This window comes from Microbacterium pasadenense, from assembly GCF_047246565.1.
In the GTDB taxonomy this organism is placed as follows: domain Bacteria; phylum Actinomycetota; class Actinomycetes; order Actinomycetales; family Microbacteriaceae; genus Microbacterium.
In genome coordinates this window covers 395,263-848,630 of sequence record NZ_JBFOKN010000002.1, presented here as the reverse complement: position 1 = coordinate 848,630, position 453,368 = coordinate 395,263, and the positions used below count along the sequence as shown (strand labels likewise).

Here is a 453,368-nt window from a genome sequence, read left to right as displayed (position 1 = left end):
ACGGCAAGGGGCTCATCGCGACGACGGGATGCCCCTCGGGCGAGGTGCAGACCCGCCTGCGACTGGGACAGTACGAGGCGGCACGGGCGGCGGCGGCAGAGTTCCAGGACATCTTCGGCAAGGAGAACTACTTCGCCGAGATCATGGACCACGGTCTCTCCATCGAGCGCCGGGTCATGACCGACCTGCTGCGGCTCGCGAAGGACCTCGACATCCCGCTCGTCGCGACGAACGACTCGCACTACACCCACCAGCACGAGGCCGACGCCCACGAGGCCCTGCTCTGCGTGCAGTCGGGTTCGACGCTCGACGACCCGAACCGCTTCAAGTTCGACGGCGACGGCTACTACATCAAGACGGCGCAGGAGATGCGCCAGCTCTTCCGCGACCACCCCGAGGCGTGTGACAACACCCTGCTCATCGCGGAGCGGTGCGAGGTCGGGTTCAACACCTCCGCCAACTACATGCCGCGGTTCCCGGTGCCCGACGGCGAGACCGAGGACAGCTGGCTCATCAAGGAGGTGGAGAACGGGCTCCACTACCGGTACCCCGCCGGGATCCCCGACCGCGTGCGCGCGCAGGCCGAGTACGAGACCGGGATCATCCTGCAGATGGGGTTCCCCGGCTACTTCCTCGTCGTCGCGGACTTCATCAACTGGGCCAAGGACCACGGCATCCGGGTCGGCCCCGGGCGCGGCTCCGGTGCCGGGTCCATGGTGGCGTACGCGATGCGCATCACCGACCTCGACCCGCTCGAGCACGGGCTCATCTTCGAGCGCTTCCTCAACCCGGACCGCGTGTCGATGCCCGACTTCGATGTCGACTTCGACGATCGGCGTCGCGGCGAGGTCATCGACTACGTCACCGAGAAGTACGGCTCCGAGCGCGTGGCGCAGATCGTGACGTACGGCACCATCAAGTCGAAGCAGGCCCTGAAGGATGCCGGTCGTGTGCTCGGCTTCCCGTTCAGCATGGGCGAGCGCCTCACCAAGGCGATGCCGCCCCCGGTCATGGGCAAGGACATGCCGCTGGACGGCATGTTCGATTCTGCGCACCCGCGGTACAAGGAGGCCAGCGAGTTCCGTGCGCTGATCGACACGGACGCCGAGGCCAAGACGGTCTTCGAGCGCGCGCTCGGACTCGAGGGGCTGAAGCGCCAGTGGGGCGTGCACGCCGCCGGTGTCATCATGTCGTCCGAGCCGCTGCTCGACATCATCCCGATCATGCGCCGCGAGCAGGACGGCCAGATCGTCACGCAGTTCGACTATCCGTCCTGCGAGACGCTCGGTCTCATCAAGATGGACTTCCTGGGGCTCCGGAACCTCACGATCATCTCCGACGCGCTCGACAACATCCGCTCGAACCGCGGCGAGGAGATCGACCTCGACAAGCTGCCACTGGACGACCGTGCGGCCTACGACCTGCTGACCCGCGGCGACACCCTCGGCGTGTTCCAGCTCGACGGCGGTCCCATGCGGTCGCTGCTGCGGCTCATGAAGCCCGACAACTTCGAGGACATCTCGGCCGTCATCGCCCTGTACCGTCCGGGCCCGATGGGGGCGAACTCGCACACGAACTACGCGCTGCGGAAGAACGGCCTCCAGCCCATCACGCCGATCCATCCCGAGCTCGAGGAGCCACTGCGGGACATCCTCGACACCACGTACGGCTTGATCATCTATCAAGAGCAGGTCATGGCGATCGCGCAGAAGGTGGCCGGGTTCTCGCTCGGCCAGGCCGACATCCTGCGCCGCGCCATGGGAAAGAAGAAGAAGTCCGAGCTCGACAAGCAGTACGAGGGCTTCTCGGGCGGCATGAAGGAGCGGGGCTTCGGCGAGGCGGCGATCAAGGCGCTGTGGGACATCCTGCTGCCCTTCTCCGACTACGCCTTCAACAAGGCGCACTCCGTCGCGTACGGACTGGTCTCGTACTGGACCGCCTACCTCAAAGCCCATTACCCCGCCGAGTACATGGCGGCGCTGCTCACGAGCGTCGGCGACTCGAAGGACAAGATGGCGGTCTACTTGAACGAATGCCGCCGCATGGGCATCCGGGTGCTGCCGCCGGACGTCGCGGAGTCGATCCGGTACTTCGCCGCCGTCGGCCAGGACATCCGCTTCGGTCTCGGTGCGGTCCGCAATGTCGGCGCGAACGTCGTCGACGGGATCATCGCCGGGCGCGAGGACGGCCCCTACACGAGCTTCCACGACTTCCTGGCGCGGGTGCCGGCGCACGTCGCCAACAAGCGCACGGTCGAGTCGCTGATCAAGGCCGGCGGGTTCGACTCGCTCGGCGCGACGCGTCGTGCCCTCATGGAGATCCACGAGGACGCCACCGAGCAGGCCGTCCTCGACAAGAGGCGCGAGGCGAACGGCGAGGTCGGGTTCGACTTCGACAGCCTGTGGGGCGACGACGAGCCGCAGCAGGCGGCCCGTGTGCCGGAGCGCCCGGAGTGGACCAAGAAGGACAAGCTGGCGTTCGAGCGCGAGATGCTCGGCCTCTACGTCTCCGACCACCCGCTGGCCGGGCTGGAGATCCCCCTCGCCAAGCACGCGTCGACGTCGATCCACGACCTGCTGGCATCCGACGACATCAACGACGGCGACCAGGTCACCATCGCCGGACTCGTGACGAGCGTGCAGCATCGCGTGGCGAAGCAGAGCGGCAACCCCTACGGCATGATCACCGTCGAGGACTTCGACGGTGAGGTCACCGTCATGTTCATGGGCAAGACGTACACCGAGTTCCAGTCGATGCTGCAGGCCGATGCGATCCTCGTCGTGCGGGGGCGTGTGTCGCAGCGCGACGACGGCCGCAACCTGCACGGACAGTCCGCCTTCTCGCCGGACCTGGGCGCCGTGGACGCCTCGGGACCCCTCGTGCTGCTGATCCCCGAGCATCGGGCCAGCGAGACCACCATCGGTCAGCTCGCGGCGGTGTTCGACCGGCACCCCGGGTCGACCGAGGTGACGCTGAAGCTGCACCGGGGCGGAACCGCGAAGGTGTTCGAGGTGCCGGCCCAGGTCGGCGTGTCGGTGGACCTGTACGGCGAGCTCAAGGGGCTGCTCGGCCCGCAGTGCCTGGGCTGAACCGCGCGGGCCGACGAGGGTAGGATCGCAGGCGGCGTGGATTCGCGCCGTCCGGAAGGAGCATCGTGACCGACGAGAAGACGACCCCCGAGAACCCGGAGGAGCCGGAGTTCGCGTACGACGACGTTACCGACACGGCGGTGCGAGAGCCCGCGACCTCTGCGTACGGCGAGGCTGCACCCGCGGCCGAGCCGGTGCACGCCGAGACGGCCGACTACTCCGGACTGGACTCCTGGCAGCCGGAGAGCGCCGCCGGGCCGGCTTTCGCGGACGAGCCGACCACGCCGGACGAGTCGGGCGCGCCGGATGCCGCCTTCCCCGCCGCACACGGTGAGGACGGCGCCCCGCCGCAGTACGGCGTCGGGCCGTTCTCGCTGCGAGAGGTCACCCTGCTCGGGGTGTGGGCGCTGGCCTTCCTCTTCTCCTTCTTCCCGCTGTACGTCGACACCGACGTGAGCCGCCTCATCGGCGGGGGCGCGACGGTCTGGACGTCCGGCATCGACTGGGTGCTCGGCATCGCGGCACCCACCGTCGCAGTCTTCCTGATCGTGCTGCGTCGGTTCTCGCCGCAGGGGATCCGCCGGTTCGGGTCGCTGGGCATCGACCAGTTCGCGTCGGTCGCCTTCTCGGTGTCCGCCCTCGTGTGGCTGAGCTGGCTGTGGGGCAACATCGCCCGCGGCATCGACAGCGGCTTCTGGCTGAGCAGCTGGGTCGTCTGGGTCGAGGTCGTGCTGATGCTCGCCGGCGTCGCCCTCACGGTCGTCGCGCCGTTCATCCCGCCGTTCCACGAGGACTTCCTGCACCGTCACGAGTCGACCGCGCACCGCGTCGCGCGTGCGGCGCGTCCCGTCGTCGCCCGGCCGATCTCCGACGCCCGCTACACGATGGCTGCGCCGTCGGTCGATCCCGACCCGGCACCGTTCGGCGACCCGATCGACGAGAGCGAGCCGGCGCCGATCCCGGCTCCCGCCCACCAGGCGTTCTGGGCGCTCGCCCCGGTCGAGCGTGACGTCGTCGACGAGAACGGCATCCCTCTGTTCCGCATCGGACCGACCGCGTGGGCGCTCGTCATCGAGGACCGCGGCGACAGCTTCGTCGTGCGCCACGAGGACGGCCGGATCGGATACCTCACCGACGTCTCGGGCGTCACCCGCGGCTGACCTCCCGGTAATCTGGAAGGATGCTCCGCACGATCGACCTGCGCGGCCGCGCCACGTCCCCCAATGACCTGCTCGCGGCTGTGCCGCGCGCATCCGCAGCTCGAGACGAGGCCCTCGCCACGGCGGCGGCGATCGTCGCCGATGTCGCGGCCCGCGGCGAGGACGCCCTGCGCGAGCAGGCGTCCCGCTTCGACCGCGTCGACGGGCACGACGTCCGGGTCCCCGAGGCGCACCTCGACGAGGCGCTCGCCTCGCTGGACGCGGACATCCGGAGCGCCCTCGAGAAGGCGATCGATCGCGTCCGCCGCGCGTCGGCCGCCCAGGTCCCGCCGCCCGTCGTCACCGAGCTCGGGGCCGGCGCCCGCGTCGAGCAGCGGTGGCGTCCCGTCCGGCGCGTGGGCGTGTACGTCCCCGGCGGCAAGGCGGTGTACCCCTCGAGCGTCGTCATGAACGTCGTGCCCGCGCAGGTCGCCGGTGTCACCTCGGTGGCGCTCGCGTCGCCGCCGCAGCACGAGCACGGCGGGCGCGTGCACCCGGTGATCCTCGCCGCCGCCAGGCTTCTCGGGGTGACGGAGGTCTACGCGATGGGCGGCGCCGGGGCGATCGGAGCCTATGCGCACGGCGTCCCGGAACTGGGACTCGAACGCGTCGACGTGATCTCGGGCCCGGGCAACAACTTCGTGGCCCTCGCCAAGCGCGTCGTGGCGGGCATGGTCGGCACCGACTCCGAAGCCGGCGCGACCGAGATCCTCGTCGTCGCCGACGACTCCGCCGATGCCGATCTCGTGGCGGCAGACCTCGTCAGCCAGGCCGAGCACGACGAGCAGGCCGCGGCGGTGCTGGTGACGGCATCCGAGTCCCTCGCCTCGGCTGTGTCGGACGCGGTCGAGCGCCGCGCGGCGGCGACCCTGCACGCCGGCCGGATCGCGCAGGCCCTCGCCGGGCCGCAGTCCGCGATCGTCCTGGTCGACGACCTCGCGACGGCGACCGCGTTCAGCAACGCCTACGCCCCCGAGCACCTCGAGCTGCACCTGAGCGACCCCCGCGCCGAGGACTTCGTCAACGCCGGTGCCGTGTTCGTCGGGCCGTGGACGCCCGTCAGCCTGGGCGACTACCTCGCCGGCAGCAACCACGTGCTTCCCACCGGCGGCCAGGCGCGCTACGCGGCCGGGCTCTCGGCATCCACCTTCCTCCGCCCGCAGCAGGTCATCACCTACGACCGCGAGGCGCTGGCGGCGGTGCGCGACGACATCGTCACGCTCGCGACGGCCGAGGTGCTCCCCGCCCACGGCGAGGCCGTCACCGCGCGCTTCGAGGCATAGGCTGGAACCGAGATGCACTGTCCCTTCTGCCGCCATTCCGACTCCCGGGTCATCGACTCCCGGACGAGCGACGACGGCCTCAGCATCCGGCGTCGCCGCCAGTGCCCCGAATGCGGCGGCCGCTTCTCGACGATCGAGACCGCCAGCCTCAACGTGATCAAGCGGTCCGGGGTCGTCGAGCCCTTCAGTCGCGAGAAGGTCATGTCGGGCGTCCGGAAGGCATGTCAGGGCCGACCGGTGACCGAGGCGGACCTCGCGGTGCTCGCCCAGGCGGTCGAAGAGGCGGTCCGCCAGACGGGCACCTCGCAGATCGACACGAACGAGATCGGGCTGGCGATCCTCGGGCCGCTCCGCGAGCTCGACGAGATCGCCTACCTGCGCTTCGCCAGCGTCTACCAGGCGTTCGAGACGCTCGAGGACTTCGACGCCGCGATCGGGCAGCTGCGCGCGGACCAGGCCGCGAAGCTGCAGCGCACCGAGAGCTGACAACCGTCGCGTCGCCTTCACCGGGAGCGGCATCGGCGGAGCGCGAGCCGGCTCTAGGCTGGAGGCGATGTACCGCCTCCTCTTCGACCTCGTCCTCCGTCGCCTCGACCCCGAGAACGCGCACCACCTCGCGATGCCGGTGATCCGGCTCGCCGGGCGCCGTCCGCTGTCGTGGATCGTCCGCGCCCTCACTCGGCCGGCTCCGCAGCTGCGCACCGAGGCTCTCGGGCTCGTGTTCGACTCGCCGTTCGGTGTGGCCGCCGGCTTCGACAAGAACGCCGTCGCGGCGATGGGGCTGCACGCTCTCGGCTTCGGGCACATCGAAGTCGGCACGGTCACCGCGATCGCCCAGGAGGGCAATCCCCGCCCGCGCCTGTTCCGTCTCGTCGCGGATCGTGCGCTCATCAATCGGATGGGATTCAACAACCGGGGCGCCGCGGCTGCCGCGGAGCGCCTCCGCCGACTGCGCAGCCGGTCGTCACGTCCCGTCCTGGGTGCCAACATCGGCAAATCGCGCGTGGTCGACGTGGCGGACGCCACCGCCGACTACGTCGCGAGCACCCGCCTGGTGGCTCCCGTCGCGGACTACCTCGTCGTCAACGTGTCGTCGCCGAACACGCCGGGACTCCGCGGCCTGCAGGCGGCGGAGACCCTCCGGCCGCTCCTCGAGGCCGTGCGCGATGCCGCCGGCCGCACGCCGCTGCTCGTCAAGATCGCCCCCGACCTGGCCGACGACGAGATCGACGGCATCGCACGCCTCGCCGTGGACGCGGGGCTGGCCGGCCTCGTCGCGACGAACACGACGATCTCCCGCGACGGACTGTCGACGGATGCCGCATCGGTCGAGGCGATGGGAGCGGGCGGTCTCTCCGGTGCGCCGCTGAAGGCGCGCTCGCTCGAGGTGCTGCGTCGTGTGCGCGCCGCCGTCCCGCCCGACTTCTGCGTCATCGCCGCCGGGGGAGTCGAGACCGGAGCGGACGTCGCCGAGCGGCTCGCCGCTGGCGCCACCCTGGTGCAGGGCTACACGGCCTTCGCCTACCGCGGGCCGTTCTGGGCGCGCCAGATCAACCGCGAGCTCGCCCGCCTGACTGCCTGACCGTCCGCGGTCTCGCGGTAGGTCCGGCGCACATTAGAGTTCTCTCATCTACCACTGGGTGATGGGAACAACTCGATGAAAAAACTCTTGGCCGCGCCGGTCGTCTTCGCGACGATCACTGCGCTCTCGCTCACCGGCGCATCGGCGGCTGCCGCCGACGACGCCGCACCGGTGGTCGCATCGGTCACCGTGAGCGAGCCGTCCGTGCTGACGCTCCCCGCCGGCGATGGCGTCCGCGACACGACGACATTCGACGTTCGCTCGGACATCGCCACCACGGTCGCGCTTCAGCTCGTCGATCCCGCGGACGAGACCGTGGTCCGGGACCTGCCGAGCGTGACCCTGACGGATGAGAATCTGGTCGCCACGGTCGATCTGGATCTCAGCGGCGTGACGCGTGCCGGCGGATTCGCCCTGCGCGCGACCCCTGACGGCGGCGAGACCCAGTCGCGCAAGGTGATCGTCGGGTCGGGTCAGCCGCAGTTCGCCGTGATGTCGCTCGATCGGAGCGTCGTCTACACCTACAAGAAGGCGGTGGCGCGATCGGCCGTCGCGAAGGTCTACGCCCGGGACGAGACCGGACTCACGATTCCGTTCTCCGGGACCGTCACGGCCGCCGTCGGGAAGAAGAAGGTGACGCACGCGGTGGCGTCCTCGACCGGCGCCTCCACCAAGACGACCGTCACTGGTTCCTCGCTCGCGGTGGGGACGGCGAAGCTCGTCTTCACGGCCCGGGCGCAGGGGGCGTCGGCGATGGCGAAGGCGTCGCTGACCGTCACGAACGTCGCGGTGACGAAGACGGCGATCACCGCATCAGCCCGGACCCTGTACCCGACGAAGGACGGCTACCTCGACGCCACACGGTTCAGCGTGTCCAGCGCCTCCAGCACCGGCGACACCGTCAAGACCTCGGGAGCTGTGAAGGTGACCAGGAAGGGCAAGACGGTCGCGTCGTGGAAGCTGACGTCATCGAAGAAGTGGTCCGCGACGTGGAACGGCAAGGTGAAGGGCAAGGTCGTTCCCGGCACCTACGCCGTGAAGGTGTCGATGAAGGGTCCCGAAGGTGCCACGAAGACCGCCTCCACATCGGTGACCGTCAAGGCAGGAAAGCTCGTCACGAAGACGACGAAGAAGACCTACACCGCCGCTTCGATCCTCAAGAGGTATACGCCTCTCGACGCCGATGAGCTCGGCCTCTGCGAGATCTACGGCGGCACGGTCGGGTGCCTCGGCTTCGATGCCTACTTCGGAGAAGATGTGATCTCGCTGCTCTCCTTCGGCACCGTGTCCGTACCGAGCGCGGTCGTGAAGGCTGAGAAGTACGGCGGCGCGAAGGTGAAGATGTCGCTCCGGGCGTCGGACATCGCCGGTGAAGCAGTGTGGGGGTATGGGCCCGAGTCCGACCCGACGAAGAAGCTCACCACCATGCAGATCGGCTCGTCGTCGGCAGGGTGGCTGGGGCTGCCTCCTTCGACCAGACGACTCGGGGTCGCCGCGGCCACGGCGGAGTACAGCTACTTCTTCGCTGAGAGCGTCACGGTCACCTACAGCTACAAGGTGATGAGCACGTAACGCATCGCGCAACGACGAAGGCCCCGCACCTCACCGGTGCGGGGCCTTTCTCGTGTACGGGGTCAGGCGGGGTACTGACCGCGCTTGACCTGCGGCTTGGGGAGGCGCATGAACCGCATCTGCACCGAGCGCATCGCGGCGTACCAGCCGAGGCCCTTCTCGCGGCGGTCGCCCCACTTCTCCTTCGCGAGCTTCTTGACCTTCCGGCTCAGCAGCACCATGTCCGCCACGACGAAGAGGATGAAGGCCCACAGCCCGAGGTAGGCGTAGAACACGACCGCGTTGATCTGGATCAGCGAGATGAGGATGACGAGCACCAGGAGCGGCATGACCAGCTCGCCGAAGTGCCATCCGGCATCCGTGTAATCGCGGGCGAACTTGCGCTGAGGTCCGCGGTCGCGGGGCGTGAGGTAACGCTCCTCGCCGTTGGCCATGCCGACGCGGGCCTTCTCGCGCTGTGCCGCGAGTTCGGCCTTCGCCCGCGCGCGGGCCTCCTTGGTGTTGGCGACGAGGGGGCGCCTGCGGGCCGCCTCGCGCTCGGCGCGCGTCGGCGTCGGGCGGTTCTTGCCGGGCCCGCTGGGGACGTCGGGAGCGGTATCGGCGGGAGGCGGTGTCTTGGCCACGGGGGAGGGTCCTCGGTTCGACGAAAGGCGTGCCCCATAAGATTACCCGCATGACCTCCGACACCACCCGCTCCGAGGCGGTTCGCGACGCAGGCCTCGCCGCCGTGCCCGCCGCGATCGCCGATCTGGGCGCCCTCGTGCGCATTCCGTCCGTCGCCTTCCCGGGATTCGACCGAGCCGAGGTGGAGCGCAGCGCTGCCGCGGTGAAGGAGCTCGTCGAGGGGATCGGCATCTTCGAGCGCGTCGAGGTGAAGACCGCCGTGGTGCCCGAGACCGGTGCCGAGGGGATGCCCGCGGTGCTGGCCACGCGCGCCGCCCGCAACGGCCGACCCACGATCCTGCTGTACGCGCACCACGACGTCCAGCCCGCCGGCGACGAGGAGCTGTGGGAGTCGCCGCCGTTCGAGCCGACGGTCCGCGACGGGCGGATCTACGGGCGGGGCGCCGCCGACGACAAGGCGGGCATCATGGCGCACATCGGATCGCTCCGTGCGCTGACCGAGGTGCTGGGATCCGACTTCGATCTCGGCGTCAATCTGTTCTTCGAGGGCGAGGAGGAGGCCGGTTCCGCATCCTTCGCCTCGTTCCTCAGCGACAACGCCGACGCCCTGCGCGCGGATGTCATCGTCGTGGCCGACTCCGGGAACTGGGATGCCACCACCCCGGCGCTCACCGTGTCCCTGCGCGGCAACGTCCGCTTCACGCTCGATGTCGAGACGCTGGAGCACGCGTCGCACTCGGGCATGTTCGGCGGCGCCGTCCCGGACGCGATGATGGCGACGGTGCGCCTGCTCAGCACGCTGTGGGACGAGGACGGCGCCGTCGCGGTCGCGGGACTGACCGCGCGCGAGGCCGCGACCCCGGACTACGACGAGGCCACCCTCCGCAGCGAGGCGGGGCTCCCGGACGGGGTCTCGCCGATCGGCCGCGACGAGATCCTCAGCCGGATCTGGAACAAGCCGTCGATCACCGTCACGGGCATCGACGCTCCGAGCGTCCGCAACGCCTCGAACACCCTCAGCCCGAAGGTCTCCGTCGTCATCAGCACCCGTGTCGCCCCGGGCCAGGACGCCCGGAGCGCCTTCGCGGCGATCGAGGAGCACCTGCGGAAGAACGCGCCCTTCGGAGCGCGCCTCGCCTTCCGCGACCTCGACTTCGGCGACCCGTTCCTGGTGGACACGAGCGGGTGGGCCGTCGCGCAGGCGCGGGATGCCCTCGCCGCCGGCTACGGCAAAGAGCCGGTGGACATCGGCGTCGGCGGCTCCATCCCGTTCATCGCGGACCTCGTCCGCGAGTTCCCCGGTGCGCAGATCCTCGTCACCGGAGTCGAGGACCCGCACGCACGCGCCCACAGCCCGAACGAATCGCTGCACATCGAGACGTTCCGCAATGCGCTCGTGTCGGAGGCGCTGTTGCTGGAAAGCCTCGACGCGACAGCCCGGTGAGGATTGCTCGGCGTAGAATCGGTGGAGTACGCCGCCCCCGCTTCTGCAGAGCACTGGCGGCCCGAACACGGGGAGAGTCATGACCGACATCGCCACGCCCATCACCACCGAAGCGCCCGCCCACGGCGTCGGCCTCACCGAGGCCGCAGCCGCCAAGGTGAAGAGCCTCCTCCAGCAGGAGAACCGCGACGACCTGCGCCTGCGGGTCGCCGTCCAGCCCGGCGGATGCTCGGGCCTCATCTACCAGCTCTACTTCGACGAGCGCTACCTCGACGGCGACCAGACGGTCGACTTCGACGGCGTCGAGGTGATCGTGGACGACATGTCCGTCCCCTATCTCGACGGCGCGAAGATCGACTTCAAGGACACGATCTCCGAGCAGGGCTTCACGATCGACAACCCCAACGCCGCCGGCAGCTGCGCCTGCGGCGACAGCTTCCACTGACAGAACCCGGGCCCCTCACTTTCGGCCGGGCATCCTGGAGGGATGGCCGGAATCGCTTGAGAGGGTGCCCTAGACTGGCATGAGTCTGACCTTCATGTCCCCGAAAGGTGCACCGTGCGCGTCAACCGCCGAGTTCGTTGGGCCGTCATTCCGCTCGGGATCGCTACGGCGATCTCGCTGGCGGCGTGCAGCCCGACCACAGCGAACGGCTTCCTCCCCGGCTTCGACGCAGAAGGGGGTCAGGCGACCAACCAGACGTCGATGATCGCCGGCCTGTGGACCACGTCCTGGATCGTCGTCCTCGTCGTGGGTCTCATCACCTGGGCGCTGATGGGCTTCGCAGCCATCGCGTACCGTCGCCGCAAGGGGCAGTCCGGCCTCCCGGTGCAGCTGCGCTACAACATGCCGATCGAGATGTTCTTCACGATCGCGCCGGTCATCCTCGTCCTGGGCTTCTTCGCCTTCACGGCGCGCGACCAGTCCATCCTGGAGACGCAGTACGACGAGCCGGACGTCTGCATCACGGCCATCGGCAAGCAGTGGGCCTGGGACTTCCAGTACAACGGCAGCGACTGCGAGGAGAGCGAAGGCTCCGTCTGGAGCATGGGTGTCCAGGCGCAGACCGACGAGCAGGGCAACGTGATCAACGAGATCCCCGAGCTCGTCCTGCCGGTCGATCAGACCGTCAAGATCAAGCTCGAGTCGCGCGACGTCATCCACTCCTTCTGGATCATCGACTTCCTCTACAAGAAGGACATGATCCCCGAGCACGACAACTACTGGTCGTTCACGCCCACCAAGGAGGGCGAGTTCGCCGGCAAGTGCGCCGAGCTCTGCGGGCAGTACCACTCGATGATGCTCTTCAACGTGAAGGTCGTCTCCGAGACCGAATACGAGGACTACCTCGCAACGCTCGAGGCCGCCGGGCAGACCGGCGACATCAGCGACGTCTACGACCGTCTGCAGAACGCGCCCGGAACCGACGGCGCGAGCACCGCTGAGGGAGAGCAGAACTGATGGCCACCATCACACCCCCCGCTCCGACCCTGCCTCCCCGACAGGCCGCTCTGCTGAGCAGCAGCCGGGTTGAGAACAAGGGCAACATCATCGTCAAGTGGATCACCTCCACTGACCACAAGACCATCGGGTACATGTACCTGATCGCGTCGGTGCTGTTCTTCATGCTCGGTGGCGTCATGGCGCTCATCATCCGCGCCGAGCTGTTCGAGCCCGGCATGCAGGTCGTGCCGACCAAGGAGCAGTACAACCAGCTCTTCACGATGCACGGCACGATCATGCTGCTCATGTTCGCGACGCCGCTGTTCGCCGGTTTCGCCAACGCGCTGCTGCCGCTGCAGATCGGTGCTCCCGACGTGGCGTTCCCGCGTCTGAACGCCTTCGCGTTCTGGCTGTTCTCCTTCGGATCGCTGATCGCCGTCGCCGGATTCCTCACCCCGCAGGGTGCGGCGTCCTTCGGGTGGTTCGCCTATCAGCCGCTCGCCAACGAGACATTCTCACCGGGTGCCGGTGGCGACCTCTGGATGCTCGGCCTCGGCATGAGCGGTTTCGGCACGATCCTCGGTGCGGTGAACTTCATCACCACGATCATGACGATGCGCGCCCCCGGTATGACGATGTGGCGCATGCCGATCTTCAGCTGGAACACCCTCGTCACGAGCATCCTGATCCTGATGGCGTTCCCGGTGCTGGCTGCCGCGATCCTGGCCGCCGCCGCAGACCGGATCCTCGGCGCTCACATCTACGATCCCGCCAACGGCGGTCCGCTCCTGTGGCAGCACCTGTTCTGGTTCTTCGGACACCCTGAGGTCTACATCATCGCGCTGCCGTTCTTCGGCATCGTGTCGGAGATCTTCCCGGTCTTCAGCCGCAAGCCGATCTTCGGCTACAAGACGCTCGTGTACGCGACCATCGCGATCGCCGCGCTGTCGGTCTCGGTGTGGGCGCACCACATGTACGTGACCGGTGGCGTGCTGCTGCCGTTCTTCGCGCTCATGACGATGCTGATCGCCGTGCCTACGGGCGTGAAGATCTTCAACTGGATCGGCACGATGTGGCGCGGCTCGATCACCTTCGAGACGCCCATGGTCTTCGCCCTCGGCTTCCTGGTGTCGTTCGTGTTCGGCGGTCTGACGGGCATCATCCTGTCGTCGCCGCCCCTCGACTTCCACGTGTCGGACTCGTACTTCGTCGTCGCCCACTTCCACTACGTGGTGTTCGGCACTGTCGTGTTCGCGATGTTCGCCGGCTTCTACTTCTGGTGGCCGAAGTGGACCGGCAAGATGCTGAACGAGCGCCTCGGCCTCGTGCACTTCTGGCTGCTCTTCATCGGCTTCCACATGACGTTCCTCATCCAGCACTGGCTGGGTGCGGACGGCATGGTGCGCCGGTACGCGGACTACTCGTACGCGGACGGCTGGACCTGGCAGAACCAGCTGTCGACGGTCGGATCGATGATCCTCGCCGCGTCGATGGTGCCCTTCCTGCTGAACGTGTGGCTCACCGCCCGCACGGCGCCGAAGGTGACCGTCAACGACCCGTGGGGCTACGGCGGCTCGCTCGAGTGGGCGACCAGCTGCCCGCCGCCGCGCCACAACTTCACGTCGATCCCGCGCATCCGCAGTGAGCGCCCCGCGTTCGACCTGAATCACCCCGAGGCGGGAATCCCTGTCGGTGTCGGCCCCGCGAAGGACGCGCCCGACGCGCCCGTCGTGGATCTCTCGAACGGTGAGGTCAAGTAAGTGCGCGCCAACGTCAACCTGTGGTGGATCCTCTGCGCCTTCTTCGGTCTGGTCGCGATCACCTACACGCTGTGGAACATCATCGCGAACCCGGACCTGCCGTGGTTCAACGCGACGGAGTGGGTCGGATCGGTCGCCCTCCTCTTCCTGGTGGCCATGAGCGCACTGATCGCGTTCTACGCGTCCCGGGTCGAGCGCGCGCAGGGCGGCGTCCTGCCGGAGGACTCGCTCACGGCGGACATCGACGACGGCGACCCTGAGCTCGGGGAGTTCTCGCCGTGGTCGTGGTGGCCGATCGTGCTCGCCGCCTCGGCCGCCGTCTTCATGATCGGCATGGCGGTCGGGACGTTCATGATCCCGATCGGCGTCGCGATCTTCGTGGTCGCGATCGTGGGCTGGGTCTACGAGTACTACCGCGGGTACTTCGCGCGCTGAGGACACCTCGATCCGAGTGCAGGCAGGGTTCTGTCCCGACGATGGCGGTTGCCGTGACGTCGAGCAGGACCCTGCCTTCACTGTTTCTGGGAGCGGCGTCGCCGACGGGATCTGATCCGAGGCCGTTCGATCGCCGCAGGCGCCTCGGGTGACGCCCATCGGTGATCCGCCCGGTCTCCTGACGCCGTGCGGCGGAAGCGGCTGCTGCATCCGGACAGCCGCTTCCCGGCCGCGGCGGAGAGAAGCCGCCGGCATCCACTCCGCTGCGAGGGCGAGGCTCCCGAGACCGCACCGTTCGCGCCCGCCCGGTCCTGCGCGATCGCGCCGGCGCTCGTGTGCCCCCTGAGGCGCCGCTGAGCTCAGGAGCGGACCGACATGACCAGCGGGTCGAAGATGCGGGGGAGCGCGCCGTCGGCGCCCTCGACGGGGAGCCCCTCGCGTGCCCAGTACTCGTAGCCGCCGATCATCTCCCGGACGCGGTAACCGAGGGTGGCGAACTCGACAGCCGCCTTCGCGCCGGCGTTGCAGCCGGGGCTCCAGCAGTACACCACGACGGGGCGATCGAGCGGGATCTCCTGCAGAGCCCGGCGGGCGATGTCGCGGTAGGGCATGTGCACCGCCCCGACGGCGTGCCCCTGCGCCCAGGCATCGGTACTGCGGACGTCGACCAGGACGGACGGGTCGCCGGCCCGCTGGGCGGCGTACACGTCACTGGCATCCGTCTCGTGGCGCAGCTTCTGCGAGAAGTAGGAGAGGGCGTCAGGCGCTGTCGTCATGCATCCGACGCTACGGGACGACGAAAGCGGCGAGGCCCGACCTCTCGGTCAGACCTCGCCGCTTTCCTGCCAGTGAGGGTCACTCGTCCTTGTCGGTCGAGTCCTTCTTGTCCTTCTTCGGCTTGGTGCCGCTGTCCGCGTCGTCCGGCACGATGACGTTCGACGGGCGGTTCGCCGTCTCGCTGTTGTGCCCGTCGTCGATCGGGTGGAGGGGAGCCTCGGGAACACCGGCGCGCTCGTGAGCGCCGCGGAGCTCCGCGTTCTCCTCCTCCTCGATGTGGTCGAGCTCGTGGTGCTGGTGCGCCACCGCGGCCTCGATCTCACTCTGGGTGACGGGCGACAGCCGGTCCTCGAAGAACCAGCGGGAGATCCCCGCACGCAGGTTCTGGTGCCACGGGATGCGGCCCTTGGCGTTCGGACGCACCACGAGCGGCTCGTGGATCTCGAAGTCGATCAGCTTGATCCGCTCGTACGCGTCGACCGGCTGGTGGACCTCGATGTACTCGCCACCGGGGAGGCGGACGATGCGTCCCGACTCATAGCCGTGCAGCGCGATCTCGCGGTCCTTCTTCTGCAGCGCGAGCGCGATCCGCTTCGTGACGAAGTAGCCGACGATCGGGCCGATGAACAGCAGCGCCTGCAGTGCGTGGATGACGCCTTCCATCGTGAGCGAGAAGTGCGTCGCGATGATGTCCGAGGATGCCGCTGCCCAGAGGACTGCGTAGAACACGACGCCGGCGACGCCGATCGCGGTGCGGGTCGGCGCGTGACGGGGACGCTGCGCGATGTGGTGCTCGCGCTTGTCACCCGTGATCCACGCCTCGATGAACGGGTAGATCGCGACGAGGACGATGAACAGCCCCAGCACGACGAGCGGAAGGAGGATGCCGAACGACCACGTGTTGTTGAACAGGACGATGTCCAGGTTCGACGGTGCCAGACGCAGCGCGCCGTCCGCGAAGCCGATGTACCAGTCGGGCTGGGTTCCAGCGGACACGGGGGAGGGGTCGTACGGACCGTACGCCCAGATCGGGTTGATCGTGAACAGGGACGCGATCAGCACGATCACACCGAACGTGATGAACAGGAAGCCGCCCATCTTCGACATGTAGATCGGCACCATCGGGTAGCCCACGACGTTGTCGTTGGTGCGGCCCGGGCCGGCGAACTGCGTGTGCTTGTTGATGATCATCAGCATCAGGTGCACCACGAGGAGCCCGATGAGGATGAGCGGAAGCAGCAGGATGTGCAGGGTGTACAGGCGTCCGACGATCGCGTTGCCGGGGAACTCGCCGCCGAAGAGGAGGTACGAGGTCCACGTGCCGATGAGCGGGATGCCCTTGACCATGCCGTCGATGATCCGGAGGCCGTTGCCCGAGAGCAGGTCGTCGGGCAGCGAGTAGCCGGTGAAGCCCTCTGCCAGCGCGAGGATGAAGAGGATGAAGCCGACGACCCAGTTCAGCTCGCGCGGCTTGCGGAACGCGCCCGTGAAGTAGATGCGCAGCATGTGCACACCGATCGAGGCGATGAACAGGAGCGCTGCCCAGTGGTGCATCTGCCGGACGAGCAGGCCGCCCCGCAGATCGAACGAGATGTGCAGCGTCGACTCTAGGGCCGCGGACATCTCGATGCCGCGCATCGGGATGTAGGCGCCGTCGTAGTGCGTCGGGGCCATCGACGCCTCGAAGAAGAACGTCAGGAATGTCCCCGAGAGGAAGACGACGACGAAGCTCCACAGCGCGATCTCGCCGAGCATGAAGGACCAGTGGTCGGGGAAGATCTTCCGCCCGAGTTCCTTCATCAGGCCCGAGATGCTGGTGCGCTCGTCGAGGTAGTTGGCGGTGGCGCCGATGAAGCGGCCACCGAGGGGCTTGTCGGCCGGCTTCGCGGCGGATGCCGGCGCGGACTCAGTCGCGGTGCTCAATGACGCTCCCAGAAGCTCGGCCCGACGGGCTCTTCGAAGTCGCTCTTGGCGACGAGGTAGCCCTCAGCATCCACTTCGATCGGCAGCTGGGGGAGCGGTCGCGCGGCCGGTCCGAAGATGACTTCGGCGCCGCGCGACACGTCGAACTGCGACTGGTGGCAGGGGCAGAGGAGGTGGTGGGTCTGCTGCTCGTACAACGCGACGGGGCAGCCGACGTGCGTGCAGACCTTCGAGTACGCGACGATCCCGTCGTACGTCCAGTCGAGGCGGTTGTGCTCCGCCGGCAGCTGCTCGGGGAGGAGGCGCATCAGGAGGACGATGGCCTTGGCCTTCTCCTCGAGGTAGCCGTCGTGGTGGTCGAGCTCGGCGAGCGACTCCGGGATCACGTGGACAGCCGACCCGAGGGCGACGTCCGCCGCGCGGATGGGCAGACCGGAGGGGTCGTGCGCGAGGCGCTCGCCCTTCGTCCACATGGTGTGCTTCAGGAGCGCGACCGGGTCGCCGGCGAGCGGGTGCTCTTCGGAGCCGTGCGGCGCGAGGCCGCGGAAGAGGGTGACGCCGGGGATGATCGAGGCGACCAGGGCGGCGATGAGCGAGCCGCGGATGGCGGTGCGACGCCCGAAGCCGGACTCCTCGTTCGCCTCGCGGAACACGTTGACGGCGGCCTCGCGCGTGACCTCGGTGCCCCGGGTCGCGTGACGGAGCTCGATGTGCTCCCGGTCCGGCATGATCGCCTTGGCCCAGTGGATGGCGCCGATGCCGATGGCCAGGAGTGCGAACCCGATGCCCAGACCGATGAAGAGGTTGTTGTTGCGGATGTCGCCGAACTGGCCGCTCTCGATGGGGAAGAGCATGTAGGCGGCGACCGCCCAGAGGCTCGCCGCGAGCGAGATGTAGAACAGGGTGTAGACGGTCCGGACGGCGCGCTTCATCGCAGCCGGATCCTTGTCGGTCATCCGCTCGCGGTGGGGCGGCAGGCCCGGGTTCTGCACGGGGTCGGTCACCGCGACGGCGAGTCCCGATGGGGCCGGATGTGCGGCCCTCTCGAGCTCGAGCGGCTCTTCCTCGTGTGACATTGTGCTCCTCGCCTTGAAATTCTCTACGTCAGTAACAGATCAGTTGGACTTCGCCGTGATCCACACGGAGATGCCGATGAGGGCGCCGATGCCGAAGATCCAGATGAACAGACCCTCCGAGACCGGACCCAGCGAGCCGAGGCTGAAACCACCCACGTCTTCGCTCTCCTGGAGGTACATGAGCGCGGAGATGACGTCGCGCTTCTCCTCCGGGGTGAGGGTCATGTCGTTGAACACGGGCATGTTCTGCGGGCCGGTGACCATGGCGGCATAGATGTGCAGCGGGCTGGTCCCGGTCAGTGCCGGCGCGTACTTGCCCTCGGTCAGCGCGCCACCGGCGGCGGCGACGTTGTGGCACATGGCGCAGTTGATGCGGAAGAGCTCGGCGCCGGCCGTGAGGTCGCCTTCGCCGTCGAGGATCCGGTCGTCGGGGTACGACGGGCCGGGGGCCTCGGACTGCACCCAGGCGGCCATCGCCTCGATCTGCTCCTGCGTGAACTGCGGGGACTTCTGCGGCGCCTGCGGCCCCTGCATCTGCAGCGGCATGCGACCGGTGGCGACCTGGAATTCGACGGACAGCTCGCCGACGCCGAACAGCGAGGGGCCGTCGTCGGTGCCTTCCAGGTTCAGGCCGTGGCACGTCGCGCAGTTGGCCTGGAACAGCTTCTTGCCGTCCTCGACCGTCAGCTGCGACTCGGCGGCGGAGGGTTCGGTGGATGCCATCGCCGCGGATGCGCCCGCGTAGATGCCACCCGTCAGCAGGAGGCCGACGCCGATGAGGGCGGCAGCAGCCCACTTGCTGCGACGGCCGGTCTGCCGACGCGGGGTCTTGGATGCCATGGAGGAACTCAGCTCCGCTCTCGTTACTTGAGGAAGTAGATGACGGCGAACAGGACGAGCCACACGACGTCGACGAAGTGCCAGTAGTACGACACGACGATGGCGGTGGTCATCTCCTTACGCCCGAAATTCTTGACCGCGAACGCGCGACCGATCACCAGCAGGAAGGCGATAAGGCCGCCGGCGACGTGAAGGGCGTGGAAGCCCGTCGTCAGGTAGAACGCCGATCCGTACGAGTCGGCGCTGATCGGCATGCCTTCCATGACGAGCGTGGCGTACTCCCAGACCTGACCGGACACGAAGATCGCGCCCATGATGAAGGAGAGGAAGAACCACTCGACCATGCCCCACTGGCGGAAGTTCCAGATGGAGCCCCTGCGGTAGGGCTGGAAGCGCTCGGCAGCGAAGACGCCGGCCTGAGCGGTGAACGACGACAGCACCAGGATGAGCGTGTTGACGGCGGCGAAGCCGACGTTCAGCAGCTCGGTGCGCTCGGCCCAGAGGCCCGGCGAGGTGTTGCGGATGGTGAAGTAGATCGCGAAGAGACCTGCGAAGAACATCACCTCGCTGCCCAGCCAGACGATCGTTCCGACGGCTACCGGGTCCGGTCGCTTCACCGAACGCAGTGCCTGGTTGTAGGTCGCAGGAGTGGTCGTCACACCCTCCATTATGGCCGATATTCGGGCGGAGGTTTCGCATCCCTGAAGGTAGTTCTCTCTTTCGGGGGTGTGAGCGTTCGCCGAGGTCTGGCCGGGAGTCGCCTGGGCGTCTGCTGAGTAGGATCGATGACCATGGCGGACATCTCCTCGTGGCCCGGAATCCTGTCGACGCTGCTCGCGGGAGAGGACCTGAGCGTGTCCGAATCGACGTGGGCGATGCGCCAGGTGATGACGGGCGAGGCCACGCCGTCGCAGCTCGCGGGGTTCCTCATCGCACTGCGCGCCAAGGGCGAGACGGTCGACGAGATCGTCGGGTTCCGCGACGCCATCCTCGAAGCCGCGGTGCCGCTCCCGGTGCCCGCGGACGTGCTCGACATCGTCGGCACCGGCGGCGATCGTTATGGAACCGTCAACGTGTCCACAACGGCATCCGTCGTCGTGGCCGGGGCCGGCGTGCCCGTCGTGAAGCACGGCAACAAGGCCGCCAGCTCCAAGTCCGGTTCCTCGGACGTGCTGGCCGCGCTCGGGATAGACCTCGCGCAGAGCCCGGAACGGGTGGCAGCGGTCCTCGCCGAGGTCGGGATCACGTTCGCGTACGCGTCGGCGTTCCATCCCGGCTTCCGTCACGCGGGACCGACCCGCGCCGAGCTCGGCATCCCGACCGTCTTCAACTTCCTCGGTCCGCTCTGCAACCCGGCGCGCGCCGAGGCCAACGCCGTCGGGGTGGCCCAGCTCGATCGCGTGCCCCTCATCACCGGCGTCTTCCGCACCCGCGGCGCTACGGCACTGGTCTTCCGGGGCGACGACGGCATGGACGAGCTGACGACGACGGGTCACAGCCGGATCTGGGAGGTGAGCCGCGGCGACGTCCGTGAGCACGACCTCGACCCTCGCGACCTCGGCATCGCCCGCGCGGAGATCTCCGACCTCCTCGGCGGCGACGCGACGCACAACGCCGGGATCATCCGGCGCACGCTGGAGGGCGAGGTCGGCCCCGTGCGCGACATCGTCCTCCTGAACGCCGCCGCGGGCATCGTGTCGTACCGCCTCTTCCGCGATCCCGCGCAGCTGCAGCGGCCGTTCGTCGAGCGCCTCGCCGAGGCGCTGACGGATGCCGAGGCCGCCGTCGACACCGGCGCGGCGAAGGCGAAGCTCGACGCATGGGTCGAGGCCTCTACGCGCTGATCGGACCGCGCGGCCGCATCGGTGGCGCGCTGTCGGGCGAGCCGGAGGGACCGGGCTTGTGCGAGGTCGGGTGTGCCGTCCGCGTCGGAGATGCCAACCGGTGGTGTCGGCGGGGACGGCGGGGCGATTCAGAACGGTGCGGTTCCGCTCGGTCCGGGCGATCCTGCAGGGGTGAAGGCAACGGCCGGGGTGGGCGCGTCTTCGCGGTAGGTGCTGCCGAGGGGTGAGGTCCACTCCAGGACGCCACCCGGCAGTTGTCGTACTTTCCAGGCGGTGAACTGCTTCATCGAATGATGCCGTTGGCACAGGTGGGCCAGGTTGCGCAGCTCCGTCTTGCCGCCCTTGGCGTGGTCGTGGGTGTGGTCGATCTCGCAGCGGATCGCCGCGATCCGGCAGCCGGGGAATCGGCAATGCTGGTCCCGTGTCTGCAGATGTCGCCGCATGGGAAGCGGCACCCGGTACACGTCGACAGCTGTGGTGGTGCCCGTGACGGGGTCGGTGAAGATCCGCTCCCAGATCCCGACCGCCCCCGCGAGGGTGCGAGCGGCCCCCGCGTCGATCGGGGAGCGCCCCATCAGGTCGACCGGTCCGTGATCGGTGCCGTCGAGGACCCCGATCGGCAGCACGACCTGTACCCGCGCGCGGATCGCGCCGAGCGGACCCGCCGTCGCGTCGACGCTGTCATCCAATGCGGGGGTGCCGGCGAGCAGCAGGTCGGCGAACACGTCGGCCCGCACGAGGTCGATCCCGCGCGCGTCCGTCGCCACGACGGCGGTGTCGGTGCCGGTGGCGGTCGCGACGGCGTTGCCGACCGGGGGCAGTCCGAACGCTGCACTGCCCAGCTGGGCCTCGGCCCGCTCGGCTTCCGCCCGCTCCGCCTCGGCCCGCTCGGCGCGGGTGTCCATGATCGCCCGGGCCTGCTGCGTCAGCCGGTCATGGATCCCCTCCGCCAGCACCGTGGGAAGCGTCGCGATCAGATCCGACATGCCGTCCCTGCCCGGCACGAGTCGCACGCACCGGCCCGCGGCTGCGTTCTCGTGACGCTCTGTGAACGACCGCGGGTGCATCCGCTGCGCGATGATCTCCAGCTCCGCCCGCACCCGGTTGGGCGTGTCCTTCTCGCACCGCACGATCGCCGCCGCTTCGAAATCCGCCCGCAGCTCGAGCGGTACGACGCCGCCCGCATCCACGATCACCAGGACATGCCCGCGCGTGATCCGGCCCGTCTCCCATGCGGCCAGTGCCGCCGGGTAGCCCTCCACGATCGTGCGAGCCTCGTCGATGCGCCGCTGCACGGTCCGGTCGGTGGTGCGCATGATGCCGCCTACTTCGGCCGCGATCGACCGCAACGCCATGTCGTGGACCCGCACCCGAGACCCGCTGCCCGCGGCTTGATTCTCCGCGAGCCGACCCGCCCGCGCGAGCACCCGGAGCTGTTCGATCTGCACCGCGGCGAGCCGCCGCTCCAAGCCCTCGACGTCGTGCACGACGGCGGCGAGGGACGCGAGGTAGGCGTCCGATCCCGGTGTCTCCGCGGTGCTGTTCATACCCCCATTCTGACGAGGGCCACCGACATCCGACCCGCTCACCAGCGGAGTTATCCACAGGCGAGCGGAGGCGGATCAGCTGTCCCTGGCGGGCTCCGGACCATCTTCCGGAGCGGTGGCAGGGGCCGAGACGACCCGTGCCGGTGCGCCTGGTCATGAGGTTGCCGACCATGACCGACACCGTCGCGAGCGCTGAAACGAGGTTTCGCAGAAGAAGGCGGGCCTCGCCGAGATCATCGGAATCCTGGGAATCCTGGGCGGCACCGCCCTTGATGGTCGCGGGGATCGTCGTCTGGTCGTCATCCAGCACCACGCCCTCGAGATGTCGGGCGGCAAGACCTACGCTGAACTCGATATGGATGACTCGGTGCGCGCGACCCTCATGAACGCCTCCTTCCTCCGAGCGTCGCTGTTCACCTCGGCGGTGTCCTTCGGTGTCGCGGCGTCCGTGATGGGAGTCGGAGTCCTCTCGCTCCGCTTCGGCGCCGCACGCCGCAGCCTCGCCGCGATCCCGCTCGTCGTCCGACGAGCCGCGCTCGTCTGAGACAGCCATGAACCCCGTCGACGCCCTGACCGAGATCGCCGAGCTGCTCGAGCGGGACCGGTCGTCCCGCTACAAGTCCAAGGCGTTCCGCGCCGCGGCGCAGACCGTAGCCGGCCTCAGTGAGGCCGAGCTCGCCGACACCGCCCGACTGAGATCCCGGAAGGGCATCGGCGACTCGACCTTCGCGGTCATCACCGAGGCGCTCTCGGGCGTCGTGCCGGCGTACCTCGTCGAGCTCCGCGACCGCGTCGCCCCGCCCACGGAGTCGGCGCTCCGGAGCGCCCTGCGGGGCGACCTGCACTCCCACTCGGAGTGGTCGGACGGTCTGACCTCGATCGATCTGATGGTGGATGCGGCGCGCGCGCTCGGCCACGAGTACCTCGCGCTGACCGACCACTCGCCGCGGCTCCGCGTCGCGCGCGGGCTGTCGTCGGAGCGCCTGCGGGAGCAGCTCGAACTGGTGCCCGGTTTCGCGGCGGACGGGTTCACGCTGCTGAGCGGCATCGAGGTCGACATCCTCGACGAAGGCGCGCTCGATCAGGAGAACGCCCTCCTCGACGAGCTCGACATCGTGGTGGCATCCGCTCACTCGAAGCTCCGCATGGACGCTCGCCCGATGACGCGTCGTCTGGTCGCCGCGGTCGCCAACCCGCGTGTCGACGTGCTCGGCCACGTCACCGGGCGTCTCGTGAGCGGGGCTCGCGGGACGCGACCTCCGTCGGAGTTCGACGCGCGGGCCGTGTTCGAGGCGTGCGCCGAGCATGGCGTCGCGGTGGAGATCAATTCGCGGCCCGAACGCGAGGACCCGCCCGACGATTTGCTGGCCCTCGCCGCCGAGATCGGATGCCTCTTCGCGATCGACTCCGACGCCCATGCCCCCGGTCAGCTGTCGCTGCTGGACTACGGCGCCGTCCGGGCGGAACGGGCCGGGATCCCCGCGGAACGGGTGATCACGACGTGGCCGCTCGACCGGCTGCGGGCGTGGACGCGAGAGCGGTAGGCACGCGCCGGCGCGGCCGAGCGGGTGACCGACGCCCCGTGATCAGGCGCGCGCGGTGATCGCGTCGGTCGCGCGCGTGGCCGACGAACCGAGCGACCACAGCTCGGCGAAGGCGGTGACGGCATCGGCATCCGGGGCGCGCAGCCGGGACTCGACGTCGGGAAGCTCCAGGGTGCGGACCACTTCGACGACGGTCGGCGCGACCGCCAGGTAGTCGGCGGCCGCCGTGATCTTGGCACGGACGCCGGCGCTCATGCCGTCACCCGCCTCGGCTGCGGCCACGATGCCGGCGAGGTCGCCGTGCGCCGCAAGGAGCGTCGCCGCCGTTTTCTCTCCGACGCCCGCGACGCCCGGCAGTCCGTCGGACGCATCGCCGCGCATGACGGCGAAGTCGGCGTACTGCGTCGGGAGGATGCGGTACTTCTCGACGACGACCGCGTCGGTCAGGACCTCGAGATTGCTCATCCCGCGGCCGGTGTAGACGACCCGGATGCCGCGGGAGTCGTCCACGAGCTGGAAGAGGTCGCGGTCGCCGGTGATGACGTCGACCGGCATGTCGCTCTGCGATGCGAGGCTGCCGATGACGTCGTCGGCTTCGTGATCCGCGGCGCCGACGATCGGGATGCCCATGGTGGCCAGCGCCTCGCGGATGATCGGCACCTGGACCTCGAGCGGATCGGGGACCACCTCGACGTCGGGGCCCGCCGGGATGACCTCGGCGACCCGGTGGGTCTTGTAGCTCGGAATGAGGTCGACGCGCCACTGCGGGCGCCAGTCGTCATCCCAGCAGGCGATGACATGGGTGGGCTCGTACGTCGTGACGAGCTTCGCGATCATGTCGAGGAGGCCGCGGACCGCGTTGACGGGTGTGCCGTCGGGCGCCTTGACGGTGTCGGGCACGCCGTAGAACGCGCGGAAATAGAGGCTCGCAGTGTCGAGGAGCATGAGGCGGTCGGTCACGCGACCATCCTGGCACTCAGCAGCCCGGACCGCCCGGGTCCTCGTCGCAGCTGCGGTCGACGAGCGCCGTCTCGACCTCGACGACGCGGATGCCGGTGCCGGCGGACTCGACCGTGAGCAGTCCGGCGATCGGGAACCAGCCGAACCCGGCATTCCCGGCCGCGGCGTACCGGACCTCGACCCGCGCCGTGTAGTCGCCGGGCTCACCGTAGCTGTGGCTGGTCGCCGTGGCCGAGAACTGCGGCGCATCGAGGTCGGCCCACTCGGTCCCCGGCGTCGTGGTCTCCTGGCTCGCGCCGTCGCCGTAATGGAACAGGTACGACACCGGTGTGAACCGGACGGTGACGGGAACGCCGAAGATCGCGCCGTCGACGCTCTCCGGGCCGGCGTCGACGACGAAGTTGGTCGGCATCCCCACCACGCCGACGCCGTCCGGCTCGGCGACGAAGGACGGGGATGCCGGTGCGTAGGCCGCGACGTCGCCGATCGTCGCGGTGGTGATGTCGACGCCGGGCTCCGCCGGGTCACCCGCCTCGGGCTCGTCGTCGGCGACCGGGGTCGTACCCCGGCAGACGCTGTCGTACGGGCAGCGCGCGATCCACTCCTCGAAGGTCAGCCCGCCCGGATAGACCCGGTCCGCCTCTTCGTGGCGGACGGGACCGCCCGGTCCGCCGCCGTCAGGCGTCCCCGGCGGGCGGCTGCCGCCCGGCGATCGATCAACGTCCCGGGTGACCTTCGACGCGTCGATCGTGACCGATGAGCCGTTGTTCGATGAATCGCACGAGGTCCATACGGATTCGGCGCCACAACCACTAGCGCCAGTACTGAGCGCTAGCGCTAAGGGTGCCGCGAGGACCGTGGTCAGCCACATGGTTGGTCACCTTGAGTCTGGCTCGAAGAAATCCGGAGATCGGTTCCCGAGGGCGTGACCGAAGCGAGCACAACCCGCAACTCCTGGAGGTCGTTGCGATCGTCAGGAACGACGGAAGTTCCGTCGGGTCTTCTGATCTCAACGTCCGATACGTCGAGACACACATCGAGAATGGCTTCGCGACTAGCTTGCGAATACTCCACGAGACTTACGTCAGCGAGACTCGTTTCTCCTTCCTTCCTGAGTCCTTCTGAATGAAGGCTCGTCAGTTCCTTCTTCGATCCGTTCAAGGCGTCCCCTGCAAGCAGGGCATACACCGGCTCGAAGGTCGCCGGATCCGACAGGTCGACATCGTTCAGCGCATCGACGTATGCGCGGTAGGTCGCCTCGGCCGCGGCGAAGGCCTCCTCCTCCGACGCGAAGCCCGTCGGGGTGGGGGACGGGACGGGGGAGCCCGGCGCGCAGCCGGTCACCGAGGCGAGCAGGGCGACCGCGACCGACCACCGCAGCGCTCGCCGACCTCCTGACATGCGACCACCGTAGTGAGCGGGACGGCCGGCCACGACGGTTTTCCACAGGTCGTAGGCTGGATCCGACGATTCCGGCGATGGGGGAGAACATGTCGTTCGGGGCTGCGGCATCCGTCCCTCGGGGCACCCGACCCGCCGCGGGCGATCCCTGCCCGTGCGGCGGCGGAGCCTTCGGTGCCTGCTGCGGACCGATCCTCGCCGGCGACGCCGCTCCCACGGCGGAGCGCCTCATGCGCTCGCGGTACACCGCGTTCGCCGTCGGTGACGCGCAGCACCTCCGCGACACGTGGTTCCCGGCGACGCGGCCGGCCACGGTCGCTCTGGATGCCGCGACCCGCTGGCGCCGACTGGAGATCGTCGCGACCGGCGGCGAGCCGGGTGCGGACAGCGCGACCGTCCGCTTCCGGGCGTCCTGGGCGGATGAGCGCTCGCGGCGGGGTGGCGTCATGGAGGAGGACAGCCGCTTCGTTCGGCGATCCGGTCGCTGGTACTACGTCGACGCGGTCTGATACCCTGAAGCGTCACACGAGTGGCCCTTGAGTCACGCCCGTGCGGCATCGCAACACCTTCCACCACGCTTCGAGCGGTTCCCGTGCGTCCTCGTACGGTCGGCCCCGAGGCCCGACGACAACACCATCCAAGGACAACCCCCTACATGACTAACGCAACGACCGCCCCGGCCACCAAGCAGGTCGCCATCAACGACATCGGATCTGCTGAGGACTTCCTGGCCGCGGTCGAACTGACCCTGAAGTTCTTCAACGACGGCGACCTCATCGAAGGAACCGTCGTGAAGATCGACCGCGACGAGGTCCTCCTCGACGTCGGTTACAAGACCGAGGGCGTCATCCCCTCGCGCGAACTCTCCATCAAGCACGACGTCGACCCCAACGAGGTCGTCAACGTCGGCGACCAGGTGGAAGCCCTCGTCCTCCAGAAGGAGGACAAGGAAGGCCGCCTCATCCTGTCCAAGAAGCGCGCACAGTACGAGCGCGCGTGGGGCGACGTCGAGAAGATCAAGGAGAACGACGGTGTCGTGACCGGTTCGGTCATCGAGGTCGTCAAGGGTGGTCTGATCGTCGACATCGGCCTCCGCGGCTTCCTGCCCGCGTCGCTCATCGAGCTCCGCCGCGTCCGCGACCTGACGCCGTACCTCGGCCAGGAGATCGAGGCCAAGATCCTCGAACTCGACAAGAACCGCAACAACGTCGTGCTCTCGCGTCGTGCGCTGCTCGAGCAGACCCAGTCGGAGTCGCGCTCGAATTTCCTCAACAACCTCCACAAGGGCCAGGTCCGCAAGGGCACCGTCTCGTCGATCGTCAACTTCGGTGCGTTCGTCGACCTCGGTGGCGTCGACGGTCTCGTCCACGTCTCGGAGCTCTCGTGGAAGCACATCGAGCACGCATCCGAGGTCGTCGAGGTCGGCCAGGAGGTCACCGTCGAGATCCTCGAGGTGGACCTGGACCGCGAGCGCGTCTCGCTGTCGCTCAAGGCGACCCAGGAGGACCCGTGGCAGGTCTTCGCCCGTACCCACGCGATCGGTCAGGTCGCCCCGGGTAAGGTCACGAAGCTCGTCCCGTTCGGTGCGTTCGTCCGCGTCGCCGACGGCATCGAGGGCCTCGTCCACATCTCCGAGCTCTCCGGCAAGCACGTCGAGCTCGCCGAGCAGGTCGTCTCGGTCGGCGAAGAGGTCTTCATCAAGATCATCGACATCGACCTCGAGCGTCGTCGCATCTCGCTCTCGCTCAAGCAGGCGAACGAGTCGGTCGACCCGAACGGCACCGAGTTCGACCCGGCGCTGTACGGCATGGTCACCGAGTACGACGAGAACGGCGAGTACAAGTACCCCGAGGGCTTCGACCCCGAGACCAACCAGTGGAAGGAGGGCTTCGACGAGGCCCGCCTCGCCTGGGAGGCCGAGTACGCCGCTGCTCAGGGTCGCTGGGAGGCTCACAAGGCTGCCGTCACGAAGGCTCTCGAGGCCGAGGCTGCGGCTCCCGCCGAGACCGGTGGCTCGACCTTCTCGTCCGACGTCGCCGGCGGCGCCGGCACGCTGGCCGACGACGAGGCGCTGGCTGCGCTTCGCGAGAAGCTGTCCGGTCGCTGATCGAACACTCACCACCCGAGGGGTCGGAGCTTCGTGCTCCGGCCCCTCGGTCGTTTCCCGGGACGGATGCCGCCCCTCCCCGGGTGCCGGTCGCCGCTGATCGGGACGGCGGAACGGTAACGTTCTGATGTGGCATCTCCGGAGCATCAGGGCACTCGTCGTGGGGAATCCGGCGAGCCGGGTCGCCCGCCGCGTCGACTCTTCGGCGACCTCGGGGCGATGCCGCTGACGGAGCTCCGGGAACGCGTCGTCGCGAACAACCAGCTCATCCTCACCGCGATCGTCGCGGGCATCTACCTCACCGGCATCACGGCGGGGTGGCTCCGGAACGCTCCGCAGTTCGCCACCGGCGTGGTGATCATCCTGGTCGCCGCCCTCGCCAGTCTCGCCGTGCCGTGGTCGCGCCTCCACCCGTCGTGGGTCGCCGCCGTCCCGCTCGTCGACATCGTCGCGATCGCGCTGATGCGCTCGTCGGACGTTCCCGGTGTCGCACTGCTCTGGGCGTTCCCCGTGATGTGGCTGTCTTCGCTCAGCCGCCTCTGGTTCGTCGTCTCGTGCGTCTCCACCATCGCGGCCTACTGGATCACGCAGGCGTTGATGCCGCGGTTCGAGTGGACGTGGGCGGTCATCGTCCTCCCGGCCGTCATCGTCGCGATCGGCGCCTCCGCCGACAACGCCACGCGTCGGTTCGCCGCGCAGCGGGCACTGCTGCGCACGCAGACGGACCGGCTCACGGCGGCGCTGCGGCACGCGAGTCGTCAGGAGCTGCTCCTCACCGAGGTCCTCGACACCGTCGACTTCGGGGTGCTCCGGTTCGGGCCGACCGGTGACATCACCTTCGTCAACGACGCGCTGGGGCGGTTCCAGCAGCGCATCCCGACCTTCGGCAAGCTCGACCCGGTCGAGGGCATCTTCGCGGCGGACGGGCAGACGCCGCTCGAGCCCACCGAGCGTCCGCTCGCCCGACTGGTGCGCGGGGAGTCCTTCACCGACCTCGTCGTCTGGTATCCGGTCTCGGAATCCCGCCGTGCCGCCCTCAGCCTGACCGCCCGGATGATGACGGATGCCGACGGTCAGCCGGCCGGCGCCGTCCTGGTGGCCCGTGATGTGACCGAGGAGCGGACCGCGCTGAAGGCGCGGGACAGCCTCGTGGCATCCGTCTCGCACGAGCTGCGGACGCCGCTCACGTCGATCCTCGGCTACCTCGAGCTCGCGCTCGACGCCGACGGCGTCCCCGACGGCGTTCGCCGCCAGGTCGACGTCGCCTATCGCAACAGCGAACGACTGCTCGGGATCGTCTCGGGGATCCTGGCCGCCTCGACGGCCTCGCGGATGTCGGCCGAGGTGACCCTGTCGCCGGTGGACTGCGATCTCGGCGCGCTGCTGCGGGCGTCGGCCTCGGACCTCGGTCCGATCGCCCGGGAGCGCGCCATCCGCATCGACACCGACGACGTCCCGTCGGTGTCGGCGTTCATCGATCCCGCACGGGTCCGGCAGGTCATCGACAACCTCGTCAGCAACGCGATCAAGTTCAACCGGGACGGCGGCACGGTCACGCTCGGCAGCTCGACGGACGGTGTGCACACCTGGTTCCTCGTCCGGGACTCCGGCATCGGGCTCTCCGGCGACGACCAGGATCGCGTGTTCGAGAGGTTCTTCCGTGCCGAGAGCGGGGTCCCGGGCACGGGGCTCGGGCTCGCCATCAGCCGGGAGATCGTGCAGGCGCACGGCGGCGAGATCACGCTGACCTCCACCCTGGGCCTCGGGACGACCTTCATGGTGCAGCTGCCCGCGACCGCCACGGTCGCCGCGTCCGGCGTCCCGGAGGACCCGGATGCCGATCCCCGCCCGGAGGCGCTGCGATGAGACTCGATCTGCTGACCGCGGTGGTCATGACCGCGATCGTCGCGCTCGTCGCCGCGACGATCTTCGTGGTGGAGACCCTGCGTCGCCGCGACACCGGAGCCGGCCGGCTCTGGGCGGTGGGGTACCTGTGCGGTGCCGCCACGACCTTCGCCTACATCTCGTGGGCCGCCGGTGTCGGCGGCGCCGTCGCCATCGCGATCGGCAACGCGGCGTTCACGCTCACGCCCGGATTCATCTGGCTCGGGAACCGGCGCTACAACGACCGTGCGCTCACGCTCTCGGGCGGCATCGTCGGGGTTCTCGCGGTCGCCGTGTTCGTCTCGGCGCTGATCCGCGTGCCGGCGGAGGGCAGCTGGGGAGGGTGGAGCGTCATGGCCGCGACCATCGTGGTGTTCTTCGGGCTCGGCGGCGCGGAGGCGCTCCGCCGTCCCATGGGGCGTGTCGGCAACGCGCGGCTGTTCTCCGGGGTCCTGTTCGCCGGCGCCCTGTACTACGCGCTCCGCCTGATCGCCTACCTGGCGGCCGGGCCGCAGAGCGAGTTCTTCGACACCTGGTTCGGCTCGATCTCCGCCAACATCGCCACCGTCGTCCTGACGATGGTGGCCGTCGTCGTCACCTCCCTCCTGCGTGCGACGAAGAGCGCGACCCAGCGGTACGAATGGCTGAGCGACAACGGGATCGCGGCGGACGGGGTGCGCCTGGCGGGAAGCTACCGGGACGCTCTCGCCGACCTGATCGAACGGGCCGGATGGCGTCAGGAGCCGGTCAGCGTCGTGGTCGTCCACATCGACGGGCTCGATGAGATGGCGGCGGCGTTCGGAACGGATGCCACGGACGAGGTCGTCGCCGCATGGCGCGGCGCGGTGCGACGGTACGCGCCCGCGGCCGCCCTCGTGGGCGAGGACAGCGACTCGACGCTCTCGGTGTGCGGCCTGGCGACCACGGCGGCCGACGCACGGCGTCAGGCGGCTGCCATCTATCGCGGCTGCATCGACGAGCTCGCCGGCAGCCCCACCGGGCTGCTCCCGGTCATCGGCGTGGGCGTGGCGCTCACCGAGACGGTGGGCTACGACACCGTCCCGCTGCTCGACTCCGCGCGCACGGCAGCCGTGCGGGCGGCGCGCAACCTCGAGGCATCCGTCCTCTTCGGCGGACTCGAGGACGCGCGCTCGCGGTTGACATGAGCGCGCCGTGGCATCCTCGAAGGGTGACTCTTCTCGCTCTCACCGGCGGCATCGCGTCGGGCAAGTCCACGATCGCCCGTCGCCTCTCCGAGCACGGCGCCGTCGTCATCGACGCCGACCGGATCGTCCGATCCGTGCAGCAGCCCGGTTCGCCGGTCCTCGACGCCATCGCGGCGGCGTTCGGCGCCGACGTCATCACCGCGATGGGGGAGCTCGACCGGCCGCTGCTCGCGCAGCGCGCCTTCGGCGACGCGGAGGCGGTCGCGCGTCTGAACGGGATCGTCCACCCGGCCGTCCGGGCCGAGTCGGCGCGGCGGTTCGCCGAAGCCCTCGACGCCGACCCGCGTGCGATCGTCGTGTACGACGTCCCGCTGCTCGTGGAGGCGCGCGCGGAGGACCCGTGGGAGCTCGTCGTGGTCGCGCATGCGCCCGCATCCCAGCGGCGGCAGCGGCTCATCGACCTGCGGGGCATGTCGCCCGAGGAAGCCGACGCGCGTCTGGCCGCGCAGGTGGACGACGAGCAGCGGCTCGCTCTCGCCGACGTCGTGATCGACACGACGGGGACGATGGCCGACACGCTCGCGCAGACGGACCGGCTCTGGGAGCGGCTCCGCGCCGAGCAGACGGCCGCGGACTGACCCAGGCGCCTGCCAGGGCGCACGCCCACGGCGAACGCCCGGCCCGGTGTCGGTGGCCCCGCCTACCCTGGAAGGATGCAGACCACTCGATCCGTCCGCCCCTTCGAGGTCGTCAGCGAGTACATGCCGAACGGCGACCAGCCGAAGGCGATCGCAGAGCTCGCCGCCCGCATCAACGCCGGCGAGACCGACGTCGTCCTGCTCGGCGCGACCGGTACCGGCAAGTCGGCGACGACCGCCTGGCTCATCGAGCAGGTGCAGCGGCCGACGCTCGTGATGGCCCACAACAAGACCCTGGCCGCGCAGCTGGCCAACGAGTTCCGCGACCTCATGCCGAACAACGCGGTCGAGTACTTCGTCAGCTACTACGACTACTACCAGCCCGAGGCCTACGTCCCGCAGACGGACACCTTCATCGAGAAGGACTCGTCCATCAACGCCGAGGTGGAGCGACTGCGTCACTCGACGACGAACTCACTGCTCAGCCGCCGCGACGTCGTGGTGGTCTCCACCGTCTCGTGCATCTACGGCCTCGGCGCGCCCGAGGAATACCTGCGCGCGATGGTCGCGCTGCAGGTGGGGGAGCGCTACGACCGCGACGCGCTCATCCGGAAGTTCATCGCCATGCAGTACAACCGCAACGACGTCGACTTCTCGCGCGGCAACTTCCGCGTGCGGGGCGACACGATCGAGATCATCCCGGTGTACGAGGAGTACGCCGTGCGGATCGAGCTCTTCGGCGACGAGATCGAAGGACTGTACATGCTGCACCCGCTGACGGGTGACGTCGTCCAGAAGCTCGAGAGCGTCCCGATCTTCCCGGCATCCCACTACGTCGCGGGCACCGACACGGTGCAGCGCGCGATCAAGACGATCGAGCACGAGCTCGAGGAGCGCCTGAAGGAGTTCGAGTCCCAGGGCAAGCTGCTCGAAGCGCAGCGCCTTCGCATGCGCACGACCTTCGACCTCGAGATGCTGCAGCAGCTCGGGTTCTGCTCCGGGATCGAGAACTACTCCCGTCACCTCGACGGACGGATGCCGGGCGAGGCGCCGCACACGCTGCTCGACTTCTTCCCCGACGACTTCCTGCTCGTCATCGACGAGTCGCACGTCACCGTGCCGCAGATCGGGGCGATGTACGAGGGGGATGCGTCGCGCAAGCGCACGCTCGTGGACCACGGGTTCCGGCTGCCGAGCGCCATGGACAACCGGCCGCTGCGATTCGACGAGTTCAAGCAGCGCGTCGGCCAGAGCGTCTACCTCTCCGCGACACCCGGGCGGTACGAGATGGGCATCGCGGACGGCGTCGTCGAGCAGATCATCCGTCCCACCGGTCTCGTGGACCCCCAGATCATCGTGAAGCCCTCGAAGGGTCAGATCGACGACCTGCTCGAGGAGATCCGGCTCCGCGTCGACCGTGACGAGCGCATCCTCGTGACGACCCTGACGAAGAAGATGGCAGAGGAGCTCACCGACTTCCTCGGTGAGCACGGGGTCCGGGTGCGTTACCTGCACTCCGACGTCGACACCCTGCGACGGGTCGAGCTGCTCACCGAGCTCCGGCAGGGGGTGTACGACGTGCTCGTCGGCATCAACCTCCTCCGTGAGGGTCTCGACCTTCCGGAGGTGTCCCTCGTCGCGATCCTGGATGCCGACAAGGAAGGCTTCCTCCGGTCGGGGACCTCGCTCATCCAGACCATCGGGCGCGCTGCGCGAAACGTCTCGGGCGAGGTGCACATGTACGCCGACAAGATGACCGACTCCATGAGCGCGGCGATCGAGGAGACGGACCGGCGTCGCGAGAAGCAGATCGCGTACAACCTCGAGAACGGCATCGACCCGCAGCCGCTGCGCAAGCGGATCGCCGACATCACCGATGCCCTGGCCCGCGAGGCATCCGACACGCAGGAGATGCTCAACAGCCGGAGCGCCGGCAAGACGAAGTCCGGCAAGGGCAAGAGCCCGACTCCGCAGCTGCGACGCGAAGGCATCGCCGCCGAGGGTGCCAATCAGCTCGAGGCGACGATCGCCGACCTGTCGGCGCAGATGCTCGCCGCCGCTGACGAGCTCAAGTTCGAGCTCGCCGGGCGACTCCGCGACGAGGTGCAGGACCTCAAGAAGGAGCTGCGGGCCATGGAGCGCGCCGGGCACGCCTGAGACTCACCGTGCGGCGGACGGCTGGGCCGTGCCGCCGACCCGGGGGTTCGGGCGCATGGCGCCGGCCGTGGCAGCCGCCTCCGGCGATCACCCGATCGTCGAGCGGAGGTCAGGGGCAGTGCATGCGCGGGCGCTCGCCGGAACGGTCGAACGTGTGGGCCGACATCGGCGCGCCGCAGAGCGGGCACGCGCGCTCGGTCCGCACGGGCTCCGGCTCGGTCTCGTAGGGGCCGACGGACGCCGGCCCGGCGTAGCGGATGAGGCGGCTGTTCCAATAGGCGTACCAGCCGCCGGCCGCACGTACGCGCTCGCGGAGGCGGGGTCGTTCCGGTGTGGGCTCGGGCATGTTCCTTAGTGTACTAAGGATTAGGGAGGATAGGATGGTCATCATGAATGACGACGAGGCCCTGCGTCTGGACAGCCAGCTCTGCTTCGCGATCGTGACGGCCGCCCGCAACGTCGTCTCGATCTATCGACCGGTGCTGGAACCGCTGGGTCTCACGCACCCGCAGTACCTCGTGATGCTGGCGCTGTGGGAGCGGGCGCCGCAGTCCCTGTCGGAGCTCGCCGCGGAGCTCTCGGTCGAACCCGCGACCCTCTCGCCGACCATCAAGCGTCTCGAGTCGCAGGGACGCGTCGCGCGTCGCCGCCGTGCGGAGGACGAGCGGGTCCTCGAGATCACCCTGACAGAAGAGGGCGTCCGCCTGCGGGAGCAGGCGCTCTCGGTGCCGCGTCAGATCATGGCGCGCGTGGGACTCACCGCCGCCGACATCGCGGCGCTCCGCGACGGCCTCGCCCCGTTCGCGCAGCGGCTCCCCGCCGACGCCGTACCAGGCTGATCGCTCCGAGCGAAGCCCGGGCCCGATGTCGGGAGCCCAATCTAGGATTGTTCAGTGCCCATCGTCCCCGTTCCTTCCGCGTCCAAACTCAGTGTCCGCGGCGCCCGCGTCCACAACCTGAAGAACGTCGATCTCGAGATCCCCCGTGACTCGCTCGTCGTCTTCACGGGGCTGTCCGGTTCGGGCAAGTCCAGCCTCGCGTTCGACACGATCTTCGCCGAGGGGCAGCGCCGCTACATCGAATCGCTGAGCTCGTACGCGCGGCAGTTCCTCGGCCAGGTCGACCGGCCCGACGTCGATTTCATCGAAGGGCTCAGCCCGGCCGTGTCGATCGACCAGAAGTCGACGAACCGGAACCCCCGCTCGACGGTGGGAACGATCACCGAGATCAACGACTACATGCGCCTGCTGTGGGCCCGCATCGGCGTGCCGCACTGCCCGGAGTGCGGTGAGCAGATCCAGCGGCAGACGGTGCAGCAGATCGCCGACCAGCTGATGGAGCTGCCCGAGCGCACCCGGTACCAGATCGTCGCCCCGGTCATCAGCCAGAAGAAGGGGGAGTTCGTCGACCTCTTCAAGGAGCTGTCGGCGAAGGGCTACGCCCGCGCGATCGTCGACGGCGAGGTGGCGCAGCTCGCCGAGCCCCCCGTCCTCAAGAAGAGCTACAAGCACGACATCGCGGTCGTCGTCGACCGCCTGGTCGCGAGCCCCGACATCCTGAGCCGGGTGACCGATTCGGTCGAGACGGCACTGGGCCTCGCCGGCGGCATCCTGCAGGTCAACTTCGTCGATGAGGAGGGCGAAGCCGCCTGGCAGAGCTACAGCGAGAAGCTCGCGTGCCCGAACGGACACGCGCTGCAGCTCACGGAGATCGAGCCGCGCACCTTCTCGTTCAACGCTCCGTTCGGCGCCTGCCCCGCCTGCTCGGGCCTCGGCACCCGCATGTCCGTCGACACCGAGCTGCTGCTCGGCGACGAGGAGCTGTCGATCGCCGAAGGCGTCATCATCCCGTGGACCACCCAGGGCAAGGGTCTCTTCCAGTACTACGAGCGGCTGCTCGTCGGTCTGTCCGACGACCTCGGCTTCTCGCTGGACACCCCGTGGAAAGACCTGCCGATCGATGTGCAGGACGCCGTGCTGAGCGGCGAGAACTACAAGGTCACGGTGAAGTGGAAGAACCGGTACGGCCGTGAGATGCGGTACGCATCGGGCTTCGAAGGGGTCATCCCGTACATCGAGCGCCAGTTCGCGTCGGCGGAGAGCGATTCGCAGCGACAGCGCTGGGGCGAGTTCCTCCGCGAGGTCCCGTGCCCGGTCTGCAACGGCGACCGCCTCAAGCCGGAAGTCCTCTCGGTGCTCGTGCACGGCCACTCGATCGCCGATGCGTCCCGCCTGAGCCTCGGCGAGGCGCAGGCGTACTTCGCCGACCTCATGCTCACCGATCGCGAGGCCACCATCGCCGCGGCCGTGCTGCGCGAGATCCGCGCGCGGCTGGACTTCCTCATCCAGGTGGGGCTGAACTACCTGAGCCTCAGCCGCTCCGCCGGTTCGCTGTCGGGAGGCGAAGCACAGCGCATCCGCCTGGCGACGCAGATCGGATCGGGGCTGACCGGCGTCCTCTACGTGCTTGACGAACCGTCCATCGGCCTCCACCAGCGGGACAACCGGCGGCTCATCGAGACGCTCGTGCGCCTGAAGAACCTGGGCAACACCCTCGTCGTCGTCGAGCACGACGAAGAGACGATCCACGCCTCCGACTGGGTGGTCGACATCGGACCGCGGGCCGGCGTCCTGGGAGGGAACGTCGTCCACTCCGGACCGGTCGAGCAGATGCTGACCGACGAGGCCTCCATCACGGGCGCCTACCTGAGTGGTCGCCGCGCGATCTCCATGCCGAACAAGCGTCGCAAGATCGACAAGTCGCGCCAGGTCCGGGTCGTGGGCGCGCGCGCCAACAACCTGCAGAACGTGACCGTCGACTTCCCGCTCGGCGTGCTCACCTCGGTCACCGGCGTCAGCGGCTCGGGGAAGTCGTCCCTGGTCAACGGCATCCTGTACGAAGTGCTCGCCACCCGGCTCAACGGCGCGCGCCGGGTCGCCGGCAAGCACACGCGGGTCACCGGACTCGAGCACCTCGACAAGGTGGTCCACGTCGACCAGGCGCCCATCGGACGCACGCCGCGGTCGAACCCGGCGACGTACACCGGCGTCTTCGACCGCATCCGCTCGCTGTTCGCCGACACGCCCGAGGCGAAGGTCCGCGGCTATCAGCCCGGCCGGTTCAGCTTCAACATCAAGGGCGGCCGGTGCGAGGCGTGCTCGGGCGACGGCACGATCAAGATCGAGATGAACTTCCTCCCCGACGTGTACGTCGACTGCGAGGTCTGCCACGGCAAGCGCTACAACCGCGACACCCTCGCCGTCCACTACAAGGGCAAGAACATCGCCGAGGTGCTCGAGATGCCCATCTCCGAGGCGGCGGAGTTCTTCGAGCCGATCCAGGCGATCCATCGGTACCTGAAGACCCTGGTCGACGTGGGCCTCGGCTACGTCCGGCTCGGCCAGTCGGCGACGACCCTCTCGGGCGGCGAGGCGCAGCGCGTCAAGCTCGCCACGGAGCTGCAGCGCCGGTCGAACGGCCGCACGATCTACGTGCTCGATGAGCCGACGACCGGCCTCCACTTCGAAGACGTGCAGCGCCTGCTGGACGTGCTCAGCAGCCTGGTCGACAAGGGGAACACCGTCATCGTCATCGAGCACAACCTCGATGTCATCAAGTCGTCCGACTGGGTCATCGACCTCGGCCCCGAGGGCGGCTCGGGTGGCGGAACGGTGCTCGCGACCGGCACCCCGGAGCAGATCGCCGCGGTGCCCGAGAGCCACACCGGCCAGTTCCTCGCCGAGATCCTGGGAGTTGTTCCGGCGCGCAAGGCCGGCTGACGTGGCATCCACCCTCCCGTACAAGCCGAAGCCGGGTGAGATCCCCACGAATCCGGGGGTCTACCGGTTCCGCGATGCCGACGGCCGCATCCTGTACGTCGGCAAGGCGAAGAATCTGCGGGCCCGGCTGTCGAACTACTTCGCGCCGCTCCACACGCTGCACGAGCGCACGCGGCGGATGGTGACGACGGCGGCGAGCGTCGAGTGGACGGTCGTCAAGACCGACGTCGACTCGCTGCAGCTCGAGTACACCTGGATCCAGGAGTACTCGCCTCCGTTCAACGTCCGGTACAAGGACGACAAGTCGTACCCGTACATGGCGGTGACCCTCGGCGACGAGGCTCCGCGCGTGATCGTGACGCGGAACCGGAAGATCTCCGGAGCGAAGTACTTCGGACCCTTCCCGAAGGTCTGGGCGGTGCACGACACGATCGACCAGCTCATCAAGGTGTTCCCGATCCGCACCTGCAGCGACTCGTCCTACAAGAAGGCGATGGCCACCGGTCGGCCGTGCTTCCCCGGCCAGATCGGCCGCTGCGGCGGCCCGTGTTCGATGAGAGTGACCATCGAGGAGCACCGGGCGATCGTCGACGACTTCGTCGCGTTCATGTCGGGCGGCGACAAGCGCTACGTGAAGCTCCTCACGGCACGCATGCGCGAGGCCGCGGCGGCGATGGACTACGAGGCGGCGGCGATCTACCGCGACAAGCTGCAGGCGATGGATGCCGTGCTCAACCGCAGCGCGCTCGTGCTGAGCGAGGACACCGACGCCGACCTGTTCGGCGTCGCCGAGGACGAGCTGTTCGCCGCAGTCCAGCACTTCGTGGTCCGCGGCGGGCGGGTGCGAGGGGTCCGCGCCGCGACGATCGACAAGGAGCTCGACATCACGGGCGCCGACCTCGTGGACCAGCTGCTGCAGCGCGCCTACGGGGATGCGGCCCCCGAGGACATCCCGCGTCAGGTACTCGTCCCCTCGCTCCCGGAGGATGCCGCCGAGCTCGAGCAGTGGCTGCAGTCCCGCCGCGGCAAGAAGGTGACGCTGCAGGTCGCGCAGCGGGGTCAGAAGGCCGACCTCCTGCGCACCGCGACGGTGAACGCGCAGCAGGCGCTCCTGCTGCACAAGATGCGGCGGACCAGCGACTACACCGCCCGGACGAAGGCGCTCACCGACCTGCAGGAGGCGCTCGAGCTCACCGAGGCGCCGCTGCGCATCGAGTGCTTCGACGTCTCGCACCTCGGCGGCACGAACGTCGTCGCATCGATGGTGGTCTTCGAGGACGGCCTGCCGCGCAAGGATCAGTACCGGTCGTTCTCCGTCACGGACACCACCGACGACACCGACTCGATGTATCAGGTGCTGACCCGGCGCCTGGCGCACATCGACCGGGACGAGGCCGAGGCAGCGTCCGTCGACGTGACGGCAGACGGCGCGGTCGATACGACGCGGAAGCGCCCCCGGTTCGCCTACCGGCCCCAGCTGCTCCTCGTCGACGGCGGCAAGCCGCAGGTCGAGGCGGCGGCACGGGCGCTCCGCGACGCCGGCCACCCCGAGATCGCGCTCTGCGGCATCGCCAAACGGCTCGAAGAGGTGTGGCTGCCGGGGGAGGACTTCCCGGTGATCCTGCCGCGCACCTCCGAGGCCCTGTACCTCCTGCAGCGGCTGCGTGACGAGGCGCACCGCTTCGCCATCACCCACCAGCGCAAGAAGCGCAAGCGCGACATCACGACGGTGCTCGCCGAAGTGCCCGGACTCGGCGACGCGCGCATCAAGGCGCTCCTGCGGCACTTCGGCTCGGTCAGCGCGCTGAAGAAGGCGTCGCCCGAGGAGATCCAGGAGCTTCCCGGCATCGGGCCGCGACTGGCGGCCGCCATCCACGCGCACCTGGCCCCGGCCCAGGTGGCGGACGTTTCGCTGGTGGACGCGAATGATCGCTAGGCTGGCAGCGAGCGCAGACAGGGGCTGATCACGGTGGCGGACGGGCAGACGGCGGGGGAGATCCTGATCGTCACCGGCATGTCCGGAGCCGGTCGGACGACCGCAGCGAACGCGCTCGAAGACCTCGACTGGTACGTCGTCGACAATCTGCCGCCGCAGATGCTCAAGCCGTTGCTCGATCTGACGGCTCTCGCCGCCGACGCCCTTCCGAAGGTCGCCGCCGTCGTCGACGTCCGCGGCCGTCAGCTGTTCGGCGAGCTGCCCGCCGTCACCCGCGCGCTCCGCGGCGGTCGCCAGGTGAGGGTGCTGTTCCTGGATGCGGCCGACGACGTCCTCGTCCGCCGCTTCGAAGCCGTCCGGCGACCGCACCCGCTGCAGGGCGAGGGAACCATCCTCGACGGCATCCGTCGTGAGCGCGAGCGGGTGGCATCCATCCGCGAAGCGGCCGACCTGATCGTCGACACCAGCGCGCTGAACATCCACCAGCTCGCGAACCGCGTCGTCGACCTGTTCAGCGAGGAGGGCGACGCCCGTCACACTGTGACGGTCATGAGCTTCGGCTTCAAGTACGGGCTGCCGCCCGACGTCGATCTCGTCGCCGACATGCGCTTCCTCCCGAACCCGTACTGGGAACCCACGATGCGGCCGCTCACCGGCAAGGACGAGTCGGTCCGGGAGTTCGTGCTCGGGCAGGACGGCGCGCGCGAGTTCATCGACGCCTACGCCACGGCGCTGCATCCCGTGCTGCAGGGCTATCAGCGCGAGAACAAGCGCCACTCGGTCATCGCGATCGGCTGCACCGGGGGCAAGCACAGATCCGTCGTCACCGCCCTCGAGCTCGCGGACCGGCTCTCCCACGAGGCAGGGGTGGCGGTCCGCGTCACGCACAGGGACCTGGGCCGGGAGTAAGCTGATCCTTTGTCCCCGACCGCCCCACCCGAAGGATCGCTGTGCCGCTGACTGCTGACGTGAAGACGGAGTTAACCTCGGTCAGAGACCCGCGGCCCACCGCACGGGTGGCCGAGCTGACGACGATTCTGCGCTTCTCGGGCGGGCTCCACTCGATCGCCGGTCGCGTCGCCGTCGAGGCGGAGCTCGAGACCGACACCCTCGCGCGCAGAGTCGCGCGCGACCTGATGGAGATCTACGGGGTACGCCCCGAACTCGCCCACGTGCAGGCGTCGGGAGGCCGCACCGGCAACTCCTTCGCAGTCCGCGTCATCGACGGCGGTGAGACGCTCGCGCGCCAGACCGGTCTGCTCGATTCCCGCCGTCGTCCCGTCCGCGGGCTGCCGAACAAGCTGACGACCGGAGCACGCCCCGACCTCGCCGCCGTCTGGCGGGGCGCGTTCCTCGCCACCGGCTCGCTCTCGGACCCGGGCCGCTCCGCCGCCCTCGAGGTCGCCTGCCCGTCGGGAGAGGCCGCGATGGCCCTGGTCGGAGCGGCACACCGTCTCGGGATCGCCGCGAAGGCGCGTGAGGTCCGTGGCATCCCACGTGTGGTCGTCCGCGACGGCGAGGCCATCCGCGCCGCGCTGCTGATGATGGGCGCCCAGAAGACGGCCGCCGCATGGGAGGAGATGCGCCAGCGTCGCGAGGTGCGCGCCGGCGTGAATCGTCTCGTCAACTTCGACGACGCGAACCTGCGTCGCTCCGCGCAGGCCGCCGTCGCCGCGTGCGCGCGGGTCGAGCGCGCCCTGGAGATCCTCGGCGACACCGTTCCGGGCCACCTGAAGCAGGCGGGCGATCTCCGCCTCGCGCATCGCGACGCGAGCCTCGACGAACTCGGCCACCACGCCGACCCGCCGCTGACCAAGGATGCCGTCGCCGGCCGCATCCGGAGGCTGCTCGCGATGGCCGACAAGAAGGCCGCGCAGGACGGCGTCCCCGACACCGAATCCGCGGTGCCCGCCGGCCTGGAGGACTGACGTCTACGTCTTCTTCCGCCGGGAAGCAACCACGCGCGCCCTGCGTTGGCGCTCAATAGGATGACATCGACCCGCCGCATCCCGGTGCGGCACGAACAGGAAGAAGAGGACATGGCGACCTACACGCTGCCCGAGCTCCCGTACGACTACTCCGCGCTGGAGCCGCACATCAGCGGCAAGATCATGGAGCTTCACCACTCGAAGCACCACCAGACCTACGTCACCGGCGCGAACACCGCGCTCGAGCAGCTCGCCGAGGCCCGCGAGACGGGCAACCTCGCGAACGTCAACAAGCTCGAGAAGGACCTCGCGTTCAACCTCGGCGGTCACGTCAACCACTCCGTCTTCTGGACCAACCTGGCGCCGGCCGGCAACGGCGGCGGCGGCGAGCCGGAGGGCGAGCTGCGCGCCGCGATCGACGAGTTCTTCGGCGGCTTCGACAAGTTCCAGGCGCACTTCACCGCCGCCGCGACCGGCATCCAGGGCTCGGGCTGGGCCGTGCTCAGCTGGGACGCGATCGGCTCGCAGCTGATCGTCCAGCAGATGTTCGACCAGCAGTCGAACGTCGCCCAGGGGACCGTCCCGATCTTCCAGCTCGACATGTGGGAGCACGCCTTCTACCTCGACTACCTCAACGTCAAGGCCGACTACGTCAAGGCGGTCTGGAACATCGCGAACTGGCAGAACGTCGCACAGCGTCTCGACGCTGCACGCCAGCAGACGGCCGGGCTGCTCTAGTAGTAGGGTCGTAAACAGGTGAGGATGCCGGGCTCCTCCCGGTAGCGGGGGCCGAGCTCCGGCATCCTCTCTCTTTGTCAAATGATTGCGCACCGGCACCGTTTCTCCGGCGTCGCGCGCGACGAGAAACGGGAGACAACGTGTCTGTCAAGATCGGCATCAACGGCTTCGGCCGCATCGGACGCAACTACCTCCGCGCAGCGCTCGCGCAGGGTGCGGACCTCGAAATCGTGGCGGTGAACGACCTCACCGACAACAAGACGCTGGCCCACCTGCTGAAGTACGACTCGATCCTCGGGCGCCTCGACGCCGAGGTCTCGTACACCGGTGACTCGATCACCGTGGGCGACAAGACGATCAAGGTCTTCGAGGAGCGCGACCCCGCGAACCTCCCCTGGGGCGAGCTCGGCGTCGACATCGTCATCGAGTCGACCGGCCGCTTCACCAACGCCGAGGACGCCAGGAAGCACCTCGCCGGCGGCGCGAAGAAGGTCCTCATCTCGGCTCCCGCCAAGGGCGAGGACGCCACGTTCGTCATCGGTGCGAACGAGGACCTCTACGACCCCGAGAACCACGACATCATCTCGAACGCCTCGTGCACGACCAACTGCCTCGCACCGCTGGCGAAGGTCCTCAACGACAACTTCGGCATCGTCAAGGGCCTGATGACGACGGTCCACGCCTACACGGCCGACCAGAACCTGCAGGACGGCCCGCACAGCGACCTCCGTCGTGCCCGCGCCGCCGCGCTCAACATCGTTCCGACCTCGACCGGTGCCGCGAAGGCCATCGGCCTGGTCCTGCCCGAGCTCAAGGGCAAGCTCGACGGCTTCGCGCTCCGCGTGCCGGTTCCCACCGGCTCGGCGACCGACCTGACCGTCGAGCTCGAGCGCGAGGTCACCGTCGAGGAGATCAAGGCTGCGTACAAGGCCGCCGCGGACGGCCCGCTGCAGGGCATCCTCAAGTACACCGAGGACGAGATCGTCTCGAGCGACATCGTCACCGACGACCACTCCTGCATCTTCGACGCGGGCCTGACCCGCGTCATCGGCAACCAGGTCAAGGTCGTCGGCTGGTACGACAACGAGTGGGGCTACTCCAACCGCCTCGTCGACCTCACCGAGCTCGTCGCCAGCAAGCTCTGACGATGGCTCTGCGCACCCTCGATTCGCTGGGTCCGCTCGCCGGCAAGCGCGTCATCGTCCGTGTCGACTTCAACGTCCCCCTGAAGGACGGCGTCATCACGGACGATGGCCGCGTGCGTGCGGCGCTGCCCACGCTCACCGCTCTGGTCGGCCAGGGTGCCCGCGTCATCGCGGTATCCCACCTGGGGCGGCCCAAGGGCGCGCCCGACGCGGCGTACAGCCTCGCACCCGTCGCCGAGCGGCTCTCCGAGCTGCTCGGCAGCCCGGTCGCCTTCGCGACCGATACGGTCGGCCCCTCCGCTCAGGAGACGGTCGCCGCGCTCGGTGACGGCGAGGTCGCCGTGCTGGAGAACCTCCGGTTCAACGCCGGGGAGACCGCGAAGGACGAGGCCGAGCGCCGCGCGTTCGCAAGCGAGCTCGCCGCCCTCGGCGACGCCCTCGTGTCGGACGGCTTCGGTGTCGTGCATCGCAAGCAGGCGTCGGTCTACGACCTCGCCGAACTGCTGCCGTCGGCCGCCGGCTCGCTGATCGAGAAGGAGGTCGATGTCCTCGACCGTCTGACCGAGCGCCCCGAGCGTCCATACGCGGTCGTGCTGGGCGGGTCGAAGGTCAGCGACAAGCTGGGCGTGATCGAGCACCTCCTGCCCCGCGTGGACAAGATCCTCGTCGGCGGCGGCATGCTGTTCACCTTCCTCGCCGCTCAGGGTCACAAGGTCGGCAAGAGCCTCCTCGAAGAGGACCAGCTCGAGACGGTGCGTGGCTACGTCGCGACGGCGAAGGAGCGCGGCGTCGAGATCGTGCTCCCCGTCGACGCCGTCATGGCCGCGGGATTCGCGGCGGATGCGGCGCACGTCGTCGCCGCTGCGGATGCGCTCGAGGACACCGAGTTCGGTGCGTCCGGCATGGGCCTGGACATCGGGCCCCAGACGGCGGAGCTGTTCGCCGACGCGATCCGGGGCGCGAAGACGGTCTTCTGGAACGGGCCCATGGGCGTGTTCGAGATGGCGCCGTTCGCAGCCGGGACCGAGACGGTCGCGCGCGCGCTGACCGAGGTCGACGGTCTCTCGGTCGTCGGTGGTGGCGACTCGGCCGCCGCCGTCCGTCAGCTCGGTTTCGCCGACGAGCAGTTCGGTCACATCTCGACCGGCGGCGGGGCGAGCCTCGAATTCCTCGAGGGCAAGAAGCTGCCCGGATTGGAGATCCTCGGATGGGAAGCGTGACGCGCAAGCCGCTCATCGCCGGCAACTGGAAGATGAACCTCGACCACCTGCAGGCGGTCGCGTTCGTCCAGAAGCTGCACTGGACGCTGAAGGATGCCGGGCACGAGAACGATTCGGTCGAGGTCGCGGTCTTCCCGCCCTTCACCGACATCCGCACCGTGCAGACGCTGATCGACGCCGACAAGATCCCGTTCGCCCTCGGCGCGCAGGATCTGTCGACGAAGGACTCCGGCGCCTACACCGGTGAGGTCTCCGGCGCCTTCCTCGCGAAGCTCGACGCCCGCTACGTCATCATCGGCCACTCCGAGCGCCGGGAGTATCACGGCGAGTCGGACGACGTCGTCGCGGCGAAGGTGCAGGCCGCGCTGCGGCACGGGCTCGTCCCGGTGATCTGCGTCGGCGAGACCGCGGAGGACCTCGAGAAGTTCGGCGCGTCGGCGGTCCCCGCCGGTCAGCTCAAGACCGCGCTCGAGGGCGTGGCATCCGATGCCGACATCGTCGTGGCCTACGAGCCGGTCTGGGCGATCGGGTCGGGCCAGGCCGCCACCCCCGACCAGGCCCAGGAGGTGTGCGCCAAGCTGCGCGCCGTCGTCGCCGAGTCGCTCGGTGCCGACGCGGCGGAGAAGACGCGGGTCCTCTACGGCGGTTCGGTGAAGTCGGGGAACATCGCGAGCTTCATGCGCGAACCCGATGTCGACGGTGCCCTGGTGGGTGGCGCGAGCCTCGTCGTCGACGAGTTCGCCGCCATCATCCGATACCAGAAGCACGTCGGCGTCTGAGCTGTGCGGCGCGGCTCCGCCCGGGGCCGCGCCGCACAGCCGGTATACTCGTGCTCTGTGCGCTGAGCGACTCGGCGACCCGAAAGGCTTTCAACGACTGTGGACATCCTCCAGCTTGTGCTGCAGGTGCTGCTGGGAATCACCAGCCTCCTGCTCACGCTCCTGATCCTCCTGCACAAGGGACGCGGCGGCGGCCTCTCCGACATGTTCGGCGGTGGCATGAGCTCCGCCATGGGCTCGTCGGGTCTCGCCGAGCGGAACCTCAACCGGTTCACGATCGTGCTCGCCCTCGTGTGGTTCGTCGTGATCGTCGCCCTCGGCCTGATCACCAAGTTCCAGGGGCTCTGATGGCCACCGGGGGTAACGCGATCCGTGGCACGCGCGTCGGCGCGGGGCCCATGGGCGAGCAGGATCACGGACATCACGCCGATCGTGTCGCGGTGTCCTACTGGGACGCGCTCGGCAACGAGACCGTGCGCTACTTCGCCGCCGGCATCGCCGAGGAGGAGATCCCCGAGATCATCGACTCGCCGCGCTCAGGTCTGCCGGCCGGCCGCGACCGCGAGAACCCTCCCGCCGTCGCGAAGAACGAGCCCTACAAGACGCACCTCGCGTACGTGAAGGAGCGCCGCTCCGAGGAGGAGGCGGACACCATCCTCGCCGACGCGCTCACGCAGCTGCGGGAACGGCGCGGCCAGGACTGATCCGGCCGAGCCGGTCCTCCGGGACCGCCTCCCGCACGGTCCGTTCGGGCCCGCATCGGCGCGGGTCAGAACTCCGGATCGATGAGCTCTTCGGGCACCGACCCGGCCGCGGCCTGATCGACGAAGAAGACCGTCTGCTTGCGACCCTTCGCGCCCGCCGCGGGAACGGAGTGGTAGCTCGCGCCCGCGAGAGCGAGGCCCAGGGCCGAAGCCTTGTCCTGACCGGGCAGCACGAGCCACACCCGTCGCGCGGAGTTGATGACGGGACGCGTCAGCGTGATGCGGTCGGAGGGGGGCACGGGGGAGTCGCGCACCGGGAGCACCGAGTGCTCCGTGTCGGCGATCTCGGTCCGGTCCGGGAAGAGCGACGCGATGTGACCGTCGGGGCCCACGCCGAGGAAGCACACGTGGAAGACCGGCCACGCCTGGTCGTCGGTGCCGAAGCCTGCCAGCTCGTCGGTGTAGCGGGCGACGGCGGCGTCGAGGTCGACGCCCTCGTCGGCGGCGGGGATCGCGTGGATGTTCCCCCCCGGGACGTCGATGCGGGACAGCAGCGCGTCTGTCGCGGTCCGCTCGTTCCGGTCGGCGGCATCCCGCGGGAGGAAGCGCTCGTCACCCCACCAGAAGTGGACGCTCGACCAGTCGACGTCCCCGCGTGAGGGGTGCTCGCCGATGGCTCGCAGAACCGCCGTGCATGCGTTTCCGCCCGTGAGCAGCACGTGCGAGGTCTTGCCGGCGGCGGCGCGCTTGCGGGCGCGCCGCACGAACTGCTCGGCGATGCCGGACGCGAGGGCGTCGGCATCCGGGAAGACGACGACGCGCTTCTCTGCCCGGAACTCCGTCATTGGTCTCCTACCTCGTGGGAGGCTCGAGGCGCTCCCACCCATCGGTGATCACTCGACCATACAAGAGGTCCGGATCGAGTCGGCGCAGCTCCTCCGCGAGGCACTCGCGGAGCGAGCGGCGCGGCAGCACGATGTCGTGCGTGGGCTGGCCGGACTGGGTGAGCGTGGCGTCCGTCTCGGTCGTGCGCTCCAGGAGGATGTCGCCTGAGCTCCGCACGAGACGGACCGAGCGGATGCCGTGGCTCCACTCGTCCTCGGGGGCGTAGTGCCAGTCGACCGGCACGTCGAGCATCAGGCGGAGCCAGGCGGCGAGCAGTCCCGTCGACGGCGAGCTGTCGGCGCCGATGACCTCGACGGCGGTGACCGGCTCGTAGGGCGGCTGATCGAGCACCGCCGCCAACTGCTCGCGCCAGTGGGTCAACCGCGTCCAGGCCAGGTCCGTGTCGCCGGGGCGGTAGGTCGAACCCAGGGTGTCGAGGCTCTCGCGGACGCGCGGGCGCGTGGACGCATCGGTGATGCGCCGCTGCGCCATACGGCCGATGGCGGAGCCGGCGGGGTCGCTCGGCGCGTCGTCCGGCCACCACGCCACGACGGGCGCGTCGGGCAGGAGCAGGCCGTTGACGAGGCTCTCATGGCTGCCCGCCACCTCGCCGTGCGCGCGCAGGACGATGACCTCGCTCGCACCGGCGTCGCCGCCCACACGGATCTGCGCGTCCAGGCTTGTCGTGCCGTCAGGATCGAGGACGAGCACGATGACGCGCATCGGATGCTCGCGGGATGCGGCGTTGGCGGCGTCGACGGTCGCCTCGTCCAGCCCGCCCTTGGAGACGATGACGAGGGTCAGCACGCGGCCGAGGGCGACGGCGCCGCCCTCCTCGCGCACGCTCACGAGGGAGCGGGCGATCTTGGACACGGTGGTGTCGGGCAGATCGACGATCACGGGCGCCTCCAGACGCGGCCGTCGCGGGCCAGGAGCTCATCGGCGGACGAGGGACCCCACGATCCGGGGGAGTACTGCTCGAGAGGCTCGTCCTGCGCGGCCCAGAACTCCTCGATGGGGTCGAGGATGCGCCAGGACAGCTCCACCTCCTCGTGACGGGGGAACAGCGGCGGGTCGCCCAGCAGCACGTCCAGGATGAGCCGCTCATAGGCCTCGGGACTCGACTCGGTGAACGCGTGGCCGTAGCCGAAGTCCATCGTGACGTCGCGCACCTCGTTTCCGGCGCCGGGGACCTTCGATCCGAACCGCAGGGTGACGCCCTCATCCGGCTGGATGCGGATCACCAGTGCGTTCTGGCCGAGCTGGACGGCCTGACTGCGCAGGAACAGGAGCGGCGGCGTGTGCTTGAACACGACGGCGATCTCGGTGACCCGGCGGCCCAGCCGCTTGCCGGCGCGCAGGTAGAACGGCACGCCGTTCCAGCGCCGGGTGGCGATCTCGAGCTTCAGAGCGGCGTACGTCTCGGTCGCCGACTGCGGGTTCATGCCCTCCTCGTCGAGGAAGCCGGTGACCTTCTCGCCGCCCTGCCACCCGCCGGCGTACTGACCGCGGGCGGTCGCCGTCGACAGGTCGTCGGGGAGCTTCACGGCAGCGAGCACCTTCTCCTTCTCGGCACGGAGGTGCTCCGCGTCGAGCGAGATCGGCTCCTCCATCGCGGTGAGGGCGAGCAGCTGCAGGAGATGGTTCTGGATGACGTCGCGGGCCGCGCCGATGCCGTCGTAGTAGCCCGCGCGACCGCCGACGCCGATGTCCTCGGCCATCGTGATCTGGACGTGGTCGACGTAGTTCGCGTTCCACAGCGGCTCGTACAGCTCGTTCGCGAAGCGCAGCGCCAGGATGTTCTGGACGGTCTCCTTGCCGAGGTAGTGGTCGATGCGGAAGATGGCGTCGGCGGGGAAGGCGACCTCGAGGGCCTCGTTCAGCTCGCGCGCCGTCTGCAGATCGCTGCCGAACGGCTTCTCGATCACCACGCGGCGCCAGCGGTCGGTGTCGGGGGTGTCGTCCACCAGACCGGAGTCGCGCAGCTGGCGGGCCACCGTAGGGAAGTCCTTCGGCGGGATCGACAGGTAGTACGCGTGGTTGCCCATCGTGCCGCGTTCGACGTCGAGGCGCTCGACCGTCTCGCGCAGCCGTGCGAAGGATGCCTCGTCGTCGAACTCGCCCTGGACGAACCGGATGCCCTGGAGCAGCTGCTTCCAGGTCTCCTCGCGGAACGGCGTCCGCGCATGCTCGCGGACGGCCTCGTAGACGACCTTCGCGAAGTCCTGGTCCTCCCAGTCCCGGCGGGCGAACCCGACGAGTGCGAAGCCGGGAGGCAGGAGGCCGCGGTTCGCGAGGTCGTAGACGGCCGGCATGAGCTTCTTGCGCGACAGGTCGCCCGTCACGCCGAAGATCACCAGCGCGCTGGGACCCGCGATGCGATTGAGACGGCGGTCGTCGGGGTCGCGGAGCGGGTTGACCCCGCGGCGGATGTCCTCTGCCATCGGATCAGTTCGCGGCGCTGAGCGCCTCGCGCACGGTGCCCTGGAGGTCGTGCCACGAGACGATGAACTTGTCGACGCCCTCGTCCTCCAGCACCTGCGTGACATCCACCAGGTCGATGCCGGCATCCGCGAGCTGGTCGAAGACGGCGTGCGCGTCGTCGTAGTTCGTGGTGACGGTGTCGCCGGCGATCTCACCGTGGTCGAAGGTGGCCTCGAGCGTCTTCTCCGGCATCGTGTTGACGGCGCCGCGTGCGACGAGCTCGGTCACGTACAGGGTGTCCGGCAGGGCCGGGTCCTTGACGCCGGTCGACGCCCACAGCGGCCGCTGCACGTTGGCGCCCGCAGCGAGGAGCTCGGCGGCGGCCGGTTCGGCGAAGGTCTTCTCGAACAGCTCGTACGCCAGGCGCGCGTTGGCGATGCCGGCCTTGCCCTTCAGCGCGGTCGCCGCGTCGGTGCCGAGCGCCGCGAGACGCTTGTCGACCTCGGTGTCCACGCGGGACACGAAGAACGACGCGACCGAGTGGATCGTGGAGATGTCGTGGCCGTTGGCCTGAGCCTGACGGATGCCGGCAAGGTAGGCGTCGATGACGGCGGCGTAGCGCTCGAGGCTGAAGATCAGGGTGACGTTCACCGAGATGCCCTCGGCCAGGACGGCGGTGATGGCCGGGAGGCCTGCGAGCGTCGCGGGGATCTTGATGAGCGTGTTCGGCCGGTCGACCTTCGCCCACAGCTCCTTGGCCTGGGCGATCGTCGCGTCGGTGTCGTGCGCGAGGTCGGGGGAGACCTCGATCGACACGCGGCCGTCGACGCCGTCGGTCGCGTCGAAGACGGGGCGGAAGAGGTCGGCGGCGTCGCGGACGTCCGTCGTGGTGATCTCGAAGATCGCCGTGTCGACGTCGACGCCCTGCGCGGCGAGAGCCTTCAGCGGGGCGTCGTACGAGTCGTCGTTGCTGTTGCCGATGGCGGCCTGGAAGATCGACGGGTTCGTCGTCACCCCGACGACGTTCCACTCGGCGATGAGGGTCGCCAGGTTGCCCGTGTCGATGCGGCCACGCGAGAGGTCGTCGAGCCAGATGCTGACGCCGGCGGCGGACAGGTCCGCAGTGGGGGTGCTCATGAGTTCTCCTTGACAGTTGCGCGGGCCGCTTCCACGACCGCCTCGGCGGTGATGCCGAACTTCTGGAACAGGGTCTTGTAGTCGGCGGACGCGCCGAAGTGGTCGATGCCGACCGTGCGCCCGGTGTCGCCGACGACGCCGCGCCACAGACCGGTGGCACCGGCCTCGACCGAGACGCGCGCCTTCACGGCGGCGGGGATGACGGATTCGCGGTACGCCGCATCCTGCTCGGCGAACCATTCCAGGCTGGGGGCCGACACGACGCGCGCGGCGATGCCCTCGCCGGCGAGCGTCTCCCGGGCGGCGACCGCGAGGGCCACCTCCGAGCCGGTGGCGATGAGGACGACGTCCGGCTCGCCGTTCTCGGCGTCGATCAGCACGTACGCACCCTTCGCGACGCCGTCGGTGCCGGCGAAGCCGTCCTCCCCGCGGGGGAACACGGCGATGTTCTGGCGCGTGAGCGCGATGCCCGACGGGCCCCCCTGCCGGCGGAGGATCTCCAGCCACGCCGCCGCCGTCTCGTTGGCGTCGGCCGGACGGACCACCGTGAAGTTGGGGATCAGGCGCAGGGTCGCGAGCTGCTCGATCGGCTGGTGCGTGGGACCGTCCTCACCGAGCGCGACGGAGTCGTGGGTCCACACGAACACCGAGGGGATGTCCATGAGGGCGGCCAGGCGCACCGCGGGACGCATGTAGTCGCTGAAGATGAGGAACGTGCCGCCGAAGGGGCGAGTCGGTCCGTGCAGCGTGATGCCGTTGACGATCGCGCCCATCGCGTGCTCGCGGATGCCGAAGTGGAGCACGCGGCCGTAGGGGTCGCCGGACCATTCGTGCGTCGACCACTCCGACGGGATGAAGCTCTTCGAATCCTTGATCGTGGTGAGGTTCGACTCGGCGAGGTCGGCCGATCCACCCCACAGCTCGGGCAGCTCAGCGGCCAGCGCGTTGAGGACCACACCCGACGCGGCGCGGGTGGAGACGTCCTTGCCGGGCTCGAACGTCGGGAGGGCGTCGGCGATGCCGTCGGGCAGGGTGCCCGCCTCGAGACGGTCGAGGAGCGCCTTGCGCTCGGGGTTCGCCGCTGCCCAGGCGTCGAAGGACTCCTGCCAGGCGGCACGTGCGGTGGCGGCCCGGTCGGCGAGGGAGCGCGTGTGGGCGAGCACGTCGTCTGCCACGACGAAGGTCTCCTCGGGATCGAACCCGAGCACCTTCTTCGTCGCGGCGAGTTCGTCGGCGCCGAGGGCGGAGCCGTGGATCTTCCCGGTGTTCTGCTTGCCGGGCGCGGGCCAGCCGATGATCGTCTTCAGGATGATGAGCGACGGCTTCGACGTCTCGCCCTGGGCGGCCTCGAGCGCGGCGTGGAGCTCGGTGATGTCCTCGACGTACTCGCCGGTCTTCTTCCAGTCGACCGTCTGAACGTGCCAGCCGTACGCCTCGTAGCGGGCCTGGACGTCCTCGGTGAACGCGACGTTGGTGTCGTCCTCGATCGAGATCTGGTTCGAGTCGTAGATCGCGATGAGGTTGCCGAGCTGCTGGTGGCCGGCGAGGGAGCTGGCCTCGGAGGTGACACCCTCCTGAAGATCGCCGTCTCCGGCGATGACGTAAACGTTGTGATCGAACGGCGAGGTGCCGGGCGCGGCATCCGGGTCGAACAGTCCACGCTCGTAGCGGGCGGCGTACGCGAAGCCGACGGCGGAGGCCAGCCCCTGGCCGAGCGGGCCGGTGGTGATCTCGACACCCTTCGTGTGGCCGTATTCGGGGTGACCGGGGGTCAGCGAACCCCACGTGCGCAGCGACTTGAGGTCGTCGAGCTCGAGGCCGAAGCCGCCCAGGTAGAGCTGGACGTACTGGGTGAGCGAGGAGTGGCCCACCGAGAGGATGAAGCGGTCGCGGCCGAGCCAGTGCGTGTCCGCGGGGTCGTGCCGGAGCACCCGCTGGTACAGCAGGTAGGCGGCCGGTGCGAGGCTCATGGCCGTGCCGGGGTGGCCGTTGCCCACCTTCTCCACGGCATCCGCGGCGAGCACTCGCGCGGTGTCCACCGCTCGTCGGTCGATCTCATCCCATGCCAGTTCTGACACCTGGTGGCCTTTCGTCGGGGAGCGGCGCGGTCGGGGCCTGCAGAAGCGGCCCAACGTCGCGCGTCGGAGATTTTCAGCATATCCATCCGCGGGATCACGCGGGGCCGGGAGGTCCGCGTGTGACGCTTCGCGCGGTACGCCGCCCGCGAACCCCCCGGAAGGCGATGGCGTAGACTCGGGGGGACGATCAACAGCGGCAGGGGCGATGGCAATCACAGAGACCGACGGGCGCGCGACGGCGACCGGAAAGCACTCGATCGGCAGCACCGTCAGCGCCTACGTCCAGCTGACGAAGCCTCGTGTCCTCGAGCTGCTGCTGGTGACGACCATCCCGGTCATGTTCCTCGCCGAGAACGGTCTGCCGGATCTGTGGCTGATCGTCGCGACCGTCATCGGCGGCGCGATGAGCGCCGGCTCGGCGGCATCCTTCAACATGTACCTCGATCGCGACATCGACGCGCACATGAAGCGGACGAAGAACCGTCCGCTGGTCACCGGCGAGATCAGCCCCCGAGGCGCGCTGACCTTCTCGTGGGTGCTCGCCGTGGCCTCCACCGTCTGGCTCCTCGTCTTCACGAACTGGGTCGCCGCGGCGCTCAGCGTCGCCGCGATCTTCTTCTACGTCGTCATCTACACGATGATCCTCAAGCGCCGCACCGAGCAGAACATCGTGTGGGGCGGCATCGCGGGATGCTTCCCGGTGATCATCGGCTGGTCGGCTGTCACCGGGTCGCTGTCGTGGACCCCGTTCATCCTCTTCCTGCTGGTCTTCCTGTGGACGCCGCCGCACTACTGGCCGCTGTCGATGAAGTACAAGGGCGACTACGAAGAGGCCGACGTCCCCATGCTCGGTGCCACGCGCGACGGCGTGCAGGTCGGCCTGCAGGTCATCCTGTATGCCTGGGCGACGCTCGCCAGCTCACTGCTGCTGATCCCGGTCGCGCCGATGGGGCTCGTGTACACGGTCTCCGCCCTCGTGTTCGGCGGGTGGTTCGTCGTCGAATCGCACGTGCTCTACAACCGGGCCGTCCGGGGCGAGAAGGTTCAGCCGATGCGCGTGTTCCACGCCTCGATCACCTATCTGACCCTGCTGTTCGTCGCGATCGCGATCGACCCGCTGCTGCCCTTCTGAGGCCGGCCGCGCCGCTCCGCTCCGGCGAGAACCCGGCGCTGCGGCGGCGCACCTCTCCGTGCCCGCCGGCAGCGCGCGGGTGCCCTCAGCGGTCGGTCGTCGGAGCGGCGGATGCCGGTGCGACGGATGCGTCGCCGCCGGCGACCGGCGCGATCGCCGGCTCCTCCTCCTGGGCGGCGGCCGGTGCGTCATCGGCGTACGCCGACACGGCCTCGGCGATCTCGTGGGGGAGGGCCGCGCGCAGCGCGCCCAGGGCGGCCGCGAGTCCCAGCCCGAGGACGCCGGCGCCGATGAGGACCGCGCCGACCACGCCCCACACCTGGCCGAGATAGATCTCGATGCCCGTCGTGGTGCCCTCGGTCAGTGCCTTCTCCATGGCGGCGAGCTTGTCGAGCAGGACGATCGTCCCGACGACGGCGGCGGTCAGGGAGCCGGCGATCAGCAGCCAGAACGGGATGCTTCGGACCAGGCGGGGGCGGGTGTTCATCGGATCTCCTCCGTGTCGGGGCCGCCCGGTCGTGGGCGGCCCCGGCCACTGTTCAGGGCCGACCCGGGCGAACCCGATGCGCCGCCTATGAGGTTTCGATGCGCTCCGGCGTCGCCGCGGACTCCGGAGCGACGGCGACCTCGCGCTTGAGTGACAGGACGGTGAGCGTCAATGCGGCGCCCAGCAGCGCCGCCAGGACCATGTGCACGCCGACGGCGAATTCGGGCAGCCCGTTGCGGGCCTGGTAGAGGCCGACCGCGATCTGGACCACCTCGACGAGCAGCAGCATCGACACCCAGAACCGCGTCGGCAGTCGGCGCGCCCAGGCCACTGCCGCGAGCATCAGGGTGACCGCGACGAGCGCGTAGCTGGGCCACGCGTGGATGTGCTGCAGCACCTCGGCGTCGAAGCCGTTCCGCCCTGCCGCGGCGTCGCCCGAGTGGGGTCCCGCGCCGGTCGTCAGGATGCCGAAGGCGACGGTGATCACCATCAGGAGCGTGGCGAGGTGGGTCAGGATCGCGTACCACGTCGGCACGACGCGCCCCCGCGGACCGATCGGGCGGTCCAGTCGGTACAGGAACGCGGCGCAGACGCTGACCATCGCCACCGACACGACGTAGTGGAATCCGACGATGAACGGGTTCAGTCCGGTGAGGACGGTGACGCCCCCGACGATGGCCTGCGCCACCACGCCGCCCAGAACGATCGCCGCCAGCAGGAAGAGGTCGGGCCGGCTCCGCCGCATGCGCCAGACGAGGGCCACCACCACGAGGGCCAGGATGCCGACGAGCCCGGTCAGGGTGCGGTTGCCGAACTCGATGACGCCGTGGATGCCCATCTCGGGTGTGGCCACGAGGGACTCGGGCGTGCACGTCGGCCACGTCGGGCAGCCGAGGCCGGACCCGGTCAGGCGCACAGCGCCGCCGGTCGCGATGATCAGGACCTCGGCGAGGAACGACAGCCACGCGAACACGCGGAGCGCGCGGGGGATCGCCACCGCCGTCGCTGCCGGCGCGGGGGACTGTGTGGTCAGCATGGATCGCCTCCGGGGCACGGGCTCGGCACGCCGCGGATGGTGGCGTTGCCTGTAGAATGGCGGGGTCGGCGGGAGCGACGTCATGTCGCAGCCCGCATAACGATTCTAGGCGCGGTCCGCGCCGGTAAAGAGCGGCCAGCAAGCGGCATCCCCCTCGCGCACTCCTCGCGGGACAGGGAATGCCGGAACGGATGACACCGTTGCCGCCTGTGAGGAGGAAATGTCATGTCTGATGTGCTCATCGACCGTCCCGAACTCGACAGCCTGGGGGTGTACGAGTTCGGCTGGCACGACGCCGACGCTGCCGGCGCCGTCGCGCAGCGAGGGATCAACGAAGACGTCGTCCGCGGCATTTCGGCTCTCAAGAGCGAACCCGAGTGGATGCTCAAGACCCGGATGAAGGGCTACCAGCTCTTCGGCCGCAAGCCCATGCCGACGTGGGGTGCCGACCTGTCTGGCATCGACTTCGACAACATCAAGTACTTCGTCCGCTCCACCGAGAAGCAGGCGCAGTCGTGGGAGGACCTCCCGGAGGAGATCCGCAACACGTACGAGAAGCTCGGGATCCCCGAGGCCGAGCGCCAGCGTCTCGTGGCCGGCGTCGCCGCGCAGTACGAGTCCGAGGTCGTGTATCACCAGATCCGCGAAGACCTCGAGCAGCAGGGTGTCATCTTCATGGACACCGACACCGCCCTCCGCGAGCACCCCGAGTTCTTCGAGGAGTACTTCGGCACCGTCATCCCGGCCGGCGACAACAAGTTCGCCGCGCTGAACACGGCGGTCTGGTCGGGCGGCTCGTTCGTCTACGTCCCGAAGGGCGTGCACGTCGAGATCCCGCTGCAGGCCTACTTCCGCATCAACACCGAGAACATGGGCCAGTTCGAGCGGACGCTGATCATCGCCGACGAGGACTCGTACGTCCACTACATCGAGGGCTGCACCGCCCCGATCTACAAGTCCGACTCGCTGCACTCCGCCGTGGTCGAGATCATCGTGAAGAAGAACGCCCGCGTTCGCTACACGACGATCCAGAACTGGTCGAACAACGTCTACAACCTCGTCACCAAGCGTGCCGTCGCCCACGAGGGCGCCACCATGGAATGGGTGGACGGCAACATCGGCTCCAAGGTGACGATGAAGTACCCGTCCATCTTCCTGATGGGCGAGCACGCGAAGGGCGAGACGCTCTCGGTCGCCTTCGCCGGTCCCGGCCAGCACCAGGACGCCGGCGCCAAGATGATCCACATGGCGCCCTACACGCAGTCGTCGATCGTGTCGAAGTCGATCGCGCGCGGCGGCGGACGTGCGGGCTACCGCGGCGAAGTGCGCGTCGACGCCAACGCGCACCACTCCGCCAACACGGTCCGCTGCGACGCTCTCCTGGTCGACACCATCTCGCGCTCCGACACGTACCCCGCGATCGACATCCGCGTCGACGACACGCAGCTCGGTCACGAGGCGACCGTCTCGAAGGTCAGCGAGGAGCAGCTCTTCTACCTGATGAGCCGTGGGATGCCGGAGGACGAGGCCATGGCGATGATCGTCCGCGGCTTCATCGAGCCGATCGCCCGCGAACTGCCCATGGAGTACGCCCTCGAGCTCAACAAGCTCATCGAGATGGGCATGGAAGGATCCGTCGGCTGATGACGACAGCGACTTCGGCCCCCGCGGCATCCGCGGAGGGCCACATCGACCCTGCAGCCACACTGACCGATGGGGCCGTCGTCCCGATCCAGACCCGCTCCGAGCGGCCCTGGTCGTTCGACCCGGCCGACTTCGGGACGCCCACCGGTCGCGAGGTCAACTGGAAGCACACGCCGATCAGCCGCCTCGGTGCGCTCTTCGTCGACGAGGCGGCACCGGCCGACGTCATCGGCGTGACGGTGTCCGCACCGGCGGCCGTCGAGCAGGCGCGGCTCGCGCCCGGCGAGGCGCCGCGCGGCGAGGTGTTCCGTCCCGAGGATCTCGCGAGCGCGATCGCGTGGACGCAGGAGGCGGAGGCGCCGCTCGTCCGCATCCCCGCCGGCGTCGAGCTCGATGAGCCCGTCATCATCCGCCTCACCGGCAACGGCGGCGTGGCGCACGCGCACGTCGTGATCGAGGCGCAGGCCCATTCGCGCGGCACGGTCATCCTCCGTCACGAAGGATCGGCCCAGCAGGCGCAGAACGTCGAGATCATCGTCCGCGACGGTGCCGCGCTGACCGTCGTCACGGTGCAGCGCTGGGACAACGACGCCGTGCACCTGTCGGCGCATCAGGCCCGCGTCGACCGCGACGCCTCCCTCACCCACATCGTGGCGAGCCTCGGCGGCAGCGTCGTGCGCGTCAACCCGTCGGTCGAGCTCGCCGGGTCCGGGTCGCAGGGCAGGCTCTACGGCCTGTCGTTCTCGGACGCGGGGCAGCACCTCGAGAGCCAGGTGTACCTGCACCACAAGGGTCCGCACACGACCGGAGACGTCCTGTACAAGGGCGCCCTGCAGGGCGAGAACGCCCGCAGCGTGTGGATCGGCGACGTGCTGATCGGGCCGGATGCCGTCGGCACCGACTCGTACGAGGCCAACCGCAACCTGGTCCTCACCGACGGCGCCCGCGCCGACTCGATCCCCAACCTCGAGATCGAGACGGGGGACATCGTCGGCGCCGGGCACGCGAGTGCGACCGGCCGCTTCGACGACGAGCAGCTCTTCTACCTGCAGGCCCGCGGCATCGCCGAGGACGAGGCGCGTCGCATGGTCGTCCTCGGCTTCCTGCTGGAGATCGTCCAGAAGCTCGGCATCCCCGCGCTGGAGGAGGAGTTCACGGCTGCGATCGAGGCCGAGCTGGCGGCAGGAGCGGACGCGTGAGCGCGCAGAAGGTCCTGCAGCTGAGCGACCTCTCCCAGGACACCGCCGTGCGGGTCGAGGTGAACGGCGTCGCCATCGCCGTCGTCCTCGACGGCCAGGGCGAGGTGCACGCCATCGGCGACACCTGCACGCACGGCGACATCTCGCTCGCCGACGGCTTCGTCGAGGGCGAATCGCTGGAGTGCTGGGCCCACGGCTCGGCCTTCTCGCTCCGCACCGGCCGCCCCCTGAACCTCCCGGCCTATGAGCCGGTGCCCGTCTACGAGGTCACGATCGACGGGGATGACATCCTCATCGACCCCGCCGTGACCAAAGCAGTGAACTGAAGAAGGAAGCCTGACATGTCAGTCCTCGAGATCCGCGACCTCCACGTGACGGTCGAGACAGAAGCCGGCGAGACGCCGATCCTCAACGGCGTGACCCTCACGGTCAACACCGGTGAGACGCACGCCATCATGGGCCCGAACGGCTCGGGCAAGTCGACGCTCGCGTACACGATCGCCGGCCACCCCAAGTACACCGTCACGAGCGGGTCGATCACCTTCGACGGCGAGGACGTCCTCGCCATGTCCGTCGACGAGCGCGCCCGCGCGGGACTGTTCCTCGCGATGCAGTACCCGGTCGAGATCCCCGGCGTCACCGTGACGAACTTCCTGCGCACCGCGAAGACCGCCATCGACGGCGAGGCGCCCTCGATCCGCGCCTGGTCGAAGGATGTCAAGCAGGCCATGAAGAACCTGCGGATGGACGCGAAGTTCGCCGCCCGCAACGTCAACGAGGGCTTCTCGGGCGGCGAGAAGAAGCGCCACGAGATCCTGCAGCTCGAGATGCTCCGTCCGAAGTTCGCTGTGCTCGACGAGACCGACTCGGGTCTCGACGTCGATGCGCTGAAGATCGTCTCCGAGGGCGTCAACCGCGCCAAGGAGCAGACCGACATGGGTGTGCTCCTGATCACGCACTACACCCGCATCCTGCGCTACATCAAGCCGGACTACGTCCACGTCCTGGTGAACGGTCGGGTCGCCGAGGAGGGCGGTCCCGAGCTGGCGACCCGCCTGGAGGACGAGGGCTATGACCGTTTCCTCGCCCCGGTGAGCGGCGACGAGGCTTAGGATCGACCCATGCCCGAGACGCTCGCACCCGAGAAGTACGACGAGGTCACCGAAGCCCTGAAGGACGTGATGGATCCCGAGCTGGGGATCAACGTCGTGGACCTCGGCCTGATCTACGACCTCGGCTGGGACGACGAGAACGACGCGCTCGTCATCCACATGACGCTGACGTCGGCCGGATGCCCGCTGACCGACGTGCTCGAGGAGCAGACCGGCCAGGCCCTGGACGGCGTCGTCGAACGCTTCCGCATCAACTGGGTCTGGATGCCGCCGTGGGGTCCGGAGCGGATCACCGATGACGGCCGCGACATGATGCGCGCCCTCGGCTTCTCGATCTGAGACTCCCGGATGCCGCGACCTGTCCTGTGACGGGGTCGCGGCATCCGTCCGTTCCGGGGCTCAGTACTCCGCGCGGCCGAGCCGCCAGTAGCCCATGAACGCGACCGCGCGACGGTCGACGCCGAGCTGAGCGACGAGGTGTCGCCGCAGGGCCTTGATGGCCGAGGCCTCGCCGGCGAGCCAGGCGTACAGGTGCGCGCTCTGCAGTGCGGCGCCGCCCTTCGCGGTGCGGGGGACCTCCCAGAGGATGCCGCCGTCGATGTCGACCTCCTCGACGTTGGCGCCCTTGCCTTCGGGAGCGAGGACCGCCGCTGCGGCCTCGACGGCGGGCACGAGGTGGTCGTGGCGCTCGTCGTGCGACGAACGGGCGGCCACGCGGTACTCGAAGCCGGGGTGGTGCGGCAGGTAGGCGACGTCCTCGGGATGCGGCACCTCGAGGACGACCGTGCCGCGCGCCGTCGCGGGCAGCTGCTCCAGGATGACCGCGATCGCGGGTGCCGCGGTCTCGTCGCCGGCGAGGAGGATGCCGTCGGTCCGCGCCGGCGGGACGAAGTCGATCCCGAAGCTCACGCCGGTGTGCGCCGTGGTGGGTGCGAAGATGAGGAGCTCATCGCCGACCCGGGCGTTCGCGATCCACTCCGACGCGGGTCCGATCACATCGTGCGAGACCATGTCGACGTCGACCTCGCACGACTCGTTGCGGACGTAGCGGGTGGTGTAGGTGCGGAACGGCGGCCGGGAGTCCTCGGGGAGCGCGCGCCATTCGGTGTACCAGTCCTCGCCGAGGGGCATGTCGTCGAGGCCGACGGATGCCGTCGGGAAGACGACCTTGATGCGCTGGTCGAAGCCGGTGTCGCCGTACGAGCACAGGTCGTCGCCCGCGAAGGTGAAGCGGCGGAAGCTCGGCGTCAGGTCGGTGATCGCGCTGACGCGGACTCGGAAGAACCTGTTGGCGGGGGCAGTCATGAGTGCACGGCGTCTTTCTGGGACTCGGGGAGGATGCGGTGGCGGCCGCGCGGGAGGACGAGCGGGGTCCCCGAGACGGGGTCGGGGATGACGCGGCAGTCGAGGTCGAACACGTCGGACATGAGCTCGGCCGTGACGACGTCGCCGGGTGCGCCGGACGCGACGACCCGGCCCGCTCGCACGGCGAAGAGCTGGTCCGCGTAGCGGGCGGCGAGGTTGATGTCGTGCAGGACCATCGCGATCGTCGTGCCGCGCCGGGTATTGACGTCGTGGAGGAGGTCGAGGATCTCGATCTGGTGCGTCACGTCGAGGAAGGTCGTGGGCTCGTCGAGCAGCAGCACGTCGGTCTCCTGGGCGAGCGCCATCGCGATCCAGACACGCTGGCGCTGGCCGCCGGACAGCTCGTCCACGGGGCGATCCGCGAGGTCGGCGATGCCGGTGGCGTCCAGCGCATCGGCGACCACCTCGTAGTCGCGAGCGGTCCATCGGGCCATGAAGCGCTGATGCGGGTGCCGGCCGCGGCCGACGAGGTCCGAGACGACGATCCCCTCCGGGGCGCTGGGACTCTGCGGCAGCAGCCCCAGCATCCGCGCCACCTCGCGCGACGACCGGCGCGAGATGTCCTCGCCGTCGAGCAGCACGCTGCCCGACCGGGGAGGGACGAGGCGGGCCAGTGCGCGCAGGAGGGTCGACTTGCCGCATCCGTTCGCGCCGACGATCGCGGTCACCTTGCCGACCGGGATCTCCAGGTCGAGATCCTCGATGACGGTGCGGTCCTCGTAGCCGAGGGTGAGGGCGGATGCCGTGAGGGTGCGGGTCACAGGGAACCTCCGGAACGGTGCGTCCTGATGAGCAGGAGAACGAGGAAGGGGGCGCCGAGAGCCCCGGTCACGACGCCGACGGGGTAGCGGCCGTCGAAGGCGAACTGGCCGACGAGGTCGGCGACGAGCACGAGCAGCGCTCCGACCAGGCCCGCAGGCAGCGCGAGGGATGCCGCCGGGCCGACCAGTCGGGCGGCGATGGGCCCGGCCATGAACGCGACGAACGCGATCGGCCCGGTCGCGGCCGTCGCGATCGCGAGGAGGGCGACGGCGACCAGCAGGAGCGTCAGCCGGGTCCGCCCGACGCGGACGCCGAGCGCCGCAGCCGTGTCGTCGCCGAGGCGCAGCAGATCGAGATTGCGGCCCTGCGCGAGCAGGACCGGGACGAGCACGATCGTCGCGATGACGACGGGGGCGGCGCTCTCCCACGTCGCGCCGTTGAGGCTGCCGGTGAGCCAGCGCATGGCCGTCTGGAGGTCCCAGGCGGCCGCCTGCGACAGCGCGTAGGTGACGACCGCGTCGAGCATCGCGGCGACGCCGATGCCGATCAGGATCAGCCGCGTTCCGGAGAATGCGCCGCGCGACGACAGCCCGGCGATCGCGAGTGCCGTGACGAGGCCCCCCGCGAGCGCAACCGCCGACACCGCGGCGCCGCTCAGGGAGAAGAACACGATCCCGACCACGGCCGCGGCGCTCGCGCCCGCGGTGATCCCGATGATGTCGGGTGAGGCGAGCGGGTTTCGCAGCATGGTCTGGAAGGTGACGCCGGCCATGCCGAAGGCGATCCCCGCCAGCACCGCGAGGGACGAGCGGGGCAGGCGCAGCTCGCCGACCGTGAAGGAGGCGCCGGGGACCGTCTCGCCGAGGACGACACGCATCACCTCGCCGGGGCTGTAGAACGTGTTCCCGACCATCAGGGAGACGGCGTAGACGGCGAGGACCAGCAGGATCAGCAGACCGGTGACAAAGGTCCGGCGCCGCACCCTGGTCCGGCGCCCGTGCGCGATGACGGCGGCGCTCACAGCTCACGCACCCGTCGACGGCGCAGCAGCCAGATGAAGAACGGGGCGCCGATCACGGCGGTGACGATCCCGACGGGCACTTCGCCGGGTCGGGCGACCAGCCGGCCGATGACGTCCGCGCCGAGGAGCAGCGCGGAGCCCGCCAGAGCGGAGAAGGGCAGCAGCCAGCGGTGGTCGGTGCCCACGAGCATCCGACAGAAATGGGGGACCACCAGTCCGACGAACGCGATCGGCCCGGTCACCGCCGTCGCCGTGCCGCACAGGATGACAGCGCCGAGGGCGGCGAGCGCGCGCGTGCGGCCGACGTGCTCCCCGAGGGAGGCCGCGAGGTCGTCGCCGAGGGCGAGGGAGTTCATGCCTCGCGCGGTCGCGAGGCAGATCAGCGCGCCGACGGCGAGGACGGGCAGGACCACGGCGATCCGGTCCCACGTCGCACCGCTCACTCCGCCGATCTGCCAGAACCGGAAGTTCTCGAGGACGTCGACGCGCGGAAGCAGGATGGCGCTCACGAGCGAGGACAGCGCTGCGGCCGTCGCGGCTCCCGCCAGAGCGAGCTTGAGCGGGGTGGCGCCTCCGGTGCCCAGCGAGCCGATCGCATACACGAACACGGCGGCGCCCGCGGAGCCGACGACCGCGAGGGTGAGCGTGACGTAGGGGTTGGTCACCGCGAAGAAGGCGATCCCGATGACGACGGCGAGCGACGCGCCGCTCGTGATGCCGAGGATGCCGGGATCGCCGAGGGGATTTCGCGTCACGGCCTGGATGGCGGCCCCCGAGAGCGCGAGCGCCGCGCCGGCGAGCACGGCCAGTGCGGTGCGGGGGAGGCGGGACACGACGGCCGCCTCGGACACGGTCCCGGTGCTGCCGCCGAGGCCCGCGATGATGTCGTCGAGCGATACCCCCCGCACCCCGAGCGCGACCGACGCGCCGACGAGGACCAGGATCAGCGCGGCCAGCGCGCCGAGCCAGGCGAGACGCACCGCCGCCGGACGCCGCAGCGAGGCGGCATCCGGCGGTGATGTGCGGAGGGCTGTCGTGCTCACTCGCCCGCGTTGAGAGCGTCCGCGAGGACGGTGAAGTAGTCGTCGATGCCCCAGGAGATGGACAGCGGCGACGGGTTCGCCGAGGCTGCCAGCGGAGCGTTGTTCTCGAGGATGGCGATCCGGCCGTCCGCGATCGCCGGGATCTGCGACAGCAGCGGGTCTGCCTGCAGCGTCTCGACGAGGGCGCCGTCCGGGTCGCCGTACGTCACGAAGACGTCGACGTCCTCGAACCGGTCCGCCTCCTCGGAGCTGACCTCGGCGTAGAACGCGGCGCCGTCGCTCGACTCCTCGACGATGGACGGGAGCGGCAGTCCGAGGCTCGAGAGGAAGCCGGGGCGGGTGTCGAGATCGGTGTACAGGGTCACCTTGCTGAGGTCCGCCTCGTCGAGCCACGAGAACAGCACGGCGGACTCGGCCAGGCCGGGGTGGGAGGCGAGGGCCGTGTCGACCTCGTCGTGCAGCTCCGCGATCAGCTCGTCGCCCTCGGCGGCGAGGCCGAGCGCAGCGGAGTTGAGGCGGATCATGTCCTCGTACGAGGTGCCCCACGCGACCTCGGGGTACGCGACGACCGGAGCGATCTTCGACAGCGTGTCGTAGTCCTCCTGCGACAGGCCGGAGTACGAGGCGAGGATGACGTCGGGCTGCGTGTCGGCGATCTCCTCGAACGGGATGCCGTCCGTCTCGTCGAACAGGGCCGGGGCGTCGCCGCCGAGCTCGGCGAGTGCGTCCTCCACCCAGGGGAGGACGCCGTCGCCGTCGTCGTCGCCCCACGTGGCCTTGCTCATGCCGACCGGAACGATGCCGAGCGCGATCGGCACTTCGTGGTTGCCCCACGCGACCGAGGCCACGCGCTCGGGCTTCTCCTCGATGACGGTCTCGCCGAAGGCGTGCTCGACGGTGACGGGGAAGGTGCTCGAGGCGGCCGTGTCGTCCGCGGCCGGAGCCGTCGCGGCGGGCGTGCTCGCCGAGGCGCAGCCGGTGAGGGCGAGCAGGGATGCCGCGACGAGGGCGGCGGCGGTGCGGATGCGAGGCACGGGGGCTCCAAGATCGAACGTTTAGGGTCGCCTAACCTTACATCGGTCTCTCGCCCGGGCGGAAATCGCGGACCTGGTCACCCGCCGTGAATCCGGGAGCACGGCGAAGGGGTCCGCGCCGGGTGGCGCGGACCCCTTCGGGTGGTGGTCGATCAGCGGCGGGAGCGACGCTCGACCGCCGAGACGCCGAGCCAGGCGGCGGGGACCAGCACGGCGGCGAACCCGGCCTTGATGAGTCCGGGGACGACGAACGGCAGGACGCCGGCGCCCAGCACGGAGGCCGCCGTGACGTCGGTGCCCACGACCACGCCGAGGATCAGCGCCATGTAGGGCACCCCGACGAGGAACGGCACGATCGAGGCGGCGACGAACCCCACGAAGGCGAGCACCGGCTTCCGGTCCCAGGCGCGCTCCGCGAACCAGCCGGCCACGAATGCGGCGGGGATGAAGCCGAGGATGAAGCCGAACGACGGGCTCAGCACGTACGCGGGCCCCGCGACGGCGCCGGCGAAGACCGGCGCGCCGGCGAGGCCGGCCAGCAGGTAGGTCGTGAGTGCCGCGGCACCCCGGCGCGACCCGAGAGCCGCCCCGACGACGATGACCCCGAGGGTCTGCCCGGTGATGGGGACGGGGCCGATGAAGAACGACACCTTCGCGAGCAGGGCGACGAAGGCGACACCGGTGAGGACGAGAGCGGCATCGACGGCGAACGCCTTCGCGCGGCTGGAGGGCTGCGCGAGCAGGTCGGCGAGCACGGGTCGGCGGGCAGCGGCGGACAGCGACATGGAGCCTCCTGGAGCGTGGGATGCGCGCTGCAGCGCGCTCGTCCGCACATCCTATGGGCGGCGCGAGATCGGCGCGAAACGCTGTCGACGCGCCACAAGATCTATACTGGTGATTTGGCCGATCGGCCGATCCCCCCGGAAGAATGGACGTCTGCTGTGCTCGCCGTGCACGATCTCGAGATCCGCGTGGGCGCTCGCACGCTCATGTCGGAGGTGTCGTTCCGGGTGTCCCCGGGTGACAAGATCGGTCTGGTCGGGCGCAACGGTGCCGGCAAGACCACGCTGACGAAGGTGCTCGCGGGCGATCTGCTCCCCGCGGACGGCCGCGTGGACCGCTCCGGGGAGCTCGGCTACCTGCCCCAGGATCCCCGCACGGGTGACCCCGAGATGCTCGCCCGCACCCGCATCCTCGACGCCCGAGGGCTCGGCAGTCTCGCGATCGGCATGCGCGAGACCAGTGAGCTCATGGCGAGCGACGACGCCGACGTCGCGGCGAAGGCCATGCGCAAGTACGGCAACCTCATGGAGCGGTTCGAGTCCCTCGGCGGCTATGCGGCCGAGGCCGAGGCGGCATCCATCGCGCACAACCTGTCGCTGCCCGACCGCATCCTCGATCAGCCGCTCAAGACCCTCTCGGGCGGTCAGCGCCGCCGCATCGAGCTGGCGAGGATCCTGTTCTCGGACGCCCAGACGATGATCCTCGACGAGCCGACCAACCACCTCGACGCGGACAGCGTCGTGTGGCTGCGCGAGTTCCTCAAGGGCTACAAGGGCGGCCTGATCGTCATCAGCCACGACATCGAGCTCGTCGGCGAGACCGTCAACCGGGTCTTCTACCTCGACGCCATGCGTCAGGTCATCGACGTCTACAACATGAACTGGAAGAACTACCTGCGTCAGCGGGTGGCAGACGAGGAGCGTCGCAAGAAGGAACGCGTCAACATCGAGAAGAAGGCGACCGCACTGCAGCTGCAGGCCGCCCGATTCGGTGCGAAGGCATCCAAGGCCGCGGCCGCGCACCAGATGGTCGCGCGCGCCGAGAAGATGCTGTCGGGCCTGGAAGAGGTCCGGCAGGAGGACCGGGTCGCGAAGCTCCGGTTCCCGAAGCCGGCGCCGTGCGGCAAGACGCCGCTCATGGCGAAGGGTCTCAGCAAGTCCTACGGGTCGCTGGAGATCTTCACCGATGTCGACCTCGCGATCGATCGGGGCTCGAAGGTCGTCGTGCTCGGGCTCAACGGTGCGGGCAAGACGACGCTGCTGCGGATGCTCGCCGGCGTCGATCAGGCGGACACGGGCGTCATCGAACCCGGTCACGGACTCAAGGTCGGCTACTACGCACAGGAACACGAGAACCTCGACGTCGACCGGTCCGTCCTCGAGAACATGATGTCGGCGGCGCCGGACATCACCGCCACCGATGCGCGGAAGGTCCTCGGGTCGTTCCTGTTCACGGGCGACGACGTCCTCAAGCCCGCGGGTGTGCTCTCCGGCGGCGAGAAGACCCGGCTGTCGCTCGCGACGCTCGTCGTGTCCTCGGCGAACATGCTGCTGCTCGACGAGCCGACCAACAACCTCGACCCGGCGTCCCGCGAGGAGATCCTCGACGCCCTCGCCCACTACGAGGGCGCGGTCGTCCTGGTCTCGCACGACGAGGGCGCGGTGCAGGCGCTGAACCCCGAGCGCGTCCTCATCCTCCCCGACGGCGTCGAGGACATCTGGGGCCGCGACTACATCGACCTCATCACCCTCGCCTGACGTCCGCCGGGCGGCGGGACGCGGCGGCGCCGCCGATTCAGCGAGCGTCGAGCAGCTCGTCCTCGTCCTGCATGTCGCGGTCACGACGGCGGGTCGGCCGAGACGGCCGGTCGCGGACGCCGGCCTCGATCTCGGCGTCCTCGCGACGGTGCTTCATCTCGGTGCGGATCATGTACCAGATGAACGCGAAGCCCATGACGGCGAACAGGATCCACTGGATCGCGTACGACAGGTGCGGACCGGGATCCTCCGAGGGTGCCTCGAGCGCGTTCGGCCGATCGGCCGGTGCCGGGTCCTCGGCGTTCATCAGGACGTAGGCGGAGGCGAGCGTCCGGTCCTCGTCGCCGAGGAGGTCGGCGATCAGGGGGAGATCGATCGTCGGAACCTGCCCTTCGGGAGCCGACCGTCCGTCCCGGGCCGACATCTCGCCGGGCTGGAGCCGTCCCGTGACGGTCACCTCTCCCGCGGGAGCCGCCGGCACGGTGTCGGGTTCGGGCCGGTCCTGCCCGGGCGGGACCCAGCCGCGGTCGACGATCACGATGCGGCCGTCGTCGGTGCGGAAGGGCACGAGCACCTCGAAGGCGCTCGTGCCGCCGCGCGGCCGGTTGCGCACGAGGAGTGTCTCGTCCGACAGGTACTCGCCCCGGAGCGTCACCGGGCGCCACTCGTCGTCGGCATCGAAGTCCTCGCCGGCCGGGACGACATCGCCGAGCGGGACCGGGTCGCGATCGTAGTTGCCCGCGACGAGCGCCAGCTCGGCGTCACGTTCGGCCATCCGGTCGAACTGCCAGTTCGACAGCAGCACGCAGGCGAGGGCGAACACGACGGCGATCGCCACGTAGCCGCTCCAGCGGAGCGCCGTCCGGGCGTTCACGACGCGTCTGCCGCGTCGAACGCGACCACCTCGACGGGGAAGCCGCGAGAAGCCAGGTACTCCCGGAGGAACGCGACGTGCTCGGGGCACGCCGCCCAGATCTTGCGCCGCTCCGGCCCGTGGATGCGGGGATTGCGCCACACCACCTGCCACGCGGCGTCGGCGCGGCAGCCGGCGCGCGAGCACTGTGCGGCCGTCATCGGTCCTCCGAGGTGGGGTCCTCCGGCAGCCCGTCGTCTGCTCGGGATCGCGGGGGCGGCGTGGGGTGGGCGGCATCGTCGCGCCGGGGAGTCTCCTGGAGCCGGATGATCCCGTCGTCCGTCACGGTCGGCGCGGGAGCGGGCGGGGCGGATGCCGCGAGTGGACGCATCGGCGGCTCGGCCTTCCGGGCGGTCGTCCCCGCGCTGACGTTGGCGACGACCACGGCCAGATAGGGGAGCACGACCGCCCCGAGGGCGAACAGCCACGTGTACCAGCCGTACGGCGTGACCGTCACCATCAGGATGAAGCACACGACGCGCAGGCTCATCATGAGGAAGTACTTCCGCGAGCGCGTGCGCGCGTCGTCCTCCGGAGCCGTGGCGATCGAGGTCGCCGACTGCGGGGGTGCGGTCTTGGTGCGGCGGGACGTGGGGGATCAGCTCCCGATGGTGGGGTTCGTCGACATGGTGCCGGCGACGAGGGCGAACCACGTGAAGAACAGGATGACCCCGAGGACGACAAGACCCAGGCTGACGTAGCCGATGATCGTGCCGGCGAGGGCCATGCCGCGGCCCTTCTCACCCGAGGTGCGCAGCTGCTTCAGCGACATGTGGCCGGTGACGATCCCGACGATGGAGCCGATGAACGGGAAGAACGTGAGTCCGGTGATGGCGGCGACCAGGGAGATGATCGACAGCGCATTGGTGGGAGCGACGGGACCGTACCCGTACGCCGCGCCGTAGCCGGCCGGCTGACCGTAGCCCGCCGGGGGCTGCCCGTATCCCGCGGCGGACTGGCCGTGGTCCGAGGTCGGGTAGGCGGGCGGGCTGTACGGTGCCGGGGCGGCCGGCGGCGGGTACGACGCGCCCGCGTAGGGCGGCGCCGGCGGCGGGGTCGGCTGCTCGGGGTTCGTGGCGTCGGTCACGGACGTCTCCTTCTCGCGGGTGCCCTTCCAGCGTACCCGTCGTACCGCCGGTAGGCTGGGGCGGTTCACCGCCGGTCCGAGCAAGGAGCACCATGTCCAGCGAACGCGTCGTCCTCGTCACCGGTGGCAACCGAGGCATCGGCCGTGCCATCGCCGAGCGGTTCGTCGCGGACGGCTATCGGGTGGCGGTCACCGCGCGGTCGGGCGACGGTCCTGCGGGCACGCTCACCGTGCGTGCCGACGTGACGGATGCCGCGTCCCTCGACGCCGCGTACACCGAGGTCGAGCAGCAGCTCGGACCCGTCGCGGTCGTGGTCGCGAACGCGGGCATCACGAAGGACACCCTGCTGCTGCGCATGACCGAGGACGACTTCGACTCCGTCGTGGCCACCAACCTCGGCGGCGCGTTCCGCGTCGTCAAGCGCGCCGCGAAGGGCATGCTCCGGGCGAAGTGGGGTCGCGTGATCCTCATCTCCTCGGTCGTCGGGCTGTACGGATCCGCCGGCCAGATCAACTACTCGTCGTCGAAGAGCGCTCTCGTCGGCTTCGCCCGGTCGCTGACCCGCGAGCTCGGGTCCCGGGCCATCACGGCGAACGTCGTCGCGCCGGGGTTCATCGAGACCGACATGACGGCCGAGCTCCCGGCCGACACGCAGGCCGAGTACAGGAAGAGCATCCCGGCGGGCCGGTTCGGCTCGGCCGAGGAGGTCGCTGCGGCGGTCGCATGGCTCGCCTCCGACGACGCGGCGTACATCTCCGGCGCGGTCATCCCGGTCGACGGCGGCCTCGGCATGGGGCACTGACGCCGCGGGGCCGCTCCTGAGCGCCGGACGGGCGGACGACGGCCGTCGTCCCCGCCCCCGGCGGGGCCGCCTCAGCCGATCGCGGCGACCAGCTCGCGGGCGAGGAGCGCCGGATTCGAGAACTGCGGCCAGTGGCCGGTGCCGAGCTTCACGACGCGAGCGTCCGCGATCGCGTCGAACTCCTCGGCGAACGCGCCCCACTGCCGGACGGCGTCCCGGAAGGTCTCGTCGTCCATGCCTCCCATGAGCATCGTGACCGGGACGGCGTGGCGCCGTCCGCCGCCGAGGCCGAGGCTGTCGGTCGGCACGCGCGCCGGCACCGAGGCCGTGGTCGGCGCCGTCCGTGCGCGGGTCGCGTCGTCGAGGTCGGCGACGTCCTCCGCGTCGAAGAAGTCCCAGCCCGGGAACGGGACCACGCCCTCGACGACCGGGAACTCAGAGATCTCGGCTCCCGGGGGCGGTGGGGTCGTGTCGACGAACACGACGCGGTCGACCCGGTCGGCACGGGCCTCGGCCGCACCCCAGGCGACGTTCCCGCCCCCGCTGTGCCCGACCAGCACGACCGGTCCGCCGAGGTCGTCGATCCGCGCGACCACGGCGGCGACCCAGTCCGCGATCCCGACGCCGGCCGAGGCGGATGCCGGTTCGCCGACGCCGGGCAGGGTCATCGGATGCGGTGTGTGGCCGGCGTCGCGGAGCGCGGGGGTGATGTCGTCCCACGACGACGCGTCGAGCCACAGCCCGGGGATGAGGATGACGTCCATGGCGCGAGCGTACGCGGGGCGGCCGACGTCGGACAGGCGCGTCAGGGGAGGAGCGGGATCACCTGAGCGAGGTCGAGGGGCCCGACGACCACGTCGGCACGCCGCCGCACGGCGGGCTTGGCGTTGAACGCGATGCCGAGGCCCGCGGCATCCATCATCATCAGGTCGTTGGCGCCATCGCCGATCGCCAGCGTGCGGGTCATCGGAACCCCGGCGGCGCCGGCCCACTCCCGCAGTGCCGCCGCCTTGCCGGCGGCGTCCACGATCGGACCGTCCACCACACCGGTGAGAGCCCCGTCCGCGTGGGCGAGACGGTTCGCGCGCCACACGTCGATGCCGAGGTCCGGCGCGACGACGTCGAGGATCTCGTGGAAGCCGCCGGACACGACGGCGGCCATCCCGCCGCGGTCGTGGATCGCGGCGACGAGCTCGCGGACGCCGGGCGTCGGCTCGATGCGCGTCAGCACGCGTTCGAACGCGGTCAGCGGGACGCCGGCCAGCGCGGTGACCCGCGAGCGCAGGCTCGCCGCGAACTCGACCTCACCGCGCATCGCCGCCTCGGTCGCCGCCGCGACCTCGGCGCCACGGCCGGCCTCGTCGGCGATCAGCTCGATGACCTCGTTGCGGATGAGGGTGGAATCGGCGTCGAACACGACGAGGAAGCGGGCGTCAGGCACCCGTCCACGCTACCGGTCGCGACGCGCCGTCCCCGCCGGCTCAGGCGCGGATGCGGACGTTCTTTCCCACGACGGTCAGGCCGCTGTCGGTCACGGTGAAGCCACGCGAGAGGTCGAGCTCACGGTCGACGCCGACCGTCGCGCCCGGCTCGAGCACGACGTTCTTGTCGAGGATCGCCCGGTGCACGCGGGCTCCCGCGCCGACGCTCACGTAGTCGAACAGCACCGAGTCGGTGATCGTCGAGCCGCCGCCCGAGAGGGTCCACGGGCCGACAACGCTCCGTTCGAGGTGCGTGCCCGAGAGCACGCTCCCGAGCGAGACGATCGAGTCGATCGCGTTGCCGATGCGTCCGACGCCGTCGCGCACGAACTTGGCGGGCGGTGAGTTGACCGACTGCGAGCGGATCGGCCAGTCGGTGTTGTAGAGGTTGAAGATCGGCAGCGCCGAGATGAGGTCCATGTGCGCGTCGAAGAAGGAGTCGATCGTCCCCACGTCGCGCCAGTAGTCGCGGTCGCGGTCGGTCGATCCCGGCACGTCGTTCCGCTTGAAGTCGTAGACGGCGGCCTCGCCGCGGTTCACGAAGTAGGGGATGATGTCGCCGCCCATGTCGTGATTCGACGTCGGCAGCTCGCCGTCCGCCTCGACCGCCTCGATGAGGGCGTCGGTGTCGAAGACGTAGTTGCCCATCGACGCGAGCACCTCGCCCGGGCTGTCGGCGAGACCGGTGGGGTTCTGCGGCTTCTCGAGGAAGTCGCGGATGGTGACCCCGTCCGCGGGGTCGACGTCGATGACGCCGAACTGGTTCGCCAGCTCGATGGGCTGACGGATGCCGGCGACCGACGCACGGGCGCCCGACGCGATGTGGGCGTCGATCATCTGCTGGAAGTCCATGCGGTACACGTGGTCGGCGCCGATGACGGCCACGATGTCGGGCTTCTCGTCGTGGATCAGGTTCAGCGACTGCAGGATCGCGTCGGCCGACCCCGAGAACCAGCGCTTGCCGAGGCGCTGCTGGGCCGGGACCGACGTGACGTACGCGCCGAGCAGTGCCGACATGCGCCACGTCTGCGAGACGTGGCGATCGAGACTGTGCGACTTGTACTGCGTGAGAACGACGATCTGGCGGAGCTCGGAGTTGATGAGGTTCGAGATGGCGAAATCGATGAGTCGGTACTGGCCGCCGAACGGCACCGCCGGTTTGGCTCGATCCTGCGTGAGGGGCATGAGACGCTTCCCCTCGCCACCGGCGAGGACGATCCCGAGAACCTTGGGCGATGCTGGCATGTGCCCAGACTATGGGGCGCGGAGACCGCGGGGCCAGGACTATGGCCGGGGTTGCCGTTGTACTAGCGTTCGTGCCATGCGCGTCGACATCGTCACGAAGGAGTATCCGCCGGAGATCTACGGAGGGGCGGGAGTCCACGTGACGGAGCTCGTGAAGGCGCTCCGTTCGCGGGTGGAGGTCCAGGTCCGGGCCTTCGGCGGCGACCGGGACGAAGCCGACACCACCTCGTACCGCGTGCCGGCCGAGCTCGCCGACGCCAACGGAGCCGTGCAGACGCTCGGCACCGACCTCGAGATCGTCGGCGACGTCGCCGGGGCCGACGTCGTGCACAGTCACACCTGGTACGCCAACTTCGCGGGGTTCCTCGCGTCGATGCTGCACGGCGTCCCGCATGTGATCACCGCGCACTCGCTCGAACCGCTGCGGCCGTGGAAGGCCGAGCAGCTCGGCGGCGGGTACGCCGTCTCCAGTTACGTCGAGAAGACGGCGTACGAGAACGCGGCGGCCGTCGTCGCGGTCAGCGACGGCATGCGCCGCGACATCCTGCGCAGCTACCCGTCGCTCGACCCGGACAAGGTGCGAGTCATCTACAACGGCATCGACGTGGATGCCTGGCATCCGCGCGAGGATCCCGCGCTGCTGGAGCGGTTCGGCATCGATCCGTCGCGCCCGTCCGTGGTGTTCGTCGGGCGCATCACGCGGCAGAAGGGGCTGCCGTACTTCCTCCGCGCCGCGGAGATGCTCCCCGCCGAGGTGCAGCTGATCCTCTGCGCCGGCGCTCCGGACACCCCCGAGATCATGGCCGAGGTGCAGGGGCTCGTCCGCGACCTGCAGCAGACGCGGGAAGGCGTCGTGTGGATCGAGGAGTTCCTCCCGCGTCCCGACCTGTGCACGATCCTGACCGCGGCGACCACGTTCGTGTGCCCCTCCGTCTACGAGCCGCTGGGGATCGTGAACCTCGAGGCGATGGCGTGCGGGGCGGCGGTGGTCGGCACCGCGACCGGCGGCATCCCCGAAGTCGTCGTCGACGGCGTGACCGGACGTCTCGTGCCCATCGACCAGTCCCAGGACGGGACGGGAACCCCGCTCGACCCGGATCGCTTCGTCGCCGATCTCGCCGCCACCCTGACCGATGTGGTGTCCGATCCCGAGCGGGCCAAGGCGTACGGACGCGCCGGGCGTGAGCGGGCCGCCACCGCCTTCAGCTGGGAAGCCATCGCGGACGCCACGGCGGCGCTGTATCGCGAGGTGGCCACCACCGGCCGATAGGCTGGTGGCCATGCCTCAGGTGCTCGAACTCGCCGACGTCGTCGTCCGTCGCAACGCCCGCAACATCGTCGACGGGATCGACTGGACGGTCGACGCCGACCAGCGCTGGGTGGTGCTGGGCCCCAACGGCGCCGGCAAGACCACGATCCTCCAGCTCGCCGCGACCCTCGTCCATCCGACGTCGGGCGACGTGACCGTCCTCGACGAGCGGCTCGGCCGGACGGACGTGTTCGAGCTGCGGCCGCGGATCGGCTTCGCCTCCTCGGCAATGGCGAAGCGGGTGCCGCAGGACGAGACCGTGATCGACGTCGTCCTCACCGCCGCCTACTCCGTGATCGGTCGCTGGCGCGAGGACTACGAGCCGATCGACGAGCGCCGCGCCCGTCGGGTGCTGGCGGAGTGGAGCCTCGGCGACCTCGCCGACCGCACCTTCGGCACGCTCTCGGACGGCGAGCAGAAGCGGGTCCAGATCGCCCGCGCCGTCATGACCGACCCCGAGCTGCTGCTGCTCGACGAGCCGACGGCCAGCCTCGACCTGGGTGCCCGGGAGGAGCTGCTGAGCCTGCTCGGCGGGTACGCGCGGGAGGAGACCACTCCGGCGATGGTCATGGTGACGCACCACGTCGAGGAGATCCCCGTGGGCTTCACGCACGTCCTGCTGCTGCGAGACGGCGGCGTCGTGGCGCAGGGGCCGATCGAGGAGGCCCTGACCTCCGAGACCCTGACCGAGACCTTCGGCATCCCCATCACGCTGACATCCGACGGCGGGCGGTTCGCCGCCCGTGCGGCATCCTGATAGAATCTCTCTTTGGTGCAATCGCGCCGCAGACTTTCACCCGCCCCTGGCAAAATCCAGGGCACTTCGTGAGGAACCCAATGAAGACTGACATCCACCCCGAGTACCAGGCCGTCGTTTTCCGCGACCTCGGCTCCGGCGAGACCTTCCTGACCCGTTCGACGGTCTCCAGCGACAAGACGATCGAGCTGGACGGCGCGACCTACCCGGTCATCGACGTCGAGATCTCGTCCGCCTCGCACCCGTTCTACACGGGCAAGCAGCGCATCATGGACTCGGCCGGTCGCGTCGAGAAGTTCAACCAGCGCTTCAAGAACTTCGGCAGCAAGTAAGCAGCCACCTCGAAGGCCCCGCTTCGGCGGGGCCTTCGTCGTCTCCGTCTAGACTCGCCGCCATGCGACCACGCTCCCTGCCGGTCCTCATCGCCGGCGTCCTGCTCCTGGGCGGATGCGGGGCAGCGGAGCGTCCTGCGGGCGACCGCCCTCCTCCGGACGGAGCGCCGTCCTCGGTCGCGCCGACAGTCGCCTGTCCGCAGCAGCCCGGCGTGGAGCTCCCGCCCGGTTGCGCGGCGTACGACCCGGATGCGGCCATGCGCCTCAACGAGCAGTACCGGCAGCGGATGCCCCTTGAGCCCGAGCACGCCGCTGAGGCCGGGGAGATCGTCGCCCAGGTCCGCGCGGACCTGGAGCGGCTGGGAGAGCACGGGGGCGACGAGACGGCCGTCCGTGCCGTCCTCGAGCGAGCCGGATTGACCGCGGTGCAGACCCGCGCGGCCGCCGGCGATGTGCTGTTCGGCGCGATGCCGCCGGGCGGTGGGTGCGTCTACGGCGCCGTCGAAGCCGAAGCTGTCACGGTGGACGCCGGCGGTGTCATCATGGACGGCGGCTGCCTGCCGGCGCAGTGACGGCGGCCGCCTCAGCGGATCGGCCAGCTGCCGTCGAGTGCGTCCTCCGGGTCGAGCCGGCCCACTTTGACGAAGTATTCGGTCAGACTCTCCGCCTGCGCCCGCGCCCAGCCGATCTGCTGCGTGTGCAGCTCGACGACCGACAGCGACAGCTCGAAGCGAGCGGCGATCGCCTGAGCCACGCGGCCCGCCGCCACCGCGTCCGCGGCCGCGTCGTGAGCGCCCTCGAGCAGGACGCCGTAGTGAGCGGATGCCGCCTCGAGGGTGCGCTTGCCGCGGCGGTACCGGTCGTACGTCTTGTCGACCACGAGCGGGTCGATGACGGGGGACGGGTCGTCGATGGGCGCAACGCCGTGCCGCAGGCCCTCGTAGCGGAGCATCGAGAAGTCGAACGGGGCGTTGTACGCGACCACCGGGATGCCGGCGTCGAGGAGCTCGCGCACGGCGGCGGTCACCTCCGCGACCACCTCGGGGGCGGGACGCCCCTCGGACCGCGCGCGTTCCGTCGTGATCCCGTGCACGGCGGTCGCACCGGCGGGGATGTCGATCCCCGGATCGGCGAACCAGCTGCGCGCTGCGACGACGCTGCCGTCGGGGGCGAGCACCCCGACGTGCGCGGTCACGATGCGGTCCTCACGGACGTCGATGCCCGTCGTCTCGAGATCGAACACCCCGATCGGCCCCGAGCAGGGACCGGGCGCGGGGACGACGAGCGTGACGGCGGGCTGCTCGGCGGGCTGCTGCATGGCGGAGGACGCGGCAACGAGCGCGACGGCAGGCTGCTCGGCCGCGGCCGCGGCGGCGGACGCGGCGACGAGCGCGACGGAGGCGACGACCTCGTTGACCGCGGCTGCCGCCGGTGCGGACGACGGCACCTCCCGCGGTCCGGTGGCATCGGGCGACGTCGCCGCGGCGCCTCGGCCGGCCGGACCGTCATCCCAGGCGTCGTCGTCCCACAGGGTGAGCGGCTGCCAGGTCGTCATGCCTCCGACGGTAGAGGCGACCGCGGACATCCCGGTGGTGGCGCGCCGTCCTCGTAGACTCGACGGATGACCGCGCCGCACCCGTACGCCGAGCAGCTCGCCCGGATCCCCGTCGAACGACACGAGGTGACGGTCGCGGGCGGCACGACCGCGTACTGGGTCTACGGTCCCGCCGACGCGGACACGACGATCCTCGCCGTCCACGGGTTCCGTGGCGAGCACCACGGGCTCGAGCCCATCGTCGCATTCCTGGACGGGGTCCGCGTCGTCTCACCCGACCTGCCGGGATTCGGCGAGACGGCGCCGCTGCCCGGCGGACGCCACGACCTCGACGCGTACGCCGACTGGCTCACGCGCTTCGCCGCCGCGGTGGCCCCCGGCGCCGTCGTGCTGGGTCACTCGTTCGGGTCGATCGTCGCCTCCGCGGCTGTCGCCCGCGGGCTCGCGACCCCGCGGCTGATCCTGATCAACCCGATCGGGGCGCCGGCGCTCGAAGGGCCGCGCGGCATCCTCACCCGTCTCGCGATCTTCTACTACTGGGCGGGCGCAACGCTCCCGGGCCGGCTCGGCGCCGCGATCCTGCGGAACCGGCTCATCGTCCGCGTGACGAGCATCGCGATGGCCAAGACGCGGGACCGAGCGCTGCGCGCGTTCATCCACGACCAGCACGACACGTACTTCTCGCGTTTCGCGGACCGCGACACGCTCCACGACGCCTTCGTCACGTCGGTCTCGAACGACGTGCGCGGTGCCGCGGAGGCCATCACGCAGCCGACGCTCCTGATCGCCGCCGAGAAGGACGACATCACGCCGCTGTCGGCGCAGCACGAGCTGCAGGCGCTTTTCGCGGACGCGGACCTCGTGGTCATCCGCGGTGTCGGTCACCTGATCCACTACGAGACGCCGCGCGCCGCGGCATCCGCCATCACTCGGTTCCTTCAGCCTTCCGGCGCCGATACGCGTTGACGTTCATGCGGTTGCCGCAGTTGCCGGTGTCGCAGTAGCGCTTCGACCCGTTCTTCGAGTAGTCGATGTAGACGGCGCCGCAGTCGTCCGCGCCGCAAATGCGGACCCGGTCGAACTGATCGAGGCGGATCACCTCGACGAAGGCCATCGCGACCTCCACCATGATGCGGAGGGCGAGCGGGTCGCTCTCGTCGGTCGCGTGCACGTGCCAGTCGTAGTCGTCGTGGATGACGAGCTGGGGGAGGGCCCTGCCGTCGCGCAGGAGCGCATTGACGATCGGGACGGCGTCGGCGCGGTCGCCCGCCCAGAGCTCGTGGAGACGGGAGCGGGCGGCGCGCAGCTGCGACAGCTCGACGTCGTCCCGCCGGATCGCTCCGGTGTAGGGGAACTCGGTGAGGTACGCCGCCAGGTCGTCCTGCGAAGTGAGGCGGTCGACCCCCTCGGGATCGGTTTCGGGGAGCGTGTTCACGAGCGCTGTCGCTGCCCGCAGGGACAGCTCGGTGTCACGGATGAAGACCATCTTGACTCCTGACTTCGGCGGGCGATACTGTCACCAGTGTAAACACTGCTCACTCCTGACAGTCTCTTCTTCCCCTTCGAGGACATCCGGTGACGCACACGGCAGCCATCCCCACCATCCCGGCCCGACGCGCCGCCGCCGACGCGCACCTCGTCCGGATACCCGGCGCCCGCACCCGCGGCCTGGTCCTCGGGGTCATCAGCGCGTTCGCGTTCTCATTCAGCGGGCCGCTCGTCAAGCCGCTCCTCGAAGCCGGCTGGTCGCTCTCGGCAGCTCTCGTCGTGCGGATCGGGCTCGCCGGCCTCGTCCTCTCGCCCGCCCTCATCCGCACGATGCGCCGCGAGCCGGGCTTCCTGCGCCGGCACTGGCTGTCGCTGCTCGCCTTCGGGCTGTTCCCCGTCGTCGGCTGTCAGCTGCTGTACTTCTCGGCCATGCAGCGGATGCCGGTGGCGGTCGCCCTGCTCATCCAGTACCTCGCGCCGGTGTTCCTCGTCGCCTTCTTCTGGATCCGCACCCGCGTCGCGCCGTCGCGCACGGTCATGATCGGCACGGTGGTGGCTGTCGTGGGGCTCGTCCTCGTCGTCGACATCTCGAGTGCACGGTTCGACCTCCTCGGCACGCTGTTCGCGCTCGGCGCCGCCGTCTGCGCGTGCGTGTACTTCGTCATGAGCGAGCGCGCGGGCGCCGATCTGCCGCCGCTGGCGCTCGCGTCGGGCGGTCTCCTCACCGGCGCCGCCGTCATCGCGCTGCTGGGGGTCACCGGGGCGCTGCCCTTCGCGGCCCCGCAGGTGACCGTCGTCGTGGGCGGCCTGGCACTGCCCGGCATCGTCGTCATCGCGTTCGTCGGCTGCGTGTGCACGGCGCTCGGCTACGCGCTCGGCATCCAGGCCGTCCCGCTCATCGGATCGCGGCTGGCGTCGTTCGTCGGCCTGTCCGAGGTGCTGTTCGCGCTGCTCCTCGCGTGGGTCTTCCTGAGCGAGGTCCCCGCACCGGTCCAGTTCGTCGGCGGCGCGCTGCTCCTGGCCGGCGTCATCCTCGTCCGCCTCGACCCGCGCGCGGGGGCGGGGGTCAGCGCTCCCGTCGAGCCTCTGCCAGGAGAGGTCGGACCCGGTACCCGATGACCTCGCCCATGGCGAGGGACGTCTCGGTCCGCTCCACCCCGTCGATGGCGAGGATCCTGGCGTCCACGTCGAACAGGTGCTGCGTGTCGCGTGCCGCGACCCGCACCAGCAGGTCGATAGGGCCGCTGAGGCCGTGACACTGCACGACCTCGGGGATCAGCTCCAGTTCGGCGGTGATCCGCGGCAGGTCGGCCTGGCGGACCTGCACCTGCAGGACGGCGTCGATGGCGTACCCCAGGGCGGCCGGTGTCATCGCGCGCTCGAAGGACAGGAAGACGCCCGACCGCTCCAGCTTGGCCATCCGCGCCTGCACCGTGTTGCGGGAGAGCCCGAGGCGTTCGGACAGTGCGACGACGGTGGCGCGGTGGTCATCGGCGAGCGCGTTCAGCAGCTCGAGATCGACGGAGTCCAGGACGCTCATAGTGCGAAACCCTAGCAGGACGACGCGTCGATAGTTGCGCATCCTGCTCAGCGTCGTTTCGGATGCTTGAGCGAGGTGCAATGTCGGCATAGTCTCGCCGCATCCGGCGACGATGCCGGTGTTCTGCGCCGGTCGGCCGTCCACAAGAGGTCCGACCGCGATCAGAGAGGACGATGATGACCGACACTCTGACCCCCGCCGCCGCCGCGTCCACCGACACCGAGGACGTCGCGCGCCTGCTGGACCACGAGGGCGTCCGCGTGCACGACGAGCGTCTCGATCCGTGGATCGCCGACGTCGACGCGGCCATGCTCCGTGAGCTGTACCGCGACATGGCGCTCACCCGCCGCCTCGATGCCGAGGGAGTCGCCCTGCAGCGGCAGGGGCACCTGGGGCTCTGGGCTCCCGCGCAGGGCCAGGAAGCGGTCCAGGTCGGCACCGCGTGGGCGTGCCACGACGACGACTTCCTGTTCCCGAGCTACCGCGAGATCGGCATCGAGCTCGTCCGCGGTGTGTCGCCGGCCGACTTCGTGATGGTCTGGCACGGCGCGCAGCACTCCAGTTACGACCCGTACGCCGTCGCCATCGCGAACCCGCAGATCATCATCGGCGCGCAGAGCCTGCACGCCGTCGGATACGCCATGGGCATCCAGCGCGACGGCGGCGACCAGGTCGCCGTGGCGTACTTCGGCGACGGCGCGACCAGTCAGGGCGACGTCAATGAAGCGATGGTCTTCGCCGCCTCGTACGAGGCTCCCGTCGTGTTCGTCTGCTCGAACAACCAGTGGGCGATCTCCGAGCCGGTGGGCCTGCAGGCGCGGTTCCCCATCGCGGGGCGGGCGCCGGGGTTCGGCATCCCGAGCATGCGGGTCGACGGCAACGACGTCCTCGCCTGCGTCGCCGCCATGCGCTGGGCCGCCGATGTCGCGCGGAGCGGCGGTGGCCCCGCGTTCCTTGAGGCGGTCACCTACCGGATCGGCCCGCACACGACGTCGGACGATCCCACCCGGTACCGCAGCGCCGAAGAGGTCGACCACTGGCACGCCCGCGATCCGCTCACGCGGGTGGAGGCGTACCTGCGCCGCATCGGCGGCTTCGACGACGCCTTCGCCGAGAGCGTCACGACGGATGCCGACCGTTTCACCGCCGCGATGCGCAGCGCCGTCGTCGGTGCGCAGCCGCCGGCCCCGCTCGCCGTCTTCGACCACGTGTACGCCGAGCCGCACACCGGCATCGCCGAGCAGCGGGCGGACTATGCGTCCTACCTCGACGGCTTCGGATCCGGAGGTGCCGCGTGACCGCGCTCACCCTGGGCAGAGCGCTCACCGCCGCCATGCGGCGCGCCATGACGGACGACGACCACGTCCTCGTGATGGGCGAGGACATCGGCAAGCTCGGCGGGGTGTTCCGCATCACCGACGGGCTGCAGGCCGAGTTCGGTCCGCGCCGGGTCGTCGACACGCCCCTCGCCGAGTCCGGCATCGTGGGCACCGCCGTGGGGCTCGCGTTCCGGGGCTTCCGTCCGATCGTCGAGATCCAGTTCGACGGGTTCGTCTATCCCGCGTTCGATCAGATCGTCAGTCAGGTCGCGAAGCTGCACTACCGCACCCGCGGGCGGGTGAAGATGCCGCTGACGATCCGCATCCCGTGGGCCGGCGGCGTCGGTGCGGCGGAGCACCACTCCGAGTCGCCCGAGGCCTACTTCGTGCACACCGCCGGGCTCCGCGTCGTCGCCGTGTCGAACCCGCAGGACGCGTACACGATGCTGCGCCAGGCCATCGCCTGCGACGACCCGGTCATCTTCCTTGAGCCGAAGCGGCTCTACCACTCCAAGGGCGAGGTCGACCTCGACGGCGACATCGCGGATGCCGCGCCCCTCGGGCTCGCCCGCACCGTGCGCGAGGGCACCGACGTGACGGTGCTGACGTACGGCTCGCAGGTGACGGTCGCGCTCGACGCGGCGATGGCCGCGGAGGACGAGGGGATCTCGCTCGAGGTCATCGACCTCCGGTCTATCTCACCCGTCGACTACGCCGCCGTGACGGCATCCGTCCGTCGCACCGGTCGGGTCGTCGTGACCCACGAGGCGTCCCGCGAAGGCGGTGTCGCCGCGGAGATCATCGCGAGCGTCACCGAGAAGTGCTTCCACCACCTCGAGGCGCCGCCTCTCCGTGTCACCGGCCACGACATCCCCTACCCGCCCGCCAAGCTCGAGCAGTACCACCTGCCCGACCTCGACCGGATCCTCGACGCCGTCGACCGGGTGCTCGGCCGGCCGAACAGCATGTCGGGGGTGACGGCGTGATCACCGACTTCCGACTGCCCGACCTCGGCGAGGGGCTGCCCGAGGCGGAGATCGTGCAGTGGCACGTCGCGCAGGGCGATGCCGTGGCGCTGAATCAGACGATCGCCGAGGTGGAGACCGCCAAAGCCGTCGTGGAGCTGCCCTCGCCCTTCGCCGGGACCGTCGCCGCTCTCCGACACGGCGAGGGCGACGTGGTCGCCGTCGGCGAGGTGCTCATCTCGTTCGACGTCGGCGACCCCGACGGCACGCCGACGGATGCCGCGGCTCCCGCCGCCGGCGACGCGGAAGCCGTCGCCACGACCGGGACCGAACCCCTCGGCACGACCGAGAAGCGGGTGCCGAACCTCGTCGGGTACGGCGCGGCGCCCCGGACGGCCGGCCGGCCGCAGCGACGGCAGCGCGGCGGGGCCGCCGCCGTCCCCGTCGACACCGCCGTCCGCGAGGCGGCGCCGCACGACGCGATCGCCGACGCGCCGCCCGAGCGCGAGCCGCAGGAGCGTCCGCGCTCCACGCCTCCGGTCCGCAAGCTCGCGAAGGATCTCGGCGTCGACCTCGACCTCGTCGCGGCATCCGGGGTGACCGGGATCATCACGCGCGAGGACGTCGAGGCGTACGCCGCGCGCACGTCGGCCGCGCCGGCGCAGCCCGCCGAGACGCCGGTCAGCCCCGCCGGGGTCCGCCCCGCCGGGGGCCGGGACGCCGACGGGGAGCGGGAGGAGCGCGTCCCCATTCGCGGCGTCCGCAAGCACACCGCCGACGCGATGGTGCGCTCGGCCTTCACCGCCCCGCACGCGTCGACCTTCCTGACGATCGATGTGACGGCATCCGTCCGGCTCGTCGAGGGACTGCGCGGCGACCGTCGGCACGCGGAGCACCGCATCGGGATCATGGCCCTCGCCGCGAAGGCGGTGTGCCTGGCGCTCGGCCGGAACCCCGACCTCAACGCGACCTGGGATGAGGCGGCGGGGGAGATCGTCCGGCACCGCTACGTGAATCTCGGCATCGCCGCCGCGACCGATCGGGGCCTCGTCGTCCCGACCGTGAAGGACGCCGATCGGATGCCGCTGCCCGACCTCGCCGGGGCCATCCGCGCGCTCGCCGAGACGGCACGGGCCGGGCGGACGAGTCCCGCGGACCTCGCCGGGGGCACGTTCACGATCACCAACTACGGGGTGTTCGGCGTCGATGCCGGCACGCCGATCCTCGTGCCCGGTGAAGCCGGGATCCTCGGCCTCGGCGCGGTGCGGCGCCAGCCGTGGGAGCACGAGGGGACGGTCGCACTCCGCGACGTCCTGACCCTGAGCCTGTCCTTCGACCACCGACTGGTCGACGGCGCCGAAGCGGCGAGGTTCCTCGCCGATGTGGCGGATGTGCTCCGCGAACCCGGAAGGGCGATGATGCTCGCATGAGCCTCGGAATGACGAACTACGACCTGTCCGAGGACCAGCGGGAGCTCGCCGGGCTCGTCCGCTCCTTCGCAGCCGAGGTGGTCGCCCCGGTGTCCTACGAGGCGGACCGCACCAAGACGCTGCCGATGGACGTCGTGTCGCAGATGGGCGACCTCGGCCTGTTCGGGCTGCCGTTCCCCGAGGACGTCGGCGGGCAGGGCGGCGACTACGTCGCACTGGGCCTCGCGATCGAGGCGATCGCGCGCGTCGACCAGTCCCTCGCGATCACCCTCGAGGCGGGCGTGAGCCTCGGTGCGATGCCGGTGTTCCGGTTCGGGAGCGACGAACAGCGCGCGGAGTACCTGCCCGACCTGCTCGCCGGGCGGGCGCTCGCCGGCTTCGGTCTCACCGAGCCCGAGGCCGGGTCGGATGCCGGTGCCACCCGCACGTCGGCGCGCCTGGACGGCGACGAGTGGGTCATCGACGGGGCGAAGCAGTTCATCACCAACTCCGGCACGAGCATCACGCGCTTCGTGACGGTCACGGCGGTGACAGGAGACGGCAGCGGGGGACCGCGGGAGATCTCGACGATCATCGTCCCGAACGGCACGCCCGGTTTCACCGTCGGTCCCCCCTACGACAAGGTCGGCTGGCATGCGAGCGACACGCATCCGCTCACCTTCGACGGGGTGCGGGTGCCGGCATCCCACCTCCTCGGTGAGCGCGGTCGCGGCTTCGCGAACTTCCTGCACATCCTCGACGAGGGGCGCATCGCGATCGCCGCCCTCTCGACGGGAGCGGCGGAGGGATGCCTCGAAGCCGCGGTCGACTACGCGCAGAGCCGGATCGTGTTCGGCGAGCGCCTCGGCACCCGGCAGAGCATCCAGTTCACGCTCGCGCGGATGCAGCAGCGCGTGCACGTCGCACGACTCGCGTGGCTGCACGCCGCACGGCTGCGCGACGCCGGCCGCCCGTTCAAGACCGAGGCCGCGATCGCGAAGCTCACCGCGAGCGATGCGGCGATGGACAATGCGCGCGACGCGACGCAGATCTTCGGCGGCAACGGGTTCATGAACGAGTACCCCGTCGCCCGTCACTTCCGCGACTCGAAGATCCTCGAAGTCGGCGAGGGGACCACCGAGGTGCAGCTCCTCGTCATCGCCCGCGCGCTCGGCGTCGTCTGAGCACGCGGCCGGTGCGCGGCCTCAGGCCGGGACGCCGGGGGAGGCGAGCAGGCGCAGCCGCTCCCGCTCGACGAGGAAGGTGTGACGCGACCCGTTGGCGAGCTTGACGCCGGCGACGGGGTGCACCCCGCCGGTGGCATGGCCGATGACGGCGCGGATGAGCGCGCCGTGCGCCACCACGATGATCTCGGGCGCCCGCGGCGCCGTCGCGCGGCGGGCGTCGCGCACGACCTGCTGGATCCCGGCGACGGCACGTCGCGTGACGGCGTCCCAGGGCTCGGCGTTCGGCACGACGGCGGTGTGCCATTCGCCCCAGCGCTCCACGAACTCGGTGTCGGTGACGCCCTCGGCGTCGCCGTACGATCGCTCGCGCAGAGCCCGGTAGGTCTGCGGGGCGGGCACCCCGAGGGCGTCCGCGATGATCTCGCCCGTCTCGCGGGCGCGGGCCAGGTCGCTCGACGCCAGCACGATCGGGACGTCGGGGTTCATGGTCTCGGCGAGTTCGAGGCCGACGGCGCGGGCTTGGGCGCGGCCCGTCGCATTGAGGGGGATGTCGGTCGATCCCTGGATCCGTCGGTTCAGGTTCCAGTCGGTCTCGCCGTGGCGTACGAGGGTGAGGGTGGTCACCGTCCGAGCCTACGTCCGGGCTCGGGCGGGGTCGTCCCGCTCCGTCCCCGCTCAGGAGATCGCGGCCAGGGCGCGGGTGAGGGCGGGGAGGACGTCCGAGGTGCCGGCCTCGATCTTGACGATCGCGCGGTTGTCGCCGCGCGTCTCGCCGCGGTTGACGATGACGATGGGCAGCCGGCGTCGGCGCGCGCGTTCGAGGAGCCGGATGCCGGAGTTCACGACGAGGGAGGATCCCGCGACCAGCAGGGCGGTGCTCGCGGTCACGAGCTGCTCGGCCTCGCGGAACTTCACGGCCGGGATGTACTCGCCGAAGAAGACCACGTCGGGCTTCAGGACCCCGTCGCAGACGGAGCAGGTGGGGACGATGAAGCGGTCGCCCGTGGTGGGCAGCACGTCGCCGTCGGGTCCGAGCTCCACGCTGTCGGGCACCGTGATCCACGGGTTCTCCCGGTCGATGCGGGCGCCCAGGTCGCGGCGGTCGAACACCTGCCCGCAGTGCAGGCAGGTGATGCGACGCATCGTGCCGTGCAGCTCGACGACCCGGCGGCTGCCGGCGCGCAGGTGCAGCCCGTCGACGTTCTGGGTGACGACACCTGTCGCGATGCCCGCGCTCTCCAGGTCGGCGAGGGCGCGGTGCCCCGCATTCGGCTGCGCGGAGGAGAAGGCGCGCCATCCCAGGTGGCTGCCGACCCAGTAGCGGCGACGGGAGGACTCGTCCGCGAGGAACTGCTGCGCGGTCATCGGGGTGCGGACCGGCGCGCCCTTGCCGCGATAGTCGGGGATGCCGGAATCGGTGGACAGTCCCGCGCCCGTCAGGACCGCGACGCGGTGACCGGCGAGCACGTTGATCGCGCGTCCCACCGCGGCCGTCGTGTCGGCGTCGAGATCCTCCAGCGTGCCCATTCCACCTCCCGGGCTCCCGAGCCTACGCCGTCCGCTTTTCGCAGAGGTTAACGGACCGCGTGACAGCATGGGGAGATGACGACCGTCGCGATCGAGGACCCGGCCGATCCGCGGCTGAACGACTACCGCGGCCTGACCGATACCGCGTTGCGGCGCGTGAGCGAGCCGGCGGGCGGCCTGTACATGGCGGAATCGGCGAAGGTCATCGCCCGGGCGATCGCCGCGGGACACCGCCCCCGGTCCGTGCTGGTGCAGGAGAAGTGGCTCGACGAGGCGCGCGGTCTCGTCGGCGACGCGCCGGTCTACGTCGTGTCGGATGCCGTCGCCGAGCAGCTGACCGGCTATGCCGTGCACCGGGGCGCGCTCGCCGCGATGCACCGGCCCGAGCTGGCCCGTCCCGAGGACGTGATCGCCGGGGCGCGCACGGTCGTGATCCTCGAGGACATCAGCGATCACACGAACATCGGCGCCGCCTTCCGCGCGGCGGCGGGGCTCGGTGCGGATGCCGTCCTCGTCACCCCGCGGTGCGCGGACCCGCTCTACCGCCGGAGCGTGCGGGTGAGCATGGGCACCGTGTTCCAGGTGCCCTGGACCCGGCTGCCCGAGTGGTCGCACGCGAAGCCGATGCTCGCGGGCGCCGGCATCCATCTCGCCGCGCTCGCGCTCGCCGACGACGCGGTCCCGCTGGACGTGTTCGCCTCTGACCGACCGGACCGGGTCGGCATCGTGCTGGGTGCCGAGGGCGACGGCCTGTCGCGACATGCGCTGGCCGCCGCCGACACCGTCGTCACGATCCCGATGACGGGCGGGGTGGACTCGCTCAACGTCGCGGCAGCGGCGTCCGTCGCGCTGTGGGCGCTGCGCTGAGGCCGGCGGGGACCGGTACGGCGCCGCACCGGGTGCCGCCCCGGGGGAGCGCTATCGTCGCGGTCTGTGCACCGACGATGGCACGGGTGCGGGGGAGGGACGCCTTCGATGGCACCGTCTCTTGGGTGGGGACGCTGTCGGACGCGCGCTGCTGCGCTGGGCGCGACGTCGGCGATCCGCGCTGTGTTGAGCCGCCCATCGGCGGCAGGACTCGACGCTCGGGCTGAGGCGCCGTCGCGGGTAGGGAGCTTGCGGTGAGCTCACCTTCGCCGGCGTGGCGCTGCGCCGACGCGTTCGCGGACGGAGAGATCACCTCGACGACGACCGCGCCGCCCGCGACCGGCGGGCGGATGCCCGGCGCAGCGCCGCACCGATCCTGCGTTTCTTGAGATGGCGAAGGCGCTGCGCAGACAGCCCACGCGGAGGTCCCTCGAGGGGCTGTGGATAACTGTCGGATCGGCCGGTTCGATGTCGGAGGCCCTCACCAGAATGGGGGTATGAACACCCCGTCCGAGCAGGTCCCGCGTGACGCGTATTCCGCGTCGCTGGCGAGGATCGTCGCGGACGTCGAGACCGTCGAACGGCAGATCGCCACGGGTCAGATCGCGCAGTTGCGGGTCCTCGCCCGAGCCGGTCAGCTCGCGGAGGAGCAGGCGGTCGGCAGTGGGTCTCGGGTGCGGGTGCACGACATGGCACTCCGGTCGATCGCAGCCGAAGTCGGCGGCATCATGCGCACCACCGACCGGACCGTGCAGCGCCGGATCGACGAGGCCCGCACCATCGTGGAGGGCTACCCGGCCGCGCTGGGCGCGTGGGAGGCGGCCCGGATCACCCGCGGGCACGTGCTGGTCATCGTGGACACCGGGGGCGTCGTCCCGGTCGAGCTGCGACCCGAGTTCGAAGCCGCCGCGATCAGCCGCTGCGAACAGGACACCCCGAACCGGGTGCGCGCGGAGCTTGAGATCCTCGCGCAACGGCTGCACCCCCGCTCTTTCACGGAACGGCACGAAGAAGCCGCCGCCAAGCGGTGTGTGAGGTTGATGCCGGGGCGGGACGGGATGTCGGACCTGATCGCGACACTGCCCACGGTGATCGCCGAAGGCATCCACGACCGGCTCACCCAGCAGGCCCGGGCGATCATCGACACCCGCACGGAACGGGCAGCGACAGCTGCCGACCGCCGCGCGACCGAACGGGTAGGAACCGGCGCTTTCGGGAACGGTGACGGTGCGACAGGCAGTGCACTCGGCGACGGCACGACGAACGCCGCGGACGCCGTGGACGTGGTGGCAACTGACAAGCGCCCGATCGACCAGGTCCGGGCCGACGTGTTCGCCGACCTGCTGCTCGCCGGGACACCCGCCCTCGACGACACGATCGACACCAGCGCGGGTCCGCTCGGCGCGATCCGCGCCCGCGTCCAGATCGTGCTGCCCGCCTCCTGCCTCGACGGCACCGGTCAGGCACCCGTGGACCTGATGGGACGATCACCCATCGACGCGGCAACCGCCCGCACGCTCGCCGGATCGGTGGGGATCTGGGAGCGGATGTTCACCGACCCCGTCACCGGCACCACCGTCGCCGTCGACTCGTACCGGGTTCCGCTGCCGATGCGCCGGTACCTGCAGGCGAGGGACCAGCACTGCCGGTTCCCCGGCTGCCGGGTGCCCGCGATCCGCTGCGAGATCGACCACACCCACGACCACGCCCTCGGCGGCAGAACCGAACTCCGAAACCTCGCCCACCTGTGTCAACGGCACCATTCCATGAAGCAGTTCACCGCCTGGCGGGTCCGACAACTCCAGGGTGGAGTCCTGGAATGGACCTCACCCGCCGGCAGGACCTACCGCGAAGACGCACCCACCCCGGCCGTCGCCTTCACACCTGCCACCGGACCCGACAACACCAACCGCACCAACCGCACCGACGCCCCACCCTTCTGACCCGGACACCACCGCCTCGACGGGCAACCTCACTCCGTCTAGGGCGCCGATCGATCGAGCAGCGCGCAGCTGTTCCGGCGGAGGCCACGCGCGCTACCGCACCGCGCACCGCCGACGGCGCAGGCCCTTCGCTGGGTGTGCACGCCGACGGCACGGCCGTTTCGTTGGTGCGCGCCCCGACGGCACGGCCGCTTCGCTGGTGGGCACCCCAACGGCGCCAGCGCCGCGCCGGGCGGCTCCTCAGTCGGCGTCGCCGTCCCGGCGCAGCGGGAGGGCATCGGGCCGCTTCGCCGTGATGGCGTCGCCGGAAGACTGATGGCGCAGCCGACGCAGCACCCAGGGCACGAAGTGCGCGCGGGCCCAGACGAGGTCGTTCGCCCGCGCGGCGCGCCAGGTTACCGGCGGGAGCGGGTCGGGCTGCAGCGGCAGCAGGTCGTTCGGGACGTTGAGGGCGCGCAGCACCATGCGGGCGACCTCGTGATGCCCCAGGGGATTGAGGTGCAGACGGTCGTCGTCGAAGAACCGCATGTCCTGCACCTCCTTGAGCGCCCACTGGTCCGCCACGACGCAGTCGTAGCGGTTCGCGATGCCGCGGATGTTCTCGTTGTAGATCGCGACCCGGCCGCGGATGCCGCGGAACACCGGAGTGAAGCGGGTGTCGATGCCGGTGAACACGACCACCGTCGCACCCTGCGAAGACAGCCTCGCCACGGCGTCCTCGAACAGCATCGCGACGGCGTCGGGGTCGCCGCCGGGACGGATCACGTCGTTGCCGCCGGCCGAGAACGTCACGAGGTCGGGCTTCAGGGCGACGGCGGGCTCGACCTGCGCGTCGACGATCTGCCGAATCAGCTTCCCGCGGACGGCGAGGTTCGCGTACGCGAAGTCGTCCACCTGGCTGGAGAGGACCTCGGCGACGCGGTCCGCCCAGCCGCGGTGGCCTCCGGGCCGCGACGGCGCGGGGTCGCCGATGCCCTCGGTGAACGAATCGCCGATCGCCACCATGCGGCGCCACGGGTGAACCGCGGGGTTGACTGCGTATGAGGTTCGAGCCTCTTCGGGCTCGGAGTCGTTCTCGCGCATGACACCTCCGCCTCGAGGCTACCCGGTCTCCTTTTCGCGTCTCGCTGTCGGGGGGAACGCCTATCGTGGATGCACGTGACAGAAGACGAGGCGACGCGAGAGCAGGAGGAGATGGCGGAGACCCAGTTCGGAAGTTTCGCCGCCGAGCACCTGTCGCCGGCCTTCCCGCAGCGTGCTCCCTGGGGCACCGCGCAGAGCCTGCGCGCCTGGCAGGCCGAAGCCCTCGAACAGTACTTCGCCTCCGATGGCCCCGACGGCATCGGCGGCGGCCCGCGCGACTTCCTCGCGGCCGCGACACCCGGTGCCGGCAAGACGACCTTCGCGCTCCGCCTCGCGAGCGAGCTGATGCGCCGGAACATCATCGATCGCATCATCGTGGTCGCTCCGACCGAGCATCTGAAGACGCAGTGGGCCGATGCTGCGGCCCGCGTCTCGATCCGCCTCGATCCCCGCTTCAGCAACAAGCACTACGCCCCGGCCCGGCACTATCACGGCGTCGCCGTCACCTACGCGCAGGTCGCGGTCAAGGCATCCGTCCACCAGCACCTGACCCTCGACTCGCGCGCGCTCGTCATCCTCGACGAGGTCCACCACGGCGGCGATGCGCTCAGCTGGGGTGACGCGCTCCGCGAGGCGTACGGCCGCGCGACGCGGCGACTGCTGCTGTCGGGGACCCCGTTCCGCAGCGACACCGCACCGATCCCGTTCGTCGAGTACCACCCCGACTCGAAGGGCATCCGTCTCTCGAGGACCGACTACAACTACGGCTATGGGCGCGCACTCGCGGACGGCGTCGTCCGCCCCGTCCTCTTCCACGTCTACGCCGGCCAGATGCGGTGGCGGACGAAGGCGGGGGACGAATACGAGGCCCACCTCGGCCAGGACAACACGAAGGACGTCAACGCGCAGGCGTGGCGGACCGCGCTCAACCCCGACGGCGAATGGATCTCGGCGGTGCTGCGGTCCGCGGACCGGCGCCTCACCGAGGTGCGTCAGGATGTCCCGGATGCCGGCGGCCTGGTCATCGCGACCGACCAGACGGCAGCGCGTGCGTACGCCGCGATCCTCCGCGACATCACGGGCGAGTACCCGGCGGTGGTGCTGTCCGACGACAAGGCGGCGTCTGGCCGCATCGAGACCTTCGGCCAGTCGACGACGCGCTGGATGGTCGCGGTGCGGATGGTGTCGGAGGGTGTCGACGTGCCCCGGCTGGCGGTCGGGGTGTACGCGACGAGCGCCTCGACGCCACTGTTCTTCGCCCAGGCGATCGGCCGTTTCGTCCGTGCGCGGCGCCGCGGCGAGGCGGCATCCGTCTTCCTCCCCAACGTGCCGCAGCTGCTCGCCCTCGCGAACGAGATGGAGCGCCAGCGAGACCATGCGCTGGACCGCGAGGGCGACGGCGAAGACGGCCTCGAGGACGCCCTGCTCGAAGAAGCCGAGCGCGAGGACAAGGCCTCGGACGCGCTGCTCGAGGAGGGCAGCTACCAGGCGCTCGGATCGGTCGCGCACTTCGACCGGGTGCTCTACGACGGCAAGGAGTTCGGTCAGCTCGCGGTGCCGGGAACGCTCGAGGAGGAGGAGTTCCTCGGCATTCCGGGACTGCTCGAGCCCGAGCACGTCCACGACCTGCTGATGCAGCGGCAGGCGCGGCAGGGCCGCCACCGGAAGGCCCGTGAGACGCACGAGGCGCAGCGGGCCGAGGCGACGGGTGAGCCCACGACGCTGCCGCCGGCGCTGCACCGCACGCTGCGGGAGCAGCGACAGCTGCTCAACAGCCTCGTCGGTCTCTACGCGAGGCAGAGCAACCAGCCCCATGGCGCCGTCCATGCGGAGCTGCGCCGCATCTGCGGCGGCCCCGAGGTGGCGCGGGCGACCGTCGCCCAGCTGCAGGCGCGCATCGACGTGCTTCGCCGTCGCGTCCACTCCTGATCCCCCGGTTCGGCGATCCGAAATTCTGACAATCGCCGACGTCGGCGGTCGTGGGTCGCCGCCGCTGGCTACCGTGGAGGGGACATGAGCGCGCAGATCCCCCCGGCTTCGACACCACCGACGGCGAAGGATCGCCGCCGCTGGGCCCGGTACCTCGTCGACGAGCGCGCCGAGGCGCGCGTGTACCGGGAGCTGGCGACCCGCAAGTCGGGCGAGGAGCGCGCCATCCTGGTCGACCTCGCCGAGGCGGAGGGTCGCCACGAGGCGCACTGGCTCGCACTGCTGGGCGGCGAGCCCGTCCGGCCGCCCCGCGCATCCACACGGACCCGGCTGCTCGGTGTCATGGCGCGGCGCTTCGGGTCGATCTTCGTCCTCGCGCTGGCACAGAACGCGGAGAACCGCTCGCCGTACGACGACGACCCGTATGCCACCGCGGCGATGCGCGCGGACGAGAAGATCCACGGCGAGGTGGTGCGCAGCCTCGCGGCGCGCGGCCGCATGCGCTTGTCGGGGAGCTTCCGCGCGGCGGTCTTCGGCGCCAACGACGGGCTGGTGTCGAACCTCGCCCTCGTGATGGGCATCGGTGCGACCGGTGTCGCCCCGCAGTTCGTCCTGTTCAGCGGGATCGCCGGCCTGCTCGCCGGCGCCCTGTCGATGGCGGCGGGGGAGTTCGTGTCGGTGCGCTCGCAGCGGGAGCTGGTGGAGGCGACCCACCCCAACAACGACACCGACCACGTCCTCCCGGACCTCGATCTCGACGCCAACGAACTCGCGCTCGTCTACCGGGCGCGCGGCATCGACGGCGACGAGGCGCTCGCTCGCGCCCGACGCGTCATCGCGACCGCGCAGGCCAGTGACCCCGCGATTCCCTATCGGCGTCCCGCCGAGCCGTCGGCCGACCTCGAATCGATCGGCTCCGCCGTGGGAGCTGCGGCATCAAGCTTCGGGTTCTTCGCTTCGGGCGCGCTCATCCCGGTGCTGCCCTGGATCCTCGGTCTCGAGGGTGTCACGGCCGTCGTGATGGCCCTCGTCCTGGTGGGGGCGGCGCTGCTCCTGACGGGTGCGACGGTGGGGCTCCTCTCCGGCGCCCCGCCGCTGCGACGGGGCCTGCGGCAGCTCGCGATCGGCTTCGGCGCCGCGGCGGTGACGTACGTCCTCGGCCTCGCCTTCGGCGTGTCGGTCGCATGAGCGGCGAGCCGACGCGCGCATGCCCGGCTCGATTTATCGTCCCGCTCGGATCGTGCTAACCTCGATCTTCGGTTGCGAAACCGGAAATACTCTGCGCGGGTGGCGGAATAGGTAGACGCGCTAGCTTGAGGTGCTAGTGCCCGAATAGGGCGTGGGGGTTCAAGTCCCCCCTCGCGCACAGAGGACAGAAGGCCCCGGCCGGGAAGAGATTCCCCGCCGGGGCCTTCTGCGTTCCGCCCGGCTGCCCGGGGGTAGCGTGGATCGCATGCCCGAACACGATGAGCTCCCCGAGGTCGCCCGCGTCGCGCGAGATCTCATCCGCTTCGACACCACGAACTACGGCGAAGGCCGCGCGAACGGCGAGCGCGACGCAGCGCAGTACGTCGGCCGCTACCTCGAGGCACTCGGTCTCACGCCCGAGTACTACGAGCCGATCCCCGGCCGCACGAACGTGTCGGCGCGCGTGCCGGGCCGTGATCCCGAGAAGCCGGCGCTGATCCTGCACGGACATCTCGACGTCGTCCCGGCGGTCGCCGCGGACTGGAGCGTCGATCCGTTCGAAGGCGTCGTCAAGGACGGCATGCTCTGGGGGCGCGGCGCCGTCGACATGAAGGACATGGACGCCATGATCCTCACATCCGTGGCCGAGCTCCTGCGCGCCGGCGAGCGACCCGAGCGCGAGCTGATCCTCGTGTTCTTCGCCGACGAGGAGAACGGCGGTGTCGAGGGATCCCAGCTCGTCGTGCGCGACCGGCCGGAGTGGTTCGCGGGGGCGACCGAGGCGATCAGCGAGGTCGGCGGCTACTCCATCGCGGTGGGCGACCGCCGCGCCTACCTGCTGCAGGTGGGGGAGAAGGCGCTCATCTGGATCCGCCTGCACGCGCGGGGGATCGCCGGGCACGGCAGCCGTCACCACCCCGAGAACGCGATCACCCGTCTCGCCGAGGCCGTGTCGGCGCTCGGGCGTACGGGCTGGCCGATCGAGCTGACGTCCACCACCCGGCAGCTGGTCGCCTCGCTGGCCGATCTGTCCGGCGGACTCGCGGACGATCCGGACACCGTCGCGGACGCGACCGGACCGGCATCCGCCTTCCTCCGCTCGACGTTCCGCACCACGACGAACCCGACCGGACTCACCGCCGGGTACAAGCACAATGTCATCCCGGATGCCGCCACCGCCGCGATCGACATCCGCACGCTGCCCGGGCACGAGGACGAGGTGCTCGCCGAGGTGCAGCGCATCGTCGGCGACGATGTCGAGATCGAGGTCGTGCACCGCGACATCGGACTGGAGGTCCCCTTCGCCGGTGACCTCGTCACCGCGATGGTCGACTCGCTGGCGAGACACGATCCGGGCGTCCCGGTGATCCCGTACCTTATGGGTGGAGGAACGGACAACAAGGCCCTCGCCGAGCTCGGCATCGCCGGTTTCGGATTCGCACCGCTGCGCCTCCCCGCCGACCTCGACTTCACGGGCATGTTCCACGGTGTCGACGAGCGCGTCCCGATCGACGCCCTCGTGTTCGGTCAGCGGGTCCTCACCGACCTCATCCGCACGTACTGAAAGGCGCCCATGCAGCTTCTCGAGGCGATCATCCTCGGCATCGTCCAGGGCCTGACCGAGTTCCTCCCGATCTCATCGAGCGCGCACCTGCGCATCGTGGGCGAGTTCCTGCCGTCGGCCGAGGACCCGGGGGCGACGTTCACCGCGATCACCCAGATCGGCACCGAGCTGGCGGTGCTCGTCTACTTCTGGGGACGGATCACGCGGATCATCGCGGCGTGGGCGAGATCGCTCACCGGCTCGGTGCCGCGCGACGACCCGGATGCGCGCATGGGATGGGTCGTCATCATCGGCACCATTCCGATCGGGGTGCTCGGGTTCCTCTTCCAGGACGTCATCCGGGACACCTTCCGCAACCTCTGGCTGGTGGCGACCGTCCTGATCGTCTTCGGCATCATCCTCGGGATCGCCGATGCGCTCGGTCGCCGCGTGCGCACCGAGAAGGACCTCACCATCGGCCATGGCCTGACGCTCGGCGTCGCGCAGTCGCTCGCGCTCATCCCGGGCGTGTCGCGCTCGGGTGCGACGACGACGGCGGGACTCGCGCTGGGGTACACGCGGCCCGCCGCCGCGGAGGTCGCCTTCCTCCTGGCCGTCCCGGCCGTGTTCGGCAGCGGCCTGTACGAGCTGCTCCAGGCGATCCGCGAGCCGGGCGCCGCCGTCTTCACCCTCGGTGAGACCGCCGTGGCGACCGTCGTCGCCTTCGGCATCGGATGGGCCGTCATCGCGTACCTGATGCGCTACCTCAAGAAGGGCAGCTTCCTGCCGTTCGTCATCTACCGCATCGTCCTCGGCGTCGTGCTGCTCGTCCTGCTCGGGACGGGCGTGCTGCAGGCCTACTGAACCTCCGCGGCGCGCGGGCTGCCCTCAGCGACGCGGATCGTGCCCCCCGCCGCGGGGTCCGTCGCCGCGGCGGCGCAGGTACTTCTCGAACTCCTGCGCGATCGCATCGCCGGACGCCTCGGGGGAGTCCCAGGTGTCGCGGGTGTGCTCGAGCTGGCGGATGTACTCCGTCATCTCCTCGTCGTCGGCGGCGGCCGCGTCGATCGACGCCTCCCAGGCGAGGGCGTCGGCCGGGAGCTCGCCGCGAGCGACCTTCGCTCCGGTGATCTCCTCGAGCTTGTCGAGGAGGGCCAGAGTCGCCTTCGGGGACGGTGTGTGCCCTGCGACGTAGTGCGGCACGCTCGCCCAGAGCGCGGCTGTCGGGATGCCCGCCTGCTCGGCGGTCGCCGCGAGGACCGACAGGATCCCGACGGGACCCTCATAGGTGGGGCGCTCGAGGTTCAGGTGCGTGCGGAGGTCGTCGTCGTCGGACCCCGCGAAGACCGAGATCGGTCGGGTGTGGGGCACGTCGCTCATCATCGATCCCAGGGCGACGATCCCGGTGATGTCCTCACGCAGCGCCGCGTCCACGAACTCCGCCGCGAACGCCTGCCAGGCGCGCGCCGGCTCGGGGCCGGTCAGCAGCCACAGCGACACGTCGTCGTCCGGGCGGGTGGGGCGCCACAGGGTCGCCTCCGGCCAGATCAGCGTGCGGGCGCCGTCGGCATCGAGCTTCATCTGCGGCCGCGTGTACTGGTAGTCGAAGTACAGCTCGGGATCCACGCCGAACGCCCGCTCAAAACGACCCGCGGCGCGCACCTGGGACGCCGCCGCCGTCGCCGCCTCGCCGGCATCGTTCCAGCCGTCGAAGGCGATCACGAGCACCCGCTGTCCCAGTCCCTGCACGGACATCCCCTCTTTCAGTTCCCCCCACGATACGCCGCCCGCCGTCGGGTGGGCAGGTGCCCCTCGCCTAGCATGGAGCCGTGACTTCCCCCCTTCCCGCCGCTGTCCTCTGGGACATGGACGGCACCCTCGTGGATACCGAGCCGTACTGGATGGCGGCCGAGACGCGCCTCGTCGAGCGATACGGCGGGGCCTGGACGCACGAGCAGGCGATCCAGCTCGTCGGCCTCGGCCTCGAGGATTCCGCCGTCGTCCTGCAGGCAGCGGGCGTCGAGATGACCCGGCCCGAGATCGTCGCGCACCTCACCGACGAGGTGATGCGGCAGCTGAAGGAGCAGGGCGTGCCCTTCCGTGCCGGCGCACAGGAGCTGCTGCGAAGCATTCGCGATGCGGGCATCCCGACCGCGCTCGTCACGATGTCGATGAGCCGCATGGCGCACGCGGTGGTCGAGCTGATCGACTTCCCGGCCTTCGACCTGGTCATCGGGGGCGACGACGTGGCGAGGCCGAAGCCCTTCCCCGACCCGTACCTGCAGGCCTGCGAGAAGCTCGGCGTGGCGGCCGGTGACGCCGTCGCACTCGAGGATTCTCCCAACGGCGCGCGGGCGGCGATCGCGTCGGGCGCCGTCACGATCGGCATCCCGAACGTGGTCGCCCTCGACGACGTCGGAGCCTTCGCACTGTGGCCGACCCTCGAGGGCCGGACCGCCGCCGACCTCGCCGGGGTGCTCGCCGAGGCGCGCGCGGAGGTGCGCGCGTGAGCGCCGACCTGCGGCCGAGCGGGCCGTTCCGCCTCGGCGACCGGGTGCAGCTGACCGGACCCAAGGGGCGCCTCCACACCGTGACCCTCCGCGAGGGCGGCGAACTCCACACCCACCACGGCGTGCTGCGTCATGAGAGCATCATCGGCCAGCCCGACGGCTCGGTGGTCGTCAACAGCGGCGGGCACGAGTACCTCGCGCTCCGGCCGCTGCTCCGCGACTTCGTGATGTCGATGCCGCGCGGGGCCGCGATCGTCTACCCGAAGGATGCCGCGCAGATCCTGGCATCCGCCGACATCTTCCCCGGCGCGACCGTGGTCGAAGCGGGTGTCGGCTCGGGCGCGCTGTCACTGTGGCTGCTGCGCGCGATCGGCGGGAGCGGTCGCCTGGTCTCCTTCGAGCGGCGTGAGGAGTTCTCGCAGGTCGCCGAGGCCAACGTCGAGACCTTCCTCGGCCACTACCCGGAGAACTGGAACGTCGTCGTCGGCGATCTCGCCGAGCAGCTGCCCGAGGTCGCCCCGGGCGGCTCGGTCGATCGCGTCGTCCTCGACATGCTCGCGCCGTGGGAGTGCATGGACGTCGTCGCCGAGGCCCTCACGCCCGGCGGCGTCGTCCTCTGCTACATCGCCACCGCGACCCAGCTGAGCCGCGTCGCGGAGTACATCCGCGGCACTGGTCTGTTCACCGAGCCGGAAGCCACCGAAACCATGATCCGCGGCTGGCATGTCGAAGGTCTGGCCGTTCGCCCCGACCATCGCATGGTCGCGCACACCGGATTCCTCATCACCGCGCGCCGGCTCGCGCCCGGAGCGGTCCCGCCCGACGTCCGCAAGCGCGCGCTGAAGAAGCCGAGCTACGCCGACGCGGACGTCGAGGCGTGGACGCCCGGCGCAGTGGGCGACCGTCAGATCACCGACAAGAACCTCCGCAAGCGCGTGCGCGACGCGCAGCGCGCCGTCGACGGCGCCCGGATGGCGGCGGAGGATCGTTCGGACGAGCCCGTAGACTGAACGAATGCGTCAGATCTCCGCTGCGGTGGCCGTGCTCGGCCTGTCCGCATTCGCTCTCGTCGGGTGCGCGGCATCCGGTTCCGCGTCCGCCGACCCCGGCTGCGACCGCGTCGTCTCGGACTCGTCCGCCCTGGACCTGATCGACGTCTCGGGTCCCGAGGGAGAGCCCGCGGCCACCACCACCGCGCCGGTCTACGTCGACGAGACGGTGTGGACGGACCTCGAGGTCGGGTCCGGCCCCGCCGTCACGACGCGCGCGCAGGACGTCCAGTTCACGACGACGATCCTGGGCGGCGCCACCGGTCAGACCCTCGTCACCTCGGGAACGCAGATCACGTCCGTCGAGACCTGGTCGCAGTACTACGAGGGCATCGCGAAGATGCTGCAGTGCGCGACGGAGGGCTCCCGCATCGTGGGCGCCGTCGCCGCCGAGGATCTCGCACCCGAGGCCGCGCAGAGCATGGGCCTCGGCGAGAACGACTCCGCCATCTTCGTCGTCGACCTGCAGAAGGTGTACCTGCCGGCGGCGAACGGGGCCCCGCAGTACGTCGAAGGGAGCGGCATCCCCAGCGTCGTGCTCGACACGGCGGGCCGGCCCGGGATCATCGTCCCCGAGGCTGAGGCGCCCGAGGATCTCATCGTCAAGACCCTGAAGAAGGGGGACGGCGAGGTCGTCGATTCCGACGCGACGGTGCGCGTGCACTACACCGGTGTCCTCTGGGAGACCGGCGAGGTGTTCGACTCATCCTGGGAGAAGGGCGCCAGCGCTGCGCTGAGCCTCGACGGCGTCGTTCCCGGTTTCGCCCAGGCGCTCGACGGCCAGACGGTCGGTTCGCAGGTGCTCGCGGTGATCCCGCCCGATCTCGGTTACGGCGACCAGGCGCAGGGCACCATCCCGGCCGGATCGACGCTCGTCTTCGTGATCGACATCCTCGGCATCGACGAGCCCGCCGCAGCCGCGCCGACTCCGTGACCCGCCGCGGGGGCACCACCCCCGCCGAAGCCTAGGATGGTCGCGTGGCCACCGACTCGACCCGCAGCGCGCCCGAGGAGCGTCTCGTCAACCTCGTCGTCGCGCTGCTCGCGACCGAGCAGGGGCTGACGAAGGACACGATCCTCACCTCGGTCGCGGGATATCGCGAGCAGGGCGCGGGCGGCGCATCGAAGGACGCGCTCGAGAAGATGTTCGAACGCGACAAGGAGAACCTGCGCGCGCTCGGCGTCCCGATCGAGACGATCGGCGATTTCGCCGACCCCGACGACCTGCGGGAGGCTCGGTACCGCGTGCCGACGTCCGAGTACGCGCTGCCCATCGACATCGACTTCACCCCCGCCGAGATCGCGGTCCTGAACCTCGCCAGCGGCGTCTGGGGGGAGTCGTCGATGTCCGCGCAGGCCAGGAGCGGGCTCCGGAAGATCCGAGCGCTCGGCATCGAGGTCGACGCGCCGATCATCGGGTACGCGCCGCGCATCAGCCTGCGCGAGCCGTCGTTCGCACCGCTGCAGCGCGCCATCGAGCAGGGCCGGGTCGTCGAGTTCGACTACGTCAAGGGCGGCTCGGATGTCGCCCATCGACGCCGCATCCAACCGCTCGCCCTCCTGGAGTACGAGGGGCGGTGGCACGTCTACGGGTTCGACGTGGGGCAGGACGCGGAGCGCACGTTCCTGCTCACCCGCATCAGCTCGGACGTCGTCGTCACGCGGACGCCCTTCGACCTCTCGCTGCGCGCGGGAGCGGGGGAGAAGGCCCTCTCGGGTCTCGAGGCACTCGCCTCGCGCCAGCGCGCCCTCATCGAGGTCGAGCCGGGCACCGAGGCAGCGCTGCGGCTGCACCGGCGCGGCATTCCGGCCGACCAGGGCGTCCTCGTCCCGTACGTCGACGGCCAGATCTTCGCCGACGAGCTCGCGTCGTACGGTCCTGAAGTGCGGGTGGTCGCGCCGGCGGAGCTCCGCGCCGCGGTGATCTCCCGTCTCGAGCGGGCCCGCGGTCTGCATGCGGAGGCCGTCGCATGAGCGCACGTCCACTGGTCGCGACCGACCGCGCCTCGCTGATCCTGCAGCTCGTGCCCTACCTCATCGGACACGGCGAGGTCTCGGTCGCCCAGGCCGCCGAGGAGTTCGACGTCACGCCCGAGCAGATGCGCGAGATGGTCGAGAAGCTCACCGTCATCGGCCTGCCCGGCGAGGGCGGCTTCTGGCAGATGGCGAACGACCTCTTCGACATCGACTGGGACCTGCTGGACGAGCAGGACCGCATCGTCATCACCAACGCCGTCGGCCTGGAGCGCACGCCCCGGCTGACCGCGCGGGAGGCAGCCGCCCTGCTGGCCGGTCTGCAGCTCGCCGCGAGCCTGCCGGGCGTCGGCGACAGCGGCGTGGTGCAGGGGCTCCTCGCCAAGCTCGCGCGCGGCGCGTCGAGCACTCCCGCCGACCTCATCGTCGCGCCCACCGCGGTGGACGACGTCCGGACGACCGTGGCCGAGGCGCTCCGCCGCGGCGTCGCCGTCTCGTTCACCTATCAGGCGCCGGATGCCACGCCCACCACGCGCACGGTCGACCCCGTGAAGGTGCACATCGCGGACGGCCAGTGGTATCTCCAGGGATGGTGTCACCTGCGGACGGCGATGCGCACCTTCCACCTCGACCGGGTGTCCGATGTCGCGCTCACCGCGATCCCGAGCTCCCACGGCGGCGATTCGGTGCCGGACCTGTTCGAGCCGACGGAGTCGGATGCGATCGTCGAGGTCCGCTGCCGAGCCGATGTGCTCCCGCTGCTCGGCGAGTACGTCGACCGCACCTCCGTCGCGGGCACCGGCGCCTATCGCACGGCGCGCCTCCGCGTCGCGGACGAGCGCAGCCTCAAGCGCGTCGCGGCACGTCTGGGCGGCGACGTCGAGATCATCGGTCCCGTCGGCGCCCGGCAGGCGGCCGCGGCATGGGCGGACGCGGGGCTCGCGCAGTACCGCTGAGCCGGCAGCCGTCGGCGGCCGTTAGACTGGGGCCACATCGACCCGAGGAGCTCTTCATGGCCGGCTTGCAAGGATGGCACCTGATCATCGTCCTGGTGGTGATCCTGCTTCTGTTCGGGGCTGCCAAGCTCCCCGCGCTGGCCAAGAGCGTCGGCCAGTCGGCACGAGTCTTCAAGGGCGAGATGAAGGCGATGAAGGAAGAGGATGCGCCCGCGGCGTCCGAGCCGCCCGCATCCACCCCGACGCCCGAGAACCCATCCGCCGCGTCGTCCGTCCCGCTGACGCCTCCGCCGGCCACCGGCTCGAGCACGCCGCAGCGCCCCACCTCCTGACGGGGCCTTGGCGACGACACACCCCGCAGTGACCGGCGGGGACGTCCCGTACCGCGACAAGCGCATGTCGCTGGGCGATCACCTGCGTGAGTTCCGCAGGCGGCTGCTCATCGCGGCGGCCGCACTCGTCGTCGGCATGGTCGCCGCCTTCTTCTTCGCCGAGCGGATCATCTGGGCCATCACCGAGCCGATCCGGATCGTCGCCGAGCGGCGAGGCGACGGCGCCGACGTGGGCCTGATGTTCGACACCGTCACGTCCGGCTTCGACCTGCAGATCCGGATCGCGTTCGCCGTCGGCCTCATGGTGTCGGCACCGGTGTGGCTCTGGCAGATCTGGGCCTTCCTCATGCCCGGGCTCACCCGGAAAGAGGTCCGGTACACGATCGGCTTCGTCGCCGCCGCGGTTCCGCTGTTCTTCGCGGGGGCTTACTTCGGCTGGCTGGTCATGCCGCACCTCGTCGAACTGATGGCAGGGTTCACGCCGGAGGGCGCGGCCAACTGGTACCAGGCGAAGTACTACTACGACTTCGTCCTCAAGCTCCTCCTCGTCGTGGGCGTCTCGTTCGTCACCCCGGTCTTCCTCGTCGCCCTCAACCTCGCCGGTGTGATGACCGGACGGGAGATCATGAAGGGCTGGCGCATCGCGATCGTCATCGCCACCGTCTTCGCCGGCGCCGCGACTCCCGCCGCCGACATCGTGAGCATGCTCGTCCTGGCGGCGATCCTGACGGTTCTTTTCTTCGCCGCGGCGGGACTCTCGATGCTCTTCGACCGCCGTCGCCGCAAGCGCGACGCGGCCCTCCTCGGAGCGCCCGCATGAGCGATCCCGCGTCGCGGTACGCCGCCGCCGAGGCCGAACGCCGGCACCCCGTCTCGGCATCCTTCGCCTCGTTGCAGAAGTTCGACCTCGACCCGTTCCAGATCGCGGGATGCCACGCGCTGGAAGAGGGCCGGAGCGTCCTCGTCGCCGCCCCCACCGGTGCGGGGAAGACGATCGTCGGCGAGTTCGCGGTCCACCTGGCGATGCGCGAACCCGGCGACAAGGCGTTCTACACGACGCCCATGAAGGCCCTGTCCAACCAGAAGTTCCGCGAGCTGCAGGACGTGTACGGCGAGGGCGAGGTGGGTCTGCTCACCGGCGACACCAACATCAACGGCAATGCGCGCGTCGTGGTGATGACCACCGAAGTGCTCCGGAACATGCTCTACGCGAATTCGCCCGCCCTCCGTGGCCTGCGGTACGTCGTCATGGACGAGGTGCACTACCTCGCGGACCGCTTCCGCGGCCCGGTGTGGGAAGAGGTCATCATCCACCTCCCGCAGACCGTGCGGCTCGTCTCACTGTCCGCCACGGTCTCGAACGCCGAGGAGTTCGGCGACTGGCTCGACACCGTGCGCGGCGACACCGCCGTCATCGTCTCCGAGACGCGGCCGGTCCCGCTCGAGCAGCATGTGCTCGTCCGCGGCGATCTGCTGCCGCTGTTCGACGATCGCGCGGGAGTCGCCACCGCTCAGGTCAACCAGGAGCTCACCCGCATCCGGTCCCCGAAGGGCGCCACGTTCGAGAACAACCGGCGCGCGTCCGAGTACCGCAGTCGCGACGATCGCGAGGCGCGGCGCCCGCACCGCGGCGGAAGGCGCCCGGTCCGCCCCTCGAACGCGCAGCGCATCGAGCGGATCGACCGCCCGCAGGTGGTCAAGCTGCTGGGACAGGCGAACCTGCTCCCGGCGATCTTCTTCATCTTCAGCCGCGCCGGCTGCGACGCCGCGGTCCAGCAGGTCCGGCGCTCGCATGTGAAGCTGACCACGCCTGCCGAGCGGGACGAGATCAGGGACATCATCGACGACCGGCTCGCGCCGCTGCAGGACGAGGACCTCGCCGTCCTCGGGTACTGGGAGTGGCGCGACAACCTCGAGCGCGGCGTCGCCTCCCATCACGCCGGCCTGCTGCCGGCGTTCAAGGAGGTCGTCGAGGAGCTCTTCCAGCGCAAGCTCGTCAAGGTCGTCTTCGCGACGGAGACCCTCGCGCTGGGCATCAACATGCCCGCGCGCACCGTCGTGCTCGAGAAGCTCGAGAAGTTCAACGGCGAAGCCCGTGTCGCGATCACGTCGGGGGAGTACACCCAGCTGACCGGCCGCGCCGGCCGCCGCGGCATCGACGTCGAGGGGCATGCCGTCGTGCAGTGGACCGAGGGACTCGATCCGCAAGCCGTCGCCGCGCTCGCCTCGCGTCGCACCTACCCGCTCAACTCCAGCTTCCGGCCCACCTACAACATGGCCGTGAACCTGATCGACCAGTTCGGCCGAGAGCGTGCGCGAGAGATCCTCGAATCGTCCTTCGCGCAGTTCCAGGCCGATCGGGCCGTCGTCGGGCTCGCGCGTCAGGTGAAGGATGCCGAGGCGTCCCTCGCCGGGTACGAGACGTCGATGACCTGCGACCGCGGCGACTTCACCGAGTACTCCGGCATCCGGCGCGATCTCAGCGACCTCGAGAAGCTGAACCGCGCCGACAGGACGGCACCGAGTCGGATCCGCGCGCAGCGGCAGAAGGACCTGCAATCGCTGCGACGGCGGATGCAGCGGCATCCGTGTCACACCTGTCCGGACCGCGAGGCGCACGCGCGCTGGGCGGAGCGGTACTGGAAGCTGCGTCGACGCACCGACAAGCTGAGGCGCGATATCGAGACGCGCACCGGCACGGTCGCGCGCATCTTCGACCGCATCATCGATGTGCTGACGCAGCTCGACTACGTGACGTTCGAGGCGGGCACCGCCGCACTGACGGATGCCGGGCGCACGATGCGCCGCATCTACGGCGAGCGCGACCTGCTCGTCGCCGAATCGCTGCGGCGCGGGCTGTGGCGGGACCTCGACCCGGCGTCCCTCGCCGCCCTCGCATCATGCCTGGTCTACGAGCCGCGGCGCGACGAGTCCGGCGAGTACGGTCTGCCGCGGGGGCCGTTCCGCGAGGCGCTCGTCCGCACCCAGGACCTCTGGGCGCGTCTCGACGACCTCGAACAGGACAATCGGCTGCCCGGCAGTGAGCCGCTCGCGACCGGTCTGGCGCGTGCCATGAACTCGTGGGCCCGCGGTGCGACACTCGACCGGGTGCTGGAGGAGGCCGACCTGGCGGCCGGCGACTTCGTGCGATGGACGAAGCAGACGATCGATCTGCTCGACCAGCTGTCGATGGTCGCCGACGCCGACGTCGCGGTCGCCGCGCGCCGGGCCCTGGACGCTGTCCGACGCGGCATCGTCGCCTACGCCTCGGTCTGACCGGGCGGCCGGCCGCGTCCCGCGCGGCAGAAGCGCCGGCCGGCGCGGCTCGCGCGCTAGAGCGACGCGAGCAGGGCGCGCAGGGCGCCGCCGTTCCTGTTGAAGTCGAATTCCCAGGGCGACGTGTAGTCGGCGCCTTCGCTCTCGAGCGGCGGGTTCCAGAAGTAGTCGACCCGGTCGGCCTTCGTCAGGCCGATGAGGTGCTCGGTTCGCCCGGAGTAGCTCTGGGAGTTGAGGATGATCATCGCGTCGAGATGGTCGGCGAAGATCGAGTTGTACATGCCCGAGCCGCCGAAGCCGGCGATGACGCGTGCGTTTCCGAACAGCTTCGCCTGCCCCTCGAGCGGATGGTCCTCCGGGTAGACGACCGTGAATCCGTGATCCTCGAACAGCTGGTCGACCGCCGAAGCGTTCCGGCAGCCGCGCTTCTTCACCCCGTATCGGCGAGAGACGAAGATCTTGCGGGGCGACGAAGGGTCGACCTCCACCAGTTGCTCCCGCATCCTCGACCAGGTCTCCGCGACGGCCGGATGGACGAAGAGGCTCGGCGAGTACTGCAGGCCCAAGGAGGGCACGATCAGTCGCCGCAGCCGCGCCGGCTTGGACACCCAGGTGACGCGGTCGCGCGGTACTCCCGCGGCGAAGAGCATCTCGTACGGCCGCCGATCGCGCCCGATGGATGCCGTCGGCTCGGGCAACAGGAACCGAGCGTCCGGATACCGTGCTTCGATCTCATCGAGTGCCCAGAGGCGAGCCACGGTCTGCGCGATGAGGTGGCCGAAATGCCCGTGGAAGGGATGCGTGAGGTCCACATACTCGGCATCCGGCAGAAGAGGCGCCTTCGAGGCGTCCCGCAGCCGGTACACCGTGTTCTGGTGGGCGCTGAACGGCTGGTGGGGCAGCATGAGGTACTTCGCGTTGCCCCAGGGGTACCGGAACGAGCTCGGCAGCACGGTCGATTCCACGCTGAAGGCCATGTGTCCGTGGAAGCCGATGTCGCCCTCGTACCGCCGGAGCGTCATCGGAGGGACATCCAGGACCGACTCCACCCGGCGCGGCATCCGGGCCGGCTCGTGGTGGTCGACGACGGCGGGGGACTCGAAACGCCCGCCGGGCAGCGTGAGCAGCACCTCGTGCGAGGCCTTCCGGAGTCGCTGCGGCAGGACCTCATCGGCGTCGCGCTCGGTGACCGTGACGGCGTAGGCACGGCGGCGGCGGAACCACGACAGATCTGCGCGTATGGAGGAGCGCGCCGTGGCGGCGGTGAGCTCCTTCAGCTCAGCCTCCGTGAAGCCCGAGACCGAACCGGCTGCTCCGGACACCCACGCGGCCAGGGTCGACGCGCCGGCCCTCGACTGCCGCCCGGCGCGCGCGGTCGGCGCGCTGACGACATACAGCCCGCCCGGCCGCAGGAAATAGTACGCCCAGCCCCACAGCTCCACACGGCTGCTGTGCGTCGCCGTGCGGAGGTCGACGAAGCAGTCGACGGGCGGCATCCGGCGCAGCAGTTCGCGGAGCGCGGCCGAGTCGGCGAACGCCGCGTCTCCCGCGCGCGCCTTCGGCTCCTTCGGCAGGTCTCCCGTCCAGAGGACGCGGACGTTCTGGTCGGCGAACCGATCCCGCCATGGATCGACGTCCCGGTCGGTAGACGCGACCAACACCACGAGCGCGCGGCGGCCGCGCATCCTCGGCGATCCCGCGGCGACGTCGTACGTCTCCTGAGCGTGGTCGGGTCGCGCAAGCGACATCCGTACGGTCTTGACTACCCGACGTGCGGATGAGAGAAGGCCTCGCCCGGACCCAAGGATTCGAATCACCGCCGGAGCGTATCAGCATCCTCCCGAGCAACTCCTGCGGACCCGCGGTCGCCGGGCGACACGAACGCCCTGCTGCCAGTCGAGGCATCGAGAGATATGGCTCCTATCTCATCAATGCGGACGGATACGGAGATTGGGTGAAGGGCGACAATGCCGCTGAGTGTGCGGCTTACATCAGCGCGTGGTTCCAGGGTCTGATGTCGAAGCGTCAGTCGTCAGCAAGCTCGATCGAGATGGTGACGGGGCGAAGCGGATCCGGCTTCGAGCCCGTCGCGTTAGAGGGACTTATCGACGAGATCCTGAGTCGATCCATGCTGAAGCGAGCCTCCCATGATGCCGCCCGGTTGACTTCTCCCCATCGGAATGAAGCTGTGCGTTTGCGGGTCTTCGAGTCTGGCGGGCTGGTGGAGAGTCGCGGACGAAGATTCTACGTGGCAGGAGTCGATGGCGGGCTACAGGCTGCAGCCATCGTGGGGTACCTGGATGGTTCATCGGACGACACAGATGAGTAGGGCATCGTGTATTCGCCGGAACCTGCCAGGAGGTGTTGGCGAGGCTGTCGATTTCTCCCGCCTTGTTGCGGACTCGGAGGGAACCGATCCATCCGACGGTGGTGGTCTCCTACGCGATCGACACCTGGCTGAACGGTGACCTCGAGGCGACTGTCCTCACTGCCGCAGCGGCAGCATCAGGGCGTGTGGAGGGGATGACGGGAATCGAACCCGCGTAATCAGTTTGGAAGACTGAGGCTCTACCATTGAGCTACATCCCCGAAACCGCTGAAAACAGCGACTCGACGAGTCTAGCGGACTCGGTCGGCTAGACTTACCAACGGCCGTTTTTCGGCGCTCGCCCCGTGCGCGCCCGGGGCGTAGCTCAGCTTGGTAGAGCGCCCGCTTTGGGAGCGGGAGGCCGCAGGTTCAAATCCTGTCGCCCCGACAACGACCCCCACGAACCCAGACCCCAAACGGACGCGCATGTGTGCGGCCGGAGAAGGAGAACGACAGGCATGGTCACCAGCACCGTCGAGCAGCTCAACCCGACCCGGGTCAAGTTCCACATCACGGTCACCCCCGACGAGCTCAAGCCGAGCATCGCGCACGCCTATGAGCACATCGCTCAGGACGTGCAGATCCCCGGATTCCGCAAGGGCAAGGTCCCGGCTCCCATCATCGATCAGCGCATCGGTCGCGAGGCCGTGCTCGAGCATGCCGTGCAGGAGGGCCTGGACGCGTTCTACCGCGAGGCCGTCACCGCCAACGAGGTCCGCATCGTCGGCCGTCCCTCGGCGGAGATCGTCGAGTGGCCGAGCACAAAGGACTTCACCGGCGACCTCAAGGTCGAGGTCGAGGTCGACGTCCGCCCCGACTTCGAGCTGCCGTCCTACGACGACATCACGATCGAGGTCGACGCCGTCGAGACCGACGACGCCGCGATCGACGCCGAGCTCGACAAGCTCCGCAGCCGCTTCGGCACCCTCGTGACGGTCGACCGTCCCGCCAAGACCGGCGACTTCGTCGAGCTCGACCTCGTCGCGACGATCGACGACGCCGAGATCGACCGCGCTGAAGGCGTGTCGTACGAGCTCGGCTCGGGCGAGCTGCTCGAGGGCATCGATGAGGCGATCGAATCGCTGACCGCCGGTGAGGACACGACGTTCCGCTCGAAGCTGGTCGGCGGCGAGCGTGCCGGCGAAGAGGCGGAGGTCGCCGTGTCGGTCAAGGCCGTCAAGGAGCGCGAGCTGCCCGAGGCCGACGACGACTTCGCACAGGTCGCCAGCGAGTTCGACACCATCGCCGAGCTGCGCGAGAGCCTCGTCGAGCGCGTCTCGCAGCAGTCGGTCTTCACGCAGGGCTCGGCGGCGCGCGACAAGCTCATCGAGGTCCTCATCGAGAAGTCCGACATCCCGGTCCCCGCGAAGCTCGTGGAGGACGAGGTCCACGCTCACCTCGAGGGCGAAGGCCGGCTCGAGGACGACGTGCACCGCGCCGAGGTGACGGAGGCGAGCGAGAAGCAGTTCCGCACCCAGATGGTCCTCGACAAGGTGGCCGAGAAGCACGAGGTGCAGGTCTCGCAGGAGGAGCTGACCCAGTACCTCATCCAGTCGTCGCAGCAGTACGGCATGTCGCCGCAGGAGTTCGTCGACGCGCTGCAGGAGGGCAACCAGATTCCTCTCATGGTCGGCGAAGTGGCCCGCAACAAGGCCCTCGCCGTCGCGCTCGGCAAGGTGACGGTCGTCGACACGGCCGGTAACCCGGTCGACCTCACCGGCTTCGTCGCCGTCGAGGACGAGTCCGCCGAGGGTGACGCCGCCGAGGGTGACGCCGCCGCGGACGACGCCGCCACGGAGGACAAGCCCGCGAAGAAGGCTCCGGCGAAGAAGGCGCCCGCCAAGAAGGCTGACGCCGATGATGCCGAGGCGCCCGCCGAGAAGGCTCCGGCGAAGAAGGCTGCCGCCAAGAAGGCGCCCGCCAAGAAGGCCGCTGCCGATGACGCCGAGGCGCCCGCCGAGAAGAAGGCGCCCGCCAAGAAGGCCCCGGCCAAGAAGGCCGCTGCCGCGGCTGACGCCGACGCTGACGCGCCGGCGAAGAAGGCGCCCGCCAAGCGCGCGACCAAGAAGGCCGCCGACAGCGAGTGAGCACCGCGCCCGAGGGCGGTGGGAGCCGGAAGGCCCTCACCGCCCTCGGGCGTTTCCGGGCACGGATGCCGCGTCCGGTATGCCCACGGCGAACACGGGCGAGACGCTGATTTCGCGCCGCTAGATTCGAATCACGAACACGAATCCAGGAGAACATCCATGGCTGAACCCCTTATGGCAACCAGTGTCTTCGACCGGTTGCTGAAAGACCGCATCATCTGGCTCGGTTCGGAGGTGCGCGACGAGAACGCGAACGAGATCTGCGCGAAGATCCTGCTGCTGGCGGCGGAGGATTCCGAGAAGGACATCTACCTCTACATCAACTCGCCCGGCGGATCGATCACCGCGGGCATGGCGATCTACGACACGATGCAGTTCGTCCCCAACGACATCGTCACCGTCGGCATCGGCATGGCGGCCTCGATGGGCCAGCTCCTGCTGACCAGCGGCACCAAGGGCAAGCGGTACATCACGCCGAACGCCCGCGTCCTGCTGCACCAGCCGCACGGCGGTTTCGGCGGCACGTCGAGCGACATCCAGACGCAGGCGCAGCTCATCCTCGACATGAAGCGACGCCTCGCCGAGATCACGGCGGCGCAGACCGGCAAGTCGGTCGAGCAGGTCAACGCCGATGGTGACCGCGACCGCTGGTTCACCGCCGACGAGGCCCTCGAGTACGGATTCGTGGACCACATCCGCGAGTCGGCGACCGACGTCGTCGGTGGCGGCGGAACCGAGAACTGAGCGATCGAAGGATGACGACACAGATGAACACCCCGACTTTCGGTCGCCCGCAGGGCATCGCCATGCCGTCGAGCCGCTACATCCTCCCGCAGTTCGAGGAGCGGACGGCCTACGGCTACAAGCGTCAGGACCCGTACAACAAGCTCTTCGAGGACCGCGTGATCTTCCTCGGCGTGCAGGTCGACGACGCGTCGGCCGACGACGTGATGGCGCAGCTGCTCGTCCTGGAGTCCATGGACCCCGACCGTGACATCATCATGTACATCAACTCGCCCGGTGGCTCGTTCACCGCGATGACGGCCATCTACGACACGATGCAGTACATCTCGCCTCAGGTGTCCACGGTCGTGCTCGGCCAGGCCGCCTCCGCGGCGTCCGTGCTGCTCGCGGCGGGTGCGCCCGGAAAGCGCCTCGCGCTGCCGAACGCCCGCATCCTGATGCACCAGCCCGCTGTCGGCGAAGCCGGCCACGGACAGGCATCCGACATCGAGATCCAGGCTGCGGAGATCCTCCGCATGCGGACCTGGCTCGAGGAGACGATGGCGAAGCACACCAATCGCACGGTGGAGCAGGTCAACAAGGACATCGACCGCGACAAGATTCTCTCGGCGCACGAAGCGCTGGACTACGGGATCGTCGATCAGGTCCTGACCTCCCGCAAGCGGACGCCTGCCGCGATCACGTCCTGACGCCTGACCGGTGCCCCGTCGATACCGGCGGGGCACCGGTGTTCCACGGGCCGCGCCCACACTCCCGTCGCAATCCAGCGCGTGTCGGGATCTGGGATTAGGCTCGAAGTCACCAGCACGAAACGGCGAGGGGGAGCCACATGGCACGCATCGGTGAGAGCGCCGACCTGTTCAAGTGCTCCTTCTGCGGCAAGAGCCAGAAGCAGGTGCAGCAGCTCATCGCCGGTCCCGGGGTGTACATCTGCGACGAATGCGTCGAGCTGTGCAACGAGATCATCGAAGAGCGCATGGCAGAATCCGGCGACGGCGAGGTCACCGATTTCGATCTGCCCAAGCCGCGCGAGATCTTCAGCTTCCTCGAGGAGTACGTGGTCGGACAGGACCCCGCCAAGCGGGCCCTCGCCGTCGCGGTCTACAACCACTACAAGCGCGTCCGGGCACGCGGCACGCTCCAGTCCGCCGAGCAGCGCGCCGACGAGGTCGAGATCGCGAAGAGCAACATCCTGCTCCTCGGGCCGACCGGCTGCGGCAAGACGTACCTCGCCCAGACCCTCGCGAAGCGGCTCAACGTGCCGTTCGCCGTCGCGGATGCCACGGCGCTCACCGAAGCCGGCTACGTCGGCGAGGACGTCGAGAACATCCTGCTCAAGCTGCTGCAGGCTGCGGACTTCGACGTCAAGCGCGCCGAGACCGGCATCATCTACATCGACGAGGTCGACAAGATCGCGCGCAAGGCCGAGAACCCCTCGATCACGCGAGACGTGTCCGGCGAGGGCGTGCAGCAGGCGCTGCTGAAGATCCTCGAGGGGACCGTCGCCTCGGTCCCTCCGCAGGGCGGCCGCAAGCATCCGCACCAGGAGTTCATCCAGATCGACACCACGAACGTGCTGTTCATCGTGGCGGGCGCCTTCGCCGGCCTCGAGGACATCATCTCCTCGCGCGTCGGCAAGCACGGTGTCGGCTTCGGCGCCCCCCTGCAGGACAAGGAGCAGGAGCTCGACGTCTTCCGCGACGTGCTGCCGGAGGACCTCCACAAGTTCGGCCTCATCCCCGAGTTCATCGGCCGCCTGCCCGTGGTCACCACGGTGTCGCCCCTCGACCAGGACGCGCTGGTCGAGATCCTCACCGGACCGAAGAACGCGTTCGTCAAGCAGTACCAGCGCATGTTCGAGCTCGACGGTGTCGAACTCGAGTTCGAGGAGGAAGCGCTCCGCGCCATCGCCGATCTCGCGGTCGCCCGCAAGACCGGCGCCCGCGGGCTGCGCGCCATCCTCGAGGACGTGCTCGGCCCGATCATGTTCGACATCCCGTCGGCGGACGACGTGGACAAGGTGATCGTCACCCGCACCGCCGTCACCGACGGCGCCCCGCCGACGCTCGTCCTGCGCCAGAAGCGCAAGAGCGCCTGACGCCGCAGGATCCTCTCGACCGGCGCTGCAGAGCCTCGCGTCGGGATGTCGGACGGGAGACCTAGGGTCCCGGTATGGGACGCATCCTCTTCGACACCGCCACCTCGCTCGACGGCTACATCGCGGACGAGCAGAACTCGCTGACCTGGCTGTTCGACGTGGACAACGGCGACACGCCGGACGAGTCACTGCTGCCTGCCGCGGCGACGGTGCTCGTCGAGGGATCGACGACGTACGAATGGGTGCTCGCGGAGAGCGACATCCTGGCGCACCCCGAACGATGGCGCGAGTTCCACGGCGATCGTCCGACCTTCGTCTTCACGACCCGCGACCTCCCGGCACCGGCAGGCGCCGACATCAGGTTCGTCTCCGGAGCCGTGGCCGACATCCTGCCGGACCTCCGGGAGGCTGCGGGGGACGGCGACATCTGGGTGGTCGGCGGGGGCGACCTCGCGGGCCAGTTCCTCGACATCGACGCGCTCGACGAGATCGCCGTCTCGGTCGCCCCGGTCCTGCTCGGCGGCGGGGCTCCGCTGCTGCCGCGCCGGGTCGACTCCGACCGCCTCCGCCTCGTGTCGGCGGAGGCGGTCGGTCAGTTCGCGCGCCTGGTGTACGCCGTCACGGCGGCCTGAGGCTCGGTCAGCCGGCGAGCCCTCGGCGCTCGAGCAGCGGCTCGATGCGAGCGTCGCGTCCGCGGAAGTCGCGGTACGCCTCGAGCGGATCCTTCGACCCGCCGACGGCCAGCAGGCGGGTCCGGAAGCGCTCACCGTTCTCGCGTGCCAGGCCGCCGTTCTCGCGGAACCACTCGACGGTGTCCGCGTCGAGCACCTCGCTCCAGATGTACGAGTAGTACCCGGCGCTGTACCCACCCGAGAAGACGTGCGCGAAGTACGTCGAGGAGTAGCGGGTCGGGACGACCGGGTTGTCCAGACCGATGTCGGCCAGCGCCATCGCCTCGAACGCGGGCACGTCGATCTCCGACGCCGCGCCCTCGGCGTCCAGGCTGTGCCAGGCCTGATCCAGCCACGATGCGGCGAGGTACTCGCTCGTGGCGAACCCCTGGTTGAAGGCTTCGGAGGCGCGCAGCCTCTCGACCACCTCGGTCGGCAGCGGTGCGTCCGTCTCGTGGTGGCGGGCGTACGAGGCGAGGATCTCCGGCCAGAAGATCCACATCTCGTTCACCTGGCTGGGGAACTCGACGAAGTCGCGGAAGACGGCGGTGCCGGCGAAGTGCGGGTACGTGACGGTCGCGAACAAGCCGTGCAGTGCGTGGCCGAACTCGTGGAAGAGCGTGGTGACCTCGTCGAGGGTGAGCAGCGTGGGCTTTCCCGGCGCCGGCTGGGGGACGTTCAGGTTGTTGACGACGATGGGGGACGTGCCGCGCAGCACCGACTGCGAGGCGATCGAGTTCATCCAGGCGCCGCCGCGCTTCGTGTCGCGGGTGTACAGGTCGAGGATGTACAGCCCGAGGTGGGAGCCGTCCTCGTTCGTCACCTCGAACACGCGCGCTTCGGGATGGTACGCCGGGATGTCGGGCCGCTCGGCGAAGCTGAGCCCGTAGAGAGCGCCGGCGGCGCGGAAGACGCCGTCGACGAGCACGCGCTCCGCTTCGAACCAGGGCCGGAGTGCGGTTCGATCGAGGTCGTACCGGGCCGCGCGCACCTTCTCGGTGTAGAAGGCCCAGTCGTGGGCCTCGAGGGCGAACCCCGAGCCTGCGGCATCGATGATCTCCTGCAGCGCCTCCTGCTCACGGCGTGCGTTGGCGGCGGCGGGCTCTGCCAGCCGCCGCAGGAGATCGTGCACGGCCTCCGGTGACCCCGCGGTCTGATCGGCGGTGATGTACGCCGCGTGGGAGTCGTGGCCGAGGACCCGGGCGCGCTCGGCGCGCAGCCGGACGATCTCGGTGAGCACCTCGCGGTTGTCGAACCCGTTGCCTCGCCGGCCGCGCGAACGCGATGCCTCCATCAGCCGCCGTCGGCTGTCCCTGTTCGTCAGGGTGGAGAGGTAGGGGTGGCCGGTGAAGAGAGTCAGGGTGACGACGAACCGGCCGTCGAGCCCGCGATCGGCGGCGTTCTGCGCCGCCGCGGACAGCTCACCCTCGGTGAGGCCGTCGAGCTCCGCGACGTCGTCGAAGACGACGGCGAGCTCGTTGGTGTCGGAGAGCAGGTTCTTCTCGAACGTCGAGCTGAGGACGGACAGCCGCTGGTTGAGCTCGGACAGGATGGTCTTCTCGGTGGAGTCCAGCCCCGCTCCGGCGTTCGTCATCTCGCGGTGGTGACGCTCGACGAGGTACCGCTGCTCCGCTGTCAGGTCGGCGGAGTCGAGTCCTTCGTGGACGGCGGCGATCCGCGCGTAGAGCTGTGCGTCCAACTGGACCGCATCCTGATGCGCCGACATCAGCGGTGCGAGGGTCTCGTCGATCTCCTGGATCTCGGGCGTCGCGTCCGCGGAGGCGACCGTGTAGAACGTGCGGGCGACGCGACCCAGCAGGTCGCCGGATCGCTCCAGCGGAAGGAGGGTGTTCTCGAACGTGGCGGGCTCGTCCTGCGCGGTGATGGCCGCGATCTCGGCCAGCTGCTCGTCGAATGCGCGGCGGAAGGCAGGCAGGTAGTGCTCCGGGCGGATCCGCGGGTAGTCCGGGAGCTCGAACGGCAGGGGCGAGGGCGTCATCAGCGGGTTGGCAGCATCCGTCATCGACCCAGCCTAGGCGCCGCCGTCCTCGCCACGGGCACGACATGCGCGCACGGAGCGCACACTGCCCGGCGGGAAGGGGGCGCTGTGCCGTGCGGCGGAGCCGTCAGCTGAGGCCGTCGTCGTCCAGGTGCCCGACGACGACCCGGCCGTCGGCCTCTCGGCGCACGACCACGCCGGTGTCGAGCTCGGCGACCGGCCGACCCTCGAGCCACGTCAGGGTCCATCGCGGGCGCGGCTGGCCGAGCCCGTCCGACGGGACGGTGGCGTCCACGGCCGCGATCTGCTCGTGCAGGTCCGCGGGCACCGCTGCGGGCGGCGCGTCGCCGCTGGTCCATCGAGTGCCGAGCTGCATGGTCAGACCTCCTGAGGGGCGAGGACGATATCGGTCACGGTGAGTGCGTCGCCGTCGGCGTACGAGACATCCGCGATGCGTCCGACCGCGGCGAGGTCGCCTTCGGCGGAGCGGACGGCGGCGATCGCCTCGGCCGGGCCGGAGATCGTGAGCGAGGAGACCGCGGTCTTCTGGGACGCCTTCGCCTCGGTCTTCGCGCGGCGGACGGCGATCAGGGCCTCGCCGACGGTGCGGAGCACAGCCGGGTCGCCTTCGATGCCCAGAGGCTCGGGCCAGGACGCGGTGTGGACGGAGCCGTCCTCGAACCAGGACCACGCCTCCTCGGCCGCGAAGGACAGGATGGGCGCCAGCAGGCGCAGCAGCGTCGACAGTGCCAGGCGCAGCGCGAGAGCCGCCGAAGCCTGCCCGGCATCGGACCGGTCGTATGCGCGCTCCTTCACGAGCTCGAGGTAGTCGTCGCAGAAGGTCCAGAAGAACGCCTCGGTGATCTCCAAGGCGCGGGCGTGGTCGAACGACTCGAAGGCCTTCGTCGCGTCGCGGACGACGTGATCGAGGGTCGCGAGCATCGACGCGTCGAGAGTGCGGGTCACCCGGGCCCCCGACGGCACCGGGAACGACAGCACGAACTTCGCCGCGTTGAGGACCTTGATCGCGAGTCGGCGGCCGATCTTCACCTGCGTCGGGTTCTGCGGGTCGAACGCCGCGTCGGCGCCCAGGCGGCTCGAGGCGGCCCAGTACCGGACCGCGTCGGTGCCGTGGGCGTCGAGGATGTCCGCAGGGGTGACGACGTTGCCCTTGGACTTCGACATCTTCTTGCGGTCGGGGTCGACGATGAAGCCGGAGATGGCGGCATCCGTCCACGGCGCCCGGCCGTCCTCCAGCACGGAGCGCACCATCGTGGAGAAGAGCCAGGTGCGGATGATGTCCTGGCCCTGCGGGCGCACGTCGAACGGGGCGACGAGGTCCCACAGCTCATCGTCCCGCTGCCAGCCGCCGGCCAGCTGCGGCGTGAGGGACGAGGTGGCCCAGGTGTCGAAAATGTCCTTCTCGGCGTCGAAGCCACCGGGGACGCCGCGCTGGTCCTCCGTGTAGCCGTCGGGCACGTCGGTGGTGGGGTCGACGGGCAGCCGCGACACGTCGGGGGTGAGCACGCGGTCGTAGTCGCGTTCGCCGTTCTCGTCGAGCGCGTACCAGACCGGGATCGGCACGCCGAAGAAGCGCTGGCGCGAGACGAGCCAGTCGCCGGTGAGGCCGTTGGTCCAGTTCTCGTAGCGGACGCGCATGAAGTCGGGATGCCACCCCATGCCGCGGCCCATCTCGATGAGCTTGTCGCGCAGCTCTGCATCGCGCGCGCCGTTGCGGAGGTACCACTGGCGCGTCGAGACGATCTCGAGCGGTCGGTCGCCCTTCTCGTAGAACTTCACCGGGTGGGTGAAGGGCTTCGACACCTCGAGCAGCGCGCCCGATTCGCCGAGCAGCTCCACGACGCGCTTCTTGGCGCTGAACACGGTCTTGCCGGCGAGCTCCGCGTAGGCCGCCCTGGCGGTATCCGTCTCGATGGCATCGGGAGCATCCGCGAGCACGCGGCCGTCCTTGCCCAGGATCGTGCGGTTGGGCAGGTCCAGCTCGCGCCACCAGATGATGTCGGTCACGTCGCCGAAGGTGCAGATCATCGCGATCCCGGTGCCCTTGTCCTGCTGTGCGAGCGGGTGCGCGAGGACGGGGACCTCGACGTCGAAGAGCGGGGTCCGGACCGTCTTGCCGAAGTAAGGCTGGTAGCGCTCGTCGTCGGGGTTCGCGACGAGGGCCACGCAGGCGGGGAGGAGCTCGGGACGCGTGGTCTCGATGTGGATGTCGCCCGAGCCGTCCGTCTTGGCGAAGGCGACCCGGTGATAGGACGCCTGCTGGTCGCGGTCCTCGAGCTCCGCCTGCGCGATGGCCGAGCGGAAGTCGATGTCCCACAGCGTGGGCGCCATGGCCTGGTAGGCCTCGCCGCGCTCGAGGTTGCGCAGGAAGGCGAGCTGGCTGGTGCGGATGGTGTCATCCGAGATCGTGCGATAGGTCTGCGTCCAGTCGACGGAGAGGCCGAGCTTGCGGAAGAGGTCCTCGAACTGCTTCTCGTCCTCGAGGGTGAGCTCCTCGCACAGCGCGATGAAGTTCCGCCGGCTGATCGGCACCTGATCGGCGGGCTTCAGGCTCTTCGCGTCGCCGCGGAACGGCGGCGTGAAGTCGGGGTCGTAGGGCAGGGACGTGTCGCAGCGCACCCCGTAGTAGTTCTGCACGCGGCGCTCGGTGGGCAGGCCGTTGTCGTCCCAGCCCATCGGGTAGAAGACCGTCTTGCCGCTCATGCGCTCGAAGCGCACCTTCACATCGGTGTGGGTGTAGCTGAACACGTGGCCGATGTGCAGGGATCCGGATGCCGTGGGCGGGGGAGTGTCGACGGAGAACACGCCCGCGCGGCCCTTCGCCGTGGCGGCGTCGCGGTCGAACAGGTAGGTGCCGGCTGCGGACCAGTTCCGGTCCCACTTCTGCTCGAGGCCCTCCAGAGCGGGCTTGTCCGGGATCTGCGCGTTCGTCATGGTGCTCCTCGAGCGATATGTGCGGCACTGTGTGAGCGTGCCTGAGTGTGGATCCCCGCCAGTCTATCGGGGCCGCCTCGCCGTTTCCCGGGAGGCGGCCCCGACGGACCGGTGCACCTCAGAAAGCCGCTTCGATCGTCTCGTTGTCGTCGATGATCGCGCGCACGGCGTCGCTCGTGAACGCCTCGGTGAGCGCTGCCGTCGCGTCGGATCCGGACTCGGATTCGGGAACGACGACCTGCAGGGCGAAGCGGTCGTCGAGCTCGGTGATCAGGCCGTCGTCCTGCGGGGTGAGGCCGAGTGCCGAGATGTGCGAGGGCCACTGGAACACGAGCTCGGCCTCGTCGTACGCGGTGTTGAGCTGGGCGATCTCGACCTGCAGGAACTCGAGGTCCTTCGGGTTGTCGGCGATGTCGTCCACCGTCGCGGCATAGGGGTCGACGCCTTCGTCGAGGGTGATCACGCCCTCGTCGGCGAGCAGCTTCAGGGCGCGGCCGGTGTTGGACGAGTCGTTCGGGATCGCGACCGTGTCGCCGTCGCCGAGGTCGTCGATGCTGTCCAGGACCTTCGAATAGAACGCGATCACGAAGTTGTAGACCGGCTGGACCGCGACGAGCGACGCGTCGTTCTTCTCGTTGAACTCGGTCATGTAGGGCTCGTGCTGGGAGAAGTTCGCGTCGATGTCGCCGGCGGCCAGCATGTTGTTGATCGTTACGTAGTCGCTGACCTCGACGAGTTCGATCTCGTAGCCGTCGGCGACCTCGTCCGCCGCCGCCTCGACGATGTCGGTCATGGGCGACGTGACGGCTCCGACGCGGAGGGTGACCGTCTCGGCGTCGCCGGTGGGCGCATCGCCCCCGGCGGCGGCGCAGCCTGACACGGCGACGAGGGCGCCGAGGGTGAGCGCGGCGAGGGCGGGACGGACGGCGGGATGACGGGACATGATGCTCCTTGGTGGGGGTCAGCGGTGGTCCAGGCGCACCGACAGGCGGTGGCCGATGGACTGGATCACGAGCACGGCGATGAGGATCACCAGGATCGTGAAGTACATGAGGGGGTAGTCGTACTCCTGGTAGCCGTACCGGAGGGCGAAGTCGCCCACCCCGCCGCCGCCGACGACACCCAGCACGGTCGAGTACGACAGCAGGCTGATGGTCGCCGACGTGAGCGCGTAGACGAGTCCGGGCACGGCTTCGGGCAGCAGGAACCGCAGCACGGTCTGCGGAAGCGTGGCGCCCAGCGTCTGCGCGACGCGCGGGATGCCGGGACTGATCTCTCGAAGGATCTGCTCGACCAGCCGCGCGTAGATCGCGACGGCGACGACGCACAGCGAGAAGGTCGCGGCGGGGGTGCCGAACGTCGTGCCGTAGATGGCGCGGGTGACGGGGATGAGGAAGACGACGAGGAGCAGGAAGGGGAAGGAGCGGACGACGTTGATGAACAGGTTCCCCGCCGTCCAGACGACGCGGTTGTGCGCGATGCCACCACGCGCGGTCAGGTACACCGCCATGCCGAGGGGGAGCCCGAGCACGACGGCGGCGGTCAGCGACACCCCGAGCATGTAGCCCGTCTCCGCGAGGCTCTCGACCAGGTCGTCTCCGCGGTCGCCGAGGGTCGCGAGGAGGGGATCCAGGAAGCCGTCGTTCATGCCCCCAGCTCCCGCCGGGCGCGCTCGAGATAGGAGCCGCGCTCGCCGTCGGCGGGAGGGCCCACGGTCAGCGTCTCGCGCAGCACGCCCTCCTCGAACAGCGCGACCCGGTCGCACACGGCGCGCACGACCGCGAGGTCATGGGTGACGACGACGACCGTGGTGCCGAGGCGGTCGCGGGCGTCTCGGAGCAGATCGAGCACGCCCTCGGTCGTCGTGGCGTCGAGAGAGGATGTCGGCTCGTCGCAGACGAGCAGCCGCGGGCGGGTGACGAGGGCTCGGGCGATCCCGACGCGCTGGCGCTGTCCGCCGCTGAGCTGGGCCGGGTATGCGTCCGCACGCTCGGTGAGCCCCACGAAGCGGAGCATCTCATCGACCGCGGCGGCGTGGGCCGCACGGTCCGAGCGGCGGCCGGGGCGTAGCCGCAGCGGAACGGCGACGTTCTGCCGGACGGTGCGGTTCCCGAGCAGATGGACCCCCTGGAAGACGACGCCGATCTGACGGCGGAGCGTCCGACGTCCCGACCGGTCGAGACCGGAGACGCGCTCGCCGAGCACCTCCACCGTCCCGGTCGTCGCGGCCACCTCGCCGGTGAGCAGGCCGAGGAGGGTGCTCTTGCCCGCGCCGCTCTCGCCGATCACGCCGAGGATCTCACCGGGACGCACGGTCAGGTCGACGTCGCTGAGCGCTCGGACTCCGTTCGGGTACACCACGCCGGCGGCGGAGAGCTGGGCCGGCGCAGGGGCGGAAGAAGGCACAGGGAACCTCGGTCGGGAGTTGTTGGACGAAGTACAACTATACTGGCGGGATGAGCACGAGGTACCGGACGGCGGCGATCAACGACGACGGCGGCGCGGGGATCAGCCGGGTGCCGGGAGGCCTCGAGGTCCGCGTCGCGAACCCGCTCGACCCGGACTTCGACACCACCGCCAGCAACCCCGAGCAGCTGCTGGCGCTGGCGTGGGCCACCTGTCTGAACGCCACCGCTCAGGCGGTCGCTCGGCGCCGGCACCGGACGGCGGTGCGGGTCGAGGTCGAGATGCAGGACGCGCCGGACCGCGGCGGCTACGAATTCGTCGTGACCGCCTTCGTCTCGGCGGAGGGACAGGACGCGGCATCCGTCACCGCGCTCGCCGAGCAGGCGCACGCGCGGTGCCCGGTCTCGCGGCTGCTGCAGGGGTCCTCGACCGTCGCGGTGCGCACCGAGCCGTGGCGGGATGCCGACGCGGCCTGACCGCCGCGCGCGACGCGCATCGCGGGTCAGCCCCGGACGTCGATCCCCAGTGCGGCGGCGAACGAGGTCGCGTGCTCCGCGGCCTGCGCGCCGGACATCGTCGCGCCGCGGAGCGCACGGACATCGGTGAACGACAGCGCGTCGAGCCCGCGCAGATCGAGGTCGACCGCCTGCATCTCGCGGGTGTCGAACTCGTCCACGCGCGTCGCGGAGAAGGCGAGCCGCTCGATCCGCGCGCCGGGGGCGTCCCACGCCGTGATCCGGCAGTCCGTCACCTGCACGTCCCGGAGGGTCGCCGAGCCCGCCGAGAGGTAGTCGATGCGCACGCCCTCGAGGAGGACGGCGTCCCAGCGCCCGCGGGAGAGGTCGAGGCTTCCGATCCTCCCGCCGCGCACGATCACGGTGCGCCAGGTCGCATCACGGGCGATCACCTCGGTCGCGACGGGCTGCTCGAGGTACACATCCGAGACGGTCGCGCCGGTGAGATCGAGCCGGTCCACGGACGCCGCGGTGATCGTGCACTCGCTGATGCGCGAGTGCCCCGCATCCGTCCGCCCGCCGGCGAGGTGGACGCGCGCGCCGGTGATGTCGCCGGAGCGGGTCAGCTCGCCCGGCTCGAGATCGGGCGGCAGATCGGGAGCGGCCATCCGGGGCGGGTGGGGATGGATGCGCGCGCGGGCCATGACGTCAGCCTAGAGCGCCGGTATGATGGGGTCATCAGCACCGATCCGGTCATCACCGGGGAGCTCTCGGAAGAACAGCGGTCCGCCGCCCAGTAGACCCGAGCGGGGCAGGCCCGTGACAGCCGCAGATGAGAGGGTGCGCCGTTCCCACGGGTCGCACCAAGCGGGGTGGTACCGCGGTCGTCAGATCGTCCTCGCAGGAGACGACCTGCAGGAGCACCATGACTTACCCCCGATCTTCCGCCTTCGGCCCCGCGGCCTCCGTCGTGCCGAGCCCGAGCTTCCCCGACGTCGAGCGCGACGTCCTCGCGTTCTGGGAGCAGGACGGCACGTTCCGCGCCTCGATCGAGCAGCGCGAGGGCGCCGACGAGTGGGTGTTCTACGACGGCCCGCCGTTCGCCAACGGCCTGCCGCACTACGGCCACCTGCTCACCGGGTACGCGAAGGACCTGTTCCCGCGCTTCCAGACCATGCGCGGCAAGAAGGTCGACCGGGTGTTCGGCTGGGACACGCACGGCCTGCCGGCCGAACTCGAGGCGATGAAGCAGCTCGGCATCACGGAGAAGAGCCAGATCGAGGAGATGGGCATCGACGCGTTCAACGCGAAGGCCCGGTCCTCGGTCCTGGCGTACACCCATGAATGGGAGGACTACGTCACCCGTCAGGCGCGCTGGGTCGATTTCGAGCGGGGCTACAAGACGCTCGACACCGGCTACATGGAGTCGGTCCTGTGGGCGTTCGCGACGCTCTGGGACAAGGGCCTGGCGTACGAGGGCCACCGCGTCCTGCCGTACTGCTGGCGCGACGAGACCCCGCTGTCCAACCACGAGCTGCGCATGGACGACGACGTCTACAAGATGCGGCAGGACCCGTCGGTCACGGTGACGTTCCCGCTCGTCGGCGCGAAGGCCGAGTCGCTGGGGCTCACCGCGGTCCGCGCGCTCGCGTGGACGACGACCCCGTGGACGCTCCCGACCAACGTCGCGCTCGCCGTGGGGCCCGACATCGCCTATGCCGTTCTGCCCGGCGGACCGGCGGGCGCCGCCGACGTCCACGAGGACGCCCTCGAGGGGGAGTCGCACCGCTACCTGCTCGCCGTCGACCTGGTCGGCAACTACGCGAAGGACCTCGGCTACGAGTCCGCCGACGCGGCCCGTGCGGCGGTCGAGCGGACCATCCCGGGATCCGAGCTGGCGGACGTCCACTACGACCGTCTCTTCGACTACTACGCGGACGAGGAGACCTGGGGCACGCACACCGCGTGGCGCGTCCTCGTCGACGACTACGTCACCACGAGCGACGGCACCGGCATCGTCCACCAGGCTCCCGCCTACGGTGAGGACGACCAGCGGATCACCGCAGCCGCCGGCATCCCCCTCATCATGAGCCTGGACGACGGCGGCCGGTTCCTGCCGCAGGTCACCGATGTCGCCGGCGAGCTCTGGCTCGACGCGAACCGCCCTCTCATCCGTCTGCTCAGCGCCGAGGGCCGACTGCTGCGCGAGGCGAGCTACGAGCACTCGTACCCGCACTGCTGGCGCTGCCGGAACCCGCTGATCTACAAGGCGGTCTCGAGCTGGTTCGTGAGCGTCACGTCGATCAAGGACCGCCTCGTCGAGCTGAACGACCGGATCACCTGGGCGCCCGAGAACGTCAAGCACGGCCAGTTCGGCAAGTGGCTCGAGGGCGCGCGCGACTGGTCGATCAGCCGCAACCGCTTCTGGGGCTCGCCGATCCCGGTCTGGAAGAGCGACGATCCCGAACACCCCCGCGTCGACGTCTACGGCTCCCTGGCGGACATCGAGCGCGACTTCGGCCGGCTCCCCATCAACGAGGCGGGAGAGGTCGATCTGCACCGCCCGTTCATCGACGAGCTGACCCGGCCCAATCCGGACGACCCCACCGGGCGCTCCACGATGCGTCGCATCGAGGACGTCTTCGACGTCTGGTTCGACTCGGGCTCCATGCCGTACGCACAGGTGCATTACCCGTTCGAGAACCGCGACTGGTTCGACGAGCACGCCCCCGCCGACTTCATCGTCGAGTACATCGGACAGACGCGCGGCTGGTTCTACGTCATGCACGTCCTCTCCGGAGCGCTGTTCGACCGGCCCGCCTTCGCCGGCGTCGCCTGCCACGGCATCGTCCTCGGCAGCGACGGGCAGAAGATGTCGAAGTCGCTGCGCAACTATCCGGACGTGAGCGAGGTGTTCGATCGCGACGGCTCCGACGCGATGCGCTGGTTCCTCATGAGCTCTTCGGTCCTGCGCGGCGGGAACCTGGTCGTCACGGAGGAGGGCATCCGCGCCGGCGTCCGCGAGTTCCTGCTGCCGCTGTGGAACACCTGGTACTTCTTCTCGACGTACGCGAACGCCGCCGGCGGTCCCGAGGGCACCGGCTACGAGGCGCGGTGGCGCACCGACTCGACGAACGTGCTCGACCGGTACATCCTCGCGCTGACGGGCGACCTCGTCCGCGGTGTGGCCGCCGATCTCGACGCACTCGACTCGACGATGGCCGCGGCGAAGCTCCGCGACTTCGGCGAGGCGCTGACCAACTGGTACGTGCGTCGCTCGCGCGACCGGTTCTGGGTGGGGGTGGATGCCGCCGACCCGGCCACCACCGAGGCGTTCGACACCCTGTACACGGTCCTCGAGACGGTCACCCGCGTCGCCGCCCCGCTCATCCCGCTCGTGGCCGAGCGCATCTGGCAGGGCCTGACCGGCGAGCGCAGCGTGCACCTGCAGGACTGGCCCGACGCGTCGGCGTTCGCGCCCGCATCGGACATCCGCCAGGCCATGGACACCGTCCGCGAGGTGTCGTCGGTGGCCAACGCGCTGCGCAAGAAGGAGGGCAAGCGCGTGCGGCTGCCGCTCGCGGCGCTCACCGTGGCGGTCGCCGACACGGCATCCCTCGCCCAGTTCGAGGAGATCCTCCGCGATGAGCTCAACGTCAAGGGCGTCGAGCTCGTCGAGCTCAGCGAGGGGCTCGCCGAGCAGTACGGGATCACCCCACGGCTCGCCGTGAACGCCCGGGCCGCGGGTCCGCGGCTGGGGAAGCAGGTGCAGCACGTCATCAAGGGCGCCAAGGCGGGCCTGTGGACGGAAGAGGACGGCGTCGTCGTCGTCGACGGCATCGCGCTCGAACCGGGGGAGTACGACCTGACCCTCGAGGCGGGCGGCGTGGCCGAGGGCACCGCCATCGCGCTGCTGCCCGCCGGCGGCTTCGTGCTGCTCGACACCACGACCACGCCGGAGCTCGAGGCCGAGGGGCTGGCACGCGACGTGATCCGCGCCGTGCAGGACGCCCGGAAGGCGGCCGGATTCGACGTGAGCGACCGCATCGCGCTCCAGCTCACGTTCGACGTCGACGCGGATGCCGAGGCCGTGGCATCCGCCTTCGACCTCGCCGACGTGGCAGGGGAGACCCTCGCCGTCGCCGCCCTCGTCGCGACGTCGGCCGGCGTCACCGTGCGGGGCGAGGCGCTCCGCTCGGCACCGGAGCACACCGGGACCGTCCCCGCCGGGACCTACGCCAACGCCGGCGGCTTCACGGTCGGCGTTCGCCGGATCGGAGCGACCTCATGAACGACCGCACGCGAGCGGATGCCGTCTACGCGGCGCTGCTGGAGCGCCAGGGCGAGCGGTGGGTCGAACCCCGCGTCGACCGCACCCGGCGGGCCCTCGACCTGCTGGGCGACCCGCAGCGCACCTACCGGGTGATCCACGTCACCGGGACGAACGGCAAGACGTCGACGAGTCGCATCATCGAGTCGATCGTGCGTGCTCACGGACTGCGGACGGGCCTGTTCACGAGTCCCCACCTCGAGCGCTTCACGGAGCGGGTCATGGTCGACGGCGAGCCCATCGCGGACGCCGCGATCGCCGACGCCTGGGAGGAGATCGCGCCGATCGTCGCTCTCGTCGACGCCGAGCTCGAGGCGAAGGGCGAGGCCGCCCTCACCTTCTTCGAGCTGCTCACCGTGCTCGCGTTCGTCGCGTTCGCGGACGCCCCCGTCGACGTCGCCGTCGTCGAAGTCGGGATGGGCGGGGAGTGGGATTCCACGAACACCGCCGATGGCGACGTCGCGGTCATCGCGCCGATCGACATCGACCACGCCGACCGGCTCGGCAGCACGATCGCGGAGATCGCCCGCGTCAAGGCCGGGATCATCAAGCAGTCCGCCGCCGTCGTCTCCGCGCAGCAGGACCCGGCGGCCGCGGCCGTGCTGACGGAGGCCGCACGGCGACGTGAGGCGACGCTGGCGACCGAGGGGGAGCAGTTCGGGCTGCTCGAGCAGAAGCTCGCCGTCGGCGGCCAGCTGGTCACGGTCCGCGGGCTCGCGGGCACCTACGAGGAGCTGTACCTGCCGCTGTACGGCGCCCACCAGGGCCACAATGCGGCGCTCGCGATCGCTGCGGTGGAGTCGCTCATCGGGGGAGCCAGGCAGACCCTTGCGGGCGACGTCCTCGCCGACGGACTCGCCGGCGCCACCTCGCCCGGCCGACTGCAGCTGGTGGGCGTCGCCCCGACGGTCCTCGTCGACAGCGCGCACAACCCGCACGGTGCCCGCGCCCTCGTGACGGCGCTGAGCGACTCGTTCGACTTCGATGAGTGGGGGCTCGTCCTCGGCGCCTTCGAGGACAAGGACATCGCCGGGATCGTCGGCACGCTGGCCCCCGCCGCGGCGCACGTGTTCGCGACCGCGCCGGAGTCCGATCGGGCGGCCGACCCCGACACCGTGGCCGACCTGGCCGAGCAGGCGGGCACGCCGGTGACGGTGCATCACGACCTCGGGCAGGCATCCGAGGCCGCGCGGGCGTGGGCTGCGGCATCCGAGCGCCGCGCCGTCATCATCGCCGGCAGCGTCGTGCTCGCCGGTGAAGCGGTCATGCTCGCGGCGGCCGAGGACTGGAAGGCCGGGTACGAGGCATGAGCAGCCGGGTCCGCCGGCGGCGCGGCGCGCAGGAGTCGCTGCTGTCGGTCGTATTGGCATCCGAGTCGATCGTCGTCTTCCTGGGAGGGCTCGTCGCCTACGGGCTGAAGGCCCTGCCCGCCGGGATCGACGACTGGTGGGGCATCGTCGCGGGCGGAGCGCTGGCCGTCGTCATGCTGGCGACCTCGGGACTGCTGCGGCACCGCTGGGCGGTGTACCTCGGTGCCGTGCTGCAGGTGGTCCTGGCGCTCGGAGCGTTCTTCGTGCCCGCCCTGCTGATCGCCGCCGCCGTTTTCGGCGCGCTGTACGTGTATGCGACGATCAAGGGCGGCGCTCTCGATGAGCGCAATGCCTCGCTCGCCGCGCAGGCGGAAAGAAACGGAGACTGACATGGCCACCGAACAGACCCTCGTCCTCGTCAAGCCCGACGGCGTCGCCCGTGGACTCACCGGGGTGATCCTCGCCCGGATCGAGGCGAAGGGCTACGCCCTCGTCGACCTCCGCCTGGTGGAACCCGACCGCGCGCGCCTCGAGGAGCACTATGCCGAGCACGCCGGCAAGCCGTTCTACGAGCCGCTGCTCGATTTCATGATGTCGGGACCGTCGGTCGCCATCCGTCTCGCGGGCAACCGCGTCATCGAGGGCTTCCGCTCGCTCGCCGGCACCACCGACCCGACGACCGCGGCACCCGGCACGATCCGTGGTGACTTCGGCCGTGATTGGGGCCTCGCGGTGCAGCAGAACCTCGTGCACGGCAGTGACAGCGCCGAATCCGCGGCCCGCGAGCTGACCATCTGGTTCGACTGAGCTTTTTCACGACGACGCAGCGCCCGGCGGAATGGCTTCCGCCGGGCGCTTGGTCGTGTGCGGGCGTGCCCGCAGCGGCGGACGGATGCCCCGGATCAGAACTCCGCGATCCAGTTCAGGCGGAGCTGGGCGAGCAGACCGACCACGGCGAAGGCGAGGATCGCCATCAGGGGCACCCACGGCGCGAGGGCGTCGCCGATGCGCCGCACGCGGTCCGACCGGCCCAGTGCGCCGATCCGCAGGAGATGGACGGCGACGGCGAAGAACGTGGGGATCGTCACCGACCACGTCACCATGCACCAGGGGCAGAGTGTGCCGAGCACGTAGATGCTCTGCGAGATGAGCCAGATCACGAAGCCGAGCGCGGCGGTGACCCCGAGCCCGAACACGAGCCAGAACCAGCGTGCGAAGCGGGCGCCCGCCAACAGGGCCGCGCCCACGACGACCGGTGCCATCCATGCCGTCAGTCCGAGGATCGGGTTGGGGAAGCCGAAGACCGATCCCTGCGGTGACTGCAGGTTCGCGCCGCACTGCACGAGCAGGCTGATGTCGCATGCGGCCGTCGCGTTCGGGTCGGCGAGCAGCTTCAGCCGCTCGAGGGTCAGCTCGAAGGCGGCGAACCATCCGATGATGCCGGCGACGATGAGCCACACGGCGAGGACGGGCGATCGGGGCGGGTGCTGCCGGGTCGTCATGGGGCTGATTATCGCACCGCCGCTGATGCCGGCCGGAGCGCCGCGACCGTGGAAATGGGTGGCGAGTCACGGTTTCGGCGCGTTAGTGAGATAATGGTGGTCGATGTCCGCGCGGCCGCGCCGCCCGGGTGTCACCAGAAGACTTCGGGCGATGACCGCCCGCGCAGCACGACCCCCGCGCAGAGAGCGGGAACCAGCTGCATACCGAATGAGTTCGCGGCTCCTCCGAGACCGGAGCGGCGCCGCCAGAGTTTCGCCAGACGGCGCGCGGAGCCGTCGGCTAGGAGTAAGCCAGTGATGGCCGACGACAACACCGAATCAGCAGCAGACACCCAGGATGAGGCTTCGAGCGGATCCGTCCCGGATCCGAGGTCCGACGGGGCGACCGAAGCGCCCGAGCGTGAGGCGTCCGTCGACACCTCCGCCCCTGACGCCCCTGACGCCCCTTCGGCTGACGCGGATGCGGCACCCGCGGCCGACGCGGCGACCGGCGACTCGCCGGCGGCCGAGCAGCCGGCGGAGCCCGAGCAGCCGGCCGAGCCTGAGCAGTCGGCGGAGCCCGAGCAGCCGGCCGAGCCCGAGCAGCCGGCCGAGCCCGAGCAGCCGGCCGCCGAGCAGTCGGCCGCCGGACAGCGGGCCGAGCCTGAGGGCTCCGACGCCGCGCAGCCGGCCGAGCCCGGGCAGCCGTCGAAGCCCGAGGACTCCGCCGTGGCCGGGGCTTCGACCGAGCCGGCCATCCCGACCGCCGTGAGCCTGGGCCTGCTGCCCGAGGAGTTCGTCTCGACGGTCTCCACGGCGCTGCACTTCTACGCTCCCGAGGTCACGCCGCTGCCGGCCCGCCCGGGCGACCGTGCCGACCGGAACGATCGCGACGACCGCGATGACTCGGACGACGCCGCATCCGAGTCCGGATCGAGCTCGCGCCGCCGCAACCGCCGCCGCGGCGGCAACGGCGAGCCTGCCGAGGAGCCGGCGCCGCGTCGCCGTGCCGTCGAGGTGATCACCGAGCCGCAGCGGATCAAGGGCTCGACGCGTCTCGAGGCGAAGAAGCAGCGCCGGCGTGACGGTCGCGAGGCCGGGCGCCGACGTCCCGTCGTCACCGAGGCCGAGTTCCTCGCGCGCCGCGAGTCCGTCGACCGCGACATGATCGTCCGCTCGAAGAGCGGCCGCATCCAGATCGCGGTCCTCGAGGACGACGTCCTCGTCGAGCACTACGTCGCCCGCAACCAGGATGCGTCGCTGATCGGCAACGTGTACCTCGGCCGGGTGCAGAACGTGCTCCCCAGCATGGAGGCCGCCTTCGTCGACATCGGCCGCGGCCGCAACGCCGTGCTGTACTCCGGCGAGGTCGACTGGGATGCCGTCGAGACCGGCAACCAGCCGCGCCGCATCGAACTGGCGCTCAAGAGCGGCGACCGCGTGCTCGTGCAGGTCACGAAGGACCCGGTCGGCCACAAGGGTGCGCGCCTCACGAGCCAGATCTCGCTCCCGGGCCGGTACCTCGTGTACGTGCCCGGCGGAGCCATGAACGGCATCTCCCGGAAGCTGCCCGACACCGAACGTGCGCGTCTGAAGAAGATCCTCAAGGAGGTGCTGCCCGAGTCCTCGGGCGTCATCGTCCGCACCGCGGCCGAAGGCGCGACCGAGGAGCAGCTGACGCGCGACGTCCAGCGCCTCACCGCGCAGTGGGAGCACATCAGCACGCAGACCGAGAGCGGCCAGGCGCCCGCGCTGCTGCACTCCGAGCCCGACCTGCTCGTCAAGATCGTCCGTGACGTCTTCAACGAGGACTTCACGAAGATGCTCATCCAGGGCGACGAGGCGTACCAGACGATCACGTCTTACCTGACGGGCGTCGCCCCCGACCTGCTCGAGCGCGTCGAGAAGTACGAGGGCGAGCGCGATCCGTTCGACGAGTTCCGCGTGACGGAGCAGATCGAGAAGGCGCTGGACCGCAAGGTGTGGCTGCCCTCGGGCGGTTCGCTCGTGATCGACCGCACCGAGGCCATGACCGTGGTCGACGTCAACACCGGGAAGTTCGTCGGCACCGGCGGAAACCTCGAGGAGACGGTCACCAAGAACAACCTCGAGGCGGCCGAGGAGATCGTGCGCCAGCTGCGACTGCGCGACATCGGCGGCATCATCGTGGTGGACTTCATCGACATGGTGCTCGAGTCCAACCGCGACCTCGTGCTGCGACGCCTCGTCGAATGCCTGAGCCGTGACCGCACGAAGCACCAGGTGGCCGAGGTCACCTCGCTCGGCCTCGTGCAGATGACCCGTAAGAAGCTCGGTCTCGGCCTGCTGGAGACCTTCAGCGAGGCGTGCGAGGTCTGCGCCGGACGCGGTGTCATCGTGCACCACGACCCCGTCGTGAAGCATCGTTCCGGCAACGGCGGCGCGGGCAACGGCGGCGGATCCTCCAACCGGCGCTCCCGTTCGGGTGGCGGCTCCGGTCCGTCCGCCGGCGGCTCCGGCGGGAACGCGGCCGGCCCGGCGACCGGCGGGACCCACGTCATCACCGAGGGCGTCAAGTCCGCGCTCGCGCAGATCGCCGCGTCCACCATTCAGGCCCAGGGCGAGGAGGCCGTCGACGAGGTCCCCGAGCCCGCTGCGGCTCCGGTGGAGCGCGCGGAGCGCCCCGAGCGGGCGAAGCGCCCGCGGAAGAAGAAGGCGGATGCCGCGCCCAAGAGCGACGCCGATCGGCTGCTGGACTCGGTCCTCGAGGCTCTTCCCGAGCCCAAGGCGCCCGGTCAGGGCCGGGCGCGCCGCCGGGTCAGCACGGCCGCGCTGACCGGCACTCCGGTCTCGACCACGCCCGACGAGGCCTGAGCCCCATCGTGCGCACCGCCATCACCGCCCGCGACGCTCGCGGGCGGTGATGCGCAGGCCCGAGGCGATGAGCCGGCGGGTGAGCTCGTGCGCGCTCACCGCGACCGCCCCGGCCGCGGTCAGGCGGGGAAGGGCGTCCTCGGGGACGTCGTAGTGGTCGCGGTCGAACGCGCGGCTCGGGATGCCGTGGGCGGCGGCGAAGGCGTGGAGTTCGCGCAGGTCGCTGTCCGAGACCATATGCGCCCACAGGCGACCGTGGGCGGGCCACATCGCGGGATCGACGAGGATGGCCATCCGCCGATCCTAACGGCGACCGCGGGACGCGGGCCGGGACGCGACGCGCGGAGGCGCGGCGCTTTTGCCTCGGAGCCGGTGATCGGGTATTCTGGTCCCTTGGTGCGTCACGTGTCGCAGGCCATTGCGACGCAGAGCCTGGCTTCCGCACCAAGACTTCCCAGTCTCCATAGACAACGGAGCCGTGCGCTCCACAGAAGAAACAAGGTGTGAAGTGGTTTACGCAGTTGTGCGCGCCGGCGGACGTCAGGAAAAGGTCGAAGTCGGCACCATCGTGGTGCTCGACCGCCAGAAGGCGCGGATCGGCGACGAGATCAAGCTCCCCGCAGTCCTGTTCGTCGACGGTGACACCGTGACGACCGATGCGGACAAGCTCGCGAAGGTCACGGTCACCGCCGAGGTCCTCCGCGAAGAGCGCGGCCCCAAGATCATCATCCAGAAGTTCAAGAACAAGACCGGTTACAAGAAGCGCCAGGGGCACCGTCAGGACCTCACGCGCGTCAAGATCACCGGCATCAAGTAAGCCAGGAGGCACGAGAGATGGCACACAAAAAGGGCGCAAGCTCCACCCGCAACGGTCGTGACTCCAACGCACAGCGCCTCGGCGTGAAGCGCTTCGGCGGCCAGAAGGTCCTCGCCGGCGAGATCATCGTCCGCCAGCGCGGCACCCACTTCCACCCCGGCGCCGGCGTCGGTCGTGGCGGTGACGACACGCTCTTCGCCCTCGAGGCGGGCGCCGTCGAGTTCGGCAAGAAGGGCGGCCGCAAGGTCGTCAACATCGTCGCACTGGCGGAGTAAGACACCGATTTCCACGATGAGGGGCGGGCTGCGGCCCGCCCCTCATCTGTTTCCACCGACAGGAGAACCGCATGGTGACGTTCGTCGACCGCGTGACGCTGCATCTGAGCGCGGGCAAGGGCGGCAACGGCTGCGTCTCCGTCCGGCGAGAGAAGTTCAAGCCCCTCGCAGGACCCGACGGTGGCAACGGAGGCAGCGGCGGCGACATCGTCCTCGTCGCCGACCCGCAGGTCACCACGCTCCTGTCGTACCACCACTCGCCGCACCGCTCCGCCGGGAACGGCGGCTTCGGCATGGGCGACCACCGCTCCGGCGCCGCGGGCGAGAGCCTCGAGCTGCCCGTCCCGGTCGGGACGGTCGTGAAGGACGAGGACGGCGAGACCCTCGCCGACCTGGCGACCCCCGGCATCCGTTTCGTCGTCGCGCCCGGCGGGCAGGGCGGTCTCGGCAACGCCGCCCTCGCCAACCCGAAGCGCAAGGCTCCCGGGTTCGCGCTGCTCGGCACGCCCGGATGGGAGGGCGACGTCCACCTCGAGCTGAAGACGGTGGCGGATGTCGCGCTCGTCGGCTTCCCGTCGGCGGGCAAGTCGAGCCTCATCGCCGCTGTCTCGGCCGCTCGTCCCAAGATCGCCGACTACCCGTTCACGACCCTCCACCCGAACCTCGGCGTCGTCCAGGCCGGCGAATCGCGGTTCACCGTGGCAGACGTGCCCGGGCTCATCGAAGGTGCCAGTGAGGGCCGGGGTCTCGGCCTCGAGTTCCTGCGGCACGTCGAGCGGTGCACGGCGCTCGTGCATGTGCTCGACTGCGCGACCCTCGAGCCGGGCCGCGACCCGATCAGCGACCTCGACGTGATCCTCGCCGAGCTCGCCGCCTACCCGGTGCCCGAGGGTCAGGTCCCGCTCCTCGAGCGGCCGCAGCTCGTCGCGCTGAACAAGCTCGACGTGCCCGAGGCCAAGGACCTCGCCGATCTCGTCCGACCCGAACTCGAAGCCCGGGGCTTCCGCGTGTTCGACATCTCGACGGTCAGCCGGGACGGTCTGCGTCAGCTGACCTACGCGCTCGCGGAGATCGTCGAGGAGCACCGCGCCGCACTTGCCGCCGCGCCGGCGCCCGAGCGCATCGTCATCCGGCCGCAGGGCTCCGAGAAGGAGTTCGAGATCCGCGTCGAGGGCGGCACCTACGGCAACGTCTACCGCATCCTGGGTGCGAAGCCGGTCCGCTGGGTGCAGCAGACCGACTTCCAGAACGAGGAGGCCGTCGGCTTCCTCGCCGACCGGCTCGAGAAGCTCGGCATCGAGAACGAGCTCTTCCGCCTCGGCGCCGAGTCCGGCTCGACGGTCGTCATCGGGCCCGGCGACGGGATCGTCTTCGACTGGCATCCGTCGCTCGGCTCGGCCGCCGAGCTGATGACCGCGCCCCGCGGCACGGATCCCCGACTCGACCTGAACCCGCGCCGGACCACGTCGCAGCGCCGCGAGCGCTATTACGAGCGCATGGACGCGAAGGCCGCGGCGCGTGCCGAGCTCGAGAACGAGCGACTCGCCGGCGGCGGCGGCGGGGCCACGTGGGAGGACGAGGACGAGTCGTGAGCGTGCAGGAACGCGCCGGCCTGCCCGGCGCCCGTCGGGTGGTCGTGAAGGTCGGTTCCTCCTCGATCAGCGGCGACAACGCCGAGAAGATCCAGCCGATCGTCGAGGCCCTCGCCGAAGCGCATGCCCGGGGCACCGAGGTCGTCCTGGTCTCGTCCGGCGCCATCGCCACCGGCATGCCGTTCCTGCTGCTCGACTCGCGTCCGAGCGACCTGGCGACGCAGCAGGCGGCGGCCGCGGTCGGCCAGAACGTGCTGATCTACCGCTACCAGGCAGCCCTGCGGCCCTTTGAGATCGTCGCGGGCCAGGTGCTGCTGACCGCGGGTGACCTCGAGAACCCGACGCACCGCTCGAACGCCCGCCGTGCGATGGAGCGTCTCCTCGGGCTGCGGATCCTGCCGATCGTCAACGAGAACGACACCGTCGCGACCCACGAGATCCGCTTCGGCGATAACGACCGGCTCGCCGCCCTCGTCGCGCAGCTGATCGGCGCGGACGCGCTGGTCCTGCTCAGCGACATCGAGAGCCTCTACACGCGTCCGCCGGATGAGCCGGGAGCGGAGCCGATCCACACCGTGGCCTACGGCGACGATCTCGCGGGCTTCGAGTTCGGGTCGGTGGTCGTCAACAGCGTCGGCACCGGGGGAGCGGCGACGAAGGTCTCCGCGGCCCGCCTCGCCTCGACGGCCGGCGTCGGCGTCCTCGTGACCAGTGCGGACCTGGTGGCCGAGGCGCTCCGCGGCGCCGACGTCGGCACGTGGTTCGTCCCCCACCCGTCACCCGTCACTCCGGTCGGCACCGCGCCGATCCGGGTCACGGCGGACTGAGCGGACCCGTCCGCCGCTCTAGACTGGCGGGATGACCACCGCCGTCGTGAGCGCACCGGAGCGGATGCAGCGGGCACGCGAGGCCTCCCGTTCGATCGGGTTGCTGACGGATGCCGCCAAGGCCGAGCTCCTCCGCGGGATCGCCGCCGCGATCGACGCCTCGGTGTCCGAGATCGTGACGGCGAATGCCGACGACCTCGCCCGCGGGAGGGACGGCGGCCTCTCGACCGGGCTCCTCGATCGACTGCGGCTGGACGAGGGACGCGTGCGTGCCCTGGCATCCGCCGTCCGCGATGTCGCCGGTCTCCCCGACCCGGTGGGTCGCGTGCTCGAGGAGCGGGTGCTCGACAACGGTCTGCGGCTGCAGAAGGTGTCCGTCCCGTTCGGGGTCATCGGCTCGATCTACGAGGCCCGGCCCAACGTGACCGTCGACATCGCGGCGCTCGCGCTGCGCTCGGGCAACGCCGTGGTCCTCCGCGGCGGGAGCGCCGCGCAGTCGTCGAATGCGGCGCTCATCGCGGTGATGCGTGGGGCGCTCTCGGCTGCGGGAGCCGACCCGGAGGCCATCCAGACCGTCGACGACTTCGGTCGCGACGGCGCCAAGGCGCTCATGCGGGCGCGCGGCCTCGTCGACGTGCTCGTGCCGCGCGGCAGCGCCCAGCTCATCGAGACGGTCGTGACGGAGTCCTCCGTGCCCGTCATCGAGACCGGCGCGGGTGTCGTCCACATCGTGCTCGACTCGTCCGCTCCGCTCGAGTGGGCGACCGACATCGCGGTGAACGCGAAGGTCCAGCGGCCGAGCGTCTGCAACTCGGTCGAGACGCTGCTCGTCGTGCGGGACGCGGCGGAGCGTCTGGTCCCGCCGGTCGTGGCGGCCCTGCAGCGGGAAGGGGTCACGGTGCACGGCGACGACGCGGTGGCGCGCCTGGCCGCCGACGTCGTCCCCACGACCGAGGCGGACTGGGCGACCGAGCACATGAGCCTCGACGTGTCCGTGCGGGTCGTCGAAGACCTCGACGAGGCGCTCGCGCACATCCGCACGTACTCCACCTCTCACACCGAGTCGATCATCACCACCGACGAGGCGCACGCCGAGCGCTTCCTGGCAGAGGTGGATTCGGCGGTGGTCATGGTCAACGCGTCGACCAGGTTCACCGACGGCGGCGAGTTCGGCTTCGGCGCCGAAGTCGGCATCTCGACCCAGAAGCTCCACGCGCGCGGTCCGATGGGGCTGCCGGAACTGACGACGACCAAGTGGCTCGCGCGGGGCGACGGGCAGATCCGCTCCTGACCGCCTAAACTGGACCTGCACCCGCACCCCGAAACGGAGCCCGAATGAACCTCGCGACGACCATCGCCCTCGCCGGAGCCGAGACCGAGCACCATGGCAACGTGATGGCTGAGACCTTCGTCTACGGCCTCGTCGCGTTCGTGGTGTTCATCGCCCTCGCCCTCGTCACCCTGTCGTACCGCAACGTCGCCAACCGCCACTCGCACAAGGCCGAGTCGTACGCGCAGAAGAACCCCGTGCAGCAGGCGGGTCACGGCCACCACTGAGGCCGCACCGTATGACTTCTCCGCGCATCGGCGTGATGGGCGGCACGTTCGATCCCATCCACCACGGTCACCTGGTCGCGGCCAGCGAGGTCGCGCAGTGGTTCGACCTCGACGAGGTCGTCTTCGTCCCGACCGGCGAGCCCTGGCACAAATCCGGCGTCTCCTCGGCGGAGCATCGGTACCTGATGACCGTCATCGCCACGGCATCCAACCCCATGTTCACGGTCAGCCGGGTCGACATCGATCGCAACGGCGCGACCTACACGATCGACACGCTCCGGGAACTGAAGGCGCAGCGACCGGACGCCGACCTGTTCTTCATCACCGGCGCGGATGCCATCGCTCAGATCCTCGGATGGCGTGACGTGCAGGAGCTGTGGGAACTCGCGCACTTCGTGGCCGTGTCGCGCCCCGGTCACACCCTCAGCGTGGCCGGGCTCCCGACGGAGGATGTCAGCGAGCTCGAGATCCCCGCCCTCTCCATCTCCTCGACTGATTGCCGGGACCGCGTGAACCGCGGACACCCGGTGTGGTACCTCGTCCCGGACGGCGTCGTCCAATACATTGCGAAGCACCACCTGTATCGGAGCAAGGCATGAGCACACCAGAACAGCCGGGCACGCCTCCGCTGACCCGGCGACAGCTGCGTGAACTGCGCAACACCGCTTCCACCCCGATCATCACGCCGGAGGACGCCTACGAGGCCGCCGCCGCGGCGGCCGCCGAGCGCGCGGCGTCCGACTCCGCCGGGGGAGACGACGCGCGGGAGCCGGCTGCCGCGGATTCTCCGCCCGCAGGCGCCAAGGACGATGCGGCCGAGGAGGCCGACGCTGCTCCCGAGGCCACCCTCGAGGGCGCCGACGAGTCCGACGGCGAGCCCGAGCCGGACGGATCGGCCGAGGATGCCCCGCAGGATGTCGAGCCGACTCCTCAGCCGCAGATCCCCGCCGCGGTCGACCTCGACGCGGCGCCGGTGTCGCGCCGGCAGGCGCGTCAGCAGGCGAAGCTCCGGACCGCCGCGATCGAGGTCATCCCGTCCGCCGATCAGGCGGCCGCCGACGCCGGTGACCCGGGCCTGGCGGCATCCGATGCCGGCGAGCCCCACGACGACGTCGCGGACGTTCACGTCGATGACGCCGATGTCCACGTCGATGACGCCGATGTCCACGTCGATGACGCTGACGTTCACGTCGATGGCGCGGAGGTTCACGAGGGTGACCCGGACGTTCACGTCGATGACGCGGATGCTCACGTCGATGACGCCGACGTCGACGAGGACGATCACCCCGTCCATGAGGACGCCCCTGCTCCCGGCGAGGTCGACGGCGACGTCGCGGGCGAGACGGATGCCGAGATGGCCGAAGACGCGGACGTCGTCTCCGAGGACGCGACGCCGTCGCCGTCGCCCGGCGCGGATGACGACCTCCCGCTCGTCCACGTCGTCTCCCCGGGCCTCGGCGCGCAGCTCCTCGCCGGCGAACCCGGTGAGATCGAACTGCCGCCGTCCTTCGACCACCTCCTGTCGCGGGGCGGCGCGGGCTCCTCGTCGGCGCCGAACGCGCTGATCCTGTCGCAGACCCCCGACACGGGCTCGCTGTCGGTGCCGATCCTCGGAACCGGCGAGCTCCTGATCACGGGCAGCTACGCGCTGCCGGAGACCTACGGATCGACGGGCACCCTGCCCGGCGCCCAGGACGGCAAGGATGTCGACGCCGCCCTCATCGACGGCGAGCTTCCGCCCGCTTCGTCGCCCACCCCGATCTCCGCCAGCGCGGCGATCAGCACGATCAAGAGTGCGGACGAGATCATCCGCCCCCCGGCTCCCGAAAAGGGCAGCCGCCTCATGATGACGCTGGCGATCACCGCCGGCGCCCTCGCCCTTGCCCTTGCGACGGTTCTGATTCTCGCCGTCGTGAATGGAGTGTTCTGATGGTTGCCACCGAACGTACGCACGAACTGGTGCAGATCGCCGCCGCCGCGGCCGACAGCAAGGGCGGTGAGGACTTCGTCGCGTTCGACGTCTCAGAGCCTTTGCCGCTCGTCGACGCCTTCCTCCTCGTGACCGGCAACAGCGAGCGCAACGTCGCCGCGATCGCCGATGAGATCGAGGACCGGATGCTGCAGGCGGGGCAGAAGCGTCTGCGCCGCGAGGGCCGTCAGGAGTCTCGGTGGATCCTGCTCGACTTCGGCGACCTGGTGGTGCACGTCTTCCACGCTGAAGAGCGTGTCTTCTACGGGCTCGAGCGGCTGTGGAAGGACTGCCCGATCGTCCCGGTGACCGTGCCCGAGCACACCTCGCACGAGTGACGATCGTCGGCCGTGTTCAGAGCACGGTCGAACATGTTGTAAGCTGGATGAGTTGCCGCGAGCGGTGACGGAGGGCCTGTGGCGCAGCTGGTAGCGCACCTGCATGGCATGCAGGGGGTCAGGGGTTCGAGTCCCCTCAGGTCCACCAAACACCCCCGTTCAGTCGGGGGTTTTTGCGTTTCCGGGTCGTGTCGGGGGAGCCCAGGAAGACGCGCGATGTCGTCGCCTGCCGCGTGTCCGTGACCGGTGACTTCAGGTGAGTCGGCGGGGGATGCCTCGCTTGCCCGCGCCGAGGTCACGGGGATCGAGATCAGGTCTCCTCGTCCTCCGGGGTCCGGTTGTCGTCGACGGTCCGGCGATCGGCATAGGGGGTGTTCCCGGCCGGCGCCGTGAAGACGTCCTCCGGCGCGCGGGAGTCTGCATCATCGGGAGCACCCTCGGGCGCGGGCGGCAGGTGATCCTGCTCGCCGGCCACGAGTCGCTCCAGGTCGTGGTCGTGGTCGTGGTCGGAGGGCTCGTTCTCGGTGCTCATGTCTCAGCCTTTCGTGTTCGTCCCGTCCGCCCGAGTATGCCTGGTCCGGAACGTGGCGGCAGGCTCTGCCCTTCGCGGCATCCGGTGTGTACCCTCGCCGCAGGGCTCTGCTCGAGAGCCGGGATGGAGCAGGAGATGAAATTCTTCCAGAGACTCGGCCGGTCGCTCATGCTCCCGGTCGCCGTCCTGCCGGTCGCCGCGATCCTGTCCGGCATCGGCTATTGGATCAGGTCCGCGAACGGCGGCGACGACAACGTCGGGTCGGCGTTCCTCACGGCCGCGGGCGGTGCGCTGCTGGACAACCTGGCGCTCCTGTTCGCGGTGGGTGTGTCGATCGGCATGGCGAGGAAATCCGACGGGACGTCCGCACTGGCGGGCCTGGTGTCATGGCTGACGGTCACGACCATGCTCAGTCCGGCGACGATGTCGGCCTTGACGGGCACCGCCGTCGAGGATGTCGACGCGGCGTTCACGAACGTCGAGAACGTGTTCGTCGGCATCGTCTCCGGACTGATCGGCGCGTGGTGCTACAACCGCTTCAAGGACACGAAGCTGCCCGACGCGCTCTCGTTCTTCTCCGGCAAGCGATCGGTCGCGATCGTGACCGCCGGCGTCTCCCTCGTGTTCGCGCTGGTGCTCATGTTCGTGTGGCCGCTCGTCTACGGCGGACTCGTGACGTTCGGCGAGTGGATCGTCACCCTCGGGCCGGTCGGCGCCGGCCTCTACGGCTTCTTCAACCGCCTGCTCATCCCGCTGGGACTCCACCACGCGCTGAACTCGGTGTTCTGGTTCGACGTCGCCGGGATCAACGACCTCAACAACTTCCTCCAGGGATCGGAGGGCGACGGCGTTTACGGCGTGACCGGACAGTACATGACCGGATTCTTCCCCGTGATGATGTTCGGGCTGCCGGGTGCCGCCCTCGCCATGTACGTGACGGCGAAGACCCGCCGCCGCAAGGTCGTGGCCGGCATCCTCCTCTCCGGAGCCGTGTCGTCGTTCTTCGTCGGCGTCACCGAGCCCCTCGAGTTCGCGTTTATGTTCCTCGCTCCGTGGCTCTACCTCGTCCACGCCGTCTTCATGGGCATCTCGCTCTTCGTCTCGGCACTGCTGCCGGTGCGCATGGGCTTCGGATTCTCCGGCGGGTTCATCGACCTTGTCCTCGGCTGGGTCAATCCGATGGCCCAGAATCCGTGGCTCATCCTCGTGATGGGCGTCTTCTGGTTCGCCGTGTACTTCGTCGTGTTCCGCTGGATCATCCGGCGGTTCGACCTCAAGACGCCCGGACGGGAGGACGAGGACGTGCTCGACGAGGACGCAGCGGATGCCGCACCCCGCAGCGACTACCACGCGACCGCGGAGCGCTTCGTCGCGGCGCTGGGAGGCGGCGACAACATCGTCGAACTCGACAACTGCGCGACACGTCTCCGGATGGAGGTCGCCGACGTCTCGCAGGTCGACGACAAGGCTCTCGCCCGTGCGGGAGCGGCCGGCACCATCAAGCCGGGCGGCACCTCCGTCCAGGTCGTCTACGGGCTGAACGTCCAGTTCGTGAAGGATGCGATGGAGGACGTGATGCAGGGGCGCGCGCCGGCGGCTCCGGACACCACCCCGGCGGCTGCCGTCGTCACCGCCACGCAGGCGCCCGCGGTGGTGCGCATCGCGGCGCCGGTCGCCGGTCGTGTCGTCCGCCTGTCGGAGGTTCCCGACGAGATGTTCTCGGACGGGACGATGGGTCCGGGCATCGCGATCGAGCCGGCTGACGACATGGTCGCCGCGCCGGCGGACGGGATCGTCGAGAGCGTCTTCCCGACGGGGCACGCCGTGGGACTGCGCCTGGACGACGGCGCCGAGCTGCTGATCCACATCGGCATCGACACGGTCTCGATGAAGGGCGACGGCTTCACGACCCTCGTCCAGGCGGGGCAGCGGGTGAAGACCGGCGACCCGCTCGTCCGGTTCGATCGGGCGCGCATCCGGGATGCCGGTCACCCGACGATCACGCCGGTGGTCGTCCTCAACAACCCGGCGTCGCGCATCGAGCTGATCTGACGCCCGGGCTCAGCCGATGAGTGCGAGCAGGGTGCTCCGGATCGGCTGGGCCCGTGCCGTGAACCCCCGCTGCGCGGCGACGTAGGCGGCCTTGCCGGCGGGGGTCTCGACTTCCACCGGCTCGTAGCCCCAGTCGCGCAGGTCGTAGGGCGAGGCGCGCATGTCGAGCTCTCGGATGTCGCGCGCCAGGGTGAAGGCGTCCAGCAGGACGTCGCCGGGGACGAGCGGTCCGAGCTTCACCGCCCACTTGTAGAGGTCCATGCCGGCGTGCAGGCAGCCGGGCTGCTCCATCGCCGCCTGCGTGTCGCGGGTCGGCGCGAACCGGTTGCGGGGAACCGCGTCGGGGGTGAAGAAGCGGAACGCGTCGATGTGGGTGCAGCGGACGTCGTGGGCCTCGACGACCGCATCGGTGCCCGCGGGGCCCAGGCGCAGCGGCACCGGATGCCGTGTTTCGCGGTCGCGGTAGACCATCGCCCACTCGTGCATCCCGAAGCAGCCGTACGAGCCGGCACGACCGAGCGTGCTCGAGAGGATGCCGCGGATGGCCCGCACCAGCGGCTCCTTCTCGGCCAGGAACGCGGCGGCGTCGGCGATGACCGCATCGCCCTCGACCCGGTACCAGCGCCATCGCGCGTGCGGCGCGTCCGCGGCATCCGTCATCGCCACGTCCCGCCCCGGGTGCCACCGTCGGAGCAGGCTCGGCTTGTACGAGTAGTAGGTGTACAGGAAGTCGTCCACCGGGTGTGTCCGACCCCGCGAGACGCGAGCGCGCCGACCCGCGGTCAGCGCGTCGGCACGGTCCTCGTGCGCCCGCATCCGGTCGGTCCAGCCGGACCGGGGGAGGACGAGCGGAGCGGTCGGAGTCACTCCCCGAGGATAGTCCGGCGAGCTCGGACCGGACCCGGGATCAGACCGGCGCGATGAGGTCCGGGGAGTCGTTGCGGACGTTGCCGACGGCCGGGGACACCCGGTGATCGGTCAGGCCTGAGACGACCTCGGGGGCCGCATCCACCGCGGCGTCGAGGAGATCGCCGACGTTGTCCACGTCGGTGTCGAGCCAGGCGTCGGCGAAATCCGCGTCCACGAAGAGCGGCATCCGGTCATGGATGGAACCGAGCGGGGCGACCGCGTCACGGGTGAGGATCGTGAACGACAGCAGCCACTTCGAGGGATCCTCCTCGGCCTTCTGCGGGTCCTTCCACCACTCGTAGAGTCCCGCGAACAGCAGCGGTGAGCCGTCGGCGGGGGAGATGAAGTAGGGCACCTTGCCCTCGTCGGTCGTCGCCCACTCGTAGTAGCCGGTGGCGGGCACGATCGCGCGGCGCTTGATGAGCGCCTGACGGAACATCGGCTTGTCCTCGAGCTCCTCGGAGCGGGCGTTGAACGCCTTCACCCCGATCTTCGGATCCTTCGCCCAGCCGGGGATGAGCCCCCACCGGGCGGACTCGAGGCGCCGCGTGGGCGGGTCGGTCTTCACCGAGTCGAGCACGATGCCCACCCGGGCTGTGGGCGCGACGTTGTAGGAGGGCGAGGGGAGATCCTCGCCCTCGACGTCGACGCGCAGGACACCGACGAGCTCAGACGCGACATTCGCGACGACGAACCGACCGCACATGCTGTCAGCCTACGAGGAGGGAGGGACATCGCGGACGACATCCACATCGGTGAGACGCTCGAGCAGCTCGGACCCGTCGTCGCCGGTGACCCACGGGACGCCGGCGGCGGTGTGATCGTCCACGGCCGTGCGGCCACCGGCCAGGACGGCCTCCGCGGGGGAGAGTCGGCGGATCGCGACGGCGGCGACCTGCTCGGGATGCTCGGCGGTGAACGCCGTGTAGATCTGGTCGTCGTGCTGACCGTCGTCGCCGACGAGGAGCCAGCGGATGCCGGGGAACTCGTCGGCCAGCCGGCGGAGGTTGGCCGCCTTGTGAGCCTTCCCGCTCCGGAACCAGCGGTCGTGCGTCGGACCCCAATCGGTGAGGAGCATCGCGCCGGAGGGGAAGAGGTGGCGACGCTGGAAGCGCACCAGCGTGGGCGCGACGTTCCACGCGCCCGTGGAGAGGTAGAGGATCGGCGAGCCCGGGTTGTCCCGGATCAGGCGCTCGAGCAGGACGGCCATCCCGGGAACCGGCTGACGGGCGTGCTCGTTGAGGACGAACGAGTTCCACGCGGCAAGCAGCGGGCGGGGGAGCGCGGTGACCATGACGGTGTCGTCGATGTCGGACACGACACCGAACCGCACGTCCCGCCCGACGATGAACACGCGCGCCTCGACGGGGTCCGATCCTTCGACGCTCATCGTGATGGTCTGCCACCCGGCGGGGAGGGAGGCGGGCAGCACGATGTCGATGACACCGCCGCCGTCCGCCGCGACGTCGTGGCTCGTGCCGGCGATCGTGACCGTGACGTCGGCGTGGGCGATGGGGACCGACGCGAAGCTGCGCCATCCGCGCACACCCGCGTAATCGCCCCGTTCCCGCCGCTTCGTCTTCGGCGGGATCAGTACCCGGCCCAGCACGCGTACCCACTCGGTGCTCCCGTAGCCGGGGAACGCCGCGACGGTGGGGCGCTGCCCGCGCCCGCGCGCGCGCTTCGCTCGCCAGGCGTGGAAGCGGTACTCCAGACGCGCGAGCCAGAGGATCTCGGCGGTGGCCTGGTCGGATGCGGGGGGAGAAGTCATCGGTCCCAGTCTTTCACGGGCTGCCCGTCGGCGTCCGAGTCGACGCCGGCATCCGTGTCGGGACGCAGGTGACGCGCCTCGCGCGCCGAGATGACCCGCTTGACCACATAGGCGAGCACCAGGAACGCCGCGATGGCGCCGACGAAGAGGTATCCCGCGAAATGCAGGCTGTCGGCCAGCTCGCGGTACCCGCCCGCCGCGGCTGCGGCGACGGAGACGTAGGCGATCGACCAGACGGCGCACGCGGGCGCCGTCCACAGCAGGAACCGCCGGTAGGCGAATCCGCTCATCCCGACGGTGAGGGGCACCAGGGAGTGCAGCACGGGAAGGAAGCGCGACAGGAAGATCGCGAGGCCGCCGCGACGCCGCAGGTAGAGCTCGGCCCGGATCCAATTGCTCTCGCGGATGAGACGGCCGAAGCGGGAGAACCGGATGCGGGGTCCCAGCCACCTCCCCAGCCAGAAGCCGATGCTCTCGCCGATCAGCGCGCCGATCAGCACGGCGGTGATGAGGAGCGCCGCTTCGCCGACGCCCGAGACGGCCGTCCCCGCGACGATCACGATCGTGTCGCCGGGCACCACGAGACCGACGAGCACGCTCGTCTCCAGCATGATCGCGACACCTGCCACGAGGGTCCGCACGAGGGGGTCGACGTCCTGGACGGTGTCGAGCAGCCAGGTGAGGAACTCGTTCACTCCTTCAGGGTAGGCGGATCCGCACCGGTCTAACCTGGGGGAATGTCGAGCCCCCTCAGCACCGCCGTGCTGCCGGGCTGGTGCGACCCCGCCGAGATGTACGTGGCGGGCCCCGGACGGGACGGGGATTCGTTCTGGCTGGACGCCGGTCCCGAGGCCGTCAGCGGGTGGAGCTGGGTCGGGACCGGCGTGCCCGCGGGATCGCCTCGCGGCATCGTGTGCGACGACGACCGGGCGGACCACCCGGCCGGCGCCGCCGGGCCGTTCCGCGGCGGATGGATCGGCTGGGCGGGGTACGACGCCGGCGCGGAGCGGGCGGGCGCGCCCGCCTCCCACGAGCAGGGACCGCCCGAGCGATGGCTGCGCGTGGACCGCTTCCTCGCGTTCGATCACGCCGAGCGCCGCGTCATCGTCGTCGCACCGGCGGACGAGCTCGGTCACGCCGTCGCAGCCGCGGAGCGCTGGCGCGCCGCGGCGCGGCCGGTCGTGGCGACGGATGCCGAACCCGTCGCGGTGCGCGGCCGCCACGACCCCGCCGCCTACGCGCGGCTCATCGGGCGATGCCGGGACGAGATCCGCGAGGGCCGGGCCTATCAGCTGTGCCTGACGACGCGATTCGAGACGGCGGCATCCGTCGACCCGGTCCAGGCGTACCTGCGGCTGCGCGAGGCGACTCCGTCGCACCACGGCGGGATGATCCGGATCGGCGACACCGCGCTCCTCAGTGCCACGCCGGAGCGGTTCCTCGAGGTCTCCCGGGGCGTAGTCCGCACCCGGCCCATCAAGGGGACCCGTCCGCGCGGTGCCGATCCGGCGACGGATGCGGCGCTCGCCGCCGAGCTGCGCGCGAGCGAGAAGGAGCAGGCCGAGAACGTGATGATCGTCGACCTGATGCGCAACGACCTGCAGCGGGTGTGCCTGCCCGGGTCGGTGGCCGCCGAGCGGCTGCTCGACGTGGAGTCCTACCCCGCGGTGCACCAGCTCGTGAGCACGGTCGCGGGTCGTCTGCTCCCGCGCGTGACGATGGGCGCGCTGTGGGATGCCGCGTTCCCGGCCGGGAGCATGACGGGCGCGCCGAAGCTCTCCGCGATGCAGATCCTGCACCGACTCGAAGAAGGGCCGCGCGGTGTCTTCGCCGGGTGCTTCGGATGGGTCGGCACCGATGGCGCCGCCGACCTCGCGATGGTCATCCGGTCGATCGTCGTGCATCCGGACGGCGCCTACGTTGGCGCGGGCGGCGGCATCACGTGGGGCTCCGTCGCCGCCGACGAGGTCGCCGAAGTGGGCGTCAAGGCGCGCGGCCCGCTCGCCGCCCTGGGCGCCGCGCTGCCGCCGGGCTGGTGAAAGCGCCCGTCCGCTAAGCTGGACGGACGCCTTCGCGCGCCTTCCCGACAATGCACGATTGGTTCTCTGTGTCCACGAACACCCCCTCCGACGCCGCCTCCGCCCCCGAGCCCGGGAGCTTCGACACCCGGGCGATCCAGGCCAAGTGGCAGGCGCGGTGGGCCGAGGCGGACCCGTTCAAGGCGGGCGGCGCGAACGACACCCGCCCCCGTAAATACGTCCTCGGCATGTTCCCGTACCCCTCCGGCGACATGCACATGGGGCACGCCGAGAACTACGCGTATGTCGACTCGGTCGCGCGGTTCTGGCGCCACCGGGGCTACAACGTCCTCAACCCGATCGGCTGGGACTCCTTCGGTCTGCCGGCGGAGAACGCCGCCATCTCGCGTGGGGCCGGTGCGGACCCGCGCGAGTGGACGTACGCGAACATCGACCAGCAGCGGGCCAGCCTGCAGCACTTCGGGACCTCCTACGACTGGAGCCGTGTGCTCCACACCAGCGATCCCGAGTACTACCGCTGGAACCAGTGGCTGTTCCAGCGCCTCTACGAGCGGGGCCTCGCGTACCGCAAGCAGAGTGCGGTCAACTGGTGCCCGAACGACCAGACCGTGCTCGCCAACGAGCAGGTCGTCGACGGCCGATGCGATCGCTGCGGCGCCGTGGTGATCAAGAAGAAGCTCACGCAGTGGTACTTCAAGATCACCGACTACGCGGACCGCCTGCTCGACGATCTGAACCAGCTCGAAGGCTTCTGGCCCCACAAGGTGCTGCAGATGCAGCGCAACTGGATCGGTCGCTCGGTGGGCGCCGACATCGACTTCGAGATCGAAGGTCGGGCCGAGAAGATCAGCGTGTTCTCAACCCGCCCCGACACGCTCCACGGCGCGACCTTCATGGTCGTCGCGCCCGACTCCGACCTGGCCGCCGAGCTGGCGGAGGGATCGTCCGCCGAGGTGCGCGAGCGGTTCCAGGATTACCTCGGAGCCGTCCAGAAGACGAGCGAGATCGAGCGGCAGACCGCCGACCGGCCGAAGACCGGCGTCTTCCTCGACCGCTTCGCGATCAACCCCGTCAACGGCGAACGCCTGCCGATCTGGGCCGCGGACTACGTCCTGGCCGACTACGGCCACGGCGCGGTGATGGCCGTCCCCGCCCACGACCAGCGCGACCTCGACTTCGCGCGCGCGTTCGACCTGCCGGTCCGGGTCGTCGTCGACACGACCGCCCCCGTCACCGGAGCGATCCCGGTGATCGAGCTCGACGACGAGGGCGTTCCGATCGACCCGGGTGCCGACGACGACGACGAGCTGGCGTCGCTCGACCCGGCCCGGACGGGCATCGCGCTCACCGGTGAGGGCCGGCTCGTCAACTCGGGGTCGCTGAACGGCCTGAGCAAGCGCAACGCGATCAGCCGCGTCATCGAGCAGCTGGAGGCCGCCGGGACCGGCCGGGCGGCGAAGACCTACCGTCTGCGTGACTGGCTGATCTCCCGGCAGCGCTTCTGGGGCACGCCGATCCCGATGATCCACACGCAGGACGGCCGCATCGTCCCCGTCCCCGACGAGGAGCTTCCGCTGCGGCTGCCCGATGCCACCGGCCTCGACCTGAAGCCCAAGGGGACCTCCCCGCTGGGCGCCGCCACCGAGTGGGTCAACACCGTCGACCCCGAGACCGGTGAGCCGGCACTGCGCGACCCCGACACGATGGACACCTTCGTCGACAGCTCGTGGTACTTCCTGCGGTTCCTGGCGCCGAAGGACGGCGCGCAGGCGTTCCCGCCGGCGGAGGCCGCCAAGTGGGCACCGGTCGACTCGTACATCGGCGGCGTCGAGCACGCCATCCTGCACCTGCTGTACGCCCGCTTCATCACCAAGGTGCTGTTCGACATGGGACTGGTCGACTTCACCGAGCCGTTCACGAGCCTGATCAACCAGGGCATGGTGCTGCTCGACGGCTCGAAGATGTCGAAGTCCAAGGGCAACCTGGTCGAATTCGCCGCCAGCATGGACGACCCCGGCGCCGACGCGGTGCGTGTCGCCATCGCGTTCGCGGGCCCGGTCGAGGACGACATCAACTGGGAGGACGTCTCGACGACGGGCGCGCAGAAGTTCCTCGCGCGTGCCCTCCGCGTCGCCGCCGACGTCGACAGCCCGACGGACGTCCTGTGGGCGGACGGCGATGCGGCGCTCCGCCGTGTGACGCACCGCCTGTGGGCGGATGTCGTCGGCCTCGTCGAGCACACGAAGTTCAACGTCGTGGTGGCCCGGCTCATGGAGCTCGTCAACGCCACGCGCAAGACGATCGACTCCGGAGCCGGGAAGTCGGACCCCGCTGTCCGCGAGGCTGCCGAGGCCATCGCCATGATCCTCGACATCGTCGCTCCGCACACTGCGGAGGAGATGTGGGAGATCCTCGGATACGAGCCCTTCGTGGGACTCGCTCCCTGGCGTCAGGCCGACCCGACGCTGCTCGTCGAGGAGTCGGTCACCGCGGTCGTGCAGATCAACGGCAAGGTCCGCGCCACGCTCTCGGTGTCGGCGAAGATCTCCGCCGATGATCTCGAGGCGCTCGCCCGGGCCGACGAGAAGGTGCAGCGCGCCCTCGCCGGCAAGGACATCACCCGCGCCGTCGTGCGCGCACCGAAGGTCGTGAGCTTCACCACCGCCTGACGCGTCCGCCCGGTCACGCGGATCCGGTGGAGCCTTCTCCACCGGCCGGGGTCGGTCACGGTGCCTCCACGGGACAGCGGATGCCGCCACCGGCATCCGCTGTGAGCGAGATCGTCGTGGGGTGGGTGCGCAGGCGGCACCGGCGACACGGCGCCGGCTGGGGATGGGCGCCGCGGTGGTGCTCGTCATCGCGGCCGCCGTGATCACGCTCGCCCTCGGGTTCGTCCGGACCGGGTCGTCGACCGAGGTCGAGACGTTCCCGCAGGCGGCGCCGTCGATCGCTCCGGCGACGGTGTACGTGCACGTCTCCGGCGAGGTGCAGACGCCCGGGCTGTACCGCCTGTCGGACGGCGCCCGCGTCGTCGACGCCGTGGCGGCAGCAGGCGGCTTCACGGCCGACGCCGCTCCCGGCGGCGTGAACCTGGCCCGGCCGGTGAGCGACGGCGAGCAGCTCGTCGTGCCGGCGGAGGGTGCCGAGACGCCGGCCCCTGCGGAGGGAGCGGCGCCGCCGGGCGCCGGCGACGGCCGTATCGACCTCAACACGGCGGACATCGCGGCTCTCGACACCCTTCCGCGGGTCGGCCCCGCGATCGCGCAGCGGATCCTCGACTGGCGCGACGAGCATGGCCGGTTCACGAGTGTCGACGACCTCATGGCGGTCCCCGGGATCGGGGAGAAGATGCTCGCCGCCCTGCGGGATCTGGTGACCGTGTGAGTTCCCGCGCTGCGCGGCGTCGCGACCTGCGACTCCTCCCGGCGGCCGCAGCCGCGTGGGCCGGCGCCGGAGCCGCGATCCTCGTGCCGGACGCCGCCGCCCCGCTCGCCGTCGCGCTGTGGCTCGCCGCGGCGGCCGCAGTCCTCCTCGCCCGGCGCGGGGCGGCCCGGCACGGCACCGCTCTGGCTCTCGCCGCCGTCGCGATGTCTCTGGCAGCAGCCGCGGCATCCACGGTCGCGTTCGCGGCCCCGGCGCGCGACGCGGTGGCGACGCTGGACGTGGACGGGGGACGCGTCGTCGAACTCGACGCCGACGTCGTGGGGAAGGTCGAGGCGACGACGACGGGGTACCGCGTCGATGCGGTCGCCGTGCGCGCCCGGATCGGAGTGCGCGAGCGGGGCCTCGCGGCGCCGGTCCTGGTCCTGACCGACGAGCGACCGCCCGGTCTCGACCTCGGTGCGCGGATCCGGCTCACGGCGACCGCGTTCCGGGCGGATGCCGGCGACCGTGCCGTCCTCGTCGTCCAGGCGACGAGGATCGAGGTCCGGTCGCCGCCGACGGGCGTCCTGGCCGTGGCGGCCGCCCTGCGGACCGGACTCATCGCCGCCGTCGACGGACTGCCGCAGCCCGGGGCGGGCCTCGTCCCGGGCCTCGCGGTGGGCGACACCTCGGCGGTCGACGCGGACCTCGATGCGCAGATGAAGGCAGCGTCGCTGTCGCACCTGACCGCCGTGTCCGGGGCGAACTGCGCCGTCGTGGTCGGGATCGCGTTCGGGGCGGCGGCGCTGTGCGGCGCACGGCGCGGCATCCGCGTCGCGGTCGCGCTGACGACGCTCGTCGCGTTCGTCATCCTCGTCTCGCCGGAGCCGAGCGTCGTGCGCGCAGCGACGATGGCCGCTGTCGCGATGCTCGGCGTCCTGCTCGGGCGCATCGGCGCCGGCGTGTCGGTGCTGAGCGCATCCGTCTGCCTGCTCCTGGTAGCCGACCCGTGGCTCGCCTCCTCGCTGGGGTTCGCGCTGTCGGCGGTCGCGACGGCGTCGCTGCTGCTGTTCGCGGGCCCCCTGGCCGACGGGCTCTCGCGCTGGCTGCCGCCGCCCCTCGCCCTGGCGGTCGCAGTCCCGCTCGCGGCGCAACTGGCCTGCGGGCCGCTCCTCATCCTCATCGAGCCCACCGTGCCCGTCTACGGGGTCGTGGCGAACATGGTCGCCGGGCCCGCCGCTCCGGCCGCGACGGTGATCGGCCTGCTGGCCTGCCTCGCCCTGCCCGTCCCGGTCCTGGCACACGGGCTCGCCGCCCTCGCATGGGTGCCCGCGGCATGGGTCGCCGGCACGGCGGGCGTCGCGGCGCAGCTGCCGGTCGCCGCGCTCGGCTGGCTCGACGGCCTGCCGGGCCTCGTCGCGCTGGCGCTCACCGGCGGTGCGGTCGGGATCCTGCTGACCGCGCGCGCCGGGCGGCTGAGGTGGTTCGCCCTCGTCGGGCTCGTCTCCGTGGGCGCCGTCCTGCTCGCCGCCGGACCCGTCCGGTCCCTCGTCGATCGCGCCCGGATCCCCGCGGGCTGGACGATCGCGGCCTGCGAGGTCGGCCAGGGCGACGCCCTGCTCGTCCGCGACGGCGGCCGCACGATGCTCGTCGACACCGGGCCGGATCCGGCGCCGCTCTATGCCTGTCTCGACCGCTTCGCCGTGGCCCGGATCGACGTGCTGGTCCTGACGCACTTCGACCTCGACCACCGGGGCGGAGTCGACGCCGTCATCGGGCGCACCGGGCTGCTGCTGCACGGGCCGCCCGCCGGGCCCGACGACGCGGGCCTCGTCGCGCGCTTCGCGGCGGCCGGCGCACGGACGGAGCTCGCGACCGCGGGCACGAGCGGCGCCCTCGGCGCCTGCCGCTGGTCCTCGCTCTGGCCGAAGCCACGGGACGTCGTCTACCCGCCGGGCAACGATGCGAGCGTCATCGTCGACGTCACCGGATGCCGCGTGCCCGATGCGCTGTTCCTCGGGGATCTCTCCGCGCAGGCCCAGCGGTCGCTGGCGGCATCCGGCGTGCTCGCCCGCCCGTACGCGGTCGTGAAGGTCGCGCACCACGGCAGCGCCGACCAGGACCCGGCACTGTACGAGCGTCTCGACCCGCGGCTCGCGCTCGTCACGGTGGGGGAGAACACCTTCGGCCACCCGCGGGACGAGATCCTCGACGTGCTGGCCGACGTCGGCGCGGTCGTCGCCCGCACCGATCGGTCGGGGGACGTGGCGCTCTGGCAGGACGACGACGGACGCCTGCAGCTGTGGCGCTCGCGGGAGGGCGGGCGCCGGCGGCTGTCGGCGGCACTCGGTAGGCTGGGGGGATGACGCCGAGCCCCCGTCGCCCCGCCGCTCGGTCGGGCGCGAAGACCGCGTCGAAGATCCCGCAGGTCTCGTGGCGCGCCCCGCAGCCCGCGCCGGTCGTGCTCGTCTCCGGCCCCGAGGAGATCTGCGCCGAGCGGGCGACCGCCGGCATCCGCGACTTCCTCCGCGCCGAGGACCCGAGCCTCGAAGTCACCGATGTGCGTGCCGACGACTACGCACCCGGGACCCTGTTGGGCGTCGCCTCGCCGTCGCTGTTCGGCGAGCCGCGCCTGGTCCGCGTGTCGGGTGTCGAGAAGTGCTCGGACGCGTTCCTCAGCGAGGCGATCGCCTACCTGGCGCACCCGCAGGACGGTGCCACAATCGTGCTGCGCCACACCGGGTCCAGCGTGCGCGGCAAGAAGCTCCTCGACGCGATCCGCTCGGGTGCCGGCGGCGGCATCGAGATCGCGTGCCCCGCCGTCAAGCGCGACTCCGACCGGTTCGACTTCGCCGCCGGCGAGTTCCAGGCCGCGAAGCGGCGCATCGCACCGGCCGCGCTCCGGGCGCTCGTCTCCGCGTTCTCCGACGACCTGACCGAACTCGCCGCCGCCTGCCAGCAGCTCATCTCGGACGTCGACGGCGACATCGGCGAGCAGGTCGTCACCCGCTACTACGGCGGTCGTGTCGAGACCACGGCGTTCGTCGTCGCCGACACCGCCATCGCCGGCCGGTACGGCGATGCGCTGATCGCGCTCCGCCACGCGCTCGCCTCGGGGGCCGACCCGGTTCCGATGGTCGCGGCCATCGCGTCCAAGCTGCGCACGATGGCGCGCGTGGCCGGCAGTCGCGAGCCGGCATCCGCGCTCGCCTCCCGCATCGGGATGAAGGACTGGCAGGTCGACCGCGCCCGCCGCGACCTCGCCGGCTGGACGGAGTCCTCCCTCGGCCTCGCGATCCAGGCGGCCGCCCGGGCCGACGCCGAGGTCAAGGGCGCCTCGCGCGACCCCGTGTTCGCGGTGGAGCGACTCGTCACGATCATCGCGACGCGCGCGCCGTACGGCGCCTGACCCGCCGCGTCGGCCCGCGCCCCCGGCCGCGCGGTTCCCCCACCGACGACGAAGGCCCGCCCCGCGAACGGGACGGGCCTTGAGAAGAGATGCGGCTCAGAGAGCGGCGACCTGCTTGGCGATCGAGGACTTGCGGTTCGCCGCCTGGTTCTCGTGGATGACGCCCTTGCTGACGGCCTTGTCGAGCTTCTTGGTCGCCTTCAGCAGCGCCTTCTCGGCAGCGGCCTTGTCGCCGGCCGTGATGGCCTCGCGGGTCTGACGGACAACCGTCTTCAGCTCGCTCTTGACGGCCTTGTTGCGCTCGCGCGCCTTCTCGTTGGTCTTGTTGCGCTTGATCTGCGACTTGATGTTCGCCACGTCGACGTATCTTTCGTTCGGAGTTATCAGATGGATGTGCCGGGAGACAGAAGAGGGCTGTCGCACGGCGGTCGTGTGAGGGAGGTGCCCACACGCAAGCCAAAAACCGATTCTATCAGGTCCGCGGGATCATTCCGAAGCGGAGCCCCGCTCGGCCATCGTCGACAGGGCGACATCGATCACCGCGTTGAACACGCGCGGACGCATCGCCGTGATGAGGTGCGACGTCCGGGGCACGACGATCAGCTGGGCGTGCGGGACGAGCGAGGTGAACAGCCGCTCGTTCAGGCGAAGCTGATCCCACTGCCCGTTCACGAACCACGTGGGCACGTCGATCCGCCGGAGCGCCGCCATTAGGTCGAGCACCGAGAGACTCCGCAGGGCGACGTCCTGGGCGTCGTAGGCGTAGCCGCCGGCACCGAAGTCGGCGCGGGTCTCAGGCGGCAGGGTGCGGTCGAGGACCAGGTCGGTGAGCCACTGGCCACGGCGCGGGAGCCGGTCGAAACCGCGCGAGAGGGCGCGGTACAGGCGGAGGCCGACGCCGCGGGGGATCGAGGTGCACCCCGCGGCGATGAACGCGTCCACGGGCGGCTTCGTCTCGCGCCCCACGTACTCGATCGACACCAGTCCGCCCATCGAATGCGCGACGAGGAGCACGGGGCCGCGCGTCGCGGCATCCGTCACGGCGCGATCGATCGTCTCGAACGCGCCCTCCAGGGTGAAGGTCTCGTCCATGCGTCTGCCGTGCCCCGGCAGGTCGACCGCGGTCGAATCGATGCCCAGCGCGTCGAGGTGCTCGATCTGCGCGCGCCACATCGTCGCCGACGTGCGGATGCCGTGGGCGAACACCACCTGAGGTCTCACCGGATCAGCCTACGAAGGTCCGGCCCGCCGTGCACCGGAGCGGGGCGAGCCGACGGCCCGCCCCGCTCCGGGGAGCGGATCAGAACAGCACGCGCACCGTGACGGCACGGCTGTCCGACCCGGCCGCGACCGCAGGGTCGCTCGGGACGAAGGTGGCCGTGTACGCGTGCGTTCCGCGGGAGAGCCGTCCGAGGGTGGCGGTGGCGATGCCCCGCCGCACCTCGGCCGAGGCGACCACGGTCGATCCCTCGCGGAACTCCACGACACCGTCCGGACGGCCGCCCTCCTGCGTCACGTGCGCGATGAGCGTCGCCGGCAGGAACCGGTTGATGTGCACCGGCGGGAGGGCGATGAGGCGCGTCCTGGTCGACGCCGCCGGCTCGGCGGTCTCGGCGACGGTGATCGGGACCCGGACGACGGTGCCGCTCGGGGCGGCCGTCAGGGTCAGCGTCGCCGTGCCCGCCGCCGTGCCCGCGGGCAGCGTGACGCTGACGGATGCCGCGCCCGACGTGACCGGGACGGTCCCGAGCGCGGTCTCGCCGAGGCTGACCGTCAGCTCCGTGTTGGCCGGTGCGCCGAGGCTCGTGAGGTCGAGCCCGGCGACGTCGAAGGCCACCGTCTCTCCCGCCGGCACCGACTCGGGGACACCCGAGACCTGCACGCCGTGCTTCGCGAACGACGGGGCGATCGGCGAGTTCTCCGCGATGTAGTCGACCCACGCCTCGTAGTCCACGAGGCCGGTGTCGACGTATCCGGTGCCCTCGGTGAAGACGCGGAAGTTGTCGCCGCCCGCGGCGAGGAACGAGAACGTCCCGATCCGGTAGCTTCCCTCTAGGTCGATCGCCGCGCCGTCGACCGTGACCGACGTGATGCGCTCGCCCTCGGGCAGCTGCGGGTCGTAGGTGTAGGCCACGTTGTCCGACAGACCCAGCTGCAGGTACGGCCGCTGCGGCACGTTGCCGTCCGCGTCGCGCTGCCACTGCTGCTCGAGCATCGTGATGACCTGCTCACCGGTCAGCGTGACGAGCGCCAGCGTGTTGTTGAACGGCAGCACCGCGTTGGCCTGGCTGACCGAGAGCGTGCCGTCGGCGAGACCGGGAACGGCGCTCGCGCCGAACTCCGCCTGCGTGTCGAACAGGTCGGCACGCAGACCGCCCGGGTTCGTCACGCCGATGACCGCGCCGTCGGGCAGTTCGGCGAGGCTGTCGCGCAGCATGTTGGCGACCGTGTTCCCGAGAGTGGATTCCGCTGCGCGGTTGTCCCGCGCACCTCCGGCGTAGACCCCGTCGACGTACGAACCGCCGGAGTAGGCGGTCGTGATGTCGTCGGTGATCTCGCCAACGGCCGTGTTGCCGATCGCGGCGGCGTTGGCCAGGGCGGCCGTGACGATGCGGTCGACCTCCGCCACGCGGGGGTACTCGGCGACGAGGTCCGCCGCCGGCGTCGTCGTGCGAGCCACGTTCCGCTCCGCGTGCGAGGAGACCTCGCCGGTCGCAGGATCGATCGTCAGCGTGATCTCGCCGATGTTCGCGCCGTACGAGCCGGTCTGCACGATGGGGCGGGTGCGGTCGGTGCCGGGGATCGATGCCGACCAGGCGTACTGCTTGTGCGTGTGACCGGTGAAGATCGCATCCACCTCGGCGGCGGTGTCCTCGACGATGGACGCGAACGGACCGCCGGCGGCGACCTCGTCCTCGAGGGTCGCCCCGTCCGGCGTGCCGGCTCCCGCGCCCTCGTGGTACAGCGCGACCAGCACGTCGGCCTCGCCGTTGGCGGCGTCGCCGTCGCTCAGCTGGGCCGCGACGCGGTTGACCGCCTCGACGGCGTCGCCGAACTCGATGTCCACGATGCCGCTCGGGGTGACCAGCGACGGCGTCTCCTCGGTGACGGCGCCGATCAGGCCGACGGTGAGCCCGTCCGCCTCGAGCAGCGCGTACTCGTCGAGCGCGGGCGTCCGCGTCCCCTCGAGGTACACGTTCGCCCCGAGCTGCGGCGCGTCGAACTCGTCGGACACCCGCCCGTCGAGGTCGGCGAAGCCGCGGTCGAACTCGTGGTTGCCGACGGCGCTCGCCTGCAGCCCGAGCGCGTTCAGCACGTCGATCGTGGGCTGGTCCTGAGCGACCGACGACGCGAACAGCGATGCGCCGATGTTGTCGCCCGACGAGACGAACAGGACGGGACCGGATGCCGCGTCCCGCAGCTGCTCGACGGTGCCGGCGAACGCGGTGGTGCTGCCGTCGATGCGCCCGTGGAAGTCGTTGATGCCCAGCAGGGTCAGCTCCACCGGAGCGGCGTCCGCCTGCAGGCCCACGATCACGGGGTCGTGGTCGCTCGAACGGTACGGGTCGGCCGAGAAGAACTCGGCGCCGTGGGAGCGGAACCGGCTGTACTCCAGGGCGATCGATTCACCGGAGTTGATGTTCCAGATGTCCGCGCCGGTCGCCCGCGCGAGGGCGGCGTCGTTGAGGAGGACGTGGTCGAGCGAGCCCGACAGCCCGTCGAAGCTGTACGAGGACGTGTCGACGTCCAGCGCGTGCTCCGCGTCCGCGTAGCCCGCCTCGTACAGCACCTGCAGGGGATCCTCCTGACCGTAGGAGTTGAAGTCGCCGACGAGGGCGACGGCGTCCACATCGCCCTGGATCCCGGTGATCCAGTCGCGCAGGGCGGTCGCCTGACGCACGCGCGACTCGTTCGCCGCGCCCTGACCGTCGCCGGTGTCGGCGTCGCCGGGCCACGGGCCGGCGGAGCCCTTCGACTTGAAGTGGTTGACGGCGAACAGGAGCTCCGCGCCGCCGCCGGCGGGCTCGAACACCTGGGCGATCGGCTCGCGGGCGTTGCCGAAGGCCTCGCCGTCGCCGCTCTGGTCGCCGAGCGCGCGCGCAGCGCCCACGGGCGAGGCGAGGGCGGGCTGGTAGATGATCGCGTTCGTGATCACGTCCTGCTCGGATGCCGGCGGCAGGTCCGCCGACGACGGGACGAAGGCCCACGTGTCCTCGCCGGCCGCCGCGTTCAGGGCCGCCACGAGCGTCGAGGTCGCCTCGTCGGGCGTCTCGCCGAGTGCCGCGGAGTTCTCGATCTCCATCAGGCCGACCACGGCGGCGTCGACGGAGGTGATGGCGTCGACGAGCTTCGCCTGCTGCCGCGCGAGGTCCTCGGAATCCCATGCGCCGCGCTGGTCGCAGCCGCCGCGGACCGTGACCCCGTCGCCGAAGCGGTCGGTGTAGGCGGTGCAGGAGGCGCTGTCGGCTCCGAGGGTCGTGAAGTAGTTGAGGACGTTGAAGGACGCGATCGACAGGTCGCCGCCGACGGCTTCGGGAGCCGCCGTGCGGGTGTTCTCGAACGTCACGCTGTCCGCGCCCGAGCCGTCGGCGGTCAGCGGCGACGTGGGATTCAGCTTCCACGTGTCGTTGCGGTAGTCGACGATGAGGGGCTCGGTGAACTCGACGCCTGCGCCGACGATGATCGGCTCGCTCAGCGACACGTAGGCGGGCACGCGGGAGCTGTGGGCGGCGGAGGTGAAGTCGGTCGAGGTCCCGTCGTCGAGGACGACGCCGCGGGCCGCGTTGTCGGCTGCGACGGCCTTCGCGTCGTCCGAACCGGGACGCGCGACGTCGGTGGGCTGTCGCAGCGGGGAGGTCCCGCTCGCGAGGCCCACCTCGCCGTAGCGGTTGGTGTCGTAGGTGTTGGTGACGGTGAAGTCCCCTGCGGGGGCGATGAGCATCGATTCCAGCGTCTCGCGCGCGGCTGCCGACGTCGGCCAGGCGAGCGGAGCGGGCGAGGGAGCGGTGTCGGCCGTCACGACCTCGGCGGCGCCGGGGGCGACGGTGACCTGCGTCAGGCCGTTCCACTCCGACACGACGCCGGTCACGGTCACCGTGTCGCCCTGAGCGACGTCGTCGACGGCGCCGCGGGGGGCGTAGACGAACACGGCGTCGGATGCCGCGTGGTCGCGGAGATCCAGCTCGCCCCCGGTTCCCGCGGTCTGGATGACGTAGCCGTCGAGGCCGCCGGTCGGGTACCGGGCCGTCACGACGCCGGTCGTGGTGACGGTGGTGCCGACGAGCGGGGAGGCGTCCCCGGTCCCCTGGATCTCCGCGATCGTCACCGTCGTCGGCTCGGGCTCGGGCTCGGGCTCGGGCTCGGGCTCACCGTCGGTGCCGAGGCCTGTCGGGGTCGGCGTGCCGGCGGTGAAGTCCGCCGCGTTGTCCGCGGTATTCGTGTTCTCCGCGTCACGGGCGACGCTCGTGCTGTTGCCGGTGCCGGGAGCCGGCGCGCTGCCGGCGAAGGCGTTCGCCGTGCTGCCCCAGCCGACGAGGTCGACCACGTCGGGCAGTTCCGCGATGCCCGCGGTGCCCGAGATCGCCGATTCCGTCTTCACGAGCGCGACCTTGGCGCCCGATCCGCTCATCGCGATCGTGCCCTCGACGTCGGCCTCGAAACCGGGAAGGGCGGTGTTGGCCCCGGCGGCCTGGCCGACGAGGAGATGCTCGCCGGCGGGGAGGTCGAGGTCGCCGATCGGGGTGACCTGCCACGATCCGCCCGTCGCGGACGCGTACTGGACGCTGTAGCCGCTGAGATCGAGCGTCTCGTCACCCGTGTTCGCGACTTCGATGAAGTCCCGGTTGAAGGCAGCGCCGTTGTTCCCGCCGCCGCCGTACACCTCGGAGATCACGAGGGGCCAGGCGGGATCGACGGCGGCGCTCGCGGCGGCGGGCGCGAAGACGAGTCCGGTGGCGGCGAGCGTGGCCGCGGTGACGGCGGCGCAGGTGCCGGAGAGGCGGTGCCGCGTGCGAGGGGCCGGGGGGCGTGGTTGCATCACTGTGGTGTTCTCCCGAGGCGGTTCGGGCACGTTGGGTCATCCGCGCAGGATCCGACCGCCACCTTGAGCATTCGGGGCGTCGCGACGCCCCACAAGTGCGCATTCGGTTAACTCTTTCTCACGACGCCGAAACCTGGCGTGTCGGCGCCGGACCGGCTACCGTGCGGTTCGCGACACGGCGGGGACGCTCTCCCCGACGCCGGTAGACTCCAGGGGTCATGTCACCCCGCGCTCTCACGCCTCTGCAGCCCGCGGCCACGCCGCCCGCGCAGATCCGCAATTTCTGCATCATCGCCCACATCGACCACGGCAAGTCCACCCTGGCCGATCGCATGCTGCAGATCACCGGCGTCGTCTCCGACCGCGACATGCGCGCCCAGTACCTCGACCGCATGGACATCGAGCGCGAGCGCGGCATCACGATCAAGTCGCAGGCCGTCCGGATGCCGTGGGCCACCGCGGACGGCACGTTCGCGCTCAACATGATCGACACCCCCGGTCACGTCGACTTCACGTACGAGGTCAGCCGCTCGCTCGCGGCGTGCGAAGGCGCGATCCTGCTGGTCGACGCCGCACAGGGGATCGAGGCGCAGACCCTCGCGAACCTCTACCTGGCGCTCGAGAACGACCTCCAGATCATCCCCGTGCTCAACAAGATCGACCTGCCTGCGGCCGACCCCGACAAGTACGCCGCCGAGCTGGCGAACCTCATCGGCGGATCGCCCGAGGACGTGCTGCGCGTGTCGGGGAAGACCGGCATGGGCGTGGAGGAGCTGCTCGACAGGATCGTCGAACGCATCCCGGCGCCCGGCGGCGACGCGGACGCGCCCGCTCGAGCCATGATCTTCGACTCCGTCTACGACGCGTACCGCGGCGTGGTCACGTACGTCCGCATGATCGACGGCAAGCTCGAGCCGCGCGAGCGGATCCAGATGATGTCGACGCGGGCGACCCATGAGCTCCTCGAGATCGGCGTGTCGAGCCCCGAACCCGTCCCCACGAAGGGTCTCGGCGTCGGCGAGGTGGGCTACCTGATCACCGGTGTGAAGGACGTCCGTCAGTCGAAGGTCGGCGACACCATCACGAACCACCGGAAGCCCGCGACCGAAGCGCTCCCCGGGTACACCGACCCGAAGCCCATGGTCTTCTCGGGCGTGTACCCGATCGACGGCAGCGACTACGCCATCCTGCGTGAGGCGCTCGACAAGCTGAAGCTGTCGGATGCCTCCCTGCAGTACGAGCCCGAGACCTCCGTCGCGCTCGGGTTCGGGTTCCGGTGCGGCTTCCTCGGGCTCCTCCACCTCGAGATCATCACCGAGCGACTCGCCCGCGAGTTCGACCTCGACCTCATCACGACGGCGCCGTCGGTGACATACGAGGTCAAGACCGACACCGGCGAGATCGTGACCGTCACGAACCCGAGCGAGTACCCCGACGGTCGCGTCGACGAGGTCTCCGAGCCCGTCGTCAAGGTCGGCATCCTGCTACCCAAGGACTACGTCGGCACCGTCATGGAGCTCTGCCAGACCCGGCGGGGCACCCTGCTCGGCATGGACTACCTCAGCGAGGATCGCGTCGAGCTGCGCTACAACATGCCGCTCGGCGAGATCGTCTTCGACTTCTTCGACCACCTGAAGTCGAAGACGCAGGGCTACGCGAGTCTCGACTACGAGCCCGCCGGATCGCAGACGGCCGATCTCGTCAAGGTCGACATCCTGCTGCAGGGTGAGAAGGTCGACGCGTTCAGCTCGATCGTCCACCGCGAGAAGGCGTACGCGTACGGCACGCTGATGACCGAGCGGCTCCGCAAGCTCATCCCGCGCCAGCAGTTCGAGGTCCCCATCCAGGCGGCGATCGGCGCCCGCATCATCGCCCGCGAGAACATCCGCGCCATCCGCAAGGACGTCCTCGCGAAGTGCTACGGCGGTGACATCACCCGCAAGCGCAAGCTCCTCGAGAAGCAGAAGGAGGGCAAGAAGCGCATGAAGATGGTCGGCCGCGTCGAGGTCCCCCAGGAGGCGTTCATCGCGGCGCTCTCGGGCGATGTCGAGGGCAAGGACAAGAAGTAGCCCGGGTCGACAGAAAGGCAGGTGTCATGCGCCGCGGGAGTTTCCAGGCCGGAACGGTCGATTACGCCGCCGTCGGGGCGACGCAGGCAGCGGACCTCATGGGGTACCCGCCGCAGGGCAGCATCCCCGCCGAGGCGTCGTGGCGCATCGGCAGCGGTGAGGCGCGCTTCACGGCGTCCGCCGACCAGCTGCTCTCGTGGGGCGCGCAGCGCGGCGCCGGGCTGACGGTGCGCGACGTGCACCCGGCATCCGGCCCCATGTACACCGGCGTCGCCTTCGACGCCGAGGGCACCCCGGTGCAGCCGAGTCGCCTCGATCAGGAGCAGCGCTTCGACGCCGACGGCACGCCCTACGTCAGCCCGGGTGCGACTGTCCATCTGCGCGGCCGCGTCGGCGGATGCCGCGCCGACGCCGAGCTTCGGGTCATCTCCGTCATCGACGAGCCGCGCCGGGTCGGGTTCTCCCTCGGCACCGTCGGCGGCTCGGTCGTCAGCGGTGAGGAGTCCTTCCTGCTGGAATGGCGCGACAACGACGAGGTCTGGTTCACCGTCCGCGCGTTCGACCGGCCGACCGGGTCGCTGTACCGTGTGATCCGCCGGCTCGTGAAGCGCCGCCGCCGCGAGCTCTTCCAGGGCTACCTGCGGGCGATCTCGCCGCTGTACGCGACCGGATCCTGATGGGATCGGCCCTTCCCCTCGGCGACCCCGCCCCGCCCGACGGCGCCCTGCCGGACGGACTGGCGCTCGACCGCGCCGCCGATTTCGGCGTCTATCTCCACGTCCCGTTCTGCCGTGTGCGGTGCGGGTACTGCGACTTCAACACGTACACCGCCACCGAGCTGCGGGGCGCACGTCAGGACGCCTACGCCGACGAGGTGCTGCGCGAGATCGCGCTGTCGCAGCGCGTGCTCGCTGATCGCGGCGCGCTCCGCCCCGCCGCGACCGTCTTCTTCGGCGGCGGCACGCCCACGCTGCTGCCGCCCGGCGACCTCGCGCGCATGCTCGACGGCGTCCGCAGCGCCTTCGGGCTCGCCGACGGCGCCGAAGTGACGGTCGAAGCCAACCCGGACACGATGACGGATGCCGTCGCCGCGACCCTCGCCGGCGCGGGCGTCACCCGGCTGTCGATCGGCATGCAGTCGTCCGTCCCGCACGTGCTCGCCGCGCTCGACCGCACGCACGACCCCGCCAACATCGGGACCGCCGTCACGGCGGCGCGACGCGCGGGGCTCGCGGTGAGCCTCGACCTGATCTACGGCGCGCCCGGAGAGAGCCTCGACGACTGGCGCACGTCGCTGGAGACGGCGATCGCCCTCGCCCCCGACCACGTCTCGGCGTACGCCCTCATCGTCGAGGAGGGGACGAAGCTCGAGCGTCAGATCCGGCGCGGGGAGGTCCCGGCCCCGGACGACGACCTCCAGGCGGACATGTACGAACTGGCCGACGAACTCCTCGCCGGCGCCGGCTACGGCTGGTACGAGGTGTCGAACTGGGCGACGGGACGCGATCAGCGCTCGCGTCACAACATGTCGTACTGGCGCAGTCAGGACTGGTGGGGATACGGCCCCGGCGCCCACAGCCACATCGGCGGCCTCCGCTGGTGGAACGTCAAGCACCCGGCGGCGTACGCGCAGCGGATGGCGCTCGGGCAGTCCCCGGCGGCGGGTCGCGAGCGTCCCGAGCCCGAGGCGCGACGCCTCGAGGACATCCTGCTGCGCTCGCGCATCGTCGACGGGGTCCCGGTGTCCGAGGCCACCGAGGCGGGCCGGCGCCAGGTGGCATCCCTGATCGCCGACGGTCTCGTTGACGGCGCCGCCGCCATCGCGGGGAACGTGGTGCTGACCCGCCGCGGACGGCTGCTCGCCGATGCCGTGGTCCGCGCGCTGACGGCGTGAAATCCGGCGGCGGCCGGTTCGACGCGGTAGAATTGGCACTCGGCGATTGAGAGTGCCAGCGAGGAGGAGGAGTGATGGTCTCGGAACGCGGTCTTCAGGTCCTCCGTGCGATCGTGCAGGACTACGTCGACACGCGTGAGCCCGTCGGCAGCAAGGCGATCGTCGACCGGCATCACTTCGGCGTCTCCGCCGCCACGATCCGCAACGACATGGCGATGCTGGAGGACGAGGATCTCATCGTCGCCCCGCACACCTCGTCGGGCCGCGTGCCCACCGACAAGGGCTACCGCGTCTTCGTCGACCATCTCGCCGAGCTCCGTCCGCTGAGCCCGGCGCAGCGGACGGCGATCGGAGCGTTCCTCGAGGACACCGGCGATCTCGACGACCTGCTCGTCCGCACCGTGCGGACGCTCACCCGGCTCACCGGCCAGGTGGCCATCGTGCAGTACCCGTCGTTCGCCCGTGCCGACGTCTCCCACGTCGAGGTCGTCCACCTCGGCGGCACGCGCGCCGTGGTCATCGTCGTCACCGACACCGGTCGCGTCTCGCAACGCGTGGCCTTCCTCGCGTCGGAGCCGTCGGCGGACGAGACGGCGCAGCTCAAGATCGCCATGGCGACGCTGCTGACGGGGAAGAGCGTCGCCGACGGCGCCGCAGCGATCACCCGGCTGCTCGACGTGGAGCCCGCGGACGGCCGCGAGGACAACACCCGCATCATCCTGCGCACTCTCGGCGAGGAGCTCGAGGACTTCCGGCACGACCGTCTCGTCATGGCCGGGTCCGCCACCCTCGCGCGCCGGGAATCCGACTTCCGCGGCAGCATCTACCCGCTCCTGGAGGCGATCGAGGAGCAGGTGACGCTCCTGCGCCTGATGGGGGAGATGGTGGCCGACGAGCACGGCCTCGCGACCAGCATCGGGCGGGAGAACGAGCCCTTCGGTCTCGCGGAGGCGTCGGTCGTCGCGGGCGACTACGACGTCGTGGGGTCCCGGGCGCGTCTCGGGGTGCTCGGCCCGACCCGCATGGACTACCCCAGCAACCTCGCGTCGGTCCGAGCCGTCGCGCACTATCTGAGCCGCCTGCTCGAGGAAGACGAGAAGGCGCGCTGATCTGAATCGGCCTCCGGGCCGGAAAGGCGAATGTGGCTGACCACTACGAGGTCCTCGGTGTCGCGCGCGACGCGAGCCCCGAGGAGATCAAGAAGGCGTACCGACGGCTGGCGCGCCAGCTGCACCCGGATGTGAACCCGGGCGAGGACGCGTCCGAGCGCTTCAAGCTCGTGACGCACGCGTACGACGTGCTGAGCGACCCCGAGCAGCGCCAGCGCTACGACATGGGCGGCGACAGCGCCGCCGGCTTCGGTGGCGCTGGCTTCGGCGGCTTCAGCGACATCTTCGAGACGTTCTTCGGCGGCGGCGGCGGCGGCGGCCGCGCCGGGCGCCCGCGCTCCCGCCGCGAGCGCGGCCAGGACGCGCTCGTGCGCGTCGACCTGACCCTCGGCGACGTCGTCTTCGGTGTGCACCGCGACATCGAGGTCGACACCGCGGTGCTGTGCGAGACGTGTCAGGGCTCGTGCTGCCAGCCGGGCACCCAGCCGGTCACCTGCGACATCTGTCACGGATCGGGCCAGATCCAGCGCACCGTCCGGAGCCTTCTCGGCAACGTCGTCACCTCGCAGCCCTGCACGACCTGCCAGGGCTACGGCACGACGATCCCGTACCCGTGCTCCACGTGCCAGGGTCAGGGCCGGGTGCGCTCGCGCCGCACGGTCTCGATCGACATCCCCGCCGGCGTCGAGTCGGGGCTGCGGCTGCAGCTGCCCGGCTCGGGCGAGGTCGGTCCTGCCGGCGGTCCCAACGGCGACCTCTACCTCGAGGTGACGGTCGAGCCGCACGACGTCTTCAGCCGCGACGGCGACGACCTGCTCGCCACCCTGGAGGTGTCGATGGTCGACGCGATCCTCGGGACGAGCACCAGCATCGACTCGCTCGACGGTCCGGTCGACCTCGACATCAGATCCGGGATCCAGGCGGGCGAGGTCCTCACGGTCCGCGGCCGCGGCATCACCCCGCTCCGGGGCACCCAGCGGGGCGACCTCCGGGTCGGTGTGCAGGTCGTGACGCCGTCGCACCTCGATCCCAAGTCCCGCGCCCTGATCGCCGACCTGGCGAAGCGGACCAAGCCCGGCCCGCCGCGGCTGGCGGAGTTCCACCCCGGCCTGTTCGCGAAGCTGCGCGACAAGTTCAAGCGCTGACCCATGGCGCTGCACTTCCTCCTCGACACGGCGACGGACGCCCATCCCGGTGACACCCTCGTGCTGACCGGCGCCGAGGCGCATCACGCCGCGGCCGTCCGCCGCGTCCGTGTCGGCGAAGAGGTCACGGTCGGCGACGGGCGGGGCGTCCGGCTGACGGGAGCAGTGGCATCCGTCGCGCCGAAAGAGGTCCGAGTCGAGGTCGGGGAGCGCGTCGTGACCCCCGCGCCGACGCCGCGCACGGTGCTGGTCCAGGCCCTTGCGAAGGGCGACCGCGACGAGCTCGCCGTGCAGGCGGCGACCGAGCTCGGCGTCGATGAGATCGTGCCCTGGCAGGCGGCGCGCAGCGTATCGCGGTGGGATGCCGCCAAGGCCGCGAAAGGCGTCGCACGCTGGGAGACGATCGCGCGGGAGGCCGCCAAGCAGGCGCACCGATCCTGGCTCGCCGTCGTCTCGGATCCGAGCTCCACGCGTCAGCTCGCGGCCCGGTCCGAGCGGTGCCGGATGCTGGTCCTCGAGCCGACGGCATCCGTCTCGCTCACCGAGGTGGCCCTGGATGCCGCCGACACCCGCGACGTCGTGCTCGTGGTGGGGCCCGAGGGCGGCATCGCCCCGGACGAGCTCGCGACGCTCGAACAGGCCGGAGCCACCCTCGTCCGGCTGGGCGACACGGTCCTGCGCACCTCGACGGCCGGGCCGGTCGCGCTCGCCCTCGTGAATGCGGCGCTCGGCCGCTGGTGACCGCACCGGCGACCGGGACCGCCGCGGGACGCGATCGCTAGACTGAGGGGATGAGCGAACCCTCCGTCTTCACGCGCATCTTCCAGGGCGAGATCCCCGCGGAGATCATCGCTGAGACCGACAACGCCTTCGCCATCCGCGACAACGCGCCGAAGGCTCCCGTCCACCTGCTCGTCATCCCCAAGACGCAGGACTACCGCAACGTCGTCGAGCTCGCCGCAGGCGACCCCGCGCTGCTGGCCGAGATCGTGGGCCTGGCGAACTCGGTCGCGGCCGAGCACGCCGGCGGCGACTTCCGGCTCGTCTTCAACACCGGCGAGGGCGCCGGGCAGACCGTCTTCCACGTGCACGCGCACGTGCTCGGCGGCGGCCTGGCCGAAGGGAGCATGGGTGCCTGACGACATGGCGGGGGCCGGCGACGGCGCCACGGTCGACCGCATCTACGCGGACGGCGTCGCGATGGTGCAGCTGCTCGGCCCGCAGGACCGGCTGCTGCGCACGGTCGAGCGCGAGCACCCCGAGGTGCAGGTGCACGTCCGCGGCAACGAGATCACGCTGACGGGCGAGCGGGAAGCCGTCGCCCGCGCCCGGGCCCTCGTCGACGAGCTCATCGGGATGGCGCGCGCGGGGCAGGGCCTCGATCCGAGCGATGTGACCCAGTCGAGCCGGATCCTCCGCTCCGACGCCGGCCTCCGGCCCTCCGAGGTACTCGGCGAGGCGATCCTGTCGTCCCGCGGCAAGGTCATCCGTCCGAAGACGCTCGGTCAGAAGGAGTACGTCGACGCGATCGAGGAGAACACGATCGTGTTCGGCATCGGTCCCGCCGGCACCGGCAAGACGTACCTCGCGATGGCGAAGGCCGTGCAGGCCCTGCAGCGCAAGGAGGTCAGTCGCATCATCCTGACGCGTCCGGCCGTCGAGGCGGGGGAGCGGCTCGGGTTCCTGCCCGGCACCCTCACCGACAAGATCGACCCGTATCTGCGCCCGCTGTACGACGCGCTGAACGAGATGATGGACCCCGAACTGGTGCCGAAGCTCATGGCCTCCGGGACGATCGAGGTCGCGCCGCTCGCCTACATGCGCGGTCGCACCCTCAATGACTCCTTCGTGGTCCTCGACGAGGCGCAGAACACGACGCCCGAGCAGATGAAGATGTTCCTCACGCGGCTGGGCTTCGGCACGCGGATGGTGGTCACCGGCGACATCACGCAGGTCGACCTGCCGCAGGGATCGAGCGGGCTCCGCCTGGTGACCCGGGTCCTGAAGGACATCGACGACATCCACTTCAGCCGGCTGACGAGCGCCGACGTCGTGCGTCACACCCTGGTCGGCCGGATCGTGGACGCGTACAGCGTGTACGACGAGGAGCGGCTCGCCGCCCGCCGCGATCGCGACGAGGCGACCGAGTTCGCCAACCGTGCCGAGCGCCGTGCCCACGACCGCCCCACGCGTCCCGGACCCCGGGACCGTCAGCCCAAGCGAGGACGATCATGACCATCGAGATCACCAACGAGTCGGCGGTCGCCATCGACGAGACCGTGCTCCTGCGCCTGACCGAGCACAATCTCGCCGAGCTGCACGTCAGCCCGGATGCCGACCTCGCGATCCTCCTGGTCGACGAGGGCGCCATGGAGGCGCTGCACGTGCAGTGGATGGACGAGCCGGGACCGACCGACGTGCTGAGCTTCCCGATGGACGAGCTGCGCCCGGGCACGGACGAGGCGCCCACGCCCGCGGGCCTGCTGGGGGACATCGTGCTGTGCCCGCAGGTGGCCGAGACCCAGGCCCAGGCCGCCGGTCACCCCACGATCGACGAGCTCATCCTGCTCACGACCCACGGGCTGCTGCACCTGCTCGGGTTCGACCACGCCGAGCCCGACGAGGAACGTGAGATGTTCGGTCTGCAGAAGGAACTCATCGCGTCGTTCCGCGCCGTCGAGCGCCGACGCCGCGCATGACCGAGCTCCTCCTCCTCCTCGCCGCCGTCCTGCTGGTCGCACTCGGCGGACTCATGGCGTCGCTCGAGGCGGCGCTCGACGTCACGTCGCGCAGCGACCTCGCCGACCTCGCCGAGGACGGCCGCGGCGCCGAGTCGCTGGCACGGATCGCGGCCGATCCCGACGCCCACCGCACCGCCGTCGTCTTCATCCGCATCCTCGTCGAGACGGCGGCGGCCGTGCTCGTGACGGTCGCGTTCACGCTCCTGTTCCAGAACATCTGGTGGGCGATGCTCGCCGCGGTGATCGTCATGACCATCACGTCGTTCGTCCTCGTCGGCGCCTCGCCCCGCGCGGTCGGACGCCAGCACTCGAAGGCGTTCCTCCGCACCTGCGGCCGCCTCATCCGGGGCGCGCGCATCGTGCTCGGCCCGCTCGCCCACCTGCTGGTGCTGATCGGCGACCGGCTCACCCCGGGGATCAACCGCAACACCTCGTTCTCGTCCGAGGAGCAGCTGCTCAGCATGGTCGACGAGGCCGCGTCGCAGGATCTCATCGAGGAGGACGACCGCTCGCTCATCCACTCGGTGTTCGACTTCACCGACCGGTTCGTCCGGGCGGTGATGGTGCCGCGGACCGACATGGTGACCATGGACGCCGCCGCCACCACGCAGCAGGCGATGACGCTGTTCCTCGACAAGGGCGTCTCGCGCATCCCCGTCGCCGACGGCGAAGCCGACGACATCACCGGCGTCGTCTACCTGAAGGACCTCGTCCAGTTCGCCTTCCGCGACGAGACCGCCTGGCGCGGGGTCCCGGTGGCGCAGATCGCGCGGCCGGCGGTCTTCGTGCCCGAGTCGATGCGCGCCGAGACGCTGCTGCAGCAGATGAAGCGCGAAGCGGTGCACGTCTGCCTGGTGATCGACGAGTACGGCGGGGTGTCCGGCCTCGTGACGCTCGAGGACCTCATCGAGGAGCTCGTCGGCGAGATCGCCGACGAGTACGACGCGCGGACCACCGAGGTGTCGGACCTCGGGAACGGCCGGTTCCGGGTGAGCGCACGCCTCGGTCTGGACGAGGTCGGCGACCTCTTCGGGATCGAGCTCGAAGACGACGACGTCGACTCGATCGGCGGCCTGTTCGGCAAGGCGCTCGGCAGCGTCCCGGTCCCGGGGGCGCGCGTCGAGCACAGCGGTCTCATCCTCACCGGCGGCACGTCCCTCGGTCGCGGACGCGGCCTGGCGACCGTGTTCGTCGAGCGTTCAGAAAGCTTCGAGACCGCCGACGTGGCGCCCTCGACCCGCACCGGAGAGCTCCGCATCTCGCGGGGATCGGAGTAGACCCATGTCCCAGCGTTCCGGATTCGTCACCTTCGTCGGCAGGCCCAACGTCGGCAAGTCCACACTGACCAACGCGCTCGTCGGCGAGAAGGTCGCCATCACCAGCGACAAGCCGCAGACGACCCGCCGCGCGATCCGCGGCATCCTGAACCGTCCGTCCGGACAGCTCGTGATCGTCGACACGCCCGGCATCCACAAGCCCCGCACGCTCCTCGGCCAGCGACTCAACGACCTCGTCGAGCAGGTGCTCGGCGACGTCGACGCGATCGGGTTCCTCGTCCCGGCGACCGAGAAGGTCGGTCCCGGCGACCGGCGGATCGCCGCGTCACTCGACGGATACGGCCGCGCCAAGAAGATCGCGATCGTCACCAAGGTCGACATCGCCTCGCGCGATCAGATCACCGAGCGGCTCATGGAGGTCGATGCCCTGCGGGAGGACTGGGATGCCGTCATCCCGCTCTCCGCGGTGACCGACGACCAGCTGGACGTCCTCGCCGACGAGCTGCTGAAGCTCATGCCGAAGGGCCCGGCGCTGTATCCCGAGGGCATCGTCACCGACGAGACGCTCGAGGACCGCATCGCCGAGATCATCCGCGAGGCAGCCCTCGACGGCGTCCGTGACGAGCTGCCGCACTCCATCGCGGTGACGGTGGAGGACGTCGCGGACCGTGAGGACAGCGATCTGACCGACATCTTCGCGAACATCGTGGTCGAGCGCGACAGTCAGAAGGCGATCATCATCGGCAAGAAGGGGTCCCGCCTCGCCGACGTGGGCGCCCGGGCGCGCGCCGGCATCGAGCCGCTCGTGGGCCGGCGGGTGTTCCTGTCGTTGCGGGTGCGGGTCGCGAAGGAATGGCAGCGGGACCCGAAGCAGCTGGGGCGACTCGGCTTCTGATCACATCCGGCACGGCTCTCACCGAGGAGGACGGCATGGCGCAGGCATGGTTCGCGACGGGACCCGAGGGTCTCGAGACCTGGGAGCTGCGAGAGGTGGACGTTCCCGCGCCGCAGGCGGGGGAGGTCACCATCCGGGTCCACGCCGCCGGCATGAACCCGGCGGATGTGAAGCACAGCGCCCGGCCCGGGGCCACCTTCCCGGTCCCGCTCGGCTACGAGGTCTCGGGCGAGATCGCCGCGATCGGACCGGACACGTCGATCGGATCCGGATCCGGGTCGATCGGGGACGAGGTCGTCGCGTTCCGCGTGACCGGCGGGTATGCGACCGAGCTGACCCTTCCCGCCGAGAAGGTGTTCGCCAAGCCGCGCACGCTCACGCACCCCGCGGCCGCCAACCTGCTCCTGGCCGGTGCGACCGCCGCGGAGCTCGTGGAGCTGACCGGCGCGGGCGAGGGCGACACGATCCTGCTCCACGGGGCGTCGGGTGCGGTGGGCGTCAGCGTGCTGCAGCAGGCCGCGGTGCGCGGCATCCGCGTGGTGGGGACGGCGAGCGACGCCCGAGCCGACACGGTCCGCCGCTACGGCGGCATCCCCATCGCATACGGTCCCGGTCTCGCCGACCGTGCCGTGGATGCCGGCGGCCCCTATGCGGCGGCGGTCGACGCGATCGGCACGGACGAGGCGATCGACGTCTCGCTGGCGCTCGTCGCCGACCGCAGCCGCATCCTCACGATCGTCCGCCCCGACCGGGTCGCCTCGGACGGGATCGTGGCGATCGGCGGGATGAAGCGCGCGAGTGCCGTGTTCCGGGATGCGGCGCGTCCCGCCATCATCGACCTCGCTGAGCGCGGTCTCCTCGAGGTGCCCGTCGCCCGCACCTACCCGCTCGAGCAGGCGCGCGAGGCGGCGGAGCTCCTCATGACGGGGCACGCGGGCGGCAAGATCGCCCTGATCCCCTGATCCCCTGATCCCCTGATCCCTCATCCCTGATCGGCGCACCCGGCGATCCCCCGGGCGTCAGCCGACCTCGCGCAGGGCGGAGCGGATGAGGACCGTCCCCTCGCCGTAGTCGTCGTCCGCGGCATCCTGCCACGTGCCGTCATCCCACACGACCTGCACCTCGAGCCGGCCGGCTGTCGTGGTGGAGCTCAGGAGGTCGGCGCCGAGCCGGTCCGGGAGGCCCTCCTGGATCGCCGCCAGCTCGGCCGCCGTCGCGGTCCCGCCGTCGCCCGGCCCTGGATCCGAAGGCGCCATCGGATCGTAGAGCGCCAGCAGGATGGGCGGCTGGGTGAGCGCGAGCGTGTCGCCGTCGTAGGTGCCCTGGACGGCGTACGCGCCCCAGGTGACGCCCGGAGCCTCCTCCGCGCCGTCGACGCCGTCCCAGTCCCAGCCCTCGAGCGGGATGCCACCGCACTGCGGCGGGTACGACTCCATCACGCCGCCGAGGCACAGCTCCGGCCCGGAGCCGTCGTCGAGGACGGTGCCCTCACCGACGACGTCCCCGCCGGGGGGAGCGGGCCACAGCGAACCGAGCGAGAACCCGGCGGGGGCGTCGGCCGCCGGGGCGGGATCGGCGGGTGTCCCGCACGACGAGAGGACGAGAGCTGCTCCCAGGAGGCAGCCGGCCGTGACACGACGGAGCTTCATGCTCGAGGAGTGTCGGGGCGGTGGCGATCGTCTCGGCCGACCGCCGGATGGCAGCGCGGTGTTTCCGGTGTAACGTGGGCATATGCGCGCAGGCATGCTCCTTCTTAGTTGCCGCGACGAGACCTCGTATTAAGGGCCACTCTCGTCGCGGAGCTTTCCGTGGGTCCGCCATCACGCAGACGAGAGAAGACGCCACACCATGCGAAACAACCAGAAGCCCTCGGGCGCACCGATCCACAAGTACCGTCCGTACTCGGAGCAGATCCGCGTCGATCTGCCCGATCGCACCTGGCCGAGCAAGCGCATCGAGGTCGCACCCCGCTGGTGCGCCGTCGACCTGCGCGACGGCAACCAGGCACTCATCGACCCGATGAGCCCCGAGCGCAAGCGCGTCATGTTCGAGCTGCTCGTCGGGATGGGCTACAAGGAGATCGAGGTCGGATTCCCGAGCGCCAGTCAGACGGACTTCGACTTCGTCCGGCAGCTCATCGAAGACGACCTGATCCCCGACGACGTCACCATCCAGGTGCTGACCCAGGCGCGTGAGCACCTCATCGCCCGGACCTACGAATCGATCGCCGGCGCGAAGCAGGCCATCGTCCACCTGTACAACTCGACGAGCGTGCTGCAGCGCGAGGTCGTGTTCCGCAGCGATGAGCAGGGCATCATCGACCTCGCTCTCGAGGGCGCGCGGCTGTGCCGGCGGTTCGAGAAGACCATCCCCGAGACGACCGTCTACTACGAGTACTCGCCCGAGAGCTACACCGGGACCGAGCTCGAGTTCGCCGCGGACATCTGCAATCAGGTCATCGAGATCTTCGAGCCGACGCCGGACCGCAAGGTCATCATCAACCTGCCCGCGACGGTCGAGATGGCGACGCCCAACGTCTACGCCGACTCGATCGAGTGGATGAGCCGCCACCTCGCCCACCGCGAGAACGTCATCCTGTCGCTCCACCCGCACAACGACCGCGGCACGGCCGTCGCGGCGGCCGAACTCGGCTACCTGGCCGGCGCGGACCGGATCGAGGGATGCCTGTTCGGCAACGGCGAGCGCACCGGCAACGTCGACCTCGTCGCGCTGGGCATCAACCTGCTGACGCAGGGCATCGACCCGCAGATCGACTTCAGCGACATCGACCACGTGAAGCGCACCGCGGAGTACTGCAACCAGCTGCCGGTCCCCGAGCGGAGTCCGTGGGCGGGTGACCTCGTGTTCACCGCGTTCAGCGGGTCGCATCAGGACGCCATCAAGAAGGGCTTCGAGGCGATGGCTGCCCGGGCCGAGGCGGCCGGGACGTCCGTCGACGAGATCGAATGGGCCGTGCCGTACCTGCCCATCGACCCGAAGGACCTGGGCCGTTCGTACGAGGCCGTCATCCGCGTCAACTCGCAGTCCGGCAAGGGCGGCGTGGCCTACCTGCTGAAAGCGGACCACGCGATCGACCTGCCGCGCAAGCTGCAGATCGAGTTCTCCGGAGTCGTCCAGGCGAAGACGGATGCCGAGGGCGGCGAGGTCTCGAGCGATCAGATCTGGTCCATCTTCTCCGACGAGTACCTGCCTGCGGCCGCCGACGACGCCAAGTGGGGGCGCTTCGAGCTGCTGTCCACCGGCACCCGGAGCGACATGTCGGGCGATGTGCGACTCGAGGTGACGCTGCGCGATGGCGATGAGAGCGTCGCGGCATCCGGCGCGGGCAACGGCCCGATCGCCGCCTTCCTCGAGGTGCTGCGGGAACGAGGATTCGAGATCTCGCTGTACGACTACGTCGAGCACACCCTCGGCGCGGGCGGGGACGCCCACGCCGCCGCGTACGTCGAGCTCCAGGTCGGCGACCAGCGGCTCTGGGGTGTCGGGATCGACGGCGACATCTCCACCGCGAGTCTGAAGGCGGTCGTCTCGGCCGTCAACCGCGCCATCCGCACCCGGCGCCACGCCGGCGAGCTGGCCGGCGTCTGACGGGCCGGCGGGTCGCCGTCAGGGCCTGATGATGGGAATCGTCGAGGTCTCGACGGCGACCTTCCGCCGGTAGAGGGCGCGCTGCTCGGGCAGCGAGATGTCGAAGATCACCGCGAGGACGCGGATGACCGCCGTGACGCCGATGCACGCGAGGGCGGCGGGCAGCGCCTGGAAGCCGAGCGAATCGAGCGCGACGAGGACCGCGCAGCCGACCGCCGCCGCCACGGCGTAGAGCGACCCGACGTGCATCATGGCGACGGGCAGACCCATGAAGACGTCGCGGAGGAGGCCGCCGCCCACGGCCGCACAGGCGCCGACGAACACGGCGGGGATCGGCGGCAGGCCCAGGGCGAGTGCCTTCGTGGTCCCGAGGGCCCCGAACATCCCGATCGCGACGGCGTCGAGCGCCACGATGACGCCGTTCAGCCGCTGGAAGACGCCGGCGAGGAGCATCCCGATCAGCGAGGCGCCGGTCACGGTCAGCAGGTACCAGTTGCTCTGCAGGGTGACCGGCGTCGTGTTCAGCAGCAGATCCCGGATGAGACCGCCGCCCAGTCCCATCACGATGCCGATGATCGCGACACCCAGCAGGTCGAGGCGGCGCTGGCCGACGAATCCCGAGGCGAACAGGGCACCCTGCACGCCGCCGAGGCCGACGGCGGTCAGGTCCGCCCACAGCGGGATGAGGAACTGCGGCTCGGTCACGCCTTCATTGTGCCTGCTCGCGGGATAATCGGAGGATGCCGACATACCGCGACGAGGTCGTGGTCCTGCGCACCCACAAACTGGGCGAGGCGGACCGCATCGTGACGATGCTGAGCCGGCGCAACGGCAAGCTCCGCGGCGTCGCCAAGGGGGTGCGCCGCACGTCGTCCCGCTTCGGAGCGCGGCTGGAGCCGTTCATGGTCGCCGACGTCCAGCTCTACAAGGGCCGCTCGCTCGACATCATCCAGCAGGCGGAGTCGCTCGGGGCGTACGGCGCCGACATCGCGGTCCACTACGACCGGTACACGGCGGCCTCTGCGATGGTCGAGACGGCGGACCGGCTCAACGAGGCCGAGGCGACCCCGCAGCAGTACCTCCTCCTCGTCGGCGGGCTGCGTGCGCTGGCCCGCGGCGACCACGCCGCGCGGTCGGTCCTCGACTCCTACCTGCTGCGCGTCATGTCCCTGTCGGGATGGGCGCCGTCGCTGTCGGCGTGCGCGCGGTGCGGTGCGCCCGGTCCGCACCGCTGGTTCGTCGCCCAGCTGGGCGGGATCGTCTGCGACGCGTGCGCGCCCGCCGGCGCTGCGCGGGTCGCTCCCGAGACCGGTGAGCTCCTCCGCGCGCTCCTGGCCGGCGAGTGGGACGTCGTCGACGCGGCCGGTGACGGCGCCACGGCCGCCTCGTCGGGCCTCGTGTCGGCGTACGCGCAGTGGCACCTCGAGCGCGGCATCCGCTCCCTGTCCCATCTGGAGGCACCCCGGTGAGTCCCAAGCCGTACACCCATCGCGATGCGGTGCCCTACCGACCGCTGGACTGGACCGGCCTGCAGCCGCCGGCGTTCCCGAAAGGGGGCGTCCCGAACCATGTCGCGATCGTCATGGACGGCAACGGGCGGTGGGCGAACCGACGGGGACTCACCCGCATCGAGGGACATCGCGCCGGCGAGGAGGTGCTCCTCGACGTCGTCGCCGGTGCCATCCAGGCCGGCGTCAAGAACCTCAGCGCCTACGCGTTCTCGACGGAGAACTGGAGTCGATCGCCCGAGGAGGTCCGCTTCCTCATGGGCTACAACCGCGACGTGCTGCACCGTCGTCGCGATCAGCTGAACGAGTGGGGCGTGGCGATCCGCTGGGCGGGCCGGAAGCCGCGCCTCTGGGGATCGGTCATCAAGGAGCTGCAGTTCGCCGAGGAGCTCACGCGCGGCAACGACGTGCTGACCTTCACGATGTGCGTCAACTACGGGGGCCGCCACGAGATCATCGACGCGATGCGGGCGATGGGGGAGCAGATCGCGAGCGGCAGGCTCAAGCCCTCCGCGATCACCGAGAAGACGCTGCGCCGCCACCTCTACGTCCCCGACATGCCCGACGTCGACCTGTTCATCCGCTCCAGCGGTGAGCAGCGGACCTCGAATTTCCTGCTGTGGGAGGCCGCCTACGCCGAGATGGTGTTCCTCGACACGCTGTGGCCGGATTTCTCCCGCACCGACCTGTGGGGCGCGATCGAGCTGTTCCTCTCCCGGGACCGCCGGTTCGGGGGCGCCGTGGACGCTCCGCAGCCCTGAGGGGCATCGGCGGAATACCGGCGCGCATTCCGCGCGTTGCATCCGACGTGACGGATGCCATCAAGATCGACGTATGGAGTGACATCGCGTGCCCGTGGTGTTACATCGGCAAGCGCAACCTCGAGACGGGGCTCGCGGAGACGGCGGCGGACGCCGACGCGCCCCGGGTGGAGGTGACGTTCCACTCCTACGAGCTGTCGCCCGACACCCCCGTCGACTTCGACGGTGACGAGATCGACTTCCTCGCCACCCACAAGGGCATGCCCGCCGACCAGGTCACGCAGATGCTGGAACGCGTGACGGGCGTCGCCGCCGAGGCGGGTCTCGGGTACCGCTTCGACATCCTCAAGCACACCAACACCGTCAAGGCGCACGAGCTGCTGCACTTCGCGAAGGCGCACGGTGCGCAGCGCGAGATGACCGAGCGTCTGATGGCCGCCTACTTCACCGAGGGCCGCCATGTCGGCCGCGTGGACGACCTGGTCGACCTCGCCGCCGAGGTCGGTCTCGACGGCGCCGCGGCGCGGGAGGCGCTCGAATCCGAACGCCACCTCGCGGACGTCCGCGCCGATCAGGCGCAGGCGCAGGCATACGGGATCTCGGGTGTTCCCTTCTTCGTCATCGACGGCAAGTACGGCGTCAGCGGCGCCCAGCCGGCCGCCGCGTTCGCGCAGATCGCGCGCCAGGTGTGGGCGGAGCGCACCGCGCCCGCCGTCGCCGGCTGAGCGATCCGCCCGAATGCCCGAGGCCCGCCCCGGGAGGGGGCGGGCCTTCGTCGTGCCGAGCGCGCGGCTCAGACGAGAGCGGCCTCGATCGCCGCGATCACCTCAGGCTCGTTGGGCTTGGTCTGCGGGCGGAAGCGGTGGATGTCGCCCTTCGGGGTGACGAGGAACTTCTCGAAGTTCCACAGGATGGGACCCTTGGCCCGCTCCGCGTTGTCGGTCTTCTTCAGCGCCTTGTAGAGAGGGGCGGCGTGCGACCCGTTCACTCGCACCTTGTCCATGATGGGGAAGGTGATGCCCCAGTTGACGGCGCAGTAGTCCAGGATCTCCTCCATCGACCCGGGCTCCTGGCCCATGAACTGGTTGCACGGGAAGCCGATGACCTGGAGTCCTCGCCCGCCGTACTCGCGCTGGAGCTCCTCGAGCTGCTCGTACTGGGGCGCGAGTCCGCACTTCGAGGCGACGTTGACGATGAGGAACGCCTTGTCGCCGAAGTCCGCGAGGGTGGTCTCGTCCCCTCCGGCCGTCGTGAACGGGATGCCATGAAGGGGAGGGGTCTCGGTCATGCGTCCACGATAGGGCTCACCGCGATCCCGAACGTCCCTCGGGTCTGGGAGAATGGGATGGATATGTCCACCACCGTTGCTCCGCCCGCGCCTCTGCGCATCGGGCCGCTCACCCTCGACGCTCCCGTCGTCCTGGCGCCGATGGCGGGGATCACCAACACGGCGTTCCGGCGCCTGTGCCGCGAGTACGGCGCGGGCCTCTACGTCAGCGAGATGATCACGACGCGCGCGCTCGTCGAACGCAACGCGGCCACCCTCCGCCTGATCCGCCATCACGAGTCCGAGAAGCCCCGCTCGATCCAGCTCTACGGCGTCGACCCCGCGACGGTCGAGTCGGCCGTGCGGATCCTCGTCGAGGAGGATCACGCCGACCACATCGACCTGAACTTCGGATGCCCGGTGCCCAAGGTCACCCGCAAGGGCGGCGGATCGGCGCTCCCCTGGAAGACGAACCTGTTCCGCGAGATCGTCGAGCGCGCCGCTCGCGCCGCCGAGCAGATCCCGCTGACGGTGAAGATGCGCAAGGGCATCGACGGCGACCACCTCACCTACCTCGACGCCGGCCGCATCGCCGAGGACGCGGGAGCGGCGGCCGTCGCGCTGCACGCCCGGACCGCCGCGGAGTTCTACTCCGGCACCGCCGACTGGTCGGCGATCACGAAGCTCAAAGAGACCGTCACGAGCATCCCCGTGCTCGGCAACGGCGATATCTGGTCGGCGGCGGACGCCGAGCGGATGATGGCCGAGACCGGCTGCGACGGCGTCGTCGTCGGTCGCGGCTGCCTCGGCCGGCCGTGGCTGTTCGGCGATCTCGCCCGGACGCTCGGGACCGGGCACACCGCTCCCGCCGTCGACGCCACCCTCGGATTCGTCGCGCAGGCGTTCCGCCGCCACGCCGAGCTGCTCGTCGAGTTCTACGAGGACGAGGGCCGTGGATGCCGCGACATCCGCAAGCACGTGGCGTGGTACTTCAAGGGCTATCCGGTCGGCGGCGACCTGCGCGCGAAGCTCGCGACGGCGTCGAGCCTCGCCGAGATCGACGACCTCCTGGCCACTCTCGACGCGGACGCGCCCTACCCGGGTGCGGCTGCCGAGGGACAGCGGGGGCGGGCCGGCACGCCGAAGCGTCCCGCGCTGCCCGAGGGCTGGCTCGAATCCCGGGAACTGGGCGACGCGGCCTCCGCGACCCTCGCCGATGCGGAGCTCGACACCAGTGGCGGTTGAGCTGGCGAGCGGGGTCGGCATCGCGCCGGGCCGTCCCGCCGGATACGACGCACACGACGCGGAGCGCTTCCACCCCGAGACCCACCGGTCCAACCGTGACGGCTTCGCGCGCGACCGCGCACGGGTGCTGCACTCCGCCGCCTTCCGCCGTCTCGCCGCGAAGACGCAGGTCCTGAGTCCGGCGAGCCCCGCCGACTTCGCCCGGAACCGGCTCACGCACTCCCTCGAGGTCGCGCAGGTCGGCCGGGAGCTCGCGATCGCCCTGGAGCTGTCGCCCGACGTCGTCGACACCGCCTGCCTGAGTCACGACCTCGGGCATCCGCCCTTCGGCCACAACGGCGAGCGGGCGCTCAACGAGTGGGCCGAGGGCATCGGCGGGTTCGAGGGCAACGCCCAGTCGCTGCGCATCCTCGCGCGGCTCGAGCCCAAGGTCGTCGACGACGACGGCGAGAGCTTCGGACTGAACCTGACCCGTGCGAGCCTCGACGCGACCTGCAAGTACCCGTGGACGTCGGACCATGCGATCCCAGACCCGGGCGGACGCCAGAAGTTCGGCGTCTACGCCGAGGACGAGGCGATCTTCGCGTGGCTGCGGCAGGATGCTCCTGGGCGGGTCCGCTGCATCGAAGCCGAGGTGATGGACCTCTCCGACGACATCGCCTACTCCGTGCACGACTTCGAGGACGCCGTCCTCAACGGCTACCTCGACCCGCGACGCCTCGCGGATGCCCGCGAGCGCGAGGCGCTGCTGACGGCCATCCAGTCGTGGGTGGGCCTCGGGTTCAGCCGCGACGAGCTCGCCGACGCGCTCTACCGGATCGTCCGGCTGCCGGAGTGGATGACGGAGTTCGACGGCACGCGTGCCGCCGTCGGTCGCCTGAAGAATCTCACCTCCGACTTCATCGGCCGGTTCGCGCGCGCCGCCACGGCCGCGACCCGCGAGCACTACGACACTCCTGCCCTCACGCGGTACCGCGGGCGCATGATCATCCCGCGGGTGATCGAGGCCGAGATGGCGGTGCTGAAGGGGACGATCGGCGCGTTCGTGGTGTCGATCGACGGGCGCAAGGGACTCTACAAGGAGCAGCGTCGGGTGCTGAAGCGCCTGGCATCCGCTCTGCTCGAGCGCCCCGAGCACCTCGACCGCGTCCATGCCGTCGACTTCGCCGCGGCCGGGACGGATGCCGCGCGTAAGCGCGTCGTCGTCGACCAGGTCGCCACCCTCACCGACCGCTTCGCCATCGAATGGCACTCGGCGCTCGTCGGTCCCGTCGACCTGCGGGAGCTGGGACTCTGGCCCGGCGGTTCCCGGAGCATCGCCTCGCCCGGGTTCGCGCTGCCCGAACCGATCGAGGGACTCTGATGGCGCGGATCCGGCAGACCGACGTCGACGAGGTGAAGGCGCGGACCAACATCGCCGACATCGTCGGTGAGCGCGTGGCGCTGAAGTCCGCCGGGGTCGGCTCGATGAAGGGCCTCTGCCCTTTCCACGACGAGCGGAGCCCGAGCTTCCACGTCCGGCCGCAGGTCGGCTACTACCACTGCTTCGGGTGCGGCGAGTCGGGCGATGTGTACTCGTTCCTGCGGGCGATGGACCACCTGTCCTTCACCGAATCGGTGGAGCGGCTCGCGGGACGCATCGGCTACACCCTGCACTACGAGGACGGCGCCGCCGCCCCCGAGACGAGCGGGCGCACCCGCCTGTACCAGGCGAACACCGCCGCCGCCGAGTACTTCCGGTCGCAGCTGGCCAGCGCCGAGGCCGAGACGGGGCGACGATTCCTGGGCGAACGCGGCTTCGACGCCGGGGCCGCCGCGCACTTCGGCGTCGGCTACGCGCCGAAGGGCTGGGATCACCTGCGCGATGCGCTGCGCAAGCAGGGGTTCACCGACGAGGAGATGGCCACCGCCGGGCTCGTCTCGCAGGGGCAGCGCGGGGTCTACGACCGCTTCCGCGGTCGTGTCGTCTGGCCCATCCGCGACCTCACCGGGCAGACCATCGGCTTCGGTGCCCGCAAGCTCTTCGAGGACGATCAGGGACCGAAGTACCTCAACACCCCCGAGACGCCGATCTACAAGAAGGCGCAGGTGCTGTACGGCCTCGACCTCGCCAAGAAGGACGTCTCCCGCTCGCACCGCGTCGTCGTGGTGGAGGGCTACACCGACGTGATGGCCTGTCACCTGGCGGGGGTCACGACCGCGATCGCGACGTGCGGCACCGCATTCGGCTCCGATCACATCTCGGTGCTTCGTCGCGTCATGGGGGACGACAGCGCGTCGGGCGAGGTCATCTTCACCTTCGATCCGGATGCCGCCGGCCAGAAGGCCGCGCTGCGCGCGTTCGCCGACGAGAAGCGGTTCGCCGCGCAGACGTACGTCGCCGTCGCACCCGACGGCCTCGACCCGTGCGACCTGCGGCTGAACCGCGGGGACGGCGCGGTACGCGCGCTCATGGACGCGAAGGCGCCGATGTTCGAGTTCGTCATCGACCAGAAGCTCGGCGGGTTCGACCTGTCGAGCGTCGAAGGCCGGGTGGGCGCCCTCCGTGCCGCGGCGCCGATCGTCGCCGAGATCAGGGACTCGTCGCTGCGACCCGGCTACACGCGCGTGCTGGCGCGCAAGCTCGGCATGGACCTCGGCGAGGTGACGCCGGCGGTCGAGCGTGCGGCCCGGGGGAGCCGCGCATCGCGTGACAACGACTCGCCGCCGGTCCAGCCGGTCCCCGGTGCGCCCGCGGAGTCGGTGCGGGTCACGATCGGCACGCTTCCGCGCACGGCGGCCGTCGCACTCGAGCGTGACGCGCTCATGGGGGTGCTGCAGTACGGTCACACGCTGGACGCCGCCGAGGTCGACGCGGCGTTGACGCTGCCGATGCAGCATCCGGCGCTGGAGGCCGTCCGCCAGGCGGTCGTCGCGCAGCCCGACCGGTCCCGTGTGGGCTGGTCCACGGCGGCGGTCGACGCGACCCGGGAGCCGTTCCGCTCGCTCGCGGCGGAGCTTCTGACCTCGTCGTTCCCGGCGCTGACGGAAGCCGAGGCGAAGGCGTCGACGCGTGGACTGTGCCGACGGCTGCGGATGCGGGCGATCGACCAGGAGAAGTCCGAGCTGCTCGGCGCAGTGCAGCGCGTTCCGGCGGACTCCGAGGAGGGGCGCCGGGTGAGGGTCGCGCTGCGTGACCTCGACCTGCGGCGCCGGGCCCTCACCGAGGACGAATAGCGCGAGCCCGCCCGAGCGGGGAGGATGGAGCGCATGGTGCGTGTGATGGATGCCGATGCCGCAGTCAGCTGCGACGACCTGTCGATCGCCCGGGTCTCCGCCGACATGCGGGTCGTCGACGGCGTGACGTTCCGACTCGCCCCCGGCGAGGCGATCGCCGTCATGGGGGCCACCGGGTCGGGGAAGTCGAGCCTCGCGGCCGGACTCGCCGGCGCGCACTCGCGCGACCTGTCCATCGCGGGCGGCGCGGCCGAGGTGGCGGGGATCTCGCTGCGCGCACGCGGCCGGGCGGGCCGCATCCGTTCGTTCCGCACCGGGTACCTGGCGCAGGGGGCGAACTCATCGCTGCCGGCTCGGATGACGGTCGCGGAGATCGTCGCCGAGCCGATCACGGCGCGCGACCGGAAGGTCAACGAGCGCGCTCTCGCGCTGCGCGTCGCGGCGCTGCTGGATGAGCTGCAGCTGCCGCGGGGATCCGCGGAGAAGTACCCGTACGAGCTGAGCTCGGGCATGCGGCAGCGCGTCGCGATCGCACGGAGCCTGGTGCTCGATCCGAAGGTGCTGATCGCCGACGAGCCGTACGCGAACCTCGATGTGGACGTCCGGGCCGCGGTGCTCGACGCGCTCGGGCGCCGACGGGACGATGGCATGGCGATCGTCGCGGTGACGAACGAGCTCGAGCTGGTCACCGGCTTGCAGGCTCGGGTGCTCGTCCTGCGCGCGGGTCACCCGATCGGGCTGGGGCCGAATCCCGACGAGATCCTGTGGACGCCCGACGAGGCGACGTCGATCGCGGGATGAGCGCGCTCGCGGTCGCCGTCGCAGCGACACGGATGCCGTCCGGTGTTCAGAGCACCGCTGGAGATTTGCTACGATAGTCGGGTTGCCCGCTCGCGGGGAACTGATCCTCGGTAGCTCAATTGGCAGAGCAATCGGCTGTTAACCGATAGGTTCTTGGTTCGAGTCCAAGCCGGGGAGCCACGCGCCGAAACTCCTCCGATCCGTCGGGGGAGTTTCTGCATCTCCGCACGAATTCAAGCCGTCGCGGTCAGGAGTAACGCCGTGACGCGCCGGACCGTTCGGGGAGCGGGTCCGTCTGCGGGTGCTCCGATTTCGCATTCTGCCGCGGGATGACCACTTCCTTGACGATCAGCAGGATCGAGGCGGTCACCGGGACGGCCACGAGGGCGCCGAGAAGTCCGAGCAGGGTGCCGCCGATCAGCGCTCCGATGACCACGAGCGATCCGGGCACGGACACGGCGCGGTTCATGACCCGCGGTGTCAGCACGTACGCCTCGACCTGCATGTAGATCAGATACGCGATCGCGAAGACGACGGCCGACGTCGGATCGTGAAGGAGCGCCGCCGCTGATCCGACGAACCAGAAGAGAACCGTTCCCACCAGAGGGATGATGGTGAGGCTGAACGCGGTCACGGCGAGCAGGATCGCGAAGGGCTGCCCCGCGAGGGCGAAGACGACCAAGGCGAACAACGAGTTGAGGACCGCGAGGACCACCATCCCGCTGAGGTATCCGCCGACCGACCGGGTGATCTCCTCCGTGATCCGGGCGACGTCATCGCGGGAGCGTGCGGGACTCAACCGGTAGAAGGACTCCTTCATCTGTCGAAGCGAGGCGAGGAAGTACAGACTCAGGACGATCACGATGATCGTGCCGGAGATCCCCGAGAAGACGGAGATGCCGAGCTGGAGGACCCCGCCTCCCACGGCGGCGAGGCTCGCCGGATCGGTGAGGAACGTTTGGAGCTCCGAGACGAATTCGGAGACCTGGTCCCCGAACTGCGCGGAAAGCCTCGCGTAGACGTCGGTTTCCTGGAGGGCCGCGATCAGCTGCGGCAGGCTCCGGACGAATTGCGCGATCTGTTCGACGACGGTCGGGACGACGAGCCAGACGACGCCCGCGACGACGAGGGCAAAGGCCGCGTAGACGATCGCGATGGCGGCCGGCCTCGGGAATCGCGCCGACAGGCGGCGGACGAGCGGGTCCAGCCCGAGCGCGACGAACAGGGCGATGGAGATGTAGATCCAGACCGTGGACAGCCGGGTGACCGCGATGCCGAGGGCCAGGGCGAGCAGGGCGCCCGTCATAACCAGGAAGCCTGTTCCGAGCGGACGCCTCAGGATGACGGGCGACGCGCCTCGCTCGGCCGGCGGCGGCTGAACGTTCGAGTCGGTAGCGGTGATCTGCCTCCGGCGACTCATGCCGTCACCTTACGGTCACTCGGCATCTTTGTCAGCGCCGGCTGCGCACGGCGCCGCGGCGTGAGACTTCGCCCGGCCGAGCGTCTCTGAGGGGACCGTCAGCCGGAGGAGTCAGCTCGTGAGCTGTTCGCGGAGCTCGAAGTCGCCGGACATGGTGGCCGCCGTGATGCGGCCGTCGGCGAGGCGGAGGATCGTGAACTCTGCGACGTTCACGTGCCGTCGCGTCGGGGCGATGCCGCGGTAGGCGCCGACATGCGTACCGCTGCCGCGGAGGTGAGCGGCGATGCGATCGTCTTCGGCGACCACCTGGATGACCTTCCACCGCCAATCGGGGAACGCGGCGAACAGGTCGGCGAGGTCCTCCGTCCAGGACTCGACGCCCGCGGGCAGATGTGCTCGGCGAACGGTCGGGGTGACGAGCTCACGGATCGCGGCGAGGTCGTGGCGGTTGCAGGCGTCGAGGTAGTCCGCGAACCATTCGTGCAACTGCCATGGCTCCATCACCGTTCCATTATCGGGCGGATGCCGATGAGTGGGGTGATGGGCGGATGCGGGGACGCGTGCGCCTCGCGCCGTCTTCTCCACAGGTGGTCCTGCGGGCGGGTTGTCCACAGGAACCGGCGTTGATCTGGGGTTATGCAGAGTGGATGTCGGACCCCCTCGTCACAATTGGGGGTATGACAGCACTGGTTCCGGAGCCCGGTTCGGGGGCTCGGCGTCTCGCGGAGATCGTCGACGCGGTCGCTGGTCGGCGGCGGGAGATCGCCCGGTTGCAGGCGGCGGAGGCGGCGCTGTTGTCGGAGGCGATGGATGTCGCGTTGGAGCAGATGGGTCCGCCGTCGCGGGATCTGGATGCGCCGTATGACGTTCCGGTCCGGTCGGCGGCGGCGCAGATCGCGGTCGCGGTGCGGGTGTCGGATCGGACGGTGCAGGCGTGGATGGATGCCGCACACACGCTGTGCGACCGGTTCCCGGCAACCCACGCGGCGCTGGGTGAGGGCCGGATCGAGCGGTCGCATGCGCAGGTGATCGCCGAGGCCGGGGTGAACATCCTCGACGGGGAGTCGCGGGCGGAGTTCGAGGGGGCGGTGCTGCCGGTCGCGGAACGGGAGTCCGCGAACAGGTTGCGGCCGATCGCACGGTTGCTGGCGCAGCGGATCCACCCGATCCCCCTCGCGGACCGGCACCGGGCGGCCGCGACCCGCCGCGGCGTGTGGCTGCGGGAAGGCGTCGACGGGATGGGGGAGCTCGGGTTCAGCGGGCCGATGGTCCAGGTCGCCGCGATCAAGTCCCGCCTCGACCTGCTCGCCCGGGACGTCGTCGATGCCCGGCACGGACGGTCGGGTGGTGATCCCGGTGATGCGCTCGAGGGACTGAACGAGCCGTGCTCGAGGGATACCCGGTCGATGGGTGAGGTCCGGTTCGACGTCGCGGCGGACCTGCTGCTCACCGGGCACGCCGCTCCCCGGGACTCCGAGGACTCGATCCCAGCGGGGGATGCGATCCGTGCGCGCGTGCAGATCACCGTGCCGGTGCTGACCCTCCTGGGCAGGTCCGATGAGCCTGCAGAAATCGTCGGTCACGGGCCGATCGACCTGGACACCGCCCGGAACCTCGCCGGCGACGCACCCGGATGGGACCGGGTGCTCACCCACCCGGTCACCGGGTGCGTGCTCGCCGTGGACCGGTACCGGCCCACCGCCGAGCAGCGTCGCTTGCTCGCGGTGCGGGACGAGCACTGCCGGTTCCCCGGCTGCCGGCAACCCGCACACCGGTGCGACATCGACCACACCATCCCCGCCGAACACGACGGCCCCACCGAGATCTGCAACCTCGCCCACCTCTGCCGCAGACACCACACCCTCAAACACCACTCCGCCTGGAAAGTCAGACAACACCCCACCGGGGTCCTCGAATGGACCAGCCCGAGCGGCCACACCGTGCCCGACATCCCCGCCCGCACCCTCGTGTTCGCCGCGGTGGACCCGCCACCGTTCTGACACACCGGTGACCGGCGGAGCGGATCGACGTCCGCCCGGGTGCGGCGCGTCAGGCGTCGAGGTCGTCGACGCCTGGAAGCCAGCTCTGACCGGGCTTGCCCCACCCGCGCTTGCGTGCGATCTTCTGCGTCGTCTTCCAGTCCGAGTCGTCCAGGCGATCGATGTACAGGATGCCGTTGAGGTGGTCGAACTCGTGCTGCATGATCCGAGCGCGCCAGCCATCCACACGGATATCCAGCGGCTGACCGTCCAGGTCCGTGCCGATGACCCGGACCTCGTCCGAACGGCGGAGCGCGAAGCGTTCACCCGGGAACGACAGGCATCCTTCCGACTCGTCCTCCGGATCGGGCGAGCCCGGCTCCGCAGGTGTCATCCACAACTCCGGATTGAGGATCACGCCGCGCCAGGGCTCCCCGTCATCGTCCGCGTAGCTGTACGTGTAGATGCGAAGACCGACGCCGACCTGCGGTGCCGCGAGGCCGACGCCCGGGGCGGCATCCATCGTCTCGAACATGTCCGCGACCAGCGTGCGGATGTCGTCGGTCACCTCTCCGACGGGGGAGGCGACGGCGTGGAGAACGGGATCTCCCATGATGCGAATCGGTAGAACGGCCACGTCACCAGCCTATCCAGCCGTCCGCCCGGTATCGTCGGGGACGTGTCTGACCTGGCGACGTCCATCGGCGAGATCACCGACGAACTAGTCGGTGTGTTCCGGGACCCTGCCATCCTGATCGGCATCCCACTCGCCGTCCTCGGCGCCGTCTTCATGTCGTTCGGTGCGCAGTACCAGCACCGAGGGGTCCAGAAGGTCGAGCGGGAGAGTGCGAGGGCCGGCGACTCCGGGCTCAGCGGTGGTCAGCTCGTCCGGCTGCTGCGCCGTCCGTCCTGGGTGCTCGGCACCGTCATGCTCGGCCTCGCGATCGTCTGCCAGCTCTTCGCGCTGTCGTTCGCACCGCTCATCCTGGTGCAGCCGATCGGGGCGATCTCGCTCGTCATCACGACCCTCCTCAATGCGCGGATCAGCGGGCACAAGCCGACCGGACGCTCCATCACCGCGATCGCCCTGTGCGTCGGCGGCATCCTCGTCTTCGTCACCGTCGCCGCGCTGTACGCGACCGCGTCGCCGGTCAGCAACCCGCAGCTCCTCACCGTCCTCGCCATCCTGGTCGGTGTCGTCGTGGTGCTCACGGTGCTATGGCTGACGCTCCGCAAGCGGATGCGGGCGCTGTTCTACATCGTCGCGGCCGGCATCGTCTACGGCTTCGTCGCGACGCTCGCCAAGATCGTGATCAGCCGCATCCAGAGCGGCGACTTCGAGTGGCTGACGGTCGCCTGCGTCGTCGCACTGCTGGTGGGCACCGCCCTGGGCGCGTACTTCGTGCAGACTGCCTACTCGTCCGGTCCGCCCGATCTCGTCATCGCCGGTCTCACGGTCGTCGACCCGATCGTCGCGATCATCATCGGCCTCACGGTGCTGGGCGAAGCCCGCGGCGCTCCCTTCGGGGCCTACATCGGATTCGCGATCGCGGGAGCACTGGCTGTCGTAGGTGTCTTCCAGCTCGCTCGTTACCATCCGCAGGTGGTCAGTGAGAGCCAGGAGATCCCGATCCCACGTGGCAGTGCCGAGTTCTCGGACGCCAAGCACCCGTCGACGGGCTCGGTCCGCCTGACCGAGGCGGTCTCGAAGGTGTGGCCCGAGCCTCCCGTGAGCGACGAAGAGCGTCCCCGGCGCTAGGCTTTTCTCCGCAGGGGGCGGTGGCCAAGCTGGTCAAGGCAGCGGGCTCATAACCCGACGATCGTGGGTTCAAGTCCCACCCGCCCTACCGATTCGGCCCTGGGGTCCGCGAGATGGCGTGGGTCCCGGCTGTTGTGCGTGTCCGATGAAGCCGACATCACTCGGAACGGGACGGACATGGCGTCGCACTGCTAGACCGGTCTGCGGACGACCGTGAACCGATCGTGCTCCTCGGCGGGGGAGAATCCTCGCTGCTCGAACATCGCCCGCGGGCCGCAGAAGGACGATGCGTCGTCGTCGCGTTCCGCACTGCGGGGGTATCCCTCGACGAAACGCGCACCCCGCGACCCGCCGTCCTCGATGACACGGTCCAACAGTGCCGATGAGACACCGTGGCGGCGGTAGGGCGGCGCGATCACGAAGCACGACACGCCCACGACGGTGTCGGCGGCGGGTCCGTCGGGGTCGATGCCGTCGTATTTCGCGTACGTCGACCGGTACGACGCGTTGACCCACCCCGCCGGTCTCCCGTCGACGTAGGCGAGGTAGCCCAGCGTGGCTCCGGAGCGGAGCCGCTCGGCCATCTCTGCGCGCACGTCGCGCCACGGACGTTCCGGCACATCACCGGTGTGCGGATGAAGGCAGTAGCACGAGCCCCAGTCAGGATTGTCCGGGAATGCGTCGCGGTCGAAGAAGCGCAGCCAGTCATCGATGCGCTCCTCCGTGACGGGGTGCACCTCGATCGTCCCGATGGAGGGCAGTCGCTCGGTCGGGCCGACTTCGCGCGAGGATGCCTCCGCGAAGTTGCGCGCCCACAGCCGGATCTCGTCATCCGGGTACGGAACGTCGTGCTGCGCGCGCACGTGTGCGAGCAACCCCTCCGCAAGGGGTTCGACCGCGTCGCCGTCGAACCGGGCATCCTTCTCGAAGCACTCGACCCACATACCGTTCATCTTCCGAACGACCCCGCGCCGGATCAAGGGGTTGCGTCACCGACACGAGACCAGTGGGGACGCCGTGCTCTCTCATGCGGGCGTGCGCGATTCCGTCGCGAGTCGCCTGGTGGCGACCACCCGCATGGTCACCCGGATCACGCCGAGTGCCACGAGGAGGACGAAGGCCGCCCAGCTCACCGAGTACAGGATGGCGCCGACGCCGGAGTGGTCCCCGCCGCTGGTGCCGAGACCGTCGGCGACGGCCATGCCCGCCGGGAACCCCGCGATGAAGTAGGCGAACACGCCCAGCGCGAGCATGGCCAAGTAGCTGGCGGTGACATCCCAGGCGTGGAAGGCGGGGACGAGCGCCGCGGTGATGAGGATGCCGATCGCGAGCGCGACGCCGAAGCCCGCGATCGCGTACGGATACCAGCTGAAGATCACTTCGCCGCGCTCAGCCGCCACCGAGGCGATCTCCTCACGCGTGAGGCCGGGAGCCGCGGCGAGCGGGCTGAGGAACTCGGTGATGGCCACGATGAGTGCGGCGTAGGCCGTGACGAGCAGCGTACCGATGGCGGCGATCATCACGCGGACGGGGCGGGTCATGTCGCCATTGTGACGCACGCGAGAGCGGATGTGAGAGAGTTCCCGGATGGGTCTCATCGGGTGGCACGCGGTCATCCTCCTCGCTGTCGTCGTGGTCGTCGCGCTCGTGGTGTTCGTCGTGTACCGGTTGATCCTGCGGGCTGTGCGTCGAGGCGCGTTCGATGCTCGGGATGCCGCACGCGGCCCTCGGATCTAGCCAGCGCCACGTGCGGTCGGCCGTGCCGAAACCGCCGGTCGGGTCGCCGCCGGAGCCATGGCGTCCGGGAGAGGGGATCGGTAGGGTGCGGAGCATGAGCGATGCAGCGCGACGGGGCGGGTCCGCCTGGGTGCGCGTGACCGTGTGGGCGCTCGGCCTCGGGATCGCGCTCGGCGGTGTCGTCGTCGCGGTGGCGACCAGCAGTGCGTGGCCGCTGGTAGCATCCGCCGGGCTGGCCATTCCGATGCTCCTCGCGGGCCGACCTGATCGAGGCGCACGCCGAAGCGGGCGGCCGGAACGGAGCTCACGCGGTGCGGCAAAGGTCACGGAGCCCCTGCACTCGCGGTCATGACCCAGACACCGACCAGGCCGGCACCCGGGGCGCGTCTCCGCGGTAACTGCTCCGGCCTCGCATTCATCGCGGTCGTCATCATCGCCGCGCAGGCGCTCCACCTGTCGAACGCCGCCGCGTCCCTCGTGACGAGCATCGGAAGCTGAACGGGCCGCTCGCCGGAAGGGGCGGCACCCGCCGCCACGCCGTGTCGCGGCCCCGTCACCGCTGGACGCGGTCGTAGGAGGGCTGCCGCACGGCGCGGACCCAGCCGTCCATGCGCGCGCCGGGCAGCATGCGACTGCCGGCGTCGAATCGCAGCTCATCGGGGCGATCCGGCGCGTGCCGGAGCGTCAGGACCGCGAACGGATGCCACCGGCCGAGCGGCGAGGCGAAGAAGAGGCCGAGACGCCAGTCCTCGGCGCTCAGTGCCCGCTCCAGCTGCCGCCCGCCCGAAGGCAACGGCGGGCCGAGCGGCCGTGCGCGGAGGAGGACGGGCCCCCGCGTGCCGCGATACGGCAACAGCGTGCCGTACGAGGCGCGCGATGCCCGCCGATGCGGAATCAGCGCGAACCGGAGCGGGACGCCGACGCCCGTCGACGCGAACTCGATGTCGGCGGGGCCGTCGGACGTCTCGACACGCAGCGCCAGCCCGAGCACATCGGGCAGCGGCGAGGGGAGTCCGACCGACCGTGACAGCCGCGCGACGACCGGAGCCGAACGCTGGCGGGGCGGCTCATCGATCCACGCGATGCCGGACTGCGGTGCGTCGGTGATCCAGTGCACCGCCCCGTCGAGCAGCAGGCCTCGAGAATGGATGGGGCGCGGATGCCGGAACCGCTGCAGCAGGGCGAACCCGGCTCGGAGCGCACGTCCTGCGGCGCGGGCGGGGAACATCGGAGTCACCGGGTGATTACACCGCGGGTCCACCCTGTCTCCGATGGGGTTGCGCCGGGCCCGGCGGGCATCTAACGGCGCCGTGCGCGATTGGCAAGGGGGCCGACGTCAGCGTCTCTTCGGCGTGTCATATGGCAGGTCGCCGTGCGGAGATCGTCGCGCGGCGAGCGACCGGCGGAACGAACCGCGAACCGAACCCGGGGGAGGACCCGATGAGATCACTGGCAGAGCAGAGCACGACCGAGATGGGCGGGCGGGTGAGTGTCCTCGCGCGTCAGAAGTCCGACCACGTCGAGCTGGACCGCCTGCTGCACCGGCTCGACGGTGCCTCGCACGAGGACCAGCTGCCCGTGCTCATCGACCTCTACCGGCTCGTCTTCCCGCACGCGTTCGCCGAGGAATCCGTGCTCTGGCCGGTGATGCGCCGGGTTCTGCCCGACGGGGAGGAGCTGACGCTCCAGGTCGAGCAGGAGCACCAGGAGGTCAATGAGCTCGTCACCCGACTCGAATCCCTCGAGCCCGGCACCCCGGAGCGCACGGCGGCACTGGATCGGCTCGCCGAGGTGCTGCGGGAAGACGTGCGCGACGAGGAGGACGAGCTCTTCCCTCGGCTCCAGGAGCGCGTGTCCCCGGCGCAGCTGCGGATGCTGGGACTGGCCTGGGAAGTCGTCCGGCGCGTCGCCCCCACTCGCGCGCACCCGATCGTCGCCCGACGCCCCCCGGGAAACGTCGTGTCGGCCCTGCCGCTGTCGGTGCTGGACCGGACCCGCGACCGGCTGGATTCCGCCCGCCTGCGGGGCGGCGGCTCTGGGCGCGCACGTCGCGGCCTGAGCTCCGGTCTGGCGCGGCTCGCTCACGCGATCGAGCGATCACCCGCCATGCGGCGCGGCGAGGACCCCTCGACACGGGTTCTCCGCAAGCCCGGGCCCGCGTGGGGCCTCGTCATCGCGGCCGCTGCACTGGTGCTGACCGTCTGGCGGCGGCGGCGCTGACCGTCCGCCGCCGCTCGAGAAGGGACGTTCAGGCCCGGTCGTCGCTGTCGTCGAGGTCGACCTCGTCGCCCGCGCGGGCGGCATCCTCACTGACTTCGTCGCTCACGACCGGGGTGGGGGCGGCGTCGTCGGCGTGCGCGTCGTCGACGTCGCGTTCGTTCGGCGTGGTGTTGTCGCTCATGGGAGCTCCTTCCGTTTCAGGCCACCCTCGCAGACGCCGGGCGCCATGGTTACACGGTTGTGATTTCCGCCGATCGTGAGTGATAATGGCACCACAACCGCACATCTCATCGCCCGGTTCTCCCGGTCAGGTCGTAGGGGAAGACGTACCTGAACGAAACGGAGAGAACGATGGCGACACCACACGCGCGTGGAGTGATCTTCATTCACTCTGCGCCACGAGCGTTGTGCCCCCACCTCGAGTGGGCGGTGGGGCGCGCCCTCGGCCACGCCGTCAACTTCGACTGGGCCGAGCAGCCGGTGCTGTCCGGCAGCCGCCGTGCGGAGTTCTACTGGGAGGGGCCTGCCGGCACCGGCGCCGCTCTCGCGAGCGCGATGCGCGGGTGGGAGCACCTCCGCTACGAGGTGACGGAAGACCCCACCCCGCGCAGCGACGGCGGCCGGTGGCTGCACACGCCGAGCCTCGGCATCCACTACGCGCAGACGGACGCGGCGGGCAACGTGGTCATCGGCGAGGACCGGATCCGGTACGCGATGGAGATCGCGGCGGGTGACGTGTCCGAACTCGAGCGCGAACTGGACGTCGCGCTCGGCGCTGCGTGGGACGACGAGCTGGAGGCCTTCCGGCACGCCAGCGATGACGCCCCCGTCGTCTGGCTTCACAAGGTCGGCTGAGACGCTCCGGCGCCGACGGACACTTCCACACGACGCAGATCTTCAGGCGGGTGCACTCCTCGCGTACGGCGAGCGGCGCCCCGACCGGCCTCGGATGGCTTCCCGGGGACCGGGGCGGCACCGGCCCCGCCTGATCCACGAAGGACGCCCCCAGGAAGTATCCCGGGGGCGTCTTTCTCTGGCCGCGGTGAGCTCAGACCGATCGGAACGCGACGACGGCGTTGTGACCGCCGAAGCCGAACGAGTTGCTGATCGCGAGCTGATCGCCGTCGCCGAGCGCCACCGTCTCGCCGGAAAGGCGGAACGGCACGGCCGGGTCGGGCTCGGTGATGTTGATCGTGGGAGGTGCGACGCGGTCCCGGACCGCCAGGACCGTGAACATCGCCTCGAGGGCGCCTGTTCCGCCGAGCAGGTGACCGGTCGACGCCTTGGTGGCCGAGACGGGCAGCTCGTGCACCCGGTCGCCGAAGACGCTCTTCAGGGCGACGTACTCGTTGGGGTCGCCGACCGGGGTGGACGTCGCGTGGGCGTTGACGTGGGTGACCTCGTCGGGCGAGGCGCCCGCCATCTCGAGGGCGAGTCTCACGGCGCGCGCGGCGCCGGTGCCCTCGGGGTCGTTGGCCGTGATGTGGTACGAGTCCGCCGTGACGCCGCCGCCGACGAGCTCGGCGTAGACGGTCGCGCCGCGGGCCGTGGCGTGCTCCTCGGTCTCGAGGATCAGCACCGCCGCGCCCTCGCCCATGACGAAGCCGTCGCGGTCGATGCTGCCGGGGCGCGACGCGGTCCCGGGGGAGTCGTTGCGACGCGAGAGCGCCTGCATCGAGGCGAAGGACGCGATCGTGATCGGATGGATCGCCGATTCGCTGCCGCCGGCGATCACGATGTCGGCGAGGCCCGCACGCATGTGCTCGATCGCGTTCACGAGCGACTCGGTGCTCGAGGCGCATGCGCTGGCCACGGTTCGCGCGTAGGCGCGGGCGTTGAAGTGGAGCGACAGATTGCCGGCCGCGGCGTTCGGCATGAGCATGGGGACCGTCATCGGCATGACGCGACGCGGGCCCTTCTCGCGGAGCGCGTCCCAGGCGTCCAGCAGCGTCCACACACCGCCGATGCCGGTCGCGAACTCGACGCCCAGGCGGTCGGGGTCGACGTCGGGCGAACCGGCGTCCTCCCACGCCTCTTTCGCGGCCACCATCGCGAGCTGCGACGACGGGTCGAGGCGCTTGGCGACCGGACGGTCGAGGACCGTGTCGGGTCGCACCTTCGCCTCGGCGGCGAACGTGACGGGCAGCTGGTACTTCTCCACCCACTCGTGCTCGAGCGTCCGGGCACCGGACGTGCCGGCAAGCAGTGCCTGCCAGCTCTCGGGGGCGGTGCCGCCGATGGGGGAGGTCGCACCGATACCGGTGACGAAGATTCGCTGAGTGCTCATGGTCTCCTCGTGCGGCTCCGGTGGGGGCGAGCCCCCACCGGACGCGCGCGTCAGGCCTGGTTGGAGGTGATGTAGGTGACGGCGTCGCCGACGGTCTTGAGGTTCTTGACCTCTTCGTCGGGGATGGTGACGCCGAACTTCTCTTCGGCGTTGACGACGATCGTCATCATCGAGATGGAGTCGATGTCGAGGTCGTCGGTGAACGACTTCTCCATCGCCACCTCGTCGGCCGAGATGCCGGTCTCGTCGGTGATGAGCTCGGCCAGGCCGGCGAGGACCTCGTCGTTGCTGTATGCCATGGTTTTCTCCTTAGTGGGGGTCGGGCCCGGCGGGCCGGTTGTCAGTCTAGGTCTGGGAGTGCCGAGGTCACGGGAGGACGACGACCTGGGCGCCGAAGACGAGGCCGGCGCCGAAACCGATCTGCAGGGCCAGGCCGCCGCTCAGCTCCGGATGCTCCTCGAGCAGCCGGTGCGTGGCGAGCGGGATGGATGCCGCCGACGTGTTGCCGGTCGTTTCGATGTCGCGGCCGATCACGACGGTGTCGGGCAGCTTCAGCTGCTTGGCGAACTCGTCGATGATGCGCATGTTCGCCTGGTGGGGGACGAACGCGGCGAGGTCGTCCGGAGTGATCCCGGCATCCTCGATCGCCTGACGGGCGACCTTGACCATCTCCCACACCGCCCAGCGGAAGACCGTCGGGCCCTCCTGGCGGAGGGTCGGCCAGGGTGCGGTCCCATCGCGGAACTCGGTGAGGGTGTGGTTCATCCCGACGGCGTCGGCCTTCGACCCGTCCGAGCCCCACACGGTCGGGCCGATGCCCGGAGTGTCGCTGGGTCCGATGACCGCCGCGCCCGCCCCGTCGCCGAGGAGGAACGAGATGGAGCGGTCCGTCGGGTCGACGATGTCGCTCAGCTTCTCGGTGCCGATGACCACCGCGTAGTGGGCGGCCCCGGCGCGGATGAGGGCATCGGCCTGCGCGACCGCGTAGGCGAAGCCCGCGCACGCCGCGTTGACGTCGTAGGCGGCAGCGGGATTCGCGCCGACGCGGTCGGCGACGATGGCCGACACCGACGGGGTCTGCTTCGGATTCGACACGGTCGCGACGATGACGGCGTCGATCTGCTCCGCCGCGACGCCGGAGCGGGCGATGGCCTCGCGCGCGGCATCCGTCGCCAGGTCGATCGCGTCCGTGGTGGCGACGGCGCGGGCGCGCGTCACGATGCCGGTGCGCTGGCGGATCCACTCGTCGCTCGAGTCGATCGGGCCGACGAGGTCCTCGTTCGGGACGGCGTTCTCGCCGCGCGCGGCGCCGTACGCGTAGATCCGGGTGTGAGCCGGTCCCGTGGGCTGGTTCAGGATCGCAGTCATGCGTCTCCTCCGGTCAGGAGGGCGGTCGCCGCGGCGAGGTCCTCGGGGGTCTTCACGGCGACCGAGGGTACGCCGCGCAAGCCGCGCTTGGCCAGCCCGACGAGGGTGCCGGCGGGAGCCAGCTCGATGATCCCGGTGACGCCGGAGTCCGCGAACGACGTCATGCACAGGTCCCAGCGGACGGGATTCGCCACCTGGGCGACGAGCTGGTCGACGGCGGTGCGGCCGTCCGACACGAGACCGCCGTCCCGGTTGCTCCACAGCGACAGGGAGGGATCGGATGCCGCGACGTCGGCCGCCGCGCTCCGCAGGGTCTCGACGGCGGGAGCCATGTACCGCGTGTGGAAGGCGCCGGCGACCTGCAGCGGGATCACCCGGCTGCCCCGCGGCGCGGCTGCGGCCAGCTCGGCGAGCGGCGCGAGCGCGCCGGCGGCGACGATCTGGCCGCCGCCGTTGTAGTTCGCGGGGGTGAGATCGAGCGCCTCGAGGCGGTCCAGGACGGCGGTCTCGTCGCCGCCGACGACGGCGCTCATCCCGGTCTGCTCCTGGGCGGCGGCCTCGGCCATCGCGCGACCGCGGATGCCGACGAGCCGCATGCCGTCCGCGGCGGACAGCACACCGGCGGCGACGAGCGCGGCCACCTCTCCGACGGAGTGCCCCGCGATACCTCCGGGGCCCGGCGCGTCGGCGTCCGCGGTGAGTGCGGCCCACGACAGCAGGCTCGCGGCGACGATGAGGGGCTGCGCGACCTGCGTGTCGCGGATGCGGTCGGCATCCCACTCGGTCCCGGCTGCGATGAGGTCGACGCCGGCGTACTCGGAGTACTCCTCGAGGAGGCTGCGGGATCCCTCCCGCTCGAGCCACGGCGAGAGGAAGCCGGGGGTCTGCGAGCCCTGACCGGGGAAGACGGCGATGATCACGGTTTCCATCCTTACAAGAACGAGGAGCCTGCTGCTGTCGGTGGGCGCACAAGAACTGCGGGATGCTTTGTGCGCGCCCTACAGCCTGGCAGGTCCGGCTCAGCCGCGCCGGACGTTTCCGGCGCGTCGGCGGGCGACGTCGCCGCCGATCGAGCCCAGGATCAATGCCGTCTGCAGGATCAGCGCCTCCCGCGGCCCGGTGGCATCCCAGCCGATGACGTCCGAGACCCGCTTGAGGCGGTACCGGACGGTGTTCGGGTGCACGAACAGCTCCCGGGCCGTCGCCTCGAGCGAGCGGCCGTTGTCGAGGTAGCTCCAGAGGGTGGTGACGAGGTCGGTGGAGTGCGCCTGGAGGGGGCGGTAGATCCGCTCGATGAGCGTGCTCTTCGCGAGCGGGTCGCCGGCGAGGGCGCGTTCGGGCAGGAGGTCGTCGGCGTCGACGGGCCGCGGCGCGTGACGCCACGACTTCGCCACGGCGAAGCCCGCCAGCGCGGCTCGGGCGCTGACGCCCGCGTCGAGGAGCGCGGGAGCGGTCGGGCCCAGGACGAGGTGGCCGGTGCCGAACCCTGGCTCGAGCCGCCGCGCGATGTCGGCGAACGCGAGCTCTTCGGCGTCCTCCCGGCCGGACTGGTCGGCACGCCCGATGACGAGCACCAGGCGGGAGCCCTGCACGCCGATCAGGACGTCGACGCCGAGCTTCCGCGCGGTGCGACGCACCTGGTCGACGTCGAGCTGGGGCGGCGTGGTCCCGACGAGCACCGCCACCTCGCCGTGCCCGTGCCATCCGAGGGCCGCGATGCGGCTGGGCAGCTCCTCGTCCGCTTCACCGGTGAGGATCGAGTCCACGACGAGGGCCTCGAGTCGCGCATCCCAGAGGCCGCGCGCCTCGGCGGCACGCGCGTACACATCCGCGGCGGCGAAGGCGACTTCGCGGGAGTAGAGCAGCATGCTCTCCCGGAGCCCGTTGCCCTTGCCCGCGACGCGCTGCTCGGTCGTCTCGACGGTCACGCGGATCAGCTGGAGGGTCTGCGTCAGGCTGATGCTGCGCAGCAGCTCGCGCGGCGCCGACGCGAAGATGTCCGCCGCGATCCACGGCGTCGACGTCGGATCGTCGTACCAGTCGATGAACGACGAGATCCCCGACTGGGCGACGAGACCGACGGCCGACCGCCGTCCCGGGGGCATCTCGGCGTACCACGGCAGCGACTCCTCGAGTCGCCGCAGGGTCGTGGTCGCCAGATCCCCCGAGATGCGGCGGAGCCACGCAAGTGTCTCCGCCTTCTCCTGAGCGGTCGGCCGTTCGGTCATGTCGGCGGGTGTCAGGACTCGCCGCCCGCGTTGCCCGAGGTGCCCGCGCTGACGTCGTGCAGCCGGTACTTCTCGATCGCCTGAGCGACGACGTCCCGACCGATGACGCCGTCCTCCGCGAGGGAGAGCAGCGTGCGCACCGCGATCGAGGGGCCGTCGATCTTGAAGTGGCGACGGGCGGCGGCGCGGGTGTCCGAGAAGCCGAAGCCCTCGGCACCGAGCGTCGCGTAGCGGCGCGGCACCCACTGGCGGATCTGGTCCTGCACGGCGTGCATGAAGTCGCTGACGGCGACGACCGGGCCCTCCGAGTCGCGCAGCTTCTCGGTGATGTAGGCGGTGCGCGGCTCGTCGAGCGGGTTGAGGTAGTTGTGCTCGTCGGCGGCGAGGCCGTCGCGGCGGAGCTCCGTCCAGCTCGTGACGGACCAGACGTCCGCCACGACGCCCCAGTCGTCCTTCAGCAGCTGCTGGGCTTCGTGCGCCCAGGCGAGCCCGACGCCGGAGGCGAGGATCTGCGCGCGGTGGCCGTCCCCGTCGCCTGCCGAGACGCGGTGGATGCCGCGGACGATGCCGTCGACGTCGACATCCTCCGGCTCCTTGGGCTGCACGATCGGCTCGTTGTAGACCGTGATGTAGTACATGACGTTCGGGTCGGGGTGCTCGCCGCCGTACATGCGCTCGAGGCCCGCCTGCACGATGTGCGCGATCTCATAGCCGTAGGCCGGGTCGTACGACACGGTCGCCGGGTTCGTCGACGCCAGCAGGTGGGAGTGCCCGTCGGCGTGCTGCAGGCCCTCGCCGGTGAGCGTCGTGCGGCCCGCCGTCGCGCCGATGATGAAGCCGCGCGCCATCTGGTCGCCCGCCGCCCACTGCGCGTCGCCGGTCCGCTGGAAGCCGAACATCGAGTAGAAGACGTAGACCGGGATCAGCGGCTCGCCGTGCGTCGCGTACGACGTTCCGAGGCCGGTGAACGCCGCGACGGCGCCGGCCTCGTTGATGCCGACGTGGACGATCTGTCCCTGCGGGCTCTCCTTGTAGGCGAGCAGCAGCTCCCGGTCGACCGACGTGTAGTTCTGCCCGTTCGGGTTGTAGATCTTCGCCGTCGGGAAGTACGCGTCCATGCCGAACGTGCGGGCCTCGTCGGGGATGATCGGGACGATCCGGTTGCCGAAGTCCTTCGCACGCAGCAGGTCCTTGAGCAGGCGCACGAACGCCATGGTCGTGGCGACCTCCTGCGTCCCGGAACCCTTCTTGGGCAGCGCGTACACGCTGTCCTCGGGGAGCGAGATCGCCGTGTGCGACGACCGCCGCTGCGGCAGCGTCCCGCCCAGGGCGCGACGGCGCTCGACCATATACTGGATCGTCTTGTCCTCGGCGCCGGGGTGGTAGTACGGCGGCTCGTAGGGGTTCTCCTCGAGCTGCGCGTCGGTGACCGGGATGTCCATCTGGTCGCGGAACAGCTTCAGGTCGTCGAGGGTCATCTTCTTCATCTGGTGGGTCGCGTTGCGCCCCTCGAAGTGCGGACCGAGGCCGTAGCCCTTGACGGTCTTCGCGAGGATGACCGTCGGCTGGCCCTTGTGCTCCATGGCGGCCTTGTACGCGGCGTAGACCTTGCGGTAGTCGTGGCCTCCGCGCTTGAGGTTCCAGATCTGCTCGTCGCTGTAGTCCTTGACCAGGGCGGCGGCGCGCTCGTCACGACCGAAGAAGTGCTCGCGGACGAAGGCGCCGTTCTCGGCCTTGTACGTCTGGAAGTCGCCGTCGGGGGTGACGTTCATGAGGTTGAGCAGTGCGCCGTCGCTGTCGCGGTCGAGCAGGTCGTCCCACTCGCGGCCCCAGACCACCTTGATGACGTTCCAGCCGGCACCGCGGAAGAAGCTCTCGAGCTCCTGCACGATCTTGCCGTTGCCGCGGACGGGGCCGTCGAGGCGCTGCAGGTTGCAGTTGACGACGAAGGTCAGGTTGTCGAGGCCCTCGTTCGCGGCGACCTGGAGCTGGCCGCGGCTCTCGACCTCGTCCATCTCGCCGTCGCCCAGGAAGGCCCAGACGTGCGAGTCGGAGACGTCCTTGATGCCGCGGTTGGCGAGGTACTTGTTCGTCATCGCCTGGTACACGGCGTTGATCGGGCCGAGGCCCATCGACACCGTCGGGAACTGCCAGTAGTCCGGCATGAGGCGAGGGTGCGGGTACGACGGGAGCCCGTGCGGCGCGGCGGAGGCCTCCTGACGGAAGCCGTCCAGCTGCTGGGCGGTGAGGCCGCCCTCGAGGAAGGAGCGGGCGTACATGCCGGGGGAGGCGTGCCCCTGGAAGAACACCTGGTCACCGCCGCTGGCGTGGTCCGGGCCGCGGAAGAAGTGGTTGAAGCCCACCTCGTAGAGCGCCGCGGACGACGCGTACGTCGAGATGTGTCCGCCGACGCCGATGCCGGGGCGCTGCGCCCGGTGAACGGTGAGTGCGGCGTTCCAGCGGATCCAGCGGCGGTACCGGCGCTCGATCTCCTCGTCACCGGGGAACTCGGGCTCGCTCTCGGCGGGGATCGTGTTGATGTAGTCCGTCGTGGGCACCTGCGGGACGTTCAGGTGCAGCTCGCGCGAGCGCTGCAGCATGCTCAGCATGATCTCGCGGCCGCGGCCGGCGCCACGGGCGTCGACGAGCTGCTGCAGGGACTCCTGCCACTCGGACGTCTCTTCGGGATCGCTGTCCTGCGGGCCCTGCGAGTACGGATCCTGATCGTTGACAGTCACAAGAGGCCTTTCGTCGTCTGGCAGATCGTGCCAGGAAGGGGGAATCTGGCGGGGGTGGGCTTGTCAGCACCACACAACCCGCTTGTCCTCAGCCTACCCATTCCGCTCCGGGGTGAGCCGCCTCGTAGACTGATGCGCACCAGGGCCTTTAGCTCAGCTGGTAGAGCGCCACGTTTACACCGTGGATGTCGTCGGTTCGATCCCGGCAGGGCCCACGTGAAAGCCTCTCTCGCGCATCAGACCCGACTGCTCGACCTCGCCGCGCTCGACGAGGACATCCGCCGCGCCGATCTCGCGAAGAAGAACCCATCGCAGGGCGCGCGGGTGAAGGAGCTGCTGGCCGAGCGGGCCACGCTGTCGACCGAGCTCACCCGGCTGCTGGGCCAGCGCGACGACGCGCGGGCCGAGCTCGCCCGCATCGAATCCGACGTCGCCGTCGTCGACGCGCGATCGGCGCGCGACGCCGAGCGCCTCGCCGCGAGCACGAATGCGAAGGACGCGCAGGGCCTGGAGCACGAGATCGCCTCGCTCGCCAAGCGGAAGAACGACCTCGAGGACGCCGAGATCGTGATCATGGAGCGGATCGAAGCGCTCGACGCCGAGATCGCGGGGCAGGAGGCCCTCATCGCGGCGACGAACGACGAGGGCGCGCGGCTGAGCGCCGAGGGCAAGCGCGCCGTCGCCGAGGCGACCGCGAAGCTGGATGCCGCGACGCGCGACCGCGCCGCCGTCGCCGCCGAGCTTCCGGCCGATCTCGTGGCGATGTACGAGCGGCTCGCCGCTCGCGGCGTCGGTGTCGGTCTGCTGCACGAGCGGACCTGCGGCGGGTGCCGCATGGTGCTCTCCGGCACCGATCTGGCGAAGCTCCGCACCGTGCCCGAGGACGAGGTGGTCACCTGCCCCGAATGCGGGGGGATCCTCGTGCGCACCTACGACTCCGGTCACTGATCCCGCACACCCCATGAGCGAGCCGGCGCGCCACGGCGACGCGGCGTGGATCGTGGTCGGCGCGGCCTCCGGCGGCGTCGAGCTCGTCGAGTTCGACGCCGCGCTCGACGAGATCGCGCGGACACGGATGCCGCGGGTCGAGCTGCCCGCGCGCGTCGCTGCGACTCCCGCGGACGTGCGCTGGGTCTGGAGCGACGCGACCCACTGGTATGGACCGCTCGTCGCCGCCGGTGTCCGGGTCGCGCGGTGCCACGACCTCCGCCTCGCGCACGCGATCCTCCGCGACAGCGCGTCGGTCGCGGCCGCGTCGGACCTGCGTGCCGCCACCGCGTGGGATGCGCCGCCGAGCGCCACGGCGGAGACCGCGGCGACGCTGTTCGATCTGGAGGGGGGCGCGGCGGGCGTCCCGCACGACCTCGACGAGGCGCTGCGGGAGTTCGCCCGGCAGCAGGAGGCGCTGGCCGGAGGGGCGCCGGGGCTCCGCGTCCTGCTGGCGGCGGAGTCGGCGGGCGCCCTGCTGGCGGTCGAGATGCATGTCGCCGGCGTCCCGTGGGACGGAGCCGTGCACGACGGCATCCTCGAGGAGATCCTGGGCGCCCGGCCCGGAAGCGGGCGGCTGCCCCGTCGCGTCGAGGAGGTGGCGACGCAGGTGCGGGAGCTGCTCGGCGACCCGGCCGCGAGTCTCGACTCGCAGCCGAAGCTCCTGCGCGCCCTCCACCGGGTGGGGGTGCTCGCGGCCTCGACGAGCAGGTGGGAGCTCGCCGAGTTCGACCATCCCGTCATCGCGCCGCTGCTCACCTACAAGAAGCTCACCCGCCTGCTGAGCGCGAACGGCTGGGCCTGGCGCGAGGAGTGGGCGCCCGACGGCCGCTTCCGCCCCGTCTATGTCCCGGGCGGCGTCGTGACCGGGCGGTGGGCGTCGTCCGGCGGAGGCGCGCTGCAGCTGCCCCGCCAGCTGCGCCCCGCGGTGCATGCGGATCCGGGCTGGGTGCTCGTCGTCGCCGACGTCGCGCAGCTCGAGCCGCGCGTGCTGGCGGCGATGTCGCGCGACACGGCGCTGGCCGACAGTGCCCGCGGAACGGACCTGTACGAGGGGATCGTCGCCCGCGGTGTGATCCGGACCCGGCAGGAGGCGAAGGTGGCCATGCTCGGCGCGATGTACGGCGCCACAAGCGGCGACAGCGGGCGCCTCGTCCCCGCGCTGCGGAAGGCCTACCCCCGCGCTATGGGGCTCGTGGACGCCGCCGCGCGGACGGGGGAGGCGGGTGGCGTCGTCTCGACGTGGCTGGGGCGCTCCGCACCGCCGCCGACGGCGGAGTGGCACGCGCTGCAGGGCCGGGCGGGGAATCCGGATGCCACCGAGGCGGACCGGACGCGCGCGTCCCGATCGGCGCGGGACCGCGGCCGCTTCACCCGGAACTTCGTCGTCCAGGGCACCGCGGCGGAATGGGCCCTCGCCTGGCTCGCCGACCTCCGCCTGCGCCTCGCGGCCCTGCCGCCGGTCGACGATCGGGCGGCGGCGCCACGCTCCGGCATCCTGCAGTCGCGTCGTGCGCACCTGGCGTTCTTCCTCCACGACGAGGTGATCGTGCATGCGCCCCGCGAGCAGGCGGATGCCGCCGCCGCGGCGGTCCGCGACGCCGCCGACGCGGCGACGCGGCTGCTGTTCGGGAGCTTCCCCCTCGACTTCCGGCTCGATCTGCAGATCCGCGCGGATGCCGCGAAGGACTGAGATGCGCGGGCGGCGCGGCTAGACTCGGCATGCGAATGGGTCGGCTGGACGGTCGCGTTGCGGGTGACCGCACCGAGGAACGTCCGGGCTCCACAGGGCAGGGCGGTGGGTAACACCCACCCGGAGTGATCCGCGAGACAGTGCCACAGAGAGCAGACCGCCCCGGTTCCGACCGGGGTAAGGGTGAAAGGGTGGTGTAAGAGACCACCGGGATCGTGGTGACACGATCCGCACGGTAAACCTCGCCCGGAGCAAGGCCAGACAGAGGATGCTGACGCGGCTCGCCGAGTCCTCGGGTAGGCCGCTGGAGCGGCACGGCAACGTGTCGCCGAGAGAGATGACCGTCCACGGGGCATCCGCCCCCGGACAGAACCCGGCGTACAGGCCGGCCCATTCGTTCAACCACCACCCCTCACGTCACCCGCGTGTCTTTCTCATCGGAGGGGGAGGTGCCACTGCCGGTGGACGCGGGGGCCGCGAGCGCGATGAGCCCGATGGTCAGGACCGCGGCGGCGGCGTAGGTGATCTGCCCAGCGCGGGTCATCGGGTCTGCCATGACTTGTTGATGCGCGGGTCGATGATGATCTCGTCACCGGGCTGGAGGACCAGCCACTCCCCGGCCTTGTCGTCGTTGAGCATTTCGAGGCCCACCCAACTCACGCAGACACGGTCCCCGATCCCGCTGATCGTGTCGCCCGGAGCGACGATGTAGGTCGAGCGGTCCTCGCTGAGCGTGCCGTTCGCTCCCGGCATCGGGCCGCGTTCCTGGATTTCCTGGCCCCCGTTGACGGTCGCGGCCTTGATCTTGTCGACGCTGTCGCCCTCCCACTGGATGATGATGCGGGCGACGCCCCGGCATCCGTCCTCCTCTTCCTCCTCCTCGGGCTCCTCGGTGGGCTTGGGAGTGCTGACGACGGGCGAGCTGGTGCGCGGCTTCGTCGCGACGGGCTCAGCGGATCTCTCGGCGGCGGGTTCCTCGACGGCAGGCGTCGGGACGATCGCCCCGAGGGTGCCGACCGCGGGGGCCGCGAGGGCGACGAGCCCGACGAGCACGACAGCGGCGGCGGCCAAGGTGATCTTCTCGGAGCGGTTCATCGGAGGCGGATCACCTCGCCCGCCTGGATCGACCGCTGATTGTCATTCAGTTTGTTGACCGTCGAGCGGGAGACGCAGAACCGGCCCGCGACGGCGTCGAACGTGTCGCCCGCCGCCAGCTTGTAGGAGATCGCATAGCCGGTCGCGGTGCGCTCGATGACGTCGCCGGTCGCGTGCTCGAGCGGACCGCGATCCTGGCCCTCGGGTGACTCAGCGCAGGCGGCCTCGGCCTCGGCGCGAGTCTCGGAGACAGGCTCGACAGGCTCGTCGGTTTCCTTCGCCCAGGCGATCATGCGGTCCTCGTCAGGGGTGAGGTCGAGGCGCTGTCCGGGCTGGATCGTCTCGTAGACGCCCTCGTTCATCATGGACAGGGCGACGGAGTCGTAGCAGAACCGGTCCGCGATGCCGCGCATGTTGTCGCCCGAGGCGACGGTGTAGGCGATCGGGTCGCCGTCGCCGTTGACCTCGACGTCGCCCATCGCGCCGCCGTCCGCCCCGGTGTCGACAGCCTTGCCGTACTCCTGGACCTCCCAGACGCCGTCGGTCGTGCCGACCTGCGAGTAGGCGACACGTTCGCACTTCGGGTGCAGGACGCCGTCGGTCGGGCGACCGTTCTCGATGTAATAGGCCGTAGCGTCGTCGGCCTTCTGCTCGGGAGGCGTGGCCTTGGCCTTCTCGTAGGCGTCTGCGATCTTCTCGCCGCGGCTCTTCTCGGTGGCGGGCGTCTGGGATCCCGCTTCGCTCGTGTCGGACACGGAGCAGCCGGCGAGTGCGCTGAGGGCCAGGGTGAGGGCCGCTGCGATCGCTGCGATCCTGGTCGTGGTTCTCACGGGGCAAGACGGTACTCGTGTTGCTCCGGAGAAAGCCAGCCGGGCCACCCGTCCTCGGTGACGGTGCCCAGAGCCTGCCCCGCAGCGCGTGCGCGGAGCCGCCCGCATCGACCACGAGCGACCGTCATCAAAGCTCGACTGATGACGCTGTTGACCAGGGGTTACCTTGCCCTCGCCCCGGAGGGCGGGCGCGTCAGTGCGTCGTCGCCTCTGCCAGCCCTTCGGCCGCGCCGTCGCGTGTCGTGCGCGTCTCGCCGGCCAGCGCGAGGGCGGCGGCACCGATGATGCCCGCGTTGTTGCGGTGCACGGCGGGGACGATGCGCGTTCCGATGTCGAGCAGGGGCAGGAACTTGTCGGCGTGCTTGGAGACGCCGCCGCCGACGACGAACAGGTCGGGGCTGAAGAGGAACTCGACGTGGCTGTAGTACCACTGCAGCCGCGCGGCCCACTCCTCCCAGTCGAGCTTGTCGCGCTCCATCGCCGAATACGCGGTCCACGCCTCGGCGTCCCGCTTGTGGTTCGCGCGGTTGAGGTGGCCGAGCTCGGAGTTCGGAATCAGCACGCCGTTGTAGATCATGGCGCTGCCGATGCCGGTGCCCAGGGTCGTGAGGATCACGAGGCCCCCCTCGCCCCTGGCGGCGCCGTACCGCAGCTCCGCCACGCCGGCGACGTCGGCGTCGTTGGCGAAGTGGATGTCGCGACCGAGACCGTCCTCGAAGAACTCCTCGGCCTCGAAGCCGATCCAGGCGTCCGAGACGTTGGCGGCCGAGAGCGTCCGGCCGTTCTTCACGATGGCGGGGAAGGCGACGCCGAGGGGGATGTCGGACTCGGTGACCTCGAGCGTGTCGAGAACGGTCCGGACCGCGCCGAGCACGTCCTCGGGCTCCGCTCCCTTCGGGGTCGGGACCTTGATCCGGTCCGTGAGGAGGCTCCCGTCCTGGAGGTCGACGAGCGCCCCCTTGATCCCGGTGCCGCCGATGTCGATGCCGACCGCGGTCGTGGCGCTGGTTGTCATACTCCGAGCCTATCCGCCGTCCGGGCGCTGCTTTCGTAGGATGAACTGATCCCGAGGCCGAGGAGGGCCGAGATGAGCGAGACCGAGCAGTACTGGTACAACCTCACGACCAAGCAGGTGGAGCGAGGATTCGAGTCCCCGGCGGTCGACCGCGCCGGTCCGTTCGCCACGGCGGAGGAGGCGGCACGGGCGCCGGAGATCATGGCGGAGCGGTCCCGCGCGTGGGCCGAAGAGGAAGCGCGCGAGGACGGCTGGTCGGACCGATAGTCTGACAGTCGGCCCGCGGGAAGGATGCGATGGACAAGCAGCGTGACTTCGTTCTGAGGACGATCGAGGAACGAGGGGTGAAGTTCATCCGGCTCTGGTTCACGGATGTGACCGGCACCCTCAAATCGGTCGCGATCGCGCCCGCCGAGGTGGAGGGCGCCTTCGCGGAGGGCCTCGGCTTCGACGGCTCCGCCATCGAGGGGCTCACCCGCTCCTACGAGTCGGATCTGCTCGCCCATCCGGACCCCTCGACGTTCCAGGTGCTGCCGTGGCGCGGCGAGATCGACCCGACCGCGCGGATGTTCTGCGACATCACGACGCCCGACGGGCAGCCCGCCGTCGCCGACCCGCGTCACGTGCTCAAGCGCACGCTCGCGAAGGCCGCCGATGCCGGCTTCACGTTCTACACGCATCCCGAGATCGAGTTCTACCTGCTGAAGTCCTCGTCCTACGGTCCCGGCGGGCCCGAGCCGGTGGACTCCGCCGGCTACTTCGACAACGTCCCCGGCGGCACCGCGCACGACTTCCGTCGGCGGTCGGTGCGGATGCTGGAGGACCTCGGCATCTCGGTGGAGTACAGCCACCACGAGGGCGGGCCGGGTCAGAACGAGATCGACCTGCGCTACGCCGACGCCCTCGCGACGGCGGACAACATCATGACGTTCCGCACCGTGGTGAAAGAGGTCGCGATCGAGCAGGGCGTCTACGCGACCTTCATGCCCAAGCCGCTCAGCGGCCAGCCCGGCAGCGGCATGCACACCCACATGTCCCTGTTCGAGGGCGACGTCAACGCGTTCTACCAGGAGGGCGCCCAGTACCAGCTCTCCACCGTCGGCCGCCAGTTCATCGCCGGCCTGCTGCGCCACGCGAACGAGATCTCCGCGGTCACCAACCAGTTCGTCAACTCGTACAAGCGGCTGTGGGGCGGCGACGAGGCTCCCAGCTTCATCTGCTGGGGTCACAACAACCGCTCCGCGCTCGTGCGCGTGCCGATGTACAAGCCGAACAAGGGCCAGTCCACGCGGGTCGAGTACCGCGCGCTCGACTCCGCCGCGAACCCGTACCTCGCGTACGCGCTCATGCTGGCGGCGGGCCTGAAGGGCATCGAAGAGGGCTACGAGCTCCCGCCCGAGGCCGAGGACAACGTCTGGTCGCTGACGGATGCCGAGCGTCGGGCGCTCGGCTACGCGCCGCTTCCGGCCAGCCTCGACCACGCGCTGGAGTACATGGAGGCGTCGGAGTTCGTCGCCGAGACCCTCGGCGAGCAGGTCTTCAACTACGTGCTCCTGAACAAGCGTCGCGAGTGGCAGGAGTACCGCTCGCAGGTGACGCCGTTCGAGCTGCAGAAGAACCTCGAGATGCTCTGAGGCCATGGCCTCGACCGAGCGGCGGGCCGCGCTCACCGACCTCGCCCGGGCCGGCTTCGCCGACCTGGAGGCGTCGTCGGCGGCGCTCGACGAACTGGCGGAGCTGACCGGACGGGATCGAGTCGATCTCGTCGCGGCACTCTCGCGCGCGGCCGACCCCGACGGCGCCGTCGCGGCATCCGTTCGGATCGCCCGACGGGACGCGCCCGCGCTGCAGGCGGCGCTCGACACCTCCGAGTCGGTGGTCTGGCTGCTGCTCGGCGCGTCCGACGGGCTCGCGGACTTCTTCTTCCGGCATCCCGACGAGCTCGGCTGCCTCGACGGCGCCGGAGCAGCGCTGCCGACGGCCGACGAGATGCGGGCCGCGCTCCGCGGCTCGGTCGGCGCGGACGCCGACGGATTCGCCGCGGCGGGGGACGAGAGCGGCTGGGTCGCCCTGCGCGTGCGCTATCGCGCGCTGATCGCGCGCATCGCGGCGTTCGACCTGTCCGCCGGGAACGCCACCGACGTCCTCCCGGCCGTGGCAGCCGCCCTCGCCGACGCGGCCGGTGCCGCCCTCGACGCGTCGCTGTGCGTCGCGCGGACCCGGGCCGCGGGCGCGATGTTCCCCCGCGAGCAGGTGGGCGCGACGCGCCTGGCCATCATCGGGATGGGCAAGACCGGCGCGCGCGAGCTGAACTACGTCAGCGACGTCGACGTGATCTTCGTGGGCGGGGTGGCCGAGGGCGCGGACCTCGCCGAGGCGCGCGCGATCGACATCGCCACGCGACTCGCGACCCTCACGATGCGCGGGATCGCGGACGTCGAAGTCGAGCCGCCGCTGTGGGAGGTGGATGCGAACCTCCGCCCCGAGGGCAAGCAGGGCGCTCTCGTCCGCTCGCTCGACTCCCATCTGTCGTACTACGACCGCTGGGCGAAGAGCTGGGAGTTCCAGGCCCTGCTCAAGGCCCGCCCGCTGGCGGGCGATCTGATGCTCGGTGAGGCGTACTGCGCCGCCGTCCAGCCGAAGGTCTGGGCCAGCAGCGCGCGGGAGAACTTCGTCGACAGCGTGCAGCGCATGCGCGAGCGGGTCACCGAGCACATCCCCGCCGACGAGGTGTCCCGTCAGCTGAAGCTCGGACCGGGCGGCATCCGCGATGTCGAGTTCACCGTCCAGCTGCTGCAGCTCGTCCACGGTCTCGGCGACGACCGGATCCGGCAGCAGAGCACCCTCGAGGCGCTCGACGCACTGGTGGCCGGGGGGTACATCGGGCGAGCGGATGCCGCGGCGTTCGGACAGCACTACCGGACGCTCCGCGTCCTCGAGCATCGGCTGCAGCTGCGCCGGCTGCTGCGGACCCACCTCATGCCGACCGAGCCGGACGAGCTGCGCGTCCTCGCCCGGTCGTCACAGCTCGCTCCGGATGCCGGCGGCATCACCGCGCTGTGGGATTCCGTCAAGCTGCAGGTGCGCGAGATCCATGTGCGGCTGTTCTACCGGCCGCTCCTCTCGGCCGTCGCCGCGCTGCCCGCGGACGAGCAGACCCTCTCGTCCGCGCAGGCGCATGACCGGCTCGCCGCCATCGGCTTCCGCGATCCGGCCGGGTCGCTGCGGCACATCGGCGCGCTGACGAGCGGTCTCAGCCGCAAGGCGACGATCCAGCGGCACCTCATGCCGGTCATGATCCGGTGGTTCGCCGACGGCGTCGACCCCGACTACGGCCTCCTCGCGTTCCGACGGATCAGCGAGCGGCTGGGGGACACCCCCTGGTTCCTGCGCGTTCTCCGGGACTCCTCGGGCGCCGCCGAGCGGCTCACGCGCGTGCTGTCGGGTTCGCGGTACGCCGCCGACCTGATGGAGTGGATCCCCGAGTCGGTCGCCTGGCTGGACGGCGGCGAGCAGCTGCGGCCTCGCACGGGGTTCGCCCTGCAGGAGGAGGCGCGTGCGATCCAGACGCGGCACGAGCACATCGCGGATGCCATGCGGTCGGTGCGCGCGCTCCGGAGGCGGGAGCTGCTGCGTCTCGCGCTCGGCGCACTGCTCGGCGAGGTGACGATCTCGGAGCTCGCGGCCGGCCTCACCGCGATCAGCGAGGTCACGATCCAGGCGACGCTCCGTGCCGTGTGGCGCGAGGTCGTGCCGCCCGAGGACGCCGCGCTCGATTTCGCGGTCATCGCCATGGGGCGCTTCGGCGGTTCGGAACTCGGCTTCGGGTCGGATGCCGACGTCATGTACGTGTACGACCCGAACGGCATCGACCCGCAACGCGCCCACGAGCTGTCCCTCCGGATCGTGCAGGGGCTGCGGATGCACTCCGAGGACCATCGCGCGCCGTTCGACCTCGACGCCGGTCTCCGCCCCGAGGGCCGCAACGGCCCGGTGGCCCGCTCGATCGACGCGTACGCGGAGTACTACCGGCGCTGGTCGCTGTCGTGGGAGGCGCAGGCGCTCCTGCGTGCGCGCGGTGTCGCGGGCAGCATCACGCTCATCACGCGGTTCATGGAGCTCGCCGACGACCTGCGCTATCCGGCGGACCCCGATCCGCAGGGACTTCGCGAGATCAAGCGCATCAAGGCCCGGGTCGAGAACGAGCGGCTCCCGCAGGGCGTCGATCGTGCGCGGCACCTGAAGCTCGGTCCCGGCGCGCTGAGCGACGTGGAATGGCTCGTCCAGCTCCTGCAGCTCCAGCACGGCGCACGGATCGAAGGGCTTCGCACCACGTCGACGACGCGGGCGCTCGAGGCGGCACGCGATGCGGGCCTGGTGCCCGAGCCCGCCGCGGAGCGCCTCGCCGAGGCCTGGTGGCTCGCCAGCCGGCTTCGCTCCGCGAACACGCTGCTGTCGGGGCAGACGAGCGACGTCCTGCCGGTCGATCGTGGCAGACTCGACGGCATCGGCCGTCTCCTCGAGTACCCGCCTCGCTCCGCCACCGAGGTGGAAGAGGACTGGCTGCGCACGGCTCGCCGTGCGCGCCGCGCCTTCGAGACACTGTTCTACGGCTGATACCTCCTTCGAAAGGGACACATGTCTGTTGGTCTGCTCGCCGTCGTCGACGACATCCTGAGCGCGGCGCTGAAGGCTTCGGCCAAGTCGGCCGGCGTCGTCATCGACGACGCCGCCGTCACCCCGCAGTACGTCCAGGGCATCACGCCCGCGCGGGAGCTCCCGGTCGTCGGCAAGATCGCTCTCGGCTCGATCGCGAACAAGTTCCTCATCATCATCCCCATCGCGCTGCTGCTCACGGCGTTCGCACCGTGGGTGCTGCCGTACCTGCTGATCATCGGCGGCGCCTTCCTCTGCTTCGAGGGCGCGGAGAAGGTGCTGGAGTGGTTCGGCGTGGTCCACGACGCCCACGACGACGGCGCCCGCGATGAGAAGAAGCTGGTGCTGGGCGCGATCCGCACCGACCTCATCCTGTCGACCGAGATCATGCTGATCTCGCTGTCGAACCTCGAGGACGACCTCAGCATCTGGCAGACCCTGGCGATCCTCGCCGTCATCGCACTGATGATGACCGGTGTCGTGTACGGCGCCGTGGCGCTGCTCGTCAAGATCGACGACATCGGGCTGCGCATGGCGAAGAGCCCGGTGCGGCGCGTGCGGCACAACGGAGCGCGGATCGTCCGCTCGATGCCGGCCGTCTTCCGGGCCATCAGCATCATCGGCACCGTCGCGATGCTGTGGGTCGGCGGCCACCTCGTGCTCGAGAACCTCGGCGCGGTCGGACTGACCGCCACGACCGACCTGCTGCACGGCGTCGAGCACCTGCTGCACGCCGCCGGCGGGGTCGTGGTCTGGATCGGCGAGACGCTCGTGTCGGCGATCGCCGGGCTCATCGTCGGCCTCCTCATCGTGGGCGTCGTGCTCCTGATCGGCCGCCTGCGGCCCGGTCGTCCGGCGCACGTCCCGGCATCCGCCGCCGCGGGTGGGCACGGCGCCGGGTCCGACTGAGGCAGGCGCGCTGTCAAGGGGGACCGACGGAGGAACGGTCCGCTGTTAGCGTCGGGCCATGGACGACAACGACAAGCGCGCGACCGACGTTCCGACCGAGGCGACGGAGTCTCCCCACGCTGAGGATGCCGACGTCCGCCAGGACACGGCGTACAGTCCCGGCAGCGAGACCGAGACGCAGCAGAAGCAGGACGAGCATGTGTCCGCCACCGTGGACGACGATGACGTCGACGACTCGAAGGTGCAGGTCGCCCCGGGCACCGGCGGCCCCGACGACGTCGGCGAGGTCGACGTCGACCCGGGGGAGATCAACCTGCCCGGATTCTCCGGACGGTGACGAGCCCCGATCCGGTGTCGGCGAGGCTCAGGGACTACGACCTCGACGACCTGCGATCGCGTGTGCTGCCCGAACGGGGCGGCGAGGTGAACGACAGCATCCCTCAGCTGGCGGACGCCGACCCGGATCTGTTCGCGATCGCGCTGGCCGCGTCCGACGGGCGGGTCCGTCGCAGCGGTCAGTCGACGACCCCGTTCAGCATCCAGTCCGCCGTGAAGCCGTTCCTCTTCGCCCTCGCGCTGCACGACACCGACGGCGACGCGCTCGAGCGCGTCGGGATCGAGCCGACCGGCGAGGCCTTCGATGCGATCAAGCTCGAGAGCGGCACGGGGCGTCCGCCGAATCCGATGGTGAACGCGGGCGCGCTGCTCACGGCTGCCCTCGTCGCCGGCGGTGACGTCGCGGCCCGGAACGACCGCATCCTCCGGGGACTCTCGTCCTTCGCGGGGCGCGAGCTGCACGTGGACGAGGAGGTCGCCCGGGACGAGCACGCCCTCGGGGACCGGAATCACGCGCTCGCCCACCTCATGCGGGCCGAGGGGACGCTCGAGGTCACCGCCGACGACGCGGTCGAGGTCTACGCGCGGGCGTGCGCCGTCCGCGTGGACGTCGAGGCGCTGGCGGTCATGGGGGCGACCCTGGCGTGCGGCGGCCGGAACCCCGTCACCGGCGAGCAGGTGGTGTCGGCATCCGTCGCCCGCGACGTCGTGGCGGTGATGGCCACCTGCGGCGTCTACGACGGCTCGGGACGCTGGATGCGGAGTGTCGGGATCCCGGCCAAGTCCAGCGTGTCGGGGGCGATCGTGCTGAGCGTCCCCGGCGTCCTCGGCGCTGCCGTGATGAGCCCGCCGCTCGATCGCCAGGGCACGAGTGTCCGGGGGCACATCGCGAGCGGCCTGCTCAGCAGGGAACTGGGCGTCCACGTGTTCGGCGTCGGCGACACCGTGGCCGACCGGGATGGGGCGTGCCCCGTCGGAGACCATGATGACGCCTGAGCAGAACCGTCGCGGGCGCGTCGTCCTCGCGATAGGCGGCTCGCTGACGATCCTCGCCGTCCTCATCGTCGGGTGGGTCTGGCTGATCGCCTGACCGCCTGCGCGGGGAGGGCGAACGGGAGAACCCGCCCCGGCGGATGCCGGGACGGGTTCTCGTCGGTGCCGCGGACGGCGCGGAGGCGTCAGACGCCGAAGTAGAGCTCGTACTCGAACGGGTGCGGGCGCTGGGCCAGCGGCATGATCTCGTTCTCGATCTTGTAGTCGATCCAGGTCTCGATGAGCTCCGGGGTGAACACGTTGCCGCGGGTGAGGAACTCGTGGTCGGCGCGGAGCGCTTCGAGCGAGTCCAGCAGGCTGTTCGGGACCTGGGGGATGCTCTTGGCCTCCTCGGGCGGGAGCTCGTACAGGTCCTTGTCGATCGGCTCGTGCGGCTCGATGCGGTTGACGATGCCGTCGATGCCGGCCATCAGCTGGGCCGCGAACGCGAGGTAGGGGTTGCCCGACGCGTCCGGAGCGCGGAACTCGATGCGCTTCGCCTTGGGGTTCGATCCCGTGATCGGGATGCGGATCGCCGCGGAGCGGTTTCCCGCCGAGTACACGAGGTTGACCGGCGCCTCGAAGCCCTTCACCAGGCGGTGGTAGCTGTTGAGCGTCGGGTTGGTGAACGCCAGGACGGCGGGGGCGTGGGCCAGCAGACCGCCGATGTACCAGCGGGCGACGTCGCTCAGCCCGCCGTAGCCCTTCTCGTCGTAGAAGAGCGGCTGGCCGCCGTTCCACAGCGACTGGTGGGTGTGCATGCCCGAGCCGTTGTCGCCGAACAGGGGCTTGGGCATGAAGGTCGCGACCTTGCCCCACTCCTCCGCCGTGTTCTTGACGATGTACTTGAACTTCAGGATGTCGTCGGCCGCGTGGACCATCGTGTCGAAGCGGTAGTTGATCTCCGCCTGGCCGCCCGTGCCGACCTCGTGGTGGGCGCGCTCCAGCTGCAGGCCGGACTCGATGAGCTTGAGCGAGATGTCGTCGCGCAGATCGGCCTGCTTGTCGACGGGCGAGACGGGGAAGTAGCCGCCCTTGAAGGGGGTCTTGTTGGCGAGGTTGCCGCCCTCCTCCTTGCGACCCGTGTTCCAGGCGCCCTCCTCGGAGTCGACGAAGTAAAAGCTCTGGTTCTGCTTCACGTCGTAGCGCACGTCGTCGAAGATGTAGAACTCGGCCTCGGGGGCGAAGAACGCGGTGTCGGCGATGCCGGTCGAGGCGAGGTACTTCTCGGCTTTCTTGGCGACCTGGCGGGGGTCCTTCGAGTAGATCTCACCGGTGCGGGGGTTGTAGATGTCGAAGACCATGATCAGGGTCTTCGCCTCGCGGAACGGGTCCAGGTAGGCCGTCGTCACATCCGGGATCAGCTGCATGTCCGACTCGTGGATGTTCGCGAAGCCGCGGATCGACGAGCCGTCGAACAGCTGGCCGACCGTGAAGAACTCCTCGTCGACGGTCGAAGCCGGGATGTTGAAGTGCTGCTGGACACCGGGGAGATCCGTGAAACGGATGTCGAGGAACTTGACGTCCTCGTCCTTGATGAACGCGAGCACCTCGGATGAATCTTTGAACATGGAGTCTCCAAGATCGTGGTGCGATGACGGCGCCCGTCGGATCAGGCGCACATCGAACCTATCGGGAACCAGTTGCTCCGCAGTGTCTCCGATGTTTCGAGGATGTTACGCCACCGCGGATAGGCTGAAGGGGTGACCACGACCGTATCCGAGTATCCCGGCGAACGGCTCGGTCGCCCCGTCTCCGGCCCCGGCAGCATCGGCCGGCCCGGCCGCCGGATCGCCGCCCTGGCGATCGACTACGCGGCCGCGACCGTCATCGCGACCGCGTTCTTCGGCTTCAACCAGTTCGAGCTGCCCGATCAGGCGGGGTGGCGTCAGTTCGCGCCCATGATGGTGTTCGCCGCGCTGCAGATCCTCTTCATCCCGACCCTCGGCGGCAGCCCCGGCCACCGCATCGTCGGGATGCGCCTCGAGATGGTGCAGGGCGGCTGGGTGGGACTGTGGCGCCCGATCATCCGGACCGCGCTGCTGCTCGTCGTGATCCCCGCGGTCGTCTGGGACTCGGACCAGCGCGGCATCCACGACAAGATCGTCGGAACGGTGCTCGTCCGATCCTGATCCCGCCGCGGTGAGGCCGGCGGGGCCTCGGCTCAGCGGGGCCGCTGCGCGCGAGCGCGGAGCGGGTCGATCCCCTTGGGGATCGGCAGCGACGTGACCGACTGCGAGACGGAGTCGATGCGCTTGACGACGGCGGCGAGCGTGGCCCGGTCGACCGTCTTCGGAAGCGCCTTGATCGTCTTCGCCAGCTTCGAGATCGGGACCTCGCCCTCGCCGTGGCCGACGTAGAGGACCTCGACGTTCACGCCGGATGCCACGCGGGACACCTTCTTGCGCTCGTCGCTGACGAGACGGGTCAGACGGCCGCGGGCGCCCTCGCCGATGATGACGACGCCGCCGCGACCGACGGCGCGGTAGACGGCGTCCTGCGTGCGGGGGTTGACGCCCACGGGCATGTCCGAGGTCACCCAGCGGCGACCGAGACCGGTGGAGAGGATGTGCCCGGTCGCTCCCGGCATCCCGTCGAGCTTCTTGTACATCACGCGCGTCGACAGGCGGGTGAGGAGGATCATCGCGAGGAGGAGGCCGAGCAGCAGACCGCTGACGCCCCACAGGATGATGCTCCACAGCGCCACCGGGGGGATGAGGAAGCCGATGAGGACACCCACGCCGACGCCCACCACGAGCGCTCCGATGAGCGCCCACGGAAGCCAGCGGAACTCGCCCTTCGTGAACGTGTACAGCGAGCGGATCTGGGAGAAGAACCCGGGACGCTTCTCGGGTGCGGAACTGCGGGATGCCATGTGCTCAGCCTACCTTTGCGGCCCGCCGTCTTCTTCACCGTCGTCGACGGCATGATGCTGTCCCCAACCCGGCCGCGCGCGACGGCCGACGGGTGCGGCACGCGCACCCTGGGGTGATGGATCCCGTCGTGCTCGACCTGCCGCCCGCGCTCCGGGACCTGACCGCCGGCGATGCGCCGTTCCCGGGGACGCTGCGCGCGGGCGACCCGCCGACGGTGTGGACGGATGCCGCTGTCTTCGCCGCGAGCCCCGCATGGGCGGCCGTCGATGCGGAGCACCTGCTGACCGCACTGGACGCCGCCCAGACCCCCGACGGTCCGCGCGTCGTGCTGCCGCACTGCCCGCATCCGCTTCTGGACGTGATCACCACCGGGGCGCTGTCCCCGGGGGTGGTGGTGACGGTCGCGGTGAGCATGTTGCGCGGGGCGACCGAGGCGGACGCGCTCGGCGCTCGGACGGGCCGGTGGTGGGTCACGGGATCCGCTCGGCCCGTCCTGGCGTTGACGGGCGATCTGGAGTGGCGGACCGACACGGTGACCGCGTTGGAATCGCTCGCCGCCGACCAGGCCGAGCCGCTGGCCGACGCGCTCCGGCGGGCGTCCGCGACGGCCGCCGACCCGCGGCTGCTGCGTCGGGAGGGGGCGGCGATCGAGGCGGGGCTGTTCGGCCTCGCTGCACCGGCGCCGCTGTCGCTCGATCGTCGTGCGCACGCGGACGGGGCGGCGCCGCCGCGGCGGCGCCCCACGCCGGCACCCGAGACCGCCGGTCTGGCCGAGGGGGTCCGGGCCGCCGTGGCGCGTCTGGTGGACGGCGGGATCGCGGATCGGCTCGCCGGTGCGCTGTCATCCCTGCGGGCGGGGAGCCGGCGGCCGGGGCGGAGCACGAGAGGGCCGCGCGGGCCAGGCGGGCGCCGGCGCGTCGTCCTGGTGGCCGGAGTCGCCGCGGTGGCGGTCGTCCTCGCCGGGGCGCTGTGGCCGGCGGACGAGACGCCGGTGGCATCGGTCGAGACCCGATCCGCGCCGTGGTCTGGAGCGACGGCGTCCGCCCTCCCGCCGTCGGCCGCCCCCTCGGCGGAGGAGGAACCGGACGGGCTGACGGGTCTCGGCAGGGCCCTGGTCGACGCGGTCGTGGCGTGCGGCGATGACGCGTGCGCGGCTGAGCTGTGGGAGCGGCCCGAGCTGGCGGGGCCGGTGACCGCGGCGCGCGGCGCCTACGGGATCGAGGTCGTCGACGAGTACGGCGGCGTCGCCGCGCTCCGGGTCACCGGTGCGGGCGCGTCGCAGATCGTCGTGATCGTGCAGGTCGACGAACGATGGCTGGTCCGCGAGGTGTACGACCTCGCGGACCAGCCATGACGCTGCGGGTGATCAGGCTCCGAGCTGGCCCTCGAACGCGGCGGCTTCCAGGCGCGTCTTGACGGCGCTCAGGAAGCGGGCGGCGTCGGCACCGTCGATGACACGGTGGTCGTACGACAGGGCGAGGTAGACGTACGAGCGGATGCTGATCGCGTCCTTGCCGTCGACCGACACGAGGCCGGGTCGCTTGACGACGACACCGGTGCCGAGGATCGCCGACTGCGGCAGGAACACCACGGGCGTGTCGAACAGCGCGCCGCGCGAGCCGGTGTTGGTCAGCGTGAACGTGCCGCCGGCGAGCTCGTCGGGCTTCAGCTTGTTGTTGCGGGTCCGCTCGGCGAGGTCGGCGATCTCGTGCGCGATCTGCGCGATGTTCTTGTCACCCGCGTCACGCAGCACCGGGGTGAGCAGGCCGCGCTCGGTGTCCACCGCGATCGAGACGTTCTCCGAAGCCGGGTAGACGATCTGGTCCCCGTCCACGGTCGCGTTGATGATCGGGAAGGACTTCAGCGCCTCGGCCGCGGCCAGGGCGAAGAAGGGCAGGAACGACAGCTTGTCGCCCGTCTTCTCGAGGAAGGTCGCCTTCACCGAATCGCGGTAGTTCGCGAGCTTCGTGACGTCGACCTCGACGACCGTCGTGAGCTGAGCCGTCTGCTGCATCGACTCGACGGCCCGGCTGGCGAGGACCTTCCGCAGACGCGACATCGGCTGGGTCGTGCCGCGAAGCGGCGAGACCTCGATGGGCGCCGGCGCCGCGGCCGCGGCCTGCGGGGCCGACTCGGACGGCGCAGCCTTCGGCGCCTCGGCGGCCTTCAGGACGTCCTCCTTGCGGATGCGTCCGCCGACGCCGCTGCCGGTGACGGTGGTGAGGTCGACACCGTGCTGCTGCGCGAGACGGCGCACGAGCGGGGTGACGTAGGTCACGGTGTCGTCGTCCGCGACCGTCGCCTCCGCTGCGGCGGGCTCCTCCGTGGCGGGAGCGGCCGCGGGGGCCTCCTCCTCGGCGGGAGCAGCCGCAGGGGCCTCTTCCTTGGCGGGAGCGGCCTGTTCGGCGGGTGCGGGCGCTGCGGTTTCGGCGGGAGCTTTGGCGGCCGGCGCTTCGGCGGCGGGCGCTTCGGCGGCGGGCGCGGGGGCCTCGGCGGCGGGCGCGCCGGAGCCGACGCGGGCGAGGACAGCACCGACCTCGACGGTCTCGTCCTCCTGGACCAGGATCTCGGTCAGCGTGCCGGCCACGGGGGAGGGGATCTCGGTGTCGACCTTGTCGGTCGAGATCTCCAGGAGCGCCTCATCGATGGCGACCTCGTCACCCACCTGCTTCAGCCAGCGGGTGACAGTGCCTTCGGTGACGCTCTCACCCAGCTCGGGCAGGACGACGTCCTTCGCGTCGCCGTCGGCAGCGGGGGCGGCCTCGGCGGCGGGAGCGGACTCCTCGGCCGCGGGCGCGGGCTGCTCGGCGGCGGGCGCGGCTTCAGCCGGAGCCGCCTCTTCGGCAGCCGGCGCGGACTCGGTGGGAGCGGACTCGGCCGGCGCGGATGAGCCGTCGCCGATCTTCGCGAGGACGGCGCCGACCTCGACGGTCTCGTCCTCGTCGACCAGGATCTCCTCGATGACGCCGCTGACCGGCGACGGGATCTCCGTGTCCACCTTGTCGGTCGAGATCTCCAGCAGTCCCTCGTCGGCCTGGATGGTGTCACCGACCTTCTTGAGCCAGCGGGTGACCGTTCCCTCGGTGACGCTCTCTCCGAGCGCGGGGAGGACCACGGATGTGCTCATGACTGTGTCTCCTTCAAGAAAAGATCGATGTCTTTCCAGCTTAGTCGCCTGGGCGACGGGTCAGATTGTGTGCAGGGGCTTGCCCGCGAGGGCCAGGAACGCCTCACCCAGCGCTTCGCTCTGAGTGGGGTGGGCGTGGATGAGAGGCGCCAGATCCTCGGGGTGCGCCTCCCAGCCGACGGCGAGCTGACCCTCCGTGATGAGCTCACCCACGCGGTCGCCCACGAGGTGGACGCCCACGACCGGGCCGTCGGTGACCCGGACGACCTTCGCGATGCCGCTCGTGCCGATGATCTCGCTCCTGCCGTTGCCGGCGAGGTTGTACTCGTACGCGGTCACGGCGTCACCGTGTGCCTCGCGCGCCTGTGCCTCGGTGAGGCCCACCGAGGCGACCTCGGGGTGCGAGTACGCGACGCGCGGGATCGTCGTCTCGGGCACCGGCGTCGGGTCGAGGCCGGTGATCTGCTCGGCCACGAAGATCCCCTGCTGGAAGCTCCGGTGCGCGAGCTGGAGGCCCGGGACGATGTCGCCGACGGCCCACACGTGCGAGACGCTCGTGCGCAGCCGGTCGTCGACGCTCACGAAGCCGCGCTCGAGGGCGACGCCCGCGTCCTCCAGGCCGAGGCCCGCCGTGACGGGACCGCGGCCCACCGCCACGAGCAGGTAGTCGCCCTCGAGGACGGTGCCGTCGGACAGGCGGACCGAGACCCCGGCATCCGTCGTGTCGACGCCGTCGAAGCGCGTGCCCAGCCGGCTCGCGATGCCGCGCTTGCGGAACGCCCGCTCGAGAGCCTTGCTGGAGGCGACGTCCTCGGCCGGCAGCAGGTGATCGAGAGCCTCGACGATCGTGACCTCGGCACCCAGCGAACGCCAGACGCTCGCGAACTCCACGCCGATGACGCCGCCGCCGAGGACGATCACCCGCTCCGGGATCACGTCCAGCGACAGCGCGGACTCGCTCGTCAGGACGCGGCCGCCGATCTCGAGGCCGGGGAGGGTCCGCGTCGTGGAGCCCGTGGCCAGCACGACGTCGGTTCCCCGGTAGACGTCGTCGCCGACCGTGACGGCGGCGTCGGCGGTGAGGCGCCCTTCGCCGCCGACCACGGTGATGCCGCGCGCGGAGATGAGGCTCTGCAGGCCGCGGTACTTCTTGTCGACGATCCCGTCGCGGTACGCGGCCATCGCGGCCGGATCGATGCCGGTCAGCTCCGCCGTCACGCCGACGCCGGCGGCGCCGCGGACGGCGTCGGCCACCTCGGCCGTGTGGAGGAGGGCCTTGGTGGGGATGCAGCCGCGGTGCAGGCACGTGCCGCCGAGACGGTCCTTCTCGATGAGGGCCACCGACTTGCCGAGCTCGGACGCACGGATCGCGGCGGCGTACCCGCCGCTGCCGCCGCCCAGGATGACGACATCGAAAGAGGCGTCGGTCATCGGGCCTGTCCCTCCACGAAGGCGAGGAGCGCTCGCACCGCGGCGCCCGTGGGGCCCTTGTCGGTGGCGCCGTACGCGGCCTTGGTGCTGCCGCTGCCCGCGATGTCCAGATGCACCCAGGGGATCCGCGGGGAGTCCGCTTCGTCGCCGACGCGGCCGACGAAGCGGCGCAGGAACAGCGCCGCGAACATCGTCCCGCCGGAGGGATCGCCGATCTTGGCGTTCTGCAGGTCCGCGATGGGGGAGTCGAGCTCGTCCTCCATGTGCGCGGGGAGGGGGAGCTGCCAGGCGAGCTCGCCCACCGACTCCGCAGTGGCGAGGAACTCCGCGACCGTGTCGTCGTCGCCCATGACGCCGGTGTGACGGTTGCCGAGGGCGATGCTCACGGCACCGGTGAGCGTCGCGACGTCGACGATCACGTCGGGGCGGGTGCGGCTCGCCGCGGCGATGCCGTCGGCGAGGACCAGACGCCCCTCGGCATCCGTGTTCAGAACCTCGACGGTGGTGCCGTCGAGCATCGTCAGCACGTCACCGGGCCGGGTCGCGCGCCCCGACGGCATGTTGTCCGCGATGCACAGCCAGGCGCTGACGGCGACGGGCAGCTCGCGCTCGGCCGCGGCGCGGACCACGGCGAGAGCGGTGGCGGCGCCGCACATGTCGTACTTCATCCCGACCATGGATGCCGGCGGCTTGAGGGACAGCCCGCCCGTGTCGAAGGTGATGCCCTTGCCGACCACGGCGACGTGGCGGTCGGCGCCGGCGGGGGCGTAGGTGAGACGGACGAGCCGCGGCGGGCGGTCGGATCCCTGGCCCACGCCGAGGATGCCGCCGAAGCCCTGGGCGGCCAGCTCCGTCTCGTCGAGGATCTCCACCTCGATGGGGAGGTCGGCCACCTCGGCGGCTGCGCGGTCCGCGAGATCGGCCGGGCCCAGCCACTCCGCGGGGATGTTCACGAGGTCCTTGACGAGGGCGACGGCGGAGCCGCCGGCGGCCACGGCGGCGACGGCGGCATCGGAGACCTCGGACCCGGTGTGGACCGTCACGCGCTGGGCGCGCGTCTTCACGGCATCCGTCGTCTTGTAGCCGGCGAAGCGGTAGCCGCCCAGGACGGCGCCCTCTGCTGCGGCGCTCCAGTGCTCGTCGGCAGCGGGAACGGCGATCGCGAGCGCGGCGAAGCCGGTGGTGGTGCGCACCGCTGCGCCCACGGCCTCACGGACGGCCGCGGCGGTCGGGGCGGAGCCGGTGCCCACCACGATGATCGGGGTCGCGGTGGACTCGGGCGCGTACGCCCGTGCGGTCGAACCGGCGGCGCCGGTGAAGCCGATGCCGCGCAGCGCGGCGTCGAGCCCGGGCCACTCCGCCAGCACGGCGGACCCTTCATCGAGCGGCGGAAGCGCCAGCACGAAGGCATCGGCGTCGGAATCGCGGAGGGGGGACGAGGAGACGGTCAGCGCGGGGTACGGCATGACCTCCATCCTACGGAGCCGACGTTCGCTCAGAGCGGGACGCCGCGGCGGCCACCCCCGCTGAGCGGCTCGTACAGTGGGACCATGCCCCTGTCAGGTCCTCTCTATGAGCGTGTCGTTTCCGCCCCGTCGGTGCCGGCGGGACTCCCGCTCGTCGTGACGCTGACCGGATTCACCGATGCCGGATCGGCGGTGAGCCGGCTCGTCGACCATCTGCGCACCGAGCACGACCCGGAGCCGGTCGTCTCCTTCAACCCGGACGTCCTCTTCGATTACCGGGCGCGTCGGCCGATCATCACCTTCGACGGCGATCGCCTCACCGACTACGCCGCGCCGCGGCTCGAGCTCTCCCTCGTGCACGACACGCTGGGGCAGCCGTTCGTCCTCCTCTCCGGCTACGAGCCGGACTTCGCCTGGGAGGCCTTCGCCGACACGGTCGTCGGCCTTGCCGAAGGCCTGCAGGTGCGCTCGATCACGTGGGTGCACGCGATCCCCATGCCGGTGCCGCACACGCGACCGCTCGGCACGACGGTCAGCGGCACGCGCGCCGACCTGACCGAGGCGCACTCGATCTGGAAGCCGCGCACCCAGGTGCCGGCGACCGTCGGTCACCTCCTCGAGTACCGCTTCAGCGAGTCGAGCGCCTCCGTCGCCGGCTTCGTCCTGCTCATCCCGCACTATCTCGCCGAGACGGACTTCCCCGCCGCCGCCATCGCGGGACTCGACAGCATCTCGGTCGCGACCGGACTCGTCTTCGACAGCGACACCCTCCGCGAGGAGAACCGCGAGTACCTCGAGAAGGTCGACGACCAGGTCTCGAACAGCGATGAGCTGACGGCGATGCTGCACAACCTCGAGGCCCGCTACGACGCCTACATGGCGGGGTCCACCTCGGCGCAGCCGATCATCCACTCCGGCGACCTGCCGTCGGCGGACGAGCTCGCCGCCGAACTCGAGCGCTTCCTCGCCAACCGTCCCTCGGGCGACGACGACCGTCGACCCGGTCTCGGCTGAGCCGGGCCGCTCGATCCCCGGGCCCCGGGGAATGCACCACCGACGTCGGGTGTTGACATCGGTACGTCCTTCATGCATCCGAGACGTATGAGAGAATGGACGAAACGACCCGTTGTCACCGGCGGAACCGCGCTCCGTGCGCAGGCCACCGGACTTGACAAGGGTCTTACTAGTGTCCGAACCCCGGCGGATTGCCGTCGGTGAAAGGCGAGACGTGACTTCAGGCACGAGGACCACCCGCACGCGGTCGACCGAGACGGTCGATCCGGCGGCAGACGCGGAGACGACGGCGTCCGCGGCCACCGCTGAGAGCGCCACGAAGAAGGCACCGGCCCGTAAGCCCGCGGCCAAGAAGACCACCGCGGCCGCCAAGAAGACGGCCACCACGAAGGCTGCGCCCGCGAAGGCGCGCGCCTCGAAGGCGAAGCCCGCCGACGACGACGAGGACGGCGAAGACGTCGACATCGAGGACGTCGAGGTCGATGTCGCCGAGGGCGACGACACCGCGGACGACGCCAAGAAGGCGGATGCCGAGAAGGCCGACGGCGACGACGAGGAAGAGCCCGCCAAGCCGGTGTTCACCGAGCCGCTCCCGACGGGTGCCATCGTCATCTCGTCGGCGGACGACGACGAGGTCCCCGTCTACTCGACGCAGATCACCGGCGCGACCGCCGACCCCGTCAAGGACTACCTCAAGCAGATCGGCAAGGTCCCGCTGCTGAACGCGGCGGAGGAGGTCGAACTCGCGATGCGCATCGAGGCGGGACTGTTCGCCGAGGAGAAGCTGTCGCACATGACCGCCGCCGAGAAGTCGGCGCAGCTCGGTCTCGACCTGCAGTGGGTCGCCCGTGACGGGCAGCGCGCGAAGAGTCACCTGCTCGGCGCCAACCTCCGTCTGGTCGTCTCGCTGGCCAAGCGCTACACCGGTCGCGGCATGCAGTTCCTGGACCTGATCCAGGAGGGGAACCTCGGTCTCATCCGTGCGGTCGAGAAGTTCGACTACACCAAGGGCTTCAAGTTCTCGACGTACGCGACGTGGTGGATCCGCCAGGCGATCACGCGTGCCATGGCAGACCAGGCCCGCACCATCCGCATCCCGGTCCACATGGTCGAGGTCATCAACAAGCTCGCCCGCGTGCAGCGCCAGATGCTGCAGGACCTGGGACGCGAGCCCACGCCCGAAGAGCTCAGCCGTGAGCTCGACATGACCCCTGAGAAGGTCATCGAGGTCCAGAAGTACGGCCGTGAGCCGATCTCGCTGCACACCCCGCTCGGCGAGGACGGCGACAGCGAGTTCGGCGACCTCATCGAGGACACCGAGGCCGTCGTGCCGGCCGACGCCGTCGGCTTCACGATGCTGCAGCGTCAGCTCGAGTCGCTCCTGGACTCGCTCTCGGAGCGCGAGGCCGGTGTCATCCGGATGCGCTTCGGTCTCGGCGACGGTCAGCCCAAGACGCTGGACCAGATCGGCGACACGTTCGGCGTGACGCGTGAGCGCATCCGCCAGATCGAGTCGAAGACCATGGCCAAGCTGCGTCACCCGTCGCGGTCGCAGTCGCTGCGGGACTACCTCGAATGACCGACGCCGCGAACGAGGGCAAGGAACTCACTCGCGCGATCGACGGGGCGACGTACGCCCGGATCCCGATCCGGACGCACGTCGTCATGCCGGGGGAGGACCTCGACGGGATCGTCGTGCGGTACGCCGCCGACCAGCTGCAGCCGGGTGACCTGCTGTTCGTGACGGAGAAGATCGTCGCGATCACGCAGGGCCGGTCCTATCTCGTCGAGGACATCACCCCGCGTCCCCTCGCCCGGTTCCTGTCGCGCCACGTTGTGAAGACGGCGTACGGCATCGGGCTCGGCATGCCCGAGACGATGGAGATGGCGCTGCGCGAGTGCGGCACCCCCCGCATCCTGTTCGCAGCCGCCGTCGCCGCCGTGACGAAGCTCTTCGGCCGCCGCGGGGACTTCTACCGCGTCGCGGGGGACAAGGCGCGGTCGATCGACGGCCCCACACCGCACACCATCCCGCCGTACAACAAGGCTGTCGTGCTCGGACCGACCCAGCCGGCGAAGGTCGCGGCACGCCTCAAGGCAGCCGTGGGCGGCGCGAACGAGGTCGCGGTCGTCGACATCAACGACATCGGCGGCAACATCCTCGGATCGACGCTCGACCGTGCCGGCGAGCAGCGGCTCGTCCGCATCCTGGGCGACAACCCGCTCGGCCAGGGGCATCAGTCCACGCCGCTCGGGATCATCCGGCGCTCGGGGATCTGAGGCATGGGAGCCGTCCACCGCCTCTACCGTCGCGCCCGCTTCTTCGTGAAGCGCGTCGTGAACTTCGACCGCGATCGCGTCCTGCAGTTCGCCCGGCAGTCGGCACGGCTGTCCACGGCGCCGCTCGGGTGGGTCGTCCTCGACATGCTGTGGTGCTCGGTGCGGTACGAGACCACCTTCGAGAACTACTCGGAGTGGGACTTCCGCATCCTGCGTCCGCGCGAGCGCAAGACCTACATGACCGACCCGAAGTCGTTCCACCTGTCCCGCCGGCTGAACGACGACAGCCGGCGCGCCGTCTTCGACGACAAGCTCCAGTTCGCGGAGCGCTTCGGCGATGAGCTCGGGCGCGAGTGGATCGACCTGCGGCAGACGGATGCCGCCGCCTTCGGCGCGTTCGTGTCGCGGCATCCTCGGATCATCGCGAAGAACCCCGGCGGTGTGGGCGGCAACGGCATCTCGCTGCTCGACTCGGCCGACATCGACGATCCGGCGGCGACGCGCGACGAGCTGATCACCGCCGGTCAGGTGCTCGTCGAAGAGGTGCTCGTGCAGCATCCCGACATGGCATCCCTGTACCCCCGCAGCGTCAACTCGCTGCGCGTCGTGTCGTACCTGGACCCCGATGGCGAGGTGCACGTCCTCGCCGGCGTCCTCAAGATCGGCAACGGCGGCGTCATCGACAACTTCAGCAACGGCGGCATGTACACCATGCTCGATGAGCGCGGCCGCGCGCTGCACGCCGCCAGCGACGAGGAGGGCCGTCCGTTCGCGGAGCACCCGGTCACCGGCGTGACGATCACCGGCTTCCAGGTGCCGCTCTACGACGAGGTCCTCGCGCTCGTGGACCGTCTGGCGCGCACGGTGCCGGCGATGCCCTACATCGGCTGGGACGTCGCGATCACGGCGTCCGGTCCCGTGGTCATCGAAGGCAACCACAACACCGGCGTCTTCCAGTCGAAGCCGTCGGTGTCCGGGATCCGCTCCGGACTCCTGCCCCGCTACCGCGCCGCCATGCGCTTCTGACCCCGGAGGGATCCGCCGTGCGCCGCATCCGCGTCCGTCTGCAGTACCTCATCCGCCGTGCGCGCAAGCTGCGCCCGGGCAACCTCGTCGAGTTCGCGCGCACCGTGCAGCGGGTCTCGAAGGCGCCGCTGCCGGTGATCATCGCCGACATGCTGTGGTGCTCGGTGCGCTACGACATGGCGTTCCGCGACTACGCGGTGTGGGACATCCGCCTGCTGACCGCGAAGGAGCGGGCGACCTGGATGACGCACCCCAAGTCGTTCCGCATCACGAAGATGTACAACACGGCCGAAGGGCGCGCCAAGCTCGAGGACAAGCGCCGGTTCGCCCGGGAGTACGCCGACCTCCTCGGCCGCGAGACGGTCGACCTGCGAGACGTCGACGACACGGAGCTCGCCGCCTTCCTCGCGCGTCACCCGAAGGTGCTCACGAAGCCCAACGAGGGCCAGGGCGGGGGCGGCATCGACCTGCACGAGGCCGGTGCCGACACCGATCCGGCCGCGTTCCGCGCCGCGGTGACCGCCGCAGGGCAGTCGGTCGTCGACGAGTTCATCGTCCAGCACCCGGACATGTCGGCGATGTACCCCGATGCGGTGAACACCGTTCGCCTCATCACCTTCCTCGACGGCGAGGACCGCGTGCACCTGCTCGCCGCCGTCCTCCGCATCGGCAACGGCGACGTCATCGACAACTTCGCCTCCGGCGGGATGTTCACCATGCTCGATGACGAGGGCGTCGCGATGTACCCCGGCGTCGACAAGAACAGCAACGTGTACCGCGAGCACCCGGTGACGGGGACACCGGTCGTCGGGTTCCGCGTCCCGCTGTACGACCGCGTGCTCGACCTCGCCGCATCCCTCGCCCGGCGCACCCCGGAGGCGCCCTACGTGGGGTGGGACATCGCCCTCACCCCGACCGGACCGGTCGTGATCGAGGGGAACCACAACTCCAGCGTCTTCCAGCCGAAGCCATCGGCGTCCGGCGTCCGCACCGGTCTGCTCCCCGTCTACCGGGCGGCTGTCGGCTTCTGATCCGCGGCACGACGAAGGGCCCCGCCGATGATGGCGGGGCCCTTCGTCGATGTCGGGGGAGTCGGCGTCAGACCGCCTCGGTCAGACGAGCCGTCTCGTCGTGCCACGAGGTCGCGACGGCGCGGAGCTTCTCTTCGTACTTGCGTCCGTGGTGGGCGCAGAACAGCAGCTCGCTGCCGTTGACCTCGGCGGCGATGTAGGCCTGGGCGCCGCAGGAGTCGCAACGGTCCATCGCGGTGAGGCGGTGCTCGAGGACGGCTCCGGGCTGCGTGGTGGTGGTGGTGCTCATGTCAGGTGCCTCCTCGTAGTGCTCATGACGTATCGGTCATGTCATACAACCACGGGGCCGGTGGGGGTATGCCCGTATTGACGGGCATTTCGCTCACCGCGTACGGTACCTCTCCGCCGCGCGCGTCCGGTCCGGGAAGACCTGTGTGTCGGGGGAACCGGGAGGGGAGCGCCCGGATACGCTAGGAGATTGTGACCCCCGAGTATTCCGCCCATCATCTCCAGGTGCTCGAAGGGCTCGAGGCGGTCCGCAAGCGTCCGGGCATGTACATCGGGTCCACCGACTCCCGCGGCCTCATGCACTGCCTGTGGGAGATCATCGACAACTCGGTGGACGAGGCGCTCGGCGGTCACGGCACGCGGATCGAGATCCTGCTGCACGCCGACGCGAGCGTCGAGGTGCGAGACCGCGCGCGCGGCATCCCCGTCGACATCGAGCCGCGAACGGGTCTCAGCGGAGTCGAGGTCGTCTTCACCAAGCTGCACGCGGGCGGCAAGTTCGGTGGCGGCTCCTACGCGGCGTCGGGCGGCCTGCACGGCGTGGGCGCGTCGGTCGTGAACGCCCTGTCGGAGCGCCTCGACGTCGAGGTGGACCGTGCCGGCAAGACCTACGCGATGTCGTTCCACCGCGGCGAGCCCGGCGTGTTCGCCGGCGACGGGCCGAACGCGCCCTTCACGCCGTTCGAGAAGTCCAGCGAGCTGCGGGTCGCCGGCAGAGCCCCGAAGGGGTCGACCGGCACGCGCGTGCGGTACTGGGCCGACCGGCAGATCTTCACCAAGGATGCCGCCTTCGACCTGACCGAGCTGGAGCAGCGGGTCCGCCAGACGGCCTTCCTCGTGCCGGGGCTCGAGATCGTCATTCTCGACCACCGCGGCGAGGAGCCGCGGGAGACGAGCTACCGCTTCGACGGCGGCATCTCGGAGTTCGCCGAGTTCCTCGCGCCCGACGCGCCGATCACCGACACGTGGCGGCTGACCGGCGCCGGAACGTTCACCGAGACCGTCCCCGTGCTGCAGCCCACCGGCGCGATGATCCCCACCGAGATCGAGCGGGAGTGCCAGGTCGACGTCGCGCTCCGCTGGGGCACCGGCTACGAGACCGTCAACCGGTCCTTCGTCAACATCATCTCGACGCCGAAGGGCGGAACCCATCAGCAGGGCTTCGAGCAGGGCCTCATGAAGGTCGTCCGCTCGCAGATCGAGGCGAACGCCCGAAAGCTCAAGGTCGGCGCGAGCGAGAAGATCGAGAAGGACGACATCCTCGCCGGACTCACCGCCGTCCTCACCGTCCGTCTCCCGGAGCCCCAGTTCGAGGGTCAGACGAAGGAAGTCCTCGGCACGCCCGCGGTGCGCAACATCGTGGCATCCGTCATCACCACGCAGCTCGCCGCGCGCTTCGCGTCGACGAAGCGCGAGGACAAGGCCCAGTCGGCCTCGCTGCTCGAGAAGGTGGTCTCCGAGATGAAGGCGCGCATCTCGGCGCGCACGCACAAGGAGACCCAGCGTCGCAAGAACGCGCTCGAGTCGTCCTCGCTCCCGGCGAAGCTGGCCGATTGCCGGACGAACGACGTCGCCGAGTCCGAGCTGTTCATCGTCGAGGGCGACTCGGCGCTGGGGACCGCGAAGCTGGCGCGCAACAGCGAGTACCAGGCCCTGCTGCCGATCCGCGGAAAGATCCTCAATGTCCAGAAGGCGTCGATCAGCGACATGCTCTCCAACGCCGAGTGCGCCGCGATCATCCAGGTGATCGGCGCGGGATCGGGTCGGTCGTTCGACATCGAGGCCGCCCGCTACGGCAAGATCATCCTGATGAGCGACGCCGACGTCGACGGCGCCCACATCCGCACGCTGCTGCTCACGCTCTTCTTCCGGTACATGCGTCCGCTGATCGAGGAGGGCCGGGTGTACGCCGCCGTGCCGCCGCTGCACCGGGTGATCGCGATCAACCCGGGGTCGAAGCCGAACGAGACGATCTACACCTACAGCGAGCAGGAGCTTCACACGCTGCTGACCAAGCTCACGAAGGCCGGGAAGCGCTGGCAGGAACCGGTGCAGCGTTACAAGGGCCTCGGTGAGATGGATGCCGACCAGCTCGCGACGACGACGATGGACCGGGCGGGCCGGACGCTCCGTCGGGTGCGCGTGCAGGACGCCGAGGCGGCGTCGACGGTGTTCGAGCTGCTCATGGGCAGCGAGGTCGCCCCGCGGCGGGACTTCATCGTGTCCTCGAGCGAGAACCTGGATCGCGAGCGCATCGACGCCTGACGCCCGCTCGCGGTAGCCTGCGGGCATGCCGTCGCACCGTGTCCCCGCTCCCGTCCTCGCCGACGGCGAGAAGCCGAAAGGCCCCGCCTCCTACTTCCCGAGCATCGAGAAGACGTACGGACAACCCGTGCAGCACTGGCTCGACATCGCCGCCGAGGCGCTCGAGACCCGTTCGCACTCCGGCGCTGTCGCGGTGCTGAAGGACGACCACGGTCTCGGCCACGGGCATGCGAACGCGGTCGTCGCCTACGTGAAGGCGCACCTCGGCGGCTGAGGCCGAAGCCGCCGCTCGTCCCGAGTCCGGCTCAGGCGACGACCGTGCCGATCGCGCCGATGACGGCGTCCAGCGGCTGACCCGAGGCGTCGCGCTTGCCGCCGCCGTCGGGGAGCGGACGGACCGCGCCGTCGAGGCCGACCGCGCGCGGATCCTCACCGACCCACGCGAGGATCAGGGCATCCTCGCCGCGGAGGAAGCGCTGCGCGCGGACACCGCCGGTCGCGCGGCCCTTCGGCGGGAACTCCGCGAACGACGAGACCTTGCCGGATCCGGCATCCGTCCCGGGAAGCGCATGCGAGGAGCCCGCGATGGTCGCGACGACGGTGGCGTCGGACGCGGACACCGACGTGAAGGCGATGACCCGCGCGTCGGTGGCGAGGCGGATGCCGGCCATGCCACCGGCAGACCTCCCCTGCGGCCGGACGGCGGCGGCGTCGAAGCGGAGCAGCTGCGCGTCGCTCGTGACGAAGACCAGTTCGGTGTCGTCGGCGGCGAGCGCGGCGCCGACGACGCTGTCGCCGGCCTTCAGCGAGATGATCTCGGCGTCCGGCTTGCCCGGGGCGAGCTCCGTCGCAGCCACCCGCTTGACGACACCGGCCGCGGTGCCGAGCGCGATCGGCGCGGCGGCGTCCAGCGGAACGATCGTGACGACGTGCTCGCCGGCGGCGAGGCCCAGGTACTGGTCGGCACGCGTTCCCGCCCCGAGCTGCACCGAGTTCGCGGGGACCGAGGGGAGGTCGACCGGAGTGAAACGCACGAGGCGTCCTGCGCTCGTCACCGCGCCGAGGTCTCCGCGGGTGGTGCCGTCGACGGCGGCGCGGATCGCGTCGTGCTTCGAGCGCCGGGCCGGGGCGACGATGCCGCCGCGAGGGGCGTCGGCCACGAGCTCCGCTCGGACCATGCGGCCGCTCGCGGACAGGAACACGCGGCACGGCGCGTCGGCGATCTGCAGATCGGCGGGGGCCGCCGCACGGCCACGGGCGGTGACCGGGCCGCCGTTGAGCAGCAGGGTCCGGCGCGGGGTGCCGAAGGCCTCGGCCACGGCATCCAACTCGGTCGCGACCTGCCGGCGCAGCAGGACGTCGCTCGCCAGCAGCTCCTCGAGCGCCGCGATCTCGGCCTTCAGGTCGTCGCGCTCCGCCTCGAGCTCGACGCGGGAGAACTTCGTCAGTCGCCGCAGTCTCAGCTCGAGGATGTACTCGGCCTGCAGCCGGGACAGATCGAACACGTCGATGAGGCGGGTGCGGGCCTGATCGCTGTCATCCGACGTGCGGATGACCTGGATGACCTCGTCGATGTCGAGGATCGCGATGAGCATGCCCTCGACGAGGTGCAGACGGTCCTGCTTCCGGGCGAGCCGGAAGCGACTGCGGCGCGTGACGACCTGGATGCGGTGGTCGAGGTAGACGCGCAGCAGCTCCTTCAGCCCGAGGGTCTGCGGCTGACCGCGGACGAGGGCGACGTTGTTGATGCCGAAGGAGTCCTCGAGCGGGGTGAGCCGGTACAGCTGCTCGAGCACCGCCTTCGGGTCGAATCCCGTCTTCACGCCGATCACGAGACGGAGCCCGTGGTTGCGGTCGGTGAGGTCGGTGATGTCGGAGATCCCGGTCAGCTTCTTCGCCGTGACGGCGTCCCGGATCTTCTCCATCACGCGCTCGGGGCCGACCATGTACGGCAGCTCCGTCACGATGATCCCGGTGCGGCGGGGCCCGAGCGGCTCGATCGTCGACTTGGCGCGCGTGCGGAACGATCCGCGACCGGATTCGTACGCCTCCTTGATGCCGTCGAGACCGACGATGACGCCGCCGCCGGGAAGGTCGGGTCCCGGGACGAACTCCATGAGCTCGTCGAGTGTCGCCTCGGGGTGCTCGAGGAGGTGGGTCGCGGCGGCGACGACCTCGATGAGGTTGTGCGGCGCCATGTTCGTGGCCATGCCGACCGCGATGCCCGTCGTGCCGTTGACGAGCAGGTTCGGGAACGCCGCGGACAGCACCTCGGGCTGCTGGAACTGGCCGTCGTAGTTCGGGATGAAGTCGACGACGTCCTCATCGAGGTTCTCGGTGAGGGCCAGCGCGGACGGGGCGAGACGCGCTTCCGTGTAGCGGGCGGCGGCGGGACCGTCGTCCAGCGACCCGAAGTTGCCGTGACCGTCGATGAGCGGCACGCGCAGCGCCCAGTCCTGCGCGAGGCGGACGAGTGCGTCGTAGATCGCCGAGTCGCCGTGGGGGTGGAGCTTTCCCATCACCTCGCCGACGACGCGCGCGCTCTTGACGTGGCCGCGATCGGGCCGGAGGCCCATCTCCGCCATCTGGAAGAGGATGCGGCGCTGCACCGGCTTGAGCCCGTCGCGCGCGTCCGGGAGGGCGCGCGAGTAGATCACCGAGTACGCGTACTCCAGGAACGACCCCTGCATCTCGTCGGCGAGGTCGACATCCTCGATGCGCTCGACGGCGGGCGGAGGGGGAGGGGTGCGTGAAGCGGCCATGTCCTCGATCGGTCTTCGGGCGACGGTGGAGAAGTCGGCGGCAGGCGCCGGAGGGGGCCGTCGTCCCGTGTGGGAGACTGGCCCGGATGACTCCCAGCCTACCCGCGGACCCGCCCGGCGCCCGGAGCCTCACCGGTGTCGTCCCGCATGTGCTCGAGGCGCTGAACGGCCACGACGACTGGTTCGGCTCGGCCCGATCGGGCGTCGTCCTGCTCGTGGACGGCCTCGGTCGCGGCAATCTGACCGCCCGGGCAGGACACGCGCGCTTCCTCACCTCGCGGATGACCAAGCGGGATGCCGCACGGACCGTCTTCCCGGCCACGACGGCGTCGGCCCTGACGAGCCTGCTCACCGCCGAGCACCCGGGACGGCATGGCCTCGTCGGGTATCGCGTGCGGGTGCCGGGGACGGATGCCGCCCCCAATCAGCTGAAGGGGTGGGAGACCGACGGGCTGGACCCGCTCACGTGGCAGCGCAGCGAGCCGCTCCTCGAGCGCGAGGCCGCGGCGGGGCGCCCCTGCTTCGTCGTGTCGAAGCAGATCTACGCCGCCACCGGCTTCACGCGGGCGCTGCAACGAGGGGCGGAGTTCGTCGCGGCGGCCACGATCGCCGAGCGGGTCGATGCGGCGGCAGAGCTGGCACTGCGGCATCCGGGAGCACTCGTGTACGCCTACGTCCCGGAGCTCGACACCATCGGCCACGCGCGCGGATGGGAGAGCGACGAGTGGTCGGCGGCGCTCGAGATCGTCGATGCCGCGGCCCGGACACTCGATGCCGCGCTCGGTGGGACGGCCGGTGCGGTGCTGACGGCGGACCACGGCATGGTCGACGTCCCGCGCTCCCGGCAGATCCTGCTCGCCGACGGCGATGCGCACCTCGACGGCGTCCGCATCGTCGCGGGCGAACCCCGCATGCTGCACCTGTACACCGACGCGGGAGCCGCGGGCCGCGTCCTGACGGCATGGCGCGACGCCGAATCCCACAGGTCGTGGGTGTTCTCGCGCCAGGAGGCGGTGGACGCGGGGCTGTTCGGCCCCGTCGTCGACGCCGACGTCCTCGACCGGATCGGCGACGTCCTGGTCGCGGCGCGGGGCACGGTCGCGTACTACGACGACCGGGAGCGGGACAAGAAGCCGCAGCGCATGGTCGGCCAGCACGGATCGCTCACCGACCAGGAGCGCATCGTGCCGCTCGTGCGGCTCGGTGCGTTCGCGGGCTGAGCCCGATCAGCCGTCCTCGGTGCGGGCGCCGAACACGATCTCGTCCCAGGACGGCATCGACGTCCGGCCCTTGCGGCGGGTCTGTTCGGTCGGGGCGTCGGCGGCGTCCGACTCGGGCTGGGCCTCGCCGGAATCCGGCGACTCCGGCTCGGCCGAAACCTCGTAGCCGGGCTCGAGTGCATCGAACAGGGCGACGGGGGAGTGAGCGGGCTCCTCGGCGCGGCGTTCGCCCGGCATCGACTCGCGCTGTCCGCGCCGGCGCCGGAGCGCCTCGAGCAGGTCCGCCGTCTCGGCGGACGCGACCGGCGCGTCCGGTGCCCGCTTGATGGCGGCCTGCTGCACGGCGGGGGAGGAGGAGGCACGGGGCTCGGGGTTCTCGATGTCCGCTTCGGGCTCGACGACCCCGCGCGGGCCGAAGGCTCCACTGTCGAAGCGGGTGGCGTCCTTCAGCGGCGACGAGTCCAGCGCGCGCAGCCGCGGGATGAGCCCCTCGGGCAGCGAGCCCTGGCGCGAGAGCTGAACGGCATCCGAGTTCTGCGGGGAGAGGGTCGACCGTCGCGGATCGAAGCTCCACCGGGCGTCGTGGTCGACGTCGCCGGCCGAGAACTCGAGCTTGACGACCCAGCCGTTCGAGTCGCGCCAGCTCGTCCAGCGTTCGCCCGTGGCACCCGCCTCGGCCAGCTTGGCCCGGACGGCGTTGCCGAACGTCGGCTGTGCACCCGGGTCGAGCTCGCCGCCGATGAGGACGGTGACGGCCAGCGCCTGACCGACGATGTGCTCGCGTTCCGCGAGGACCGGACCCTCGAACCGCTGCACGTCCTCGAGACGGATGCCGAGCAGCTCGGCGACCTCGTCCGCGGACATGCCCGCGCGGATGTGCGCCTGGATGTCCCGGGGGTTCGGGCGGTTCGTGCGCGGTTCGGCGTCGCGCTGCAGCCGGCGCAGCTGCGCGCGCAGCGCTTCGTCGACGGCGAGCGAGAAACGGTCGCCCGATTCGGTCGCGAGCATCAGTCGACCGTCTTCGGTGCCGATGACTTTGAGCTGTTCCATGCGAACACCCTCCAGATCCAGCGTGTCCAGCAATGCTCGCACGGTGCCCGCCAGGCGAGGGGAATATCGCGGGCGCGCCGCGAGTTTGTGCAGGCGTCCCTCTGAAAGGGGGCGGCGGACGCGAATCCCATTTGCGATTCAGCGGTCCGTGATGCAAACTATGGCCGCCCGATCGGGCGCCTCCCCCAGCAACACCCGAAAGTTGAGACATTCTCGAATGGCCACGGACTACGACGCTCCCCGCAAGACCGAAGACGACAGCGAGTCGATCGAGGCGCTGAAGGAGCGGGTCCCGGACAAGCTGTCCGGGTCGGTGGACGTCGAGGACGCTGACAACCCGGCGGCCTTCGACCTTCCCGGCGCCGACCTCTCCGACGTCGACCTCGACGTCGTCGTCCTGCCTCCGCAGGAGGACGAGTTCACCTGCGTCGAGTGCTTCCTCGTGAAGCACCGCACCCAGATCGACCACCAGACCTCCGTCGGCGCCATCTGCACCGAGTGCGCCTGACCGACGAAGGTCCCCGGCCAGCCGGCGTGAAGCCCCGGCTGGCCTGATGCTCAACGGCCCCGCTGTGCGCGGGTGATCATCGCCGCCACCCGATCGGGTGTGCGCGACGAGAACACCCAGTGCGTGGCGGGGTCTTCCACGTCGGTGACGGGGACGCGGACGACCCCGTCGACGCCGCCGCGGAGCAGATGCCAGTCGTCGCGTCCGAGCTCCGGGCCGCGCGCGCTGCGCGCCGCCTGGCCTTCGAGGGGTTCGGGCGTGCCCAGGTCGCTGACCGGGATCCGAGCGCGGCCGACCCGCAGGACGCCGTCGACGACGGCGATCGTCGGGGCGGTCGCGAGGAGGGCCACGACGATGGCGGCACCCACCGCGAAGCCCACCGCGAGCGCGATCGTGCCGTCGAGCGGCGCGAAGACGATCGCGGCCATGGGTGCGCAGACGGCAGCGCTGACCAGCACCCACAGCGAGGGGCTCAGCCGCTCACGATAGGACGGGGCGGCGGTGGACGTGGTGCGGTCGGCGTTGTGCATTAGCCTCGGGGGGTGATGGATACCGTGGACGTTCCCATTATCTCGGCACATGTCCCCGTCTACGCCCACCCGGGTGACGCCGGCGCCGACCTCGTCGCGGCGGAGGCCGCTCGGCTCGAGCCGGGGCAGCGCGCGCTGATCGGGACGGGCGTGCGCATCGCGCTGCCCGAGGGCTATGTGGCGTTCGTCGTCCCGCGCAGCGGTCTCGCCGCCAAGCACGGCATCACCATCGTGAACGCGCCCGGCACGGTCGACGCCGGCTACCGCGGCGAGATCAAGGTGTCCCTGCTCAACACGGATGCCGACCACGCGTTCGACGTCGCTCCGGGCGACCGCATCGCGCAGCTGATCGTCATGCCCGTGCCGCGCGCGAACTTCATCCCCGTCGACGCCCTGCCCGACACCGCTCGGGGCGAGGGCGGCTTCGGCTCCACCGGATACACGACAGGACAACCCGCATGAGCGACGAGAGCGCGATCAAGTCGGCCCCGAGCGATCGGGCCGAGAACGGACCCTTCGACGAGTCGGAGGCGAACCCCGTCCGCCCCTACATCGACCTGGGCGGTGTCAAGGTCATGCCCCGCGAAGGGCTGAACCTCCGTCTCGAGGTCGAGGAGCAGACCAAGCGCATCGTCGCCGTCGGACTCGACTACGCCGGGTCGACGCTGCAGGTGCAGCCCTTCGCGGCGCCGCGTTCGAGCGGCCTGTGGGAGGAGACGCGCGAGCAGATCCGCCAGCAGATCCGTCAGCAGGGCGGTCGTGTCGAAGAACGCGAGGGCCCGCTCGGGCCGGAGCTGCTCGCCGAGGTGCCCGTCGTCGGCGCCGAGGGCGGCGCGGGCAAGCGGCTCGCCCGCTTCATCGGAGTGGACGGTCCGCGCTGGTTCCTGCGCGGCGTGATCGGGGGCGCCGCGGCATCCGACCTGGATGCCGCAGGTCAGGTCGAGGACCTGTTCCGGTCGATCGTCGTGGTGCGCGGCAACACCCCGATGCCGCCCCGCGACCTCATCCCGCTCAAGATGCCGGCATCGCCCGGCGGCGCATGACCGCCGAGGACCCTCGCGGTCCGGCGCCGGAGCAGCCGGACCGGCCGGGCCTCGAGCCCCCCGAGCCGACCGCATCAGACCTGCTCGCCGAGGCGCTGGGCGGCGCGGCGCGCCGCGCCGGGCTGGACCCCTCGGCCGAGGCGAGCACGGGCCATGTCGTGTGGCATGCGATGGGCGGCTGGCGCGGCGTCGCCGAGTCCGTTCTGCCGGGCCTCGCGTTCATCGTGCTGTACACGGTGTCCGATCAGAACCTCGTCGTGTCGCTCGCCGGATCAGTGGGTCTCGCGGTCGTGTTCACGGTGATCCGACTCGTGCAGCGCTCACCTGCCACGGCGGCCTTCGGCGGTCTCGTCGCAGCCGGCGTCGCCGCGGGGCTCGCCTTGTTCACCGGGCGCGGAGAGGACAACTTCGTCCCCGGGCTCATCACGAACGCCGTCTACGGCACGGCGTTCCTCGTCTCCGCCCTCGTCGGCTGGTCGCTCATCGGGCTCGCCGTGGGCTTCCTCATGAATGAGGGCGTCGCATGGCGGGCCGACCGGCGCAAGCGCCGGGTGTTCTTCTGGCTCGCCCTGGCGTGGGCAGCCCTGTTCTACGTGCGTCTGGCCGTGCAGTACCCGCTGTACCTGGCCGGCGCCGACGCGGTGGCGACGCTCGGCACCCTCAAGCTGATCATGGGGCTGCCCCTGTTCGCACCGCTCGTCGCGGTCACGTGGCTCGCCGTGCGAGCGCTGTATCCGCGCCCGGCGGCGTGATAGATTTATCTCGACATCAAGATAAATTCGACTCCCGTCCGGGTAAGGCGCGCCTCACTAGCCGCCGACGCCGACCGCGGGGAAGATAGGTCCGCAGGCTGTGCGTGTCTGCGCCCGCCGATGAAGGAGAGCACACGTGTCCACTGTGAACAGCTTCGGTGCCAAGAGCACACTGACGGTCGGCGACACCGACTACGAGATCTTCCGGATCGACACGGTCGCCGGCCACGAGAAGCTCCCGTTCAGCCTCAAGGTGCTGCTGGAGAACCTCCTCCGCACCGAGGACGGCGCGAACGTCACCAAGGAGCAGATCGAGGCGCTCGGGTCGTGGGATGCCGCGGCGGAGCCGAACACCGAGATCCAGTTCACGCCGGCGCGCGTCGTGATGCAGGACTTCACCGGCGTGCCCTGCATCGTCGACCTCGCCACCATGCGTGAGGCCGTCACCGCGCTGGGCGGGGACCCCAACAAGATCAACCCGCTGTCGCCGGCCGAGATGGTCATCGACCACTCCGTCATCGCCGACCTCTTCGGCACGGAGAACGCCCTCGAGCGCAACGTCGAGATCGAGTACGAGCGCAACGGCGAGCGCTACCAGTTCCTGCGCTGGGGCCAGACCGCGTTCGACGACTTCAAGGTCGTCCCCCCGGGCACCGGCATCGTCCACCAGGTGAACATCGAGCACCTGGCGAAGGTCATCTACGACCGTGACGTCGACGGCGTGCTGCGCGCCTACCCCGACACCTGCGTGGGCACCGACTCGCACACCACGATGGTCAACGGCCTCGGCGTGCTGGGCTGGGGCGTCGGCGGCATCGAGGCCGAGGCGGCCATGCTCGGCCAGCCCGTCTCGATGCTCATCCCGCGCGTCGTCGGGTTCAAGCTGAGCGGCGAGATCCCTGCCGGCGTCACGGCGACCGACGTCGTCCTCACGATCACCGACATGCTGCGCAAGCACGGCGTCGTCGGCAAGTTCGTCGAGTTCTACGGCGCCGGCGTCGCCGAGGTGCCCCTCGCGAACCGGGCCACCATCGGCAACATGAGCCCCGAGTTCGGTTCGACCGCGGCCATCTTCCCGATCGACGACGTCACGCTGGACTACCTGCGTCTCACCGGACGCGACGAGAAGACCGTCGCCCTCGTCGAGGCGTACGCGAAGGAGCAGTCGCTCTGGCACGACGCCGACGTCGAGCCCGTCTTCAGCGAGTACATGGAACTCGACCTCTCCACGGTCGTCCCCTCCATCGCCGGCCCGAAGCGTCCGCAGGACCGCATCCTGCTCTCCGAGGCCAAGTCGCAGTTCCAGCAGGACATCCTCAACTACGCCGCCGTGGCCGCGGAGGACTCCGTCGAGGTCGAGGGCACGTTCCCGGCCTCCGACCCCGGCACCGCGCCGGGCGTGGAGCGCGAGCACGTCTCCGCCGACGGCGTGTCGCACCAGCACGAGGCCCAGCACGCGGAGTCGGTGCTGTCGTTCAGCGGGTCGAGCCACCCGGCATCCAACCCGGTCACCGTCACCCCGCCCGAGGGCGCGCCGTACCTCCTCGACAACGGCGCGGTGACCCTCGCCGCCATCACGTCGTGCACCAACACCTCCAACCCGACCGTGATGATCGCTGCGGGCCTTCTCGCACGCAAGGCGCGCGCGAAGGGGCTCACCCAGAAGCCGTGGGTCAAGACCACGCTCGGCCCCGGCTCGAAGGTCGTCACCGACTACTACGAGAAGTCCGGACTCGACAAGGACCTCGAAGGTCTCGGCTTCTACACCGTCGGCTACGGCTGCACGATCTGCATCGGAAACTCCGGTCCGCTGATCGACGAGGTGTCGCAGGCGGTCAACGACAACGACCTCGCCGTCACCGCCGTCCTCTCGGGCAACCGCAACTTCGAGGGACGCATCAGCCCCGACGTGAAGATGAACTACCTCGCGTCGCCGCCCCTCGTGGTCGCGTACGCGCTGGCCGGCTCGATGAACTTCGACTTCGAGACCGACGCGCTCGGCAAGGACTCCGACGGCAACGATGTCTTCCTGAAGGACATCTGGCCCGCCTCCGACGAGGTGCAGGAGATCATCGACTCGTCGATCTCGCGCGAGCAGTTCATCAAGCAGTACGCGACGGTGTTCGACGGCGACGAGCGCTGGAAGACGCTGCCGACCCCCACCGGGCCGATCTTCGAGTGGGACGAGGACTCGACCTACGTCCGCAAGGCGCCGTACTTCGAGGGCATGTCGATGGACCTCACCCCGGTCGCCGACATCACCGGCGCGCGCGTCATGGCGACCCTCGGCGACTCGGTCACGACCGACCACATCAGCCCGGCGGGCAACATCAAGGCGGGCACCCCCGCTGCGCAGTACCTGATCGAGCACGGCGTCGCGCAGAAGGACTTCAACTCCTACGGGTCGCGCCGCGGCAACCACGAGGTGATGATCCGCGGGACGTTCGCGAACATCCGGCTGAAGAACGAGCTCGTCGCCGCCGTCAACGGCGGCCAGGTGGTCGAGGGCGGGTACACCCGCGACTTCACCCAGGCCGGCGGCCCGCAGTCGTTCATCTTCGACGCGAGCATGAACTACCAGGAGCAGGGCACCCCGCTCGTCGTGTTCGGCGGCAAGGAGTACGGCTCCGGTTCGTCGCGTGACTGGGCGGCCAAGGGCACGAGCCTGCTCGGGGTGAAGGCCGTCATCACCGAGAGCTTCGAGCGCATCCACCGCTCCAACCTCATCGGCATGGGCGTCGTCCCGCTGCAGTTCCCGGCAGGCGAGAGCTGGTCGTCGCTCGGCCTGGACGGCACCGAGATCGTCTCGATCACGGGACTCGAGCAGCTCAATGAGGGCGTCACGCCCAAGACGGTCCGGGTCACCGCGGAGCCGAGCGAGTTCTCGCCCGAGGGCAAGGAGACGGTCGAGTTCGACGCGGTCGTCCGCATCGACACCCCCGGTGAGGCCGACTACTACCGCAACGGCGGCATCCTGCAGTACGTGCTGCGCTCGCTCGTCTGAGCGACCGCATCGAGAACCCCGACTCCCGTCCGGAGTCGGGGTTCTCGGCGTTCGGGCCCGCGTAGACTCGGTGCATGAGTCTTCTGGAGAGCATCCGCGGTCCTCGCGACCTCGATGGGCTCTCGCACGAGGAGCTCCGCACTCTCGCCGAAGAGGTCCGCGGTTTCCTCGTCGAGAACGTCGCGCGCACCGGCGGACACCTGGGGCCGAACCTCGGCGTGGTCGAACTGACGATCGCCCTGCACCGCGTGTTCGATTCCCCGAACGACCCGATCATCTTCGACACCGGGCACCAGTCCTACGTGCACAAGCTGCTCACCGGCCGGCAGGACTTCTCGAAGCTCCGCTCCCGCGGCGGTCTCGCCGGCTACCCGCAGCGCGCCGAGAGCGAGCACGACGTCGTCGAATCGTCGCACGCGTCCAGCTCGCTCAGCTGGGCCGACGGCATCTCCCGCGCCTTCACCCGCACCGGGCGCAAGGACAACCACGTCGTGGCGGTCGTCGGCGACGGCGCGCTCACCGGCGGGATGACGTGGGAGGCGCTCAACAACATCTCCGACGACAACGACCGCAACCTCGTGATCGTCGTCAACGACAACGGCCGCTCCTACGCTCCGACGATCGGCGGCATGGCGCGCTACCTCAATCGCGTCCGCACGGCGGACACGTACGAGAACCTGCGCCGCGGCTCGGACACCGTCTTCCGGTCTCTCGGACCCATCGGCCGCGCGGTCTACCGCGGCGTGCGCGGCGGCACCCGGGGCTTCCTGTCCCGGTTCACGAACAACGCCGCCCTCTACTCGAACCTCGACATCAAGTACCTCGGGCCGATCGACGGCCACGACCTCGAGGCCCTCGAGGAGACCCTCCGCCTCGCGAAGGAGTACGGCGCCCCGGTCCTTGTGCACACGATCACGGAGAAGGGGCGCGGGTACGAACCGGCACGGCGGGACGAAGCCGACCAGTTCCACGCCGTCGGCAAGATCGATCCCACGACGGGCGAGCCGCTGGGCGGCTCGGATGCGGTCGCCTGGACGGACGTCTTCTCGCAGGCATTGGTCGCCGCGGGGGAGCGGGACCCGAAGGTGATCGCCATGACCGCCGCGATGCTGCGGCCCACCGGGCTGCAGGCGTTCGCGCAGCGGTTCCCGGATCGGGTCTACGACGTCGGCATCGCCGAGCAGCACGCCGTCGCCTCGTCAGCCGGCCTCGCCTACGGCGGGCTCCACCCCGTCGTGGCCCTGTACGCCACCTTCATGAACCGGGCGTTCGACCAGGTGCTCATGGACGTCGCCCTCCACCGGGCGGGCGTCACCTTCGTGCTCGACCGTTCCGGTGTCACCGGACCGGACGGGCCCAGCCACCACGGCGTGTGGGATCTCGCGATGCTGCAGCTCGTCCCCGGCATCCGCATCGCCGCACCGCGGGACGAGGAGCGCCTGCGCGAGCTCTTCGACGAGGCCGTGACCGTCGAGGACGCTCCCACGGTGGTCCGGTTCCCCAAGGGAGCCGTGCCCGAGGCGCTGAGCGCTCTCGAACGGCTCGCCGACGGCACCGACGTGCTGTACCGCAGCGGTGCCGAGGACGTCCTCCTGGTCGGGATCGGCCCGATGGCGCACCTCGCCATCGACGTCGCCCGGCGCCTGCGTGCGCAGGGCATCGGGGCGACCGTCGTCGATCCGCGATGGGCGGTGCCGATCCAGCCCGCGATCGTCGAGCTTGCTCGTGCCCACCGACTGGTGATCACGATCGAAGACGGCATCCGCGTGGGCGGCGTCGGCACGCGGGTGCGTCAGGTGCTCCGCGAGGCCGGTGTCTCGACCGCCGTCGACGAGCTGGGCGTCCCCGACGAGTTCATCGACCACGCCACCCGCGAGCAGATCTTCGAGGAGGTCGGACTCACCGCGTCGAAGATCGCGCAGGACGTCGTCGCGCAGGTCCTCGGCACCCGTGTCCCGATCGCGCGCCAGTCCGACGAGGACTCGCTGTGGACCCCGTCGCCCGTGGAGGCCCGCCGGAACGGCGACACCGCCTCGTCGTAGCCGAGCGTCGGCGGCGGGCATCCCGGCGCCGGCCGGCGTGGAACGATGGTCGGATGAGCACTGCGAACCTCACCCGGGAAGAAACCGCCCAGCGCGCCGCCGTCATCGATCTCCGCACCGTTCAGGTCGCCCTCGACCTGCGATCGGCGACGGATGCCGGCGCCGCCGCCTTCTCGACCGTGAGCACGCTCCGATTCGCGGCGTCCGCGGACGAGACCTGGATCGACTTCCTCGGCGAGGCGGTCGACGAGGTCGAGGTCAACGGCGTCGAGCAGCCGGTCGAGTGGGACGGCGCGCGCATCCGCGTCCGTGGACTCGGGGCGGAGAACACCGTCCGCGTGCGCGCCCGCGGGCGCTACAGCCGATCCGGCGAAGGGCTGCACCGCTTCGTCGATCCGGTCGACGAGGCCGTCTACCTCTACACGCAGTACGAACCGGCCGACTGCCGACGCGTGTACCCGTGCTTCGAGCAGCCCGACCTGAAGGCTCGGTGGTCGTTCCGCGTCACGGCCCCGGCAGGGTGGACCGTGCTCTCGAACTTCGCCGAGACCGGCCGGGCCGACGTCGAGGGCGGTGTCGCCGTCGAGTTCGCCGAGACGCCGCCCCTGTCGAGCTACATCACGGCTGTCGCCGCCGGTCCCTACGCCCGGGTGGCGGGTCGATGGGAGGGCGAGGAGCAGGCGGTCGACCTGGGCGTGCTGTGCCGCGCCTCGCTCGCTCCGCACCTGGAGGCGGACGAGATCCTCGACATCACCCGCCGCGGCCTGGCGTTCTTCACGGAGCAGTTCGGGCAGCAGTACCCGTGGGGGAAGTACGACCAGATCTTCGTGCCCGAGTACAACCTCGGGGCCATGGAGAATCCGGGCCTCGTCACCTTCACCGAGGGATACGTCTTCCGCGGCAGGGCGACACGGGCACAGCGCGAAGCGCGCGCGAACACGATCCTGCACGAGATGGCGCACATGTGGTTCGGCGATCTCGTGACGATGCGGTGGTGGGACGACCTCTGGCTGAAGGAGTCGTTCGCCGATTTCATGGGATCGCATGTCGCGGCAGCCGCGGGCGGGTTCCCGGACGCCTGGGTCACCTTCGCCAGCCGCCGGAAGGGATGGGCGTACACGCAGGACCAGCTCCCGACCACCCACCCGATCGTCGCGGACATCGTGGACCTCGAGGCCGCGAAGCTGAACTTCGACGGGATCACCTACGCCAAGGGGGCGTCGGTGCTGAAGCAGCTCGTCGGCTTCGTCGGCGAGGAGGCGTTCTTCCGCGGCGCCCGGCGCTACTTCGCAGACCACGCGTACGGCAACACGACGCTCCACGACCTGCTGACCGCGCTCGAAGCCGCGTCCGGCCGTGACCTGCGGGCGTGGAGTGCCGCGTGGCTCGAGACCACCGGCATCCCGACGGTCCGCGTCGAACGCGCCCCGCTCGCCGTCGTCCAGGACATCGCCCGTCCGCACCGGCTGCGGCTCGGCCGGTACGACCTGGCCGATGCGCGGCTCGTGCCCCGGGGAGAGATCACCGTCGACGTCACGGGCGAGAGGACGCCGGTGACCGCGCCCGTGCTGGCCGACGCCGACCTGATCATCGCCAACGACGACGACCGCTCCTATGCGAAGGTGCGTCTCGACGAGCGTTCCACGGCAGCGGTCGCGGCCGGCCTGTCGACCCTCCCGGACGCCGTGACCCGCGGTGTCGTGTGGGCGGCGCTGTGGAACGCGACGCGGGACGGCGAGATGGCCGCGGCGCGCTACCTCGGGGTCGCGGCCGAGCACGCACCACGCGAAGCCAACCCCGCCCTCCTCGCCGACGTGCTCGGCCATGCGGCGTTCGCCGTGTCGCACTACCTGCCGGACGCGGATCGGGCGGCGGGCGCCGCCGGCTGGCTCGACGGAGCCTGGCGGGCGCTGCACGACGCGGCGCCCGGCTCCGACGAGCAGCTCGTCTGGGCCCGCGCGGTGGGGTCGGCCGCCGAGCACAGCGACGTCCGCGCGGCGGAGATGGCCGGCATGCTGGCGGGCGACATCGCGGCGCCTGACGGCCTCTCCCTCGATCCCGAGCTGCGCTGGTCGTGGCTGCTGGCGCTGGCGGCGACCGGGCACGCCGGCGAGGCGGATGCCGCGGCCGAGTTCGCGCGCGACGCGACGGCGACCGGGCGCACGGCGCAGCTCGCGGTGCTCGCGGCACGGCCCGATGCAGGCGTACGCGCGGCTGCGTGGCGCGCCGCCTGGGAGGACGACTCACTGACCAACGACCACCTCGACGCGACGATCCGCGGCGCTCGCGCCGGCGGCCGCCGCGATCTCGTCGCGGGTTTCGACGCCGACTACTTCGCGCGCATCCGTCCGGCGTGGGAGGAACGCAGCATCGAGATCGCGGCGCGCCTCGTCCGGGGGCTGTTCCCGGCATCCGACTCGACGGGCGACGTGGACGCCTGGCTCGAGGCGAACCGGGATGCCGCCGCATCCCTGCGACGGATCGCGCTCGAGCAGCGCGACCACCTCGCGCGGGACCTGCGGGTGCGGGCCGCGCAGGCGTCGCTCACCGCCTGAGGTTTCGGCACGCGCGACGGCCCCGAGCCGAAGACCCGGGGCCGTCGCGCGTTGCAGCCGTCAGCCGGCGATGCCTCGGATGGGCGGGTTGTGGAAGGTCCCGCCGAAGACCCGCTCGCTCGCGCCCTCGCGGTCGAGGTAGGGCGTCGCCCCGCCGTCGATGAAGGGCCAGCCGGCGCCGAGGATCAGGCAGAGGTCGATGTCCTCGACCTCCGGGACGACGCCCTCGTCCAGCATGAGTCTGATCTCCTGTGCCAGCCCGTCCTGCACCCGCCGGAGGATCTCCGCCGCAGGGGTGGCCGTCGACCCGGCGGCCTTCTTGACGATCCGGTCCGCCTGCTTGGTGAACCCGGTGACGCGGCCGCCCTTGTCCTTCTCGACGACCTCCGAGAGCTCCGCGAGGTCGTGGAAGTTCTCGTTGGCGTAGAACCGCTCCGGGAAGGCCGTCACCATCGTGTCCTGCACGTGCGCGGCGACCTTCCAGCCGACCAGGTCGATGAGCTGGAACGGGCCCATGGGCAGGCCCAGCGGACCGAAGGCCTTCTCCACGTCGGCGACCGGGGTCCCCTCGTACACGGCGCGCGCGGCCTCTCCCATGACCTTGGCGAGCAGGCGGTTCACGACGAACCCGGGGGCGTCGGCGGCGAGGACGGCGTTCTTGCCGAGGCCCTTCGCGACGACGAACGCCGTCGAGAGGGCGGCATCCGACGTCGTCGACGTCTTCACGATCTCGATCAGCGGCATGACGGCGACCGGGTTGAAGAAGTGGAAGCCCACGAGGCGCTCGGGGTGCGCCAGCTTCGCGCCGATCTCCGCGACCGAGAGCGAGGAGGTGTTCGTGGCCAGGATGGCGTCGTCCGCGACGACGGCCTCGATCTCGGCGAAGACGGACTGCTTCACGCCGACCTCTTCGAAGACCGCCTCGATGACGAAGTCGCAGTCCGCGTACCGGCTCTTGTCGGTCGTCCCGGTCACGAGGGCCCGCAGCTGGTTCGCGGTGTCCGCGTCCACGCGGCCCTTCGCCTCCAGCTTGCCGATCTCCTTGTGGATGTAGGCGACGCCCTTGTCCACCCGCGCCTGGTCGAGGTCGGTGATGAGCACGGGGACCCGCAGCTTCCGGACGAACAGCAGCGCGAACTGGCTCGCCATCAGTCCGGCGCCGATGACGCCCACCTTGGTGACCTTCTTCGCGAGGGTCTTGTCGGGGGCGCCGACGGGACGCTTGGCCCGCTTCTGGACCAGGTCGAAGGCGTACATCGAGGCCGCGAACTGGTCGCCGGTCACGAGGTCCGCAAGGGCCTCGTCCTCGCGGGCGAAGCCCTCCGCCTTCGTGCCGCTCCTCGCCTTGTCGAGCAGGTCGAGCGCGGCGTAGGGCGAGCGCGGCATGGTGCCGATCTTCGATTCGAGCATGGTGCGCGCGACCTTGATGGCCAGGGGCCACTTCGTGAGTCGCTCGATCTTTCCCGGCTCGTTCTTCCGCGGGACCTTGACGGTGCCGCCCAGCACGCCGTCGGCCCAGCGGAGGGAGTCCTCGAGGTAGGTCGCGGCGGGGAAGATGGCGTCCATGATGCCCAGGTCGAACGCCTGCGCCGGCTTGAGCACCCGGTTCTGCTTGAGCGGGTTCGAGATCACCACCTCGAGCGCGTTCTCGATGCCGATGAGGTTCGGCAGGAGGTAGGCGCCGCCCCAGCCCGGGATGATCCCGAGGAACACCTCGGGCAGCGCGATCGCCGCCGCCGACGCGTCCACCGTGCGGTAGGACGAGTTGAGCGCGATCTCGAGACCGCCGCCGAGCGCGAGCCCGTTCACGAAGGCGAACGAGGGGACACCGAGCTCGGACAGCTTGCCGAGGACGTGGTGCCCCAGCTGCGCGATGAGGCGGGCGTTGTCCTTCGAGCCGACGCTGCTGACCTCGCTCAGGTCGGCGCCGGCCGCGAGGATGTACTGCTTGCCGGTGATGCCGACCGCCTGGATCTCTCCCGCGGCGGCGCGCGCCCGCAGGCTGTCCAGGGTCTGCCCGAGTGCGGTGAGGGTCGCGGGGCCGAGCGTGTTCGGCCGCGTGTGGTCCCGACCGTTGTCGAGCGTGATGAGGGCGAGCACCGCGCCGCTGGCGAGGGTGATGTCGCGGACGGGCGACTGCGTCACGACCTCGCTGTCCGAGAGGGCGAGCAGGGGCGAGAAATCGATCTGGTCGTAGTTCGTCATTCGCAGGTGCCTTACTTCTTCTTGCCGTTGTAGTGCGGGTTCTCCCAGATGACCGAGCCGCCCTGACCGAGCCCGACGCACATGGCCGTGAGGCCGTAGCGGACATCGGGTCGCTCGGCGAACTGGGCGGCGAGCTGGATCATCAGGCGCACGCCGGATGCCGCGAGGGGGTGGCCGAGGGCGATCGCACCGCCCCACTGGTTCACCCGCGGGTCGTCGTCGGCGATGCCGAAGTGGTCGAGCAGCGAGAGGACCTGGACGGCGAAGGCCTCGTTCAGCTCGAACAGGCCGATGTCGCCGATCGTGAGTCCCGCCTTTCGCAGCGCCTTCTCCGTGGACGGGATGGGACCGATGCCCATGATCTCGGGCTGCACACCGGCGAACGCGTACGAGACCATCCGCATCTTGGGCGTCAAGCCGAGCTCCTTCACGGCGCCGCCGCCGGCGAGCAGCGACATCGTCGCGCCGTCGGTCAGGGGCGAGGAGGTGCCGGCGGTGACGCGGCCGTGCGGGCGGAAGGGCGTCTTGAGTGCGGCGAGGTCCGCCATCGTCGTCTGCGGGCGGCGGCCCTCGTCCTCGGTGGCGAGTCCCCAGGCGCCTTCCGCATCCTTGATGGCGACCGGAACGAGGTCGGCCTGGAACCTCCCGGCCTCGTACGCGGCCTGTGCCTTGTGCTGGCTCAGCATGCCGAAGCGGTCGGAGCGCTCCTTGGTGAGCTGCGGGTAGCGATCGAAGATGCGCTCCGCCGTCACGCCCATGTTGAGGGCGCCGGGGTCGACCATCTTCTCCGCGACGAAGCGCGGGTTCGGATCGGCGTTGCCGCCGATCGGATAGTGCCCCATGTGCTCGACACCGCCGGCCAGGGCGATGTCGTACATGCCGACGCCGATCGATCCGGCCATGGTGGTGACGCTCGTCATCGCCCCCGCGCACATGCGGTCGATGGCGAATCCGGGCACCGTCTGGGGGAGACCCGCGAGGATCGCGACCGACCGGCCCAGCGTCAGCCCCTGCTCGCCGGTCTGGCTCGTCGCAGCGATGGCGACGTCATCGACCCGCTCCGCCGGAACCGCCGGGTTTCGCGCCATCAGGCCGATCGTCGCCTTGACGGCGAGGTCATCGGCCCGGGTGTTCCAGTACATGCCCTTCTCGCCGGCGCGCCCGAACGGGGTGCGCATTCCGTCGACGAAATAGACGTCCGAAAGCTCGGCCACACTGCCTCCAATGGTTGGGATTTCTCCAGCCTAGGGAGCCCGTGGCACGGGAAAAATCGGTTGGGTCGAACCTACGAACCGTCCTCGGGCACGTCCTCGGCCGCATGCACGGATTCCACAAAGGCGGCGGCGATCACCTGTGCGGTCTGTGCAATCTGCCAGCCGCGCGCGCCATGCTCTGCAAGCGCAGCGCCGACGGTCTCGGGCGTGATCTCGGCCGGCGGAGACCACGCGACGCGCCGCAGCGTGTCCGGGGTGAGGAGGTTCTCCGTCGGCATGCCGAGCTCGGCCGCCTGCGCCTCGACGGCGGGACGCGCCGCCTTCAGACGTGCATCGGCGGGCGGGTTCCGATCCGCCCAGGCGCGGGGCGGCGGCATCCCGTCCCCGGATCCTCGTTCGGACGGGAGGAGGGGGTCGGCGCGACCCGCCTCGATCGCGGCCCACCACCGGTCGAGCTGCGCGCGGCTCGCGCGGCCGGTGAAGTCCTTCACCCGGGCGAGGTCGGCCTTCGTCGCGGGGTTGGCGGCGACGGCGGCGACGAGTGCGCGATCGGGCACGAGGCGGCCGGGGGAGACGTCCTCCTCGCGGGCGAACTCCTCGCGGGCGGTCCAGAGCGCGCGGGCGATCGCGAGCGCCCGGCGGCCGCGGACGCTGTGCAGTCCGCTCAGTCGGCGCCAGGGCTCTTCGCGGGGCGGCTTCGGCGGACGCACGCGGACCGCCTCGAACTCCTCCTCGGCGAAGGCGGTCTTGCCCTGCTCGGCCAGTTCCGCGACGAGGGCGTCGCGGACGTCGATCAGGTGGAGGACATCGAGTGCGGCGTACTCGAGCCAGGACTGCGGCAGCGGTCTCGTCGACCAGTCCGCGGCCGAATGGGCCTTCGCGAGAGCGATGCCGAGGGTGTCCTCCACCACCGCGCCCAGGCCGACGCGCTCGTGACCGAGCAGCCGCGCGGCCAGCTCGGTGTCGAAGATGCGCGGCGGTTCGAGGCCGTCCTCCCGCAGCGACGGCAGGTCCTGGCTCGCGGCGTGCAGGACCCATTCGAGGTCGCCGATCGCGTCCTGCAGGGGGGAGAGGTCGCCGATGGCGGGTGGGTCGAACAGGAACACACCCGCGCCCCGCCGGAACACCTGGATCAGGTAGGCGCGCTGCGAGTACCGGAACCCGGACGCCCGCTCCACGTCGACGGCCACAGGTCCCGTACCGGCCGCGAGGGCGGCCGCCGCTTCGGCCGCCGAATCCCGATCGGCGATGACGTCGTACTCAGTCACGTAAGCTCCGCTGCCCGCCGAATACGGCGATGTCCTCCGACCCGGGCGGCAGGCCGGCCAGCATGCAGACCAGCTCCGCCCAGGCGTCCATGTGGCGCGTGAGGTCGCCGGCAGGCGACCACGACGCGCGCAGTTCGATCTGTGCGCCATCCCCCTCGGCGGCGAGCGTCCCGAAGCCCTTCGACAGCGTCTTCGTCGCCGTCCCGGATGCCGCCGAGAAGGCGGCGTCGCGCGTGCTCAGGGCGTCCACGAGCCACGACCACGCGACGTCCGCGAGCAGCGGATCGGTGCCGATCTCGGGTTCGAGGGGAGCCTGCGCGAAACACACGATGCGCCACGGCCCGCCCCAGGAGTCCGGCTCGTCGGCGTCGTGCAGGATCACGATGCGGCCCGTGCCGAACGGCGAGTCGACCCCGTCCGCCTCGGGCCGGACGTCACCCGCGAAAGCGATCGCCTCGGGGGCGAGCGAGCCGGGCGCAGGGATCTCGCGGACGACGAAGTCATCGCGGAACCGCTGAGCGCGCAGCGCCTCACCGGCGGCGGTGAAGGCGGGAGTGGCTCCCGGGGGTTGATTCACGCCGACAGACTAGAATGGCGGGACCATGAAGGCTTCCAGGCGCGCCGTGCCCGACGGTGCCCGACCCGGCTCCGTCGCGCTGGTGCGCGGAGCGGTCGTGGCGCTGACCACCGCCCTCGTCAGCGTGACGGGGCTGCTCGCCTTCCTCGCCGGCCGCGCCGCGCGTCAGGTGGTGACGCCGGCGGCCCGCGTCGCGGACACCCGGCTCGTCGACGTCGACACGGCCGCGCAGACGATCACGCTGGACCGCACCGCGCAGACGGTCCTGCCCGGTCGGTACGGGCTGTTCACCACCGGGACGCAGGACTATCTGAAGCTCGGCACGGTCCTCACCGCCGACGACGCCACGGTGACCCGGAAGCTCCTCACCCAGATCGGCGCCGATGACCGGCTCTCGGGGGCGGCGGCGTTCAGCGGCTGGTACTTCACCCGTCCGGAGGAGCTGCATCTGCCCTTCGAGTCGATCAGTGTCCCCACCTCGCTCGGTCCGGCCCCGGCGTGGGTGTTCCCCGCACCGGCGCCCACCGATGTCTGGGCGATCCACGTCCACGGCCGGGGGACGACGCGCTCCGAGAGCCTCCGGGCCGTCCCCGTCTTCCATGCCGCCGGGATCACCTCGCTGATCGCGTCCTACCGCAACGACGGCGAAGCGCCGCCATCGGCCGGCGGCACCTCTGCGCTCGGGGCGACCGAGTGGAGCGATATCGACCAGGCCATCGCCTCGGCCCGGCGCCGGGGCGCTCGTCGCGTGGTCCTGTTCGGATGGTCGATGGGCGGGGCGGTCGTCCTGCAGGTCGCGCTGAACTCCGCGCACCGCGACCTGATCGCGGGGATCGTGCTCGATTCCCCCGTCGTCGACTGGCGGCAGGTGCTCACCCATCAGGCGCGTCTGATGGGCCTGCCGGGGCCGCTCGCGAAGGTCGCGCTCGACGCCCTCGGGCGCTCCTGGGCGGGCCGACTCACCGGCTCGGACGTCGCCATCCCGTTCGACGAGCTCGATCTCGTGTCGCGGGCCGCCGAGCTGACCTCGCCCACCCTGATCCTGCACAGCAACGGCGACGACTTCGTCCCGCCGGACGCGTCACGGCTGCTGCACGCCGCACGACCCGAGCTCGTGGAGTTCGAGGAGTTCGAGGTCGCCGGCCACACCAAGCTGTGGAACTACGACGAGGAGCGCTGGGCCGCCGCCGTCCACGGCTGGCTCGCGCGGCACGGGCTCACGGGCGCTGCAGTCGCAGGTAGCTGAACCCGTCCTCGTCGACGAGCATCCCGACCGGCTCGGTCGCGATGCGCTCGGCGAGGTCGAGGAACGGCGACGCGGCGGGGACGAGCGCGGGCGCCGCGGTCACGCAGAACTCGTCGACGAGCCCGGCCCCGGCGAACTGCGATGCCAGCGACGGGCCGCCCTCGCACACGATGCGCCGGAGCCCTCGGCCGGTCAGCGCGGCGACGATGCCGGATGCCGCGATCGGACCCTCGCCGGGAAGCCGCACCACGGTCAGCCCGTGCAGGGCCGGCGGGGCTGGGGCGCCCGCCGGGAGGATGACCAGCACCTGGTCGTCGGTTCCGTCGGGATCGAGGGAGAGCCGATGACCGGCGAGGTTGCCCGAGGTCGAGACGACGGCGAGCCGCGAGCGACGCGGAAGGACGTATCCCTCGGCCCGCACCGTCTGCGCCCCGACGACGACGACGTCTGCATCCGCCCGGATGACGCCGAGGATGGCGCGGTCGACGCGGTTCGTGAGAGTGTCGCTCGTGCCATCGGCTCCCGCCGCGGCGCCCGTCAGCGTCGTGATCATGTTCACCCGCACGTATCCCCGGTCGTCCCGGGCGTAGCGCCGGGCCAGCCAGGCGCGGCCCTCGGGGGTCGCGGCATCCGTTCTCTCGCCGGATCCCGGCAGCACCTCGGTGACCAACACGCCGTCATCCTCGCACGCCGCTAGGGTTGGAGGGTGTCCCTCGCCTCCGCCGGAATCGTGCATCTGAGCGAACGTCACCCACAGGTCAGCGGAGCCGAGATGGTCGCCGCCCTCGTGCCGCCGCCCCAGTTCGACGGGGCGACGTTCGACACCTACCGGGCCGACCCGCAGTACCCGTCGCAGCAGGAGGCGAAGGACGTGCTCGCGCGCTTCAGCGGCGCGACAGCCGGCCCCGCCGCGAAGGGCGGCTTCTTCCGGCGTGCCAAGCGCGCGCCCGAGATGAAGCCCGGGTTCTACCTCGACGGCGGCTTCGGCGTCGGCAAGACGCACCTGCTCGCCTCGATCTATCACGCGATGCCGGCCCGCCGGAAGTACTTCGGGTCGTTCATCGAGTACACCGCGCTCGTCGGCGCCATGGGATACCAGAAGACCGTGGAGCTGTTCCGCGGCGCCGACCTCCTCTGCATCGACGAGTTCGAGCTCGACGATCCCGGCGACACGATGGTCATGACGCGCCTCATCGGCGAGCTGGTCCCCACCGGCACGAAGCTGGCCGCGACATCCAACACCCCGCCGAACGCGCTCGGCGAGGGGCGGTTCGCCGCGCAGGACTTCCTCCGCGAGATCCACGCGATGTCCGACAACTTCCAGACGATCCGCATCGACGGCACCGACTACCGTCAGCGCGCTGTCGACGGGCACGCCGTGGTGCTGACGGCATCCGCCTACGAGAAGGCGGTGTCGGATGCCGCAGGCTCCGCCCCCGCGACGGACGACGCGTTCGCGGACCTCGTCCGGCACCTCGCGACCGTGCACCCGTCCCGGTACATCCGTCTCATCGAGGGGATCGGGGAGATCGGCATCCGTGACGTGTTCACGCTGGACGACCAGTCGGCGGCGCTGCGGCTCGTCGCCTTCGTGGACCGCGCGTACGACGCGCAGATCCCGATCCGTGCGACCGGTGTCGCCCTCGACCAGGTCTTCGGCGAGGACATGCTCGGCGGCGGGTACCGCAAGAAGTACCTGCGCGCCATCTCGCGCATGGTGGCTCTCACCCACTCCTGAGCTCCTCCACGCCGCTTCAGCGGCAGCGCGAAACCTGATGTTTACGCGAGCGGCACCGACGTAACGGACGCGAAACACGGTTGCGCCGCCGGGCGAAACTGGCGACCTCGACACTGGGGACACCCGACGCGACACCTGCGTCCCTGCAGAGAGGTTTCCTTCGAGATGGATCAAGGCAACACAGCATTCATACTCATCGCGGCCGCATTCGTCCTGCTGATGACGCCCGGGCTGGCGTTCTTCTACGGCGGCCTCGTCAAGGCGAAGAGCGTCATCAGCATGATGATGATGAGCTTCGGCGCACTCGGCCTGATCGGCGTCCTGTGGGTCGTCTTCGGCTATGCGATCGCCTTCCCCGGTGCTGAGGGCACCCTCGGTCCCTGGGCGATCGACTGGAACGCCATCGGCCTCACCAGCCTGCTCGAGCCGGTGGCGGAGGACGCGACGTACCCGCCGATGGCCTTCGTGTGCTTCCAGGCCACGTTCGCGATCCTCACCGTGGCGCTGGTCTCCGGCGCGATCGCCGACCGCGCCAAGTTCGGCGCCTGGATGGTCTTCGCCGGTGTCTGGGCGACGGTCGTGTACTTCCCGGTCGCGAGCTGGGTCTTCAACTTCGGCCTCGCCGAGGACGGTTCGTTCGCCTACGGCGGCTGGATCACCCACGGCCTGCAGGAGGCGTTCGGCGTCGGCGCGATCGACTTCGCCGGTGGAACCGCTGTCCACATCAACGCCGGTGCGGCGGCCCTCGCCCTCGCGCTGGTCCTCGGCAAGCGCGTCGGCTTCCAGAAGGGCGTCCACGTCCCGCACAACCCGCCGTTCGTCCTGCTCGGCGCCGGTCTGCTCTGGTTCGGCTGGTTCGGCTTCAACGCCGGCTCGGAGCTCGCCGCCGACGGCACTGCGGCACTCGCGTTCATCAACACCATCGCCGCTCCCGCCGCCGCGCTGCTGGCGTGGCTCGTCGTGGAGAAGATCAAGGACGGCAAGCCGACCTCCGTCGGCGCGGCGTCCGGTGCGGTCGCGGGTCTCGTCGCCATCACCCCGGCGTGCGCTTCCATCGACCCGATCTGGGCGATCCTCCTCGGCATCATCGCCGGTGTGGTCTGCGCCCTCGCGGTCGAGCTCAAGTTCAAGCTCGGCTTCGACGACTCGCTCGACGTCGTGGGCATCCACCTCGTCGGCGGTCTCATCGGAACGCTGTACCTGGGCTTCTTCGCCCGCGGCACCGGCCTGTTCATGGGCGGAGACCTGACGCAGCTGCTGGTGCAGGCCATCGCCGCCGTCGCGGTTCTCGTCTACTCCTTCGTGCTGGCCTACGTCATCGGCTTCGCGATCGAGAAGACGATCGGCTTCCGCGTGAAGAACGAGGACGAGATCGCCGGCATCGACACGGTCGTGCACGGCGAGGCCGGTTACACCCTGGCAGACGCCAAGGCCTGACCTGCTGGTCCCGGACGGGGCGTCGCGGAGAGATCCGCGGCGCCCCGTCCGCCGTGTCCGCGGGCTGACGCCGCGGGCCGCCGGACGCCTGCGACAGGCTGCGGCGGCAAGTCAATCCCCTGGGAGGCGCGCGGGGCGCGTCCGTAGCGTGCGGGGATGGCCGAATCATCGTGGACCGAAGTGGCGCCGGGGTTCTTCGCCCTCACGACCGCCTACACGAACTGCTATCTGGTGCGGACGGCCGACGGGCTGACGCTCGTCGACGCGGGGCTTCCGGGGACGCGGAAGACGCTGACGGAGCTCCTCCGGCACCTGGGCGCGCAGGAGAGCGACATCGACGCCGTCGTGCTCACCCACGGGCACTTCGACCACGTCGGGATGGCGCGGGGGCTGTCCGGGGCGGGGGCCCGGGTCGTGGTGCACCCGAGGGATCAGCATCTCGCGCGGCATCCGTACAGCTACAAGCCGGCGACCGCCCGCGTGCCCTACCTGCTGAGCCACCCCCGCGGAGTGCCGGTCATCGCGGCGATGGCGGCGGCAGGGGCGCTCGGGGTGCGCGGCGTGCATGCGCAGCCCGACGTCGTCGACGGTGAGCCCGTGGACGTGCCCGGACGCCCGCGTGCGCTGTGGACGCCGGGACACACGGACGGGCACTGCGCGCTCCTGTTCGAGCAGGCGGGCGTCCTTCTGGCGGGGGACGCGATCGTCACCCTGGATCCGTACACCGGGGAGACCGGGCCGCAGATCGTCGCGCAGGCGGCGACGACGGATGCCGCGATGGCGCTGGACTCGCTGGAGGTGCTGGAGCCCACCGATGCGCGGCTGGTGCTCACCGGTCACGGCGAGGCGTGGACCGACGGCATCCGGACGGCCGTCGCGCAGGCACGGCGGGTCGGCGCGCACTGACGCTCGGCGGAGAAGAAGACGGTGGGCGATGCCGGACTCGAACCGACGACCTCTTCCGTGTGAAGGAAGCGCGCTACCAACTGCGCCAATCGCCCATCTGGCCACGAGGGCCAGTCATCGAGCATACCGGATGGCCGCGGCGTCTCCGTACCGCTCGGCGAGACACGCGCGGGGTGCCATCGGTTTTGCGCTCGACCGAACTTCGTCTAAAGTAATTCGAGTGCCCAGGGAAACCAGGGACACGCGGATGTAGCGCAGTGGTAGCGCATCACCTTGCCAAGGTGAGGGTCGCGAGTTCGAATCTCGTCATCCGCTCGAGTGTGGGGAATCTCCCTCTCCGGGGAGATCGCGTCACGTGGTCAAACCACACACGGTGGCGTGGCCGAGTGGCTAGGCAGCGGCCTGCAAAGCCGTCCACACGGGTTCGAATCCCGTCGCCACCTCCACTCACAACTCAACAGCCTTCACAGGCGCGATTGGCGCAGCGGTAGCGCGCTTCCCTGACACGGAAGAGGTCACTGGTTCGATCCCAGTATCGCGCACAGACAAACCCCCGGTTACCCGGGGGTTTTTTGTTGCCCGAAAGTCGATGTGCAACATCCGTGCAAGATCATTATCGCGCTCCGTGCAATAGTGCAAACGCTCCGCTGTCCCAGTAGAACTTCCCCATGACCAGGGAAAACGCAGCGGTTGAAGCTGCAACAACACAGGAATCTGCCGAGCGCTCGAGCACTGTCGCGCTCGGGCCAAATGGAGAGACGGCCGAGTACGTCTTCGTGACCCCAGAGATGGCGGTGGGGTGGCTCGCCGCGAACATCGATCGCAACCGCAACGTCAAGAAGAGCCGCATCAACGGCTACGTGCGGGACATCCAGAACGACAACTGGGTGCTCACAGGTGAGGCGATCAAGTTCGACACGACGGGTCGGTTGATCGACGGGCAGAACCGGTGCCACGCAATCATCGCGGCCGGCAGGGGAGCGTGGGTGCTCGTCGTACGAGGGATCAGTGAAAGTGCTCTTGTTGTGCTCGACTCGGGGTCCGCTCGCAACACGGGGGACATGTTGATCATCACCGGGCTTGCGGAGAAAGCGGACGCGAAGGACATCGGCGCAATCGCTCGACTGCACGTCGCTTGGAAGGCGGGCGATGTGAAACACGCCGCGTCGCACATCGGAGGCAGCACGCAACTCACCAAGACTGAGATGGCAGACGCCGTCCTGAGCATCGAGAACGTCGACTTCGCTGCTCGACATGCACGCGCCATGTATCGGTACCTGCGTCTACCGGTGAGCGCCTTGGGGGTGGCTTTCCTCGAGTTCTCCGCGATCGACACCGACGACACCGCAGAGTTCTTCAATCGCATCCGGGATGGCATCCAGAACGGTCCTGGTGACCCCTTCCTGACGCTTTCCCGCCGTGTGACGAACGACCTACAGGCTGGGGCATCTCGGCGCATCCTGCCTGGCCAGGCGCTTTTCTACCTCTTCCGCACTTGGAACGCGTTCCGGACCGACGAAACGTTGGTGAAGCTACAGATTGGATCGCCGCAGGCTGGCTTCACTCCGATCCCGGTGCCGCGGTGAACGCGGCGTTGGAGGGAAATCTGGCCGCGGCGGCGCGTGCCTGGAGTCGCACATTCAGCCTCGGTGCGCGTCAGAGAAGACGCGTGATTGCGCCCGCGTTACCCCCGCGTTGGGCAGTAACGTCTTGGTCTGTCGCACCGAACTGGCAGAATCTCGCATATGCCTGCGCATCCGAAACTCCCGAAGGACCATCCGGTCGCCACATGCTTCCTTGATGAAACCGGATCGATCTCGAATGATCGGTTCTTTGGTGTCGGGTTGATCAGTATCGATGAACCGTCTCGGCTACTCCGTAAAGTTCAGAATCTCCGCGATCGCAGACATTGGTACAAGGAGTTTCATTTTGCGAGCGTCACGCAGGGCACCCTGGACCTCTACAAGGAACTCGTAGACATCACCCTCGCGACAGACGGTGTTCACTTCTACAGCTTCATTGCTGACCGCAGCGTCGCGGATCCGGTTCAGCGCTTCGGCGACCGCTGGACCGCTTACCGGAAGATGGCCGAACAATTGGTCGTCGCGAGCGTTCCCCGAGGCGCCGTGGTCGCTGTTGTTGCGGACAACTACTCGACCCCTGCGGCCGTGCTCTTCGAGGAAGAACTGAGATTCAGCGTCAACCGGCGATTGAAGAGGCTGGCGGTCCAGTCCGTCTACCGGGCTGACAGCCATGCCTTCGACGGGTTACAAGTTGTCGACCTATTCACGTCGGCCGCTGCCTACGAGTTCCGCGCTGCCGCAGGCTTGGCTTCGGGCCACAACGTTAAGGGACAGTTGGCGAAGCATGTCCGGGATCAACTTGGCGCAACCTCGTGTCTTGAGGGTTGGCGCGACGCCGACCACAGCATCCAGGTCTACGATCACGGCAACGGTAAGCCGGGGAAATGAAGAACGACCCCGGCAGAAGCCGGGGTCGTTCTACAAGAGCCGGGCTATAGACCAGAGGTCCACACCCGTAGCAACCAGCTTATCACTCGAGCCCCTCGATTGGCTAATCAAGGCGTGGATTGGTCCGCCTGATGTCCCTCATCCTCCCCGTAGTCCGGGCAGGTCGTCGCCGTCGGTCGGCCGTTCGATCCAAGGCACGTCGAGGAAGTGCCCGCACCCGCCACAGACGTAGCCGGCGTCCGCGTCACGCATGACCGTGCCACAGAACGGACAGGCCGGTTGTGCGCCCGCTTCGAGCCCGTCGTCCGGTAGCCGCGTCATGCGCACAGCTTAGAGCGGCGGGAAGCTCCGACGGGGCAAGCTGGAACGCGTTCGGCCGCACGTCAGGGGGAGGTGGAGCTTCCCGCCTTCGCGATGGTACTGCATGCGAACGCATGGGGCACGGAACGTCGGACGTCCATGCCATCGTTCGTTGAGTGAGCACGAACCGCCGCTACGCCGATGCGGTGGATGCTCGTATGAACGAGCGAGCCGTTGAGGTTGTGGCGCGCGGTGCACAGTTGCAGTCGCTCACCGCCCTCGAGTTGCGACTCGATGAGGTGCCGCTGACTGTTGACCCTCGGCCGCGCCGGCGGGTGAAGGCGTGGGTTCGGTTCGGGGAAACACCAGTGCGGGTGGATGCAACCGCAGCTAGGTGGACGCCGGACGCCGTGGGGATCGTCTTCATGATCGGCGGCGAGGAGTACCGGTGCTGGGTTTGGTCCGGCGCGGTGGGCGAGGTCTCGATCTAGATAGAGTCGGCTCGTCAAGCTCAAGGGGGATGTATGCCGCTCGAATGGCCCATCATGCAACACACCGCCGGCGACATGCCGAGGGAACAGCAAGCGGAGATCAGCCGCCACCTGGATTTTTATGCCGACCAGGTTCTGGGGCTGCTCGGACCCGAGGGCCTCGATCGTTGGGCATCCCCGCTGTGGCAGTCATGGGAGCTTTTTGTCGTCGCTGACGGGTCGACCTGGATGGCGGGTTTCTACCCCTCGAAAGGCGGCACGCCTCGCGTGATGTTCTTCACATGGCGGGGCGTCTTGAACGAGACGAAGCTCCAATCCGTGATGCAAAGAGAACTCGGGGTGCAGGCAACGGTGGTCGTCACGGGTCCGAATAACGCTGAGACTTCGCAGACCCATGCTCTTCTGGGCGCTCAGGCGCGTACGCATGTCGATTCACTCGTAATGTCAGCACGGGTGGGGACGGTCGCCGAGGACTACCCACACCTGGCGCCCTACATCAATGCCTTCCTCGAGGATCATCCGGGGCCGTCGAAAAACGTCTTCATCATGATGCGATTCGCAAAAGCCAGGCCACTTGGCGAGGCCCACGCGACCATCAAGAGCACCCTCGCTGCACGGGGTCTCCACGGCGTACGGGCCGATGACCGGGATTACACCGGCGACGTCTGGTCCAACATCGAGCTTTACATGGCACTCTCCCATTACGGAATCGCAGTGTTCGAGGACGTGGCGAACCGGGATTTCAACCCCAACGTCTCGCTCGAGCTCGGCTACATGCTCGGACAGAAGAAGCGCGTGCTCCTCCTGAAGGAACAAAGCCTGCCAACGATGCCGGCCGACGTCGTACATAAGCTGTACCGCTCCTGGGACGCATTCGACGTGGAGAACACCGTGGGAGGTCAGGTCGCTCACTGGTTCGACAACGACATCCGCATCTGATTGGTGAGAGCCGCGCAGCCCCGACCGCCTCGAGAGGCAGCCGGGGGCTGAACTATGGAGGAAGTTAGAGCGCGTTGATTACGTCGCCCGCCGCGACGATGGGCATACCGAGGGTGGCAATGTAGTCGACGAGCTGTGTGAAGTCTGACCAGAGCCAGCCGTTGGAGCTTGGTGCGCTTGTGGGCAGGTCGTGGGTGACGATGTTGACCCAGAGCCCGTCCGCGTAGGCAGAGTCGACCATCGCCTTTGCCTGAGCAAGGCTGACGGATGCGCCGAGGACGATCGCGGATGCACTGTACCGGTGGTCAGACGTGGGTGTCATTAGCCGGGTGTCGTTGGTGCGCCCGTAACCGAAGTAGCGTCGCACGCTCTCGACTGACTTCTCGTCGAAAGGGCCGACCGGGTAGGCGTAGGACACCATCGGTGGGAAGCCGTGATCGAACGCCCACTGTCGCCCGGCGCGCATAGCTTCTTCGAGCGCTTCCTGGGTGAGGGTGGTGACATCGACGTGGCCGGCGTCGTTCATGGCGTGGAAGCCAAGCTCTGCGCCGTAGCTGAACACCGCCTTGCGGAGGTCGTCTTCGGTGTAGTAGCTGCCGCTCAGCCCGAGGCGTCCAATGATCGGGAACAGGCTGACCGTGCCACCCTTGCGGGCAATGTACTCGGCTGCCTTGATGTGTTCTTTCCAGGTGTCGTCGCAGGTGAAGGAGGCTGCCCCGTGGGGGAACTTCGAGACACCCTCGGTGTACTTCGACACGCCGCCGAACTTCACTGACACCGGGTCGCCTGCGCCGCCGACATCGCCGAAGAAGATGCGGAAACCTGTTGATCCTCCGCGGGTGGGTGAACCGGTGCGGGTCTGGTCGAGCACGGCGAACGGCACGAATAGCGGGGACCACTCGTCCTCCCACAGGGTGGACTTGCCGCCGCTCGGGAGGGTGAGGTTGACTCGGAATCGGTTCGCGAAGGTGTTGTCGCCCACGTCGAGGTAGAACTGCGTGAGACGCATCCGGTTCTTGACCTTCAGCCAGAACACGAGACCCTTGCTTGTGAGGTCGAAGTCTTGCCCGGTGACCTGGAACTTCACCGACGAACCTGCACCGCTGACGGCGGTCGCAGAGATGCACCGGTCGCCGATCGCCCAATCGGACGTGTCATTCAGGTTGTTCGTCCCGGTAGACGCTCCCGTCCAAGGATGACCAGCCACGAGCGGGGCGACGGTGGTCATCGGCGGTCGTGGCGTGCGCTTGCGGTCGAAGAGTGACGTGGACGCGAACGCACCGGCCAACTCGACCCGCATAGGCGACGCAGAGTCAGCCGCCTGGTCGCCGATGGCCTCGTTTGCGATCGACGCACTTGTGGCGTTTAGTCCAGCTTCGGTGAGTCGGGTGGGCAGGTTCGGCTCGGGGATCTTCTTGCCCGAGTCGAGGGGTGCGACACCGTTGGGTGCGTCACGCTGGACGGATCCGGCAGCCTCAACCGCCAGATCACGCGCCTCGACAGCGACACCCGCAGCAGACGTCGCCTGATCGACGACAGCCTGCCAAATCTGAACCTGGTTACCCGGGGACGGCGGAACAGGGACAATCTCGGAGAAGTCCAGCACGCCACCGACAGGGGCAGGGAAACTGGTCTGCACGTTCGGGAAGTTCTCACCCGACACGGTGACCCTCCACGTCCACCCGTTCGGGATCATGTCCGTATCGTTCGACGCGATGAGCCGCACACCAGGCAGACCATCCGGACCGATCAGCACGCCATCCTCATCGGTCACAGCCGGGACCGGGTCGATGGCGATGGTGCGCTTCTGGGAGGGGATCTTCGCGAGGGCAGGCTTCAGGTCCGGCGTAAACCAGAACTGCAGACCGATGGCGGGTATGGCATCGGGGTCGCGATCGGGATCCGACCCGTCTGCGACGCCCCGTGTGAATGTGCCGGTGATCTCGCAGACACCGATGTTTGAGGGAAGTGCCATTCTCAGTCCTTCGTCTTGGCGGCAGGCCGCTTGGGTGCTTCGCTCATCACGTTCCTCTGATGCCGCGTCTTGCCGCGGCTCGATGCCGCTCTCGGCAGAAGCGCGGTGAGGGTCCGCTAACGCACGCCGCGCATGGCTGCGAGGTGCGCGTCTTGCGCGTCGGCAGACCGATCAGCGGAGCGAACGTCCCGAACGGCTGCCGCCGTCATTGACGCGATGAGGCGGGCGCTCTCGACGGTCACAACGGAGGTCACGGGCCCAGCCGCAGCAGCACCGAAACCGACCGGGCCACCATTCACGAACCGCGGCAACGTCGGCTGCAGACGCTTCAACGACTCGACCGCCGCCTGCCCGCCCGCGCGCTCGACCTGAGCCGCCGACCACACGTTCTCGCCGTTCGACAGAAGCGCCGGAATCGAATCCGACGTAGACGAACCCGGCCCGTAAATCGGACCACCGAACGCCTTCTTCTGAACCTTCGTGTTCGAGCCCTTATTGAGCGCATCCGTGATGCCCTTGATGATCTTCGTCGTCTCGCGCTTCAACTGATCCCGGATCGCATCCGAGTTCTTCTTCGCCTCACGAACCTGCTTCTCAGCGCTATCGATCAGCTTCTCGAAGTTCGCATCCGCGACCGTGTCGCCCGACTGGTTCGAATATTTGTTGATCGTCCCGTACGAAGAGTTGATCGACTTGATCTCCGCCTTCGACGCCTCCAACAGCGCATCCACAATCGGCTCACCCTGCTCAATACCAAGCAGCGCGACCTCCTCAAGCAGAGCCGGATTCAGCCCCTTCTTGGACAGTCGCTTCAACTTCTCAGCGAACCGCTTGATCGCCGACGCATCCTTCTTCATGGTCGACGCAATCGACTTCGCGGACGTCGTGTCCTGCTGGGTCGTCGTCACGCCTGCGCCGGCAACAACGATCCCGTTGACGACCTTCGTGGACGACGAGCCCGTGGTCACAGTCTTCGACGTCGCCAGGTCGCCCGCGTTGAAGAACGACCGCACCGCCGAAGCCACGCGCGATGCCATCGACGACGCGGCATCCCGCAGATCCGACAGCTTGTCCTTCGCCTTGTCCAGACGAGCCGCAGCCTCATCGGCCCGCTTCTCGAGGCGCGTGAACGCCTTCTCGGACTTCAGCGCATCGTCACGAAGCCGCTTGCCATACTTGCCGCCAATGTCAGCCGCGATGTCGAACAGCTTGTCGACCAGCGACAGGGCGTTACCGCCCAGACCATCCGCGCGAGCCTCACCGCGACGAACATCACGGTTCCACTGCACAACCTGAGACCGGTCGATCGCATACGACACCTTGCCGCCCGAAGCGAACGTGGGGAGAGTTCCGGTCATCATCGCTTTGCGCCAGGCGTAGATCCTGTCGTGGCCGCCGGCGCGCTCGACTTCCGCTGCGGTGATGACGTGCTCACCGTTCGACAGCATCGCCGGGATCGAATCTGAGGTGCCGGTGCCCGGTCCGAAGATGGGGCCGCCAGTCGCGCGTCCGGGGCGTTCCGCGCCCGTCTCGACGCTCTGCGTGGCGCGGTAGTTGATCGTGCCTTGGAGCTTCCCGTATCGGTTGATGAACCCCTGCAAGGTGTTCACTGCGGATGCGACATTCGCGGTGAGACTCATCGTCATGTTTTCCGGCAGTGCATCCACTGCGGACTTCACGTCGGCGAGAGCGCCACGAACCTGGTCAGCGGACCCGAGCTGCTGGTCTGCCCACCTGCGCGCGGCGCCTTCGGACTCGCCCATGGCGATGCGCTGCTGCACGATGGCTTCGCGGCCCGCCTGCCACTTCGAAGTGGCCTCGTCGACGGAGCCTCCGTTCTCGAGGATGGCCTGAGCGGCGTCACGGTGCGCGGACTCGACCTCCCGCATCGAATCGCGCAGGCGGATCGACTCGTCATTGGTGCCGTTGAGCGACGCCTTCTGGTTCTCTGCGGCGTCCTTGAGCGTGTTGATCGCGCCCTGTGCCCCGTCGATCGCGTCGGCCATACCCATTGCTCCGCCGGCTACGCCGTCGAGCGCGGCAACAAGGGAATCCAGGTCGGCTGCTGCTGCGTCGGCTTCTGCAGCCAGAACTTCGGTCGCTGCCGCGGCGTCTGTTGTCGCATCCTTGGAGCCGCCTAGAGCGAACTGCAGGAGTACCTGATCGTCCGCAGCCAGACCAGCTGCGTCGGCCTGTGCAACAAGGTTCGCGCGCAAGGTCGATGAGCTGTCGATGAGAGTCAGAATGTTGTCATCGGTGAGCCCGTAGGTGTCCTGCAGTGCCGTGAGTGTCGCGGCGAGCTCGTCGGGGGAGGCTTTCGCGAGCGCGTCGCCGAGGTTGGTGACGGAGGCGGAGAGCTGGTCAAACCACAGATCGATTGGGTCGTTGCTGTTCGCGGACGGTCGTCCTTCTCGCATCTGATCGAGTACCTCGCTGAGGTCCTTGATATTGGCTTTGACGTTCTCGATCTCCCACGGGAACGCCGTTCCCTCGACGGATTGTGCGAGCGCCTTGTCGAGGCTGCCCTTTGTGAGCGTGTTTGCGAGCTCGGAGGACTCAGCCTCAATACCCCGAAGTGCATCACCCACAGCCTCAAGGCCGGCGACTGCCGCTCCCACGGCGGCGAATACCCCGACAGCACCCGCTACCGTTCCCAGTGCTCGTCCTGCCCGCTGGGCGGTGGGACCGAAGCCGTCCATCGCTGCCTGGAACTCAGCGACCTTCGGAACCGCGAGGAAGAACGCACCACCAGCCAGACCCGCAGCAGCACCCACAGCACCCACGCCGAGGGCGGCCTGCTGTGCCCAGTCTGGGAGGTCGTTGAAACCGTCGACGACCTCGGTGATGCTCTGCACGAGCGCACGCAGAGGACCGTCCGCGCCCGAACCCATCGCGATCAAGGCTGAGTCGAATGCGCCACCTAGAGCCTCGACGTCACCCTTCAGGTTGTCGAGCTTCGTGCGGGCCGTGTCGGCCGCGTAGCCCTGCTCGTCAACCTTGTCGGTCCACTTCTGGATACCCGCGGCGCCCTCATCCAGCAGAATGGTCGCGCCGCGGATAGCGTCCTGGCCGAAGATCATCGCCAGCGTCGTCTGCTTCTGCTGCTCTGACATCCCCGCGAGTGAAGTCTCGAGCTCACCCGCAAGACCAGCCAGGCCGACGAACTGGCCCGAACTGTCGTAGGCGTTGATCCCGAGCTCCTCCATGAGCGCGGTGACTTCCTTGGTCGGGTTCGCCAGCCGCAGAAGCATCGTGCGCATCGACGTGCCCGCGTCAGACCCGAGCATGCCCGCCGAAGCGAACGCCGACAGAACTCCGACGGACTCCTCGATGGACACACCGAACTGATTCGCGACGAGACCCGCCTGGTTGAGCGCCTGGCCCATGTCGGCGACATCACCCATGGCCTTGCCAGCGCCGGCCGCCAGAAGGTCGGCGACATGAGACGCCTCGCTCCCGTCCAAGCCAAACTGCTGCAGAGTCGTCGCCGCGATCTCGGCCGCCTCCGCGACACCCAGGCTTCCAGCCGCCGCGAGATCCAAGGATCCCGCGAGACCGCCCGAGAGGATGTCTGACGCACTCAGGCCCGCCTTCGCGAGCTCCTCGATCGCGTTCGCCGACTCCGTCGCGGAGAAGACGGTTGAAGCGCCGGCGTCGATCGCAGCCCGCCGCAGGGCATCGAGGTTGTTCTTCGCGTCCTGACCAGTCGCTGCGACGTTGGAGAGCGCGGCATCGAAGTCTGCGAAGCGTTTGACCGCGAGACCGACACCGGCAGCCATCGCACCACCGGTGGCGAGCATGCTGCGACCCAGCAGGTCGAACGCCTGCCGCTGCTGGGTGAGCTTCTCCGCTTCCGTGCCAACAGAGCGGGTGGCCTGAGCGGCCTTCAGCATGTTGGCCTGATAGTCCTGAACTTGCGCGCTCAGTTTTACGCGCACCACCCGGTCAGACATTGCGGGCCCCTTCGTCGCCGTCGGTGCTGAGGCCATCCCACGCTGCTTGCAGAGCCGCGACAGCAGCTAGGGCTTCCACGACGACGCATTCTTTCGCCGTTGGGTTCTTCAGCCGGCTGAGACGCACAAGGCGCTCCTGTGTCATTCGACGAAACTCGGGCCGATTCAGGTCCGGGCGATTGATTGGGTAGTTGCCGTCCATTGAGTTCCGTTCAGAAGTTGTCGTTGCCAAAGAGGTCGTTCACGAAGTGGCGCTCCTCACGGTCGTTGCTTGCGCCACTGACCCGGACTGACCCCTCGCGCGGCGCGACGTTCCCGGTCGCCCTCTGCTGCGCCGCCAGCCGCGCCAGGCGTTCCGCCTGCATCGCGAGCGTCGTTTCGTCGGTAGAAGTCATGAACTCGTCGCGAAGGTCTATGGGCACCGCATGGTGAAGCGCGAGTGCGTCTCGGCGAGCCTCGAAGCGTGCCTGCGCTAGCGCCTGCTCCTTTTCTCCGATCAGTCGTTCCATCTCATCGACGGCTTCCGCAGTCCTCGCGACCTCTTCGTAGTCCGATGGCCGCGAGCGTCGCAGCCGCTCCTGGACGATCTGGTCAACCTCCGACTGCGTGAAGCGCCGAGCGCTCACAACGGCGGCGACATCCGCGGGGGAGGGGGACGGGGAGTCATCAACGGCTGCGTCATCGCTCATTGGGGCCACCAACTTCCGTGAAAAAAAAGGACGGGGAGAGACGATCCCAAAACCCTGAGGTCTTTCCCCGGAGCCTTGAGGGGGACCCCGCCCTGGGGTCTCGATCTGTTTGAGTGCGCGCGGTTGCCATTGCGTCTGATCTGTCAGCTCGCGAAGATGGCGTACTGCATGGTTCGCTCGAGTCCCGCGTCCCTGGTGTCGATGAGGGTCTGCAGCTCCCGCACGGTGTCTGCGTACTCGGGCTTGGCGTGGGTGAATACCTGCGCGACGCCATGCCAGCGTTCCTGCGTCGCTCGATCGAAGATGGCGTGTGCGAGGTACAGGTCGTCCTGTCGGAGGGCGCGCTCGATGAGGGCCTTGGCTTCGTCCGCGTCTGCGATTCGGTCAGTGCGGTCCTGCGCATCGCGATAGGAAATGATCGAGGATGCGGTCGGCTTGGTTGGCGCTTCGATGATCGCTTTGCGGCTGTTGATGGCGGCGTTGATCACGGCCTCTTCCCGCTGGCGCAGGGCACCCAGGTCGGCCTTGGCGTGCGCGTAGGCATCTGCTTTCTGGTCTGACTTGCCGGTGTCGCTGAGCGTCGCATCGTTCTGGATGCTGGTCACGTTCTGGCTGTAGGTGCGCTGCACGCTTGTGGCGGATTCGCGGATGCTTGCGATCTCGGCTTCGAGTGATTCGAGTCCCATGTGTGTGAGTCCTTCAGTTCTTGCGCCGGCTGGCGATGTAGGTTCGGGCGTCGTCGTTCGTGATGAGCCATGTGCCGTTGACCTGGGTGGCGGGGAGATGGTTCTCCCGGATGTCTTTTCGGATGGTGGTCTCCCCTCTGCGTGATGCCCGATGTAGTTGCGGAACTGTCCAGTACTCACGTTCCTCTGATGCCGCCTCTTGCCGCGGTTCAGTGCCGCCCGCGGCAGATTCGCTCAGAATGGCTTTCTGCATGTCGTGAACGATCCGGTAGGCGACGTTGTCGTTACGCTTGAACTGCTTGAGAAGGCTGGCGAGGTTCGCCTCCTGGAAGACGATGCGCAGTTCTGCCATCGACATGACGTAGTGATTGGTCAGTGGCGCACCCATCAGTCCTTCCTCCTGCGGCGGGGGGAGGTGATATCGATCACCGGTTCCGAATGCTGACGTACCTGGTCGTAGTACTTCGCCAGTTCTTGAGCGAAAGCAGCAGGGTCGTTCCAGGTCCGCGTGAGTTCGTCGAAGTTGTCCGGCCTGGGGGCGATCATCAGAAGTTCACCCCTTCCGGCAGTTCTAGCTGCCAGGGCCTGACGTCGCATAGCGCGCAGGTGTTGTCCACGGTGAGCTTGTGTCGGCCGGCCGCGCATTCGGCAGCCTGGAGGGAGGCGACTACAGCCAGGTTCCGGTCGTCGACCGATTCGCGCGCCCCCTTGAGCGACGGAACGGGGAGATCGTCGGTCCATCGTTCTTTGCGAAGCCACGAGCTCAGCGCAGGAACGAAGCGCACCTCGGAGGCGGACCGCGCGTATGCCTGTCCGAACCGGGAGACGTCATGCTCCAGTTCTGTGACCGAACGGCGACGCGCTGCCTTCTCGAACGCATCCTTCGAGTCTCGCTTTTCGACCTTCTTCGGCCAGTTCTTCCACGCCCGCTCGAATGCCTCAGCGGGAGAGACTGAATGATCCTCTGAGTGATAACCCTGAGTGATCTCCTCTGCACCGGCTGTGGTCTGGGTAGGCGGCGGCTCAGAGCCGGTTAGGTTGCGGCTGTCAGCCTTGTAGGTTCCCGGCCTAGTGGGCGCTGCGCCTTCTAGGCTTGCAGCCGCGTAGGCGGTGTCGACGGTCGTCAGGTCGGACGTTCTGTACCCGCCCGCGCCGGTTCGGCGCTTTCGCTGGATCACCCCCAACCGCTCTAGTTCGCGGAGCCCTCGGCGAACAAAGTCGGGCGAGCTGCTGACCATCTCCGCGATCGTCTGCTGACCGACGAAGGTCTGGTGCGTCTTGTCGTCGGTGCGGTGGCAGAGGGCCGTCAGCACGACCTTTTCCCGCATCTCGAGATCAGGAAGGTTGTACGCCCATTCGGCGTCACGAAAACCCATCAGGCGATCACCTCGCCCGCGCGATTCGCCTGCGATCGGCGCTTGATCGGGGTATTCTTGACGGAGATCAGCCGGCCAGCCAGATCTTCGACAGCCGCCTCCGGGCGGCTTTCGTTTGCGTTCACTCGCCCGCACCTCCGATGTAACGAAGGGGTCGGGCTGACGCGACGATGTCTTCCAGGCGCACGCGAATAAGACGCGGTCCGAAACGTCGAGCTTCGATCTCGCCGCGAGTGATCATCCGGCGAACGGTGTCGGTACTGAGCGAGTAGTGCTTGGCCGCTACTTCGATCGGAACCCAGGGAGTGTCCGTGTGGGACATGAGGAAAGCCTCCGGAGCATGAGAAGTGATCCTCTGCTCGGAGGCTTATGCAACCGGGGAGCTACTCAGTCCGAAAACTAGGCCCAACGCCGTGCCCTTACAGCATACCGGGGCTGTGCGACATTGTGCCGCCTTCTGCCCCTTACTATCCGTTTCCCCATTCATCGATGTGTCGGACGAAAGCCCGTAGCGGCACCTCGATGATGCCGTCCTCACCGCGTAGCAGCGCCAACGCCGATATTGCGGGAGAAAGCTGCGTGGGGTTCGCGAATGGCTTGACGATGCGGCAATGCGGGCACTGAAGCCGCCAACGGCTGCGGAAGGCATTGGCGTCTCGGGCGTCTCGCCGCTCGTCGGGCTCCAACCATCGGTCGCCGACGAGCCACTGGGTGGCGCGCGGAATCACCTTGAAGTAGTGCGCTTCCGCATGTGCCGCGTATCCCGCCGTGCTCTCAACCCAATGATTGTGAGCGGGGTCGTCCGATGGAACGAAAGACGCTATCCGGTGTTTAGGGTGCGGTGCGATCTCTCGACCGCTGCAGTACACGGACACATATGGCCCGACCCCGACGAGGAACCGTGATGGGCCTCCGCGCCGTTCAGGACGCTCGTCCCAGTTCTTCTTGCGGCTCATCTGTACATCCTTCCCCGTCCCTCCGACAGGATTCGAACCTGTGACCGGTCGCCTAGAACGCGTTCGCTCTTCCTCTGAGCTACGGAGGGGGAGGGATGCCCGCCTGGCAGGCACCCCATGGTCATCCTGTTCCTCCTCAGAGCGCTGCCCGCCGGTAGACGTTCGCGATTCCATGCGCGCGACGGTAGCGGCTGACCGTCCGGTCAGAGATGCCGAGAGCCATTGCGATTGCTCGGTCGCTGAATCCGTAGGCGAGGAGGGTCCGGACGCGATCGTAGATTTGATCGGACTCGTACTTCGGGAAAGGTCCGCGGCGCGATGAGCGGACAGCCGACCTGACGGTCATCACAGGTCACCGAGTCCGGACATCCGGTCGTGTACATCGATCGGGCGTCGAAGCTCCCGCGCGGGTTCACATGCCTCGGCCAGCGCGCGAGCGAGGGTGTCGTCTCCATCGAGCACACGCCCGATCGATGACATCGGTAGCCCTGCGTCTGCACACGCGCGGCGCAGTTCGCTGACCGTCATCGAGTCGATCCTTGCGATGGCCTCGCGGTCGCGACCGCCGCTACGCGAGTTAGCGCCGATGAAGGCGAGGAACTCGGCATGGATCTGCTGGAACGACTCTGACAGCGCGCCGAGATCGCAGGCTTCGTCGGGGGCGAAAGTCCACTCCGTGAAATCGGGCATCCACTCAACGGTCGGCTTCCCCGAGCTGACGACGAACGCCACCTCGATGGCACCCGCTGTCACCGTCCTGCGGTGGTACGCGCGATCTTCAGCGTCTTGATCGTGGGAATGGTCGACCTCGCACCAGTCGTGCATTGCGCAGTCCTTGACGGCGCTTTCTCGGACGGTCCTGCGGGTATCGTTGTCAGTGATCATCTCGACTCCAAGTTGTGTGATCTTGCCCTCGTTCGAGTTGCCGCTCGAGCGGGGGCACTTTACGTGACGGCGGGCGCCGTCACTGCTCATGCGAGTTCGGACATCCGCCTCGCAAGCTCTTCATCGCGGCCAGCGGTGTGCTGGTAACGCATCGCGGCGACGACGGTCGAGTGACCAAGCCTCGCCTGCAGTTCTTTGAGGGTTGCGCCGGCGATCGCCGCCCGTGTCGCCCCGTAATGGCGCAGACCGTGCCAGGGCAAGTCCGGGCGCTTAGCGGCGACGCGCGCCGCGTTCCAGTGTTTGTAGAACGCTGACTGGCCCAGATGGCTCGAGCCATCAGCGCCGGGGAAGAGGAGCGACTCGGGGAACCGGGTCACGTTCTCTTTGAGATGAGTGAGCACGATGTCATTGACGTGGGGAGGCAGCACGATGCTCCGAACGCCAGCCTCGGACTTCGTCGGGCCCACGACGAATCCTTGACCAGTCACCTGCGTGACGCCTCGGGAAACATTCACGATGATTGCTTGCTCGCCGTTTTCGCTTTCAATGACGTCGATGTCTTTCCGTCTGAGTTCGGTGAGTTCGCCGTAGCGAACGCCCGTCCAGGCGGCTAGAGCGACAGCGGCCTTGAAGCGCGGAGTGATGACCTCGATGATCTTGGCGAGCTCAGCGGCGGTGGGGGGTGTGATCTTTCTTCCCGTGGACGCGGCTGCTGCTCCACGAATCTGACACGGATTGGTCTTGAGTCGGCCGTCGTTGACCGCCGTCGCGAGAACGGATTTCAGCAACTCGTAGGCGCGCGCAGCCTGAGTCTTCGTGCCGGCCTTCACAAGGTCGGAGTACCAGCTCCGCACAGCTTCTGACGTGATTGCGGTGAGTCGCAGGGGGGCGAAAGGCGCGAGCGGGCCGCGGATGAGCCGGCGGTACTCGGCAGCCGTACGTGGGCGAAGGTGTTCGCCGTGCCTGTTGGTCCGGGTGTCGATCCAGTTCTCCGCGTACTCCGCGAAGGTCGCCGTCTTCCCACGCTTTGCGCTCTCGGCCAGTTCGGCTGCGCCGCGGGACCATTCGCCCGAGAGTATCTGCGCCTGCTGGGTGACCAACCAACCGCGAGCATCGGTGAGGGTGTCGAAGGTTTGAGGAGCGTTGTGACGCTCGCCGTCGGGGCCGACGTAGGACGCCTGAACGCGGCCGCTGGGAAGCTTACGCACCGCCCCAAATGACTCTCGTCGCTTCCGTTTCGCCATCTTCTTCCCCGTCGCCCGTGCAATAACGTGCAATATCTCGTGCAGTCTATTGCTTGTTCCTGCGTTCCTGTGACGTTAACACTGGAAGCGCTGCATCCGCAAGAATACGGGCCAAAACGGGGCGTCTAGCGGCATCGGAGGCTCTGGTGATCAGTAGCGCAGTTACAGTTTCGATCCCAGTATCGCGCACAGACAAACCCCCGGTTACCCGGGGGTTTTTTGTTGTCCCGGAGTGGTTCCGCGATCGCTCCTCACACCTCCTCGCCCTGCACTCAGGCATGCGGGAGTGGGGACACGTCCCCACTCCCGGCTGAGATCAGGGGACGATGACGGCGCGACCGCGGACCGAGCCGGAGGCCAGCGCCTCGTAGGCCTTCGGACCGTCCTCGAGTGAGTACTGCTGCACCTCGACCCCCACGTGGCCCGAGCGCGCCAGGTCGAGCACTTCGATGAGCTCGCTGCGCGAACCCCAGTACGGGATCCGCAGGGCGGCGTCGTAGGCGATCGAGCCGAAGCCGACGTGAGCCGTTCCTCCGCCGATCCCGACGATCGTGACGTCCGCTTCGGCGGCAGCTGCCCCCACGGCGGTCGCGATCGTGGGGCCGGCTCCGACGAAGTCGAACACGGCCTCCGCGCCCAGGCCGCCCGTGAGCTCCCTGATCGCGGCGACGGCGTCCTCGTCGCTGAGGACGGCATGATGGGCGCCGACCTCGGTCGCGAGGCCGAGCTTCTCCTCGGAGATGTCGAGAGCGACCACGGTCGCCGAGGTGAGCGCCCGGAGGATCTGGATCGCGACGTGGCCGAGCCCGCCGGTCCCGATCACGACGGCGGTGGTCCCGGCACCGAGTTTCGGGAGAGAGTTCTTGATGGCGTGGTACGGCGTCAGACCGGCATCCGTCAGCGACACGTTCTCGACGGGGTCGAGGTCGCCGAGGGGCACGAGGTGGCGCGCGTCGTCGACGATCATGTATTCGGCCATCGAGCCGGGCGCCCCGAGCCCCGGAGGCATGATGCCCTCCGCGGCGGCGTTCGTGCAGTAGTTCTCCTTGCCCTGCGAGCAGTTGTGGCAGCGGCCGCAGCCCCACGGCCCGTAGACGGCCACCGCATCTCCCACGCTCACGTGCTCGACGCCCTCGCCGAGCTCGGCGACGATGCCGGCGCCTTCGTGACCGAGTGTGAGGGGGAGGGGATAGCCGGCCGCGGCGTACTCGTCGGCCGAAAGTCCCATGACGTACTCGTCCGAATGGCAGACGCCCGCTGCGGTGACCTGGAGGAGCACCTGACCGGGACCGGGAGTCGGCTTCTCGATCTCGACGACTTCTGGGTGGGATCCGATTCGTGTGTATTGGAGAGCCTTCATGCCTTCCACGCTACGTCCGCCCCCGGCGGCGAGGGCCGCCCCCTGTGATGCGGCCGCCGCCGCGGGTAAGCTCCGGCCTGGCCCGCGCACGTGGGCGCGCGGGTCGCGTACCGACGGCCGCTGCGAGGCGCGTCGTGGAGCCTGTCAGACTGGCGCGCATGACGACCGCGCGCATCGCCATCCTGTTCCTGCTGGCCGCCCTCGCCGAGATCGGCGGCGCATGGCTGATCTGGCAGGCGGTCCGCGAGGACAAGGGGTGGCTGTTCGCCGCCGCCGGCGTCCTCGCGCTCGGCGCCTATGGGTTCATCGCCGCGTTCCAGCCCGACGCGAACTTCGGCCGAGTGCTCGCCGCCTATGGCGGCATCTTCATCGCCGGATCCCTCGCGTGGGGCGTGCTCGTCGACGGCTTCACGCCGACCGTCTGGGACTATGCCGGGTCGGCCATCGCCCTGGTGGGCGCGGGCGTCGTCATCCTCGCCCCCGTCATCACCGGCGGCGCCGACGCATGACCTGCGGGGGACTGCCTCGCCGCTCGGTGCGGCGCTAGGCTCGCGCCATGGCGCATCTCGTACTCACCGTCGTCGGTGACGACCGTCCCGGGCTGGTCAACGCCCTCGCCGAGCAGGTCGCGGCGCACGGCGGCAACTGGGAGCGGAGCGAGCTCGCCGAGCTCGCGGGTGCCTTCGCCGGCATCGTCCTGGTCTCGGTCCCCGACGACCGGGAAGACGAGCTGACCGCCGCCCTCGAGCAGCTCGACGGCATGCTCCGGGTCACGGCCCACGGCGGTCACCCCACCGACGACGCCGCGGTGGGAGAGAGGGAACTGGAGCTGACGGTCCTCGGCAACGACCGTCCCGGCATCGTCCGCGACGTGACCGCGGCCATCGCCCGGCATGCGCTGAGCATCGACACGTTCCGCAGCCGCACCCTCGACGCTCCGATGGCCGGCGGGACGCTGTTCGAGGCGACCGTCGCCTTCCGGCTTCCCACGGGGACGGATGCCGGCACCGTCATCGGCGCGCTCGAACAGCTCGCCGGCGAGATCCAGGTCGACCTCGCCATCGCCTGAGCGGATGCCGCTCGGCGCCGTCTGTGGCGCGGTGCACCGACGACTAGACTCGGATCATGGAACACCGCCGGCTCAGCTTCCACGCCGGCACGCGAACGCCTCACGCCTGAGCGGGCAGAGCGCGGTGCGCTCGAAGCTGAGCAGCCGTATCCGAGCCACCCTCTGGAGAGACTTCCTTGACTGATGTGATCACCCCGGCGGACGTTCCGCTCCCCGCCGACGGATTCGCCGTGTTCCCCGACCGCTCGGTCGTGGCCCTCCGCATCGGCGGGGAGGTGAAGGACCTCGCCACCACGGTGACCGATCTCGACGGCGTCGAGCCGATCACCGTGAGCAGCGAGGACGGGCTCGCGATCCTGCGTCACTCCACCGCACACGTGCTCGCCCAGGCGGTGCAGCGCATCCGCCCGCAGGCCAACCTCGGCATCGGCCCCCCGATCACCGACGGGTTCTACTACGACTTCGGCGTCGACGACCCGTTCACCCCGGAAGACCTCAAGGCCATCAAGAAGGAGATGGAGCGCATCGTCCGCGAGGGTCAGCGCTTCGTCCGTCGCGTCGTCACGGACGACGAGGCCCGCGAAGAGCTGAAGGACGAGCCGTTCAAGCTGGAGCTGATCGGCCTCAAGGGCGGCACGAAGGAAGCCGCCGAGGGCGCCTCCGTCGAGGTCGGCGCCGGTGAGCTCACGATCTACGACAACGTGACCCGCGACGGCGTCACCGCGTGGAAGGACCTCTGCCGCGGACCGCACGTGCCCTCCACCCGCATGGTCGGCAACGGGTGGGACCTCACCCGCATCGCCGGGGCCTACTGGCGCGGCAGCGAGAAGAACCCGCAGCTGCAGCGCATCTACGGCACGGCATGGCCGACGAAGGACGAGCTGCGCGCCTACAAGGAGCGCCTCGAGGAGGCCGCCAAGCGCGACCACCGCAAGCTCGGGAAGGAGCTCGACCTCTTCTCGTTCCCCGATGAGGTGGGCTCCGGCCTGTCCGTGTGGCATCCCAAGGGCGGCATCGTCCGTCAGGAGATGGAGCAGCACGCCCTCAAGCGGCACCGCGAAGGCGGCTACACCTACGTCTACACCCCGCACATCACGAAGAAGGACCTCTTCGTCCAGTCGAACCACCTCGTCACGTACAAGGACGGCATGTTCCCGCCGATCCACCTCGACGAGGAACGGGACGACAACGGCGAGATCACCAAGCAGGGCACCGACTACTACCTGAAGCCGATGAACTGCCCGATGCACATCCTGATCTTCAAGGAGCGCGGGCGCAGCTACCGCGACCTCCCGATGCGGCTGTACGAGAACGGCACGGTCTACCGCTACGAGCTCTCCGGGGCTCTCCACGGGCTGACGCGCGTGCGCGGTTTCACGCAGGACGACTCGCACCTGTTCGTCACGCCCGATCAGCTCGAGGGCGAAGCCGAGAAGGTCCTCGACTTCGTGCTCACGATGCTGCGCGACTTCGGCCTGACCGACTTCGAACTCGAGCTGTCGATGCGCGACGACGAGAAGGAGAAGTGGATCGGCGACGAGGAGCACTGGGCGATGGCCACCGATGCGCTCCGCCGCGTCGCGAAGGCATCCGGCCTGAAGCTCACCGAGGTCGAGGGGGAGGCCGCGTTCTACGGTCCGAAGATCGACCTGAAGACGAAGGATGCCCTCGGCCGCACGTGGCAGCTGTCGACCGTGCAGATCGACTTCAACCTTCCCGAGCGGTTCGATCTCGAGTACACCGGTCCGGACGGCGCGAAGCATCGCCCCGTCATGATCCACCGGGCGCTGTTCGGGTCCGCCGAGCGGTTCTTCGCCATCCTGCTCGAGCACTACGCCGGTGCGTTCCCCGTCTGGCTCGCCCCCGTCCAGGTCGTCGGCATCCCGGTCGCGGAGCAGTTCGCGGACTACCTCGACGAGATCGTCGGCGAGCTGCGCACGCACGGCGTCCGCGCCGACGTCGACCACTCCGACGACCGCATGCAGAAGAAGATCCGCACCCACACGACGCAGAAGGTCCCGCTCCAGCTCATCGCAGGGGAGCAGGACCGCGCCGCCGGCACGGTGTCGTTCCGCTTCCGCGACGGCTCGCAGACCAACGGGATCCCGGTGGCGGACGCGATCCAGAGGATCGTCCACGCGATCGACGCGAAGACGCTCGTCAACACCGCGGAGGACCTCGCATGAGTGACGACACGGACCAATCCCGGGAGGACGCGGCGGACATGGCGGGCGTCCCCGACGAGTTCCAGCGGCTGTGGACGCCGCACCGGATGGCGTACATCCAGGCCGGGCCCGAGCCGCTCAAGCACGACTGCCCGTTCTGCGCCGCACCCGACAAGAGCGATGAGGACGGTCTCATCGTCGCGCGCGGCGAGACGGCCTACGTGGTCCTGAACCTGTTCCCCTACAACTCCGGCCATCTGCTGGTCTGCCCGTACCGTCACTTCGGCACCTACGACGAGGCGACGCCCGAGGAGGTCGCCGAGATCGGAGCGCTCACCCAGCTCGCCATGCGCGTCCTCCGCGACGTGTCGCGCTGCGACGGCTTCAACCTCGGCATGAACCAGGGCGCCGTGGCCGGTGCCGGAGTCGCGGACCACCTGCACCAGCACGTCGTCCCGCGCTGGGCGACGGACGCCAACTTCTTCCCGATCATCGCCAAGACCAAGGCGCTGCCGCAGCTGCTCGGCGAGGTGCGCGATGCGATCCAGGGGGCATGGCCGGTCTACTGACCGGCCCCCCTGCTCTCGACGTCAGCGGACCTGGGTGACCTCGAACTGCAGCCGCGGGCTCGCGTAGAACTCCTGCGACTCGATCAGCTGCAGCTCCCGCGAGCCGGCGTCGAAGGTTGTCTGAAGCAGGTCGAACACGCTCGAGGTGGTCTTCGCGAGCGCGTCGGCGGCATCGCCCGTCGCGCGGAAGTGGGCCGTGAACAGCGCTGCGGTGACATCGCCCGAGCCGTTCGCCTTCATCGGGATGTGCGGCGTCCGGACGATCCACGCGCCGGCATCCGTCACGGCCATCATCTCGATGGTGCCCTCGGGGCGGTCGGGACGCTCGACGCTCGTCACGAGGACGGTCGAGGGACCCATCGCGCGGGCGAGATCCACCGACGCGAGCGTCGAGTCGAGGTCGGCGGGCTCGGTCTCGGTCAGGAACCCGAGCTCGAACTGGTTGGGGGTGATGATGTCCGCGGCGGGGACGACGCGCTCGCGCAGCAGCACCGGGATGGACGGAGCGACGAAGCAGCCCGACTTCGCATTCCCCATGACGGGGTCGCAGGCGTACACGGCGGACGGGTTGGCCGCCTTCACGCGCGCGACGGCGTCGAGGATGACATCGCCGATGCCCTCGCCGCCCTGATATCCCGAGAGCACGACGTCGATGTCGGGGAACGCGCCGCGCTCCTCGATGCCGGTGATGACGTCGGCGACGTCGGTCGGACTGATGAGCGGTCCGCGCCAGGCGCCGTAGCCGGTGTGGTTGGAGAAGTTCACGGTGTACACCGGATAGACCTCGATACCGATCCGCTGGAGCGGGAAGACGGCGGCGGAGTTGCCCACGTGGCCGTAGGCGACGGCGGACTGGATGGAGAGGATCTTCACGAGGGGTTCGCTTTCGGGGAGGACGCGACCGCGTCGACGGCGGCGGCGATGTCGGTGGCGAGCCGGGAGGCATCGCCGTCGGTCAGGTCGTGCACGGTGAGACGCAGGTGGTGCGCAGCGTCGTCGTCGTCGAGGACGAAGTCGTCGCCGGGGCGGGCGAGCCAGCCTCGGCGCATGAGCTGCTCGGCCACGGCGCGGGCGCGCTGCGGCAGACGCACCCACAGACTGAGTCCGTCGCCGGCCGTGGCCGGGATCCCGGCCCGGGTCAGCGCGGCCGCGAACGACGTGTTGCGCTCGCGATAGTGCGCCGCGGCGCTTCCCACCTTCGCCGTGACGGCCGGGTCGGTGACGAGCGCCACGACGAGTCGCTGCAGCAGGTGGCTCACCCAGGTGGAGCCGGGGCTCAGCCGCAGCGCGAGCCGGCGTGCGGTCTCGGCGTCGCTCGCGGTGACCGCCAGGCACATGTCGGGACCGAGGAACTTGGAGACCGAACGGATCAGCGCCCAGCGCTGATGGTCCGGCCCGATGATCGAGTGGTAGGGCTGCCGGGACAGCATCGAGAAATGGTCGTCCTCGATCACGAGGACGTACGGATGCCGCGCGAGCACCTGCCGCAGCTGCGCGGCGCGCTCGGCGGTGAGGCTCACACCGGTGGGGTTCTGCGCGCGCGGTGTGCACACGATCGCCCGGACGCCCGCCGCGAGCGCGTCGCGGAGCCCGGCGACCGTCATCCCCTCGTCGTCCACGGGGATCGCGACGGGACGGTAGCCGCCGATCCGCACCGTCCGGAGGGCCGAGAGGAAGCAGGGGTCCTCCAGCCCGACGGCGTCGTCGCGGGTCAAGGCGTCGGCGAAGAGCCGCTCGAGGGCATCGACCGCGCCGCCCGTGATGGTCAGGTGCAGGTCGCTCCGCGCCGGCAGATCGGCCCCGATCCAGGCGCGCGCCCAGTCCTCCAGCGCGGGGTCGATCGTGGGCTCGCCGTAGAGGACGGGCCGGCCGGCGAGGTTCCGGAGCGCGTCCGACGGGTCGGGGATGAGCGCCGGATCGGGGTTGCCGGTCCCGACGTCGCGCAGCACGCTGTCGGGCGCGTAGCCTTCGTCGGCGATCGTGGAGCGCCGCGTCACCCGGGTGCCGGCGCGCCCGGCGGTCTCGACGGCGCCCGCCTGACCGAGCTGCCGGTACGCGGCGACCACCGTGTTGCGGTTGACGCCCAGCACATCGGCGAGTGCGCGCACCGGGGGGAGCGCCGCACCGGGGGACAGGTCGCCCCGATCGATGAGTGAACGGATGCTGTCGGCAATGTCGGCGGCCGACTCGCCGCTGATCGCCAGGACTCCGTTCGTCATGTCCGTCAGTCTATGTCCGAGACATGCTAGCTTTTGGCCTATGCCAACAACCGCCACCGGGACGGCGCGCGTCAAGCGCGGCCTCGCCGAGATGCTCAAGGGCGGCGTCATCATGGACGTCGTCACCGCCGACCAGGCCAAGATCGCCGAGGACGCCGGCGCCGTCGCCGTCATGGCGCTCGAACGGGTCCCCGCCGACATCCGGTCGCAGGGCGGTGTCGCGCGCATGAGCGACCCCGATCTGATCGACGACATCATCGCGTCGGTGTCGATCCCGGTCATGGCGAAGGCTCGCATCGGTCACTTCGTGGAGGCGCAGGTCCTGCAGGAGCTCGGTGTCGACTACATCGACGAGTCCGAGGTGCTCTCACCCGCCGACTACGTGAACCACATCGACAAGTGGGAGTACACGGTGCCCTTCGTCTGCGGCGCGACGAACCTGGGGGAGGCCCTCCGCCGCATCACCGAGGGCGCCGCGATGATCCGCTCCAAGGGCGAGGCCGGCACCGGCGACGTCTCGGAGGCCATGAAGCACATCCGCAGGATCCGGGGCGAGATCGCGGCCCTCGCCGCCCTGCCGCGCGACGAGCTCTACGTCGCCGCGAAAGAGCTGCAGGCGCCGTACGAGCTCGTCGCCGAGATCGCCGAGACGGGCACGCTGCCCGTCGTCCTGTTCGTCGCGGGCGGCGTCGCGACGCCCGCCGACGCCGCGATGATGATGCAGCTCGGCGCCGACGGCGTCTTCGTCGGATCGGGGATCTTCAAGAGCGGCAACCCCGCCGAACGCGCCGCCGCGATCGTGAAGGCGACGACGTTCTTCGACGACCCCAAGATCGTCGCCGACGTCTCGCGGGGACTCGGCGAAGCGATGGTCGGCATCAACGTGTCGGACCTGCCCGCACCGCACCGGCTGGCCGAGCGCGGCTGGTGAGCGGTCCGCGCATCGGCGTCCTCGCCCTTCAGGGCGACGTGCGCGAGCACGTCCGCGTCCTGGGGGGCCTCGGCGCCGAGGCGGTCCTGGTGCGGCGGCCGGAGGAGCTGGCATCCGTCGACGGGCTCATCCTTCCCGGCGGGGAGTCGAGCGCCATCGACAAGCTGAGTCGCGCGTTCGGCATGCAGCAGCCGATCCGCTCCGCGATCGCGGACGGGATGCCGGTGTACGGCACGTGCGCGGGCCTGATCCTGCTCGCGGACCGGATCGCCGACGGCATCGCGGGGCAGGAGAGCTTCGGCGGCATGGACGTCACGGTGCGGCGGAACGCCTTCGGCGGCCAGACGGAATCCTTCGAGACGTCGCTCGATGTTCCCGCGGTCGGTGCGGAGCCGGTGCGGGCCACCTTCATCCGCGCGCCGATCGTGGCGGAGGCCGGGGAAGGGGTCGAGGTGCTCGCGCGCGTCGAGGGCGGCAGGATCGTGGCGGTCCGGCAGGGGAACCTGCTCGGCACGGCGTTCCACCCCGAGCTGTCCGGGGACACCCGCTTCCACGAGCTCCTGCTGGCCGCCGTCCGCACGGCCCCGCGCCTCAGCGGGCCGCCACGAGCGACCGGATCGCCTCGAGCGTGAGGGCCACGTCGTCGGCGGTGGTCACCCAGGACGACACCGAGCAGCGGATGACGGCGCGACCCGCCCAGTCCGCCCCCGTCATCGCCGCCGTCCCCTCGGCGAGGATCGCGGCGCACAGAGCGCGGGTCGCCCCGTCGTCGTCGAGGCGGAACATGACCTGGGTGTAGACGACGTCGTTGACGACGGTGACCCCGGGGATCCGCGCCAGGCCGTCGGCCAGTCGCTGCGCGTTCTCGCACATCCCCTCGACGAGCGCGGCGACACCGCTCCGGCCCAGCGACCGCAGCGCCGCCCATGCCGGGACGCCGCGGCCTCGCCGCGACAGCTCGGGCGTGACGTCCCACGGGTCCATGCGGGAGTAGATGAGGTAGTCGCCGGCCGTCCGCAGCATCGCGATCGAGTCGGCGGCGTCGCGCACGATCGCCATGCCGCAGTCGTAGGGCACGTTGAGCGTCTTGTGGGCGTCGGTCGTCCACGAATCCGCCTCCCCGGTGCCGGCGACCAGATGGCGCAGGGCGGGGGATGCCGCGGCCCACAGGCCGAACGCGCCGTCGATGTGCACCCACGCGCCCGCCGCCCGCGCGACGGGGAGGAGGTCCTCGAAGGGGTCGAAGGCCCCCGTGTGCACTTCGCCGGCCTGCAGGCAGACGACAGCCGGGGCGCCCCGGTCCGCTTCGAGCGCCGCAGCGAGATCGGCCGGGCGCATCCGCCCCTGATCGTCCGTCGGCACCACGACGAGCTCGTCCGAGCCCCAGCCGCAGAACCGCGCGCCGCGGTCGATCGACGCGTGGCGGTGCTCGCCCACGACCAGCCGCACCCGCGGCGCCCCGCGCAGCCCCTGCCGCGTCTGGTCCCAGCCGACCCGGCGCAGCTGCGCGTGCTGCGCCGTCGCCAGGCAGACGGTGTTCGAGACCTGCGCCCCGGTGACGAAGCCGACCGAAGCGTCGGCCGGAAGACCCAGCAGCTCGCAGATCCACGCGCCGGCCGTCCGCTCGAGAGCCGCGACGGCGGTCGTCATCGTCGTGGATCCGGAGTTCTGATCCCAGGCCGAGACCAGCCAGTCCGCCGCGAGGGCGGCCGGGAGCGTCCCGCCGATGACGAACCCGAAGAAGCGGCCGCCGGGGATGCCGACGAGTCCCGGCTCGGCATCCCGCGCCAGCGTCGCGACGACCGAGGCCGGGTCCTCGCCGTCCTCGGGGAGCGGACCGCCGAACACGCGCTCCATCTCGGCCACGTCTGCGCGCGGCCAGACCGGTCGATCCGTGAGCGAGGCCAGGAAGCGGCCGGCCTCATGATGCGCGACCTCGAGCGCGCGTTCCCGAGCGTCCATGGCGAGAAGTGTCCTCGCGTCGCGGCGCCCGCACAACGGGCCCACCGTGCGCGGTCGTAGACTGGAAGTCGCGTTTTTCGAGAGGAGTCCCGTGAGCGGACATTCCAAGTGGGCCACGACGAAGCACAAGAAGGCGGTCATCGACTCCCGCCGCGCCAAGTCCTGGGCCAAACTCATCAAGAACATCGAGGTGGCCGCCAAGCTCGGCGGTGCCGACCTGCAGGGCAACCCCACGCTCTTCGACGCCGTCCTCAAGGCCAAGAAGACGTCGGTCCCGAAGGACAACATCGACCGCGCCATCAAGCGCGGTGCGGGCATCGGCGGCGAGTCGGTCGAGTACACCTCGATCATGTACGAGGCGTACGGCCCGAACGGCGTCGCCCTCATGGTCGAGTGTCTGACCGACAACAAGAACCGCGCCGCGGCCGAGGTGCGCACCGCCCTCACCCGCAACGGCGGCACCCTCGCCGACCCCGGCTCGGTCGCCTACAACTTCACCCGCAAGGGCGTCGTCGTGGTCGCCGGCGAGGGCACCACGGAGGACGACGTCATGATGGCGGCACTCGACGCGGGCGCCGAGGAGGTCGAGCCGCACGCGGACGGCTTCCAGGTCATCACCGAGGCGTCCGACCTCGTCGCCGTCCGCACCGGACTGCAGGAGTCCGGCATCGAGTACGACTCCGCCGACGTCGAGTTCGTCCCGAACCTCAAGGTCGAGATCGATGCCGAGACGGCACGCAAGGTCTTCCGGCTGATCGACGCCCTCGAAGACAGTGACGACGTCCAGAACGTCTACGCGAACTTCGACCTCACGGCCGAGGTCCAGGCCGAGCTCGAGAACGACGAGTAGCGACCGCCGGGCGCGCCTGGAGCGGATGCCGCACGTCCCCGCCTAGCGTGGGGGAGTGGCATCCGCTCTTCGCGTCCTCGGCATCGATCCGGGCCTCACCCGCTGCGGCGTCGGCGTCGTGGACGTGCGTCGCGACCGCAGCGCATCGCTCGTGCACGTCGGGGTCGTCCGTTCCGCGCCCGACCTCCCGATCGAGCAGCGCCTGGCGGTGATCGCCGCCGGCATCCGGAGCGTCCTGGCCGAGCACGGCCCCGACGTGGTCGCCGTGGAGCGCGTCTTCGCGCAGCACAACCGCAGCACGGTAATGGGAACGGCGCAGGCCAGCGGCATCGCTCTCATGCTCGCCGGTGAGCACGGACTCCCGGCGGCGACCCACACCCCGTCGGAGGTCAAGGCCGCGATCACCGGATACGGCAGCGCCGACAAGCTGCAGGTGCAGACGATGGTCGCCCGGGTGCTGCGGCTCGACGCCCTGCCGCAGCCGGCCGACGCCGCCGACGCCCTCGCCCTCGCGCTGTGTCACGCCTGGCGGCGGGGGCCCGCCCCCGCAGGAGCGGCCGCCGGGGCGCTCACCCCCGCGCAGCGGGCATGGGCGCAGGCGGAACAGGCGACGCGGCGCTGAGCGTGTCGCTCGAACATAGCTCCGAAGCCTCGCGTAGGGTCGGAGCATGATCGCCTCGCTCCGCGGCCGCGTGCTGCACCTCGAGCCGGAGTCGGCCGTCCTCGACGTGCACGGCGTCGGGTACGCCGTCGCCGTCACCGCGCAGCATTCGCGCGAGCTCCGCCTGGGCGACGAGGTGACCCTCCACACGTCGCTCATCGTCCGCGAAGACGCCATGTCGCTGTTCGGGTTCCGCGACCGCGAGGAGCTCGGCGTCTTCGGCCAGCTGCTCAGCGTCTCCGGCGTCGGCCCGAAGTCGGCCCTCGGGGTGCTGTCGTCGCTCACGGTGGACCAGATCGCCGCGGCGGTCGCCGACGAGGACGACGCACCTTTCCGGCGGGTGTCGGGCATCGGCCCGAAGACCGCGAAGCTCATCGTCGTCCAGCTGGCCGGAAAGCTCCGTGCGCCCGTCCGCGGCGCAGCGGATGCCGCGGCCCCCGCGCGCGGGCTGGCCGACCAGGTCGTCGCCGGACTCGTCGCCCTCGGCTGGAGCGAGCGCGTCGCGCTCGACGCCGTCGCGGCGGTCGCCGACGACGCACCCGCGGCAGCCACCGTCCCCGCGCTCCTGAAGCTCGCCCTCGCCCACCTGGGACCCGCGCGGAAGGAGCGGACCGGTGTCTGAGGTCCGCGACGCCGACCATCCCGAGGACGAGACGGAGCTCGCCGTCGAGGGCGCGCTGCGCCCCGGGTCGCTCGCCGAGTTCATCGGGCAGACGAAGGTCCGCGGTCAGCTCCAGCTCCTCCTGGACGCCGCGCGCATCCAGCAGCGCCCGGCGGACCACATCCTGCTCTCAGGCCCGCCCGGACTCGGCAAGACGACGCTCGCCATGATCGTCGCCCACGAGAGTGAGAAGCCGCTCCGGATGTCGAGCGGGCCGGCCATCCAGCACGCGGGCGACCTCGCCGCGCTGCTGTCCAGCCTCGTGCCCGGGGAAGTGCTCTTCATCGACGAGATCCACCGGATGGCGCGATCCGCCGAGGAGATGCTCTACCTCGCGATGGAGGACTTCCGCATCGACATCATGGTGGGCAAGGGCGCCGGCGCCACCAGCATCCCCCTCGATCTCGCCCCGTTCACGCTCGTCGGGGCGACCACCCGCTCCGGGATGCTGCCCAACCCGCTGCGCGACCGGTTCGGGTTCACCGCGCACCTGGAGTACTACGAGCCCGACGAGCTGGAGCGCGTCGTCGCGCGATCCGCCGTGATGCTCGACGTCCACGTGCCGCCGGCGTCGCGGGAGGAGATCGCGCGCCGCTCGCGCGGAACGCCGCGCATCGCGAACCGGCTCCTGCGGCGCGTCCGCGACTACGTCGTGGTGCACGGCGGGTCCTCGAGCGAGGCGACGACCGGGGACGTCCGGGCCGCCCTCGACCTGTACGACGTCGACGACATCGGGCTCGACCGGCTCGACCGCGCGGTGCTGGACGCGGTCGTGCGACGGTTCCGCGGCGGGCCGGTCGGTCTCAACACCCTCGCCGTGACCGTGGGCGAGGAGTCCGACACGATCGAGTCGGTCGTCGAGCCGTACCTGGTGCGGATCGGGTTCCTCGGCCGCACCCCCCGAGGGCGGATCGCGACGCCCGAGGCGTATCGTCACCTGGGTGTTCCCCGCCACGATGGGGCGCTCACCCTGGATGACCTATAATCCTGAGAGGCCATCGGCCTTCCCCTCTTCGCCGCATGGCTGCGGCGTGCCATCCCGAAAGGCAGACCCCGAGTTCATGACGTTCCTCACCGCGCAGAACACCCCGCAGGCCACCGGAGGGAACTTCCTCACCGACTACGGCCTGCTCATCCTGCTGGCGGCTCTGCTGGTCTTCATGTTCTGGAGCTCGCGCCGCCGGGCCAAGAAGATGAAGGAGGAGCAGGAGAAGAAGGCGCTCCAGATGGTTCCGGGCGTCAAGGTCCTGCTCCAGGGCGGTCTCTACGGCACGATCGTCGAGTACGACGCGGAAGACCTCTCCAAGGCCGCTCACGTCGAGCTCGCACCGGGCACCATCGTCGAGGTGCACAGCCAGGCCATCCTCCGTGCCGTCGAGCCGGAGGAGGAGGTCGTCGCCGAGGAGACCGTTGCCGGCGACGACGTCATCACGACGCAGTCCGACACGTCGGTCGAGCCCCAGCCGTTCGCGGACGGCGCCCCCGACCCGGACGACAAGCCCAAGGCCTGACACCCTTCCGCTTCGGCGGAACTCGACGAAAGCTCCCTCCCCGTGGCTACATCCACCCCTGTGCGCCGTGCCTGGCGCGCTCTGATCGGACTGGTCGCGATCACCGCGGTGCTGTTCGGCATCAACGCCCTCGGCGTCTACGCCTTCGGCAAGAGCTCCTGGGTGCCCGAGCTCGCGCTCGACCTCCAGGGCGGCACCCAGATCATCCTCGAGGCGCAGTCCGAGGCCGGCACGCCGCCGACCGAGGATCAGATGGAGCAGGCCGTCTCGATCATCCGCCAGCGCGTCGACGCGTCGGGTGTCGGCGAGTCCGACATCACCACCCAGGCCGGCAACCAGATCGTCGTCCAGCTGCCCGGGCAGGCCGATGAGGAGACGCGCGAGCGCATCGAGAAGTCGGCGCAGATGCAGCTGCGTGCCGTCCTGTTCACCGGCGCACCGGCGACGTCGTTCGTCGGCGAGGACGGCAACGAGACGCCGTACCCGACACCCGACCCGACCCTGAACGCCGTGCCGACGCCCGAGCCGACCGGGGGAAGCGACCCCGCGTGGGTCACCGAGGCGCTCTACGCGCAGTTCCTCTCCTACGACTGCGCCGGGGCGAACGACCCCGCGGATCAGCCCGCGGACCAGCCGCTCATCACGTGCGAGGCCGACGGCAGCGCGAAGTACATCCTCGGCCCGGTGGAGCTCGACGGGTCGGCGATCGACGACGCCACGAACGGCATCAACTCGCAGAACGGGCAGTGGGCCGTCAACATCGTGTTCGACGGCGACGGCACCGACGTCTTCGGCCAGATCAGCCAGCGCCTGTACGGCCTCGAATCCCCGCAGAACCAGTTCGCGTTCGTGCTGGACGGTGTGGTCATCTCGGCCCCGTCGATGAACGCCGTGATCACCGACGGCAAGCCGCAGATCACCGGCAACTTCGATCAGGAGACCTCCAAGGTCCTCGCCGACCAGCTCAAGTACGGCGCCCTGCCGCTGAGCTTCGAGGTCCAGAGCAGCAACTCGATCTCGGCCACGCTCGGATCACAGCAGCTCACGATCGGACTCGTCGCGGGACTGATCGGTCTCGCACTCGTGGCGATCTACTCGCTGTCCGTCTACCGCGCACTGGGATTCGTCATCATCGCCTCGCTCGCGGTGATGGGCGTGCTCACCTACATCACGCTCTGCATCCTGGCGTGGCGGATGGGCTTCCGCCTGTCGCTGGCCGGCGTCGCTGGCCTGATCGTGACGATCGGCTTCACCGCCGACTCGTTCATCGTGTACTTCGAACGCATCCGAGACGAGCTCCGCGACGGCAAGTCGATCACGGCAGCCGTCGAGGACGGCTGGGCGCGCGCGAAGCGGACCATCTACATCTCCAAGTCGATCAACATCCTCGCCGCCGTGGTGCTGTACATCCTCGCGGATGCCACCGTGAAGGGCTTCGCGTTCACGCTCGGCCTCACGACCGTGATCGACATCGTGATCTTCATCCTCTTCACGCACCCGGTGCTGCAGCTGCTGGCGCGGACGTCGTTCTTCGGCGGCGGCCATCCGCTGTCGGGGCTCGACCCCACGGCCCTCGGCGCCGTCTACCGGGGCCGTGCCCAGTTCCGCGCGCCCGTCGCCGCCGCCGGGGGCAGGGGTGCGATCGCACGGCGCACGGCGCGTTCGCGCGGTGAGGCGGAACGCCGACAGACCATCGCCGAGCGCAAGCTCGCGCAGCAGGGCGGCGCCGGCTCCGCCAAGCCGGGACCGTCCGCGGGGGAGGGAGACGCCTGATGGCCTCCATGAGTGATTTCGGCAACGACCTCTACACGGGCAAGGTCTCCTTCCCGTTCGTCGGCCGTCGCCGGCTGTGGTTTCTCATCGCGGCGATCCTCGTGATCGGCGCGGCACTGGTGCCGCTGATCCGTCCGGTCCAGTTCTCCATCGAGTTCACCGGCGGGTCGCAGTTCACCGTCAACAACGTCGCCTCGCCCGACCAGCTCGTCGCGAGCGAGGCCGTCGAGTCCGTCGTCCCCGGGACCGCGACGAAGGTCGCGACGATCGGCGAGGACGCTCTCCGCATCCAGACCGACCAGATGACCGACGACGAGACCCGCGACGTGACGGCGGCGCTCGTGAGCGCGTTCGACATCGACGCGGCGGACGTCAGCTCGTCGTTCATCGGGCCGAGCTGGGGCGAGGGCGTGACCCGGCAGTCGCTGTGGGGCCTCGCGATCTTCCTCGCGCTGACCTTCCTGATCCTCGCGCTCTACTTCCGCACCTGGAAAATGTCGGTCGCCGCGATGATCGGTCTCGTCGACGTGCTGGTCGTGACGGTCGGCGTCTACGCCCTCTTCGGGTTCGAGATCTCACCGGCTGCGGTGATCGGCTTCCTCACGATCCTCTCCTACTCGCTGTACGACACGACGGTCGTCTTCGACAAGATCCGGGAGAACACCTTCGAGGACGGCGAGCGATCCGGCCGCACCTTCGGGGAGTCGGTGAACCTGGCCGTCAACCAGACGCTCATCCGCTCGATCAACACGACGGTCGTCGCGGCGCTGCCGACGGGAGCGATCCTGTTCATCGGCGCGCTGTGGCTCGGCGCGCAGACACTGACCGACATCTCCCTGTCGATCTTCGTCGGCACGATCGTCGCGGCGTACTCGACCCTCTTCGTCGCCGCCCCGCTGTACTCGCTCCTGCGCGAGAACGAGAGCGACCTGAAGACACGCGACGCGCGCGTCGTCGAGGCGCGCTCCGTGGCCGTGCCCGCGGTCTGAGCGAGACACCGGCGGGCGTAGGATTGTCCAAATCCATACGCGCGCGTGCAACGACCGGAGGTGATCGGATGGCCGAAGCGGTCACCCCGACCGGCTCCGCGTCAGGCGGCCAGTCGCTGCGCCGGCTCGTGCCCCGGATCTTCTCGCGGGCGCCTTCGCGCGATGCCCTCGAAGAGCTCATGCGGACGGTGCGCACGCACCATCCGAAGGGCGACATCGCCGTCATCGAGCGGGCATACCGGGTCGCGGCGAAGGCGCACGCCTCCCAGAAGCGCCAGAGCGGCGAGCCGTACATCACCCATCCCCTCGCGGTCGCGCAGATCCTCGCGGAGCTGGGGCTCGGCCCCCGCGCCATCGCCGCTGCGCTGCTGCACGACACCGTCGAGGACACCGACTACAACCTCGACCAGCTGACCGCGGACTTCGGCGACGAGGTCGCCATGCTCGTCGACGGGGTCACCAAGCTCGACAAGGTCAAGTACGGCGACGCCGCCCAGGCCGAGACGGTGCGGAAGATGATCGTCGCGATGTCCAAGGACATCCGCGTGCTCCTCATCAAGCTCGCCGACCGCCTCCACAACGCGCGCACCTGGGGCTTCGTGCCGCCGGAGAAGGCGGGCAAGAAGGCACGTGAGACGCTCGAGATCTACGCGCCGCTCGCGCACCGGCTGGGCATCCAGACGGTCAAGAGCGAGCTCGAGGATCTCTCGTTCGCGGTCCTGCACCCCAAGCTGTACGCCGAGATCGACTCGCTCGTGAAGCAGCGCACCCCGCAGCGCGAGCAGTACGTGCACACGGTCATCGACAACGTGGAGGCGGACCTGCGCGACCTGCGCATCCGCGGCCGGGTGATGGGTCGGCCGAAGCAGCTCTACTCGGTCTACCAGAAGATGGTCGTGCGGGGTCGTGAGTTCGACGACATCTACGACCTGATCGGCATCCGCATCATGGTGGGCACGGTGCGCGACTGCTACGCCGTCCTCGGCGCGATCCACGCACGCTGGACCCCGCTCCCGGGCCGGTTCAAGGATTACATCGCGACGCCGAAGTTCAACCTGTACCAGTCGCTGCACACGACGGTCATCGGCCCCGGCGGGCGGACGGTCGAGATCCAGATCCGCACGCACGAGATGCACCAGCACGCCGAGTACGGCGTCGCCGCGCACTGGAAGTACAAGGAGCAGATGTCGGGGGGCAAGAGCGACCCCAAGGCGCTCGACCAGGACATGGCCTGGCTCGCGCACATCTCCGACTGGCAGGCCGAGACCGCCGACCCCGGCGAGTTCCTCGACTCCCTCCGCTTCGAGATCGGTGCGAAGGAGGTGTACGTGTTCACGCCGAAGGGGCGTGTCGTGGGCCTCCCCGCCGGTGCGACCCCGGTCGACTTCGCGTACGCCGTCCACACCGAGATCGGCCATCGCACGATGGGCGCGAAGGTCAACGGGCGGCTCGTGCCGCTCGAGACGACCCTCAGTTCGGGTGACGTCGTCGAGGTGTTCACCTCGAAGAACCCGGATGCCGGACCGAGTCAGGACTGGCTCGCGTTCGTCAAGAGCACCCGCGCCCGCAACAAGATCCGCGGGTGGTTCACGAAGGAGCGCCGCGACGAGGCCGTCGAGCAGGGCAAGGACGCCATCGCGCGTGCCATGCGCCGTCAGAACCTGCCGCTGCAGCGCCTGATGAACCAGGACTCGTTCACGTCGGTCGCCCATCAGCTGCGCTACGAGGACGTCACCGCGCTGTATGCCGCCGTCGGCGAGGGCCACGTCTCCACGCAGTCCGTCATCGAGAAGGTGACGGCTCTTGTCCGGTCGGAGGAGGAGGACACCTCCACCGGCGTCATCGACCTTCCCGCCGTCGGGCGCACGAAGGCGCCGCGAGGCGGCGACTCGGGCGTCCTCGTCCGCGGCGCGCCCGACATCCTGGTCAAGCTCGCGAAGTGCTGCACGCCCGTCCCCGGCGATGAGATCGTCGGCTTCGTGACCCGCGGCAGCGGCGTCTCGGTGCACCGGGCCGACTGCCTCAATGTGGCGTCGCTCCAGGGCCAGCCCGACCGGATGATCGACGTGGCCTGGGCGCCCACGGCGAAGAGCGTCTTCCTCGTGCACATCCAGGTCGAGGCCCTCGACCGCTCCGGGCTCCTCAGCGACATCACGCGCGTGCTGAGCGAGCACCACGTGAACATCCTGTCCGCGTCGGTGCAGACGTCGAACGACCGGCTCGCCATCAGCCGGTACATCTTCGAGATGGGCGACACCGTCCACCTCGAGCGCGTGCTGAACGCCGTCCGCCGGATCGACGCGGTCTACGACGTCTACCGCGTCACCACGTCCTGACGCCGACGGAGCTCGTCGCGCGCGGCGCGCTTGTGGTGCACGGGTCCGGACCGCTCCAGCCAGGCGATCGCCTCGTCCAGCAGGCCGTCCCGCCAGGCGATCAGCGCATCGAGGACCGGATCCCGGGTTCCGCCGGCGACCTGCGCCCGGGCGACGTCGACGAGGGTGCGGACCGGCGTCGTGACGCGGACGCCGGCGACGACCATGACATCCGCCGTGGGAAGGGCCACGTCGCGGAAGCGGACGCGGCTTCCGACCGGGACGCCGTTGCGACGCGGCGAGGCGCGCTGGAGCGTGTGCACCGACGGCGGGTCGGCGATCGCCCCGTGCACCCACGCCGCCGACGCGTGCGTGAGGGCGCGATCGGGGCGGACGAGCGTCCGCAGCGACGCCGCACGCATCTCGCGCGTCTCCACGGCGTCGGCGGGCATGTACGCGTCGCCGATCTCGACCAGGTCGCCGTCCAGGCACGCGGCCGTCAGCTCGGCGGTCGAGAGCCGGTCGCCGGGGACGTAGAGGAACGGCCACATGCGAGCAGTCTCCCGCAGCCGCCGACCGATGTGGCGGCGGCCGCGGGGAACTGTGGAGAGCCCGCGGAGGCGCGAGGCGTCAGCCGCCGAGAGCGCGCAGCCAGCCCTTGCGGGCTTCGAGGGCGTCCTTCGCCTGGGCGATCGCGGCCTTGTCGCCGCCCGCCTCGGCGGCGGCGAGCTCGTCCTCGAGCTTGGTGATCGCGTCCTGGAGCTGGCTCGTCATGTCGTTCTGACGGGCCTTGGTCTCGGGGTTGTTGCGCTTCCAGTCCTCGTCCTCGCGCTGCTTGAGCGAGGTCTCGACCTTGCGGAGCTGGTCGTCGAGCCCGCGCTCCGTGTCGCGGGGGAAGACGCGGCCGATCTCGTCCCAGCGGCGCTGGATGCCGGTGAGGACTGCGCGCGCCTTCGCGATGTCGCGCTCCTTCGGGACCGCGGCCGCCTCGTCGAGGAGGGCGCGCTTGGCGTCGATCTTCTCCTTCGAGGCTTCCACGTCGGCCGCTTCGCGGTCGATGCGCGCGCTGTAGAGCAGGTCGCCGGCGGCCTTGAACCGCGCCCACAGCGCGTCGTCGACCTTCTTGCCGGCGCGGCCGGCGCTCTTCCACTGGTCGAGGAGAGCGCGATACGCGGCGATGCCGTCCTCGCCCTGCGGGGCGAGGGCCTCGGCACGCTCCGCGAGGCGCGTCTTGGCATCGCGGGCGGACTTGTGCTGCTCGTCCAGGCCCGCATAGAACTCGCGACGGTTCTTGTCGATGATCGCGCGGGCATCCCGGAACCGCTTCCACAGCTGCTGACCGACGGCCTTCGGAAGGCGCGGGCCGCTGCTCTGGTGATCCTGCCACCGGGCGAACAGGTCGGCGACCTCGGTCGTCGTCTGCTTCCACTGGATCGAACGGGGGTCCTTCGCCGCGATCGCCTCGATCGCCGCGACGATGGTCTCGCGCTCGGCGATGGCGGCGTCGACCGCGGCGCGCTGGGCCTGAGCCTCCTCGGCGGTCGCCTCGGACAGCGTCTCCTCGAGAGCCGTCAGGCGGCCCTGGAGCGCGGCGAGGTCGCCCACCGCGGCGGCGTCGGTGAGACGCTCGCGGACCGCGCGTGCGGCCCCGCGCAGGTCGGAGGCGGAGGCGCCGCCGCGGCGGCGGCGCACCTCGAGGAGCGAGACCTCCGAGGCGAGGTCGGCGAACTTGCGCGCGAAGTAGGCGAGCGCCTCCTCGGGCGTGCCGTCGGGGTACTGCCCGACGACGCGCCACTGCTCGCCCTCACGGACGGAGACGGTGCCGTCGTCATCGACGCGGCCCCACGGCTGGTTCTCGGCGGATTCAGGAGTCGGGGAAGTCACGGGGTGCACCTCGTCGGCGGCAGGCGCCGCATGGGGGTCGGATTCGGCCTTCAGCCTAGTACGGGCGGGCTACGGCGTCGGAGTGGGTGTCGGGCTGGGTGTCGGGGTGGACGGCGGTGCGGTGTCGGTCGCGGTCGGCGACGGAGTCACGGATGCCGTCGGGGTGGGTGTCGGTGCGGGAGCAGGCTCGGGGGTGCCGGGGCCGAGCGTGTAGTAGGCGACCTGGCCGCCGATGATCGCGAGGATCAGCACGCCACCGGCGACGCCCGCGGTCACGTTGTCGCGACGACGGCGGGCGACGAGGCTCTCGGAGAACCGGCGGCGAGCCTCGTACCGGCGCGCACGCTCGCGTTCTTGCGCGCTCGGGCGCCCCCTGCCGGTTCGACCCGCTGCCACGGCATCCTCCTGTCGCCGGTCCACCGCGCGGTGGAGCCGAGGAAACCCTATGCAGAGCGCGTGCCCGCGATCAAACCAGGCGCACCGTCCGCGGCCCCGGCTAGCCTGGGAGGATGGCCGGCGATGCGTTGTTCCGTGGTGCGACGCCGTTGGCTGTCCGCATGCGACCGGCATCCCTGGACGAAGTCGCCGGGCAGGCGCACCTGCTGCGACCGGGATCGCCCCTCGTGGCCCTCGCGGACCCCGGCCGGGCGACCGCGGGTGCGGTGTCGGTGATCCTGTGGGGGCCGCCCGGCACCGGCAAGACGACGCTCGCGCAGGCGATCGCCCGCACGTCCGATCGCCGGTTCGTGGAGCTCTCGGCCGTCACCGCGGGCGTGAAGGACGTCCGCGAGGTGATGCAGGACGCGATGACCTCGCGCGACCTGTACGGCACGTCCACGATCCTGTTCCTCGACGAGATCCACCGCTTCTCGAAGGCGCAGCAGGACGCGCTGCTGCCCGGTGTCGAGAACGGCTGGGTGATCCTCATCGCCGCGACGACCGAGAACCCGTCGTTCTCCGTGATCGCCCCGCTGCTGTCGCGGTCGCTCCTGCTGACGCTGCAGCCGCTCACCGACGCCGACCTGGGCATGCTGATCGATCGTGCGGTGACCGACGCACGCGGTCTCGCCGGCACCGTCGCCCTGTCGGACGAGGCTCGAGCGGCCCTGGTGCACCTGGCATCCGGTGACGCCCGTCGCGCGCTGACGTCGCTCGAAGCCGCTGCGGCCATGGTGGCCGGTGACGGCGACGAGCCCACCGAGATCACCGCGGACCACGTCGCGCAGGCGGTGGACCGCGCCCTGCTGCGCTACGACAAGCAGGGCGACGAGCACTACGACGTCATCAGCGCGTACATCAAGTCGATCCGCGGATCCGACGTCGACGCGGCCATGCACTACCTGGCGAGGATGATCGAGGCGGGGGAGGACCCGCGCTTCATCGCGCGCCGCCTGGTGATCTCGGCCGCCGAGGACATCGGGCTCGCGGACCCGCAGGCGCTGCAGATCGCGGTCGCCGCGGCGGACGCCGTCGCGTTCATCGGGATGCCGGAGGGACGCATCCCGCTGGCGGAGGCGACCGCGTACCTCGCGACGACCGCCAAGTCCAACGCGGCCTACACCGCCATCAACGCCGCAATCGCCGACGTCCGCGCCGGCGGATTCGGTCGCGTCCCCGTCCATCTGCGCGACGCGCACTACGCCGGGGCGAAGCGGCTCGGCCACGGCAAGGGATACATCTACCCGCACAGCCTCGACGTGGGGGTCGCGACGCAGCAGTACCTGCCCGACGAGCTCCGGGGCCGGCGGTACTACGAGCCGACGACGCGGGGCGTCGAGCGCGACATCTCGGCGCGCGTCGAGAAGATCCGCAAGATCCTGGGGGAGTGAGCGTGGCGGACTGGGACGCGCGGGTCGCCGCCGTGTGGGACCTCGCCGAGGCGGACCGGCCGGACGAGCTGCGCGCGGCGATGGCGGCGCTGCTCGCCGAGCGAGCCGAGAACGATCCGGCCGGCCTGTTCGAGCGGGCGTCGGTGGAGGACTTCCTCGGCGAGGAGGCTGCCGCGATCCCGCTCTACCGGGCCGCGCTCGAGGCGGGACTGGACGGCGAGCGGCGCAGCCAGGCTGTCATCCAGCTGGCGAGCTCGCTCCGCAACGTCGGCGATGCGTCCGCGGCGATCGCGCTGCTGCAGCGCTTCCCGGGCGACGATCCGCTGGCTCCCGCCGCCCGGGCGTTCCTCGCGCTCGCGCTGCACGACGACGACAAGCCGACCCGGGCCCTGCGCACCGCCCTCACCGAGCTCGCGCCGCACCTGCCCGCCTACGGACGCGCCGTCGCCGCCTACGCCGCGGAGCTGCCGGCCCGCGAGCGCGTCCGTGCCATCGCCGTCGGCCTGGTGGTCGACGACGGGTGGGTGCTCGCGGAGGAGTACCCGGCCACCGCGGCCCGCGGCGCATTCCTCCGCGCGCCCGGCGGAGGCATCGACGTCGGGGAGACCGCGGCGGCGGCCATGCGGCGGGAGTTCCTCGAGGAGCTGGGCGCTGTCCCCGACGAGGTCGTGCTCCTCGGGGTGCTGGAGAACATCTTCGAGAACGAGACGACGCGCGGCCACGAGATCGCCCACGTGTTCGCGGTGCGGAGCGCCCGGCTCGCCGCTCTGCCACGGGACGGACGGATGCCGGTGCTCGACGGCGAGACGACGGTCGGCTGGTATCGCCTCGCCGACCTCCGCGCCGGAGCGATGCCGTTCCACCCGCCGGGCGTCCTCGACCTGGCGGAGCGCGAGAGCCGAGGCTGAGCGCGCCGGTCTGTTAGACTTGACCGGCTCGAAACCGTGTTTTCGGGCATCCCCGTCTCTCTTTCACACCTTCCGGCATGCCCCGGCGTGCAGTCCGGAAGGGCGAGATGCGGCGATACGCCCGTGAGCCGTGAAAGACGCGGCCACGTCATGGAAGGAAGAACTTCGTGGCTACGAAGTCCCAGGACCGCCGCAAGGTGCGCCTCTCGCGCGCCCTCGGCATCGCACTGACCCCCAAGGCAGCCAAGTACCTCGAGAAGCGTCCCTACGCTCCCGGTGAGCACGGCCGCACCAAGCGCAAGCAGGACAGCGACTACGCCGTCCGCCTCCGCGAGAAGCAGCGTCTGCGCGAGCAGTACGGCATCCGCGAGAAGCAGCTGCGCAACACCTTCAACGAGGCCCGCCGCAAGGACGGCCTGACGGGTGAGAACCTCGTCGAGCTCCTGGAGATGCGTCTCGACGCCCTCGTGCTCCGTGCCGGGTTCGCCCGCACCACCGCACAGGCGCGCCAGCTCGTCGTGCACCGTCACATCCTCGTCGACGGCCAGCTCGTCGACCGCCCGTCGTTCCGCGTGAAGCCGGGCCAGCTCATCCACGTCAAGGAGAAGAGCGAGGCTCTCGAGCCGTTCCAGGTCGCAGCCGCCGGCGGTCACGCCGAGGTCCTGCCCCCGGTTCCCTCGTACCTCGAGGTCGAGCTCGACAAGCTGCAGGCCCGCTTCGTGCGTCGCCCGAAGCGCGCCGAGGTCCCGGTGACCTGTGAAGTCCAGCTCGTGGTGGAGTACTACGCGGCGCGCTGAGCGACGCGTCATCGCCACGAAGGGCGTCGGGGGCATCCCCGGCGCCCTTCGTGCTTTGGACCTAACATGGATCCCATGAAGAACTTGTTCTGGTTCGTGCTGGGCATCGCCGGGGGGTTCGTCGCCGCGCACCTGGTGAACAAGGATCCGCGCGGACAGGAACTGCTCGCCGAGGTCGATCTCCGCATCGCAGAGTTCACCGATCGCATCGCCGACTCCTATCGGGCGCAGGAGGCGAAGATCGAGGGACTCGTCGCCGGCACGACCTCGTCGGCGCCCGGCACGGCTCCGGCATCCGCGGACGCCGCCGCCGACGCGGGTCCCGCGCGCACCGCCGACTGACCTCCACCCCACCTCGTCGCGTCCGCGAGGACGCGACGGATTCCGCATGCTTTCGAGGGACCCTGTGATGAAGACCGCTGAGATCGCCCAGCGCTACCTGGACTACTTCCGCAAGAACGGCCACACCATCGTGCCGTCCGCGTCGCTCGTGAGCGACGACCCCGCGCTGCTGTTCACGGTCGCGGGCATGGTGCCGTTCATCCCCTACCTGTCGGGCGATGTCCCCGCCCCGTACGCCCGGGCTGCGGACAACCAGAAGTGCATCCGCACGAACGACATCGAAGAGGTCGGCAAGACGCCCCGCCACGGCACCTTCTTCCAGATGCTCGGCAACTGGTCGTTCGGCGACTACTTCAAGGAGGGCGCCATCCGCTTCGCGTGGGAGTTCCTCACCGCGTCGGAGGCGGACGGCGGGCTCGCGTTCGATCCGAAGGACCTCTGGGTCACCGTGTACGAGGAGGACGACGAGGCGCGCGAGCTGTGGCTCCGGCTGTCGTCGCTGCCCGAGGGCCGCATCCAGCGTCTCGGCAAGGACACCAACTACTGGACGACGGGGCTGCCGGGGCCCGCCGGGCCGTGCTCGGAGATCTTCTTCGACCGCGGACCGGAGTACGGAGCGGACGGCGGCCCGGCGACTGACGACGACCGCTACGTCGAGATCTGGAATCTCGTCTTCATGCAGTACGAGATCACCAACGTGCGCTCGAAGTACGAGTTCGACATCGTCGGCGACCTGCCCGCGCAGAACATCGACACCGGCATGGGGCTCGAGCGCGTCGCGTTCATCAAGCAGGGCGTCGACAACATGTACGAGACCGACCAGGTCCGTCCCGTCCTGGACAAGGCCGTCGAGCTCTCCGGCAAGCGCTACGGCGAGAACCACGAGGACGACGTCCGCTTCCGGGTGGTCGCGGACCATGTCCGCTCGTCGCTCATGCTGCTCTCCGATGGCGTGACGCCCGCCAACGACGGGCGCGGCTACATCCTCCGTCGCCTCATGCGTCGTGCGATCCGCTCGATGCGGCTCCTGGGCGTCGACGGGCCGAGCTTCGCCGATCTGTTCGCCGCGTCGCGCGACGCGATGAAGGAGTCCTACCCGATCGTCGGGACCGACTACGCGCGCCTCGCGCAGTACGCCCTCGCCGAAGAGGCCACGTTCCTCCGCACCCTCGCGAGCGGTTCGGAGATCCTCGACACCTCGCTGGAGAACGCGAAGGCGCAGCGGGAGGACCGCCTGAGCGGTGCCCAGGCGTTCCTCCTCCACGACACCTACGGCTTCCCGATCGACCTGACGCTGGAGATCGCGGAGGAGGCCGGCCTCGACGTCGACCGGGCCGCCTTCGACGTGCTCATGAAGGAGCAGCGCGACCGCGCGAAGGCCGACGCGCGCTCGCGCAAGGGCCAGCTCGCCGACACGAGCGTCTACCGCGACTTCCGCGCGCAGGGCGAGACGACGTTCACGGGATACACGGACCTGGAGACCGAGTCCCGGGTGCTGGGGCTGCTCGTCGGGGGCGTTCCCGCTGATCGCGCATCGCAGGGGCAGATCGCCGAGGTCATCCTCGCCGAGACGGCGCTGTACGCCGAGTCGGGTGGCCAGGTCGCCGACAAGGGCGTCATCGTCGGTCCGGGCTTCGAGCTCGAGGTCCTCGACGTCCAGAAGCCGGTCCCCGGCCTCGTCAGCCACACCGTCGAGGTCACGACGGGCGAGGTCGCCGTCGGCGTCCCCGCCACGACGGTCGTCGACGCCGTGAACCGGCGCGCCGCGGCGCAGGCGCACTCCGCGACCCACCTCGTCCACGCCGCTCTCCGCGACACGCTGGGGAGGGGAGCGACGCAGGCGGGCTCGCTGAATCGCGCCGGCTACCTCCGGTTCGACTTCGCCTGGGGTCAGGCGCTCTCGCCCGAGACCCGCAGCGAGATCGAGGAGATCGCCAACAACGCGGTCCGCGACAACCTCGAGGTCACGACTCGGATCATGTCGCTGGACGAGGCGAAGGCGGCGGGCGCGATGGCGCTGTTCGGTGAGAAGTACGGAGAGACGGTGCGCATGGTCGACATCGGCGGGCCCTGGTCGCGTGAGCTCTGCGCGGGCACGCATGTCTCCTCGAGTGCCCAGGTCGGGATCATCAACCTCGTCGGCGAGTCCTCGGTCGGCGCGTCGAACCGTCGCGTCGAAGCGCTCGTCGGTCAGGACGCCTTCCGCGAGCTGGCGGCGGAGCGCGCCATCGTGTCGCAGCTCACCGCGAACCTGAAGGCGCCGCGCGACCAGCTTCCCGCGCGGATCGCGGAGCTGCAGGCCAGCCTGAAGGCGGCCGAGAAGAAGATCGCCCAGTTCGAGGCGAAGGCGCTCGGCGAGCGGATCCCCGCTCTGGTGGCAGCCGCTGACCGGATCGGCGCCCATTCGGTCGTGGCGCAGTCGCTCGGCACGGCGGCATCCGCCGACGATGTCCGGTCCGTCGCGCTGCAGGTGCGCGAGCGGCTCGGCTCGGATGCCGCGGTGGTCGCCCTCGGCGCCGAGATCGGTGGCCGCCCGCTCGTGATCGTCGCAACCAACGAGGCCGCCCGTGCCGCGGGGGCGAAGGCAGGCGTGCTTGCGAAGGCGGCGGCGGCGGCGCTCGGCGGCGGCGGTGGCGGACGTGACGATGTCGCTCAGGGCGGTGGCACGGATGCCGCGGCTCTGCCGGCCGCTCTCCGAGGGCTGGCGGACAGCCTGCGGAGCGCCTGAGCGTGAGCGGCTTCCGTCGGGGCGTGCGCCTCGGGATCGATGTGGGCAAGGCCCGCGTCGGTGTGGCGAGGTGCGACCCCGACGGCATGCTCGCGGTTCCCGTCGAGACGGTCCCGCGCGCGGATGCCGCCGTGGCGCGCGTCCTGGAGCTGGCTGCGGAGTACGGGGCGATGGAGATCCTGGTGGGTCTGCCGATCAGTCTCGGCGGCAACGAGACGTCCTCGACCGCCGATGCGCGAACGTTCGGCGAGGAGCTCGGGGCGGCGTCCGACATCCCGATCCGGTTCGTCGACGAGCGCCTGAGCACGGTGACAGCGCATGCGGCTCTCCGCCAGAGCGGCAGGTCGCAGCGGTCGTCTCGTAGGATTGTCGATCAAGTCGCCGCGGTCGTCCTCCTCCAGCAGGCGATCGACGTCGAGAAGAGCACCGGCAACCCGGCCGGACAGCCACTGACGATGACGCAGGAGCCACGCTGATGCCCGAGAACCCGACGGAGCCTCCGCTGAGCCGGCGTGCCGCCCGCGCGGCTCGTCCGCCGCAGGGCACGGCAGACGACGGCCAGCCCGGCGACCCGCGAGCGGACGCCGCCGAGCCCCGCGACCAGCGATCCGATGCCGCCGAGCCCGGCGACCAGCGAGCGGACGCCGGCCGTCCGGTGCCGCCCGCCCCGGCTCAGGTGCCGATCGAGGCGCTGTTCGAAGAGCAGGAGCGGAACGCCCCCGTCACCGCCGCCCGCATCGACAAGGACCGCCGCAAGAGCCGGGTCGCCGCATGGACCGTCTTCGCCGTCATCATCGCTCTGCTGGGCGGCCTGGCCGCCGGCGGGTTCTGGGTGTGGAGCACCTACGAAGACCAGATCCGCGCCGTCATGGGCTGGGAGGAGCCGAAGGACTTCGAGCCCGGCCTCGCCGAGGGCGAGGTCACGATCACGGTCGTCAGCAACGAGACCGGCGCGGACATCTCGCAGACGCTGTTCGACGCCGGCGTCACCAAGACCTCGGATGCCTTCTACGACTACCTGATCAGCAGCGGCGCCGATACGAACAAGCTCGACGTCGGCGTCTTCAGCCTGCAGGAGAAGATGACCTCGGAGGCCGCCTACGAAGCGCTGGTCGACCCGGCCAACAAGCAGCAGAACACCGTGCAGCTGCGGGAAGGGCTGACGGTCGACCAGTCCGTGGAGCGCATCGCCGAGGGCGTCGGCGTCCCTCTCGAGGACGTGGAGGCCGCGGTCGCCGACCCCGGTGCGTACGGCGTCGACGAGCAGAGCCTGGAGGGCTGGCTGTTCCCCGCCACCTACACGTTCGATCCCGGTGTCACCGCGACGGACGTCGTGCAGCGCATGGTCGACCGCGCCGTCGAGGCGCTCGACGAGGCGGGGGTGCCCGAGGACCGACGCGCCGAGATCCTCACGATCGCCTCGATCATCGAGCGCGAGGCGAGATTCGAGAAGGACTTCTTCAAGGTGTCGCGCGTCATCCAGAACCGGCTCGACCCGGGCAACAGCGAGACGGCAGGCCTCCTGCAGATGGACTCGACGGTGAAGTACGGCTACGGCACGACCCACGACGGATCGGTGAGCACGACGCCCGAGCAGCGGGCCGACGACAACGGCTGGAACACCTACCTCCACCCCGGACTGCCGGTCGGCCCGATCGCGAACCCCGGCGCGACCGCCATCGAGGCGGCGATGAACCCCGAGGACGGGCCCTGGCTGTACTTCGTGACCGTCGACCTCTCCACCGGCGAGACGGAGTTCACCTCGACCTACGCGGAGCACCAGGAGGCGGTCGAGAAGTGGCAGGCGTGGTGCGCCGACAACCCTGACGGAGGCTGCTGAGTCATGACCGCGACTGCCCTGGAGGTGTGGGGCGATCCGATCGACCACAGCCTGTCGCCCGTCCTGCACGCCGCGGCGTACCGCCGACTGGGCTGGGCGTGGACCTACGGCCGTCGCCGTGTCGACGAGGCGGCGTTCGCCGACGCGCTCGCGAGTGAGGGACCGCGTCTCCGCGGCCTGTCGCTGACGATGCCCTTGAAGACGGCGGCGCACGCGGCCGCGGCGTCGCTCGACGCCCGCGCCGAGCTGACCGGTGCCGTCAACACGCTGGTCCGGGCCGCCGGCGGGTGGACCGGCTTCAACACCGACGTCGGCGGCATCGTCGCGGCGCTCCGCGAGCAGGGTCTGCAGACCGCGTCGACGGGCCGCATCGTCGGCGCCGGTGCGACCGCGATGTCCGCGCTCGTCGCGCTCTCCGAGATCGGCATCCGGGACCTGCAGGTCGCGGCCCGCCGTCCCGAGGCGGTCGACGCGCTGCGCCGGGTGGGGGAGCGGCTGGGCATGGCGGTCGCCGCCGTCCCGCTCTCCGCCGCTCGGCTGCCCGCCCGCGATGTCACGGTCGCCACCCTGCCGGGGGGCGTCCGGCTGCCCGACGGCGTGGCCGACAGCCTCGCCGACGGCGGCGGAGTGCTGCTGGACGTCGTCTACGGTCGCGGGCCCACCTCGCTCACCGAGGCATGGGCGCGCCGGGGCGCGCCGGCAGCCGACGGAGAGGCGATGCTCCTCCACCAGGCCGTGCGGCAGATCCGGGCGTTCGCGACGGGCGACGTCACCACGCCGCTCCCGGACGAGGATGACGTCCTGGCCGTCATGCGGCGCGCGCTCATGGGAGACTAGGGCAATGCTCCGCGTGCTCACGGCCGGCGAATCCCACGGCCCCGAACTCGTCGCCATCATGGAAGGCCTTCCATCCGGCGTCCCGATCTCGCTCGACGCCATCCGCGCCGACCTGGCCCGTCGCAAGCTCGGCTACGGCCGCGGCTCGCGGATGAAATTCGAGGAGGACGAGCTCGCCATCTCGGGCGGCGTCCGTCACGGTCTCTCCCTCGGCAGCCCGATCGCCGTCCGCGTCGGCAACACCGAGTGGCCTAAGTGGGTCGAGGTGATGAGTCCCGAGCCCGTCGATCTCACCGAGATGTCCCGCGGCCGCGGCGCCGCACTCACGCGCCCCCGGCCCGGCCATGCCGACCTCGTCGGCATGCAGAAGTACGACTTCGACGAAGCGCGCCCGATCCTCGAGCGGGCCAGCGCCCGCGAGACCGCCGCGCGGGTCGCCCTGGGGGCCCTCGCCCGCGCATTCCTCGCCGAGCTCGGCATCCGTCTCGTCAGCCACACGCTCTCCATCGGTCCGGTGCGGGTCCCCGAGGGCGCCCCCGTGCCGATGCCCGACGACGTCGACACGCTCGACGCGGATCCGCTGCGCTGCTTCGACGCGCTGACGAGCGAGCGCATGGTCGCCGAGGTGGACGCCGCCCGCAAGGACGGCGACACGCTCGGCGGAGTGGTCGAGGTCCTGGCCTACGGGCTGCCGCCGGGCCTCGGGTCCCACGTGCACTGGGACCGGCGTCTGGACGGCAAGCTCGCCCAGGCCCTGATGAGCATCCAGGCGATCAAGGGCGTCGAGGTCGGCGACGGCTTCGAGACCACCCGTCGCCGCGGGTCCGCCGCGCACGATGAGCTCTTCGTCACGGAGAACGGCATCACGCGGTCGTCCGACCGGGCCGGCGGCACCGAGGGCGGCATGTCCACGGGAACCGCGCTGCGGGTCCGGGCGGGCATGAAGCCCATCGCCACGGTGCCGCGCGCCCTGCGCACCGTCGACGTCGCGACGGGTGACACCGCGTCCGCACACCACCAGCGCTCCGACGTCTGCGCGGTTCCCGCTGCGGGCGTCGTCGCCGAGGCCATGGTTGCGATCGTGCTCGCCGACGCCGTGCTCGAGAAGTTCGGCGGCGACAGCATCCGAGAGACCCGGCGCAACATCGAGACCTACCTCGCGAACATCCCGGAGACGCTGAAGACGACTCCCGCGTCGGAGGCGGCCCTGCTCGCGCATGACCTCGGCTGACTCCCGCGCGATCGTCCTGGTCGGACCCATGGGTGCCGGCAAGACGAGCATCGGCAAGCGTCTCGCGAAGCAGCTGGGCACGACGTTCAGCGACACCGACTCGCTCGTCGTCCGGGAGCACGGGGCGATCGCCGACCTGTTCGCCGCGCACGGCGAGCCCCACTTCCGGCGGCTGGAACGCGACGCGGTCGTCGCGGCGCTCGCCCGCGGCGGTGTTGTCTCGCTGGGCGGCGGCGCCGTCCTCGACGGCGACACCCGGCGAGACCTCGCGTCGCACGACGTCGTCTTCCTGACGGTCGCGCCCCGCGTGGTCGCCCGCCGGCTGGGGACGGACGCGAAGCGGCCGCTGCTGTCGGCGGACGACGAGGAGACCCCGATCGCGCGCTGGCAGCGCATCTACGACGCGCGGCGCCCGCTGTACGACAGCGTCGCCGACACGACGTTCGACACGTCGTCCGGGCCGCTGGAGATGATCGTCACGGCGATCGCGGACTGGACGCGAACCCGAGGAGAGCAGACATGACGCACACGACCATCAGCGTGACCGGCGCTCAGCCGTACGACATCATCGTCGGACCGGGCGCCCTGGCAGGTCTCCGCGAGCGCCTCGACCCGGCCGTCAAGAAGGTGCTCGTCGTCCACACGCCCCGCCTGGGCGCCAAGGCGGCGGCCCTGCGGGACCAGCTCATCGCCGACGGCACGCTCGACGTGCTCATCGCCGAGGTGCCCGATGCCGAGGACGCGAAGCGCATCGAGGTGGCCGCCTTCTGCTGGCAGGTCATGGGCCAGGCCGACTTCACGCGCACCGACGCGGTCATCGGCTTCGGCGGCGGCGCCGTGACCGACCTCGCCGGCTTCGTGGCGGCGTCGTGGCTGCGGGGCGTCCAGGTCATCCAGGTCCCGACGACGGTCCTCGGCATGGTGGACGCGGCCGTCGGCGGCAAGACCGGTGTCAACACGGCCGAGGGCAAGAACCTCGTCGGCGCGTTCTGGGCGCCGCGGGCCGTGATCTGCGACCTCGACGTCCTCGACACGCTCCCCAAGAACGAGGCGGTCGCCGGGTTCGCGGAGGTGGTCAAGGCCGGTTTCATCTGGTTCCCCGAGATCCTCGACATCATCGAGCGCGACCCGGAGGCCGCCGTCGACCCCACCACGCCGGCGTTCCGCCGGTGCATCGAACTCGCGATCGAGATGAAGGCCCGCGTGGTGAGCGAGGACTTCCGCGAAGCGGGCCTCCGGGAGGTGCTCAACTACGGTCACACCCTCGGCCACGCGATCGAGCACGCGGAGCGGTACCGCTGGCGTCACGGCGCCGCCATCTCGATCGGCATGATGTACGCCGCCGAGCTGGCCCGTCTCGCCGGGCGCCTGTCTGACGACGACGCCGCCCGCCACCGTCGCGTCCTCGAGCTGCTGGGGCTGCCCACGAGCTACCGCATGGACGGCTGGCAGCATCTGCTCGGCGTGATGCAGCGCGACAAGAAGACGCGCGGCGGGATGCTGCGCTTCATCGTCCTGGACGGCATCGGCAAGCCGACGGTCATGCAGGCGCCGGACGAATCCCTCCTGTTCACCGCCTACCAGGAGATCGCGGGGTGAGGACGTCGGAGGTGCGTCGCGTCGCCCTCGCGGAATGGCGGGAGGTGAGGGACCTGCGGCTCCGCGCCGTCCGCGACCCCGCGGCGCCGGTGGCCTTCATGACCACGCTCGAGCAGGAGTTAGCACGGGACGAGGCGTTCTGGCGGGAACGCGCGGCGGGTGCGGCGCTGAGCGACGAGTCGGCGCAGTTCGTGGCGGTCGTCGGCGACCGGTGGGTGGGCACCGCGACCGTCCTGATCCGGCCGGCCGGCGAACCCGAGGGTGCGGCGGGCGACGGTCCGGCGCGCGCCACCGTCGTCGGCGTCTACATCGACGCCGGCCACCGGGGGAGCGGCATCCTGGCCCGGCTCTTCGACGCGGCCGACGAGTGGGCCGGCGCGCGCGGGGCGGCGGCCCTGACGCTCGAGGTGCACGCTGACAACGCCCGAGCACGCGCCGCGTACACCCGGCTCGGCTTCGCCCCGACGGGGCGCGAGTTCACGAGTGTGATCGGGCCCGAGCTCGAAATGCAGCGCGCCCTGCGCTGACCCGCCGGTCGCGGACGCGTCGCCCCGCGGCGAACGGATAGTGTGCTGAGGTGTCCACCCCGCGCCGACTCCTGCTGCTGAACGGTCCGAACCTCAACCTCCTCGGTATCCGCGAGCCCGACGTGTACGGGTCGCAGACGCTCGCCGACGTCGTCGCGCTCGTGACGGCGACGGCGGCCGAGGCCGGATACGGCGTCGACGCGCTGCAGAGCAACCACGAGGGCGTCCTCATCGACGCGATCCACGCGGCCCGCACGGAGGCCGCCGGCATCGTCATCAACGCGGGCGGGCTGACCCACACCTCGGTCGCGCTGCGTGACGCGCTGTCGGGTGTGGCGCTGCCGGTCGCGGAGGTGCACATCTCGGACGTGCGCGAACGCGAGCCGTTCCGCCATCACTCGTACATCGCGGATGTCGCCGTGGTCCACGTGATCGGCCGCGGCGTCGCGGGTTACGCCGACGCGACGCGCGAACTCATCGCCGCCATCGGCGCTTGACGCCGGGCTTCGGCCGTCGCAGGAGGAAAGCGCCGGGCATCCCGTAGAATCGTTCACCGGCCACTCGGCCACGAACTTTCACGGAACGGAACTCCTTCTCTCATGGCATCCACCGCAGACATCAAGAACGGCGTCGTCATCAAGATCGACGGACAGCTGTGGAGCGTGGTGGAGTTCCAGCACGTGAAGCCGGGCAAGGGCGGTGCCTTCGTCCGCACGAAGCTCAAGAACGTCGTGAGCGGCAAGACGGTCGACAAGACCTACAACGCGGGCACCAAGATCGAGGTCGAGAACGTCGACCGCCGCGACTACACGTTCCTGTACAACGACGGCGAGAGCTTCGTCTTCATGGACGTCGCCGACTACGACCAGATCAACGTCTCGATCGCCACCGTCGGCGACGCGGCGAACTTCCTGCTGGAGAACCAGCAGGTGCAGATCGCGCTCAACAACGGCAACCCGCTGTACGTCGAGATGCCGGCATCCGTCGTCCTGGAGATCACGTACACCGAGCCGGGCCTGCAGGGCGACCGCTCGTCGGCCGGCACCAAGCCCGCGACCCTCGAGACGGGCTACGAGATCCAGGTGCCGCTGTTCGTCGAGGCGGGCACCAAGGTCAAGGTCGACACGCGCACCGGGGACTACCTCGGCCGCGTGAACTGACCGTCCGATGAGCGCACGCAGCAAGGCGCGCAAGCGCGCCCTCGACATCCTGTATCAGGCCGACATCCGGGGCGACGAGCTGTCGGTGACGCTCGCCTCCGAGGCGAAGCGCGCCGCCAGCGAGCCCGCCCGCGAGGCATCCTGGCTCTATGCGCGCGAGATCGTCGACGGCGTCATCGACGCCCGGGACGAGATCGACGAGCAGATCGTGACGCACGCGCGCGACTGGAAGCTCGAACGGATGCCGGCGGTCGACCGGGCGATCCTCCGGATCGGCGTGTGGGAGATCCTGCACAACGACGACGTGCCCACGGCCGTCGCCATCGACGAGGCCGTCGAGCTCGCCAAGGAGTTCTCGACGGACGACTCCGGCTCGTTCGTCCACGGCGTCCTGGCGCGCATCGCCCGCGCCTGACGCCGTCCCGGGCCGACCGCTGCGGGCGGTAGGCTGGGCGGGACCAGCAACCTTTAACACCGTCCAGAGAGGCGGAGAAGGGAGCGGCGAATGACCACGCGCATCGTGCTGCACGACGCCGACATCGCCCGCGCGCTCACGCGCATCGCCCACGAGATCCTCGAAGCAAACCGGGGCCCGGACGCACTCGTGCTCCTCGGCATCCCGACCCGCGGCGTCATGCTCGCCGAGCGGATCGGCGCGCTGATCGCCACGTTCACCGGCACGGCCGTCCCCGTCGGGGCACTCGACGTCACCATGTACCGGGACGACCTGCACCGGCATCCCACCCGGACGCCGCGCCCCACGGAGATCCCGCCCGGGGGAGTCGACGGCAGGACCGTCGTCCTCGTCGACGACGTCCTCTTCTCGGGACGCTCGATCCGGGCGGCCCTCGACGCGCTGCAGGACATCGGCCGCCCCGCCGCCGTCCGTCTCGCGATCCTCGTGGACCGCGGCCACCGCGAGCTGCCGATCCGGCCCGACTTCGTCGGCAAGAACCTGCCGAGCTCCCGGGATGAGCGGGTGAACGTGCGCCTCGCGGACGTCGACGGGATCGAGGAGGTGACGATCGCATCATGAGGCACCTGCTCGACACACGCACCCTCGCCCGTGCTGAGGCGCTGCGCATCCTCGACGTCGCGGAGGACATGCGCGACACGCAGTCGCGCGAGGTCAAGAAGCTCCCGACCCTGCGCGGCAAGACCGTCGTGAATCTCTTCTTCGAGGACTCCACGCGCACCCGGATCTCGTTCGAGGCCGCGGCGAAACGGCTGTCGGCCGACGTCATCAACTTCTCCGCCAAAGGGTCCTCGGTCTCGAAGGGCGAATCGCTGCAGGACACCGCGCAGACGCTGCAGGCGATGGGGGCCGACGCCGTCGTCATCCGCCACGGCGCCTCCGGCGCACCGCACACGCTCGCCACCAGCGGCTGGATCTCGGCGGGCGTCCTCAATGCCGGCGACGGAACGCACGAGCATCCGACGCAGGCCCTCCTCGACGCCTTCACGATCCGGAAGCGCTTCTTCGGCGACGACAGCCGCGGACGCGACCTCGCCGGGCTCCGCGTCACCATCGTGGGGGACGTCCTCCATTCCCGCGTCGCGCGCTCCAACGTCTGGCTGCTCACGACACTCGGCGCGGACGTGACCCTCGTCGCCCCGCCCACGCTCGTGCCGCAGGATGTCAGCGCCTGGCCGGTGACGGTCCGCTACGACCTCGACGAGGCGATCGCCGCCGCGCCCGACGCCGTCATGATGCTGCGGATCCAGCTGGAACGCATGAACGCCGCCTATTTCCCGACTGAGCGGGAGTATTCGCGGCGGTGGGGGTTGGATGCCGCGCGTCTGACCGCTCTTCCGGCGGATAGCATTGTGATGCACCCCGGGCCGATGAACCGGGGTCTGGAGATCTCCGCCGACGCCGCCGATTCGCCACGCTCGACCGTCCTCGAACAGGTCGCGAACGGCGTCTCGGTGCGCATGGCGGCGCTGTACCTGCTGCTGGCGGGCGAGCGCGACACGACGAACGCGAGAGAGGACGGCCGATGAGCGCAGCATTCCTCGTCCGCGGAGCCCGGATCCAGGGCGGCGACGCCGCCGACATCCTCATCGAGGACGGTGTCATCACCGGGGTCGGCACCGGCCTCGCCCGTGCGGGTGCCGCCGAGGTCGACGCCGACGGTCTCCTCGCACTGCCCGGGCTGGTCGACCTGCACACCCACCTCCGCGAGCCCGGCTACGAGGCGTCCGAGACGATCCTCACCGGATCGCGGGCGGCGGCCGCAGGCGGCTACACGACCGTCTTCGCGATGCCGAACACGTCGCCCGTCGCGGACACCGCCGGCGTGGTCGAGCAGGAGCTCGCGCTCGGCGAGGCCGCCGGCTACGTCCACGTCCAGCCGATCGGCGCCGTGACGGTGGGCCAGAAGGGGGAGCGCCTCGCCGAACTCGGCGCGATGGCATCCTCCCGCGCGCGCGTCCGCGTCTTCAGCGACGACGGATCCTGCGTGTTCGACCCGCTCATCATGCGCCGCGCGCTCGAGTACGTGAAGTCGTTCGACGGCGTGGTGGCCCAGCACGCGCAGGACCCGCGCCTCACGGAGGGCGCGCAGATGAACGAGGGCACCGTCTCCGCGGAGCTCGGGCTCGCCGGCTGGCCTGCCGTGGCGGAGGAGTCGATCATCGCCCGCGACGTGCTCCTCGCCGAGCACGTCGGCTCGCGGCTGCACGTCTGCCACCTGTCGACGGCGGGCTCGGTGGACATCATCCGCTGGGCGAAGAAGCGGGGGATCGCCGTCACCGCCGAGGTCACGCCGCACCATCTGCTCCTCACCGAGGAGCTCGTGCGCGGGTACGACGCGCGGTACAAGGTCAACCCGCCGCTGCGCCGCGACGAGGACGTCCTCGCGGTCCGCGAGGGCCTCGCCGACGGGACAATCGACATCGTCGCGACCGACCACGCGCCGCACCCGGCCGAGGCGAAGTCCTGCGAGTGGCAGGCGGCGGCGAACGGGATGGTCGGACTCGAGTCGGCGCTGCGCGTCGTGCAGCAGGCGATGGTCGACACCGGCCTGCTCGGCTGGGACGACGTCGCGCGCGTCATGTCGGGCGCCCCCGCGCGGATCGGCCGGCTCGACGCCGCCGGCACGGCGCTGGAGGTGGGCGCCCCGGCATCCCTCACCCTGTACGACCCGGAGCTGGTGCGCCCGTTCACGACGGCGGACCTCCGGGGCCGCAGCGTCAACTCGCCCTACCTCGACCGCGAGCTGCCCGGCGAGGTCCGGTGGACCTTCTTCCGCGGCCGCGCGACCGTCGCCGACGGCGCAGTCGTGCCGGAGGTGACCGCATGAGCCGCGAGAGCGCCCTCCTCGTCACCGTCGTCTTCGCCGCGCTGCTGATCGTCGTCGGCGTGATCGCCTGGCGCCGTCGGACGCGACGCGACAGCGGACTCGCGGCTCCGGTGGGCGAGGCGCCCGCCGGCGCCGCGCAGACCTTCCGCTCCGAGGGCCTCTACGTCGCCACCACGCGCGTCGGCGAGCCGCTCGAGCGGCTCGCGATCCGGGGCCTCGCATTCCGGTCGCGGATCGACGTGACGGTGACGGATGCCGGAGTCGCGCTCGACCTGGTCGGCCAGCCGCGGATCTTCCTCGCCGTCTCGAGGATCGTGTCGGTCGGCCAGGCCACCGTCGCGATCGACCGCGTCGTCGAGAAGGACGGCCTCGTGCGGCTGTCCTGGACGACGGATGCCGGCCCGACCGTCGACAGCTACCTCCGACCCCAGGACACCTCGGCACGCGACCTCGCCGTCGCGATCGACGGTGTCCTGCCCTCCCCTTCTCCGCACACCCCGTCCCCCTCCGGAAGCGACGCATGAGCACTCCCACATTCTCGGCACCCGAGCCCGCCGTCCTCGTCCTCGAAGACGGCTCCCGCCACCCCGGCCGCGCCTACGGCGCGCGCGGCACGACCTCCGGCGAGGTCGTCTTCGCCACCGGCATGACCGGCTACCAGGAGACGATCACCGACCCCTCATACGCGGGCCAGATCGTGCTGCAGACGGCTCCCCACATCGGCAACACCGGGATGAACGGCGAGGACCACGAGTCCCGTCGCATCTGGGTGGCGGGGTACGTCGTCCGCGACGCGTCGCGCGTCGTGTCGAGCTGGCGCGCCGACCACTCGCTCGAGGACGCGCTCATCCGGGACGGCATCGTCGGCATCAGCGGGATCGACACCCGCGCCGTGACGCGGGTGCTGCGGTCGGCCGGCTCGATGCGCGGCGCCGTGTTCTCGGGCGATGCCGCGGCCCTCAGCGAGGACGAGCAGCTCCGCATCGTGCGCGGGGCGCCCGAGATGACGGGCCTCAACCTGTCGGGCGAGGTCTCGGTGTCGGCGGCGGAGGTCACCCCCGCCCACGGCGAGCGGATCGGCAACCTCGCGATCCTCGACCTCGGCGTCAAGCAGGCCACCGTGAACAATCTCGCCGCGCGCGGCTTCGAGGTCCACGTCCTGCCGCAGACGGCCACGATCGCCGACATCCGCGCCGTCGACCCGGTCGCGGTCTTCTACTCGAACGGCCCCGGCGACCCGGCGGCATCCGATCAGCACGTCGCCCTGCTGCGGAACGTCCTCGACGAGGGCCTGCCGTTCTTCGGGATCTGCTTCGGCAACCAGCTGTTCGGCCGCGCGCTCGGGTTCGGCACCTACAAGCTGCCGTTCGGCCACCGCGGCATCAACCAGCCGGTGCTCGACAAGACCACCGGCCGGGTCGAGATCACCTCGCACAACCACGGCTTCGCCGTCGACGCGCCCATCGAGGGCGTCATCGACAGCCCGAACGGCTACGGACGCGTCGAGGTGAGTCACGTCGGCCTCAACGACGACGTCGTGGAGGGCATCCGCGCGCTGGACATCCCCGCGTTCAGCGTGCAGTACCACCCCGAGGCGGCCGCCGGTCCGCACGACGCCAACTACCTGTTCGACCGCTTCCGCGACCTCGTCGTGGCGACCATCGAGACCAAGAACGCAGAGAGCAAGAAGAATGCCTAAGCGCGACGACATCCGAAGCGTCCTCGTCATCGGCTCCGGCCCGATCGTCATCGGTCAGGCCTGCGAGTTCGACTACTCCGGCACGCAGGCCTGCCGCGTGCTGCGCGAGGAGGGCGTCCGCGTCATCCTCGTGAACTCGAACCCCGCGACGATCATGACGGACCCCGACTTCGCGGACGCCACCTACATCGAGCCCATCACGCCCGAGGTGATCGAGACGATCATCGCGAAGGAGAAGCCCGACGCGATCCTGCCGACCCTCGGCGGCCAGACGGCGCTGAACGCCGCCATGGCGCTGCACGACCGCGGCATCCTCGAGAAGTACGACGTCGAGCTGATCGGCGCCAAGGTCGATGCCATCCGCAAGGGGGAGGACCGCCAGGTCTTCAAGGAGCTCGTCCTCGAGGCCGGCGCCGACGTCGCCAAGTCCGTCATCGCGCACACGATGGCGGATCTGCTGGCCGGCGCCGAGGAGCTCGGCTACCCGCTCGTGGTCCGTCCGTCCTTCACGATGGGCGGGCTCGGCTCGGGCTTCGCCTACGACGAGGAGGACCTCCGCCGCATCGGCGGCGCGGGCCTGCGCGACTCGCCGACCACCGAGGTGCTCCTGGAGGAGTCCATCCTCGGCTGGAAGGAGTACGAGCTCGAGCTCATGCGCGACACCGCCGACAACACGGTCGTCGTCTGCTCCATCGAGAACGTCGACCCCGTCGGCGTGCACACCGGCGACTCGATCACGGTGGCGCCCGCGCTCACCCTCACCGACCGCGAATACCAGAAGCTCCGCGACATCGGCATCGACATCATCCGCGCCGTGGGCGTCGACACCGGCGGGTGCAACATCCAGTTCGCCGTCGACCCCGCGACGGGGCGCATCATCGTCATCGAGATGAACCCGCGCGTCTCGCGCTCCTCGGCGCTGGCGTCGAAGGCGACCGGGTTCCCGATCGCGAAGATCGCGGCGAAGCTCGCCATCGGCTACCGCCTCGACGAGATCCCCAACGACATCACCAAGGTGACGCCGGCGAGCTTCGAGCCGACGCTCGACTACGTCGTCGTGAAGGTCCCGCGCTTCAACTTCGAGAAGTTCCCGGCCGCCGACACCACCCTCACGACCACCATGAAGTCGGTCGGCGAGGCCATGGCGATCGGCCGCAACTACACGACGGCGCTGCAGAAGGCGCTGCGCTCGCTCGAGAAGCGCGGCTCCAGCTTCCACTGGGGTCCGGAGGAACGCTCGGTGGAGGAGCTCCTCGAGATCGCGAAGACCCCCACGGACGGCCGGATCGTCGTGCTGCAGCAGGCGCTGCGCAAGGGCGCGACGCTCGAGCAGGCCTTCGAGGCCACCGCGATCGACCCGTGGTTCCTCGACCAGATGATCCTGATCAACGAGGTGGCGCAGTTCGTGGCGGATGCCGCGGACCTCGACGCCGACACGATCGCGATCGCGAAGGACCACGGCTTCAGCGACGCGCAGATCGCGCAGCTGCGCGGCCTCGCCGAGGGGGAGGTGCGCGGCATCCGTCACGGGTTCGGCCTGCGGCCCGTGTTCAAGACGGTCGACACCTGCGCCGGCGAGTTCCCGGCCCTCACGCCGTACCACTACTCCTCCTACGACGTCGAGACGGAGGTGACGCCCTCGGAGCGCCGCAAGGTCGTCATCATCGGGTCCGGCCCCAACCGCATCGGCCAGGGCGTCGAGTTCGACTACTCGTGCGTGCACGCCTCGTTCGCGCTGTCGGATGCCGGCTTCGAGACGATCATGGTCAACTGCAACCCCGAGACGGTGTCGACCGACTACGACACCAGCGACCGGCTGTACTTCGAGCCGCTGACGCTCGAGGACGTCCTCGAGGTGCTGTATGCCGAGGCCCGCTCCGGTGAGATCGTCGGCGTCGTCTGCCAGCTCGGCGGCCAGACGCCGCTCGGCCTCGCGAAGGGGATCGAGGCCGCCGGCTACACGATCCTCGGCACGCAGCCCGCCGCGATCGACATCGCGGAGGAGCGCGAGCTGTTCTCGCGGCTGCTCGACCGCGCCGGCCTCACCGCACCGCGTCACGGCACGGCGACCGACGAGTCCGGTGCCATCGCGATCGCCGAGGAGATCGGCTACCCCGTGCTCGTCCGCCCGAGCTTCGTCCTCGGCGGGCGCGGCATGGAGATCGTGTACGACACCGCGAGCCTCAGCGACTACTTCGCGCGCATCGCCGATCAGGCGATCATCGGCGAGGACGCGCCGCTGCTCGTGGACCGGTTCCTCGACGACGCCATCGAGATCGACGTCGACGCTCTCTACGACGGCACGGAGCTGTACATCGGCGGGGTCATGGAGCACCTGGAAGAGGCCGGGATCCACTCCGGCGACTCGTCCTGCACGCTGCCGCCCATGTCGCTCGGCCGCACCGAGATCGACCGCGTCCGCACCGCGACGCTCGCGATCGCCGAGGGCGTCGGCGTCCGGGGCCTCCTGAACGTCCAGTTCGCCGTGTCCGCCGGCGTGCTCTACGTCATCGAGGCGAACCCGCGCGCGTCGCGCACGGTGCCGTTCGTCTCCAAGGCGCTCGGCATCCCGATGGCCAAGGCGGCGAGCCGCATCATGGCCGGGGCGACGATCGCGGATCTGAAGGCCGAGGGCATGCTGCCCGCGCAGGACGGCTCGCGCGTGCCCCTCGATTCGCCCGTGGCGGTCAAGGAGGCCGTGCTGCCGTTCAAGCGCTTCCGCACCGCGGACGGCCGGACCGTCGACTCCGTCCTCGGGCCCGAGATGCGCTCGACGGGCGAGGTCATGGGCGTCGACCGCGACTTCCCGACCGCGTTCGCGAAGAGCCAGGCCGCGGCATACGGCGGGATGCCGATATCGGGGACGGTCTTCCTCTCGGTCGCCGACGACGACAAGCGCGCCGTCATCCTGCCGGCGCACCGGCTGCAGGAGCTCGGATTCCGCCTCACCGCGACGGAGGGCACAGCCGAGATCCTCGCGCGCAACGGCATCCGTGTCGAGGTCGTGAAGAAGTACTCCGAGACGAGCGCCACGGGGGAGCGCAACGTCGTCGACCTCATCAACGACGGCGAGATCGACATCATCGTGAACACCCCGTCGGGCGGCATGGCCCGCGCCGACGGGTACGAGATCCGCGCGGCCGCAGTGGCAGCCGACAAGGCGCTGTTCACGACGATGGCCGTCCTCGGCGCCGCCGTGTCGGCCATGCCCGTGCTGCGGGAGGGCTTCGCGGTCAAGAGCCTGCAGGAGTACGCGTCCGATCGGAAGGCGATGGTGTGACCTCATTCGGTTCGCGGCTGGCCGCGGCGATGGACGCCCGCGGCCAGCTGTGCGTCGGAATCGACCCCCACGAGGCGCTGCTGTCCTCGTGGGGCCTGCCGGCGTCGGCATCCGGCGTCCGCGACTTCGGCCTGCGGGTCGTGGCGGCGGCCGCCGGCCGCGTCGGGGTCGTCAAGCCGCAGGTCGCCTTCTTCGAGCGGTACGGATCCGCCGGCTTCGCCGCGCTCGAGGAGGTCATCGCGGCCGCACGCGCGGCGGAGCTCGTCGTGATCGCCGACGCCAAGCGCGGCGACATCGGCTCGACGATGGACGGGTACGCGCAGGCGTGGCTCGCGGCCGGGTCACCGCTCGAATCGGATGCCGTCACGGTCAGCCCCTATCTCGGACCCGACTCGCTGCGGGGCACCGTCGCGACGGCCGTGCGGGAGGAGAAGGGCGTGTTCGTCCTCGCCGCCACCAGCAATCCCGAGGCGACCGGCCTGCAGTCGGCCGAGCTGACCGTCGTCGACGCGGAGCGCGGCCAGAGCGTCGCCGACTGGGTCGCCCGGCGCGCCGGTGCGGTCAACTCGTCGGCGGCGGTGGGGGAGGACCGCCTCGGTCCCGTCGGCTTCGTGGTGGGGGCGACAGTGGACCGGCCCGAACTGGGGCTCTCCGACGAGGCGCTGCGCCGCGCCCCGATCCTCGCGCCCGGGTTCGGTGCACAGGGCGCTCGACTGGCCGGCATCCTCGGTATGTTCGGCGCTCTCGCACCGCAGGTGCTCGCCAGCGCGAGCCGCAGCATCCTCGGTGCCGGTCCCGACGGGATCGTCGCCGCCATCGACAGTCACAACACAGAACTCCAGGACGCTCTCCATGCCTGACTCCCGCACCCCTCCCGAGGTCGATCGCGCGGCCGCATCCCGTCGCGCCGTCGCCGCCCGTCGTGAGCGCGCGTCGCTCAAGCGCGACGTCGCCACGCGGGTGATCACGCCCCAGGACCTCCTCCGCCGGGCGTGGGCGGAGCCGGACTCCGCGGCCGCCGCGATGCGGGTCACCGAGTTCCTCACCGCGATCCCGGCGATCGGGGAGGGCAAGCGCGATCGCATCCTCGCCGACGTCGGCATCTCGCCGGTGAAGAAGATCGGCGGCCTGGGGGTGCGCCAGCGGCAGGCGCTGCAGGAGTACCTGGATCGGCGGCTCCCCGAGCCCGCCGCCCGCGGCGGACGCAGCCGGCTCGTCGTGCTCGCCGGCCCGACCGCCGTCGGCAAGGGGACCGTGGCAGCGCACATCAAGGAGCACCACCCCGAGATCCTGCTGTCGGTCTCGGCGACGACGCGGCCCGCCCGCCCCGGCGAGGTCGACGGAGAGCACTACTTCTTCGTCGACGACGCGGAGTTCGACCGGCTGGTCGCTGACGGCGAGCTGCTGGAGCACGCCACCGTCCACAATGCGCACCGCTACGGCACGCCGCGCCGCCCCATCGACGAGGCCCTCGCGGAGGGCCGGACGGTCCTGCTCGAGATCGACCTGCAGGGCGCGCGTCAGGTTCGCGCCGCGGCGCCCGACGCGACGCTCGTGTTCCTCCTGCCGCCCAGCTGGGACGAGCTGGTGAACCGGCTGGTCGGGCGGGGCACCGAGGGGGACGAGGAGCGGGCGCGCCGGCTGAAGACCGCTCGCGTCGAGCTCGCGTCGCAGGGCGAGTTCGACTACCGCGTCGTGAACGACGAGGTGTCCCGTGCGGCCGCGGAGGTCGCCGGACTGGCGCACTGACGCACCGTCCGGGGGCGCGGCGCGCGGCCGCGGCGTTGCATTGCGAAGCATTACGCCGGGATGACGCGGCCCCGGACGCTTTCCGCGATCCTGGAGACATGTCCGCCACCCTGATCGCCGCCGACCCCGCCCGCCCGGCCGCCGCGTCGCGCGGCGCGGTGCAGCTCTCGGGCGTCGGCCGCACCTTCGCCACGGCGCAGGGACCGTGCCCCGTCCTCGGGGACGTCGAGCTCGAGATCGCCCCCGGCGAGATCATCGCCGTCGTGGGACCCTCCGGCTGCGGGAAGTCCACCCTCCTCCGCCTCCTGGCCGGTCTCGACACGCCCACCGCGGGCTCGGTCGGGATCGACGGGTCGCCCCTGCGCGACACCGACGACCGCACGGCTGTCGCGTTCCAGGAGCCTCGACTGCTGCCGTGGCGGACGGTCGCCCAGAACGTCGCGCTCGGCCTCCCGCGCGGGACCGGCCGCGTCGACGTGCAGAACCGCGTCGCGGAGCTGCTCGAGCTCGTCGGCCTCACCGCCGCCGCCGATCGCCGGCCGCGAGAGGTTTCGGGCGGGATGGCGCAGCGCGCCTCCCTGGCCCGCGCGCTGGCGCGAGGCCCCGAGGTGCTGCTGCTCGACGAGCCGTTCGGTGCCCTCGACGCCCTCACCCGGCTTCGGATGCAGGACCTGCTCCTCGACATCCACGCGGCCGAGCCGACGACCGTGGTCCTCGTGACCCACGACGTCGAGGAGGCGCTCTACCTCGCCGACCGCGTGCTGCAGCTGCGAGCGATCGCCACCGATCCCGGCACGTCCTCGATCGCACGCGTGATCGACGTTCCCGGCATCCGACCCCGTGACCGTGCCGACCACGCCCTCACGGACCTCCGCGCCGAGCTCCTCGAGGGGCTCGGCGTGACCACCTCACACCTCACCTCCCAGGAGAACCGATGAGCACCGCCTCCCGCCGCACCGTCCCCGCGATCGCCGTGGCCGGAGTGATCATGCTCATGGCGACCGGCTGCATCGCCGGCGAGAACGCGACCGCCGACGGCGGTGACGCCACGACCGGCGGCGAGTGGTCCACCGACACACTCTCGATCGACTTCGCCACGTACAACCCGCTCAGCCTCGTCGTGAAGGACCAGGGCCTGATCGAAGAGGCCCTGGGCGAGGACGTGAGCGTCGAGTGGGTGCAGTCCGCCGGCTCCAACAAGGCCAACGAGCTGCTGCGCGCCGGATCCATCGACGTCGGGTCCACGGCGGGGTCGGCAGCTCTGCTGGCCCGCGCCAACGGCTCGCCCATCCAGGTCATCGACGTCTACTCGCAGCCGGAGTGGTCGGCGCTCGTCGTCGGCAAGGACAGCGACATCACCTCCGTCGCGGATCTCGAGGGCCGCTCCGTCGCCTCGACCACCGGGACCGACCCGTACTTCTTCCTGCTGCAGGCGCTCGAGACGGCCGGACTCAGCGTCTCGGACATCGACGTGCAGAACCTGCAGCACGCGGACGGCCGCTCCGCCCTCGACGGCGGCTCGGTGGACGCCTGGTCCGGACTGGACCCGATCATGGGCGCCGCCGAGGTCGAATCCGGCGCGAAGCTGATCTACCGGAACGTCGACTTCAACTCCTACGGGTTCCTCAACGCCACCGAGGAGTTCATCACCGACCACGCCGACCTGGCGCAGGTCGTCGTGGACGCGTACGAGCAGGCCCGCGCCTGGGCCCTCGAGAACCCCGAGGAGACGGCCGCGCTGCTCGCCGAGGTGGCGGGGATCGACACCGCGGTCGCCACGACGGTCATCTCGGAGCGCTCGAACTTGGACGTCAGCGGCATCCCCGGCGACGACCAGCTCGCCGTGCTCGAGAAGATCGCACCGGTCCTCGTCGACTCGGACGCCGTCACCGGCGGCCAGGCCGCCGTCGACGAGGCGCTCGCGACGATCATCAACCCGACGTTCGCCGAGAAGGCCGCGGGCTGAGCGTGACGACCTCTGCAGAGGCGCCCGTCGCCGCAGCGGTGCCCCCGGGCGCCGCTGCGGCGCGGCCGTTCTGGTCGCGCCCCCTCGTCCGGCTCGTCGGCGGGCTCCTCGTGCCCGTGGTCATCCTCGCGCTGTGGCAGGCCGTCACCGGGTCCGGACTGATCCCGTCCTACCGGCTGCCCGCGCCCGGCGACGTCGTGAACGCCGCCGTGCAGCTCGCCGAGGACGGCGCACTCTGGCTCCACATCGCGATCTCGGTGCAGCGGGTCCTCATCGGATTCGCGGTCGGCTCGGCCGTCGGCCTCGCCGCCGCTGCGGTGGTCGGCCTGACACGGTCGGGCGATGTCCTGCTGAGCCCGATCCTCGCGGCCTTCCGCGCCGTGCCCTCGCTCGCCCTCGTCCCGCTCCTGCTGCTGTGGATGGGGATCGGCGAGGACTCCAAGATCACCCTCGTCGCGATCGGGGCCTTCTTCCCGATGTTCACGACCGTCGCCTCGGCGCTCCGGCACGTCGACCCGCAGCTGGTCGAGATGGGTCGCTCGTTCAGCCTGCGCGGCTGGGAGCTCTTCCGCACCGTGCAGCTGCCGGCGACGGTGCCCTCGATCATCTCCGGGATCAGGCTGGCGCTCGCCCAGGCCTGGCTCTTCCTCGTCGCGGCGGAGCTGCTCGGCGCGTCGATGGGGCTCGGCTTCCTGCTGACCGATTCGCAGTACACCGGACGCGTCGACCGCATCTTCCTCGCGATCGTCGTCCTCGCGGTGCTCGGCACGATCTCGAACGGCTTGGTGAGCCTGGTGCAGAAGCGCCTGCTCCGGAAGTGGGCGTGACCGCATGACCTCCGCCGACACGGTGTCCGCGCCGACCGACGAGCTCCGGCTGACCGAGAGCCGCGTCTACCCCGCTCCGCCGGCCTTCGCCGCACAGGCGAACGTCGGCGCGGACGCCTACGCCGATGCCGCCGCAGACCCGGTCGCCTTCTGGGAGCGCGCCGCGCGGCGCCTCGAGTGGTCGCACGAGTGGGACACCGCGCACGAGTGGGAGCCGCCGCAGCGGAGCGCCGACGGCGGCCTGAGCGTCCCAGTCGCACGCTGGTTCACCGGCGGGACGCTGAACGTCGCCGTCAACTGCGTCGACCGCCATGTCGTCGCCGGTCGCGGCGACGCCGTCGCGCTCCATTTCGAGGGCGAGCCGGGCGATCGGGTCACCGTCACCTACGGCGACCTGCAGCGCCGCGTCTCGCAGGCGGCCAACGGCCTGCTGTCACTCGGCGTCGTCCCGGGCGACCGCGTCGTGGTCTACCTGCCGGTCCTGGTCGAGACGGTCGTGGTCGCCCTCGCCTGCGCGCGGATCGGCGCCGTCCACTCCCTCGTGTTCGGCGGGTTCTCGGCCGAGGCCGTGCGCTTCCGCCTCGAAGACACCGGGGCGAAGCTCCTCGTGACGAGCGACGGGCAGTTCCGCCGCGGGGGAGCGGTCGAGGTGAAATCCGCCGCGGATGCCGCCGCCGCCGGCCTCCCGGACCTCGAGCACGTCCTCGTCGTGCGCCGCACCGGTCAGGACGTCCCGATGACCTCCGGCCGAGACCTCTGGTGGCACGACGTCGTCGACGCCGCCTCGCCGGTGCACCAGGCGGAGCCGTTCGACTCCGAGCATCCGCTGTTCATCATCTACACCTCCGGGACGACGGGAAAGCCCAAGGGGCTCGTCCACACCTCGGGCGGCTACCTCACCCACGCGAGCTGGGCGCACTGGGCCCATTTCGACGCGAAGCCGGACGACGTCCACTGGTGCACGGCCGACCTCGCCTGGGTCACCGCGCACACGTACGAGATCTACGGGCCGCTCTCGAACGGGCTCACGCAGGTGATCTACGAGGGCACGCCCGACGCGCCGCACCGCGAGCGGCACCTCGAGATCATCGAGCGCTACGGCGTGACCGTGTACTACACGGCACCGACCCTCATCCGCACCTTCATGACCTGGTTCGGCGAGGACCTGCCAGGCGGCCACGACCTGTCGACGATCCGCCTGCTCGGCACCGTGGGCGAGGCGATCAACCCCGCCGCGTGGGTGTGGTTCCGCCGCACCTTCGGCCGGGACGAGGTGCCCGTCGTCGACACCTGGTGGCAGTCCGAGACGGGAGCGGCGATGATCGCGCCGCTGCCGGGCGTCACGGCGCTCAAGCCGGGTTCGGCGACCGTGCCCCTGCCGGGCATCGACGCGGCCGTCGTCGATCCGGCCGGCCGCGAGGTGGAACCCGGGCGGTCAGGCACGCTCGTGGTGCGCCGCCCGTGGCCCGGGATGGCGCGGACGGTCTGGGGGGACCCGGAACGATACCGGGACGCCTACTGGTCCGCGTATGCGGGATGCGGCGAGCACGGCGGGTACTACGTCGCCGGCGACGGCGCGACCCGGGATGCCGACGGTCACATCTGGATCCTCGGACGCCTCGACGACGTCGTCAACGTGTCGGGCCACCGGCTGTCGACGATCGAGATCGAATCCGCCCTCGTCGCGCACGACGCGGTCGGCGAGGCGGGCTCGACGGCGGTCGGCGATCCCGTCACCGGACACGCCGTCGCGGTGTTCGTCGTGCCCTCCGGCACCGGCGACCTCGACCCGGGCGACCTCCGCGCGCACGTCGCCCGCGAGATCGGGCCGGTCGCGAAGCCCCGCCACGTCGTCGTCGTCCCCGACCTGCCGAAGACCCGATCCGGCAAGATCCTCCGACGGCTGCTCGGGCAGCTGTGGGAGGCTGAGCAGGATCGCCGCGCCGGCCGCGAGCCCGCGCCGCTCGGCGACACCACCTCCCTGCAGAACCCCGACGCCGTCGCCCGCATCGCGGCGGTCCTGGCCGCGGCCTGACGTCCGCCGGCCGTCTCGCCTCCGCTCCTCGCCCCTCCTGAGAGAAGACATGACGCAAGAACACCGTTTCGGCTTCCGCACCCGCGCGCTCCACGCGGGCGGCACGCCCGACGCCGCGACCGGCGCCCGCGCCGTGCCGATCTACCAGACGTCCTCGTTCGTCTTCGACGACGCGACGGATGCCGCGAACCTCTTCGCACTGCAGAAGTACGGCAACATCTACTCGCGCATCGGCAACCCCACCGTCGCCGCGCTGGAGGAGCGGCTCGCGTCGCTCGAGGGCGGCATCGGGGCGGTGGCGACGGCATCCGGGATGAGCGCGGAGTTCATCACCTTCGCCGCCCTCGTCGGCGTCGGCGACCACGTCGTCGCGTCGGCGCAGCTGTACGGCGGCACCGTCACGCAGCTCGACGTGACGCTGCGCCGCTTCGGCGTCGAGACGACGTTCGTCGCCTCCACCGATCCGGCCGACTACGCGGCCGCGATCCGGCCCGAGACGAAGGTCCTGTACGTCGAGACGATCGGCAACCCGTCGGGCGAGATCGCCGACATCGAGGGGCTCGCCGACGTCGCCCATGCCGCCGGCATCCCGCTCGTCGTCGACTCCACCCTCGCGACCCCGTACCTCACCCGCCCGCTCGAGCACGGCGCCGACATCGTCATCCACTCGGTCACCAAGTTCCTCGGCGGACACGGCACCACCCTCGGCGGTGTCGTCATCGAGAAGGGCACGTTCGACTGGGGCAACGGCAAGTTCCCGCAGATGACCGAGCCCGTCGCCTCGTACGGCGGGATCCGCTGGTGGGACAACTTCGGCGAGTACGGCTTCCTCACCAAGCTCCGCAGCGAACAGCTGCGCGACATCGGGCCCTCGCTCAGCCCGCACTCCGCGTTCCAGCTGCTGCAGGGCGTCGAGACCCTGCCGCAGCGCATCGACGCCCACCTCGCCAACGCGCGCGTCGTGGCCGAGTGGCTCGACGGCGACCCGCGCGTGTCGTTCGTCACCTGGGCCGGCCTGCCCCACCACCCCCACCACGAGCGGGCGCGGAAGTACCTGCCCCTCGGGCCCGGCTCGGTCTTCGCGTTCGGCGTGAAGCCCGCGGGGGAGTTCGGGACGGATGCCGACCGTGTCGCCGCCGGCCGCAAGGCCGGGGCGGCGGTCATCGACGCCCTCCAGCTCGCGTCGCACCTCGCCAACATCGGTGATGCGCGGACCCTCGTGATCCACCCGGCTTCGACCACCCACCAGCAGCTCAGCCCGGATCAGCTGGTCGCGGCCGGCGTGCCCGCGGACCTCATCCGCATCTCGGTCGGTCTGGAAGACGCCGAGGACATCCTGTGGGACCTGGATCAGGCCCTCACCGCCGCGACGGGAGCGAGCCGATGACCGATCTGACCGCCTGCGCGCTGCCCACGCCGCCGACCCCGGCCGAGGGAGCGGCGTGCGCGCTGCCGGCCGCCCCGCCGACGGGACGCGCCTGGCCCGCGCCCGGTGCGCAGGAGCGCTTCGAGATCCTGCGCCGCGCCCGCTCGGTCGCGATCGTCGGCGCGTCGGACAACCCGGCCCGCGCCAGCTACTTCGTCTCGACCTATCTGCTGGGCAGCTCGCCGTACGACGTGTACTTCGTGAACCCGCGCGCGACCGAGATCCTCGGTCGACCGGCTTACGCGTCGCTGGCGGACCTGCCGGTCGTGCCCGACATCGTCGACGTGTTCCGCAAGCACGACGATCTCCCCGGCGTCGCGCAGGAGGCCGTCGACGTCGGCGCGCAGACGCTGTGGCTGCAGCTGGGCTCGTGGCACGAGGGCGCGGCGTCGATCGCGGCCGGCGAGGGGCTGTCGGTCGTGATGGACCGATGCGTGAAGATCGAGCACGCGCGGTTCCACGGCGGACTGCATCTGGCCGGCTTCGACACCGGCGTCCTCAGCTCGAGGCGGCAGCGGCTCAGCCGCTGAGCTGCGGCCCGCCACCGGGCGCACGCGTCCGCGTGCCGGCGACCTGTAGACTGGACGGATGCCGCGACTGTCCGCAGCCGCGCACAGACTTCCCACCTCATCGATCCTGGAGGACCACCATGGCCAATCGTGACCAGGGCATCATCGACCCGCCCATCGACGCACTGCTCGAGAAGGTCGACTCCAAGTACCAGCTGGTCATCTACGCATCCAAGCGGGCGCGTCAGATCAACGACTACTACTCCGACCTGCACGAGGGGAACCTCTTCGACAACGTCGGCCCGCTCGTCGACTCGAACGTCGAGGACAAGCCCCTCACGATCGCGCTCCACGAGATCCACGAGGACAAGCTGCGCCTGCGCGCGCTGGACGCTCCCGCCGCAGAGTGAGCTCCTGACGCCGACCGGCGTCATCACCATGCCCGTGCGTCCCCGGTGTCGGGGGCCGCGGGCATGATGGTTTCATCCCACCCGATCCCTGGAGACCGATGACCTCGCTGCGCCTGTTCACGTCGGAGTCCGTGACCGAAGGTCACCCGGACAAGATCTGCGACCAGATCTCCGACAGCATCCTCGACGCACTCCTGGCCGGTGACCCCGGCAGCCGCGTCGCCGTCGAGACCCTCGTGACCACCGGCCTCGTGCACGTCGCCGGCGAAGTCCGCACCGACGGCTACGTCGACATCCCCGGCATCGTCCGCGGTGTCGTCAACCGGATCGGCTACACCTCGTCCGAGACCGGCTTCGACGGCGACTCCTGCGGCGTCACCGTGTCGATCGGCGAGCAGTCCGGCGACATCGCCGCCGGCGTCGACAGCGCCCTCGAGCACCGCGAAGAGGGGTCCGTCGACCCGGTCGACGCCCTCGGCGCCGGCGACCAGGGCATCATGTTCGGCTACGCCACGAACGAGACGCCGCAGTACATGCCGACCGCGATCTGGACCGCGCACCGTCTCGCGGAGCGGCTCACCGAGGCCCGGCGCTCCGGTGCCCTCCCGTTCCTGCGGCCCGACGGCAAGACCCAGGTCACCCTGGGGTACGAAGGCGCGACGCCGCGCACCGTCGACACCGTCGTGCTGTCGACGCAGCACCAGCCCGACATCTCGCTCACCGCGCTGCGCGCTGCCGTGCAGGCGGAGGTCATCGACCCCGTCCTCGCGCAGACCGGCCTGGACACGTCCGAGGTCCGGTACGTCATCAACCCCGCCGGCCCGTTCGTCGTGGGCGGACCGAAGGGCGACGCCGGGCTCACCGGACGCAAGATCATCATCGACACCTACGGCGGCGCCGCCCGCCACGGCGGTGGCGCCTTCAGCGGCAAGGACCCGTCCAAGGTGGACCGCTCCGCGGCCTACGCGATGCGGTGGGTCGCCAAGAACGCCGTCGCCGCGGGGCTCGCCGACCGGCTCGAGGTGCAGGTCGCGTATGCGATCGGCCGCGCCGCGCCGGTGGGCCTGTACGTCGAGAGCTTCGGCACCGGACACGTCTCCGACGAGGTCATCACCTCGGCGATCCGCGACGTGTTCGACCTGCGGCCGCAGGCGATCATCGACGACCTCGACCTGCTGCGCCCGATCTACGCGCAGACGGCCGCGTACGGCCACTTCGGCCGTGAACTCGCCGACTTCACGTGGGAGCGCACCGACCGCGTCGACGCGCTCCGGGCCGCCGCCGGACTCTGATCGGCCGTGGTCCCCGTCGCGCGAGTCCTCATCGACTCGCCGCTGCCGCAGCTGGACCGGCTGTTCGACTACGCCATCCCCGCGCGACTGCAGGCTGCGGCACAGCCGGGCGTCCGGATCAAGGTGCCGTTGCGGACGGCGGGGCGGGTCGTGGAGGGATGGATCGTCGAGCTCGGCGAGGCCGAGCCCGGCGGACGCCCGCTGTCCGAGGTCGCCGATGTCGTGTCGCCGGTCGTCGTCCTGTCGGGCGAGCTGTTCGAGCTCGCCCGTCGGGTCGCCGACCGGGCGGCGGGCTCGGCGAGCGACATCCTCCGCCTCGCCATCCCCAAGCGGATGGTCCGCGCCGAGAAGGCGTGGCTCGCCGCTGATCCGCCGGCCCTGCCCGAGGTGACGGCGGAGGCCGCCGCTCGCGCCGCCGCGGCGACGGACGTCTTCCCGGGGCTCGTCGACGCGGTGACGGCGGGGGAGCGCATCGCGCTCGACGCGCCGCCCCACCCCACGCCGGGAACGGTGCGGGGCGCGTGGGCGGATCTGCTGGCATCGATCGCCGCACAGACCCTCGCGGGCGGCCGCAGCGCCCTCATCGTCGTCCCCGACCACCGCGACCAGGCCCAGGTGCTGGGAGCTCTGAGCGAACTGGTCCCGGAGGATGCGGTGGTGCGCGACGACGCCCGCCGCGCCGGGCCGGAGCGCTATGCGACGTTCCTCCGGCTGCGATCGGCGGCCCCCTGCATCGTGGTGGGCAACCGGTCGACCGTCTACGCACCCGCTCACGACGTCGGCGCCGTCATCATCTGGGACGACGGCGATCCGCTCCTCGCCGAGCCGTTGAGCCCCGGCGTGCACGCGCGGGACGCCGCTCTCGTCCGGCAGGAGCTCGAGGGGTCCGCCCTGATCCTCGCCGGGCACACCCGGACGACCGATGTGGAGCGGCTCGTCCAGGTCGGCTGGGTGCGCGAGGTGCCGGCGGCGCGGCGGCCGAGTCCGCGCGTCGTGCTGTCCGCGACCCACGAGGCCGAATCCCGCGGCGCCCGTGTGCCCTCCAGTGCCTTCGCCGCGGCACGTGAGGCGCTCCCGCACGGACCGGTCCTGGTCCAGGTGGCACGTCCCGGCTACTCGCCGGTGCTGGTCTGCGCCGAGTGCCGCACCCCGGCGCGCTGCCGGCACTGCGCGGGGCCGCTGCGCGCCCGGCGGCCGGGCGCGACGCCCGACTGCGGGTGGTGCGGTCGCTCCGCGCCGAACTGGAGCTGCGCGAACTGCGGCGCCACCCGGTTCCGGATGGCGTCGTCCGGCAGCGAGCGCACCGCCGACGAGCTCGGCCGGGCGTTCCCGGGCGTCCGCGTCATCGTCGCCGACGGCGAGCACCCGGTGGCGTCCGTGGCGGCGACGCCGGCGCTCGTCATCGCGACCCGGGGAGCGGAACCCCCCGCGGAGGACGGCTACCGCGCCGTCATCCTGCTCGACGGTGATCGGATGCTCATGGCCGAGCAGCTGCGCATCGGCGAGTCCTGCCTGCGCTGGTGGTCGAACGCGGCCGCCCTCGCCGCGCCGGGGGCACCCGTGCACCTGGTCGGCGTGACCGGCCCCGTCGCGCGGGCCCTCGCGACGTGGACCCACGCCGCGTACGCCCGCAACGAGCTCGCCGACCGGGCGCCGCTGCTGATGCCCCCGACGGTGCGCGTGGCCGCCGTGGAGGGGACCGTCGATGCCGTGGAATCCGCCCTCGCCGACCTCCGAAGCGCGCTCCCGTCGCTTCCGCCGACGGCCGTCCTCGGTCCCGTCCCGCTCGAGGACGGCCTGACCCGTGCTCTCGTCCGGGTCGACTACGGCTCCGGCCGGACGGCGGCCGAGCAGCTGCGCGCCTCGGTCGTCGCCCAGGCGGTCCGCGGCCGGCGCCGGGGGCCGCGCTCCACACCGCGGACTACACTCAGGGTTCGGCTCGATGTGCCCGAGCTCGATCTGTGAGGACCTGCATGCGTGTCGTATTCGCCGGAACCCCCGACCCGGCCGTCCCCTCGCTGCGCGCGCTCGCGGCATCGCGCCACGAGGTCGTCGGAGTCGTCACGCGCCGTGATGCTCCGCTCGGCCGGAAGCGCGTGCTCACGCCGTCCCCCGTCGCGGCTGCCGCCGGAGAGCTCGGTCTGCCCGTCATCAAGACGGATCGCCTCGACGCGGATGCCACCGCCGCCATCAGCGCGCTGGAGCCCGACCTCGGCGTGATCGTCGCGTACGGCGGCCTGGTGCGGGAGCCGCTGCTGTCGGCGCCGGCGCACGGGTGGATCAACCTCCACTTCTCCCTGCTGCCGCGCTGGCGGGGCGCCGCCCCCGTGCAGCACGCCCTCATCGCCGGCGACCGGGTGACCGGGGCCGCGGTCTTCCAGCTCGTGCCCGAGCTCGACGCGGGCGACGTGTTCGACGAGCTGCGGTCCGAGGTCCCGGCGGGCGCCACCGCCGGCGACCTCCTCGCCACGCTCGCCGCCGACGGCGCGAGCCTCGTCACCCGTGTCGTCGACGGCATCGCCGCCGGCACGGCGCGCGCCGTGGCGCAGGCGGGCGAGCCGACACTCGCCCCCAAGCTCACGATCGCCGACGGCGCGCTGGACTTCCGCGAGCCGGCCGTCCGCGTGCTCGACCGCTTCCGCGGCACGACGCCGGAACCGGGAGCGCACGCCAGCCTCGGGGGCCAGCGGCTGAAGGTCCTCGCCGCGACGGCGGGGCCGGACGCCGACCTGCCGCCCGGGCGGCTCGCCCTCCTCGATCGGAGCGTCGTCGCCGGGACCGGCGAGGGCACCATCGAACTCCTCACCGTCCAGCCCGCCGGGAAGGGCGCGATGCCCGCGGCGGACTGGTGGCGCGGCCTGCGCCAGGAGCCTCAGCTCGACCTTCCGGGAGATGACCGGTGACCACTGCCCGCGAGGTCGCCTTCGACGTCCTCCATGCCGTCCGGACGACGGATGCCTACGCCAATCTGCTGCTGCCGCGGGAGATCGTCCGCGCGCAGCTCTCGCCGGGCGACGCAGCGCTCGCGACGGAGCTCACCTACGGCACGCTCCGGCGGATCGGCACGTACGACGCCGTCATCGCGTCGGCGGCGGGGCGGCGCGCGGACGACATCGACGCCCCCGTCCTCGACGCGCTGCGACTGGGCGCCCATCAGCTGCTCGCGACCCGGGTGCCGTCGCACGCGGCGGTCAATGAGACCGTGGAGATCGTGCGACAGGCCGCCGGGCGTCGGGCGACAGGGTTCGCGAACGCCGTGATGCGGCGGATCTCCGAGCTGGATGAGGCCGCCTGGCTCACCCGCATCGAGGCGGAGGCGCGCTCCGACGACGAGCGGCTGTCGCTCCGGTACGCCCACCCGGTATGGATCATCCGCGCCCTGCGGCGGTCCCTGGCGGCCGAAGGCCGGGCCGACGAGCTCACCGACCTGCTCGCCGCGGACAACGCCGCGCCCACCGTCACGATGTCGGCGCTGCCCGGCATCGGCGCGATCCCCGCCCACGCCGAGCGCACCGTGCAGTCGCCGCTCGGGTTCCGGCTCGCCGGCGGCGACCCGGAGCGGCTCATCACCGCGTCGGGCGGTGCCGTGCGCGTGCAGGACGAGGGCTCCCAGCTCGCCGCGCTCGCGCTCACCCGCTTCCGCCCCATCGACGCGGGGGAGCGGTGGCTCGACCTGTGTGCCGCTCCGGGCGGGAAGACGGCCGTCCTCGCCGCCGAGGCGGTCGCCGGGGGCGCGACCCTGGAGGCCAACGAGCTGTCGCCGATCCGCGCGCGCCTCGTCCGCCAGTCCGTCGCCGCGGTTCCGCTGGCGGTCGCCGTGTCGGAGGAGGACGGCCGCACCCGCGCCGGCAAGGGCCGGTACGACCGCATCCTGGTCGACGCGCCCTGCACGGGCCTCGGCGCCCTCCGTCGCCGGCCCGAAGCCCGGTGGCGGAAGGCTCCCGCGGACGTCCCCGAGCTCACCGCGCTGCAGTCCGAGCTCCTCGCCGCCGCCGTCGACGCGCTCACCCCCGGCGGCGTCGTGGCGTACGTCACGTGCTCGCCCCACCTGGCCGAGACCGCCGGCGTCGTCGCCGAGATCGAGCGACGGTACGGAGAGCGCATCGAGCAGCTGGACGCGCGCGCCGTGATCGCCGGGATCAGCGAAGCGCCCATCGACCTGCCCGCGCAGGCGGACGGGTCGGGCCGCGCGCAGCTCTGGCCGCACCGGCACGGCACCGACGCGATGTCGATCACGCTGCTGCGCCGGATCTGAGGACCGCCCCCGATAATGGGGGACGTGTCTTCCGACGTGCGCATCAACCCCAGCATCCTCGCCGCCGATTTCGCGAACATGCAGTCCGAGCTCGCCCGTATCGGGTCGGCCGACTTCGTGCACGTCGACGTCATGGACAACCACTTCGTGCCGAACCTGACGTTCGGTCCGCAGATGGTCGAGCGCATCCAGGCGACGAGCCCCGTCCCGCTGGACGTCCACCTGATGATCACGGATGCCGATCGGCATGCCCCCGCCTACGCCGAGATCGGCGCGGCATCCGTCACCTTCCACCTGGAGGCCGCGGCCGACCCCGTCGCGCTGGCACGCCGCCTCCGGGGGATCGGCGCCCGAGCCGGTGTCGCCGTCAAGCCGGCGACGCCGGTCGAGAGCCTCTTCGGAGTGCTGGACGAGTTCGACCAGATCCTCGTCATGACCGTCGAGCCCGGCTTCGGCGGACAGAGCTTCATGGCCGATCAGATGCCCAAGCTCCGCCGCCTGTCGGACGAGGCGCGCGCCCGAGGGTCGCAGGTGTGGCTGCAGGTGGACGGCGGCATCGCCGAGTCGACGATCGCGCAGGCCGCGGACGCGGGTGCCGACACGTTCGTCGCCGGTTCCGCGGTGTTCGGCGCCGACGACCCGGGAGCGGCCATCGCGGCGCTCCGGTCGACGGCAGCCGCGCACCACCACCACTGACCGCGTCCGTGCCGCCGTCCCGGCCCGGTAACCTGGGAGGGTGAAGACGTTCGAGTCCCTGTTCTCCGAGCTGGCCGCCACGGCCGCGGCTCGACCCGAGGGCTCCGGCACGGTCGCGCAGCTCGACCGCGGCATCCATGCGATCGGCAAGAAGATCGTCGAGGAGGCCGCTGAGGTCTGGATGGCGGCGGAGTTCCAGTCCGACGACGAGGCGGCGGAGGAGATCTCGCAGCTGCTTTACCACCTCCAGGTGATGATGATCGCGAAGGGGCTGAGCCTCGAGGACGTGTACCGACATCTCTGAGCGGCACTCCGACACCACCTCGTTCCCCACCGAAAGCTCCGCCATGCTGCGCATCGCCATCCCGAACAAGGGATCGCTCGCCGAGACCACCGCCGAGATGCTCGCCGAAGCCGGGTACACCGGCCGCCGCGACCCGAAGGACCTCCACGTCATCGACCCGGTCAACGACGTCGAGTTCTTCTACCTCCGCCCGAAGGACATCGCGACCTACGTCGGGTCGGGAGCGCTCGACGTCGGCATCACCGGACGGGACCTGCTCCTCGACGCACGGATGCCGGGCGCTCGCGAGATCGAGAAGCTCGGCTTCGGCGGGTCGACCTTCCGCTTCGCCGGGCCTCCGGGACGCTTCACCGAGCTCGCCGACCTCGAGGGACTGCGGGTCGCCACCGCGTACCCGGGTCTGGTCGACGCGTACCTCGACGAGCACGGCGTCGCGGTCGACCTCGTGCCGCTGGACGGCGCCGTCGAATCCGCGGTGCAGCTGGGCGTCGCCGACGCCGTCGCCGATGTCGTCTCGACCGGGACGACCCTCCGCCAGGCCGGCCTGGAGATCTTCGGGCCCGTCCTGCTCGAGTCCGAGGCCGTCCTCATCGGCGCACCCGTCGAGGCTGCCGGGGTCGAGACCCTGCTGCGCCGGCTGCGCGGGGTCATGGTCGCCCGGCGGTACGTGCTGATCGACTACGATCTGCCGGCGACGCTCATCGACCAGGCCGTCGCGCTCACGCCGGGCATCGAGTCGCCCACCGTCTCGCCCCTGCGCGATCCGGAGTGGGTCGCCGTGCGCGTCATGAGCCCGCGCAAGACGGTCAACCAGGTCATGGACGCGCTGTACGAGATGGGCGCCCGCGCCATCCTGGTGACCGCGATCCACAACGCGAGGCTCTGACGTGTCGCTCGTGCGCCGCGTCATCCCGTGCCTGGACGTCGCGGCCGGAAAGGTCGTGAAGGGCGTCAACTTCGAGAACCTGCGCGAGATGGGCGACCCCGTCGAGCTCGCGCGCCGCTACTTCGAGCAGGGCGCCGACGAGATCACGTTCCTCGACGTCACCGCGACCGTGGACGCGCGCGAGACCACCTACGACGTCGTGCAGCGCACCGCCGAACAGGTCTTCATTCCGCTCACCGTGGGCGGGGGCGTGCGCTCCGCGGAGGACGTCGCGCGTCTGCTCGGCGTCGGCGCCGACAAGGTCGGCGTCAACTCCGCGGCGATCGCCCGACCCGAGCTGATCGGCGAGATCGCGGACCGCTTCGGCGCACAGGTGCTCGTCCTCTCCCTCGATGTCAGGCGTGCGCCGGGGACGGCGTCCGGATTCGCCGTCACGACGCACGGCGGTCGCACGCTCACGGACCTCGACGCCCTGGCGTGGGCGCGCGAGGCCGTGGAGCGCGGCGCCGGCGAGCTGCTCGTCAACTCCATCGACGCCGACGGCACGAAGGCGGGTTTCGACCTCGAGCTCGTCCGCCTCATGCGCGAGGTGGCGGCGGTCCCCGTCATCGCTTCCGGCGGCGCCGGCGACCTCTCGCACTTCGCGCCCGCGGTCCACGCCGGCGCGGATGCCGTCCTGGCGGCATCCGTCTTCCATTCCGGTCAGCTGACGGTCGGAGACGTCAAGGCGGCTCTCGCCGCCGACGGGATCGAGGTGCGCGCATGACCCGTTCGCTCGAAGAGCGCATGGCCCGCGTCGTCTACAACGCGGACGGCCTCGTGCCCGCGATCATCCAGCAGCACGACACCCGCGAGGTGCTGATGCTCGGCTGGATGGACGCGGAGGCGCTCCGCCGCACTCTGACCGAGGGCCGCGTCACGTTCTGGTCGCGGTCGCGCCTCGAGTACTGGCGCAAGGGCGACACGTCCGGCCATGCGCAGTTCGTCCGCGGTGCACGACTGGACTGCGACGGCGACACCCTCCTGTTCACGGTCGAGCAGGTGGGCGCCGCGTGCCACACCGGCGACCGCACCTGCTTCGACGCCGACGATCTCGACCCCGTCGCCGGCGACGCCGACGTGCCGGCATGACGACCGGCGTCTCGCGCGCGCGGCGGCTGCGGACCATCGCGGTGCTGGCCGTGATGGCGGGCGGCGCGATCGGCATCATCGGGTCGACCCAGCCATGGCTCGACGTGACCCTCCGCGACGGCGCGCAGCTCGCGCTCGCGGTGCCGGGCGCCTCGGCCCTTCCCGTGCTCGCGCCGCTGAGCCTGGCGGCCCTCGCGCTCGGCCTCGCCCTCACCATCGTCGGGCGTGTCCTGCGGTACGCCTTCGCCGCCCTGGGGCTCGCCCTCAGCCTGGGGCTCGGCGTCGGGGCGTTCCGGATCGCGGCGACGCGTCCCGTCGACGCCGTCGCCGCGGAGGTGACGGATGCCACCGGGCTCAGCGGTCTCGATGGCATCGGCGGCATCGTGACCTCGGTCTCCGCGACGCCATGGCCGGCCGTCACCGGCGCGGCATCCGTGCTCATCCTCGCCGGCAGCCTCCTCGTCCTCGCAACGGCGCACCGGTGGCCGGGATCGGGCCGGAAGTACCGGCAGGACGCGCCCCCGGCCCGCGCCGCCGACGGTCCGCGCGACGCGATCGACTCGTGGGACGGTCTGTCCCGGGGCGAGGATCCCACCCGGTGACGACGTCCGGGGCGGACCGGGCGCCCCGCTAGACTGGAAGCCGCGGTCTCCCGTCCGGTTCGAAGCGACGCGAGGCCGGCAGACGACCTCCGCTTCGCATCGAAGGAGAACAATGAGCAACACCAACGGCGATCCCGGTCACGGACACTCCCCGGCAGCGTGGACGACCGTTGTCATCATGCTGGCAGCGATCACGCTCGGAACGGTGTTCTTCTTCCTGAACCTGCCGGTCCTGGTGTGGGCCTCGTTCGTGCTGCTGATCATCGGTCTGATCGTCGGCTTCGTCCTGTCCAAGGCCGGCTACGGCGTCAACGGACCCAAGACCTCGCTGAAGCAGCACTGACGTGCTCGCCGACCTGACGGCCGGCGCGGTGGCGGACGCCCGGGAGCGCGAGCTCACCCGGCCGATCGATGTGGTCGAGCGACTCGCGCTGGCGCAACGTCCCGCGCTCGACGCCCTCGCCGCGCTGGCGCCCGCGGACCGCGTGAAGATCATCGCCGAGGTCAAGCGGGCGAGCCCCTCCCGCGGCGACCTCGCCGAGATCCCCGACCCTGCGGCGCAGGCGCGGAAGTACGAGACCGGCGGCGCGTCCGCCATCTCGGTGCTCACCGAGGGCCGGCGGTTCAAGGGGTCGCTGGAGGACCTGCACGCCGTCCGCGCCGCCGTCGGCGTGCCGGTGCTGCGCAAGGACTTCATCGCGACGCCGTACCAGGTGCTCGAGGCGCGTGCCGCCGGCGCCGACCTCGTCCTGCTGATCGTCGCCGGCCTCGACCAGCCGCTGCTCGCCCAGCTGCACGCGCTCGTGATCGATCTCGGAATGACGCCGCTCGTCGAGACCCATTCGTATGACGAGATCCAGCGCGCCAACGACCTCGGTGCGCACCTGGTGGGCATAAACGCCCGGAACCTCTCCACGTTCGAGCTGGACCGCGACCTGTTCGGCCGTCTCGTGGAGCACATCCCGGACGGCGTCACCAGCATCGCGGAGTCCGCCGTCCTCGCTCCGGCCGATGTGGCCCACTACCGCTCCGCCGGCGCCGACGTCGTCCTCGTCGGGGAAGCCCTCGTGACGAACGACCCCGTCTCGACGCTCGCCGCCTTTCTGGAAGCAGGATCATGAGTCTGCGTGACGCCCCCGGGCCCTTCTTCGGCGATTTCGGCGGACGGTTCATGCCCGAGTCGCTCATCGCCGCCATCGACGAGCTCACCGCCGAGTACGAGGCAGCGAAGGCCGACCCGGGCTTCGCGGCGGAGCTCTCGCGGCTGCTGAACGTCTACGCCGGACGCCCGTCGGCGCTCACCGAGGTGGCGCGTTTCGCCGAGCACGCCGGCGGCGCGCGCGTGTTCCTCAAGCGCGAGGACCTGAACCACACCGGGTCCCACAAGATCAACAACGTCATCGGGCAGGCCTTGCTGACCAAGCGGCTCGGCAAGACCCGCGTCATCGCCGAGACCGGCGCCGGTCAGCACGGTGTCGCGACCGCGACGGCGGCGGCCCTGTTCGGCTTCGAGTGCACGATCTACATGGGCGAGGTCGACACCGAGCGTCAGGCGCTGAACGTCGCCCGCATGCGCCTCCTCGGCGCCGAGGTCATCCCGGTCACGACGGGATCCCGGACGCTGAAGGACGCCATCAACGAGGCGTACCGCGACTGGGTGGCATCGGTCGAGACGACCAACTACATCTTCGGCACCGCGGCGGGGCCGCACCCGTTCCCGGCGATGGTGCGCGACTTCCAGAAGATCATCAGCGAAGAGGCGCGTCAGCAGCTGCTCGACGAGATCGGGCGCCTGCCCGACGCCGTGATCGCGTGCGTCGGCGGCGGGTCCAACGCGATCGGCATGTTCGATGCGTTCCTCGACGACGAGGGCGTGAAGCTCTACGGGGTCGAGGCCGCCGGCGACGGGGTCGACACGCCCAAGCACGCCGCCTCCATCGAGCGCGGCCGTCCCGGCGTGCTCCACGGGGCGAAGACCTTCGTGCTGCAGGACGAGGACGGCCAGACCGTGGAGTCCCACTCCATCTCGGCAGGCCTCGACTACCCGGGCGTCGGGCCCGAGCACGCCTGGCTGGCGAGCATCGGCCGCGCCGAGTACATCCCGGCCACCGACACCGAGGCGATGGAGGCCCTGCGCCTGCTGAGCCGGACCGAGGGCATCATCCCGGCCATCGAGTCCGCCCACGCCCTCGCCGGCGCGCTCCGGATCGGCCGGGAGCTGGGGCCGGATGCCGTCCTCGCGGTGAACCTCTCGGGTCGCGGCGACAAGGACATGGACACCGCCGCCCGGTGGTTCGACCTGTACGACGCGGGAGTCGAGCCCGTGGACGTCGCCGGCGACCCCGACGAGGGCAGCGGCGAAGGAGTGGAACTGTGACCTCGCGCGTCGCCGCCGCCATCGCGGCGGCTCGGTCCGAGGGGCGCGGCGCGTTCGTCGGCTACCTCCCGATCGGATTCCCCGACCTCGCCGGCAGCATCGAGGCCGCTGTCACCCTCGCGGAGAACGGCGCCGACATCCTCGAGCTCGGCCCGCCCTACTCCGACCCCGTCATGGACGGGCCGGTCATCCAGGAAGCCACGCAGGTGGCGCTGGAGGCGGGGTTCCGGCTGAGCGACACGTTCACGGCCGTCAGGGCCATCACGGAGCGCGTGGATGTCCCCGTCGTCGTGATGACCTATTGGAACCCCGTGCTCCAGTACGGCGTTGACCGATTCGCCGACGATCTGCTCGCCGCGGGCGGTGCGGGGCTCATCACCCCCGACATCACCCCCGATTCGGCGTCCGACTGGATCGCGGCGTCGACGCGCACGGGACTCGACCGCATCTTCCTGGCCGCGCCGACGTCCACCGACGATCGCCTCGCCATGATCGCGCGGGAGTCGACCGGCTTCGTCTACACCGTCTCGACGATGGGCATCACCGGGGAACGCGCCGAGCTCGACGCCGCCGCCCGGAACCTCGTCGACCGCCTCCGCGCCCACGGCGTCGAGAACGCGTGCGTCGGCATCGGCATCTCCACGCCCGACCAGGTCGCGGGTGTCATCGACTATGCCGACGGCGCGATCGTGGGGACGGCCCTGGTGAAGGCGCTGCGCGACGGCGGCCTCGAGGGCCTTGCCGCCACCGCACGCGGCCTCGCGGCCGGAACACGCTCCGCTTCGTGAGCCGGCCGAGCGGCAAGTAGACTTCCCGTCGTGACATCCACTGCGCTTTCCGTGATCGCGAGCATCCCGAGCCCGTCGATCAGCTTCATCCAGCTCGGTCCGCTGACGATCCACTTCTACGCGCTGTGCATCCTGCTCGGCATCGTCGTGGCCGCGATGTGGACCAACCGCCGCCTCACCAAGCGCGGCGCGGAGCCGTGGGTCGTCATCGACATCTGCCTGCTCGCGGTGCCCCTCGCGATCATCGGCGCGCGGATCTTCCACGTCGTCACCCACCCGGGCTTCTACTTCGGCGAGGACAAGGACTTCTGGGCCATCTTCCGGATCTGGGAGGGCGGCATCGCCATCTTCGGTGCCCTCCTCGGCGGCGCGGTGGGCGCCTGGCTCGGCTGCAAGTGGACCGGCATCCGCTTCTGGACCTTCGCCGACGCGCTGGCACCCGCACTCCTGCTCGCACAGGCCTTCGGCCGCTTCGGCAACTGGTTCAACCAGGAGCTGTTCGGCCTCCCCACCGATGTGCCCTGGGCGCTCGAGATCGACTACCCGAACTCGGCATGGCCGGCGGGACTTCCCGAGACGACGCTCTTCCACCCGACCTTCCTGTACGAGGTCATCTGGAACGTGATGGGCGTGTGCGTGCTGGTCTGGGCCGGACGGCACTTCCGCCTGCAGTGGGGCCGCCTCTTCGCCCTGTACCTGATCTGGTACAGCGCCGGACGTATCGTCTGGGAGTCGATCCGGATCGATCCGAGCGAGGTGTTCTTCGGACTCCGCACCAACGTGTGGGCCTCGGTCCTCGGCGTCGTCGTGGGACTCGTGATCTTCTTCGTGCAGCGACGCCGTCACCTCGGCTTCGAGCCGTCGCCGTACACGCCCGGACGCGAATGGGGCGGTTCCGAGGCTGTACACTCTCAGAACACCGAGAACTTCGTCGACGTGAGCGAACCCCCCGCGTCCGAAGAGCCGGCCGACACGGCCACAAGCTCAGTCACCACCCGATAAGCACCGCAGGGCCGACGTCGTCCCAGGGCAGAGCACCTATGTGAGGACGGTAAGGATGCCCTCGAGCCCCCGTCACGAGACTTCCACCACCACGTCAGCGCGCACCGCATCGCCGAGCGCGCCGGGCGGCGCATTCCCGCAGAAGCAGGGGATGTACAACCCGGCGTTCGAGAAGGATGCGTGCGGACTGGCGATGGTCGCCACCCTGCGCGGCGAGGCCGGGCACGACATCGTCGAGCTCGCCCTGACGGCGCTGCGGAACCTCGAGCACCGCGGCGCGATCGGGTCGGATGCCGGCACCGGCGACGGCGCGGGCATCCTGACGCAGGTGCCGGACGCGTTCCTGCGGTCCGCCGTGGACTTCGACCTGCCCGCCGCGGGCGAGTTCGCCGTCGGGCTGGCGTTCCTGCCGATCGATCGCGACACCCGCGATGCCCAGAAGGCGGCGATCGGACGCATCGCGTCCGCGGAAGGACTCACAGTCCTCGGCTGGCGGGAGGTCCCCACCGCCGACGACAACCTCGGCAAGCTGGCCTACGACGCCCGCCCCGCCTTCGAGCAGCTGTTCGTGTCGCGGCCGGCCGTCGGCGACGCGCCGGCGCTGTCCGGGGTCGCGCTCGACCGTCGCGCGTACCGGCTCCGCAAGCGTGCGCAGCACGAGCTCGGCGCCTACTTCGTGACGCTGTCGAGCCGGACGCTCGGGTACAAGGGCATGGTCACGACGCTGCAGCTCGAGCCGTTCTACCCCGATCTGCAGCACCACCTCTTCGCGAGCGAGCTGGCGGTCGTCCACTCGCGCTACTCGACCAACACCTTCCCGTCGTGGCCGCTCGCGCAGCCGCTGCGCATGCTCGCGCACAACGGCGAGATCAACACGGTCAACGGCAACCGGAACTGGATGCGCGCCCGCCAGTCGCAGCTGGAGTCCCAGCTGCTCGGCGACATGCGCCCGCTCCTCCCGATCTGCGCCGACGGGCAGAGCGACTCGGCATCCTTCGACGAGGTGCTTGAGCTCCTGACCCTGACCGGGCGGAGCCTGCCGCACGCGATCATGATGATGGTGCCGGAGGCATACGAGAAGCAGGCGGACATCTCCGACGACCTGCGTGCCTTCTACGACTACCACTCGATGCAGATGGAGCCCTGGGACGGCCCCGCCGCCCTCATCTTCACCGACGGCACGCTCGTCGGAGCAACCCTCGACCGGAACGGCCTCCGCCCCGGTCGGTGGACCGAGACGGCCGACGGCCTCGTCGTCATCGGCAGCGAGACCGGCGTGCTGGACTTCGCGCCCGAGCGCATCAAGCGACGCGGTCGGCTGCGCCCGGGCCGGATGTTCGTCGTCGACACCGCGCAGGGTCGCATCGTCGAGGACGATGAGGTCAAGCAGGGACTCGCGACGATGGAGCCCTGGCAGGAGTGGCTCGACGAGGGCCGCGTCCGCCTGAAGGACCTGCCCGAGCGCGAGCACATCGTGCACCCGATCGCGTCCATCACGCGTCGCCAGCGGACCTTCGGCTACACCGAGGAGGAGATCCGCATCCTCCTGACCCCGATGGGTCAGGTCGGCGCCGAGCCCCTCGGCGCGATGGGCTCCGACACGCCGATCGCCGTCCTCAGTGAGCGCCCGCGCCTGCTGTTCGACTACTTCGTGCAGCAGTTCGCACAGGTCACCAACCCGCCGCTGGACTCCATCCGAGAAGAGGTCGTCACGTCGCTCGGCGTGACCCTCGGACCCGAGCGGAACCTGCTGGCCCAGGGCCGCGAGCACACCCGTGGCATCACCCTGGACTTCCCGGTCATCGACAACGACGAGCTGGCGAAGCTGCAGAACATCCATCGCGCGCTGCCGGGTCGCCGCTCGCACACCATCCGCGGGCTGTACCACTTCGACGCCGGCGCCGGCACGCTCAAGGCACGCCTCGACGAGATCTGCGCCGAGGTGGACGGCGCGATCGCCAACGGCGCCGAGTTCATCATCCTGAGCGACCGCGACTCGAACAAGGACCTCGTCCCGATCCCGTCGCTGCTGATGCTGTCCGCCGTCCATCACCACCTGATCCGGCGCGAGAACCGCATGAAGGTCGGCCTCGTGGTCGAAGCCGGCGATGTGCGCGAAGTGCACCACGTCGCCACGCTCATCGGCTACGGCGCCTCCGCGGTCAACCCCTACCTGGCGATGGAGACGGTCGAGTACCTCGTCCGCTCCGGCTTCATCACCGGCATCACGCCGGAGAAGGCCGTTCGGAACCTGATCTACGCTCTCGGCAAGGGCGTGCTCAAGATCATGTCGAAAATGGGGATCTCCACGGTGTCCTCGTACGCGGGCGCCCAGGTGTTCGAGGCCATCGGCCTGTCGCAGGAGTTCGTCGACGCCTATTTCACCGGCACCGAGACCAAGCTCGGCGGGATCGGGATCGAGGACATCGCCCGCGAGAATCAGGAGCGCCACGACTTCGCCTACCCCGAGGACGAGGCCGTCCGCGCGCACGAGCGGCTCTGGACGGGCGGCGAGTACCAGTGGCGTCGCGACGGCGCCCCGCACCTGTTCAACCCCGACACGGTGTTCCGGCTGCAGCACTCCACGCGGACCCGCCGGTACGACATCTTCCGCGAGTACACGCGGCTCGTCGACGACCAGGCCAGCGAGCTGAAGACGCTCCGCGGCATGTTCCGCGTCAAGCACGGTGTCCGAAAGCCCGTCCCGATCGACGAGGTCGAGCCGGTGTCGTCCATCGTGAAGCGGTTCTCGACCGGTGCGATGAGCTACGGCTCCATCTCGCAGGAAGCCCACGAGACGCTCGCGATCGCGATGAACCGGCTCGGCGGCAAGTCGAACACGGGCGAGGGCGGCGAGGACGTCGAGCGCCTGCTCGACCCCGAGCGCCGCAGTGCCATCAAGCAGGTGGCCTCGGGACGCTTCGGCGTCACGAGCATGTACCTCACGCACGCCGACGACATCCAGATCAAGCTCGCGCAGGGTGCCAAGCCCGGCGAGGGCGGGCAGCTGCCACCGGGCAAGGTCTATCCGTGGATCGCGCGCACCCGGGGCGGCACGCCGGGCGTCGGCCTCATCTCCCCGCCGCCGCACCACGACATCTACTCGATCGAAGACCTCAAGCAGCTGATCTTCGACGTGAAGCGCGCGAATCCGTCCGCGCGCGTGCACGTCAAGCTCGTGAGCCAGTCCGGGATCGGCGCCGTCGCCGCGGGGACCGCGAAGGCCCTCGCCGACGTCATCCTCGTGTCGGGTCATGACGGCGGCACCGGGGCCAGCCCGCTCAACTCGCTCAAGCACGCGGGGACGCCGTGGGAGCTCGGTCTCGCCGAGACGCAGCAGACGCTCATGCTGAACGACATGCGCGGCCGCGTCGTCGTCCAGGCCGACGGCCAGCTCAAGACGGGACGCGACGTCCTCATCGCGGCGCTCCTCGGCGCCGAGGAGTTCGGGTTCGCCACCAGTGCGCTCGTCGTCGAAGGCTGCATCATGATGCGGGTCTGCCACCTGGACACCTGCCCTGTGGGAGTCGCGACGCAGAACCCGGAGCTGCGGAGCCGGTTCACGGGCAAGCCGGAGTTCGTCGTGAACTTCATGGAGTTCATCGCCCAGGAGGTCCGCGAGTACCTCGCCGAGCTCGGGTTCCGCTCGCTCGAAGAGGCGGTCGGTCACACCGAGGTCCTCGACGTCCAGCCCGCCGTCGACCACTGGAAGGCGTACGGACTCGATCTGTCGCCGATCCTGGCCGGCCCGATCTTCGACGAGCGCTCACCGCGTCGTCACGTCCGCGACCAGGAGCACGAGCTCGAGGAGCACTTCGACGTCGAGCTGCTGGAGCGCGCGCGCGACGTCGTCGCGGGCGGCGGCCACGTGGTCATCGACCTGCCGGTGCGCAACACCGAGCGCGCCGTCGGGACCATGCTCGGCCACCATGTCACCCGCACGCACGGGATCAACGGGCTCCCCGCCGGATCGATCGAGGTCAACCTGACCGGTTCGGCCGGTCAGTCCTTCGGCGCGTTCCTCCCCTCGGGCATCACGCTGCGCCTCGAAGGCGACTCCAACGACTACGTCGGGAAGGGGCTGTCCGGCGGTGAGATCATCGTCCGGCCGCCGCGCGGCGCGACCTTCGATGCGAGCGAGAACGTCATCGCCGGCAACGTCATCGGCTACGGCGCCACGCAGGGATCGTTGTTCCTGCGCGGCGTGGTGGGGGAGCGGTTCCTCGTCCGCAACTCCGGAGCCACGGCGGTCGTCGAAGGCGTCGGCGATCATGCGCTCGAGTACATGACCGGCGGCCTCGCCGTGATCCTCGGCACGACGGGGCGGAACCTCGGGGCCGGGATGTCGGGCGGCAGCGCGTACATCTACCGTCTCGACGAGACCCTCATCAACCGCGAGGCCGTGGCCAGCGGCGAGCTCGAACTGATGGAGCTCGGCGCGGGCGATCGGGAGATCCTGAAGGATCTCCTCGAGCGTCACCTCGCCGAGACGGAGTCCGACGTCGCAGCCCGTCTGCTCGCGGACTTCGAGACCGAGGCGGCGAACTTCACGCGGGTCCTCCCGCGCGACTACGCCGCCGTGCTGAAAACCCGCCAGGAGGCGGCCGCCGAGGGGCTGGACCCCGACAGCGACGTCGTCTGGACCCGGATCCTGGAGGTGACCGGTGGCTGATCCCAAAGGCTTCCTGAAAGTCACCGAGCGCGAGCTCCCGCCGCGCCGGCCCGTGCCCGTCCGCATCATGGACTGGAAAGAGGTGTACGAGCCGGGCGACACGGCCGTGCTCCGCCGCCAGGCCGGACGTTGCATGGACTGCGGCATCCCGTTCTGCCACAGCGGATGCCCGCTCGGGAACCTCATCCCGGAGTGGAACGATCTCACCTGGCGGGGCGAGGGACGCGCGGCGATCGAGCGCCTCCACGCCACGAACAACTTCCCGGAGTTCACCGGCCGACTGTGCCCCGCGCCGTGTGAGAGCGCCTGCGTGCTGGGCATCAACCAGCCCGCCGTCACGATCAAGCAGATCGAGGTCTCCACGATCGACGAGGCCTTCGCGCACGGCTGGGTCGAGGCGGAGCCGCCGGCCCGGCTCACCGGCAAGACCGTGGCCGTCGTCGGCTCGGGCCCCGCAGGGCTGGCGGCCGCCCAGCAGCTGACGCGCGCGGGTCACACCGTCGCCGTGTACGAGCGGGACGACCGCATCGGCGGGCTCCTGCGCTACGGCATCCCGGACTTCAAGATGGAGAAGCGGCACCTCGAGTCGCGGCTGCGTCAGATGCGGGACGAGGGCACGCGCTTCCGTGCCGGCGTGGAGATCGGCAAGGACCTCTCCTGGGCGGACCTCCGCGCGCGCTACGACGCCGTGGTGATCGCCACCGGCTCGACCGTGCCCCGGGACCTCGACATCCCGGGCCGCGACTTCGCCGGCGTCCACTTCGCGATGGAGTACCTCGTCGAGTCGAACAAGGCCGTCGCCGGCGATCAGGTGCCGCACCAGATCTCCGCCGAGGGCAAGCACGTCATCGTCATCGGCGGCGGCGACACCGGCGCGGACTGCATCGGGACGGCGCACCGTCAGGGCGCGCTCAGCGTCACGAACCTCGCGATCGGCAGCCAGCCGCCGACCGCCCGTCCCGACCACCAGCCGTGGCCGACCGCGCCCACCCTGTTCGAGATCCAGTCCGCCCATGAAGAGGGCGGCGAACGCGCCTACCTCGCCTCGACCGTCGAGTTCCTCGGCAACGAGGCCGGCGAGGTCCGTGCCCTGCGCGTGGCCGAGACGGAGTTCGTGGACGGACGACGGGTGCCCAAGAGCGGCACCGAGCGGGAGATCCCCGCCGACCTCGTCCTGATCGCGATGGGCTTCACCGGCCCCGAGCGGCCGGCCCTCGAGCAGCAGCTCGGTGCGGTGTTCACCTCGCGCGGGAACGTCGAACGCGCCGACGACTACCAGTCGACGGCGTCCGGCGTCTTCGTCGCGGGAGATGCGGGGCGCGGTCAGTCCCTCATCGTCTGGGCGATCGCAGAGGGGCGCGCGGCGGCTTCGGCCGTCGACGAGTACCTCATGGGATCGACCGCCCTGCCGGCGCCGGTCCGCCCGACCGACGTCGCGATGGGTCTTCAGCACGCCTAGGCTGAGACCCTGTCCCGCCCCTCAACCCCCGACGGAGCAATTTCTGTGAGACGCGCGAAGATCGTCGCAACTCTGGGTCCCGCCACCGAAAGCTATGAGATGGTCCGCGCGATCATCGATGCCGGTGTCGACGTCACCCGTTTCAACCTCAGCCACGGCGACTACGCCGACCACGACGCCCGCCTCGCCAACGTGCGGAAGGCGGCTGAGGATGCCGGTCGCGCCGTGGCCGTGCTGGTCGACCTGCAGGGCCCCAAGATCCGCCTCGGCCGCTTCGCCGACGGGCCTCACCAGCTCGACGTCGGCGACGTCTTCAAGATCACGACCGAGGACATCCCCGGCACCAAGGAGATCGTCTCCACGACGTTCAAGGGCCTGCCCGCCGACGTCAAGCCGGGCGACTACCTGCTGATCGACGACGGCAAGGTCCGCGTCCAGGTCACCTCCGTCGACGGCCCGGTCGTCACCACCGAGGTCATCGTGGCCGGCCCCGTCTCGAACAACAAGGGCATCAACCTGCCGGGCGTCGCGGTCAACGTCCCGGCGCTGTCGGACAAGGACGAGGCGGACCTCCGCTGGGGTCTCCGCGCCGGCGCCGACATCATCGCGCTGTCGTTCGTGCGCAACGCCGCCGACGTCTCCCGCGTGCACGAGATCATGGCGGAGGAGGGCCGCAAGGTCCCCGTCATCGCCAAGATCGAGAAGCCGCAGGCGGTCGACGCCCTCGAGGAGATCATCGACGCGTTCGACGGCATCATGGTCGCCCGTGGCGACCTCGGCGTCGAGCTGCCGCTGGAAGCGGTCCCGATCGTCCAGAAGCGCGCCGTGGAGCTGTGCCGTCGCATGGCCAAGCCGGTCATCGTCGCGACGCAGATGCTCGAGACCATGATCGACAACCCCGTCCCCACGCGCGCCGAGACGAGCGACGTGGCGAACGCGGTCCTCGACGGCGCGGACGCCGTGATGCTGTCGGGTGAGACGAGCGTCGGCAAGCACCCCGTCGGCGTCGTGGAGACGATGGCGCGCATCATCGACGCGACCGAGACGCACGGCCTGGAGCGCATCTCGCCGCTCACCAACAAGCCGCGCACGCAGGGCGGCATCATCACCCTGGCGGCGAACGAGGTGGCGGAGTTCGTCGAGGCGAAGTACATCTGCCTCTTCACCGAGTCCGGTGACACCGCTCGCCGCATGTCGCGCCTGCGCCCGGCGATCCCGATGATCGCGTTCACGATCGAACCCGGCATCCGTCGTCGCATGGCGATCACGTGGGGCATCCAGTCCGCGCTGGTCGACCACGTCGACCACACCGACCTCATGTTCCTGCAGGTCGACGACTACTTCCTGTCCCGCGGTCTCCTGCAGGAGGGCGACAAGGTCGTGGTCATCTCGGGTTCCCCTCCCGGGATCATCGGGTCGACGAACGACATCCGCATCCACAAGGTCGGCGACGCCGTGCACGGCAAGGCGCCGATCTACCAGGCCGCGCAGTAGGCCGGAGCGGTTCCAGAGGCGGGCATCCCATCGGGGGTGCCCGCCTCTACCACGTTCGGTGGAGGGAACGGAAGTGGCCTGCCGCTCCGCCCCCGGGAGGGCTAGCGTGGCGTCATCATCACGGACAGGAGGACCCCATGAGTTTCATCGGATTTCTCATTCTCGGTCTCATCGCAGGTGCCATCGCCAAGCTCATCCTCCCCGGCAAGCAGGGCGGCGGCTGGTTCGTCACGCTGATCCTCGGCGTCGTGGGCGCACTGCTCGGCGGCTGGCTCGGCAGTGTTCTGTTCAACGCGAACCTCGAGGAGTTCTTCAGCCTGCAGACCTGGCTGCTGGCGATCGGCGGATCGCTGGTCGTCCTGCTGATCTACGGTCTGATCGTCGGTCGCAACAAGCGCACCACGTGACCGGGACGGCCACCGCCGGAGCGGCGGCGGCCCTCGTCCTGCGACGTCCCGCACGCCGATCCGCGAGGTCGACGTGCGGGACGTCTGCGGACGTGCCGGTGGTGGGAGTCGAACCCACACGCCCTTTCGGGCAACCGAGTTTGAGTCGGTCGCGTCTGCCATTCCGCCACACCGGCTCACGCGTCATCGACGATACCGCAGGAAGTCGGCCCGTCCTGCGCTTAGGATGGACATCGTGACTGAGCAGGAACCTTCCACGGCCCCCCAGGCCGCCCCCACCCCGCGACGCGTCGTCGTCGCCGAAGACGAGTCGCTCATCCGCCTCGACATCGTCGAGATCCTGCGGGACAGCGGCTTCGACGTGGTCGGCGAGGCCGGTGACGGCGAGACCGCCGTCCAGCTCGCCACCGAGCTGCGGCCCGACCTCGTCATCATGGACGTGAAGATGCCGGTCCTCGACGGCATCAGCGCCGCCGAGAAGCTCAGCAAGAACCACGTCGCGCCGGTCGTGCTGCTGACCGCCTTCAGCCAGAAGGAGCTCGTCGAGCGTGCCACCGAGGCGGGCGCCCTGGCGTACGTCGTGAAGCCGTTCACGCCGAACGACCTCCTCCCCGCCATCGAGATCGCGCTCGCGCGCTACGAGCAGATCATCACGCTCGAGGCCGAAGTCGCCGACATGGTGGAGCGCTTCGAGACCCGCAAGCTCGTCGACCGCGCGAAGGGCCTGCTGAACGAGAAGATGGGCCTCTCCGAGCCCGACGCGTTCCGCTGGATCCAGAAGGCGTCGATGGACCGCCGCCTCACGATGCAGGACGTGGCGAAGGCCATCATCGAGCAGCTCGCGCCGAAGAAGGCCTGAGCCGCATCAGCTCTTCCGGATGCCGGGTGGTCGCCCCACCCGGCATCCGTCGTATCCGGGGTGATCAGCGATCCCGGACCATGTTCGTGATGCGCACGGTCGAGCACCGCCGGCCCGCCTCGTCGGACACGACGATCTCGTGCACGGTCAGGCTCCGGCCCAGGTGGAGCGGTGTGCAGACGCCGGTGACGAAGCCCTCGGTCGCGGACCGCGTGTGGGTCGCGTTGATGTCGATCCCGACCGCCAGCCGGCCCGGCCCGGCGTGGTAGTTCGCGTGCATCGATCCCATCGACTCGCCGAGCACGACGTAGGCGCCGCCGTGGAGCAGGCCGACCGGCTGCGTGTTGCCGAGCACCGGCATCCGCGCCACGGCGCGCTCGGGGGTGAACTCCACCCATTCGATGCCCATCTTCTCCGCCAGCGCGCCGAGGCCGCGGGAAGAGGCCCACGCGAGGGCGTCGGCGGCGGCGGGGGAATCGTCGGGCATGGCTCACCTTCGCGTCAGGCGCGGCGGCGGCCGCGGCCGGGGAGGTCGGTGTCCGACCGGCGAACTAGGCTGTCTGGGTGACCGACTCCGGAAAGCCTACCCTTCTCGTCGTCGACGGCCATTCGCTGGCGTACCGTGCGTTCTACGCCCTCCCGGTCGACAACTTCTCGACGAAGGACGGCCAGCACACGAACGGGATCTACGGGTTCCTGTCGATGTTCGTGAACCTCCTGAAGGCCGAGAAGCCGACCCACGTGGCGGTGGCCTTCGACACGTCGCGACAGTCGTTCCGCACCCGCGTGTACGAGGAGTACAAGGCGAACCGCTCCGAGTCGCCGGCGGAGTTCAAGGGCCAGATCCCGCTGCTCCAGGAGTGCCTCGCCGCCATGAGCATCCCCGTCCTCACCAAGGAGGACTACGAAGCCGACGACATCCTCGCCACCCTCGCGACGCAGGGCGCCGAGGCCGGGTTCTCGGTGCTCGTCTGCTCGGGCGACCGCGACACCATCCAGCTCGTCACCGACGATGTCACCCTCCTCTACCCGAGCGTGCAGGGCGTGTCGCAGCTCAAGCGCTACACGCCCGAGTCCGTCGTCGAGAAGTACGGGCTCCCGCCGCAGAACTACCCCGACATCGCCGCTCTCGTCGGGGAAACGAGCGACAACCTGCCCGGCGTCCCGAAGGTGGGCGAGAAGACCGCGGTGAAGTGGCTGACGCAGTACGGCACGCTCGACGCGCTCCTCGAGCGGGCCGACGAAATCAAGGGCGTCGTGGGCGGCAACCTCCGAGAGCACCTCGACGACGTGCGGCGGAACCGGCAGCTGAACGCGCTGCTGCGCGACGTCGAGCTGGAGTTCGGGCCGCAGGACCTCGAGGTGCGGCCGATGGACGCCCAGGCCGTGCGCGACATCTTCGCGCGCCTCGAGTTCCGGACGCTGCTGCCGCGCGTGTTCGAGGCCGTCGGCGCCGAGCCCGAGCCCGTCGCCCCCGAGGTGGAGGCTCCCGTGCCGACCGAGACGGATGCCGCAGCCCTCGCCGGCTGGCTCGTCGAACGGGAGGGTGAGATCGGAGTCACGGTCGCCGTCGCCGGCGGCGTGCCCGCCCGCATCGGATTCGCCACGCTCACTGAGGTGCGCGAGGTCGGCTGGGACGATGCGGCCCGCGACGCGCTGCGGTCCTGGCTCGAGGGGGACGCGCCGAAGCTCATGACCGACGCGAAGACGCAGGTGAAGGCGCTGCGGCGGGCCGGCATCCGTCTCGGCGGGCTCGTCTTCGACACGATCCTCGCCGGGTGGCTGCTGCGGCCGAGCCTGCCCGACAAGTCGCTCGCCGACCTCGTCGACCGTTACCTCGACGAGAAGCTCCCGGTCGCGGATCCGTCGCAGCTCGTGCCCGAGACCGAGGGGGCGACCCCCGGTCAGCTGGCCTGGTTCTCGCTGCGGGTGGCCGCGGCGCAGCGAGGGGAGCTGCCGGACCCGGTGGCCTCGGTCCTCACCGACATCGAGCTGCCGACCCTCGACGCCCTCGCCGACATGGAGCTCGCGGGTGTCGCCGTGTCGCGGGACAAGCTGTCGGGCTTCTCGGGCGAGCTCGCCGCCCGCGCCGACGCGATCGCGCAGGACGCGTACGCCATCATCGGCCGGGAGGTGAACCTCGGTTCCCCCAAGCAGCTGCAGGAGATCCTCTTCGATCAGCTGGAGCTGCCGAAGACGCGCAAGACGAAGACGGGCTACTCCACGGATGCCGCGGTCCTCGCGGACCTGCAGGAATCCCACCCGCATCCGTTCCTCGGCCTGCTGCTGCAGCACCGCGAGGCGACGAAGCTGCGCCAGATCATCGAGTCGCTCGTCGTCGGCATCGCCGAGGACGGCCGCATCCACACGACCTACGTGCAGACCGGAAGCCAGACCGGGCGGCTCTCGAGCACCGACCCGAACCTTCAGAACATCCCGATCCGCAACGAGGAGTCCCGCCGGATCCGTGCCGCCTTCGAGGTGGGCGACGGCTACGAGACGCTTCTGACGGCGGACTACTCGCAGATCGAGATGCGCATCATGGCGCACCTCTCCGGCGATCCCGGATTGATCGAGGCGTTCAACTCCGGCGAGGACCTGCACCGTTTCGTCGGGTCGCGCGTGTTCGGGGTCGAGCCGGCCGAGGTGACGTCCGCGATGCGCACCAAGGTGAAGGCGATGTCGTACGGCCTCGTCTACGGCCTGAGTGCGTTCGGCCTGTCGAAGCAGCTCCGGATCGAGCAGTCGGAGGCCAAGCAGCTGATGATGGAGTATTTCGCCCGCTTCGGCGCGGTGCGGGACTACCTCCGGTCCTCAGTGGAGCAGGCACGCATCGACGGGTACACCGAGACCATCTTCGGCCGACGGCGGCCATTCCCCGACCTCACCAGTCCCAACCGCGTGCTGCGGGAGAACGCCGAGCGGGCTGCGCTCAATGCCCCCATCCAGGGCAGCGCCGCCGACATCATGAAGGTCGCGCTGAACGAGATCCACGACGACCTCGCCTCCGCGGGGCTCGCGTCGCGGGTGCTGCTGCAGATCCACGACGAGCTCGTGGTCGAGGTCGCGGCGGGGGAGTGGGATGCGGTCGAGTCGATCGTGCGGACCCGGATGGGGGACGCGGCGGACCTCTCGGTGCCGCTCGACGTCCAGATCGGCCGCGGCGGGGACTGGGACGCCGCGGCCCACTGACACGCGCGCGGACCACGCTCTACGCTCGAAGCATGACCGACGCACAACGCACTCCCACGCAGATCGACACGATCGCCGACGCCTGGGTCGACACGCTGGCCGAGCTCTCGCCGAGCCTCGCCACGTACATCGGCCGCTTCGAGCACAACGGCCGGCTCGACGACCTCTCGCCCGCGGGCCACGACCGGTCGGCCCAAGCGGCCGCCGCGACGCTCCGCGCGCTGGAGGCGGCCGAGGTCGTCGACGAGGTCGACGAAGTGACGAAGGCGGACCTCTCCGCCGAGCTCGCCCTCGAGGTCGAGCTGCACGCGGCGAAGTCGCATCTGCGGGACGTCAACGTCATCGCTTCGCCGGCTCAGGACGTCCGGAGCGTCTTCGACCTCATGCCCACGGACACCGTCGAGGACTGGTCGGTCATCGCGACGCGCCTCGGTGCGATCCCCGCCGCCCTCGCCGGGTACGTCGAGACGCTGCGACAGGGCATCGCCGAGGGTGTCGTCCCGGCCCGGCGGCAGGTGACGGAGGTCGTCACCCAGATCGCGCGGTACACGGCCGATGACGGCTTTTTCGCCACCTTCGCGGGCGACGCCGCCCCCGCGGACGGCGAGCTGCCGGCGTCTCTGGCCCGCGATCTGCAGGGCAACGCCGGTGCGGCGCGGGCCGCCTACGATCAGCTCGCCGGCTTCCTCGCCCAGGAGCTCGCCCCCGTGGCAGGAGAGGCGGATGCCGTGGGCCGCGAGCTGTACGCGCTGCACTCGCGGCGCTTCCTGGGCGCGACGATCGACCTGGATGAGACCTACGACTGGGGTGTCGAGGAGCTCGCCCGGATGGTCGCCGAGCAGGAGTCGATCGCGGATGAGATCCTCCCCGGCGCGACCGTCGAGGAGGCGATCGCCTTCCTGGAGCAGGACGAATCGCGCAAGCTCCGCGGCACCGAGGCGCTGCAGCGGTGGATGCAGGAGACGAGCGACCGCGCCGTCGCCGAGCTCGGCAGGACGCATTTCGACATCCCCGAGCCGATGCGCCGGCTCGAGTGCATGATCGCCCCCACCAACGAAGGCGGGATCTACTACACCGGGCCCACCGACGACTTCAGCCGCCCGGGACGCATGTGGTGGTCGGTCCCGGAGGGCGTGGATTCCTTCGACACCTGGCGCGAGCTGACGACCGTCTATCACGAGGGCGTTCCCGGGCATCATCTGCAGATCGCCCAGGCCGTCTACAACAGGGGCGAGCTCAACTCGTGGCGGCGGCTGCTGGCCGGCTCGAGCGGCCACGCGGAGGGCTGGGCCCTCTACGCGGAGCGGCTCATGGAGCAGCTCGGCTATCTCGACGACCCCGCGGACCGGCTCGGAATGCTCGACGGACAGCGCATGCGCGCCGCGCGGGTCGTCCTCGACATCGGCGTGCACCTCGGCAAGCCGCGGCCGGACGGCACCGGTGTGTGGGACGCGGACTACGCACTCGAGTTCATGCGGCGGAACGTCAACATGTCCGACGAGTTCGTCCAGTTCGAGGTCAACCGCTACCTCGGCTGGCCCGGGCAGGCGCCCTCCTACAAGGTCGGTCAGCGCATCTGGGAGCAGATCCGCGACGACGCGCAGCAGCGCGGAGGTCCGGGATTCGACATCAAGCAGTTCCACATGAAGGCGCTCCGTCTCGGCGGCGTCGGGCTGGACACGCTGCGGATGGCGCTCGCGACGGCGTGAGCGGGCCATCGGCCCGGAGGCGCACGGAATAGTGTGCGCCTCCGGGCCGTTTGCATTCCCAGGAATACAAAGGAGGCGGCCATGGCGGCTGTGCGATTCGGTCTCGACACGTTCGGCGACATCACCCTCGGCCCAGACGGGCAGCGCGTCAGTGACGCCCAGACGATCCGTGACGTCGTCGAGCAGGCGGCTCTCGCCGACGAGGTGGGTGTGGACGCCATCGGTGTGGGCGAGCACCACCGGCGCGACTTCGCCATCTCGAGCCCGGAGATCGTCCTCGCGGCGATCGCATCCCGCACGACGCGGATATCGCTGGGCACCGCAGTGACCGTCCTCTCCAGCGACGACCCCGTCCGCCTGTACGAACGATTCGCGACACTCGACGCGGTCTCCGGCGGTCGAGCGGAGGTCATCCTCGGCCGCGGCTCCTTCATCGAGTCGTTCCCGCTGTTCGGCTTCGACCTGCACGACTACGAGGTGCTGTTCGAGGAGAAGCTCGACCTGTTCGCGCAGCTGCGCACCGAGCGCCCGGTCACGTGGCAGGGGACGACGCGCGCCGCGCTCGACGGCGCCGACGTCTTCCCGAAGACGGAGAACGGCCTCCGTGCGTGGGTGGGCGTCGGGGGGTCGCCGGAGTCGGTCGTCCGAACGGCGCGTCACGGCTACGGCATGATGCTCGCCATCATCGGCGGGGGTGCCGCCCGCTTCCGCCCGTATGTCGACCTCTTCCATCGCTCGGTGTCGGAGTTCGGGCACGACGCGCTCCCCGTCGGCACCCATTCGCCCGGCCACATCGCCGACACCGACGATCAGGCGCAGGCGGAGGCCTACCCGGGACTCGAGGCCCTCAACAACACGATCGGGCGGGAGCGAGGCTGGCCGCCCTACAGCCGACTGCGTTTCCAGCAGGAGCTCGGCGCCGACGGCGCCCTCTACGTCGGGTCTCCGGCGACCGTCGCGCGGAAGATCGCGACGACGGTGAAGACACTCGGCCTGTCCCGCTTCGACCTCAAGTACGCGAACGGAACGCTCGGCCACGACCAGATGATGCGCTCGATCGAGCTGTACGGCACGCAGGTGATCCCGATGGTGCGCGACCTCCTGGGCGAGTGACACCTGTGCGCGCGGCGTGCCTGGACTCTCGTACGATTCGAGGATGACCGACACGACGACGGAATCCGTCGCAGGCCGACTCGATCGTCTCCCGTTCACCCGGGCGCACCTGCGGGTGCTGACCGGCTCCGGCGCCGGATGGGCCCTGGACGCCATGGACGTGGGCCTCATCTCGTTCGTGATCACGGCGCTCGTGGCCGAGTGGAACCTCACCGGGGACGAGGCGTCCTGGATCGCGTCGGCCGGGTTCCTCGGGATGGCGATCGGTGCGACGGTCGGCGGGCTGCTGGCCGATCGGATCGGGCGCCGCTCGGTGTTCGCGCTCACGCTGCTGGTCTACGGCGTTGCCACCGGGGCGAGCGCCCTCGCCGGCGGCCTGGTGGCGCTGATCCTGCTCCGCTTCGTCGTCGGGCTCGGTCTCGGTGCCGAACTCCCCGTCGCCAGCACCTATGTCAGTGAGTTCGCGCCCGCCCGCATCCGGGGTCGCGTCATCGTCATCCTCGAGGCGTTCTGGGCCGTGGGGTGGTCGGCCGCAGCGCTGATCGGCTTCCTCGTCATCCCGAACGTCGACGAGGGCTGGCGCTGGGCGCTGGCGCTCGGCGCGGTCCCGGCGGTCTACGCCCTCGTCGTGCGATGGGCGCTGCCGGAGTCGCCGCGCTGGCTCGCCGGCCGCGGGCGAGACGCCGAGGCGGAGCGGGTGGTCGCCGACCTCGAGGCGTCGCCGGTCCTGGTCGGCGCTCACACGCCGGTGAGCGCGCCCGCCGCGACATCCGTCCCGGTATCCGTCGGCCCCGCGGAGACGGTGGGGGACCGGCTGCGCGGCCTGTTCGCGCCGGCTCTGCGGGTCCCCACGACGGCGCTCTGGGTGATCTGGTTCTGCGTGAACTTCGCCTACTACGGCGCCTTCATCTGGATACCGACCCTGCTGTTCTCGCAGGGGTACGACCTCGTCAAGTCCTTCGGCTTCACCCTGATCATCACGGTCGCGCAGCTGCCCGGGTACGCCGTGGCGGCGTGGCTCATCGAGGTCTGGGGTCGCCGCCTGACGCTGTCGGTCTTCCTGGTCGGCTCGGCGATGTCCGCCCTCCTGTTCGGGCAGGCGTCGACGGAGGGGACGATCCTCGCCACCGGCATGGCCCTGTCGTTCTTCAACCTGGGTGCGTGGGGCGCGCTCTACGCCGTGACGCCCGAGATGTATCCGACCGCCCTGCGCGCCACCGGTGCGGGGTGGGCCGCCGGGATCGGGCGCGTCGCGTCGATCGTGGCGCCGCCGGCCGTGCCGCTGCTGCTCGGCCGCGGCGGCATCGGCCTCGTCTTCGTCGTGTTCGCCGGCTTCTTCGTGATCGCCGCCGGGACCGCCTGGGCGCTGGTGGACAGGCGGGGAGTCGCGCTGGAGGACTGACCCGTGCCGGCCGACCGCTCGTAAGCTGGGGGAGTGGAACAGGTTCGTTACGTCGCGATCGGAGACTCCTTCACCGAGGGCGTGGGGGACGAGACGCCGGACGGATCCGTCCGCGGGTGGGCCGACCTCGTCGCGCAGGGCTGGGCCGACTCCCGCGGGGAGCCGATCGGCTACGCCAACCTCGCGATCCGCGGCAAGCTCATCTGGCCCATCGTCGAGGAGCAGCTCGAACGTGCGCTCGCGCTCGCGCCGACCCACCTGTCGTTCAACGGCGGCGGCAATGACATGCTGCGACCGCGCACACCCATGTCCCGCGTCACCGACGCCTATTCAGAGGTGCTGCGCCGGTGCGACGAGGAGGGCGTCACGATGATCGTGCTCTCCGGAGCGAATCCGTCCGCGCAGCTGCCGCTGTCCCGCCTCATCCAGCGCCGCGGCGACGAGCTGTCCGCGTCCGTGGAGCGACGCATCGCCGGCCGGGACGACCTCGTGGTGGCACTCAACTGGCCCGACGCGGAGCTCGCCGATCCCTCGTTCTGGTCCGTCGACCGGCTGCACATGAACTCGCGCGGGCACCATCGTGTCGCCGCCCGCGTGCTGGCGGCGCTCGGCGAGCAGGTGCCCGAGGGCTGGTGGGCGCTGGAGGGGGTGGATGACACCGTCCGCCTCGACCGTGCGCGCTACTTCCGCGAGCACCTCGGGCCGTGGCTGAAACGGCGGCTGACCGGCACATCATCCGGAGACGACCGGGAACCGAAGTACGCGGACTGGATCCGGGTCACGCCTCGGTAGGCACATCGCGGCGGGCGGTGTCAAGAGTGCGCGTCGCAGGCCTGCATCCGACATCATCGGAGGACACAGCTCAGAAAGGGAGTGTTCTCATGAGCATCGGAACCGGAATCGTGCTGTTCGTGATCGGGGCCATCCTGGTCTTCGCCGTCAACGTGGAGGTCGACGCCGTCAACCTCGACATGATCGGCTACATCCTGATGGGCGCCGGCGCGCTCGTCTTCATCATCGGCATGGCACTCATGCTGAAGCGCCGGTCGACCCAGTCGACCGTCCGCACCGTCGACCCCGTCGCGGGGGAGCGGGTCACGCAGTCCGAGACCCGCGCCTCGGGCGACGGCACCGTCTGACGCCTCGATCGAGTGTGGCCCGGCCCTGTGGGGGCCGGGCCACACGCATGTCAGCGGCGGGGACGGCGCGGCGGATCCATCCCGATGTGCACGCGCGTCCGCCGTCGCTCGATCCCGATGAACACCATCCCGAGCAGCCAGAGCGGGACCTGCGCCAGGAAGGCGATGCGGAACGCCTCGAGCCGGTAGGTCTCGGGCGTACCCGCCCCCTGCAGGTCGAGCGCGACGCCGATCGCGAAGATGGCGAGGAGCGCGGCGAGGAAGCCGCCCGCATTCGTCAGACCGGTGGCGGTGCTGAGCCGCTGCGACGGATTGTGCGTGCGGGCGTGGTCGAAGGCGATCATGGATGCCGGCCCGCCGAAGGCCAGAGCCACCATGAGGGTGATCAGGAGCCACAGCGGCGCCGGTCCCGGCCAGAGGATCACGGCGAGCCATGCCACCAGCTGGACGGCGACGGACGGGAGCACGAGAGCCCGCGAGCGCAGGTGCGGCACACGACGGGACAGGTCGCCGAGGACCGGTCCGAGCGCCATGCCGGCGAAGACGTAGATGGTCATGATGCCGGTGGCCTCGGGAAGCGTGCGTCCCTCACCGGCGGTCAGGTACGGGACGCCCCACAGCAGGAAGAAGGCGGTGCCGGCGAACGGCGTGGCGAAGTGCGACCAGAACGCCAGGCGCGTCCCCGGATGCGCCCAGGCGGCACGGATGCCGACGCCGGTGTCGACGCTCGACGTGACGATGCGTATCGCTCCGGTGTCGGTGTCGACGCTGATGTCGCGGTCGACCTCGGGCGGGTGGTTGCGGATGAGGGCGAACACCAGCACGGCGAAGAGGACGCACAGGCCCGCGATGCTGCCGAAGGTGATCGTCCAGGTGGTGGCGTGCAGGAGAGCCGCGATCGGGACGACGGCGATGAGCTGACCCGCCTGACCGAGGATGCCCGTGAGCTGCACCATCACCGGCGCACGCTGTGCCGGGAACCAGGTGGCGACCAGGCGCAGCACCGCGGGGAAGACGGCGGCGTCACCGGCGCCGAGGAGCATCCGCGCGACGATCGCGACGCCGACACTGGGGGAGAGGGCCATGGTGAGCTGACCGACCGCCATCAGGATCATGCCGATCGTCATGATCGGGCGCGAGCCGTACCGGTCGAGGAGCACGCCGATGGGCAACTGCATGCCGCCGTACACGGCCAGCTGCACGACCGCGAACAGCGACAGCGTCGCGGCATCCGCCGAGAACCGGTCGGCGGCGTCGATGCCGACCGCCGACAGCGACGTTCGGTTCGTCACCGAGAGGATGTACGCGGCGACGCCCGTCGTCCAGATGACCCAGGCGCGCACGCCCGGTCCGCCGGCCGCGGCGGCACGGTAGGACAACGTGCTCATGGCGCCTGATCGAGGAAGCTGCGGAGCGGGGGAGGTGTCACCCGTCCACGCTACTCCGGCCCCGGCGTCGGGCCGCGGGCGTAGCCTGGGGGACAGCACTCGGATGAAGGAGTTCGACATGAAGGCAACGCTCGGCGACACGGTCATCGCGGAAGCCCCCGACGAGGACATCATCAGCATCGAGGGCAATTCATACTTCCCGCCCGGCTCCGTGAATCGGGACCTTTTCACCGAGAGCACGACGCCGTACACCTGCCCCTGGAAGGGCGAGTGCCAGTACTTCGACGTGGCGGCGGACGGTCAGACGGTCGAGGACGGCGCGTTCGCCTACCCCACCCCTTATCCCACGGCGATCACACGCGTCGGCAAGGACTTCTCGGGCTACGTCGCCTTCTGGAAGGGCATCTCCGTCTCCTGAGTCGGCGCAGAGGCGGCGTCCTTCCGGTGAGTGCCGGTCGACGGACTCGGTCGACCGGCACTCGTTCCGTGAACTACCTGGTCGCCTGCGTGATGAGCTTGATCACGCTCGATGGCTTGCTGAGCATGGGCACATGTGAGGTGTTGACCTCGACGGTGGTGGCGTTCGCGCGCTCAGCCATCACGCGCTCGGCCTCCGGCGGGATGATGCGGTCCTGCTTCGCGACGAGGTACCAGCTGGGGATCGTCTTCCAGGCAGGCTCTCCCGATGGGGACACCAGGGAGGCGTACGACCCGGGTCGCTGGGAGCCTGCCATCGTCTTGGCAAGTACCTTCGGCACGTCCTGGGCGAAGAGCCTGGGGAAATGCGCAGGGTCGATGTACGCGTCGGCGTCCCCTTCGGCGGCACCCGGGAAGGGACGAATGACGAGATGGTCGGTGACCTCGGTGTGGCCACCGCCCAGGGCGTTCGCGGCCGCGACCGATTCGCCTTCGTCGAGTGCGTAGGCGGCGATATAGACGAGCGACTTCACCTGCGTGTTTCCGGAAGCCGCGTTGGTGATCACAGCGCCCCCATACGAGTGGCCGACGAGCACGATCGGTCCGGTGATGGTGGTGAGGAAATCGCGCAGGTACTGGCTGTCGTACGCGACGCCGCGGAGTGGATTCGAGAACGCCAGCACCGGATACCCCGCGGCCTGGAGGGCAGGGGTCACGAGGTTCCACCCGCTGGAGTCGGCGAACGCGCCGTGCACGAGGACGACGGTGGGCTTGGGCTTGGGCTGTGCGGCGCGGGAGGGACCGGATCCGGCGACCGCTCCTGCGGAGCCCCCGAGCAGAGCCAAGGAGAATGCGAGCGCTGCGGCGGCGACGCCGAGCAGTCCTCGGCGGCGATGGTGGTTCATGGTGCTGTCCTTTCGTTGGGTGCGTGACGTGACGCGGGTACTTCCTGACATCGGCGCCCGTCATCGCGGCGCACTAGACGGGGGAGGGTTCGCTCAGCGGCTGAGCGTGGGCCACCGTCCAGTCGAGGGCGTAGTCGGCGACTTCCTCCCAGCCCGGCGCGGCGCAGGTCCAGTGGTCGCGTCCCTCGAACTCGTGATAATCGGTCTTTGCGGGCGACTTGCTCCAGTGTCTGGCGTTGGACGTGTTGACGGCGGGCGGCATGATGTGGTCTTCGCTTCCGCCGATGAACAGCAGGGGAGCGCGGTCGATGGAGTAGTCGACCCATGTCTCCTGATGCCCGGGCTGGTAGTTCGCCAGCAGGCCGTACGCCCAGACCCAGTTGCCCGGGGCGGGGATCGCATATCGCTCCCACGCCGCATCGGATTCGTCACGGGGCAGGGTGTTCGTGAAGGCGTAGTGCCACTCGTCCTTGGTGAAGCCCACGGCTTTGCGGTAGTTCGCGGGGTTCTTGAGCGCGGGGAAGAGGGACCGGGCTTGCGAGAGGGGTGTGACTCGGACCCCTTCTGTGGGGGCTGAGTCGATGGCGGCGCCGGCTGCGCCGAGCCCGCGGGCGAGGAGCATCTGGGTGAGGAGCCCCCCGAATGAGTGGCCCATGATGATCGGCGGTCTCGCGAGTCCCTGGATGACGGAGGTGAGGTGTGCCACAGTCTCCGGGACGGTGAGGTTCGCGATCACGCCGGGCTCTTCGCGGAGCGCTTCCACCTCGATCTCGAATCCGGGGTAGGCGGGAGTGAGGACGTTGTATCCCCGTGCTTCGTATCGCTGTTTCCAGCCCTCCCAGCTGCGTGGGGTCACCCACAGTCCGTGCACGAGGACGATGGTGTCGGGCTTTTCAAGGTTGGGCATGGCGTTACCTCTTCGTCGGGTGGGCTGGCTGGGCTGGATCAGGAGCTCAGAAAGGTGATGATGTCGGCGTGCAGTCGTTCCCTGTCGGTGTCGGGCAGGCCGTGGGCTCCGCCTTCGTAGACGATGAGGTGCCCGTTCGGTACGAGTTGGGCGGAGAGCTTGCCGCTGATCTCGAAGGGGACGATCTGGTCGTCGTCACCGTGGATGATGAGGACGGGAACATCGATCTTCGCCAGGTCGGGTCGGAAATCGGTCGCGCTGAACGCGGCGATGCACTCGTATGCGTTGCGCGTGCCAGAGGCGAGGCCTTGGAGCCAGAAAGCGTCGCGGGTGCCCTGCGGCACATCGCCCGTGCGGTTGTTCCCGAAGAAGGGCCCGTCTGCGAGGTCGCGGTAGAGCTGGGAGCGGTTGGCGGCTTCACCGGCGCGGATGCCGTCGAACGTCGCACGGGGGAGCCCGCCGGGGTTGTCCTCGGTCTGGACCATGAGTGGGGGCACGGCGGACACCAGAACGACTCGAACGACTCGCCCGGTGCCGTGGCGGCCGATGTAGCGTGCGATCTCGCCGCCCCCGGTCGAATGGCCGATCAGGGTCACCCCGGTGACGTCGAGTGCGTCGAGGAGGCATGCCAGGTCGTCCGCGTAGGTGTCCATCTCGTTGCCGTTCCACGTCTGTGTGGATTTTCCGTGACCGCGACGGTCGTGCGCGATGACGCGGTAGCCCTTGTCCGAGAGGAACCGCGCTGTGGCCTCCCAGGCGTCACTGTTGAGAGGCCAGCCGTGGCTGAGGAGGACGGGTTCGCCGTCGGTCGGCCCCCAGTCCTTGTAGAAGATGTCCGTACCGTCGTCGGTGGCAGCGAGAGGCATGGGGGCGCTCCTTCGTCGAGGGTGGCGTGCGATGACGCCAATCTGGTCCCCGGGGAGCGGAGCCGCACCACGTATCGTTCGTAGTCAGGAGGCGGCTATTCGCGGGCGCCGTCGCGCAGCTGGCGCCGGGATGTGACACCGAGCTTCCGGAACACCTTCCGGAGGTGGTAGTCGACGGTGTTCGGTGAGATGAAGAGGGCGACGGCGATCTCCTGGTTGCTCTTGCCTTCCTCGGCGAGGCTGGCGACGAGGGCCTCTTGCGGCGTCAGATCCGAAGGGCTCGTGGGCAGCGGGAGATGTTCCCCTGTCGCCGCGAACTCCCGTCGTGCTCGGTCGGCGAACGGGCTGGCACCGAGCGCATCGAAGGATCGCGCGGCAGTGGCGAGATGCTCTCGTGCCTCGCGTCGTCGTCGCTCCCGGCGCAGCCATTCGCCGAAGAGGAGGTGTGCTCGCGCCCTGTCTCCGGACGTGTGCTCCGACGACAACAGGCTGATTGCGGATCGGTAACGGTCTTCGGCCGCGTCACCGGCGGTGATGAGCGCGGCTGACCGGTCGGCGATTCCCCGAGCGAACGGCGTCGGATGCCGCTGGGCGATGCGCTCGAGGTGATCGACCGCTGCAATGGCTTCCTCGCGACGGCCGCTTCGGGCGGCGGCCTCTGCCAGTTCGGGCTGAGCCATTCCCTTCATGTGCTCGAACCTTGTGGTGAGTGTCGAATGAAGCGAGTCGTATGCCTCCTGATATCGACCGTCCGCAATCAGGCGTACCCCGATGCCGATCTTCGCGCTGACCCACGCACCGCCGAATCCCGCCTGAAGAGTGGCGTCGGCTGCGGCGTCCGCGTACTCCAGCGCTGCGCCCGTCAAGGCGAGATGGGCAGCATTCACAACGTGCTCAGCCGGATACCCGATGGCGCGTCGAAGTTCTCGGACGTTCTCCAAGGCGTGCCCGGCGGCGTTGATGTCGAGCAGGCGGACATGAAGGGTGGATGCGATCCACAGGGCTGAGTCGAGTGACTGGAGCGCGCCGGCGTGCTTGGCGACATCGATGAGGCGCTGGGCGAACCCCAACGCAGCCGGCGGATCCCAGAGCGCGGAGGACAACGCGACCAGGACCCCACCGAGGCGCACACGTTGTGCGTCTGAGGCGGTGTCGGCCACGGTGAGCGCGTTCCGCACGGCCCGTGCACCCTCGTCGTCCAGTCCCAGAAGGAAGCGGCCGATGCCGTTCGCGACCGCACCGAGAAGGTCGCTGCTCCCACTGACGGCGAGAAGCCGTCGCGCGAGGTCTGGCGCCGACAGTCCCTGCGTCGATATGTCGGTGGCGAGCATGTATCCGAACGCATCGATGAGCGCCAGTTGTTCTCGCTCTGCAGACACTGCACTCAGCGCTGCGCTGGCCTGAACGAATGTCGATGGGACATGAGGGATGCCTGCGGCATCCGCCACGAACAGGCTCAGCAGGGCTCGCGTCGACAGGAAGCGGCCACGCTGCTCGTCTGTCAGGTCGGCTTCGTTCAGAGTGCTCAGGATGTCCCGCGCCATCAGCGCTGCACCCGCGCTCACAGCGCTCTCACTGGCGGTGATGGCCCGGTCGACCCGGTCCTGACCGGGCGGGCTGAATTCGCTCGAGCGCAGCATCATCCCGGCCTTCGTCAGCAGGGCGCCGCGCATCCCCGCTGCATCGGCGAGCCGTTCGAGTCGGTCGGCGACCGTCCTGTTGGGGGGAGTTGCTGTCGCCGCGGCATGCAACGCCGCGGCAGGCTCGTACCCGCTGTCGCGCGACGCGGCCTCCAGAGCGTCATGTGCGGCTCGTCGGTCGCGTGCGGGGACGGCGTTGTAGATGGCAGCGCGGACGAGCTGATGCCGGAAGTTGACCCGGCCATCGAACCTCAGCAGACCGGTCAGCTCGATGTGGGTCGCGGCTTCTGCGGACAGACCCCGCAGCCTTGCGGCTCCCATCACGACTCCTGCGTCACCCGTCGTATCCGTTGCCGCGAGTAGGGCGAGCGTCCTCGAATCCTCGGGGAGCGCGCTGATCTCCTGCTGGTACAGGGACTGGAGCAGAGCGCCGGGCGGGAGCGGCTCGGACGACAGGACACGCAGCGCGAGCCGGTGATAGTCGGTGTGACGGGCGAGATCCGCGATGGCGAGGGGATGCCCCTCGAGCTGTGAAACGACACTCACTGCCACCTGAGGATCCAGATCCCCGGGGCTGAGGGCGCGCAACAGGTCCAGCGCCGCGTGCGTGTCGAGCCCGCCCAGCTGCATCATCGTGACACCGGAGAGGATCTCGATGGTCACGGCGTCCGGCCGACTGGCGAATACCAGCAGTGCGGATTCGGCGCGCAGCCGGCGAGCGACGAAGGCCAACACGCTCAACGACGCTTGGTCGACGAGATGAGCGTCATCGACCATCAAGAGGGTGACACCCGGGAGTGACCCGATCAACGAGAGGAGGCCCATCCCGACGTGGAACCGGTCGGGCGGAGCGCCGACGTCCCGACCCGTGGCCACGGCAAGAGCGTGCTGCTGCCTCGCGGGGATGCCGGCCAGGTGACCCTCCAGCTGGCGCAGAATGAGGTCTACGGCGGCGTAGGGCATTCCCGATTCGGACGAATAGCCGGCGATCCGGATCACGCGCGGCGCTTGAGAGGCGATTCGCACCATCAACTCGTCGAGCAGGACAGACTTGCCGATGCCGGCTTCGCCCTGCACGAGGATCGCGGCAGCGTGACGGTTTCGGGCGTAGCCGAGCGACGCGCTCAGGTCATGGAGCTCGCTGGCGCGACCGAAGGTGGTTGCGAATCCGGCGTTGATGCCCGAATGGTACAGCGATGGGGGCCGTCGTGCTTCACCCCATCGGGCCTCGGGGCTGCAGCGTCGATAGGGGGACGGCGCGGGCTTCGCGGCCGGGGCGAGCCGCGGTCGAGAGTCGACCTGACATAATGTGCATTATCGGATCTCGCCGGAGGCGGCCGGACGGCTGATCGCGGTCTCGCGGGAGCCGTCGCCGGGCTCCCAGCGCAGCAGGTCGGCGGGTTGACATTCCAGCGCCTCGCACAGCGCCTCGAGCGTCGTGAAGCGAACCGCTTTGGCGCGCCCGTTCTTCAGCACGGCGAGGTTCGCGGGTGTGATGCCGATGCGCTCGGCCAGCGCGCCGACCGACAGTTTGCGCTTGGCGAGCATGACGTCGATGTCCACGACGATCGGCATCACACCACCTCCGCGAGCTCGGCGCGCATGTCGGTCGCCTGGCGCAACAGCGATTTCATGACGACGACGACGAGCGCCACACCACCCGTGACCAGCGCGGCGCCGTAGATGAGGCCGACGACGCCGGGTGCCGCCTCGCCGGGCACCAGCAGGCTGGCGAGCGCCGCCGTCAGAGCCGCGGCGACCAGGATGGCCGCGATGACGACGTCCACGACACGGAACGCCTTCGCGCTGAAGACGGCGCCGTCGGAGACCAGTGTCAGCAGGCGCCAGACGCACACCGCGACGACCTGGAGACAGCCGATCCACAGGACGAAGATCGCCAGGAGCGCGATCCGGAACCCGAGCGGGATCATGATCAGGTCGAACCAGAGCGCCGTCCCGATGAACGTCTGCACGAAGAGCGATCCCGCGAGCGACACCGCCAGAACGACGCGCAGGATGACGATGCTCGCATGAGCCATGGAGGACTGCCTCTCGATCGATTCCTATCGAAAAACGATAGCTGATGTTCCGTGACGGGGCAAGTGGCCGAGCCCGCCTAGGCTCGAGGGGTGCTCGAAGTGCTGACCGGATTCGTCGTCATCGGCGTCGCGATCCTCGTCGGCTGGATCATCGGGCGCATCGATCTGCTCGGACCGACCGGCGGTCAGGTGCTCGGCCGCCTCACCTTCTTCGTCCTGAGCCCGTTCCTGCTGTTCACGGTGCTCTCCGAGGCCGACGTCGCGACCCTGTTCTCGGGTCTCCTCCCGGTCTCCGCGCTCGCGGCGGCCGCCGTGTTCGCGGTCTACGTCCCCCTGGCCCGATTCGTCTGGCGCCGCAGCGCCGGCGAGACGGTCATCGGCGCGCTGTCCGCCGGACAGGTCAACTCGAACAACATCGGCATCCCGCTGTCGCTGTACGTACTCGGCAGCGCCGCGTTCCCGGCGCCGGTGATCCTGTTCCAGCTGCTCGTCCTGACGCCGATCACGATGGCGTTCCTCGAGGCGATCGCCTCGGCGAGCGGACGTCGGCCGTGGCCGATCATCCGCCGCACGATCACGAACCCGATCGTCGTCGGGTCCGCCCTCGGGACCGCCGTCTCGGCAGCGGGAATCCGCCTTCCCGAGATCGTGTCCGCTCCCCTGCACCTCGTCGCCGGCGCGGCGGTGCCCGTCCTCCTGATCAGCTACGGGATCTCGCTGCACGGGCAGCGGGTGCTGGGAGCGTCGGGCAGGCGGCGCGACATCCTGGTCGCGACCGCGCTCAAGCTGATCCTCATGCCGCTCGTGGCGTGGGCGCTGGCATCCTTCGTCTTCGGCCTCTCCCCCGCCGACGTGCTCGTCGTGACGGTGCTCGCCGCGCTGCCGACGGCGCAGAACGTCTTCAACTACGCGCAGCGGTACCGCATCGGCGAGACGATCGCCCGCGACACGGTGTTCCTGACGACCCTGGGGTGCGTCCCCGTGCTCTTCGTGGTGGTGCTGCTGCTCTCCCCCGCGGGGTGAGCGGGGCGGTCAGGCGCCGAACGAGCTCACATCGCCGATGAGGCGCGTGTTGTCGGCCGGCACGGGCTCGACCGCGGCCAGGGCGACCTCCGCCGCGAACTCCGACACGTTGTAGAGCCGGCCCGCCGACTCGCGGCGCTCGCTGATCGCGCCCGGGTTCGCCCGCTCGAGGAGCGTGGCGGTGATCGTCCCCTCGATCATGTCCCCCGACACGACGACGAACTCGACGCCCTTCTCGGCGAGGGCCGGGATCTGCTCGCGGAGGGCGACTTCACCGGCGCGCTTCGAGCGGGCGACCGGCTCGTACTCGGGCATCGTCGGCGTCGTCTCGATGAAGTGCGCCTGGTGACTCGTGACGAACACGACGCGGGCGCCGTCCGAGAGGAGTGGCAGAGCCGTCGCGAGGACGTTGAGCTGCGCATCCCGGTTGAGCTTCAGGGCGTAGTCCTCCGCCATGCCGCCCTCCATGCCGCCCGAGGCGTTGAGCACGAGGACGTCGAGGCCCGCGAAGCGCTCCTCCACCGCGCGGAACATCTCCGCGACGGATGCCGGGTCGGTCAGATCCGCACCGACGGTCAGGACGTCCACACCGAGATCGCGCAGCTCCGTCGCCAGCTTCTCGGCACGCGGCGCCTTGTTGCGGAAGTTGATGACGACGTTCGCGCCCGCCTGCGCGAGGTAGCGCGCCGTGTCGGCGCCGATGCCCCGCGAGGACCCGGTGACGAGGGCGGTCTTCTCTGAGAGGGAACCGGCGGGAAGGGGCTGCGACATGAGGATCTCCTGCGGGGTGGGGTGATGCGAGCCGGAGCTCGAGCACCTCGACACTATCAACCGCGCGCGCCCGGCCCCGAGCGGCCACCCGCGTTGATAGTGTGCGAGGAAAGCGCCCCGAGGAAGGAGCCACCGCCGATGCCGGATCTCGTGCAGTACCTCTGGATCGCGTGGCTGGTCCTCGCCGTCCTGTTCGTGATCATCGAGCTGCTGACCCTCGAGTTCACCTTCCTCATGCTCGCCGCCGGCACGCTCATCGGCGGTCTCGGGGCGAATCTGCTCGGGACGGTCTGGTGGGTGCAGGTCCTCGCGGCCGCCGCGATCTCGGCGCTGCTGCTGTTCACCATCCGTCCGCTGCTGCTGCGGGCGCTGCACCGATCGAGTCAGCACATCCCGACGAACGTCGACGCGCTCACCGGGATGTCGGCGCGCGTCGTGACCGCATTCGTCGAGGGCGACGGGTCGGTCAAGCTCGACAACGGCGAGACTTGGACGGCTCGTCTGACCGATCTCACGACCACCGTCGGCCCCGGTGAGCGCGTCACCGTCACCGCCGTCCGCGGCGCGACCGTCCTGGTCGCGCCCGAGCAAGGGAGTGCCTCCGCATGATCGTCCCCGCCACCGTCAACGTCGGCGATTTCATCGGCCAGATCTTCATCGTGGTGCTGCTGGTCGTCATCGCGATCTTCGTCGTCGTCGTGCTGTTCCGATCCATCCGGATCATCCCGCAGGCCTACGCCGGCGTGGTCGAGCGCCTCGGCCGCTACCAGCGCACGCTGACGCCCGGCCTGAACATCCTGGTCCCGTTCATCGACCGGGTGCGCCCGCTGGTGGACATGCGCGAGCAGGTCGTGTCGTTCCCGCCGCAGCCCGTCATCACCGAGGACAACCTCGTCGTCTCCATCGACACGGTCGTCTACTTCCAGGTGACGGATGCCCGCGCCGCCACCTACGAGATCGCCAACTACCTCGGAGCGGTCGAACAGCTCACGACGACGACGCTCCGCAACGTGGTCGGCGGGCTGAACCTCGAACAGGCCCTCACGAGCCGCGACAACATCAACGGGCAGCTGCGGATCGTCCTCGACGAGGCGACCGGAAAGTGGGGCATCCGCGTATCGCGTGTCGAGCTGAAGGCCATCGACCCGCCGCTGTCCATCCAGGACTCGATGGAGAAGCAGATGCGCGCCGAGCGGGACCGCCGTGCGGTGATCCTCACCGCCGAGGGCTCCAAGCAGTCGCAGATCCTCGAGGCAGAGGGGCGTCGTCAGGCGGACATCCTCCGCGCCGAGGGCGAGAAGCAGTCCGCGATCCTCCGTGCCGAGGGCGAAGCAGCCGCCATCAAGAACGTCTTCGACGCGATCCACGCCGGGCAGCCGGACGAGAAGCTCCTCGCCTATCAGTACCTGCAGACGCTTCCCAAGATCAGCGAGAGCGCGTCGAGCAAGCTGTGGATCATCCCCGGCGAGTTCACCGACGCGCTCAAGTCGTTCAGCGGCGCCTTCGGCGACAGGACCGCTCCCCCGACCCCGCCGGTATGACTCATCCGTGGTTCATGGGCGAGCCGGGGCCACGTGTGCTCGCCCATCGTGGTTTCGTGCCGCCGACGTCCGAGGGCGTCGCCGAGAACTCCGTCGCCGCCATCGCCGCGGCACGAGGGGCCGGGACGGTGTACATCGAGTCGGACTGCCACCTGACGGCCGACGGCGAGGTCGTCCTCTTCCACGATGACGACCTCCGTCGGGTCACGGGCGATCCGCGCCCCGTGGCATCCGTGCCGGCACGCGAACTGGCGGCGATCATGTCGACGCGGGGCGGGCTCGCGATGCTCGCCGACGTGCTGGACGCCTTCCCGGACGCCCGGTTCAACCTCGACGTGAAGGCTCCTGCGGCGGCGGAGCAGGTCGGCTGGCTCGTCGCGAGGGAGTCGCACCGCGTGTTGCTCACGAGCTTCTCGGACGAGCGTCGCCGCGCCGCGCTCACGTCGGCCCGGGCGAAGGGCGGCGACCCGGCGACGTCCGCGGGGACGTCGACCCTGGCCCGCATCCTCGCGGCGGCTCGCAGCGGCCTCCCGCGGCTCGCGCGGGCGGCTCTGGCGGAGGTGGACGCGCTGCAGGTGCCCGAACGCCATCGCGGGATCCGGATCGTGACACCGCGCCTGCTGCAGACCGCCCACCGTGCCGGAGTCGAGGTCCACGTCTGGACTGTCAACGAACCGGCCGACATGCGCCGGCTCATTGCGATGGGCGTCGACGGGATCGTCACCGACCACGCCGATCGGGGCATCGCGGTGGCCAGAGGTCGCCTATAACCCGCGGCACTGGGTATCCCCTGTGAAAGGAGGGATCCGGGGGGCCCGTTCGGATGATCTCCACAGGTGAGTTCGTTATACCTGAGGACGACGAGAGGACCACACAATGGCAGATCGCAGCCTTCGCGGCATGCGTCTCGGCGCTTCGAGCCTACAGAGCGAAGAAGGCGTCGTATTCGTAGAGCGCACCAACCACACCTATGTCTGCACGCAGTGCGAGCGAGAGACCGTCCTGACCTTCGCGGCCGACGCCGAGGTCCCCGAGGCCTGGGAATGCCGCACCTGTGGCGCCGAAGCACTCCGCCGCATCGGTGACACCCTGGCCGAGGTCGACCACTCCGGCGACAAGGCCGTTCGCACCCACTGGGACATGCTCATGGAGCGCCGCACGATCCCCGAGCTCGAGGAGCTGCTCGAAGAGCGCCTCGCCCTCCTTCGGGCCCGTCGCGGCGAGCGTCTGAGCGCCTGACACTCACACCCCTGCGGCGCCGTCCTCCACGGGCGGCGCCGCTTTCGTGCGCCGGCGGACGAGGATCCCGGCCACCAGCAGCGCCGGGAGCGCGAGCCATCCGAGTGCGATCTGAACCGCGGGTCCGATGAGGACGGCCGGCGTCAGGCCGGTGCGCAGCGGCACGTCGACGAGCAGGTGCCCGGCCGTATCCGCGGACAGGCCGTCGATCACCGCCCCGTCGGGGGCGATGACCTGACTCGTGCCGACCGTGGAGATGTTGACGACCGCGCGCCCCGTCTCGATCGCGCGCATCCGTGCGAACGCGAGCTGCTGCAGGTTCTCATCGGTGTCGCGGAAGTCGGCGTTGTTCGTCTGGAACATGTACACCTGGGCGCCGTCGCTCGCGCCCTCCCAGATCACGTCGTCGTAGATCACGTCGAAGCAGATCGCGAGCCCCACACCGATCCCGTCCACGTCGAAGAACGGTGCATTCGTGCCGGGCGTGTACTCGCGCTGGATCAGCCCGATCAGATCGGGCACCAGCGCCTCGAAGAACCACCTGTCGGGGACGTACTCCCCCATCGGTACCGGGTTGGCCTTGTCGTGCAGCGCGACCGGGTTCTCTTCTCCGGACTGCCACAGCATGGACGTGTTGTAGATGTCGTCGCCGCGCTCGGTCGCCGCGTTGACGATGAGCGGGGCATCGAGCGTCTCGGAGAGATCGTCGAGGGCACGGGCCACCGACGAGTTGCGGAGCGGGTCGGCGTCGATGCCGCCTTCGGGCCACAGCAGCACGTCGAGATCCTCACCGAGGAGCGGCGCGGTGGCATCCATCTGCGCCTGAAGGACGTCGTACCGCTCCCGCTCGTCGAAGTAGCCGGAGGGCCCGTTGCCCTGGACGGCGCCGACGCGGAGCGAACCGGCAGCCGTCGTCGGGAACTGCGGGATCAGCAGCAGGAGCGCGGCAGCGGCGACCGCGGGCGCGGCGAGGGGGATCCGCCGCCACACCCGGAGCCGGACGGCTTCGATGGCCGCGGCGACGGTGAACACCATCACGAAGGTCAGCCCGCTGACGCCGAGCCACGACGAGAGCTCGGCGAGCGGGCTCTCGGCCTGACTCATCCCCAGCCGACCCCACGGGAAGCCGGTGTACGGCCACGACCCGAGGAACAGCTCACGCGCCGTCCAGGTGCCGGCGACCAGTGCCGGCAGCGCGACGACCCGCCCCCACGGCCCCGGGAGCAGGCGCGGGACCCAGCGGTACGCGAGGGTCAGGAGCATCGCGGCGACCGCACTCAGCACCGTCTCGATCCCCGCCAGCGCGAACCACGGGACGAGGCCGAGGTAGCGGGTGATCCACTCGATGTGGAACAGATAGAAGGATGCCGCGAACACGGCGCCGACGAGGACCGCCCCGCCGAGCGAGCGGCCGATGAGCGTCAGCAAGGACAGCGCGACGCCGACGAAGGCGAGCGGCCAGATCCCCACGTCCGGGAAGGCGAGGTCGAGGACCGCCCCGCCGATCGCGGCGACGGGTATGGCCCACCAGAGCGGGATCAGCGGACGGGCGGGCTCGGGCACTCTACGAGCCTAGGCGAGCGCGGTCAGACCGAGGCGATGCCGCCGGGTCGGAGGGCAGCCGCGTGCGCGTCGCGATGGGACAGGTAGATCTCGGCATTGCGGAGGAGGTCCGCGCGCTCGCCCTCGGTCAGCTGTCGCCGCACCTTGGCCGGGACGCCGGCGACGAGGGAGCCCTCGGGGACGACCGTGCCCTCCAGCACCACCGCTCCCCCGGCGACGAGGCAGCCGGCACCGATCTGAGCGCCCGAGAGCACGACGCTTCCCATGCCGATCAGCGAGCCGTCGCCGATGCGGCATCCGTGCACGACCGCGTTGTGCCCGATCGACACGTCCTCCCCGATGATCACCGGGTGTGCGGCGTCCACGTGGACGGACACGTTGTCCTGGACGTTGCTGCGCGCCCCGATCGTGATCGGGGCGCTGTCGGCGCGCAGCACGGCGTTGTACCAGACACTCGAGTCCTCGGCGAGGGTGACGGACCCGATGATGCGGGCCCCGGACGCGACGAGGGCGGAATCGGGCACCGACGGCGCGGCGTCCGCAACGGTCAGGACGGTGGCATCTTCGGCGACGGTCATGCCGAGAATCTACCGGTCACGTCGCCGAGTGGGTGAGTCGACCGGCGACCAGCGTCGCCGCGACGCGGGTCGCACGGAGTTCCTGCTCCCCCGCCGTGAGGGGATCGCGGTCGATCACGGCCAGGTCGGCGAGCATGCCCGGAGCGAGGTCATTCCCGGTCGCGGAGCCGCCTGCGGACGACGCCGCGAGGGCGGTCGCGGCGTCGAGGGTCTGATCCGGATGCCACGCCTCGCGCCCGTCCCGGGTGCGGTGCACCGCGGCCGACAGCGCAGCCCAGGGATCGAGCGGCGAGACGGGTGCGTCGGAGCCGAACAGGAGGTTCGCGCCGACGTCGGCCAGGGCACGCAGCGGGTACGCCATCGCCGTCTGACCCGCCCAGATGCTGTCGGAGAGGTCCCGGTCGTCGACGGCGTGCTCGGGCTGGACGCTCGCGCCGACCCCGAGCCGGGTGAACCGCGGGAGGTCGGCGTGCGCGACGAGCTGCGCGTGCTCGATCGTGCCGGTCGCGCCCGTCGCGGCGAAGGTGTCGAGGGCGTGCGAATTGGCGACATCGCCGATCGCGTGGATCGCGCATGACAGGCCCGAGCCGGTCGCGCGCGTCATGAGATCGAGCAGCTCGTCCGGCGGGATGGTCAGCACACCGGTGTTCCCGGGATCCCCCGCGTACGCGTGCGAGCACGCCGCGGTACGGGTGCCGAGGGACCCGTCGGTGATGACCTTGAGCGACCCCATCCGGACGAGACCATCGGGGTCGAGCGCGTCTCCCGTCGTGAGACCCGCGGCGATGGCCGCATCGAGGAGCGCGGGGTAGACGCCGAAGGTGACGCGGAGAGTGTCGAATCCGGTCTCCAGCCGCCGCGCCCAGTTGCCGGGGTTCCACGCCATGTCGAGATCCACGATGCCGGTGACTCCGCGCGCGGCCGCCGTGCGCATCGCGGCCGCGACGTAGCGGTCGCCGACGACGGGGTCCACGTCGTTCAGGCGGCGGGAGATCTCGAAGGCCGGCTCCTCCCGCAGCATCCCGCTGTCGTCGAGGGGGAAGCCTTCGCGGCGGAGTGCGGCGGAGTTCAGCCACACGCTGTGCACGTCAGCGTTGATGATGTAGGTCGGCACGTCGCCCGTCGCGGCGTCGAGGACACTCCGTGACGGCGCGTCGGGCCAGAACGCGTCGCGCATCCCGGTGCCGACGCGGCGACCGTCCTCGAGGACGGGCGCCGCACCCATCCGGGCGGCGGCCTCCGCGGCGCCGGCCGCGTCGCCGAGCGCGACACGCTGCGCGGTGAGCGCCCACTGCACGACGTGCACATGGTGGTCGACCAGGCCGCGTGTCAGCCACGCGCCGTCCGCCTCGAGGACGGCACCGCGGCGCGGCAGGGATCCGGCCGGCGCGATGTCGCTGATCACCCCGTCTCTCAGGTGCACGTCGACGGGCTCGTCGCCGAAGGGATCGAGGCGATCGCTGCCGGTCAGGCGCACGTCCGCGATGACATCGGGGCGCTCCCCGGAGGCGGGGCTCACCGAGCGTCCCTCGCGGCGCGCATGGCGTCCGCGGCGCGGCGCATCTCGGCGCCGAGGCGGGGATCGGCGTACGGGCTCTCGCCCGCGTCCAATGCTTCGATGATGGTCTCCACGACGTCCTCCGGACGGTTCTGACTGAGTTTGCGCTTCGCCGTCACGGCCGTCGGCGTCAGCCGGAATCCGACCGTGCCGCGTTCGAGCTTCTCGATGAACGCGGGGTCGTTCGGCGGCGCCCACATGCCGCGCGGCGACGGCATGGCGGACTCGAACCGGGCGACCAGCTTCTCGAGCACGGCGAGATTGTCGGCGGCGGTGAGGACCTCGGGCACACCGCGCAGGTGCGCCGACACGAAATTCCACGTGGGGACGGCGGGTCCATCGCCGTACCAGTTCGGCGAGATGTAGCCGTGCGGTCCCTGGACGACGACGAGCATCTCCCGCTCGCCCAGCCCGTGGATCGCATCGTCGGGCCGGCCGACGTGCCCCACGATCGTCAGGTCGTCCCGGGTGTCGTCGAGCAGGACCGCGTAGTGCGAGGCCACGAGACCCTCGGGGGTGTCGCTCACGAGCGTCACCCAGGGGTTCTGATCGATGAGACGCCGCAGCTCGCCGACGTCGGTGAAAGCGAAGCTCGGATTCTGTCTCATGGCGACGTCCTTCCGATCAGGCCTGGCACCGCGGGCACCAGTAGAGCTTGCGCGCTGCCATCTCCTCGAGCACGACCTCCGTGCCGCACACCCGGCAGGGCAGGCCCGCGCGGTGATAGACCCAGTGGCGGTCGTCGCGGTGAGCCATGGCACGGCGGTGCGCCTCAGGATCGAGGTCGTCCATCGTCATCATCTGCCCGGTCTCGACGCCGATGGACAATAGGCGCACCCAGTCGCGCCACAGCCCGCGGACGACCTCCTCGGGAACCTCGCGGCCCGGCGTGTGCGGGTTGAGGTTCGCCCGGAACAGCATCTCCGCCCGGTACACGTTGCCGATCCCGCTCACGACCTTCTGGTCCATGAGCAGCAGGCCGATCGGGGTGGGCTTGCGTCGTACGAGCGCGGTGAACCGCTCCTCCCCCTCCGCGATGTCTCCGACGAGCGGATCCGGGCCGAGCGACGCGATCGTCGCGAGCATCTCATCGGGCGTCTGGATCTCGCAGGCCGTGGGTCCGCGGAGGTCGGCGACCGTGGCGGCCGTCATGAGACGCAGTCGCACCTGGCCGACCACCGGCGGCGGCCACTCGTCGTCCCCGCCGAGGCCGCTCGTCTGCTCGCTCATCCGAACGCGACCGCGGGCCCGCCGCGGCGCACCGATCGACGCGAGCGAGTTCTCCCCGGCGGCGTCGAAGACGAGGTCGGTGCCGCGCTGGTTCGTCTGCCCCATGCGTCCGTTCGCGGACGCGATCGTGGGGTCGATGAGGATCTCACCGGCGAAGTCCCACGCCCCGTACAGACCCAGATGGATGCGGATCCAGACGTCCTCGTCGAAAGCCAGGAACATCTGCTTCCCGACGGCGCGCGCCGCCGTCAGGGTGCGGCCGGACACGACCTCCGCCCCCTCGGCGAACCGGCCCTGCGGGCTGGACGCGGTGACCTCGTGACCGATGAAGTTGCGCTGGAACTGACGGGCGATGCGGTGGACGGAGTGACCTTCGGGCATCAGCCCGCTTCCGGGTCGAATGTGGGGGACGCATCCAGCACGTCCGGCTGCGTCCCGCGCGGGTCGGCTTCGAGCGCGCCGTCGGTCTCGTACGCGGCGAGCTGGGCGATGCGGCGCGCGTGACGCTCCTCGCCCGGGAAGGGAGTCGCGATGAACCGGTCGATGAACCCGGCGGCCTCGTCGAACGTGTGCTGACGTGCGCCGATGGCGATGACGTTCGCGTCGTTGTGCTCGCGCGCCAGCTCGGCCGTGGCGATGCTCCAGACGAGGGCGGCGCGGATCCCGCGGACCTTGTTCGCCGCGATCTGCTCGCCGTTGCCGGAACCGCCGAACACGACGCCGAGCGCCTCGACACCGTCGGCCTGGTCGCGTGCGACGGCCTGGGCGGCGCGGATGCAGAACGCGGGATAGTCGTCCTGCGGGTCGTACTCGACCGGCCCGTGATCGACGACCTCGTGGCCCGCTTCGGCGAGGTGGTGCTGGAGGCGGGTCGAAAACTCCATGCCCGCGTGATCGGTCCCGATGTGGATGCGCATGACTCGATTCTAGGGACGCTGCGCCGACGGCGAGGCGGCACGACGGCGTAGGCTGTGGAGGTTGCCGTCGGCGCCAGCAGCGCCTTCCTGCGGCATCCCACTCACCCCTGGGAGAAATGCAGTGCCTGGAGAGAACCTCACCCGCACCGAGGCGCAGGAGCGCCGCGCGATCGTCGAGACCCACTCGTACGAGATCGCCCTGGACCTGACCACCGGCGACGAGGTCTTCGCCTCGCGTTCCGTCGTCCGCTTCGCGGCGACCGAGGGCGCCTCGACGTTCATCGATCTGATCGCCCGCCGGGTGCGGGAAGTGACCCTCAACGGCCGGTCGATCGATCCGGCCGCCGCGTTCGCCGAGTCGCGCCTGCATCTGGACGGGCTCGCCGCCGAGAACGAGCTCGTCGTGGTCGCCGACTGCGAGTACACGAACACCGGCGAAGGCCTGCACCGGTTCGTCGACCCCGTCGACGGCGAGGTGTACCTCTACTCGCAGTTCGAGGTGCCCGACTCGCGGCGCGTGTTCGCCGTGTTCGAGCAGCCCGACCTGAAGGCGACGTTCCAGTTCACCGTCACCGCCCCCGCCGGCTGGAAGGTCGTCTCCAACTCCCCCACGCCCGAGGCCCAGCCCGCGGGCGACGGCGTCGCCACGTGGGTCTTCGAGCCGACGCCGCGCATCTCGTCGTACATCACGGCCCTCGTCGCCGGACCCTACGAGCAGACGTTCTCCGAGCTCACCAGTGCCGACGGCCGGGTCATCCCCCTCGGCGTCTACGCCCGCAAGAGCCTGTGGCAGCACCTGGACGCCGATTACATCTTCGACAAGACCCGTCAGGGCTTCGCCTACTTCGAGTCGAAGTTCGGCGTGCCGTACCCGTTCGCCAAGTACGACCAGCTCTTCGTCCCGGAGTTCAACGCGGGCGCGATGGAGAACGCCGGCGCGGTCACGTTCACCGAGACGTACGTCTTCCGTTCGAAGGTCACCGACGCCGTCAAGGAGCGTCGCGTCGTGACGATCCTGCACGAGCTCGCCCACATGTGGTTCGGCGACCTCGTGACCATGAAGTGGTGGAACGACCTCTGGCTCAACGAGTCGTTCGCCGAATGGGCCTCCACGATCGCCACGGCCGAGGCCACCGAGTGGACCGAGGCTTGGACGACGTTCAACGCGATGGAGAAGACGTGGGCCTACCGGCAGGACCAGCTGCCCTCGACGCACCCCGTCGTCGCGACCATCAACGACCTCGAGGACGTGCAGGTCAACTTCGACGGCATCACCTACGCCAAGGGCGGTTCGGTGCTGAAGCAGCTCGCCGCGTGGGTCGGCATCGAAGCCTTCTTCGCCGGTGTGTCCGCCTACTTCCAGAAGAACGCCTGGGGCAACACGGAGCTCAGCGACCTGCTGACCGAGCTCGAGGCCACGAGCGGACGTGAGCTCACCACCTGGTCGAAGAAGTGGCTCGAGACGGCCGGCGTCAACACCCTCTCCCCCGACATCCGACTCGACGTGGACGGCGCCATCACCCGGTTCGCGATCGTGCAGACGGCCCCGGCGGACTATCCGACCATCCGGCCACACCGCCTCGGCGTCGGCTTCTACTCGCTCGAGGGCGACGCACTCGTGCGCACTCACGACATCGAGCTCGATGTCGACGGCGACCTCACCGAGGTCCCCGAGCTCAAGGGTCTCCGTCAGCCCGACCTCGTGCTGCTCAACGACCAGGACCTCGCGTACGCCAAGATCCGCCTGGACGAGCGGTCGCTGCGCACGGCCATCGAGCACCTCGGCAAGATCAGCGACCCACTCGCCCGTTCGCTCGTGTGGGGCGCGGCATGGGATCAGACGCGCGACGCGGAGGCGTCGGCATCCGACTACATCGATCTCGTGCTCCGCAACATCGGCACCGAGACGGAGTCGACCACCGTCCGCACCACGCTGGCGCAGCTGCAGCTCGCCGCGAACTCGTACGTGACCCCCGATGCCCGCAGCAGCGCGCGCGAACGCGTCGCGGAGGGCCTGTGGGATCTCGCCCGGGCGGCGGAGGCGGGCAGTGACAGCCAGCTGCAGTTCGTCACCGCGTTCGCCTCGGCCGCGGCGACCGCCGACCAGTGGCGCCGGGTCGCAGACCTCCGTGCCGGTGAGACGGCACTGCCGGGCCTCGAGATCGACGCCGACCTGTCGTGGGCGCTGCTCGTCTCGCTGGCCGCGGGCGGCGTCGTGGACGCGGACGAGATCGATGCGGCCCTCGCGGCCGACAACACGGCGAAGGGCGGCGAGTTCGCGGCACAGGCCCGGGCGGCGATGCCGACGGTCGATGCGAAGCGCGCCGCCTGGACCTCGCTCATCGAGAAGACCGACCTGCCCAACACCGTGGTCCGGTCGGCGGCCGCCGGATTCGTCCACCCGGCGGGCGTCGAGGCGCTCGGCGCCTTCGTCGACGCCTACTTCGACATGCTGCTGCCGGTGTGGGAGTCGCGGACCTATCAGATCGCGCAGTACCTCATCGTCGGGCTGTACCCGGCGCCGCTCGCGAGCACCGCACTCCGCGATGCGACCCGTGCCTGGCTGGCCGCGAACGCCGACGCACCCGCGGCCCTCCGTCGTCTCGTGAACGAGAACCTCGCCGGCGTCGAGCGCGCGCTCCTGGTGCAGGAGCGCGACGCGCAGGACTGACCGCCGGACGATCGAGAGGCGTCGCACCGCACGTGCGGCGCCTCTCGTCGCTCCTTCTCATCCTTTCGGAGGACGCGCGCCACGGGTGCGTCCCCGTAGCGTGGGGCGCATGATCGTTGCAGAAGGCCTCACGAAGAAGTTCGGAGACAAGACCGCCGTGGACGGGGTGGACTTCGCCGTCCCATCCGGCAAGGTGACCGGGTTCCTCGGGCCCAACGGCGCCGGAAAATCCACCACGATGCGGATGATCGTCGGCCTGGACCGACCGACCGCCGGGCGGGTGACCCTCGACGGACGCGAGTACCATTCGCTCCGCTCACCGCTGACCGAGGTCGGCGCCCTCCTGGACGCGAAAGCCGTCCACACCGGTCGCAGCGCGCGAGACCACCTCCGCGCGATGGCGGCCACGCACGGCCTCCCCCGCGCCCGTGTCGACGAGGTCATCGAGATCACCGGGCTCGGCTCGGTCGCCGGCAAGCGTGCGGGGAAGTTCTCGCTCGGCATGGGACAGCGCCTCGGCATCGCCGCCGCGCTCCTCGGCGACCCGCAGACGCTCATCCTGGACGAACCCGTCAACGGGCTGGATCCCGAGGGCGTCCGCTGGGTGCGCCAGTTCGTGCGCGCACAGGCGGCGAACGGACGGACCGTGCTGCTGTCGAGCCACCTCATGAGCGAGATGGCGCTGACCGCGGATCACGTCATCGTCCTCGGTCGTGGCCGCGTCCTGGCCGATGCGGCCATCGACGACCTGGTTGCCGCCTGGACGCGCACCACCGTCACGGTCCGATCCCCCCGCGCCGACGAGCTTGCCCGCCTGCTCACCGGTCCCGACGTCACCGTCACGAGCCGTGGCGACGGTTCGCTGGAGATGTCGGGGCTCTCCGCCCAGGCGATCGGCGACACGGCATCCGCCGCCGGAATACCCCTGCATGAGCTCACCCCTCGCTCGGGTTCGCTCGAGGATGCCTACCTCGCCCTCACCGAGGGTTCCGTCGAATACGCCACACAAGGAGTTGCATCGTGACCGCCCCCGCCGCCACCCGCGCCACCACCGCCCGCCGGGAGGGACCGCACGTCAGCTTCCCCCGCCTGGTGCGGAGTGAGACCATCAAGCTCTTCACGCTCCGCTCGACCTGGTGGTCCCTCGCGATCACCGTCGTGCTGGCCGTCGGGATCTCCGTCCTCTTCGCATTCGCGACCCGCGGGTTCGGCGAACCCGCGAATGCGGTGACGGGGATCGTCCTGCCGATGCAGTTCACGATGCTCGTCGCCGGAGTCCTCGGAGCGATGGCGATCACCGGCGAGTACTCGACCGGCATGATCCGCTCCACCCTCACCGCCCAGCCCCGTCGGGGGGCGGTCCTGCTCGCCAAGGCTGTCGTCGTCGGCGTCACGCTCGCGGTGACCACCGTCGTCACGAGCGCGGTCGCGGCACTCGCGACCGCACCCATCACCGGCGCGGGCATCGACTGGAGCGACCCGCAGCAGAGCGTCGTGCCCCTCGCGTTCGGCGTGCTCGCCATGGCGACCTTCGCGCTCATCGGGCTCGGCTGGGGATTCCTGATCCGCACCGGCGCCGGTGCGATCGCCGCCACGGTAGGCGTGCTGTTCGTGCTGCCGATCGTGCTGACGATCTTCGTCGCCGGCGGTCCCAGCTGGGCGTGGGTGGTCCAGCTCGGCGACTACCTCCCCTCGAGCGCGGCCGTTCAGGTCACGACTCCCGGGGCGGAGAACCTCGCCGCCGGCATCCTCACCCTGCTGGCGTGGCCCACGGCACTCCTGGTGGGCGGATGGGTGGTCCTGCGGACCCGGGACGCCTGAGCACGAGCGGAGGACCGTCGAGTCATCGGCGGTCCTCCGCTCAGCGTCCGCGCGGCCGCCGGCCGTAGACTCGGAGCCGATGAGCCTGCCCACTGCTTCGACTGATCCCTCGCCCGCCTCCGGATGGGAGGCGGTCCGCGAGGGATTGCTGCGCTTCGCCGTCGAAGCCGGCTGGAAGGTCCTGTGGATCGCCCTCATCATCGTCGGCGCATTCCTGCTCTCCTGGGCAATGCGGCGTCTCATCGCCCGCGTCGTTGATCGCATCGTCCGCGGCGCGAAGTCACGCGCGGAAGCCGATGACACGCGTGCGCTCGACATGTCGCCCCTCGCTCAGGTGCGGATCGTGCAGCGGACGCGGACGCTCGGATCGATCCTCACCAACGTCGTCAACACGACGATCGTGATCATCGCCGTCCTGCTCATCGTCTTCATCGTCAACCAGGGTGTCCTCGCATCGTTCACACTGCTGTCGGCTGCGATCGGGGCAGGGCTGGGCTTCGGTGCGCAGAACATCGTCAAGGACGTCCTGAACGGCATCTTCATCGTCGCCGAGGATCAGATCGGCATCGGCGACGTCGTCGACGTCGGCCTGGCGACCGGCATCGTGGAGTACGTCAGCGTCCGCGTGACACACGTGCGCGACGTGAACGGCACCCTCTGGTTCGTCCGCAACGGGGAGATCACCCGGATCGGCAACATGTCGCAGGGCTGGTCGCGCGTGATCGTCGACGTCACCGTCCCCGCCGACGTGGATCTCGCAGCCGTCGAGGAATCCATCCTCACCGCGTCGCGGGAGCTCGTCCGCGAGCCGAAGTGGCGTTCCCGCATCGTGGAGAAGCCCGAGGTGTGGGGACTCGAGTCGGTCGCCGGGGAGACGCTCGTGACGCGGGTCGCCCTCCGGACGCGTCCCAACGCGAAGGACGACGTGGCGCGGGCGCTCCGCGTCCGGCTGAAGCATGCGCTCGACGATCTCGGGCTGGAGCACCCGCAGCTCGAGTCGGTCACCCTGGCCGGCTACGACGGCGCGCAGAGCATCCGCGGCGCCAACCCCCCGAAGACCAAGCCGCAGCCCGTTGCGGCGCCGGCATCCGCCGCCCGCCCCACATGGCGGGCCAAGAAGCGCCGCGGCGACCAGCCCGACACGCTGAAGCCCCAGGAGAAGCCGTGACCGAACCGATGTCGTTCTACGAGGAGATCGGCGGCCACGCGGTCTTCGTGCGTCTCGTGGATGCCTTCTACCGTGGTGTCGCCGAGGACGAGGTCCTGCGTCCCATGTACCCGGAGGAGGACCTGGCCCCCGCCGCCGAGCGGCTGACGCTCTTCCTCGAGCAGTACTGGGGCGGACCGGCCACCTACAGCCAGACGCGAGGGCACCCGCGACTGCGGATGCGCCACAACCCCTTCCACGTCAACCCCGACGCCCGCGACCGCTGGCTGCAGCACATGCGGGCGGCCGTCGACGAGCTGGACCTGTCGCCGCTGCACCGGGCGACGCTGTGGGACTACCTGGAGCGTGCGGCGCACGCGATGGTGAACACCTTCGAGCCGACCGGCATCGGACCGGAGCGCACGATCGGCGCGACGTCGCTCACCGTTCACCCGGGCACTCCCGGGACGTCAGCGCCCACCCGTTGAGCGGACGGCGGTGAGGCCGGTCGGATTGCCGGCTCGCACCAGGACGTGTCCGCGGCGCAGCGTCAGGCGGGTCCAGGTGCCGGTCCGGTACACCCCGACCGACTCGGCGTCCGCCGCGAGGAACCCGAGGGCATCGGCGGCGAACGAGGCGCCGGCGGCGACGCCGCCGAGGCTCGGGTCGGGCTGACCCCAGATCGCAGCCCGCACCGTCCGGACGATGTCCTCACCCGGATCGGCCGGGAGTGCCGCCGCAACGGCCGCCACGCCGCGACGCACCGATGCGGTGAGCGCGTCCGACGACAGCTCGGCCGTCCGAAGCCAGCCGCCACGCGGCGGCGAGATGCCGGCCCACGCGGCGGAGACGCCGCTGTCGGGCAGGCGCAGCGCGCCGCCGTCACCGGCGCTGAGCGCGCCGGCATCCACGACGAGGTCGCACTCGAGCTCGGGATCGCTCGAGACGAACCGCATCCCGAGCACCGTCGGCACGTCGTCCCCGAAGCCGCGGGGAGAGAGCGGCGCGGCCGAGACGGCCATGGTGCCGCCGGTCGCGCGCAGCCGGATCACCGGGTCGCTCAGCCGCGCGGCACGACCCGCGAAGGTCAGCACGTCGGCGGCCGCACGGGGATCGGGGAACACGAGCTGAGGGGCCATCCGACCTAAACTAGCAAGCGGGCGATCGGGAACGCCCGGAGCGGAGCGGACACGTGAGCGAACCCGGCCTGGTCGACGGCCTGCTGAGGGTGCTGGATCTCTCCTCGAGCGACGCGCGCACCACGGAGGACATCTTCACCGGGATATCGCAGGCCATGCCGCTCGGCCGGGTGTTCGGGGGTCAGGTGCTCGCACAGGCCATCGTGGCCGCGGAGCGGACGGTCGAGGAAGGCCGTGAGGCCCATTCCATGCACGGCTACTTCCTTCGGCCCGGCGACTCGACCCGCGGGATGACGATCTCGGTCGACCGCATCCACGACGGTCGGTCGTTCTCGACCCGGCGCACGCAGGCGTTCCAGGACGGCGTGCCGATCTTCTCCATGATCGCGTCGTTCGAGACCCATGCCGACGGCCTCGAGCACCACACCCGGATGCCGGCCGACGTGCCGTCGCCGGAGTCCCTGCCCAGCCAGACCGGCCTCGAGGGGCTCCACCCCATGAGCAAGCGCCATTTCGACCGGAGCCCGGTCGAGATGCGTCACGTCGGCTCGCCTCTCTACGCCACGGTCGAGGGGCCGCACGTGGCGGAGCAGGCGGTGTGGATGCGGACGCGCGGCGCCGTTCCGGACGACCCTCGTCTGCACCGAGCCGCGCTCGCGTACATGAGCGACCTCACGATCCAGGAATCGGTCCTCCGCGCCCACGGCGTCGCCTGGGGAACCCCGGGGCTGAAGGTCGCGAGCCTCGATCATGCGATGTGGTGGCATCGCCCCGCCCGGGTCGACGAGTGGCTGCTGTACGTCCAGGAGTCGCCGAGTGCGCGGGGCGGCCGCGGCCTGGCCACCGGACGGATCTTCACCCGCGACGGCGTCCTGGTGGCATCCGTCGCCCAGGAGATCATGGTCCGCGTGCCGGAGGTCTGACCGGCGGCATCCGCGGGGATACATCGGGAGGATGACGCGGGTCGTCCGCCACGCCGATGTGCCGGGGACGGTCGGCGACCAGGCTGGAGTCATGCAGCAGCCGTCCTCCTCTCCCCCGCCCGCCGTCCTCCACGCCGCCCGCCTCGTCAAGCGCTACGGCGAGACGATCGCCCTCGACGATGTCCAGCTGACCGTTCGCCGTGGCGAATCGGTCGCCATCATGGGCGCCTCGGGCTCGGGCAAGACGACCCTCCTGCACGTGCTGGCCGGGATCATCCTGCCCGACGCCGGCGACGTGCGCTTCGCGGGCCGCTCCGGGACGGTGACGGTGCCGGAGCTCAGTGACGCCGACCGCTCCCGGCTGCGGCGCGAGGAGTTCGGCTTCGTGTTCCAGCAGGGCTTCCTGCTCCCCGAGCTCACCGCCGCCGAGAACGTCGCCCTCCCCCTCCTGATGAACGGCGAGAAGAAGGATGCCGCCGGTGACCGTGCGCGCGCGTGGCTCGCTGCGCTGGGGCTCGCCGGCATGGCGGACCGGCGGCCGGGCCAGCTCTCGGGCGGCCAGGCGCAGCGCGTCGCGATCGCCCGGGCGCAGGCCACCGGTGCGTCCGTCACGTTCGCCGACGAGCCCACCGGAGCGCTCGATTCGATCACGAGCGAGGAGGTGATGACCGCGCTCCTGCACTCCACCACCGGTCAGGGCCGCGCCCTGGTGGTCGTCACCCACGATGAGGCGGTGGCGGCGCGCTGCGCGCGCGTGGTCCGGATGCGCGACGGTCGCGTCCACGCCGACTCGGCTGCGGGTACCCGATGACCCCGCTCCGGCGGCGGCTGGACCTGACGGCCGGCCTGCGGCTGCTGTGGCTCGTCACCCGGCCCGGCGCGCAGGACACCGCCGTGCTGCTCCTCCCCGTCATCGCGTTCGCGGTGACGACGGGGCTCCTGCTCACCGTCGTGGGCGGGACGGCGATGTTCTTCTCCTGGGCTGATCGGGACGTCCTGTATCCCGCGCTCGGTGCCATTGCCTGCACCCTGCTCGTCGTGCCGCTGATCTCTCTCAGCGGGGTCGCCGCCCGGCTGTCGGCCCGGCGACGGGACGATCGCCTCGCCACGCTGCGCCTGCTGGGTGCGAGCAGCGGCGAGGTCACGATCCTCGCCGTCGTCGAGTCGACGGTGCTGGCCGCGGCCGGGGTCGCGGCGGGCGTGGTCCTGCACCTCATCCTCGTCCCTGTGGTCGGACTCATCCCGTTCGGAGGGTCGCCGGTCGGGGCCGGCGCGCTGCTCCTTCCCCCGTGGGCGGCGCTGCTCGTCGCGGTCGGGGTGGTGGCGATCGCCGCGGCGAGCTCTGCCCTCGGCCTGCGCCGGGTGCGGATCACCCCTCTCGGTGTGCGTGCCCGGACCGATGCACCGCCGCTGCGGTGGGCTCCGATCCTCATCGGAGTGGCCATCATCGTCGCGGCCGTGCTCGCGCTGCAGGTGGCGCCGGGCGATCTGGTGCTGTCGATCGTCGTGATCTGCGGGGCGCTCGCCGCGGTCATCGCCGTCCTCAACCTCATCGGACCCTGGGTGCTGGGTGTGATCGGACGTGCGCAGCTCCGTGCCGCGCGGACGGCCGCCGCGCTCGTGGCCGCGCGGGGCGTGCTCGAGGATCCGAAGGCCGCCTGGCGTCAGGTGTCGGGAGTCGCGATGACCAGCTTCATCGCGGTCGTCGGCGGGGTGGGCCTGGCACGCGTCGACGGCGTCGGCGACGTCGACCCGATCATCCCCGACGTCCGCACCGGCATCCTGCTGACCCTGGCCGTGTCGTTCGTCATGGTCGCCTGCACCGTCGGCGTGAGTCAGGCGGCGGCGATCCTCGATCGCCGCGAGACCTGGATCAGCCTCGACCGCGCCGGCATGGCTCGCTCGACGATGACCGCCATCCGGCACCGGCAGGTGCTCATGCCGCTCATCGCGACGGTCATCGTGTCCGTGGCGGTGGGCGGACTGCTCGTGGCGCCGCTCGTCGGTTCGGCCGTCCTGTTCGAACCGCTGTCGCTGCTCGTCGTGGTCGCATGCTTCGCGATCGGGTTCGCCTGGGTGCTGGCGGCGCTGCGGGCGACGGGGCCCGTCCTCCGGCGCACGCTCGCCGAGCCGTCCGCCGAGTGAGTCAGCGCCGGTGGCCGTAGACGATCGGCTCGCCCTGGAACGGCGTCCACGCCGACCGCTCGCGGTCGCTCAGTCGCAGGGGTCGTCCGGTCTCGGCGTCGACCTTCACGACCACCGCCGTCGCCCTCGCGTAGACCGTCTGCCCGTCGGGACCGGCGGTCTCGCGGGGGCTGCAGACCTCGTAGCAGACCTCGACGGACGAGCCGCCGATCTTGCCGAACCACAGCTGCACGTCGAGCGGATGCCGCTGGTACGGCACCGGGTGGAGGTATTCGATCTCCTGGCGTGCGATGAGAGTCAGGATGCCCGCGCCGACACCAGGTGCCAGGACGGCCGTCGACGGCGCCGTCTCCCCGACGCCCGGCTCCCAGAACGCGCGGATGCGCGCTTCCTCCAGGAGTTTGAGCATGGAGGTGTTGTTGACATGGTTGTACGCGTCGAGATCGCCCCAGCGCACCAGGATCGGGACGTGCAGCCGGCGCCCGAAGGCGCCGACCGTCACGTCGTCCGGGATCTCAGTCACGCGTGAGCTTGCGGTAGGTCGACTTCGCGGGGTTCGCGGCATCGGCACCCAGGCGCTCGACCTTGTTGGCCTCGTACGCCTCGAAGTTGCCCTCGAACCAGTACCACCGGTCGGGGTTCTCGTCGGTGCCCTCGTAGGCGAGGATGTGCGTCGCGATACGGTCAAGGAACCACCGGTCGTGGGTGATCACCACCGCGCATCCGGGGAACTCGAGCAGCGCGTTCTCGAGCGAGCTCAGGGTCTCGACGTCCAGGTCGTTGGTGGGCTCGTCGAGGAGCAGCAGGTTGCCGCCCTCCTTGAGCGTCAGCGCCAGGTTGAGGCGGTTGCGCTCACCACCGGAGAGGACACCGGCCTTCTTCTGCTGGTCGGGACCCTTGAAGCCGAACTTCGAGACGTAGGCGCGCGAGGGGATCTCGGTCTTGCCGACCGTGATGATGTCGAGGCCGTCCGAGACGACCTCCCACAGGGTCTTGGCGGGATCGATGTTCGCGCGCGACTGGTCGACGTAGCTGATCTTGACGGTCTCGCCGATCTTCAGATCGCCTCCGTCGAGCGGCTCGAGGCCGACGATCGTCTTGAACAGGGTCGTCTTTCCGACGCCGTTCGGGCCGATCACGCCGACGATGCCGTTCGGCGGCAGGCTGAAGCTGAGCCCGTCGATCAGCGAGCGGCCGTCGAAGCCCTTCTGCAGCTTCTTCGCCTCGATCACGACGCTGCCCAGGCGCGGGCCGGGCGGGATCGCGATCTCCTCGAAGTCCAGCTTCCGGGTCCGGTCCGCCTCGGCCGCCATCTCCTCGTAGCGGGCGAGTCGGGCCTTCGACTTGGTCTGCCGACCCTTCGCGCTGCTGCGCACCCACTCGAGCTCGTCCTTGAGGCGCTTGGCGAGCTTCGCGTCCTTCTTGCCCTGGACGTCGAGGCGCTCGGCCTTCTTCTCCAGGTAGGTCGAGTAGTTGCCCTCGTAGCCGATCAGGCGGCCACGATCGACCTCGGCGATCCATTCCGCGACGTTGTCGAGGAAGTACCGGTCGTGGGTGATCGCGATGACGGCACCCTTGTACGCCTGCAGGTGCTGCTCGAGCCAGAGCACGCTCTCGGCGTCGAGGTGGTTCGTGGGCTCGTCGAGGAGCAGCAGGTCGGGCTTCTGCAGCAGCAGCTTCGCGAGCGCGACGCGGCGGCGCTCACCGCCGGACAGCGGCGCGATCGCGGCATCGGCGGGAGGGGTGCGCAACGCGTCCATCGCCTGAGCCAGCTGCGAGTCGAGATCCCAGCCGTCGGCGGCGTCGATCTCCTCCTGCAGGGTGCCCATCTCTGCCAGCAGCGCGTCGAAGTCGGCATCCGGGTCGGCCATGAGCGCGGAGATCTCGTTGAACCGGTCGAGCTTCGGCTTGATCGCGACGCCGTCCTGGATGTTCTCCAGGACCGTCTTCGACTCGTCGAGTTCGGGCTCCTGCATGAGGATGCCGACGGTGAAGCCGGGCGAGAGCTTGGCCTCGCCGTTGGACGGGGTGTCGAGCCCGGCCATGATCTTGAGGATCGTCGACTTGCCGGCGCCGTTGGGACCGACCATGCCGATCTTGGCGCCGGGGAGGAACGCCATCGTGACGTCGTCGAGGATCAGCTTCTCGCCGACGGCCTTTCGGGCGCGGACCATGGAGTAGATGTATTCGGCCATATTGCCGTCAAGTCTACGGCGCGCCCGCAACCCCGCTCACCAGTCGATGGGCCGCGTCTCGCCGATGAGGCAGGTGTCTCCGGGGACCTCCGGGAGCACGCGCGTGACCGATCCCTCCACCGATGGGCCCACCTGCCCGACGAGGCACTCGTCGGCGATGTGGACCGAGAACTGGATGCTGTCGGCGGGGTCGTCGACCGAGGTGCGGTCGAAGGTCACCTCCATGGCGTCCTTCTCGAAGCCGGCATCGACGAGCGCGTCGACGTAGTCGCGTCCCTGGACCGACCGCGAATCGCCCCACACCTCGTCCACGACCGCCGCGAATCTGTCGAGGTTCTCCTGCGCCGAGCCGCCCGGGATGGTCTCGGCGGGCGTCGGGGTCGCGCTCGGGGTCGCGGTGGCGGTCGGCGTCGGGGTGGGCGACGGCGACGGCGTGGCATCGCCGGGGGTGCAGCCGACAAGGCCGGCGATCACCCCCGCACCGATGGTGACGACGAGCAGGCGGGGGATCATCTCGGACGGGTGTCGACGCACCCGGACACTCTAGGGGGTGCGACCGCAGAGTCCGCTGAGATCAGAACGGCGTCTCCCCCGGCTCCGGCCGCCATTCCGGCGACCCGGAGCCGCCCGCACCCACCAGCTCGCGCTCGGACGCCTCGCCCTCGACGGGGCCCGACGGCTGTTCCCGCCGGCCGGCCGTCTTGGTGAAGGCGGTCGATCCGAACAGCAGGTCGTGTCCCACGGCGCCCGCATCGATGTCGGCGGAGATCCCGCTCCGCTCCCCGCTCTGCCACTTCCGGATCGTGAGGCGACCGGCCACGATCACACGATCGCCCTTGCGGACGGAGGCGAGGACGTTGTCGCCGAGCGTCCGGAACGCCGACACGTCGTACCAGCTCGTCGGCCCGTCCGCCCACGCCCCGGTCTCGGGGTCGCGCGTGCGATCCGAGGTGGCCACGCTGAACGAGGCGATCGTGCCGCCGTCGTGCGTGCGGCGCAGTTGCGGGTCGCCGCCGACGCGGCCGACGATCGTGATCAGGTCTTTCATGTGCGCTCTCCTTCGCTCTGCACCGGGATCCGCTCCGGCCCGGCGTGTCCCCGGGCCTGCTGCGGCGCCCGGGTGCCCGACGGGCGCCGCAGCGTCACCAGGGTGCGTCGCCGGAGGTGCGCACACGCGCGGACGCCCCCGCACCGTGGGAACGGGCGGGTGCGTCGGCGCTTGTGGAGAAGGCGTCAGCTGCGCGCGTACTCCGCGAACCGCGCCCGGACCTTGTTCACCTTCGGGACGGCCACGGCGAGGCAATACCCCTGACCGGGGTTCTTCGTGAAGAAGTCCTGGTGGTAGTCCTCGGCCGGGTAGAAGTCGGTCAGCGGCTCGGTCGTCGTGACCAGCCCGCCGTCCCACCACTCCGAGGCGCGCTCCTGCGCGCGAGCGAACTCCTCGCGCTGCGCGTCGTCGGCGGGGAACATGGCGGAGCGGTACTGCGTGCCGACATCGTTCCCCTGCCGGTTCAGCTGGCGCGGGTCGTGCATCGTGAAGAAGGCGTCGAGGATGACGTCGGACGGGATGACGTCGGTGTCGAAGGTCACCTTCACCGCTTCGGCGTGACCGGTCGTCCCGGTGCACACCTGCTCGTACGAGGGGGACGGCACCGTCCCGCCGATGTAGCCCGACTCCACCTCGGTCACGCCGTCGAGCGCGCGATACGCGGCGTCGAGACACCAGAAGCACCCACCGGCCAGCACATAGGTCTGCATCATCATCAATCCCCTTCCGGAATTCTCGTCGTCTGCTGCAACGCGCGGAGCGTTCCGCGTGTTCCGCACCTGCGGCGATGTCGGCGGCCCGGCGTAGCGTCCTTCGCATCGGGAGGAGAATGCGATGATCACGACGGATGCCGGTCCGCAGCTGGCCGCTCGCCTTCGAGGATATGACCTGCGGCGGGTGTCGCCGTCACTGTGGCGGGTCGTCGACGCGCGGGGCGTCGTGGCCGGCCACGTGGCGGAGCTCGCCGACAGCCGCGGCGTCCGGTACGAAGCGCGCCGCTACTCGGCGTCTGCGCGCGCCTTCGTCGAGATCGGCGGATTCTGGCGGATGTCCGACGCGGTCGCCGCCGTCCACGATTCCCGCTGATCGCTCACACGATCGCCGCGACGGCGTCGGTCGCGACGGCCGGTGCGCCCTCCCGGACGCGCGGCCAGAGGTCCGCCAGGACATCGACGGCGTCACGGAGTTGCGCGGGGGGCGCCGTGAACGGCAGCCGGAGGTAGCCGTCGTGGCCGCCGTCGAGTGCGAACCTCGGCCCTGCGGACAGGTGCACGCCCGCGGACCGCGCGGCCATGACGAGCGCCCCGCTCAGCGGCGCGTCCAATCCGACCCAGAGCGACACGCCGCCGGCGGCCGCGGGCACCCGCCACTCGGGGAGACGCGCGGCCAGCCGCTGCCGGAGGGCGTCGCGGCCCTCTCGCAGCAGTGCGGCGCGCTGCGGCAGGATGTCGGGCATCATCCGGAGGAGCCGGACCGCGATGGCCTGTTCCAGCTCGGGGGTGCCGAGGTCGCGCCGCGGCCGCTGGCCGACGAGACGCCGGATGAGCACCGGATCGGCGCGCACCCATCCGACGCGGAGTCCGCCCCAGACCGTCTTGCCGAGCGACCCGATCCGGACGGCCGTCGGTCCGAAGTCGGCGCCCGTGTCGACGGCGCCGTCGATCGCGAGCTCGGCGGTGGTCTCGTCGAGCACGAGGACCGTTCCGGCGCGGCTCGCAGCGGCACGGATCGTGGCCTCCTCCCGGACGGTCATGACGCGCCCGGTGGGGTTCTGGAACCAGGGCATGAGGTAGGCGACCGCGGGCCGGGCGCGGGCGAAAGCCTGCTCGGCGCGGTCGAGATCCCAGCCGTCCGAGACGGTGACCGGCAGCCCGGTCAGCCGGGCACCGGTGGCGCGGACCGCATCTGCCGCATGAGGGTAGGTCGGCGTCTCGAGCAAGGCCGTGTCGCCACGCTGCAGCAGCGCGGCGGTGACGAGGTGGATGGCGTGCTGCCCGCCGTTCGTGACGAGGATCTGCTCGGGGTCGGTCGGGATGCCGCGCGCCGTGTACCGGTCGGCGATCGCGGTGCGCAGCGCCGTGCTGCCGAGGATGTCGTAGCCGGGACGACCCACCAGCGACGCCGCATCGGCCGCCACCTCGGCGATGACGCCCGCGAGCCCGGGCCACGCGGCCGGGCTCGCCTGCTGCAGGTCGAGGCCGCGGCCGTCGGCGAACACCCGGTCCGTGCCGCGCCGCGCCTGCGGCAGGGTCACGCTCCCCGAGCCCTGCAGGCTCTCGATGTGACCGCTGTGCCGCAGACTGCGGTAGGCGGCGGCCACCGTCGTGCGGCTGATCCCGAGTGCGTGCGCCAATTCGCGCTCGGCCGGCAGGGCGGTGTGCGCCGCCACGCGGTTGTCCAGGCACAGCAGGCGGATGCCGTCGGCGAGGGCCTCGTAGGTCGGCGTCCGAGTGCGCCATCCTCCGAGCGCGCCGGCGAGCGTGCGTGCGCTGATGCGCGAGTCCATGAGGCCACCGATCTCGAATTGGACTGCCTGTCCAAGGCCAATCGTACGGTGGAATGGTCTCATGACCCGCCGCCTGCTCCGCCTCCTCATCGGTCTCGTCATCTACGGCATCGGCTGCGCCGTCCTCGTGCAGGCCGGTGTCGGACTCGACCCGTGGACGGTGCTGGCGGAGGGACTCGCGATCCAGACCGGGATCGGCATCGGCTGGATCGTGGTGCTGCTGGGCGGTGTCGTCCTGGTGCTGTGGATCCCGCTCCGGCAGCGCCCGGGCGTCGGCACCGTCGCGAACATCCTCGTGGTCGGCACGGTCATGCAGGGCGCGCTCGGCTTGATCCCCCGGGTCGAGGGCTTCATCCCGGGCGTCCTGGTCTTCCTCGTCGGCATCGCGCTCATCGCCGCGGCATCCGGCATCTACATCGGCGCCGACCTCGGCCCGGGTCCGCGCGACGGGCTGATGACGGGCTTGAACGCCCGCCTGGGCTGGCCGATCTGGGTCTGCCGCTTCGTGGTCGAGGGGACGGTCCTGCTCACCGGGTGGATCCTCGGCGGCACGGTGGGCCTCGGCACCGTCCTGTTCGCCACGCTCATCGGCCCCTGCGTGCACCTCGCCCTCGCGGTGTCGGAGCGCGCGAGCCGGCGCCGGATGCCGCGCGCGGTCGCCGCGGTCTGAGTGAACCTCCCGCCAGGACGGTAGCCTGGGAGGCGAGCATCCTTCCCTCCATAGCTCAGTGGATAGAGCGAGCGGTTTCTACCCGCCAGGTCGGGGGTTCGAATCCTCCTGGAGGGGCTCGGTCCTCCGGCTACCCCGGAGGGTCCCACGGCAGGAGGAGTCCATGGTGTCAGCGGAGAACGACCGTCTGGTCTGGATCGACTGCGAGATGACGGGTCTCGACCTCAGCGTCGACGAGATCGTCGAGGTCGCGGTCGTGATCACGGACTTCGAGCTGACGGTGCTCGACCCCGGGTTCCAGATCGTCGTGAAGCCGGACGACTCCGCGCTCGAGCACATGAACGACTTCGTCACCAAGATGCACGAGAGCTCGGGACTGCTGGACGAGATCCCGAACGGCGTGAGCCTGGCGGACGCCGAGTTCCAGGTGCTGGAGTACATCCAGCGCTTCGTCCCGGAGGGCAAGGCGCCGCTGGCGGGCAACACCATCGGGACGGACCGGATGTTCCTCGCCCGCTACATGCCGCGCGTGGACCGATGGCTGCACTACCGGAACGTCGACGTCTCGAGCGTCAAGGAGCTCGCTCGTCGCTGGTATCCCCGCGCCTACTTCAACGCACCGGCGAAGGACGGCGGGCACCGTGCTCTCGCCGACATCCGCGAGAGCATCCGCGAGCTCGCCTACTACCGCGAGACCGTGTTCGTCGCGGCCCCGGGGCCGTCATCGGACGACGCCCGGACCGCTGCGGCGGCGAGCGTGTCATCGTTCGCCTCCGGCGTGTAATACACTTGTGTGGTTGCCCGGGGACGGGCACATGGTGGGTATAGCTCAGTTGGTAGAGCACCTGGTTGTGGTCCAGGGGGTCGCGGGTTCAAGTCCCGTTACTCACCCCATATCTTCCCCGCGTGAGGCGTGGTCATGATCGAGATGGATGCCGACGCGTTCGAAGATCTCGTGGCGGCCGAGCTCGACGCGCTGCCCGACGAGATGGTCGCGGGCCTCGACAACGTCGTGTTCGTGGTCGAGGACCGGCCCGAGGACGGCGGCCTCGAGCTGTTCGGACTGTACGAGGGACTCGCGCTCACGGAGCGGGACCGCTACGGCCTCGGCGATCTGCCCGACCGGATCAGCGTGTACCGCGAACCGCACCTGCACGCGTGCGACGACCTCGAGCAGCTAAAGGACGAGATCCACACGACCCTCATCCACGAGATCGCGCATTTCTACGGCATCGACGACTCCCGACTGCACGATCTGGGATGGGCCTGATGTCGGTGACGATTCCGCTCGAGGATCAGGGCGTCGACCTGCGCGCGTCGACATCCGGTCCATGGCAGACGGTCGTGTGGAACGACCCGGTGAATCTCATGAGCTACGTCGTGCATGTCTTCCGCGAGTACTTCGGCTACTCGCCCGAGCGCGCCCACCGTCTGATGCTCGCCGTCCATCACGACGGCAAGGCGGTCGTCGCGGAGGGCGCCCGGGAGCAGATGGAGCTGCATGCCCAGGCGATGCACGACTACGGGCTGTGGGCGACGGTGCGGGAGGCGGGCTCGTGAGCGCCGTCACGCTGGAGATCTCCCTGCTGGAGGCGGCGAACCTGACCGATCTGATGGTCCAGTTCGAGGACCTGCTCGGCGAGGACGCGGCATCCGATCCCGCGATCGCCCGGCTGGTGCCGGACGCCTACCCGGACGATCCCGACGCGGCGCGCGAATTCCGTTCGCTCACGCAGGACGACCTGCTGGGTCGCCGCCTCGACGACGTCCGCGTCGTGCGGCACAGCCTCCGCCACGAGGGGCGCCAGCTCGCCGCTCGCGAGCTCGATCGCGCGCAGGCCGAGGACGTGCTGGTCATCCCCCTGGACGCGGGCACGTCGGGCGCGTGGCTCCGGACGCTCGCCGCGCTCCGGCTCGTGATGGCCGAGCGGCTCGGCATCATCGACGACGAGGGCTACGACGACTCGGATCCGCGCTTCGGCGTCTATGAGTGGCTGGGCTACCGGCTCGAGGGCGTGGTCCAGGCCCTCGCCCGCTGAGCTCCCGTTCCCGCTCAGGGCAGGTCGATCACGATGTCCGCGCGCGAGCGGGGGTCGTCTCGGCGGAGGTGCTCCGACTCCTGCGCGGACCAGCGCTCCCAGTGGGGCCGGTACGCGTCCCCGTCGCGGTGCAGGGCGCGCGCACGTCGCGACGGCTCCGGGGCCTCGAGCCACACGGTGACGTCGGCGAGGGGGATGGATGTCGCGGTGAGGAGCCCCGCACCCTCGACGATCAGCACGTCCCTCGCAGCCACCCCGCACAGTCGTGCCGACGCCGTGTCGCCGTCCCAGTCCCAGGCGCGCCATCGGCCCACCGCTCCGCCGCGCACGGCGCGGATCACCTCGGCGGCGGTGGCGGCTCCCGCCTGCAGACCGTCCCACCCCGGGTAGATGTCGTCGAGCTTCAGGACGGCGACGTCGGCGCCGGCCTCCCAGCGAGCCGCGAGACGCCGGGCGAACGTGGTCTTGCCCGCCCCGGACCGGCCGTCGATGAGCACGACGACGGGTCTCGTGTCGACGGCGCGCGCAGCGGCGTGGACACGGTCGACGCCGTTCGACAGCGCCGTACTGAGCTGGTCGTCCGCGTCAGCGCTTGAGGGCACGGATGACGCGACTGAGCGCGCGACCGGCGACCCAGACGAACGGGATCCCGACAGCCAGGAGGGCGACGAGATTGGGCTCGAAGCGCAGGTCGTCGTTCTTCCGCACGTACGCGCCGACCGGGATCGCGGTGCCGCCGCCGCCGCCGCCGGCGCCGCCGGAGGTGTCCTCGCCGGCGCCGAAGCCCGACCAGGTGAGGGCGACCGGGATGATGCGGATGCCGTCGACGTCCTGCTGCTCGCCGTAGACGCTCGACGCGCCCAGCGAGGCGAACTGCTTACCGAGTTCGAGGGGGAGGTTGGCCATGCGTCCACGCTAGTGCGTCCGGTCCCCCGGCGCAGGTCTCAGTCTTCGCGGGGCGCCTTCGGATTGGTCGGCAGAGCGTTCACGTCCCGGCGCGGACCGAGCGTGCTCGCGCGGCGCACCGCGCCGCCGCCGAACCGGGACCGGGCGTCGTCGAGCGCGGCATCGACCCGCCGCCAGTCCTCGTCGTCGTCCCACAGGGCGAGTCCGCCCAGGCCGTCGCCGGTCAGCTTCTCGGCGCGCACGCCGATGAGTCGCACCGGCTGCACGAGGTCGATCTTCGAGAACAGCTCGATCGCGACGTCACCGATGCGCTGCCCCACATTGGTCGGCTCGGGGACGCTCACCGACCGGGAGAGGGTGGTGAAGTCGGCGAACCGCAGCTTCACGGCGATCGTGCGCGCCTCCCACCCGCCGGCGCGGAGCCTCGAGGCGACGCGGTCGGCGAGCCGTCGCAGCTCGCTGCGGAGCACACCCGTGTCGCCGACGTCCTCGAGGAACGTCTCCTCGTGGCCGACGCTCTTCTCCACGCGCTCCGTCTCGACCTCGCGCGGGTCCTCCCCGCGTGCCAGCTGAGCGATCCGCGCGCCCATCGCCGGCCCCAGGGCACGGTCGAGGACGGGACGCGGCGTCTGCAGGATGTCGGCGACGAACCGGATGCCGCGTCCCTCCAGCGCCTCGGCCGCTTTGGGCCCGATACCCCACAGCGCACGGACGGGGCGGGCGGCGAGGAAGGCGGCCGTCTCGGGGCCGCTGACGATCAGCAGGCCGTCGGGCTTCGAGACGGTGGAGGCGATCTTGGCGACATGCTTCGTGGCGGCCACGCCGATGCTGCAGGTCAGGCCGGTCTCGTCGAGGACCCGCCTGCGCAGCATCCGGGCGATGTGCCCGGGACTCCCCCACAGCCGCCGTGCGCCGGAGACGTCGAGGAACGCCTCATCGATCGACAGCGGTTCGACGAGCGGGGTGACGTCGCGGAAGATCGACATGACCTGCTTTGACAGCGCCGCGTACCGGTCGAAGTGCGGCACCACGACCACCGCCGTCGGGCAGAGCTGCAGCGCGCGACCGACGGCCATCGCCGAACGCACGCCGAACCGCCGGGCTTCGTACGAGGCGCTGGAGACGACCCCGCGGCCTTCCATCCCTCCGACGATCAGCGGCCGGCCGGCCAGCGAGGGGTCGTCGAGCACCTCGACCGACGCGTAGAAGGCGTCCATGTCGACGTGCAGGATGCGGGTGCCGGTGTCGTCTGCGCCGTCCGGCGAGACGATGCGTCCTGTCCCGTCCCCGCGTCCCATGGATCCATTCTCGGCGATGCCGCCGACACGGCGGCGGCTACTGGGCCCCGGCGCGCTCGAGGATCAGCTCGCGCACGCGTGCCGCGTCCGCCTGACCCTTCATGGCCTTCATGACCGCGCCGATGACCGCGCCGGCCGCCTGTACCTTTCCGTCCTGGATCTTGGCCAGGACGTCGGGCTGCGCGGCGAGAGCGTCGTCGATCGCGGCGATGAGGGCTCCGTCGTCCGAGACCACGGCGAGCCCGCGGGCGTCGACGACCTCCTGCGGCGTGCCTTCGCCCGCGATGACCCCTTCGAGCACCTGACGCGCGAGCTTGTCGGTGAGTGTGCCGGCGTCGATGAGCTGCTGCAGCGCCGCGACGGATGCCGGCTCGACGAGCGCGGCGGGCTCGGCTCCCTGGGCGTTCGCGATGCGGCTGATCTCTCCGGTCCACCACTTGCGGGCCGATGCCGGACTCGCACCGGCAGCGATCGTCGCCTCCACCTCGGCCAGCAGCCCGCTGTTGGCGACGTCCTGGAACTCGAGGTCGGTGAAGCCCCAGTCCGCCTTCAGACGGCGACGGTAGACGGCCGGCGCCTCGGGCAGCTCGGCGCGGAGCTGTGCGATGAGCTCGTCGGCGGGCTCCACGGGCAGCAGATCGGGCTCGGGGAAGTACCGGTAGTCGTCGGCATCCGACTTCGGCCGACCGGGCGAGGTCCGTCCGGTGTCCTCGTGCCAGTGCCGCGTCTCCTGGATGATCGTGCCGCCGCCCGCGAGGATGGCCGCCTGGCGCTGGATCTCGTAGCGGACGGCGCGTTCGACGGACCGCATCGAGTTCACGTTCTTGGTCTCGGTGCGGGTGCCGAGCTTCTCCTGGCCGCGCGGGCGGAGCGAGACGTTCGCGTCGCACCGGAGGTTCCCGCGCTCCATGCGCGCCTCCGAGATGCCGAGCCCCCGAACGATGTCGCGGATCGTCGCGACGTACGCCTTCGCGACCTCGGGGGCGCGATGCTCGGTGCCGTAGATCGGCTTCGTGACGATCTCCACGAGGGGCACGCCGGCACGGTTGTAGTCGACGAGGGAGTACTCGGCACCCTGGATGCGGCCGGTGGCGCCACCCATGTGGGTGAGCTTGCCGGCGTCCTCCTCCATGTGGGCGCGCTCGATCGGGATCTCGACGATGTCGCCGCCCTCGAGCTCGATCTCGACCCGGCCCTCGAAGGCGATCGGCTCGTCGTACTGCGAGATCTGGTAGTTCTTGCCGAGGTCGGGGTAGAAGTAGTTCTTCCGCGCGAACCGGCTCGACGGCGCGATCGAGCAGCCGAGCGCGAGGCCCAGGCTGATCGAGTACCGGACGGCGGTCTCGTTCACGACCGGAAGCGAGCCCGGAAGGCCCATGTCCACGGGCGCGACGAGGGTGTTCGGTGCCGCGTCGTGGTTCGACGGGTGGGCGGGGTTCCCCGCCGGCGAGAACATCTTCGTCTCGGTGTTCAGCTCGACGTGGACCTCGAACCCGAGCACCGGCTCGAACAGCTCCAGGGCCTTGTCGAAGTCCATCAGTGCGTCCTTGGCCATCAGCGGGCTCCTCCGAGGATCGGGGCACGATCGAGCAGGGGCGCACCCCAGCTGTCCACGAGCAGGGTCTCCAGTGCGGCGCCCACGCGGTAGAGCCGCGCGTCCTCGCGCGCCGGCGCGAGGAACTGGATGCCGACGGGCAGGCCGTCCTCGTCCGCGAGCCCCGAGGGGACCGAGATGCCCGGAACGCCGGCGAGGTTCGCGGGAATGGTGGTGACGTCGTTCAGGTACATCTGCAGCGGGTCGTCCAGCTGTTCGCCGAGGCGGAAGGCCGTCGTCGGTGCCGACGGGGTGGCGATGACGTCGACCTGCGCGAACGCCTCGTCGAAATCGCGCTGGATGAGCGTGCGGACCTTCTGCGCGCTGCCGTAATAGGCGTCGTAGTAGCCCGCGGAGAGCGCGTACGTGCCCAGGATGATGCGGCGCTTGACCTCGTCGCCGAAGCCGGCGTCGCGCGTGGCGGCCATGACGTCCTCGACGGTGCCGCCGGGGACGTCGACGCGCATGCCGAAGCGCACCGAGTCGAACTTCGCCAGGTTGCTGGACGCCTCCGCCGGGAGGATGAGGTAGTACGCGGCGACGCCGTACTCGAAGTGAGGCGCGCTGATCTCGACGATCTCCGCACCGGCCGCCGCCATGGCGGCGAGCGACGCGCGGAAGGATGCCGAGACGCCGGCCTGGAAGCCGGTGTCGTCGAGCTCACGGATGACGCCGACCTTCAGCCCGCGCAGCACGTCGCCGGTGGCGCCCTCCCGGGCGACGGCGGCGAAGGACGGCCACGCCTCCGTCAGGGACGTCGCGTCGTGCGGGTCGTGACCGCCGATGACGTCGTGGAGCAGCGCCGAGTCGAGCACGGTACGCGTGACGGGACCGACCTGATCGAGGCTGGAGGCGAGCGCGATCGCCCCGTAGCGGCTGACGCCGCCGTAGGTCGGCTTCATGCCGACGGTGCCGGTGACGTGAGCCGGCTGGCGGATCGAGCCGCCCGTGTCGGATCCGAGGGCGAGGGGCGCCTCGAAGGCGGCGACGGCGGCCGCGGAGCCACCGCCCGATCCGCCGGGGATGCGGTCCAGGTCCCAGGGGTTGCGCGTGGGGCCGTAGGCTGAGTGCTCGGTCGAGGATCCCATGGCGAACTCGTCCATGTTGGTCTTACCCAGCGGGACGAGGCCCGCCGCACGCGAGCGCGCGACGACGGTCGCGTCGTACGGCGACATGTATCCCTCGAGGATCCGCGAGCCGCTGGTGGAGGGCATGTCGGTGGTCACGAGGACGTCCTTGATCGCCAGCGGCACACCGGCGAGCTCGCCCAGCTCCTCGCCCGCCGAACGTCGGCGGTCGATGTCCGCGGCGACGTCGAGGGCGGAATCGCTCACGTGCAGGAACGCGTGCACCGCGCCGTCGACGGCGGCGATGCGGTCGAGGTGCGCCTGCGTGGCCTCGACACTCGAGACCTCACCGGAGCGGAGCTTGGCGGCGAGGTCCGCGGCGGTCAGTCGGGTCAGGTCGCTCACTGCTCTTCTCCCAGGATCGCGGTCACCCGGAAGCGCCCGTCGGCGGCATCCGGAGCGTTCTGCAGCACCTGGTCGACCGTCAGCATGTCGCCGGGGACATCGGGCCGGAAGACGTTCCGCAGCGGGATCGGATGGCTCGTCGCGGCGACCTCGGGGGTCGCGACCTCCGAGACCTTGGCGATGTTGTCGACGATGGCGTCGAGCTCTCCGGTGAGGCGCTCGACCTCCTGGTCGCTCAGCTGGATCCGGGCGAGCACGCCGAGGTGGCGGACGAGATCGGGGGTGATTTCAGACACCCCGACAGTCTAGATGCGAGCCGGTGGCTTCCCGTTCGGCCCACGTAGGCTGGGCCCGGTGAGCGCACCCTTCGACCCTCCCCGGCCCTGGACATCGTCCTACCCGGACGGCACGCCCGAGGACCTGGGTCCGATCGCCGGCTCGCTCGTCGACATCGTGACGGAGTCCGCGCGCGACTATCCGGATGCCGTCGCCCTCGAGTTCTTCGGCCGCGAGACGACGTATCGCGAGCTCGTCTCGCAGATCGACCGGGCGGCCGCCGGCCTGGCGGCCCTCGGGGTGCGCGCCGGCGACCGGGTCGCGCTCGTGCTGCCGAACTGCCCGCAGCACATCGCCGCGTTCTACGCCGTCCTGCGTCTGGGGGCGGTCGTCGTCGAGCACAACCCGCTCTACACGCCCGGGGAGCTGAGGAAGCAGTTCGCCGACCACGGCGCCGCGCACGCGATCGTGTGGAACAAGGTGGTCGGCACCGTCCAGGACTTCGCCGCCGAGCTCGGCGTCGCGGTGATCGTGTCGGTCGACGTGCCGCGCGGGATGCCGCGGGGAACACGGCTGGCGCTGCGCCTTCCGGTGGCGAAGGCGCGCGCCGCGCGCGAGGCGCTCACCTCGCCGGTGTCGGGCACGACGAGGTGGGAGCGGGTCGTCGGCAGCGCGCCGCTTCCCGCCTCCCATCCGCGCCCGGCCACGACCGACCTCGCCGTTCTGCAGTACACGTCCGGGACCACCGGGACGCCGAAGGGTGCGATGCTCACGCACGGCAACCTCCTGGCGAACGCGCGGCAGAGCGCGTCGTTCCTGCCCACCGCGCGACGCGGTGACGGCTGCGTGTTCTACGCCGTCCTGCCGATGTTCCACGCGTACGGCCTGACGCTGTGCCTGACATTCGCGATGGCGGTGGCCGCCCGCCTGGTCCTCTTCCCCCGATTCGATGCGGACATGACGATCGATGCGATCCGGAAGCGGCCGCCCACGGTTCTCCCGCTCGTCCCCCCGATCGCCGAGCGACTGCTGGTCCGCGCCGCGGAGCGCGGGGCATCCCTCGCGGGGATCGACATCGCCGTGTCGGGGGCCATGGCCCTCTCCCCGGACGTGGTCGATCGCTTCGAGGCCGCGACCGGCGGTCACCTCGTCGAGGGGTACGGCCTCAGCGAGTGCTCGCCCGTGCTGATGGTGAATCCGCCGACGGAACGCCGCAGGGCCGGGACCGTGGGGCTGCCGCTGCCGGGCACCGAGGCGCGCGTCGCCGATCCCGACGATCCGGCGGCGGACGCGCGTGTCGGCGAACGCGGTGAGCTGCTCGTGCGCGGACCGCAGGTCTTCTCCGGCTACGTCGGACGCCCCGAGGAGACGGATGCCGTCTTCGCAGACGGCTGGTTCCGAACCGGCGACATCGTGACGATCGACGCGGACGGTTTCGTGAGCGTCGTGGACCGGATCAAGGAGCTGATCATCACGGGCGGCTTCAACGTCGCCCCCACCGAGGTGGAGGAGGCGCTGCGGCGCCACCCGCAGGTCGCCGATGCGGCGGTCGTCGGTCTGCCGCATGCCGCGAGCGGCGAGGAGGTGGTCGCCGCGGTCGTCCCCGCCGACGGCGTCGCAGCCCTCGACGTCGACGACATCCGAGCGTTCCTGCGCGGTCTGCTCACGCCGTACAAGGTGCCCCGTCGCATCGTGGCCGTCGACCGGCTGCCGGTGTCCCTCATCGGCAAGGTCCAGCGTCGGCAGGTGCGCGAGCGCCTGCTCGCCTCGGATCCCGCGGGCTGATCTCGTCAGTCCAGCGCCGCCGGTCCCCGCTCGACGAGGATCGCGAACTGCGCCGCGTCGATGATGCGGATGCCGAGCGCTTCGGCCTTCGCGAGCTTCGAGCCGGCGCCGGGGCCGGCGGCGACGAAGTCCGTCTTCTTCGACACGCTGGAGGCCGCCTTGCCTCCCGCGGCCATGATCGCCTCTTGGGCGCCCTCGCGGGAGTATCCCTCGAGCGACCCGGTTGCGACGACGGTGACGCCCTCGAGCACTCCCCCGGCGGCGACGGCGGCGCCCGGCCCCGGGTGACCCGGTGTGGCGAGCCGGGCTCCTGCAGCCGTCCACCGCTCGACGATCTCGACATGCCAGTCGACCTGGAACCAGTCGATCAGCGCGTCCGCGATGATCCCGCCGACACCCTCCACCGCCGCGAGCTCGTCGCGCGTCGCGGTCCGGATCGCGTCGAGTGAGCCGAACCACTGCGCCAGGGCGCGAGCGGCGACCGGTCCGACGTGCCGGATGTTCAGTGCCACCAGGAACCGCCACAGCTCCTTGGTCTTCGCCTTCTCGAGCTCGTCCGCCAGGGTGAGCGCCTGCGCGGAGGGCTGGGGACCGGTGAGTCCGGCCTTCTTCTCGGCCGCGCTCGGGTTGCGCCGGAACGGAGCGCGCCGGACCGGCTCGCCGGTCTGCTCGTCGATGCGGGGCTCGCCGGTCTCGCTGTCGCGGACGAGGACCTCGATGGGGACGAGCTGGTCGACGGTCAGGTCGAACAGACCGGCCTCGGTCTCGAGCGCCGCGTGCTGCGGGGGCATCGGCTGCGTCAGCGCCGCGGCGGTCACCTCGCCGAGCGCCTCGATGTCGAGGGCGCCGCGAGAGCCGATGTGCTCGACCCGACCGCGCACCTGGGCGGGGCAGCCGCGGGTGTTCGGACAGCGCAGGTCGATGTCCCCTTCTTTCGCCGGAGCGAGGGTCGCGCCGCACTCGGGGCACTGCGTGGGCATGACGAACGCCCGCTCGGACCCATCCCGGAGCTCCGACACCGGACCGAGGACCTCCGGGATCACGTCCCCCGCCTTGCGGAGCATGATCATGTCGCCGATGAGGACGCCCTTCGCCTTGACGACGCCCTGGTTGTGCAGCGTCGCCTGGCGCACGACGCTGCCGGCGACGTGCGCGGGCTCCATCTGCGCATAGGGCGTCGCGCGGCCGGTCCGGCCGACCGAGACGATGATGTCGAGCAGTCTCGTCTGGACCTCTTCCGGCGGGTACTTGTAGGCGATCGCCCACCGCGGCGCCCGGCTGGTGGTGCCGAGCTCGTCGTGCAGCGCGAGCTCGTCGACCTTCACGACGATGCCGTCGAGCTCGTGGGCCACCGAGTGCCGCTTCTCGCCGTACCCGGCGACGAAGGCCAGGACGTCGTCGATGTCGTCGAACGTGCGCGGATACGGGCTCACCGGCAGGCCCCAGCCCTCGAGCAGGTCGTACACCTCGCTCTGGCTGGCGACGGGAGGGTCGGGCCACGCGCCGATCCCGTGCACGTACATCCGCAGGGACGCCAGGCGAGCCCGGCCCGCCTCGAGCTCGAGGCCGGACTTCTTGTCGAGCTGCTGCCGCAGGCCGCCGCTCGCGGCGTTGCGCGGGTTGGCGAAAGCGGGGAAACGCCGTGCGGCGCTCTTCTGCGCCTTCTCCTCGTCGAAGCGGGGGCGGGCCGCGGCATCCGTCATCACGCGTTCCCGCAGCCGCGCCTGCAGGGCGTTGAGCTCCTCGAAGGCGGCGACGGGGATGAAGACCTCGCCGCGCACCTCGACGAGCGCGGGATGGCCTTCACCGGACAGGCGTTCGGGGATGCCGGCGACGCGGAGGGCGTTGACCGTGACGTCCTCGCCGACGCGTCCGTCGCCGCGGGTCGCGGCGGAGGTGAGCACGCCGCGCTCATACCGCAGCGAGATGGCGAGGCCGTCGATCTTCAGCTCGGTGAGCCACCGCACCGCGCGTCCGGCCGACGCCTGCGCCTTCGCGCACCACTCGCGCAGCTCGTCGGGTGAGAAGACGTTGTCGAGGCTGAGCATCCGTTCGGCGTGCTCGACGGGAGAGAGCATCGACGCGTCGGCCGCACCGACCGTCTGCGTCGGGGAGTCCTGGCCGCGCAGCTCCGGATGGAGACGCTCCAGCTCCTCGAGCCGGTGCATCCAGCCGTCGTAGGTGCCGTCGTCCACGAGTCCGACGTCGCCGCCGTAGTACGCCTCGCGCGCGCTCTGGATCTGCTCGGTCAGGCGCTCCGCTTCGGCGCGCGCGTCGGCGAGTGTCGGGTCGGTCCGTTCTCCGTCAGCCACGAGGAGAGTCTAGGGACGGCCGCGGACACCGGGAGGCCGCTACCGTCCGCGCTCACGATGCGGTAGGTGAACGATCCCTCGTCGATCATGACGCGCGTCACGCCGGGGAAGGCGAACCACCGCGCGCCGCGGAGCGCGCCGCTCGGGTCGGGCGTGTTCTCGACCACGAACGGGACGTCGCGACCGGATTCGGGGAACAGCACCCCGCGACGCGCCGACCAGGCGAGCGCCGGTCCCGCCCACCGCCCAAGCCGAGACCCGGCCACACCGTACACGCCCTCGCCGACGCCGACGCATCCCTCCGGAACGGGCCCGAAGTAGCGTCGCAGCTCGACGTTCAGCCCGTGAAAGGCCTCCCCCAGGCGCGCGCTGGTAGACGGATGCCGGGGTGCTCCCGTCCTCCGAGGGTGACGGTGCGTCTCCGGTCGGCGTCATGCTCGGAATCTACTAGCGTCGGACCCATGACCCCTCCCGCGCCTCGCGCCGTCGTCGCCGGTGCCGCCGGTTTCATCGGGACCGCGATCACGGAGGCTCTCGCCGCGGACGGCTTCGAGGTGCTCCGGATCGGACGCGCCGAGGCCGTCCGGTGGGGCGACCAGAGCGCCGTGGACGCGGCCGTCGACGGTGCCGAGGTGCTCGTGAACCTGGCCGGGAAGTCCGTCGACTGCCGGTACACCGACCGGAACCGCGACGAGATCCTCGCGTCGCGTGTCGAGACCACGCGCGCGCTCGCGGCGGCCGTGCGGCGAGCGGACGCGCCGCCACGGGTCTGGCTGAACGCGTCCACCGCGACGATCTACCGGCACGCGACGGATCGTCCGCACACCGAGGCGAACGGGGAACGGGGAACCGGGTTCTCGGTCGATGTCGCGCGCGAGTGGGAGGCCGCCCTGTTCGCGGGCGAGCTGCCGGGCACGCGGCGGGTGGCGCTGCGGATGGCGATCGTGGTCGGGAACGGACCTGCCACACGCATGCTGCTGACACTGGCCCGGCTGGGCCTCGCGGGTCCGCAGTTCGACGGCTGGGTGCCGCGCCACCGCCGCTACCGCGGCATCGGCTCGCATCCCACGGGTGATACCCCGCCGTCCTACCGCACCGGTGGGCGACAGCGGTTCAGCTGGGTCCACATCGACGACGTGGTGGCGGCCGTCCGATTCCTGATCGCCCGCGATGACATCGACGGGGTCGTGAACGTCTCCGGCCCCACCCCGACCGACAACCGCACCCTGATGCGAACGCTCCGCCAGGTCGTCGGCGCGCCCCTCGGCATCCCGTCCCGCCGCTGGATGCTGGAGGCGGCGATGTGGGCGCTGCGCACCGAGCCGGAGCTGCTGCTGAAGAGCCGGTGGGTGCTCCCGGGCCGGCTCGAGGCAGCCGGTTTCGTCTTCCGGCGCACCGACCTCACCGCGGCGCTCGCCGAGGTGCACGCCGCCCGGCGGGTCAGGCGCTGACGGGGACCGTCGACACGGTGCGGTCGACGGTGAACTGGCCGATCACCCGGGTGCCGTCGTACAGCACGGCCGTCTGCCCCGGTGCGACGCCGTCGAACGGCGACGTCGGCACGACGGCGATCTCACCGGCGGTGAGGGAGGCGCGCGCGGGAACCGGCTCGGCGTGGGCGCGGATCTGGACATGGCAGTCGAACGCCGTGCGTTCCGGGGCGCGGCCCGCCCACGTGAACCTCGACCCGGCGATCTCGGCGGTGGCGAGCGCCTCCTTGGGGCCGACGATCACGGTGTTGTTCACCGGGCGCACCTCGAGCACGAAGCGGGGCTTGCCGTCGGCGGCGGGGACGCCGAGCTGCAGACCGCGCCGCTGACCGACGGTGAACGCGTGGGCGCCCTCATGCGTGCCGACGACGGCGCCGTCGCGATCGAGGATCTGTCCCTGCTCGGCGCCGACCTTCTCCGCGAGCCACCCGCGGGTGTCGCCGTCGGGGATGAAGCAGATGTCGTGGCTGTCCGGCTTCTGCGCGACGGTCAGACCGCGCTCGGCCGCTTCGGCGCGGACGACCGCCTTGGAGGGCGTCGTCCCGAGCGGGAAGTACGTGTGGGCCAGCTGCTCACCGGTGAGCACGCCGAGGACGTAGGACTGGTCCTTCGCCTCGTCCGAGGCCCGGTGCAGTTCGCGGCCGTCTGCGCCGTCCACGAGCGTCGCATAGTGGCCGGTGCAGACCGCGTCGAAACCCAGCTCGAGCGCGCGCTCCAGCAGGGCGGCGAACTTGATCTTCTCGTTGCAGCGCATGCACGGGTTCGGCGTGCGCCCGGCGCGGTACTCGCTGACGAAGTCGTCGATGACGTCGTCGCGGAACCGCTCCGAGAAGTCCCAGACGTAGAACGGGATGCCGAGCAGGTCGGCGGCGCGACGGGCGTCCATCGCGTCCTCGATGGTGCAGCAGCCGCGGCTCCCGGTGCGCAGGGTTCCGCCGGCGCGCGAGAGCGCGAGGTGGACACCGACGACGTCGTGCCCCGCATCGACTGCACGTGCGGCAGCCACCGCGGAGTCCACACCACCGCTCATCGCCGCCAGAACTCGCATCGTCCCAGTCTACGAGTGCGCAGCTCCCCGGGCGCGGGACGCCGCGGCTCGGCCGTACGCCTCGGGCAGCGCCGCGAGGAGGGCGTCGACGTCCGTCGCCGTCGAGGAGCGCCCGAGGGTGATGCGGAGCACCGACCGGGCGTCGCGGTCGGTGAAGCCCAGCGCGCGCACGACGTGGGAGGGCTCGGCCACGCCGGCCTGACAGGCCGATCCCGTCGAGACGTGCACGCCGGCCCGGTCGAGCAGGAACAGCAGCGTCTCCCCCAGCGCGTCCGGGAACAGCACATGGATGTGACCGGGCAGCCGTTCCTCGGTCGCGCCGAGGAACCGGGCGCCGGGGACGATGTCGCGGATGCCGCTGCGCAGGCGATCCGCCAGGGCGCGCAGCCGTGAGGCCTCACTCGCCCGTTCCGCGGCGGTGAGCTCCAGCGCGACAGCGAGGGCCGCGGCGCCCGCGACGTCCTGCGTGCCCGAGCGGAGGCCGCGCTGCTGCCCGCCGCCGTGCAGCAGCGGTTCCAGGCGGGCGTGCCGGGACACGACCAGCGCCCCCGTGCCGACGGGCGCGCCCACCTTGTGGCCGGACATGCTCAGCGCCACGAGCCCGCTCGGTGTGCGGTGCGTGCCCCGCAGCGCGGCGAAGTCGAGCGGGAGGTGGCCGATGGCGCCGACCGCGTCGAGGTGGAGCGGCACGTCGGCGGCGGCAGCCTCCTCGGCGATCGCCGCCACCGGGGAGACGCTGCCGACCTCGTTGTTGGCCACCAGCGCGGTCGCGAGGGCGGCATCCGGCAGCGCCTCGGCGAAGCGGGCCGGGACGACGGCGCCCACCGGATCGAGCGCGACCGGACGCACGTCGGCGCCGTGAGCCCGCACGAGCCATTCGACGGTGTCGAGGGTCGCGTGGTGCTCGCCCTCCGGGAGGACGATCGCCGAGCGGCCGTGAGCACGCGCCCACCACAGCCCCTGCAGGGCGAGATTGATCGACTCGGTTCCACCCGAGGTGAGCACCACCTCGATCGGATCGCAGCCGAGGATCGCGGCGACGCGCTCGCGGGACTCCTCGAGCAGGCGGCGCAGGTCCTGGCCGGCGCCGTGGACCGAGGACGCGTTGCCGACGAGCTCGGATGCCGCGAGCCACGCGTCACGGGCCTGCGGCCGCAGCGGCGTCGAGGCGGCGTGGTCGAGATAGACCGACATGCCGCGTCCCCTGTTCCGGTGATGATCCCGGTGCGAGCCGGTGATCCTGACCTCACTACTCTAGGACGCATGGATTCCGCGCTGGCCGGCACGACGCTCGAGAGCCCGTACGACCTCCGCTCCCCCGACCTCGACGATCTCGGCGTCCGCCTCCACGACGGCGGCGGGACTCTGCGCGTCTGGTCGGCGCACGCGACCGCGCTGGAGGTCGTCCTGTTCGACGGCGGCGATCTGGACTGGATCGTGGAGGTGCTGCCGCTTCGTCCGGTCGGGGGCGGGGTCTGGGAGGTCACGACGCCGTCGCTGCGACCCGGCGCCCGGTACGCGGTCCGCGTCGACGGGCCGCACGGGGCCGGCATGGCCTTCAACCCGGCCACCCTGCTCATCGACCCGTACGCGCGCGGCCTGGTCGAACCGGGGCTCGCATCCTGGCGGAGCGCCGTGGTCGACACCTCGTTCGACTGGGGCGGCGTCGGCAAGCCCGCCACCCCCATGGATCGGACCGTCATCTACGAGGCCCACGTCAAGGGGCTCACCAAGCGGCATCCGAAGGTCCCCGCGGCACTCCACGGGACGTACGCGGGACTCGCCCACCCGGCGATGATCGAGCACTACCACCGGCTCGGGATCACGGCGCTCGAGCTGCTGCCGGTGCATGCCTTCACGAGCGAGCCCCGGCTCCTGCACCTCGGCCTCGGCAACTACTGGGGTTACAACACGGTCGGATTCTTCGCGCCGCACGCGCCGTACGCGACGGCGGCCGCGCGCGCCGAGGGCCCCGACGCGGTGCTCCGCGAGGTCAAGGGCATGGTGCGACTTTTGCACGAGGCCGGCATCGAGGTCTTCCTCGACGTCGTGTACAACCACACCTCCGAGCAGGGCTTCGGCGAGCCGCGATCGAGTCTCCGCGGGATCGACAACCGCTCCTACTACCGGCAGACCGACGACGGCACGTACATCGACGTCACCGGCTGCGGCAACGCGCTCGACACCTCAACCCCGGCGGCATCGCGCCTGGTCCTCGACTCGCTCAGGTACTGGGCGCGCGAGGTGCAGATCGACGGGTTCCGCTTCGACCTCGCCCCGACGCTCGGGCGCGACGCCGCGCACGTGTACACACCGGACCATCCGCTGCTCCGTGCCATCGCGACGGACCCCCAGCTCGCCGACGTCAAGAAGATCGCCGAGCCCTGGGACGTCGGGATGGGCGGCTGGCAGACGGGCAACTTCGGCGGCGGCTGGAGCGAGTGGAACGACCGCTACCGCGATCGGGTGCGGAACTTCTGGCTCAGCGACATCGACTACGCCCGCCGAGCCGAGACGACCCCCGTGGGGATCGGCGGCTTCGCGACGCGGCTGGCCGGATCGGCGAACACGTTCAGCGCCGATCGCGGTCCCCTGGCGAGCATCAACTTCGTGACGGCGCACGACGGCTTCACGCTGCGCGATCTGGTCTCGTACGACGTCAAGCACAACCTCGGAAACGGCGAGAACGGCCGCGACGGCGCCGACACGAACCGCTCCTTCAACCACGGCGCGGAAGGGCACACCGACGACGCAGCCGTGCTCGCGGTCCGCCGCAAGGCGATGCGGAACCTCCTCGGGACGCTGCTGCTGTCGGCGGGGGTGCCGATGCTGACCGCCGGCGACGAGTTCGGACGCACGCAGCGCGGCAACAACAACGCCTACTGTCATGACTCCGCCCTCACCTGGCTCAGCTGGGAGCACGGCGCGTGGCAGCACGATCTCGCGGCGCACGTCGCGCATCTCACCCGGCTGCGTCGGGAGAACCCGGCGCTGCGCCCGGAGCGCTTCGACCACGAGGACCGTGCGGTGCCCGGCGCGTCCGTCATCGGCTGGTACGACGAGAACGGCGAGACGATGTCCATCGAACGGTGGACGGACCCGTCGCATCGCACGCTCCAGTACGACGCTCGTTCCACCCCGGAGAACGAGGAACCCAACCGGATCCTCCTCGTCGTGCACGGACGCGAGTCGGCCATCGACGTGACCCTGCCACACCTGGCGGGCGTCACTCGTTACGTGTCGCTCTGGTCGAGCAGCGACGAGCGGCCCGTCTCGACCGGCGAGGTGCACGCGCCCGGCGACGTCGTGCGGCTGGATGATACAGCAATGCGGCTCTTCCGCGCGGAGTGATCCGATCCGGTTCCGGTCCCCCGGTGACCCCGGTAGGTTCGAGACGTGGCCACCACGACTGTCTCCGCATCCGTCCGAAGCCTCGCCGAGATCCCGCTCCGGCAGGCGAAGTCCTCGCGAAAGGATGCCGCGACGCGTGCCGCCCGCATCCCCGTGACCTCGCATCGGCCGAGTGTGCCGACCGGCCGCTACGCCCCGTCGGCGCACGTGGGCGAGGCGGTGCCGTTCACGGTGACCGCCTTCCGCGAGGGCCATGACCGCATCGGTGTGCACGTGCGGCTGACGGCTCCGTCCGGCACCACGACCCTCCACCGGCTCGCGCCCTTGAACGACGGCTTCGACCGCTGGTCCGTCAGCGTCGTCCCCCTCGAACAGGGAGTGTGGCGGTTCCGGTTCGAGACGTTCGCGGACGACTACGCCACCTGGCGGCACGCCGCAGAGCTGAAGATCGCGGCCGGCGTCGACCCGGTCCTCATGCGCGAGATGGGCGCCGAGCTCTTCGAGCGGGCGGCGTCCGAGCGGGCTCGCCCGGCGCCCGAGAAATCCGTCCTCACCGCCGGGGCACGCGCGCTGCGGGATGCCGCCGTCACCGACGACTCGGCGCTCATCATCGTGCGGGACCCGAACATCGCCCGGGCCTTCGCCGACCGGCCCGTCGCATCGCTCGTCTCGGTGCACGAGGAGCACACGCTGCTCGTGGAGCGCGAGCGAGCAGGGGTCGGCGCCTGGTACGAGTTCTTCCCCCGGTCCGAGGGCGCAGAGCGCCTCCCCGACGGCACGGTGCGGAGCGGGACGTTCCGCACCGCCGCCGAGCGGCTGCCGGCCGTCGCCGACATGGGGTTCGACGTGATCTACCTGCCGCCCATCCACCCCATCGGCGAGGTGAACCGGAAGGGTCCGAACAACACGCTCACGACGTCCCCCGGCGACCCCGGTTCGCCGTGGGCCATCGGATCCGCGGCCGGCGGGCACGACACCGTCCACCCCGACCTCGGGACGCTCGAGGACTTCCGCACCTTCGTCCGGGCGGCATCCGATGCCGGACTCGAGGTCGCTCTGGACCTCGCCCTCCAGGCGGCGCCCGACCACCCCTGGGTCAGCTCCCACCCGGAGTGGTTCACGACGCTGCCCGACGGCTCCATCGCCTACGCCGAGAACCCGCCGAAGAAGTACCAGGACATCTACCCGGTCAACTTCGACAACGACCCCGAGGGCATCCGCGCCGAAGTGCTGCGCATCGTGCGCCACTGGATCGCCCAGGGCGTCACGATCTTCCGCGTCGACAACCCGCACACGAAGCCGCTCCAGTTCTGGGAGTGGCTCATCCGCACCGTCAACGCGGAGAACCCCGACGTGGTCTTCCTCGCCGAGGCGTTCACCCGCCCCGCACCGATGCAGGCGCTGGCGCAGGCCGGGTTCCAGCAGAGCTACTCGTACTTCACCTGGCGGAACACGAAGGAGGAGCTCGAGGAGTTCTTCGAGGCGATCTCGTCCGAGACCGCGGACTTCATGCGTCCCAACCTCTTCGTGAACACCCCCGACATCCTGACCGAGTACCTGCAGTTCGGCGGGCGTCCCGCGTACAAAGTCCGTGCCGCGCTCGCGGCGACGGCCGGCGGCAGCTACGGCGTGTACGCCGGGTACGAGCTCTTCGAGAACGTCGCGCGGCCGGGCTCCGAGGAGAACATCGACAACGAGAAGTACGAGTACAAGCTCCGCGACTGGGCCGGCGCCGAGGCCGCCGGCGACTCCCTCGCGCCGTACCTCCGACGGCTGAACGAGATCCGACGGGCCCATCCCGCCGTGCGCCAGCTGCGCGGCTACACCACGCAGTGGAGCGAGGACGACGCCGTCCTCGCGTACGTCAAGCACCTGCCTGCCGCCCTGTCCCCCACCGGCGTCGCCGACACGATCATCGTCGTGGCCAACGTCGATCCGCACTCGGCCCGGGAGACGACGGTCCACATCGACTCCGAGATCTGGGGGCTTCCTCGCGGTCACGACTACGAGGTCGAGGATCTCCTGACCGGAGCCCACTGGACGTGGAACGAGCACAACTTCGTCCGGCTCGACGCGTTCATCGAACCCGTCCACATCCTCTCTGTGAAGGTGACCTCATGACCCGTCCCGACGACGCGATCCTCGACGCCGTAGCCGCCGGTGCCTATCACGCTCCCCACGACGTCCTCGGCCCGCACGAGCAGGACGGCGGGTGGGTGATCCGGGCGCGCCGCCCGTTCGCGCAGTCCGTGACCGCCGTGCTGAGCGACGGCTCCCGCGTCGAGATGTCGCATGTCCGTCAGGGCGTGTGGGAGGGGACCTCGACGGCGCAGCCGACGGCATACGACCTCGTGGCGACGTACGAGGGCTCACCCGACTATCGCGTCGACGACCCGTACCGGCATCTCCCCACCCTCGGCGAGGTCGACCTCCACCTCATCCGAGAGGGCCGGCACGAGCAGCTCTGGCGGGTACTCGGCGCGCACGTGCGGCACTACGACGGTGTCAGCGGCGTGTCCTTCGCCGTGTGGGCGCCGAACGCGCGCGCCGTCCGGGTCGTCGGCGACCTCAACGGCTGGGACGGCACGCAGCACGCCATGCGCTCGCTCGGATCGAGCGGGATCTGGGAGCTCTTCGTGCCCGGCATCGGGGTCGGCTCGGCCTACAAGTTCGAGATCCTGACCGCCGCCGGGCACTGGATCATGAAGGCGGACCCGATGGCGCGTCGCGCCGAGGTCCCGCCCGCCACGGCATCCGTCGTCACCGACACCGAGTACACCTGGCAGGACGACGACTGGATGTCGGCGAGAGCCGCCCGCTCGCCCCACGACAGCGCGATGTCGACGTACGAGGTCCACCTCGGATCGTGGCGCCCTGGTCTCGGCTACACCGCGGCGGCCGACGAGCTGGCGGACTACGTGACGGCGCAGGGATTCACGCACGTCGAGTTCATGCCGCTCGCGGAGCACCCCTTCGGCGGCTCCTGGGGCTACCAGGTCAGCGGCTACTACGCGCCGACCAGCCGCTTCGGCACCCCGGACGAACTGCGCTACCTCATCGACCGGCTCCACCAGGCCGGCATCGGCGTGATCATGGACTGGGTGCCGGGTCACTTCCCGAAGGACGAGTTCGCGCTCGCGCGCTTCGACGGCGTGCCGCTGTACGAGCACCCCGACCCGCGACGCGGCGAGCACCGCGACTGGGGCACGCTGATCTTCGACTACGGCCGCAACGAGGTCCGCAACTTCCTCGTCGCCAACGCGCTGTACTGGTTCGAGGAGTTCCATGTCGACGGACTGCGCGTGGACGCGGTGGCCTCCATGCTCTATCTGGACTACTCCCGCGAAGAGGGGCAGTGGGAGCCGAACATCCATGGCGGCCGCGAGAACCTCGAGGCCATCCGCTTCCTGCAGGAGGTCAACGCGACCGCCTACAAGCGCCACCCCGGCGTCGCGATGATCGCCGAGGAATCCACCAGCTTCCCGGGCGTGACCGCGCCCACGAGCCAAGGCGGTCTCGGGTTCGGCTTCAAATGGAACATGGGGTGGATGAACGACTCCCTCGTGTACATCGGCCGTGACCCGCTGTACCGGGCGCACCACGAGGGCGAGCTGTCGTTCTCGTTCGTCTACGCCTTCAGCGAGAACTTCGTCCTCCCGATCAGCCACGACGAGGTCGTGCACGGGAAGGGGTCGCTGTTCACGCGGATGCCGGGCGACCACTGGCAGCAGCTCGCCAACATGCGCGCGTTCCTGGCCTACATGTGGGGCCACCCGGGTAAGCAGCTGCTGTTCATGGGCCAGGAGTTCGGCCAGATGTCCGAGTGGTCGGAATCCCGCGGACTGGACTGGTGGATGCTCGATCAGCCCGCTCACGCCCAGCTGCAGCATTTCGTGGCCGAGCTCAACCGCAGCTACCGCGCCGAAGCAGCGCTCTGGCAGCGGGACACCGACGGCGCCGCCTTCTCGCGCGTGTTCCCGCACTCCCCGAATGCGAACGTCCTCGGATTCGCCCGGCAGGACGACAGCGGCGGCACCGTGGCCGTGCTCTGCAACTTCTCCGGAGCGCCGATCGCAGACCTCGACATCACGCTTCCCGGCACCGGGGCGTGGGTCGAGATCCTCAACAGCGACGCCGAGGAGTTCGGCGGATCGGGCGTCGGCAATCTCGGCGGAGTGACGACGGACGCGCACGGCAACGCGCGGGTGATCCTTCCTCCGCTCGGCGTGCTGTGGCTGCGCCACGACGCCGACTGAGCAAGGGTGGCGTCGCCGCAGCCGACTGATCGGATGCGACGACGCCGCCGGTCTCAGAAGAGGAGGCTGGCCAGCCGGCCGCGCGCGCGGATGACGCGCGGGTCGCCGTCGCCCACGATGCCGAACTGTTCGAGCAGACGCTCCCGCACCGGGGCCCGGTCGGCGCTCGGCAGCGCGGCGAAGAGGTCGAGGAGGCGGTCGAACGCGTCCTCCACATGGCCGCCCGCGAGGTCGAGGTCAGCGACGTCGAACTGAGCCGTCACATCGGTCGGGGCCGCGGCGGCCGCGGCGCGTGCGGCGGCGAGGTCGAGGTGCTGGACCCGCGCGAGCAGGCGCACCTGCCCGAAGCCGGCGCGCGCGTCCTCGTCGCGAGGATTCTCCGCGAGGGCTTTCTCGTAGGCGACCGCCGCGGCGTCGTAGTCACCGCGCTCGATGGCGTCGAACGCCTCCTGGTGCAGCGGCGGGAGCGCGGGCTCGGCCGCATCCGACGGCGCGTCACCCTGCGGGACGGTCCCGGTCACGCCGTGGTTCGCCGCGAGCTCGAGGAGCTGGTGGAAGACTTCTCGCACCTGCTGCTCGGGAACGGCGCCGGTGAAGAGCTGGACGGGCTGACCGGCGACCAGGGCGACGACGAGCGGGATCGACTGCGCGCGGAAGCTCTGCGCCAGCTGCGGGTTGGCGTCGACGTCCACCTTGGCGAGCACGAGCCGGCCGGCGAACTCGGCGATGAGCTTCTCGAGGACCGGGCTCAGCTGCTTGCACGGGCCGCACCACTCGGCCCAGAGGTCCACGACCACCGGGACGGTCTTCGACAGCTCGAGGACCTGACCGAAGTCGGCGTCCGTCGCGTCGAAGACCAGGCGCGGCGCCGACGCTCCCCCGGCGGCGGGGGTGCCGGGGCCCGCCGGGGCGGCGGCATCCGGGCGGGAACGGAGGGACGACAGATCGATGGCACCGCGCATGACGGCACCGGGAGCGGGCGTGCTCACTCTTTATCAACCACCTTGGCATCGAGGATGTTGGAACGGGACGCGATGAGCTGGATCTTCTCGTTCGATCCCTGAGCGGGGACCAGGAAGTACAGCTGGTCGGCGTAGCGCGTCGTGAAGCCGGTCGCGGACTGGGTGACGCCGGTCAGCGCCTTCACGACCTCGTTCTTGCCGAGCTTGATGACCGCATCGTCGTTGGTGGGAACGACCGATTCGTTCTCGACGACCGTCACCGCGACGATGGCGCCGCTGTCGAGCGTCGCCAGCGACAGGGGCTCGGTCCCGCCGGCGGAGGCCTTGAAGGCCACCTTCCCGGTGTCCTCGCCCGTCTTGTTGAAGTTCTTCAGCAGCGTCGCCCGGTTCTCCTCGATCTGCACGCGGAACGGGTCGGTCTCCTCGTCGAACACCGCGGCGAACTCGCTCTCGTCGCCCTTGTTGAGGACGTCGGCATAGGCGGCGGCGATCTGCTCGGGCGGCATGACGAGGAACGGGGACGGCGGCTCCACCGCAACCGCTCCGACGTAGGACGCGGCGAGGTTCATGCTCGCGTCGGCCCGCAGGTTGGAGAGGTAGCTGAGCTTGTAATCGGCCCACGCGTCCTCCTGCGTCACGGTCATCACCGTCGCCGAGCCGTCGGTGTCCTCGACGACGGCGAGGAACATGCGCGGCCAGGCGTCCTGCGCCTGCGGGAGCAGAGCCGTGATGGGCCCGGACGGGATCGGCGCGAGGGGCTCCTGCGCGTCGATCTCCTTCTGGAGGCGGTAGTTCGTCTTGCGCTCGGTGAGCGCGGGGCCGGTGAGCCGGGCTCCCGCCGCCTTCGCGTCCGCGGCTTCGTCGGCAGCGGCGACCTCCTCCGCGATGCGGGTCAGGATACGCTCAGCCTGGGTCTCGGTGACCGCCGGCGCGCCCTGACCCTCGGGGACGATGACCGTCTCGGTCGGCGTCGGGGTCCCGGTGGGCTCGAGATCCGGCCACGCGTCCGGTGCGCAGCCCGACAGCAGGGCGGCGGACACGATCAGCGCCGGAGCCGCGAGGAGCGACTTCCGACCGCCGGTGAGCTGGCGGCGCCGCGGACTGGCGGAGATGACGCCCTTCTTGTCCCGGCCGGGAAGCTCGATGGGCTCGGTCACCGGCATGGGGAGGCCCTTGCGGCGGGGGCCGCGAGAGCGGCGGGCGTGGCGGAAGGCGAGGAAGTACAGCACGACGCCGGCGAGGAGCATGACGCCACCGGCGGCGATGAGCGGACCGGCCCAGGGTGTCGTGGCCCCCGTCGGCCAGGTGACGCTGATGGATGCCGGTGCCGGCGCGGTGCCGTCGGAGGCGATCAGGACGCTCATGTCGGCCGGGAGGCTCAACGGCGTCGCCAGGCTGCCCTCCTGCTGGAACTCGTCGAGCCAGAGGTCGGACCCCGCGGGGTCGGCGGTGGGCGACGCGTCGTCCTCCGGGATCGCGGCGGCCGGGACCTCGGTCGTCGCGAGGGCGCCCTCATCTCCCAGCGTCACCGCGGTGTAGTCGGTCGGGGCGAGCCAGGCGGTGAGATCGGTCGTCCGGGCGTACGCGGCGAACACCGGCCCGTCCCCCTCGACCCGAAGCGTCTGCGAGCCGGCACGGCTGGCGAAAACGTCACCGTCCACGAGGATGTAGGGCGCGGAGCCTCCCACCTCGACGGCGGCGGTCTCGGTCGTCGGTGCCTGCAGGATGGTGCGCTGGGCGATGCCCGCGCCGATCATCACGGTCGCGAGCACGAATGCCACAATCGCCCACACGAAACGCACGAATCGACACCCTCTCTCCAGCCGGAATCGCCTCGGCGGGCGACCAATCGACGTTCCAGCCTAGCGAAAGGATCTGGCAATCGCGTGGGAGCGCGGCACTGACGGGTTCTGCCCCTGCGGGTGGCTAGGGTGAACCGCAGGCCCCCTTGGAAGGTTTTCCGTGAAGATCCAGCACGCGTTCCGCACCGCACTCATCGCCACCCTCGGCGTCGGGGTCGGCATCCTCATCATCACGGGCGTCCAGACCCTCTCCACCGTGCTGCTGTACGTCGGCACCGCGCTGTTCCTCGCGCTCGGCCTCGACCCCGTGGTGACCTGGCTGGAACGGCGCGGGATGCCGCGCTGGAGTGCACTCGTCCTCACCTTCGTCGCCCTGCTCGCGGCCGGTACCGGGCTCGTCCTCATGGTGGTGCCGATCCTGACCGGACAGATCGCCGAGCTCGTGCTCCGCATCCAGAAGCTCGTGGAGAGCGCCGTCGACGGCCAGTGGAACCCCGTCAACGCGGGCCGCGACTGGCTGTCGGAGACGTTCCCGCTGCTGGAGGTGGACGTGGTGCTCGACTATGTCAACGACTGGTGGACCTCCCTCGACCTCGCCGACATCGGCACGGGGATCGGGACCGGGCTCCTGTCCCTGGGCGCCGGCCTCGTGGCCTTCGCCACCGGCGCGATCATCGTGACGATCCTCACCATCTACTTCACCGCCTCGATGCGCTCGCTGAAGCGGTCGATCTACCAGATGGTCCCCGCCTCCAAGCGGGAACGGTTCATCGACCTGGCCGAGCAGATCTCGGCATCCGTCGGCTATTACGTCATGGGCCAGGTCACGCTCGGCGTGATCAACGGCATCCTCAGCGCGATCTTCCTCTCGATCATCGGCGCCCCCTTCCCCGCCGTGCTGGCCGTCATCGCCTTCTTCTTCTCCCTGATCCCGCTCGTCGGAACGCTCACCGGCTCGGCGATCATCGTGCTCGCCTGCCTCGGACTGGCCTCGCCGCTGACGGCCCTGGTCGCCCTCATCTGGTACCTCGTCTACATGCAGGTCGAGGCGTACTTCGTCTCGCCGCGCATCATGAGCCGCGCCGTCTCGGTCCCGGGCGCCGTCGTCGTCATCGCCGCCCTCGCGGGCGGCTCCCTGCTCGGCCTGCTCGGCGCCCTCATCGCGATTCCGGTCGCCGCGAGCATCCTGATCATCTACCGGCAGGTGCTCATCCCCCGGCAGAACGAGCTCTGAGGCTTCAGGCCACGTTCCAGCAGGCCCGGTGCCAGTGACGGCGCGATGCGAGGTCGGCGGCGTCGCCGAGGACCCCGTCCGCACGCCATACCACGAGGTGCGCGACCCCGACCGCGATCGTGCGACCGCATCCCGGGCACCGGTACTCCTTGCGTGCCTGCGGGGCACCGAGGGGCTGGACGGTCCACTCGGCCCCGCGCCGCGTCTCCGTGCGCTTCCAGCCGCTCAGCAGGCGGTCGAACGATTCGTCGGGGCCCACCGGACGCCGCCGGTTCGAGCGGGGCATCCGGTCAGTACCACCCGGAGCGCTGCGACTTCGCCCACGCACCGCACGGCGTGCCGTAGCGGCCCTTGATGTAGCCGAGGCCCCACGCGATCTGCGTGGCCGGGTTCGTCTCCCAGTCGGAGCCCGCCGACGCCATCTTGCGTCCCGGCAGCGCCTGCGGGATGCCGTAGGCCCCGCTCGACGCGTTGTAGGCGTTGACGCGCCACCCGGATTCCTTCTTCCACAGCGCGACGAGGCAGGCGAACTCGCTCTCGCCCCAGCCGCGGGCGGCCACCATGTCGAAGGCGATAGCCTGCGCGCTGCCGGGATCCGGAGCGACGAACGGCGGTGACCACGCCGACGCACCCGACGAGCCGGACCCGCCGGCGCTGCTGCCGGCGGCGATCGGGTCCGCCGTCGGCGTGGGAGTGGGGGTGGGGGTCGGCTTGACGTAGACGCTGTACTCGCTGCTGCGCTCCAGGGCGATGACGGCGGTATCGCCGGCGTTGTAGAGCTGCGCGTCCTCGATCGCCGACGCGTAGAGCGAGAGCGGGTCGATCTCGGCGGCCTGCGCCTCCACCGGAACGGCGGTCAGCGGGACGATGTACGCCGCGACGAATGCGGCGGTCGCGAGGGCGGCGAAGACGCTCAGCACGCCACGGCGACGCGACCAGCGCGGCGCGGGGGCCGGGCGGCGGGAGACCGTCGACAGGTCTCCGACGGTGCGCGAGATCTCGGTGCCGGAAGTCACAGTGCTCCTGATGATAGTCGGGGCCGCGGCGGGCTGCCAGAAGGCGTCACCCGACGGAGAGCATCACGTCGACGACGGCATCCAGCACCGCATCGACCTGCACCTCGTCGTAGCCGCCCAGCTGCATGCGGAAGGCGACGGTGCGCACCTGCTCGACCGACAGCCCCTCGCCGGTCTCGAGATACCGCGCGATCCGTCCTGCCACGAGATCCACCTCGTCGATGCGGTAGCCGAAGCGCAGCAGCGGCACGCGGGCGAACTTCTTCCGCTTCGGCCGGGAGAGGCGGTTCAGGACCTCCTGTGCGAGTTTCCGCGAGGCGCCGACCCAGGCACGCGCACCGCGCTTGGAGAGAGCCTCGGTCCTCTCACGCTGCGCGAAGGCGTCTTCGATCCGGCCGAGCGCCGCGTCGACGGCGGCGACCTCGTACCCGTCGCGCACGAGCGGGAAGCCGACGCTGCGCACGTCCGCGGAGGTGACGGCAGGGGTCTCCGATTCGAAGGCCGCCCGTGCCGACTCGAGGAAGGCGTCGACGGCTTCGGGGTCGTAACCCTTGCGACGGCCCATGACCGTCGGGAAGGCGGACGAGGAACGGAGATCGGTCATGCGAGTGCGCTCATCGGGGAGAAGAGGAAGAACAGGGCGATGCCTGGGACCATGGACGGGAGGATGGAATCGAGACGGTCCAGCACACCGCCGTGACCGGGCAGGAACGAGCTCATGTCCTTGATCCCCAGGTCGCGCTTGATGAGGGACTCCCCCAGGTCGCCGATCGTCGCGGCGACGACCACCGCGGCACCGAGGACCAGGCCGGTCCACAGCGGGATCTGCAGCATCAGCACGGCCAGGACGCCGCCGGCGATGAGGCCGCACAGCACGGCGCCCGCGAACCCCTCCCAGGTCTTGTTCGGGCTGATGCGGGGCGCCATCTTGTGTCGTCCGAACGCCACACCGCTCGCGTAGGCGCCGGTGTCGACGGCCACGGCGACGATCAGCACGGCGAGGAGCCACAGCTCCCCGTGGTCCTGGCGCAGCAGCACGAGGGTGAAGCTGCCGAGGAAGGCGACGTAGATCGGCAGGAGCCCGCTCGCCAGGACGTCCGTCGTGACCTCTGCGTAGCCGCGACCGTCGCCCGCCGCCATCTGCGCGACGAGACGCCAGACCACGACGAAGATGACAGCGGCGAAGGTCACCAGCCAGTGGGTGAGGTACCCCGCGAAGGCGGCTCCGAGGATCATGATGCCGGCGATCAGCTGCGACGTCAGGTCGATGCGTCGGCCGCTCGCCTGCAGGGCCCGCGTGAACTCGAAGATCCCGAGGAGGCACAGCGGGACGGCGAACGCGATGAACGCCCACTTGACGAACAGCAGCGACCCGAGGACGATCACGCCGATCGCCAGACCGATCAGGATCGCCATGAGGAGGTTGCGTCCGGTGCGCGCGTTGATGCGCTCGTTCGCCTCTTCGAACTCGGCGCGTGCACGCTCGATCTGGCTCTCGAACTCCGAGCGCGCGGCACGGACGTGCGACTGGAACACCGAACCGTCACTCGGCTCGACGGGTTCCCGGTGGGGCGCCCGACCCTCGGTCGGACGCGGCACCGGTGTCCCCGGGACGTCGTCGCTCATGGCCGCGGATGTCCGCTCACGAGTGGGTCTGTTCGCTCATCAGTCGGGCGCTCAGACCTCGAGGAGCTCGGTCTCTTTGCGCTTCAGGGCATCGTCGATGAGCTCGACGTGCGCCTTCGTGAGGGCGTCGAGCTCCTTCTCGGCGCGAGCGAGGTCATCGTCGCTGACCTCGCCCTTGAGCGCGTCGAGCTCGTCCTTCGCCTTGCGACGAATGCCGCGGACATGCACCTTCGCATCCTCGCCCTTCGACCGGACGAGTTTGACGTACTCCTTGCGGCGGTCCGCCGTGAGCTCGGGCATCGTCACGCGGACGAGGTTGCCGTCGTTGGTCGGGTTGGCCCCGAGGTTGGGCATGTCGCGGATCGCCTGCTCGACCGCCTTCAGCGCCGACTTGTCATAGGGCGTGATGACCAGCGTGCGCGCTTCGGGGGCGTTCAGCGACGCCAGCTGCGCGAGCGGCGTCGGCGTGCCGTAGTAGTCGACCAGGACCTTCTGGAACAGCTGCGGGTTCGCGCGTCCGGTGCGGACGGTGGCGAAGTCCTCCTTCGCCGCCTCAACGGCTCGGTCCATGCGGGTCTTCGTGTCGGCCAGGGTCTCGGCGATCACGGTCACTCCATTCGTCGGTACGTCCGGTCAAGTCTAGTCGGGGCTGCGGGAACTCCTCAGACGGTGACGAGCGTGCCGATCGATTCGCCGAGCAGAGCGCGGGTCACGTTGCCGGCGGGCTCCATGCCGAACACGCGCATGTCCATGCCGTTGTCCATGCAGAGGCTGAAGGCTGTGGAGTCGACCACCTTGAGGCCGCGCTGCAGAGCGTCGCGGTACGTGATCGCGTCGATCCGCTGGGCGGTGGCATCCTTCTTCGGATCCGCCGTATACACGCCGTCGACGCCGTTCTTGGCGACGAGGACCTCGGACGCCCCGATCTCGAGGGCGCGCTGGGCGGCGACGGTGTCGGTCGAGAAGTAGGGCAGGCCTGCGCCGGCGCCGAAGATGACCACCCGGCCCTTCTCCATGTGACGCTCGGCCCGGCGCGGGATGTACGGCTCGGCGACCTGCGTCATCGAGATGGCGGACTGGACCCGCGTGGCGGCTCCCGCCTGCTCGAGGAAGTCCTGCAGCGCGAGGGCGTTCATCACGGTCCCCAGCATGCCCATGTAGTCGGCGCGGCCGCGGTCCATGCCGCGCTGGCTGAGCTCGGCGCCGCGGAAGAAGTTGCCGCCGCCGACCACGATGGAGATCTCCACCCGGTCCACCGCCGCGGCGATCTCGCGGGCGATGGCGCCGACCACGTCGGGGTTGACGCCGAGCTGACCGGCACCGAATGCCTCGCCGGACAGCTTCAGGAGGACGCGACGGCGTCCGGTGTTCTCGTCGATCACGCGGGATCCTCTCGTTGGGTGAAGACTAGCGAACGGCATGGAAAAGGGGTTCGCATCGGATGATGCGAACCCCTTTCGTCACTGCCTTACGCGCCGACCTTGAAGCGGGCGAAGCCCGTCACGGTGATGCCGGCGTCGGCTGCGACCTTGGCGACGGACAGCTTGTTGTCCTTCGCGTAGTCCTGGTCGAGAAGTGCGACCTGCTTGAAGAACGCGTTGACACGGCCCTCGACGATCTTCGGCAGGGCAGCCTCGGGCTTGCCCTCGTTGCGGGAGATCTCGGTGACGATCTCGCGCTCCTTCTCGACGTCGGCCTCGGGGACCTCGTCGCGCGACAGGTACGTCGGGTTGGCGAAGGAGATGTGCTGGGCGATCGAGCGAGCCGTCTCGGCGTCGTCACCCGTGTAGGCGACGACGACGCCGACCTGCGGGGGCAGGTCCTTGCTCGTCTTGTGCAGGTAGACCTGGAAGGCGTCGCCGGTGAGCGTGCGGACGCGACGCAGTTCGACCTTCTCGCCGATGATCGCGGCCTCGTCCGAGATGACCTTGTCGACGGTCTGGCCGTCGACCTCGGCGGCGAGGGCTGCGTCGGCCGAGTCGGCACCGGCGGCGGCGGCCGCGGCGAGGACCTTGTCGGCGAGGGCGATGAAGCGGTCGTTCTTGGCCACGAAGTCGGTCTCGCAGGCGAGTTCGATGAGCGTGACCTTGCCGTCGGCCTCGAGCGCGGCGATGAGGCCCTCGCTCGTGGAGCGGTCGGCGCGCTTCGCGTTGCCCTTCGCACCCTTCAGGCGCAGGATCTCGACGGCCTTCTCGAGGTCGCCGTCGGCCTCCTCGAGCGCCTTCTTGGTGTCGACCATTCCCGTGCCGAGCTGCTCGCGCAGCGCCTTGATGTCGGCGATGGTGAAGTTTGCCATGGGTGGCGGCTCCTCAGTGTTATGGGGTCGTTGTGCCGGACGTCGGCCGTCCCGGTCGTGCCGGGACGGCCGACGGGAGATTACTCTGCGGACTTCTCCTCGGCCGGAGCCTCGGACTCGGCCGCGGGGGCCTCGGTCTCGGCGGGAGCCTCGTCGGCCGCGGGAGCCTCAGCCTCGGCGGGAGCCTCGTCGGCCGCGGGGGCCTCGTCGGCCGCCGGAGCGGAGTCGGGAGCCGACTCGAGCAGCTCACGCTCCCAGTCGGCGAGGGGCTCGGCGTCGGCCGAGTCGTCGGTGGGCTGGTGGCGCTGGATGAGGCCCTCGGCGGCGGCGTCCGCGATGATGCGGGTCAGCAGGCTGACCGAGCGGATCGCGTCGTCGTTGCCGGGGATCGGGTACTGGAACTCGTCCGGGTCGGCGTTCGTGTCGAGGATGCCGATGACGGGGATGCCGAGCTTCTTGGCCTCGTCGATGGCGAGGTGCTCGCGCTTGGCGTCGACGACCCAGATCGCGGAGGGCGTCTTCTGCAGGTTGCGGATACCGCCGAGCGACTTGTGCAGCTTGTCGAGCTCGCGCTTCTTGAGCAGCAGCTCCTTCTTGGTGAAGGCGCTCTCGGAGGGGTTGTCGAAGTCGAGCTCCTCGAGCTCCTTCATGCGGGCGAGACGCTTCGAGACCGTCTGGAAGTTGGTGAGGAGGCCACCGAGCCAGCGCTGGTTGACGAAGGGCTGACCGACGCGGGTCGCCTGCTCGGCGATGATCTCCTGAGCCTGCTTCTTGGTGCCGACGAAGAGGATCGTGCCGCCGTGGGCGACGGTCTCCCGGACGTACTCGTACGCCTTGTCGATGTAGCCCAGCGACTGCTGCAGGTCGATGATGTGGATGCCGCTGCGCTCGGTCAGGATGAAGCGCTTGACTTTCGGGTTCCACCGACGGGTCTGGTGTCCGAAGTGGACGCCGCTGTCGAGCAGCTGGCGAATGGTGACGACGGCCATGGCCGTTCTCCTGTTCTTTGGGTTGTTCGCGCCGGACCGGTGGTCGCGGCGAGCCTGGTGCCCGGCACACACCCGCTCCCGGAGGAGACCTGGGGTGGGATGCCGCGGAATCGGTGATCCGATCCGCTCTGGGCACGCGTAGTCACCCCGACGTGCGAGGTGCGGGTCCAGTGTAGCAAGAACCGCGCCTTCTCCCCCGCGCCCGTGCAGTGCCACTCCTCCGCAGATCCGCGGACGGATGCCGGGCGGCCCGGAGCCCTCGCGAAGGTGGACGAGTGCACCGCTTCGCCGCCCCCCTGATCGCCGCAGCGGCCGCCACCGCCCTGGCCGTCGGCCTGTTCGGCGGTGCCGGACCGGTCGCGGCCGCTCCGCCGCCGGGATGGGAGCTGCCGGTGGCGGACGCCACCGTGGTCGCGCCGTTCCGAGCGCCCGCGCACCGCTACGGACCGGGACACCGCGGCGTGGACCTGGCGCCGGCGTCGGCGGATGCGGTGGTGACGGCATCCGCCGGCGGCGTCATCGCGTTCTCGGGACGGGTCGTCGACCGCGGCGTCGTCACGATCGACCACGGCGGTGGCTGGGTCACCACCGTCGAACCGGTCGAGCCGACGGCGGCGAAGGGCGACGTGGTGGTCGCGGGCGACCCGATCGCTCTCCTCGGCACCGGCGGCCATGCGCCCGCCGGCATCCTGCATGTGGGCGTACGGCACGACGGCGAGTACGTGAATCCGCTATCGCTCGTCCGCGAGATCCCCCGCGCGATCCTGCTGCCGTGCTGCTGAGGCCGGCCCGGTCATGCGCGCGGATGGGCGAGGCGGTAGCTCGCGGCGAGTCGCTCCGTCGACACGTGCGTGTAGATCTGCGTGGTTCCCAGACTGGCGTGCCCGAGCATCTCCTGGACGGCACGCAGGTCGGCACCCCCGTCGAGAAGGTGCGTGGCCGCCGAGTGGCGCAGCGAGTGCGGTCCCACGGCATCCGTTCCCAGCGCGGGACCGAGCATCCGCCGGACCATCTCGTAGACCGACCGTGTGTTCAGCCGGGCGCCGCGCGCACCGAGCAGGAGGGCCCGGCCCGAGTCGTCCCGCACGAGTGCGGGACGACCGCGCACGAGGTAGGCGTCGAGCGCCTGGGCAGCCGGCCGGCCGTACGGGACCACGCGCTCCTTGGAGCCCTTGCCGACGACCCGCACGGTCGCGTTCTCGGGATCGACCGAGTCGACGTCGAGACCGCAGAGCTCGGACACGCGGAGCGCCGCCCCGTAGAGGAGTTCGAGGGCGGCCGCGTCCCGCAGGGCGATCGCGTCGCCGTCGGCGGCAGCGGCCTCGCGGGCGGCGTTCAGGACGTCGGCGAGGACCGGCGCGGAAGCCACCGCGGGAAGCGTCCGGCCGCGCTTGGGCGTCACCAGGCGCAGGCTCGGGTCGACGGCGATGTGCCCGGCGTCGTGCGCCCACGCGAAGAACCCGCGGACGGTCGCCGTCCGCCGCGCGAGCGTCGTGCGGGCGGCACCGTGCTGCGTCGCCGCCCAGAGCCAGTCGCGCAGGATCTCGATGTCGAGCTCGCCGAGGTCCGGGTCGCCGACCGCTGCCGAGAGGTCCCGCAGGTCCGAGCGGTACGCCCGGACGGTGGCGGGCGACAGTCTGCGTACGCGCGCCAGATGCTCGGCGTAGGCGTCGACGGCCGCGGTGAGGCGCATGTGTTCCAGGATGCCCTGCGCGAGGCCGCCCGGCCCGCAGGCACGGCCGGTGTCCGGGTGAAGCTGTCATGCCGGTCGGCGGCGCCAGCCGTCTGCCGTGCGGTGCGCCGAACCGTCGAGTTCCAGCATGCCGAGCAGCGCCTGTGCGTCGTCGGGGGCGAACCCGGAGCGGCGAGCGATCTCCTCGGCGCTCCGGCCGACGCGGACGCTGAGCGCGTCCAGCACCCGCGTGCGATCCCCGGTGAAGGAATCGTCGCCGGAGACCGCGGCGCCGGTGAGGCCGAGGAGTTCCCGGACGTCATCGGCGCCGGTGACGCACCGCGCGTCGTACTCGCGCAGCAGGCGGTGGCATCCGGCGGACGCGGCGCTGGTCACGGGGCCCGGGACCGCCCCGAGGGCGCGCCCGAGTGCGGCGGCGTGCCCCGCCGTGTTGAGCGATCCGCTGCGCCACCCCGCCTCCACCACGACGGTCGCCCCCGCGGCGGCCGCGATGAGGCGGTTCCGCTGCAGGAACCGCCATTTGGTGGGCGTCGTGCCGCACGGCACCTCTGCCGCGACGGCGCCGGGACCTGCCGCGATCCTCGCCAGCAGGTCGGCGTGCCCGGCGGGGTACGCGCGGTCGACGCCGCCCGCGAGGAAGGCGAGGGTACGACCCCCCGCCGCGATCGCGGCCCGATGCGCCATCCCGTCGATGCCGTAGGCGCCGCCGGACACGACGGTGATCCCGCTCCCCGCCAGCTCGGCCGCCATCTCCATCGCCACGTGCTCGCCGTACCCGGTGGCGGCACGGGCGCCGACGAGCGCCACCGCCGGGGTCCGGGAACTCAGTGTCCCGAGGTCGCCACGCACCCACAGGCATCGCGGCGCGTGCGGGCCGAGGTCGTCGAGCGCGTTCGGCCACTCGTCGTCCTCCGCCGTGAGGAGTCGGACTCCGGCCCGCTGCGCACCCCGGAAGGCATCGTCGACCGTCCCGAGTCGCGGAAGCCACCGCCGGCGCGCGGCGACGACGTTCGGGTCCTGCACCGAATCCGTCCCGTCCTCGAGTGCGACGCTCAACGCCGTTCGGGGGCCCAGCGCCGCCACCAGGGTCCCGGCGACGCCGTCACCCGGCTCGGTCAGGCACGACCAGACCGCAGCCGCATGCCGGCTCGCCGCCTGCTCGGGATCGTCCAGGAGCTCGCTCGGAACGAGGCCGGTGAGCCGCTGTCGCACCAGGTTCTCAGCCGAGGCCATGCGCCGCTCCCTGCTTCAGGTACAGCGCTCGCCCGATGTCCGCCATGGCAAGGCGGTCCCGTCCGGCGAGGTCGGCGAGGGTCCAAGCGACCCGCAGGATGCGGTTGTAGCCGCGGATGCTGATGCTCCCCCGGTGCAGCGCCGCGTCCAGGGCACGCGTGATGACGGGCTCGGCCCGGAGCGGACCCGAGCGGAGCCACTCCCCGTCCACCTGCGCATTGGTGTGCCACGCGGTGCCGGCGAGCCGACGGTGCGCGCGCTCACGCGCCTCTCTCACCCGGTCACGAGCCGATGCGGACGTCATCCGCTCCCCCTCCCCGGCGGTCACGGTCGACACCCGCTGCATGGCCAGCTCGATGTCGATGCGGTCGAGCAGCGGACCCGAGATCTTGGACCGGTATCGGCGGACCGCGATCGACGGACACACGCATTCCGCACCGCGGACACCCGCGTTGCCGCAGGGGCACGGGTTCGTCGCCAGGACGAGCTGGAACCGGGTGGGGAAGGTGGCCCGGAAGCCCGCGCGGTCGATCGCGACGTTCCCGCATTCCAGCGGCTGTCGCAGCGCATCCAGCGTATGGCGCCCGAACTCCCCGGCCTCGTCGAGGAAGAGGACACCCCCGCTCGCCCGGGCGATCGCGCCGGGGCGCACCACGCGGCTGCCTCCGCCGATGAGCGCGGTGGCACTCGCCGTATGGTGCGGCGCTTCGAACGGCGGCACACGATCCAGCGTGTCGACGGGGAGGCCCGACAGCGAGCGGATGGATGCGACCTGCAGCGCCGCCGCGTCGTCGAGATCGGGCAGGATGCCGGGCAGCCGACGGGCGAGCATCGTCTTGCCCGCTCCGGGAGGCCCGCTCATGAGGACGTGGTGGCCACCCGCGGCGGCGATGAGCATCGCTTCGACGGCATCGCGCTGGCCGATCACGTCCGCCATCTCCAAGGACTCGGCGGCGGTCCCGGCGCCGGCGGCGGGTGCCCGGACGGGCTCGAGGACCACCTCGGGCACGTCGAGGCCATGGCTGCGCGCGACATCGCGGAGGCTGATCGCGCCGTGCACCTCGATCCCGTCCACGAGCGAGGCCTCGTCCGCACTGGCGTGCGGCACGATGACCCGGCGGAAACCGGCTCGGGCGGCGGCCACCACGGCGGGCAGGATGCCGGGGATCGGTCGGAGCCGGCCGTCCAGCCCCAGTTCGCCGAGGTGCACGGTCTCGGCGAGGGAGTCCGGATCCAGTGGCTGCTCGGTGGCAACGGCGGCGATGGCCATCGCGACGTCGAGTCCGGACCCGTGCTTGGGCAGGCTCGCCGGCGACAGGTTCACGGTGACGTGGCGTCGCGGCAGCGGGAGGTCGCTGTTCGCGCACGCGTTGTGCACGCGCTGCTGCGCCTCGCCGACCGCTTTGTCCGCCAGTCCGATGATCGAGAAGCCGGGAACCTGATTGGAGAGATCCGCCTCGACCTCGACCATGTCGCCGACCAGACCGGTGAGCACCACCGACCACGTCCGGCCGACGTTCATCGCAGATCCTCGAGGTGCTCCAGCACGGCCGTGGCCGGATCAGGCCCGGTGATCCCGATCACGTCGAGTCGCAGGCGGCGGCGCGCCGCTGCACCGGGGTGGGCCACGATCCAGGCGCACCCCAGCCGCCACAGCCGATCGCGCTTGCGCGCGGAGACCGCCTCGAACGGATGCCCGAACCACTCGGTCCGGCGCGTCTTCACCTCGACGACGACCAGGTCGCCGCGGGAGGCGGCGACGATGTCCAGCTCACCCTGTGCGCACCGCCAGTTGCGGTCGAGCAGCTCGTAGCCCGCAGCGGCGAGGTGCTGCGCCGCCCGCTGCTCCCCCGCCCGTCCGAGATCGTCCTTCGCCGCCATGCCACCAGGGTGGACGGCCGTGCCGCCCGGGATACCGCCCGTCGGCCGACCTGTGGACGGCTCGCGCGCGGACGGTGGTGGGGAGAAGGATCAGCCGTCGAGGGAGAGCTCGTCCGGGATGTGGAAGTCGCGGCGCTGCAGCTCCTCGACGTTGACATCCTTGAACGTCAGGACGCGCACGGACTTCACGAACCGGTCGGCGCGGTAGATGTCCCACACCCAGACGTCGGTCATCGAGATCTCGAAATAGAAGTCGTGCTCCGTGTCCCGGCGGACGACGTTCACCTCGTTGGCGAGGTAGAAGCGGCGCTCGGTCTCGATCACGTACTGGAACTGACCGACGACGTCCCGATACTCCTTGTACAGCGCGAGCTCGAGTTCGCGGTCGTAGTCCTCGAACACTTCGTCATCCATGGTGACTCCATCCTAGGCGTCACTCAGAAGAGGGTCGGCGCCGCCCCGATCGACCACGACGACCGGTGGTGGGCGCTCAGGCCGTGCGCCGTGATCGCGGCCCGGTGCTCCGCGCTCGCGTACCCCTTGTTGGCGACCCACTGGTACATGGGCCGCTCGTCGTGGAGCGCCACCATGTACTCGTCCCGCGCCACCTTCGCGATGACGGATGCCGCCGATGCCGATGCGCAGTCCCGGTCCGCTTTGATGATCGGCTGCACGCCGTGTCCGATACGGGCGATCGGGGTGATGTAGTCGTGGTTCCCATCGAGGATGACGATCGCGTCGTCGATCGGGACGCCCTGGAGCTGCAGCTCGTCGATGGCGCGCACGGCGGCCAGGCCCAGGGCGCGGATGATCCCGACCTCGTCGACCTCCGCGGCGCTCGCCCAGCCGATCGCCGAGGCCGGCACCCAGGCGCGCACGCGTTCCGCCATCGGGCCGCGGTTCTTCTCGACGATGAGCTTGGAGTCGCGGAGGCCGTCCGGCACGCGGCGTCTGCTGAGCGCGGCATCCGCCACGGCGGCGCCCACGGCCACCGGGCCCGCCAGCGCGCCGCGACCGACCTCATCGCACGCGATGACGAGGGCGTGCTCGCGCAGCAGCCGCCGCTCGACGGTGAGGCGAGGCGCGGCGACCGTCATCGACCCTCCGCCTCCGGGACGCCGCTGAACACGTCGTGGTGGCCGTCGATGGTGCCGAGCCGCTCGATCGGCCACGTCTTGAGGAACGCCCTGCCCACGACATTGTCGAGGGGGACGAACCCGCCGCCGGGCTGGTCCTGGTGGTAGCGGGAGTCCTGCGAGCTGTCCCGATTGTCGCCGAGGACCCAGACGGAGTCCTCGGGCACGGTGACGTCGTAGTCCATCTCCCGGGGCGCGCTCTGCGAGCCGCTGAGCTTCAGGTACGGGGTCTCGTCCACGGGCACGTCGTTGACGGTCACCTGGCCGAGCGCGTTGCAGCACACGACGTGGTCACCGGGCAGGCCGATGAGCCGCTTGATGAGGTGGTCCTTGCTGTCCGAGGCGGACAGCCCGACCAGCGAGCCTGCCCAGTCGAAGGCGGCCGCCAGCGGAGGCTGCGGCGGCTGCACGGTGATCGGAAGCCAGCCGCCCGGATCCCGGAAGACGACGACGTCGCCGCGGTCGTACCCGCCGAAGCGCGGGGTCAGCTCGTCCACGAGGATGCGGTCGTCGATCTGCAGCGTGTTCTCCATCGAGCCCGACGGAATGTAGAACGACCGCACCAGGAAGGTCTTGACGAGGAACGAGACGAGCACCGCGACGACCAGGATCACCAGGATGTCGCGGATGAAGGGCCAGGGACCGCGTCGCGTGCGCGCAGTCGTCGCGCTGTCGGGCGAGGTCGACGAGGAGTCCGTGGTCATGCTGTCCTTCACCGGCCGTCCGGAGATCGTCGGCCACAGTCCAGGGTCCCACATGCACGCCGGTGACCGTGCCGGGACACCCGAGACGACGGATGCCCCGAGACCGAGGTCTCGGGGCATCCGCTCATCGGGGAGGCGCTCAGCGGTCGCGCTTCTCCTTGATCTTGGCCTTCTTGCCGCGGAGGTTGCGGAGGTAGTACAGCTTCGCGCGACGCACGTCGCCGCGGGTGACGACCTCGATGTGGTCGATGACCGGGCTGTGCACCGGGAAGGTGCGCTCCACGCCCACCTGGAAGCTGATCTTGCGGACCGTGAAGGTCTCGCGGATGCCGTCGCCCGAGCGACCGAGGACGATGCCCTGGAACACCTGGATACGCGAGCGGCTGCCCTCGGTGATGTTCACGTGCACCTTGACGGTGTCACCGGGGCTGAAGGCGGGGATGTCGGAGCGGAGCGAGGCCGCGTCGACGGAGTCGAGGATCTGCATGATCGTCACTTCCTGCGACCGCCACAGGTCGATCGCGAGAGTCAAGAGGGAAAAGGATGTGGTGCCCGAGACGCCGAACCCGGCGTCCTGCTCCCCTGAGGCAGAGACCGTTCAGGGCACAAGGACTCATTCTGCCATGGATACGACCCGCGGCAAAACGCGGGCCGGCAACTCAGACCCCGGGCTCGCGCCGCTCCTCGATGACGACGACCGGCGCGTCCGGCTCCGGCCCCCGGTCCGCCGCAGCCGTATACCGCCGAAGCACGGCGGACGGCCCCGATTCGCTCAGGAGCTGGCGCAGCGACAGCCACACGAGGCCCCCGAAGACGGCGATCGCGGCCGCCAGCAGGGGCCAGAACCAGACCTCGATGTAGAGACCGACGGCGACCGTCAGCAGGTGCCACAGCGCGAACCCGGCGACGTCCGGCCAGGAGACGGCGCGCGCCTGCCGCACCGTCCCGCGCGCCCGGACCAGGAAGGTGAGGACGAGCTGGCCGACGAGCACCGCGGGCATCGCGATGAGGAGGAGCCAGATGAACGCCCACCCGCCGGCATCCGAGAGGAACCATCCGATCAGCAGCCAGAGCGGCAGGACCACGGCGGACGGCAGCAGCCAATGGAAGAACGCGCGACGCACCCACATGCTCCGATGCTACGCGGGTCAGTCAGAATGGATGCTGACGAAAGGATCACCATGATCGAGCTCCGCACCCCCGCCGAAATCGAGGCGATGCGTCCTGCCGGACGTTTCGTCGCCGAGACCCTCGCAACGCTGCGCGAGGAGACGCGGGTGGGCACGAACCTGCTGGCGATCGACCGACGCGCGCATGAGCTGATCCGGCGCGCCGGCGCGGAGTCGTGCTACATCGACTACCACCCGTCGTTCGGGGCGAGCCCCTTCGGCAAGGTGATCTGCACGTCGGTGAACGACGCCGTCCTCCACGGACTGCCGCACGACTACGCCCTGCGCGACGGCGATCTGGTCTCGCTCGACTTCGCCGTCTCGGTGGACGGCTGGGTCGCCGACTCCGCCGTCTCCTTCGTCGTCGGGACCGCCCGCGACGAGGACCTCGCCCTCATCGAGACGACCGAACGGGCGCTGCACGACGCCATCGAGGCAGCCGTCGTCGGCAATCGCATCGGGGACATCTCGCACGCGATCGCCGAGGTCTCCCGCGGGGGCGGCTACTCGATCAACACGGACTTCGGCGGGCACGGCGTGGGCCGGATCATGCACGGCGACCCGCACATCCCCAACGACGGCAAGCCGGGGCGCGGCTATCCGCTCCGGGCCGGGCTCGTCGTCGCGCTCGAGCCGTGGCTGCTGGGCACCACCGACGAGCTCGTCACCGACCCCGACGGCTGGACGCTGCGCAGCGTCGACGGCTCGCGCGGGGCGCACTCCGAGCACACGATCGCCATCACCGAGGACGGTCCGATCGTCCTCACCGACCGGTCGTTCCTCGGGGTCGACTGAGCCGGTCGCGGGCGCTCAGTCCGCGAGCAGGTCGGGACGCCGCGTGCGGGTGCGCTCGACCTGCTGCTCGCGGCGCCACTGCGCGACCCGGCCGTGGTGACCGCTGAGCAGGACGTCGGGCACCTCGTAGCCCCGCCACGACGAGGGCTTCGTGTAGGACGGGTACTCCAGGAGTCCGTCCTCGTGGGATTCCTCGACGAGGCTCTCCGGGTTGCCGACCACGCCCGGCACGAGCCGCCCGATGGCTTCGATCATGGCCATCGAGGCGACCTCGCCGCCGTTGAGCACGTAGTCTCCGAGGCTCACCAGCCGCACCCGTCCGAGGGTCGCGGCGTACGCGAAGACCCGCTCGTCGATGCCCTCGTAACGACCGCAGCCGAAGACGACGTGGGGCTCGGTGCTGAGTTCCCGGGCCGTGGCCTGGGTGAACAGCTCCCCCGCCGGAGACGGGAACACGATGACGGGGCCAGCGACGGGATCCGGCGTCTCCGCCACGATGCCGTCGAGGGCGTCGCCCCAGGGCTCGGGCTTCATGACCATGCCGGCGCCGCCGCCGTAGGGCGTGTCGTCGACGGTCCGGTGGCGGTCGTGCGTATGGTCGCGCAGGTCGTGGACCCGGATGTCGAGGAGGCCTGCGCCGCGCGCCTTGCCGAGCAGCGACACCTCGAGGACGTCGAAGAACGACGGGAAGATCGTGACGACGTCGATGCGCACGTCAGGCTCCGGCGGCGTCCTCGTCGGACGCGGATGCCGCCTCGTCGACCGGGGCGACCGTGTCGGCCTCGTCCGCGGGCAGCTCTTCGAACAGCCCCGCGGGCGGCGTCACGATGAGTCGCCCTCCGGCCATGTCGACCTCGGGCACGATCGCCTTGACGAACGGGACGAGGATCTCGCGGTCGTCGTCGCCGGTCAGGCGAACGCTGAGGAGGTCCTGCGCGGGCAGGTGGTCGACCCGGGCGACGCGTCCGACGACCTCTCCGTCGCGCACCACGTCGAGACCGACGAGCTGATGGTCGTACCAGGCGTCGTCCTCGGATGCCGGTTCTGCGGCATCCTGATCGACCCACAGGATGGCGCGGACGATCGACTCGGCGCCCTCGCGGTCGTCGATGCCCTCCAGGAACAGGACCGGATGCGAGTTCATCCACTTGAACTCGCGGACGGTGACCGTCCTGCCGTGCCACGGCGACGACTCGGGCACCTGCAGCGTGAACACCGCGCCGGGGACGAAGCGCCCATCCGGGTCGTCGGTGTAGAGCTCGAGTTTCAGCGCGCCCTTGAGGCCGTGCGCTTTGACCAGACGCCCGACACGCAGCTGCGTCCGGGCGGGCTTGCCGGCGGACATGTCAGTCGTCCGCCACATCGACACGGACGCGCTTGCCATCGGCGAGAGCCGTGACGAGCGTCCGCAGTGCCTTGGCCGTGCGTCCGCCGCGCCCGATCACGCGACCCCGGTCATCGGGGTGCACGCGTACTTCCAGCACGTCGCCTCGCGGCGAGGTGCTGGAACGAATGGTCACGTCGTCAGGGTGATCGACGATTCCCTTGACGATGTGTTCGAGCGCGGCGGCCAGCAACGGATTACTCGGAGTCGGTCGACTCGGCCGGGGTCTCGGCCTCGGCGGGGGCGTCGGCCTTCTTCTCGGCCTTGGGCTTGACGACCGACTTCTTCGAGGAGTCGGCGACGTACTCGGCCTTCGGCTCGGCGGTCTTCACCGTCGAGACGGCGTTCTTGTCGCCCTTGAAGGTGCCCCAGTCGCCCGTGAGCTTGAGGATCGCGGCGACCTGCTCGGTCGGCTGCGCACCGACGGACAGCCAGTACTGCGCCCGCTCGGAGTCGACCTCGATGAACGAGGGCTCCTCGGTGGGGTGATACTTGCCGATCTCCTCGATGACGCGACCGTCGCGCTTGGTGCGCGAGTCGGCGACGACGATGCGGTAGTAGGGTGCGCGGATCTTGCCGAGGCGCTTGAGACGAATCTTGACAGCCACAATTCTCCTGAATGGTGTTGCGAAAGGTGATGAACGTCGCCTGGAGCGTGGGGTGCACACCCGGCGGGAGCTCTGCGGTGGACCGCATCGCCGGATAGAGGGTCGAGCAAGGCGGTCCAACCGTCTATTCTGCCAGATCGATCGGGTTGCCGCGAACCGGCGAAACGGCGTGACACACTGGGCGCATGACGGTGACCTTCGCCCCCTCCGCTCGTTCCTCCGTCGGAATCGAGTGGGAGATCATGCTCGCCGATCGCAAGACCGGTGACCTCGTCCCGCGGGCACCCGAGATCCTCGAGGTCGTCGAGGACGCGGCACAGCACGAGCGCCACACCGTCACCGGTGAGCTGCTGACGAACACGATCGAGGTGACCAGCGGGGTCGGCGACACCGTCGCCGCCGCCGTCGACGACATCGCAGACGCGATCAGGGCGATCCGGACCGTCACGGACCCCGGCGACATCGAGCTCCTCTGCGCCGGCAGCCACCCGTTCGCGCGCTGGTACGACCAGCAGGTGACGGACAAGACGCGCTACCACAAGCTCGTCGAGCGCACGCAGTGGTGGGGTCGCAACATGCTCATCTGGGGCATCCACGTGCACGTCGGCGTCGAGGACGTGTCGAAGGTCTTCCCGATGATCAACGCGCTGGCCGCGTACCTGCCCCACCTGCAGGCACTCTCGGCGTCCAGCCCGTTCTGGGCCGGCGACCGCACCGGCTATGCGTCCAACCGCGCTCTCGTGTTCCAGCAGCTGCCCACCGCGGGGCTGCCGTGGCCGCTGGAGACCTGGTCGGAGTACGAGGGCTACCTCGAGGACATGGTGCGCACGGGTGTGATGGAGGATGCCACCGAGGTCCGCTGGGACATCCGGCCGGCGCCCCGCTGGGGCACCATCGAGATCCGGGCCTGCGACGGGATGTCGACCCTTCCCGAGCTCGCCGCCGTGGCCGCGCTCGTGCAGGTGCTGGCGGAGCACTTCTCCCGGATGATCGACGAGGGTTGCGAGCTCCCGACCATCCAGCCCTGGTTCGTGCGAGAGAACAAGTGGCGGGCCGCCCGGTACGGACTGGATGCGAGGGTCATCGTCGACCGGGCCGGGACCGAGCGACTCGTCTCGGAGCACCTCCGCGAGGTCGTGGCGGAGCTCGAGCCGATCGCCCAGGAGCTCCACTGCGCGAAGGAGTTCGCCGGGGTCGTCTCGATCCTCGATCAGGGCGCGAGCTACGAGCGGCAGATCCGCGTCGCGGACGCCGCCGACGGCGACCTGCGCGAGGTCGTCCAGCACCTCATCCGCGAGTTCCGCGGCGGACCGACGCTGCGCGAGCACCTCTCCGTCGGCTGAGCCCGAGGGGCGCGTCGACGGACGCCGCGGCCCGCCCGGAGAGCACGGAGCGGCGGGCGCGCTCAGCCCTTGCCGAAGAGCTTCTGGATCTCGGCGAGGTCGGCCTCGCTCGGCTCCGGCGCGCCGCCGAGCCCGAATCCGGAGCCCGCGGGTGCCGCTGCGGCCGCGGCCGTGAGGCCCGCGTTCTCGGCGGCACGCTTGGCGGGGTTCCCCGACCGCGATCCGCCGCTCGACTTCTGCTTCTTCCCGCGCTTGCTCGATGCCCCCGGCTTGCCGCCCACGGGTCCCATGCCCGGCATGCTGGGCACACCGCCGCGCGCCACCGTCTTCATCATCTTGGCCGCCTGGTCGAAGCGCTGCACGAGCTGGTTCACGTCGGTGACGGTCATCCCTGAGCCGCGGGCGATGCGCAGCCGCCGAGAGCCGTTCAGCACCTTCGGGTTCCGTCGCTCGACGGGTGTCATCGAGCGGATGATGGCCTCGGTGCGGTCGATCTCGCGCTCGTCGAAATCCTCGAGCTGCTGCTTCATCTGACCCATGCCCGGCAGCATGCCGAGCATCTTCTTCATCGAGCCCATCTTGCGGACCTGCTGCAGCTGCTCGAGGAAGTCCTCGAGGGTGAACTGGTCCGTCGCGAACTTCTCGGCGACCTTCTTCGCCTCTTCCTCGTCGAAGGCCTGCTGGGCCTGCTCGATGAGGGTGAGGATGTCGCCGAGGTCCAGGATCCGGCTCGCCATGCGGTCGGGGTGGAAGGCTTCGAGGTCGTCCAAGCCCTCCCCGGTGGAGGCGTAGATGATCGGTCGGCCGGTGAGCGACGCGACCGACAGCGCCGCGCCGCCGCGGGCATCGCCGTCGAGCTTGGAGAGCACGACACCGGTGAAGTCGACACCGTCCTGGAACGCCTTCGCGGTGGCGACGGCATCCTGACCGATCATCGCGTCGAGGACGAAGAGCACTTCGTCGGGGTCGGTCGCGCGGCGGATCGCCGACGCCTGCTTCATCAGCTCGGCGTCGACGCCGAGACGTCCGGCGGTGTCGATGATGACGACATCGTGCTGCTGGCGACGCGCGTGATCGACGCCGTCCTTGGCGACCTTCACGGGATCGCCGATCCCGTTGCCCGGCTCGGGGGCGTAGATCGCCGCCCCGGCCCGCTCGGCGACGACCTGCAGCTGGTTCACGGCGTTGGGACGCTGGAGGTCGCACGCGACCAGGAGCGGCGTGTGCCCGTCCTTCTCGAGCTGCTTCGCGAGCTTGCCCGCGAAGGTCGTCTTCCCCGAACCCTGGAGGCCCGCGAGCATGATGACGGTCGGGGGCTGCTTGGCGAACTGCAGTCGGCGCTGCTGGCCGCCGAGGATGCCGACGAGCTCCTCGTTGACGATCTGCACGACCTGCTGCGCCGGGTTCAGGGCGCGGTTCACCTCGTCGCCGAGCGCACGATCGCGCACCTTGCCGGTGAACTCCTTGACGACCTGCAGCGCGACGTCCGCGTCGAGCAGGGCGCGACGGATCTCGCGGACGGTGCCGTCGATGTCCGCAGCGGAGAGCTTGCCCTTCGTGCGAAGGGACCGGAAGGTGTCGGTGAGCCGATCGGAGAGCGTGCCGAAAGTTGCCATGATGCGGCAAGTTTACGCGAGCGTGACGCCCGCGATGTCGAGCGCCGCGCGCAGATGCGCGTCGAGGTGGGAGCGGCCCGCGCCGTCGCGCGCCCAGGCCCGGATCGCGGCCAGCACCGCGCCCCCGTGTGCGGCGCCGGCGACGTCCGCGGCCACCGGTGCGACACCATCGCGCGCCAGCCGTCGGCTGACCGCCCGGCCGATGCGAGCCTGGCGCGCTCCCGACGCGCCGTCGAGCTCCTGACGCAGACCCATCGCATCGGCGTGGGTCAGCGCGAGCGCCAGCACGTCCGGCTGGAAGTCACGACCGATCTGCTCGAGCGAGGCGCGGAGAGCACCGGCATCCGCGTCGTCCTCGAACCGGGCGATCCGCTCGTCGAGTCCCGACCAGAGGATCGCGGCCTTCGAGTCGAAGTAGTTGAAGAAGCTGGACCGGCTCACCCCTGCTCGCGTCGCGATGTCGGTCACCGACGTCGCATCGTAGCCGCGCTCCAGGAACAGCTCGCACGCCGCCTCAGAGATCGAGGCGCGCGACGACGCACGCGGACGGCCGATCGACATGACGTCACCCTATCGAGCCCGTCCCGCCCGGGGCCTCCTCCACAGGACGCCTCCCCCGACGTCCGTCCGCCGGTGCGGGCGCGGCCTGCTCCGGGCGGGGTCGCCGTCCTAGCGTGGGCGGATGCCGGAGGCCCCGGCATCCGCTCCCGAGGAGGACCCATGCGCACGACCATCCGCGCCACCGTCGGCGTCGCCGCCGCGATCGCCCTGACCGCCCTCGTTCCCGTGTCGGGGTCGGTGGAGGGCTCCCCCGCCCCCGACACGATCGTCGCGGTGACCGGCGACGCCGAGAACGGGTTCGAGATCACCTACGGCGACGGCTCGGGACTCTACCCGCCGACCGACAGCGAGGCTCTCGCCGAGTGCAGCGAGTACGACACGCGGATCGACCGGGTCCGGTGCCGTGTCGAAGTGCGCACGTGGTACCGCGACCTCGCGGTGCTGAAACAGGCGCTGGAGTGGGCGCACGCGGACCGCTGAGGGTCGCGCGCCCGGTGTCAGTCGGCGCTGGTGACCGACTGGACCGATCCGTCCACGTCGAGGTTGACGAGCAGGACGTCGTCGGTGGAGTCCGGGTCGAGGGCGTACTCGAGCACGGCGAAGGGATCCTTCCCCTCGTGCTCGTCGGCGAGGATCGTCATGCTCATGAGCTGGAGGGAACGGATGATGTCCATGTGCACGTCACCGGACACATCCACGAGCAGGTCGTCGAGGTCGTCGCCCAGAAGCTCCTGCTGCTGGAGGATGTACTCGATGACCTCGCTGGTGCGGTCATCGAGCTCCGACACCATCGCGTTGCGCGCGCGCATGTCGACGGCCTCGAGGGTCGCGATCATGGCCGCCGCCACGTCCAGGGACGCGACGGAGACGTCATCCTGGTCGGGCGCCGTCAGATCGATCGTGACCCGCTGGTCGCCGAAGTCCACGACTTCAGACCAGAAGATCGAACCGTCCGGTCCGGACTCCAGTAACCCGAAGTAGTCGTGTTCGATCGCCATGTCTCAATGAAACCAGCCTTACGACCCCGGCGCGACCAGCAGAGGGTCAATCGACGAGTGCGGCCGCGAAGACGTGGGGGGTGAAACCGGTCAGATCGCCGATCCCCTCGCCCTGACCGAGCAGCTTCACCGGGATGCCGGTGCGCTCCTGCACGGCGAGCACGAATCCGCCCCGGGCCGAGCCGTCGAGCTTCGTGATGACGAGGCCGGTCACCCCGGCGTGCTCGAGGAAGGCCTCGGCCTGCATGACGCCGTTCTGGCCCGTCGTCGCATCCAGCACGAGCAGCACCTCGCTGATGGGGGCCTGCTTCTCGACGACGCGGCGGATCTTCGTCAGCTCGTCCATGAGCCCGTTCTTCGTGTGGAGCCGGCCGGCCGTGTCGATGAGGACGATCTCGGTGCCGGTGCGGATCGCGTGGTCGATGGTCTGGAAGGCGACGGATGCCGGGTCCTGACCCTCCTGCTGCGGGCGCACGATCGTCGCCCCGCCGCGCTCCGCCCACGTCGCCAGCTGATCCACGGCGGCGGCGCGGAACGTGTCGGCGGCTCCGACGACGACGGAACGCCCGAAGCGCTTCAGGTAGCTGGCGAACTTGCCGATCGTCGTCGTCTTCCCGACGCCGTTCACGCCGACGACGAGCACGACCGCCGGTCGCTCGGTGAGCCGCAGCGTCGTGTCGAACTTCGCGAAATGCTCCTCGAGGGTCTCCCGGAGCATTCGCTGCAGGTCCTTCGGATCGGTCGTGCGGTACCGCTCGACCTTCTCCCGCAGCTCCTCGACGATGCGCTCCGTGATGTCGGGACCGAAGTCCGCCGTGAGCAGCGCCGTCTCGAGGTCATCCCACGTCGTCTCGTCGATCGTGGGTTTCACGAACATGCCGCGCAGCGCGCGGCTCAGGGACCAGGGACTATCCGCCATGCGTCCAGGCTAGTTGACCCCGGTCGACTCCCTCGCAGACGATGCTGCGGCCGGTCACGCCGTCGCGCGCTCGCGGACCCGTTGGCCGACGACGGCGGAGACACCGTCCTGCCGCATCGACACGCCGTAGAGCGCGTCGGCGATCTCCATCGTGCGCTTCTGATGGGTGATGACGATGAGCTGGCTCGACTCGCGCAGCTGCTCGAAGACGCCGAGCAGACGTCCGAGGTTCGCGTCGTCGAGCGCTGCCTCCACCTCGTCGAGGATGTAGAACGGGCTCGGCCGTGCCTTGAAGATCGCGGTCAGCAGCGCGACGGCCGCGAGCGAGCGCTCACCGCCGGAGAGCAGCGAGAGCCGCTCGATCTTCTTGCCCACCGGCCGGACGGACACCTCGATCCCCGTCGTGAGCGGATTGTCCGGATCCGTGAGCGTGATGCTCCCCGATCCGCCCGGGAAGAGGATCGGGAAGACCTCGCCGAACGCGACCCTGGTGTCCTCGAAGGCGGCCGTGAAGATCGTCTGCATCCGCTCGTCGAGCTCATCGATGATGGTCAGCAGATCCTTCCGGGTCTGGACCAGGTCGTCGAGCTGCTCGGTGAGGAACGCATGCCGCTGTTCGAGCGCGGCGAACTCCTCCAGCGCGAGCGGATTGACGCGCCCGAGCTGACCGAGCTTCCGTTCCGCGCTCTGCAGCCGACGCTGCTGGGTCGACCGGTCGAAGGATCCGGCATCCGCCCCCTCCTCGTCGGCGGGGACCGGCACGTCCGGGCCGTATTCCGAAAGGAGAATATCCTCCGAGAGAGCGAGTTCCGACCCCACCCGGTCGAGGAGGCTCGTGACGTGGAGCCGCTTCTCGTGGATCTGGAGCTCGAGTCCGTGCACCGACTCGGTGAGGCGGGCGAGGCGGTCGCGGACCTCGGCCTCACCGGTGCGGAGCGCCGTGAGCTCGGCGCTGACCGCGGTCCGGGTCTGCTCGGCGCGCTCCAGCTCGACGCGCGCCTGCGCGACCGAGCGGTCGATCGAGTCGAGGATCGGCGGCAGCTGCGCCGCGACGTCGGCCGCGAGGGCACGCTGGGCGCGCCGGATCACCGTGCGACGCGCTGCCTCCTCGGCGGCGGCGCGCTCCCGCTCCCGCTGCCGCTCGAGCTGCACGACACGCGCCTCGGCGGCGCGCACTCGTTCACGCAGCGTTTCGACGCCCAGCCGGGTATCCATCTCGGCGGCCCGTGCCGCCTCGAGGGCGTCGAGCATCGCGTCGCGGGAGGAGGCGTCGAGCATCGGACGGGGGGTCGCGAGCGCCGTGTCGAGAGCGTCGGCCGTCGTGCGGGCGGCGGCCTCCGCCTCGGTCACGGCCGCCGCGGCCTGCCGGACACCGGCGGCGAGGCGTTCGCACTCCGCCAGGACGGCTTCGTGACGCACGGTCGCGCGGTTCACCGCTTCGGCCTGTGCCGCCAGCGCGGAATCGTGTTCCCGGAGCGCCTGCAGCGCTTCGCGGGTGTGGGACCGCGCGGCATCCCATGTCGCCTGCGCATCGATCAGCGCGTCCCGCAGCGAATCGGCGACGACCGCGACCTGGCTGAGCCGCTCTGCGGCGGCGTCGCGTTCGGCGGCGAGCTCGAGCCTCGACCGCGACTGTCCCGAGCCCGCCCGCACCGTCGCCGCCGTGACGACTTCCCCCGCTCGAGTCACGACGGTGATCGGATGCCCCGCGAGAGCCGACGACGACGCTGCGGCGTGCGCGTCGGCGAGGTCGTCCGCGATGCCGACGGAGTCGAGGACCGCGAGGATGCCCGCGGGAGCCGTGACCACGTCGCGGGCGGCGGTGAGGTCCCCGGGGATCGTCACGGCGATGCGGGGCGCGCCCGCGAAGGCGATGTCGACGGTCCCGAGGTCGTCCTCGCGCACCGCCGACACCACGTGCAGCGCCGCCGCCAGATCGTCCACGAGGACGCCCTCCGCGAGAGCGCCGAGCGCGGCGGCGACCGCCGCCTCGTAGCCGGGGGTGACTTTGACGCTGTCCCCCACGAGGCCACGGACACCGGCATCGCCGCGGCTGACGACCGCCGCGGCGGCGTTGCGGATGTCGAGCGCCCGCCCCAGGGCGGCGGTCTCGGCGAGGAGCGATTCGCGCTCGCGTTCGGCGGCGTGGAGCCGCTCGCGGATGCCGCTCACCTCCGCCTCGGCCTGCGTCGCGTCGCGCTGCGCCCGGTCGTAGGCGGCGGAATGCTCCGCACCGGTATCGGTCGGAAGATCGGCCGCCGGGGCGACCTCGGCGAGAGCGGCTTCCGCCTCGGCGCGACGCTCGAGGGCCGCGTCGAGCGCCCGCTGCTGGCGGTCGACCGCCACCCGAAGCGCGTCCAGCTTGGATCCGGCAGCGTCGGCCGCGCCGCGAAGCTTGGCGATCCGCATGTCGTGCTCCGACACGAGCGCGCTCTGCGCGGCGATGTCGGCGTCGAGGGCGTCCAGCTCCGCACGCGCGCGGATGACCTCGCGGGCAGCGGATGCCGCGGCGTCCTGCGCATCGCCGAGGCCGGAGCCGATCCGGTCGATCTCCGCCCGCGCCTCGTCGACGGCGGCCTGGCTCACCGTCGTCGCGTCAGCCGTGGACGGTGTGTCCTCGTCGAGCAGGGCGAGTCGCTGGCCCGCGAGCGAGTAAAGTCCTCGCAGCCGCTCCTGGACCTGCCCCAGTGCGAACGTGACGGCGCGTGCGCGGTCGACGGCCTCCGACCGCTGGTCCGCTTCGAGCTCCGCGATGCGCTGCTTGATCTGGTCGGCCTTGTCCTGCAGGACCATGCGCTCGGCCGTGCGCTCCTGCTCGCCGCGGGCGTGGTCGGCCAGTTCCCGACGGAGCGTCGCGAGCTCGTCGGCGTAGAGGCGGGCCTTCGCGTCCCGCACCACGGCCGCGATGGTCGCCGCCTCCCGCGCGATCTCGGCCTGCTTGCCGAGCGGCTTGAGCTGCCGGCGCAGCTCACCGGCCAGATCGCTCAGTCGCGTGAGATTCGCCTCCATGGCGTCGAGCTTCCGGAGGGTCTTCTCCTTGCGTCGACGGTGCTTGAGGATCCCGGCGGCTTCCTCGATGAAACCGCGGCGGTCCTCCGGGCTCGCCTGGAGGACGGTGTCCAGACGGCCCTGGCCGACGATGACGTGCATCTCGCGTCCCAGGCCGGAGTCGCTCAGCAGCTCCTGGACGTCCAGCAGGCGGCAGGAGTCGCCGTTGATCGCGTACTCGCTCGACCCGCTGCGGAACAGCGTGCGACTGATCGTGACCTCGCTGTACTCGATCGGGAGGGCGCCGTCGCTGTTGTCGATCGTCAGCTGGACCTCGGCACGACCGAGCGGGCCGCGGGTCGCCGTACCGGCGAAGATGACGTCCTCCATCTTGCCGCCGCGGAGCGTCTTCGCCCCCTGCTCGCCCATCACCCACGCGAGCGCGTCCACGACGTTGGACTTGCCCGAGCCGTTGGGACCGACGATGCAGGTCACGCCGGGCTCGAGCTGGAACGTGGTCGGCTGCGCGAACGACTTGAAGCCCTTGAGCGTCACGCTCTTCAGGTGCATACGGGTCCGCCTCCGGCTCGGTGTTCACCCACGCTAGCGGACGGGTTCGGATCATCTCTTGACGCCGCGCCCACGGCGGGTCTATTGTCAGTGCTCGCGTCCGAAGTTTGAGAGAGGAGGGTCCCGACATGATGATCGACATCACCGCCACCGCCACGGCATTCGCCGTCCTGCGTCCTGGCATGGGCACCCGCTCCTTCGGCGTCTTCCCGAACTCGCGCTGCCACGCCGTTCGCTGATCCCTTCAGGGGATGACTCCGTCTTCTGACGGACCTTCGGCACCTGCGCGCCCGTCCCGGGCACTGCGCTCCCTTGCCGCCTCCCGTGCTGCGGCACGATCTCCGCCGTCCTCGCGGCATCCTCCTCCTGTACGAAAGAGCATCATCATGCCCATCCTCTCCGCGCCGCAGCGCACCTCGGACCTTCCGAGCGTGCTGCAGCATCTGACCCCGGCGGACGGCAGCGTCCGCCAGACCTTCCTCGACCGGCTCGCCATGCGAGCGGCGCTCGGGCTCCTGCTGTGGAGCACGCGGCCCCGCCCGTCGCGATCCGACCTCGAGCTCCTGCACCGTGCCCGGCTCGACCGCGACGCACGTGAGCGGGAGTGGGAGCGCCGCCGCGCGCTCCTCGCACCCCGTCTGTGACACCCCGGGGCCACGGGCGCCGTCCGTGGCCCCTCCCACCGAAAGGGTCATCATGACCAGCACCGCAGTACGGGCGCAGTTCGAACTGCGCCCGCTCGTCATCCCGACGCAGATCGACGGCGATGACGCCGCCGACTTCATCGCGATGACCGAGGTCCGCAACATCATCTACCGCGAGATCAGCGGGAACGACGACGAAGCGCTCAGCCCGTCGCAGCTCCTCGCCCATTTCGCCCCGAGCCCCGACGAGCTGCGCATCGCGTGGGTCATCGCCGTCGAGGGCGCGGTGGTCGGCCGCATGATCGTCGACCTGCCCCAGGAGAGCGGATCCCGCGTCGCCTACTGGCTGATCGAGCTCCTCGAGTCGGTGCAGGGACAGGGCATCGGCTCGGCGCTCTATCCCACGATCGAGGACACCGCCCGCGCGCACGGGCGGAGCGTCCTCGAGTCGTGGGCCGAGCATCCTGAGGCGCCCGGCCCGCGGCTCGAACCGCCGACCGGTTTCGGCAGCATCCCGCACGACCGCTATGCGCGCTTCTACCTGCGCCACGGCTACACGCTCGAGCAGGTCGACCGCAAGAGCGTCCTGGCGCTGGACGCGGCCTCGGTCCCCGCGGCCGAGCTCCTCGTCGTCGCCGAGGACCACTCCCCCGGCTATCGCATCGCGCAGTGGACGCTGCCGACACCTCCGGAGCACCGAGACGGCTACGCCGAGGTGAAGTCGCGGATGTCGACGGACGCGCCGGCCGCGGGCCTCGAGTACGACGAGGAGGCGTGGGATGCCGCGCGGGTGAGCCGTAACGACGCCCGCTACCTCGAGGCCGGTCAGACGGTGCTGGTCACCGTCGCGATCGCCGCCGACAGCGGCAGGATCGTGGCATTCAACGAGCTCTGCTCGGGACGTGACGAGCAGGCGGCGACCCAGCAGCTCGACACGCTCGTCCTGAAGGAGCACCGTGGGCACCGCCTCGGCCAGCGGGTGAAGTGCGCGGGCATCCTCCGCTGGCGGGAGATGATGCCGCTCTCGCCGCGCATCCTGACGTTCAACGCCGAGGAGAACCGGCCCATGCTCGACATCAACGAGGCGATCGGCTTCGTGCCGGCCGCCTATATCGGGGCGTGGAAGAGGACGCTCACCTGACCGCGTCGCCGGCGGCCCGCAGCCGTGCGGGCCGCTGGCATCGCGGACAGTAGTGGCTCGACCGGTTCGTGAAGCTGACGCGCACGATCGGCGTGCCGCAGCGCGGGCATGGCGCACCGGTCCGTCCGTACGCGTTCAACGAGTGGGCGAAGTAGCCGGCCTGGCCGTTCACGTTGACGTACTGCGCGTCGAAGCTCGTCCCGCCCTCGGCGAGGGCCTTCTCGAGGACGCTGCGCACGTCCGCCAGCAGCCGCCGAGCGGTCCGGGTCGCGAGGGTCGCCGCCGGACGGTCGGGGTGCACGCGGGCCGACCACAGCGCCTCGTCGGCGTAGATGTTGCCGATCCCGCTCGCGACGGTCTGATCGAGCAGGACGCGCTTCACCGCCGAGCGCGAGCGTGCCACCGCCGACACGAACGCCCCGTCGTCGAACGCCGGATCGAGCGGATCCCGGGCGATGTGCGCGACCTGTGCGGGCACCGTGGGCGTCGAGGTCCCCCGCCCGCCCGGGGCGCCGTCGGGCGTCGGGAGCAGGGGGTCTATCGCGAGCGAGCCGAACGTCCGCTGGTCGGCGAAGACGACGGCGAGGTCACCGTGAGCCGGATGCCGCACGTCGAGTCTGATGCGCTCGTGCCGATCCGGCGGAGCTCCCGATCCCCGCAGCAGCATCTGGCCGCTCATGCCGAGATGGCCGACGATCGCGTCGGCATCGCCGTCGAGCGGCATCCAGAGGAACTTGCCCCGGCGGGCGACGGCCGAGACGGTGCGGCCGGTGAGTGCCGCCTCGAACTGGGCGCCGGAGCCGGGATGCCGGGTCAGCGCGCGCTCGTCGGCGACGGTGACGGACACGATGCGGGCACCGCGCAGGGCCGGCTCCAAGCCGGCACGGACGACCTCGACCTCGGGCAGTTCAGGCACGCGGCGCGCTCAGGAGTGATCCGAGAGCTCGCGCCACACCGCCAGCGCGGCCGCCATCTCGGCTTGCTTCTTGCTCGAGCCGCTGCCGGTCCGCGAGACGTCGCCGACGGAGACGGTCGCCGTGAACACGCGGTGGTGATCGGGCCCGGCGGCCTCGACGGAGTACACCGGAGGCGAGAGCTCGAGACGCGCGGCGAGTTCCTGCAGGCTCGTCTTCGGGTCCATCGCGGCGCCGTACCGCTCGGGGTCGGCCATCAGCGGCTCGACGAGTCGCAGGACCATCGCGGTGGCGGCATCCGGGCCCGCCGACAGGAAGGCCGCGCCGATGATCGCCTCGGTGGTGTCGGCGAGAATGGAGTCCTTGTCGCGCCCACCGGTCTGGTCCTCGCCACGACCCAGCCGCAGATGGGCGCCGAGACCGATGCCGCGAGCGACCTCGGCCAGCGCGACCGTCGAGACCACGCTCGCCCGCCGCTTCGCCAGCGACCCCTCATCGAGATCGGGGTGGCGACGGAACAGATGGACCGTCACGGCCTGACCGAGGATCGAGTCGCCGAGGAACTCGAGCCGCTCGTTGTGGCCGATGCCGCCGTTCTCGTAGGCGAACGAGCGATGAGTCAGGGCGAGCGACAGAAGCTCGGGGTCGATGTCGACCCCGAGCTTGTCGGTGAGCACCGCGTGCTCACGGAGAACGTCCGTCACGACGTCTGATCGATCAGACGTCGGCGACCTTGCGGCCCTTGTACTCGAGGAACAGCTCGGTGCCCTGCGAGTCGGTGACGACCTTCGCCTGGTGCGGGCGGCTGTAGACGACCTTGCCGTTCTCGATGGTCTTGACGAGCGTGGGGGCCTCGGCCTTCCACTGCGCGCGACGCGAACGGGTGTTGGAGCGGGAGACCTTCCGCTTCGGGGGGTTACCTGCCATGGTCAGCTCTTCTCTGTGTTGTCGGCGGCGGGGCTCGATGCCTCGTCGTCGTGGTCTGGGGTGTGGGCCGTCAACGCGGCCAGCGCATTCCAGCGCGGGTCGATCTGGACGTCCGGCGCGGCTTCTGCTGTCAGCCTCTCGCCCGTGTTCGGGTCGAGCCCGGGGCAGTCCGGCTGACACACCGGCTGGAACGGAAGCGACAGGACGATCGCATCCCTGACGATACTTTCAAGATCCACGTGGTCGTCTTGAACGGTGAAGTCAGTCGCTTCGTCCCCAGAATACCCGAAGAGCTCCTGAATCTCGACTTCGAGGGGGCGTGTCAGGTCGGTCAGGCAGCGGCTGCAGACGCCCTGGTAGGTCGTGTCGACCTCCGCGGTGACCAGAATGCCCTCGTGCACGGACTCGAGCCTCACCTGCACGGCGACGTTCTCGTCGGCATCGATGTACGCGAGTCCCTCGCCCCATCGCTCGGGCGCGGGGACGTCGAGGTTCCACTCCCGCATCTCGCCCGGACGACGGATGAGATCGCGGGCGGGAAGGACGAAGGGACCGGCTACATGCTTTCTGACCACTGGTCAATGGTACGCGGAACCGGCTCGCCGCGGGTCAGAGCCCGCGCGCGCCGGTGTCGAGGAATTGCGCGACGGCCGGCGGCACGTAGGGCGAGACGTCGCCGCCGAGCGACGCGACCTGTCGCACGAGCGAGCTGGAGACGAGGGCGTGGGCGGGATCGGGAAGCAGGAACACCGTCTCGACATGGGCGAGGTGGCGGTTCACGATCGCCATGGGCGTCTCGTAGGCGACATCCACCTGCGACCGGATGCCCTTCACCAGCACGCCGGCACCCACATCGGTCGCGTAGTCCACGAGGAGCCCCATGCTCCAGGCGGCGACCACGACATCGCCCTCGATATCGCTCTCGGCGATGGACTGCTCGAGCAGCGAGAGTCGCTGCGAGATGGGAAGCATCGCCTCCTTGCCCGGATTGTGCACGACGAGCACGTGGAGCCTGTCGTACAGCATCGCCGCGCGGCGGATGACGTCGAGGTGGCCGAGGGTCGGCGGGTCGAATGATCCCGGGACGACGGCGATCCGGTTGCTCATGGCTCCGAGCCTAAAGCGTGCCGGCTCCGCTCCGGCCACACGGGGCCGGGAGGTCAGTTCTTCGCCAGCGCGGCCCGCTCCGCACCGGTCACCCGCGCGTCGATGGATGCGGCGAGGCCCGGGTGCGCCTCGAGGGTGGGGTCCTCCTCGAGGACGCGCTCGGCCTCCGCACGGGCGAGGGCGATGATGTCGGCATCCGCCACGACGCGGAGGAGCCGCAGCGACGAGCGCACGCCGGACTGCGCATCGCCGAGCACGTCGCCCTCGCCGCGCAGGTCCAGATCCACTTCGGCCAGCTCGAATCCGTCGGTCGTCGCCGCCACCGCCTCGACCCTCGAACGCGCCGGCGTCCCCGGCGCGGCCTCCGTCACCAGCAGGCAGAGCCCCGGGATGCTGCCGCGACCGACGCGCCCGCGCAGCTGGTGGAGCTGCGACACGCCGAAGCGATCCGCTTCGAGGATGACCATCGTCGAAGCGTTGGGCACGTCCACCCCGACCTCGACGACCGTCGTCGCGACGAGCACGTCGATCTCGCCGCGCGCGAAGGCCTGCATGACGGCGTCCTTCTGGTCGCCGGGCATCTTGCCGTGGAGGATCTCGACGCGGATGCCGCTGTAGGCGGGATGACGCGACAGTAGATCCGCGGCCTGCGCGACGCCCCAGTGCGTCGATCCCGGCTCGTCGGCCGCCTCGTCGATCTCCTCGTCCTCAGCCGACGGCTTCGCGGCGTCGATGGCGGGGCACACGACGAAGGCCTGATGGCCGGCGGCGACCTCCTCGGCCACCCGCTCCCACACGCGGGGGAACCAGGCGGGCTTCTCCCCCACCGGTGCGACGAAGCTGGAGATCCCGGCGCGTCCGGCCGGCAGAGTGCGGATCGTGGAGACGTCCAGGTCGCCGAACACCGTCATCGCGACGGTGCGGGGAATGGGCGTCGCCGTGAGGACGAGCACGTGCGGCGCGCTGCCCTTCGCGCGGAGGGTCTCGCGCTGTTCGACGCCGAAGCGGTGCTGTTCGTCCACGACGACGAGTCCGAGATCGGCGAACGTCGTCGACTCGCTGAGCAGGGCGTGCGTCCCGACGACGATCAGCGACTGGCCGGCAGCGGCGCGGAGCGCCGCCTTCCGCCGTTCCGGCGCGGACAGCTGACCGGTGAGGAGCGTGGGCATCAGCTCGGGCGCCAGCTGGGGGCCGAGCATCCGCGCGATGGAACGGACGTGCTGGGCGGCGAGCACCTCGGTGGGCGCAATGAGCGCGGACTGGCCGCCCGACTGGGCGACCTGCAGCATCGCGCGGAGGGCGACGAGCGTCTTGCCGGAGCCGACCTCCCCCTGCACGAGCCGGTTCATCGGCCATGCGCCGGTCAGGTCGGCGGCGATCCGGTCGCCCACGGCGACCTGGTCGGGCGTGCGCTCGAACGGCAGCGCCGCGTCGAACCGCTCCAGCAGGGCGCCGGCGGGGCGAGCGGTTGCCGACATCATCCGCACGAACTGGCGCTGCTGCAACAGCGCCGACTGCAGGACGAATGCCTCGTGCATGCGGAGGGTGTGCCGGGCGGGCTCCACCTGATCGGGGAAGTCGGGTGCGTGCACCCGCCGGAGGGCGGTGTGCGCATCGAGCAGCCCCTGCGCCTGCCGGAACGCGCTCGGAAGCGGGTCCGGCACCCCGCCCACCGAGGGGAGGACCGCATCGACGGCCCGCTTCACCTGCCAGCTGGGCACGGTGCTCGTGGCCGGATAGATCGGGATCGGCTGGTTCTGCCACGCCTCTGCGTTCATGCGCGCGGCGGCCTCGTCGTCGAAGAGGTCGTAGTCCGGATGCGTCAGCTGCTTCTGGCCGCGGTACTCGCCGACCTTCCCGGAGAAGATCCCCTGACGGCCGGGTTCCAGCTGCTTCAGGCGCCACGCCTGCCCGAAGAAGGTCAGGCTCATGGTGCCGACGCCATCGCTGATGATCACTTCGAGGATCTCGCCCCGTCGGCCCCGCATCGGCCGAGTGCTGGCGGAGCGGACCTCGGCGACGATCGACACGAGCTCGCCCACCGGCAGGTCCGCGATCGGCGTCAGCTCGCCCCTGCGGGCGTATCGCCGCGGATAGTGCGCGAGCAGGTCGCCGACGGTCACCATCCCGAACGCGCGGAGGAACGACTTCGCCGTCTTCTCGCCGAGCGCGGCGTCGAGGCGGGTGTCGAGCGTGAACGACGGCATGGGTCGAGTCTACGAGCGGCAGCGGACGTCGATCCGGCTATCGTTGCGGGGTGACCAGGATCATCGCGGGCAGAGCCGGATCCGTGACGCTGGCCGTGCCGGGTGCGGGGACGCGACCCACGAGCGAGCGGGTCCGGGAGTCGCTGTTCGGCGCCCTGGAGGCGGCCGACCTCATGACGGATGCCGCCGTGCTCGATCTGTACGCCGGGTCCGGCGCACTCGGGCTCGAGGCGGTCAGCCGCGGCGCGGCGTCCGCCGACCTCGTCGAGCGCGCCCCGAAAGCCGCCGGCGTCGCCGACCGGAATGCGCGCGCCGTCGCGAAGAGCGTCTCCCCCGCCCGGATCCGTGTCCACCGGGCGTCCGCCGACGCCTTCCTCCGCTCGGCCGTCGGCACCTGGGATCTCGTGTTCCTCGATCCGCCGTACGACCTCCCGGACGCCGACCTCGCCACGACGCTCGAGCTGCTCGTGCCGAAGCTGTCGGCCGATGCCGTCGTGGTCCTCGAACGTTCCAGCCGCTCCGGTGAACCACCGCTCCCGGACCTGCTGCAGGTCGATCGTTCCAAGAAGTACGGCGACACCGCGCTCTGGTGGGCCTCGCTCCGCTGACCTCAGCCGCGACCGGCGTCCCAGTCGCGATACGGATCCCAGCCGCCGCGACCACGCGGCGCCTCACCGTCGAGGGTGACGGCGTGCGTGCCCCTCTCCACGACGAGGCCGATCTCGCGGAATCCGTCGGGCAGCGGGCCCGGCGGGAACGTCGCGAGCAGGGCATGGTCCTCCCCGCCGGTGAGCGCGGCGGCATCCATCGGCCCGGTCAGGGCGAGCGTGACCCCGGACGCCTCGGCGAGACGGGTGGCATCGAGGAGCAGCCCGTCCGAGACGTCCATCATCGCGGTGGCCCCGGCTCGCGCGGCGATGGGCCCGGCGGCGACCGGCGGCTCAGGTCGTAGCTGCGCGCGGACGTCGTCCCGCTCGGCCCCCGACAGCGCCGCCGGGTCGACCGGCTCGGGCACGCCGGCCGCGTCCCGGAAGCGTCGGAACAGGATCTCGAGGCCGCGGGCCGCCGCCCCGAGGGTGCCCGCCATCGCGACGGTGTCGCCGGGCCGCGCCCCCGATCGCCGCACCGGCTCGACGTCATCGAGCACGCCGAGTGCCGTGACGGCGACCGTCAGCGTCTCGGAGACCGTCAGGTCGCCGCCCTCCACCGCGCAGCCGGGCGCCAGGCGTTCGCAGGCGTCGCGGAAGCCGGCCGCGAGCTCGTCGACGAAGGGAACCGGCAGATCGTCGGGGACCGCGAGGGCGACGAGCAGCGCGGTCGGCCGTGCCCCCATCGCCGCCACATCCGCGAGGTTCACGGCGGCGGCCTTGAACCCGAGGTCGTACCCGCCCGTCCAGGCGAGCCGGAAGTCCGGGCCGTGGACGAGGGTGTCGGTCGTCGCGACGACGCGCCCGCCGGGCACCGCGAGGACGGCAGCATCGTCACCGGGTCCGACGAGGGCACGCGACGAGCTCCCCAGGACGGCCAGGATGCGAGCGAGCAGATCACGTTCGCTGAGGTCCCGGACTCGCTGCTCGCTCATGCTCCCACGGTAGCCTGGAGCGCATGCCCCGCCCGCGCCTCGCTGCCCTCTCGCTTCTGATCGCCGGCATGGCGGCCCTCTCGGGATGCGCCTCGACGGTCGCGCTCGAGGCCGCCGAGGGTGCGGACGATCCGCGGTGCGCGGACGTCATGGTGCGCCTCCCGGACACCCTCGACGGGCAGGATCGGCGCCAGACGGACGCCCAGTCGACTGCCGCCTGGGGCGATCCGTCGGCGATCCTCTTCTCCTGCGGCGTGACACCGCCGGGGCCGACGGAGGCCCAGTGCATCACGGTCGGCGGGATCGACTGGATCGTCGACGACTCGAAGGCTCCGACCTACGTCATCACCACGTACGGCCGGGTCCCCGCGGTCCAGATCATCACCGACAACGAGGCCGTGTCGCCGACGGGAGTGCTCGACTCGCTGGGAACGATGATGTCGTCGTTCCTCACCCGGGAGAGCGCGTGCGTGGAGTCCTCGACCGTCCTGCCCTGACCCGTCGGCGGCCTGGTCGCGGCTCAGCGGCCTGATCGCGGGTCAGCGGCCTGATCGCGGCTCGGCCGAGCCGCCGCGGGGGTTCTTCAGCGGGCGAGCTCGATCAGCTCGCTGATCAGGTCCGGGTAGGTCACGCCACTCGCGATCCAGCACGTGGGGAACATCGAGATGGGGGTGAACCCGGGCATCGTGTTGACCTCGTTCACGAAGAACTCCGTGCCGGTGTAGAAGAAGTCGACCCGGGAGAGCCCCTGACCGCCGACGGCTTCGAACGCGCGCGCTGCGATGCGCTGCATCTCGGCGAGTTCGCCCTCCCGGAGGTCGGCCGGGCAGACGAGGTCGACACCGGCCGCGCCGAGGTACTTGGCCTCGAAGTCGTAGAAGTCCCGTCCCGAGACGACGATCTCCCCCGCCACGCTCACGCGCGGGACGTCGCCGTCCCTCCCCTGCAGGACGCCGCACTCCACCTCGCGTCCCACCACGGCCTGCTCGACCAGCACGGTGCTGTCCTCGGCGAACGCCGTGTCCAGCGCGGCATCCAGTTCGGCCCACTCCGACACCTTCGAGACGCCCACGCTCGACCCGGCGCGCGCCGGCTTGACGAACACCGGCAGCCCGAGCGCGCGGATGCGCCGCTCCCAGAGGTCCGCGGTCCGGTCGAGGTCGCCTCGGGTGACGGTGACCCACGGCACGACCGGGACGCCCGCGGCCTGCAGGATGCTCTTGGTCGTGTGCTTGTCCATCCCGATGGCGGACATCAGGAGTCCCGCGCCGACGTACGGCAGGTCGAGGAGTTCGAGGAAGCCCTGCACCGTGCCGTCCTCGCCGAACCGACCGTGCAGGATCGGGAACACCACGTCGACGTCGCCCAGCGACTCGACCGTGCCGTCCGTCCGTCGGACCTTCAGCTCGCGCGTCGTCGTCGAGTCGGGCCAGATGATGCGGGTGCCGTTGTCGACCACCTCGGGCAGATGATCCGGGTCCAGCGCGAACTTGTCGGGGTCGTCGTCTTCGAGGACGAATGCTCCCTCACGGGTGATGCCGACCGGGATGACCCGGTAGCGGTCCCGGTCAATCGCGCGAAGGACCCCGCCCGCGGTTGCGGAACTGATCGAGTGCTCGCTCGAGCGACCGCCAAAGAGCAGCACCACTGCCGCGTGATCCATTCATCGTCCTCTCGCCCGTGGGCTCGTCGTCGTCGGTCGTCAGGTGGGGCGCGATGTCGCGGGGGTTCATGGTGCCGTCGAGGACCATCTTGACCTGTTCCACGATCGGCATCTGGATTCCCGCTGCGCGCGCCAGCTGCAGGACGGGGGCGACGGATGCCAGGCCCTCCGCCGTCTGGTCCATCTGCTTCACGACCTCGTTGAAGCTGTAGCCCTGGCCGAGCAGGCGTCCGGCGGTGTTGTTGCGGCTGAGCGGCGACTGGCACGTCGCGATGAGGTCGCCGAGGCCCGCCAGGCCCTGCAGCGTCTCGGGCTCCGCCCCCTGCGCGACGGCGAAGTCGGTCATCTCGACCAGGCCCCGCGTGATGATGGACGCCTTCGTGTTCTCGCCGTACCCGACGCCGTCGACGATCCCGATCGCGACCGCGATGAGGTTCTTGAGGACACCGCCGAACTCCGTCCCGATGACGTCGGTGTTCACGAAGGTGCGGAAGTAGGTGTTGCGTGCCCGGCGGGCGACCGCTTCGGCCGTCTCGCGGCTCGAGGAGGAGATGACGGCGGCCGTCGGATGCTGCCGGGCGATCTCGAGGGCGAGGTTCGGACCCGACGCGACGGCGATGCGGTCGGGATCACAGCGGAGCTCCTGCTCGAGGACCTCGCTCATCCGCTGCCCGGTCCGCTTCTCGACGCCCTTCATGAGCGAGACGATGGGTGCGTCCGTCCCGCTCACCAGCGGCCGGATGCCCTTGAGGTTCTGCCGCAGCGCCTGGCTGGAGATCGCGACGTACACCTGGGTGGCGCCGTCGAGCGCTTCGGCGAGATGCTGCGACGCGCTCAGATTGCGGGGCAGGTTGATGCCCGGCAGGTACTGCGTGTTCCGATGGCCCTCACGGATCTCGTGCGCCTGCTCGGCCCGGCGCGCCCACATCATGACGTCCGCGCCGCCGTCGGCGAGCACCTTCCCGAAGGTGGTGCCCCAGCTCCCGGCTCCGATCACCGCGACGCGCGGCATCGCCGTCTCTTTACGGGTCAAGGCGGCCGATCTCCTTCTGTCCGTGCTGCGCCGGATTCCAGCGCTCGGCGGGCGGCTGCTCGCCGCGCAGCTCGCCGAGGAGCACGGAGATGTCGCGCATCACGGCATCCGTCGCTCCGCTCAGCGCGGCCGGGGTCGTCCCGGAGAACGCCGAGAGGTCGACCGGCGCGCCGAGCCGGATGCGGACCCGCCGCCGCGGCGGGAGGATCCGCAGCTTGCCGTAGCGCGGCAAAATCTGCTGCACGCCCCACGTGGCCATGGGGATGACGGGGATGTCGCCGCCGGAGGCGATCGCGAGCCGCGCGACGCCGGTCTTGCCCCGCATGGGCCACATGTCGGGGTCGCGGGTCAGCGATCCCTCGGGGTAGACGATGACGCCCCGCTGCTGGTCGACGAGCGCATGGGACTGCGCCAGTGTCTGCGCGGCCGCCGTGGAGCTGGCGGTCCGAGCCACCGGCACCATTCCGGTGGCTCGCAGCAGGGCGCCGAGGACGGGCACCTTGAAGAGGCTCTCCTTCGCCATGAAGCGCGGCGCGCGGCCGAGGCGCCAGGTCGCGACGGCGACGATCACCGGGTCGAACTCGCTGTAGTGGTTCGGCGCGAGGATGTAGGGCCCCTCGGTCGGGAGGTGCTCGCCGCCCTCGATCTCGATCCTGGCGAGGAACCCCACCGCCGGGACGACGATCGCGGCCGCCGGCCAGAACACGCTCGGCCGGGTCTTCTCCGGGGAGGCGCGTCGACGTGTGGTCACCGGGTCACTCTGTCACGTCGAAGTCGGCACCCAGGTCGGTGAGCTTCTCGAGGAACTTCTCGTAGCCGCGCCGGATGATGCCGATGTTGCGCACCGTCGACTCGCCCTCGGCGGCGAGAGCCGCGATGACGTAGCTGTACCCGCCGCGGAGGTCCGGAACGACGACATCGGCCCCGTGCAGCGGCGTCGGGCCGTTGATGACGGCTGCCTGCTCGAGGGCGCGGCGCGGCACGCGCCGCTCGGCGCTGGCGATCCCCTCGGGGTGGACGACGATGTCGGCGCCCATCTGCACGAGCGCTCGCGTGAACCCGAGCCGGTTCTCGTACACCGTCTCGTGCACGATGGACTCGCCTTCGGCCTGCGTGAGCGCGACGATGAGCGGCTGCTGCCAGTCGGTCATGAATCCGGGGTGCACGTCCGTCTCGACCACGACGGGCTTGAGGGCGCCGCCCCGCCGGAATCGGATGCCGTCCTCGGCGATGTCGAAGTCGCCGCCGGCCTTGCGGAAGACGTTGAGGAAGGTCAGCATCTCCTGCTGCTTGGCGCCGGCGACGAAGATGTCCCCGTCGGTCGCGAGCGCCGCGCACGCCCACGAGGCGGCTTCGTTGCGATCGAAGATGCTGCGGTGGTCGTAGCCGCGCAGCGATTCGACGCCCTCGATGAAGATCACCCGGTTGGGCTCGTACGAGATGATGGCGCCCATCTTCTGCAGGACCGCGATGAGATCCATGATCTCGGGCTCGATGGCGGCGTTGCGCAGCTCGGTCGTGCCCTTCGCGCGGACGGCCGTGAGCAGGACCTGCTCGGTCGCCCCGACGCTCGGGTACGGCAGCTCGATGTCGGCGCCGCGCAGGCCGTCCGGTGCCGAGAGGCGGATGCCGCTCGGCAGCTTCTCGACGATCGCGCCGAACGATCGGAGGGCGTCGAGGTGGAAGTCGATCGGACGGTCGCCGATGCGGCATCCGCCGAGGTCGGGGATGAAGGCCTGGCCGAGCAGGTGCAGAAGCGGTCCGCAGAAGAGGATCGGGATGCGCGACGCGCCCGCGTGCGCATCGATCTCCTCGAAGTGGGCGGACACGGCGCCGGACGGGTCCAGCCGGAGGACGCCGTCCTCGAGATCCTCGACCGTCACGCCGTGCACCTCGAGCAGCGAGCGCACCACGTGCACGTCGCTGATCTCGGGAACATCGCGCAGGATGCTCGCCGTCTCGCCGAGGAGGGCCGCGACCATCGCCTTGGTGGCGAGGTTCTTCGCGCCCTTCACCTCGACCCGGCCGGTGAGCGGGCGACCGCCCCGGATCGTGAGGGTCTGACCCAGGCCGCTGCCGGCCGGGGTCGCCGCGGAGTCGCTGACAAGAGTATTCATCGAGGGGACCTCATCTGTGTGTCGAGGATGCGTCGGCACGGCCCCATTGTGTGGGGCGCGAACCGGCTAGAGGACGGGAAGTGTCCGGGGCCGCCACGCCTCACGGCGCGCCTCGAACTGCGCGATCTTCTCTTCGTTGCGCAGCGTCAGGCCGATGTCGTCGAGTCCTTCGAGAAGCCGCCACCTAGTGTAATCGTCGATCTCGAAGGTCGTGCGGAAGTCGCCCACCTGGACCGAGCGTGTC

Annotated in this window: 431 protein-coding genes, 15 tRNA genes, 1 other RNA gene and 2 pseudogenes (2 of these 449 only partly in view); 265 read left to right on the top strand and 184 right to left on the bottom strand. The window is 70.3% G+C overall.

All coding sequences use genetic code 11. From position 1 onward, the window contains the following. From dnaE to AB3M83_RS10220, 6 genes are all read left to right on the top strand, one after another. Window positions 1-3,089, top strand: the 3' portion of a protein-coding gene (gene dnaE, locus AB3M83_RS10245) for a DNA polymerase III subunit alpha (RefSeq protein WP_412947714.1). The gene continues 430 nt to the left of window position 1, outside the view; 3,089 of the gene's 3,519 nt are visible here — the last part of the coding sequence; its start codon lies beyond the left edge, outside the window; its stop codon occupies window positions 3,087-3,089. 65 nt (window positions 3,090-3,154) lie between these two features. Continuing rightward, on the top strand, window positions 3,155-4,249 hold the full coding sequence (locus AB3M83_RS10240; RefSeq protein ID WP_412947713.1) for a hypothetical protein: 1,095 nt from the start codon (window positions 3,155-3,157) through the stop codon (window positions 4,247-4,249). A gap of 20 nt (window positions 4,250-4,269) precedes the next feature. Beyond that, window positions 4,270-5,571: a histidinol dehydrogenase gene (hisD, locus tag AB3M83_RS10235; protein WP_412947712.1), complete on the top strand. Its 1,302-nt coding sequence runs from the start codon at window positions 4,270-4,272 to the stop codon at window positions 5,569-5,571. A gap of 12 nt (window positions 5,572-5,583) precedes the next feature. After that, a complete protein-coding gene (nrdR, locus tag AB3M83_RS10230) occupies window positions 5,584-6,057 on the top strand; it encodes a transcriptional regulator NrdR (RefSeq protein ID WP_412947710.1) in 474 nt (157 codons plus the stop codon). A 67-nt stretch (window positions 6,058-6,124) separates the two neighbouring features. Beyond that, window positions 6,125-7,153: a quinone-dependent dihydroorotate dehydrogenase gene (locus AB3M83_RS10225; RefSeq protein ID WP_412947708.1), complete on the top strand. Its 1,029-nt coding sequence runs from the start codon at window positions 6,125-6,127 to the stop codon at window positions 7,151-7,153. A 75-nt stretch (window positions 7,154-7,228) separates the two neighbouring features. Continuing rightward, complete coding sequence (locus AB3M83_RS10220; RefSeq protein ID WP_412947706.1) at window positions 7,229-8,725, top strand: hypothetical protein; 1,497 nt, start codon at window positions 7,229-7,231, stop codon at window positions 8,723-8,725. A gap of 62 nt (window positions 8,726-8,787) precedes the next feature. Here AB3M83_RS10220 and AB3M83_RS10215 read toward each other — a convergent pair whose 3' ends face one another. Beyond that, the gene (locus tag AB3M83_RS10215; protein WP_412947704.1) at window positions 8,788-9,348 is read right to left on the bottom strand and encodes a DUF3043 domain-containing protein; all 561 of its coding nucleotides are present in this window, start codon (window positions 9,346-9,348) and stop codon (window positions 8,788-8,790) included. A 50-nt stretch (window positions 9,349-9,398) separates the two neighbouring features. On the opposite strand from AB3M83_RS10215, the gene AB3M83_RS10210 reads away from it, so the two are divergent. The 5 genes from AB3M83_RS10210 (at window position 9,399) to AB3M83_RS10190 (ending at window position 14,432) form a co-directional block, all read left to right on the top strand. Beyond that, complete coding sequence (locus AB3M83_RS10210) at window positions 9,399-10,793, top strand: dipeptidase (RefSeq protein WP_412947702.1); 1,395 nt, start codon at window positions 9,399-9,401, stop codon at window positions 10,791-10,793. Between the two features lie 79 nt (window positions 10,794-10,872). After that, on the top strand, window positions 10,873-11,238 hold the full coding sequence (gene erpA, locus AB3M83_RS10205; RefSeq protein ID WP_412947701.1) for an iron-sulfur cluster insertion protein ErpA: 366 nt from the start codon (window positions 10,873-10,875) through the stop codon (window positions 11,236-11,238). A 114-nt stretch (window positions 11,239-11,352) separates the two neighbouring features. Further along, entirely contained in the window at window positions 11,353-12,255 is a 903-nt protein-coding gene (gene ctaC, locus AB3M83_RS10200; protein WP_412947700.1) for an aa3-type cytochrome oxidase subunit II, read from the top strand. Further along, window positions 12,255-13,997 carry an aa3-type cytochrome oxidase subunit I gene (gene ctaD, locus AB3M83_RS10195; protein WP_412947699.1) on the top strand — a complete coding sequence of 581 codons (1,743 nt, stop codon included), beginning with the start codon at window positions 12,255-12,257 and terminating at the stop codon, window positions 13,995-13,997. Before ctaC ends, ctaD begins: the two co-directional genes overlap by 1 nt. Continuing rightward, window positions 13,998-14,432, top strand: coding sequence for a cytochrome c oxidase subunit 4 (locus AB3M83_RS10190; protein WP_412947697.1), 435 nt, complete (start codon window positions 13,998-14,000; stop codon window positions 14,430-14,432). It begins immediately after the preceding gene. A 359-nt stretch (window positions 14,433-14,791) separates the two neighbouring features. On the opposite strand, the gene AB3M83_RS10185 is transcribed toward AB3M83_RS10190, so the two are convergent. The 5 genes from AB3M83_RS10185 to ctaE all read right to left on the bottom strand — a co-directional run bounded on the left by AB3M83_RS10185 (window position 14,792) and on the right by ctaE (window position 19,716). Next, entirely contained in the window at window positions 14,792-15,208 is a 417-nt protein-coding gene (locus AB3M83_RS10185; protein WP_412947696.1) for a rhodanese-like domain-containing protein, read from the bottom strand. Window positions 15,209-15,287: 79 nt separating this feature from the next. After that, window positions 15,288-17,132, bottom strand: a complete 1,845-nt coding sequence (gene qcrB, locus AB3M83_RS10180; RefSeq protein ID WP_412947694.1) for a cytochrome bc1 complex cytochrome b subunit — start codon at window positions 17,130-17,132, stop codon at window positions 15,288-15,290. Continuing rightward, window positions 17,129-18,208 (bottom strand): cytochrome bc1 complex Rieske iron-sulfur subunit, encoded by a 1,080-nt coding sequence (gene qcrA, locus AB3M83_RS10175; protein ID WP_412947693.1) that lies wholly within the window; start codon window positions 18,206-18,208, stop codon window positions 17,129-17,131. The genes qcrB and qcrA overlap by 4 nt, the downstream gene beginning before the upstream one ends. Window positions 18,209-18,247: 39 nt before the next feature. Beyond that, window positions 18,248-19,048, bottom strand: coding sequence for a cytochrome bc1 complex diheme cytochrome c subunit (gene qcrC, locus AB3M83_RS10170; protein ID WP_412947691.1), 801 nt, complete (start codon window positions 19,046-19,048; stop codon window positions 18,248-18,250). A 23-nt stretch (window positions 19,049-19,071) separates the two neighbouring features. After that, on the bottom strand, window positions 19,072-19,716 hold the full coding sequence (gene ctaE, locus AB3M83_RS10165) for an aa3-type cytochrome oxidase subunit III (protein WP_412947690.1): 645 nt from the start codon (window positions 19,714-19,716) through the stop codon (window positions 19,072-19,074). A gap of 123 nt (window positions 19,717-19,839) precedes the next feature. Here ctaE and trpD point away from each other — a divergent pair, with 123 nt between their 5' ends. Beyond that, window positions 19,840-20,892 carry an anthranilate phosphoribosyltransferase gene (trpD, locus tag AB3M83_RS10160; protein WP_412947687.1) on the top strand — a complete coding sequence of 351 codons (1,053 nt, stop codon included), beginning with the start codon at window positions 19,840-19,842 and terminating at the stop codon, window positions 20,890-20,892. A 128-nt stretch (window positions 20,893-21,020) separates the two neighbouring features. On the opposite strand, the gene AB3M83_RS10155 is transcribed toward trpD, so the two are convergent. After that, window positions 21,021-22,439: an HNH endonuclease signature motif containing protein gene (locus AB3M83_RS10155; RefSeq protein WP_412947685.1), complete on the bottom strand. Its 1,419-nt coding sequence runs from the start codon at window positions 22,437-22,439 to the stop codon at window positions 21,021-21,023. A 355-nt stretch (window positions 22,440-22,794) separates the two neighbouring features. Here AB3M83_RS10155 and AB3M83_RS10150 point away from each other — a divergent pair, with 355 nt between their 5' ends. Then, entirely contained in the window at window positions 22,795-22,983 is a 189-nt protein-coding gene (locus AB3M83_RS10150) for a hypothetical protein (protein WP_412947683.1), read from the top strand. 7 nt (window positions 22,984-22,990) lie between these two features. Beyond that, a complete protein-coding gene (locus tag AB3M83_RS10145) occupies window positions 22,991-23,983 on the top strand; it encodes a PHP domain-containing protein (protein WP_412947680.1) in 993 nt (330 codons plus the stop codon). A gap of 42 nt (window positions 23,984-24,025) precedes the next feature. Here AB3M83_RS10145 and AB3M83_RS10140 read toward each other — a convergent pair whose 3' ends face one another. From AB3M83_RS10140 to AB3M83_RS10130, 3 genes are read right to left on the bottom strand one after another with little or no spacing between them, the layout of a single operon-like run. Further along, a complete protein-coding gene (locus AB3M83_RS10140; RefSeq protein WP_412947678.1) occupies window positions 24,026-24,943 on the bottom strand; it encodes a 5'-3' exonuclease in 918 nt (305 codons plus the stop codon). Between the two features lie 16 nt (window positions 24,944-24,959). Beyond that, window positions 24,960-25,814 (bottom strand): hypothetical protein, encoded by an 855-nt coding sequence (locus AB3M83_RS10135; protein ID WP_412947676.1) that lies wholly within the window; start codon window positions 25,812-25,814, stop codon window positions 24,960-24,962. Further along, the gene (locus AB3M83_RS10130) at window positions 25,805-26,344 is read right to left on the bottom strand and encodes a hypothetical protein (RefSeq protein WP_412947675.1); all 540 of its coding nucleotides are present in this window, start codon (window positions 26,342-26,344) and stop codon (window positions 25,805-25,807) included. The genes AB3M83_RS10135 and AB3M83_RS10130 overlap by 10 nt, the downstream gene beginning before the upstream one ends. A gap of 77 nt (window positions 26,345-26,421) precedes the next feature. Here AB3M83_RS10130 and AB3M83_RS10125 point away from each other — a divergent pair, with 77 nt between their 5' ends. The 6 genes from AB3M83_RS10125 to uvrB all read left to right on the top strand — a co-directional run bounded on the left by AB3M83_RS10125 (window position 26,422) and on the right by uvrB (window position 34,296). Next, window positions 26,422-26,853, top strand: coding sequence for a YchJ family protein (locus AB3M83_RS10125; RefSeq protein ID WP_412947674.1), 432 nt, complete (start codon window positions 26,422-26,424; stop codon window positions 26,851-26,853). A gap of 146 nt (window positions 26,854-26,999) precedes the next feature. Then, window positions 27,000-28,451 carry a 30S ribosomal protein S1 gene (gene rpsA / locus AB3M83_RS10120; RefSeq protein ID WP_412947672.1) on the top strand — a complete coding sequence of 484 codons (1,452 nt, stop codon included), beginning with the start codon at window positions 27,000-27,002 and terminating at the stop codon, window positions 28,449-28,451. Between the two features lie 129 nt (window positions 28,452-28,580). Further along, window positions 28,581-30,317, top strand: coding sequence for a sensor histidine kinase (locus AB3M83_RS10115; protein ID WP_412947669.1), 1,737 nt, complete (start codon window positions 28,581-28,583; stop codon window positions 30,315-30,317). Then, complete coding sequence (locus AB3M83_RS10110; protein ID WP_412947668.1) at window positions 30,314-31,501, top strand: diguanylate cyclase; 1,188 nt, start codon at window positions 30,314-30,316, stop codon at window positions 31,499-31,501. Before AB3M83_RS10115 ends, AB3M83_RS10110 begins: the two co-directional genes overlap by 4 nt. Window positions 31,502-31,524: 23 nt before the next feature. Further along, on the top strand, window positions 31,525-32,139 hold the full coding sequence (gene coaE, locus AB3M83_RS10105; RefSeq protein WP_412947667.1) for a dephospho-CoA kinase: 615 nt from the start codon (window positions 31,525-31,527) through the stop codon (window positions 32,137-32,139). A 75-nt stretch (window positions 32,140-32,214) separates the two neighbouring features. Beyond that, a complete protein-coding gene (gene uvrB / locus AB3M83_RS10100) occupies window positions 32,215-34,296 on the top strand; it encodes an excinuclease ABC subunit UvrB (RefSeq protein WP_412947664.1) in 2,082 nt (693 codons plus the stop codon). Between the two features lie 109 nt (window positions 34,297-34,405). Here the strand turns inward: uvrB and AB3M83_RS10095 are convergent, their stop codons facing one another. Continuing rightward, a complete protein-coding gene (locus AB3M83_RS10095; protein ID WP_412947662.1) occupies window positions 34,406-34,642 on the bottom strand; it encodes a hypothetical protein in 237 nt (78 codons plus the stop codon). Between the two features lie 43 nt (window positions 34,643-34,685). Between AB3M83_RS10095 and AB3M83_RS10090 the strand changes: the two genes are divergently transcribed. The 11 genes from AB3M83_RS10090 (at window position 34,686) to AB3M83_RS10040 (ending at window position 46,525) form a co-directional block, all read left to right on the top strand. Then, on the top strand, window positions 34,686-35,135 hold the full coding sequence (locus AB3M83_RS10090) for a MarR family winged helix-turn-helix transcriptional regulator (protein WP_412947660.1): 450 nt from the start codon (window positions 34,686-34,688) through the stop codon (window positions 35,133-35,135). Window positions 35,136-35,189: 54 nt separating this feature from the next. Next, entirely contained in the window at window positions 35,190-38,075 is a 2,886-nt protein-coding gene (uvrA, locus tag AB3M83_RS10085) for an excinuclease ABC subunit UvrA (RefSeq protein WP_412947658.1), read from the top strand. A gap of 1 nt (window position 38,076) precedes the next feature. Beyond that, window positions 38,077-40,011 (top strand): excinuclease ABC subunit UvrC, encoded by a 1,935-nt coding sequence (gene uvrC, locus AB3M83_RS10080; protein WP_412947655.1) that lies wholly within the window; start codon window positions 38,077-38,079, stop codon window positions 40,009-40,011. Between the two features lie 33 nt (window positions 40,012-40,044). Next, entirely contained in the window at window positions 40,045-40,920 is an 876-nt protein-coding gene (rapZ, locus tag AB3M83_RS10075) for an RNase adapter RapZ (RefSeq protein ID WP_412947652.1), read from the top strand. A gap of 41 nt (window positions 40,921-40,961) precedes the next feature. Then, complete coding sequence (gene whiA / locus AB3M83_RS10070; RefSeq protein ID WP_412947650.1) at window positions 40,962-41,939, top strand: DNA-binding protein WhiA; 978 nt, start codon at window positions 40,962-40,964, stop codon at window positions 41,937-41,939. 111 nt (window positions 41,940-42,050) lie between these two features. Further along, window positions 42,051-42,677, top strand: coding sequence for a superoxide dismutase (locus AB3M83_RS10065; RefSeq protein ID WP_412947878.1), 627 nt, complete (start codon window positions 42,051-42,053; stop codon window positions 42,675-42,677). Between the two features lie 140 nt (window positions 42,678-42,817). Next, on the top strand, window positions 42,818-43,822 hold the full coding sequence (gene gap, locus AB3M83_RS10060) for a type I glyceraldehyde-3-phosphate dehydrogenase (RefSeq protein ID WP_412947647.1): 1,005 nt from the start codon (window positions 42,818-42,820) through the stop codon (window positions 43,820-43,822). 2 nt (window positions 43,823-43,824) lie between these two features. Continuing rightward, the gene (locus AB3M83_RS10055; RefSeq protein WP_412947643.1) at window positions 43,825-45,042 is read left to right on the top strand and encodes a phosphoglycerate kinase; all 1,218 of its coding nucleotides are present in this window, start codon (window positions 43,825-43,827) and stop codon (window positions 45,040-45,042) included. Continuing rightward, a complete protein-coding gene (gene tpiA, locus AB3M83_RS10050; protein WP_412947640.1) occupies window positions 45,030-45,821 on the top strand; it encodes a triose-phosphate isomerase in 792 nt (263 codons plus the stop codon). Before AB3M83_RS10055 ends, tpiA begins: the two co-directional genes overlap by 13 nt. A gap of 99 nt (window positions 45,822-45,920) precedes the next feature. Further along, window positions 45,921-46,169, top strand: coding sequence for a preprotein translocase subunit SecG (gene secG / locus AB3M83_RS10045; RefSeq protein WP_412947638.1), 249 nt, complete (start codon window positions 45,921-45,923; stop codon window positions 46,167-46,169). Then, window positions 46,169-46,525 (top strand): RNA polymerase-binding protein RbpA, encoded by a 357-nt coding sequence (locus AB3M83_RS10040; RefSeq protein ID WP_412947636.1) that lies wholly within the window; start codon window positions 46,169-46,171, stop codon window positions 46,523-46,525. Before secG ends, AB3M83_RS10040 begins: the two co-directional genes overlap by 1 nt. A gap of 65 nt (window positions 46,526-46,590) precedes the next feature. Here AB3M83_RS10040 and pgl read toward each other — a convergent pair whose 3' ends face one another. From pgl to tkt, 5 genes are read right to left on the bottom strand one after another with little or no spacing between them, the layout of a single operon-like run. Next, window positions 46,591-47,370, bottom strand: a complete 780-nt coding sequence (gene pgl, locus AB3M83_RS10035) for a 6-phosphogluconolactonase (RefSeq protein ID WP_412947634.1) — start codon at window positions 47,368-47,370, stop codon at window positions 46,591-46,593. A gap of 7 nt (window positions 47,371-47,377) precedes the next feature. Next, window positions 47,378-48,310: a glucose-6-phosphate dehydrogenase assembly protein OpcA gene (locus tag AB3M83_RS10030; RefSeq protein WP_412947631.1), complete on the bottom strand. Its 933-nt coding sequence runs from the start codon at window positions 48,308-48,310 to the stop codon at window positions 47,378-47,380. Beyond that, window positions 48,307-49,854 carry a glucose-6-phosphate dehydrogenase gene (zwf, locus tag AB3M83_RS10025; protein WP_412947629.1) on the bottom strand — a complete coding sequence of 516 codons (1,548 nt, stop codon included), beginning with the start codon at window positions 49,852-49,854 and terminating at the stop codon, window positions 48,307-48,309. Before zwf ends, AB3M83_RS10030 begins: the two co-directional genes overlap by 4 nt. Window positions 49,855-49,858: 4 nt before the next feature. After that, a complete protein-coding gene (gene tal, locus AB3M83_RS10020) occupies window positions 49,859-50,971 on the bottom strand; it encodes a transaldolase (protein ID WP_412947627.1) in 1,113 nt (370 codons plus the stop codon). Continuing rightward, entirely contained in the window at window positions 50,968-53,049 is a 2,082-nt protein-coding gene (gene tkt, locus AB3M83_RS10015) for a transketolase (RefSeq protein ID WP_412947626.1), read from the bottom strand. The genes tal and tkt overlap by 4 nt, the downstream gene beginning before the upstream one ends. Before the next feature lie 205 nt (window positions 53,050-53,254). Between tkt and AB3M83_RS10010 the strand changes: the two genes are divergently transcribed. Then, window positions 53,255-54,181: a heme o synthase gene (locus tag AB3M83_RS10010; RefSeq protein ID WP_412947624.1), complete on the top strand. Its 927-nt coding sequence runs from the start codon at window positions 53,255-53,257 to the stop codon at window positions 54,179-54,181. Between the two features lie 85 nt (window positions 54,182-54,266). On the opposite strand, the gene AB3M83_RS10005 is transcribed toward AB3M83_RS10010, so the two are convergent. Next, window positions 54,267-54,668, bottom strand: coding sequence for a dinucleotide-utilizing enzyme (locus tag AB3M83_RS10005; RefSeq protein WP_412947623.1), 402 nt, complete (start codon window positions 54,666-54,668; stop codon window positions 54,267-54,269). Window positions 54,669-54,753: 85 nt separating this feature from the next. Next, window positions 54,754-55,704, bottom strand: coding sequence for a COX15/CtaA family protein (locus AB3M83_RS10000; RefSeq protein ID WP_412947621.1), 951 nt, complete (start codon window positions 55,702-55,704; stop codon window positions 54,754-54,756). Window positions 55,705-55,929: 225 nt separating this feature from the next. On the opposite strand from AB3M83_RS10000, the gene sufB reads away from it, so the two are divergent. Genes sufB through AB3M83_RS09975 form a run of 5 tightly spaced genes read left to right on the top strand, consistent with a single transcriptional unit; the run spans window position 55,930 to window position 59,998 of the window. Further along, the gene (gene sufB / locus AB3M83_RS09995) at window positions 55,930-57,348 is read left to right on the top strand and encodes a Fe-S cluster assembly protein SufB (protein WP_412947619.1); all 1,419 of its coding nucleotides are present in this window, start codon (window positions 55,930-55,932) and stop codon (window positions 57,346-57,348) included. Beyond that, window positions 57,348-58,547, top strand: coding sequence for a Fe-S cluster assembly protein SufD (gene sufD, locus AB3M83_RS09990; RefSeq protein WP_412947616.1), 1,200 nt, complete (start codon window positions 57,348-57,350; stop codon window positions 58,545-58,547). The genes sufB and sufD overlap by 1 nt, the downstream gene beginning before the upstream one ends. Next, window positions 58,544-58,873 carry a non-heme iron oxygenase ferredoxin subunit gene (locus tag AB3M83_RS09985; protein ID WP_412947614.1) on the top strand — a complete coding sequence of 110 codons (330 nt, stop codon included), beginning with the start codon at window positions 58,544-58,546 and terminating at the stop codon, window positions 58,871-58,873. Before sufD ends, AB3M83_RS09985 begins: the two co-directional genes overlap by 4 nt. A gap of 15 nt (window positions 58,874-58,888) precedes the next feature. Continuing rightward, window positions 58,889-59,659, top strand: coding sequence for a Fe-S cluster assembly ATPase SufC (sufC, locus tag AB3M83_RS09980; RefSeq protein WP_412947611.1), 771 nt, complete (start codon window positions 58,889-58,891; stop codon window positions 59,657-59,659). A 9-nt stretch (window positions 59,660-59,668) separates the two neighbouring features. Further along, complete coding sequence (locus AB3M83_RS09975; protein ID WP_412947608.1) at window positions 59,669-59,998, top strand: metal-sulfur cluster assembly factor; 330 nt, start codon at window positions 59,669-59,671, stop codon at window positions 59,996-59,998. Window positions 59,999-60,058: 60 nt separating this feature from the next. Here AB3M83_RS09975 and AB3M83_RS09970 read toward each other — a convergent pair whose 3' ends face one another. From AB3M83_RS09970 to AB3M83_RS09945, 6 genes are all read right to left on the bottom strand, one after another. Next, the gene (locus tag AB3M83_RS09970; RefSeq protein WP_412947606.1) at window positions 60,059-60,964 is read right to left on the bottom strand and encodes a siderophore-interacting protein; all 906 of its coding nucleotides are present in this window, start codon (window positions 60,962-60,964) and stop codon (window positions 60,059-60,061) included. Next, window positions 60,961-61,785, bottom strand: coding sequence for an ABC transporter ATP-binding protein (locus AB3M83_RS09965; protein WP_412947604.1), 825 nt, complete (start codon window positions 61,783-61,785; stop codon window positions 60,961-60,963). The genes AB3M83_RS09970 and AB3M83_RS09965 overlap by 4 nt, the downstream gene beginning before the upstream one ends. After that, a complete protein-coding gene (locus AB3M83_RS09960; RefSeq protein ID WP_412947601.1) occupies window positions 61,782-62,807 on the bottom strand; it encodes a FecCD family ABC transporter permease in 1,026 nt (341 codons plus the stop codon). Before AB3M83_RS09960 ends, AB3M83_RS09965 begins: the two co-directional genes overlap by 4 nt. Continuing rightward, window positions 62,804-63,850 carry a FecCD family ABC transporter permease gene (locus tag AB3M83_RS09955; RefSeq protein WP_412947599.1) on the bottom strand — a complete coding sequence of 349 codons (1,047 nt, stop codon included), beginning with the start codon at window positions 63,848-63,850 and terminating at the stop codon, window positions 62,804-62,806. The genes AB3M83_RS09960 and AB3M83_RS09955 overlap by 4 nt, the downstream gene beginning before the upstream one ends. Further along, window positions 63,847-64,884 (bottom strand): iron-siderophore ABC transporter substrate-binding protein, encoded by a 1,038-nt coding sequence (locus tag AB3M83_RS09950; protein ID WP_412947596.1) that lies wholly within the window; start codon window positions 64,882-64,884, stop codon window positions 63,847-63,849. The genes AB3M83_RS09955 and AB3M83_RS09950 overlap by 4 nt, the downstream gene beginning before the upstream one ends. 152 nt (window positions 64,885-65,036) lie before the next feature. Next, window positions 65,037-65,669, bottom strand: a complete 633-nt coding sequence (locus tag AB3M83_RS09945) for a biotin transporter BioY (protein ID WP_412947595.1) — start codon at window positions 65,667-65,669, stop codon at window positions 65,037-65,039. 156 nt (window positions 65,670-65,825) lie between these two features. On the opposite strand from AB3M83_RS09945, the gene AB3M83_RS09940 reads away from it, so the two are divergent. Further along, complete coding sequence (locus AB3M83_RS09940; RefSeq protein ID WP_412947876.1) at window positions 65,826-67,424, top strand: ABC-F family ATP-binding cassette domain-containing protein; 1,599 nt, start codon at window positions 65,826-65,828, stop codon at window positions 67,422-67,424. A gap of 37 nt (window positions 67,425-67,461) precedes the next feature. Here the strand turns inward: AB3M83_RS09940 and AB3M83_RS09935 are convergent, their stop codons facing one another. Genes AB3M83_RS09935 through AB3M83_RS09920 form a run of 4 tightly spaced genes read right to left on the bottom strand, consistent with a single transcriptional unit; the run spans window position 67,462 to window position 69,424 of the window. Beyond that, window positions 67,462-68,298 (bottom strand): SURF1 family cytochrome oxidase biogenesis protein, encoded by an 837-nt coding sequence (locus tag AB3M83_RS09935; protein WP_412947592.1) that lies wholly within the window; start codon window positions 68,296-68,298, stop codon window positions 67,462-67,464. Next, the gene (locus tag AB3M83_RS09930; RefSeq protein ID WP_412947590.1) at window positions 68,295-68,498 is read right to left on the bottom strand and encodes a hypothetical protein; all 204 of its coding nucleotides are present in this window, start codon (window positions 68,496-68,498) and stop codon (window positions 68,295-68,297) included. Before AB3M83_RS09930 ends, AB3M83_RS09935 begins: the two co-directional genes overlap by 4 nt. Then, window positions 68,495-68,884 carry a DUF3099 domain-containing protein gene (locus AB3M83_RS09925; RefSeq protein ID WP_412947874.1) on the bottom strand — a complete coding sequence of 130 codons (390 nt, stop codon included), beginning with the start codon at window positions 68,882-68,884 and terminating at the stop codon, window positions 68,495-68,497. Before AB3M83_RS09925 ends, AB3M83_RS09930 begins: the two co-directional genes overlap by 4 nt. Window positions 68,885-68,935: 51 nt before the next feature. After that, window positions 68,936-69,424 (bottom strand): DUF4190 domain-containing protein, encoded by a 489-nt coding sequence (locus AB3M83_RS09920; RefSeq protein WP_412947589.1) that lies wholly within the window; start codon window positions 69,422-69,424, stop codon window positions 68,936-68,938. A gap of 92 nt (window positions 69,425-69,516) precedes the next feature. On the opposite strand from AB3M83_RS09920, the gene fabG reads away from it, so the two are divergent. Beyond that, window positions 69,517-70,227, top strand: a complete 711-nt coding sequence (gene fabG, locus AB3M83_RS09915; protein ID WP_412947587.1) for a 3-oxoacyl-ACP reductase FabG — start codon at window positions 69,517-69,519, stop codon at window positions 70,225-70,227. A gap of 71 nt (window positions 70,228-70,298) precedes the next feature. On the opposite strand, the gene AB3M83_RS09910 is transcribed toward fabG, so the two are convergent. The 3 genes from AB3M83_RS09910 to AB3M83_RS09900 are packed head-to-tail and all read right to left on the bottom strand — an operon-like array spanning window position 70,299 to window position 72,953. Then, window positions 70,299-70,991: an alpha/beta fold hydrolase gene (locus AB3M83_RS09910; RefSeq protein ID WP_412947585.1), complete on the bottom strand. Its 693-nt coding sequence runs from the start codon at window positions 70,989-70,991 to the stop codon at window positions 70,299-70,301. 41 nt (window positions 70,992-71,032) lie between these two features. Next, window positions 71,033-71,668, bottom strand: coding sequence for a phosphoserine phosphatase SerB (serB, locus tag AB3M83_RS09905; protein WP_412947582.1), 636 nt, complete (start codon window positions 71,666-71,668; stop codon window positions 71,033-71,035). A gap of 40 nt (window positions 71,669-71,708) precedes the next feature. After that, window positions 71,709-72,953, bottom strand: coding sequence for a glucose-1-phosphate adenylyltransferase (locus AB3M83_RS09900; RefSeq protein ID WP_412947580.1), 1,245 nt, complete (start codon window positions 72,951-72,953; stop codon window positions 71,709-71,711). A gap of 76 nt (window positions 72,954-73,029) precedes the next feature. Here AB3M83_RS09900 and glgA point away from each other — a divergent pair, with 76 nt between their 5' ends. From glgA to AB3M83_RS09880, 4 genes are all read left to right on the top strand, one after another. Then, window positions 73,030-74,223, top strand: coding sequence for a glycogen synthase (gene glgA, locus AB3M83_RS09895; RefSeq protein ID WP_412947578.1), 1,194 nt, complete (start codon window positions 73,030-73,032; stop codon window positions 74,221-74,223). A gap of 10 nt (window positions 74,224-74,233) precedes the next feature. After that, window positions 74,234-75,019, top strand: coding sequence for an ABC transporter ATP-binding protein (locus AB3M83_RS09890; RefSeq protein ID WP_412947576.1), 786 nt, complete (start codon window positions 74,234-74,236; stop codon window positions 75,017-75,019). 80 nt (window positions 75,020-75,099) lie between these two features. Next, on the top strand, window positions 75,100-75,351 hold the full coding sequence (locus AB3M83_RS09885; protein ID WP_412947574.1) for a type B 50S ribosomal protein L31: 252 nt from the start codon (window positions 75,100-75,102) through the stop codon (window positions 75,349-75,351). Between the two features lie 62 nt (window positions 75,352-75,413). Beyond that, on the top strand, window positions 75,414-75,923 hold the full coding sequence (locus AB3M83_RS09880) for a hypothetical protein (RefSeq protein WP_412947572.1): 510 nt from the start codon (window positions 75,414-75,416) through the stop codon (window positions 75,921-75,923). Between the two features lie 11 nt (window positions 75,924-75,934). Here AB3M83_RS09880 and AB3M83_RS09875 read toward each other — a convergent pair whose 3' ends face one another. Next, window positions 75,935-76,906: an exonuclease domain-containing protein gene (locus AB3M83_RS09875; RefSeq protein ID WP_412947569.1), complete on the bottom strand. Its 972-nt coding sequence runs from the start codon at window positions 76,904-76,906 to the stop codon at window positions 75,935-75,937. Between the two features lie 66 nt (window positions 76,907-76,972). On the opposite strand from AB3M83_RS09875, the gene AB3M83_RS09870 reads away from it, so the two are divergent. Further along, complete coding sequence (locus tag AB3M83_RS09870) at window positions 76,973-77,872, top strand: alpha/beta fold hydrolase (RefSeq protein ID WP_412947567.1); 900 nt, start codon at window positions 76,973-76,975, stop codon at window positions 77,870-77,872. Here AB3M83_RS09870 and AB3M83_RS09865 read toward each other — a convergent pair. Beyond that, window positions 77,832-78,392, bottom strand: coding sequence for a CGNR zinc finger domain-containing protein (locus tag AB3M83_RS09865; RefSeq protein WP_412947565.1), 561 nt, complete (start codon window positions 78,390-78,392; stop codon window positions 77,832-77,834). The genes AB3M83_RS09870 and AB3M83_RS09865 overlap by 41 nt on opposite strands. A gap of 158 nt (window positions 78,393-78,550) precedes the next feature. Between AB3M83_RS09865 and AB3M83_RS09860 the strand changes: the two genes are divergently transcribed. Then, window positions 78,551-79,513, top strand: a complete 963-nt coding sequence (locus tag AB3M83_RS09860; RefSeq protein ID WP_412947872.1) for an EamA family transporter — start codon at window positions 78,551-78,553, stop codon at window positions 79,511-79,513. Here the strand turns inward: AB3M83_RS09860 and AB3M83_RS09855 are convergent. Beyond that, window positions 79,461-79,934 (bottom strand): Lrp/AsnC family transcriptional regulator, encoded by a 474-nt coding sequence (locus AB3M83_RS09855; protein WP_412947563.1) that lies wholly within the window; start codon window positions 79,932-79,934, stop codon window positions 79,461-79,463. The genes AB3M83_RS09860 and AB3M83_RS09855 overlap by 53 nt on opposite strands. A 176-nt stretch (window positions 79,935-80,110) precedes the next feature. Between AB3M83_RS09855 and pdhA the strand changes: the two genes are divergently transcribed. Genes pdhA through AB3M83_RS09835 form a run of 4 tightly spaced genes read left to right on the top strand, consistent with a single transcriptional unit; the run spans window position 80,111 to window position 84,811 of the window. Further along, window positions 80,111-81,232, top strand: coding sequence for a pyruvate dehydrogenase (acetyl-transferring) E1 component subunit alpha (gene pdhA, locus AB3M83_RS09850; protein ID WP_412947562.1), 1,122 nt, complete (start codon window positions 80,111-80,113; stop codon window positions 81,230-81,232). After that, window positions 81,229-82,239 carry an alpha-ketoacid dehydrogenase subunit beta gene (locus AB3M83_RS09845; protein WP_412947559.1) on the top strand — a complete coding sequence of 337 codons (1,011 nt, stop codon included), beginning with the start codon at window positions 81,229-81,231 and terminating at the stop codon, window positions 82,237-82,239. Before pdhA ends, AB3M83_RS09845 begins: the two co-directional genes overlap by 4 nt. Beyond that, window positions 82,236-83,648, top strand: coding sequence for a dihydrolipoamide acetyltransferase family protein (locus AB3M83_RS09840; protein ID WP_412947557.1), 1,413 nt, complete (start codon window positions 82,236-82,238; stop codon window positions 83,646-83,648). The genes AB3M83_RS09845 and AB3M83_RS09840 overlap by 4 nt, the downstream gene beginning before the upstream one ends. Before the next feature lie 8 nt (window positions 83,649-83,656). Then, on the top strand, window positions 83,657-84,811 hold the full coding sequence (locus AB3M83_RS09835; protein WP_412947870.1) for an acyl-CoA dehydrogenase family protein: 1,155 nt from the start codon (window positions 83,657-83,659) through the stop codon (window positions 84,809-84,811). A 21-nt stretch (window positions 84,812-84,832) separates the two neighbouring features. Here the strand turns inward: AB3M83_RS09835 and AB3M83_RS09830 are convergent, their stop codons facing one another. Further along, complete coding sequence (locus AB3M83_RS09830) at window positions 84,833-85,438, bottom strand: histidine phosphatase family protein (RefSeq protein ID WP_412947555.1); 606 nt, start codon at window positions 85,436-85,438, stop codon at window positions 84,833-84,835. 51 nt (window positions 85,439-85,489) lie between these two features. Further along, window positions 85,490-86,341, bottom strand: a complete 852-nt coding sequence (locus AB3M83_RS09825) for a Sir2 family NAD-dependent protein deacetylase (protein WP_412947552.1) — start codon at window positions 86,339-86,341, stop codon at window positions 85,490-85,492. A gap of 75 nt (window positions 86,342-86,416) precedes the next feature. On the opposite strand from AB3M83_RS09825, the gene AB3M83_RS09820 reads away from it, so the two are divergent. Beyond that, the gene (locus tag AB3M83_RS09820; RefSeq protein ID WP_412947549.1) at window positions 86,417-87,208 is read left to right on the top strand and encodes a TrmH family RNA methyltransferase; all 792 of its coding nucleotides are present in this window, start codon (window positions 86,417-86,419) and stop codon (window positions 87,206-87,208) included. 497 nt (window positions 87,209-87,705) lie between these two features. After that, a complete protein-coding gene (locus AB3M83_RS09815; protein WP_412947546.1) occupies window positions 87,706-89,151 on the top strand; it encodes an HNH endonuclease signature motif containing protein in 1,446 nt (481 codons plus the stop codon). 240 nt (window positions 89,152-89,391) lie between these two features. Here AB3M83_RS09815 and AB3M83_RS09810 read toward each other — a convergent pair whose 3' ends face one another. Continuing rightward, window positions 89,392-90,234: an SGNH/GDSL hydrolase family protein gene (locus tag AB3M83_RS09810; RefSeq protein WP_412947544.1), complete on the bottom strand. Its 843-nt coding sequence runs from the start codon at window positions 90,232-90,234 to the stop codon at window positions 89,392-89,394. A gap of 111 nt (window positions 90,235-90,345) precedes the next feature. Between AB3M83_RS09810 and AB3M83_RS09805 the strand changes: the two genes are divergently transcribed. The 5 genes from AB3M83_RS09805 (at window position 90,346) to AB3M83_RS09785 (ending at window position 95,758) form a co-directional block, all read left to right on the top strand. Beyond that, window positions 90,346-92,163 (top strand): DEAD/DEAH box helicase, encoded by a 1,818-nt coding sequence (locus tag AB3M83_RS09805; protein ID WP_412947869.1) that lies wholly within the window; start codon window positions 90,346-90,348, stop codon window positions 92,161-92,163. 84 nt (window positions 92,164-92,247) lie between these two features. Then, entirely contained in the window at window positions 92,248-93,351 is a 1,104-nt protein-coding gene (locus AB3M83_RS09800) for a VIT1/CCC1 transporter family protein (protein ID WP_412947542.1), read from the top strand. Between the two features lie 93 nt (window positions 93,352-93,444). Next, window positions 93,445-93,529, top strand: a tRNA-Leu gene (locus AB3M83_RS09795). An 87-nt stretch (window positions 93,530-93,616) separates the two neighbouring features. Continuing rightward, window positions 93,617-94,915: a M20/M25/M40 family metallo-hydrolase gene (locus tag AB3M83_RS09790; protein ID WP_412947539.1), complete on the top strand. Its 1,299-nt coding sequence runs from the start codon at window positions 93,617-93,619 to the stop codon at window positions 94,913-94,915. Window positions 94,916-94,924: 9 nt separating this feature from the next. After that, the gene (locus AB3M83_RS09785) at window positions 94,925-95,758 is read left to right on the top strand and encodes an undecaprenyl-diphosphate phosphatase (RefSeq protein ID WP_412947537.1); all 834 of its coding nucleotides are present in this window, start codon (window positions 94,925-94,927) and stop codon (window positions 95,756-95,758) included. A gap of 24 nt (window positions 95,759-95,782) precedes the next feature. On the opposite strand, the gene AB3M83_RS09780 is transcribed toward AB3M83_RS09785, so the two are convergent. Then, on the bottom strand, window positions 95,783-96,643 hold the full coding sequence (locus AB3M83_RS09780) for a PAC2 family protein (RefSeq protein WP_412947535.1): 861 nt from the start codon (window positions 96,641-96,643) through the stop codon (window positions 95,783-95,785). Between the two features lie 80 nt (window positions 96,644-96,723). On the opposite strand from AB3M83_RS09780, the gene AB3M83_RS09775 reads away from it, so the two are divergent. The 8 genes from AB3M83_RS09775 (at window position 96,724) to AB3M83_RS09740 (ending at window position 104,991) form a co-directional block, all read left to right on the top strand. Beyond that, window positions 96,724-97,404, top strand: coding sequence for an HAD family hydrolase (locus AB3M83_RS09775; RefSeq protein WP_412947533.1), 681 nt, complete (start codon window positions 96,724-96,726; stop codon window positions 97,402-97,404). Then, the gene (locus tag AB3M83_RS09770; protein ID WP_412947531.1) at window positions 97,401-98,414 is read left to right on the top strand and encodes a tRNA (adenine-N1)-methyltransferase; all 1,014 of its coding nucleotides are present in this window, start codon (window positions 97,401-97,403) and stop codon (window positions 98,412-98,414) included. The genes AB3M83_RS09775 and AB3M83_RS09770 overlap by 4 nt, the downstream gene beginning before the upstream one ends. Before the next feature lie 4 nt (window positions 98,415-98,418). Beyond that, on the top strand, window positions 98,419-99,387 hold the full coding sequence (locus tag AB3M83_RS09765; RefSeq protein ID WP_412947528.1) for an FKBP-type peptidyl-prolyl cis-trans isomerase: 969 nt from the start codon (window positions 98,419-98,421) through the stop codon (window positions 99,385-99,387). A 44-nt stretch (window positions 99,388-99,431) separates the two neighbouring features. Continuing rightward, window positions 99,432-100,427 carry a helix-turn-helix transcriptional regulator gene (locus AB3M83_RS09760; RefSeq protein ID WP_412947526.1) on the top strand — a complete coding sequence of 332 codons (996 nt, stop codon included), beginning with the start codon at window positions 99,432-99,434 and terminating at the stop codon, window positions 100,425-100,427. Continuing rightward, the gene (locus AB3M83_RS09755; protein WP_412947523.1) at window positions 100,424-101,383 is read left to right on the top strand and encodes a helix-turn-helix transcriptional regulator; all 960 of its coding nucleotides are present in this window, start codon (window positions 100,424-100,426) and stop codon (window positions 101,381-101,383) included. The genes AB3M83_RS09760 and AB3M83_RS09755 overlap by 4 nt, the downstream gene beginning before the upstream one ends. Window positions 101,384-101,439: 56 nt before the next feature. Beyond that, the gene (gene tatA, locus AB3M83_RS09750; RefSeq protein WP_412947521.1) at window positions 101,440-101,715 is read left to right on the top strand and encodes a Sec-independent protein translocase subunit TatA; all 276 of its coding nucleotides are present in this window, start codon (window positions 101,440-101,442) and stop codon (window positions 101,713-101,715) included. Between the two features lie 64 nt (window positions 101,716-101,779). Beyond that, window positions 101,780-102,535 carry a twin-arginine translocase subunit TatC gene (tatC, locus tag AB3M83_RS09745; protein WP_412947867.1) on the top strand — a complete coding sequence of 252 codons (756 nt, stop codon included), beginning with the start codon at window positions 101,780-101,782 and terminating at the stop codon, window positions 102,533-102,535. Beyond that, window positions 102,532-104,991, top strand: coding sequence for a DEAD/DEAH box helicase (locus tag AB3M83_RS09740; RefSeq protein ID WP_412947520.1), 2,460 nt, complete (start codon window positions 102,532-102,534; stop codon window positions 104,989-104,991). The genes tatC and AB3M83_RS09740 overlap by 4 nt, the downstream gene beginning before the upstream one ends. Window positions 104,992-105,047: 56 nt before the next feature. Here AB3M83_RS09740 and AB3M83_RS09735 read toward each other — a convergent pair whose 3' ends face one another. Further along, the gene (locus AB3M83_RS09735) at window positions 105,048-106,739 is read right to left on the bottom strand and encodes a glycosyltransferase family 61 protein (protein ID WP_412947518.1); all 1,692 of its coding nucleotides are present in this window, start codon (window positions 106,737-106,739) and stop codon (window positions 105,048-105,050) included. A gap of 206 nt (window positions 106,740-106,945) precedes the next feature. On the opposite strand from AB3M83_RS09735, the gene AB3M83_RS09730 reads away from it, so the two are divergent. After that, window positions 106,946-107,320: a hypothetical protein gene (locus AB3M83_RS09730; protein ID WP_412947515.1), complete on the top strand. Its 375-nt coding sequence runs from the start codon at window positions 106,946-106,948 to the stop codon at window positions 107,318-107,320. A 186-nt stretch (window positions 107,321-107,506) separates the two neighbouring features. Here AB3M83_RS09730 and AB3M83_RS09725 read toward each other — a convergent pair. After that, a tRNA-Gly gene (locus AB3M83_RS09725) sits at window positions 107,507-107,580 on the bottom strand. Between the two features lie 93 nt (window positions 107,581-107,673). On the opposite strand from AB3M83_RS09725, the gene AB3M83_RS09720 reads away from it, so the two are divergent. The 6 genes and pseudogenes from AB3M83_RS09720 to AB3M83_RS09695 all read left to right on the top strand — a co-directional run bounded on the left by AB3M83_RS09720 (window position 107,674) and on the right by AB3M83_RS09695 (window position 112,920). Continuing rightward, window positions 107,674-107,747 (top strand) — tRNA-Pro (locus tag AB3M83_RS09720). Window positions 107,748-107,817: 70 nt separating this feature from the next. Continuing rightward, window positions 107,818-109,446 (top strand): trigger factor, encoded by a 1,629-nt coding sequence (tig, locus tag AB3M83_RS09715; RefSeq protein ID WP_412947513.1) that lies wholly within the window; start codon window positions 107,818-107,820, stop codon window positions 109,444-109,446. 147 nt (window positions 109,447-109,593) lie between these two features. Then, a pseudogene (locus AB3M83_RS09710) lies at window positions 109,594-110,190 on the top strand (ATP-dependent Clp protease proteolytic subunit); the annotation flags it as partial. A gap of 23 nt (window positions 110,191-110,213) precedes the next feature. Further along, window positions 110,214-110,879 (top strand): ATP-dependent Clp protease proteolytic subunit, encoded by a 666-nt coding sequence (locus AB3M83_RS09705; RefSeq protein ID WP_412947510.1) that lies wholly within the window; start codon window positions 110,214-110,216, stop codon window positions 110,877-110,879. Between the two features lie 140 nt (window positions 110,880-111,019). Further along, a complete protein-coding gene (gene clpX, locus AB3M83_RS09700) occupies window positions 111,020-112,288 on the top strand; it encodes an ATP-dependent Clp protease ATP-binding subunit ClpX (protein ID WP_412947509.1) in 1,269 nt (422 codons plus the stop codon). A 74-nt stretch (window positions 112,289-112,362) separates the two neighbouring features. Further along, window positions 112,363-112,920 carry a dihydrofolate reductase family protein gene (locus AB3M83_RS09695; protein WP_412947507.1) on the top strand — a complete coding sequence of 186 codons (558 nt, stop codon included), beginning with the start codon at window positions 112,363-112,365 and terminating at the stop codon, window positions 112,918-112,920. A 7-nt stretch (window positions 112,921-112,927) separates the two neighbouring features. On the opposite strand, the gene AB3M83_RS09690 is transcribed toward AB3M83_RS09695, so the two are convergent. The 6 genes from AB3M83_RS09690 to AB3M83_RS09665 all read right to left on the bottom strand — a co-directional run bounded on the left by AB3M83_RS09690 (window position 112,928) and on the right by AB3M83_RS09665 (window position 120,319). After that, window positions 112,928-114,982, bottom strand: a complete 2,055-nt coding sequence (locus AB3M83_RS09690; RefSeq protein ID WP_412947505.1) for a M3 family metallopeptidase — start codon at window positions 114,980-114,982, stop codon at window positions 112,928-112,930. 103 nt (window positions 114,983-115,085) lie between these two features. Further along, window positions 115,086-115,334 (bottom strand): hypothetical protein, encoded by a 249-nt coding sequence (locus AB3M83_RS09685; RefSeq protein ID WP_412947503.1) that lies wholly within the window; start codon window positions 115,332-115,334, stop codon window positions 115,086-115,088. 2 nt (window positions 115,335-115,336) lie between these two features. After that, the gene (valS, locus tag AB3M83_RS09680) at window positions 115,337-117,913 is read right to left on the bottom strand and encodes a valine--tRNA ligase (RefSeq protein WP_412947501.1); all 2,577 of its coding nucleotides are present in this window, start codon (window positions 117,911-117,913) and stop codon (window positions 115,337-115,339) included. A 118-nt stretch (window positions 117,914-118,031) separates the two neighbouring features. Then, window positions 118,032-118,856, bottom strand: a complete 825-nt coding sequence (locus tag AB3M83_RS09675) for a MetQ/NlpA family ABC transporter substrate-binding protein (RefSeq protein ID WP_412947499.1) — start codon at window positions 118,854-118,856, stop codon at window positions 118,032-118,034. Between the two features lie 18 nt (window positions 118,857-118,874). After that, on the bottom strand, window positions 118,875-119,561 hold the full coding sequence (locus tag AB3M83_RS09670) for a methionine ABC transporter permease (protein WP_412947497.1): 687 nt from the start codon (window positions 119,559-119,561) through the stop codon (window positions 118,875-118,877). Further along, entirely contained in the window at window positions 119,558-120,319 is a 762-nt protein-coding gene (locus tag AB3M83_RS09665) for an ATP-binding cassette domain-containing protein (protein WP_412947494.1), read from the bottom strand. The genes AB3M83_RS09670 and AB3M83_RS09665 overlap by 4 nt, the downstream gene beginning before the upstream one ends. Window positions 120,320-120,369: 50 nt before the next feature. Here AB3M83_RS09665 and AB3M83_RS09660 point away from each other — a divergent pair, with 50 nt between their 5' ends. Further along, window positions 120,370-120,795 carry an OsmC family protein gene (locus AB3M83_RS09660; RefSeq protein ID WP_412947492.1) on the top strand — a complete coding sequence of 142 codons (426 nt, stop codon included), beginning with the start codon at window positions 120,370-120,372 and terminating at the stop codon, window positions 120,793-120,795. Between the two features lie 26 nt (window positions 120,796-120,821). On the opposite strand, the gene AB3M83_RS09655 is transcribed toward AB3M83_RS09660, so the two are convergent. After that, entirely contained in the window at window positions 120,822-121,478 is a 657-nt protein-coding gene (locus AB3M83_RS09655; RefSeq protein WP_412947489.1) for a hypothetical protein, read from the bottom strand. 221 nt (window positions 121,479-121,699) lie between these two features. Between AB3M83_RS09655 and ileS the strand changes: the two genes are divergently transcribed. Genes ileS through ndk form a run of 4 tightly spaced genes read left to right on the top strand, consistent with a single transcriptional unit; the run spans window position 121,700 to window position 127,221 of the window. Next, window positions 121,700-125,065, top strand: a complete 3,366-nt coding sequence (ileS, locus tag AB3M83_RS09650; protein ID WP_412947487.1) for an isoleucine--tRNA ligase — start codon at window positions 121,700-121,702, stop codon at window positions 125,063-125,065. Beyond that, complete coding sequence (locus AB3M83_RS09645; protein WP_412947484.1) at window positions 125,062-126,414, top strand: bifunctional folylpolyglutamate synthase/dihydrofolate synthase; 1,353 nt, start codon at window positions 125,062-125,064, stop codon at window positions 126,412-126,414. Before ileS ends, AB3M83_RS09645 begins: the two co-directional genes overlap by 4 nt. Beyond that, the gene (locus AB3M83_RS09640; protein WP_412947482.1) at window positions 126,411-126,803 is read left to right on the top strand and encodes a DUF4233 domain-containing protein; all 393 of its coding nucleotides are present in this window, start codon (window positions 126,411-126,413) and stop codon (window positions 126,801-126,803) included. Before AB3M83_RS09645 ends, AB3M83_RS09640 begins: the two co-directional genes overlap by 4 nt. A 1-nt stretch (window position 126,804) precedes the next feature. Next, on the top strand, window positions 126,805-127,221 hold the full coding sequence (gene ndk, locus AB3M83_RS09635) for a nucleoside-diphosphate kinase (RefSeq protein ID WP_412947480.1): 417 nt from the start codon (window positions 126,805-126,807) through the stop codon (window positions 127,219-127,221). Between the two features lie 95 nt (window positions 127,222-127,316). Here ndk and AB3M83_RS09630 read toward each other — a convergent pair whose 3' ends face one another. Further along, on the bottom strand, window positions 127,317-127,916 hold the full coding sequence (locus AB3M83_RS09630; RefSeq protein ID WP_412947479.1) for a vitamin K epoxide reductase family protein: 600 nt from the start codon (window positions 127,914-127,916) through the stop codon (window positions 127,317-127,319). Between the two features lie 297 nt (window positions 127,917-128,213). Between AB3M83_RS09630 and AB3M83_RS09625 the strand changes: the two genes are divergently transcribed. Continuing rightward, window positions 128,214-130,748, top strand: a complete 2,535-nt coding sequence (locus tag AB3M83_RS09625) for an Rne/Rng family ribonuclease (protein ID WP_412947476.1) — start codon at window positions 128,214-128,216, stop codon at window positions 130,746-130,748. Between the two features lie 21 nt (window positions 130,749-130,769). Here the strand turns inward: AB3M83_RS09625 and AB3M83_RS09620 are convergent, their stop codons facing one another. Continuing rightward, window positions 130,770-131,042: a DUF4031 domain-containing protein gene (locus AB3M83_RS09620; RefSeq protein ID WP_412947474.1), complete on the bottom strand. Its 273-nt coding sequence runs from the start codon at window positions 131,040-131,042 to the stop codon at window positions 130,770-130,772. Window positions 131,043-131,256: 214 nt separating this feature from the next. Between AB3M83_RS09620 and rplU the strand changes: the two genes are divergently transcribed. The 10 genes from rplU to AB3M83_RS09570 all read left to right on the top strand — a co-directional run bounded on the left by rplU (window position 131,257) and on the right by AB3M83_RS09570 (window position 138,271). Continuing rightward, on the top strand, window positions 131,257-131,565 hold the full coding sequence (gene rplU, locus AB3M83_RS09615; protein ID WP_412947471.1) for a 50S ribosomal protein L21: 309 nt from the start codon (window positions 131,257-131,259) through the stop codon (window positions 131,563-131,565). A 17-nt stretch (window positions 131,566-131,582) separates the two neighbouring features. Then, the gene (rpmA, locus tag AB3M83_RS09610) at window positions 131,583-131,840 is read left to right on the top strand and encodes a 50S ribosomal protein L27 (protein ID WP_412947468.1); all 258 of its coding nucleotides are present in this window, start codon (window positions 131,583-131,585) and stop codon (window positions 131,838-131,840) included. Between the two features lie 71 nt (window positions 131,841-131,911). Next, window positions 131,912-133,432: a GTPase ObgE gene (gene obgE / locus AB3M83_RS09605; protein ID WP_412947465.1), complete on the top strand. Its 1,521-nt coding sequence runs from the start codon at window positions 131,912-131,914 to the stop codon at window positions 133,430-133,432. Beyond that, a complete protein-coding gene (gene proB / locus AB3M83_RS09600) occupies window positions 133,429-134,259 on the top strand; it encodes a glutamate 5-kinase (RefSeq protein WP_412947463.1) in 831 nt (276 codons plus the stop codon). The genes obgE and proB overlap by 4 nt, the downstream gene beginning before the upstream one ends. A gap of 31 nt (window positions 134,260-134,290) precedes the next feature. Beyond that, window positions 134,291-135,550: a glutamate-5-semialdehyde dehydrogenase gene (locus AB3M83_RS09595; RefSeq protein WP_412947461.1), complete on the top strand. Its 1,260-nt coding sequence runs from the start codon at window positions 134,291-134,293 to the stop codon at window positions 135,548-135,550. Window positions 135,551-135,594: 44 nt separating this feature from the next. Then, window positions 135,595-135,816, top strand: a complete 222-nt coding sequence (locus AB3M83_RS09590; RefSeq protein ID WP_412947459.1) for a hypothetical protein — start codon at window positions 135,595-135,597, stop codon at window positions 135,814-135,816. Window positions 135,817-135,827: 11 nt separating this feature from the next. Beyond that, window positions 135,828-136,415 (top strand): nicotinate-nucleotide adenylyltransferase, encoded by a 588-nt coding sequence (gene nadD / locus AB3M83_RS09585; RefSeq protein WP_412947457.1) that lies wholly within the window; start codon window positions 135,828-135,830, stop codon window positions 136,413-136,415. After that, on the top strand, window positions 136,412-137,746 hold the full coding sequence (locus tag AB3M83_RS09580; RefSeq protein WP_412947455.1) for a hypothetical protein: 1,335 nt from the start codon (window positions 136,412-136,414) through the stop codon (window positions 137,744-137,746). The genes nadD and AB3M83_RS09580 overlap by 4 nt, the downstream gene beginning before the upstream one ends. Continuing rightward, window positions 137,746-138,123, top strand: coding sequence for a ribosome silencing factor (gene rsfS, locus AB3M83_RS09575; RefSeq protein WP_412947453.1), 378 nt, complete (start codon window positions 137,746-137,748; stop codon window positions 138,121-138,123). Before AB3M83_RS09580 ends, rsfS begins: the two co-directional genes overlap by 1 nt. A 72-nt stretch (window positions 138,124-138,195) precedes the next feature. Beyond that, window positions 138,196-138,271 (top strand) — tRNA-Ala (locus AB3M83_RS09570). A 162-nt stretch (window positions 138,272-138,433) separates the two neighbouring features. On the opposite strand, the gene AB3M83_RS09565 is transcribed toward AB3M83_RS09570, so the two are convergent. Next, on the bottom strand, window positions 138,434-138,655 hold the full coding sequence (locus AB3M83_RS09565; protein WP_412947450.1) for a hypothetical protein: 222 nt from the start codon (window positions 138,653-138,655) through the stop codon (window positions 138,434-138,436). A gap of 135 nt (window positions 138,656-138,790) precedes the next feature. Here AB3M83_RS09565 and nagE point away from each other — a divergent pair, with 135 nt between their 5' ends. Then, window positions 138,791-140,707, top strand: a complete 1,917-nt coding sequence (gene nagE / locus AB3M83_RS09560; RefSeq protein WP_412947447.1) for an N-acetylglucosamine-specific PTS transporter subunit IIBC — start codon at window positions 138,791-138,793, stop codon at window positions 140,705-140,707. A gap of 9 nt (window positions 140,708-140,716) precedes the next feature. Here nagE and AB3M83_RS09555 read toward each other — a convergent pair whose 3' ends face one another. The 4 genes from AB3M83_RS09555 to AB3M83_RS09540 all read right to left on the bottom strand — a co-directional run bounded on the left by AB3M83_RS09555 (window position 140,717) and on the right by AB3M83_RS09540 (window position 144,082). After that, a complete protein-coding gene (locus AB3M83_RS09555; protein ID WP_412947865.1) occupies window positions 140,717-141,523 on the bottom strand; it encodes a 3-methyladenine DNA glycosylase in 807 nt (268 codons plus the stop codon). Between the two features lie 91 nt (window positions 141,524-141,614). Beyond that, entirely contained in the window at window positions 141,615-142,322 is a 708-nt protein-coding gene (locus tag AB3M83_RS09550) for an SOS response-associated peptidase (protein ID WP_412947444.1), read from the bottom strand. A gap of 9 nt (window positions 142,323-142,331) precedes the next feature. Then, window positions 142,332-143,387 (bottom strand): App1 family protein phosphatidate phosphatase, encoded by a 1,056-nt coding sequence (locus AB3M83_RS09545; protein ID WP_412947442.1) that lies wholly within the window; start codon window positions 143,385-143,387, stop codon window positions 142,332-142,334. Continuing rightward, complete coding sequence (locus tag AB3M83_RS09540; protein WP_412947440.1) at window positions 143,384-144,082, bottom strand: DedA family protein; 699 nt, start codon at window positions 144,080-144,082, stop codon at window positions 143,384-143,386. The genes AB3M83_RS09545 and AB3M83_RS09540 overlap by 4 nt, the downstream gene beginning before the upstream one ends. A gap of 42 nt (window positions 144,083-144,124) precedes the next feature. Here AB3M83_RS09540 and AB3M83_RS09535 point away from each other — a divergent pair, with 42 nt between their 5' ends. From AB3M83_RS09535 to holA, 5 genes are all read left to right on the top strand, one after another. Further along, the gene (locus AB3M83_RS09535; protein ID WP_412947438.1) at window positions 144,125-145,426 is read left to right on the top strand and encodes an anthranilate synthase component I family protein; all 1,302 of its coding nucleotides are present in this window, start codon (window positions 144,125-144,127) and stop codon (window positions 145,424-145,426) included. A 50-nt stretch (window positions 145,427-145,476) separates the two neighbouring features. Continuing rightward, entirely contained in the window at window positions 145,477-148,095 is a 2,619-nt protein-coding gene (gene leuS, locus AB3M83_RS09530) for a leucine--tRNA ligase (protein ID WP_412947435.1), read from the top strand. 121 nt (window positions 148,096-148,216) lie between these two features. Further along, entirely contained in the window at window positions 148,217-148,810 is a 594-nt protein-coding gene (locus AB3M83_RS09525) for a ComEA family DNA-binding protein (RefSeq protein WP_412947433.1), read from the top strand. Continuing rightward, window positions 148,807-151,155 carry a ComEC/Rec2 family competence protein gene (locus AB3M83_RS09520; protein ID WP_412947431.1) on the top strand — a complete coding sequence of 783 codons (2,349 nt, stop codon included), beginning with the start codon at window positions 148,807-148,809 and terminating at the stop codon, window positions 151,153-151,155. The genes AB3M83_RS09525 and AB3M83_RS09520 overlap by 4 nt, the downstream gene beginning before the upstream one ends. Continuing rightward, entirely contained in the window at window positions 151,152-152,198 is a 1,047-nt protein-coding gene (gene holA / locus AB3M83_RS09515; RefSeq protein WP_412947428.1) for a DNA polymerase III subunit delta, read from the top strand. The genes AB3M83_RS09520 and holA overlap by 4 nt, the downstream gene beginning before the upstream one ends. Window positions 152,199-152,294: 96 nt before the next feature. Here the strand turns inward: holA and rpsT are convergent, their stop codons facing one another. From rpsT to AB3M83_RS09500, 3 genes are all read right to left on the bottom strand, one after another. Continuing rightward, entirely contained in the window at window positions 152,295-152,555 is a 261-nt protein-coding gene (gene rpsT / locus AB3M83_RS09510) for a 30S ribosomal protein S20 (RefSeq protein ID WP_412947425.1), read from the bottom strand. 129 nt (window positions 152,556-152,684) lie between these two features. After that, window positions 152,685-153,419, bottom strand: coding sequence for an alpha/beta fold hydrolase (locus AB3M83_RS09505; RefSeq protein ID WP_412947423.1), 735 nt, complete (start codon window positions 153,417-153,419; stop codon window positions 152,685-152,687). 79 nt (window positions 153,420-153,498) lie between these two features. Further along, window positions 153,499-158,235: an ExeM/NucH family extracellular endonuclease gene (locus tag AB3M83_RS09500; protein WP_412947420.1), complete on the bottom strand. Its 4,737-nt coding sequence runs from the start codon at window positions 158,233-158,235 to the stop codon at window positions 153,499-153,501. A gap of 221 nt (window positions 158,236-158,456) precedes the next feature. On the opposite strand from AB3M83_RS09500, the gene lepA reads away from it, so the two are divergent. The 12 genes from lepA to AB3M83_RS09440 all read left to right on the top strand — a co-directional run bounded on the left by lepA (window position 158,457) and on the right by AB3M83_RS09440 (window position 170,330). Further along, entirely contained in the window at window positions 158,457-160,307 is a 1,851-nt protein-coding gene (lepA, locus tag AB3M83_RS09495; RefSeq protein ID WP_412947417.1) for a translation elongation factor 4, read from the top strand. Window positions 160,308-160,333: 26 nt separating this feature from the next. Then, window positions 160,334-160,984 (top strand): DUF1990 domain-containing protein, encoded by a 651-nt coding sequence (locus AB3M83_RS09490; protein WP_412947416.1) that lies wholly within the window; start codon window positions 160,334-160,336, stop codon window positions 160,982-160,984. After that, window positions 160,984-162,201 (top strand): radical SAM family heme chaperone HemW, encoded by a 1,218-nt coding sequence (hemW, locus tag AB3M83_RS09485; RefSeq protein ID WP_412947413.1) that lies wholly within the window; start codon window positions 160,984-160,986, stop codon window positions 162,199-162,201. The genes AB3M83_RS09490 and hemW overlap by 1 nt, the downstream gene beginning before the upstream one ends. Before the next feature lie 74 nt (window positions 162,202-162,275). Beyond that, entirely contained in the window at window positions 162,276-163,310 is a 1,035-nt protein-coding gene (gene hrcA / locus AB3M83_RS09480; RefSeq protein WP_412947410.1) for a heat-inducible transcriptional repressor HrcA, read from the top strand. A 32-nt stretch (window positions 163,311-163,342) separates the two neighbouring features. Then, window positions 163,343-164,455 carry a molecular chaperone DnaJ gene (dnaJ, locus tag AB3M83_RS09475; protein WP_412947408.1) on the top strand — a complete coding sequence of 371 codons (1,113 nt, stop codon included), beginning with the start codon at window positions 163,343-163,345 and terminating at the stop codon, window positions 164,453-164,455. Window positions 164,456-164,458: 3 nt separating this feature from the next. Beyond that, window positions 164,459-165,196, top strand: coding sequence for a 16S rRNA (uracil(1498)-N(3))-methyltransferase (locus AB3M83_RS09470; protein WP_412947405.1), 738 nt, complete (start codon window positions 164,459-164,461; stop codon window positions 165,194-165,196). 50 nt (window positions 165,197-165,246) lie between these two features. Further along, on the top strand, window positions 165,247-165,594 hold the full coding sequence (locus AB3M83_RS09465; RefSeq protein WP_412947403.1) for an HIT domain-containing protein: 348 nt from the start codon (window positions 165,247-165,249) through the stop codon (window positions 165,592-165,594). Between the two features lie 4 nt (window positions 165,595-165,598). Then, window positions 165,599-166,690: a PhoH family protein gene (locus AB3M83_RS09460; RefSeq protein WP_412947863.1), complete on the top strand. Its 1,092-nt coding sequence runs from the start codon at window positions 165,599-165,601 to the stop codon at window positions 166,688-166,690. After that, window positions 166,687-167,154: an rRNA maturation RNase YbeY gene (ybeY, locus tag AB3M83_RS09455; RefSeq protein ID WP_412947400.1), complete on the top strand. Its 468-nt coding sequence runs from the start codon at window positions 166,687-166,689 to the stop codon at window positions 167,152-167,154. The genes AB3M83_RS09460 and ybeY overlap by 4 nt, the downstream gene beginning before the upstream one ends. After that, entirely contained in the window at window positions 167,151-168,473 is a 1,323-nt protein-coding gene (locus AB3M83_RS09450) for a hemolysin family protein (RefSeq protein WP_412947398.1), read from the top strand. Before ybeY ends, AB3M83_RS09450 begins: the two co-directional genes overlap by 4 nt. A gap of 4 nt (window positions 168,474-168,477) precedes the next feature. Beyond that, complete coding sequence (gene era / locus AB3M83_RS09445; protein WP_412947395.1) at window positions 168,478-169,368, top strand: GTPase Era; 891 nt, start codon at window positions 168,478-168,480, stop codon at window positions 169,366-169,368. A 35-nt stretch (window positions 169,369-169,403) separates the two neighbouring features. Next, a complete protein-coding gene (locus AB3M83_RS09440; protein ID WP_412947392.1) occupies window positions 169,404-170,330 on the top strand; it encodes a zinc-binding dehydrogenase in 927 nt (308 codons plus the stop codon). 57 nt (window positions 170,331-170,387) lie between these two features. Here the strand turns inward: AB3M83_RS09440 and AB3M83_RS09435 are convergent, their stop codons facing one another. Further along, entirely contained in the window at window positions 170,388-171,017 is a 630-nt protein-coding gene (locus tag AB3M83_RS09435) for a hypothetical protein (protein WP_412947389.1), read from the bottom strand. 199 nt (window positions 171,018-171,216) lie between these two features. On the opposite strand from AB3M83_RS09435, the gene leuA reads away from it, so the two are divergent. Beyond that, window positions 171,217-172,977 carry a 2-isopropylmalate synthase gene (leuA, locus tag AB3M83_RS09430; protein ID WP_412947387.1) on the top strand — a complete coding sequence of 587 codons (1,761 nt, stop codon included), beginning with the start codon at window positions 171,217-171,219 and terminating at the stop codon, window positions 172,975-172,977. A gap of 18 nt (window positions 172,978-172,995) precedes the next feature. Here leuA and AB3M83_RS09425 read toward each other — a convergent pair whose 3' ends face one another. Beyond that, a complete protein-coding gene (locus tag AB3M83_RS09425) occupies window positions 172,996-173,682 on the bottom strand; it encodes a trimeric intracellular cation channel family protein (protein WP_412947385.1) in 687 nt (228 codons plus the stop codon). 35 nt (window positions 173,683-173,717) lie between these two features. On the opposite strand from AB3M83_RS09425, the gene recO reads away from it, so the two are divergent. From recO to AB3M83_RS09410, 3 genes are read left to right on the top strand one after another with little or no spacing between them, the layout of a single operon-like run. Then, window positions 173,718-174,446 (top strand): DNA repair protein RecO, encoded by a 729-nt coding sequence (gene recO, locus AB3M83_RS09420; RefSeq protein ID WP_412947382.1) that lies wholly within the window; start codon window positions 173,718-173,720, stop codon window positions 174,444-174,446. Continuing rightward, window positions 174,443-175,246: an isoprenyl transferase gene (locus AB3M83_RS09415; RefSeq protein WP_412947380.1), complete on the top strand. Its 804-nt coding sequence runs from the start codon at window positions 174,443-174,445 to the stop codon at window positions 175,244-175,246. Before recO ends, AB3M83_RS09415 begins: the two co-directional genes overlap by 4 nt. A gap of 47 nt (window positions 175,247-175,293) precedes the next feature. Next, window positions 175,294-175,971 (top strand): DsbA family oxidoreductase, encoded by a 678-nt coding sequence (locus tag AB3M83_RS09410; protein ID WP_412947377.1) that lies wholly within the window; start codon window positions 175,294-175,296, stop codon window positions 175,969-175,971. Between the two features lie 68 nt (window positions 175,972-176,039). On the opposite strand, the gene AB3M83_RS09405 is transcribed toward AB3M83_RS09410, so the two are convergent. After that, window positions 176,040-176,534: a glutathione peroxidase gene (locus AB3M83_RS09405; protein WP_412947374.1), complete on the bottom strand. Its 495-nt coding sequence runs from the start codon at window positions 176,532-176,534 to the stop codon at window positions 176,040-176,042. Window positions 176,535-176,597: 63 nt separating this feature from the next. On the opposite strand from AB3M83_RS09405, the gene dusB reads away from it, so the two are divergent. The 5 genes from dusB to AB3M83_RS09380 all read left to right on the top strand — a co-directional run bounded on the left by dusB (window position 176,598) and on the right by AB3M83_RS09380 (window position 181,955). Then, on the top strand, window positions 176,598-177,758 hold the full coding sequence (gene dusB / locus AB3M83_RS09400; protein ID WP_412947371.1) for a tRNA dihydrouridine synthase DusB: 1,161 nt from the start codon (window positions 176,598-176,600) through the stop codon (window positions 177,756-177,758). Further along, window positions 177,748-179,121 (top strand): deoxyguanosinetriphosphate triphosphohydrolase, encoded by a 1,374-nt coding sequence (locus AB3M83_RS09395; RefSeq protein WP_412947369.1) that lies wholly within the window; start codon window positions 177,748-177,750, stop codon window positions 179,119-179,121. Before dusB ends, AB3M83_RS09395 begins: the two co-directional genes overlap by 11 nt. Further along, a complete protein-coding gene (dnaG, locus tag AB3M83_RS09390) occupies window positions 179,121-180,974 on the top strand; it encodes a DNA primase (RefSeq protein ID WP_412947366.1) in 1,854 nt (617 codons plus the stop codon). Before AB3M83_RS09395 ends, dnaG begins: the two co-directional genes overlap by 1 nt. A gap of 33 nt (window positions 180,975-181,007) precedes the next feature. Next, a complete protein-coding gene (locus AB3M83_RS09385) occupies window positions 181,008-181,775 on the top strand; it encodes an ATP-binding cassette domain-containing protein (RefSeq protein WP_412947365.1) in 768 nt (255 codons plus the stop codon). A gap of 104 nt (window positions 181,776-181,879) precedes the next feature. Next, a tRNA-Asn gene (locus AB3M83_RS09380) sits at window positions 181,880-181,955 on the top strand. 67 nt (window positions 181,956-182,022) lie between these two features. Here the strand turns inward: AB3M83_RS09380 and AB3M83_RS09375 are convergent. Continuing rightward, complete coding sequence (locus AB3M83_RS09375) at window positions 182,023-183,081, bottom strand: AI-2E family transporter (RefSeq protein WP_412947362.1); 1,059 nt, start codon at window positions 183,079-183,081, stop codon at window positions 182,023-182,025. A 225-nt stretch (window positions 183,082-183,306) separates the two neighbouring features. Further along, window positions 183,307-183,696 (bottom strand): ester cyclase, encoded by a 390-nt coding sequence (locus AB3M83_RS09370; protein ID WP_412947861.1) that lies wholly within the window; start codon window positions 183,694-183,696, stop codon window positions 183,307-183,309. Window positions 183,697-183,872: 176 nt separating this feature from the next. Between AB3M83_RS09370 and AB3M83_RS09365 the strand changes: the two genes are divergently transcribed. Continuing rightward, window positions 183,873-185,195 carry an HNH endonuclease signature motif containing protein gene (locus AB3M83_RS09365; RefSeq protein ID WP_412947359.1) on the top strand — a complete coding sequence of 441 codons (1,323 nt, stop codon included), beginning with the start codon at window positions 183,873-183,875 and terminating at the stop codon, window positions 185,193-185,195. Window positions 185,196-185,244: 49 nt separating this feature from the next. Here AB3M83_RS09365 and def read toward each other — a convergent pair whose 3' ends face one another. Further along, window positions 185,245-185,811, bottom strand: a complete 567-nt coding sequence (gene def / locus AB3M83_RS09360) for a peptide deformylase (RefSeq protein ID WP_412947357.1) — start codon at window positions 185,809-185,811, stop codon at window positions 185,245-185,247. Window positions 185,812-185,853: 42 nt separating this feature from the next. On the opposite strand from def, the gene AB3M83_RS09355 reads away from it, so the two are divergent. Next, a complete protein-coding gene (locus tag AB3M83_RS09355; protein WP_412947355.1) occupies window positions 185,854-186,933 on the top strand; it encodes a DMT family transporter in 1,080 nt (359 codons plus the stop codon). A gap of 14 nt (window positions 186,934-186,947) precedes the next feature. Next, window positions 186,948-187,021, top strand: a tRNA-Ile gene (locus AB3M83_RS09350). Window positions 187,022-187,124: 103 nt separating this feature from the next. Here AB3M83_RS09350 and AB3M83_RS09345 read toward each other — a convergent pair. Beyond that, a complete protein-coding gene (locus tag AB3M83_RS09345) occupies window positions 187,125-187,877 on the bottom strand; it encodes a GNAT family N-acetyltransferase (RefSeq protein ID WP_412947353.1) in 753 nt (250 codons plus the stop codon). A gap of 81 nt (window positions 187,878-187,958) precedes the next feature. Next, a complete protein-coding gene (locus tag AB3M83_RS09340) occupies window positions 187,959-188,474 on the bottom strand; it encodes a hypothetical protein (protein WP_412947351.1) in 516 nt (171 codons plus the stop codon). 46 nt (window positions 188,475-188,520) lie between these two features. Here AB3M83_RS09340 and AB3M83_RS09335 point away from each other — a divergent pair, with 46 nt between their 5' ends. Both AB3M83_RS09335 and AB3M83_RS09330 read left to right on the top strand, forming a co-directional pair. Then, complete coding sequence (locus tag AB3M83_RS09335) at window positions 188,521-188,670, top strand: hypothetical protein (RefSeq protein WP_412947349.1); 150 nt, start codon at window positions 188,521-188,523, stop codon at window positions 188,668-188,670. 348 nt (window positions 188,671-189,018) lie between these two features. Further along, window positions 189,019-189,168, top strand: a complete 150-nt coding sequence (locus tag AB3M83_RS09330; RefSeq protein WP_412947347.1) for a hypothetical protein — start codon at window positions 189,019-189,021, stop codon at window positions 189,166-189,168. Between the two features lie 55 nt (window positions 189,169-189,223). Here AB3M83_RS09330 and AB3M83_RS09325 read toward each other — a convergent pair whose 3' ends face one another. Further along, window positions 189,224-189,907 carry a hypothetical protein gene (locus AB3M83_RS09325; RefSeq protein WP_412947345.1) on the bottom strand — a complete coding sequence of 228 codons (684 nt, stop codon included), beginning with the start codon at window positions 189,905-189,907 and terminating at the stop codon, window positions 189,224-189,226. A gap of 203 nt (window positions 189,908-190,110) precedes the next feature. On the opposite strand from AB3M83_RS09325, the gene AB3M83_RS09320 reads away from it, so the two are divergent. Continuing rightward, complete coding sequence (locus tag AB3M83_RS09320) at window positions 190,111-190,890, top strand: hemerythrin domain-containing protein (protein WP_412947342.1); 780 nt, start codon at window positions 190,111-190,113, stop codon at window positions 190,888-190,890. A gap of 28 nt (window positions 190,891-190,918) precedes the next feature. Here AB3M83_RS09320 and AB3M83_RS09315 read toward each other — a convergent pair whose 3' ends face one another. Next, complete coding sequence (locus AB3M83_RS09315) at window positions 190,919-191,071, bottom strand: hypothetical protein (RefSeq protein WP_412947340.1); 153 nt, start codon at window positions 191,069-191,071, stop codon at window positions 190,919-190,921. A 170-nt stretch (window positions 191,072-191,241) separates the two neighbouring features. On the opposite strand from AB3M83_RS09315, the gene AB3M83_RS09310 reads away from it, so the two are divergent. Further along, complete coding sequence (locus tag AB3M83_RS09310) at window positions 191,242-191,745, top strand: DUF3145 domain-containing protein (protein WP_412947337.1); 504 nt, start codon at window positions 191,242-191,244, stop codon at window positions 191,743-191,745. A 193-nt stretch (window positions 191,746-191,938) separates the two neighbouring features. Here AB3M83_RS09310 and AB3M83_RS09305 read toward each other — a convergent pair whose 3' ends face one another. The 6 genes from AB3M83_RS09305 to aceE all read right to left on the bottom strand — a co-directional run bounded on the left by AB3M83_RS09305 (window position 191,939) and on the right by aceE (window position 199,511). Continuing rightward, window positions 191,939-193,177, bottom strand: a complete 1,239-nt coding sequence (locus AB3M83_RS09305) for a beta-ketoacyl-[acyl-carrier-protein] synthase family protein (protein WP_412947335.1) — start codon at window positions 193,175-193,177, stop codon at window positions 191,939-191,941. A gap of 50 nt (window positions 193,178-193,227) precedes the next feature. After that, window positions 193,228-193,476, bottom strand: a complete 249-nt coding sequence (locus AB3M83_RS09300; RefSeq protein WP_412947333.1) for an acyl carrier protein — start codon at window positions 193,474-193,476, stop codon at window positions 193,228-193,230. Window positions 193,477-193,543: 67 nt separating this feature from the next. Continuing rightward, window positions 193,544-194,545, bottom strand: coding sequence for a beta-ketoacyl-ACP synthase III (locus tag AB3M83_RS09295; protein ID WP_412947332.1), 1,002 nt, complete (start codon window positions 194,543-194,545; stop codon window positions 193,544-193,546). Further along, window positions 194,542-195,465 (bottom strand): ACP S-malonyltransferase, encoded by a 924-nt coding sequence (locus AB3M83_RS09290; protein ID WP_412947331.1) that lies wholly within the window; start codon window positions 195,463-195,465, stop codon window positions 194,542-194,544. Before AB3M83_RS09290 ends, AB3M83_RS09295 begins: the two co-directional genes overlap by 4 nt. Window positions 195,466-195,564: 99 nt before the next feature. Beyond that, window positions 195,565-196,773 (bottom strand): PucR family transcriptional regulator, encoded by a 1,209-nt coding sequence (locus AB3M83_RS09285; RefSeq protein WP_412947328.1) that lies wholly within the window; start codon window positions 196,771-196,773, stop codon window positions 195,565-195,567. Between the two features lie 11 nt (window positions 196,774-196,784). After that, window positions 196,785-199,511: a pyruvate dehydrogenase (acetyl-transferring), homodimeric type gene (gene aceE / locus AB3M83_RS09280; protein WP_412947325.1), complete on the bottom strand. Its 2,727-nt coding sequence runs from the start codon at window positions 199,509-199,511 to the stop codon at window positions 196,785-196,787. 142 nt (window positions 199,512-199,653) lie between these two features. On the opposite strand from aceE, the gene AB3M83_RS09275 reads away from it, so the two are divergent. From AB3M83_RS09275 to rnpB, 4 genes are all read left to right on the top strand, one after another. After that, window positions 199,654-199,726: transfer RNA gene (locus tag AB3M83_RS09275), tRNA-Val, on the top strand. Between the two features lies 1 nt (window position 199,727). Further along, entirely contained in the window at window positions 199,728-200,459 is a 732-nt protein-coding gene (locus tag AB3M83_RS09270; protein WP_412947322.1) for a zinc ribbon domain-containing protein, read from the top strand. Between the two features lie 13 nt (window positions 200,460-200,472). Continuing rightward, window positions 200,473-202,191 (top strand): bifunctional 3'-5' exonuclease/DNA polymerase, encoded by a 1,719-nt coding sequence (locus AB3M83_RS09265; RefSeq protein ID WP_412947319.1) that lies wholly within the window; start codon window positions 200,473-200,475, stop codon window positions 202,189-202,191. A gap of 36 nt (window positions 202,192-202,227) precedes the next feature. After that, window positions 202,228-202,588, top strand: an RNA gene (gene rnpB, locus AB3M83_RS09260) — RNase P RNA component class A. A gap of 15 nt (window positions 202,589-202,603) precedes the next feature. Here rnpB and AB3M83_RS09255 read toward each other — a convergent pair. The 4 genes from AB3M83_RS09255 to ppgK all read right to left on the bottom strand — a co-directional run bounded on the left by AB3M83_RS09255 (window position 202,604) and on the right by ppgK (window position 205,131). Beyond that, complete coding sequence (locus tag AB3M83_RS09255; protein ID WP_412947316.1) at window positions 202,604-202,735, bottom strand: hypothetical protein; 132 nt, start codon at window positions 202,733-202,735, stop codon at window positions 202,604-202,606. Beyond that, window positions 202,732-203,286 carry a LysM peptidoglycan-binding domain-containing protein gene (locus AB3M83_RS09250; protein ID WP_412947314.1) on the bottom strand — a complete coding sequence of 185 codons (555 nt, stop codon included), beginning with the start codon at window positions 203,284-203,286 and terminating at the stop codon, window positions 202,732-202,734. The genes AB3M83_RS09255 and AB3M83_RS09250 overlap by 4 nt, the downstream gene beginning before the upstream one ends. Beyond that, window positions 203,283-204,116, bottom strand: a complete 834-nt coding sequence (locus AB3M83_RS09245; protein ID WP_412947312.1) for a LysM peptidoglycan-binding domain-containing protein — start codon at window positions 204,114-204,116, stop codon at window positions 203,283-203,285. The genes AB3M83_RS09250 and AB3M83_RS09245 overlap by 4 nt, the downstream gene beginning before the upstream one ends. Window positions 204,117-204,309: 193 nt before the next feature. Then, window positions 204,310-205,131: a polyphosphate--glucose phosphotransferase gene (gene ppgK / locus AB3M83_RS09240; protein ID WP_412947310.1), complete on the bottom strand. Its 822-nt coding sequence runs from the start codon at window positions 205,129-205,131 to the stop codon at window positions 204,310-204,312. A 72-nt stretch (window positions 205,132-205,203) separates the two neighbouring features. Between ppgK and AB3M83_RS09235 the strand changes: the two genes are divergently transcribed. From AB3M83_RS09235 to glsA, 6 genes are read left to right on the top strand one after another with little or no spacing between them, the layout of a single operon-like run. Then, entirely contained in the window at window positions 205,204-205,398 is a 195-nt protein-coding gene (locus AB3M83_RS09235; protein ID WP_412947308.1) for an SPOR domain-containing protein, read from the top strand. A 29-nt stretch (window positions 205,399-205,427) separates the two neighbouring features. Beyond that, complete coding sequence (gene glnA / locus AB3M83_RS09230; RefSeq protein ID WP_412947306.1) at window positions 205,428-206,765, top strand: type I glutamate--ammonia ligase; 1,338 nt, start codon at window positions 205,428-205,430, stop codon at window positions 206,763-206,765. Window positions 206,766-206,769: 4 nt separating this feature from the next. Next, window positions 206,770-209,748, top strand: a complete 2,979-nt coding sequence (locus tag AB3M83_RS09225; protein ID WP_412947304.1) for a bifunctional [glutamine synthetase] adenylyltransferase/[glutamine synthetase]-adenylyl-L-tyrosine phosphorylase — start codon at window positions 206,770-206,772, stop codon at window positions 209,746-209,748. 21 nt (window positions 209,749-209,769) lie between these two features. Then, on the top strand, window positions 209,770-210,696 hold the full coding sequence (locus tag AB3M83_RS09220) for a DUF808 family protein (protein ID WP_412947301.1): 927 nt from the start codon (window positions 209,770-209,772) through the stop codon (window positions 210,694-210,696). A 58-nt stretch (window positions 210,697-210,754) separates the two neighbouring features. Next, on the top strand, window positions 210,755-211,033 hold the full coding sequence (locus AB3M83_RS09215) for a hypothetical protein (RefSeq protein WP_412947298.1): 279 nt from the start codon (window positions 210,755-210,757) through the stop codon (window positions 211,031-211,033). Further along, window positions 211,030-212,028, top strand: a complete 999-nt coding sequence (gene glsA / locus AB3M83_RS09210; protein WP_412947295.1) for a glutaminase A — start codon at window positions 211,030-211,032, stop codon at window positions 212,026-212,028. The genes AB3M83_RS09215 and glsA overlap by 4 nt, the downstream gene beginning before the upstream one ends. Before the next feature lie 182 nt (window positions 212,029-212,210). Here glsA and glnA (AB3M83_RS09205) read toward each other — a convergent pair whose 3' ends face one another. Further along, window positions 212,211-213,635, bottom strand: coding sequence for a type I glutamate--ammonia ligase (gene glnA, locus AB3M83_RS09205; RefSeq protein ID WP_412947293.1), 1,425 nt, complete (start codon window positions 213,633-213,635; stop codon window positions 212,211-212,213). 132 nt (window positions 213,636-213,767) lie between these two features. On the opposite strand from glnA (AB3M83_RS09205), the gene AB3M83_RS09200 reads away from it, so the two are divergent. Then, on the top strand, window positions 213,768-214,196 hold the full coding sequence (locus AB3M83_RS09200) for an RDD family protein (protein ID WP_412947291.1): 429 nt from the start codon (window positions 213,768-213,770) through the stop codon (window positions 214,194-214,196). A gap of 32 nt (window positions 214,197-214,228) precedes the next feature. On the opposite strand, the gene AB3M83_RS09195 is transcribed toward AB3M83_RS09200, so the two are convergent. After that, on the bottom strand, window positions 214,229-214,939 hold the full coding sequence (locus AB3M83_RS09195) for a DUF4191 family protein (RefSeq protein WP_412947289.1): 711 nt from the start codon (window positions 214,937-214,939) through the stop codon (window positions 214,229-214,231). A gap of 116 nt (window positions 214,940-215,055) precedes the next feature. Here AB3M83_RS09195 and AB3M83_RS09190 point away from each other — a divergent pair, with 116 nt between their 5' ends. Next, window positions 215,056-216,294, top strand: a complete 1,239-nt coding sequence (locus AB3M83_RS09190; protein ID WP_412947288.1) for a hypothetical protein — start codon at window positions 215,056-215,058, stop codon at window positions 216,292-216,294. A gap of 12 nt (window positions 216,295-216,306) precedes the next feature. On the opposite strand, the gene sucB is transcribed toward AB3M83_RS09190, so the two are convergent. From sucB to AB3M83_RS09175, 3 genes are read right to left on the bottom strand one after another with little or no spacing between them, the layout of a single operon-like run. Beyond that, complete coding sequence (sucB, locus tag AB3M83_RS09185) at window positions 216,307-218,067, bottom strand: 2-oxoglutarate dehydrogenase, E2 component, dihydrolipoamide succinyltransferase (protein ID WP_412947287.1); 1,761 nt, start codon at window positions 218,065-218,067, stop codon at window positions 216,307-216,309. 60 nt (window positions 218,068-218,127) lie between these two features. Continuing rightward, window positions 218,128-219,498: a dihydrolipoyl dehydrogenase gene (gene lpdA / locus AB3M83_RS09180; RefSeq protein WP_412947285.1), complete on the bottom strand. Its 1,371-nt coding sequence runs from the start codon at window positions 219,496-219,498 to the stop codon at window positions 218,128-218,130. Next, window positions 219,495-220,964, bottom strand: coding sequence for a leucyl aminopeptidase (locus AB3M83_RS09175; protein WP_412947283.1), 1,470 nt, complete (start codon window positions 220,962-220,964; stop codon window positions 219,495-219,497). The genes lpdA and AB3M83_RS09175 overlap by 4 nt, the downstream gene beginning before the upstream one ends. A gap of 84 nt (window positions 220,965-221,048) precedes the next feature. Here AB3M83_RS09175 and AB3M83_RS09170 point away from each other — a divergent pair, with 84 nt between their 5' ends. From AB3M83_RS09170 to AB3M83_RS09150, 5 genes are all read left to right on the top strand, one after another. After that, entirely contained in the window at window positions 221,049-221,978 is a 930-nt protein-coding gene (locus tag AB3M83_RS09170) for a proteasome assembly chaperone family protein (protein WP_412947281.1), read from the top strand. 214 nt (window positions 221,979-222,192) lie between these two features. After that, window positions 222,193-223,557 (top strand): RNA polymerase sigma factor, encoded by a 1,365-nt coding sequence (locus AB3M83_RS09165; protein ID WP_412947280.1) that lies wholly within the window; start codon window positions 222,193-222,195, stop codon window positions 223,555-223,557. After that, window positions 223,554-224,258, top strand: a complete 705-nt coding sequence (locus AB3M83_RS09160; RefSeq protein ID WP_412947278.1) for a coenzyme F420-0:L-glutamate ligase — start codon at window positions 223,554-223,556, stop codon at window positions 224,256-224,258. Before AB3M83_RS09165 ends, AB3M83_RS09160 begins: the two co-directional genes overlap by 4 nt. Window positions 224,259-224,261: 3 nt before the next feature. Continuing rightward, complete coding sequence (locus AB3M83_RS09155) at window positions 224,262-225,284, top strand: sugar-transfer associated ATP-grasp domain-containing protein (RefSeq protein WP_412947276.1); 1,023 nt, start codon at window positions 224,262-224,264, stop codon at window positions 225,282-225,284. Between the two features lie 17 nt (window positions 225,285-225,301). After that, window positions 225,302-226,315, top strand: coding sequence for a sugar-transfer associated ATP-grasp domain-containing protein (locus tag AB3M83_RS09150; protein ID WP_412947274.1), 1,014 nt, complete (start codon window positions 225,302-225,304; stop codon window positions 226,313-226,315). Window positions 226,316-226,382: 67 nt separating this feature from the next. Here AB3M83_RS09150 and AB3M83_RS09145 read toward each other — a convergent pair whose 3' ends face one another. Further along, entirely contained in the window at window positions 226,383-226,604 is a 222-nt protein-coding gene (locus AB3M83_RS09145) for a DUF7455 domain-containing protein (RefSeq protein WP_412947272.1), read from the bottom strand. Between the two features lie 191 nt (window positions 226,605-226,795). On the opposite strand from AB3M83_RS09145, the gene AB3M83_RS09140 reads away from it, so the two are divergent. Beyond that, window positions 226,796-228,868 carry a DNA gyrase/topoisomerase IV subunit B gene (locus AB3M83_RS09140; protein ID WP_412947269.1) on the top strand — a complete coding sequence of 691 codons (2,073 nt, stop codon included), beginning with the start codon at window positions 226,796-226,798 and terminating at the stop codon, window positions 228,866-228,868. A gap of 25 nt (window positions 228,869-228,893) precedes the next feature. Then, window positions 228,894-229,142, top strand: a complete 249-nt coding sequence (locus AB3M83_RS09135; protein WP_412947267.1) for a DUF4287 domain-containing protein — start codon at window positions 228,894-228,896, stop codon at window positions 229,140-229,142. Window positions 229,143-229,173: 31 nt separating this feature from the next. On the opposite strand, the gene AB3M83_RS09130 is transcribed toward AB3M83_RS09135, so the two are convergent. Further along, window positions 229,174-231,630 carry a DNA gyrase/topoisomerase IV subunit A gene (locus AB3M83_RS09130; protein ID WP_412947266.1) on the bottom strand — a complete coding sequence of 819 codons (2,457 nt, stop codon included), beginning with the start codon at window positions 231,628-231,630 and terminating at the stop codon, window positions 229,174-229,176. An 86-nt stretch (window positions 231,631-231,716) separates the two neighbouring features. On the opposite strand from AB3M83_RS09130, the gene AB3M83_RS09125 reads away from it, so the two are divergent. Beyond that, window positions 231,717-232,850, top strand: a complete 1,134-nt coding sequence (locus AB3M83_RS09125; protein ID WP_412947263.1) for an alkaline phosphatase family protein — start codon at window positions 231,717-231,719, stop codon at window positions 232,848-232,850. A 6-nt stretch (window positions 232,851-232,856) separates the two neighbouring features. Here AB3M83_RS09125 and sepH read toward each other — a convergent pair whose 3' ends face one another. Then, window positions 232,857-233,900 (bottom strand): septation protein SepH, encoded by a 1,044-nt coding sequence (sepH, locus tag AB3M83_RS09120; protein WP_412947260.1) that lies wholly within the window; start codon window positions 233,898-233,900, stop codon window positions 232,857-232,859. 217 nt (window positions 233,901-234,117) lie between these two features. On the opposite strand from sepH, the gene AB3M83_RS09115 reads away from it, so the two are divergent. Next, window positions 234,118-234,408, top strand: a complete 291-nt coding sequence (locus AB3M83_RS09115) for a DUF4193 domain-containing protein (RefSeq protein ID WP_412947257.1) — start codon at window positions 234,118-234,120, stop codon at window positions 234,406-234,408. 50 nt (window positions 234,409-234,458) lie between these two features. Here the strand turns inward: AB3M83_RS09115 and AB3M83_RS09110 are convergent, their stop codons facing one another. Further along, on the bottom strand, window positions 234,459-234,938 hold the full coding sequence (locus AB3M83_RS09110; protein ID WP_412947255.1) for a DUF3093 domain-containing protein: 480 nt from the start codon (window positions 234,936-234,938) through the stop codon (window positions 234,459-234,461). Between the two features lie 12 nt (window positions 234,939-234,950). Between AB3M83_RS09110 and dut the strand changes: the two genes are divergently transcribed. The 6 genes from dut (at window position 234,951) to pepN (AB3M83_RS09080) (ending at window position 244,334) form a co-directional block, all read left to right on the top strand. Continuing rightward, a complete protein-coding gene (gene dut / locus AB3M83_RS09105; RefSeq protein WP_412947252.1) occupies window positions 234,951-235,400 on the top strand; it encodes a dUTP diphosphatase in 450 nt (149 codons plus the stop codon). Next, entirely contained in the window at window positions 235,397-235,981 is a 585-nt protein-coding gene (locus AB3M83_RS09100; protein WP_412947249.1) for a DUF3710 domain-containing protein, read from the top strand. Before dut ends, AB3M83_RS09100 begins: the two co-directional genes overlap by 4 nt. Continuing rightward, the gene (locus AB3M83_RS09095; protein WP_412947247.1) at window positions 235,978-236,733 is read left to right on the top strand and encodes a DUF3159 domain-containing protein; all 756 of its coding nucleotides are present in this window, start codon (window positions 235,978-235,980) and stop codon (window positions 236,731-236,733) included. Before AB3M83_RS09100 ends, AB3M83_RS09095 begins: the two co-directional genes overlap by 4 nt. A gap of 136 nt (window positions 236,734-236,869) precedes the next feature. Beyond that, window positions 236,870-239,737 carry an aconitate hydratase gene (locus tag AB3M83_RS09090; RefSeq protein WP_412947245.1) on the top strand — a complete coding sequence of 956 codons (2,868 nt, stop codon included), beginning with the start codon at window positions 236,870-236,872 and terminating at the stop codon, window positions 239,735-239,737. Window positions 239,738-239,811: 74 nt separating this feature from the next. Further along, window positions 239,812-241,779: a 1-deoxy-D-xylulose-5-phosphate synthase gene (gene dxs, locus AB3M83_RS09085; protein WP_412947243.1), complete on the top strand. Its 1,968-nt coding sequence runs from the start codon at window positions 239,812-239,814 to the stop codon at window positions 241,777-241,779. A 53-nt stretch (window positions 241,780-241,832) separates the two neighbouring features. After that, entirely contained in the window at window positions 241,833-244,334 is a 2,502-nt protein-coding gene (gene pepN / locus AB3M83_RS09080) for an aminopeptidase N (RefSeq protein ID WP_412947241.1), read from the top strand. 60 nt (window positions 244,335-244,394) lie between these two features. On the opposite strand, the gene AB3M83_RS09075 is transcribed toward pepN (AB3M83_RS09080), so the two are convergent. The 4 genes from AB3M83_RS09075 to AB3M83_RS09060 form a co-directional block, all read right to left on the bottom strand. Further along, the gene (locus AB3M83_RS09075; RefSeq protein WP_412947238.1) at window positions 244,395-246,539 is read right to left on the bottom strand and encodes a 3-hydroxyacyl-CoA dehydrogenase NAD-binding domain-containing protein; all 2,145 of its coding nucleotides are present in this window, start codon (window positions 246,537-246,539) and stop codon (window positions 244,395-244,397) included. An 11-nt stretch (window positions 246,540-246,550) separates the two neighbouring features. After that, entirely contained in the window at window positions 246,551-247,753 is a 1,203-nt protein-coding gene (locus tag AB3M83_RS09070) for a thiolase family protein (RefSeq protein ID WP_412947235.1), read from the bottom strand. 71 nt (window positions 247,754-247,824) lie between these two features. Continuing rightward, entirely contained in the window at window positions 247,825-249,021 is a 1,197-nt protein-coding gene (locus tag AB3M83_RS09065; protein ID WP_412947232.1) for a ribonuclease D, read from the bottom strand. Then, on the bottom strand, window positions 249,014-249,598 hold the full coding sequence (locus tag AB3M83_RS09060) for a DUF3000 domain-containing protein (protein ID WP_412947230.1): 585 nt from the start codon (window positions 249,596-249,598) through the stop codon (window positions 249,014-249,016). The genes AB3M83_RS09065 and AB3M83_RS09060 overlap by 8 nt, the downstream gene beginning before the upstream one ends. A 25-nt stretch (window positions 249,599-249,623) precedes the next feature. Between AB3M83_RS09060 and AB3M83_RS09055 the strand changes: the two genes are divergently transcribed. Beyond that, complete coding sequence (locus tag AB3M83_RS09055; protein WP_412947229.1) at window positions 249,624-250,844, top strand: alpha/beta hydrolase family protein; 1,221 nt, start codon at window positions 249,624-249,626, stop codon at window positions 250,842-250,844. On the opposite strand, the gene AB3M83_RS09050 is transcribed toward AB3M83_RS09055, so the two are convergent. Next, window positions 250,816-251,517 (bottom strand): dihydrofolate reductase family protein, encoded by a 702-nt coding sequence (locus AB3M83_RS09050; protein WP_412947227.1) that lies wholly within the window; start codon window positions 251,515-251,517, stop codon window positions 250,816-250,818. The genes AB3M83_RS09055 and AB3M83_RS09050 overlap by 29 nt on opposite strands. Window positions 251,518-251,550: 33 nt before the next feature. Between AB3M83_RS09050 and zapE the strand changes: the two genes are divergently transcribed. The 3 genes from zapE (at window position 251,551) to AB3M83_RS09035 (ending at window position 254,925) form a co-directional block, all read left to right on the top strand. Continuing rightward, entirely contained in the window at window positions 251,551-252,582 is a 1,032-nt protein-coding gene (zapE, locus tag AB3M83_RS09045) for a cell division protein ZapE (protein ID WP_412947225.1), read from the top strand. Between the two features lie 165 nt (window positions 252,583-252,747). Continuing rightward, window positions 252,748-254,019 carry an ammonium transporter gene (locus AB3M83_RS09040; protein ID WP_412947224.1) on the top strand — a complete coding sequence of 424 codons (1,272 nt, stop codon included), beginning with the start codon at window positions 252,748-252,750 and terminating at the stop codon, window positions 254,017-254,019. Window positions 254,020-254,175: 156 nt separating this feature from the next. Then, window positions 254,176-254,925: an MBL fold metallo-hydrolase gene (locus tag AB3M83_RS09035; protein ID WP_412947221.1), complete on the top strand. Its 750-nt coding sequence runs from the start codon at window positions 254,176-254,178 to the stop codon at window positions 254,923-254,925. A 22-nt stretch (window positions 254,926-254,947) separates the two neighbouring features. Here AB3M83_RS09035 and AB3M83_RS09030 read toward each other — a convergent pair. After that, a tRNA-Val gene (locus tag AB3M83_RS09030) sits at window positions 254,948-255,020 on the bottom strand. A 148-nt stretch (window positions 255,021-255,168) separates the two neighbouring features. Here AB3M83_RS09030 and AB3M83_RS09025 point away from each other — a divergent pair. From AB3M83_RS09025 to AB3M83_RS08995, 7 genes are all read left to right on the top strand, one after another. Then, window positions 255,169-255,240, top strand: a tRNA-Gly gene (locus AB3M83_RS09025). Window positions 255,241-255,297: 57 nt separating this feature from the next. Then, window positions 255,298-255,371: transfer RNA gene (locus tag AB3M83_RS09020), tRNA-Cys, on the top strand. A gap of 24 nt (window positions 255,372-255,395) precedes the next feature. After that, window positions 255,396-255,467: transfer RNA gene (locus AB3M83_RS09015), tRNA-Val, on the top strand. Window positions 255,468-255,593: 126 nt separating this feature from the next. Then, window positions 255,594-256,511, top strand: a complete 918-nt coding sequence (locus tag AB3M83_RS09010; RefSeq protein ID WP_412947219.1) for a hypothetical protein — start codon at window positions 255,594-255,596, stop codon at window positions 256,509-256,511. A gap of 159 nt (window positions 256,512-256,670) precedes the next feature. Continuing rightward, the gene (locus AB3M83_RS09005; RefSeq protein ID WP_412947217.1) at window positions 256,671-257,396 is read left to right on the top strand and encodes a DUF3800 domain-containing protein; all 726 of its coding nucleotides are present in this window, start codon (window positions 256,671-256,673) and stop codon (window positions 257,394-257,396) included. A gap of 476 nt (window positions 257,397-257,872) precedes the next feature. Beyond that, complete coding sequence (locus tag AB3M83_RS09000) at window positions 257,873-258,187, top strand: hypothetical protein (protein WP_412947215.1); 315 nt, start codon at window positions 257,873-257,875, stop codon at window positions 258,185-258,187. 33 nt (window positions 258,188-258,220) lie between these two features. Continuing rightward, window positions 258,221-259,126: a hypothetical protein gene (locus AB3M83_RS08995; protein WP_412947213.1), complete on the top strand. Its 906-nt coding sequence runs from the start codon at window positions 258,221-258,223 to the stop codon at window positions 259,124-259,126. Window positions 259,127-259,190: 64 nt separating this feature from the next. Here the strand turns inward: AB3M83_RS08995 and AB3M83_RS08990 are convergent, their stop codons facing one another. The 13 genes from AB3M83_RS08990 to AB3M83_RS08930 form a co-directional block, all read right to left on the bottom strand. Beyond that, window positions 259,191-261,101 (bottom strand): polysaccharide deacetylase family protein, encoded by a 1,911-nt coding sequence (locus AB3M83_RS08990; protein WP_412947211.1) that lies wholly within the window; start codon window positions 261,099-261,101, stop codon window positions 259,191-259,193. 116 nt (window positions 261,102-261,217) lie between these two features. Further along, window positions 261,218-265,054 carry a phage tail tape measure protein gene (locus AB3M83_RS08985; RefSeq protein ID WP_412947209.1) on the bottom strand — a complete coding sequence of 1,279 codons (3,837 nt, stop codon included), beginning with the start codon at window positions 265,052-265,054 and terminating at the stop codon, window positions 261,218-261,220. After that, entirely contained in the window at window positions 265,047-265,256 is a 210-nt protein-coding gene (locus tag AB3M83_RS08980; protein ID WP_412947208.1) for a hypothetical protein, read from the bottom strand. The genes AB3M83_RS08985 and AB3M83_RS08980 overlap by 8 nt, the downstream gene beginning before the upstream one ends. A gap of 10 nt (window positions 265,257-265,266) precedes the next feature. Beyond that, window positions 265,267-265,743, bottom strand: a complete 477-nt coding sequence (locus AB3M83_RS08975; RefSeq protein WP_412947205.1) for a hypothetical protein — start codon at window positions 265,741-265,743, stop codon at window positions 265,267-265,269. A 143-nt stretch (window positions 265,744-265,886) separates the two neighbouring features. Then, a complete protein-coding gene (locus AB3M83_RS08970) occupies window positions 265,887-266,429 on the bottom strand; it encodes a hypothetical protein (protein WP_412947204.1) in 543 nt (180 codons plus the stop codon). 13 nt (window positions 266,430-266,442) lie between these two features. After that, entirely contained in the window at window positions 266,443-266,817 is a 375-nt protein-coding gene (locus tag AB3M83_RS08965; RefSeq protein WP_412947202.1) for a hypothetical protein, read from the bottom strand. Between the two features lie 157 nt (window positions 266,818-266,974). Continuing rightward, entirely contained in the window at window positions 266,975-267,805 is an 831-nt protein-coding gene (locus AB3M83_RS08960; RefSeq protein WP_412947200.1) for a helix-turn-helix domain-containing protein, read from the bottom strand. Between the two features lie 121 nt (window positions 267,806-267,926). After that, window positions 267,927-268,127, bottom strand: coding sequence for a helix-turn-helix transcriptional regulator (locus AB3M83_RS08955; protein ID WP_412947197.1), 201 nt, complete (start codon window positions 268,125-268,127; stop codon window positions 267,927-267,929). A 145-nt stretch (window positions 268,128-268,272) separates the two neighbouring features. After that, window positions 268,273-268,761 (bottom strand): hypothetical protein, encoded by a 489-nt coding sequence (locus AB3M83_RS08950; RefSeq protein WP_412947194.1) that lies wholly within the window; start codon window positions 268,759-268,761, stop codon window positions 268,273-268,275. 17 nt (window positions 268,762-268,778) lie between these two features. Beyond that, window positions 268,779-268,850 (bottom strand) — tRNA-Arg (locus AB3M83_RS08945). Window positions 268,851-269,106: 256 nt separating this feature from the next. Further along, the gene (locus AB3M83_RS08940) at window positions 269,107-269,646 is read right to left on the bottom strand and encodes a hypothetical protein (RefSeq protein ID WP_412947192.1); all 540 of its coding nucleotides are present in this window, start codon (window positions 269,644-269,646) and stop codon (window positions 269,107-269,109) included. A gap of 86 nt (window positions 269,647-269,732) precedes the next feature. Continuing rightward, window positions 269,733-270,854, bottom strand: coding sequence for a tyrosine-type recombinase/integrase (locus AB3M83_RS08935; protein WP_412947190.1), 1,122 nt, complete (start codon window positions 270,852-270,854; stop codon window positions 269,733-269,735). 352 nt (window positions 270,855-271,206) lie between these two features. Next, window positions 271,207-272,250, bottom strand: a complete 1,044-nt coding sequence (locus AB3M83_RS08930) for an NAD(P)-dependent alcohol dehydrogenase (protein ID WP_412947187.1) — start codon at window positions 272,248-272,250, stop codon at window positions 271,207-271,209. 158 nt (window positions 272,251-272,408) lie between these two features. Here AB3M83_RS08930 and AB3M83_RS08925 point away from each other — a divergent pair, with 158 nt between their 5' ends. The 4 genes from AB3M83_RS08925 (at window position 272,409) to AB3M83_RS08910 (ending at window position 276,053) form a co-directional block, all read left to right on the top strand. Then, entirely contained in the window at window positions 272,409-272,759 is a 351-nt protein-coding gene (locus AB3M83_RS08925) for a YnfA family protein (RefSeq protein ID WP_412947184.1), read from the top strand. 47 nt (window positions 272,760-272,806) lie between these two features. After that, window positions 272,807-273,319, top strand: a complete 513-nt coding sequence (locus AB3M83_RS08920) for a glycine cleavage system transcriptional repressor (protein WP_412947183.1) — start codon at window positions 272,807-272,809, stop codon at window positions 273,317-273,319. 176 nt (window positions 273,320-273,495) lie between these two features. Then, window positions 273,496-275,505, top strand: coding sequence for a threonine--tRNA ligase (gene thrS / locus AB3M83_RS08915; protein WP_412947182.1), 2,010 nt, complete (start codon window positions 273,496-273,498; stop codon window positions 275,503-275,505). Further along, complete coding sequence (locus tag AB3M83_RS08910; protein ID WP_412947180.1) at window positions 275,502-276,053, top strand: HIT family protein; 552 nt, start codon at window positions 275,502-275,504, stop codon at window positions 276,051-276,053. Before thrS ends, AB3M83_RS08910 begins: the two co-directional genes overlap by 4 nt. Window positions 276,054-276,074: 21 nt before the next feature. Here AB3M83_RS08910 and pdxY read toward each other — a convergent pair whose 3' ends face one another. Together pdxY and AB3M83_RS08900 are read right to left on the bottom strand one after the other, a co-directional pair. Continuing rightward, window positions 276,075-276,926, bottom strand: coding sequence for a pyridoxal kinase PdxY (pdxY, locus tag AB3M83_RS08905; RefSeq protein ID WP_412947178.1), 852 nt, complete (start codon window positions 276,924-276,926; stop codon window positions 276,075-276,077). After that, entirely contained in the window at window positions 276,923-278,272 is a 1,350-nt protein-coding gene (locus AB3M83_RS08900; protein ID WP_412947176.1) for an aminotransferase class I/II-fold pyridoxal phosphate-dependent enzyme, read from the bottom strand. Before AB3M83_RS08900 ends, pdxY begins: the two co-directional genes overlap by 4 nt. Before the next feature lie 40 nt (window positions 278,273-278,312). Here AB3M83_RS08900 and pdxS point away from each other — a divergent pair, with 40 nt between their 5' ends. Next, the gene (gene pdxS / locus AB3M83_RS08895; protein WP_412947173.1) at window positions 278,313-279,203 is read left to right on the top strand and encodes a pyridoxal 5'-phosphate synthase lyase subunit PdxS; all 891 of its coding nucleotides are present in this window, start codon (window positions 278,313-278,315) and stop codon (window positions 279,201-279,203) included. Then, on the top strand, window positions 279,200-279,835 hold the full coding sequence (gene pdxT / locus AB3M83_RS08890) for a pyridoxal 5'-phosphate synthase glutaminase subunit PdxT (protein ID WP_412947172.1): 636 nt from the start codon (window positions 279,200-279,202) through the stop codon (window positions 279,833-279,835). Before pdxS ends, pdxT begins: the two co-directional genes overlap by 4 nt. On the opposite strand, the gene AB3M83_RS08885 is transcribed toward pdxT, so the two are convergent. Next, window positions 279,795-281,165, bottom strand: a complete 1,371-nt coding sequence (locus AB3M83_RS08885) for a pyridoxal phosphate-dependent decarboxylase family protein (protein WP_412947169.1) — start codon at window positions 281,163-281,165, stop codon at window positions 279,795-279,797. The two genes, pdxT and AB3M83_RS08885, sit on opposite strands and share 41 nt — an antisense overlap. Before the next feature lie 91 nt (window positions 281,166-281,256). Between AB3M83_RS08885 and AB3M83_RS08880 the strand changes: the two genes are divergently transcribed. The 8 genes from AB3M83_RS08880 (at window position 281,257) to AB3M83_RS08845 (ending at window position 289,946) form a co-directional block, all read left to right on the top strand. Further along, the gene (locus AB3M83_RS08880; RefSeq protein ID WP_412947167.1) at window positions 281,257-282,015 is read left to right on the top strand and encodes a YebC/PmpR family DNA-binding transcriptional regulator; all 759 of its coding nucleotides are present in this window, start codon (window positions 281,257-281,259) and stop codon (window positions 282,013-282,015) included. 55 nt (window positions 282,016-282,070) lie between these two features. Beyond that, entirely contained in the window at window positions 282,071-282,637 is a 567-nt protein-coding gene (gene ruvC / locus AB3M83_RS08875; RefSeq protein ID WP_412947165.1) for a crossover junction endodeoxyribonuclease RuvC, read from the top strand. A 46-nt stretch (window positions 282,638-282,683) separates the two neighbouring features. Continuing rightward, complete coding sequence (ruvA, locus tag AB3M83_RS08870; RefSeq protein WP_412947163.1) at window positions 282,684-283,298, top strand: Holliday junction branch migration protein RuvA; 615 nt, start codon at window positions 282,684-282,686, stop codon at window positions 283,296-283,298. Beyond that, the gene (gene ruvB, locus AB3M83_RS08865; protein ID WP_412947161.1) at window positions 283,291-284,322 is read left to right on the top strand and encodes a Holliday junction branch migration DNA helicase RuvB; all 1,032 of its coding nucleotides are present in this window, start codon (window positions 283,291-283,293) and stop codon (window positions 284,320-284,322) included. Before ruvA ends, ruvB begins: the two co-directional genes overlap by 8 nt. A 76-nt stretch (window positions 284,323-284,398) precedes the next feature. Next, entirely contained in the window at window positions 284,399-284,848 is a 450-nt protein-coding gene (locus tag AB3M83_RS08860) for a preprotein translocase subunit YajC (protein WP_412947159.1), read from the top strand. A 42-nt stretch (window positions 284,849-284,890) separates the two neighbouring features. Further along, a complete protein-coding gene (secD, locus tag AB3M83_RS08855) occupies window positions 284,891-286,621 on the top strand; it encodes a protein translocase subunit SecD (RefSeq protein ID WP_412947157.1) in 1,731 nt (576 codons plus the stop codon). Continuing rightward, a complete protein-coding gene (secF, locus tag AB3M83_RS08850) occupies window positions 286,621-287,610 on the top strand; it encodes a protein translocase subunit SecF (RefSeq protein WP_412947155.1) in 990 nt (329 codons plus the stop codon). Before secD ends, secF begins: the two co-directional genes overlap by 1 nt. 68 nt (window positions 287,611-287,678) lie before the next feature. Beyond that, window positions 287,679-289,946, top strand: coding sequence for a RelA/SpoT family protein (locus AB3M83_RS08845; protein ID WP_412947153.1), 2,268 nt, complete (start codon window positions 287,679-287,681; stop codon window positions 289,944-289,946). On the opposite strand, the gene AB3M83_RS08840 is transcribed toward AB3M83_RS08845, so the two are convergent. The 3 genes from AB3M83_RS08840 to AB3M83_RS08830 all read right to left on the bottom strand — a co-directional run bounded on the left by AB3M83_RS08840 (window position 289,925) and on the right by AB3M83_RS08830 (window position 292,205). Beyond that, on the bottom strand, window positions 289,925-290,476 hold the full coding sequence (locus tag AB3M83_RS08840) for a type IV toxin-antitoxin system AbiEi family antitoxin (protein ID WP_412947151.1): 552 nt from the start codon (window positions 290,474-290,476) through the stop codon (window positions 289,925-289,927). The two genes, AB3M83_RS08845 and AB3M83_RS08840, sit on opposite strands and share 22 nt — an antisense overlap. A 79-nt stretch (window positions 290,477-290,555) precedes the next feature. Beyond that, window positions 290,556-291,809 carry a DUF349 domain-containing protein gene (locus AB3M83_RS08835; protein ID WP_412947149.1) on the bottom strand — a complete coding sequence of 418 codons (1,254 nt, stop codon included), beginning with the start codon at window positions 291,807-291,809 and terminating at the stop codon, window positions 290,556-290,558. A gap of 69 nt (window positions 291,810-291,878) precedes the next feature. Further along, the gene (locus AB3M83_RS08830; RefSeq protein WP_412947148.1) at window positions 291,879-292,205 is read right to left on the bottom strand and encodes a dioxygenase; all 327 of its coding nucleotides are present in this window, start codon (window positions 292,203-292,205) and stop codon (window positions 291,879-291,881) included. Between the two features lie 161 nt (window positions 292,206-292,366). Between AB3M83_RS08830 and AB3M83_RS08825 the strand changes: the two genes are divergently transcribed. From AB3M83_RS08825 to AB3M83_RS08585, 49 genes and pseudogenes are all read left to right on the top strand, one after another. Next, complete coding sequence (locus AB3M83_RS08825) at window positions 292,367-293,638, top strand: replication-associated recombination protein A (RefSeq protein ID WP_412947145.1); 1,272 nt, start codon at window positions 292,367-292,369, stop codon at window positions 293,636-293,638. Next, entirely contained in the window at window positions 293,635-294,546 is a 912-nt protein-coding gene (locus AB3M83_RS08820; protein ID WP_412947143.1) for a tetratricopeptide repeat protein, read from the top strand. Before AB3M83_RS08825 ends, AB3M83_RS08820 begins: the two co-directional genes overlap by 4 nt. A gap of 167 nt (window positions 294,547-294,713) precedes the next feature. Further along, entirely contained in the window at window positions 294,714-295,343 is a 630-nt protein-coding gene (rpsD, locus tag AB3M83_RS08815) for a 30S ribosomal protein S4 (RefSeq protein WP_412947138.1), read from the top strand. A gap of 75 nt (window positions 295,344-295,418) precedes the next feature. Continuing rightward, window positions 295,419-295,685 (top strand): ATPase, encoded by a 267-nt coding sequence (locus tag AB3M83_RS08810; RefSeq protein ID WP_412947136.1) that lies wholly within the window; start codon window positions 295,419-295,421, stop codon window positions 295,683-295,685. Window positions 295,686-295,752: 67 nt separating this feature from the next. Continuing rightward, on the top strand, window positions 295,753-298,413 hold the full coding sequence (gene alaS / locus AB3M83_RS08805) for an alanine--tRNA ligase (protein WP_412947135.1): 2,661 nt from the start codon (window positions 295,753-295,755) through the stop codon (window positions 298,411-298,413). A 2-nt stretch (window positions 298,414-298,415) separates the two neighbouring features. Beyond that, a complete protein-coding gene (gene ruvX / locus AB3M83_RS08800) occupies window positions 298,416-298,889 on the top strand; it encodes a Holliday junction resolvase RuvX (protein ID WP_412947133.1) in 474 nt (157 codons plus the stop codon). Then, complete coding sequence (gene mltG / locus AB3M83_RS08795) at window positions 298,889-300,253, top strand: endolytic transglycosylase MltG (protein ID WP_412947130.1); 1,365 nt, start codon at window positions 298,889-298,891, stop codon at window positions 300,251-300,253. Before ruvX ends, mltG begins: the two co-directional genes overlap by 1 nt. 3 nt (window positions 300,254-300,256) lie before the next feature. Next, on the top strand, window positions 300,257-301,090 hold the full coding sequence (locus AB3M83_RS08790) for a shikimate dehydrogenase family protein (protein ID WP_412947127.1): 834 nt from the start codon (window positions 300,257-300,259) through the stop codon (window positions 301,088-301,090). Between the two features lie 4 nt (window positions 301,091-301,094). Continuing rightward, window positions 301,095-302,321 (top strand): chorismate synthase, encoded by a 1,227-nt coding sequence (aroC, locus tag AB3M83_RS08785; RefSeq protein ID WP_412947125.1) that lies wholly within the window; start codon window positions 301,095-301,097, stop codon window positions 302,319-302,321. Continuing rightward, the gene (locus AB3M83_RS08780) at window positions 302,308-302,844 is read left to right on the top strand and encodes a shikimate kinase (protein WP_412947124.1); all 537 of its coding nucleotides are present in this window, start codon (window positions 302,308-302,310) and stop codon (window positions 302,842-302,844) included. Before aroC ends, AB3M83_RS08780 begins: the two co-directional genes overlap by 14 nt. Next, complete coding sequence (aroB, locus tag AB3M83_RS08775) at window positions 302,841-303,920, top strand: 3-dehydroquinate synthase (protein WP_412947122.1); 1,080 nt, start codon at window positions 302,841-302,843, stop codon at window positions 303,918-303,920. Before AB3M83_RS08780 ends, aroB begins: the two co-directional genes overlap by 4 nt. Next, window positions 303,917-304,447 carry a GNAT family N-acetyltransferase gene (locus AB3M83_RS08770; protein ID WP_412947120.1) on the top strand — a complete coding sequence of 177 codons (531 nt, stop codon included), beginning with the start codon at window positions 303,917-303,919 and terminating at the stop codon, window positions 304,445-304,447. Before aroB ends, AB3M83_RS08770 begins: the two co-directional genes overlap by 4 nt. 50 nt (window positions 304,448-304,497) lie before the next feature. Then, window positions 304,498-304,944, top strand: a complete 447-nt coding sequence (aroQ, locus tag AB3M83_RS08765) for a type II 3-dehydroquinate dehydratase (RefSeq protein ID WP_412947117.1) — start codon at window positions 304,498-304,500, stop codon at window positions 304,942-304,944. 102 nt (window positions 304,945-305,046) lie between these two features. Next, window positions 305,047-305,607 carry an elongation factor P gene (gene efp / locus AB3M83_RS08760; RefSeq protein WP_412947114.1) on the top strand — a complete coding sequence of 187 codons (561 nt, stop codon included), beginning with the start codon at window positions 305,047-305,049 and terminating at the stop codon, window positions 305,605-305,607. Window positions 305,608-305,614: 7 nt separating this feature from the next. Continuing rightward, window positions 305,615-306,022 (top strand): transcription antitermination factor NusB, encoded by a 408-nt coding sequence (nusB, locus tag AB3M83_RS08755; protein ID WP_412947112.1) that lies wholly within the window; start codon window positions 305,615-305,617, stop codon window positions 306,020-306,022. An 87-nt stretch (window positions 306,023-306,109) separates the two neighbouring features. Then, window positions 306,110-306,643 (top strand): annotated as a pseudogene (pyrR, locus tag AB3M83_RS08750) (bifunctional pyr operon transcriptional regulator/uracil phosphoribosyltransferase PyrR); the annotation flags it as partial. Beyond that, window positions 306,640-307,611: an aspartate carbamoyltransferase catalytic subunit gene (locus AB3M83_RS08745; RefSeq protein ID WP_412947109.1), complete on the top strand. Its 972-nt coding sequence runs from the start codon at window positions 306,640-306,642 to the stop codon at window positions 307,609-307,611. The pseudogene pyrR and the gene AB3M83_RS08745, both read left to right, overlap by 4 nt. After that, window positions 307,608-308,912, top strand: a complete 1,305-nt coding sequence (locus AB3M83_RS08740) for a dihydroorotase (RefSeq protein ID WP_412947106.1) — start codon at window positions 307,608-307,610, stop codon at window positions 308,910-308,912. Before AB3M83_RS08745 ends, AB3M83_RS08740 begins: the two co-directional genes overlap by 4 nt. Beyond that, on the top strand, window positions 308,909-309,436 hold the full coding sequence (locus AB3M83_RS08735) for a PH-like domain-containing protein (protein WP_412947104.1): 528 nt from the start codon (window positions 308,909-308,911) through the stop codon (window positions 309,434-309,436). Before AB3M83_RS08740 ends, AB3M83_RS08735 begins: the two co-directional genes overlap by 4 nt. Further along, window positions 309,433-310,611 carry a glutamine-hydrolyzing carbamoyl-phosphate synthase small subunit gene (gene carA / locus AB3M83_RS08730; RefSeq protein ID WP_412947101.1) on the top strand — a complete coding sequence of 393 codons (1,179 nt, stop codon included), beginning with the start codon at window positions 309,433-309,435 and terminating at the stop codon, window positions 310,609-310,611. Before AB3M83_RS08735 ends, carA begins: the two co-directional genes overlap by 4 nt. Continuing rightward, window positions 310,604-313,891: a carbamoyl-phosphate synthase large subunit gene (gene carB, locus AB3M83_RS08725; RefSeq protein ID WP_412947099.1), complete on the top strand. Its 3,288-nt coding sequence runs from the start codon at window positions 310,604-310,606 to the stop codon at window positions 313,889-313,891. The genes carA and carB overlap by 8 nt, the downstream gene beginning before the upstream one ends. Then, complete coding sequence (gene pyrF, locus AB3M83_RS08720; RefSeq protein ID WP_412947097.1) at window positions 313,888-314,751, top strand: orotidine-5'-phosphate decarboxylase; 864 nt, start codon at window positions 313,888-313,890, stop codon at window positions 314,749-314,751. Before carB ends, pyrF begins: the two co-directional genes overlap by 4 nt. Beyond that, complete coding sequence (gmk, locus tag AB3M83_RS08715; RefSeq protein ID WP_412947095.1) at window positions 314,744-315,640, top strand: guanylate kinase; 897 nt, start codon at window positions 314,744-314,746, stop codon at window positions 315,638-315,640. Before pyrF ends, gmk begins: the two co-directional genes overlap by 8 nt. A gap of 98 nt (window positions 315,641-315,738) precedes the next feature. Next, window positions 315,739-316,578 (top strand): ABC transporter ATP-binding protein, encoded by an 840-nt coding sequence (locus tag AB3M83_RS08710; RefSeq protein WP_412947092.1) that lies wholly within the window; start codon window positions 315,739-315,741, stop codon window positions 316,576-316,578. Next, window positions 316,575-317,606, top strand: a complete 1,032-nt coding sequence (locus tag AB3M83_RS08705) for an aliphatic sulfonate ABC transporter substrate-binding protein (RefSeq protein ID WP_412947091.1) — start codon at window positions 316,575-316,577, stop codon at window positions 317,604-317,606. Before AB3M83_RS08710 ends, AB3M83_RS08705 begins: the two co-directional genes overlap by 4 nt. 2 nt (window positions 317,607-317,608) lie before the next feature. Beyond that, window positions 317,609-318,433, top strand: coding sequence for an ABC transporter permease (locus AB3M83_RS08700; RefSeq protein ID WP_412947090.1), 825 nt, complete (start codon window positions 317,609-317,611; stop codon window positions 318,431-318,433). Between the two features lie 4 nt (window positions 318,434-318,437). After that, the gene (gene acs, locus AB3M83_RS08695; RefSeq protein ID WP_412947089.1) at window positions 318,438-320,468 is read left to right on the top strand and encodes an acetate--CoA ligase; all 2,031 of its coding nucleotides are present in this window, start codon (window positions 318,438-318,440) and stop codon (window positions 320,466-320,468) included. A 49-nt stretch (window positions 320,469-320,517) separates the two neighbouring features. After that, a complete protein-coding gene (locus AB3M83_RS08690) occupies window positions 320,518-321,855 on the top strand; it encodes an O-acetylhomoserine aminocarboxypropyltransferase/cysteine synthase family protein (RefSeq protein WP_412947086.1) in 1,338 nt (445 codons plus the stop codon). After that, window positions 321,852-322,424, top strand: a complete 573-nt coding sequence (locus AB3M83_RS08685) for a CoA-binding protein (RefSeq protein ID WP_412947084.1) — start codon at window positions 321,852-321,854, stop codon at window positions 322,422-322,424. Before AB3M83_RS08690 ends, AB3M83_RS08685 begins: the two co-directional genes overlap by 4 nt. A gap of 119 nt (window positions 322,425-322,543) precedes the next feature. Further along, the gene (rpoZ, locus tag AB3M83_RS08680; protein WP_412947082.1) at window positions 322,544-322,813 is read left to right on the top strand and encodes a DNA-directed RNA polymerase subunit omega; all 270 of its coding nucleotides are present in this window, start codon (window positions 322,544-322,546) and stop codon (window positions 322,811-322,813) included. A 98-nt stretch (window positions 322,814-322,911) separates the two neighbouring features. After that, a complete protein-coding gene (metK, locus tag AB3M83_RS08675) occupies window positions 322,912-324,105 on the top strand; it encodes a methionine adenosyltransferase (RefSeq protein WP_412947080.1) in 1,194 nt (397 codons plus the stop codon). Between the two features lie 6 nt (window positions 324,106-324,111). Beyond that, complete coding sequence (locus AB3M83_RS08670) at window positions 324,112-326,070, top strand: primosomal protein N' family DNA-binding protein (protein ID WP_412947078.1); 1,959 nt, start codon at window positions 324,112-324,114, stop codon at window positions 326,068-326,070. 8 nt (window positions 326,071-326,078) lie between these two features. Continuing rightward, window positions 326,079-327,008 (top strand): methionyl-tRNA formyltransferase, encoded by a 930-nt coding sequence (gene fmt / locus AB3M83_RS08665; protein ID WP_412947077.1) that lies wholly within the window; start codon window positions 326,079-326,081, stop codon window positions 327,006-327,008. Beyond that, complete coding sequence (locus AB3M83_RS08660; protein ID WP_412947075.1) at window positions 327,005-328,360, top strand: RsmB/NOP family class I SAM-dependent RNA methyltransferase; 1,356 nt, start codon at window positions 327,005-327,007, stop codon at window positions 328,358-328,360. The genes fmt and AB3M83_RS08660 overlap by 4 nt, the downstream gene beginning before the upstream one ends. 15 nt (window positions 328,361-328,375) lie before the next feature. Next, a complete protein-coding gene (rpe, locus tag AB3M83_RS08655) occupies window positions 328,376-329,056 on the top strand; it encodes a ribulose-phosphate 3-epimerase (protein ID WP_412947073.1) in 681 nt (226 codons plus the stop codon). A gap of 40 nt (window positions 329,057-329,096) precedes the next feature. Continuing rightward, the gene (locus tag AB3M83_RS08650; RefSeq protein WP_412947071.1) at window positions 329,097-329,360 is read left to right on the top strand and encodes a phosphoribosyl-ATP diphosphatase; all 264 of its coding nucleotides are present in this window, start codon (window positions 329,097-329,099) and stop codon (window positions 329,358-329,360) included. A 43-nt stretch (window positions 329,361-329,403) separates the two neighbouring features. Then, entirely contained in the window at window positions 329,404-330,246 is an 843-nt protein-coding gene (gene hisG, locus AB3M83_RS08645) for an ATP phosphoribosyltransferase (protein ID WP_412947068.1), read from the top strand. Between the two features lies 1 nt (window position 330,247). Beyond that, the gene (gene hisF, locus AB3M83_RS08640) at window positions 330,248-331,012 is read left to right on the top strand and encodes an imidazole glycerol phosphate synthase subunit HisF (RefSeq protein WP_412947066.1); all 765 of its coding nucleotides are present in this window, start codon (window positions 330,248-330,250) and stop codon (window positions 331,010-331,012) included. After that, the gene (hisI, locus tag AB3M83_RS08635; RefSeq protein ID WP_412947064.1) at window positions 331,009-331,377 is read left to right on the top strand and encodes a phosphoribosyl-AMP cyclohydrolase; all 369 of its coding nucleotides are present in this window, start codon (window positions 331,009-331,011) and stop codon (window positions 331,375-331,377) included. Before hisF ends, hisI begins: the two co-directional genes overlap by 4 nt. Continuing rightward, window positions 331,374-331,979, top strand: a complete 606-nt coding sequence (locus AB3M83_RS08630) for a Trp biosynthesis-associated membrane protein (protein ID WP_412947062.1) — start codon at window positions 331,374-331,376, stop codon at window positions 331,977-331,979. Before hisI ends, AB3M83_RS08630 begins: the two co-directional genes overlap by 4 nt. Before the next feature lie 112 nt (window positions 331,980-332,091). Further along, window positions 332,092-332,322 (top strand): DUF6704 family protein, encoded by a 231-nt coding sequence (locus tag AB3M83_RS08625; protein ID WP_412947061.1) that lies wholly within the window; start codon window positions 332,092-332,094, stop codon window positions 332,320-332,322. A 1-nt stretch (window position 332,323) separates the two neighbouring features. After that, a complete protein-coding gene (gene trpC / locus AB3M83_RS08620; RefSeq protein WP_412947060.1) occupies window positions 332,324-333,100 on the top strand; it encodes an indole-3-glycerol phosphate synthase TrpC in 777 nt (258 codons plus the stop codon). Next, window positions 333,097-334,356, top strand: coding sequence for a tryptophan synthase subunit beta (trpB, locus tag AB3M83_RS08615; protein ID WP_412947059.1), 1,260 nt, complete (start codon window positions 333,097-333,099; stop codon window positions 334,354-334,356). Before trpC ends, trpB begins: the two co-directional genes overlap by 4 nt. Next, a complete protein-coding gene (trpA, locus tag AB3M83_RS08610; protein ID WP_412947057.1) occupies window positions 334,353-335,144 on the top strand; it encodes a tryptophan synthase subunit alpha in 792 nt (263 codons plus the stop codon). Before trpB ends, trpA begins: the two co-directional genes overlap by 4 nt. 30 nt (window positions 335,145-335,174) lie before the next feature. Further along, window positions 335,175-336,146, top strand: a complete 972-nt coding sequence (gene lgt / locus AB3M83_RS08605; protein ID WP_412947055.1) for a prolipoprotein diacylglyceryl transferase — start codon at window positions 335,175-335,177, stop codon at window positions 336,144-336,146. 55 nt (window positions 336,147-336,201) lie between these two features. Continuing rightward, entirely contained in the window at window positions 336,202-340,818 is a 4,617-nt protein-coding gene (gltB, locus tag AB3M83_RS08600; RefSeq protein ID WP_412947053.1) for a glutamate synthase large subunit, read from the top strand. Next, window positions 340,811-342,277, top strand: coding sequence for a glutamate synthase subunit beta (locus tag AB3M83_RS08595; protein WP_412947051.1), 1,467 nt, complete (start codon window positions 340,811-340,813; stop codon window positions 342,275-342,277). Before gltB ends, AB3M83_RS08595 begins: the two co-directional genes overlap by 8 nt. A 45-nt stretch (window positions 342,278-342,322) precedes the next feature. Next, on the top strand, window positions 342,323-343,771 hold the full coding sequence (pyk, locus tag AB3M83_RS08590; protein ID WP_412947050.1) for a pyruvate kinase: 1,449 nt from the start codon (window positions 342,323-342,325) through the stop codon (window positions 343,769-343,771). Between the two features lie 137 nt (window positions 343,772-343,908). Continuing rightward, on the top strand, window positions 343,909-344,178 hold the full coding sequence (locus AB3M83_RS08585; RefSeq protein WP_412947048.1) for a GlsB/YeaQ/YmgE family stress response membrane protein: 270 nt from the start codon (window positions 343,909-343,911) through the stop codon (window positions 344,176-344,178). A 93-nt stretch (window positions 344,179-344,271) separates the two neighbouring features. Here the strand turns inward: AB3M83_RS08585 and AB3M83_RS08580 are convergent. Continuing rightward, window positions 344,272-344,354 (bottom strand) — tRNA-Leu (locus tag AB3M83_RS08580). Window positions 344,355-344,404: 50 nt separating this feature from the next. Between AB3M83_RS08580 and AB3M83_RS08575 the strand changes: the two genes are divergently transcribed. Then, window positions 344,405-345,037 (top strand): ANTAR domain-containing response regulator, encoded by a 633-nt coding sequence (locus AB3M83_RS08575; protein ID WP_412947045.1) that lies wholly within the window; start codon window positions 344,405-344,407, stop codon window positions 345,035-345,037. Window positions 345,038-345,101: 64 nt separating this feature from the next. On the opposite strand, the gene AB3M83_RS08570 is transcribed toward AB3M83_RS08575, so the two are convergent. Then, window positions 345,102-345,524, bottom strand: a complete 423-nt coding sequence (locus tag AB3M83_RS08570; protein ID WP_412947044.1) for a PaaI family thioesterase — start codon at window positions 345,522-345,524, stop codon at window positions 345,102-345,104. 77 nt (window positions 345,525-345,601) lie between these two features. On the opposite strand from AB3M83_RS08570, the gene polA reads away from it, so the two are divergent. From polA to AB3M83_RS08540, 6 genes are all read left to right on the top strand, one after another. Beyond that, window positions 345,602-348,229: a DNA polymerase I gene (polA, locus tag AB3M83_RS08565; RefSeq protein WP_412947042.1), complete on the top strand. Its 2,628-nt coding sequence runs from the start codon at window positions 345,602-345,604 to the stop codon at window positions 348,227-348,229. 32 nt (window positions 348,230-348,261) lie between these two features. Further along, window positions 348,262-349,938: a DUF885 domain-containing protein gene (locus AB3M83_RS08560; RefSeq protein WP_412947039.1), complete on the top strand. Its 1,677-nt coding sequence runs from the start codon at window positions 348,262-348,264 to the stop codon at window positions 349,936-349,938. A gap of 81 nt (window positions 349,939-350,019) precedes the next feature. Continuing rightward, window positions 350,020-351,051 (top strand): LLM class flavin-dependent oxidoreductase, encoded by a 1,032-nt coding sequence (locus AB3M83_RS08555; protein ID WP_412947037.1) that lies wholly within the window; start codon window positions 350,020-350,022, stop codon window positions 351,049-351,051. Between the two features lie 43 nt (window positions 351,052-351,094). Next, window positions 351,095-352,453: an MFS transporter gene (locus AB3M83_RS08550; RefSeq protein WP_412947034.1), complete on the top strand. Its 1,359-nt coding sequence runs from the start codon at window positions 351,095-351,097 to the stop codon at window positions 352,451-352,453. A gap of 33 nt (window positions 352,454-352,486) precedes the next feature. Then, window positions 352,487-353,245, top strand: coding sequence for an SGNH/GDSL hydrolase family protein (locus tag AB3M83_RS08545; protein WP_412947031.1), 759 nt, complete (start codon window positions 352,487-352,489; stop codon window positions 353,243-353,245). Window positions 353,246-353,334: 89 nt separating this feature from the next. Further along, entirely contained in the window at window positions 353,335-353,592 is a 258-nt protein-coding gene (locus AB3M83_RS08540; RefSeq protein ID WP_412947028.1) for a DUF6458 family protein, read from the top strand. A 50-nt stretch (window positions 353,593-353,642) separates the two neighbouring features. Here AB3M83_RS08540 and AB3M83_RS08535 read toward each other — a convergent pair whose 3' ends face one another. Continuing rightward, a complete protein-coding gene (locus tag AB3M83_RS08535) occupies window positions 353,643-354,980 on the bottom strand; it encodes an MFS transporter (RefSeq protein ID WP_412947025.1) in 1,338 nt (445 codons plus the stop codon). A 118-nt stretch (window positions 354,981-355,098) separates the two neighbouring features. Here AB3M83_RS08535 and AB3M83_RS08530 point away from each other — a divergent pair, with 118 nt between their 5' ends. Then, window positions 355,099-355,398 carry a DUF427 domain-containing protein gene (locus AB3M83_RS08530; protein ID WP_412947022.1) on the top strand — a complete coding sequence of 100 codons (300 nt, stop codon included), beginning with the start codon at window positions 355,099-355,101 and terminating at the stop codon, window positions 355,396-355,398. Window positions 355,399-355,471: 73 nt separating this feature from the next. Here AB3M83_RS08530 and AB3M83_RS08525 read toward each other — a convergent pair whose 3' ends face one another. The 6 genes from AB3M83_RS08525 to AB3M83_RS08500 all read right to left on the bottom strand — a co-directional run bounded on the left by AB3M83_RS08525 (window position 355,472) and on the right by AB3M83_RS08500 (window position 361,754). Continuing rightward, window positions 355,472-356,302, bottom strand: coding sequence for an alpha/beta hydrolase (locus AB3M83_RS08525; RefSeq protein ID WP_412947019.1), 831 nt, complete (start codon window positions 356,300-356,302; stop codon window positions 355,472-355,474). Between the two features lie 73 nt (window positions 356,303-356,375). Further along, window positions 356,376-357,209: an alpha/beta hydrolase gene (locus AB3M83_RS08520; RefSeq protein WP_412947016.1), complete on the bottom strand. Its 834-nt coding sequence runs from the start codon at window positions 357,207-357,209 to the stop codon at window positions 356,376-356,378. A gap of 38 nt (window positions 357,210-357,247) precedes the next feature. Then, a complete protein-coding gene (locus tag AB3M83_RS08515) occupies window positions 357,248-358,075 on the bottom strand; it encodes an alpha/beta fold hydrolase (RefSeq protein ID WP_412947013.1) in 828 nt (275 codons plus the stop codon). Window positions 358,076-358,170: 95 nt separating this feature from the next. Next, window positions 358,171-360,894, bottom strand: a complete 2,724-nt coding sequence (locus AB3M83_RS08510) for a LuxR C-terminal-related transcriptional regulator (RefSeq protein ID WP_412947859.1) — start codon at window positions 360,892-360,894, stop codon at window positions 358,171-358,173. Window positions 360,895-361,029: 135 nt separating this feature from the next. Continuing rightward, the gene (locus tag AB3M83_RS08505) at window positions 361,030-361,290 is read right to left on the bottom strand and encodes a helix-turn-helix domain-containing protein (RefSeq protein WP_412947010.1); all 261 of its coding nucleotides are present in this window, start codon (window positions 361,288-361,290) and stop codon (window positions 361,030-361,032) included. Next, the gene (locus tag AB3M83_RS08500; protein WP_412947007.1) at window positions 361,290-361,754 is read right to left on the bottom strand and encodes a DUF2975 domain-containing protein; all 465 of its coding nucleotides are present in this window, start codon (window positions 361,752-361,754) and stop codon (window positions 361,290-361,292) included. Before AB3M83_RS08500 ends, AB3M83_RS08505 begins: the two co-directional genes overlap by 1 nt. Before the next feature lie 90 nt (window positions 361,755-361,844). On the opposite strand from AB3M83_RS08500, the gene AB3M83_RS08495 reads away from it, so the two are divergent. Further along, on the top strand, window positions 361,845-362,777 hold the full coding sequence (locus tag AB3M83_RS08495; RefSeq protein WP_412947004.1) for an AEC family transporter: 933 nt from the start codon (window positions 361,845-361,847) through the stop codon (window positions 362,775-362,777). A gap of 9 nt (window positions 362,778-362,786) precedes the next feature. Here AB3M83_RS08495 and AB3M83_RS08490 read toward each other — a convergent pair whose 3' ends face one another. Next, window positions 362,787-363,548: an SDR family oxidoreductase gene (locus tag AB3M83_RS08490; protein ID WP_412947002.1), complete on the bottom strand. Its 762-nt coding sequence runs from the start codon at window positions 363,546-363,548 to the stop codon at window positions 362,787-362,789. Between the two features lie 138 nt (window positions 363,549-363,686). Here AB3M83_RS08490 and AB3M83_RS08485 point away from each other — a divergent pair, with 138 nt between their 5' ends. The 4 genes from AB3M83_RS08485 (at window position 363,687) to AB3M83_RS08470 (ending at window position 366,328) form a co-directional block, all read left to right on the top strand. Further along, the gene (locus AB3M83_RS08485) at window positions 363,687-364,157 is read left to right on the top strand and encodes an NfeD family protein (RefSeq protein WP_412947000.1); all 471 of its coding nucleotides are present in this window, start codon (window positions 363,687-363,689) and stop codon (window positions 364,155-364,157) included. Further along, window positions 364,154-365,089 (top strand): SPFH domain-containing protein, encoded by a 936-nt coding sequence (locus AB3M83_RS08480; RefSeq protein ID WP_412946998.1) that lies wholly within the window; start codon window positions 364,154-364,156, stop codon window positions 365,087-365,089. Before AB3M83_RS08485 ends, AB3M83_RS08480 begins: the two co-directional genes overlap by 4 nt. Further along, window positions 365,086-365,859 carry a glycerophosphodiester phosphodiesterase family protein gene (locus AB3M83_RS08475; protein ID WP_412946996.1) on the top strand — a complete coding sequence of 258 codons (774 nt, stop codon included), beginning with the start codon at window positions 365,086-365,088 and terminating at the stop codon, window positions 365,857-365,859. The genes AB3M83_RS08480 and AB3M83_RS08475 overlap by 4 nt, the downstream gene beginning before the upstream one ends. A gap of 106 nt (window positions 365,860-365,965) precedes the next feature. Further along, a complete protein-coding gene (locus AB3M83_RS08470) occupies window positions 365,966-366,328 on the top strand; it encodes an RNA polymerase-binding protein RbpA (protein ID WP_412946994.1) in 363 nt (120 codons plus the stop codon). A 3-nt stretch (window positions 366,329-366,331) separates the two neighbouring features. Here the strand turns inward: AB3M83_RS08470 and lnt are convergent, their stop codons facing one another. From lnt to AB3M83_RS08440, 6 genes are read right to left on the bottom strand one after another with little or no spacing between them, the layout of a single operon-like run. Then, entirely contained in the window at window positions 366,332-367,891 is a 1,560-nt protein-coding gene (lnt, locus tag AB3M83_RS08465; RefSeq protein ID WP_412946991.1) for an apolipoprotein N-acyltransferase, read from the bottom strand. A gap of 23 nt (window positions 367,892-367,914) precedes the next feature. Beyond that, a complete protein-coding gene (locus AB3M83_RS08460; RefSeq protein ID WP_412946988.1) occupies window positions 367,915-368,469 on the bottom strand; it encodes a gamma carbonic anhydrase family protein in 555 nt (184 codons plus the stop codon). A gap of 16 nt (window positions 368,470-368,485) precedes the next feature. After that, window positions 368,486-369,988 (bottom strand): amidohydrolase, encoded by a 1,503-nt coding sequence (locus AB3M83_RS08455; RefSeq protein WP_412946985.1) that lies wholly within the window; start codon window positions 369,986-369,988, stop codon window positions 368,486-368,488. Next, window positions 369,985-370,635, bottom strand: a complete 651-nt coding sequence (locus AB3M83_RS08450; protein ID WP_412946984.1) for an FMN-binding negative transcriptional regulator — start codon at window positions 370,633-370,635, stop codon at window positions 369,985-369,987. Before AB3M83_RS08450 ends, AB3M83_RS08455 begins: the two co-directional genes overlap by 4 nt. A 16-nt stretch (window positions 370,636-370,651) precedes the next feature. Continuing rightward, window positions 370,652-371,638, bottom strand: a complete 987-nt coding sequence (locus AB3M83_RS08445) for an Fpg/Nei family DNA glycosylase (RefSeq protein WP_412946981.1) — start codon at window positions 371,636-371,638, stop codon at window positions 370,652-370,654. Continuing rightward, window positions 371,638-372,174, bottom strand: a complete 537-nt coding sequence (locus AB3M83_RS08440; RefSeq protein WP_412946978.1) for a ribose-5-phosphate isomerase — start codon at window positions 372,172-372,174, stop codon at window positions 371,638-371,640. The genes AB3M83_RS08445 and AB3M83_RS08440 overlap by 1 nt, the downstream gene beginning before the upstream one ends. 121 nt (window positions 372,175-372,295) lie before the next feature. Between AB3M83_RS08440 and pepN (AB3M83_RS08435) the strand changes: the two genes are divergently transcribed. From pepN (AB3M83_RS08435) to AB3M83_RS08415, 5 genes are all read left to right on the top strand, one after another. Then, complete coding sequence (gene pepN / locus AB3M83_RS08435; protein WP_412946977.1) at window positions 372,296-374,845, top strand: aminopeptidase N; 2,550 nt, start codon at window positions 372,296-372,298, stop codon at window positions 374,843-374,845. 109 nt (window positions 374,846-374,954) lie between these two features. After that, complete coding sequence (locus tag AB3M83_RS08430; RefSeq protein WP_412946976.1) at window positions 374,955-375,869, top strand: ABC transporter ATP-binding protein; 915 nt, start codon at window positions 374,955-374,957, stop codon at window positions 375,867-375,869. Then, a complete protein-coding gene (locus AB3M83_RS08425; protein ID WP_412946973.1) occupies window positions 375,866-376,666 on the top strand; it encodes an ABC transporter permease in 801 nt (266 codons plus the stop codon). The genes AB3M83_RS08430 and AB3M83_RS08425 overlap by 4 nt, the downstream gene beginning before the upstream one ends. A 79-nt stretch (window positions 376,667-376,745) precedes the next feature. Then, complete coding sequence (locus AB3M83_RS08420; protein WP_412946970.1) at window positions 376,746-377,834, top strand: mechanosensitive ion channel family protein; 1,089 nt, start codon at window positions 376,746-376,748, stop codon at window positions 377,832-377,834. An 8-nt stretch (window positions 377,835-377,842) separates the two neighbouring features. Next, window positions 377,843-378,301, top strand: a complete 459-nt coding sequence (locus AB3M83_RS08415) for a globin (protein ID WP_412947858.1) — start codon at window positions 377,843-377,845, stop codon at window positions 378,299-378,301. Here AB3M83_RS08415 and AB3M83_RS08410 read toward each other — a convergent pair. Next, window positions 378,284-378,952, bottom strand: a complete 669-nt coding sequence (locus AB3M83_RS08410) for a DUF8185 domain-containing protein (protein WP_412946967.1) — start codon at window positions 378,950-378,952, stop codon at window positions 378,284-378,286. The genes AB3M83_RS08415 and AB3M83_RS08410 overlap by 18 nt on opposite strands. A 53-nt stretch (window positions 378,953-379,005) precedes the next feature. On the opposite strand from AB3M83_RS08410, the gene AB3M83_RS08405 reads away from it, so the two are divergent. The 3 genes from AB3M83_RS08405 (at window position 379,006) to AB3M83_RS08395 (ending at window position 382,020) form a co-directional block, all read left to right on the top strand. Then, window positions 379,006-379,875 carry an acyl-CoA thioesterase gene (locus AB3M83_RS08405; RefSeq protein WP_412946965.1) on the top strand — a complete coding sequence of 290 codons (870 nt, stop codon included), beginning with the start codon at window positions 379,006-379,008 and terminating at the stop codon, window positions 379,873-379,875. Window positions 379,876-379,966: 91 nt separating this feature from the next. After that, window positions 379,967-380,686: an ABC transporter ATP-binding protein gene (locus AB3M83_RS08400; RefSeq protein WP_412947857.1), complete on the top strand. Its 720-nt coding sequence runs from the start codon at window positions 379,967-379,969 to the stop codon at window positions 380,684-380,686. Further along, window positions 380,683-382,020, top strand: coding sequence for an FtsX-like permease family protein (locus AB3M83_RS08395; protein WP_412946964.1), 1,338 nt, complete (start codon window positions 380,683-380,685; stop codon window positions 382,018-382,020). Before AB3M83_RS08400 ends, AB3M83_RS08395 begins: the two co-directional genes overlap by 4 nt. A gap of 1 nt (window position 382,021) precedes the next feature. Here AB3M83_RS08395 and AB3M83_RS08390 read toward each other — a convergent pair whose 3' ends face one another. The 5 genes from AB3M83_RS08390 to msrA form a co-directional block, all read right to left on the bottom strand. Then, on the bottom strand, window positions 382,022-382,543 hold the full coding sequence (locus AB3M83_RS08390; RefSeq protein WP_412946961.1) for an acyl-CoA thioesterase: 522 nt from the start codon (window positions 382,541-382,543) through the stop codon (window positions 382,022-382,024). Beyond that, a complete protein-coding gene (ettA, locus tag AB3M83_RS08385) occupies window positions 382,536-384,215 on the bottom strand; it encodes an energy-dependent translational throttle protein EttA (protein ID WP_412946959.1) in 1,680 nt (559 codons plus the stop codon). The genes AB3M83_RS08390 and ettA overlap by 8 nt, the downstream gene beginning before the upstream one ends. Before the next feature lie 36 nt (window positions 384,216-384,251). After that, on the bottom strand, window positions 384,252-384,749 hold the full coding sequence (locus AB3M83_RS08380) for a DUF6993 domain-containing protein (protein ID WP_412946957.1): 498 nt from the start codon (window positions 384,747-384,749) through the stop codon (window positions 384,252-384,254). Between the two features lie 40 nt (window positions 384,750-384,789). Continuing rightward, window positions 384,790-385,263: a single-stranded DNA-binding protein gene (locus tag AB3M83_RS08375; protein WP_412946956.1), complete on the bottom strand. Its 474-nt coding sequence runs from the start codon at window positions 385,261-385,263 to the stop codon at window positions 384,790-384,792. Window positions 385,264-385,448: 185 nt separating this feature from the next. Then, window positions 385,449-385,973, bottom strand: a complete 525-nt coding sequence (msrA, locus tag AB3M83_RS08370) for a peptide-methionine (S)-S-oxide reductase MsrA (RefSeq protein ID WP_412947855.1) — start codon at window positions 385,971-385,973, stop codon at window positions 385,449-385,451. Between the two features lie 124 nt (window positions 385,974-386,097). Between msrA and AB3M83_RS08365 the strand changes: the two genes are divergently transcribed. Beyond that, complete coding sequence (locus AB3M83_RS08365) at window positions 386,098-386,349, top strand: hypothetical protein (RefSeq protein ID WP_412946953.1); 252 nt, start codon at window positions 386,098-386,100, stop codon at window positions 386,347-386,349. Between the two features lie 4 nt (window positions 386,350-386,353). Here AB3M83_RS08365 and yczR read toward each other — a convergent pair whose 3' ends face one another. Beyond that, window positions 386,354-387,769, bottom strand: coding sequence for a MocR-like transcription factor YczR (gene yczR, locus AB3M83_RS08360; protein ID WP_412946951.1), 1,416 nt, complete (start codon window positions 387,767-387,769; stop codon window positions 386,354-386,356). Window positions 387,770-387,830: 61 nt separating this feature from the next. Here yczR and yczE point away from each other — a divergent pair, with 61 nt between their 5' ends. The 7 genes from yczE (at window position 387,831) to AB3M83_RS08325 (ending at window position 390,478) form a co-directional block, all read left to right on the top strand. Beyond that, the gene (gene yczE, locus AB3M83_RS08355; RefSeq protein ID WP_412946948.1) at window positions 387,831-388,439 is read left to right on the top strand and encodes a membrane protein YczE; all 609 of its coding nucleotides are present in this window, start codon (window positions 387,831-387,833) and stop codon (window positions 388,437-388,439) included. A 44-nt stretch (window positions 388,440-388,483) separates the two neighbouring features. Next, window positions 388,484-388,556, top strand: a tRNA-Arg gene (locus tag AB3M83_RS08350). Between the two features lie 46 nt (window positions 388,557-388,602). Then, on the top strand, window positions 388,603-389,223 hold the full coding sequence (orn, locus tag AB3M83_RS08345) for an oligoribonuclease (protein ID WP_412946946.1): 621 nt from the start codon (window positions 388,603-388,605) through the stop codon (window positions 389,221-389,223). Between the two features lie 34 nt (window positions 389,224-389,257). Further along, window positions 389,258-389,333 (top strand) — tRNA-His (locus AB3M83_RS08340). Window positions 389,334-389,358: 25 nt separating this feature from the next. Beyond that, the gene (locus AB3M83_RS08335) at window positions 389,359-389,709 is read left to right on the top strand and encodes a metallopeptidase family protein (protein ID WP_412946944.1); all 351 of its coding nucleotides are present in this window, start codon (window positions 389,359-389,361) and stop codon (window positions 389,707-389,709) included. Then, window positions 389,709-389,999 (top strand): ATP-dependent Clp protease adapter ClpS, encoded by a 291-nt coding sequence (gene clpS, locus AB3M83_RS08330; RefSeq protein WP_412946941.1) that lies wholly within the window; start codon window positions 389,709-389,711, stop codon window positions 389,997-389,999. Before AB3M83_RS08335 ends, clpS begins: the two co-directional genes overlap by 1 nt. After that, window positions 389,996-390,478, top strand: a complete 483-nt coding sequence (locus AB3M83_RS08325) for a DUF2017 family protein (RefSeq protein ID WP_412946938.1) — start codon at window positions 389,996-389,998, stop codon at window positions 390,476-390,478. The genes clpS and AB3M83_RS08325 overlap by 4 nt, the downstream gene beginning before the upstream one ends. Before the next feature lie 14 nt (window positions 390,479-390,492). On the opposite strand, the gene AB3M83_RS08320 is transcribed toward AB3M83_RS08325, so the two are convergent. Genes AB3M83_RS08320 through gatC form a run of 6 tightly spaced genes read right to left on the bottom strand, consistent with a single transcriptional unit; the run spans window position 390,493 to window position 396,044 of the window. Next, window positions 390,493-391,080, bottom strand: coding sequence for a zeta toxin family protein (locus AB3M83_RS08320; protein ID WP_412946935.1), 588 nt, complete (start codon window positions 391,078-391,080; stop codon window positions 390,493-390,495). Next, window positions 391,064-391,384 (bottom strand): hypothetical protein, encoded by a 321-nt coding sequence (locus AB3M83_RS08315; RefSeq protein WP_412946932.1) that lies wholly within the window; start codon window positions 391,382-391,384, stop codon window positions 391,064-391,066. The genes AB3M83_RS08320 and AB3M83_RS08315 overlap by 17 nt, the downstream gene beginning before the upstream one ends. A gap of 38 nt (window positions 391,385-391,422) precedes the next feature. After that, window positions 391,423-392,682 (bottom strand): DNA polymerase IV, encoded by a 1,260-nt coding sequence (gene dinB / locus AB3M83_RS08310; protein WP_412946929.1) that lies wholly within the window; start codon window positions 392,680-392,682, stop codon window positions 391,423-391,425. Between the two features lie 37 nt (window positions 392,683-392,719). After that, entirely contained in the window at window positions 392,720-394,237 is a 1,518-nt protein-coding gene (gatB, locus tag AB3M83_RS08305; RefSeq protein WP_412946926.1) for an Asp-tRNA(Asn)/Glu-tRNA(Gln) amidotransferase subunit GatB, read from the bottom strand. After that, the gene (gatA, locus tag AB3M83_RS08300; RefSeq protein WP_412946924.1) at window positions 394,237-395,748 is read right to left on the bottom strand and encodes an Asp-tRNA(Asn)/Glu-tRNA(Gln) amidotransferase subunit GatA; all 1,512 of its coding nucleotides are present in this window, start codon (window positions 395,746-395,748) and stop codon (window positions 394,237-394,239) included. The genes gatB and gatA overlap by 1 nt, the downstream gene beginning before the upstream one ends. Continuing rightward, window positions 395,745-396,044 (bottom strand): Asp-tRNA(Asn)/Glu-tRNA(Gln) amidotransferase subunit GatC, encoded by a 300-nt coding sequence (gene gatC, locus AB3M83_RS08295; protein WP_412946921.1) that lies wholly within the window; start codon window positions 396,042-396,044, stop codon window positions 395,745-395,747. Before gatC ends, gatA begins: the two co-directional genes overlap by 4 nt. 13 nt (window positions 396,045-396,057) lie before the next feature. Between gatC and AB3M83_RS08290 the strand changes: the two genes are divergently transcribed. After that, the gene (locus tag AB3M83_RS08290; RefSeq protein ID WP_412946918.1) at window positions 396,058-397,809 is read left to right on the top strand and encodes a long-chain-fatty-acid--CoA ligase; all 1,752 of its coding nucleotides are present in this window, start codon (window positions 396,058-396,060) and stop codon (window positions 397,807-397,809) included. 5 nt (window positions 397,810-397,814) lie between these two features. Here AB3M83_RS08290 and ligA read toward each other — a convergent pair whose 3' ends face one another. Both ligA and AB3M83_RS08280 read right to left on the bottom strand, forming a co-directional pair. Continuing rightward, window positions 397,815-400,121: an NAD-dependent DNA ligase LigA gene (gene ligA, locus AB3M83_RS08285; protein WP_412946915.1), complete on the bottom strand. Its 2,307-nt coding sequence runs from the start codon at window positions 400,119-400,121 to the stop codon at window positions 397,815-397,817. Next, a complete protein-coding gene (locus tag AB3M83_RS08280) occupies window positions 400,058-400,450 on the bottom strand; it encodes a DUF4166 domain-containing protein (protein WP_412947853.1) in 393 nt (130 codons plus the stop codon). The genes ligA and AB3M83_RS08280 overlap by 64 nt, the downstream gene beginning before the upstream one ends. A gap of 132 nt (window positions 400,451-400,582) precedes the next feature. On the opposite strand from AB3M83_RS08280, the gene AB3M83_RS08275 reads away from it, so the two are divergent. Next, the gene (locus AB3M83_RS08275) at window positions 400,583-401,572 is read left to right on the top strand and encodes an epimerase (RefSeq protein ID WP_412946912.1); all 990 of its coding nucleotides are present in this window, start codon (window positions 400,583-400,585) and stop codon (window positions 401,570-401,572) included. On the opposite strand, the gene mnmA is transcribed toward AB3M83_RS08275, so the two are convergent. Both mnmA and AB3M83_RS08265 read right to left on the bottom strand, forming a co-directional pair. After that, a complete protein-coding gene (mnmA, locus tag AB3M83_RS08270; RefSeq protein WP_412946909.1) occupies window positions 401,562-402,659 on the bottom strand; it encodes a tRNA 2-thiouridine(34) synthase MnmA in 1,098 nt (365 codons plus the stop codon). The two genes, AB3M83_RS08275 and mnmA, sit on opposite strands and share 11 nt — an antisense overlap. 9 nt (window positions 402,660-402,668) lie before the next feature. Further along, entirely contained in the window at window positions 402,669-403,853 is a 1,185-nt protein-coding gene (locus AB3M83_RS08265; protein ID WP_412946906.1) for a cysteine desulfurase family protein, read from the bottom strand. Between the two features lie 69 nt (window positions 403,854-403,922). Here AB3M83_RS08265 and glgX point away from each other — a divergent pair, with 69 nt between their 5' ends. From glgX to glgB, 3 genes are read left to right on the top strand one after another with little or no spacing between them, the layout of a single operon-like run. Next, entirely contained in the window at window positions 403,923-406,010 is a 2,088-nt protein-coding gene (gene glgX, locus AB3M83_RS08260; protein WP_412946903.1) for a glycogen debranching protein GlgX, read from the top strand. 45 nt (window positions 406,011-406,055) lie between these two features. Further along, entirely contained in the window at window positions 406,056-408,131 is a 2,076-nt protein-coding gene (locus AB3M83_RS08255; protein ID WP_412946900.1) for an alpha-1,4-glucan--maltose-1-phosphate maltosyltransferase, read from the top strand. Then, window positions 408,128-410,266, top strand: coding sequence for a 1,4-alpha-glucan branching protein GlgB (gene glgB / locus AB3M83_RS08250; RefSeq protein WP_412946897.1), 2,139 nt, complete (start codon window positions 408,128-408,130; stop codon window positions 410,264-410,266). The genes AB3M83_RS08255 and glgB overlap by 4 nt, the downstream gene beginning before the upstream one ends. Before the next feature lie 53 nt (window positions 410,267-410,319). On the opposite strand, the gene AB3M83_RS08245 is transcribed toward glgB, so the two are convergent. Both AB3M83_RS08245 and AB3M83_RS08240 read right to left on the bottom strand, forming a co-directional pair. After that, complete coding sequence (locus AB3M83_RS08245) at window positions 410,320-411,255, bottom strand: tetratricopeptide repeat protein (protein ID WP_412946895.1); 936 nt, start codon at window positions 411,253-411,255, stop codon at window positions 410,320-410,322. After that, entirely contained in the window at window positions 411,252-413,030 is a 1,779-nt protein-coding gene (locus tag AB3M83_RS08240) for a DUF8094 domain-containing protein (protein WP_412946893.1), read from the bottom strand. The genes AB3M83_RS08245 and AB3M83_RS08240 overlap by 4 nt, the downstream gene beginning before the upstream one ends. 160 nt (window positions 413,031-413,190) lie before the next feature. Here AB3M83_RS08240 and AB3M83_RS08235 point away from each other — a divergent pair, with 160 nt between their 5' ends. After that, complete coding sequence (locus tag AB3M83_RS08235; RefSeq protein ID WP_412946891.1) at window positions 413,191-414,264, top strand: AI-2E family transporter; 1,074 nt, start codon at window positions 413,191-413,193, stop codon at window positions 414,262-414,264. 4 nt (window positions 414,265-414,268) lie between these two features. On the opposite strand, the gene AB3M83_RS08230 is transcribed toward AB3M83_RS08235, so the two are convergent. From AB3M83_RS08230 to rpsB, 8 genes are all read right to left on the bottom strand, one after another. Continuing rightward, complete coding sequence (locus AB3M83_RS08230; RefSeq protein ID WP_412946889.1) at window positions 414,269-414,550, bottom strand: hypothetical protein; 282 nt, start codon at window positions 414,548-414,550, stop codon at window positions 414,269-414,271. Window positions 414,551-414,554: 4 nt separating this feature from the next. Next, complete coding sequence (locus AB3M83_RS08225; RefSeq protein WP_412946886.1) at window positions 414,555-415,280, bottom strand: aggregation-promoting factor C-terminal-like domain-containing protein; 726 nt, start codon at window positions 415,278-415,280, stop codon at window positions 414,555-414,557. A 46-nt stretch (window positions 415,281-415,326) separates the two neighbouring features. Beyond that, the gene (locus tag AB3M83_RS08220; protein ID WP_412946884.1) at window positions 415,327-415,884 is read right to left on the bottom strand and encodes a DivIVA domain-containing protein; all 558 of its coding nucleotides are present in this window, start codon (window positions 415,882-415,884) and stop codon (window positions 415,327-415,329) included. Then, complete coding sequence (locus AB3M83_RS08215) at window positions 415,881-416,906, bottom strand: phosphatidate cytidylyltransferase (RefSeq protein ID WP_412946881.1); 1,026 nt, start codon at window positions 416,904-416,906, stop codon at window positions 415,881-415,883. The genes AB3M83_RS08220 and AB3M83_RS08215 overlap by 4 nt, the downstream gene beginning before the upstream one ends. A gap of 51 nt (window positions 416,907-416,957) precedes the next feature. Further along, complete coding sequence (gene frr, locus AB3M83_RS08210) at window positions 416,958-417,512, bottom strand: ribosome recycling factor (RefSeq protein ID WP_412947851.1); 555 nt, start codon at window positions 417,510-417,512, stop codon at window positions 416,958-416,960. Window positions 417,513-417,568: 56 nt separating this feature from the next. Then, on the bottom strand, window positions 417,569-418,288 hold the full coding sequence (pyrH, locus tag AB3M83_RS08205) for a UMP kinase (protein ID WP_412946878.1): 720 nt from the start codon (window positions 418,286-418,288) through the stop codon (window positions 417,569-417,571). Window positions 418,289-418,374: 86 nt separating this feature from the next. After that, window positions 418,375-419,202 carry a translation elongation factor Ts gene (gene tsf / locus AB3M83_RS08200; RefSeq protein ID WP_412946875.1) on the bottom strand — a complete coding sequence of 276 codons (828 nt, stop codon included), beginning with the start codon at window positions 419,200-419,202 and terminating at the stop codon, window positions 418,375-418,377. 80 nt (window positions 419,203-419,282) lie between these two features. After that, window positions 419,283-420,191, bottom strand: coding sequence for a 30S ribosomal protein S2 (rpsB, locus tag AB3M83_RS08195; protein WP_412946873.1), 909 nt, complete (start codon window positions 420,189-420,191; stop codon window positions 419,283-419,285). A 275-nt stretch (window positions 420,192-420,466) separates the two neighbouring features. Between rpsB and AB3M83_RS08190 the strand changes: the two genes are divergently transcribed. Next, the gene (locus AB3M83_RS08190; RefSeq protein ID WP_412946870.1) at window positions 420,467-420,973 is read left to right on the top strand and encodes a murein hydrolase activator EnvC family protein; all 507 of its coding nucleotides are present in this window, start codon (window positions 420,467-420,469) and stop codon (window positions 420,971-420,973) included. An 11-nt stretch (window positions 420,974-420,984) separates the two neighbouring features. On the opposite strand, the gene AB3M83_RS08185 is transcribed toward AB3M83_RS08190, so the two are convergent. The 9 genes from AB3M83_RS08185 to AB3M83_RS08145 all read right to left on the bottom strand — a co-directional run bounded on the left by AB3M83_RS08185 (window position 420,985) and on the right by AB3M83_RS08145 (window position 427,968). Further along, entirely contained in the window at window positions 420,985-421,884 is a 900-nt protein-coding gene (locus AB3M83_RS08185) for a tyrosine-type recombinase/integrase (protein WP_412946867.1), read from the bottom strand. 66 nt (window positions 421,885-421,950) lie between these two features. Next, entirely contained in the window at window positions 421,951-423,117 is a 1,167-nt protein-coding gene (gene dprA, locus AB3M83_RS08180; protein ID WP_412946864.1) for a DNA-processing protein DprA, read from the bottom strand. Next, the gene (locus tag AB3M83_RS08175; protein WP_412946862.1) at window positions 423,104-424,639 is read right to left on the bottom strand and encodes a YifB family Mg chelatase-like AAA ATPase; all 1,536 of its coding nucleotides are present in this window, start codon (window positions 424,637-424,639) and stop codon (window positions 423,104-423,106) included. The genes dprA and AB3M83_RS08175 overlap by 14 nt, the downstream gene beginning before the upstream one ends. Continuing rightward, window positions 424,636-424,998: a YraN family protein gene (locus AB3M83_RS08170; RefSeq protein WP_412946860.1), complete on the bottom strand. Its 363-nt coding sequence runs from the start codon at window positions 424,996-424,998 to the stop codon at window positions 424,636-424,638. Before AB3M83_RS08170 ends, AB3M83_RS08175 begins: the two co-directional genes overlap by 4 nt. A 90-nt stretch (window positions 424,999-425,088) precedes the next feature. After that, on the bottom strand, window positions 425,089-425,412 hold the full coding sequence (locus AB3M83_RS08165) for a DUF2469 family protein (RefSeq protein ID WP_412946857.1): 324 nt from the start codon (window positions 425,410-425,412) through the stop codon (window positions 425,089-425,091). A gap of 23 nt (window positions 425,413-425,435) precedes the next feature. Further along, the gene (gene rnhB / locus AB3M83_RS08160; RefSeq protein WP_412946854.1) at window positions 425,436-426,095 is read right to left on the bottom strand and encodes a ribonuclease HII; all 660 of its coding nucleotides are present in this window, start codon (window positions 426,093-426,095) and stop codon (window positions 425,436-425,438) included. Then, the gene (lepB, locus tag AB3M83_RS08155; protein WP_412946852.1) at window positions 426,092-426,838 is read right to left on the bottom strand and encodes a signal peptidase I; all 747 of its coding nucleotides are present in this window, start codon (window positions 426,836-426,838) and stop codon (window positions 426,092-426,094) included. The genes rnhB and lepB overlap by 4 nt, the downstream gene beginning before the upstream one ends. 139 nt (window positions 426,839-426,977) lie before the next feature. Next, on the bottom strand, window positions 426,978-427,325 hold the full coding sequence (gene rplS / locus AB3M83_RS08150; RefSeq protein WP_412947850.1) for a 50S ribosomal protein L19: 348 nt from the start codon (window positions 427,323-427,325) through the stop codon (window positions 426,978-426,980). Window positions 427,326-427,497: 172 nt separating this feature from the next. Beyond that, a complete protein-coding gene (locus AB3M83_RS08145; RefSeq protein ID WP_412946849.1) occupies window positions 427,498-427,968 on the bottom strand; it encodes an MFS transporter permease in 471 nt (156 codons plus the stop codon). A 51-nt stretch (window positions 427,969-428,019) separates the two neighbouring features. Between AB3M83_RS08145 and map the strand changes: the two genes are divergently transcribed. Next, on the top strand, window positions 428,020-428,802 hold the full coding sequence (gene map / locus AB3M83_RS08140; protein WP_412946846.1) for a type I methionyl aminopeptidase: 783 nt from the start codon (window positions 428,020-428,022) through the stop codon (window positions 428,800-428,802). Window positions 428,803-428,817: 15 nt separating this feature from the next. Here the strand turns inward: map and trmD are convergent, their stop codons facing one another. From trmD to rpsP, 4 genes are read right to left on the bottom strand one after another with little or no spacing between them, the layout of a single operon-like run. Next, window positions 428,818-429,516, bottom strand: a complete 699-nt coding sequence (trmD, locus tag AB3M83_RS08135; RefSeq protein WP_412946843.1) for a tRNA (guanosine(37)-N1)-methyltransferase TrmD — start codon at window positions 429,514-429,516, stop codon at window positions 428,818-428,820. A 1-nt stretch (window position 429,517) separates the two neighbouring features. Beyond that, entirely contained in the window at window positions 429,518-430,186 is a 669-nt protein-coding gene (rimM, locus tag AB3M83_RS08130) for a ribosome maturation factor RimM (protein ID WP_412946842.1), read from the bottom strand. Continuing rightward, entirely contained in the window at window positions 430,149-430,379 is a 231-nt protein-coding gene (locus tag AB3M83_RS08125; RefSeq protein ID WP_412946839.1) for an RNA-binding protein, read from the bottom strand. Before AB3M83_RS08125 ends, rimM begins: the two co-directional genes overlap by 38 nt. A gap of 4 nt (window positions 430,380-430,383) precedes the next feature. Further along, window positions 430,384-430,794 carry a 30S ribosomal protein S16 gene (gene rpsP / locus AB3M83_RS08120; protein WP_412946838.1) on the bottom strand — a complete coding sequence of 137 codons (411 nt, stop codon included), beginning with the start codon at window positions 430,792-430,794 and terminating at the stop codon, window positions 430,384-430,386. Between the two features lie 185 nt (window positions 430,795-430,979). Between rpsP and AB3M83_RS08115 the strand changes: the two genes are divergently transcribed. Beyond that, entirely contained in the window at window positions 430,980-432,137 is a 1,158-nt protein-coding gene (locus AB3M83_RS08115; RefSeq protein ID WP_412946835.1) for a glutamate--cysteine ligase, read from the top strand. Window positions 432,138-432,199: 62 nt separating this feature from the next. Here the strand turns inward: AB3M83_RS08115 and ffh are convergent, their stop codons facing one another. Beyond that, on the bottom strand, window positions 432,200-433,753 hold the full coding sequence (gene ffh / locus AB3M83_RS08110; RefSeq protein WP_412946833.1) for a signal recognition particle protein: 1,554 nt from the start codon (window positions 433,751-433,753) through the stop codon (window positions 432,200-432,202). A gap of 12 nt (window positions 433,754-433,765) precedes the next feature. After that, window positions 433,766-434,314 (bottom strand): TetR/AcrR family transcriptional regulator, encoded by a 549-nt coding sequence (locus tag AB3M83_RS08105; RefSeq protein WP_412946831.1) that lies wholly within the window; start codon window positions 434,312-434,314, stop codon window positions 433,766-433,768. 159 nt (window positions 434,315-434,473) lie between these two features. On the opposite strand from AB3M83_RS08105, the gene AB3M83_RS08100 reads away from it, so the two are divergent. Beyond that, window positions 434,474-434,794 (top strand): hypothetical protein, encoded by a 321-nt coding sequence (locus tag AB3M83_RS08100; protein WP_412946829.1) that lies wholly within the window; start codon window positions 434,474-434,476, stop codon window positions 434,792-434,794. A 17-nt stretch (window positions 434,795-434,811) separates the two neighbouring features. Here AB3M83_RS08100 and AB3M83_RS08095 read toward each other — a convergent pair whose 3' ends face one another. Genes AB3M83_RS08095 through smc form a run of 3 tightly spaced genes read right to left on the bottom strand, consistent with a single transcriptional unit; the run spans window position 434,812 to window position 439,789 of the window. Continuing rightward, window positions 434,812-435,312, bottom strand: a complete 501-nt coding sequence (locus AB3M83_RS08095) for a DUF2004 domain-containing protein (RefSeq protein WP_412946827.1) — start codon at window positions 435,310-435,312, stop codon at window positions 434,812-434,814. Window positions 435,313-435,358: 46 nt separating this feature from the next. After that, window positions 435,359-436,231: a signal recognition particle-docking protein FtsY gene (ftsY, locus tag AB3M83_RS08090; protein WP_412946824.1), complete on the bottom strand. Its 873-nt coding sequence runs from the start codon at window positions 436,229-436,231 to the stop codon at window positions 435,359-435,361. A 54-nt stretch (window positions 436,232-436,285) separates the two neighbouring features. Then, the gene (gene smc / locus AB3M83_RS08085; protein WP_412946821.1) at window positions 436,286-439,789 is read right to left on the bottom strand and encodes a chromosome segregation protein SMC; all 3,504 of its coding nucleotides are present in this window, start codon (window positions 439,787-439,789) and stop codon (window positions 436,286-436,288) included. A 386-nt stretch (window positions 439,790-440,175) separates the two neighbouring features. Between smc and AB3M83_RS08080 the strand changes: the two genes are divergently transcribed. Together AB3M83_RS08080 and AB3M83_RS08075 are read left to right on the top strand one after the other, a co-directional pair. Beyond that, window positions 440,176-440,433, top strand: a complete 258-nt coding sequence (locus AB3M83_RS08080) for a hypothetical protein (RefSeq protein WP_412946819.1) — start codon at window positions 440,176-440,178, stop codon at window positions 440,431-440,433. 52 nt (window positions 440,434-440,485) lie between these two features. Further along, window positions 440,486-441,574, top strand: coding sequence for a GNAT family N-acetyltransferase (locus AB3M83_RS08075; RefSeq protein ID WP_412946816.1), 1,089 nt, complete (start codon window positions 440,486-440,488; stop codon window positions 441,572-441,574). Here the strand turns inward: AB3M83_RS08075 and mutM are convergent. From mutM to AB3M83_RS08045, 6 genes are all read right to left on the bottom strand, one after another. Continuing rightward, a complete protein-coding gene (mutM, locus tag AB3M83_RS08070) occupies window positions 441,567-442,490 on the bottom strand; it encodes a bifunctional DNA-formamidopyrimidine glycosylase/DNA-(apurinic or apyrimidinic site) lyase (protein ID WP_412946814.1) in 924 nt (307 codons plus the stop codon). The genes AB3M83_RS08075 and mutM overlap by 8 nt on opposite strands. Window positions 442,491-442,499: 9 nt before the next feature. After that, the gene (gene rnc, locus AB3M83_RS08065; protein ID WP_412946811.1) at window positions 442,500-443,192 is read right to left on the bottom strand and encodes a ribonuclease III; all 693 of its coding nucleotides are present in this window, start codon (window positions 443,190-443,192) and stop codon (window positions 442,500-442,502) included. 13 nt (window positions 443,193-443,205) lie between these two features. After that, window positions 443,206-443,415, bottom strand: a complete 210-nt coding sequence (gene rpmF / locus AB3M83_RS08060; RefSeq protein WP_019179169.1) for a 50S ribosomal protein L32 — start codon at window positions 443,413-443,415, stop codon at window positions 443,206-443,208. A 2-nt stretch (window positions 443,416-443,417) separates the two neighbouring features. Next, a complete protein-coding gene (locus AB3M83_RS08055) occupies window positions 443,418-443,921 on the bottom strand; it encodes a YceD family protein (protein WP_412946808.1) in 504 nt (167 codons plus the stop codon). Between the two features lie 103 nt (window positions 443,922-444,024). After that, the gene (coaD, locus tag AB3M83_RS08050; protein WP_412946806.1) at window positions 444,025-444,522 is read right to left on the bottom strand and encodes a pantetheine-phosphate adenylyltransferase; all 498 of its coding nucleotides are present in this window, start codon (window positions 444,520-444,522) and stop codon (window positions 444,025-444,027) included. Window positions 444,523-444,575: 53 nt separating this feature from the next. Then, window positions 444,576-446,729: an ATP-dependent DNA helicase RecG gene (locus AB3M83_RS08045; RefSeq protein ID WP_412946804.1), complete on the bottom strand. Its 2,154-nt coding sequence runs from the start codon at window positions 446,727-446,729 to the stop codon at window positions 444,576-444,578. A 50-nt stretch (window positions 446,730-446,779) separates the two neighbouring features. On the opposite strand from AB3M83_RS08045, the gene AB3M83_RS08040 reads away from it, so the two are divergent. After that, window positions 446,780-447,337 carry an RsmD family RNA methyltransferase gene (locus tag AB3M83_RS08040; protein ID WP_412946802.1) on the top strand — a complete coding sequence of 186 codons (558 nt, stop codon included), beginning with the start codon at window positions 446,780-446,782 and terminating at the stop codon, window positions 447,335-447,337. Window positions 447,338-447,339: 2 nt separating this feature from the next. Here AB3M83_RS08040 and thiL read toward each other — a convergent pair whose 3' ends face one another. Continuing rightward, window positions 447,340-448,311: a thiamine-phosphate kinase gene (gene thiL / locus AB3M83_RS08035; RefSeq protein WP_412946801.1), complete on the bottom strand. Its 972-nt coding sequence runs from the start codon at window positions 448,309-448,311 to the stop codon at window positions 447,340-447,342. Between the two features lie 23 nt (window positions 448,312-448,334). On the opposite strand from thiL, the gene AB3M83_RS08030 reads away from it, so the two are divergent. Then, window positions 448,335-448,808 carry a DUF3515 family protein gene (locus AB3M83_RS08030; protein ID WP_412946798.1) on the top strand — a complete coding sequence of 158 codons (474 nt, stop codon included), beginning with the start codon at window positions 448,335-448,337 and terminating at the stop codon, window positions 448,806-448,808. Window positions 448,809-448,894: 86 nt separating this feature from the next. Here AB3M83_RS08030 and AB3M83_RS08025 read toward each other — a convergent pair whose 3' ends face one another. The 5 genes from AB3M83_RS08025 to leuD all read right to left on the bottom strand — a co-directional run. Next, window positions 448,895-449,974, bottom strand: coding sequence for a D-alanine--D-alanine ligase family protein (locus AB3M83_RS08025; protein ID WP_412946796.1), 1,080 nt, complete (start codon window positions 449,972-449,974; stop codon window positions 448,895-448,897). Next, window positions 449,880-450,986: an NAD(P)H-dependent glycerol-3-phosphate dehydrogenase gene (locus AB3M83_RS08020; RefSeq protein ID WP_412946793.1), complete on the bottom strand. Its 1,107-nt coding sequence runs from the start codon at window positions 450,984-450,986 to the stop codon at window positions 449,880-449,882. Before AB3M83_RS08020 ends, AB3M83_RS08025 begins: the two co-directional genes overlap by 95 nt. 10 nt (window positions 450,987-450,996) lie before the next feature. Then, window positions 450,997-451,758: a lysophospholipid acyltransferase family protein gene (locus AB3M83_RS08015; RefSeq protein WP_412946791.1), complete on the bottom strand. Its 762-nt coding sequence runs from the start codon at window positions 451,756-451,758 to the stop codon at window positions 450,997-450,999. 4 nt (window positions 451,759-451,762) lie between these two features. Further along, a complete protein-coding gene (murA, locus tag AB3M83_RS08010) occupies window positions 451,763-453,124 on the bottom strand; it encodes a UDP-N-acetylglucosamine 1-carboxyvinyltransferase (protein WP_412946788.1) in 1,362 nt (453 codons plus the stop codon). Window positions 453,125-453,190: 66 nt separating this feature from the next. Beyond that, window positions 453,191-453,368: the 3' end of a 3-isopropylmalate dehydratase small subunit gene (gene leuD / locus AB3M83_RS08005; RefSeq protein ID WP_412946786.1), read on the bottom strand. 419 nt of this gene lie beyond the right edge of the window; only the last 178 of its 597 coding nucleotides appear in the window; its start codon lies off the right edge, out of view; its stop codon occupies window positions 453,191-453,193.

Coding starts and splice junctions, on each gene's coding strand:
- hisD (WP_412947712.1), top strand. CDS start 4,270: ATGCTCCGCACGATCGACCTGCGCGGCCGCGCCACGTCCCCCAATGAC.
- nrdR (WP_412947710.1), top strand. CDS start 5,584: ATGCACTGTCCCTTCTGCCGCCATTCCGACTCCCGGGTCATCGACTCC.
- AB3M83_RS10225 (WP_412947708.1), top strand. CDS start 6,125: ATGTACCGCCTCCTCTTCGACCTCGTCCTCCGTCGCCTCGACCCCGAG.
- AB3M83_RS10220 (WP_412947706.1), top strand. CDS start 7,229: ATGAAAAAACTCTTGGCCGCGCCGGTCGTCTTCGCGACGATCACTGCG.
- AB3M83_RS10210 (WP_412947702.1), top strand. CDS start 9,399: ATGACCTCCGACACCACCCGCTCCGAGGCGGTTCGCGACGCAGGCCTC.
- erpA (WP_412947701.1), top strand. CDS start 10,873: ATGACCGACATCGCCACGCCCATCACCACCGAAGCGCCCGCCCACGGC.
- ctaD (WP_412947699.1), top strand. CDS start 12,255: ATGGCCACCATCACACCCCCCGCTCCGACCCTGCCTCCCCGACAGGCC.
- AB3M83_RS10185 (WP_412947696.1), bottom strand. CDS start 15,208: ATGACGACAGCGCCTGACGCCCTCTCCTACTTCTCGCAGAAGCTGCGC.
- qcrA (WP_412947693.1), bottom strand. CDS start 18,208: ATGTCACACGAGGAAGAGCCGCTCGAGCTCGAGAGGGCCGCACATCCG.
- qcrC (WP_412947691.1), bottom strand. CDS start 19,048: ATGGCATCCAAGACCCCGCGTCGGCAGACCGGCCGTCGCAGCAAGTGG.
- ctaE (WP_412947690.1), bottom strand. CDS start 19,716: ATGGAGGGTGTGACGACCACTCCTGCGACCTACAACCAGGCACTGCGT.
- trpD (WP_412947687.1), top strand. CDS start 19,840: ATGGCGGACATCTCCTCGTGGCCCGGAATCCTGTCGACGCTGCTCGCG.
- AB3M83_RS10155 (WP_412947685.1), bottom strand. CDS start 22,439: ATGAACAGCACCGCGGAGACACCGGGATCGGACGCCTACCTCGCGTCC.
- AB3M83_RS10150 (WP_412947683.1), top strand. CDS start 22,795: ATGGATGACTCGGTGCGCGCGACCCTCATGAACGCCTCCTTCCTCCGA.
- AB3M83_RS10145 (WP_412947680.1), top strand. CDS start 22,991: ATGAACCCCGTCGACGCCCTGACCGAGATCGCCGAGCTGCTCGAGCGG.
- AB3M83_RS10135 (WP_412947676.1), bottom strand. CDS start 25,814: ATGTGGCTGACCACGGTCCTCGCGGCACCCTTAGCGCTAGCGCTCAGT.
- AB3M83_RS10130 (WP_412947675.1), bottom strand. CDS start 26,344: ATGTCAGGAGGTCGGCGAGCGCTGCGGTGGTCGGTCGCGGTCGCCCTG.
- AB3M83_RS10125 (WP_412947674.1), top strand. CDS start 26,422: ATGGGGGAGAACATGTCGTTCGGGGCTGCGGCATCCGTCCCTCGGGGC.
- rpsA (WP_412947672.1), top strand. CDS start 27,000: ATGACTAACGCAACGACCGCCCCGGCCACCAAGCAGGTCGCCATCAAC.
- AB3M83_RS10110 (WP_412947668.1), top strand. CDS start 30,314: ATGAGACTCGATCTGCTGACCGCGGTGGTCATGACCGCGATCGTCGCG.
- uvrB (WP_412947664.1), top strand. CDS start 32,215: ATGCAGACCACTCGATCCGTCCGCCCCTTCGAGGTCGTCAGCGAGTAC.
- AB3M83_RS10095 (WP_412947662.1), bottom strand. CDS start 34,642: ATGCCCGAGCCCACACCGGAACGACCCCGCCTCCGCGAGCGCGTACGT.
- AB3M83_RS10090 (WP_412947660.1), top strand. CDS start 34,686: ATGAATGACGACGAGGCCCTGCGTCTGGACAGCCAGCTCTGCTTCGCG.
- AB3M83_RS10065 (WP_412947878.1), top strand. CDS start 42,051: ATGGCGACCTACACGCTGCCCGAGCTCCCGTACGACTACTCCGCGCTG.
- AB3M83_RS10055 (WP_412947643.1), top strand. CDS start 43,825: ATGGCTCTGCGCACCCTCGATTCGCTGGGTCCGCTCGCCGGCAAGCGC.
- tpiA (WP_412947640.1), top strand. CDS start 45,030: ATGGGAAGCGTGACGCGCAAGCCGCTCATCGCCGGCAACTGGAAGATG.
- AB3M83_RS10040 (WP_412947636.1), top strand. CDS start 46,169: ATGGCCACCGGGGGTAACGCGATCCGTGGCACGCGCGTCGGCGCGGGG.
- pgl (WP_412947634.1), bottom strand. CDS start 47,370: ATGACGGAGTTCCGGGCAGAGAAGCGCGTCGTCGTCTTCCCGGATGCC.
- zwf (WP_412947629.1), bottom strand. CDS start 49,854: ATGGCAGAGGACATCCGCCGCGGGGTCAACCCGCTCCGCGACCCCGAC.
- tal (WP_412947627.1), bottom strand. CDS start 50,971: ATGAGCACCCCCACTGCGGACCTGTCCGCCGCCGGCGTCAGCATCTGG.
- AB3M83_RS10010 (WP_412947624.1), top strand. CDS start 53,255: ATGGCAATCACAGAGACCGACGGGCGCGCGACGGCGACCGGAAAGCAC.
- AB3M83_RS10005 (WP_412947623.1), bottom strand. CDS start 54,668: ATGAACACCCGCCCCCGCCTGGTCCGAAGCATCCCGTTCTGGCTGCTG.
- AB3M83_RS10000 (WP_412947621.1), bottom strand. CDS start 55,704: ATGCTGACCACACAGTCCCCCGCGCCGGCAGCGACGGCGGTGGCGATC.
- sufB (WP_412947619.1), top strand. CDS start 55,930: ATGTCTGATGTGCTCATCGACCGTCCCGAACTCGACAGCCTGGGGGTG.
- sufD (WP_412947616.1), top strand. CDS start 57,348: ATGACGACAGCGACTTCGGCCCCCGCGGCATCCGCGGAGGGCCACATC.
- sufC (WP_412947611.1), top strand. CDS start 58,889: ATGTCAGTCCTCGAGATCCGCGACCTCCACGTGACGGTCGAGACAGAA.
- AB3M83_RS09975 (WP_412947608.1), top strand. CDS start 59,669: ATGCCCGAGACGCTCGCACCCGAGAAGTACGACGAGGTCACCGAAGCC.
- AB3M83_RS09970 (WP_412947606.1), bottom strand. CDS start 60,964: ATGACTGCCCCCGCCAACAGGTTCTTCCGAGTCCGCGTCAGCGCGATC.
- AB3M83_RS09945 (WP_412947595.1), bottom strand. CDS start 65,669: ATGTCGCTGTCCGCCGCTGCCCGCCGACCCGTGCTCGCCGACCTGCTC.
- AB3M83_RS09930 (WP_412947590.1), bottom strand. CDS start 68,498: ATGACGGCCGCACAGTGCTCGCGCGCCGGCTGCCGCGCCGACGCCGCG.
- fabG (WP_412947587.1), top strand. CDS start 69,517: ATGTCCAGCGAACGCGTCGTCCTCGTCACCGGTGGCAACCGAGGCATC.
- AB3M83_RS09910 (WP_412947585.1), bottom strand. CDS start 70,991: ATGGACGTCATCCTCATCCCCGGGCTGTGGCTCGACGCGTCGTCGTGG.
- AB3M83_RS09900 (WP_412947580.1), bottom strand. CDS start 72,953: ATGCCAGCATCGCCCAAGGTTCTCGGGATCGTCCTCGCCGGTGGCGAG.
- glgA (WP_412947578.1), top strand. CDS start 73,030: ATGCGCGTCGACATCGTCACGAAGGAGTATCCGCCGGAGATCTACGGA.
- AB3M83_RS09890 (WP_412947576.1), top strand. CDS start 74,234: ATGCCTCAGGTGCTCGAACTCGCCGACGTCGTCGTCCGTCGCAACGCC.
- AB3M83_RS09885 (WP_412947574.1), top strand. CDS start 75,100: ATGAAGACTGACATCCACCCCGAGTACCAGGCCGTCGTTTTCCGCGAC.
- AB3M83_RS09880 (WP_412947572.1), top strand. CDS start 75,414: ATGCGACCACGCTCCCTGCCGGTCCTCATCGCCGGCGTCCTGCTCCTG.
- AB3M83_RS09875 (WP_412947569.1), bottom strand. CDS start 76,906: ATGACGACCTGGCAGCCGCTCACCCTGTGGGACGACGACGCCTGGGAT.
- AB3M83_RS09870 (WP_412947567.1), top strand. CDS start 76,973: ATGACCGCGCCGCACCCGTACGCCGAGCAGCTCGCCCGGATCCCCGTC.
- AB3M83_RS09865 (WP_412947565.1), bottom strand. CDS start 78,392: ATGGTCTTCATCCGTGACACCGAGCTGTCCCTGCGGGCAGCGACAGCG.
- AB3M83_RS09855 (WP_412947563.1), bottom strand. CDS start 79,934: ATGAGCGTCCTGGACTCCGTCGATCTCGAGCTGCTGAACGCGCTCGCC.
- pdhA (WP_412947562.1), top strand. CDS start 80,111: ATGACCGACACTCTGACCCCCGCCGCCGCCGCGTCCACCGACACCGAG.
- AB3M83_RS09835 (WP_412947870.1), top strand. CDS start 83,657: ATGACGAACTACGACCTGTCCGAGGACCAGCGGGAGCTCGCCGGGCTC.
- AB3M83_RS09825 (WP_412947552.1), bottom strand. CDS start 86,341: ATGGGCACGCTGGAGGATCTCGACGCCGACACGACGGCCGCGGTGGGA.
- AB3M83_RS09820 (WP_412947549.1), top strand. CDS start 86,417: ATGACGACCGTCGCGATCGAGGACCCGGCCGATCCGCGGCTGAACGAC.
- AB3M83_RS09815 (WP_412947546.1), top strand. CDS start 87,706: ATGAACACCCCGTCCGAGCAGGTCCCGCGTGACGCGTATTCCGCGTCG.
- AB3M83_RS09810 (WP_412947544.1), bottom strand. CDS start 90,234: ATGCGCGAGAACGACTCCGAGCCCGAAGAGGCTCGAACCTCATACGCA.
- AB3M83_RS09805 (WP_412947869.1), top strand. CDS start 90,346: ATGGCGGAGACCCAGTTCGGAAGTTTCGCCGCCGAGCACCTGTCGCCG.
- AB3M83_RS09800 (WP_412947542.1), top strand. CDS start 92,248: ATGAGCGCGCAGATCCCCCCGGCTTCGACACCACCGACGGCGAAGGAT.
- AB3M83_RS09790 (WP_412947539.1), top strand. CDS start 93,617: ATGCCCGAACACGATGAGCTCCCCGAGGTCGCCCGCGTCGCGCGAGAT.
- AB3M83_RS09785 (WP_412947537.1), top strand. CDS start 94,925: ATGCAGCTTCTCGAGGCGATCATCCTCGGCATCGTCCAGGGCCTGACC.
- AB3M83_RS09765 (WP_412947528.1), top strand. CDS start 98,419: ATGCGTCAGATCTCCGCTGCGGTGGCCGTGCTCGGCCTGTCCGCATTC.
- AB3M83_RS09755 (WP_412947523.1), top strand. CDS start 100,424: ATGAGCGCACGTCCACTGGTCGCGACCGACCGCGCCTCGCTGATCCTG.
- tatA (WP_412947521.1), top strand. CDS start 101,440: ATGGCCGGCTTGCAAGGATGGCACCTGATCATCGTCCTGGTGGTGATC.
- tatC (WP_412947867.1), top strand. CDS start 101,780: ATGTCGCTGGGCGATCACCTGCGTGAGTTCCGCAGGCGGCTGCTCATC.
- AB3M83_RS09740 (WP_412947520.1), top strand. CDS start 102,532: ATGAGCGATCCCGCGTCGCGGTACGCCGCCGCCGAGGCCGAACGCCGG.
- AB3M83_RS09735 (WP_412947518.1), bottom strand. CDS start 106,739: ATGTCGCTTGCGCGACCCGACCACGCTCAGGAGACGTACGACGTCGCC.
- tig (WP_412947513.1), top strand. CDS start 107,818: ATGGTCACCAGCACCGTCGAGCAGCTCAACCCGACCCGGGTCAAGTTC.
- AB3M83_RS09705 (WP_412947510.1), top strand. CDS start 110,214: ATGAACACCCCGACTTTCGGTCGCCCGCAGGGCATCGCCATGCCGTCG.
- clpX (WP_412947509.1), top strand. CDS start 111,020: ATGGCACGCATCGGTGAGAGCGCCGACCTGTTCAAGTGCTCCTTCTGC.
- AB3M83_RS09695 (WP_412947507.1), top strand. CDS start 112,363: ATGGGACGCATCCTCTTCGACACCGCCACCTCGCTCGACGGCTACATC.
- AB3M83_RS09690 (WP_412947505.1), bottom strand. CDS start 114,982: ATGACGGATGCTGCCAACCCGCTGATGACGCCCTCGCCCCTGCCGTTC.
- AB3M83_RS09685 (WP_412947503.1), bottom strand. CDS start 115,334: ATGCAGCTCGGCACTCGATGGACCAGCGGCGACGCGCCGCCCGCAGCG.
- valS (WP_412947501.1), bottom strand. CDS start 117,913: ATGACGAACGCGCAGATCCCGGACAAGCCCGCTCTGGAGGGCCTCGAG.
- AB3M83_RS09675 (WP_412947499.1), bottom strand. CDS start 118,856: ATGTCCCGTCATCCCGCCGTCCGTCCCGCCCTCGCCGCGCTCACCCTC.
- AB3M83_RS09670 (WP_412947497.1), bottom strand. CDS start 119,561: ATGAACGACGGCTTCCTGGATCCCCTCCTCGCGACCCTCGGCGACCGC.
- AB3M83_RS09660 (WP_412947492.1), top strand. CDS start 120,370: ATGAGCACGAGGTACCGGACGGCGGCGATCAACGACGACGGCGGCGCG.
- AB3M83_RS09655 (WP_412947489.1), bottom strand. CDS start 121,478: ATGGCCCGCGCGCGCATCCATCCCCACCCGCCCCGGATGGCCGCTCCC.
- ileS (WP_412947487.1), top strand. CDS start 121,700: ATGACTTACCCCCGATCTTCCGCCTTCGGCCCCGCGGCCTCCGTCGTG.
- AB3M83_RS09645 (WP_412947484.1), top strand. CDS start 125,062: ATGAACGACCGCACGCGAGCGGATGCCGTCTACGCGGCGCTGCTGGAG.
- AB3M83_RS09640 (WP_412947482.1), top strand. CDS start 126,411: ATGAGCAGCCGGGTCCGCCGGCGGCGCGGCGCGCAGGAGTCGCTGCTG.
- ndk (WP_412947480.1), top strand. CDS start 126,805: ATGGCCACCGAACAGACCCTCGTCCTCGTCAAGCCCGACGGCGTCGCC.
- AB3M83_RS09630 (WP_412947479.1), bottom strand. CDS start 127,916: ATGACGACCCGGCAGCACCCGCCCCGATCGCCCGTCCTCGCCGTGTGG.
- AB3M83_RS09625 (WP_412947476.1), top strand. CDS start 128,214: ATGGCCGACGACAACACCGAATCAGCAGCAGACACCCAGGATGAGGCT.
- AB3M83_RS09620 (WP_412947474.1), bottom strand. CDS start 131,042: ATGGCCATCCTCGTCGATCCCGCGATGTGGCCCGCCCACGGTCGCCTG.
- rpmA (WP_412947468.1), top strand. CDS start 131,583: ATGGCACACAAAAAGGGCGCAAGCTCCACCCGCAACGGTCGTGACTCC.
- obgE (WP_412947465.1), top strand. CDS start 131,912: ATGGTGACGTTCGTCGACCGCGTGACGCTGCATCTGAGCGCGGGCAAG.
- AB3M83_RS09595 (WP_412947461.1), top strand. CDS start 134,291: ATGACCACCGCCGTCGTGAGCGCACCGGAGCGGATGCAGCGGGCACGC.
- AB3M83_RS09590 (WP_412947459.1), top strand. CDS start 135,595: ATGAACCTCGCGACGACCATCGCCCTCGCCGGAGCCGAGACCGAGCAC.
- nadD (WP_412947457.1), top strand. CDS start 135,828: ATGACTTCTCCGCGCATCGGCGTGATGGGCGGCACGTTCGATCCCATC.
- AB3M83_RS09580 (WP_412947455.1), top strand. CDS start 136,412: ATGAGCACACCAGAACAGCCGGGCACGCCTCCGCTGACCCGGCGACAG.
- rsfS (WP_412947453.1), top strand. CDS start 137,746: ATGGTTGCCACCGAACGTACGCACGAACTGGTGCAGATCGCCGCCGCC.
- AB3M83_RS09565 (WP_412947450.1), bottom strand. CDS start 138,655: ATGAGCACCGAGAACGAGCCCTCCGACCACGACCACGACCACGACCTG.
- nagE (WP_412947447.1), top strand. CDS start 138,791: ATGAAATTCTTCCAGAGACTCGGCCGGTCGCTCATGCTCCCGGTCGCC.
- AB3M83_RS09555 (WP_412947865.1), bottom strand. CDS start 141,523: ATGCGGGCGCACGAGGACCGTGCCGACGCGCTGACCGCGGGTCGGCGC.
- AB3M83_RS09550 (WP_412947444.1), bottom strand. CDS start 142,322: ATGTGCGGTCGGTTCGTCGTCGCGAATGTCGCGTCTGAGCTCGTCGGT.
- AB3M83_RS09545 (WP_412947442.1), bottom strand. CDS start 143,387: ATGACTTCTCCCCCCGCATCCGACCAGGCCACCGCCGAGATCCTCTGG.
- AB3M83_RS09535 (WP_412947438.1), top strand. CDS start 144,125: ATGTCGAGCCCCCTCAGCACCGCCGTGCTGCCGGGCTGGTGCGACCCC.
- leuS (WP_412947435.1), top strand. CDS start 145,477: ATGCACGATTGGTTCTCTGTGTCCACGAACACCCCCTCCGACGCCGCC.
- holA (WP_412947428.1), top strand. CDS start 151,152: ATGACGCCGAGCCCCCGTCGCCCCGCCGCTCGGTCGGGCGCGAAGACC.
- AB3M83_RS09500 (WP_412947420.1), bottom strand. CDS start 158,235: ATGCAACCACGCCCCCCGGCCCCTCGCACGCGGCACCGCCTCTCCGGC.
- lepA (WP_412947417.1), top strand. CDS start 158,457: ATGTCACCCCGCGCTCTCACGCCTCTGCAGCCCGCGGCCACGCCGCCC.
- AB3M83_RS09490 (WP_412947416.1), top strand. CDS start 160,334: ATGCGCCGCGGGAGTTTCCAGGCCGGAACGGTCGATTACGCCGCCGTC.
- hemW (WP_412947413.1), top strand. CDS start 160,984: ATGGGATCGGCCCTTCCCCTCGGCGACCCCGCCCCGCCCGACGGCGCC.
- hrcA (WP_412947410.1), top strand. CDS start 162,276: ATGGTCTCGGAACGCGGTCTTCAGGTCCTCCGTGCGATCGTGCAGGAC.
- AB3M83_RS09470 (WP_412947405.1), top strand. CDS start 164,459: ATGGCGCTGCACTTCCTCCTCGACACGGCGACGGACGCCCATCCCGGT.
- AB3M83_RS09465 (WP_412947403.1), top strand. CDS start 165,247: ATGAGCGAACCCTCCGTCTTCACGCGCATCTTCCAGGGCGAGATCCCC.
- AB3M83_RS09460 (WP_412947863.1), top strand. CDS start 165,599: ATGGCGGGGGCCGGCGACGGCGCCACGGTCGACCGCATCTACGCGGAC.
- ybeY (WP_412947400.1), top strand. CDS start 166,687: ATGACCATCGAGATCACCAACGAGTCGGCGGTCGCCATCGACGAGACC.
- AB3M83_RS09450 (WP_412947398.1), top strand. CDS start 167,151: ATGACCGAGCTCCTCCTCCTCCTCGCCGCCGTCCTGCTGGTCGCACTC.
- era (WP_412947395.1), top strand. CDS start 168,478: ATGTCCCAGCGTTCCGGATTCGTCACCTTCGTCGGCAGGCCCAACGTC.
- AB3M83_RS09440 (WP_412947392.1), top strand. CDS start 169,404: ATGGCGCAGGCATGGTTCGCGACGGGACCCGAGGGTCTCGAGACCTGG.
- AB3M83_RS09435 (WP_412947389.1), bottom strand. CDS start 171,017: ATGAAGCTCCGTCGTGTCACGGCCGGCTGCCTCCTGGGAGCAGCTCTC.
- leuA (WP_412947387.1), top strand. CDS start 171,217: ATGCGAAACAACCAGAAGCCCTCGGGCGCACCGATCCACAAGTACCGT.
- recO (WP_412947382.1), top strand. CDS start 173,718: ATGCCGACATACCGCGACGAGGTCGTGGTCCTGCGCACCCACAAACTG.
- AB3M83_RS09405 (WP_412947374.1), bottom strand. CDS start 176,534: ATGACCGAGACCCCTCCCCTTCATGGCATCCCGTTCACGACGGCCGGA.
- dusB (WP_412947371.1), top strand. CDS start 176,598: ATGTCCACCACCGTTGCTCCGCCCGCGCCTCTGCGCATCGGGCCGCTC.
- dnaG (WP_412947366.1), top strand. CDS start 179,121: ATGGCGCGGATCCGGCAGACCGACGTCGACGAGGTGAAGGCGCGGACC.
- AB3M83_RS09385 (WP_412947365.1), top strand. CDS start 181,008: ATGGTGCGTGTGATGGATGCCGATGCCGCAGTCAGCTGCGACGACCTG.
- AB3M83_RS09375 (WP_412947362.1), bottom strand. CDS start 183,081: ATGACGGGCGCCCTGCTCGCCCTGGCCCTCGGCATCGCGGTCACCCGG.
- AB3M83_RS09370 (WP_412947861.1), bottom strand. CDS start 183,696: ATGGAGCCATGGCAGTTGCACGAATGGTTCGCGGACTACCTCGACGCC.
- AB3M83_RS09365 (WP_412947359.1), top strand. CDS start 183,873: ATGACAGCACTGGTTCCGGAGCCCGGTTCGGGGGCTCGGCGTCTCGCG.
- AB3M83_RS09345 (WP_412947353.1), bottom strand. CDS start 187,877: ATGTGGGTCGAGTGCTTCGAGAAGGATGCCCGGTTCGACGGCGACGCG.
- AB3M83_RS09340 (WP_412947351.1), bottom strand. CDS start 188,474: ATGACCCGCCCCGTCCGCGTGATGATCGCCGCCATCGGTACGCTGCTC.
- AB3M83_RS09335 (WP_412947349.1), top strand. CDS start 188,521: ATGGGTCTCATCGGGTGGCACGCGGTCATCCTCCTCGCTGTCGTCGTG.
- AB3M83_RS09330 (WP_412947347.1), top strand. CDS start 189,019: ATGACCCAGACACCGACCAGGCCGGCACCCGGGGCGCGTCTCCGCGGT.
- AB3M83_RS09320 (WP_412947342.1), top strand. CDS start 190,111: ATGAGATCACTGGCAGAGCAGAGCACGACCGAGATGGGCGGGCGGGTG.
- AB3M83_RS09315 (WP_412947340.1), bottom strand. CDS start 191,071: ATGAGCGACAACACCACGCCGAACGAACGCGACGTCGACGACGCGCAC.
- AB3M83_RS09310 (WP_412947337.1), top strand. CDS start 191,242: ATGGCGACACCACACGCGCGTGGAGTGATCTTCATTCACTCTGCGCCA.
- AB3M83_RS09305 (WP_412947335.1), bottom strand. CDS start 193,177: ATGAGCACTCAGCGAATCTTCGTCACCGGTATCGGTGCGACCTCCCCC.
- AB3M83_RS09300 (WP_412947333.1), bottom strand. CDS start 193,476: ATGGCATACAGCAACGACGAGGTCCTCGCCGGCCTGGCCGAGCTCATC.
- AB3M83_RS09295 (WP_412947332.1), bottom strand. CDS start 194,545: ATGACTGCGATCCTGAACCAGCCCACGGGACCGGCTCACACCCGGATC.
- AB3M83_RS09285 (WP_412947328.1), bottom strand. CDS start 196,773: ATGACCGAACGGCCGACCGCTCAGGAGAAGGCGGAGACACTTGCGTGG.
- AB3M83_RS09265 (WP_412947319.1), top strand. CDS start 200,473: ATGAGCGAGCCGGCGCGCCACGGCGACGCGGCGTGGATCGTGGTCGGC.
- AB3M83_RS09255 (WP_412947316.1), bottom strand. CDS start 202,735: ATGACCCGCGCTGGGCAGATCACCTACGCCGCCGCCGCGGTCCTGACC.
- AB3M83_RS09250 (WP_412947314.1), bottom strand. CDS start 203,286: ATGAACCGCTCCGAGAAGATCACCTTGGCCGCCGCCGCTGTCGTGCTC.
- ppgK (WP_412947310.1), bottom strand. CDS start 205,131: ATGACAACCAGCGCCACGACCGCGGTCGGCATCGACATCGGCGGCACC.
- AB3M83_RS09235 (WP_412947308.1), top strand. CDS start 205,204: ATGAGCGAGACCGAGCAGTACTGGTACAACCTCACGACCAAGCAGGTG.
- glnA (WP_412947306.1), top strand. CDS start 205,428: ATGGACAAGCAGCGTGACTTCGTTCTGAGGACGATCGAGGAACGAGGG.
- AB3M83_RS09225 (WP_412947304.1), top strand. CDS start 206,770: ATGGCCTCGACCGAGCGGCGGGCCGCGCTCACCGACCTCGCCCGGGCC.
- AB3M83_RS09220 (WP_412947301.1), top strand. CDS start 209,770: ATGTCTGTTGGTCTGCTCGCCGTCGTCGACGACATCCTGAGCGCGGCG.
- AB3M83_RS09215 (WP_412947298.1), top strand. CDS start 210,755: ATGGACGACAACGACAAGCGCGCGACCGACGTTCCGACCGAGGCGACG.
- glnA (WP_412947293.1), bottom strand. CDS start 213,635: ATGTTCAAAGATTCATCCGAGGTGCTCGCGTTCATCAAGGACGAGGAC.
- AB3M83_RS09195 (WP_412947289.1), bottom strand. CDS start 214,939: ATGGCATCCCGCAGTTCCGCACCCGAGAAGCGTCCCGGGTTCTTCTCC.
- AB3M83_RS09190 (WP_412947288.1), top strand. CDS start 215,056: ATGGATCCCGTCGTGCTCGACCTGCCGCCCGCGCTCCGGGACCTGACC.
- sucB (WP_412947287.1), bottom strand. CDS start 218,067: ATGAGCACATCCGTGGTCCTCCCCGCGCTCGGAGAGAGCGTCACCGAG.
- lpdA (WP_412947285.1), bottom strand. CDS start 219,498: ATGACCGACGCCTCTTTCGATGTCGTCATCCTGGGCGGCGGCAGCGGC.
- AB3M83_RS09175 (WP_412947283.1), bottom strand. CDS start 220,964: ATGCCGTACCCCGCGCTGACCGTCTCCTCGTCCCCCCTCCGCGATTCC.
- AB3M83_RS09170 (WP_412947281.1), top strand. CDS start 221,049: ATGCCCCTGTCAGGTCCTCTCTATGAGCGTGTCGTTTCCGCCCCGTCG.
- AB3M83_RS09160 (WP_412947278.1), top strand. CDS start 223,554: ATGACCGACGCCGCGAACGAGGGCAAGGAACTCACTCGCGCGATCGAC.
- AB3M83_RS09155 (WP_412947276.1), top strand. CDS start 224,262: ATGGGAGCCGTCCACCGCCTCTACCGTCGCGCCCGCTTCTTCGTGAAG.
- AB3M83_RS09145 (WP_412947272.1), bottom strand. CDS start 226,604: ATGAGCACCACCACCACCACGCAGCCCGGAGCCGTCCTCGAGCACCGC.
- AB3M83_RS09135 (WP_412947267.1), top strand. CDS start 228,894: ATGCCGTCGCACCGTGTCCCCGCTCCCGTCCTCGCCGACGGCGAGAAG.
- AB3M83_RS09130 (WP_412947266.1), bottom strand. CDS start 231,630: ATGGCCGCTTCACGCACCCCTCCCCCTCCGCCCGCCGTCGAGCGCATC.
- AB3M83_RS09125 (WP_412947263.1), top strand. CDS start 231,717: ATGACTCCCAGCCTACCCGCGGACCCGCCCGGCGCCCGGAGCCTCACC.
- sepH (WP_412947260.1), bottom strand. CDS start 233,900: ATGGAACAGCTCAAAGTCATCGGCACCGAAGACGGTCGACTGATGCTC.
- AB3M83_RS09115 (WP_412947257.1), top strand. CDS start 234,118: ATGGCCACGGACTACGACGCTCCCCGCAAGACCGAAGACGACAGCGAG.
- AB3M83_RS09110 (WP_412947255.1), bottom strand. CDS start 234,938: ATGCACAACGCCGACCGCACCACGTCCACCGCCGCCCCGTCCTATCGT.
- AB3M83_RS09100 (WP_412947249.1), top strand. CDS start 235,397: ATGAGCGACGAGAGCGCGATCAAGTCGGCCCCGAGCGATCGGGCCGAG.
- AB3M83_RS09095 (WP_412947247.1), top strand. CDS start 235,978: ATGACCGCCGAGGACCCTCGCGGTCCGGCGCCGGAGCAGCCGGACCGG.
- dxs (WP_412947243.1), top strand. CDS start 239,812: ATGAGTCTTCTGGAGAGCATCCGCGGTCCTCGCGACCTCGATGGGCTC.
- pepN (WP_412947241.1), top strand. CDS start 241,833: ATGAGCACTGCGAACCTCACCCGGGAAGAAACCGCCCAGCGCGCCGCC.
- AB3M83_RS09075 (WP_412947238.1), bottom strand. CDS start 246,539: ATGACGAACTACGACCAGATCGATTTCTCGCCCCTGCTCGCCCTCTCG.
- AB3M83_RS09055 (WP_412947229.1), top strand. CDS start 249,624: ATGAAGGCTTCCAGGCGCGCCGTGCCCGACGGTGCCCGACCCGGCTCC.
- AB3M83_RS09040 (WP_412947224.1), top strand. CDS start 252,748: ATGGATCAAGGCAACACAGCATTCATACTCATCGCGGCCGCATTCGTC.
- AB3M83_RS09035 (WP_412947221.1), top strand. CDS start 254,176: ATGGCCGAATCATCGTGGACCGAAGTGGCGCCGGGGTTCTTCGCCCTC.
- AB3M83_RS09010 (WP_412947219.1), top strand. CDS start 255,594: ATGACCAGGGAAAACGCAGCGGTTGAAGCTGCAACAACACAGGAATCT.
- AB3M83_RS09005 (WP_412947217.1), top strand. CDS start 256,671: ATGCCTGCGCATCCGAAACTCCCGAAGGACCATCCGGTCGCCACATGC.
- AB3M83_RS08995 (WP_412947213.1), top strand. CDS start 258,221: ATGCCGCTCGAATGGCCCATCATGCAACACACCGCCGGCGACATGCCG.
- AB3M83_RS08990 (WP_412947211.1), bottom strand. CDS start 261,101: ATGGCACTTCCCTCAAACATCGGTGTCTGCGAGATCACCGGCACATTC.
- AB3M83_RS08985 (WP_412947209.1), bottom strand. CDS start 265,054: ATGTCTGACCGGGTGGTGCGCGTAAAACTGAGCGCGCAAGTTCAGGAC.
- AB3M83_RS08980 (WP_412947208.1), bottom strand. CDS start 265,256: ATGGACGGCAACTACCCAATCAATCGCCCGGACCTGAATCGGCCCGAG.
- AB3M83_RS08975 (WP_412947205.1), bottom strand. CDS start 265,743: ATGAGCGATGACGCAGCCGTTGATGACTCCCCGTCCCCCTCCCCCGCG.
- AB3M83_RS08970 (WP_412947204.1), bottom strand. CDS start 266,429: ATGGGACTCGAATCACTCGAAGCCGAGATCGCAAGCATCCGCGAATCC.
- AB3M83_RS08965 (WP_412947202.1), bottom strand. CDS start 266,817: ATGGGTGCGCCACTGACCAATCACTACGTCATGTCGATGGCAGAACTG.
- AB3M83_RS08960 (WP_412947200.1), bottom strand. CDS start 267,805: ATGGGTTTTCGTGACGCCGAATGGGCGTACAACCTTCCTGATCTCGAG.
- AB3M83_RS08955 (WP_412947197.1), bottom strand. CDS start 268,127: ATGTCCCACACGGACACTCCCTGGGTTCCGATCGAAGTAGCGGCCAAG.
- AB3M83_RS08950 (WP_412947194.1), bottom strand. CDS start 268,761: ATGAGCCGCAAGAAGAACTGGGACGAGCGTCCTGAACGGCGCGGAGGC.
- AB3M83_RS08940 (WP_412947192.1), bottom strand. CDS start 269,646: ATGATCACTGACAACGATACCCGCAGGACCGTCCGAGAAAGCGCCGTC.
- AB3M83_RS08930 (WP_412947187.1), bottom strand. CDS start 272,250: ATGAAGGCTCTCCAATACACACGAATCGGATCCCACCCAGAAGTCGTC.
- AB3M83_RS08925 (WP_412947184.1), top strand. CDS start 272,409: ATGACGACCGCGCGCATCGCCATCCTGTTCCTGCTGGCCGCCCTCGCC.
- AB3M83_RS08920 (WP_412947183.1), top strand. CDS start 272,807: ATGGCGCATCTCGTACTCACCGTCGTCGGTGACGACCGTCCCGGGCTG.
- AB3M83_RS08910 (WP_412947180.1), top strand. CDS start 275,502: ATGAGTGACGACACGGACCAATCCCGGGAGGACGCGGCGGACATGGCG.
- AB3M83_RS08900 (WP_412947176.1), bottom strand. CDS start 278,272: ATGACGAACGGAGTCCTGGCGATCAGCGGCGAGTCGGCCGCCGACATT.
- pdxS (WP_412947173.1), top strand. CDS start 278,313: ATGCCAACAACCGCCACCGGGACGGCGCGCGTCAAGCGCGGCCTCGCC.
- AB3M83_RS08885 (WP_412947169.1), bottom strand. CDS start 281,165: ATGGACGCTCGGGAACGCGCGCTCGAGGTCGCGCATCATGAGGCCGGC.
- ruvA (WP_412947163.1), top strand. CDS start 282,684: ATGATCGCCTCGCTCCGCGGCCGCGTGCTGCACCTCGAGCCGGAGTCG.
- AB3M83_RS08860 (WP_412947159.1), top strand. CDS start 284,399: ATGACGTTCCTCACCGCGCAGAACACCCCGCAGGCCACCGGAGGGAAC.
- secF (WP_412947155.1), top strand. CDS start 286,621: ATGGCCTCCATGAGTGATTTCGGCAACGACCTCTACACGGGCAAGGTC.
- AB3M83_RS08845 (WP_412947153.1), top strand. CDS start 287,679: ATGGCCGAAGCGGTCACCCCGACCGGCTCCGCGTCAGGCGGCCAGTCG.
- AB3M83_RS08840 (WP_412947151.1), bottom strand. CDS start 290,476: ATGTGGCCGTTCCTCTACGTCCCCGGCGACCGGCTCTCGACCGCCGAG.
- AB3M83_RS08825 (WP_412947145.1), top strand. CDS start 292,367: ATGCGACCGGCATCCCTGGACGAAGTCGCCGGGCAGGCGCACCTGCTG.
- AB3M83_RS08810 (WP_412947136.1), top strand. CDS start 295,419: ATGAAGAACTTGTTCTGGTTCGTGCTGGGCATCGCCGGGGGGTTCGTC.
- alaS (WP_412947135.1), top strand. CDS start 295,753: ATGAAGACCGCTGAGATCGCCCAGCGCTACCTGGACTACTTCCGCAAG.
- mltG (WP_412947130.1), top strand. CDS start 298,889: ATGCCCGAGAACCCGACGGAGCCTCCGCTGAGCCGGCGTGCCGCCCGC.
- AB3M83_RS08790 (WP_412947127.1), top strand. CDS start 300,257: ATGACCGCGACTGCCCTGGAGGTGTGGGGCGATCCGATCGACCACAGC.
- aroC (WP_412947125.1), top strand. CDS start 301,095: ATGCTCCGCGTGCTCACGGCCGGCGAATCCCACGGCCCCGAACTCGTC.
- AB3M83_RS08780 (WP_412947124.1), top strand. CDS start 302,308: ATGACCTCGGCTGACTCCCGCGCGATCGTCCTGGTCGGACCCATGGGT.
- aroB (WP_412947122.1), top strand. CDS start 302,841: ATGACGCACACGACCATCAGCGTGACCGGCGCTCAGCCGTACGACATC.
- efp (WP_412947114.1), top strand. CDS start 305,047: ATGGCATCCACCGCAGACATCAAGAACGGCGTCGTCATCAAGATCGAC.
- nusB (WP_412947112.1), top strand. CDS start 305,615: ATGAGCGCACGCAGCAAGGCGCGCAAGCGCGCCCTCGACATCCTGTAT.
- AB3M83_RS08745 (WP_412947109.1), top strand. CDS start 306,640: ATGAGGCACCTGCTCGACACACGCACCCTCGCCCGTGCTGAGGCGCTG.
- AB3M83_RS08740 (WP_412947106.1), top strand. CDS start 307,608: ATGAGCGCAGCATTCCTCGTCCGCGGAGCCCGGATCCAGGGCGGCGAC.
- AB3M83_RS08735 (WP_412947104.1), top strand. CDS start 308,909: ATGAGCCGCGAGAGCGCCCTCCTCGTCACCGTCGTCTTCGCCGCGCTG.
- carA (WP_412947101.1), top strand. CDS start 309,433: ATGAGCACTCCCACATTCTCGGCACCCGAGCCCGCCGTCCTCGTCCTC.
- carB (WP_412947099.1), top strand. CDS start 310,604: ATGCCTAAGCGCGACGACATCCGAAGCGTCCTCGTCATCGGCTCCGGC.
- gmk (WP_412947095.1), top strand. CDS start 314,744: ATGCCTGACTCCCGCACCCCTCCCGAGGTCGATCGCGCGGCCGCATCC.
- AB3M83_RS08710 (WP_412947092.1), top strand. CDS start 315,739: ATGTCCGCCACCCTGATCGCCGCCGACCCCGCCCGCCCGGCCGCCGCG.
- AB3M83_RS08705 (WP_412947091.1), top strand. CDS start 316,575: ATGAGCACCGCCTCCCGCCGCACCGTCCCCGCGATCGCCGTGGCCGGA.
- acs (WP_412947089.1), top strand. CDS start 318,438: ATGACCTCCGCCGACACGGTGTCCGCGCCGACCGACGAGCTCCGGCTG.
- AB3M83_RS08690 (WP_412947086.1), top strand. CDS start 320,518: ATGACGCAAGAACACCGTTTCGGCTTCCGCACCCGCGCGCTCCACGCG.
- AB3M83_RS08685 (WP_412947084.1), top strand. CDS start 321,852: ATGACCGATCTGACCGCCTGCGCGCTGCCCACGCCGCCGACCCCGGCC.
- rpoZ (WP_412947082.1), top strand. CDS start 322,544: ATGGCCAATCGTGACCAGGGCATCATCGACCCGCCCATCGACGCACTG.
- metK (WP_412947080.1), top strand. CDS start 322,912: ATGACCTCGCTGCGCCTGTTCACGTCGGAGTCCGTGACCGAAGGTCAC.
- fmt (WP_412947077.1), top strand. CDS start 326,079: ATGCGTGTCGTATTCGCCGGAACCCCCGACCCGGCCGTCCCCTCGCTG.
- rpe (WP_412947073.1), top strand. CDS start 328,376: ATGGGGGACGTGTCTTCCGACGTGCGCATCAACCCCAGCATCCTCGCC.
- hisG (WP_412947068.1), top strand. CDS start 329,404: ATGCTGCGCATCGCCATCCCGAACAAGGGATCGCTCGCCGAGACCACC.
- hisI (WP_412947064.1), top strand. CDS start 331,009: ATGACCCGTTCGCTCGAAGAGCGCATGGCCCGCGTCGTCTACAACGCG.
- AB3M83_RS08630 (WP_412947062.1), top strand. CDS start 331,374: ATGACGACCGGCGTCTCGCGCGCGCGGCGGCTGCGGACCATCGCGGTG.
- AB3M83_RS08625 (WP_412947061.1), top strand. CDS start 332,092: ATGAGCAACACCAACGGCGATCCCGGTCACGGACACTCCCCGGCAGCG.
- trpB (WP_412947059.1), top strand. CDS start 333,097: ATGAGTCTGCGTGACGCCCCCGGGCCCTTCTTCGGCGATTTCGGCGGA.
- gltB (WP_412947053.1), top strand. CDS start 336,202: ATGCCCTCGAGCCCCCGTCACGAGACTTCCACCACCACGTCAGCGCGC.
- AB3M83_RS08585 (WP_412947048.1), top strand. CDS start 343,909: ATGAGTTTCATCGGATTTCTCATTCTCGGTCTCATCGCAGGTGCCATC.
- AB3M83_RS08575 (WP_412947045.1), top strand. CDS start 344,405: ATGGACATCGTGACTGAGCAGGAACCTTCCACGGCCCCCCAGGCCGCC.
- AB3M83_RS08570 (WP_412947044.1), bottom strand. CDS start 345,524: ATGCCCGACGATTCCCCCGCCGCCGCCGACGCCCTCGCGTGGGCCTCT.
- AB3M83_RS08560 (WP_412947039.1), top strand. CDS start 348,262: ATGACCGACGCACAACGCACTCCCACGCAGATCGACACGATCGCCGAC.
- AB3M83_RS08555 (WP_412947037.1), top strand. CDS start 350,020: ATGGCGGCTGTGCGATTCGGTCTCGACACGTTCGGCGACATCACCCTC.
- AB3M83_RS08550 (WP_412947034.1), top strand. CDS start 351,095: ATGACCGACACGACGACGGAATCCGTCGCAGGCCGACTCGATCGTCTC.
- AB3M83_RS08540 (WP_412947028.1), top strand. CDS start 353,335: ATGAGCATCGGAACCGGAATCGTGCTGTTCGTGATCGGGGCCATCCTG.
- AB3M83_RS08535 (WP_412947025.1), bottom strand. CDS start 354,980: ATGAGCACGTTGTCCTACCGTGCCGCCGCGGCCGGCGGACCGGGCGTG.
- AB3M83_RS08530 (WP_412947022.1), top strand. CDS start 355,099: ATGAAGGCAACGCTCGGCGACACGGTCATCGCGGAAGCCCCCGACGAG.
- AB3M83_RS08525 (WP_412947019.1), bottom strand. CDS start 356,302: ATGAACCACCATCGCCGCCGAGGACTGCTCGGCGTCGCCGCCGCAGCG.
- AB3M83_RS08520 (WP_412947016.1), bottom strand. CDS start 357,209: ATGCCCAACCTTGAAAAGCCCGACACCATCGTCCTCGTGCACGGACTG.
- AB3M83_RS08515 (WP_412947013.1), bottom strand. CDS start 358,075: ATGCCTCTCGCTGCCACCGACGACGGTACGGACATCTTCTACAAGGAC.
- AB3M83_RS08505 (WP_412947010.1), bottom strand. CDS start 361,290: ATGCCGATCGTCGTGGACATCGACGTCATGCTCGCCAAGCGCAAACTG.
- AB3M83_RS08500 (WP_412947007.1), bottom strand. CDS start 361,754: ATGGCTCATGCGAGCATCGTCATCCTGCGCGTCGTTCTGGCGGTGTCG.
- AB3M83_RS08490 (WP_412947002.1), bottom strand. CDS start 363,548: ATGTCGCAGCCCCTTCCCGCCGGTTCCCTCTCAGAGAAGACCGCCCTC.
- AB3M83_RS08485 (WP_412947000.1), top strand. CDS start 363,687: ATGCCGGATCTCGTGCAGTACCTCTGGATCGCGTGGCTGGTCCTCGCC.
- AB3M83_RS08480 (WP_412946998.1), top strand. CDS start 364,154: ATGATCGTCCCCGCCACCGTCAACGTCGGCGATTTCATCGGCCAGATC.
- AB3M83_RS08475 (WP_412946996.1), top strand. CDS start 365,086: ATGACTCATCCGTGGTTCATGGGCGAGCCGGGGCCACGTGTGCTCGCC.
- AB3M83_RS08470 (WP_412946994.1), top strand. CDS start 365,966: ATGGCAGATCGCAGCCTTCGCGGCATGCGTCTCGGCGCTTCGAGCCTA.
- AB3M83_RS08460 (WP_412946988.1), bottom strand. CDS start 368,469: ATGACCGTCGCCGAAGATGCCACCGTCCTGACCGTTGCGGACGCCGCG.
- AB3M83_RS08450 (WP_412946984.1), bottom strand. CDS start 370,635: ATGAGACAGAATCCGAGCTTCGCTTTCACCGACGTCGGCGAGCTGCGG.
- AB3M83_RS08445 (WP_412946981.1), bottom strand. CDS start 371,638: ATGCCCGAAGGTCACTCCGTCCACCGCATCGCCCGTCAGTTCCAGCGC.
- AB3M83_RS08440 (WP_412946978.1), bottom strand. CDS start 372,174: ATGCGCATCCACATCGGGACCGATCACGCGGGCATGGAGTTTTCGACC.
- AB3M83_RS08430 (WP_412946976.1), top strand. CDS start 374,955: ATGATCGTTGCAGAAGGCCTCACGAAGAAGTTCGGAGACAAGACCGCC.
- AB3M83_RS08420 (WP_412946970.1), top strand. CDS start 376,746: ATGAGCCTGCCCACTGCTTCGACTGATCCCTCGCCCGCCTCCGGATGG.
- AB3M83_RS08415 (WP_412947858.1), top strand. CDS start 377,843: ATGTCGTTCTACGAGGAGATCGGCGGCCACGCGGTCTTCGTGCGTCTC.
- AB3M83_RS08410 (WP_412946967.1), bottom strand. CDS start 378,952: ATGGCCCCTCAGCTCGTGTTCCCCGATCCCCGTGCGGCCGCCGACGTG.
- AB3M83_RS08400 (WP_412947857.1), top strand. CDS start 379,967: ATGCAGCAGCCGTCCTCCTCTCCCCCGCCCGCCGTCCTCCACGCCGCC.
- AB3M83_RS08395 (WP_412946964.1), top strand. CDS start 380,683: ATGACCCCGCTCCGGCGGCGGCTGGACCTGACGGCCGGCCTGCGGCTG.
- ettA (WP_412946959.1), bottom strand. CDS start 384,215: ATGGCCGAATACATCTACTCCATGGTCCGCGCCCGAAAGGCCGTCGGC.
- AB3M83_RS08375 (WP_412946956.1), bottom strand. CDS start 385,263: ATGAAAGACCTGATCACGATCGTCGGCCGCGTCGGCGGCGACCCGCAA.
- msrA (WP_412947855.1), bottom strand. CDS start 385,973: ATGCAGACCTATGTGCTGGCCGGTGGGTGCTTCTGGTGTCTCGACGCC.
- AB3M83_RS08365 (WP_412946953.1), top strand. CDS start 386,098: ATGATCACGACGGATGCCGGTCCGCAGCTGGCCGCTCGCCTTCGAGGA.
- yczR (WP_412946951.1), bottom strand. CDS start 387,769: ATGGACTCGCGCATCAGCGCACGCACGCTCGCCGGCGCGCTCGGAGGA.
- yczE (WP_412946948.1), top strand. CDS start 387,831: ATGACCCGCCGCCTGCTCCGCCTCCTCATCGGTCTCGTCATCTACGGC.
- orn (WP_412946946.1), top strand. CDS start 388,603: ATGGTGTCAGCGGAGAACGACCGTCTGGTCTGGATCGACTGCGAGATG.
- AB3M83_RS08335 (WP_412946944.1), top strand. CDS start 389,359: ATGATCGAGATGGATGCCGACGCGTTCGAAGATCTCGTGGCGGCCGAG.
- clpS (WP_412946941.1), top strand. CDS start 389,709: ATGTCGGTGACGATTCCGCTCGAGGATCAGGGCGTCGACCTGCGCGCG.
- AB3M83_RS08315 (WP_412946932.1), bottom strand. CDS start 391,384: ATGGCCAACCTCCCCCTCGAACTCGGTAAGCAGTTCGCCTCGCTGGGC.
- dinB (WP_412946929.1), bottom strand. CDS start 392,682: ATGGGACGCGGGGACGGGACAGGACGCATCGTCTCGCCGGACGGCGCA.
- gatB (WP_412946926.1), bottom strand. CDS start 394,237: ATGGCCAAGGACGCACTGATGGACTTCGACAAGGCCCTGGAGCTGTTC.
- AB3M83_RS08290 (WP_412946918.1), top strand. CDS start 396,058: ATGCGAGCCGGTGGCTTCCCGTTCGGCCCACGTAGGCTGGGCCCGGTG.
- AB3M83_RS08275 (WP_412946912.1), top strand. CDS start 400,583: ATGACCCCTCCCGCGCCTCGCGCCGTCGTCGCCGGTGCCGCCGGTTTC.
- mnmA (WP_412946909.1), bottom strand. CDS start 402,659: ATGCGAGTTCTGGCGGCGATGAGCGGTGGTGTGGACTCCGCGGTGGCT.
- AB3M83_RS08265 (WP_412946906.1), bottom strand. CDS start 403,853: ATGTCGGTCTATCTCGACCACGCCGCCTCGACGCCGCTGCGGCCGCAG.
- glgX (WP_412946903.1), top strand. CDS start 403,923: ATGGATTCCGCGCTGGCCGGCACGACGCTCGAGAGCCCGTACGACCTC.
- glgB (WP_412946897.1), top strand. CDS start 408,128: ATGACCCGTCCCGACGACGCGATCCTCGACGCCGTAGCCGCCGGTGCC.
- AB3M83_RS08230 (WP_412946889.1), bottom strand. CDS start 414,550: ATGCCCCGCTCGAACCGGCGGCGTCCGGTGGGCCCCGACGAATCGTTC.
- AB3M83_RS08220 (WP_412946884.1), bottom strand. CDS start 415,884: ATGACCGATCTCCGTTCCTCGTCCGCCTTCCCGACGGTCATGGGCCGT.
- AB3M83_RS08215 (WP_412946881.1), bottom strand. CDS start 416,906: ATGAGCGACGACGTCCCGGGGACACCGGTGCCGCGTCCGACCGAGGGT.
- tsf (WP_412946875.1), bottom strand. CDS start 419,202: ATGGCAAACTTCACCATCGCCGACATCAAGGCGCTGCGCGAGCAGCTC.
- rpsB (WP_412946873.1), bottom strand. CDS start 420,191: ATGGCCGTCGTCACCATTCGCCAGCTGCTCGACAGCGGCGTCCACTTC.
- AB3M83_RS08185 (WP_412946867.1), bottom strand. CDS start 421,884: ATGCGCCTCACCGCGGCCGTCGACGCCTACGCCGAGCATCTGGCGCGC.
- dprA (WP_412946864.1), bottom strand. CDS start 423,117: ATGGCCTCGGCTGAGAACCTGGTGCGACAGCGGCTCACCGGCCTCGTT.
- AB3M83_RS08175 (WP_412946862.1), bottom strand. CDS start 424,639: ATGAACGTCGGCCGGACGTGGTCGGTGGTGCTCACCGGTCTGGTCGGC.
- AB3M83_RS08170 (WP_412946860.1), bottom strand. CDS start 424,998: ATGGCGGCGAAGGACGATCTCGGACGGGCGGGGGAGCAGCGGGCGGCG.
- AB3M83_RS08165 (WP_412946857.1), bottom strand. CDS start 425,412: ATGGATGACGAAGTGTTCGAGGACTACGACCGCGAACTCGAGCTCGCG.
- rnhB (WP_412946854.1), bottom strand. CDS start 426,095: ATGACGGTCGCCGCGCCTCGCCTCACCGTCGAGCGGCGGCTGCTGCGC.
- lepB (WP_412946852.1), bottom strand. CDS start 426,838: ATGACCACGGACTCCTCGTCGACCTCGCCCGACAGCGCGACGACTGCG.
- rplS (WP_412947850.1), bottom strand. CDS start 427,325: ATGCAGATCCTCGACTCCGTCGACGCGGCCTCGCTCCGCTCCGACATC.
- AB3M83_RS08145 (WP_412946849.1), bottom strand. CDS start 427,968: ATGTGGGTGCGTCGCGCGTTCTTCCATTGGCTGCTGCCGTCCGCCGTG.
- map (WP_412946846.1), top strand. CDS start 428,020: ATGATCGAGCTCCGCACCCCCGCCGAAATCGAGGCGATGCGTCCTGCC.
- rimM (WP_412946842.1), bottom strand. CDS start 430,186: ATGGCAAGCGCGTCCGTGTCGATGTGGCGGACGACTGACATGTCCGCC.
- AB3M83_RS08115 (WP_412946835.1), top strand. CDS start 430,980: ATGACGGTGACCTTCGCCCCCTCCGCTCGTTCCTCCGTCGGAATCGAG.
- ffh (WP_412946833.1), bottom strand. CDS start 433,753: ATGGCAACTTTCGGCACGCTCTCCGATCGGCTCACCGACACCTTCCGG.
- AB3M83_RS08105 (WP_412946831.1), bottom strand. CDS start 434,314: ATGTCGATCGGCCGTCCGCGTGCGTCGTCGCGCGCCTCGATCTCTGAG.
- AB3M83_RS08100 (WP_412946829.1), top strand. CDS start 434,474: ATGCGCACGACCATCCGCGCCACCGTCGGCGTCGCCGCCGCGATCGCC.
- AB3M83_RS08095 (WP_412946827.1), bottom strand. CDS start 435,312: ATGGCGATCGAACACGACTACTTCGGGTTACTGGAGTCCGGACCGGAC.
- ftsY (WP_412946824.1), bottom strand. CDS start 436,231: ATGGCGGATAGTCCCTGGTCCCTGAGCCGCGCGCTGCGCGGCATGTTC.
- smc (WP_412946821.1), bottom strand. CDS start 439,789: ATGCACCTGAAGAGCGTGACGCTCAAGGGCTTCAAGTCGTTCGCGCAG.
- AB3M83_RS08080 (WP_412946819.1), top strand. CDS start 440,176: ATGCCCATCCTCTCCGCGCCGCAGCGCACCTCGGACCTTCCGAGCGTG.
- AB3M83_RS08075 (WP_412946816.1), top strand. CDS start 440,486: ATGACCAGCACCGCAGTACGGGCGCAGTTCGAACTGCGCCCGCTCGTC.
- rpmF (WP_019179169.1), bottom strand. CDS start 443,415: ATGGCAGGTAACCCCCCGAAGCGGAAGGTCTCCCGCTCCAACACCCGT.
- AB3M83_RS08055 (WP_412946808.1), bottom strand. CDS start 443,921: ATGCGGGAGTGGAACCTCGACGTCCCCGCGCCCGAGCGATGGGGCGAG.
- coaD (WP_412946806.1), bottom strand. CDS start 444,522: ATGAGCAACCGGATCGCCGTCGTCCCGGGATCATTCGACCCGCCGACC.
- AB3M83_RS08045 (WP_412946804.1), bottom strand. CDS start 446,729: ATGCCGTCGTTCACGCTCGACACCCGCCTCGACGCCGCGCTCGGCGAG.
- thiL (WP_412946801.1), bottom strand. CDS start 448,311: ATGAGCGAGCAGCGAGTCCGGGACCTCAGCGAACGTGATCTGCTCGCT.
- AB3M83_RS08030 (WP_412946798.1), top strand. CDS start 448,335: ATGCCCCGCCCGCGCCTCGCTGCCCTCTCGCTTCTGATCGCCGGCATG.
- AB3M83_RS08025 (WP_412946796.1), bottom strand. CDS start 449,974: ATGGATCACGCGGCAGTGGTGCTGCTCTTTGGCGGTCGCTCGAGCGAG.
- AB3M83_RS08020 (WP_412946793.1), bottom strand. CDS start 450,986: ATGCCGCGCGTCGCGGTGATCGGAGCCGGGAGCTGGGGCACCACCTTC.
- murA (WP_412946788.1), bottom strand. CDS start 453,124: ATGAATACTCTTGTCAGCGACTCCGCGGCGACCCCGGCCGGCAGCGGC.